Here is a 324108-nt window from a genome sequence, read left to right as displayed (position 1 = left end):
CCTTTTTCTTTTCCTCGGTATCCTCGGCCTCCTCGGCGCCTCGGCGATGGCTTTCTCAAGTATCAGTCGGCGCAAAGATTACATGCGCCGAAGCACCCGTCGAAAAGCCCATCGCCGAGGCGCCGAGGAGGCCGAGGATACCGAGGAAAGAATTCTGGCCTGAACGTCCCGGCGTGATTGAGCGCACTCCTGACCCGAAGGAGGAAGTCATGGGTCGGCATTGGGGCGAAGATTGGGGCGACAACTATCCCCATCGAGATATCACCGAAGCCATCATCCTCGCTGCCATCAGGGTGCAGATAGTTCTGGGGCCTGGACTCCTGGAAAATGCCTACAAGGCTTGCCTCGCCCATGAACTCAGGTTGGCCGGACACGAGGCCCTACGCGAGGTTCACCTCGACATCACCTACAAGGAATTGTGCGTCGAGAATGCCTACATCATGGATATCGTGGTGGACCACAAGGTGGTCGTCGAGGCGAAGGCCATTGCGAAGTTTTCGGATGCCGACTTCGCCCAACTGAATAGCTGCCTCCACTTTGCAAATTTCGAAGTGGGCCTGCTGATCAATTTTCATAACTGGCCCCTCAAGGACGGGGGCATCAAGCGACTCGTCAACACCAAGCCCTGAACTGGACCCGAGGCGAAGGGGGGGGGACAAGGTGTTACCTGTTCTTCTGGCGGCCTACACTAGCACAACTGTGTCATAACATTGGCGCCATGGTTTTTCCCACATGTCGGACAGTAGGCGAGAGAACCCACGAGAATCCGCTCCAGCCTTCGACGTAGCGTCGTTATGGAATAGGGCGAATGCCGCTCAGGGCGGAAGGGCGCGGTGTCCTCTGGGAAGGGGGGCGGGCTGGGGTGGTGCGTGAATGAAGCCAAAGATGGATTGGATCGTAGGGGGGGAAAGGCGGCTTCGTTCCGCCACAATGAAGGCATACGTGGCGGCGCATAGACTCAAGTGATGGTGGAATCCCCGCCATCCACGGCCCTCATAGTGGTCCAGGCCGAGTTCGTCTTTCATCTCCTGGTAGTCCCGCTCGATCCGCCAGCGCAGTTTCGTGACCCGGACCAATTGCCGGAGTGGCGTGGCCTCTGGCAGGGTCGAAAACCAATACTTGGTGGGCTCCTGCTCGGATTCGGGCCACTCAATCAACAACCACTCCTCCGGGTGCATTTCCGCTCGAGTGTTGTCTCGATGAGCGGGACGAACGCGCAGCGCCGCGAACCGGGATTCCATGATGCCCCGGGTTCCCTCTCCCCACGGCACCTTCGCCCAGGCGGCCTTGGGCAGGGCCTCCGCCAGGGCTTTGACCGTCTCGGGCTGATGCTCATCATCCCTCCTCAGTCTCTTGGCCGGATGTCCCTTTCCGCCGGGTTTTCTGGGGGGCAGCGGCCCATTGCCGTTCGCCCAGACGGTCGTGGTTTTGCTGACCCCCACTGCGTAGACGAGGTGCCGTTCCGTCAACCCTTCCCTGAAACCGAAAATGTCGCCGTAGCCCGCATCAGCCAGCACGGGCAGGTCAGGTTCCTTGTCCGTGCGCTGACCATCAATGAGGGCGAGCGCAATTTGCCATTTGGGCTGAAAGACAACCGCCTCGGGAACACCGGCCTCGGCACGGCGTTCCATGTCCTTGGCCCAGGCCTCCGGAAGATACAACCGGAACGCCACGGGCACGCTGCTCCAGCGGGAGGCCATGGACAAGCTCACGGCGCATTGGCAATTGGAGGTCTTTCCGAATGGCCCGCAATACTGATGGGCCACGCCAACCGAGTGCGTCCCCTTTTTGGGGAAACCTGTGTCATCGACAATCCAGGCTTCAATCGGCCCCTGGATCTCCATGGCTTCGCGAGCATAGTCCCGGGCCACCCGGAGAACCGCGTCATCACTCCAACCCGCTTGAGCCACCAGGTGGTGCAAGGATTGGTGCCGGGCCTGGACGTGCACCGGGTCCAACCGCGCTGCCATCGGCTCAACGCTTTTTCGATCCCCGGGCAGGATCAAACCCTGGCAATAGAGCGCCATTGGCTCACGGCGATCGGCATGGCCGGCCGCCTTCGCCAGTAATCCGGCGTAGGCATCGAAACGCGCACGGCTTTCGGCAGTCTCAACCATAGGTAGCCCTAGCCTATAGGATAGGCAGGGCGGGGAGGCTGTCAATACTTATGACACAGTAGTGCTAGGGCTGGACCGCCGGGGCCTCGACCTTGGGCTTGCGGGGGACCACCCAGACGCTGCGGTCCTTCTTCGGGGCCGCGCCGCCGGCGTGGCAGGACCGGCAGGAGGCCAGTCCCGGGTCGTTCCCGCGCCAGTAGGCGCTGGCGGCTCCCTGCGTCTCGGCCCTGCGGGCCTCGGGCACCTGGGGCCAGTAGAAGGTGAGCCGGGGGGTGCCGTCCTTGTCCGTCTCGAGGGCGTAAAGGGGGCCCTGGTCGAAGCCGGGGCGGCCCCAGCGGTCCTCCAGGGTGCTCATGACCACCAGGGAACCGGGGGGAAGCTTCTCGCCGGCCCGGTAGGCCTGCTCGGCTTCCGGATTCACCCACACGCGGATCCAGCGGTTGCCGTGGGGCCCGGACTTCACCGGCTCGCTGTGGAGACCCCGAAGGGCCAGGTAGTCCAGGGCCCGCAGGGGGGCCTGGGCCTCGGGATCCCGGGGGGCCTCCGCCGCCACGGGCGGGGGTGCCGGGGCGGGCGCGGGCTTGGCTTCGGGAAGCCTGGGGGGGGCCACCAGGAGCTGGGGGGCCGGATGCTGGCCCACCATGACCGCGCCGGAATACGAGGAGAGGTAGGCCGCGAAGCACCAGGCCAGGCCCGCGAGCAGGGCCGGAAACCCGATGCCCTGGTGTTCCTGCCGGCGGCGGTAGAGGGACTTGAGGCACAGGGCGCCCAGGACCACGGAGGCGGCGCCCCCGATCTCGTGGACCCGGAACAGGTAGGGCATCCCGGCGGTGGCGGGGCCCCAGAAGGCCCCGGCGGCGAGGTTCCCGTGGGCGCGGGCCAGGTAGAAGCCGCTGGCCAGGGCCAGGATGGAGCCCACGGTGCCGATCCAGGCCAGGTAGCGGCAGGTGGTCCACCAGGGGCGGATCCCCCGGCCGCCCCGCTGGGCTGCGATGATGGGCAGGGGGATCATGAGCGCCGCCGCGATGGGCAGGTGCACCAGGAGTGCATGCTTGCTGGCGATCCAGGCAGTCCAGTTCATGGGGCGGGCATCCGGGGAGTGAATAGGAAGTTTTGTATATATTCTGCCTTGTTTCCAAGATCCGTTCCCTTGGAATCTGAGGTTTCCACATATTTCCGGTCACGTCCCCGGAGGCCGCCGCACCCAAGGACTATCAACAGGGGCTCATCCCCATTCGGGGGGCTCCCACCACTTGGAGTCGACCATGCCATCCCGCATCCTCCTGGGTCTCGCCCTCGCCTCCGGCCTCCTTGCGGCCGAACCCCAGGTCTTCCGCGTGGACACCACCCACACCGTCCTGGGCTTCAAGGCCCAGACCGTCCTGTTCGACGTGCCCGGCCGGTTCGACCGGTACAAGCTGCAGATCAAGGGCACCCCGGCCAGCCCCGCCGACGCCCAGGTCCAGCTGGACATCGAGACGGCCTCCGTCGATACGGCCAACACCAGCCGGGACAACCACCTGCGCTCAGCGGACTTCTTCGACGCGGCGAAGTACCCGGCCATCACCTTCACCTCCAGCAAGGTGACCCGGGAAGGGGACAAGGTGACGGTGCGCGGCACCCTCACCATGCACGGCAAGAGCCAGGAGCTGGACATTCCCTTCACGGCTTCCGAAGGCATGAACGGGGCGGGCAAGCAGACCTGGTCCTACCGGGCCACGGTGCCCCTGGACCGCCTGGCCTTCGGGGTGGGGGCCGACAGCATCGCCGCGAAGATCAGCCTGAAGCAGCAGGTGGAACTCAACCTCCTGCTGGTGGGCTTCTTCGAGGCCCCGAAGCCCGCGGCGAAGTGAGGCTATAATCCGGGAATGGACAGCTGCCCCCGCCCCGCCCAGGACTTCCCCCAGAGGGTGCCCCTGAAGATCATCGGCCGCGGCGCCGAGATGGATCCCCTGCGCATGGCGGCCCTGATCCTGGAGCACCTGGGCCCCCAGCCCGCCGTGGACCAGGCCCATTCCGCCAACCGGAAGGGCGCCTATACCAGCTTCACCTTCTGGGTGACCCTGCCCCACGAGCGGGCCGAGGCGCCCCTGAGGGCGGCCTTGCAGGGATTGCCCGGCGTGGTGATGCAACTCTGATATCCAGACATCCGGAGGCTCCCGTGAAACCGATCGTCCGTAGGCCGGGCCCTTTGGGCGCCATGATGGATGAACTGGACCGGGCCGTTCGCGACCTGGTCCAGCTCGTCGGCCCCCTCACCCAGGTGAACTACGACGTGGTGCGGGACCGGGAGACCGCCGACGAGGACTGCCGCTCCATCCGCACCGTGGTCGAGCACGTGGTGCGGTCCGGCTACGGGTACACGGAGCGGATCCGGGGAGCCCTGGACGTGCCCTTCGTGCTGCCGGACTACGTGGTGGCGACTCCCCTGGACGCCCTCCACGAGCTGCAGACCATGGCCTTCACCATGGCCGAGACCTTCGAGGGCCGGTGGGACCTTTCCGGGGACGTGGTGAAGAACGCCCGCATCACGGCGCGCTCCGGCCGGATCTACGACATGGAGCAGCTCATCGAGCACGCCATCGTGCATGTGCTGCGCCACCGCCGGCAGATCGAGCGGTTCCTCACCGAGACCCGGTTCAAGGGCGACCGGCGCTGAAGCGCGCGGGTCAGGGCCTGATCGTGCCCATCATGCGGGGGTAGGGCGCCGTCTCGCGCACGTGGGGGAGCTTGCAGATCCACGCCACGGCCCGCTCCAGGCCCAGGCCGAAGCCGGCGTGGGGGACGCTGCCGTACTTGCGCACGTCCAGGTACCACTCGTAGTCCGAGCGGTCCAGGCCCTCGTGGGCGATCTGGTCCAGGAGGTACTGCAGGCTCGAGGCCCGCTCGCCGCCGCCGATGACCTCGCCGTAGCCTTCGGGGGCCAGGAGGTCGGCGCCGAGGGCCAGCTTGGGGTCCAGGGGATCGGGTTCCATGTAGAACGCCTTGAAGGACTTGGGGAAGCGGTGGACCCAGAGGGGGCGGTCCGTGGCGTTCATGAGGATGGTCTCGTCGTCGTTGCCGAAGTCCTCGCCCCAGTTGATGTCCGAGCCCAGCTCCTTGAGCCGGGCCACGGCGTCGGTGTAGGTCATGCGGTCGAAGGTGGTGGACAGGGCGGTCTCCAGGGGGGCCAGGTCGCGCTCCAGGATGGCCAGCTCCTCGCGGCGGCCCTCCAGGACCCGCTGGAGGATGAACTTGGTCATGCGCTCGCCCAGGACCATCACGTCCTCCAGGTGGGCGAAGGCCACTTCGGGCTCGACCATCCAGAACTCGGTGAGGTGGCGGCGGGTCTTGCTCTTCTCGGCCCGGAAGGTGGGGCCGAAACAGTAGGTCTTGCCGAAGGCGGCGAGTCCGGGCTCCTGGTAGAGCTGGCCGGACTGGGAGAGGAAGGCCATGCCCTCGTCGAAGTACTGGGTGCCGAAGAGGCTCGAGGTGCCCTCGCAGGCGCTGGGGGTGAGGATGGGGGCGTCCAGGAGGGTGAAGCCGTCGCCGTCGAAGAAGTCCCGGATGGCCTTGGCGATGGTGTGGCGCACGCGGAGGATGGCCCACTGCCGCTTGCTGCGCAGCCAGAGGTGCCGGTTCTCCATGAGGAAGGCGGTGCCGTGCTCCTTGGGGGTGATGGGGTAGTCCACGCTGTCGCCGATGAGCGTCACCTTGGTGGCCAGGATCTCGGGCTCGCCGGTCTTCGGGTGCTGCTGGACCCGGCCCTCCAGGACGATGGCGGCCTCCTGGGTGAGCCTGCCGGCCAGTTCGTAGCTCTCCGGATCGGCTTCGGCGGCGCCCACGACGCACTGCACGAAGCCCGAGCCGTCCCGCAGGTCGATGAACCGCGTCTTGCTGGTCCGGGCGTTGCGCACCCACCCGCGGAGGGTCACGGTCTGGCCGATGTGCTGCTTCAGGTGGCGGATTTCGGTAAGGGGATGGTCCACGTCAGGCTCCAGCGATACCCCTCCATCATGGCGCGGATTGGCCATTCGCCCAAGTCAGGCCTTCAGGCCGGTGTCCCGGAACTTGGAGCCCACGATCATCTGGAGGCCGCGGATGTGGTTCAGGACGCGCTCCAGCTTCTGGCGGGCGATGTCCTGGTACTGCAGTTTCTGGATGAGCTCGAACACCTCGTCCTGCATCCGGGTGCCCAGGGCCTCCACCTGCGCCAGCACGGCCTCCAGGCCCTTCATGTGGCCCAGGCCGGCCTCCTGCTTGAGCCGCACCAGGCCCTGGAAGCACTTGTCGGTGTCGGCCAGCATGGTCTCGACCTTCTCCAGCACCTTCTCCATCTCCTGCTCGGTGTGCGAGATGGCCTCCTCCATCTGGGGGATGATCCGGCTGGCGTCGGACTCGACCCGGAAGGGGGCGGCGGCGATGAGCTCCTGCAGGCCGGCGTCCAGGGCCTGCTCCACGTCGTGGCCCTGGTGGAGGCCCAGGCCGTGGGACCGGGAGGTGTGGAAGGTGGTGATGAGGCGGCTGTCCAGGAGCGCCGTGATGCGCTCCTCCTGCACGATGAAGCCCTGCACCCAGGCCCCGTCGGGCCCGGCCAGGAGGGCGCTGGCGGGCACCATCTGCTCGCGCGTGGCCTCCACGACCGAGGCGACCCGGTCCACCAGGAGGCCCACGTTGCTGGAGGACCCCATGTCCAGGACGATGATGTTGAGCGAGAGCTCGGAAGCCAGGGGCTCCATGCCCATGCGCAGGCGCAGGTTGATGACGGGGATGGACTGGCCGCGCAGGTCCAGCAGTCCCTCGACGCTCCGGGGCATGTGGGGGATCTGGTTCAGGTCCCGGTGGGGGGTGATCTCCGCCACCTGGGCCAGGGGCACGGCGTAGGTGTGGCCGGCCAGCTCGAAACTGAGGTACTGCCCCTCCCGGACGGCTCCAGCCGCCGGTTCGTGGGGGACCCCGGTCGCCGCGGCAAGGCTCACAGGCCCTCCTGGACGGCGAGCATGAGGAGCTCGGCCGGGTCGAGGATCAGCACGACCCCGCCGTCGCCCATGATGCTGGCGCCGGAAATGCCCGGGAGGCTGGCGAGGTAGGGGGCCAGGGGCTTGATCACCATCTCCTGGCGGCGGAGGAAGGCGTCCACGATCACGCCCATGCGCCGGCCGCCGGTGGAGACCACCACCACGGGCAGCTCCTCGTCCTCCAGCAGCTCGACGGAGCTCTGCTTGAAGTGCAGCAGGTCGCTGAGGCGGGTGACGCCCAGCACCTCGCCCCGGAGGTTGATGGCCTTGCGGCGGGTGAGGTGGCTGAGGGTCTCCTTGGGCACCAGGAGGGTCTCCTCCACGGCCGTGCCCGGGAGCGCGAAGACCTGGCCGCCGCTGCGCATGAGGAGCGCGTCGATGATCGCGAGCGTCAGGGGCAGCTTGATGGTGAAGATGGAGCCGCGGCCCACGGAGCTGGTGACGGAGACGCTGCCGTTGAGCTTGCGGACGTTGGACTTGACCACGTCCATGCCCACGCCGCGGCCGCTGATGTCGGTGACCTGCTTGGCGGTGGAGAAGCCCGGCAGGAAGATGAGGTTGATGGCCTCGTCGTCGGTGATGCTCTCGGCCTTCTCGGGCGTGAGGATGCCCTTCTCCACGGCCTTGGAGCGGATCACGGCGGGGTTGATGCCCTTGCCGTCGTCCTCGATCTCCACCAGGACGGAATCGCCTTCGTGGCGGGCCCTGAGCACGACCGTGCCGGTCTCGGACTTGCCCGAACCCGCGCGCACGTCGGGCATCTCGATGCCGTGGTCGGCGCTGTTGCGGATGAGGTGGATGAGGGGATCGCTGAGCTCCTCGATGAGGCTCTTGTCGATTTCCGTGTCCTCGCCCACCATCTGCAGCTCGATCTTCTTGCCGGAGGCCTTGGCCAGGTCGCGGAGCATGCGGGGGAACTTGGTGAAGATGGTCTTCACGGGCACCATGCGGATGCCCAGCACCGAGGCCTGGATCTCCTTGCTCACCTGGTCCAGGTAGACCGAGGAGCGGCGCAGCTCCTTGACCAGCGCGTCGGCGCCGGGGGTGAGGGCCTCGCCCTCCAGGCGCTCCACGATATGGGCGATCATGGTCTTGCTGATGATCAGCTCGGCCACGGTGTTCATGAAGTTGTCCAGCTTGGCCTGGCTCACGCGGATGGTGTCGTTCACGGCCTTGCTGGTGTCCTGGGGCTTGTCCTGGACCTTGCGGGCCTCGGCCACGGGGCCGGCGGCGGGGGCCTCGGGCGCCTCGGCCACGGGCGCCTCGCCCAGGGTCAGGTCGAAGTACTCGATGGACACGTACTTGACGCCGTCGAAGAGCTTGCGCACGGATTCGGGGGTCTCGGCGGGCGTGAGCAGAAGGAGGAGGCCGAAAGGCAGCTCCTCGGGACGGAACTCGTCCAGGTCCATGTCCTTCATGATCTTGGACGAGTGGATCATGCGGCCGACCAGGTCGACCATGGAGATCATGGACAGGGGGTTGAAGGGCGTGCCCAGGAGTTCGGGCAGGAGGCGGACCTTCAGGGCCATGACGGGAACGCCCTGGGCCAGGGCCTCCTCCGCGGCCTGGATGGCCTCGCTGTCCATCTCCTCGAGGCCCGGGGGCACCCGGAGGCCCTGGGCCTTGGCCGCCGCGGATACGGCTGCCACGGGGGCCGGGGCCGCGGCCTTGGCTCCGCCGCCCTTGAGGGCCTCGAGGCGGGCGATGAGGCCGGACGTGTCGGGATCGGCCGGCGCGCCCTGCTTGCGCAGGTTCACGGCCACGTCGTTCACCAGCACCTTGAGCGTGTCCTCGGTCTCGAAGAGCACCTCCATCACCTCGGGGCTCACCTTCATGCGGCCCTTGCGCAGGTCGTCCAGGATGTTCTCGCCGATGTGGGCCAGCGCCTGGACCTTGGCCAGGCCCAGGAAGCCCGAGGCCCCCTTGATGGTGTGCACGGACCGGAAGATGGCGTTGAGGATCTCCAGGTCGCCCGGGGCCTCCTCCAGGGTCAGGAAGTTCTGCTCGATGAGCTCGAAGTGCTCGCCGGCCTCGACGAGGAAGTCTTCATAGAAGCTGGGGTCGTCCAGGGAGAATTCGCTCATGGTTCAGCCTTTTTTCTTTCCCTGGAAGACCTGCAGCTGCTGGCCCTCCACATCGGTGAGGAGGCGTTGGACGTTGAGCAGGAACACGACGCCCTGGTCCGTGCGGGCCACCTTCTCGATGAAGGTGTTGGCGCCCACGGCGGTCACCTTGGGGGGCTCCTCCAGGCGCCGCTGATCGACGGACTTCACCTCGTCCACGGAATCCACCACCAGCCCGGTGGAGACCCCGCCGATGGGGGTGATGACGATGCGGGACAGGTTGGTGGCGGCCTGGCGCTCCAGTCCGAAGCGCTCGCGCAGGTCGATGACCGGCATGACCTCGCCCCGGAGGTTCAGCACGCCTTCGATGAAGGAGGGCGCGCGGGGCACGGGGGTGATGTTGCTGACCATGATGATCTCCCGCACCTCGTGGAGGCGCAGGGAGTAGGCCTCGGGGCCCAGGCGGAAGACGACCAGCGGCAGCTCGAAGCTGTCGGCGTGGTCCTCCTTGGTCTCCTGGATGAGACTGGTGCTCATGGCGGCGATCTTGGCCTGGTCCTCGCCCGTGATGATGTCGAGCACCTTGAGAAGGCTCACCATGCGGTCGGAGCGCACCACCACGCCCTCCAGGTCGCGGCTCTCGCGCTCGCTGAGGGTCTGGGGGGGCGGGAGGATGTCCTCCTCCCGGATCCGGATGATCTCCTGGATGCCGTCCACCACGATGCCCAGCTTGGCCGCGCCGAAACTGAGGAGGATGACCATGTCGCCGGCGGTGGGGTTCTCGGCGGGTTCGACCTGGAGGAGCTGGATGAAGTCCAGGAGCGGGAGCACCTGGTCCCGCAGGCAGATGACGCCCAGGACGTAGGGGGGCGCGTCCGGGACCTTGGTGATGGTGGGGATCTCGATGATCTCCTCCACCAGCTTGAGGTCGATGCCGAAGGACTCCCGGCCCAGGGTGAAGGTGACGTAGGGCAGCTCGTCCTCGACGAGCTCGGCGGCCGCGTCCTGGGACATGAAGGTGGAGGTGCCGGCGGAGGTGTCGGCCAGGACCTCGCGGTGGCCGAATTCCGAGGAATCCAGGATCTTCTCGAGGTTGATGAGGGTGATGAGGCGGTCGCCGGTGGTGACCATGCCGGCCAGGTACTCGCTGCGCACGCCGGCCACCAGGGGCGGGGTGTCGCGCAGGGTGAAGTCGTCCAGCTTGACCACTTCGGCCACGGAATCAACCATGAGCCCCGTGGGCTGTCCCGCCAGGCCCAGGATGATGATGCGGGTCTTGTCCGTGGGGGGCTTGGGGGGCAGGTGGAAGCGCAGCCGGCTGTCCAGCACCGGGATGATCATCCCGCGCAGGTTCACCACGCCCAGGACGAAGCTGGGCGCGCCGGGAACGGGCGTGATGTCGGTGCGGGGCGTGATCTCCTGGACCCGGTCGATATCCAGACCGAATTCCACGCCGTCCAGGGTGAAGGTCACCAACTGGCCGGAGGGGACGAACTCATGGGCCTGCCTGGCCTGGACTTCAGCTGTTGCCATGGATCATCCCTTGGTCTGGCTTCGTTTGAATTCCTCGACCACCGAATCCGCGTGGGTCTTCTTCTCGTCCGGAGTCGTGCCGGTGGTGGCGATGGTGCGGCTGATGGAGGCCCGCTCCCCTTCGCTCTTCAGGCCCGTGCCCAGGAGGTCGACGATGTAGTCGTGGATCTGGCGCAGGTGGTGGACGATGCGTTCGAGCTTCTGGCGGGTGATGTCCTGGAACTGCATGAGGTCCATGGCCTCGTAGACCTTGTCCTGGATGTCCTTGCCCGCCGCCATGACCTGGCGGATGGCCTCCTGGACCGAGGCGTCCTGGGCGGAGGGATGGGCCATGAGGCCCGTGATCAGGGACTGCTGCTGGCCCACCAGGGTGCTGATGAGGTCCAGCTGGTCCATGACCTTGTTGGTCTCGCGCTCGGTGACGGCCGTGACGGCGTCCAGTTCGGAGATCACGTGGCCCTGGGCGTCCGGGGCCGTGCCCTCCGGCGCCTTGGCGGGCGCGGCCTCCTTCTTGGCCTTGCCGGGCTTGGCCGGCGCGTTCTTCATGAGGGCGTCGATTTCGGACTGATCCATGGTGCCTCCCCTTAGGAGTGGGTCTGGGAGGTCTAGCCGAGCAGGGACTCGATCTTTTCCTTGAGCGTCTCGGGCGTGAAGGGCTTGACCACGTAGTTGTTCACGCCGGCCTGGAGGGCCTGGACGATGTCCTCCTTGGCGGCGTTGGTGGTGACCATGAGGATGGGGATCGTGCTGTTCTGGCCGCGCACCGTCTGGACGAACTCCAGGCCGTCCATCTCCGGCATGTTCCAGTCGGTGATGATCATCTCGACACCGCCCTGGGCGAGCTTTTCAAGGCCGGCCTTGCCGTGCTCCCCTTCCACCACGTCGGTATAGCCGATGCGGGAAAGGGTGTTGATGATGATGCGGCGCATCGTCGAAGAGTCGTCCACGATTAGGATCTTCAAGGGAGCTCCTTTTAGGTCAATATCCTACTTCTCTTCCGCCATTGCGGCGGCCTCGATGAACTTCATCAGGGCCGCCTGATCATCCGGATATACGTTGAGGAATTTTACCCCAAGTTCATACTCGCCGCTTTCGAGGTGTTCCACCCGGACGACTTTCCCGACGGCCACCAGGGGCCTCAGGTCCGCCTCGGCCGCGGGGCCGAAGTGGTTCTGGTGCCTGCCCCAGCCCGGTACCCGGATCTCCAGCTTCAGGAGGGTCTCGAGGGGAAGCTCCCTGGGGGAGTTCAGCAGGAGGCCGCCGCCGGAGATGTCGCCGTAGACGCTGGTGGCGGGCTCCGGCTCCCGGGCGAAGGAGAGCTCCTGGAAGCCCACGGTGGCGCCACCTGGGATCCTTCGGTAGTTTCGGCGTTCGGAGGACATGGGGACCTTCCTATGCATGATGATCGGAGGGGCGGGCTCCCGGCTTGAGTTTGAGTCGGAACAGGTCATTTCAACATGCGGGCGGGGGAAAAGTCCAAGGCGCAGGCAGCCCGGTTCATTCCCAGGGCACCAGGAAGGGCCGCACCTCCTGCTCGATGTTCTTGAGGGAGACGGGGTTGAGCTGCACGAAGTCTTTTGACTGCAGTATTTCAGCAGTCCTCGGGCCGATGGCGATCTGGCCGGGGCCGGCCACGCTGCTCTCCAGCCGGGAGGCCAGGTTCACCGTGGAGCCCATGACCGTGTAGTCCATGCGCTTCTCGCAGCCGATGTCGCCGGCGAAGGCCTCCCCGCTGTTGATCCCGATGCGCATGCGCAGCTCGGGGTAGCCCGCGGGGCGGTTCTCGTTCATGAACTTCAGGCCCTGCTGCATGGCCTTGGCGGCCTCCACGGCGTGGAGCGCGTGGTCGGGGTCCGGCGCCGGGGCCCCGAAGAAGGCCATGATGGCGTCGCCGATGTACTTGTCCAGGGTTCCCCCCCGGATGAAGATCTGGTCGGTCATGACCTCGAAGGAGCGGTTGAGGATGGTGGCCAGCTGCAGGGGCTCCATGCCCTCGGACATGCGGGTGAACCCCGAGATGTCGGCGAAGAGGACCGAGATCTCGCAGCGGCGCGCCTGGAGGATGGGGGCGTCCAGGTTCTGGGCGGCCTTGAGGATCTCGTTGACCACCTGGGGGCTGTGGTAGCGCTCCAGGCGCTGGCGGAACCGGGTCTCCCGCTCCCGCTGGATGCCCACGGCGGCGAAATTGGCCATGGCGGAAAGGAGATGCTCGTCCTCCCGCTTGAAGCCGCCCTTGTTGAGGCTGGATTCCAGGTAGATCACGCCCAGGGCCTGGGTGTCCACGATGAGCGGGGCGCACAGGGCCGAGGAAATGCCGTGGATCTTGATGCTCTCCCCCGCCGAGAAACGGGGGTCCACCCGGGCGTCGGTGGTGAGGATGGTGACCTTGGCCGTCATTGCCGTTCGGGCGATGGTTCGGCTGATGGGGGTGGTGATGGCGCCCGGCTTCTCCTCCCAGACGAACTCGGGCACCAGGTCCCCGGTGGGGTCGGCCAGGAGGATGAACCCCCGCTGGCAAGGGATCTGGCCCGAAATGAGACTCATGACGGATTCCAGGAGCTCGGCCAGGCCCGCGGCCGCCAGGAGCTTGCCTGCCATGGAGGCCAGCCGGGAAAAGAGCGCCTCCACCTCGGCCGGCGCCTGGCCCGCCTGATGCTTGGCCAGCAGGTCCTCCAGGGTGGAATGGGGCACCATGATGCTGCCGGAGGTGTCGAAGGCCCGGTCCTCCAGGGCGATCTTGGCTTCGGTGTGCGGCTTGGAGAGGACCAGGGCGGGCGGGGCCAGGACGCTCGTCTCCTCGTCCACCCACTGGACGGGAACCTCCCCCAGGAGGACCGTGTCCCCGGGTTTCAGGGGGGTGGGGTCCACCACGGGGAGATCCCGGAAGGTCGTTCCGTTCATGGACTTCATGTCCTGCACGAGAACCTGGCCGCCCTTGAGGAAGAACCGGGCGTGCACCCGGCTGACCGCATTGGAGGAGATCTTGACCGTCGCCGCGTCACCCCGGCCCACGGTGACGCCTTCTTCCGTGAGTTCCACCGTCCGGCGGGCCCCTTCGACGAGCAGGATGATCTTCATGGCCTTCTACTCTCAGCAGAATGCAGAGAATAGCACCGATAACGCTATTCTGGAGGGTCAAGGAGGCCGGATGGCCAAAGTCGGATTCATGTCCCTGGGCTGCCCCAAGAACCTCGTGGACAGCGAGGTGATGCTCGGCCACCTCAGGTTGAAGGGCTTCACCATCACCCCCGACCCCGCCCAGGCGGAGATCCTGGTGGTCAACACATGTGGTTTCATTGAATCGGCCAAGAAGGAAAGCATCGAGGCCATCCTCCAGGCGGCCGCGTACAAGAAGGACGGGGCCTGCCGGAAGCTGGTGGTGGCCGGGTGCATGGTGGAACGGTACCGGGACCAGCTCCTGGCCGACATGCCCGAGATCGACGCGTGCCTGGGCACCCGGGACATCGAGCACATCGCCGAGGTGCTGGGCGCCTCCGACCGGCTCTTCGAACCCGAGCGGGATCCCGGCTACCTCTATAGCGAGTCCAGCCCCCGGCTCCTGACCACCCCCGCGGCCAGCGCCTACCTCAAGATCAGCGAAGGCTGCGACCACAGCTGCGCCTTCTGCATCATCCCCGCCATAAGGGGCCCCCAGCGGAGCCGGACCGTCGCCTCCGTGGTGGCCGAGGCCCGCCAGCTGGTGGCCGGCGGCGTCCTGGAGATCAACCTGGTGGGCCAGGACACCACCGACTTCGGCCGGGACCTGGGGGACCCGGACGCCCTGGAGAAGCTCGTGCGCGCCCTGGGCGCGGTGGAGGGCCTGAAGTGGTTCCGCATCCACTACGCCTACCCCAACCGCCTCACCGACGGCCTCCTGCACGCCATCGCCGAAACCCCCAACTGCGCGAAATACCTGGATATGCCCCTGCAGCACGGGGACGCCGGGGTCCTCAAGGCCATGGCCCGGGGCGGAGGCCGCAAGCCCTTCCTGAAGCTGCTGGAGAAGGCCCGGCGCATCATCCCGGACGTCTTCATCCGGTCCAACTTCATCGTGGGCTTCCCCTCCGAGGACGAGGCGGCCTTCGGGGAACTGCGCGCCTTCGTGGAGGAGGCCCGCTTCGAGCACGTGGGCGTCTTCACCTACTCCCTCGAGGAGGGGACGCCGGCCTTCGGCCTGGGCGACCCCGTTTCCGTCCGCACCAAGAACAGCCGCAAGCGCATCCTCATGGAGCTCCAGCAGAAGATCTGCCGGGAGCGGAACCGGGGGCTGGAGGGCCGGGTGCTGGACGTCCTGGTGGAGGGCACCCACGAGGAGACCGACATGGTCTTCAAGGGCCGCCACATGGGCCAGGCCCCCGAAGTGGACGGCGGCGTGCTCATCGTCGGCGGGGACGTGGTGCCCGGCACCATCCAGCCCGTGCGGATCACCAAGGGCCACGCCTACGACCTGGTGGGCGAGGTGGTGGAGGGCGGCGCCGAGGAGGCCGTGCGCCGCTTCGAGGAATCCCGGCGGGCCCGTTCCTGACCCGGGCGGTCTGGTTTAGACTGTCGCCTAGGAGGCCCGTGATGTCCGAGAAATTCCCCGTCACCGTCAGCTGGAAGGGCAGCACCCAGGACACGGCCTACAGCCGCTCCTCGCAGCTCGCCAAGCCCGGTGCGCCCGTCCAGATCCCCGCCACCAGCAGCCCCGCCACCGGCGGCGACGCCGCCCGGTGGAACCCCGAGGATCTCCTGGCGGCGGCCATGGCCCAGTGCCACATGCTCACCTTCCTGGCCCTGGCCACCAAGGTGCGCCTGACGGTCACCTCGTACGAGGGCGCGTCCGAAGCCGTCATGGAGACCGTGGACCGCCTCACCCGGGTCGCCACCATCACCCTGAAGCCGACGATCACCGTGGCCCCCGGCACCAGCCACGACAAGGTGCGCGAGATGTTCGAGAAGGCGCACAAGTACTGCGTCGTCGCCAATTCCTACAACGGCGAGGTCATCCTGGAGCCCACCGTGGTGGACGCCTGATGCGGGCGGGGCGCTGGGCGTGGTGGGTGGCCACGGGCCTGGGCTCGGGCCGCCTGCGCCCCGCGCCCGGCACGTGGGGCTCCCTGGCGGGGCTCGCCGTCTGGTGCCTGCTCACCCCGCTCCTGGCGGCGCCCGGAGCCTGGATCTCCGAACTCCTCTTCCTGGCCGCGCCCATCGCCATGACCGGGCTGGCCGTGGCCGCCGCCGACCGCGTGGCGGCCGAGACCGGCGACAAGGACCCCGGCTACATCGTCGCCGACGAGTGGGCGGGGCTCTGGATCGCCCTGTGGCCGGTGCGCTGGGGCATCGCCTACGACCTGCCCCGGCTCCTCCAGACAGGCGGCTGGCGCCTGCTGCCCGTCCTGGCCATCCCCTTCCTCGCCTTCCGCCTCTTCGACATCTGGAAGCCCTGGCCCATCCGCCAGATCCAGGTGCTGCCGGGGGGCGCCGGGATCGTCGCGGACGACGTGGTGGCGGGCCTTTTTGCCATTCCCGCAGTGCTCCTCCTGGTCGAGCCTTCGATCCGGTTCCTTGCCACGTTCTGATCTTTCCCCGGCGAACCTCGGCCCCTAGGCCACCTCGGCGAGGAAGGAATCAGGGCTGCAGGGGCGCGGTGTCCTCCAGCAGTTGACGCCACACCGTCGGTTCGCTCAACCCGTTCTCATCCAGGTGCCTGCTCTCGATCAGGTAGCGGTAGCCCTGCTCCGTCAGGAACAGCTGCCGGTTCCTGGCGAACTCCTGCTCGGTCGTATCCCTTGAAATCAAGGAATAGAAGAAGCTGATGTTCCGGTCCCCCTTGGGCCGCAGGATCCGCCCCAGGCGCTGGGCCTCCTCCTGCCGCGAGCCGAAGGTGCCGCTCACCTGGATGGCCACGCTCGCGTCGGGCAGGTCGATGGCGAAATTCGCCACCTTGCTGACGATCAGGACCTTCAGTTCCCCGGCCTTGAACCTGCGGTACAGCTCCTCCCGCTCCCGCTCGGGGGTCTGGCCCGTGAGGACGGGCGCATCCAGGCGTTCGCCGATGATGCGCAGCTGCTCCAGGTACTGTCCGATGACCAGGATGCTGTCGCCGGGGTGCCCCGCCAGGAGCTCGTCCATGACCACCAGCTTGAGGCTGTTCTCCGAGGCGATGCGAAAGCGCGCGCGCTGGTCGGCCACGGCGTAGTCCATGCGCTCGTCGGAGGGCAGGGGCACGCGGATCTCGAGGCAGTGGGCGGTGGCGATGAAGCCGCTCTTCTCCAGGGTCTTCCAGGGCACGTCCACGCGCTTGGGACCGATGAGGGAGAAGACGTCCTCCTCCTTGCCGTCCTCCCGCACGAGCGTGGCCGTGAGGCCCAGGCGGCGCTTGGCTTGGAGCTCGGCCACCGCGCGGAACACCGGCGCGGGGAGCATGTGCACCTCGTCGTGGATGACCAGGCCCCAGTTGGCGGCCTCGAAGATCTTGAAGTGCTCGAAGGGGGCGCCCTTGCTTTTGCGGTACGTGAGGATCTGGTAGGTGGCGATGGTGACGGGGCGGATCTCCTTGGTGTCGCCGGTGTAGAGCCCGATGTCCTCCTCCCGAAGGGACGTCTTGTCCAGCAGCTCCTGCTTCCACTGCTTGACGGCGGTGACGTTGGTGGTGAGCACCAGGGTGCGGGTCTGGAGCCGGGCCATGCAGCCGATGGCGATGACGGTCTTGCCCGCTCCGCAGGGGAGCACCAGGACCCCGGCGCCGCCCTCGGGGCCCCCGCCGGCGTGGAAGACGTCCACCGCCGCCTGCTGGTAGGGCCGGAGACCGAAGGGCTTGCCCGTGCCGGCCAGGGTGGCGCGCATGCTGAATTCCAGGGGGTCGCCGGGCTTGAAGCCCGCCAGGTCCTGCACGGGGTGGCCCAGGCGGATGAGCTGGAGCTTCACCTCGCCGCGCTTGCCATCCGCCAGATAGATCCCTCGCTGATCCGGGTAGGGCTCGGCCAGGTGCTCCTGGAGGCTCCGCTGATTTTCCAGTTCATAGAAGAGGCCCCGATCGTCCATCTCCAGGGCCAGCCGGTCACCCTTCTGCACCAGGCGCAGCTTGCCGTACCGGGTGCCGTGGTCCTGGATCTCCTGGAGGAGGTTCTGGGGCACCGGGTACTTGGACCACCGGTTGAGGGTGGAGGCCATCTCCTCGCAGGAGACGCCCGAGGCCGAGGCGTTCCAGAGGGAGAGCGGCGTTATGCGGTACGTATGGATATGCTCGGGCGACTTCACCAGCTCCGCGAACCGGCTCAGCTCGTCGCGCACTTCCTCGAAGGACGGGTGGGCCACTTCGAGGAGAAGGGTCCTGTCACTCTGGACGATCAGGGGGTTGTCCGGACGAAGGGCGATCACGCGGCAGGGTCCAAAACTCTGAGACTAGAAGGAGTCGACCCCAGGGTCAACGCACCGGTTTGGGGGTGGTGGGGGGCTGGATTTTCCCCTGACGTTTACGTTTGAATCATGAGAAACTGATCGGTCATTACGGATCGGCCCCCCCCCGGCACAGCCCGGTGCATGTGAGGAATCATGGCCCCTTCGCATTACCAGCTTCTATGCAACTGCAGTGACGACCAGCTCCGCGTGATCTGCCAGCGGAGAAGGCTGCCGGTCCCCCAGTACTGGCAGGAGGGGCCGGAGGGGCGCATGCGCCTCCTCAAGACGATGGTCTTCCACCTGGAGGACAACAAGCAGCTCACCAACACCCTCCTGGACCTGGATGGGAGCAAGCTGACGGCCCTCAAGCGCCTCGCTGAGGAGGAACGCCAGCCCGAGGTGGAGTTCCAGAGCGAACTCCTGGCCCTGGGCCTCATCCTTCCCACGGCGGAGGGCTGGGCGGTGCCCGGCCGGGTGGCCGACGCCCTCGCCGACTTCGATGACGCCGCCTTCTGCTTCCAGGGAGGGCCGGATGTCGCCCTCATCCCCGCCCAGCCCTACGGCTTCGCGCTGGCCCTCACGTCCGTCCTGCTGCGCTGCATGGGCGGGATCCGGGTCCTCAAGGGCGGCCTGCCCGCCAAGAAGGAGCTGGGCCAGCTCCTGCAGAAGAACGCCCTGCTCAAGGACGAGCGGGACGCCACCCTGATCTTTGGCCTCCTGCACCGCCTGGGCCTCCTGTGGAACCGGGAGGGCCGGGTGGACACCCTGCTTCCCGCCGTGCTCTCGCATTCCCCCCGGTGGGTCCCCGAGCGGGCCTTCGCCATCCTGCTCGAGCACGACCTCAAGCTCTGGAACATGCCCCCCGCCGAGGACCGCACCTTCCTCATGCAGCACCTGCTGGAGCGCCGCGGGCAGGTGCTGGCCGTGAGGCCCTTCCTGGCCTTCCTCCAGACCCTCCACCCGCTCGACGTGAGCCGCACCGAGACCGTGTTCCTGCCCTTCCTGGGCCGGATGGGCCTGGTGAACCTGGATGCCGAGGGGGCCCATGTCACGCTCTCGCCGCACGGGGAGACCCTCTCCCAGGAATACCTCCTGCGGGACCACCGGGGCACCGAAGGGCACTGGACCCTCTTCATGGCCAACCAGCCCCTGGTCATCCAGCCCACCCTGGAAGTCCTCACCCCCATGGTCCAGAACCCCCACCGCCTCCTGCGGGTGGCCCAGATGGCCGACGTGGAGACCCTCGACGCCATGGTGAGCCTGCGGGTGGGTTCCGACACCCTCATCCGGGCCCTGGACATGGGACTGACCCTGGAGGAGATGAACGGCCTCCTGGGCGCCCCTTCCGCCGCCGTGCCCCAGCCCCTGGCCCAGCTCCTGGAGGATCTGGCCCGGCGCCTGGGCGAAGTGGAGGTGCAGCAGGGCTGCCGCCTGGTCAAGGCCCGCACCGAGGCCCTGGCCGACGAGCTGATGCTCCGCCCCGAGCTGTCCACCCTCAACCTGCATCGCATCTCCGAGACGGTCCTGGAAGCCAACGGCCCCGGCAACGCCTTCGCGCTGCTCAAGCAGGCCGGCTTCCTGCCCAAGCCCGGCCGCTTCCTCCCCGTGAGCATCGACGGGGACGAGGCCCTCTACCTTTGGTCGCTGGCCTGTCTTTCCTTCGTGGACGAGCAGGGCATGAACCACCACCTGGACCCCGTGCGGCAGATCATCCACGCCGCCCTGCAGCGCATCCAGGCCGAGGACCCCAACCTCCACCAGGAGATCCGCCGCCGCGTGCCGATGCTCCACATGGGCATGGGCGCCCAGGCCGCGGAGGAGACCACCCGCATCCTGGAGTACGCCGCCAGCTACAACCTCATGGTGGAACTCACGTACCTGCCCCTGGCGGCCCACCGCCCCCAGTTGCGCAAGGTCACCCCCCAGGGCGTGGACGGCGAGCACCTGCGTGGCTTCTGCCACCTGCACCAGGAGGTCATGAGCTTCCGGCTGAGCCGCATCATGGGCGTCCGGCTGCTGAACGAGCGCGGCTGGACGCCGCCCATGCACCCTCAGGCGGTCTAGCGGGCGGCACTACGGTAGGGACCTGAACGCCTGTCCATGGAATTGCAGTGGCACGCGTATAAATAATTCCTATGCTCAGGAACGAGGTTCCTGTGCGATTCGGAAAATCGACCCGACTGCTGTTTGTCTTGGCCCTGGCCCTCGCCGGGGTTGTCCTCCAGGCTGAAGCCTGCCCGGTGGAGAAGCTGTCAAGTGCCGACCAGGCTTCCATCGCGGCGCTCAAGGCCCAGGAGAAGGCCCACCCCACGCCGTTCGAGGGGCTGCTCAGCCACCTGGAGACGCATGCCCAGCTCCTGCTGAGGGCTTTCGATGCGACCCCCGGCATGACCATGGACATTCCCTGGCTCAAGGGCTGGATCCTGAAATCGGAAGGGCGCGAGCGGGTCAGGAACGCAAGGCTGTGCCAGGCCACCCTTGACCGCCACCACCTGGCCCAGGTCTGCCTTCCCCGCAAGCTGCTCCTGCTGCCCCCGGGTTCCGGGGATGAGGAACCCGGCCTTGCGGTGGTGGAGAAGGTGGCGGGGACGAGGCCCGGGCGCCTCACCCTGCCGGAGGTCCACGCCCTGGCCGTGCTGTCCGTGGAATGCTGCAACTACGACTACCACGAGGAGAATTTCCTCCGGATGACCGACGGCCGGCTGTTCTTCATCGATACCGACAAGATCGGCACCACGCGGACGGAGGGTCTGGTCAATCTCCACCAGATGGCACTCACCGCGGAGGCCAAGGACTACCTGAACGCCCTGATCAAGGCCAACTGGGGCCGGTTCCAGGCGGAGATGGAGCATTACCGGATCGAGGAAAACGAGGACTACCTTCAGCTCCGGTTCGACGCGGAAGGCGACCCGAAGCGCACGAAACGCGGCCGGGCAGCCACGGAACCCCCGGCAGCCTCCTCCACGTCCTCCAGTTCTTCCCACGCCGGCGCCGTGGGCGACGGTTCCTTCACCTGGCCTGATGCCGCCCTGTCCCCCGGGGCGGACAAGAAGCGCAAGGTCGAAACCGCGCCGCCGCCCAGTGTCCAGGTGAAGCCCAAGGAGGAAAGCAAGGAGGAGGCAGCCGTCGCGCCCCTATAGGTTGCCCAGCTCCACCATCCGCTTGTCGATGCGTTCGGCCACCTTCTCCAGCACGTCCTTGAACTCCGCCCGGCCGTCCTTGGACTCCTTGTCGAACTTCCGCTCCAGCTGGAGGATGGACTTCTGCATCTGGTTCAGGAGCCCTTTCAGCTCCTCCACCTCGTCCATCACCTGGTTGATCCGCCCGTCCGGGGGCCGGCTGTTGCTGAAGACGCTCATCCCCGCCAGGGCCGCGGCCAGGGCGGAGCAGATCAAGATGAGTAGTTCCATTCCGCTGGACATGGGCGTCGCTCCGTGCCCAATTCTAGCCGGAATCGGCCGGGGATCAGTGCGCCTTCACCTGCTGGGTGTCCTGGGGGATGACACCGGCGGGCTGCTCGATGGGGATGACCAGCTCCTTGCCCTTGGTGGCCGGCCTGACCTGCTTGCGGCCCGAGGCCAGGAGGGGCTGCTGCGCCTGGATGGCCTTGCCCGGGGCGGGCACGCGCTTGATGGAGGCGGCCATGCGGGTGAGCTCGGCCTCCTTCTGCACCATGGCGGAGGCCAGGTCCTCGGCCTTGTGCTTCTGGGCGATGCCCCAGAGGCTCACGCCACCGAAGGCCAGGGCCAGGGGCAGGGCGGCGGCCAGGAGCATCCAGTGGCTGCGGCGGCGGGCGGTATGGTTGCGGCGCCGGGCCTCCTTGCGGAGCTCCTCGGCCAGGGCGATGAGCTCGGGCGTGGGCTCGGATTCGAAGTAGTTCCGGGGCTTCATGCCGAGAAGGGCACGGAGTTCGGCCCGCAGCGCCGTGTCGCCGGAGGGTTCTTGGCTGCGTTGGGGGTCAAGCCAGGACATGAAGGCCTCCAGAGTTTCCGGTCGAATTGAGTTGGTTCCTGAGGTGGGCTTTGGCGCGGTGGATGCGGGTCTTGACGGTGGCTTCGGGGATGTCGAGGATCTCGGCGATCTGGCGGATGGAGAGGTCCTCCACCACGAAGAGCCAGAGGGTCTCGCGGAAGGTGGGGGAGAGGGTCTTCATCCGCTCCCGGACCTCCTGGCTGAGCAGGTCGTCGTCCGCTTCCGGTCCCTTGCCCTGCTCCACGACGGCTTCAAGGCTGATGGACTGGTTCTTCAGGGGACGGCGCTCCGTGAGGGAGAGGGTGCGCACGGTACCGTAGAGGTAGGCGGTGGGATGTTCGACGGGGGTTTCCCGCTGCATGAGAATGACGAAAGCTTCCTGGGCAATATCTTCCGGGTAAGTGGCGCCATAACGCCGTGCGTAGCTTACCAAACGGGGATAGAGACAGGAAAAAATTTCGTGAAAGTCAGTGGTTTCCCCGAAGGGAAGATCCGGTGGGTTGAACGGCTCCATGCATGGCTCCGAATTCTAAATGATGAAGGGGAGGGAAATGTTCCCGGAATGTGATCCCCTTCGTGGAATTGGGTAGTCTAGGACCATGAGCGGGCACTTCCACCACTGGCGCGACACCCTCCAGGACCTGGGGGTGATCGGCCTGGTCCCTCCACCATACCAACCCGAAGCCCTTTCTGATACCCCTGTTGTGCCGCAAAAAAGCATTGTGAAACAACAGCTTGTATTGGAAAAAACAACGGCCGCGCCCGCCCCTCCCCCGCCCTCCGGACCCAAGGCCCTTCCCCCCCAGGAGTTGGTGGAGGCGGCCGGGAGCCTGGCGGAGCTGGAGGCCTGCATCCAGGGGTGTCTGGCCTGCCCCCTGGGGGCTGGACGCATGAAGTTCGTCTTCGGGGAAGGGGACCCCGGAGCGAGGATCCTGTTCGTGGGCGAGGGCCCGGAGCGGGACGAGGACCTGCAGGGGCGCCCCTTCGTGGGCAAGGCCGGGGAGCTGCTGGACAAGATGCTGGGGGCCATGGGGTTCGAACGGAACCAGGTCTACATCTGCAACGTCGTGAAGTGCCGGCCCCCCGACAACCGCACCCCCACCCCCGCCGAGGCCCAGCGCTGCCTGCCCTACCTGAGGCGCCAGATCGAGCTCATCCGCCCCGCCGTCATCGTCACCCTGGGCGCCACGCCCCTGCGCGAGCTCCTGGGCGTGGCCGCCGGCATCACCCGGATCCGCGGGCAGTGGCAGACCCTGGACATGCTGGGGGGGATCCCCGTGATGCCCACCTTCCATCCCGCCTACGTGCTGAGGCAGTACACCCAGGATGTGCGCAGGGCCGTGTGGGCGGACCTCCAGGCCGCCAGGAACTGGCTATCGGAAAATCACGGCACGGCGAAATGATGCCAAACTAGGCGTTCAATACGGGGAACCACCATGCGTCTGATCAACGTGCTCTTCATCGTGCTCATCGCCTTCGTGCTCATGTCGGTGGGCTACGTCTACATGGGGAACACGGCCGTCCTGGGGCAGAACATCAAGCTCTGGACCGACGTGAGCGTGCGGGTGTCTTCCCTCCTGGTGGGCGCCTTCCTCCTGGGCTTCGTGCTGAACCTGCTCTACACCGGCATCATGGAGTTCACCCGCTTCGTCAAGGGCATCAACGCCTCGGCCGCGACCCGGGCGGGAAAGCGCCTCTCCAGCCTGCTGGCCGAGGCCCGGGACCTCCTGTCCCACGGCCTGCCCGGGCATGCCCGGCAGGTGCTGGAGAGCGTGCTGCGGGAGCGGGGCGACCACGAGGCCGCGAGCCTGCTCATGGGCGAGGCCCTCGTGAAGCTGGGCGACTACGACGCCGCCGTCAAGCACCTGGAGGGCTGCGTGGCGGCCCATCCCGCGGCCATCGAATTCCAGTACATGCTGGCCGACGCCCTCATCGCCGCCCGCAACCCGGAGGCGGCCACCGTCCTCCTGAAGCGCGTGGCGGGGGACAACCCCAAGCAGGCGCTGCGGGCCCTGCGCAAGCTCCGCACCCTCCACATGGACGCCGGGCGCTGGGAGGAGGCCCTGGATGTCCACAAGCGGCTCATGTCCCGGTTCGGCAAGGAAGTGAACAGCCCCGAGCGGGCCCAGGGCGCTGCGCTGCAGTACCAGGTGGGCCTGACCAAGGTGGAGGCCGACCTCTACAAGGAGGCCGCCCAGATCTTCCAGCAGATCCTCAAGGAGGACACGAGCTTCGTCCCCGCCTACCTCTCCCTGGGGCGCTGCATGATCCTCCAGGACCAGGAGGTGCAGGGCCTGGAGATCTGGCAGGAGGGCTTCCGCACCACCGGCGAGGGCGCCCTGCTTCAGGAGGTGGAGGACTACTTCATCCAGAGCGGCAAGCCCGAGGAGGGTCTCGCCGTGCTCCGCCGCATCGCCGCCACCAGCGAGTACGCCACCACCGCCAAGTTCTTCCTGGGCAAGATGCTCTACCGCCTGGAGATCCTGGACGAGGCCCTGGTGCTCTTCCAGGAGGTGCGCGCCCAGGTGGTCTACTCGCCCATCCTCTTCTTCTTCATGGCCAAGATCCATTCCCGGCGCGGCCGCATGGAGCAGGCCCTGAACGAGTACCGCCAGCTCCTGCGCAACCTGGGCATCCTCCGCCAGCGCTTCGAGTGCAGCGTCTGCGGCCAGAAGACCCCCGACTACGTGGACCGCTGCGAGGCCTGCGGCAGCTGGAACAGCAGCCACTTCATGTTCAAGGAGAACGAGCTGCCCGAGCTGCACCTGCGCCCGGAGACGGGTCCCTGGGTGGGAATGATCTAGCTTTTCGACTCGACGAAATGGAGGAGGGACTCCTCCATGGACGGCGTCATGGCGAGGAAGTGGATGCCCAGGCCGATGAGCTCGAGGGCGCCCCTGCCGCCGCCGGAGCCGCCCAGCACGTAGGCGACCTTGGCCATGAACGGTTCACCCGTCAGGTCCGGGTTCTCGAAGCCGAAGTGCTCCAGGAGGGTCCCCTGCCGGAAGAGGTGGTTCTCGGCCCGGGGCAGGGTGGCGAAGCAGCCGCCCGCGCTCAGGTTGGTGATCCGGATGTTCTTGTAGGCGAACTGCTTCACCCGGAACTGGATGGTGACGTCCGGTCCAACGACGATGCGCAGCTTCGATCTTCTGTCGGATGCAGAATCCATGGGGTTCCGTTGGGAAGGGTGTCGGGTTAAAGTAATATGACAGAAAAAGTGGCCTCAACCCACCGAGGGAACGGGCTCCAGACCTTTGGAGAACCCTGGCCGGGAAATGTTTCCCAGCCTAACCTATGAGGGGACAACGCCTTAGCGCTGGCCATGCACTGGAGATATACCCAATGGAGATTCTGCTGATCGAGAATGTGCCCAATCTGGGCGTGCGCGGCGACGTCGTCAACGTCAAGGACGGCTATGCCCGGAACTTCCTGCTTCCCCGCAAGAAGGCCCTGCCCGTCACCGCCGGCAACAAGCGCCAGATCGAGCTCGAGAAGGAACGCAACATCAAGCTGCGCGCCAAGGAGCTGGCCGATGCCCAGTCCCTGGCCGAGAAGCTTTCCGCCCTGGCCCTCACCGTGGCCAAGAAGGTCGGCGACAACGGCCACCTCTTCGGTTCCGTCACCAATGGCGACGTGGCCGAACTGCTCAAGGCCAAGGGCTTCGAGATCGAGAAGCAGAGCATCACCGTGCCCCACGTCAAGTCCGTGGGTGCCTATGAAGCGGACGTCCGCATCTACGCCGGCGTCCACGCGAAGATCGCCCTCGAAGTCACGGCCCTTTCGGCCGAGTAGTCCTTCCCGTTCCACGGAGCCAGACCGAGCCTTCCTGGCTTCAGATCCTCAATACCGCCTCCAGAGAGGAACAGCATGACCAAGACCACTTCCAAGCCCGAAACCATCGGCATTCCCGAACTCTCCGCCTCCCTCGCCGAGGCCCACGACCTCACCAAGGCCCGTGCCAAGGCCATGCTCGACGGCCTCCGTGACGAAATCGTGCAGTCCCTCCTCGGCGGCAAGCGCGTGAACGTCTTCGGTCTGGGCACCTTCGAAGTCCGCGCCACCCGCGAGAAGATGGGCCGCAATCCCAAGACCGGCGAGAAGATCCAGATCCCCGCAGGCCGCAAGGTCGTCTTCAAGGCCGCCAAGGGCCTCAAGGACCAGATGTAAGTCGAACTGGACCAGGAAAACGGCCACCTCCGGGTGGCCGTTTTTTTGTTCGCTGTTTCCTTGCAGACATATCGATTTTTCGCATGCATTAATATTTATATAGTTGCCATTGATACGGTGTCTCTGCGTGTGGCATGACGCGGATGCGGTGCATACTTCCCGCCAAATCCCGTCAGGAGGCACCTCCATGCAGAAATCCTTGAAGATGGATCCCAACAAGTGCACCGGTTGTCTCCAGTGCGAGATGGCCTGCGCCTTCGAACACCACCGCACCTTCACCATCTCCCGTTCGAGGATCAAGGTGTTCAGCTTCGAGGCGGAGGGGCGCAAGGTGCCCTACACCTGCACGCAGTGCGACGAGGCCTGGTGCCTTCACGCCTGCCCGGTGGAGGCCATCGTCCTGGATCCGAAGACGGGCGCCAAGAAGGTGCTGGAGGACCTGTGCGTGGGCTGCAAGGTCTGCACCATCGCCTGCCCCTTCGGAACCGTGAACTACGTCGCCGCCACCGGCAAGGTGCAGAAGTGCGACCTGTGCGACGGCGGCGAACCCGCCTGCGCGGGGGCCTGCCCCACCGGGGCCATCACGTACGTGGACGCCGACTGGACGGGGCTGGACCGGATGCGGCAGTGGGCCGGCAAGACCGACAACAACCCGGCAGCGGTGTGAGGAGGCGACCATGACCTGGACCAAGAAGATCCTTCGCGTGAACCTCACGGCCGGCACCTGCCAGGCCGAGCCCCTGAACCTCGAGTGGGCCCGGCAGTACCTGGGCCAGCGCGGCCTGGCCACCAAGTATCTGGTGGAGGAGACGGACCCCAAGGTCCTCCCCCTGGCCGAGGGCAACAAGCTCATCTTCGCCACGGGACCCCTGACGGGAACCTCCGCCAGCACCGGGGGGCGCTACTCGGTGGTCACCAAGGGGCCCCTCACGGGCGCCATCGCCTGCTCGAACTCCGGCGGCTACTTCGGCGCCGAGATGAAGTTCGCGGGCTACGACATGATCATCTTCGAGGGCAAATCCGAAAAGCCCGTGTACCTCCTCCTGGAGAACGACGACGCCCGTCTCCTGGATGCCGCCCACCTGTGGGGCCGCACGTGCTGGGACACTGAGGAGCTGATCAAGCACACCCACCAGGACCCGCAGCTGCGCGTGGCCAGTATCGGCCGGGCCGGCGAGAACGGCGTCCTCTTCGCGGGCATCGTCAATGACCTGCACCGCGCCGCGGGCCGCTCCGGGGTGGGGGCCGTCATGGGCTCCAAGAACCTCAAGGCCGTCGCGATCCGGGGCACCCGCACCGACGCCTACGCGCCCGCCGATCCCGAGGGCTTCTTCAAGGCCGTGGCCGCCGCCAAGGCCGTGCTCGCGGGCAACGGCGTCACGGGCCAGGGACTGCCGACATACGGCACCCAGGTGCTCATGAACGTCATCAATGAAGTGGGCGCACTGCCCACCCGCAACCACCGGGACATCCAGTTCGAAGGCGCCCACGCCATCTCAGGCGAGGCGATGCACGCTCCCCGCGACACCGATGGCAAGCCCAACCTCATCAACCGCAACGCGTGCTTCGCGTGCACCATCGGCTGCGGCCGCATCTCGAAGATGGACACGAGCCACTTCTCGGTGAAGGACAAGCCCACCTATCACGGCGCCTCCGGGGGCGTGGAGTACGAGGCCGCCTGGGCCCTGGGCGCCGCCTGCGGCGTGTCGGACCTGGAGGCCCTCACCTACGCCAACTTCCTGTGCAACGAGGACGGCTTCGACCCCATCACGCTGGGCACCACCATCGGCGCGGCCATGGAGCTGTACGAGCTGGGCCTCCTGAAGAAGGAGGAGGTGGGCCTCGAACTGACCTGGGGCAGCGCCGAGGCCCTGGTGAAACTCTCCGAGATGACGGCGCAGGGCGTGGGCTTCGGCAAGATCATCGGCCTGGGTTCCCGGGTGCTGTGCTCCACCTACGGCCGCCCCGACCTGTCCATGTCGGTCAAGGGGCAGGAATTCCCCGCCTACGACGGCCGCGGCCTGCAGGGCATGGCCCTGGAGTACGCCACCAGCAACCGCGGCGCCTGCCACGTGCGCGGCTACATGGTCTCCCCCGAAGTGCTGGGCATCCCCGTGAAGATGGATCCCGGCGCCACCGAGGGCAAGGCCCCCATGCTCAAGGCCTTCCAGGATCTGACGGCCGTGGTGGACTCCGCGGGCATCTGCCTGTTCACCACCTTCGCGTGGGGCGGTCCGGACATCCAGTCCATGATCCAGCCCGCGCTGGGCGGGGACTACTCCCTGGAGAACCTCATGCTCCTGGGCGAGCGGGTGTGGAACCTCGAACGCACCTTCAACCTGGCAGCGGGTCTGACCGGCAAGGACGACACCCTGCCGCCGCGCCTGCTCACCGAGCCCGCCAAGACCGGTCCCATGAAGGGCAGGGTCGCCGAGCTCGGGAAGATGCTGCCCGAGTACTACCAGGTGCGGGGCTGGACCCCCGAGGGGGTGCCCACTCCCGAGACCGTCGCGCGCCTGGGGCTGTAGCATGCGCCACGTCATCATCGGCGCCGGCCCCGCCGGCGTCACCGCCGCCGAGACCCTCCGCAGGGCCGATCCCGCGGGTTCGGTCACCCTCATCGAGGGCGAGGGGGAGATCCCCTATGCCCGCATGGCGATCCCCTACCTGCTGGCCGGGAAGATCCGGGAGACGGGGCTGCGCATCCGCCCCGGGGAGGACCACTACCGGAACCTGGGCATCGACGTTGTGGGGGGCCGGGTCCGAAGCGTGGACCCGGGCGCCTCGCAGGTGCTCCTGGAGGGCGGCCGCGCCCTCGCCTACGACCGCCTCCTGGTGGCCACCGGCTCGAGGCCAACCCTGCAGAGGATCCCCGGCATCGACCTCCCCGGGGTCCACACCTGCTGGACCCTGGAGGACGCCCGGGACCTCCTGCGCAAGGCCGGGCCCGGCACCCGCGTGGTGCAGATGGGCGCGGGGTTCGTGGGGTGCATCATCATGCAGGGCCTCGTGTCCCTGCGGGTGGACCTCACGATCCTCGTGCGCAGCGGGCGCATGGTGTCGCGCATGATGAACCCTCCCTCCAGCGCCCTGATCCGGCGCTGGTGCGAGTCGAAGGGCGTGAAGATCCGCGTGGAGACCCTGCCCGGGGCGATCACGGCGGAGAACGGCCACCTCGGCGTCCACCTGCCCGGCGGGGAGGTCCTCCCGGCCGATCTGTATCTCTGCCTCGTGGGCGTCAAGCCCGCCGTCGAGTTCCTGGCGGGCACCGGGGTCCAGGTGGACTCGGGGATCCTCGTGGACGCGGGCATGGCCACCTCGGTGCCCGGGATCTACGCAGCCGGCGACGCCGCGGAGTTCGTGGACGTCGTCACCGGGGAGCGCTCCGTGAACGCCATCCAGCCCAACGCCGTGGAGCAGGGGCGCATCGCGGCCCTGAACATGGCCGGCCGGCGGGCCGCGAGCCGGGGCACCTTCCCGTTCAACGTCCTGGACACCCTGGGTCTCAAGTCCTCCTCCTTCGGGGCGTGGCAGGGGCTGCCCGGCGGCGATTCCGTGGAGGTGTCCGACCCGGACCGCTACCGCTACCTGAAGCTGGAATTCCTGGGGGACCGCCTGGTGGGCGCCAACGCGGTGGGCCACACGGATCACATCGGCGTGGTCCGGGGCCTCATCGAGGGGAGGGTGCGCCTCGGCCCCTGGAAGGAACGCCTGCGAAAGAATCCAACCCAGCTCATGGAGGCCTACCTGGCCTGCGCGCAGAAGGCATGAACATCACCCTCAAGCTCTTCGCCACCCTCTCCGTCCACCTTCCGCCGGAGGCCCGCAGGTCCCACCAGGCCGCGGTGGAGGTGCAGGCGGGGGCGACGGTGCTGGGCGTGATCGAGGCCTTCCGGGTGCCCCCGGCGCTGTGCACCCTGGTGCTGGTGAACGGCACCTACGTGGCGCCGGAGGCGCTGGCCGGCAAGATCCTGGCGGAGGGGGACGTGCTGGCCATCTGGCCGCCCGTGGGTGGAGGCTGACCCGCAGCCAGGGAGCCCGGTCGGGACACCCGCCTCCTCCGGCTTCCGGGTGGGGCATCGGTTCCGCAGCCCCGCGCGGCCAGAGCGCCTGGGGCTGGCAAACGACTGCTGTTCGGGCGAGTGCTTGTCTGTTGGATAAGCCTTGTCAATTCAAATCAAAAATTTGGCATTATTCATTTTTTTCCAGCACGTGTAAGGTCGGGTGATGCCCTGGAGGCTTCCATGCGCCGTCTGGTGTTCGCCATCCTGCTGGTTCCTCCCGTTCTTTCCCTCGGTTGTGGGTCCTCGAGTCCCGCCGCCCCGTCCAATCCCACGCCTGCCCCCCCACCCGCGACGCCCCCTCCCACGCCTCCCCCGACGCCCTCTTCCGACACCACGCCCCCGGTCTGCGCCCTGACCTTCCCCGGCTCCTTCGCCACCGGACTCAGCGGGGCGGTGACGCTGGCGGCCACGGCCACGGACGATGTGGGCGTGGCGGGAGTGGATTTCCAGCTGGACGGGGCGGATCTGGGCACCGCGACCCAGGCGCCCTACACGTTCACCCTGCCGGACACCGGCGTCTATGCTGCCGGCCAGCACGTGGTCGGGGCCCGCAGCCGGGATGCGGCTGGAAATGCCAGCCCCTGGTCCAAGGCCGTGGTGGCATTCGGGGGCAGAGCCGCCCTGCCGGCGGGCTTCACCATGACCTCGCTTCCCGGCACGCTGTCCAGCGCCACGGCCCTGGGCGCGGCGCCCGACGGGCGGATCTTCGTGTGTGAACAGGCCGGGGCGCTCCGGATCTACAAGAATGGAAGCCTCCTTGCCGCGCCCTTCGCCACCCTCCCTGCCACGGCCTCGGGGGAGCGCGGACTTCTGGGGGTGACGTTCGACCCGGCCTTTGACGCCAACGGATACCTCTACGTCTACTACACCGCCACCTCCCCCGTGATCCACAACCGCGTCAGCAGGCTTGCCGCGGACCCGGGCAACCCGGACCGCATGCTCGCCGGAAGCGAGACGATCCTGGTGGAGCTTCCGGCCCTGGTGGCGGACAACCACAATGGCGGCGCGCTCCATTTCGGGCCGGACGGCAAGCTCTATGTGGGGGTGGGCGAGAACAGGGTGGGCGCCAACGCGCCCTCCCTCTCCAGCCCGCTGGGCAAGATCCTCCGCTACAACGCGGACGGATCCATCCCACCGGACAACCCCTTCTACGGCACCGCCACGGAAGGCAACCGGGCCATCTGGGCCCTGGGCCTGCGCAATCCCTTCACCTTCGCCTTCCAGCCCGGGACCTCCCGCATGCACATCAACGATGTGGGCCAGTCCACCTGGGAGGAGGTGGATCTGGGCGCCGCGGGCGCCAACTACGGGTGGCCTTCCACCGAGGGTCCCACGACCACGCCGGGTTTCACGACCCCCCTGTTCGCCTATGGCCATTCAGGCATCCCTCCGGGCCAGCCGGCCAGCACGGGCACCTTCCTGGTGGGGCAGGCCATCCTGGGCGCCGCCTTCGACCCTCCATCCTCCACCTGGCCCGCGGCCTACAAGGGGAGCTACTACTTTGGCGATCTCGTCGGAGGATGGGTGGCCCGCCTCCATCTGGCCAGCGGTAACGTGAGCCTTTTCGCCAGCGGCTTCGAGCAGGAGATGAGGGACCTGGCCTTTGGGCAGGACGGGGCACTGTACGTCCTGGTCCAGTCAGGGCTGATGCGAATCTCCAGGGAGTAGGGCGGAGCGTCGCCTGGAGCCTCAGGGAGGCGGGGGCCTGGGCCGAGTTTCCAGGGCGAGCCTCGTCGGTTCGAGTTCCTTCACGAGCCGCCCCTCATCCGGCAACTCGGCCGGGTACCTTGCCGCCAGAATCGTGCTGGGCAGGTTGTCGAGAGCGTAATGGGCCTCCTCCGCGCCCTTCCCGGTGCATAGGATGAGGCCCACCGGGGGGTTCTCCCCCTCACGCATCCCATGCTCCCGGGCGTAGTCCAAATACATGTGCATCGGGCCCGCATCGGCATGGCTGAACCGGCTGTCCTTGATGTCGATCACCACCAGGGCATTCAGCTTGCGATGGAAGAAGAGCAGGTCCACCCGGAACCAGGTGTCATCGAGGCGAAGCCTCCGCTGGCGCCCCACGAACGCGAAATCATCCCCCATTTCCAGAAGGAATTCGGCGAGATGCTGGATGAGGGCCTCCTCGAGTTCGGATTCGGAGTATTCGTCCTTCAGATTCAGGCATTCGAGAACAAAGGGGTCCTTGATGGCCTCGTGGGGCGAGGGGTTACCGGTTCCTGGAGGCCCACTGTCCAACGGGATGGCCTTGCTGTCTGCACGGGAGGTGCGTTCGTAGAATCGGCTCTCTATTTGGCGATCCAGTTGGCGAACGGACCACCCTCCCCGGAGAGCCTTCGATTCATAAAACATTCGTGCTGATAAATCGTTGACAGACAAGAGCCGGACAAAGGCCGACCAGGGGAGTGGGAACCGCTTGGTCAGGTCGGCTGCGAGACGTTTAATAAGGGTTTCGCCAAAGGCGGCTCGCTCCCTTCCGCCCTGTTCAAAATGGACGATCCGCCTGCCAATCTCCCAGTAGGTGGTGGTCATCAATGCGTTGACGCTCCGAGCGGCTGTGGATCGTGCGGATTCGACCAGGGCGGTGATTCCGGCCTGAACGTCGTTGTACCCAAGCGGGTCGATATTCATGATGATTTCCTATAATTTTTGATCTGAATTGGGAGAAACGCCCCATTCCGGTAGCCGTTACCGGCGGGGTAAATGGACGGAGAATAGTTAAGCGAAAAAATTAAGAAACAAAAAAGAATTCAAAACGAAATTTAATCCCGCGCCCATCCCTTCGCAAGGCCCCCGGGAGAAAAACCCTACTCGATCCGGGCGGACGGGCTCGCCAACGGGGCGGAGCGCCTTTCCTTCCGGGAGATAATCCCCCATGGTCCTCCTGGAAATGACCCTGTCGCCGGCCGAGTTCCGACGCTGCCTGCCGGCTGCGGTGGGCGGGGCCTTCGTCCAGGATGGGGACGTCTACCGGGGCGGCGAGGGGGCGCGGACGTGGGTAGTCCGGGTCACGGCCCTGCCGCCCCTGGCGCTCGGGGTCCTGGCCCTGGAGCGGGTGCGGGTGGAGCTGGATTTCGTCGGGTACGCCCCGGCGGAGGAGGCGGCCTTCATGGACCGGTTCCGGGCCCACACGCAGAGAGGCGGAGGCTAGCCGCCGCTCATGAGGTGGATCACCTGCACCACCGCCCCGTCGGGGACGGGGGTGGTGGGGTAGTCCTTGGGTTGGATCAGGGCGTCGTCCAGCTTGATGACCAGGAGCGGGAACTTGAAGTTCTTCAGCGTCAGCACGTCCTTGACGGTCATGCCGGGGGTCCACGCCGCCGTGTCGCCGTTGACGGTGATCACGGTCAGCCGCCGTGGTTCTTGACGATCTCGACCACTTCGGGGAAGACGTCCAGGCCCAGTTCCTGGATGCGGGCCAGGGTGGGCACCCCGTTGGGGGTCCAGCCGCGGCGGAGGTAGACGGCGTCCACCAGGCTGTTGTAGCGCTTCATGCGGTAGTCGCGGGTGATGGCGATCTTCTCGTCGACGGACCTGCCCGCGGGATCCACGCCGATCTCCTCCACCATCTGCTTGTCGTAGCGCTCGGCGCGGGACTCGTACTCCTCGCGGGTGACGGGGCCCACGGAGCGGTACGGCGGGATGTCGAAGGAGCGCAGGCCCTTGCCCATGCGGATGTTGAAGATGCGCTGGAAGTTGTAGACCTTGGCGCTCTGGCGGATCAGCTCGTCCTTGTCGATCCTGATGCCCGTGGTGGCGGTGAAGACGTCCACGTAGTTCTGCACGTGCTCGGGGACCTTGGCGGGTTCGCTGGTGGAGGCGTTGTCGGAGGGGACCACGTCGTTCCAGGGGAGCTTGCAGAAGCCGTTGAGGCCGAACCAGGTGCGGAACAGGGGGAAGTAGTAGAGCGCCTCGGCCTTGTCCTCGAACGTGGGCAGCTGCTTGTTCACCATGTCCATGAAGATCAGCCAGGCCTCGTCGTGCTGGGGGCCCTTGTTGGTGAGGGCGTAGCCGCCCTGCTGGGCCAGGGACTCCTTGGACATGTACTGGCTGTACTCCAGGCCCTTGCACTCCATGCCGATGTCGGCCATGAGCTTGGGGTCGCCCCAGCCCTTGGCCGCGAAGATCTCCTTCATCTTGTGGATGCCCTGGCCGGCGATGAGGCCGAAGCCTTCGCCGCGGGCCATCTGGTGCATCATCTCCAGGTCGGCTTCGGCGTTGCCCCAGGTGAGGTCCAGGCCGCCGGTGCGTTCCAGGTTGAGGATGCCGCGCTGGTAGCACTCCATGACGAAGGCGGTCAGCGTGCCCCAGGTGATGGTGCAGACGCCGTAGGTGTCGCAGTAGAAGTTCAGTTCGAGGAGGTAGTCGGGGTCGAAGACGCCGCCGTTGGAGCCCAGGCCCGCGGCGTTCTCGTACTCGGGGCCGTCCACGGTGACCATGTGGCCCTTGTAGGGGCCGGTCTTGAGCACGACGCCGTCGGCGCCCTTGGCGCAGGCCATGGAGCACCCGTACCAGCATCCGTCCACGGTCTCCTGGGTGCAGCGCGCCTGCCACACGGGGGAGGCGATCTTGTGGGTGTCGGGGTGGGAGCCGTACTGGAAGTTGTGGGTGGGCAGGAGGTCGTAGGCGTCCATGATCTCCACGATGTGCGCGGTGCCGTTGCGGCGCATCTTGCACTGGGAGTCGTCGTTGGTGCGCATCTCCTTGTGGAACTTGATGCCGGTCTTCGCGATGGTCTCGGGGTCCACGGGGTTGTTCAGCCCGCCCTTGACCACGGGGCCGCGGCACACGAGCGCCCGGATCCGCTTGTCCCGGAACACCGTGCCGATGCCGCCGCGCCCGGCCTGCTTGAGGCGCACGCAGCCCCGGCGGTGGTCCCACCAGGAGAAGTTCAGCATGCCGATGAGGCTGTGCTCGGCGCCGGCGCCCGTGGAGACGACGGAGATGTTCACGCGGTCCTCGTCGTTCTCGGCGTACATCCGGGTGAGGACCTCGGCCAGCACGTGGCTGTCCACGGGCTCCATGGGCGCGGCCTCGATGCGGATGACGCCCTTCTGGCCGTCGATGAAGAGGATCACGTCCTGGTCGGCCTTGCCCTGGAGCTCCAGGGCGTCGAAGCCCGAGAACTTGAGCAGGGGTCCGAAGTAGCCGCCCACGTTGGAGTCCACGGGGATATCGGTCTGGGGGGAGAGGGTCACGACCAGGGACTTGCCGCTGCCCGCGTACTGGGTGGTGCCGGAGACGGGGCCGGGGCTGATGATGATCTCGTTCTCGGGGTCGTTCCACCGGGTGGCGGGGGTGACCGCGTTCCACAGGTGCCAGAGGCCGAAGCCGCGCCCGCCCAGGAAGATGTCCTTCATCTGCTGCGTGACGGGCTTCTCCATGATCTCCCGGCTGCCCACGTTCACGTAGAGGGTGCGGTTGGTGTAGCCCCTGTCGGGGAGGCTGGGGGTGAAGGTCGCCTCGGCCAGGAGCTTGTGGGCGGCCCTGATGGCCTCCAGGCCTTCGTGGTACTCGGTGCGCTTGGTGAAGTCCACTTCGCAGCGGACGATGGGGGTGCTGAATTCCATGTGGCTCATCGGGCGTTCCTCGGTTCAGATGATGCGGCGGGCGGGTTCGGGAACTTCGACGATCTCCAGGGCGGCGTGGGGGCAGGCCTTCACGCAGATCCCGCAGGAGGTGCACTTGTAGGGCTCGATCCAGTCGGGGTTCCGCTCGAAGGCCTCCTTCTCGCAGAAGCCGATGCACATGTAGCAGCCCACGCAGAGCTTCTTGTTGATCATGACCACGCCCAGCTTGTTGCGCTTGAGGGCCTCGGCGGGGCACACCACCACGCAGTCCCCGCACTGGTCGCAGAGGACCGTCGTGCCGGTGCCGTCGCCGTTGTCCCGGATGTGCAGGGCCGCCAGCTTGGGGTCGTCCACCTTGAACACCTTGGTGGCGCAGTCGGACTCGCACTCGTGGTTGCAGTCCCGTCCGTAGTTGCACTTGGTCAGGTCGATGCGCAGCTGTCTCATGCCCAGGCCACTCCCATGGGGCAAACATCCCTCGACGGCATGTTGCCGTCGTGCGCCCCAGTTCAACGTACCTTGGCATTTGCGGCGGAACAAGGAAGCGGCCGGATTTGTGATCTGGCTCACGGCCTTATCTGACAACGGAAGTCGACTATTCGCCGAGGTTCAGGAGGTCGCCCAGGCCCGTGCGGATCTCCTCGAGGTCGAACCGGACCGAGGCCAAACGCTTCGCGTCGCCGGCCGCCCGGATCGCCTTGCCCCAGCCGGCCAGGAGTTCAGGCACCTGCATTCCCTGCGTCTCGAAATCGCTGCGGGACGGGCCGCCCGCCATGGAAAGGCCGGCCCAGCGCACCACGAACGCCCTGAGGCCCCGGGACCAGAGGTTCTGCATCCAGGCGTCGATCTCCCGGTGCCGGCCCTCGGAGGCGAGGGTCCGTTCCATCGCGAAGGAGACGGTGCCGGGGACCGGGCCCGCCAGGCCGTGGCCCCCCATCCGCGGCCAGGGGTCCAGGGAGGCGAGGAGCTCATGGGGCCGGGGGATCCGGCTGTCCAAGGCCGACCATTGGGCATAGGCCCTCCAGGCGAGTGGATTGGACGGCCATGCCCCGAGCCTTTCGGCAAGGGTGGAGCAGATCTTCCTGGCGGCGGGTCCCCAGGTGGCCGGGTCGGGCTTGAAGGGGAGGGCCCGGAGGGGAGCGCAGGTCGCCACGCAGTCACTCAGGAAAAGGACCTCCAGGGCCGGGTCGGGGAGGCGGGTCCGCAGGGCCTCCATGCGTTCCCTTCTCGCATCCAGGCGCTCAGGGTTGGCCTTGATGAACGCGTTGAGGGCGTCCAGGCGGGGGGTGGCCTGGGCCCGCAGGGCGGCATCCAGGGTCTCCGCGGCCGGGAGGCCGGGTCCGGTGGCCAGGAGCCGGCTGCCCTGGAGCAGCACCCACCGGGTACCCGCGGCCCAGGCGTGGGACGCGTTCAGGGCCTCGGCTTCCCCGGCGGAAAGGGGGGTCCAGGTCAGGTCGCCTGGATCCCAGACCTTGAAAAGGGGGTCGATCTGGACGCGTGCCCAGGCGATGGGGGCATGGGGTCCGAGCAGGGCGAGGCGCAGCGGGGGGAGATCCGGCAGGGGCGGGTCGGGCAGGGGAGGCAGGTTCAGGAGGTCGAGAAGCGGGGATCTCTGTTCCGGGGTCAGGGGCGGGAGGGGCGGAAACTCGGGGCTGTTCCGGGCGGTAGCCATCAGGGCCCTGGCGGAAAGGGCGCGCCAGGCGGACCCGCTCCGGGCGCGGAGACCGGCCGCATCCGCCAGCGCCTCGTCCAGGTGTCCCTGGCGGAGCAGGGCTTCCAGGTGAAGCCCTCCCCACTCCACCAGCATCTGGTTCACATGGCGCCTGCCCAGCCTGCGCACGAGGGCGGGATCGAGGCTGGCTTCCAGGCTCGCGGCCGCTTCCCTGGCCAGGATGGCGGGCGCGTCCCGGTGGATCAGGCGGAGGAAGAAGGGCGCGAAGGGCGGTGGCCACGGGCGCCCCGGCACGCCCGGAAGATCCAGGGCGGCCGCCAGGGCCCCCGGCGCAGGATCGGAAGCCGGGGTCAGGTTGATGCCCATGTTCCAAAGCCTCAGGTTTTCGGGGTCCCTCAACAGGAGGGGGCGGATCCTCGAGGCGAACCTGCGTACCGCCGGTCCGAGCTCCGGATCCTGGTCCAGGCCCGCCTGGCCCAGCGTATAGATGGCGGACTGGGCAAACGGCTCCTCGTCCTCCCCCAGGGCCGCCTCGAACCCCTTCAGGGCGGAGGCCAGCTCCGTGCGAAGGATCGCCAGGAGTCCGGGGCCCAGCTTGCCGGCCTTCCGGGCGTTGTAGGCGTGGACGGAAAGCCCCTGCACCCGCTCCTGCCAGGCCTGGGCGTCGTCGGGACGGTCGCGCAGATGGTCCTTGAGGGCGTCCCACTGGGAACGCCAGCCGTTGCCTTCCATGAGGGCGCGGATGTTCGCGGGGGAAGGCAGGCCCCGCCCTTCGGCGATCTGAAGGCCGGACGGGTCATACAGGGCCCAGCCCGGTCCCTTCTGGATCCCGGCCATGACCGCCCTGAGCTCCTCCGAAGGGACAAGCAGGGCGAGGCCCTTCTCATACTCGGAGCCCAGGCTGTCCTCGCCGAACCAGGCGAACTCAGGCGCCGGCAGGGCGGCCACCAGGACATGGCTCTCCGGGGAACGCAGCGCGGCGACCGCCTTGGCCACGGGGGCCCAGGCATCCTGGGCATGGAGGGAGGCCACGGCAACGAGGAAGGTCATGCAGCGGAAGCTGGAGCGCATGCCTGACACGATGCCACAGGGAGGCGCGGCGCGCACTATCTGCGCAGGAGATGCACCGCCGTGGCCTTGAAGCTCGCCACCACCCGGCTCCCCTCGGCCAGGCCCAGCTCCTCCAGGGACACCGGCGTGACGTAGGCGGCCAGGAAGAAGCCGCAGTCAAGCTCCACCTTGAAGAAGGGCCCCTTGGGGACGATGCGGGTGACGGTGCCGTGGAAATTGTTGCGGGCGCTGGAGTGGGCCTCGGCGTGGGGGGAGAGGGTGACGTTCTCGGGGCGGATGCCGATGCGCACCTCGTCGCCGGGGGCGGCCTCCCCCGCGGCCACCACGGGGCCTCCGGCCGTCCCCACCCGGAACTCGCCGTGGCCGGCGCCTTCGACCCGGCCGGCCAGGACCGTCTCCATGCCCACGAAGTCCGCCACGAAGGCGTCCGCGGGGCGGTTGATGACGTCGGGGGCGGGGCCGCACTGGACGATGCGTCCCTGGCGCAGGACGGCGATGCGGTCCGCGAGGCGCAGGGCCTCCATCTGGTCGTGGGTGGCGATGACGGTGGTGGTGCGGGTCTCCCGCAGGACCCCGGCCAGGTCGTCCAGGAGGGCCTCCCGGGTGGGGGGGTCCAGGGCGGAGAAGGGTTCGTCCAGGAAGAGGATCTCCGGGCGCAGCACGAAGGCCCGGGCGAGGGCGGTGCGCTGGGCCTCGCCGCCGGAGAGGTTGCGGGCGGACCGGTCCAGGAGGTGGTCCACGCCGAAGCGCCGCGCCAGCTCCTCGACCCTCGGCCCGCGCCCGGGCGCGGGCACCCCGTGGAGCTTCAGGCCGGATTCCAGGTTGGACCGAACCGTGGCGTCGAAGAGGAGGGGGGCCTGGAAGACCATGGTCACCCGGCGCCGGTAGGCGTCGGGGCGCAGGGCCTCGCCCCGGAAGAAGAGGGCGCCCCGGGCCGGCTCCAGGAGGCAGGCCAGGGTCTTGAGGAGGGTGCTCTTGCCCGAGCCGTTGGGGCCGATGAGGGCCAGCACCCCGCCGGCCTCCAGGTCCAGGGAAGGGACCTCCAGGACCGTGACGTCCCCGCGCCGGACGACGAGGTCCTCCACCCGCAGCAGCGCGGTCACCGGGGCCGCTCCCGCTGCTGGATGTGGGTGAGGGCGGCGTTCACCACGAAGGTGAGGGCCAGGAGGATGAGGCTGAGGGCGATGGCCACGTCGAAGTTGCCCTTGCCGGTCTCCATGACGGTGGCCGTGGTGAGCACCCGGGTGCTGCCCTTGATGTTGCCGCCCACCATGAGGGAGGCCCCCACCTCGGAGATGACCCCGCCGAAGCCGGCCATGACCGCCGCCAGCAGGGGCAGGCGCGCCTCCCGCACCAGGAGCCAGAGCATCTGGATCCGGGTGGCCCCCAGGGAGAGGATCTGCAGGCGCAGGTCCGGGGGCAGCTGCTGGAGGGCGGCCACGCTGATGCCCGTGATGATGGGGGTGGCGATGACGGTCTGGGCCAGGATGATGGCCGAGGGGGTGTACAGGAGCTCCCAGCCGCCCAGGGGCCCGTTGCGCCACAGGAACATGGTGACGAAGAGCCCCACCACCACCGGCGGCAGGCCCATTCCGGTGTTCACCAGGCTGATGACGATGCGCCGCCCGGGGAAGTCGGTGAGGGCGAGCACCAGCCCGGCCCCCAGGCCCAGCACCAGGCTCGCCAGGGTGGCCAGGAGGGTGACCTTCAGGGTGAAGAGGGTGATCCCCAGGACCTCGGGGTCCAGGGTGCGCAGAAGGTCAAAGGCCTTCCGGATGCCCTCCCACAGCAGTTCCAAATTTCATTCCTCGTCCATGAAAGGATAGGCGAAGTCCCGGTGGGGGGCGAAGCACTCCTTGATGGTGCGGGGCGAGGTCCAGCGGATGAGGTTCAGGAAGCTGCCGGCCTTGTCGTTGGTGCCCGAGGCCCGGGCGCCGCCGAAGGGCTGGTGGCCCACCATGGCGCCGGTGCACTTGTCGTTGATGTAGAAGTTGCCGGCGGTGTTGGCCAGGGCCTCGGTGAGCCGATTGATGACGTAGCGGTTGCGGGCGAAGATGGCCCCGGTGAGGGCGTAGGGGCTGGTCTCGTCCAGGAGCCGGACCGTCTCGTCCAGCTTCGCGTCCTCGTAGACGAAGAGGGTGAGCACCGGCGAGAAGATCTCCTCCTGCATGGTGACGAACTTCGGGTCGGTGGTGACGATGATGGTGGGCTCCACGAACCAGCCCGTGGCCTTGTCGCCGCGGCCGCCATGGATGATCTCGGCGGCCGGGGATTCCCGGGCCAGGCCGATGTAGCGCATGGTGTTGTCGAAGCTGGCCTCGTCGATGACGGCGCCCATGAAGTTCCTGAAGTCCCGGGGATCGCCCACCTTGATGCGGGCCATCATGCCGAGGATGAGCTCCTTGAGCTGGGGCCAGTGGGAGGCGGGGACGTAGGCCCGGGAGCAGGCGGAGCATTTCTGCCCCTGGTACTCGAAGGAGGCCCGCACGATGGCCGTGGCCACCTCCACCATCTCGGCGGAGTGGTGCACGAAGATGTAGTCCTTGCCGCCGGTCTCCCCGACGAGGCGGGGGTAGATCTTGTACTTGCCCACGTTGTCGGCGACGGTCTTGGACATGGAATTGAACACGCCCGTGGACCCGGTGAAATGCAGGCCCGCGAAGGCCGGGTGGTCCAGGACGATCTTCCCGATGACCGAGCCCCTGCTGGGCACGAAGTTGATGACGCCCCGGGGCAGGCCGGCCTCCTTGTAGAGCTGCATCAGGTAGTAGTTGGAGAGGATCGAGGTGCTGGCCGGCTTCCACACCACGGTGTTGCCCATGAGGGCGGGGGCGGTGGCGAGGTTGGCGCCGATGGCGGTGAAGTTGAAGGGCGACACCGCGAAGACGAAGCCCTCCAGGGCCCGGTAGTGCACCCGGTTCCACGTGTGGGTGTTGCTCTCGGGCTGCTGGCGGTAGATCTGCTCCATGAACTTGGCGTTGTACCGGAAGAAGTCCGCGGTCTCGCAGGTGGAGTCGATCTCCGCCTGGTGCGCGGTCTTGGACTGGTTGAGCATGGTGGCGGCGTTGAGGATGTACCGGTACTTGGTGGAGATGAGGCTGGCCATGCGGTTGAAGATCGCCGCCCGCTCCTCCCAGGGCGTGCTTTCCCATTCGGCCTTGGCGTCCAGCGCCGCCTGGATGGCGAGCCGGATCTCGGCCTCGCCGGCCTCGTGGTACCGGGCCAGCACGTGGCCGTGCTCGTGGGGGCACACGGCGTCCTGGAGGCGGCCGGTGCGCACCTCCTCGCCGCCGATGATGAGGGGGATGTCGAGGACCTGGTCGTACTGCCGGTCCAGCTCGGCCTTGAGCAGGGCCCGTTCGGGGGTGCCCGGGGCATAGGAGAAGGCCGGTTCGTTGAAGGCTTCGGGGAGATTGAAGATGGCGTTGGTCATGGGTCCTTTCCCGGGTCTCAGGGGATTCACCCAGTCTAGGGGTCCCGCAATAACAGCCCTAGTTGTCCTTTTTGCCCGCGTCGGGGAAGAAAAGGGGAGAACCGAACCTGTCGACGCCGAACGTGCGGATCACAGCCTGCGCGGGGGCCGAGACCATGAACGCCGCGAAGGCCCTGCCACCGGCCGCGTTGACCTTGGGGAACTTCGCGGGGTCGATCTCGATGACGTGGTAGATGTTGGCCAGGGAGACGTCGCCCTCGGAGACGATGGCCAGGCCCAGGTTCTTTTTCATGGCCAGGTAGGTGCCGCGGTCCGACAGGGTGTAGGCCCGCTTCTCGGAGGCCACGTTGAGGGTCTGGCCCATGCCCTGGCCGGTCTCCAGGTACCAGGGCTTGCCGGCCGGATCGATGCCCGCGCCCTTCCAGAGCTTCTTCTCCTGGGCGTGGGTGCCGGACTGATCGGCCCGGGAGACGAACGTGGCTGAACCGGCGGCCAACTTCCGGAAGGCGTCGGCGGCGGTGGGGGCGGCCTTCAGGCCGGCCGGGTCGGCCGCGGGGCCGAGCACCACGAAGTCATTGTGCATCACCAGCTTGCGGTTGAGGCCGGGGCCGTCGGCCATGAAGGTCTTCTCGGCGTCGGGGGAGTGCACCAGGAGGACGTCGGCCTCGCCCTTGCGGCCCATGGCGATGGCCTGGCCCGAACCGACCGCGATGGTCTTGACCTGGAACCCGGTCTGCTTCTGGAACATGGGAACCAGGACATCCAGCAGCCCGGAGTCCTGGGTGCTGGTGGTGGTGGCGAGGATCACGCTGTGCTGGGCGAAGGCCGCTGGGCCCAGGCACAGGATGGCTCCGGCCAGGAGACTCAGGATCCGGTTTTTCATGGGTGCCCTCCGATTACGGCCGTCCCGGGCGGATGGTCGGACCACACCCCTCGTTTGGGGCGCTAAGGCGCGGAATTCGGACATCCCGGCCCCGGGAACGGACGCTGCACCGATGGTTACATATGGATATAGCGGATGGCAAGTCAGTCGGGCTGGACCCCGGCCCCATTGCCCAGGAGCCGCTGATACTCCCGGATGGAATGGCGCACCGCGTCCCAGGCCAGGGACTGCAGGGCCCGGTAGCGCTTCACGGCCTCCTGGCCCAGGTCCGTCACCACCGCCCCGCCGCCCTTGGGGCCGCCCAGACGGGTGGTCACGACGGGTTCCCGGAAGCAGGCGTTCATCTCGTCCACCAGGAGCCAGGCGCGGCGGTAGCTCATGCCGAGCTTCCGCCCGGCGGCTGAAATGGAGCCGGTCTCCTGGATGGCCTCCAGGAGGTCGGCCTTGCCCGGGCCCATGGCGTAGTGCTCCCCCATGGGGATGCCGATGCTGACGATCTTCTTGGCCGAGGTGTTCATCGCCCCCCAGGGTAACCCTGGAGCGGGGTCCCGTCCATGCGGCCTGATACCATGGTCGCGTCGAGGATGGTGGCGATGCTGGGATACAGGGAGGCCCTGAAGCTGGTGCTGGAGCGCGCGGAGCCCCTGCCGCCCCGGCGGCTGCCGCTCATGGAGGCCCTCGGCCTCGCCGCGGCCGAGGACATCCTGGCGCGGGAGCCCGTGCCGCCCTTCACGAACTCCGCCATGGACGGCTTCGCCCTGCGGGCCGGGGACGCCGCCCTGGGGCGGCTGCCGGTGGCCGGGACCGTGCCGGCCGGCATGGCCGAGGTGCCGGCCCTCCGGCCCGGGGAAGCCCTGCGCATCATGACGGGCGCCCCGCTGCCCCCGGGCGCCGATTGCATCCTTCCCATCGAACACGTCCGCGTGGAGGGCGACTGGGTGATCCTTTCCACGGCACCTCGCCGCGGCGCCAACATCCGCCACGCGGGCGAGGACATCCCGGCCGGGGGCCTGGTGGTTCCGGCAGGGGCGGTGCTCAGGCCGGCCGAGGTGGGGGTGCTGGCCGCCATCGGCTGTCCCGAAGTCAGCGTGCGGCCCCGCCCCCGGGTCGCCGTCATCACGACCGGCAACGAGCTGGTGGACGCGGGCGACCGCCCCGGCCCCGGGCAGATCCGGGACGCCAACATCCATTCCCTCTGCGCCCAGGTCCTGGCCGCCGGGGGCCTCCCCGTCCCGCGGCCCCGGGTCGTGGACCGCCGGGAGACCGTGGCCCGGGCCCTGCGGGAAGCCCTGGAGGAGGCCGACGTGGTGCTCACCAACGGCGGGATCTCCGTGGGGGATTTCGACTACATCAAGGCGGTGCTGGAGGACCACGGCGCCGAGCGGGTCTTCTGGAAGGTGGCCCAGAAGCCGGGGAGTCCCCTGGGCCTGTGGGTCTTCCAGGGCAAGCTCATCTTCGGCATTCCCGGCAACCCGGTGGCGGCCATGCTCATGTTCGAGGAGTACGTCCGGCCCGCGGTGCGGCGCATGATGGGGTACCGGAACCTCCACCGCCCGGAGCGGACGGGGATCCTGGAGGAGGGCTGGAAGCGCGGCGGGGACCCCATGCGCACCGAATTCCTGAGAGTGGTTTCCGGGCCGGATGGGACGGTGGCCCTGGCCGGACCCCAGGGTTCCGGAATCCTTTCGGGCATGATGCGGGCCAACGCCCTGGCCGTGATCCCCGAGGGCCCCACCGCCCTGGAACCCGGCAGCGAGGTGGCGCTCCACCTCCTCAACGAGGCGGAGGACCATTGAGCGAAGGTTTCCCCCTCCCCTGGGCCCGCCCCTTCCAGGTGGGCCTTCGCACCGCGCACATCATGGCCATGGGCCTCGTCCTGGGCGGCGTGGCCCTGGGAGCCGGCCACGACCGGCTGAAGGCGTCCATCGCGGCCACCGTGGTCAGCGGCGTGCTTCTTTTCGCCCTGGACCTGGCCAAGGGCACGACGGTGATCTACCAGGGCAGCGGCGTCGCCGTGCTCCTCAAGCTGGCCCTCCTGGGCCTGGGCAACCTGGTCCCCCAGCAGCGCCTGGGGTGGTACCTCGCCGCCACGGCCGTGGCCTCCATCGGCTCCCACATGCCGGGGAACTGGCGGCACTTTTCCCTCATCCATGGGAAAGTGATCAGACACTAGAGGAGTGGGATGGGCATCGCACTGGGCGGACACATCGAAAAGGCGGCCGCGTGGCTGGACCAGACCGGCTGGCAGAAGCTGCAGCGCATGCTGGTGGTCGTCGTCACCTGCCTGATCATCCTCTGGGCGCTGCGCCTGGTGTCCAGGGCCGTGGCCCGGTCCATGGCCGCCGGCGTGGGCGAACACAACCCCGAGATCCAGCGCCGGGCCAAGACCCTGGGCGCGGTCATCGGGAATTTCGCCCGGGTGCTGGTGGTCTCCTTCTTCATCCTGGAGACCCTGCAGGAGTTCAACGTCAACGTGGGCCCCCTGGTGGCCGGGGTCGGCATCGTGGGCGCGGCGATCGGCTTCGGCGCCCAGAACCTCGTGAAGGACGTCATCGGCGGCTTCTTCCTCCTGGTGGAGAACCAGTACGGGGTGGGCGACATCATCTCCGTGGGCGACAAGCACGTGGGCACCGTGGAGCGCATGACCTTCCGGATGACCATGCTGCGGGACATGGAGGGCCGCGCCCACTTCCTGCCCAACGGCACCATCAGTGACGTCATCGTCCTCAGCAAGCAGTTCGCCAAGGCCCTGGTGGACGTGGACGTGAGCCACGACGAGGACCTGGACCGCATCATGGACGTGCTCCGGGACGTGGGCGCCGAGCTCATGGGGGCCCGGGAGGACGTGCTGGAACCCACCGAGGTCCTGGGCGTGGAGGCGATGACCGCCGCAAGCTGCACGATCCGGACCCTGACCAAGTGCCTCCCCGGCCAGCAGTGGGCCGTGGCGAGGGAGCTGCGCAGGCGGGTGCAGGTGCGGTTCAAGCTGGAGGGCTTCGGGAGGCCCATTCCGCAGCGGATGATCATCAACAAGTAGGGCCGGTCTCCAGCAGGGTCACCAGCAGCGCCGGCGTCGGCATGGCCCGGATCCGGTAGCGCTCGGGAAAGATCCCCATGGGCTCCAGGAGGCCGCCCAGCCGCGCACGCGCCGTACCCCAGGGGATCCATTGGCAGGTGCCGTGGCCGCCGCCTCCGTCCAGGCGCCCCACGCGGTCCGCCTCGGGGAGCCAGGCCTCCTCGGAAGCCCCGGGGAGGAAGGTCGAGCTGAGCACGGCGCCCGAGGGCGTCTCGGTCACGAGAAGCGGCGCCACGGAAACCTCCCTGCCGTGGAGGCGGTCCAGGAGGATCTTCTGGCCGGCGTACTCCTCGGTGAGGCGCCGGCGGCGGAGGCGGGCCAGGAGTGGGGCCGCGGGGTGGTCCGGGCCGCCGTCCCAGGGCTCCCACTGGAAGTGCGCGAGCCTGAGGGGGCAGCTGTTCATCCACCTCGGGGTGCCGCCCAGGACGTCCAGGGCGAACTCCAGGAGCCAGCCCAGGGCCCGGGGATCCTCCGAGCCCGCCACCAGGAGCGTGTCCCGGTCGGGCAGGACCACAACGGGCTCGCCCGGGAGGTCGAGACCCTTGAGCATGCCGGGCAGGAGGATGCGGCTGCCGTCCAGGGCGTCCCGCCAGGTGGAGCGGAAGAGGCCGGGCCGCACCTGGAGGAAGCGCTCCCCGCCGCCCCGCTGGAGGAGGTTCGTCCGGGCCCTCTGCAGGAGGGCATCGTAGTCGGCGCCCCAGGAGGCCAGTTGCTTCGGTCCCACATCCAGTTCGCAGTCGGGGAAGTCCACCACAAGGCTGGTGGCGAAGATGCCCGCCAGGGGCCGGAATTCGGGCGGCGCCGCGCCTGGGCGCAGGGCAAGGGTCTCATGGAGGAACCTGGGTCGGACCTTGGGAAGGAGGCGGGGAAGGGCCTCATCGAGGGTGAGGGCGGGCCGGGCGGCGGGAGTGGCGAGGCGCTTGAGGTGTCCGGCGAGGGATCCAAGAATGTTCATGGCATCTCCTGGTAGAAAGTGCCTATTCTGTGTTAATGCTAGACAAAATTATAATAATTAGGATTGAAATTATTCTAAAATTAGCAAAATTTAATACGTCTATTGGATTTTGCTGACCCCGGGCCTTCCGGCTTCCCCCCCGCGCCGGGCGGTGGCGACGACCCCGGCCCGATCCGCCAACCGCGCCCCGACCTGCCCCGCGCCGGGAACCTTTTCCCCTCTGTCGCCACCCCTTGAACTTGTGAACCATCGGGCCCCGCCGGACTTCGGGGAGGCAATGGATTGGGCAGGTGATACGATTGAAGGTCCCCCTCGCGTGGGGTTTTCAGAGGTCGCAAGCATGGAAAGCAACTATGAAGGCAGGACGATCTTCGGGGCCTCCCGCGCCGAGGAGCGCACGGCGTTCGTCCGGAGTGTCTATCTGTGGCTGATGGGCGGGTTCGGCGTGGCGGCGGTGGGGGCCCTGGCCTCTCCCCTCGTGCTGAACTACCTGATCGGGGCCCTGGGGCGGTTCTTCTTCTGGCCCATCCTCGGCGTCTATTTCGGAACGTTCTTCTGGGCCCAGAAGGTCAGCCGAACCAAACCCCAGAACCGGTACGCCTACGCGGCGTTCACCTTCGTGGCGGGCATCATCGCGGGCATGGCCATGCTCGCGGCCATGCAGCAGTCGGGCCCGGGCATCGTGATGGCGGCCATGGGCATGACGGCGGCCGACTTCCTGGTGCTGAGCGCCGTGGCGCACTTCAGCAGGAAGGACTTCAGCTTCCTGGGCAGCTTCGTCACGGTGGGCCTGGTGGTGGCCATGGTGGCCATCCTCATCGGGTTCTTCGTCCAGATGGAGATCTTCCACCTGGCCATCTCTGCGGTGATCGTCATCGCGTGCTCCGCCAAGATCCTGTGGGACACCTCCCGCATGCTCCAGGGCGGCGACTACACCGACGCGGCGGGCTTCGCCCTCTCGCTCTTCATCAGCCTCCTGAACATCTTCCTCAACCTCCTCCGCCTGCTTTCGGGCGGCCGCCGGAACTGATCGCCCAAAGGATGTCCATGCTCCGCAGCCTCGTTTGCACCGCCTTCTCCCTCGTCCTGGCCGCCCAGACGCCCGCTCCCGCCCCCCAGGCCCCAGCCGCTCCGGCTCCGGCCAAGGAGGACAAGGTCCTTGCGACCCTGGGCACCACCGTGGTCCGGGAATCGGATTTCGAGCTCTTCCTGTCCGTGTCCCTGCCCGAGCAGCAGCGCGCGCAGGTCATGATGATGGCCGGCGCCCGGGAGCAGTACCTCAAGCGCTTCCTGGACTACAAGATCCTGGCCGCCAAGGCCCGCAAGGAAGGCATCGCCAAGGCCCCCGACTTCGCGAAGAAGATGCAGCTCATGGAGATGCAGGTCCTCATCCAGTCGCTCTTCGATCGCGACGGCGCCTCGCTCAAGGAGAAGTCGGCCATCAAGGACGAGGACGTGAAGGCGTTCTTCGACAAGCACCCCGAGAAGTTCATGACCCCCGAGAGCTTCAACGCCCGCCACATCCTGGTGAGCACCCGGGCCCAGGGCGCCGAGAAGGCCCGTACGGATGACGAGGCCAAGGCCCGCATCAAGGAGATCCAGGACGCCCTCAAGGCCGGCAAGTCCTTCGAGGAATTGGCCAAGACCTATTCCGACGACCCGGGCAGCAAGGACAAGGGCGGTCTCTACGACAACATGCCCTTCGGCCGGTTCGTGCCCGAGTTCGACAAGGCCGTGCGCGATCAGAAGGTCGGCGAGGTGGGCGAGCCCGTGAAGTCCATGCATGGCTACCACCTCATCAAGGTGGACAAGATCACCCCCGCCGCTCCCCAGACCTTCGAGACCGCCAAGGAAGCCGCCAAGCAGCAGGCGACCACCGATAAGCAGGAAAAGATCATGAACGAGTACATGGAAGCGGCCCGCAAGGAGGTCGCCTACCATGAAGGCGCTGCGACGGCTCCGGCGGCCAAGGCCAGGAAGGGAGCCAAATGAGCGTCCGCGGGTTCGCGCTCCTCTCCCTCCCCTGCATCCTGATGGGCGCGCCGGAGGTCCGGGAGGAGATCCTGGTGGTGGTCAACGGCCACACCATCTCCCGCAGGGCCTTTCAGCAGGCGGTTGAACAGGAGACCGCCGCCCTCTACCGGCAGTTCTCCGGCAAGGTCCTGGACGAGAAGCTCAAGGACGCCCGGGAGAAGACCCTCCAGGGCCTCGTGGACAACTTCATCATCCAGGACAAGGCCGAGGACCTGGGCATCAAGCTCCGGGAAGAGGACATCCGCAACTACATCGAGGACATCAAGAAGCAGAACAACTTCGCCACCGATGCGGATTTCGAGCGGGCCCTCAAGGGTTCCCTGGGCATCGGCCTCCAGGCCTACATGAGCCGCACCCGCACGGACATGCAGAAGCAGGAGGTGCTCCGGCGCGAGGTGTACTCCAAGATCGCCATCGAGGAGCAGGAGCTGCGCGCGTACTACCTGGACCACAAGGAGGACTACCGCCAGCCCCCCCGCTTCCGCATCCGGGAGCTGGTCCTGGCCAAGGGCGTCACCCCCGAGGACCAGGCGGCCACCAAGGCCGTGGTCGCGAAGATCCAGGAAGCCCTGAAGAAGGGCACCACCTTCGAGGCGCTGGTGAAGGAATACTCCACCAGCACCAGCCGCAGCACCGGCGGCGACCTGGGCTGGCTGCCCAAGGGGATCCTCCACGCCAACATCGAATCCGCCTCCCTCGCCCTGAAGCCCGAAGAGGTCTCGGCCCCCCTGGAGACGGACAAGAACGTGTACCTGGTCCAGCTCATCGAGGCCCAGCTGGACACCACCAAGCCGTTCGCCGAGGTGAAGGAGAAGATCCTGGAGAAGCTGCAGGAGCCCAAGGCCCAGAACGCGATCGAAAACTACCTCGCCGGCTTGCGTATCCGCGCCAACGTCCGATACATGGTACTGAAGGACGACATCATCAAGGGGTGAACGTGCGTCTGGACCTGTTCCTGAAGAAGACCCACCTCGTCAAGCGCCGGGAACTCGCCCGGGAGCTCTGCGAGGAGGGGATGGTGCGGGTGGACGGCACCCCCCGCAAGGCCAGCTTCGAAGTGAAGGCTGGCGTCGAGCTGGAATTCCCGCTGTACAACCGCATCATCCGCGCCCGGGTCCTGAACGTCCCCGAAGGCAACGTGCCCCGGGGCGACCAGTGGACCTACATCGAAGTGCTGGAGGAGCGCTGGGCGCCCACCGACGACGCCCAGATGGCGGATCCCCTGGCCCCGCGGCCCAAGACTCCGACGTTCCATTAGGATTGAGCCATGACAGACCAGGCAGCCCTCCGCACCCTCAAGGAGGGCGATGTCTTCAACGGCTTCCTCCTGGCCCAGGAAGTGTCCTTCAAGACCAGCGCCAAGGGCTCGGAATACCTGGAGCTCAAGCTCTCGGACGCCTCCGGGGATCTCAAGGGCTTCCTGTGGGATCTGCGGGCCGTGGAGGGGGACCTCGACCAGGTGGTCCCCGACGCCTTCCTCAAGGTGAAGGGCCAGATCTCGAACTACAACGGCCGCACCCAGATCCGGCTGGACAAGCTGCGTTTCGCCCAGGACGGGGAAGTGGGGGACCTGGCCCGGTTCTTCCCCGTGAGCCGGCGCGACGCGGAGGAGATGGCCCGGGAGCTGGACGGGCTCGTGGCCGGCGTGAAGGACCCCTGGATCCGCCGGCTGCTGGAGGCGCTCTTCGTGGACGACCCGGTCCGGCGCGCGGCCTTCCGCCGGGCCCCCGCCGCCAAGAGCATGCACCACGTGTGCCTGGGCGGCCTCATCGAGCACACCCTTTCGGTGGCCGGCATGGCCGCGAAGGCCTGCGCGCACTATCCCGACATGAATGCCGATCTGGTGCTGGCCGGCGTCCTCCTCCACGACCTGGGCAAGACCGAGGAACTCACCTACCAGCACAGCTTCGGCTACTCCGACGCGGGCAACCTGCTCGGGCACATCTCCATGGAGGCCGAGTGGATCAGCCGCGCCGCCGCGGCCATTCCGGGCTTCCCGGAGGACCTGCGGCTGCACCTGCTGCACATCGTCCTGAGCCACCACGGCAGGCTGGAGTACGGCTCCCCGGTGCTGCCCAAGACCCCGGAAGCCTTGCTGGTGCATTACCTCGACGACCTGGACGGCAAGCTGGAGGCCATGTTCAGGGGCATGAGGGAGGACGCGGGCGAAGGCGCCTGGACCCCCTTCTCCCGTTCCATGGACCGGATGATCTACAAGTCCCGGTGGCCGAAGGTAGATTAAATCAATGAAGCAGGGCCGGAATTGCCGTATCCTCTCGGCAGGTACAACCTTGTTCCCCAAACCGCTAGGCTGAATATAGCCACCCGCCCCCGGGGCGCGGGGATCCATCGCACCCGTCAGGTCGCCACCCATGAAACTCTCCAGGAAAGCCAAGCGCTACGACGACACCGTCCTGCCGGGGGACTTCGTGGGGTTCGAGCCCTTCAGCGACGGCGACGCCCAGAGCGAGGGCGAGGTGAGCGGGGCCCTGCGGCGCACCGGGGACGGGGTGGAACTGGGGCACATCACCCTCGAGCGCCTCGCCGCCAAGAAGCAGACCTTCGCCAAGCTGAAGTCCCGGGCCGAGGTGCTCACCCGCCAGCTCACCTACCTGGACGAGCACCTGGAGATCGTGGACCACGACCGCCGCGGCATGTACATCCAGCTGCGGAGCCTGCCCCCCTACAAGGACGATTCCCAGATCCGCTTCAACGAGATCTCCATCGGCCGGGACAAGGTGGTGGTCAAGCGCATCGCCTTCTACCGCCGCGACGAGGTGAAACAGCAGGTGGCCTTCAGCCTCACCGAGGATCTGCTGGAGCGCCTCATGTCCGATCTGAGGAAGGTGCTGAGCCCCGTCTAGGTCAGGGGATCGGGACGAAGGTGAGTCCGCCCGCCGGCCCGCGCAGGACGGCGCTGTTGTCCAGGATTCCCACCAGGACGGCTTTTTCGTCCGCGCCCGTGGGCAGGAACAGGAGGTCGTGGGTGGTCAGGTCCAGCCGGGCCAGCATGAGGCCCTTACCCTCACCGGGTGGCAACTGGTACGCCGGCACGGCCATGAGGGCGACATTGTTGTTCATCCACCAGGCCAAGCCGCCCCGGTCCCCGTCCGCCAGGGCCAGCAGGGGCAGGGGCTTGCCTTTCACGGTGAAGTCCTCGGTGCCGGTGCGGCTGCCTTTTTCGATATCGAGAAGGTCCAGGCGGAGGCTCTCCCCGGAGGTGAGCAGGACCTTGCCGTCCTCCCGGATGGCCACGCGGTGGCGTACCTGGGCGGCGAGGCCCCCCTTGGACGGCTTGATGCCGTAGGTCCACATCATCGCGCCGCCCTTCAGGTCCCTCCGCTCCAGGTAGGGCTCCTTGGTGCGGTAGCACAGCACGAAGCTGCGGGCGTCCCAGGCCAGGTCGGCCACCTCGGCGGGCAGGGAGTAGGAGGTGCCGGCCTTGCCGGTCTTCTCCAGCCGCTGGAGGGTCGTGGACGTGACAATCCACGCGTTGCCGGCGGGATCCAGGACCCATTTCTCCGGGGGCGCATCCAGCCTGGATACCGGCAGCATCTCGGTGGTGCCCGTGTCCCTGGACCAGACCCGGAGCGCGCGGGCCGCGGGGTCGAGGAAGACGCAGGAGCCGTCCCGGTCGAAGGACGCCCAGCCGGTGGCGCTCTTCACGGGGTCCCATTCCTGGCCGAAGGCCGGGACGGCGGCGAGGAGGACGAAGGCTGCGGTCAGAGCGCTGGCTGGATTCAACGAGGCCTCGGGTCGGTCTGGGGTTGGGCTGTATCAACCATAGACAAGGCCATCGCCACGGGCAAGAAATCAGGCGTACTTAATTTGCAGCCTGGCTGGAAGGCTGTTGGATCGGTAGTTTCCGATGGAAATCAACGATTCGTTCATATAGGGCTCGGGGGCTCAGGCCCTCTTCGTCCAGGAGCAGCGCCTGGTCCCCGTGATGGACGATGTGGTCCGGCACGGCGCAGCGGAGCAGGGGCCGGAGGATGCCCTGGTCCGCCAGGAGCTCGGCCACGGCCGCCGTGAAGCCGCCCGGGGCGCAACCCTCCTCCAGGGCCACGACGCCCCGGACCTTGCGGCTCCAGTGGCTGATGAGGTCCCCGTCCAGGGGCTTGACGAAGCGCGCGTTGATGACGGCGCAGGAAATCCCCTCCGCGGCGAGCCGCTGGGCCAGGGCCTCGGCCGGCGCCACCAGGGTGCCCAGGGCCACCAGCAGGAGGTCGCTTCCCTCCCGGAGGAGCTCCCCCTTGCCGATGGGCAGGGCGGCGATGGGATCCTGGAGCGGCACCCCCAGCGCGTTGCCCCGGGGGTAGCGCAGGGCCGCGGGGCGGTTGCTGTAGATGGCGGTGAACAGCATCTGGCGGAGCTCGTTCTCGTCCTTGGGGGCCATGATGACGATGTTGGGCATGCACCGCAGGAAGGACAGGTCGTAGAGGCCGTGGTGGGTGGGGCCGTCGGCGCCCACGATGCCTCCCCGGTCCATGGCGAAGGTCACGGGCAGGTTCTGCAGGCACACGTCGTGCAGCACCTGGTCGAAGCCCCGCTGCAGGAAGGTGGAATAGATGGCCACCACGGGCCGGAGGCCCTGGCAGGCCAGGCCCGCGCCGAAGGTGACGGCGTGCTGCTCGGCGATGCCCACGTCGAAGCAGCGCGTGGGGTGGGCCTTCTGGAAGATGTTCAGGCCCGTGCCGTCCAGCATGGCGGCGGTGACGGCGACGATCTTGGGGTCCTTGCGGGCCAGCTCCGTGAGGGTCGTGCCGAACACGCTCGTGTAGGAGGGCATCGCCGGCTTCGCGGGGTCCACGGGGGCCTTGCGGATCTCCCCGGCCTCGGCGTCGAAGGCGGTGACGCCATGCCACTTGAGGGGGTCCTTCACGGCGGGGTCGTAGCCGAAGCCCTTCTTGGTCTGCACGTGGAGGAGCACGGGACCCTCGGCCATGCGCTCCTTGGCCTCGCCCAGGCCGCGCAGGAGGGCCGCCACGTCGTGGCCGTTGACCGGGCCGATGTACTTCAGGCCCAGGTCCTCGAAGAGCAGCCCCGGCACCGCGATGCGCTTGAAGGATTCCTCGCTCCACTTGGCGACCTTGGCCAGGCGCTTGCTGACGCTGGCCACGGGGATGGCCTTGATGGCGTACTCGATGCGGTCCCGCCAGCGGTTGTAGTACTGGCCGTTGATCATCTGGTTCAGGTAGCCCTGGAGCGAACCCACGTTGGGGTTGATGCTCATGTCGTTGTCGTTGAGGATCACCATGAACTTGCGCGTCTCCAGGAACCCGGCCTGGTTGAGGCCCTCGAAGGCCATGCCCGCGGTCATGGAGCCGTCGCCGATGACGGCGATGCTGGAGAAGTCCTGGCCCAGCAGGTCCCGGGCCTGGGCCATGCCCAGGGCCGCCGAGATGGAGGTGCTGGCGTGCCCGGCGCCGAAGTGGTCGTAGACGCTCTCCTCGCGCTTGAGGAAGCCCGACAGCCCCCCGTGCTTGCGCAGGGTGGGGAAGCGGTCCTTGCGGCCCGTGAGGATCTTGTACGGGTAGGCCTGGTGGCCCACGTCCCACACGATGCGGTCAACGAGGAAGTCGAAGTGGTGCATGAGGGCCACGGTGAGCTCCACCGTGCCCAGGTTGGAGCTGAAGTGGCCTCCGGTGACGCTGATGGAGTCGATGAGGAACTGGCGCAGCTCCAGGGCCAGCTGTTCCATCTGGATCAGGGAGAAATGCTGGATCTGCTGGGGCGCCGTGACGGAATCGAGGAGGGGTTGCCGGCTCACGCGCTGCGCCCCGCCAAGTACGTGGCCAAGGCCGTCAGGGAATGCGGATTCGGAAGCGATAGTAGCTGACATTGGGCACGCTCGGTGGCCTCCCGCAAGGCGTTGCGGGCTCCAGCGAGCCCGAGCAGCAGGGGGTAGGTGATTTTACCCTTGCCCTCGTCTTTGCCAACCCGCTTCCCCATGGCTTCCTGGGTGGAGGTGGCGTCGAGGATGTCGTCCTGGATCTGGAAGGCGAGCCCCAGGGCTTCTCCGGCCTCCCGCAGGGCGGCCCGCTCCTCCGGGGCGGCGGCGCCCGCGATGGCGCCCAGCTCCAGGGAGGCCCGGAGCAGGGCCCCGGTCTTCAGGCGGTGGATGACCTGCAGTTCGGCCAGGCTCACGGGATCGGCGCCCCGGGTGCGGGCCTCGCCCTCCAGGTCCAGGGCCTGGCCGCCCACCATGCCGCGCCAGCCCGCGGCCTCCCCCAGCACCCGGATGGCCTCCACCCGACGGGAGGGAGGGAGGTCGGCATCGGAGGCCAGGACCGTGAAGGCCTCGGTGAGGAGGCCATCGCCCGCCAGAATGGCCGGCCCCTCGCCGAAGGCCACGTGGCACGTGGGCTTGCCCCGGCGGAGGTCGTCGTCGTCCATGGCCGGAAGGTCGTCGTGGATGAGCGAGTAGGTGTGGATGTACTCCAGCGCCACGGCACAGGGCAGGGCCGCCTCGGCCCTGGCGCCCACGGCCTCGGCGGCCAGCATGCACAGCACGGGCCGGATGCGCTTGCCGCCGGCCTGGAGGCTGTAGGTCATGGCCAGGGCCAGGTTGGCGGCCTCGCCCTGGGCGAAGGGCAGGAGGTAGCGGGACTCGAAGAGGGGGAGGAGGCGGTCGAGATCCGCCTTGACCTGCTGGGGCGCCGGGAGGGTCAAGCCTGCTCCCCTTCCAGGGGCTCGGCGCGGTACTCCCCGCCCAGGCCCTGCTTGAGCACCTCCACCCGCCGCTGGGCCGCGGCCAGCTGCTGCTGGAGGGTCCGGCTCAGGCCGACCCCCTCCTCGAACTGCTGGAGGGCCTCCTCCAGGCCCAGGTTCCCGGCTTCCAGCCGCTGCACCAGGGCCTCCAGCCGGTCCAGTCCGTCGTCGAAGGAGGGGGTCGGATTCGTCATCCTTCCATTGTACCGGCCGGGTCTACTTTTTCTTCATCATCTCCTCGCGCATCTTCTTCCCCGCATCCTCGGTCCTGTAGTCCGCGGGGAGGGCGAAGGTGGCGGCGGGCACCGGGCCCTGCTCGATCTTCGTGGCCTCGGTGGCCACGTCCATGCCCATCATGCCGGTCATGTGGGTCTTGAGGGGGATGCCCTTGATCTTGGCCATCTCCTCGTAGAGCCGCTTGAAGCTCGCGCCCATGGGGCCGGCCTTGGCGAACTGCGCTGCGCGGGACTGGACCATCTTCATGTAGGCGGCATCGGGGATGGGCATCTTCAGGGTGGGGTCGGCGGAAAGGGCCATGACCAGCTTGCCCACCTTGATGTTCCAGGCCGTGCAGGAGCGCCCGGCCACGGTCTCGGGGCCCACCTTGTCCACCTTGAAGTCGTTGGGGTCGCCGAACATCGCGCCCATCATGGCCCCCATGCCCTCGGGCTGGGCGGCGTTGAGCGCGTCCAGGGCCGCCAGGGCGTCCTCGAAGCTCATCTTGGATATGAGTTTCTTCTTGTGGTCGATGGTGTAGGAGATGCCGTTCTTGAAGTCCACCAGGGTGTCCCGGCGGTCCTTCTCGTTGCGCACCATGTTGAATTCGCTGCTGTAGTAGTGGACCTCGGTGGAGGTCCCGCCGGCACCCATCATGCCTTTGGCCACCGAGTTGAAGGTGATGGTGAGATCGGCTGCGGCGAGGGCTCCGCACACCAGGGTTGCGGCCAAGGCAAGAACAAGGCGTAATCTCATTAGGAACTCCTGGGAAGGTTGACCCCAAATTACGCTCAAGCATTCCCGGATTCCAGAAGGAATTGTTGAAACTTCTAAGGACGAGGGTGGAAAAAACGATGGCCCGGATACTGGTTGTGGATGATTCCCAGGAAACCTGCGACCTCCTGGAGCTGCTCCTCGGGGAGGGCCTCGGCCTGGAGGTGGCCGTGGTCAAGGCCACCCGGCCCGAGGACGCCCTGCGACACCTCAGGGAGGGCGGTTTCGACCTGATGCTTTCGGACATCAACCTGGAGGCCAGCCTGGACGGCCTGGACCTGCTCAAGGCGGCCAAGCCCCTGGGGGTGGAGACCATCCTCCTCACCGGGTTCGGGACCCTGGAGAAGGCCCTGGAGGCCGTGCGGGAAGGCGCCTTCGACTTCATCTCCAAGCCCTGGAACAACGAGGACCTGCAGTCCCTGGTGAAGCGGGCCCTGCTCATGAAGGGTTCCCGCGGCGGGCCTAAGGATCCGGACACGGCCGTCGACCTCCATCAGAGCGTCATGATCGGCTCCAGCCCGAAGATGATGGAGGTCTACCGCACCATCGCCTCGCTGCAGAACAGCCGCACCACGGTGCTGATCATCGGCGAGAGCGGCACCGGCAAGGAGCTGGTGGCCCAGAACATCCACCTGAGCAGCGACCGCAAGGCCTGCCCGTTCGTGGCCATCAATTGCGGGGCCCTCACCGAGGGGCTGCTGGAGTCCGAGCTCTTCGGCCACGTGAAGGGCGCCTTCACCGGCGCCGTCCTGGACAAGAAGGGGCTCTTCGAGGAGGCGTCCGGAGGCACCATCTTCCTGGACGAGATCGGGGAGACCTCCCTGGGCTTCCAGGTGCGGCTCCTGCGGGTCCTGCAGGAGCAGGAGGTGCGCAAGGTGGGCGGCAACAAGACCGTCAAGGTGGACGTGCGGGTCATCGCCGCCAGCAACCGGGACCTTGCCGCCATGGTCAAGGCCGGCAAGTTCCGGGAGGACCTCTACTACCGGCTCTGCGTGGTGGAGATCCGGGTGCCTCCCGTGCGCGAGCGGTTCTCCCGGGACGCGCGCACCGGCAAGGTCCTCTCGGACATCCCCGCGCTCATGGACCACTTCCTGGCCGAGTGCAGCCGCAAGGACAGCCAGTTCTACCGCCTCAGGGCCGACGCGCGCCAGCAGCTGGAGGCCTACAGCTGGCCCGGCAACGTGCGGGAGATGGGCAACATCATCGAGCACCTCACCCAGCTGAGCCGGGGCCGGGAGATCACCCCGGACGACTTCCCCGAGAAGATACGGGACGAGCTGCGCGCCAAGGGGACCAGCATCCCCGCCGCCCCCACCCCCCTCCTCGAGCTGATCAAGGACTGGGACCACCTGCCCACCCTCGAGGAGCTGGAGCGGCGCTACATCCAGGTGCTGCTCAAGCACGAGCACCGCAAGAGCCGCATCGCCGACATCCTGGGCAAGGACCGGACGACCCTCTACCGCAAGCTCAAGGACCTGGGCCTGGCGGAGGGCCCGGAGGAGGGACTCTGATGGAAAATGCAACGCGTTGCAGAATCCAACGGAGAAGACCTCAAGGTCAAATTATTAAGTAAAGCAATTGTTCAATTTATGTATTGGCCTGGTTCATGCATTCTTGTGCCCAGCTTCCGGCCGTGCCGGATTGAACCTGGAGAATCCATGAACAAGCTCGCAGCTCTGCTCATCGCGGCCGCCCTCATCAGCCCCGCGTTCGCCGAAGACGCCAAGAAGGACGTCAAGAAAGAGGAAGTGAAGAAGGTCGAAGTCAAGAAGGACGCCAAGAAGGACGTCAAGAAGGCTGAGCCCAAGAAGGAAGAGGCCAAGAAGGCCCTGACCGAAGAGAAGAAGGCCGAGGCCAAGAAGGCCGAGCCCAAGAAGGAAGAGGCCAAGAAGGATGCCAAGAAGGCTGCCAAGGCCGAGCCCAAGAAGGAAGAGGCCAAGAAGGCCCTGACCGAAGAGAAGAAGGCCGAGGCCAAGAAGGCCGAGCCCAAGAAGGAAGAGGCCAAGAAGGATGCCAAGAAGGCTGCCAAGGCCGAGCCCAAGAAGGAAGAGGCCAAGAAGGCCCTGACCGAAGAGAAGAAGGCCGAGGCCAAGAAGGCCGAGCCCAAGAAGGAAGAGGCCAAGAAGGATGCCAAGAAGGCTGCCAAGGCCGAGCCCAAGAAGGAAGAGGCCAAGAAGGCCCTGACCGAAGAGAAGAAGGAAGAGGCCAAGAAGGACGCCGCCCCCAAGGCCAAGAAGGCCAAGAAGGCTGCCAAGAAGGCCGAGAAGGCCGTCGAGCCCAAGAAGGAAGAGGCCAAGAAGGCCCTGACCGAAGAGAAGAAGGAAGAGGCCAAGAAGGATGCCGCCCCCAAGGCCAAGAAGGCCAAGAAGGCTGCCAAGAAGGCCGAGAAGGCTGTCGAGCCCAAGAAGGAAGAGGCCAAGAAGGCCCTGACCGAAGAGAAGAAGGCTGAAGCCAAGAAGGCCGAGCCCAAGAAGGAAGAGGCCAAGAAGGATGCCAAGAAGGCTGCCAAGGCCGAGCCCAAGAAGGAAGAGGCCAAGAAGGCCCTGACCGAAGAGAAGAAGGAAGAGGCCAAGAAGGACGCCGCCCCCAAGGCCAAGAAGGCCAAGGCTGCCAAGAAGGCCGAGAAGGCTGTCGAGCCCAAGAAGGAAGAGGCCAAGAAGGCCCTGACCGAAGAGAAGAAGGAAGAGGCCAAGAAGGACGCCGCCCCCAAGGCCAAGAAGGCCAAGAAGGCTGCCAAGAAGGCCGAGAAGGAAGCCGCTCCTGCCGAGAAGAAGTAGTCTCGATACGGACCAGCATTGAAAAGGGCCCCGCGAGGGGCCCTTTTCCTATGCCGGCGTGGCCCCCAGGAGGACCTGGAGCACGGCGTCCCGCAGGGAGGTCATGGTGTAGGGCTTGTGGAGGAAGGCGTCGGGCTTGAGGCTCCGGAGGGAGCCCGCCAGGACCTCGCTGGTGTAGCCGCTGCTCAGGATCACCTTGGCCCGGGGGTCCAGCTCCCGGATCTGGGTGGCGGCCTCGACGCCGTTGAGGTGCGGCATGGACAGGTCCATGACGATGATGGAGATGGCGTCCGCATGGGTCCGGTAGCATTCCAGGGCCTCGAGGCCGTCCTCGGCCAGGACGACCTCGAAGCCGGAGGCCATCAGGATCTCCGATGCGCACTGCCTGAGCATGGGCTCGTCGTCCACGAACAGCACCTTGCCCTGCGGGAGCACCAGGCTCGCGGGCTGCTCCGGGGCCTCCCCGCCCTCCGGCGCCTCCACCAGGGGAAGGTAGACCCTGAACACGGATCCGCCTCCGGGAACGCTGTCCACGGCGATGCCGCCCTCCCAGGCCCGGAGGATGCCCAGCACCGCCGACAGTCCCAGGCCCCGGCCGGTGAACTTGGTGGTGAAGAAGGGATCGAAGATCCTCGAAAGGATCTGATCCGTCATCCCGCAGCCCGAGTCCGCGACCTCCAGGACCGCATAGGCTCCGGGCCGCATCTGCGTCTGGGGCAGGAACGCCAGGGCCCCGGGCGGGTCGATGAGGTGCCGGCCGGCGCGTACGGTGATGGCCCCTTCCCTTTCCTCCCCGATGGCCTCGGCCGCGTTGTTGACCAGGCTGACCAGGATCTGGTGGAGCTGCGAAGGGTCCGCGTTGATCAGGAGGGGCTCGCCCGCCACGTCGACGCGAACGGCGATGCGCCTGGGGCAGGAGGCCTCGAACAGCTTTTCCATGCCTTTGACGAAGGTATTGAGGTCCAACAGGATGGGCAGCCAGGGCCCCCGGCCGGTGAAGGCGAGCATCTGGTTCGTGAGAAGCGCGGCCCGCTGCACGGCCTTCTCGATGTTGTCCAGGAAGGGCAGGGCCTGGCTTTCCGGGGGGTAGGCCTGGGTCAGGATTCCGCAGTTTCCCAGGATCGACGTCAGCAGGTTGTTGAAATCATGGGCGATCCCACCGGCCATGACCCGCAGGCTGTCCAGGCGCTGGGCCCTGCGGAGGGATTCCTCGGCCTCCTTCCAGGGGCTGATCTCCGTGTAGATCCCCAGGAACCGCTTCAGGTGGCCCGCGGGGTCGAAGGAGGGGGCGAGGGTGGCGTCCACCCAGTAGAAGGTGCCGTCCTTCGCCCGGTTCTTGATCTCCCCCTTCCAGACCCTGCCGGACAGCAGGGTCTCCCACAGGTTCCGCCAGAAGCAATCCTCGTGGCAGCCGCTGTTGAGGATCCGGTGGTCCTTGCCCACGAGCTCGTGGACCGGATATTTGCTGATCCGGCAGAAAAGTTCATTGACGTGGGTGATCAGCCCCCGGGGGTCCGTGATCGAAACCATGGCGTTCTCATCAACCGTTTTCAGGAGGTCTCCAATATCCTGAAGATGGATGATCGCGTTGGCGGACAGGAGGGTCCGGTCGGCATAACCTTCCATGGCTGCACCTGACGGCAACATAGATTAATCATCACCCGGAGGGGCGGCTCATGAGACGGCGTCTCAGGTCCCAAAGTATAGGTCGCCTCTTGATGATTGCCATATTTTCCATGCCTCCGGGCGAACGAAAAGGGCCCCATCCCGGGGCCCTTTTCATGGGTAGGCAATGTGCCGACTAGCAGACCTGGTGCATCCAGCCGTTGGTGTCGGGGTCCACGCCGTGCTGCAGGTTCAGCAGGGCTTCGCGCAGCTGGGAGGCCACGGGACCGGTCTCGCCGCGGTTGATCTGCCACTCGCCGTGGGCGGATTTCACGGTGCCGATGGGCGTGATGACGGCGGCGGTGCCGCAGGCGAAGGCCTCGGTCATGCGGCCTTCCAGGAGGGCGTCGCGCCAGTCGTCCACGGAGATCCGGCGCTCCTCGGCCCGGAAGCCCAGCTTCTTGGCCATGTCCAGGAGGCTCAGGCGGGTGATGCCGGGCAGCAGGGTGCCGGTGAGCACGGGGGTGACCACGATCGTCTCGCCGCCTTCCTTGTACACGAAGAAGATGTTCATGCCGCCCATCTCCTCGATGTAGCGGCGGTGCACGGCGTCGAGCCACACCACCTGGTCGCAGCCCTCGGCCTTGGCCTCGGTCTGGGCCACGAGGCTGGCGGCGTAGTTGCCGGCGCACTTGGCGGAGCCGGTGCCGCCGGGCGCGGCGCGGACGTAGTTCTCGGAGATCCACACGGTCACGGGCTTGACGCCCTGGGGGAAGTACGCGCCGGCGGGGGAGGCGATGAGGATGAAGAGATACTCCTTGGAGGCCTTGACGCCCAGGGCCGCCTCGGTGGCGATCATGAAGGGGCGCATGTAGAGGCTCTCGCCGATGGCGTTGGGGACCCAGTCCTTCTCCTGGCGGATCAGGAGGTCCGCGGCTTCCACGAAGAGGTCCACGGGCAGCTCGGGCATGGCCAGGCGGCGGGCGGAGGCGTTGAAGCGGTGGGCGTTGGACTCGGGGCGGAAGGTCTTGACGTGGCCGTCGGGCTGCCGGTACGCCTTGAAGCCCTCGAAGATCGCCTGGCCGTAGTGCAGGACGCTGGCGGCGGGGTCCAGGACGATGGGGCCGTAGGGCTTCAGCACGCCCTTGCCCCAGCCCAGCTCCTCGCTGTAGGGGATGACCACCATGTGCTCGGTGAAGACCTTGCCGAACCCCGGGTTCTGCATGCGCTTGGTCCGCTCCTCCGGCGACAGGGGTTCCCGGGCGAGCTGGATGTCGAAGCGCGCGGTGTTGGAGGTGGAGAGGGCGGTCATGGGAGCTCCTTCGGGGTTGAGACGCCGGGGCGGGCATGGATGAGCCCGCCCAGGCGCTCGATGGCTTCGCGGGTCACGCTCGGCGCATGGGTTGAGAAGTTGAGGCGAAGGCAGTTGGTGCCCCGCCCATCCGGAAAGAAGAGAGGACCCGGGGCGAAGCCCAGCCCGTGGGAGATGGCTTCGCGATGGAGATCGAGGGCCGAGACGTCCTCGGGGAGCACCACCCAGAGGTGCATGCCGCCCTTGGGCTCGGTGACTTCGGCGTCCCGGGGGAAACTGGCCTGGATGGCCTCCAGCATGGCGTCCCGGCGCTCCCGGAGGGCCTTGCGGATCCGCACCAGGTGGCGCCGGAACCCGCCGGAGTCCAGGAAGTGGCCCATCACGGCCTGGGAGAGGGTGGGCAGGGCGATGGTGTGCACCTCCTGCACCAGGGCCAGCCGGCGCAGGACGGCGTCGGGGGCGATGATGTAGCCCAGGCGCAGGCCCGCGGCCACGGACTTGGAGAAGCTGCCCAGGTGGATGACGTGCTCGGCCCCCGGCAGGCTCCGGAAGCTCGGCGTGCGCCCGCCGATGAAGCGGAGGTCCCCGTAGGTGTCGTCCTCCACCACCGTGACGCCGTGGGCGCGGGTGAGCGCGAGGATCCGCTCCCGCCGCGCGCGAGAGAGGGTCATGCCGGTGGGATTGTGGAAGGTGGGCACCGTGAAGAGGAACTTCGCGTCGCCCTTCTGCAGGAGGGAGGCGAGCCGGTCGGGGTTCAGGCCGTTGCGGTCCACCGGCACGGGAACCGCCTCGCGGCCCAGGGTGCGGATGAGGGCCAGGGCCCCCACGTAGCAGGGGCTCTCCACCAGCACCCGGTCGCCGGGGATGGTCAGCGATTCCAGCACCAGGGCCAGGCCGGCCTGGGAACCGGGGATGGAGCGGATGCCCCAGCCCGGGGGAACGGGTTCCCCCTCGTCCCGCAGCCACCCGGCGACCCCGGAGAGGTAGGACGGGTGGCCCGCGGGGGCGGCGTACACCCAGGCCTCGGCGTCGAGTTCCTTCATGGTGCGCGTGTACAGCCGGCGGAGGGCGTCGCCCGGCAGCAGGTCCGTGGGGGGGAAGGCTGCGGAAAAGCTCACCAGGCTGCGGTTCTGGGCCGCCTCCAGCGTGTCGCCCAGCCAGGGGCCCAGCTCGTCCTCCCGCACCCGCAGGGAGGAGCCCTGGAAGGGGAAGATGTCGGGATCCAGCAGGGCGGGCGCCTCCGGCAGGTAGTCGCTCACGAAGCTGCCCCGGCCCGTGACGGTCTGCACCCACCCCGTGCGCTTGAGCCCCGCCAGGGCCTTGAGCACGGTCAGGCGGTGCACCTTGAACCGCAGGGCCAGATCCGGCACCGCCGGGAGCCGCATGCCCGGGTTCCACTCGTTGGCCTGGATGAGCGAACGCAGGGTACGCTGCAGCTGCAGATAGAGGGGACTGGCTGCACCGGGATTCAGGGGGGCCGTGGGGATCATGACCCCCAAAGCTTGGGCTCCTGCCGGGGAAAAGTCACCCCACGGGGGTCAAAACTACAGGCCATGGCAGACCGCCCGCCATGATGGAGGCATTTTCAGGAATTTCCCATACCGGCACAGACTGCTAGCTGGCCAGATCCTCGCGCCTTATTCCCGCCGCCCGCCGGATGCCCAGGGCGGAAACCGCCAGGGCGGAGGGGTCCAGCACCTCCCGGGCCACCCGCTGCACCTGCTCCAGTCCGACCTCCTCGATCTCGGCGATCTGCTCGTCCAGGGTCAGGATGCGGTCCGTGTGCAGGCTCTGGTAGGCGAGGGAGAACATGCGGCTGGTGGCGGACTCCTGGCTGAAGACCAGGTTGGTGCGCAGCTGCAGCTTGGCCCGCTCCAGCTCTTCCAGGGTGACGCCCGAGGCCCGCACCTTGGCGCACTCGGCGGCCGCGCGGCGCACCAGCTCCCGGGCCCGCTCCGGCGCGCAGCTGGCGCTGATCTGCAGGGCCCCGGTGTCCTGGTAGTGGGTGAGGTAGGTCCCCACCTGGTAGCACAAGGCGTTCTTCTCCCGCAGTTCCATGAAGAGCCGGCTGGACATGCCGCCTCCGAGCACGTGGCTCAGCACCCCCACCGCAGCCCGGTCCGGATGCACGTGGGGATGGGCCGGGAACCCCATGACGAGGCTGGTCTGCTGCAGCTCCTTGCGGGGCGTGTTGAGGACGAAGGGCCGGGGCCGGCCGGAGGCGGCGCGGCCGGTTTCGTCCCGGAGGCCCCGCGGCAGGGCGTCCAGCACGGGCCCGAGCAGCTCCAGGAAGGGCTGGACCTCGATGTCTCCCGCCGCGACGATGAGGAGGTTGGGCGCCCGGTAGGTCTTGTCGAAGAAGGCCCGGGCCTGGTCCCGCCCGTAGGTGGCCACCTGCTCCCGCCGGCCCAGGATGGAGTGGGACAGGGGGCTGCCCGGCCAGAAGTTGGCGTAGAACAGCTCGCTCACCCAGTCGTCAGGTTGGTCCTCGCTCTGGCTGATCTCCTCCAGGATCACGTTCCGCTCCCGCGCCAGTTCCTCGGCGTCGAAGGTGGGCGTGGTCACCAGGTCCTCCAGGATGGCCACCAGGTCGGGGAGCTTCTCCTTCAGGACCTTGCCGTAGAAACAGGCGGCCTCCTTGCCCGTGAAGGCGTCGAGGCTGCCCCCCAGGTGGTCGGTGGCCTCGGCCATGACCTGGGGTTCCGGGAACCGGGCGGTGCCCTTGAAGACCGTGTGCTCGATGAAGTGGGCCAGCCCCTCCTCTCCCGGGAGTTCCCAGCAGGAGCCGCGCTTCACCCAGAACCCCACGGAGCAGCTGCGCACGCCTGGGATGGGGTCGATGAGGATCTCGGTGCCGTGGGGGGAAACGGAGCGGTAGGGCATCGGACCAGTGTAACGGCGAACCCCGATCCTAGCCTTCCGCGTCCCGCCCAGCCAGACCGACGGGCGTCTTCTGCAGCTTCCAGCCGCACAGCGCCCAGCACAGCGCGCCGAAAAGGACCAGCGCCAGGACCGACACCAGCACGGGGCTGGCGATCTGTTCCTGGGCCAGGATCTCCCAGTCCGCGACCATGCCGCCGCGGCTGCCGGAAATGCTCTCGATGTGGTGGAGGAAGGTGAAGCGCTGCAGGGTCGCGGGCAGCACGCGCAGGATGGACTCCCAGCCGAAGAACACCAGGGCGCCCCAGAGGGTGCCCCGCTTGAAGACGAGCACCAGAAGGCTCATGAACGCCAGTTCCGCCCAGAAGGCGAGCACCAGCGCCAGGGCCTGGAGGGCGGCGGAGGCGGCGTCCGCGCCCAGGGCCATGAGGCCGAGGCCGGCGGCCGCGAGCCAGCCCGCGCCCCAGGCGAACCACACGAGGCCCTTGGCGAAGGGGAGGCTCCACACGGGCACGGGGCGCACGAGGATGAGCGGGAGGGTGCGCTGCTCCAGGTCCTCCCGGATCCCGCCGGGGGCGGCCACCAGCACCATGATGGGGAGGACGAGCGCCGCCAGGACCCCGTGGAAGAGATGCAGCGCCAGGCGGGAGTCGAAGTTGCCGAACTGCCTGCCGACCATCAGGCCCACGAAGGAGAAGGCCACGGGCACCACGGCCAGGGCGCAGAGCACCCAGCCCCGGGCCTGGAGGACCCTCGGCGCGTAGCCCAGGGCCACGGCGCGCACGGTGGTCATCGCGGAGAGGGCTCGGCTCGTCATTGGTGGTCCTTGGTGAGGAACTGGAAGACCGCGTCCAGGTTGAGATCCAGGGGATCCAGGGCGGCCAGGGGCAGGCGCCCTTCCACCACGGCCTCCTGGAGCCGGGGGAGGAAGGTCCTGGGGTTGCGCACGGCCAGGACGGCTCCGCCCTCCTCCATGCGCAGGGCCACCAGCTCGCCCTGCTCCACGGCCCACCGGGCCACGGCGGTGGCGGAGGGGGCGGTGACCCGCAGCTCCACCGGGTGCCGGTCCAGCAGCTCGCGGATCTCGGGCACGCTGCCCTCGGCCAGGAGCCGGCCGCGGAAGAGCAGGAGGATGCGGTCGGTGAGCTGGGCCACCTCGCCCAGGATGTGGCTGGAGACGATGATGCGGGCGCCGCCCCCGGCCAGCATGCGCAGGAGGTCCATGAGCTGGAGCCGGGCCTCGGGATCCAGGCCGTTGAAGGGCTCGTCCAGGATGAGGAGCGAGGGCTCGTGGAGCAGGGCCTGGGCCAGGCGGATGCGCTGGCGCATGCCCTTGGACATGGAGGTGAAGGGCTGGCGCGCCCGGCTCTCCATGCCGGTGATGGCCAGGGCGCGCTGGAGGGCCAGGTCCAGGGCGCGGCCCTGGAGGCCGGAGAGCTGGCCCATCATGCGCAGCCACCGGTCCGCGCGCATGCCGCCCGGGAAGCGGTCCCCCTCGGGCACCAGGCCCAGGCGGGAGAGCACGGCGGGGTTGCGGTAGGGCGCCTCGCCGAACACCCTCACCTCGCCGCCCGAGGGCGGCAGGAGCCCGCACAGGAGCTGGATGAGGCTGGACTTGCCGGCGCCGTTGGGGCCCAGGAGGCCGGTGATGCCGCCCCCGGGTCCCAGGTCGAAGCTGGTGGGGGAAAGGCCGAGGATGTCGCCGTAGCGGAGGGAGGCGCGCTGGAGGGAGATCATATCGTCGCCTCGCTGGGGCGCGTGCGCCGCACTGCGATGATCAGCCAGAGGACCAGGTGGAAGGCGGTGCCAAGGAGCACCGGGATCCAGCCCTGCTCGCTGTCCAGGCCCAGGATGAGCCGGGGCCAGGCCTTGCTCAGCGTGCCCACGCCCAGGGCCATCCAGCGCGGGTCGGACAGGGCGCCGGAAGCGACCGCGCCCAGGGCGCTCGAGCCCAGCAGGATGCCGAGGGCCCATCCGAAGCCGGCCTTGGGGGAGGAGGCCAGGCTGGAGGCGCCCAGCGTGACGGCCCCCATGAGGGCGGAAATGGCGGCGGCCGCGGGCAGAAGGTAGAGGGGCGCCGTGGGCCACACCGGCCCGTGCAGCCCGGCGATGGCCAGGGACAGGCCCCAGGGGAGGAAGATGAAGGGAAGCATGACGGCCAGGGGCAGCCCCGCGGCGAAGAGGGCCTTGGCGCCGAGATAGTCCCTGGGCGTGACGGGGTGGGCATAGAGCAGCGGGCGGATGCGGTAGAGGGTGTCCCGGGCCACGAGCCCGCCGCCCACCAGGGCCACCTGGAGCCACAGGATGGTGATCATGAAGGGGTTCAGGAGCCCGGCCTGGAACCTGGCGCCCTGGGGGAGGAAGGCGTCGGTGACCTTCCGGATGTCGGCCAGGGCGGCCTTGCTGGCCATGAGGTGGTTCACGTAGAGCTGCGCGCAGAGGATAAGGAGGATGGCCAGGAACACGAACCCGAAGAACCGCCCCAGCTTGAGGCGGAGCACCCGCCGCAGGTCGAAGCGGAAGATCACGAGCGCGGGCGGCAGGCCCAGGCCCTGCTCGGGGCGGGGGGGAAGGGAGGGGGCGTAGATGGGCATCAGGCGGGCCTCAGGGCGCGGATCAGGACTTCGTCGAGGCGGTCATGCCTGGGGGTGAGCTGCACCAGGGTGGCGTTCCTCGCCTGGGCCCACCGGAAGGCGGCCACGGGATCGGGGTCCGCCAGCTCCACGTCGTAGAGCCCGTTGCGGGCCTCCAGCACGGTGCCCAGCTGGCCCAGTTCGGCCTCCTGCCCAGGCGCCAGCGGATCCAGGAACCGCAGCTCGAAGCGCCGGGCCAGCATCCTGCGCAGGCCCGCCATGCTGCCGCTGGCCTTCACTTCGCCCTTGTCCAGGATCACCAGCTGGTCCGCCACCCGCTCCACGTCCAGCAGCAGGTGGCTGGCCAGCACGACGCTGGTGTCGAGCTCGGCGCGAACCTTCAGCACCAGGTCCAGCATGCGGGTGCGGCCGTCGGGATCCAGGCCGTTGGTGGGCTCGTCCAGGAAGACCAGTTCGGGCGAGTGGACCAGGGCCTGGGCCAGCTTCACCCGCTGGCGCATGCCCGTGGAGTACCCGGAGACGTTGCGGTAGCGGGACTCGTCCAGCCCCACGAAGTAGAGCACCTCGTGCGAGCGGTCCCGGGACTGGCGGGCGGAGAGGCCGCTCAGCTCGCCCCAGAAGGCCACCTGCTCGTAGGCCGAGGCGTCCTCGATGAGGGCGTCGTACTCGGGCATGTACCCGATGCGGGAACGCAACTTCGCCGCATCGGGACTGCCCAGGGGCACGCCCAGCACCTCGCCCCGGCCCCCTGCGGGCCGCAACAGGCCCAGCAGCGTCTTGAGGAGCGTGGACTTGCCCGAGCCGTTGGGGCCGAGGAGACCGATGATCCCCGGCTCCAGCTCCAGGGTCACCCCGCGAAGGGCGACCACCGGTCCGTACCGAACTTCCAGTTCTTCGAATGCGAGCAAGGGGTGCTCCTAGAATTTCATCCCGACGCTGCCCTGGAGGACGTTCCCATCGTAGGTGCGGTCCACGGAACTCACAAGGTAGCGCGCTTCCGCCGACAGGGCCCGGTTGAAACGGTAGCCGGCGCCCGCGGTCACCGCCAGCTTGGTGGTGTGGGAGGACACCCGGGCACCGGCCGCGGGCGTGCGATCGAAGAACCACCGCACCCCGCCCAGGCCGGCCAGGACGTAGGGCCCCTTGAAACTGCCGGAGAAATGGTAGAGGTGGTCGAAGGAAAGGACGTAGTTGCTCGCCTTGGTCTTCAGGGCCGGGGTCCCGGCGGGGCCGCCCTCGGGGAAGACGTTCCACTCCAGCCGCGTGCGCCGGGAGAGGCCGTCCTTGAAGTAGCGGTTCCACTGCACGCCCAGGCCCAGGCCGGTGGTGTGGTCCAGGGCCGTCCCCAGCTCCTTGGCGGGGAGGTTCGCCTGCACCTGCCAGGCGAATTCCGACCGGTCGCGGGAATGCCAGTGCCAGCGGTGGCGATCCGGCTTGGCCTCGGGCTCGTCGGCGAAGACGGGCGCGACGCTGGCGGCGCAGAGGAGGAGGACGAGGGTTCGAAGAACATGCCGCATGGAATCTCCGTGGCTTTCCAATGCCTACGGATCGGCGGCCCCGGAGGTTTAGAGGAATCCCAGGAGAGGGTTCCCCCCCGTCCCGAAGTTCGCGAGGTTCGGGAAGATCGCGGCGAGGTCGGAGGCGCCCACGCCCAGCCAGGATCCGAGGGTGGCGGCGTACTGGTCCACGGCGGTGGTGGGGATCCAGACGCCGCTGAAGGGGGAATCGGGGTTCACGAAGGCGCCCAAGTCGGGGCCCACGGTGGGGAAGCGCCCGTAGAGGTCGCCGCCCTTGACGGCGCCGCCCACCACCAGGTGGTGGGCGCCCCAGCCGTGGTCGGTGCCCGAGCCGTTGCTGGTGAAGGTGCGCCCGAAGTCGGACATGGTGAAGGCCGTCACGCTGCCGCTGAGGTCGGCGCCGTTGAGGGAGGCCAGGCTCTGCATGAAGTAGCCCAGCCCCGCGTCCAGGTTGAGCATGAGCCTGGGGTGGCTCGCATTCTCGTCCATGTGGGTGTCGTGGCCGCCCACGCCCAGGAAGAACACCTGGCGCTTCATGCCCAGCACCTGCCCGGCGGCGATGAGGTTGGCGATGGTCTGGAGGCCGGTGGCCACGGGATTGACGACGCTGGCTCCCGTGCGGGGGTCGGTGACCCTGGGGGGAGCGGGGGCGGCGGTGATCGCCAGGAGGGCGTTGGCCAGCTGCTGCTGGGCCGTTGCCGAGCGGCTCACCACCGCGGCGTGGTCGGCCTGGAAGTGGGATGGGATCGACGGCGTGGGGGACGTGATGATCGACTGGAGGGTGCCGGGGGCGGCGGAGCTTCCGAAGAGGCTGCCCTGCCGGGTGCCGCTGATGGCGATGGGACCCGAGGCGGAGGACTGGTAGGCGAGGGTGGTGCGCCCGGAGAGCAACACGGCGTTCCCCGACACCGATATGGCGGTGAACACCCCATTGGCGTTGGCGGAGGCGAACGTGTCGGCCAGGAGGCCGCCCCAGCCCAGGCGGGCCCCCTCCCCCGCTCCGGTCTGCCACGTGGACTGCTGGTCGTTGTGGGAGTAGAGGCTCCTGGGCAGGGTGGCGGTGCCGGCCTTGTACTGGGCGCGGGTGACGGGCTGGACCAGGGTGCCCAGGTTGGCCACCACGGCGGCCTTGCCCTGGGCGAAGAGGCCCTGGACGTTGGTCATGAGCGGGTGGAGGGCGAAGGTGCGCACCCCGGTGCCGGTGGTGCCCGCGGGCCACCCGTTGTCGGTGCGGGGCACGATGGGCAGCACGCCGCCCAGGGCCGAGGCCCCCTGGGACCCCAGGGCCCCCGCCACGGCCGGGGCGCCCGGCTCGGCCAGGGCGATGGAGGACGCGCCGCCCACGTTCCGGGAGGCCTGGTAGCGGCCCCAGGAATCGGCGTCGGTGGCCATGACCATGTTGGCGGAGTCGTTGCCGCCCAGCAGGAAGATGCACACCAGGGCCTTGTAGTCCGTGGGCGCGGCCAGGGCGCCCAGGGAGGCCAGGCGCAGGCCGAAGGGGTGCAGGGCAGGACCCAGGCCCAGGGCCGCGGAAAGGCGGAGGAAGTCGCGACGGGATGAGGGCATGGTTGCTCCGCTCAGCGCTGGTGCAGGAATTCGGGGGAGGCGAGGGTCAGGAACACGGCGATCTTCACCCGGTCCAGACGGGCCTTGTCCAGGTCGGCCTGGACGCCCGTGGTGGGCAGCTTGCGGGCCGCGACGGCCGCGGTGATCTGGTCGCGCAGCGTGGCCGACATGGCCGAGCAGGTGAGGACGTCGGCCACCCGCGCCACCAGGGCCGAGGGGGTTTCCGCCAGCGGGAGTTCCGCGGCGTAGGCCGCGGTGATGTCGGCGCCGGTGGTGGGGGGCAGGGTGCCGGTGCCGCCGCCGATGCCGTTGGAGACGAGGTTCAGGAGGAAGTTCAGGTAGCCCGCCACCGAGACCTCGTCCACGGTCTGGAACTCCGGGGCCAGCAGCCCCGCGGCTCCCAGCTCGCCGTGGGGGGGCACGAAGCCGGGGCGCCAGAAGTTGAAGACGGACGGCGCATTGAGCGGCGACTGGCCGAGGCTGGTGGAGCTGGAGTCCAGTCCGGGCATGAGCCAGGTGCCGGACTGGGAGGAGGCGCCGAAGGCCCTCATCCAGGCCGTGAGCCGCAGCACGGGCTCCTTCAGCTTCCCGTAGCCCGGGTCGGAGGAGGCCGTGCGGGCCTCGGGGTCCAGCAGGAGGGCCCGCACCACCGCCTTCAGGTCCCCGCGCACCCCCTTGCCGTTGTCGTTGAACGCCGCGGCCACCCGGCCCACGTAGGCCGGGGAGGGGTTGCTGGTCACCAGCTGCTGGATGAGCCGCGTGGCGAGGAAGGGCCCGACGTTGGGGTGGCCGGCGAGGGTGTCCAGGGCCACCTTGAGATCCCCCGCGGGGTCCGGCGTGGAGGAGGCGGCGATGGTGGTGCCCAGGAAGCTCTTGGCGCTCACGGAGTGGTAGGCGGGGTAGAGGCCCATGGCCGTGGTCTCGCTGGCGGGGCCCTCCATCTTCCAGAAGGTGGTGCTGGTGGGATTGGCGGCGTACCAGCCCCAGCCCGTGAACGCCTTGGCCAGGCCCGCCACGTCGTCATGGCTGTAGGTGGGGATGGGGGCGCCCTGGGCGTCGGTCTTCAGGGTGCCGTCGGCGTTGAGCTGGTAGAGGCCGATGGTGAAGAGCTGCATGACCTCCCGGGCGAAGTTCTCGTCCGGCAGGCGCCCGCGGGTGAGGTCCTCCTGTCGGTTGTTGAAGGAGGAGAGGTAGAACCCCATGGCCGGATGGAGGGTGACGTCCTCCAGGAGCCTGCGGAAGCTGCCGAAGGCGCCGGCCCGGAGCGTGTCGTAGTAGGAGGCCGCGCTGCGGGGATGGCCGGCGACCTTGGCGTCCTGCATGGACACCACCATGATCTGGCTCAGTGCGAAGGCCACCCGGTGCCGCAGGGGGTCCCCGGCGTTGACCGCCTGCCCGTAGAAATGCTCATAGAACTGGTTGGGACCGAGACTGAGGAGCCCGGTGGTCCTGCCCGAGTTGTAGGCGTCGAACTGGGCCTGGCGGGCGTCCATGTGGGCCACGAAGGTATCGGTGGCCGGCTGGGCCAGCTGGTGGTCCACCCAGCCGGCGTAGCCCAGGGTGGTCAGCAGGGCCACGTCCGCGTCCGAGGGACCGAAGGTGGCCTGGGTGAGGAAGCGCCGGGCCTCGGCGGGCGTCGCGGGGGGATCCTTGGGCGGGGCCAGGGTGGGGTGGCTGCCGCCGCCGCACGCCAGCAGGAAAGCGGCCGCCATGGAGATCACGGACCTTCGGATAAAGGTGGGGCGGATCATACGTGCTCCCGAGAAGGGCTTGCCTAGCGCTCGATTCCCGGGGGGCCATGTACCGTGCCAAACCATTCATATGATAAGGCAAGCGAGCGAAGGGTGACGAAAAGAATCACGATCCTTCGCACGGATCCACATGGGCAGAAAAAAACGCCCGGCATGGTGTGCCGGGCGTTTTCGTCGCGCTGGGCGCGGTCTACTCGGTGACGAGCTCCCGGCGGCGCTCCTTGAGGCGGCCGGCCTTGCCGAGCTTGTCGCGCAGGAAGTAGAGCTTGGCGCGGCGGACCTTGCCGCTGCGGAGCACTTCCAGCTTGTCGATCGAGGGGCTGTGGAGGGGGAAGACCCGCTCGACCCCGATGCCGGCCGAGATCTTCCGGACGGTGAAGGAGGTGCGCATGCCGCCGCCCTTGATGCTGATCACCACGCCCTGGTAGATCTGGATGCGTTCCTTCTCGCCTTCCTTCACCTTCACGTGCACCTTGACGGTGTCGCCGGGGGCGATCTTGGGGAGGTCGGAACGAAGCATGCCAGCTTCGAGGCGGTCCATAATGTTGGTCATGACTTCTCCTGTTGAGGCCAGCGGTCCCAGGGCCAGAACGGCCGGACATGGCGCACGAATCCCACACTCGGGCTGATCAGTTTACCGGAATGAGCCCGGATTTCCAGCGCTTTTCCAGCCTTTGGGCCGGGGCCGGTCCCAGTCCTCGGGGTGCTCGGCCTGCCAGGCGCACCATTGGTCCGCCCGGGGCAGGGCCGGGATGCGGGCCCGGAAGGCCTCCCACAGGTCCGGGCGCAGGCGCTTCGTGCGGGCCATGGCCTCCCGGAGGCGGTGGAGGCGGATGGCCTCGTGGTTGCCGCCCTGGAGCACGGCGGGGACCGGGAGGCCCTCGAACTCCGCGGGGCGGGTGTAGTGGGTGTGGTCCAGCAGGCCCCCGGCGAAGCTGTCGGCGTCGGCCGAGGCGCTGTTGCCCAGGACCCCGGGGAGCCAGCGGCACACCGCGTCGATGAGGAAGAGGGCCGGGAGCTCGCCCCCGGAGAGCACGGCCTCCCCGACGCTCAGCTCCTCGTCGATGTAGAGGTCCACGGCCCGCTGGTCCAGGCCCTCGAAGCGCGTGCAGACCAGCACGACCTGGTCCAGGGCGGCCAGTTCCAGGACCTTGGCCTGGTCCAGGGGCGGGGCGGCGGGGCTGAAGTGGATGACCCGGCGCCGGGGTTCCCGGGGCAGCGAGGCCAGGGCGTCCCGGACCACGTCGGGCCGGAGCACCATGCCCGGCCCGCCCCCGAAGGGCGGGGCGTCCACGTGGCCGAAGGCGTTGCCCGCGAAGGGGCGGTAGGAGTGGGTGGCCAGCACGTGCCCCAGGTCCCGGAAGGCCCGGCCCGTGACCCCCGTGAGGGCCAGATCGAAGAACTCGGGGAGAAGGGTCAGGGCGTCGAAGCGCATGGGGTTCCAGTTTGTCACAAGGAATTGAAGGGTTGGACCTTGCGCTTTGGCCGGGGGCAACCATCCTTGCGGGGTCGAATCCGGCCGGAACGGCTACAAGTATATAAATAATTACCTTTGAAGGGGCCTGCCGGGCCTCTCCGTCCCCTTTTCAGCCATCCTTCCAAAAGAAAGGCGCTCCCATGGAATGGGTCACTCTCCTCCTCCAGATCCTCGAACTGCTGATCCGGCTGCTCGCTACGAAGTAGGCGTCTCCTCGGACCAGCCCTCCCCGTCCTCCAGGGCGGGATCCACCGGCACCCGGTAGGCCTCGGAGCCCCACGCTCCCAGGTCCCGGGTGCGACAGCGTTCGGAGCAGAAGGGCCGGGTGGGGGTCGTCTCCCAGGGGACGGGTTTGCGGCATTGGGGGCAGGGGCGCACGAGCATGGCCCCAGTCTACCACCCGGCCCTCCACGCAATCCTGCTTGCGTCGGCATTAAAAAATTTTAGTCAGTTTTGGAAGATCCGGTTGACACCTGGATTTCCATGCGTAGACTGGGAAGTGCGGAATGGTGACGGAACCGTCCGGCACCCCCCAGGAGGCAGGTATGGGAAAGATCATCGGCATCGACCTCGGCACCACCAACAGCTGCGTCGCAGTCATGGAGGGTGGCCAGCCAAAGGTCATTCCCAACGCGGAAGGCTCGGACACCACCCCCAGCGTGGTGGGCTTCAACCCCAAGACCAGCGAGCGCCTGGTCGGCGCGGCCGCCAAGCGGCAGGCCGTGGCCCAGCCCAAGAACACGGTCTCCTCCATCAAGCGGTTCATGGGGCTCCCCTTCGCCGATTCCTCCAAGGAACAGCACCTGGTGCCCTACCTGGTCGAGCGCGGCGAGAAGGGCGGCTGCAACGTCAACATCATGGGCAAGCACTACACCCCTGAAGAAATCAGCGCCATGGTGCTCACCAAGATGAAGGAGAGCGCCGAGGCCTACCTGGGCGAGAAGGTGACCCAGGCCGTCATCACGGTCCCGGCCTACTTCAACGACGCCCAGCGCCAGGCCACCAAGGACGCCGGGGCCATCGCGGGCCTGGAGGTGATGCGCATCATCAACGAGCCCACCGCCGCGGCCCTGGCCTACGGCCTGGACAAGAAGAAGGACGGGACCATCGCGGTGTTCGACTTCGGCGGCGGCACCTTCGACATCTCGATCCTGGAGGTGTCCGAGGGCGTGGTCGAGGTGAAGTCCACCAACGGCGACACCCACCTGGGCGGCGACAACGTGGACCAGCTGATCATCGACTGGCTCATCGAGGAGTTCCAGAAGGCCGAGGGCATCGACCTGCGCAAGCAGGCGGAATCCCTGCAGCGCCTGAAGGAGGCCGCCGAAAAGGCCAAGTGCGAGCTCTCCACCACCACCCAGACCGACATCAGCCTGCCCTACATCACGGCGGACGCCAGCGGTCCCAAGCACATCAGCCAGACCCTCACCCGCAGCCGCTTCGAGGCCATGCTCGAGCCGATCCTCAAGCAGCTTCGCGTCCCCTGCGAGAACGCGGTGAAGGACGCCAAGCTCAGCCACCACGAGATCGACGAGGTCGTCCTGGTGGGCGGCTCCACCCGCACCCCCAAGGTGCAGGAGCTGGTGAAGTCCATCTTCGGCCGCGAGCCCAACAAGAGCGTGAACCCTGACGAAGTGGTGGCCGTGGGCGCCGCGGTGCAGGGCGGCGTGCTCGCCGGCGACGTGAAGGGCGTGCTGCTCCTGGACGTGACGCCGCTCTCCCTGGGCATCAACGCCAACGGCGGGCAGATGAGCGTCATCATCCCCCGCAACACCACCATTCCCACCAAGCGGTCCGAGATCTACACCACCGCCGTGGACAACCAGCCCGGCGTGGACATCGAGGTGTTCCAGGGCGAACGCCCGCTCGTCGAGGGCAACAAGCTCCTGGGCAACTTCCACCTGGGCGGCCTGCCCCCCGCGCCCCGCGGCATGCCCCAGATCGAGGTGGTCTTCGACATCGACGCCAACGGCATCGTGCACGTGACGGCCAAGGACAAGGGCACCGGCAAGGACGCCAGCATCACCCTCACCGGCTCCACGGGCCTGTCCAAGGAGGAGATCGACGCCAAGGTCAAGGACGCCGAGGCCCACAAGGCCGAGGACGAGGACCGCAAGAAGCTCCTGGAGGACAAGAACCACCTGGACCAGACCATCTACCAGGTGGAGAAGCTCATCAAGGAGAACGGCGAGAAGCTCCCCGAGGGCGACCGCAAGGACGCCGAGGCCGCCATCGCCGAAGGCAAGGAGGCCCTGGCCAGCCTGGACAAGGACCGCATCGCCAAGGCCCTGGAGAACCTCAACGCCAAGAGCCACAAGCTGGCCGAGAGCATCTACAAGGATGCCCAGCCCCCGCAGGATCCCGGCGCGGCGGCCCCCGGCGGGGACCCCAAGAAGAAGGAGGACGACGTCATCGACGCCGAAGTCGTGAACTAGGAATTGACGCATTCCCGTGGGGCCGGGGTTTCGACCCCGGCCCTTCGTCTATCCGGCAAAAAACCTTAGTCCGGGTGGCGCAAATCCAGGGTAAATTGCTGCCATGGCCACTCCCGACTACTACAAGATTCTTGGCGTCCCCAAGGGCGCCTCCGAGGAGGACATCAAGAAGGCCTACCGGAAGCTCGCGCGCAAGTTCCATCCGGACCTCAACCCCGGCAACAAGGAGTCGGAGGCCCGGTTCAAGGAGCTCGCCGAGGCCAACGACGTCCTGTCCGATCCTGCCAAGCGGAAGAACTACGACACCTACGGCGACCCGGCCGGGCCGGGGCCCCAGATGGGCGGCGGCCAGGGCTTCTCCTTCGAGGACGGCGGATTCGCCGGCAGCTTCCAGGATCTCTTCCAGGGCTTCGGCAAGCGGCCCCCGGGCCGCCGGAGGCCGGGGCCCCGGGCCGGCGAGGACACCCAGCACACCGTCCGCATCGGCTTCAAGGACGCCTTCAGCGGCACCCGCCTCACCCTCAACCTGCACCGCTCCGAGACCTGCACGGCCTGCCAGGGCAGCGGGGACAAGGTGGGCGCGCCGGTGAGCACCTGCCCCACCTGTTCCGGCCGGGGCTACCAGGAGCTGGGCGGCGGCTTCTTCCGCTCGAGGGAGGAGTGCCCGGCCTGCGGCGGAACGGGGAAGAAGGCCCCCCCCTGCGAGACCTGCAAGGGCCAGGGGCGCATCCCCCGGAACGAGTCCGTGACCGTGGCCATCCCCGCGGGGGTGGAGGACGGGACCCGGCTGCGGGTGGCCGGCAAGGGCGAGGCCGGACGGCGCGGCGGCGGCCCCGGGGACCTCTACCTGCAGGTGCAGGTGGAAGCGGACCCGCGCTTCGAGCGCCGGGGGGCGAACCTCTATCTGGATCTCCCCATCAGTTTTTCCGAGAGCGCCCTGGGGGCCAAGGTGGAGATCCCCACCCCCGAGGGCCACTCCACCATCAAGATCCCGCCGGGCACCCAGGGCGGCGCCAACCTCCGCCTCAAGGGGCTGGGCATGCCCATCCCCGGAGCCTCCCAGCGGGGGGATCTCTTCGCCCGCATCAAGGTGGTGACGCCGAAGATCGAGGACGAGCGGTCCAAGGAACTGCTCCGGGAACTTGCGGAACTCAACGACGGATCCATCCGTGCGGACGCGTGGAGGTGATATGAGGCGGGATCCGAAAAGCGGCTCGTACATGATCGGCGTGGTGGCCGCCCGGTATGAAATCCACCCCCAGACCCTGCGCTTATATGAAAGGGAAGGGCTCCTTCTCCCCTCCCGGACGGAGGGCAAGACCCGCCTCTACAGTGAGGACGACCTGGAACGCCTTGAGTTCATCCTTAGTCTTACCAGAGACTTGGGTGTAAATCTGGCCGGCGTCGAGGTGGTCCTGAACCTCCGGGACCGCATGAAAAAAATGCAGGAGGAGATGCAAAACATTATCGAAAAAAATGAATCTAAAATGAAGTCAGCCGGACTTGAACCCGAAAGGGGTCCGGAAGGCATTTCTTCGACAGGCCTGGTCAAACTGACGCACCAAGGCCTGCGCAAGAGGTAAGCTGACAATCCCTTTGTTATGCTGTTCCTTCTTCAAGGTGGAATGTGCCCCAACGGCATCTGGAAGAGCGGTCGCTCGACAAGTACTTCGACTCGATCAGGGATCTCCCGCTCCTGACCGCGGAGGAGGAGCGCATCAACGGCAGGCTGTGGCAGAACGACCGCAACCCCGAGGGCCTGCGCATGCTCGTGGAGGGCAACCTCCGCTTCGTCGTCAAGGAGGCGCGCAAGTTCCAGGGCATGGGGCTCGACCTGCTGGACCTCATCTCCGAGGGTAACCTCGGCCTCATCGAGGCCGCCAAGCGCTTCGATCCCGAGCGCGAGAACAAGTTCCTTACCTACGCGTCCTGGTGGGTGCGCCAGGCCATCTTCCACGCGCTGGCCGAGCACGGCAGCAAGATCCGCCTGCCCCAGAAGGTGGCCGGGCACCTGGTGCAGCTCAACCGCATCACCCACCGCCTGGGCCAGGACCTGGGCCGCACGCCCACCGTGGCCGACATCGTCGCCAACAGCAACTTCTCCGCGGAGGAGGTGGAGCGCCTGCAGCTGCTGCAGCAGACCACCTCCACCGTCAGCACCGAGCAGGGCATGGGCGAGTCGGACCTCACCCTGGGCGACAGCCTCGAGCAGACCATCGAGCCCAGCGCCATGGACACCCTGGACCAGGAGTCCTTCCAGGACCAGGTGCGGCTCAGCCTGGGCCTGCTCAACGAGAAGGAGCGCCGCATCATCGCCCTGCACTTCGGCCTGGACGGCTCGGACCCCATGACGCTCGAGCGCATCGGCCAGTCCTTCGAGCCCCCCATCAGCCGCGAGCGGGTGCGCCAGATCGAGGAGCGCGCCTTCATGAAGATCCGCGAGCGCAGGCGCGTCCTCCTCGGGCAGTTCCTGAAGGGAGACCGTTCGTGAAAGGTGCCGAAGTCTGCCCCCTCTGCGACGGGCGGCGGGTGATCCTGGATCCGGATCCCATGAAGCCGGCGCGCCCCTGCACGTGCGCGGCCCCGGCCGCGGCCCAGCGCGCGGTGCACGGCATTCCCGGGCGGTACCGCGAGGCCACCTTCGAGTCCTTCTGGGAGTGGTGGAAGATCCAGAACCCGCGCGAGAAGCTCGTGGGCTCGCTGGCGCAGGTGAACCAGCTGCTCGACAACGCCGAGATCCGCGCCACCCTCTCCGAGGACCTGCGCAGCAAGCTCGACCTCATCGTCCACAAGTGCGGGCCCAAGGCCGGCCCCGACGGCGAGATGACCTGGCGCGACCCCAGGCCGGCCCAGGAGCCCTGGGGCTACCGCTCGCTGTTCAACTGGGCGCGCAGCGACCGGGACCCCTCCGACTTCTGGTGGATCGACGGGCCTCCGGGCTCCGGGCGCAGCACCCTGGCCGCGGCGGCCCTCAAGGCCTGCGGCGAGCGCACCCGCGGCGGCGGCCTGTTCATCTCGGTGCGCGCCTTCACGCTGGAGCTGCGCGACACCTACTACGATTCCCGCAGCTTCACCAACACCGACTTCATCAGCGAGCGCGACCGAATGGCGCCGCTGCTTGAGGCGCCCATCCTCGTGCTGGACGACTTCGACCGCATGGACGGCGACATCCGCGTGGTGCGCGCCATGGCCCAGCTCCTGGACCACCGCTACGGGGAGCAGCTCCCCACCCTCCTCACCGCCAGCCGGTGGACCGAGACCCTCCAGAACGGCGACCGGGACACCTACCCGCTGCTGCGCCTCGACGATCCCAGCCTCTTCCGGCGCCTGGCCTCGGCCAAGCGGGTCGTGCTGCGCCCGACCCTGGAGCGGCTGCTGGAAACCCTGAATGGGTAGGAAGCTCCTCCGCGCGCTCCTGCTCCTCCACCTGCGCCGCCCCGCGGGCCTGTGGATCGGGCTGGCCGTCCTGACCCTGGCCCTGGGCCTGGGCGCGCTGCGCGTGGAGCGCAGGCTCGACCTCATGAGCCTCCTGCCCACGGACAACCCCGTGGTGCGCGCCAGCATCGAGGCCGGCGTGGGCCAGCAGGAACTGCTCTGGCTCGCCGCCGAAGGCGGGCCCGGGGACCTGGAGGCCCGGCAGGCCTGGGCCGAGCACCTGGTGGAGAACCTCCTCACCGACGCCAGCGTCCCCCTGAACGGCATGAGCGGCGAGGGCCGCATCTCGCCGCCCATCCCCGTGCCGGAGGCCCGGGGCGCCTCCCTCTGGCCGCCCCTGCTGGCCGCGGGCAGCTTCCTCGAGGGCGACGGCGCCGTGGGGCGCCTGGTCACCGAGCAGTTCTACGCCCTGGCCCCCATGCTCCTGGGGGACCGCCTGGCGCCCCTGAAGGACCCCGCCGAGCTGCAGCGGCGCTTCCGGGCGACGGCGAAGGCCCTGGCCTCTCCGGACCCGGCCAAGGCCAAGCTGGCCCAGCTCGACCCCCTCCAGCTCAGCCAGTTCGTGACGGAAAAGGACGAGACCCGCCTGAGGGTGACCCAGGGCGCCAGGGCCTTCCCCGTGAAGCTGCGCACGGGCTACCTGGAGACCCGCGACGGCCGCTTCGTCCTGGTCCCCCTGGTGCTGGACTTCCCCAGCGGCGACGCCCGGGCCACGGCGCGGGTCCTGCGGTGGCTGGGCGCGGGCGCCCGGGGTCCCCTGCCGGAGCGGGCCACCCACGCCCAGGTGCGCGGGGCGCTGGCCGCGGGCCCCGACCGCGCCTTCCCGCTCCAGGCCACCGGCGCCCACGCCATCGCCTACTGGGAGTCCCACACCCTCACCCGGGAGATCCTCCTGAGCCTCCTGCTGAGCTTCGTGCTCATCGGACTGGTGTACTGGATCGGCTTCCGGACCCTGGCCGGCTACGGTTTCGTGGTGGTCCCCCTCCTGCTGGGCATGCTGTGGGCCCTGGGCCTCACGGGCTGGGTCCTGGGCCGGCTCAACCTCATGGCGGCCGCTTTCGGCGCGGTGCTCCTGGGCATCGGGGACGATGTGGGCATCCTGCTCTTCAGCCGCTACCGGGACGAACGCCAGACGGGCCGCACCAAGGCCCTGAGCCTGCGCGCCGCCCTCCTGGGCACCGGCCCCGGCGTCATCGCCGGGGGCCTTGCCACCTCCGCGGCGTTCCTGGCGTGCGTGGCGGCGCCCTTCCCGGGCTTCCGGGACCTGGGCCTGACCGCCGGCCTGGGCCTCCTGGCCTGCATGGCCGCGAGCTTCCTGGTGCTGCCGGCCCTGCTCCTGGCCCTGGACCGGGGCACGGGGACCTTCGCGCCCGCCCCGCACGCCCTCGACCGCCCCGCCCCCATCCGGCCCTGGAAGCCCGCCCTGGCCCTGGCCCTGCTGGTGCTGGGCACCTGGGGCATCGGCTCCATGAAGTGGGAGGAGGACCTGCGCCGCTTCCGCCAGCAGGGAAACCCCGCCCTCTCCCTGCAGGAGACCCTCAGCCACGCCCTGGGAGCCGGCCTCCAGCCCCTGGCGGTGCAGCTGCCCCTGGACGACCCCGCGCGCCTGCCCCAGCTGTGGAACGCCGTGGTCGTCCCCCTGCGCAGGGAGGGCCTGCCCATGCCCGAGTGGAAGGTGCCGTCGCCCGAGCTCAAGCGGATCCTGGGTTCGGACACCTGGTACCGCCGGGCCCTGGAGGAGGCGGCCTCCGCGGGCCTGGACCCGGTGGCCCTGGAAGGCAGCCTTACCGCCCTGCGCGCCAGCGTGGAGAATCCCGCCAACGTGCCCCGGAGCATCCAGGCCCTCATGCCCCCCGTGAAGGCCCCGGTGCGGCGCGCCCCGCTCCAGCTCTTCGGATGGCACGCGGGGCCCCGGGAGCCGGAGGCCGCCCCGGCCGCGACCTTCACCCTGCCCCTGCGCCTTTCCGAAGGCGCCCAGGAGCGCATCGAGGCCGAAGTGGAGGCCGCCGGAGGGCGCATGGTGGGCACCCGCCCCCTCTTCCGCGCCATCAAGGCCGTGGCCCGGGACGCCCTGCGCCAGGTGATCCTCCTGGCCCTGGCCGCCGTGCTGGCCGTGGTGGCCGTCTTCGGGCGGCGCCTGCGCTTCCTGGGGCTGGCCCTGGTGCCCCTGGCGGCGAGCCAGGTGGGGGCCCTGGGCATCCTGGGCTGGATCGGCGAGCCGCTCACGTTCCTGTCCCTGGTGGCCATCCCCATCGCCCTGGGCGTGAGCGTGGACACCGCCATGAACCTCCTCCACCGGGCCCGCCTGGAGCCCCATGCGGCGGCCCGCGTGGCCCGGGTCAACGCCGTGTGCGCCGGCACCACCCTGGCCGGCTTCGGGGGCCTGGCCTTCAGCGGGTACCGGGGCCTGCGCGGCCTGGGCCTGGCCTCCCTGGGCGGCGTGGCCCTGGCCCTCCTCGTCACCCAGTGGGTCCTTCCCTGGATCCTGGAGCGGTGGCCCCTGCACCGGAGCGAACCGTGAACGACCTCAAGGCCCTCGTTGAGGCCCGCCTGGCCAAGGGCCCCCTGCCCGCCGCCGAGGCCATGGCCCTGGCCCTCTACCACCCGGAATTCGGCTACTACCGGCGCGCCGAGGGCCCCTGGGGCTTCGAGGGCGCAGACTACTACACGGCCCTGGACCTGGGACCCCTGCTGGGCGAGGCCCTGGCCACGCGCCTGGAGCGGGCCTGGGAACGGCTCGGTCGGCCCGATCCCTTCGTCGTGCTGGAACCCGGCGCCGGCCGGGGCTGGCTGGGCCGGGACCTGCTGCAGGCCTCCCGAGGGGCCTTCGGCGCGTGCCTGCGCTACCTCCACCGGGACGACAACCCCGCCGCCGCGGCCGCCGCGCGCATCGCCCTGGCGCCCCACCTCGAATCCGGCCGGGCCCGCATCGTCGCCCAGCAGGAGCCCCTGGAACCCTTCCGGGGCGCCATCCTCTCCAACGAGCTCTTCGACGCCCTGCCCGCCCAGCCCTACCGCTGGGACGGCGAGCGCTGGAGCTACGAGGCCCTGACCGCCCAGGGCCAGGCATGGCTGCCGGCGGACCCCTGCGAAGCCGTCGACTGGTTCGCCTCCCAGGCCGAAGGCGGCCTGGAGGCCGGGGACGGCGCCCCCTGGTGCGAGGACCTGCCCGGGCTGGTGCGGGACCTGGCCGGGTGCCTGGAGGCGGGTCTCTTCCTCGCCATCGACTACGGCCACACCGCCAGCCGGGTCCTGGACAAGGGCTCCGACCTGCGCCGCTACAAGGGCCACAAGGTGGACGGCGCCTGGTGGGAGGACCTGGGGGAGGCCGACCTCACCGCCGACGTGGACTTCACCCGCCTCGCCCTCCACCTGGAGCGCGCGGGCCTGCGCGAGTCCGCCCACGTGAGCCTCAGCGCCTGGATCCGGGAGCACGCGCCCCTGGCGGCCTGGGAGGAGGCGTGGCAGACCCTGGAGCCGGCGGCACGCGTGAAGCGCATGGAGAACCTCCTGCAGCTCACCCTGCCCACCTTCATGGGCGAGCGGTTCCGGGTGCTGGAGGCCTGGAGGAGTTGTGATTGAGGACCGGGCCACCGGGCGCCAGGGGGGATAGAATTGGGTCCCCACTTGTGCCAAGGAGCCCCATGTCCACCCGCAACCGCATCACCCTGGGCCTCGTGCCGATCCTGGCCCTGGCCGCCATGCCGCTTCGGCCGGAGCAGCCCATGACCCCCACCCTCAAAGCGCTCACCGCCCCCTGGACGGGCCCCTTCGGCGGCGTGCCGCCCTGGGACCAGGTCCGCCCCGCGGACTTCGCCGCCGCCTTCGACCTGGCCATGGCCGACCAGCGCAAGGCCATCAAGGCCATCGTGGACAATCCGGCCGCCCCCACCTTCGAGAACACCATCGCGGCCCTGGAGCGCTCCAGCCGGATGCTGGACCGGGTCAACATCCTCACCGGCGTCCACTTCAGCACCCTGAAGACCGGCGACGTGCCCCGCATCGAGGCCGAGACCAATCCCAAGCTGGCGGCCTTCGCCGACGAGATCACCCAGAACGCCGGTCTCTTCAAGCGCATCGAGGCGGTGTACGCGGGCCTGGACAAGGCCGCCCTCACCCCCGAGCAGAAGCGGCTCACCTGGCTCTGCCGCACGAACTTCGTGCGCGCCGGCGCCCTGCTCACCCCCGCGCAGAAGAAGCGCATCCAGGAGATCAACCAGGAACTGGCCACCGTCAACACCCGGTTCGCCCAGAACGTGGTGGCCGAGGAGAGCGGGCTCTTCACCGTCATCGACTCGGAAGCCGGCCTGGCCGGGCTCTCCGCGGACTACAAGGCCGGCGCCGCCCGCGCCGCCGAGGCCCGGGGCCTCAAGGGCAAGTGGGTGGTCGCCAACACCCGCTCGGCCATGGAGCCCTTCCTGGCCTACGCCCAGGACCGCGCGCTACGCGAGAAGGTCTGGCGCACCTACGTGAACCGCGGGGACAACAACGACGCCCGGGACAACAAGGCCGCCATCACCCGCATCCTCCAGCTGCGCTACGAGCGCGCCCGGCTCCTGGGCTACAAGAGCCACGCCCACTGGTCCGTGGAGCTGAGCATGGCCAAGACCCCCGAGCGGGCCGTGGCCCTCATGGAGGCCGTGTGGAAGCCCGGCGTGGCCCAGGTGAAGGCCGACGTGGCCGAGATGCAGGCCATCATCGCCAAGGAGGGCGGGACGTTCAAGCTGGCCGCCTGGGACTACCGCTTCTACGCGGAGAAGCTGCGCAAGGCCAAGTACGACCTCGACCTAAACGAGGTGCAGCCCTACATGCAGCTCGACAAGCTTCGCGAAGGCATGTTCTGGGCCGCGGGCAAGTGCTACGGGCTGTACTTCAGCCCCGTGCAGGGCCTGCCCGTGCAGCATCCCGACGTGAAGGTGTGGGAGGTCAAGGACGCCAAGGGCGCCCACGTGGCGCTCTGGTACTTCGATCCCTTCGCCCGGGCCGGGAAGTCCTCCGGCGCCTGGATGAACGAGTACCGCACCCAGCAGCGCTACGACGGAGAGATCACCCCCATCGTCAGCAACAACTCCAACTTCACCAAGGGCGCCCCCGGCGAGCCCGTCCTCATCTCCTTCGACGACGCCCAGACGATGTTCCACGAGTTCGGCCACGCCCTCCACGGCATGCTGAGCAACGCCACCTACCCCAGCGTGGCCGGCTCCAACACCGTCCGGGACTTCGTGGAGTTCCCCTCCCAGATCAACGAGCACTTCTTCCTGACCCCGGAGATCCTCAACACCTACGCGGTCCATTACAGGACCGGCAAGCCCATCCCCCAGGAGCTGGTCGACCGCATCAAGAAGGCCGCCAAGTTCAACGAGGGCTTCCAGACCATGGAATTCCTGGCCTCGGCCGTCATCGACATGAAGTTCCACCTGGCCGGGGCCGGGCCCGTCGATCCCGCGAAGTTCGAGAAGGAGGAGCTGGCCAGGCTGGGCATGCCGGAGGAGATCGTCATGCGCCACCGGCCCACCCAGTTCAACCACATCTTCTCGTCGGACGGGTATTCCGCCGGGTACTACGCCTACCTCTGGGCCGACGCCCTCACCGCCGACGCCTGGGAGGCCTTCCTGGAGGGCAAGGGGCCCTGGGACCCCGCCGTGGCGGCCCGCCTCAAGGCCACCGTCCTGTCCGTGGGCAACACCGTGGACCCCGCCGACGCCTTCCGGAATTTCCGCGGCCGGGACGTCAACACGGACGCCCTCATGCGCAAGCGGGGCTTCATGAAGTGATTTTTCCCTTGCGATTCAAGGGAATGGATGACATTCTATTGGGCCTTGTCTTGGGCTCCCCAAGTGTGCCGACTTTACCTGGCACCGCCCAAGCCTCCTTTGCGAGGACGTCATGTACGCAGTGATCCAGACCGGTGGCAAGCAGTATCGGGTTTCCGAGGGGGACATCCTCCGCGTGGAACTGCTCGAAAAGGACCTCAAGGAAGCCGTGATCTTCGATCGCGTCCTCCTGGTGGACAACGACGGCGAGCTGAAGGTGGGCAAGCCCACCCTCGAAGGCGCCACCGTCTCGGCGGAGGTCATCTGCCACGACCGCGCCAAGAAGGTTCTCATCTTCAAGAAGAAGCGCACCACGACCTACCAGCGCACCAAGGGCCACCGCCAGGGGTACACGGAAGTTCGCATCAAGGGCATCCAGGCTTAGGCCCGGTAAGAGAAGAGAGGTTTTGTCATGGCACATAAAAAAGGTGTAGGTTCCAGCCGCAACGGCCGCGATTCCAATGCTCAGCGCCTCGGCGTGAAGGCCTTCGGGGGCCAGCTGGTCACCGCCGGCTCCATCATCGTCCGCCAGCGCGGCACCCGCTTCAAGATGGGCGTCAACGTGGGCATGGGCACCGACCATACCCTCTTCGCCAAGATCGAGGGCAAGGTCCGCTTCCAGGACAAGGGCCAGCACGGCCGCTTCATCCACATCGACCCCGTCGAGGCCTGATCCCAGGCTCCATTCCGGTGAGCGCGCGGCCTTGAGAATCGGGGCTGTGCGCTCATCGTCTTTCAGGCAAAACCATGTTCCTTGACCATCTGACGCTGCACCTGGAAGCCGGCCACGGCGGCGCCGGGGCATCCTCCTTCCGCCGGGAGAAGTTCGCCGAACTGGGCGGCCCCGACGGCGGCAACGGCGGTCTGGGCGGGTCCATCAGCATCCGGGCCAACAAGGCCCTCAACACGCTCAATCCCTACCGCAACCAGCGCAACTTCCTGGCCGAGCGCGGCGGCAACGGCGCCGGCGGGCTCTGCTCGGGCACCGACGGGGCCGACATCGTCCTGGACGTGCCGCTGGGCACCGTCATCAAGGACGCCCTCAGCGGTGAGATGATGGCCGAGCTGCTCAGCCACGGGGAGGTCGTCACCGTGGCCCGGGGCGGCCGCGGGGGCCTGGGCAACAACAACTTCAAGAGCTCCACCAACCGCACCCCCCGCCACGCCCAGCCCGGCGAGGACGGCGAGATCCGCGACATCGACCTGGAGCTCAAGCTCATCGCCGACGTGGGCCTGGCGGGCCTGCCCAACGCCGGCAAGTCCACCCTGGTGAGCCGCGTGTCCGCGGCCCGCCCCAAGATCGCCAACTACCCCTTCACCACCCTCGAGCCCCAGCTGGGCGTCGTCACGGTGGACGAGGTCAACAGCTTCGTCATCGCCGACATCCCCGGCCTCATCGAGGGCGCCGCGGGCGGCGCGGGCCTGGGCGTGCAGTTCCTGCGCCACGTGGAGCGCACCCGCATGCTGCTGCACCTGGTGGACCTCTCGGACCCCGTGCTGGAGCCCGAGGAGGCCATCCGCATCATCGAGGGCGAGCTCAAGGCCTTCTCCCCAGTGCTGGCCTCCAAGCCCTGCTGGCTGGTGGGCACCAAGCTGGACGCCCTGCAGGACGACGACCGGCGCACCCGCTTCGAGGCCCTCTGCAGGGCCCGGGGGCAGGAGCCGATCCTCATCTCCGGCGTCACCGGCGAGGGCATCCGGCCCCTGGTGTACAAGCTCGGCACGGCCCTTCTGGGGGCTTCGGGCGCATGAGGCGGGTGGGGCTCCTGGGAGGCACCTTCAACCCTCCCCACGCCGGACACCTGAAGCTCGCGGACCTCGCAATACCGGCCCTGGACCTGGACGAGCTGCGCCTGGTCCCCACCGCCATCCCCCCCCACAAGCCCCGTCCGGCCCTGGACGGGGCCATGCGCCTGCGCCTGCTCCGCGACCTGCCCTACCCGGTGGAGACCCTGGAGGTGGACCGGGGCGGCCCCAGCTTCACGGTGGACACCCTGGAGGCCCTGGCCGGGAGGGAGCCCGGCACCGCCTGGATCCTGGTCATGGGAAGCGACCAGCTGGCCGGCTTCCAGGGCTGGAAGCGGCCGGAGCGCATCCTGGAGCTGGCCTCCCTGGCCGTGTCGCCCCGTCCGGGCTTCGAGGGCTCCGCCGTGCCGGACCTCCTGCGGGACCGGTTTCGGGCCCGCTGGTCCGGATCTCCGGGAGAGGTGGTCGAGCTGCCCGGAACCGCGCTGGAGCTGGCTTCCACCGAGCTCCGGGGGGAGCTGGCCCGCGGGGGGGCGCCCCCCGAAATTCCGCCGCAAGTTCTGGCTGTCATTTGCCGGGAAAACCAGTACCGTAATGTCTGTTTGGGAGAACGAATGACCCTAGAGCCTCGGCTCGCGAGTGTGGTGGAAGCTGCCCGCTCCAAGAAAGCCTTCCGGATCCGCCTTTTCGACGTCACCGGGATCGCCAGCTTCACCGACACCTTCGCGTTCATGTCCGGGTCCAGCGACCGCCAGAACCGCGCCATCGCCGACGCGGTGGAAGAGCAGCTGAAGGCCATCGGCACCCGCCCCCTGTCCCGCGAGGGCGAGCAGAACGGCAACTGGATCCTCCTGGACTACGGCGACATCATCGTCCACGTCATGGATGAGGACACGCGGGGCTTCTACAATCTTGAAGGCCTGTGGAAGGAAGCCCGGGAGCTGGAGCTCCCGCCCGAAGTGCATCCCTCCATTCCGAACACCGAACACCGGGAGGGGTGAGCCATGCTCAATCAACACAGCGCATTCGACGCCATGCAGTCGCGTCTGCGCGTCGCGGCCGAGCTCTACGGCCTCGAAGAGGCGCTCTTCAAGGTGTTCATCGCTCCCATCCGCTCGATCATCGTCAGCTGCCCCGTGCACATGGACGACGGGGGCTGGGAGGTGTTCACGGGCTACCGCGTGCAGCACAACGTCGCGCGCGGCCCCGCCAAGGGCGGCATCCGCTACGACCCGCGCATCACGCTGGACGAGATCAAGGCCGGCGCCGCGTGGAACACCTGGAAGACCGCGGTGGTCGACGTGCCCTTCGGCGGCGGCAAGGGCGGCGTCATCTGCGATCCCACGAAGATGAGCGACGGCGAGCTCGAGCGGCTCACCCGGCGCTACATCGCCGAGATCATGGACCTGCTGGGCCCCGACCGGGACGTGCCCGGCATCGACATGGGCACCAACAGCCAGGTCATGGCCTGGGTCCTCGACACGTACACCATGCACACCCGCAAGACCGAGAACGCCGTGGTGACCGGCAAGCCGATCTCCCTGGGCGGCAGCCTCGGGCGCACCGAGGCCACGGGCCGCGGCATCCTCATCTCCGCCCGCGAGGCCATGCAGCGCCTGGGCAAGCCCCTGGCCGGGGCCACGCTGGCCGTGCAGGGCTTCGGCAACGTGGGCTCGCAGGCGGCAAGGCTCCTGCACGAGGCCGGCGCGCGCATGGTGGCGGTATCGGACCTCAAGGGCGCCATCCGCAACGACCGCGGCATCGACACCCACGCCCTCCTCAAGTACCACGCCGAGCACAAGACGGTGGTGGGCTTCAAGGGCGCCGAGCCCATGGACGCCAAGGACCTGCTCACCATGGCCGTGGACATCCTGGTGCCGGCGGCCACCGAGAACCAGATCACCGAGGACAACGCCGCCAAGGTGCGGGCCAAGGTCGTGGTGGAGGGCGCCAACGGCCCCACCTCCCCCGAGGCCGATCCCATCCTCCTGGACAACGGCGTCCTGGTGGTGCCCGACATCCTGGCCAACGTCGGCGGCGTGACCGTGAGCTACTTCGAGTGGGTGCAGAACCGCCTGGGCTTCTACTGGCGCGAGCGGGAGGTCAACGAGCGCCTGGTGGAATACATGACCCACGCCTTCCAGGCCGTGTTCGCCACCACCGACAAGTTCAAGACGAACCCCCGCATCGGCGCCTACATCCTGGCCCTGGACCGCGTGAGCCAGGCCATGCACGCCCGGGGCTTCTACGCCTGAAGGCCTTGCGGAACTGAAATAAATCATTAATATTACGGGATGTCCTTTCGTCCCCTGCCGGGTCCCCGGGATCCGCTTGCCCGCATTTGGGGTAAGACCGGTGTTTATAACGCAACAGCCTTGGCGTTCCTCGTTGCCGCGGCCCTCTTCCTGGTGGGCCTGAATAACCATGCGCTTTGGGATTATCATGAACCTTACGTCGGCGGCATCATCCATGAGATGGCCACCGGGGGGGACTGGGTCGTTCCGACCCTGGGCGGCCAGCCCTACCTGGAGAAGCCGCCCCTCCACTACCTGATGGGCGTGGCCGCCACCCGCCTGGCCGGCACCTTCGAGCCCTGGGCCCTGCGGCTCCCCAGCGCCTTCATGGCCATGGCCACCGTGGCCTGGATCACCTGGGTGGGATGCAGGCTGCAGTCCTGCCGGGCCGGGCTGTGGGGGGGCTCCTGGCCGCGACCCACGTGCTGTTCTTCCGCATGGGCCACCAGGCGGTGGTGGACATGACCCTCACGGCGGCCCTGACGGCGACCCTGGGCCTGGCGCTCCTGGCCCTGGCCGAGCCCGGGCGCCGGCTCTGGGTTGACCTCTTCTGGGCCAGCCTCGGACCGCTGTTCCTGGCCAAGGGCGTCATCGGCCCGGTGATGGCGCTGTGGGCCCTGGCGGCCCTGCTGGCCCTGGACCGCGGCGCCGCCCCCGGATTCCTCCGCCCCGGGTGGGGCATGGCCGCGGGCCTGGCCCTGGCTCTGGCCTGGGTACTGCCGCTGGCCCTGCGGGGCGGACGGGAGTGCCTCACGGAGGTGTTCATGCGAAACACCCTGGGCCGCTTCCTGGAGCGGGCGGGTCTGGTGCCGCGAACGGGCCGCCTGGACGAGCACCGGGAGTCCGCGCTGTTCTACCTGGAGCGGACCCCGGGCAACCTCCTGCCGTGGCTGGCGCTGTGGTGCGCGGCCCTGGTTCCCCGCGGCTGGCGGGGGGTGCGGGCCTGGGGCATCCCCGCCGTGCTCGCCGCGACCCTGGTCCTGCTCACGGTGTCCTCGGAAAAGCGCATGGTGTACCTCCTGCCCGTGCTGCCCCTGTCCTTCCTCAACACGGGCCTGTGGCTGGACCGCGTCTTCCTCCGCGGTCCGGACGGCGTGGCGCGGGCCGCGCTATGGATCACCCTCTTCCTGGCCCTGGTGCTCGGCGCGGGCCTGCCCTGGTTCGTGGTGGCGCGGGTGGGCATGGCCTGGACGGAGGCCCTGGCCCTGAGCCTCCCGCCCCTGGCGCTGGGCGCGGTCTCCTGGACCCTGGCGGCCCGGGGCAGGCTGGAGGCGGCCCTGCGCTGGACCCTGGCCCAGTGGGTAGCCACGCTCCTCCTCTTCATGGTGCAGGCGGTGCCGCACCTGGACCGGGAGTGGAACCCCATCCTGGAGCCGTACCTGGAGGCCAAGAAGCTGGAGGACCAGGGCGCGCGCGTGCTCCAGGGCCGCCTGGAGGAGACCCAGGTGGGCTACGCCAGCCTCACCTTCGGCCGTGTCCTGCCCGAGGTGGCCGACGCCCGGGCGGTGCGGGAAGCGCTCTCCCGCGCCGAACCGGTGGCCCTCCTCCTGGAACCCAGGCACTTCTGGCGCGGGGAGCTGGCGGCCCGGGCCGAGGGGGCCGTGGAGATCCCCACCGAGGCCTCCCGCTCCCGCCGGCTCCGGGACCGGGCCCCGGTGCTGCTCCTGAACCGCCGGGCCCTGGACCTGCTCGAGCATTCCAGGGACCTGGGCCCGCTGGCCTCAAAAGACCCTGAAAAAGCCCACGAACCCGTTGCATGAGCGGACGCCTGGGAGGGTGCTGAGAAGCCCCACGCCCAGGTCCACGCGCACGGCGGTGAACCACCAGAAGCCGGGGAGGTCCCCCGCGATGGCAAGGCCGGTGACCTGGTAGGTCCGCTGGTCGTCCAGGCTGCGCAGCCAGGCGTGGTCCAGGCCGAGAGTGACGCGCAGGCTGGGCCCGGACGGGAGCACCAGCGCGGCCTTGGCGTAGGTGAGCCGGTCCGCGGCGATGGCGTTGTTCCGGATGCCGGCGATGCGCACGCTCCCCCCGGTGCCGCCCACGTCCAGGGCCTGGAAGCGGTCGAAACTGCGGCCCCCGGCGAAGCCCGCCTCGCCGTGCAGCCAGGAACCGCGGCCAAGCTCATGGTCGTAGCCCGCGGACCCTCCCCACCGCGCGTAGGGCCCCTTCAATTCCCGGAGGGAACCCGGCAGCCCGTAGACGCCCTCGGGCCGCCGTCCCTCGCCATAGTAGCCCTTGAGCTGGAAGCCGCTGCGCAGCCAGCTGAGTTCGCCCGTGGTCTCGCGGTTCCACCCCGAGGGAGGCAGGACGAAGCCCTCGGTCCAGTACTTGCCCTCCCGCGGCCTGGAGTAGTGGTCGTGGCGGAGGTCCATGCGCCCCTGGAGCCGGAAGCCCCAGCCCAGGTCGTGGCCCACGGAGAGGAGGAGGTTGCCCGTCCTGCGCCCCACGCCCTCGCGGTCCACCAGATGCCCTTTGCGCACGGGGCGCTCGGTGCCGGAGAGGAGGCTGAAGGCGGTGCTGGCGGCGAAGTCGAACCCCGCGCCCACGTTGGGGACCGAGATCTGCCCGGTGTTGAAGATTCCCGCGGTGAGCCCGGAAACCTGGATCCCCTTGCCGAAGGCGTCGAAGTCGAAGTAGGCGAGGGCGGGCAGGGGGATCACCGGCAGGGGCAGGGTGGGGTCGAAGAGGAGAAGGCCGCCGATGAGGCGCCCCGAGGTCCGGGGCTTCTCCTCGGCCTTCCGGGTCCCGTCCTTCTGGCGGCTGAGGTACCGGAGGCCGTCCGGGGTGCTCCGCAGCATGGTTCCGTCCGACCTGCGGGCCTCGAGCCGATGCTCGGCGAACCCCGGGCCGTTCACCGTGAAGCCGGAATAGGCCAGGGTGCGCCGGGCCTGGGTGACGCCTCCGCCGCCCACCCAGCGCTCGAAGATGACGGCCTTCTCCAGGCGCCAGATGCCCGGGGCCGCCTCGCCGTAGGTGAGGGTCCGGGTCTCGGACTTCACCATGCCCGGCAGGCCCGAGCGGGAGGAGCGCTCCTCCAGGATGCGCCCCGAGGCCTCCTCCACCAGCAGGGACCCCTCGTGGAGGGTGGCGTCCCCGTCCGCGGGCTCGAAGAGGATCCGCCGCCGGCCGGCGCCGGCCTCGCCGCCGTCCCGGTAGCGGTACCGCTCCGTCAAGGTCAGCGCCGCCGGCGGCGCCAGGCTGGTGCGGCTCTCCACGATGGGCAGCTGGAGGCCGCCCTTGAGCTTGGCCTTCACCCCGTTGAGGAGCACCTCCTTCTGGAGCGTCTCCTCGGGCTCGCCCGCGGCCTGGAACGACCGGAACCGGAAGCCCAGGTCCGAGCCCGGGCCCTGGGAGGCCTGGATATGGAGGTCCACGGCGAGGTCGGCCTCCAGGGTGCGCACCGCCAGGGTCTCCCGCAGCCGCTCGGCCCGGACCCTGGCCAGGAGCGCGCCCACATCGTAGGCGTCCCGGGCGGTGACCTGCACCTCGTGGCGGTCCCGGGGGGCCTCCACCACGGCCCAGGCGCCCTGGACGAACCGCCAGCGGCGCTCGGAGCCCGTCCTGGGGTTGCGCAGGAGGAGGGTGCCCGCGCCGCCCTCCACGTCCGTGAACCCGGCCGGGATCTCCAGCCCGGCCCCGGGTCCGCCGGGGGGGATCACGAGCCGGCCCCCGTCCCCCAGGAGCTGCCCCAGGCGCGGTCCGGGATCGGAGGGGAGCCAGAGGGTCCAGGGCCGCCCGGGCATGAGTTCCTGGGCCCGCGCCAGGAGGCCGGGCCAGGCCGCGGGGTCGGGCCCCAGGTCCTCGGCCAGGAGCGCGCCGCCCTGCACCGCGCCCCAGGCGGCCTCGTCCCACAGGGGCTCCCCCCCGGGATCGAAGCCCAGGTAGAGGACCACGGCGGGAGCCTGGGCCTTCAGGGCCTGGCTGGCGGCCAGGAGCAGCGGGACGCGCCCGGGGCCCCGGGGCAGGAGGATCCGGACGGCCGGCCTCCCCAGGAGGGGGGCGACCCGGGCGGACCAGGCCTCGATCTTCGCCTGGACCTGGGCGGGATCCCGCGAATCGCCAGGAACCCAGTCGGCCGCCGCGGCATCCCTGAGGTCGAGCATTCCAGGAACCGATTCACCCACCCGGAGGGGAGCTTGGCCTTGAAGCGCGGCGCAGCCGAGGGCGATGATGGCGGTCCTGAGGATCACGCGGCCTCCCGTAATGAACGTACAGCCAGTGTAGCGGTTCCGGCCGCGGCCCATTAGCGGCTATCCTTTCTCAGAGCTGCCCATGCGATTCACCGTGAAGTTCACAACATCCGCCGGCGAGATCCTCGTGAGGGACTTCGAGGGCGGCGACGCCGCCGAGGTGAAGGCCAAGGTCATGGCCGAGGGGAACTTCCCCATGGACGTGCGCCGCACCATGGGCGCCTTCCAGAGCCAGAAGACCCTCAAGGCCGAGACCCTGATCCTCTTCAACCAGGAGCTGCTGGCCCTGCTCAAGGCCGGCATCCCCCTGCTGCAGTCCCTGGAGCTGCTGGTGGGCCACGGCAAGGACGCGCTGCTGCGCAGCTCCCTGGAGCGCGTGGTGGAGCTGCTCAAGGAGGGCATGTCCTTCTCCGAGTCCATGGAGCAGGTGGGCACCTTCCCGGCGGTGTACCGCGCCAACGTGGTCGCCGGCGAGCGCAGCGGGACCCTGCCCGAGGTCATCGCGCGGTGGCTGGCCTTCCAGTCCTTCGCCCAGAACAGCCGCCGGCGCATCATGGAGGCCCTGTTCTACCCCTGCTTCCTGGTGGGCGTGCTCATCATCGCCCTGGCCGTGATCTTCAACGTGGTGCTCCCCCGGTTCGCGGAGATCTACCAGGGCAGCGGCATCGAGATGCCCCAGGCCACCCAGTGGCTCCTGGACATCGGCGAGTTCGTGCGCCGCACCATCTACTTCCAGCTGGTTCTGCTGGCCGTGCTGGCCGTCTTCATCCGCTGGATGTTCACGACCCCGGCCGGCAGGCAGGTCTGGGAGCGGATCCTCCTGTCCCTGCCCAAGCTCGGCACGCTCTACCGCATGTACCACTCCTCCGTCTTCACGCGCACCCTGGGCGTGCTCCTCTCGGGCGGCATGCCCGCGCTGCAGGCCCTGGAAGTGATCCAGCGCACCACCCCCAGCGAGCGCATGAAAAAGCGCCTGCGCAACGTCACCGAGCTGGTGCGGGCCGGTTCGTCCCTGCACACCGCCCTGGAGCAGTCGCAGCTCCTGGACCCCCTGGCCGTGGAGATGACCCGGGTGGGCGAGCAGTCCTCGGCCCTGCCGGAGATGCTCAACCACGTGTCGGACTTCTTCGACCAGGAAGTGGAGAAGGCCACAACGGCCGTGACGGCGCTCATCGGGCCGATCCTCATCCTCTTCATGGGCGTGACGGTGCTGGGGCTGCTGCTGGCGGTGTACATCCCGCTCTTCAACGCCGGGAGCACGGTCCACTAGCCGGGCGGGAAACCCCTAATCCCGCGCCTTGGCCTCCAGGGCCACCGGGTCGCCGTGGAAGTAGTTGCCGCGGATGATCAGGTCCGCCACCTCCAGGCCCTCCCTGCAGTGCGCGGCCTCCTTCGGGGACGCCGAGCCGCGCAGGGTGCCGTCGGCCAGCACGATCTGGCCGCGGGCGGTGTTCAGGAGGTTCCGGCCCATCATGCGGCCGCCCCATTCCCCGGGGTCGACGCCCAGCAGGTCCAGGAGGGTGGGCATGATGTCGACCTGGCCGCCCGGGATGTCGAGCTCCTTCGGCTCAAGACCCTTGGCGGCGATGATGAAGGGGATGCGGTGGTCCCGGGCGCCCCACCAGGGCTGGGCCAGGGGCGACCGGAGCAGCTCCTTTTCATAGTACCTGTGCACGCCCTGGTGGTCGCCGGTGACCACCACCACCGTGCGGTCCAGGAGCCCGCTTTCCTCCAGGCGCTTCAGGAAGATGCCCAGGTGCTTGTCGGTGTAGTGGATGCTCTGGAGGTAGCCCCCCATGGGGCCCTGGTCCAGCGCGGGGTCCAGGGGGAGTTCCCGCAGGTAGTCCGGGAGATTGAAGGGCTCGTGACTGGAGAGCGTGACCAGGAAGGCGTAGAAGGGCTCCTTCAGGCCGCGGACGAGGGGCGTGGCCTGGGCCAGGAAGGAGGCGTCGGCCAGGCCCATGCCGAAGGACTCGCTGCAGTCGAAGGAGCCGGAATCGAGGATCCGCTCGAACCCGAGGTTCACGTGGCCCTGCCGGACGTTCCAGAAGGACCCGGGGTCCGGGTGGATGGAGAGGGTGGCGTAGCCCCGCGCGGCCAGCAGCCGGGGCAGGGAGGGCAGGCTCGCCAGGGGGTAGGAGGCGAAGGTGGCCTCCCGGCGCACGGGGTACACGGAGGCGTTGGTCATGAGGTCGGCGTCCGAGCTCATGCCCAGGTTCACCTGCTCGTGGAACCGGGTGAAGGAGAGCCCCCGGCGCCGCAGGGCGTCCAGGGTGGGGGTCACGGGCACGCCGCCCGCGGTCTGGCCCAGGACGAAGGACTCGAGGGATTCCACCTGGATGAGGAGCAGGTTCCGCCCCTTGAGGCTCCCCCGGAGCGGTCCCGGAGACCTGCCCTCGCGGTTCCCCCGGAGCCAGCCTCCGATGCGGTCGCGCTCCGTGCGGGACAGGTCCAGGAAGGCACTCCCCTTTTCCAGGTAGGCCACGAGGTCCAGGGCGTGGTACCCCAGGGGCGTGACGAGGACCGCGAGGTCCACGGGCTTGGCCAGGGTCAGGGGCTCCCTGGCGCTTCCGGAGCCCAGGACGCCCCCGCCCAGCACCGGCACCAGCAGGAAGAGGCCGCCGAAGGTTCCGGACTGGAGGGCCAGGCGCCCGAAGCGCCCCGGGCCCCAGGCCGGGATCTGGCGGCGCAGGAGGTAGAGGAGGGCCAGGTCCGCCAGGAGGAGCAGGTCCCACCCCTGGATGAAGGGCGTGATGTGGTCCAGGGGCAGGGAGATGCCCCCCGCCGCCGAGAGGATGCCCAGGGAGGGGAAGGCCCGGAAGGCCCGGTAGTACCAGAGGTCCGCCAGCAGGAGCGACGTGAGGAGGACGCTCAGCGCGCAGAAGGCCGCGGTGCGCCGCCGCTGCGGGAAGGCGTTGAGCAGGGACAGCAGGAGGAGGATGACCAGGGAGTAGTAGGCGGGGCGGAGGAGGGACCGGAAGATCTCGCGGTTCAGGATGCCCAGCGAGAAGTCCAGGTGGTCCACGCTGAAGATCGCGGAGTAGAACACCAGGAACTTCAGCCACACCAAGCCGAAGAGGACGAGTTCGGGCCGGGTGGGGCGGAGCGCCCCCAGGGCCGATCGCAGTGCGGACATGACGCCTCCGGCCCGGGCAGGGCGGTGCCAGGGGCGGCCCAGGACCGCCCCCCGGCAGGACATTGATTAATAATTAAAATTGAACCCAACAATCCAGGCCAGTTCCCGGTTGTGGGTTCAATAATTAATAATCAATTAATATCCGTCCGCAACCCCAATCCCGGTCCTACCGGTAGTGCTGCTTCAGCCACTTGTTGGGATCCTGGGGCTGGGTGAGATGCCGGACCTCGAAGCCCAGCCGGGGCCCGTCCACGGTGACGCCCACGGTGCCCAGGGCCTCCCCCTGCTTGAGGATCTGGCCCTTGGCGGCCGAGATGCCGCGCAGATGGGTGTATAGCGTGAAGAAGCCGCCGCCGTGGTCGAGGATCACCATCGGCCCGAAGCTCTGGTAGATGTCGGCGTAGACCACCTTCCCGTCGGCCACGGCGTTGACCTGGGCGCCGGCCGTGGCCGAGATGAGGAGCCCGCTCTGCATGGTCCGGGTGTGGAACTTGGGGTGCAGGTGCTCGCCGAAGCCCTGGGCCAGGGTGCCGGGGGTGGGCTGGGGCAGGTCCCCCCGCAGGCCCGCGAAGGCCACGGGGCTCTCGAAGGCGTCGGCCCGGGGCTTGCCCAGGAGCTGGGTGAGCATGCGCTCGAGCTGAAGGGCCTCCTCGGCGAGCTCGGCCTGGACTTCCTTCTGGCGCGATTCGTCCATGCGCAGGCCGTCCAGGAAGGAACCCAGGCGCTCCTCGTTGAGGGTGAGGCTGGCCTGGAAGCGCACCGCCTCCTCCTCCTCCCGGGTGAGCCGCTTCATGGCCTCCTGGATCTCGCCCTCCCGGCGGGCCAGGTCGGTCTGGAGGTGCTGGATGCGGTCCAGGCGGATGCGCTCCTGGTTGCGCAGGTAGGCGAGGTAGCGTCCCTGCACGATGTACTGCTCGAAGGTGGCGAAGCTGGCGAACAGGCCCAGGTCCCCCAGGGGGCCCAGCGCCTGCATCCACCGCACCTCCTTGCGCAGCTCGTTGCGCCGCTGGCGGATCTCCAGGCTGATCTCCTCCTTCTTGCGGCTGATGGACTGGACCTCCATCTGCGCCTGGTCGCGCTTGAGCCGGGCCTGCTCGGCCTGGGCCCGCACGCGGTCGGCCTGCAGGGAGATGGCCTGCAGCTCCACCAGGACGCCCTTCCGGCGCTTCTTGAGGGCTGCGATCTGCTGGTCCGCCGCCGTGAGCGCGGCCTGGATCTGGGTGAGCCGGCCCTTGACCTGGTTGAGGTCCTGGGGGGGCGGCAGGGGCTCCTGGGCCGCCAGCGCGGCGCCGAGGACGAGGGCGAGGGTCCGTCTCAAGCCTTGCTCCGCTTGGGGGCCTTGCCCGGCAGGAGGAGCAGGAGGGCCGCGAGGAGGATGGGCAGGCCCAGGGTCAGCGGCAGGGCCTTCCAGGCGAAGGGGTCGGAGGGGAGCTGGGTGCTGGGCAGGGCCCGGCCCAGGAAGGCCATGGTCTTCACGGCCGCCTTGGGGACGTCCAGGTCCCCCAGGAATTCCCCGCCCCAGGCCATGACGCGCCCCACCTCCTGGAGCCCGAAGGCGAGGATCACCGCCAGGCCGCGGTTGGACTTGAGGAGGCACCCCAGGGCGGCCGACCAGAGCAGAAGCTCCAGGCCCAGGAGCACGGCGTTGGTGTCGGCCAGGAGGATGCGGGGGGCCAGGGGGTTGCCCAGGAGCCTATAGCTGGCGGCCAGGATCGGAAGGATGGCGATCTGGCTCAGGACGAGCCCGTGGGCGAAGGCCAGGGGCGCGCCCAGGGCCAGTCCCTTGAACCGCTCGGGCCGGGAGCCCGAGGCCAGCCACTCCCCCAGGGGGAAGATGCCGCCCAGCAGGATCACCGCCGGCACCACGGCGAACAGGAAGCGCCCCAGGATGTCGGCCGCCCAGGCCTTGGGATCGTCGATGAAGCCCAGGGGGATGCCCGAGCCGAAGACCATCAGCTGGCCGTCGCCGTTGATGCCCTGGATGCCGCCCAGCACGAGGCCGGTCAGGAGCAGGCAGATGCTGGTCCACACGATGCGCAATCTGGAGCTTCCGAAACGGTCCATGCCTTCTCCTGGTTGTTCCCGAGGATTGTACTGCGCCCGCGGCCCGCATGAGGATTCCCCTTTCCGGGTTCCCGCCCTGGGGCTATGGTAGAGGCCCCTCCCCAGGAGACGCCATGAACGCCGATGCCCTCACCCGTGAAGCCCTTGCAGCCTTCGCCCAGTCCAAGCGCCAGGCCTTCGAAGCCGAACTCCGCACGCTCGTCGAGATCCCCTCCGTCTCCAGCGACCCGGACCGGGCCGGCGACATCCGCCGCTGCGCCGAGGCGGCCGTGGACCTCTTCCGCCGCCACGGCGGGGAGGCCACCCTCCTCGAGACCGAAGGCAACCCCCTGGTCCTGGGCCGCTACGACCTGGACCCGGCCCTGCCCACGCTCACCGTTTACAACCATATGGATGTCCAGCCCGCCAACGAGCCCGAGTGGACCACCGAGCCCTTCCGGATGGAGATCCAGGGCGACACCTACAAGGGCCGGGGCACCACCGACGACAAGGGGCCGGCCCTGTCGGCCTTCTTCGGGGCCATGGCCGCCCGGGAGGCCGGGGTCCCCCTGAACGTCCACTTCCTCTGGGAGCTGGAGGAGGAGATCGGGTCCCCCAGCTTCCGGGGCGGCCTGGAGAAGCACAAGCACCTCCTGGGCACCCAGGCCATCGTGGTGAGCGACACCGTGTGGATCACCCGGGGCAAGCCCAGCACCCCCGCCGGCCTCCGGGGCCTGAAGGGCTTCCGGCTCACCCTGGAGACCGCCAGCCACGACCTGCATTCCGGGGTGGTGGGCGGCGCGGCCCGCAATCCCCTGGCCGAGCTCATGAGCGTCGTGGCCGCCATGGTGGACGGCCACACCGGGAAGGTGAAGATCCCCCACTTCTACAGGAAGGTGGCCAAGCCCTCCAGGAAGGAGCTGAAGGAGTGGGCCCACTCCGGCTTCTCCGTGGAGACCTTCAAGGCCGACCACGAGATCCACGGCCTGCGCACCGAGAACCCCCTGAAGGTCATGAAGCGCATCTGGGGCCGGCCCACCATGGAGGTCCACGGCGTGGTGGGGGGCTACACCGGCCCCGGCATCAAGTCCGCCGTCCCCCCCCGGGCCGAGGTCAAGATGAGCTGCCGGCTGGTGCCCGACATGGACGAGGCCTCCACCTTCGACCTCATCCGGAAGTTCCTGGCCATGCACTACCCCGACGTGCAGGTCCACGAGGAGCACGGCCTGGCCCCCTTCAAGGGCCACGTGTCCGGCCCCTACGCCGAGGCCGTGAAGGACGCCTACGCCTTCGCCTTCGGCGCCCCCTGCTGCTTCACCCGGGAGGGCGGCTCCATCGGGGCCGTCAAGACCATGGAGGACGTCCTGGGGTGCGAGGTCTACTTCCTCGGCCTGAGCCTGCCGTCGCACGGCTACCACGCCCCCAACGAGAACTACGACTGGGAGCAGGCCTCGGGGGGGATCGCCGCGTTCGCGCGGTACTTCCAGGTGGTCAGCGGATTCTGAAGGCCGCCCGGCCCGGCCCCATGGGAGAATCGGACCCATGGAGGTTTTTGCGTGAAGCTCGTCATCTGGGATTTCGACGGAACCCTGGCCGACACCCGGCCCATCATCGAGGCGGGCATGGACCACGCCCTCAAGGCGATGGGGCTGCCGGGGACCGTCCGGGAGGAGTGGCTCAAGTACGTCGGACTGCCCCTGGAGGAGGGGATCACCCGCACCTTCGGCCCCCTGGGCCGGGCCATGGAGGAGGTCCTCCCCATCTACCGGTCCTACAACTACACCGCCAACGAGCACCTGATCCGTGGCTTCGAGGGCATTTCCGAGCTCCTGGCGGAGCTTCACCGCCGGGACGTCCGGCAGGCCATCGCCTCCAGCAAGCGCACCGCGCCCCTGGTGCGGCAGGTGGAGGCCCTGGGATGGACCCGCTTCTTCGAGGCGGTGGTGACCCCCGACGACGTGGCCGACGCCAAGCCGGCCCCGGAGAGCATCCACCTTATCCTGGGGCGCCTGGGGGTTGCCCCGGAGGATGCGGTGATGGTGGGGGACACCCCCTTCGACCTGGACATGGCCCGGGAGGCCGGGATCCGGAGCGTGGCCGTGGGCCACGGCTTCTACGGGGAGGAGGCCCTGGCGGCCTCGGGGCCCATGGCCTACGCCCCCGACACGGCGGCCCTCCGGGACATCCTTCTGGCATGGAGCGCGTCATGAGCCTGACCCACCTGGACCCCGAAGGACGCCCCGTGATGGTGGACGTGTCGGCCAAGGCCGCCACCCGGCGCCGCGCCGTGGCCGCGGGCTACCTGGCCCTGAGCCCGGAGTGCGCCCGCGCCCTGGAGGAAGGCGGCGGCCCCAAGGGGGACCCCTGGACCGTGGCCCGCATCGGGGCCGTCGGCGGGGCCAAGCGCACCGGGGACCTCATCCCCCTCGCGCACCCCCTGGTCCTGGACGCCGTGACCGTGGCCCAGCACTGGGACCCGGAGCTCCGCCGGGCCTGGCTGCGGGTGGAGGTGGCCCTGGAGGGGCGCACGGGGGTGGAGATGGAGGCGCTCACCGGGGTCAGCCTGGGGCTCCTGGTGCTCTACGACATGCTCAAGGCCGTGAACCACCGCATGGAGGTGGGCCCGGTGCGCCTCCTCCTGAAGGAGGGGGGACGGCGGGGCCGGATCCTGGAGAGCTGGCCGGATTGTCCTTGGCAAGAATAATGCCGCCATTTTCCAGCCGCTGCCCGGCTGCCATTGATCACCCTGAAAACAAAGGGTGATGCGCTATTTCCTTGATTCCATTCGGCGCAAACGGAATGCATTTTCGTTTGCGTTGGGGAAATGTGCTGGCTAGGATCAGAGTTCCGATTGTCCACCATGGGGTGATCCCCAGGAGGGTTGCTAGCGTCCCACCACCTGATTCCCGTTCCCGCATGAGGAGAACCCATGCGCAATGCCATTATTGCACTCGCACTCGCCATCTCCGGAATGACCGGGAGCCTTCAGGCTTCCAGGACCGTGACCTCCAGCCTCCACAAGGTCAGGAGGGGGGAGACCGCCGCGCGCATCGCGCGCGACAACGGCCTTTCCCTGGCCCAGCTTGAAGCCATCAACCCCGGCCTGGACCTGGGCCACCTGCTGGTGGGTTCCACGGTCAAGGTGAAGGGCAAGCCCGCCCTGGCCTCCCACCGGAAGCCGGGCGCGCCCGTGCCCTCCCTGCCGGCCACCCCCGCCCCCGGGCCCACCAGCTTCACCCACCTGGAGCGGATCCTCCCCGCCTCGGCGCGGGATCTCTCCGCCATGGCCCCCGTTGGGGAGGACCGTCCGGCCCTTGCGGGCATCAAGGCCGTCCTGCCTCCCGTGGACCCCGCCGATGCGGTGGTGGCCCCCGCCCTGGCCTTCACGCCGGCCGATCCGGGCCGCCTGGACCTGCTCTGGCCCGTGGAGACCCGCACGGTCAGCTCCGCCTGGGGCCCCCGCATGCGCTCCAGGACCATCAAGGTGAAGGCCTCCAAGCGCCGGGTGAAGTACCGGGGCAGCCACAAGGGCGTCGACCTCACCGCCCCCACGGGCACCGACGTCTTCGCCGCCCTGGACGGCCAGGTGGTCACCGTGGGCTCCATGAAGCGGGGCTACGGCAATTTCGTGATCCTCGACCACGGCAACGGCGTCGTGACCGTCTACGGCCACCACCGGAAGAACTTCGTCCGCGAAGGCGAGATCGTCCACCGGGGCCAGAAGATCGCCGAAGTGGGCCGCACCGGCAACGCCACCGGCCCCCACCTCCACTTCGAGCTGCGGGTGGACGGGACCGTGAAGAACCCCCTGCCGTTCCTGAACGACGTGGAGGAGATCCCCGCCGACCAGATCGCCGAGAACCAGGCCGCGGTGGCTCCCAAGACCCGGCATTGATTTTTACAGAACCTCTCGTCCGTTCGCAGCATCCCTGCCTGGAACGAGCATGTTTGGGTTTGGCATGTTAGGCTTGGCCTTTGCGCGGTTGTACGAGGTGATCATGGTTGTACGTCATTACGGGTTGCGCGCGTGCGCAGCCATGCTGCTCGCCGCTCTCGTGCTTGGCGCCGGCCTCGGGTGCGCCAAGAAGTCCCTGGCCGAGAAGGCCGCGGAATCCACCACGTACAAGATCTCGGGCACCGTGACCTACACCCGGGTGCCCATGCACTACGACGCCAACGGCGTCCCCACCGGCCTGGAGACCGATCCCGCGCTCTTCAAGACCGTTCCGGCCCGGGGCCTGAAGGTCCGGGTCTTCCAGGTGCGCCCGGAGACCCTGCCGGACTACACCGTCAAGAACGTATGGACCCTGGTCTCCCAGGCCACCACGTCCAGCACCGGCCTCTACACCGCCAGCCTCGGCGTCCAGAAGAACTACCTCACCTTCGTGGAAGTGGAAGGGCAGATGACCCAGCCCACCACCCCCGCCTCCCTCGTGACCCTCGGCGCCGACCCCGACGGCGTCTACAGCACGAAGCAGATCATCGACCGCCCCGTGTACGTGATCCGGAAGTCGATTGACGGCAGCACTTCAACCACGAATGCCACCCCGGCCGCCGTCGGCACCGCCGACGTGGTCGTGAACTTCGACATCGGGCTGAACGACCCGTGGATGGTGGTCCTGCCCAACTGGTGGGTGCCCTACGAGAGCAGCTTCCCCTTCCCCGAGACCGTGGCCGCCGGCAGCCGGATCCCGGCCATCCTGGACACCTTCTACGAATTCAACAACAACATCGGCAACGCCGTGCCCAGCAGCTCCGAGACGGAGCTGGCCATGCACTACCGCCCCGGCCTGTCCACCCGGCGGGGCACCTTCGTCGAGTGGCGCCCCACGCTCCTCCCCAAGTCCTATAACGGGTCCACATATCTGTACATGGGCTCCATCTGCGGCGGCGGCACCATCGACGGCGTCCCCCAGCCGGACGACGCCTTCGATCCGGCCACCCTCTACGCGCTCATGGGCCGCAACGCCATCCTGGGCCAGGGCAAGACGAACATCCTCCCCACCGGCGTCCCCGCCACCAGCCTGGCGCCGGACCTGGCCCTGGTCGAAGGCTTCGGCGACGCCATCGCCGTCACCCTGCTGGAGCACCCCTACCTGCCCTCCGCCACCGGGAGCAACCGCTACCAGACCGTGCGGGACATCCGCGACCTCAGCAAGCTGAACGCCTCCCAGATCGGCCCCTTCTCCGCCCCGGCCATCACGGCCCTCACCTGGGAACTGGCCCTCATCAACGGCGGCATCACGTCCCCGGGGTCCGTGGCCAACTGGTCCAACATGACCGCCCTCAATTTCACGCGCATGTATTCCGGCAACAACCCCACCATGACCTCGGGGACGAAGACCGTCTCCACGGACGTGACCAGCCTGTACACCCAGCTGGCCCGGTTGCAGGAGGACCGGACCGCCTCCGACAACTCCGACCTGAAGACCTTCTTCGGGGACGCGGTGCTCACCCCCTTGTGCGCGAAGTTCAACATCCCCTGGTCAACCGCCGCCAACGCCATCCTGCCCAAGTACACCGTCAACTGGGGCTCCGATCCCGATTCCCTGGTCACGCCCCTGCCCAGCTTCACGCTGTCCATGTCCTCCGCCGCCAAGATCAAGCGCTACTTCCTGGACACCGGCAACGTGGAGCAGGCCGAGGACTATTACCCCAACAACTCCCGGGGCGAGGTGCTCTACGCCATGAGCGCCTGGAGCCTGGACCGCGCCTACTCCTTCAGGGTCACCACGGTGCCCGCTCTGCCGGCCGGCGCTTCCATCGAGGTGGTGATCGACGGCGACATCGCCAACGCCTATCTCTTCCCTTCCGGCGCCGCCACGGCCTACCCCCTCGCCATCAAGGGCAACCCGGCCGACCTGACCACCCCCAACTGGCACCGGTTCAGGATCCGCCTGCTCAGCCCCACGACCCTGGTGTCCGACACCCAGGTCACCATCCATCTGGACAAGGTAAATTGATGAACATCCAGCCCGCACTCGAAATCCTCCGGGCCCGTGCCCCGTTCGTGCCGGACCTGGCCCTCGTGCTGGGCTCGGGACTCGGAGCCCTGGCCGGTTGCGTCGAGGCCAAGGCAGGCGTGTCCATCCCTTTCACCGACCTGGGCTTTCCCGTGCAGACCGTGCAGGGCCACCAGGGCAAGCTCATCTTCTGCGAGCTGGAAGGCCGGAAGGTCGTGCTTCAGGCCGGCCGCTTCCATTTCTATGAAGGCAACCCCATGTCGCTGGTCACGGCCCCCATGCGCATGCACGCGCGGCTCGGGGTGAAGGCCGTGGTTCACACCAACGCCGCCGGAGCCGTGAACGCGGGCTTCAAGGTGGGCCAGCTCATGGTCATCAACGACCATATCAACCTCATGGGCACCAACCCGCTCATCGGCCCCAACCAGGAACCCGGCCCCCGCTTCCCGGACATGACCGGCGCCTACGACCCCGCCCTCTCCGCGCAGATCCTGGCGGCCGCCAAGGCGCTGGGCCAGGACGTGCAGCAGGGCGTCTACCTCGCCGTCACCGGCCCCAGCTTCGAGACCCCCGCCGAGATCCGCGCCTTCCGCACCCTGGGCGCCGACGCCGTGGGCATGAGCACCGTGCCCGAAGTGATCGTGGCCCGCCACGAGGGCATGAAGGCCGCGGGCATCTCCTGCCTGTGCAACATGGCCGCGGGCATGCTCCCCCAGCCCCTCACGCACGCCGAGGTCCTGGAGGCCGGCGCCGCCGCGGCCGCAAGCTTCGAGAAGCTCGTGCGGACCTTCCTGCGGGATCTTGCAATATAGGCTTATCCTTACCGGATGAAGCTGTCGCTTTCGATGATCGTGAAGGACGAGGAGGCCCACCTGGGCCACTGCCTGGACTCCGTCCGGGGCCTCGTGGACGAGATCGTCGTGGTGGACACCGGCTCCACCGACGGCACCGTGGCCCTGGCCCGGGCCAGGGGCGCCGCGGTGCACCCGTTCCCCTGGAACGGCGACTTCTCCGCGGCCCGCAACGCCAGCCTGGCCCACGCCACGGGCGACTGGGTGCTGGTGCTGGACGCCGACGAGGCCGTGGATCCCAGGGACCACGCCGCCCTGCGCGCGGCCTGCGGGGGCGCCGACGCCTACCGGGTGCTCATCCGCAGCTACCTGCCCGACGCCGCCTACACGATGATGGACACCCAGGCCCGGCCCAACCCCGGCGGGTATGCCGAGGGGGCTTCCTGGCCGGCCTGCGGCGACACCCGGGCCGTTCGGCTCTTCAGGCGCCTTCCGGGCGTGGCCTTCCGGGGCCGCATCCACGAGAGCGTTGAGGCCTCCTTCCCGGGTCCCCTCCCGGACCTGGACACGGTGATCCACCACTACGGCTTCACCCTCGCCGACCGCGTGGAGGCCAAGAAGCCCGTGTACCTGGACCTGGCCCTGAAGGACGCCCAGGACCGCCCGGAGGACCTCCTGAGCCTCTTCAACGTGGTGATCCAGGCCGCCGCCGCCGAGGACTGGGAGCTGGCCGTCCGCACCGCCGAACGCTATCGCGCCCTGTCGCCGGAGGTCCCCCCGACCCTGCGCCTCACCCACGGCACCGCGCTCCAGCGCAGCGGGCGCCACGAGGAGGCCCTGCGGGTCTTCGCCGAGCTTCCCGGCAGCATCCCCGCCGCCGTGGGCCGGGGGGTCTCCCTGGAGCGCCTGGGGCGCCGCGAGGAGGCCCGGGCCCTCCTGGAGGCCTGCATCCGGGAGTCCCCCGGCTACACCACGGCGTACCTGGACCTGGCCGACCTCCACGCGAGGGCCGGCGCCCAGGACGCGGCCCGGACCGTCCTGCTGGCCGGCCTGGAGGCCGCGCCATCGGACGCCTCCCTGTGGGGCCGCCTCGTGCGCCTGGGCGTGGAGGAGGGCCTGCTGGAGCAGGCCGTCCGGGACGCCTGGGTAGCCATCCAGCACTGCCCCCAGGGGGGCGACGGCAGCTGGCACAAGCTCGTGGGCATCTTCCTCCTGCGCCAGGGCGCCGCGGCCGAGGGGCGCCAGGTCATCACCCTGGGCCTGGCGGCCTTCCCCGGCCACCCCGATCTCACCCGACTCCTGGAGCTCTGCTGACATGCCCCGCATCCGCGTCCTTCCCGACCAGGTGGCCAACCAGATCGCCGCGGGCGAAGTGGTGGAGCGTCCCGCCTCCGTGCTCAAGGAACTGGTGGAGAACGCCCTGGACGCCGGCGCCACCCGCCTGGAGGTGCGCTGGGAGGAGGGCGGCAAGCGCATGCTGGACGTGGCCGACGACGGCTGCGGCATGGCCCGGGACGACCTGTACATGGCCCTGGAGCGCCACGCCACCAGCAAGGTGCGCACGGCCGACGACCTGGGCCACCTGGCCTCCTTCGGTTTCCGGGGCGAGGCGCTGCCCTCCATCGCCTCCGTGAGCCGCTTCGACATGGCCTCGGCCGAGCAGGACGGCGCCGGCCACCGCCTGCGGTGCGAGTTCGGCGTCATCAAGGAGGTGCAGCCCTTCAGCCGGTCCCGGGGCACCACGATCACCGTGCGGGACCTCTTCGCCCAGCTCCCGGCCCGCAAGCGCTTCCTCAAGGCCACCGAGACCGAGCACGCCCACCTGTGGGGCGTGGTGACCCGCATGGCCCTGGCCACGCCCGCCATCCACTGGGTGCTGGAATCCGACCGCAGCGGCCGCCTCGCCCTCCCCGCCGTCCCGGTAGCCGGCGCCCGCCTGGGGCCCCTCCTGGGCGACAAGCTCACCGCCCTGGTCCCCTTCCGGGACGGCACGGCCCCCTGGACCCTCCACGGCTACGTGTCCCCCCCCGAGCTCAGCTTCCGGGACCGCAACCACCTCTACCTCTTCGTCAACGGCCGCGCCGTGCGGGACCGCCTGCTGCTGGCGGCCCTGGCCTCGGCCTGGGAGGGATTTTTCCCCAAGGGCTCCTATCCCGCCGCCGTGGTCTTCCTGGACGTGCCCGCCGACGCGGTGGACGTGAACGTCCACCCCACCAAGGCCGAAGTGCGGTTCCGGGAGCCCCAGCGCATCTTCCCCTGGGTGGGCCGGGCCCTTCGCGAGGCCTGGAGCGAACTGCGCGGCGGCCTGGCCTCCGTGCTGGACCTCCCCCCCCGCCCCCTGGAACCGGAACTGGACCGCCCCCTGGCCCCCGTGGCCGCCGAACACCCCCACCTGTGGTCCGCCGCGGGCTCGGCCGGCACCGGCACCTACCAGGCCCTGGAAGCGGCCTTCCCCCGCCGGGAGGAACCCGCCCGTGTGGCGGAACCCCTCCATGGGCCCGCCGTGCGCTACCTGGGTTCCTTCGATTCCACCTACCTCCTGGCCGAGGTGACCGGCGGCGCCGAACCCGAACTGTGGCTGGTGGACCAGCACGTGGCCCACGAGCGCATCCTCTACGAGCGCCACTTCCTCCGCAAACACCAGCCTGCCGTGCAACCCCTTATGCCCCCCCGGGTGGTGCGCGTGGGCCCCGAGGCCATGTCTCGCCTGACCCCCTTTCTGGACGCCTTCACCGAAGCCGGCATGGAGGTGGAGCCCTTCGCCGAGGACGCCGTGGTGGTCCGCGGCCTGCCGGACTTCCTCATGGACCGGGACCCCGAGGCCCTGCTGGCCGACCTGCTCCAGCGCCTGGAGGAGCTGGGCCGGGTGGACCTGGACCACTTCCGCCGGGAGCTCAACGCCGAGCTCAGCTGCCGCAGCGCCATCAAGAAGCACCACCACCTCCCGGCCGACCTTGCCCAGCGCCTCATCGAGGACCTCATGGCCTGCGAGGTGCCGCACACGTGCCCCCATGGGCGGCCGGTGATCAAGAAACTGACGCGGACGGAGCTGGAGCGGAGCTTCGGGCGGCGGGCTTAGATCATGTGGCTATTGCGCTTGTCAAAACCTCCTCATCCGGGCCAACGCACCTAGGCTGACTGAGGGGAAACGAGGCCTGAGCAAGGCTCCTGTGCAACGGCTGCATTGGCATTTTCGGCCTTTGGCTGGTGGAGACGCTGCTTGCGACCCGGAACGTCCGTTTCCTTGGCTTTCAGATTCAGGTGTTTATTGGGGATCGGCGGTCTTTGGCCGGCGGTTCCTCCAAACTGCCGGAGACACTTCCCGGTGCACCTCCTGGCGAGAACCGTGAAGGTCTTCCAGGGGCCTGGCACCAACGTCACCCTTGGGCACCACGGAGCCCCACCATTGTCGAAATTGTTGAATCCGGACGGGCTTTTGGCAAGGAGAGCTACCACATAACCCCGATGCCCAAGGCTTTTTCATGTTCGGTGGAGGCAGGGGTGCGAAATTCTGCCTGATCTCCGGGATGGCTGAAATAGCGGCCCACGATAACAGGCAAGCGAAGAACTCGCTTACCTTTGGACAGGAGGCGTTGCCACCAAAGTGAATCACCGATGATGTTAATGGTGCTTCCATCATTGAAGGCGAAGGGATAGCGACCCAATTCGCCGTGCAGGGCCGTGCGCCATCCGGTGGCAGGACCGAGCGTCGCGCGTTCTCCGGTGCCACTCCCCAGTCTTACGCACTCCCCTTGGCTAGGGGGCCAGACGGGATTGAAGGGCAGTTCTTTCGCAAGGATGCTCGGTGTGACGGCATCCGTTTCCGCCTGTGAGAAGCAAACGCGCCAATCGCCTGCCACCAGGTCCGCCCCCCCCTCCAAGGTTTTCAGAAACAATTCCACCGCATCCGGGTTCAGCCGGTCGTCCAGGTTCAGGTTGATGACAAAGGGGGTCTTTACTTGGCTGAGGGCCAGGTTCCAGGCTTCATAGATTCTGAGAGGCTCCCGGGAAACGAGGGCTGTTCCCCTCAACCAATTGGGGACGGTATCCCCGGCGTCGAAGACATAGATCCGGTCCACCGCTACGGACTGGGCATCCAGGCAGGACTGGTGCCCCTGCAGACGTTCCAGGCGGTCGGGGTCCTTGTGCCAAACGGCGCAAAGGACGGTGGCCCGCGCCAGCGATGGCTTCTGGCCGCTTTCGTGGCCAAAGTCCCATCCGAGGGCATCGGCCCGTTCCAGTGAGTCTTCCCGCTCGGCCTGGGCGGCTCCGTCTCCATCGAGGAACTCGGCTTTTAAGGCCCAGAGGAAACCCGCCCTGGGTGCCAACTCAAGCCAAAGCTCAAGTGTGGACGTCAAGCGGGCAGCATCCATGGAGAGCAGGGAACGGACTTGATCATGAAAGATATTGGCGGCGAACGTCCGGGCCCCGGCCGCAGCGAGGGCCGTCAGGCCCTGACTGACCGCGATCTGGTGTGCAGGGCGAAGGTGCTTCCGCGCCTCCATAAGGTCCTTATCCTCTTGCCATCGCTCTTCATGGCTCTTCTTGACTTCGTCCCCTTCCTGATTGTGGTGGACACGCGCATCCCATACGGGCAGAATCTGCCAGCCCGCAGCATGGATTCGGTAACAGAGATCCCAGTCCGCGCCATAGAAATGGTAGCCCGGGAAGAATCCCCCCACGGCCTCCCATGCGGTTTTGCGCACGATCCCGAAGTTGATCATCAACCAGCCGTCGGACCCCATGGGAGCCCACCAATCGGGGTACCCCTGCCAGCCGGGGTTGTGTTCCATCAGCGAAAGGCCACCAACCTTGATGCCTGCCAGCTCTCCATAGGCAAGCAGCCGCGGCAAGGAATCGGGTTCGAACAAAAGGTCATCGCTGCCATACATCACCCACTTGCCCCTGGCCTTTGCGAAGCCTGCGTTCATGAGGAGGGACCAGCTGAACTTGCCGTCTGTGCCCAGGTAGTCCTCATCCGCCAGAACAATCCTGGCTCCCATCTTCTGGAATACCTCCCGGCTGCTTTGGTCGCCGCTGGGGCAGATCCCTATTACTTCCCAAGGGATGGTGCCCAATGACGCGTGTGCGCTCGCGAGCATGGCCTCGAGGCGCTTTGGCCGCCCGATGGACGGAACCACCAGCGAAAGAACCGGTGCAGGGCCCTGGGGCGCGGCCACGGTAACCGTTTCCAGCCCCACCCTGGCGAGATCCAGGTTTGGTTTTAAATCAATTGCGTTTGGGCCATTCCACGTTTGTTCCCAGCCATCCTGGGCCACCAGGAGAGGGACCTCGGATCTGCCTTCCATGGCCGTTCTGACTGCCCTCGTGAGGACTTCAGGAGAAAGGTCCTTGACGCAATACGGGCGTTCATATGGACAGTTCCAATCGCACAAATAGCAGGACAGAGGCAGGACCGAACACGTCGTCAGAGGGGAATACGGCATGAACCGGCCGAAGTGCCCCCCGCCAAGTACCACCACATTCGGGAGGCCAACCGCGCAGGCCATATGGGCCAGGCCGGTTTCTGCGCCAACCGCGAGGGCACATCTTTTCATCAATGCGGCGCATTGGCGAAGTGTCAGGCGCCCGCACAAATTCACCCCAGCCGTCGGGAACAGGTCGAGGTGCCGTTGATTGATCCCCTGTTCTGCCTCGACACCAAGGGCGACAACAGCAAGCTCAGGGTGGTCCTTCAGGACGGGGGCCAGGGCCAGGCCATAGCCTTCGTAGATCCGTGATTCCCATTGGGCCCCCGCAAAGAGTGCCACCAGCTTCCTGTCCTGAAGCTTCTCCTCCCCTAAAATGGCTTCGACCGCCTGGACGTCCTCTGGAGTGAACCAGACCTCTGGTTGCAGATCCTTAGGTTCGATGCCCAGGTATTGGAGGAAGGATTTATGTCGATCCAGTTCCAAGGCCCAGTCCTCCTGCGCAGGAACGAGATCCGTATACAACGCGTCCAAAGCCGGCCGTTCCCTGGGATTGCGGTTATGGTCGTCCCCGAAGTGGCCCACCCGGCGCAAGGCCCCGCACATCCCGGTGAGGACGTCCGCCAGCGGCTCCCTTGAGTAGACACTATGCAGGCAGAGATCGAAGTGCCTGTGGGTCAGGTCCCGGATCAGGTCCTGGAGGTAGGGGCCTCCACCCAGAGCCAGTTGCTTGTCGACCGGGTAGACTTCATCAGCAAATGGGCATGCCTCGTACAGCTCGGCTACTCGTGGCTGGCAGAGCACGGTAATCCGGGCATCTGGGAAATGGCCACTTACGCCTTCCAGCATGGAGGCGGCAAGAAGGTTGTCTCCAACGGCATCCAGTCGGACCCAAAGGATGTTTTCCACGTGGGGCTTGGCCGGTACTCTGCCCGGATCGAATTTCGCCACGCAGAACCCGAATTTTTCCCGCGATAGGTAGGTCAGGTCAAACCGGGGATCCTCGAGGATGCACTGGAGGCTTCGCCGGTGCTTGACGTGGAACACGTCGTCAAGGGCGATCGTGCAAGGGCCTTCAAGGAGTTCCAGGAGATACTGGAATTCCACGAAGCCCATATGGCCTCCGCTGTCAAGGAGCACGAGGTCAGGCCGATATCCGAACGCTTTCAGGCATTGGCGGAGAAGATCATCGGGGACCTCGGAAAAATCTGTTTCCTGGGCGTACAGCCTAGACCGCTCGTTTTCCTGGTGGTCCACATAGACATCCTTGAAGGCCATGTTCCTCACCATGGCCTCCTCGATTTCCGCCAGCCCCGGCAATCGGGTTCTTGGCACGGAAAGGCCAAGAAGGGGTTCCACCATTGCCAATAGGCCATCTCTTCCAAGGTTCTCCTTAGCCTGCAGATGGTTGGAGGGGTTCACTTCAAGGCTGAAGAACCTGGGGGAATCGATCTTGTAGTCGCGCAATAGGATGGCCAAGGTACGGGTCGTACCGGTGCCCAGGTAAGTGCCCGTTTCAAGCACCTTGGCCGGCCGGTTGTTGCGGAAGACCCGGTCCATGGCGGTGGAGAAATCGGAATTGCCCTCAACCACGGTCAGGTCCTTATCCCCAGCCCCCTCGCCGGCAATTCGCACGCCCGCTGAGGCCTTGACCTTACGGCCCAAAATGAGTGCGTCGTACGGGAACGGCGCCCAAAGGAGCTCCTGGACTTCAAGGCCCGCTGCCTCGAAGAGGCGAACCAAAGCCTTGCCTGAGAACAAGTTCAAGTGGGCCGGGCTCTCGAATGGGTACCAGTCCGCACCCTCTCCGTCAAAGATGGGTGTCTGCAGCAGGAGCCTGCCCTTCTCCTCCAGCAGCCCAGCAATACCGCGCAGGAACCCGAGTGGGTCCGGCACGTGTTCGAGCACATCGAACGCTACGACCGCATCAAACCGGGGCTCAGGGATGGCGACGGCAGGGAATAGACCCGGGTAGACCTCTGCGAGACCGAATTCCCTCCTTGCGAATGCGCAAGTGGCTTCGTCCACCTCCACGCCGACAGCACGCTTCGTGCCGCGATCCAGGCAATACCGGAGAAAGCCGCCGTGACCACATCCGATTTCGAGGAGCCGATCAGGAACGCCATTGCGCCGGGTGAGCCGCTCGAACCATTCCGGAATCCGGTCATTGAAGTCATGCAAGGCTCTTTCCGCGATCAGGCCAGGCGTCTCCGGGTGGTCCGCGCCTTCGCCGTTCCAGTAGGGGCCGAATGCATACAGGGCTTTCAGTGCTTGTTCGCCATAGCCCGTCCATTTCACCTGGGTTCCACAGGACGTACAACTGCCATACCCAGGGTGGACTCCATCTACCAGTTTGCCCCCGCACCAGCATGTCTCGAAGTCACGGATCTCAGCGTCGGGCATGGAAAGCTCCAGGGGTTAGATAGCGTGGGTGCATACAAAGTGCCTACCGAGCAAGCTTTGCGCCAAGTTCATTCGGCCAGGACCGTCGAGAGGGCTGCTCGAAGGGATTTCCGGTGCATTTCGAGGGTGTGGCCGGAATTCACAAAGTCTATTGCTTGCAAGGTCCGGGCAAGCCGCTCCTCCACGGGGAGGACTTCGCACGATTCGATCGCTTGGGCTACCAGGGCTTCGCTGCAGCCCGCAATGGGAATGCCAAAGGTACCGAGCTCGACGCTTGCCTCCAGAGTTGCCACGGGGAGAAGTCCACCGTTTCCGACAGCAGAGAGCAGGCTTACCCCCCCACCCTCGGAGCAGGAAGGAAGAACCGCAAAGCCGCATTGTTCCGCGATCCGCAGGAACTCAGGACTTCCAATCCGGACCATTCCGATCATATGGATATTCCTCGACGCTGCCAGACGGGATTGAAACACCCGTCCAAAGGCCCCTTCCCCTTCAAGAGGACCGCAAACATAAAGTTCAAGCCATGGGCGGGCGAGAAAGACCTCCAGGAGGAGGTCGAGACCCTTGTGAATGAGGCCGGCACTGCCGAACCAAAGAAATCCCCGGCCGGCCTTCCTGGGGTCCTTCCGCTGGGCGAGGGCCGCCCCGTCCACGAGGTGATGGAAAAATGCCCGGATGATGAAAATCTCGCTGGAGGTCCGGCCATGATAAGTCGCGGCAGTGGCCTCATTGCCGAGGACCAGCACTGCATCGCAAAGGGAGGCGATGGAGGTGAAATCCTCCGACGCAAACCGACCGGACTCCAGGAGGCAGGGGCCATACCTCTCCCTGAAGGCCTTGACCCGGTCCAGAGTGCGGAGATTCTGGACCTGGTTGTGGATGCCGGGGGAGTAAAGAAGGACCCGTCTGGGGCGCCGGCCACCCGAATGGCACTCGACCAGGGCCCGCCCGAGGCCCAGGATGACGTCATATTCGCCATACCCTCGGGGGGGTTCAGCCCAATGGTCGATGGCATCAACCGAATAGCCCGATTCGTGCAGGGCCAATCCTTGTTCAAATGCCTCATGGGTGTTTGTGTGGAAAAAATTCATGGACTCCCTGTCCACAAGACCTTCTACCGCGCCACATAGGAGGGCCTTTTTCTTGCGCCGTGTGCCGAAGGCATCTTCCAGGATTGGCATTGGGCTTCCTCATGCACGGTTGTGGGCCAGGAGCCAAATCGAATCGCATTGGGTTGTCGGCTGGTTGTACTCCCAGTAGCTGACCATCTGGAAGCCCCTTCCTTCCAGCAATGCCTTCGCTTCGCCGAAAAGTCGCTGGCCCTCCCAAACCGGCACCGTCTCGCATTCCAGATGGATGGCATGGATGCGAGTCAGTTCTGTCCCAAAACCTTCAAGGACTTCCACAGCATGGCCTTCGACATCGATCTTGCATGCTGAAATGTCTTGGATCCCATATTTATCGAGAAATGTGTCGCCCCGCATCAGTTCAACTAAAATATTCTCCGAGGGGAATCGTTCGTAGATCTCCCTTGGCATCAGAGAACTCATTCCCTGCTTATTGAGGTCAGGATCGACAATGTTGTGAAACACCTGATGCCCGTTTCGGTTTGACAAGGCCAGGTTGTAAACCTGGAAGAAGGGGAAATGGGCCTGGATCCGCGCAAAGGACTGAGGTGCCGGCTCGATGACATGGACTTGGCGAATACCAGCGGCCTTTGCGAAGGTATTGGCATCTTCGCCATCCCGGGAACCGATTTCGAGGAAATTCCTGATCCTGAGTCGGCGGGAGTGCAAGTGGCTGAAAAAATTAATCATCGGGCCTCCCCAATTTCCGCTCTACCTAGTGCCCCGCTGACCCAGGCGACTCTTCTGTCCAAACTGAAATCCGCATATCCGGTTGCCCTGTTCAGAACCTTCTTCCGTGAGGCCGCAGCCGCCCGGGCATTGGGCCCCTGCAACCAGGGCAGCCTGTTGTTCGGTCATTGGGGCCCTCCGGAAGGGTGGCGCGCCTTGGCAGGGCGGGCGAACTTATCTGCATGGAAGATCCAGGACAACCTTTGCTGAAGATCAGGATACGCCAAAGCCGGGGAGCCCCGCCAGGGTGCCCAGCCTTCCCTTCCACCGCCAGGGCTTGGGCGAGAATGGCGGATTTCTGTCGGTTCACGGGGTCCGAAGGACGATACCCAGCGTCCGCAGTCAACCGACTTAATCATTGACCCACCCGTGGTCAATACTTGTGACGCTTGACAGGGGCGCCTACCCGGCCCTTGCGAGCCCATTGAGGCCCTGCGTGGCCTACCCGGGGGGCGGTCCCGCCGCCACGTTCGGCCGGCGCACGGGGTGTCCGCCGATGGTCAGCCCTTGCGCCGTCGCTCCTGGGCCAGGTCCACCCCAAGGCGCCGGGCGGTGGCGTAGAGAGCGGTGCGGCTGAGCCCCAGGTCCCGGGCCGTTTCGGCGGCGTGGAACCCCCTGCGGCCGAGGGACTCCAGGAGGTGGCGCCGCTGGAACGCCAGGGTGGCTTCCTGCCAAGGCAGCGGGATGCCTGGTGCCTTGGCGAGCTCGGGGAAATGTTCTGACCCCAGAGGCCCCTTCCCGCACCTTAGGAGGGCGCGTTCAAGGCAGTGGAGGAGCTGGCGCACATTGCCAGGCCAGGACTGGGCGGCAAGCGCCTCGCATAGGCCGGGTTCCAAGGGCGGCCCGTTCCGGCCGAGAGCCAGCGAGATGCGTTCCACAAGGCGCGGCACTAGGTAGTGGAATTCATGGCCCCGTTCCGCCAAAGCCGGTGTAACCAGCACGGAGCCCTGGAGCCGGTGGAGGAGATCCTCCCGGTACAGCCGGGTCCGCACCATCTCCTCCAGGGGCTGATTTGTGGCAGCTACGAATCGCAGGTTCACCGGTCTCCACCGGTCACTGCCGAGGGGGCGGATCTCGCTTTCTTGCAGAACTCTTAGCAGCATCGCCTGGGTCCGGGCTGATAGGTCGGCCACTTCGTCAAGGAAGACGGTCCCCCCCGAAGCCGACACAAGGGCTCCTGGCCGGTCCCGGTCGGCGCCCGTGAAGGCCCCCCGTACATGGCCGAAGAGCTCGGATTCCAGCGCCCCTTCGGCCAGGGCCGCGCAGTTCACCGGCACCAGGGGGCCTGAACGGCCGGATCGGCGGTGCAGTTCCCGCGCGGCGAGTTCCTTGCCGCTCCCGGAGGGGCCCAGGATGAGAACGGTCAGGGAGGTCTGCGCGACGAGATCCAGCTCCCGCAGCACCGCCCCCATGGGCTCGGACCCATCGGTCAGCAGCTCGGGTTCGGGGGGCGCGTTCCTCACCCCCCCACCCTACACCCCCTACCTGGCGTCCATGTACGGCCGGCTGATGGTCTTGTCCGTGGAGATGGGCAGGGTGTAGGCGCCGTAGAGATCCAGCTTCTGGGTGTACTTGAGCTTGATGACGCAGGTGCCGGCGTTGTGGTCCCCGAGGACCGTGAAGGTGATGCAGCCCTTGGCCAGGGCCTCGGGGATCTCCAGCTCGGCGGCCTTGGCGCGCAGCTGCTGCTCCAGGGCGGCCGCGGGCATGATGCCGGCCCGGGATCCCAGGTCCTCGGCGGCATTCACCAGGCTGTTGTTGGCGTAGAGCACGGGCACGACCTTGAGGGCCACGGCGCCCACGATGATCAGCACCAGGAGGCTGACGATGCAGCCGATCTTGCCTTCGCCGCGTTCATTCCTGCGGTTTTCGGTCATGGCGTTCCTTTCGGGGGTTCAGGGTTGGAGGTCCTGGAGGGCCTGCCGGGCCAGGGGCGCCAGCAGCGGCCCGTCGGGACCGAACAGGGTGGCCTGGGGGTATTTCAGGGCCTGGGTGAAGGACTGGGCTGCGTCGCGCACATAGACGCTGCCCATGTGGAGGAGGCAGATGCCGGTGTAGTAGTCGAGGGTGCCCTGGCTCACGCCCTGGACGCCCACCATCCGGGCGTCGCGAAGGACCTCCAGGGCCTTGTCGTACTCCCGGAAGTGCATGAGGGCGAGGGCCTGGTCGAGCCGCAGGAGCGAGGCCTCGTCCCCCTGGGCCCCCAGGTAGCGCAGGCGCAGGTCGGAGAGGACCAGGGGATAGCAGAGGTCCGGGGAGTTGACGGGGAGTTCGGCGGGCATCTGCGAGACCGTGAGCTTCACGGGGGCATCCCCCTGCGAGACGGCGAGGCTGCCGCCCCCTGCCTCGGCCAGGGCCCTGCGGAAGTCCGCAACGTTGGCCACGGGCCTGCCGCCGGCCTCGGTGAGGATCCTGCCGGGCTTGATCCCGGCCTTGAGGGCGGCGGCGTCGGCCGTGAGGACGTGGGCGCCCTCGGGCAGGTCCAGGAGGGTGAGGCCGGCCCAGGGCTCGGAGAGCGCGGGCTGCCGCTCCATGCGCGCGGCCAGCGACCCCAGGGGATCCTGCTCCAGGGGCATGACGGCAAGGCGCTCCTCCTGTCCGGTGAGGGTCGAGAGGACCAGTTCCACCTGCTGGATGGGCCTGCCTGGGGCGGGCCGCGCCCACAGCAGGAGCTCGGTCTCGCGGGTGGCCCGCAGGCGGGCCAGGCAGTCCTTGAGGGACTCGCCCTTGGCCGCGGTGATGAAGGCCACTTCGTGGAGCCTGCCGCCCAGGGACGCCAGCATGCCCAGGAGCCGGTCGCGGCCCGCGAAGTCATCGCTCCCCTCGAAGCCCGCGTAGGTGAGGCGCGGCTTGGGCCGGGCCACGAGGGTGAGCGACTTGCCCTCCAGCACCTCGATGCGCTGGGTGAAGCTGCCCGCGGCGTACTTCACCTGGAGGTCGTAGGCCTGGGCGCAGACCTGCAGGTCCCGCACGGGCACCCGGCCCATGTCGAGGCCCGAAAGGAGCAGCTGGCCGCCGGGGACGGCGCTCTGGACGGTGAGGGTGCCGCGGCTGGGCTCGAGCTTGACGGGTTCGAGATCGGCGTCGGCGAACGGGGTGGTCAGGGCCTCGGCGATCTCCATGCGGCGGGTCCGGTGGCAGGGCAGGCGCACCTCGAGGAGGTGCTTGCCGGGCGCCAGGTCCGCGATGCGCAGGCCCTCCGAGAGCTGGTCGGGCTTCACGCCGGCGCGGTCGGCCAGATAGCTCCGGTCCGCGGGTGCCTGGCCCCGGGAAAAGCCGCGGGACTTGCCGTCCACGAACAGCTCGGCGCCCGCGGGGGAGGTGAAGACCGTGATGACCGAGGACGTGCGCGCGAGCTTGAAGTCCAGGGTCCTGGTGTCCTTGAGGGCCACGTCGAACTTCACGTCCTGGCCCTGGAACCCGAGCCGGGAATAGGCGGCGGCGTGGGCGCCCGGGGCCAGCCAGTGGACGCCGGGCTCGGGGCGCCGGGGCTTGCCGTCCACGGTGAGGACGCCTCCCGCGGGGTCCAACGAGAGCTTCACCCGGCCGAACCGGGCCGTGCGGAGCCCGTCGTAGGCGGCCTGCAGCCTGGGGTTGGTGATGGAGCGGTCGATCTCGTAGTCGGGATCCAGTTCCAGGAGGCTCTCCAGGCGCTTGGGGGCCTGGGCCTTCCTGCCCGCGGTGCGGTCGTCCAGGACCGCCGTCCAGTTGTAGGCCTCGCAGAGCACCCTGGTCCAGCCCTCGTCCAGGGTGCGTGCCGACGGCTCCAGGGCGGCGAGGATGGACTCGAACTTGGCGGCGGCGCCGTCCCGGTCGCCCTGGGTGGCCCACAGGGCCTTGGCCGCGGCCAGCGTGTCCCGCAGGGCGGGATCCTGGGCGCCCAGGGCGGCGCAGGCGGTGAGGAGGAGGCAGAGGAGACGTCGCATCATTGCAGCCTGATCAGCAAGTCGTTGGAGCGGTCCGCGAGGATGAGCCCGCCGGCGCGGTCCAGGGCGACGGCCCGGAACTTCCCGGCGATGCCCAGCGTCTTGTAGGTGGCCGAGCGCAGCACGGAACCGTCCGGCCCCCACACCACCACCCCTTCGAAGTCCCCGTCCACCAGGGCGGCCACGTGGCCGAGCGGATCCGAGGCGAGGGAGACCACGTACTTGAAGGAGGCCGGGAGGTCCTTCCCGTAGGGCACGGAGGCCCGGGTCCGCCCCGCGGCGTCCAGGAAGAGAAGGGTCCGGGTGGCGTCCGAGGCCGCGGCGGCGCCGCCGTCGGGAAGGGGGGCCAGGGCCTGCACGGCGGGCACGGGCAGGGGCCGGGGCGCGGCGTCCCCTGCCAGCACCTGGATGACCTGCGATCCCGGGTCGCAGATCCAGGCGTTGCCCCAGGTGTCCAGCATCCCGCCGGAAGGGGAGGGCAGCGGGGGCGCGGCGGGCTGGGGCGCGTCCTCCTTCACCAGGCCGAACTTGGCGCTCACCACCCAGGTGGTCCCCGGAGCCGGCACCAGGAGGGCCTTGCCGCCCTTGACCACCGGGCCGGAGGGGACCAGGGCCCCATCCTTGAAGTGGTAGGCGCGGTCGTCATCGGACTGGTACAGGTAAAGGCCGCCCTCGGGGCCCGTGGCCAGGAGGGTGGGGGTCTTCAGCCACTTGGTCCTGCCCTGGGGCCAGGGGCCCATGGATTTTAGGGCGGGCTTCTGGAGGCGCTGGAGCACCCGCACCTGGATGCGCCACTGGGCCTCCTGGGCCTCAGGGGCCTGGGGGTGACGGTTCCTCAGGTCCTGGAGCATGCGCAGGCAGCCCGTGAGGTCGCCCATGATGTCGAGGGTCTCCGCGGCCTGGAGTTGGGCGGCGATGCCCGCGGGGGAGGCCGGGTCCATGCGCATGGCCTCGGTGAAGGCCTGGAGGGCCCGGCCCCACTCGCCCTGGAGCTTCCGGGCCAGGCCCATCTGGAGCCGGGCCTCCTGCACGAGGGGGTGGTCCGGGAAGAGGTCCACCAGCCGGTTGAAGTCGGCCAGGGCCTCCTTGATGTCGGCGGGGGCGTGGCTGCGCGCGGCCCTGCGCCTGCCCAGGAGGAGGAGGGCGTCGCCGGCCTGGGGGGTCTTGAGGTACTCGTTCTTCAGCTTCTCGAGAAAGGGGGTGGCGGCCTCGGGCTTCTTCTCCACGTCCATCTGGTGCCGGGCCAGGCTGAGCAGGGCCCGGGCGGCGAAGGGGGACTGGGGGAGCTGCGCGACGAGCTGGTTCCAGGTCTCCAGGGCCTCGGGGTAGCTGTGCGCGGCGTAGGCGCGCTCCCCGGAACGGTAGAGCCGCTCGGCCATGTCGCCGTCCTGGGCATGCAGCAGGGGCACGGCAGCCAGGATCAGGGTCACGGGGCGGATCCAGGTTCCTAGGACATGCATGAGGGCCTCGAAATATTAATTAAAGACAGCTTAACCCCTTCAGGGCTCCAGCGCCTGGAGGACGTGCTCCGTGGGGTAGGGCTTGAAGAGGGCCCCGATGACCCAGGGATTCAGCCGCAGCGGCGCGATGTCGCGGTTGGCGGTGGAGAGCAGGGCGTAGCGGAAGCGCTCGCGGCCCTTGAGGTCCTCCAGCCACGGGGCGAGGTCGCCCTGGGCGTCCTTGCTCTCGGTGATGACCAGGTCCACGGAGCGGCCCGCCAGGATCGCCTCCGCCTCCTCCCGGCTTCCGGCCTCCATGACCTCGCGCTCCCCGTTGGCCAGGGCCATGGCCAGGCGCTTGCGGAAGAAGGCGCTGGGCTCGAGCAGCAGGACGGAGCGCACCGGGGGCCGCCGGTTGAGATCGGATTCCGTCAGGCCCAGGGCCAGGAGGGCGGCGCGCGCGGCGCTCTTGAGGCCCAGGCCGGAGGCACTCAGGTAGATCTCCCGGATGGGCTCCACCATTCCGGGCTGGCGGGTCAGGCCGCCGATCTCGCAGAGGTGGGCCACCTCGCGCCACTCGGCGCCAGGGGCCGAGAGCATGCCCAGCACCACCCCGGAGAGGGTCTGGGCCAGCTCGGGCCGGATGATGAGCTCGGGGTCGGAGAGGGCCTCCCGCAGGGCCAGGAGGGCCTCGGCCTTCTTCGGGCCCTTCTCGGGCAGCTTCTGGATCTGGGCGTTGATGCCGGCTTCCTTCTGCGCCAGGAGCCCCAGGCCGTCGCCGCGCCGGGCCAGCTCCTTGACCACCAGGGCGACCCGGTCGTTGGACTCCCGGTCCCAGGTCTCCTTGGTGCGCATGTCGAACAGGAAGTCCGAGACCCGGTCCTTCAGGAGGTTGTACGCGGGCCGGTCGAAGACGAAGAGGTCCTGGGAGGCCAGGATGGCGCGCAGGCGCTGGCCCTCCCCCTCGCGCTCGTCGCAGCACCTCTCGAAGAGCTTGATGAAGTCGGGCAGGTCGTCCAGGGGCAGGGGCCGGTCGAAGCCGGGGAAGGCCGTGAGCGCGCCCTCCAGGGCCAGGATGAGCACCTGGGGCTGCTTGAGGTTGGGGGCCTTGCGCAGGAGGCCCAGGGAGGCCTCCGGGGTGCCCAGCTCCTTGAGCGCGGCGGCCAGGGCGATCTGGAGGTTGAGGGGCTTGCCGTCGTGGAGGAGCTCCAGGAGCACGGGAGCGCTGCCGGGGTAGCCGATGGCGGACAGCGCCTCCACCGTCTCGACGATGAGGGCGTCCCGGTTGTCCTTCTGGAGGAAGCCCAGGAGGGGCTCGGCGGCCATGCGGGTGCGGTTCTCGCCGAAGACCCGGATGGCGCTGCGCACCTGGTCCTGCTGGCCGCTCTCGAACATGCCCATGAGGGCCGGGAAGCTGGAAGGGAGCTTGCCCAGGTGGTGGATGGCCCTCTGGCCCACCTCGACGATGGGGTCCTCCATGGCCGCCAGGAAGAAGGGGGTCAGGGCGTCGTCCTCGCGGGTGCCCAGCGCGTCCAGGTACTTCTCCCGGCGCGAGATGTCGGGGTCCTTGAGCAGCTCGGCCAGGAGGGCCGTCTCGGTCACGGGCAGCAGGCGGAGGAAGGCCGTGACGAACCCGTCGCCCCCGGCCCGGCTCCGGAGGATCGGCGCGAAGATGGGCAGGATCTCCTCCCGGGTGATCTCCCCGCAGTCCACCTTGAAGGCCAGGGCCTCGGCCACCTGGTCCACCAGGGAGGTCAGGAAGCCCAGGCGGGCCTCCACGCCCTGGGCGGCGTCGGAGACCATGGCGGAGTACCGGGCCACCTTGCCCTCCCCCATGAGGGTCAGGGCGTCGGTGAGGAAGGTCTCGTAGACGCCCCCCACCCAGGGGCGCAGGTCCTCGACGGCGCCCAGGATGTCGGGCTCCTCCTGGGCCGCGGCCCGCTGGAGGCCGGCGAGCAGCTCCTTGGTCTCCGGGTGCCGGCTGGAGAAGTGGGCGAGTGTCTGGCGCAGGAGCTCGGGCAGGACCGAAGCCCGCTGCAGGGTCTGGAGGCGGTTGAGCCCGGCCAGGAGCAGCTGGTGGTCGAGGAAGTCCTCCCGGGCCGATTCCGCCACCGCCTTCAGGAAGGCCGTGGCCCCGGCCTCGGGCAGCGAGCCCATGACGCGGATGGCCAGGCGCTGGGCGAGGGGGTCCCCGTTGTGATAGGCCTCCACGATGGCACCCAGGTCCTGGGCGCCGGCCGTGGCCCCAAGCAGCTTGGCGCCCTGGGCCGCCATGCGGAGGTTGCCCTGGCCCTCCATGAGCCGGCTGATGTGGTAGGCGGCGCTCTGCTGGCTCTGGAAAAGGCCCAGCTCCCGGTTCAGGATCACCTGGTAGTCGTGCTCGGTGCGGGAGGTCTTCAGCGCCGTCAGGGCCGTCAGGGCCCCCCGGGTCCCAAGCGCGCCCAGGGTGGCGCACCCCTCGTCGAAGATGCCCAGGTCCTGCTCGGTCTTGAGGGCCATGGCGATCCAGGGCGTCCATTCGGGCCAGTCGAACTTGGCCACGGCGCCCAGGATGGCCTTGCGCAGTCCCCGGGGCGTCCCCTGGGAGCCGAGCCGGCTGCCCAACTCATGCAGGGCCTGCTTTTTGAGTGTCTGGAGCTGACTGGCCAGCCTGGCCGGGAACTGCACATCCCCTTCGGCGAACTCCTTGAGGAGGTCGCGGAGGTTGTCCAGGGGTGTGTGCGGGATCTTCCGTAGCGGGCTTGGCATTACATCCTGTGAAAGAGGGGCGGCAAGCATTATTCTTTTCACAATCGCCGCGATTCGCTAGCGTTTCCACATGCGCATTCCGTATTTTCTGCTCCTGGCCATGTCCTGCCTCCTCGGGGCCCAGATCCCCTTCGGGGAACTGGCCCCCATGGACCGGGAGGAAGCCGCCCAGATCGTGAAGAAGGCCGACTTCGCCTTCCAGACCCGTACGCAGCCGGTGCACGTTCGAACTTCCACCATGGAAAAGATCTTCGACCACCCCCGCATGAGCCTGGCCATGTGGCGCTATTGCCAGTTCGTGCCCAGGTTCCACGGCTTCGTCCTCCCCGACGGGTCCTGGACCCTGGACGACGCCCGGGGCCTCACCGGGCGCCTGCGGTGCGTGCTGGCCAAGCCCGGTTTCCGGGTCTACCTGGTGGAGGGCCGCGCCGAGGCGGGCCGGCTGAAGACGCCCTTCGCCGTGGGCGCGCGCATGGCCGTGGCCTACCGCTACTGGGACACGCCCCAGGGGTTCGAGACCCACCTCCAGACCTGGACCGCCCTGGACTCGGCCGTCCTGGGCATCGTCGCCCGGCCCTTCCAGGGCTACATCCGCCACCGCCAGGACGAGTTCATCGCCTACATCAACGGCAATATCGCCACCTTCGGCCAGTTCGCCGAACGGGACCCGAAGGAGTTCCGCGATCCCCTCCGGAGCGAAGGCGATCCCGTGGCGGTCCACGACTTCGACGCCCTCTTCCCGAAGCGCTGATGGAATCCTTCCGCGAGCTCTGGACACGGGCCTTCCGCCCCCGGGAGGGCTTCCGGGCGCGGGCCCTGGAGGCCCCCACCCTGGCGGGGTCCGTCAAGGACCTCCTGCTCCTGCGCGCGCCCCTGGCCTTCCTGGGCCTGGTCCTCGGCTACCTGAGCTTCTCGGGCCTCTACGCCCGGCTCGTCTCCCCGGACAGCGAGGTGTGGACGCACATCCTCCGGCAGCTCCCGGAAGCCGTCGATCCGGCGGAACTCCGCGCGGCCCTGGCGAACCTTCCCGCGGCCCCGGGGCTCCACGCGCTGCTGCCCTGGATGGTGCTGCTGGCGCCCGTTGCGGTCCTGGGCCTCTGGCTCCACGACGCGACCTTCGACCACGTGGCCCTGTGGCTCCTGGGGGGGCTGCGGGAGCGCCGCGGGTTCCGGGCCAGCCTCGTGGCCGACGCCGAAGCCCTCAAGGTGGGCGCCTTCGGGGCCGCCGCGGCCCTGCTGGGCGACCTCCCCGTGGTGGGGTTCGCCTTCGGCCTGCTCCTCCTGCCCGTGGCCGTCTATTTCTGGATCCTGCGGGGGTACGCCCTGGCCGCGTGGCACGGGTGCCCGCCCTGGAAGGGCGTGACGGCCACCCTGGTGCACGTGGCCCTTGTGGGAGTCTGGCTGGTCCTGATGATCCTGGCCTGCCTCCTGATGCTCCTCATGCTCCTGTAGAATGGTTCATGGTGGCGTTCCCCCCGCAGACAGGTCATCATGTGACCACGTTCCCCCAAGGGAGTTCCCCCATGTCCTTCCAGGCCATTCTGGACAATCTGATCGAGCGGGTGCCCGAAGCCATCGCGGCGACCTTCAACGACAAGGACGGGGATCCCCTCTGCTCGCGCACCATCGAGGTGCCCAACGACGCCCTGCAGCTCCTGGGCGCCTACCGGAACGTCGTCAAGCGCCATCTCCAGCAGGCCGTGGAGGAGTTCGACCGGGGCGAGGTCGAGCAGGTGGCCTTCTGCACCGACCAGCACTGGATCCTCATGATGGGCGGGCTGGAACACTGCTCCCTGGTGCTGGTGATGCGCCGGGACGGCATCCTGGGCCGCGCCCGCTTCCAGATGCAGCAGGCCCTGGAACAGCTCAACCAGCAGCTGTGAATCCCTTCTGAAACACCAAAAAACGAGTGATATGGGAGAATCATGGTCCGATTTACGGGTCTTCTTGGTCTTGTCTGCTTCATGGCTCTGGCCTACGCGTGGTCCTCGGACCGCAAGGCCATCCACTGGAAAACCGTCGGCTGGGGCATGGCCCTGCAGTGGATCCTGGCCCTGGTGGTCCTCAAGGGCGAGTTCCTTTCCAGCGCCCTGGGCTTCATCCCCTTCCCCCCCCACGCCGGCTGGGTGATCTTCGCGCTCCTGTTCGTGCCGATGCTCTTCAAGCGCTACGGCATCCTCCAGGTGGCCTGGTTCAAGTGGGCCCTGGGCACCGTGGTGGCCGTGGCCCTGGTCCGCGGCAACCTGGTGGGCTCGGTCTTCGACAAGGCCCGGGTGGTGGTGGAGGGCCTCATGTCCTACGCCAAGGCCGGCGCGACCTTCGTCTTCGGCCCCCTGGCCACCCCCTCCGGCGCCGCCGTCACCAACGCCCAGGGCGCCACCGTGGGCAGCATGGGCATGATCTTCGCCTTCGTGGTGCTGCCCACCATCATCTTCGTGGCCAGCATCTTCGCCGTGCTCTACCACGTGGGCGCCATGCAGTGGGTCGTGGGGGCCTTCTCCCGCGCCATCAGCCGCTTCCTCAAGGTGAGCGGCGCCGAGAGCCTGTCGGTCTCGGCCAGCATCCTCATGGGCCAGACCGAGGCCCCGCTGACCATCCGCCCCTACCTGGCCGGCCTCACCCGGTCCGAGCTCATGGTCGTCATGACCGCCGGCATGGCCCACGTGTCGGGTTCGATCATGGTGGCCTACGTGCAGGTGGCCCACGTTGACGTGGTGCACCTCCTCACCGCCGTCATCATGACCGCCCCCGGCGCCATCATGATCGCCAAGATCCTGGAGCCCGAGACCGGCACCCCCGCCACCGCCGGCGAAGTGCAGGTGAACATCCCCTCCAACGACGCCAACGTCCTGGACGCCGCCGCCCGCGGCGCCTCCGAGGGCCTGCACCTGGCCATCAACGTGGCCGGCATGCTCATCGCCTTCATCGCGCTCATCGCCCTGATGAACGGCATCCTGAAGGCCATCTTCCCGGCGCTGTCCCTGGAGCTGGTGCTCGGCGTCATCTTCCGGCCCTTCGCGTGGCTCATGGGCATCCCCTGGAAGGAGGCCGGCATCGTGGGCTCCCTCCTGGGCCAGCGCATGGTCATCAACGAGTTCGTGGCCTTCATCCAGCTGGGCAACCTTCCCGAGCTGAGCACCAAGGCCCGCCTCATCTCGACGTTCGCCCTGTGCGGCTTCGCGAACTTCAGCAGCATCGCCATCCAGGTGGGCGGCATCGGCGCGCTGGTGCCGGAGCGGCGCGGCGACCTCGCGCGGCTCGGGCTGAAGGCGATGATCGCGGGGACCCTGGCGAACTTCATGTCGGCCTGCATCGCGGGGATCCTGAGCTGAAGGGGACTTGGAGCCATCTGGGCACGGAAAAAGTCCGGCCGGGGCCTTGCACCCCGGCCGGATGCGATTTAGCATGATGTTTCAGTTCGCAATTGAGCGGTCTGATTTTAATAAACTAATTTTGATGTAATTTATGAAATATACCATACTCACCTTGGTTTTCTTGTCAACTGCCTATTTTCAGGCTGGTGCAGTGGTTCCGCAGGATCCAGGAATTCAGCATCCCATTTTTGATGAAATGGATTCGAGGGGTGGGGGTTCGAGTTCTCGTCAGGACTGCATAAAGGTGTGTGATAAAAAATATGCGGAGAAGGTCAAGGCAGGAGCCCTCCTCACCGGTATTGAGCTATTTACGTGGGCTCTACTGATAAAAAATGAATATGACAAATGTGTTGCTGGCTGCCCATCTTAAGAGATTGTTCTCTCTCCGTTTTTTACATATCTCTCCGACTTTGCGTCACCTGGCACCTAAAACATAAATAATACTATAACCGTCTTGATATAGCTACTCAGTCAGCAATTAATAATTTTATTATCAAGGGTTTTCCATGCAATCGACAAAATCCATTAAGACAATTATTTGCTACCTTACCTTTTTTTGTTGCCTTTGGCCACAGGATCCCCCTGACTACCCCGGTTTCCGCGGCCTGCCGGGCCTCGTCTGGAGTGGTGGGAAGCGCATTCTGTCCCTTGATTTTGGCCGTGCGCTCGAAATCGCCGATCAGACATCAGGAAAGGAGGAAACCCTTGAAGAGCCCGAGGGCGCCTTGGGCCTGACCTACCGTGCCGGTGTCGCAACCACCTGCCGGCTCGTGGACAAGACCATCCTGGTCTCCCAGCAGAGGCTCCCGGGCCTCTGGGAAAACTTCCCCATCGATTTCGGGACCTTCGGACGCGACGAATTTTTCGGACTGCCTTCGAAGCTCTATCAGACCGATACCGGCTCGCGATTTTTCGTCATGGATGTGATGCCCGGATTTTCGAAAGGGGAGGACGCTTCCATCTGCTCCTGGTGGAAGCAGACGAACGGCGGGGTCTTCAAGGCGGAGGCCCTGATTCCCATCGCCCTCGACGTACCGGTCTTCCAGGCCTTCCATCCGGTGGGACCGGGCGGAGCGTGGATTGCCCAGGTGGCCCTCCGTTACCAAGGACTGCTACCGTTCCTGGAGTTCCCCATCCAGGTGAAGGGGGCCTTCCTTGTGGTCTCCTGGAATGCCGGGATCATCTGGGTGATCAAGGACGATGACCCGTGGCCCTCCCGGACGATCAAACTCCTGCCGCTGGACGACGACTGCCTGTCGGGGCGGAAGCGGCACAGCCCCGTGCTCCTGGGGATCCAGCCCATGCCCAACGACCGGGTGCTTGTGGCCATGCGGACCCGGAAGGCGATCGAGGCCTCCATCCGATTGGAACAGGCGCCCAGGAGCTCCGTCCCCCAGCCGCCCGATGGCCAGGGATTGGACGAAATCGAATGGAAGGAGGTTGACCCCTTCGAGGGGAGGGTCGGCGACCCGGATCCGGCTGTGCTCGAACGCGCCCCCACCTCCTGGCCCGCGGGTGAAACCCTGGCTTTCCGCTTTGATCTGGCCGGGAGGCTGATCCTTCCCTAATGAGCGTTCGGGCCCTGCGGGTCCCCACGCCCCTCAGTGCGCCGCCACCAGCTCCGGCAGGATGCTCTTCGCGCCCACCATGCACGTCTTGTGCTCCAGGTGGTACTCGAACTCGCCCCTGAACTTCTGCAGGAACGACTCCACCGGTCCGCAGGCGGCATCCCCCAGGGGGCAGAGCGTCCTGAGGTTGATCCGCGGCGGCAGGCTCGCGAGAAGCTCCAGGTCGCCTGGGCGGCCCTGGCCGTGCTCCAGGCGGTGGAGGATCATCTCCATCCAGTTGCAGCCTTCCCGGCAGGGGGTGCACTGGCCGCAGCTCTCGTGGGCGTAGAAGTGGGTGAGGCGGAGCAGGGCCTGGACCATGCAGGTGCTCTCGTCCATGACGATCATGCCGCCCGAACCCGCCATGGAACCGCGGGCCTTGACCGTGTCGAAGTCCATGGGGCAGTCGAAGTCCTTGGCGTCGAAAACCGGGGCGCTGGAGCCGCCGGGGATGACGGCCTTGAGCTTGCGGCCGGTGCTGGAGCCGCCGCCCAGGTCGTTGAGGATGAAGTCCATGGGCAGGCCCAGGGGGAGCTCGTAGAGGCCGGGGCGCTTCACATGGCCGCTGAGGCCGTAGATGCGGGTGCCGGTGTTGCCGGGGGTGCCCAGCTGCGCGTAGGCGTGCCCGCCCATGCGGAGGATGGGGGCCACGGCGGCCAGGGTCTCCACGTTGTTCACGGTGGTGGGCTGGCCGAAGGCCCCCACGGAGGCCGGGAAGGGGGGCTTGACCCGGGGCTCGCCGCGGCGGCCCTCGAGGCTGTTGAGCAGGGCGGTCTCCTCGCCGCAGATGTAGGCGCCGGCGCCCCGGTAGGTGAGGATGTCGAAGTCCCAGCCGGTGCCCAGGATGTCCTTGCCCAGGAACCCGGCGTCGCGGGCCTCCTGGAGCGCGGCCTCGAGCTTGTCGATGAGCCAGGAGAACTCGCCCCGCAGGTAGATGAACCCGGTGCGGCACTGCATGGCCCAGCCGGCGATGACCATGCCCTCGATGAGCTGGTGGGGGTTGTACTCCAGGATCGCGCGGTCCTTGAAGGTCCCGGGCTCGCCCTCGTCGCCGTTGCAAACGAGGTAGCGGGTCACCTTGCGCTCGGGGGTGTCCTTGGGCATGAAGCCCCACTTCATCCCGGTGCGGAAGCCGGCGCCGCCCCGACCGCGCAGGTCGGAGGCCTTCACCTCGGCGGTGACGGCCGCGGGCTCCATCTTCAGGGCCTTGCGGCAGGCCTCGTAGCCTTCCCACTTCTCCGTGTAGACCTTGAGGTGCCAGTTGTGCAGGTCCCCGGCGCCGCGGAGCATGAGGTTGGGGTACTTCGAGGAGCCGAAGCCCTCGAAGGTGTAGAGCTGGTGGTCGGGCTTGGTGCGGATGGCGGCCATGGTCACTCCCCCCACGCTGCGGTCTCGCCGCGCCGGCAGGCATCCATGAGGGCCTCCAGCTTCGCCTCGTCCACGAACTCGTCGAAGACGCCGTGGTTGATCTGGATGCAGGGCCCGCTGCCGCAGGAGGCCAGGCACTCCACCTCATCCACGCTCCAGAGCCCGTCCGGGGAGGGGCCCTCGCCGGGCCTGGCGCCGGTCTTCTCGATGACCTTGGCCAGCAGTTCCGCGGCCCCGTTCAGGGCGCAGCAGAGGTTGGTGCACACCTCGAAGTGGTACCGTCCCACGGGCTTCTTGCGGAACATGGTGTAGAACGTGGCCACCCCGAAGACGTGCCCTTCGGTGACCCCCAGCGCCGCCGCCACTTCCTTCATGGCCCCCAGGCTCAGGAAGCCGAACTCCTTCTGGGCGATGTACAGGGCCGGCAGGGTCCCGGCCATCCGGTCCGGGAACTGGGAGGCGATGGCCTGGATCTTCGCGACAGCCTCCGGGCTGAGCTTGTCCCGCTGCGTCTTGGGCAGACGCTCGCCCGGCGCCAGGGGCACATCGCTGGTTTCAGGGGGCAGGGGATGGTTCATGGCTCGTCCGCGAAGGTAACTAAGGACACCCAGTCTATCCTGTATCCCCCGCACCACGGCACCAAAGCCTCGCGGCCCGGCTCCGTCCGCCGGCGCGCCCGGGAAGGCGTTCCGGGGCGTATGTGTTGAAACGCCTAATTCGCCCGCGGGACCCCTCCGGCCGCTCCCGGGCGCATTCCGCACCCGCCCCTGCCGGCCGCCCGTTCCCGAAATCCCGCGGCTGGACACGCCAGCGCCCCCATCTACACTGAAGGCACGCCCAAGGGCACAGGAAACGGCCACCCCATGCAGCTGCGCGAAGAGCTCCTCATCAACAAGCCCCTGGACCCCGGCCAGGAGCTGCTCCTGTCCATCCTCCTTTGCCGGGAGTACGCCACCCGGCTCTCCGACGAGCGGCTCTTCAAGCCCGCCGGCATTACGGATCAGCAGTTCAACGTGCTGCGGATCCTCAAGGGGGGACCCGACGACGGCTACCTCATCCGGGAGCTGCGCCGCCGCATCATCAGCAGGAGCGCCGACGTGCCGCGGCTCGTGGACCGCATGGTGAAGGCGGGTCTGGTGTGCCGCCGGGAGGACCCCAACGACCGCCGGGGCTGCCTCGTGAAGCTCACCCCGGAAGGCCGTGCGCTGGAGGCCAAGCTCGCCCCGGTGCACACGGCCCTGTGCCGCGAGATCGACGGACTCCTGGGGCCCGAGGACAACCGGGTCCTCATCGCCCTCCAGCAGAAGCTGCGGGAAGGGATGCAGGAACGGCTGGAGACCGCGGACTAGCCCTTCTTGGGGCCGGGCTTGCGGAAGCCGCCCGTGGGCTTCGCCACGGGCCTGCCGCCCGCGGGCCGGGCATCGGCGGGCCGGCGCGGCCGGGGGGCGTCGTCACCGGGGCCCGCAGCGCGGCGCGGCCTGGGGGCGTCGTCGCGGGGGCCCGCGGCGCGGCGTGGCCGGGGGGCGTCTTCGCGGCCGGAGGGGGCCCGCCGGGGCTCGTCCTTGGTGTAGCGCTCGGCGCGCCGGACCCGGTCCAGCTTTCGCTCGGCGGTGATCTTGGGCTTGTAGATGTCGGCCTCGCCCTTGAGGCCGGCGTCGGCGCGCTCCACCCGGCGCGCGGTGCGCAGGGCCTTGAGCGCCTTCTCCATGTCCGAGGGCAGCGGGGCCGAGGCGGTGACGGATTCGCCGGTGACGGGGTGGCGGAAGCCCAGCAGCTCGGCGTGGAGGGCCTGGCGGTCGATGATGGGGCTGGGGCTGCCGTAGACCTGGTCGCCCAGGAGCGGGAACCCGCGGTCGGCGAACTGGACGCGGATCTGGTTGCGCCGGCCCGTCTCCAGCTTGACCTCCACGACGGTGTGCCCCGGGAGGCGCTCCAGCACGCGGTAGTGGGTGATGGCGACCTTGGCGCCCTTGACGTCGTGCTTGGCCTTGGAGTTCTCGGGCACCACCTGCATGCGCAGGGACTTCCGTTCCACCAGCTTGTCCGAGAGGGTCCCGGCGTTCTCGGGCAGCTCGCCCACGAGGATGGCCTTGTAGATGCGGTGGAGGTGGTGCTCGTCGAAGATGCGCTTGAGGCCGTTGAGGGCCTCGGGGGTCTTGGCGAAGACCAGCACGCCGGAGGTGAATCGGTCCAGGCGGTGGGCGATGAAGAGCTGGAAGCGCTTGAAGCCGCGGCGGCGGTACAGGTCGGTGAGGGCCTCGGCCAGGCAGGGGTCGGTGTTCTTCTCTGCGGGCACCGTCAGGAGGCCGGCGGGCTTGTCCACGAAGACGAGGTGCTTGTCCTCCAGGAGGATCGTGAACGGGCAGTCGGCGGACCTGCTGGGTTTGGGCTGGGCGCTGTAGACCATGTCCGGGTCGAAGACCACGTCGATGACGTCCCCGGCCGTGAGGCGCTGGCCGTAGGTGCGGACCTCCAGGCCGTTGACCTTGACGCAGCCAGCGTCGATGAGGCCCTTGGCCTGGCGGTGGCTGACCTCCAGCTTGCGGTGCAGCTCCGCGGCAAGGGCGGTACCTTCGACCGCGCCGGTCCAGTTTTCCTTCGATCGGGCCATGGGCTCCTCCAGTGCCCGGCGTCCGTTGAAACGCTGAGCTTCCTGACCATGGAACCATAAAAACCCATATTTATCAACAAAAAAGGGCGGCCCCACCCGGGGCCGCCCTCCTTGGGGGGTCCACCCTACCTGGCCGGGGCGGCCTTCGCGAAGTCGCCGGCCTTGACCACGCTGATGCTGCCGGGCGCCAGGAACTTCTTCAGGGCCGAGAGGATCTGGTCGTTGGTGAGCTCGGCAACCTTCCTGTCCAGGGCTGCCTGGAAGGCCATGGTCCTGCCGGCCTCCTCGTTGCTGGCGAGGCGGCCGGTCAGCTCCCGGTCCTGGGCGCGGCTCTGTTCCTGCCCCTGGAGCCACCCGGACTTGGCCTCGGCGATCTCCTTGTCGGTGAAGCCGGTGGCCAGGGCCCGCTCAAGCTCCTCCCGGAAGGCCTTCTCGACCTTGGCGGCGTTCTGGGGGGCGCAGATCGCGTTGGCGGTCCAGGAACCGAAAGTCTCCATGGAGCCGGCCCGGAAGCGCGAGCCGACGCCGTAGCTGAGGCCGTCCTTGACCCGGATCCGGTTGGCCAGGCGGCTGTTGAGGAAGCCGCCGCCCAGCATGAAGTTGCCCAGAACCATGGCCGGGTAGTCGGGATCGGTGTCGCGGATGGCGAGGTTCAGGCCGGCGAGGAAGACGGCATTGGGCTTGTCGGGGGTCTCGATGACTTCCGATCGGGCCGTGGAGGGACGGGGGGTGGCGGTGATGCGGGCATAGGGGGCCGGGCTCTTCCAGGTGCCCAACAGGCCTTCGACCACCGGCCGGATGGCCGCGGCGTCCACGTCGCCCACAATGGCCAGCTCGCCGTGGGAGGCGCCGAAGAAGGCGGCGTGGAAGGCCTTGGCGTCCTCCACCTTCACGGTCTTGAGGTCGGCGATGGCCTCCTCGATGCTGTCGGTGTGGCGGGGGTGGCCCTTGGGCCAGATATCGAGCAGCTGCTGGAACCGCGTGTAGCCCAGGGCCGTGGGATCGCTCTTCTGGGCCTCCATGCCGGCGAGGTTCTCCTGGCGGAGGATCTCGAACTCCGTGGCGGCGAAAGCGGGCTCCCGCAGGGCCTCCGTCACCAGCTTGAGCGTGCCGGCGAGGTTCTCCTTCACCGTCTCGATGGAGACGCTGATCCCCTCGGCGCCGCCGTTGAAGTCCACGTTCGCCTTGAGCTGGTCCAGCCGGTCCTGGAATTCCTGGCGTCCGGTGCGGACGGTGCCGCGGCTCAGCATGGCCGCGGCCATGGAGGCGCGGGCGTCCTGGCCCATGAGCGCAGCCTCGGTGCCGAAGTGAAGGGCGAGCGTTGCGTGGACGGAGCCGCCGCGCGTCTTCTTGGGCACCATCGCGACCTTGAGGCCGGCCGCGGTGGCGAAGCGCACCGTGCGTGCCTCGATGGCCAGGGGGGTGGCGTCGAAGGCCTCTCCCTGGCTCTTGAGCTCCTGGCCCTTGTAGTCCTTGACCATGGCCGCCACGTCCTTCAGGTCGGGGATCTCGGACCGGTCCGGCTTGGGGGTGGGGATGAAGGTGCCCAGGGTGCGGTTGCTGGGCTTGAGGTAGGCCTTGGCGACCCGCTGCAGGTCGGCGGGCGTCACCGCCTTCACCCGGTCCCGGCCCAGGAAGAGGGTGCGCCAGTCGCCCAGGGCGATGGGTCCGCTGAGCGCGAGGCCGACCTGGTCGGACTGGTTGAGGTGGAGGTCGAATTCCTTGAGGATGCTGGTCTTGGCGCGCTCGACCTCCTCGGGGGCGAAGGTGGCCGCACCGGCCTCCTCGGTGATCTTGAGCACGGCATCCCGGGCCTCGTCGAGGTTGCCGCCGGGCGGGAGCATGGCGCCGACATACATCAGCCCGGGCTCACGGGTGGGCTGGGGAAAGGAGAAGACGAAGGCGGCCTTCTTGGGCTCCACCAGGGCCTTGTAGAGCCTGCCCGAAGGCGCGTCGCTGAGCACCTGGCTCAGCACCGAAAGAGCCGCCATGTCCGGGTCCGTCCCGGCAGGGATGTGATAGGCGGCCATCAGGGCCAGGGTGTCGCCCACGCGCCGGACCGTGACGCTCCGTTCGCCGTCCTGGGTCGGCTCGACCGTGTAGGTCCTCTCCAGGATCCGGGCCGGCCTGGGAATGGGGCCGAAGGTGTCGTTGACCAGGGCCAGGGTCCGGGCCGGGTCGAACTTGCCGGCCACCAGCAGCACGGCGTTGTCGGGCTGGTAGTACTTCCGGAAGAAGTCCGAGAGGTGCCAGATGTTGACGTTCTCGATGTCCGCGCGGCACCCGATGGTGGGCTTGCCGTAGTTGTGCCAGAGGTAGGCGGTTTCGGCGACCCGCTGCTGCAGGACGGCGAAGGGCTGGTTCTCGCCCATCTCGAATTCGTTGCGGACCACGGTCATCTCGGTCCTGAGCAGCTCGGCGGCCTTCTCCGGCTTGACGGCCACCCAGCTGTTGATCATGCGGTCCGCTTCCAGGTCCAGGGCCCACTTCAGGTTCTCGTCGGTGGCCTTCATCGACTCGAAGTAGTTGGTGCGGTCGTAGTTGGTGGTCCCGTTGGGGCGGGTGCCGTGGAGGGTGAGCTCGTTGGGGATGTCGGGGTGGCGCGCGGTGCCCTTGAAGATCATGTGCTCGAGCAGGTGGGCCATGCCGGTCTCGCCGTAGCTCTCGTTGCGGCTGCCCACCAGGTAGGTGATGTTCACCGTGACGTTGGGCTTGGAGGGGTCGGGGAACAGAAGGACCTTGAGGCCGTTGGCCAGGCGGTATTCGGTGATGCCTTCCACGGAGGCGGTCAGGACCGGGGCGGGCAGGGCGGCCTTGGCGGCCGCCTTGGGTGCGGGGGCCTTCGCCTTGGCCTGGGCCAGGCCGGGAAGGCCGCCCAGGATGAGCAGGGCGGCCACAGGCAGATGGAAGCGGGTTCTCGGCATCGAAAAACTCCTAGCGGATGAAAGGCATGACCTAGCCTCTCACGCGGTGCGGAGGGATTCAACGGCGAGGAAATTAACCAAACTTAACGGTCACCAGAGCCCGAAAACGGCTAGCCCACCGCCCAGGAGGGCCATGGCGGTGGCGGCCCAGCCCACCTGCTTGAGCCGGCGCGGAGCGGGCGGGGCGGCCCACACCCAGAGCGCCGCCAGGGCCATGGGCACCAGCGCCGCCCCGGCGGTGCGGGGCAGGCTTCCGCGCAGGGCCGCCAGGCCCGCCCAGGTGGCCAGGGCCGCGCCCAGGGCGAAGGCGCAAAAGCGCGGGAGCCAGGCCCCGCCGCGCTTGAGGGCGAGGATGTGGCAGTGCACCACGGCGGTGGCGAGGGTGAACATCCCGCCCAGGAGGAGGGCCAGGAGGACCGCCCGTCGGGGACCCCCGCCGCCCAGGAGCACCACACTGCCCGCCGTGGCGGAGAAGGCCCAGGCCGCCACCAGCTCGCCGGCGGCGGTGCGCTCCTGCCGGATGAGGAACAGGAAGAAGAGGACCGCGCCCAGGGCGGCCGCCGGGAGGAGGCCCAGGAGGTGGGCGGCCGGGGCGCCGATCCAGGCCCCGAAGATGGCCAGCAGGAGGACCGAGCCCAGGATCACCAGGCGGAGGGCCGCCCGCACCTGGGAGGCCCCCCGGGCGGCTTCACCCCTGCGGCCCAGGAGGACCAGCACGGGTTCGCTGGCCAGGAAGAGGGTCACCGCCAGCACGGCCTGGAAGATGCCGCGGGAGCCGTGCCCCAGGGCGGCGCCGCACAGGAGGGCCACGCCCAGCTGGGCGTAGGCGCCGTGTTCGCGGGGCCAGAGAGGGTGGGATTCCTTGGGCATCGCTTCAGATCTCCAGCAGGGCCGCGAGCCGGGTTTCCCACTCGCGTCTAAGGTCATCCAATTTCAATCCCTTCCCCTTGCCGGGGGCCGCCTGGAGCAGGCCCTGGGAGGACGGGTGGGGCAGGACCTCCAGCTGGAAGTCCGGGGCCCCTTCGATGCGGGCGAAGACCCACTGGGCCCTGCGCCCCATGGCGACCACCCGGAGGCGGCCCGGGCAGCGCTCCGAGGCCTCCGTCAATTCCTTCCGGAGCCTTTCCTGGTTGCCGGGGGCAAGGAGTTCCTTGTCGGTGGGGGCCCGGAAGGTCCGGAAGTCCCGGGTGGGGCAGACCGGAAAGGCGTTGGAGAGGGCGGCCCCCCGGAGCACCGGCGCCAGGCCGGCTTCCCGGAAGCGGGCGCCGTCCCAGTCCAGGTAGGCCGCCGGAGGGACCTGGGCCAGGCCTGCCGCCTCCAGGGCCCGGTACACGCAGGTGCCGGCACGGTCCCCCCAGAAGGGGATCCCGCTCTGGTCGGCGCCCCGGGGTCCCGGGGCCTCGCCGAAGAGCATGATCCGCACCGGTCCCTCGGGAGGAAAAAGGGGGGCGACCTGGGTTTGAAGAATCCGTGCCATGGCATCAGATTGCCAGAGGCTTATCTTGGAAGATGCGAATTTGAAGTGCGGGAGGCGGGTATGAATTCGACCCCTGGCCTGGATGTGGGCATAAAAAGAATGGTGGAGTCAGGTACTTACATCCCCGCCACCGGGAAGGTGGAGGATCTGAAAATTTCCTGCCCGCCCCGCCTGAAGCGGAGCGACCTGGATGACCCTGCCCGTTTCCACGTGCGTCTCGTTGAATGGCTCATGCAGCAGAAGTGACGCGGTTCCGTTTTTTTACACGGAGAAGTACCGGGCCTGGGGGTGCCAGGCGATCAGGGCCGAGGTGGTGTACTCCGGGTCCATCTGGAACTGGTCCGTGATCGAGACGCCGATGCGGGAGCCGTCCAGGAGGTCCAGGAGGGTGGCGTTGCCCTCCAGGTCCGGGCATGCCGGGTAGCCGAAGGAGTAGCGGGAGCCCTGGTAGCCCTGGCTGAAGAGCTGGCGCAGCTGGGCCGCGTCCTTCCCGTGGATGCCCAGCTCCCGGCGGACGCGGGCGTGGAGGTGCTCGGCGAAGGCCTCGGTGAGCTCCGTGGCCAGGCCATGGAAGAGGAAGTAGTCGGCGTACTGGTCGGAACGGTAGAGCTCCGAGGCCAGCTCCGCGGCCCGGTTCCCCAGGGTGACCACCTGGAGCGCCAGCACGTCGAAGCGGCCCGAGGCCTCCGGCTCGAAGAAGTCGGCCACGCAGAGGCGCCGGCCCGCGTCCTGCCGGGGCAGGGCGAGGGTGGTCAGGAGGGTCTTCCGGTCCGGCGCGTAGACCCGCAGCGCGTCGCCCCGGGCCTGGACCGGCAGGTAGCCGTAGCGGGCCCTGGGCTCGAGCAGGCCCTCCTCGAGGATCCGGCTCTTCCAGGCCGCCAGGAGGGGCTCGGCCTTCTCCTTCAGCACGGCCTCGAAGGCCGCGTCGGTGAGCCTGCCCTGGGTGAAGGACCACCGGTTGCGGATCACCACGAACGTATCCAGGAAGGCGAAGAGGTCGTCCAGGCTGACCTCGGGCTGGCGCACGCCCCAGAAGGGGGGCTCGGGGACCGGGAGGTTCCGCTTCACCCAGGAGCTCTGGCCGGCGGGGGTGAGCTCCACCTGGGCCGCGCCCCGGTGGAGGACCGTGATGCCGGGCGTTCCCGGCGGGGCCGCCGCGGGCGGGGCCGTCCCGGCCCCGCTGGTGAGGCGGTCCATGTGGCGCAGCCCCTCGAAGGCGTCCTCGGCGTAGAGCACCTGGCCCCCGTAGACGCTCTGGCACTGCTCGGCCACGAAGTCCCGGGTGAGGGCGGCGCCCCCGAGGATCACCGGGATGTCCAGGCCCTTCCCGGCCATGAAGATCAGGTTCTCCCGCATGATCGTGGTGGACTTCACCAGCAGTCCCGAGAGGCCGATGGCGTCGGCGGGGTAGCCCTCCAGGGCGGCCAGGATCGCCTCCACGGGCTGCTTGATGCCCAGGTTGACCACCTCGTAGCCGTTGTTGGAGAGGATGATCTCCACCAGGTTCTTGCCGATGTCGTGCACGTCGCCTTTCACCGTGGCCAGGATGACCTTGCCCTTGGTGACCGAGGCCTCCTTGGGGATGTGGGGCTCGATGCGCTTGACGGCGGTCTTCATGGCCTCGGCGCTCTCCAGCACGAAGGGCAGCTGCATCTCGCCCGCCCCGAACCGCTCGCCCACGACCCGCATGGCGTCCAGGAGGATCCGGTTGATGATGTCCAGGGGGGGGATCGTCATCAGGGCCTCGTCCACGTCCTCGAGGATCAGGCGCTTCTCCCCGCCCAGGATGTCCCGCTTCAGCCGCTCCTCCACGGGCAGGTTCCGGTCCGAGGGGCCCGCGCCGGGGGCGGCCTTGCCGTCGCCGAACAGGGCCATGACGGTCTTCAGGGGATCGTAGCCCTCCCGCCGCCGGTCGAAGATCAGGTCCTCGGCCGCCGCGCGCTGCTCCGGGTCGATCTCGGCCACGGGGATGACCTTGGCCGAGTTGAAGATGGCCAGGTCCAGCCCGGCCTTCACGGCGTGGTAGAGCATGAGGGCGTTGACGACGTGGCGGACGCCGGGGGCCAGGCCGAAGCTGATGTTGCTGACCCCCAGCATCGTGAGCACCCCGTGGTGCCGGGCCTTGATGAGCCGGATGGCCTCCAGCGTCTCCAGGGCGGAGCGGCGGAATTCCTCGTCCCCGCTGCCCAGGGTGAAGGTCAGGGGATCGATGATCAGGTCGGAGGGGTTGAAGCCGTACTCGCCCACCGCCAGGTCGTAGAGCCGGGTGGCGATGGCGGCCTTGGCCTGGGCCGTCTTGGCCATGCCCTTCTCGTCGATGGTCAGGCCCACCACGGCGGCGCCGTAGGTGCGGCAGAGGTCCAGCACCTTCCGGGCCTTCTCCTCGCCGTCCTCGAAGTTGATGGAGTTGACCACGCACTTGCCGGGGGCGGTCTGGAGGGCCTTCTCGATGACCGGCACCTCCGTGGAGTCGATCATGAGGGGCAGGAGGACCTGGCCCACGGCCTTCTTCAGGAAGGCCTCCATGTCCGCGGACTCGTCCCGGCCCACATAGGCCACGCACACGTCCAGCATGTGGGAGCCCTCCCGCTGCTGGTCCCGTGCGATGTCCACGAGGCCGTCGACGTCCTCCTTTGCAAGCAGGTCACGGAACTTCTTGGATCCGTTGGCGTTGGTGCGCTCGCCCACGATCAGGGGGCGGGGCTCCTGGCGCAGGGGGACGCTCTGGTAGAGGCTCGAGACGGCGCGGTCCAGGACCGGCGTGCGGTGGGTGACGCCCGAGGTGCCCAGCTGGGCCCGGAGGGCGCGGATGTGGTCGGGGGTGGTGCCGCAGCAGCCGCCGACGATGTTCAGGTTGAACTCCTTGGCCAGATGGGCGACCTTCCCGGCGAAGGCCTCGGGCTCCAGGGGATACACCAGGGCCCCGTCCCGGTTCACCGGCAGGCCCGCGTTGGGCAGGCAGCTGATGCGGCAGGGGGACTGCTCCACCAGGGCCTGCAGGGGGGCGTGCATCTCGTCCGGGCCGGTGCCGCAGTTGAGGCCGATCACGTCCACGCCCAGCATCTCGATGCTGGTGATCACGGCCTGGATCTCGGTGCCCAGGAGCAGGGTGCCCGTGGTCTCCACCGTGGCCTGGACCCACAGGGGGCATTCCCGCCCCAGCCGGGCCATGGCGTCCTTGGCGGCGCGCACCGCCAGCTTGATCTGGCCCAGGTCCTGGCTGGTCTCGATGAGGATGCTGTCCACCCCGCCCAGGAGCAGGCCCCGCATCTGGGCCAGGTAGCTGGCGTACAGGGCCCCGTAGGTGATGTGGCCCAGGGTGATGAGCTTGGTGCCGGGGCCCACGGAGCCCACCACGTAGCGGCGCCGGTCGTAGGACCTGGCCACCTCCAGGGCGAGCCGCGCGGCGGCGATGTTGAGCTCCTCGGCCCGTTCGGGGATGCCGAATTCGGCGAGCACCACCTCGTTGGCGCCGAAGGTGTTGGTCTCCACCGCGTCGGCGCCGGCGTCCAGGTAGGCGGCGTGGATGTCCCGGATCCACTCCGGGCGCCTTTCGCACAGCAGCTCCATGCAGCCTTCGAGGGCCGGGCCGCCGAAGTCGTCCACCGTGGGCTTGCGCGCCATGATCTGGGTGCCCATGCCCCCGTCCAGCAGGAGGGTGCGTTCGAGGAGAAGCGAGGAAAGGGAAGTCACGCGTCCACCCCCAGGTATTCGATGACCACGTCTCCCGCCACGGAGAACTGGCAGGCCAGCCTCTGGCCGGCAGGGGCCTCCATGCTCCGCAGGAAGTCCCGCTCCTCGGGACCCATGGCCGAGCAGTGCTCGAGCCCGGCCAGGATCCGCACCCGGCAGGTGCCGCAGGACCCGCTCCGGCAGCCGAAGGTGATGTCGGCCCCCGCGGCGTCGGCGATGGCCTGCAGGGCCGTGCCCGCCGGCGCCTCCACCAGCAGGTCCTCGGGAAGGAAGCGCACCCGCGCCAGCTCACTCATGGTCCACTCCCGCTTCCAGCAAGGTCTCCAGCAGCTCGACCTGCCCCAGGGGGGCCGAGAGCTGCAGGCCGCGCACCACGGGGCGCACCTTGGCGATGATCTCCCGGGCGATGTCCAGGCCCTCCTTGAGCTGGTCCTCGGCGGACTGCCACCGGGCCATGCGCTTGAGGAGGATGTCCGGCAGGGTCACGCCGGGCACCTCGTTGGCCATGAACTCGGCGTTGCGCAGGCTCTTCAGGGGCCAGATGCCCGCGATGACCGGGATGCCGAGGGGCTCGGCGAACTCCAGGAAGCGGAACAGCGCGTCGGCGTCGAAGACCGGCTGGGTGATGGCCCATTCGGCGCCCGCGTCCACCTTGTACCGGAACCGGGACTGCTCCCTGTCCACGTCCACGGCCACGGGGTTGGCCCCCACGCCGATGCTGAACCGCGTGGGCACGCCGATGTTGCTGCCGCCCAGGTCCAGGCCCGAATTCAGGCAGCGCAGGATGTTCACCAGGCCGATGGCGTCCACGTCGAAGACCGCCGTGGCGTTGGGGTAGGGCCCGAGCTTCGGGGGATCGCCCGTGATGGCCAGCACGTTCTGGACGCCCAGCCCCGCGGCGCCCAGGAGGTCGCTCTGGATGCCCAGGAGGTTCCGGTCCCGGCAGGCGAAGTGCATGAGGGCCTCCATGCCCACCCGCTGCTGGATGATCACGGCGGTGGCCAGGGCCGACATGCGGGCCATGGCCCGGGGGCCGTCCGGGACGTTGATGGCGTCCACGCCCCGGTCCCGGCAGAAGGCGGCCTTCTCCACCAGCTTGTCGGCGCTGATGCCCTTGGGGGGGACCAGCTCGACGGTCACCACGAATTCGCCGTCGGCGATCTTCCGGCTGAACGCGCTGCGCTCGGCCTGGGGCACCGGGTAGTGGGTGGCCTCGGTGGGGGGGCGCTCGGTGGCGCCCTCCACGAAGGCCTTCTCCTGGCGCAGGGCGCCCCGCATGGAGCGGGTGTGCCCGGGCGTCGTGCCCGCGCAGCCGCCCACGGCCCGGACCCCCAGCTGGAAGGCCTGGCGCGCGAACTCGCCCAGGTACTCGGGGCTGGCCATGTACAGGAGGCGCCCGTCGACCATGCGGGGAAGGCCGGCGCTGGGCTGGAGGATGAGGGGACAGTCCGTCACGGCCCGGAACCGCTTGAGCAGGTCCAGGAGGGGGGCCGGGCCGCTGCCGCCGTTGACGCCCACGAGGTCGGCGCCCCACTCGGCCAGCTTGGCGATGTACCACTCCGGCTCCGTGCCGTAGAGGGTCTGGCCCTCGTCGTTGGGGGTCATCTGGGCCACCACGGGCAGGGAGCAGATCTCCTTGATGGCCAGGATGGCCTGGTGGATCTCGTTGAGATCCGCGAAGCTCTCCAGAACGAAGAGGTCCACGCCGCCCTCGATGAGGGCCCGGGCCTGTTCCGCGAAGAAGCCCCTCGCCTCCTCGAAGGAGGTTGGGCCCCAGGGCTCGATGCGCACCCCCAGGGGGCCGATGCACCCGGCCACCCAGCCGGGATCCTCGTCGCCCAGGGCCGCGCGCGCCAGGAGGGCCCCCTTGAGGTTGATGTCCCGCAGGTTTTCGGCGAGGCCGTAGCCCTGCAGCTTCAGGCGGTTGGCCGCCCAGGTGTTGGTGGTGACCACCTGGGCCCCCGCGGCGCGGAACTCCTGGTGGATCGCCCCCACCAGCTCCGGGGAGGCCAGGTTGGCCTCGTCGAAGGACCGGTTGATGTAGACGCCGCGCTCGTAGAGCACGGTGGGCGTGGAACCGTCGAAGAGGAAGCATTGCCCGGAATTCAGGGCTTCGGTGAAGGTCTGGGTCATCCGCCGCTCCTGGGTGCAGACTCTATGCAATGCGCATGCAGCCTGGGAATCAACAGGGAAAGCCGGTGGTCCGGCACCAGGAAGGCCAGGGAGACCCCGGTGTCCCCGGCCAGGATGGCCGCCACCGGTTCATCCACCAGGGGCCCCAGGAGGCTGAGGGCGCGCCCCGGCGCCTCCCGCAGGCCCTCGCCCACCAGCGCCACCGCCGCCCAGCCCCGCTGGACGGAGAGGCCGGAGGCCGCCAGGTCCCGGAGGACGGCTTCGGAATCGGCCGTCTCCCCCTTGGCGACCAGGAGGCCCCCGTCGGGGGTGGCCAGCAGTCCGTAGAGGGAGGCCCCGGCCTCCAGCAGCCGGGTGGAGGCCTGGAAGAGCAGCTCGGAGTCCTGGGCGGGGGGGACCCGCAGGCAGGAGACCCCCTCCTTGTACGCCACCGAGGTGATCTCCCCGGGTCGGCGCGCCGGGGCCTCGGAGCGGATCTCGGTGCGGCTGCCCGTGGGGCGGTGCGTGTTGGCCACCACCAGGCCGAAGCCCGCGCGGCTCACCGGCGCCAGGGCGTCGGCATGGAGCACCTTGGCCCCGAAGGCCGACAGGGCCGCGGCCTCCCGGAGGCTCATGACCGGGATGGGCCGGGCCTCGGGCACCAGGCTGGGGTCGGCGCTGAGCACGCCGTCCACGTCCGTCCAGATCTGCACCTCGGAAGCGCCCAGGGCCTCGCCCAGCAGGGTGGCGCTGGTGTCGGAGCCGCCCCGGCCCAGGGTCGTGGTGGACCCGTCCGGGGCCGTGCCCAGGAAGCCCTGGGTGACCCACAGGGCGCCCTTGGCCAGGCCCTCCCGCCAGGGCCCGGCGGCCTCCCGGATGCGCTCGAGGTCGGGCCGGGCCCTGCCGTGGCGGGCGTCGGTGCGAAGCGCCTCCCGCACGTCCCGGAACGTGGCCGGCAGGCCCCGGCGCCCCAGCAGGGTCTCCAGGAGCCGCGCCGACAGGGTCTCGCCCAGGGCGAGGGCGGCGTCGCGGGAACGGGGGGAGGCCTCCCACAGGAGGCCCATGCCCTGCAGCAGGCCCGCCAGGGACTGGAACAGGGGCTCCCAGTGGGGGCGGACCGCCTCGTCCACGCCCAGCGCCCGGGCCGTGGCCCAGTGCCGGGCCTCCAGGGCGATGCGGGCCGCGCCCGCGGCCTCCAGGTCCCCCTTGGCCGAGGCGTTGATGGCCTTCAGGATCAGGTCCGTGGTGCCCGACAGGGCCGAGACCACCACGAGGCCCCCCTGGGGGAGCTCCTGGCCGATGATCGTCGCCGCCAGTTCCAGGGCCTCCCGGGTTCCGACGCTGGTTCCTCCGAACTTGAGAACTTTCAAGGCAGTACCTCCTTCAGCCAGGCTTTCACCTGGTCCCACTCGATGAGGAAGGCATCGTGCCCGTGGGGGCTCCGCACCCAGCGGGCCTCCCCCAGGCGCTCCGCCTTCCGGGCGGCTTCGATGAGTTCAATCAGGCAGGCCTGGGAGAAGAGCATGTCCCCCTCCAGGCCCAGGACGTGGAGCGTGGCGCCCATGCGCGCCAGGACCTCGGGCAGGCTGCCCCGGCCCCGGGTGAGGTCGTGGTTGTCCATGGCGTCCAGGAGGGCCACGTAGGCCGCCCGGGTGAACCGCGCCGCCAGGGCCCTGCCATGGAAAGCCAGCCATTCCTGCAGCTCGCTTGGAGCGGTGAAGCGCCCAGCCAGACCCGCGGGGCTCCGGAAGGTGAGCATGGCGACGCGCCGCGCCAGGGCGATGGCCTCGTCGTCGCCCAGGGAGGGGCTGGCCAGGATCGCGCGCTGGGCCTCGTTGGAGCCCCAGAGCCACGCGTCGGAGCGGCCCCCGCAGCCGATGACGCCCACGGCCTTGAAGCGCCCGGGCTCCAGGACGGCCAGCTCCAGCGCCACCATGCCCCCCAGGGATCCCCCCAGGAGGGCGTCGAAGGACAGGTCCCCGGCGCGGATCCACTGGGCCAGCACCTCGGCCTGGTACCGGGTGGACCAGCCGCCCCGGGGTTCCGGCCCTTCGGCGCCGTAGCAGCTCCCGGCGAGGTTGGGCGTCCACACGGTGGCCTCGGATGCCGCCAGGGGCGCGCCCGGCTCGAACATGGGCCCCCACCAGCCCTTCACCCCCGGCGCGTCGGCGGCGTCGGGGCCCCCGGTGAGCGCGTGGAGGAGCAGGACCCTGGCCGGCCCGTGCCCGGTGACGCGGAAGGCGGTGCGCACGCCCTCCGGGGAGAGGAAGGCCTGGGTCAAGCGTCCCCCCCGCACAGGGCCTGGTTCAGGTCCGCCTTCAGGTCGTCGATGTTCTCGAGGCCGATGGAGAGCCGGATGAGGTCGTCCGTGACGCCGTTGGTGGCGCGGTCCTCGGCGCTGAGCTGCTGGTGGGTCGTGGTGGCCGGGTGGATGATGAGGCTCTTGGCGTCGCCCACGTTGGCCAGGCGGGAGAAGAGCTCCACCGCGTTGATGACCTTGGCCCCGGCGGCCAGCCCCCCCTTCACGCCGAACGTGAGGATGCCGCCGAAGCCCGCGCCCTCCCGGAAGTAGCGCCGGGCCAGGGCGTGGCTCGGATGGCCGGGGAGGCCCGGGTAGTTGACCCAGGCCACCTGGGGGTGGGCCTCCAGCCACTGGGCGATGGCCAGGGCGTTGCTGCCGTGGCGGTCCATGCGGATGGGGAGGGTCTCGATGCCCTGGAGCAGAAGGAAGGCGTTGAAGGGCGACAGCGCGGGGCCGAAGTCCCGAAGGCCCTCCAGGCGGGCCTTGGCCGCGAAGGCCGCCGGACCCGCAACCTGGGTGAGGACGGCCCCGTGGTAGGAGGGGTTGGGCTGGGTGAACTCCGGGAACCTGCCGTTGGCCCAGTCGAAGTTGCCCCCGTCGACCAGCACGCCGCCGAGGCTCGTGCCGTGGCCCCCGAGGTACTTCGTCGCGCTGTGCACCACCAGGTTCGCGCCATGCTTCAGGGGCTGGCAGATCCAGGGGGAGGCCAGGGTGTTGTCCACGATGAGGGGCACCCCCGCCTCCTGGGCCACCGCCGCCAGGGCGTCGAAGTGGGGCACGTCCAGCTTGGGGTTGCCCAGCGCCTCCAGGTAGATGGCCTTGGTCTCCGGGCGCAGGGCCTTGCGGAAGGCGTCAGGGTCGGTACTGTCCACGAAGGTGACCGTGATGCCCAGGCGCTTGAAGCTCTGGCTGAAGAGGGTGTGGGTGCCCCCGTAGAGGTTGGTGCCGGCGATGAGGTGGTCCCCGGCCTGGGCCAGGGTCACCACCGCGAGGGTGATGGCGGCCTGGCCGGAGGCCGTGGCCACCGCCGCCACGCCGCCCTCCAGCTGGGCCACGCGCTTTTCCAGCACGTCCACCGTGGGGTTCCCGATGCGGGTGTAGATGTTGCCCGGCTCCTCCAGGCTGAACAGGCGCGCCCCGTGCTCCGTGGAGTCGAAGACGTAGCTGGTGGTCTGGTAGATGGGCACCGCGCGGCTGCGGGTGTCCCGGTCCGGGCTGTGCCCCCCGTGGAGGGCGATGGTCTCGAAGTGGGGCTGGTTCTGGCTCACGTTCGGCTCCAGGTGGATCTTCCCCCGCCCGCCGCGGGGGGGGAATGCTTGGGTCCTTGTCTCCCCGCTAGGGGCCTCCGGACAGGTCGAGGGAGCCTTCGGTTCCTCGCGAGCTTCACATGGACGGAGAGGGGCCCGAATAATTCGGGCCCCTCTCCGTCTGTGTCTTGGCAGTCACATCAGTTCGGTATCTATCCGGCTCGACGCATGCGTCCACCGGCAGGAATTGGCACCTTGCTCATCGCAGGTTGCCAAGGTTTCACAGGGCCCGTCCCTCCACCTTTCGTGATAGCTCACTATGGAACTGACAAAGAACTCAGAACCATCATGATGCGTGTTCGCTGCCCAGGAGTCAAGGCCTCAGGGTAGGCTGAAGCCATGCTCTCTTCGCTCCGCATCCAGAACCTGGCCCTGGTGGAAGACCTCGCCCTGGACTTCCAGGCCGGCTTCACCGTCCTCACCGGCGAGACCGGGGCCGGCAAGTCCCTCCTGGTGGACGCCCTCTCCCTGCTGGTGGGGGCCCGGGGCGACGGCGACATGGTGCGCCAGGGCACGGCCCGGGCCGTGGCCGAGACCGTGGTGGACGGCGCCTTCGAGGCCTGGCGGGCCTTCCTCGCCGACCGGGGCCTCCCCGAGGAGCAGCCCGTGGTGCTGCGCCGGGAGGTGGCCGCCAACGGCCGCAGCCGCGCCTGGATCAACGGCGGCGCCTGCAGCCTGACCGACCTGCGCGAGGCCGGGCGCATCTGGATGCGCCTCACCAGCCAGCACGACCACCAGTCCCTCCTGGCCGAGGAACGCCACCTGGGCCTCCTGGACGAGGTGCTGGGCATCAGCGCCGACCTGGCCGCCCAGGCGGGCGACGTGCGGGACGCCCAGGCCCGCCTGGCGGCCCGGAAGAAGAGCGAAAGCCAGCGCGCCGAGCGCCTGGAGTGGCTGGCCGAGCAGATCGCCGACCTGGAGAAACTGGCCCCCCGGGCCGGGGAGTGGGTGCAGCTGCGCAGCGAGCGCGAACCCCTGCGCCACGCCGTCCACCTGGAGTCCGCCTTCCGCGAGGGCGCCGAGGCCCTGCGCGACGCCCTGCGCCTGGTGGAGGACGCCCACCGCGCCCAGGCCCGCGCCGCCTCGATCCTGCCCGCCGCCCAGGTGGAAGTGGACCGCACCCGCTCGGCCCTGCTGGAGCTGGAGGACCTCCAGGCCCTGGCCCAGGACCAGGCCATCCGCTGGTCCCGGGAGGGCGTGGACCGCATCGAGGCCCTGGAGACCCGCCTAGCCCAGTTCGAGAAGCTGGCCCGGCGCCACCGCTGCGAGCCCGAGGAGCTCGCGGGCCGCCTGGAGGCGCTCCGCCGCGAGCAGGACGAACTGAACAACCACAGCTCCAGCCTGAGGGAACTCGAAGGCGGCCTGGCGAAGGCCTGCGAGGCCTACCGCGCCGCCGCCGAGGTCCTCCACGCCCACAGGGCCGGCCTCGTCCAGCCCCTGGAAAAGGACGTGCACCAGCGCCTGGGCCGCCTGGGGATGAACGGCTGCCGAATCCAGCTGCGCCTGGCCGTCGCCGAGGAACCCTCGAGCCCGGTCCTCCTGGCGGGCCTGCCCGTGAGGGTCTCCCCCCAGGGCTTCTCCACCGTGGCCATCTGGATCGAGCCCAACGTGGGCGAGGGCTTCCGCCCCCTGGCCAAGATCGCCTCGGGCGGCGAGCTGAGCCGCCTCATGCTGGCCATGCAGGGCGCCGGCATGGCGCTCGGCGCCGGCAGCCGGGACCCCCTGGTCCTGGTGCTGGACGAGGTGGACGCCGGCATCGGCGGCGAGACCGCCATCGCCGTGGGCGCCGCCGTGCGCGAGCTGGGCCGGAGCCACCAGGTGCTGGCCGTGACCCACCTGGCCCAGGTGGCCGCCCGCGCCGAGCACCACGGCCAGCTGCGCAAGGAAGTGAACGAGGGCCGCACCCGCAGCGGCCTCACCTGGCTCGCGGGCGACGCCCGGGTGCGGGAACTGGCCCGGCTCCTGTCCGGCCACCCCGACCGCCCCGAGGCCGTGGCCCACGCACGGATCCTGCTGGAGGGGGCCGTGGCCACCCCGCTGCTGGAGGTGGACGGCGCGGCCCCGGTGGAGGGGAAGCGGAAGCGGCGGTGAAAGGCTGCCGGCGCCTGGCGTTGTTTACCAAGAACAGGAATGGCGATACTTGAGTTCAATTTACGGGAAAATAATAAATTCATCCGTTTAACAGATTGAAATTATGCCACCAGATGGCATATTTTTATCATGTTCGATCGCACCCTTTCCCCACGCGTGGCCGAAGCGCTGCTCGACACCCCCGTGGTCCTCCTTTTGGGGGCCCGGCAGGTGGGGAAGAGCACCCTGGCCAAGGCCCTCCTGGCCCACCAGGCCCAAGGCCGCTACCTGACCCTGGACGACCCGGCCGTACGCCGGGCCGCAGAAGTGGATCCGGTCGGCTTTGTCGCCCAGCAACGGGGCCTGACGGTACTGGACGAAATCCAGCTTGCCCCCCAGCTCTTCCGGACCATCAAGGCCGAGGTGGATGCAGAACGCAAACCGGGCCGCTTCCTGCTCACCGGCTCTGCGAACGTCCTCGTCCTCCCCCAGGTTTCCGAATCCCTGGCGGGGCGAATGGAAGTGATTACGCTGGATGGGCTTTCCCAATACGAGGTGGCGGGTTCCGGCGGCAATCTGGTGGACCGCCTCTTCTCGGACAGGCCCCTGGAACCGCAGAATCTGGACCTGGACCGGGAAGCCCTCATCGGCGCGATTCTCGCCGGGGGGTTTCCGGAAGCCCGCGAACGGGAGCCCGGGCGTAGGCGCAGCCAATGGTTCGAAAGCTATGTCCAGACTCTGCTGCAGAGGGATATCCGGGACCTGTCACGGATCGAGGGACTGACCCAGCTGCCCCGGATCCTGGAACTCCTTTCCGTGCGTTCGGCCAGCCTCCTCAACATGGCCGAGCTTTCGAGGTCCCTGGGCATCCCCCTCAACACCCTGAAGCGCTACCTGGCCCTCCTGGAGGCGGTCTTCCTGCTCGCCACGGTTCCGGCCTGGAGCAGCAACCTGGGCAAGCGGCTGGTGAAGGCGCCGAAGCTCATGCTTCGCGACACCGGCCTTCTCGCCCACATGATGGGGGCCGATGCCGGGCGGCTGGCCCGCGATCCGGACCTCCTGGGGGGCCCCCTGGAGACCTTCGTGGCGGGTGAACTGCGCAAGCTGCTGGGATGGGCTGAGTGCAGGGCAAGGCTGTTCCACTACCGGACCCTGCCGGGCGCGGAGGTGGACCTGCTCCTGGAGCACGCCGACGGCCGGGTCCTGGGTGTCGAGGTGAAGGCCAGCGGGGCCCTTCAGGCCAAGGACTTCAGGGGGCTGAAAGGCCTGGCCGGCTCGCTGGGCGAGGCCTTCCACGGAGGGATCGTCCTGTACACCGGCCGGGAAGTCCTTCCTTTCGGTCCGAAGCTCCATGCGGTGCCGGTTTCGGCCCTGTGGCAAGGACTGGCTTGAAGCCTTCAGAAATCTCCGCGGTCCCCCACCTGCGGGGCCAGCGGAAGATCGTGGTGGGCCAGGACCCCGCGGGCCTGCCCAGGCGAATCCCCGTCACGGCCGCGGGACTGCGGATCCGGGCCGAGGCACGGCAAGGGCCCGCCATTTGCCTGCGAGCGCTCACGGCGGGTCGAAGCCCGGAATCTCGGCATCAGCGACTTGAGGCAAGCTGCTTTACATAAAGCGTGTAGGTCACACAAAGGCTTGTCACTTTGTAAAGAAAACTCCCCGGGCTGGGCAGATTTCGCGTCCCCGGCTCCGGATCCTCCGGGCCACGTCTAATAATTAAATTAATTTGGCTTAAAGCCATTCGATCCAGCACCCGGACCCTCGTGGACCCAGCATTTCCCTTGATTTGGGACCCCCGTCACAGCATCCGCCGCCAATAGGCGGATGCTGGTTTGGTAGCATTTTTGTTCACGACGGAAATCCTGACTCGGAGGTATCAAATGACCTACAAGATCGCGTGGCTCCCCGGTGACGGCGTGGGCGTCGAAGTCATGGAAGCGACCCGCATCTGCCTGGACGCCCTCAAGTTCGACGCGACCTACACCCACGGCGACATCGGCTGGGAATTCTGGTGCAAGGAGGGCGAGTCCTTCCCCCAGCGCACCATCGACCTGCTGGGCAGCTCGGACGCCGCCATGTTCGGCGCCATCACGTCCAAGCCCGCCAAGGACGCCGAGCGGGAGCTGATCCCCGAGCTCCAGGGCAAGGGCCTGGTGTACCGCAGCCCCATCGTGCGCATGCGCCAGATGTTCGACCTCTACACCTGCCTGCGCCCCTGCAAGGCCTACCCCGGCAACCCCCTGAACTTCAAGGAGGGCATCGACCTGGTGGTGTTCCGCGAGAACACCGAGGGCCTCTACTCCGGCGTGGAGTTCAGCCCCGTTCCCGCCGAGATCTCCAACGCCCTCAAGCACAACTCCAAGCCCTTCGGCCATTTCGCGGAGCTGGCCCCCGAGGACTACGCCATCACCTGCAAGATCAACACGCGCAAGGGCTGTGAACGCATCATCCGCGCGGCCTTCGAGTATGCCAAGAAGTTCGGCTACCCCAAGGTCACGGCCATCCACAAGGCCAACGTCGTGCGCGCCACCGAGGGCATGTTCCTGGAGATCGCCAAGCAGGTGGCCAAGGACTACCCCGGCATCCAGATGGACGACGCCAACGTCGACGCCATCTGCATGTGGCTCCTGAAGAACCCCAAGAGCTACGGCGTCATGGTGGCCACCAACCTCTTCGGCGACATCATCAGCGACCTCAGCGCCCAGCTGGTGGGCGGCCTGGGCTTCGGCTGCTCGGGGAACATGGGCCAGAAGCTGGCCGTCTTCGAGCCCAGCCACGGCTCCGCGCCCAAGTACGCGGGCCAGTACAAGGTCAACCCCATCGCCACCATCCTGGCCGCCAAGATGATGCTGGACTGGCTGGGCGAGACCGCCATGGGCTCCCGCCTGGAGGCCGCCACCGCCGCCGTCATCGCCGAGGGCAAGGTCCGCACCTACGACATGGGCGGCACCTCCACCACGCTGGAGATGGGCGAAGCCATCGCCCGGAAGCTGTAGCCATGGCCATCGTCATCCACGAGGTCGGCCCGCGCGACGGGCTCCAGGTCGAGCGCCAGGTGGTGCCCACCGAGGTCAAGGAGGGCTGGATCCGCGCCCTCATGGGCTCGGGCGTGGACATCGTCCAGGTGGGCTCGTTCGTGCACCCCGAGAAGGTCCCCCAGATGGCCGACACGGACGAGCTGTTCCGGCGCCTCTCCGGCGCCAAGGGCGCCCTGCTCTCCGGCCTCGTGCTCAACGAGAAGGGCCTGGAGCGCGGCGACGCCTGCGGCGTGGGGATGTTCTGCATGGGGGTCTCGGCCTCCGAGACCCACTCCCGCAAGAACACCGGAATGGGCAGCCTGGAGGCCCAGGCGCGCATCATCGCCATGGGGCGCGCCGCCCTGGCCGCCGGCAAGAAGGTGCAGGTGAGCGTCCAGAGCGCTTTCGGGTGCGGCTTCGAAGGGAAGATCCCCGACGAGCGCGTTCTGGAGATCGTCCGCGCCTACGTGGATGCCGGGCTCGTGAACATCAGCCTGGCCGACACGGCGGGCCACGCCCACCCGGAGCAGGTCAAGCGCCTGTTCGGCCAGATCCTCGCCCTGGGGCCCATCCAGGCCACGGGGCACTTCCACGACACCTACGGCCTGGGCATGGCCAACGTCTACGCCGCCATGGAGGCCGGGGTGCAGGTCTTCGAGACCAGCTTCGCGGGCCTCGGGGGCTGCCCCTTCACGAAGGTGGCCGCCGGCAACGTGGCCACCGAGGACCTGGTGCACGGCCTGAACCGCGTGGGCCAGCGCCGGGACATCGACGTGCCCCGGCTCGTGGAGATCGCCAAGGACGTCGCGGCCTTCTTCGGCCGCGAAATGACCGGCCGCGTGCACCGCACCGGCCCGCTGGGATACTGACATGACCAAGCAACGCATGCTCGAAGGCGTCAAGGTACTCGACCTCACCAACGTCCTCTCCGGACCCTTCGCCACCCTTCATCTCGCCCTCCTGGGCGCGGACGTCATCAAGGTGGAGAACCCCAAGGACGGCGACCTGGCCCGCAAGCTGGGCATCGTCCCGGCCTTCAACAAGGCCCTGATGGGCACCAGCTTCCTCGCCCAGAACGCCAACAAGAAGTCCATCACCCTCAATACCAAGAGCCCCGAGGGCAAGGAGATCTTCCGCAGGCTGGTCAAGGACGCCGACGTCCTGGTGGAGAACTTCCGCCCCGGCGTCATGGACCGCCTGGGCCTGGGGTACGCGTCCCTGAAGGCCATCAACCCCAAGCTCATCTACTGCGCCATCTCCGGCTTCGGCCAGACCGGCCCCGACGCCCTCAAGCCCGCGTACGACCAGATCATCCAGGGCCTGTCGGGCGAGATGGCCGTGAACGGCGACGAGCGCCTGAACCCCCTGCGCACGGGCTTTCCCGTGTGCGACACCGTGGGCGGCCTCAACGCCGCCTTCGCCCTCATGGCCGCGCTCTACCACCGGGAGCGCACCGGGGAAGGCCAGTTCATCGACATCTCCCTCCTGGATTCCATCATGCCCCTCATGGGCTGGGTGGCGGCCAACCTCCTCATCGCCGGCCAGGAGCCCGTCCTCATGGGCAACGACAACTTCACCGCGGCGCCCAGCGGAACCTTCCGTACGAAGGACGGCTTCATCAACATCGCCGCCAACAAGCAGGAGCAGTGGGAAGCCGTGTGCGACGTGCTGGGCGTGGCCGAACTCAAGGCCGACCCCCGCTTCCAGGAGCGCGACACCCGCAAGAAGAACCGCAAGGACCTGACGCCCCTCCTGGAAGCCAGGCTCCTGGAGAAGGAGACGGACGTCTGGGTGGAGGCGCTCAACGCCAACGACGTCCCCAGCGGCGCCATCCTCAGCCTCAAGGAGGCCCTGCGCCAGCCCCAGGTCCAGCACCGGGGCGTGCTCCAGAAGACCGAGGTGCCCGGCGTGGGCGAGATCGAGGTGTTCGGCCTCACCGCCCTGTTCGACACCTGCTCCGGGGACGTGGCGGCCCCGCCGCCCACCCTGGGCCAGCACAACGCCGAGATCTACGAACGCGCCGGCCTGGACGAGGCCGCCCGCGCTGAGCTCAAGTCCAAGGGCGTCATCTAGAACCGAAACGGAGGAACCCCCATGGGTATGACAGTTGTTGAGAAGATCCTCGCCCGCGCCGCCGGGCGCGAGGCGGTCAAGGCCGGTGACGTGCTGGAGCCCCGGGTGGACCTGGCCATGTCCCACGAGAACGCCGCCCTGGTGATCAACCAGTTCGAGGCCATCCACGAGGGCACCGGCATCGAGGCGAAGCCCTGGGATCCCAGCCGCATCGCCATCATCTTCGACCACCGCATCCCCGCGGAGAGCCCGAAGACCGCCACCAACCACAAGAAGATCCGCGGCTTCGTGGGCAAGCACGGCATCGCCAAGTTCCATGACGTGCGCGGCGACGTGGGCGGCATCTGCCACCAGATCCTGCCGGAGTACGGCTACGTGCGCCCCGGCTTCGTGGTGGTGGGCACCGACAGCCACACCACCAGCCACGGCGCCCTGGGAGCCTTCTCCTTCGGCGTGGGCGCAACCGAGATGGCCTCCGCCTGGACCCTGGGCTACGCCGTCAACATCGAAGTGCCCGCCACCATCAAGGTCGTGGTCAAGGGCGAGTTCGCCCCCATGGTGAGCCCCAAGGACCTGATCCTCCACCTCATCGGCGTGCTCACCGCCCAGGGCGCCAACTTCCGCGTGCTGGAATTCCACGGGGAGACCATCCGGAAGATGAGCACCTCCGGGCGCCTCGCCATCTGCAACATGAGCGTGGAAGCCGGCGCCACCAGCGGCATCGTCCCCGCCGACGCCGAGACCATGCGCTACCTGCGCGAGGAGGCCGGCGTCACAGACGCCATCACCCCCGTCGCCCCCGACGCCGACGCGGTCTACGAGCGCGTGGTGGAGATCGACGTGAGCGCCCTGGCGCCCCAGATCGCCTGCCCCCACACCGTGGACAACGTCAAGGACATCGGCCTCGTGGCCGGCAAGCCCGTGCAGCAGATCGTCATCGGCTCCTGCACCAACGGCCGCCTCGACGACCTGGCCATCGCCGCCGGCATCCTGCGCGGCAAGAAGGTGGCCGCGGGCACCCGCATGCTGGTGTTCCCGGCATCCGGCAAGATCTTCGGGCAGGCCATGGACAAGGGCTACATCCAGGACTTCATGAAGGCCGGCGCCGTGGTCATGAACTCGGGCTGCGGCCCCTGCCTGGGCGTGCACGAAGGCGCCCTGGGCGACGACGAGACCGCGCTCTCCACCACCAACCGGAACTTCAAGGGCCGCATGGGCAACCCCAAGTCGGAGGTCTACCTCTGCAGCCCCGCCGTGGCCGCGGCCTCGGCCATCACCGGCGTCATCACCGATCCCCGCGAAGCCTGAGGAGAAGCCCATGAGCAAAGTCATCATCAAGCTGGAAGCCGACATCTCCACCGACGACATCTACCCCGGCCGCTACATGGCCACGGTCCTGCCCACCGAGACCCCCCAGTTCTGCTTCGCCAACCGCATCGAACTGAACGAGAAGCTGAGGGGCGGCCAGTTCCCCAAGGGCTCGGCCATCGTCGCCGACCACAACTTCGGCTGCGGCTCCTCCCGCGAGCAGGCCGCCTCCGCCCTCAAGGGCTTCGAGCTCAACATCGTCGCCAAGAGCATGAGCCGGATCTTCCTGCAGAACTCCATCAACCTGGGCCTGAACGTCGTGCTCTGCCCCGGCATCGAGGCCGAAGAGGGCCACGACCTGGACATCCAGGTGGACAAGGTCACCAACCTCACCACCGGGAAGACCTTCGAGACGGTCAGGCTCCCTGAGGCCCGGCAGGCCATCATCGACGCGGGCGGGCTGGTGCCCTACACCCGCAAGCGGCTGATGGAGTCGGTCCGCTAGACAAGTGCTGAAAACAGTATAGAAGAGGACCAGCCGCAGGGGTGCTCCCGCGGCTGGTCCTTTTCCTTCGGCCCGGCGCATCTGACGGGTACCCAAACATGCCTCGTAATGATAGGCTAAAGCCGATTCCCGGAGGCCCGATGCGAACGCTCCTTTCCTGTCTCGTCGCGACGACCCTGGTCGCAGCCGCGCCGGCGCCCGCCACGCGCAAGGTCGACCAGGTCGACGACTACTTCGGCACGAAGATCGCCGACCCCTACCGGTGGCTGGAGGACGACAACGCCCCCGAGACCAAGGCCTGGGTCGCGGCCCAGAACCAGGCCACCTCCGCCCACCTGGCGGCCATCCCCCAGCGGCAGGCCATCCTGGAGCGGCTGCGGGCCCTGCAGGACTACGAGAAGTTCACGGCGCCCCGGAAGGAGGGCCGGAACTACTTCTATTCCCACAACACGGGCCTCCAGAACCAGGCCGTGGTATTCGTGACCGCCGACCCCGCCAAGGAAGGCCGGGTCCTCCTGGACCCCAACGGCCTCAGCAAGGAGGGCACCATGGCCCTCTCGGGCATGAGCCCCAGCCCCGACGGCCGGCTCGTGGCCTACGCCGTGGCCGCCGCGGGCAGCGACTGGAAGACCTGGAAGGTGCGGGACGTCGCCACGGGCCGGGACCTGCCCGACGAGCTCCAGTGGACCAAGTTCGCCAACGTGGCCTGGAACCGCAAAGGCACCGGGTTCTTCTATGTGGCCTACGCCGCCCCCGGGCAGGGCGAGGCGCTCAAGGGCGTGACGAAGAGCCCCAAGGTGCGCTTCCACGCCATGGGCACCCCCCAGGCCGACGACGCCTTGGTGTACGAGCGGCCCGACCAGCCCGAGTGGTACCTGGCGCCGGACGTCACCGACGACGGACGCTGGCTGACCATCCACGTCTCCAAGGGCGACGCCCCCGAGCATTCGGTCCTCCTCAAGGACCTGCGCAAACCCGGCGCCCCGGTGGTGCCCTTCCTGGACCGGTTCGACGCCCGCTATGCCCCGGTGGGTTCCAAGGGCGACACCTTCTTCTTCAAGACCGACAAGGGCGCCCCCCGCGGACGCCTGGTGGCCATCCGCGTCAACCACGCGGATCCCAAGGACTGGACCGAGCTCATCCCCCAGGCTGCCGGAACGGACGTCCTGCAGGGCGTGTCCCTGGTGGGCGGCCGCTTCGTGGCCAACTGGATGCGGGATGCCCACACGGCCGTCACCTTCCACAGCCTCAAGGGCGCCCTCCTGTCCGAGCTGGCGCTCCCCGGCGTCGGTTCGGTAGGCGGCTTCCACGGCAGGATCGGGGACCGGGAGGCCTTCTATACCTACACCTCCTTCAACACCCCCCCGGCCATCTACCGCTACGACTTCGCCACCGGGACCTCCAAGGTCCTCCATGCCCCCAAGGTGGCCTTCGACCCGGCCGCCTACGTGGTGACCCAGGTCTTCTATCCCAGCAAGGACGGCACGAAGGTGCCCATGTTCCTGGTGCACAAGAAGGGCCTGGCCCTGGACGGGAACAACCCGACGCTCCTGTACGGCTACGGCGGCTTCGACGTCTCCCTCACGCCCTCCTTCTCAGCCGTCAGGGTGGCCTGGCTGGAAAGGGGAGGTGTCTACGCCCAGCCAAGCCTGCGGGGCGGCGGAGAGTACGGCAAGCCCTGGCACGACGCGGGCCGGCTGGCGAACAAGCAGAACGTCTTCGATGACTTCATCGCAGCCGGCGAGTGGCTTATCAAAAACAAGTACACCTCCACCCCCCGCCTCGCCATCAACGGCGGCAGCAACGGCGGCCTCCTGGTGGGGGCCTGCCTGAACCAGCGCCCGGACCTGTGGGGCGCCGCGGTGCCCGAGGTGGGCGTGATGGACATGCTCCGCTTCCACAAGTTCACCGTGGGCTGGGGCTGGAAGGGGGACTACGGTTCCAGCGAGACCCCGGAAGGCTTCCGCACCCTCCTCGCCTATTCCCCTCTCCACAACATCAAGCCCGGCACCGCCTACCCGCCGACCCTGGTCCTGACCAGCGACCATGACGACCGGGTGGTGCCCGCCCACAGCCACAAGTTCACGGCCACCCTGCAGGCGGCCCAGGCGGGTCCGGCCCCCATCCTCACCCGCATCGCCACCAACGCGGGCCACGGCGCGGGGAAACCAACCGCCAAGATCCTGGAAGAGAAGGCGGATGTTTATGCTTTTCTCCTCGAGGCGCTGAAAATCAAGTAAGACCTGCGTAAAATTCCGTCAAATGAGTCAGGCCGCCGAAAGGTTCCCCGGCGGTCTGATTTTTTTGTGGAAAGTCACAGTTTGGACATACAAATTCTCGGGATTCCATGCACAATCATTCAACTAATCCACGGCCCAACAGCCAAACTACCAACCTCCATAGGGGAGCCACTATGTATAAGAAGAGACTAGGTCTTCTGCTTCTGACCCCACTTGCCTGTATGACCGTCGCCCAGGCGCAGGTGAGCCAGACCACCGGCGCCGTCCGCGGCACCGTCACCAGCCAGAAGAAGACCCCCATCGCCGGCGCCACCGTCATGGTGCGCAACGTCGAGACCGGTTACAGCCAGACGGCCGTCACCGGCGCCAAGGGCGACTACCAGCTGCCCCTGCTGCCCACCGGCGCCTACGACATCACCTTCTCGGCCAAGGGCATGAAGACCCTCAAGGACCTCAAGGTCCGCGTCACCCTGGGCAACGCGACCACCGTCAACCCGGTCATGGACTCCGCCGAAGTGAGCGCCACGGTGGCGGTGGTGGCCACCACCAGCGACATCGACCCCAGCCGCACGGTCACCATGACCCAGGTGGACCAGAAGCTCGTGGAGCAGGTGCCCCTGGTGAGCCGCAACTTCACGGACATGGCCCGCCTGACGCCCGGCGTCACCGCCGGCCAGGGTTCGGGCGGCACGCCCCGCCTCATCGTCGAGGGCGGACGCCAGATCTTCAACGCCGTGCAGATCGACGGCGCCTCCAACAACTCCGCCTTCTTCAACGAGCAGCGCGGCGGCGTCTACACGCCCTTCATCTTCGGCGCGGACACCATCAAGGAACTGCAGGTCGTCACCAACGGCTTCGACGTGCAGTACGGCCAGGCCGGCGCCACCATCAACGCCATCACCAAGGGCGGCACCAACGAGTTCACCGGCAGCGCCCTCTACGAGATGCGCAAGACCAGCTGGTCCGCCGCGCCCAAGGGCGTGCCCTACGATCCCGCGGGGACCTTCAACACCCCCACCAACCTCCAGCGCTTCAACGATTCCACGAACATCAACTTCAACGTGGGCGGTCCGATCATCAAGGACAAGCTCTACTACTTCGTGGGCGTCGAGCGCTTCCACAAGAGCATCACCTCCAACCCCATCCCCACGCCCATCACCACCGCCGCTGGCATGACCCAGGCCGACTTCGACCGGATGTACAACTCCCGGCTGGGCCACATCGTCACCAACAAGAGCGGCCTCACCCTGGACAACGAGTTCGGGAATCCCGGGCAGGGCATCTCCGCCCATCCCTATCCCATGGAGAACACCAACACGGTGTACTTCGCCCGGCTGGACTACAGCCTCAACGCCAACCACCGCTTCGTGCTGCGCACCAACTACCAGAACATGACCGACACGCTGACCAACACCAGCGCGGTGCCCAACAACGCGGAGTCCAACAACATCCCCACCCGCGTGCAGTCCATCAGCTGGGTGCTGGAGGCCAACGACATCTGGACCCCCGAGCTCTTCACCGAGAGCCGCATCCAGTTCGCCCGGGAAGCCCGGCCCATGACCGGCAACGCCTACCCCGGCACCCCCTCCATCTCCATCCCCCAGAGCACCTCCTTCATGGCGTTCGGCACCAAGACCTCCACGCCCCGGGAGAGCAACGAGCTCACCACCCAGTTCTACACCTCCACCACCTGGAACCGCGGCGACTGGCAGGTGAAGGGCGGCTTCGACCTCACCAAGGTGGACGAGGACAATCAGTTCTTCCAGAACAACGCCGGCGCCTGGAACTTCGGCACCTACGGCTCCGCGGCCGACTGGGCCAACGGCGTGCTCGCCGCCTCCCCCAACAACGGCTCCGTGCAGTACAACGGCGCCGTAAGCGCCTACTCGGGCCGCATCCCCATGACCACCAAGTGGGCGTCCGTGTTCGCCCAGGGCCAGTACTCGGGCCTGCTGGACCACCGCCTCCTGCTCACCGCGGGCTTCCGCACCCTGAGCCAGAGCTTCTCCGACAACCCCCACCCCAACCCGAACTTCGCCGGCCTGGACCAGGGCATGGGCGGACACACCATCGACCCCCGCTTCGCCTTCAGCTTCGATGTGGACGGCAAGGGCAAGACGGTCGTCCGCGGCGGCCTGGGCTACTTCACCAGCCCCACCCCGCTCCTCCTGCACTCCAACACCATGACCGGCAACGGCCAGATCATCACCAACTACAGCTTCTCCCTCAACCGCGCCAACGCCACCAACCTCGCGCTGTTCAACAGCGGCCTGCTCAGCGCCAACAACGTCATCGGCAACACGACGAACATGCGCAAGCTCTCCGACGCGGAGCTGGCCACCCTGGCCTCGGGCACGGCCTTCACCGCCGGCTCCTCCCCCACCTCCCTGTGGGACCCCACCAACAAGCTGTCCCGCTCCCGCAAGATCAGCATCGGCGTCGAACATGACCTGGGCAACAACCTCACGGTCGGCCTCACCGCCAGCTACGTCAACTACTACAACCTGCAGCGCTTCGAGAACATCAACCTGACCCAGACCGGCGGCAGCGCCTACAACGACGGCTACGCCCCCGGCATCAACGCCTGGAGCACCGCCACCCGCCCCGGCACCGCCACCATCCGCGGCCGCGTCGTCAACTTCGGCAAGGGCAGCGTCGTCCCGGGCAACCCCGTGGGCGGCTTCAGCGACGTCTACCTGGTCAAGGCCGACGGCTACGGCTTCTACCGCGGCCTGAGCGCCTCCGTGAAGAAGACCTGGGCCGAGAACCTGGGCCTGCTGGCCAACGTGACCTGGTCCAAGGCCCAGGACACCGGCTCCTTCGAGCGCGGCACCTACACCTCCGCCGGCAACTACTCCAGCGAACTGGGCGCCTCCCTCACGCCCGATCCCCAGGACGTGGGCTCCAACTTCGGCTACGGCGACAGCGACCGCCGCTGGGTGGCCAACGTCGTGGCCTACTTCCCCATCGTCCTCGGCATCGAGGGTTCCGTACGCGGCCTGTTCAACACCGGGCTGCCCTTCACCGCCTACGACGCCCGCAACCTCAACGGCGACGGCATGATCAACAAGATCTACGCCGGGCACGTCCGCAACGACATGCGCCAGCCCAACTACACCCAGTTCGACATCCGCCTCACCCGCACGTTCCAGGTCTACAAGACGGTCCGGGTGCAGGGCATCGTCGATGTCTACAACCTCTTCAACAAGGCTGACTTCCAGGTGCCGACCGGCAACTACCAGGCCGACACCTCCACCGGCGCTCCCAGCCTGGCCTTCGGCCAGCTGGCCACCGTGGACAAGAACCGCACCCGCGAAATGCAGATCGGCATCAAGGCGATCTGGTAACCTGCCCGCGTCCGCTAGGAAGGCCCCCTCCGGGGGGCTTTCCCCTGTACGGCCGACCAGACCAGGAGGCCAGCCAGGGCCGCCAGGGCCAGCCCGCTTTCCGCAAGGAAGGCGGCCCGGGCTCCGGCCGCGGCCATGAGCAGACCCATGAGCGGGCTGGAGACCAGGGCCCCGAGGCCCAGGACGGACTGGAGGGCGCCGAACCCGGTGCCCCGGGACGCGGCCGGGAGCAGGTCGGCCAGGAGGGCCTTCTCCACGCCTTCGGTGAATCCGTAGAAGGCGCCGTACCCCAGGAGGGCCCCGGCGAACAGGAGGGGGGTCGTGGCGGTGCCCATGGCCGCATAGGCCGCGGCGTACACGGCCCACCCCAGGGCCAGGAAGGGCACGCGGCCGAACCGGTCCGAGAGCCTGCCCACGGGCAGGGCGAGGGCCGCGGCCAGCAGGTTGAACACCAGGAAGATCCCCAGGATCGCCCGGATGGAGAAGCCCGCCTCCCGGGCGCGCAGCACCAGGAAGGCATCGCTGGAGTTGGCCAGGGCGAACACGAAGACGAGGGCCAGGTAGGTCCGGGCCTCCCGGGGCACATGCCACGAGAGCCGGCGCGAGGAGGTGGTGGCCCTCGGGATGGTGGGCACCCAGAAGACCAGCAGGCCCAAGGTCGCCAGGCCCAGGGGCAGGGCCAGCCACACGCAGGTGCGGAACAGCTCTGCGGTCATGGGGCCCCGGCCGACCCCCAGGGCCAGGGCCAGGCCGATGCCGGCCATGGCCCCCAGGGTGTCCAGGAACCGCGTCACCCCGAAGTCCCGCCCGGACCTCCCGGCAGCGGCGGCATCCGCGATCATGGCGTCCCGGGGCGCCGTGCGCAGGCCCTTGCCGACCCGCTCCAGGACGCGGCTAAGGCCCACCAGGGCCGGCGTGAAGGTGAGGAGGTACAGCGCCCGCGCCACGACGGTGACCGCGTAGCCCCCCACCACGAACCCCTTCCGGCTGGGCATGCGGTCCGAGAGCCACCCGCTGATGCCCTTGAGGAAGACCGCCGCGCTTTCGGCCACCCCCTCCACCAGGCCCACCAGGGCCGGCGAGGAGCCGAGGGCCACCGTCAGGTACAGGGGCAGCATGCGGGCCAGCACCTCCCCCGCGCAGTCGTTGAGGAAGGCCACCCAGCCGAGGCGGGTGGAAATGCTCACAGAAGACGAGGATGGGGCCTGGGGAGGCATGGAGAGAGAATAGCCTCTTGGTCTTGGGCGGTCTTCAGGCCATCCTGAAGGTTCGTTGTTGAACTTATGGGTTGTCCGCGCCACTTCGTTGACATGGACACCATCTGGGAGGTTTGGGTATGGCGAGGACGACTGTGAGGACCGGACTGGGTGCGCTTGGGCTCCTGGCGGGCCTGGGGACGCCGCTGGCGGCCCAGACCCTTTGGCTCCCTGCTTCCGATCCGGTGGGAATCGCCCGGGGCGGGGCGGGGGTGGCCTTCGGCCAGAGCCTGGAGGCGGCTGCCCTGAACCCCGCCCTCCTGGTCACCCTGCGGGACGACGCCAGCGCCTTCGTGGCCGCCGGCATGGAGCTGCATTCCTCCCAGGCCACCCTGCAGTCCAATTCCAACGTCCAGTACAGCTCCGACCGGAACCGCTTCCTGCCCGCCTTCGGGGCCGCCTGGAAGCTCAAGCCGAACCTGTACCTTGGTCTCAAGTTCGATAATCCGTTCATGCGTCATACCCTGATGCCCAACACCTACACGGGCCGGTTCGAAGCCCAGGGCATGGATCTCTCCACCCGCCGCATGGAGGCCCAGGTCTCGTATGCGGCCACCCCCGGCCTGTCCTTCGGGGCCAGCCTGGGCATGACGCACGTCTCGTATTCCTTCACGAATTCCATTCGGGTGCCGGTGCCGGGCGTGCCGGGAGCCCCGGTCTCCGGGACCAACCCCGCCCAGGGAATCCTCGAAGTGAACGCCGAGGAGAAGGGCTCCAAGTATCTCCCCAGCTACGCCCTCGGGTTCCGGTGGGCCATGAATCCCCGATGGACGATCGCGGGAGCCTACCAGGGCGCCATCCAGGGAACCCTGCCCCTGACGGCCAGGGTCGACGCCAGCCACCGCCAGCTGGTCGGGATCAGCGGATTCGGGACCCCCAACGCCATCGCCGTGCCCGCGGCCCAGACGCTCCAGGGCGCCCTCACCGTCAATCCCGGCGGCGGCAAGATCACCCTCCCCGGCCGTTTCACCGTCGGCGTGCGCCAGCGGATGACCCAGACCTTCACCTGGGAAGCCGATCTCCGCTACATCCTGGGCAACGGCATGAAGCTGCCCGGGTACGCCACCGTGACGGGCCCCAGCGGATCCGTGAGCGGGCAGGGCTTCCAGGGCGACCTCCACAGCGGCTTCGGCATGAGCCTCGCCGGCGAATTCGCCTTTTCCAAGAACGTCACCGGACGCATCGGGCTCTCCTCGGACCCCGGCCTCCGGAAGGATCCCTCCCTGGAGCCGGTCCTGGGCGGTTCCAGGACGGCTGGCTTCTCGGCCGGTTTGGGCTGGAGGGTCCTCAAGGGCGAAGTGAACCTCGGCTGGCAGATCCGCCAGTCCCAGGACCGCGAAGTCAAGAACCTGGACGGCACCTGGGGCCTCGCCGGACAGGGCACCACCGGCACCCTCACCCGGGTGGAGGGCATGGGGCACCTCTGGTCCGTCGGCTACAAGAAGGCCTTCTAGCATGCGCTTCCTGGGTCCCCACGCCTGCGAGGAGGCCCTGCTCAGGGGCGAGCTCCAGACGCTCCGCGTCGCGCCCACGGCCTGGGAGCGCAGCGCCAAGCTGCGAACCGACGCCCGGGAGCAGGGCGTCGTCATCCACCGCGAGCCCATGGACAGCCTGGACCGCAGGGCCCAGGGGCAGCGCCACCAGGGCGTCCTGGGCGAGGGCGAGGCCATCGTCCTGGGGTCCCTGGCCGAGCTGGCGGAAAAGGTCCGGGAGCGCGGCTCCGGGGCCCTGGTGCTGGCCCTGGACGGGGTGACGGACCCCCACAACTTCGGCGCCATCCTGCGGTCCGCGGCGGCCGCGGGGGTGGACGGCGTGGTCTTCCCCGAGCGCAGGTCCGCGCAGGTGAACGAGACCGTGGTGCGCGCCAGCGCGGGCACGGTGGGCCGCGTGCCCCTGGTGCGGGTGGTGAACCTCGCCCGCGCCCTGGAGGACCTCAAGGAGGCCGGGGCCTGGGTCTACGGCCTGGCCGCGGGGCCCGGCAGCACCGACTACCTCGCCGAGACCTTCGACCGCGCCACCGTGCTGGTGCTGGGCTCGGAAGGGGAGGGCCTCCACAAGAAGATCCAGGAGCACTGCGACGGACTGCTGGCCATCGGCATGCCCGGGGGCGTCGAAAGCCTGAATGTCTCAAGCGCAGCGGCGGTCATGGTTTTCCGTGTCCTCGCCCAGCGCGGCGTCCACCCAGGGTGAATCTTTTTTGTTGTGCCCTTCCTGCGGGCGTGTTACCTTTGCAATTCCCTGTCAGGAAAGCTTTGCCTCACAGAGCGCCGAAACAGGGTTCCTTTGACATTGCCTAGATGGCCGAGTGGTTAATGGCAGCAGACTGTAAATCTGCCGGGCTCCGCCCTACGGAGGTTCGAATCCTTCTCTAGGCACCAGTTCTTTCGCGGAAGACTGGTTGTTTTGCGGGAATAGCTCAGTTGGTAGAGCGTCAGCCTTCCAAGCTGAATGTCGCGGGTTCGAACCCCGTTTCCCGCTCCAGAAAAGCATGGCCCACATAGCTCAGTGGCAGAGCGCGTCCTTGGTAAGGACGAGGTCGGCGGTTCAATCCCGCCTGTGGGCTCCACTTTTCATCCGCGCACCACCCAACTAAGCAACTTCACAATCCCCACCACCTCCAGGAGGCACCTGTGGCCAAAGAGAAATTCGATCGCTCAAAGCCTCACGTCAACATCGGCACCATCGGCCACGTGGACCACGGCAAGACCACGCTGACGGCCGCCATCGCGACCCTGCTGTCCGTCACGCAGGGCGGCACGGCCAAGTCCTACGAGCAGATCGACTCCGCTCCTGAAGAGAAGGCCCGCGGGATCACGATCAACACGGCCCACGTCGAGTACCAGACCCCCCGCCGGCACTACGCCCACGTGGACTGCCCCGGCCACGCCGACTACATCAAGAACATGATCACGGGCGCGGCCCAGATGGACGGCGCCATCCTGGTGGTCGCCGCCACGGACGGCCCCATGCCCCAGACCCGCGAGCACATCCTGCTCGCCCGTCAGGTCGGCGTGCCCTACATCGTCGTCTTCATGAACAAGATCGACATCGCCGATCCCGAGCTGAGCGACCTGGTGGAGATGGAGCTGCGCGAGCTGCTCACCTCCTACGGCTTCCCCGGCGACGACATCCCCATCATCCGCGGCTCGGCGAAGCTGGCCATGGAGAACGCCACCAACGTCAACGCCCCCGAAGTCAAGTGCATCTATGAGCTCATGGAAGCCGTCGACTCCTACATTCCCGATCCCGCCCGTCCCGTCGACAAGCCCTTCATCATGCCCGTCGAGGACGTGTTCACCATCACCGGCCGCGGCACCGTGGTCACCGGCCGCATCGAAGCCGGCGTCGTGAAGGTGGGCGAGGAGATCGAGATCATCGGCCTGCGCGACACCGTCAAGAAGGTCGTCACCGGCGTCGAGATGTTCAAGAAGTCCCTGGACCAGGGCCAGGCCGGCGACAACGCGGGCATCCTGCTCCGCGGCGTGGAGCGCAAGGACGTCGAGCGCGGCATGGTTCTCGCCAAGCCCGGTTCCATCACGCCCCACACCAAGTTCACCGCCGCCGTCTACGTCCTGGGCAAGGACGAGGGTGGACGTCACACTCCCTTCTTCAACAAGTATCGCCCCCAGTTCTACTTCCGCACCACGGACGTGACTGGTTCCATCGAGCTGGAAGCGGGCCGCGAAATGGTCATGCCCGGTGACAACGTCACCCTGACCGTCGAGCTGATCGTTCCCATCGCCATGGAGAAGGGCCTCAAGTTCGCCATCCGTGAAGGCGGCCGCACTGTCGGCTCCGGCAGGGTTGACGAAGTCATCCAGTAAAGGACCACGCCATGCGTGACATCGTTCAGCTTCTCTGCACCGAGTGCAAGCGCAAGAACTACACCACCACGAAGAACAAGCGCACCACCACGGGCAAGCTCGAGTTCAAGAAGCACTGCCGTTCCTGCGGGGGCCACAAGCTCCACCGGGAAGGCAAGTAGGAAGGGTCGAACAGGGTCCCGCGACAGCGGGATCCTGCTTTCCTTGGAAGCCCAGAGGGGAGTAGCTCAGCTGGTAGAGCAGCGGACTCCAAATCCGCAGGTCGCGGGTTCGAAACCTGTCTCCCCTGCCAATCTTGCTCGGCCCCAGCCAACGACAGCTGGGGCCAATTGCTTAAAAGACCTTTGAAAGCCGGGAGATCCCGTTGATTTCAGCCATCAAACATCAGGCCAAGGAGCTTCTCGCGGAGCTCAAGCGCGTTGATTGGCCCGGGAAGCCGAAAGTACTGAGCGCCGCCTATTCGGTGGTGATCGTATCGGCCTTCGTGGGCCTGTTCCTGTGGGCGTGCGACAAAGTCATCACCTGGGGGATGGCCTTCATCCTTCCTCACCACTAGTCCGGAGGACCCGATGACAGATCTGCTGGGTATGCCCGGAGAAACCTTGGCACCCCCGACCAACGAACGGAAGATGGCCTGGTTCATCATCCACACCTATTCCGGCTACGAGGCCAAGGTGATGGAGAGCCTCCGCCAGCGCATCAAGATGGAAGAGCGGGACGAGCATTTCGGCGACATCCAGATCCCCGAGGAAACCTACGAGGAGATGAAGGTCGACGCCAAGTCGGGACGCAAGGAGCGGGTGCTGAAAAAGCGCAAGTCCTTCCCCGGCTACCTGCTGGTTCAGATCGCGGTCACCAAGAAGGGTGCGAACTACGAGATGGAGGATGCCGATTGGCACCTCGTCCGCAACACCCCGAAGGTCACCAGCTTCGTGGGCGCCAACAAGAAGCGCCCCACGCCCCTCACGGACGACGAGGTGCGGCAGATCATGAACCACACCGAAGAGACCCAGGAGAAGCCCAAGCCCAAATACCACTTTGAAAAGGGCGAAAAGGTCCGTATCATAGACGGCCCGTTCGCCAACTTCGAAGGGGATGTGGAGGAAATCCACGAAGAGCGCTCCACCATCAAGGTGATGGTGACGGTGTTCGGTCGCAGCACCCCCGTGGAGCTCGACTTCATCCAGGTGGAGAAGCGCTAGCTTCCCGCCCTACAAGGCGACAGTCGCCGGCATGTGCCGGAATCCGTCGCGGGAGATCATAAGACATGGCCAAGAAGATCACCGGATACATCAAGCTGCAGCTCCCCGCCGGGGAAGCCACCCCTGCGCCTCCCGTGGGCCCCGCCCTCGGCCAGCACGGCGTGAACATCATGGAGTTCGTGAAGCAGTTCAACGCGAAGTCCGTGACCCAGGTGGAGAAGGGCACGATCCTGCCCGTCGTCATCACCGTATTCGGCGACCGCAGCTTCAGCTTCATCCTCAAGACCCCCCCCGCCGCCGTGCTCATCAAGAAGAAGCTCGGCCTGGACAAGGGCAGCGCCATTCCCAACAAGACCAAGGTCGGCAAGATCACCCAGGCCCAGCTTGAGGAGATCGCCAAGGTCAAGATGCCCGATCTCAACGCCGGCAGCCTCGAGGCCGCCATGCGTTCCATCGCCGGTTCCGCGCGCTCCATGGGCGTCGAAGTCGTCGACTAGGAATCCCTTCAACGGAGTCCCGCATCGTGCGGGAAACCCGGCAACCGCGACCGTCATCGCGGAAGATCTTTTGAGCAGGAGTTAATATGGCAAAACCTGGAAAGAAGTACCAGGCTGCCGCCTCCAAGATCGAAGATCGCCCCTACGACCTCGTTGAGGCCCTCGGCGTGATCACGGACCTGGCGTTCGCCAAGTTCGATGAGACCGTGGAAGTGCACATGAGGCTCGGCGTCGACCCCCGTCACGCGGACCAGATGGTCCGTGGAACGATTGTCCTGCCCCACGGCACGGGCAAGACCATGCGGGTGGCCGTCATCGCCACGGGCGAAAAGATCAAGGATGCGGAAGCCGCCGGTGCGGATATCGTGGGCGGGGACGATCTCGTGGAGCGCATCGCGGGGGGTTTCCTGGAATTCGACGCCCTCGTCGCCACCCCGGACATGATGAAGGGCGTGGGACGTCTCGGCAAGGTGCTGGGTCCCCGCGGCCTCATGCCCAACCCCAAGACGGGCACTGTGACCTTCGACGTGGCCAAGGCCATCAAGGAGATCAAGGCCGGCAAGGTCGAGTATCGTGTCGACAAGACGGGCATCATCCATGCGGGCGTCGGCAAGGTCTCCTTCGGAGTTGAAAAGCTCAAGGAGAACGCCAAGGCCCTCATCGATGCCGTCCACAAGGCCAAGCCGTCCGCTGCGAAGGGCAAATATGTGAAGGCTATCCACATGGCCTCCACCATGGGCCCCAGCATCTCCGTCGCCCACGTTGTGGAAAAGTAGGAGCGGACCATGGAACGCGAACAGAAACGCACCGAAGTGGCCCAGCTCAAGGGGACGTTCTCCACGGCCAAGTCCGCCGTCGTCCTTGGGTTCAAAGGCCTTACCGTCGTCAAGGACACCACCTTCCGGAAGTCCATCCGGGAGAGCAAGGCCCAGTACCGGGTTTCCAAGAACACGCTGCTCAAGCTGGCGGTGAAGGAAACCCAGTTCGATAGCCTGTCCGAGCACTTCAAGGGCGCCACCGCCGTCGCCACCACGGAAAATGACGTGGTCGCCCTGGCCAAGGCCGTCCATAACTTCCTGAAGGACAACCCCGCAGCCAACCTCAAGGGCGCGATCCTTGACGGCAAGGCCGTGACCCCGGCGGAATTCAAGATCATCGCCGAGCTCCCGTCCCGCGACGTCCTCATTGGCAAGCTGCTCTACCTCATGATGTACCCCATCTCCGGCATCGCAGTGGCTCTGGAGGCGATCCGCAAGCAGAAGGAAGACGTGGCGCCTGCGGCCGAATAGGCTCCTGCCCGATCCCGTCTCCACCCACCCCGAAACCAATCATTTGAGAGGAGAACTACATGGCTCTCACCGCTGATATGTTGATCAAGGAAATCGAAACCATGACCGTCCTCGACCTGGCCAACCTGGTCAAGGCCCTCGAGGAGCGCTTCGGCGTTTCCGCCGCCGCCGTCGCCGCCCCCGCGGGCGGTGGCGCCGCCGCCGCGGCCCCCGTCGAAGAGCAGACCGAGTTCAATGTCGAGCTGCTCGAAGCCGGCGCCCAGAAGCTGAACGTCATCAAGGCGGTCCGCGAGATCGTGACCGGCCTGGGCCTCAAGGAAGCCAAGGACATGGTCGACGGCGCTCCCAAGGTCGTCAAGGAAGGCGTGTCCAAGGACGAAGCCGCCAAGATCAAGGAAAAGCTCGAAGCCGCCGGCGCCAAGGTCGCGATCAAGTAAAAAGCCGACCGGCCGCGTCAAACCCGAAGCGCGAGGTGTCTTTGTACACCTTGCGCTTTGTGGTTTGTGAAAAAGTGGTATGCTTATTTCTTGCCCCCGGACCCGCGTCCGGGCATTTCGATCCCAGCCACCACAAAGGGCCCCGGTTGCCTCATTTTCCGTGTGCCAGAACATCGCGATCCTCAGGGTCAGCTTCCGCCGGTGACGGCGGGTGGCTGACCCCAGGTCCGTCGCATGTCGCGTGTTCGGTGGGCCTGGCTCGAGACTTCTCGTCCGACCTCTCCATGTTTTCCCGACGGTCCCTCAAGGCCTGCGCGGGTGTCTTCCGGAGTGAACCATGAGCGTTCAACAGAACATCTACCGCCAGCGTGTGCAGTTCTCGAAAATCCGCTCCCTGGTTCCAATCCCGAACCTGATCGACATCCAGAAGCGCAGCTACGACGAGTTCCTGCAGATGAACCTGCTCCACTCGGAGCGGGAAGGCCGCGGCCTCAAGTCCGTCTTCGAGTCCATGTTCCCCGTGCACAACGGCAAGAACCCCGACGGCGGCGACGCGAGCCTCGAGGTGGAGTTCGTCGACTACACCGTGGGCCACTGGGCCTGCAAGTGCGGCAAGAACGAGGGCCTCGAGCACCTGCGCACCACCTGCAAGAGCTGCGGCCACCACATCGTGACGGACCACCCGAAGGACCCCACGGTGGACTGCCCCAAGTGCGGCACCCGCAACAAGAACCAGGCGAAGATCTGCGACGTGTGCAGTGAGCCCGTGGGCCTGCACCAGAAGATGCGCATGGAAGAGTGCGTGGAGCGCGGCGCCACCATGGCCTCGCCCCTGAAGATCCGGGTGCGCCTCAACCAGTTCGACAAGGACGAGAAGGGCAACCGGCGCTACAAGCAGAGCCAGGAGTCCGAGGTCTACTTCGGCGACCTCCCGACCATGACCGACCGCGGCACCTTCGTCATCAACGGCACCGAGCGCGTCATCGTCTCCCAGCTGCACCGCAGCCCCGGGGTGTTCTTCGCCATCAGCAACGACAAGGCCCTCTACAGCGCCCAGGTGATCCCCTACCGCGGCAGCTGGATCGAGTTCGAGCTCGACACCAAGGGCCTCCTCTACGCCCGCATCGACCGCAAGCGCAAGTTCCTGGGCTCCACGTTCCTGCGCGCGCTGGGCCTGTTCGACGAGCGGCTCGCGGACAACCAGTCCATGCTGGCCCACTTCTACACGGCGCAGCGCTTCACCCTGAAGGGCGCCGTCGTCTACCTCCAGCCCAGCGAGCTCCTCGTGGGCCAGAAGGCGATCGAGGACATCAAGAATCCCAAGGACAAGGAGATCATCGTCCCCAAGGGCAAGGCCGTCAGCCGCCGCCTCCTGGAGTCGATGATCAAGGCCGGCGTCAAGCAGGTGGCCGTGGAGCGCGGCATGCTGGACGGCGCCGTGCTGCTGGAGGACGTGGTCAACATGAACACCGGCGAGGTCCTGCTGGAGGCCAACGACGCCTTCGTGCAGACCCACCTCGAGATGTTCCTGGCCAACAACGTCGACGAGTTCGCGGTGTGCTTCCCCGAGAACGACGCCACGGGCAAGGTCTTCACCGAGACCCTCTCCAAGGACCACACCGAGGACAGCGAAGAGGCCGCCAAGGAGCTCTTCAAGAAGATCCGGCCCGGCGAACCCGCCACGCTGGAATCCAGCAAGAAGCTCCTCCACTCCATGTTCTTCGACGGCCAGAAGTACGACCTCTCCAAGGTCGGCCGCCACAAGATGAACGCCAAGCTCGGCCTCACCACCGAGCTGGACGCCCGCACCCTGTCCACCGAGGACTTCGTCGCCACCGTCCACTACCTGCTGCGCCTGAAGAAGTACGACACCACCCGTTCCGACCGCGTGGACGAGGTGGCGCCGGTGAAGAAGGACGACATCGACCACCTCGGCAACCGCCGCGTCCGCAGCGTCGGCGAGCTGCTGGAGAACTGCTTCCGGGTGGGCCTCGTGCGCGTCCAGAGGGCCATCAAGGAGAAGTTCTCCATGGCCCAGGACCCCAACAGCCCCCTGCAGCCGCACGACCTCATCAACTCCAAGCCCGTCATCGCGGCCATGAAGGAGTTCTTCGGGTCAAGCCAGCTTTCGCAGTTCATGGACCAGACCAACCCCCTGTCGGAGATCACCCACAAGCGCCGCCTGTCGGCCCTCGGACCGGGCGGCCTCAGCCGCGACCGCGCGGGCTTCGAGGTGCGCGACGTGCACACCTCCCACTACGGCCGCATCTGCCCCATCGAGACGCCTGAAGGCCCGAACATCGGCCTCATCTCCAGCCTCTCCTGCTACGCCCGCATCAACGAGTTCGGGTTCATCGAGAGCCCCTACCTCAAGGTCGAGAACGGCCGCATCGTCAACTACGCCAAGGTCACCAGCGTGGGCGACAGCAAGTTCGGCTACATGCAGGTCGTCCCCCTGGACGAGCTGGAGGCCGAGAACGCCAAGCTGGACAAGGCCGGCAAGCGCCCCGCCAAGTCCGAGATGCACGCCTGGTACCTCTCCGCCTGGGAGGAGGACGCCCACACCATCGCGCAGGCCAACGTGCCCGTGGACAAGGAGGGCAACATCCTGGACGAGTTCGTGGTGGCCCGCGTCGCCGACGAGACCAAGACCGTCGAGCGCGAGAAGGTCACCCTCATGGACGTGAGCCCCAAGCAGCTCGTGTCCGTGGCCGCCAGCCTCATCCCCTTCCTCGAGAACGACGACGCCAACCGGGCGCTCATGGGCGCCAACATGCAGCGCCAGGCCGTGCCGCTGGTCCGCACCGAGGCCCCCATCGTGGGCACCGGCATGGAATACTACGCCGCCCGCGACTCCGGCGCCTGCGTCCTCTGCCGCCGCTCCGGCATCGTGGAGACGGTGGACGCCAACCGCATCGTGGTGCGCGTTGAGGACGACCCCGAGACCGAGGGCGAAGAGAGCGGCGTGGACATCTACACGCTCATCAAGTACGCCCGGAGCAACCAGAACACCTGCCTCAACCAGGTGCCCCTGGTGAAGAAGGGCGAGTACGTCGCCTCCGGCCAGATCCTGGCCGACGGCCCCTGCTGCGAGCACGGCGAGCTGGCCCTGGGCCGCAACCTCGTGGTCGCCTACATGCCCTGGCGCGGCTACAACTTCGAGGACGCCATCCTCATCAGCGAGCGCATCGTCAAGGAAGACCTCTACACGACGATCCACATCGAGGAATTCGAAGTCCACGCCCGCGACACCAAGCTGGGCCCCGAAGAGATCACCCGCGACATCCCCCAGGTCCGGGAAGAGATGCTGAAGAACCTGGACGAGTCGGGCATCATCCGCATCGGTGCCACGGTCCGCCACGGCGACATCCTGGTGGGCAAGGTCACCCCCAAGGGCGAGACCATCCTCAGCCCCGAAGAGAAGCTCCTCCGGGCGATCTTCGGCGAGAAGGCCAGCGACGTGAAGGACGCCAGCCTCACGGTGGGCCCCGGCATCGAGGGCACCGTGGTCGACGTCAAGGTCTTCACCCGCAAGGGCCAGGAGAAGGACCTCCGCACCCAGCAGATCGAGCGCGAGCAGATCAGCAAGTGGGAGAAGGACCTCGAGGACGAGGAGCGGATCATCCGCGCCGAGGCCAAGAAGCGCATCGTCGCCCTCCTGAAGAACAAGGAGCTGGCCGAAGCGCTGGCCGACGACAAGGGCAAGGAACTGCTCCCCAAGGCCAAGAAGCTCACCCAGAACATGCTGGAGGCCGTGCCCTACCACCGCTTCCGCCAGGTGACCGTCGCCGCCGGCAAGGAGCGCCTGGAAGCCCAGGTGCTGGACATCCTCGACAAGACCGAGAGCCAGCTCCGCGTGCTGCGCGACATCCTGAACGAGCGCATCGACCGCCTGGTCAAGGGCGACGAGCTCATGCCCGGCGTGCTCAAGACCGTCAAGTGCTACGTGGCCGTCAAGCGCAAGCTGCAGGTCGGCGACAAGATGGCCGGCCGCCACGGCAACAAGGGCGTGGTCAGCCGCATCCTCCCCGTGGAGGACATGCCCTACCTGCCCGACGGCAAGCCCGTGGACATCGTGCTGAACCCCCTGGGCGTGCCTTCCCGCATGAACATCGGGCAGGTGCTCGAGTGCCACCTCGGCTGGGCCGGCAAGGTCCTGGGCGTGCACTTCACCACCCCGGTCTTCGACGGCGCCCGCGAGAGCGACATCAAGGAATGGCTCGTCAAGGCCTGGGAGAAGAACGACCACAAGGGCCCCGACGTCACCGGCAAGACCCTCCTCTACGACGGCATGACCGGCGAGGCCTACGAGCAGCCCGTGAACGTCGGCTGCGTGTACATGCTCAAGCTGCACCACCTCGTCGACAACAAGATCCATGCCCGGAGCATTGGACCCTACTCCCTCATCACGCAGCAGCCCCTGGGCGGCAAGGCCCAGTTCGGCGGCCAGCGCTTCGGCGAGATGGAAGTGTGGGCCCTGGAAGCCTACGGCGCGGCCCACGTGCTGCAGGAGCTCCTCACCTACAAGTCCGACGACATGCACGGACGCACCCAGATCTACCAGGCCATCATCAAGGGCGAGACCATCAAGGATCCCGGCCTCCCCGAGAGCTTCAACGTGGTCAAGAAGGAGCTCAACGCCCTGTGCATCGATGTGGCGATGCTGACGCGAGAGGAACTCGAACCTCTCCAGGACGTCGAAGAACCCGCGTTCTCCATCGAGGGTTAAGTTCGCGACTTTCTGGTGAATCCACAACGATTTTGAGAGGTCTGAAATGTTTCCCGAGCAGCAGAACATCAACGCCTATGAGTGCATCCGGGTCACCCTCGCGTCCCCCGACGTGATCCGTTCCTGGTCCCGCGGGGAAGTCACCAAGCCCGAGACCATCAACTACCGCTCCCTCAAGCCCGAGCGCGACGGACTCTTCTGCGCCCGGATCTTCGGACCCGTGAACGACTGGGAGTGCCTGTGCGGCAAGTACAAGCGCCAGAAGTTCAAGGGCGTCATCTGCGACAAGTGCGGCGTCGAGGTCACCAAGAAGGCCGTGCGCCGCGAGCGCATGGGCCACATCGCCCTGGCCTCCCCGGTCAGCCACGTGTGGTTCTTCAAGGGCGTCCCCAGCCGCATCGGCTACCTCCTGGACATCCCCCTCAAGGATCTTGAGCGGGTGCTGTACTTCGAGGCCTATGCCGTCACCGATCCCGGCCAGACCCCCCTCAAGCCCCGCGAGATCCTCGCGGAAGAGAAGTACCGGGAGTACAAGGCCGAGTACGGCGAGGGCTTCCGGGCCCAGATGGGCGCCGAGGCCATCAAGGAACTGCTCCGCCACGTGGACGTGGAAGCGCTCGCCATCGAGCTGCGCCACCTCATGAAGCAGGAGACCTCCACCCAGAAGCGCGTGAAGATCGCCAAGCGCCTCAAGGTGACCGAGGCCTTCAAGCGCTCCGGCAACAAGCCCGAGTGGATGATCCTGGACGTCGTCCCGGTCCTCCCCCCCGAGCTGCGGCCCCTGGTGCCCCTGGACGGCGGCCGTTTCGCCACCTCCGACCTCAACGACCTGTACCGGCGCGTGATCAACCGGAACAACCGCCTCAAGAAGCTCCTGGAGCTCCGGGCCCCCGAAGTCATCGTGCGCAACGAGAAGCGCATGCTGCAGGAGGCCGTGGACGCGCTCTTCGAGAACGGCAAGCGCGGCCGCCTTCTGCGCGGCGTCAGCAACCGCCCGCTCAAGTCCCTGTCCGACGCCCTCAAGGGCAAGCAGGGCCGGTTCCGGCAGAACCTGCTGGGCAAGCGCGTGGACTACTCCGGCCGTTCGGTCATCGTGGTGGGTCCCGACCTCAAGCTCCACCAGTGCGGCCTCCCCAAGAAGATGGCCCTGGAACTCTTCAAGCCCTTCATCTTCAACCGCCTGGAGCACAAGGGCCACGCGGCCACCATCCGCCAGGCCAAGGAGATGGTCGAGCAGGGCGTGCCGGAAGTGTGGGACGTGCTGGATGAGGTCATCCAGAACCACCCCGTGCTGCTGAACCGCGCCCCCACGCTCCACCGCCTGGGCATCCAGGCCTTCCAGCCCGTCCTGGTGGAAGGCAAGGCCATCCGCCTGCACCCGCTGGTCTGCACCGCCTTCAACGCCGACTTCGACGGCGACCAGATGGCCGTGCACGTGCCCCTCTCCCCCATGGCCCAGATCGAGGCCCGGGTGCTCATGATGTCCACCCAGAACATCCTGAACCCCGCCAACGGCCGCCCCAACGTGGTGCCCTCCCAGGACATCGTGCTCGGCGGCTACTACCTGACCAAGAAGCGGCAGAACCGCAAGGGCCAGGGCATGGTCTTCGGCACCATCAACGAGGTCATCGCGGCCCACGAGGCCAAGGTGGTCGACACCCACGCCATCATCCAGCTGCGCTACACCGGCGAGGTGGTGGACGCCGAGGCCTGGCACAAGAAGGATCCCAAGAAGCACTCCGAGCAGGAGATCTTCGAGTGCCCCAGCCACGAGGTGAAGCGCGAGCTCATCACCACCACCGTGGGCCGGGTCATCTTCAACCGCTCCATGCCCGAGGGCCTGCCCTTCATCAACGCCCTCCTGAAGAAGGAAGGCCTGCTGTCCCTGGTGAACCGCGCCTACAAGCTCAACGGTCCCGAACTGACCATCAAGCTCCTGGACGCCATGAAGGATGTCGGCTTCCTCTGGGCCATGAAGGCCGGCGTGTCCGTGGGCATCGACGACATCGTCGTGCCGCTCACCAAGGGCAAGCTGATCAAGGAAGCCAACGAACAGGTCCGCGCCGTCGAGCACGAGTACTACCACGAGGGCAAGCTGGACGCCGCCACCCGCTACAACAAGATCCTCGAGATCTGGGGCCAGACCTCCGAACAGGTCGCCACGGACATGATGAAGGAGCTTGAGAAGCGCAACGAGACCGGCGAGTTCCTCAACTCGATCTACATCATGGCCGACTCCGGCGCCCGCGGATCCAAGACCCAGATCCGCCAGGTGGCCGGCATGCGCGGCCTCATGGCCAAGCCCTCCGGCGACATCATCGAGACGCCCATCACCTCGAACTTCAAGGAAGGCCTCTCGGTTCTGCAGTACTTCACCTCCACCCACGGCGCCCGCAAGGGCCTGGCCGACACCGCCCTCAAGACCGCCGACTCCGGCTACCTCACCCGCAAGCTGGTGGACGTGGCCCAGGACGTGATCATCAACGAGGACGATTGCGGCACCCTGGACGGCATCGAGGTCAGGGCCATCGTCAACAGCGACGGCACCATCCGGAGCCGTCTCCGCGACCGCATCATGGGCCGCGTGGTGCTGGACGACGTGGTCGATCCCTACTCCAAGCAGGTCATCGTCCCGGCCGGCACGCTCCTCTCCGAGGAACTGGCCTTCCACATCGAGACCTCCGGCATCGTCTCCGTGAAGATCCGTTCGGTCCTCACCTGCGAAGCCCGCCGCGGCGTCTGCGCCATGTGCTACGGCCTCAACCTCTCCACCGGCCGCATGGTCGATCTCGGCGAGGCTGTGGGCGTCATTGCGGCACAAAGCATCGGCGAGCCCGGCACCCAGCTGACCATGCGAACCTTCCACGTGGGCGGCGCCGCCAGCCGCACCTCCGAGAACTCCACCCACGAGGCCCAGATCGCGGGCATCGTGAAGCTGGACGGCATCAAGTACGTGGAGAAGGTCGTCAACGTCGAGGGCCAGGCCCCCACCGTCGAGCTCATCGCCATCAGCCGCGCCGGCACCATCCAGGTGCTGGATGCCAGCGGCAAGATGCGGGAAAGCTACAAGATCGCCCCCGGCGCCCACATCAAGGTGCGGGACGGCGAGGAAGTGGAGCCCAAGACCCCCCTGGCCGAGTGGGATCCCTACAACGACTACCTCATCTCCGAGAAGGCCGGCATCATCGACTTCAAGGAATTCGAGCTGAACTCCAGCTTCCAGGAAGAAAAGGACCAGATCACCGGCCGCTTCCGCAAGCGCGTCATCGATCCCACCGACGACAAGCTCCATCCCCACATCAACATCAAGGGCGAGAACCACAAGGTCCTCCAGCGCTACAACATCCCCACCGGCGCCTACCTTGAAGTGGAGGAAGGCCGGGAAGTGGTCCCCGGCGAAGTCCTGGCCAAGACCCCCCGGCAGCAGGCCAAGACCTCCGACATCACCGGCGGTCTGCCCCGCGTCACCGAGCTCTTCGAAGGCCGCAAGCCCAAGGACCCCGCCATCATCAGCAAGGTCACCGGCATCGTCAAGTATGGCAACCGCGTCCGCGGCAACCAGAAGGTCATCGTCGAGAACGAGATGGGCGACCGTGAGGAGTACCTCATCCCCCGCGGCAAGCACATCCAGGTGCAGGACGGCGACGAGATCCAGGCGGGCGAGAAGCTCACCGAGGGCGCCGTCAGCCCCCACGACATCCTGGAGATCCAGGGCGACAAGGCCCTCCAGGCCTTCCTGCTCAACGAGGTCCAGGAGGTCTACCGGGCCCAGGGCGTGACGATCAACGACAAGCACATCGAGACCATCATCCGCCAGATGATGCGCTGGGTGCAGATCACCGACGTGGGCGACACCCCGCTCATCGTCGACGAGAAGGTGGACAAGCACCGCTTCAAGGAGATCAACGAGCAGGCCCTCAAGGACAGCGGCGCCCCCGCCACCTGCGAACCCCAGCTCCTGGGCATCACCAAGGCCGCCCTCACCAGCGAATCCTTCATCTCCGCCGCCTCCTTCCAGGAGACGACGCGGGTGCTCACCGAAGCCGCCCTCGAAGGACGCGTGGACTACCTGCGCGGCCTGAAGGAGAACGTCATCCTGGGCCGCCTGATCCCCGCCGGCACCGGCATGGCCCTCTACCGCAACCTCGAGACCGAGGAAGGCCAGTACCCCGAAGTGTCCGACACGGACAACCTGGGTATCGACGACTTCGACGACGAGTACAGCCGGATGGCGCAGCATGTCGAGGAACTGCAGGGTATGAGTGAGGTCGAGGGGGAAGATCTCTAGCCCTACTATGGAATAGGTGGTAAAAGGGAAGCAGTCCCCCTTCTTACCACCTATTCCATTGTCTGGATGGTTATATCGGTTGTAAGGGGCGTGGATTTAGATTAACTATGGGAATTCCTGTGCAGGACGTTAGCTGCGAAGTCGAATGTACTGTCCGTAAGCGAGGGACTTGAATGGTCAACGGGGTCCTGGGGGTCAAGAAGTCATTGCTGGCCGGTTGTGTTGTCGGTTTGATTTCAGCGGTCATTTCCGTCTTCCTGCCGAATTACTACACGTCCGAAACGCGTATCCTGCCGGTGGACGCCAAGGGAGCCGGCGGGGGCCTGGGTAATTTGGCCGCCGCCGCCGCCGCCTTCGGAGTGGGCCTGCCAAGCAACGATGGAGGCGAGAGCAATTTCGTAGATATCATTAACAGCCGCTGGATGCGGGAGCGGTTGCTCGCCACCGAGTTCCGGTTCCACTACCGGGCCTGGCGGTTTGGAGAGGACCGGGAATACCGGACGACCCTGGCGGAATTCTTCCATGTGACGAACCCGGATCGGGGTGTCGCCGTGATGGCTGAACTGGTGAAGAGCGGCCGGGACACGAAGACCAAGATTCTCACAATCACCGCCGAGACGCGGTCCCCGGAACTGTCGATGGCGATCGTCCAGCGGACGGCCAGTTTGCTGGAAGCCTTCGTCCAGGCCAAGGGACGGACCCGGGGCGGTAGTAAGGCGGTGTTCGCCGAGCAGCGCCTCAAGGAAGCCGAAGGCGAGTATCTTCAGGCAGAGGATGTTTTCCGGCGGTTCATGGAAGGCAATCGTAATTATTTGACCAGCCAAGATCCCGGGGTCAGGCTCCAGGGCGCTCGGCTGGAAGCCAATGTTAAGCTCAGACAGCAACTCCTTTCGACCCTGGCCCTGAACCGGGAGCAGGCCCTGATGGAAGAGAAGAATGACCTACCGATTCTCTCCGTCATGGATCCGGCCAACTTGCCAGTCGAAAAAAGTCGTCCATCCAGGAAGGCCATTACGCTTACGGGATTCTTTCTGGCCACCCTGGGCTGCTGGGCATGGCTGAACCGTAAATGGCTGAAGCTGGTCCTTCAGGAGTATGGCTCCACAGCGCCCGTTCCAGAGTCGGAGTGAAAATGCCAATCAAGGGAATTGTTCTCGCAGGTGGGACCGGATCGCGCTTGTATCCGCTCACGAAAGTCACGAACAAGCATCTCCTGCCGGTAGGCTATGCGCCCATGCTCTGGCACCCGGTCTGGAAGCTGAAGCAGGCTGGCATCGAGGAGATCCTGATCGTCACAGGCACCGAGCACATGGGCGACGTGGTCGGATGCCTTGGCAGTGGAAAGGATTTCGGTTGCCGGTTCACCTACAAGGTCCAGGACGAGGCGGGCGGAATCGCACAGGCCCTCGGGTTGGGCGAGAACTTCGCCGCGGGCATGCCGGTGTGCGTAATTCTCGGTGACAACATTTTCCAGGATGACCTAACGGCCGAAGTGCGGGCCTATGTTGCCCAGGGCAAGGGCGCGCGGCTCCTTCTGAAGCCCGTTCCCGACCCCCAGCGCTACGGCGTTGCCGAGGTCCTGGACGGTTCCATCGTCGGTATCCAGGAGAAGCCCTCGACCCCCAAATCGAACCTCTCCGTCACCGGCATCTACTTCTACGACGGCTCCGTCTTCGACATCATTCGCACGGTCAAGCCGTCCGGTCGCGGCGAGATGGAAATCACGGACGTGAACAATGAGTACATCCGGCGAAAGGAGTTGACGTTTGGGGTGTTGGAGGGATGGTGGACGGACGCAGGGACGTTCCCCAGCCTGGCCCACGCCAACGAACTGGCGCTCAAGGAAGCCATGGCCTTCCCGGACATCGCGAGGAGGCTCTAATGACCTTCACCCGGGGAATCATCGAAGGTGTCGTGATTACCCCATTCCGCAAATTCATCGACGAGCGCGGCTGGCTGGCCGAGATCTTCAGGCACGACGAACTGCCCGCCTGGTTCCGCCCCGAGATGTGCTACGTGAGCGTCACGCATCCGGGTGTGCTGCGCGGCCCCCATGAGCATGTTGACCAGGCGGACCTGTTCTGCTGGGTCGGGCCTGGCGATTTCAAGCTCACCCTTTGGGACAACCGGCCCTCATCTCCCACCTTCGGCAACCGGATGGAAGTGGCTATGGGCCTCAACAATCCAGGTTCGGCGATCATCCCCAAAGGGGTCGTCCACTGCTACCGGTGCATCAGCCACGAACCGGGCCTCGTCATCAACTGTCCGGACAGGCTGTTCATGGGAGACGGAAAGAAGGCGCCCGTGGATGAGATCCGGCACGAGGATGACCCGGCCAGCCCCTTCGTACTGGATGAGCGGGCCCGAAGGGCGCAGCTCTGATGAACATCCTGGTGACTGGGGCCGCGGGCCAACTGGCGTATGCCATCCAGAAGACATGGTCGGGCCATGATCTCATCCTTCCCGAGGAATCCAGCCTGGATCTGTGTTCCGAGGCCTCCGTTCTGAAGGCGCTGCGAGGCTTCCGTCCCGATGTCGTCGTCAATTGCGCCGCTTTCACGCAGGTGGACCGGTGCGAGACGGAACCTGGGCTGGCCCGACTGGTAAATGGCGAAGCCGTCGGCTGGCTCGCCAGGGGGTGCGGTGAGGTGAACGCCCTTCTCGTGCAGATCAGCACCGACTATGTCTTCGATGGCACGGGGGACCGCCCGTACCGGGAGGACGACCCCACGGGTCCCCGGTCGGAATACGGAAAGTCCAAGCTGCTTGGTGAACAGAAGGCAGCCCTGGCCCCCAGGCACCTCATTCTGCGCACGGCCTGGCTTTACGATGCCTGGGGCAAGAACTTCCTCCGCACAATGCTGGCCTGCGCGGCCCAGGGGCGCAGCCTTCGGGTGGTGGATGACCAGTTCGGCTCCCCTACCTCCTGCCGGGCCCTGGCCCGTCAGATGAGGGTCGCGGTCGAGGAGGGCTGGGAAGGCCTGGTTCACGCCACCTGCACAGGGAAAACCTCCTGGCACGGGTTCGCTGCGGAAATCTTCCGCCAGTCGGGCCTTCAAGTGGACCTGAAACCATGCGGGACCCGGGACTATCCCCTACCCGCGCCGCGCCCGGCTTACTCCGTGCTGGATGGAACTCGCCGGGGCACCCTGGGCACGGACCTCATGCCGGCCTGGGCGGATGCGCTGGGCGAAGTTATCCAATTTCCAGAGATCTGAAAGGAGAGGCATTGACCGAGACCATCCTCATTACCGGCGGTGCTGGCTTCATCGGCAGCAACCTCGTCCATCGCTGGGTCCGGAACCACCCCGGCGACCGGGTCGTGGTTTTGGACAAGCTGACCTACGCTTCCGACCGTTCCCAGATCGAGGGCCTGTCCGGCGTGGACCTGATCCAGGGCGACATCACCAACCTGGAACTTGTCCGCCACGTGATCGAACGGAACGCCGTGGTCAGGATTTTCCATTTGGCAGCAGAAAGCCATGTGGATCGAAGCATTTCCGGCCCAGCCGAGTTCATCCGGACCAACATGGTTGGCACCTTCAGCATGCTGGAGGCGGCCCGACAGGCGTGGGCGGGGCAGAAGGGCTGCCGTTTCCTGCATGTAAGCACCGACGAAGTTTATGGTTCCCTTGGTGAGATAGGGAAATTCCACGAAACGATGGCCTATGCCCCGAACAGTCCGTACAGTGCCAGCAAGGCCGGCAGTGACCACCTGGTGCGCGCCTACCACCACACCTATGCTATGGACGTGATAACAACAAATTGTTCCAACAATTATGGCCCCAGACAGCACCCGGAAAAACTGATCCCCCTGGTTATTGCCCGGATGGTCGCCAACGAGCCGATCCCGATCTACGGTGATGGCCAGAACATCCGGGACTGGCTGTTCGTGGAGGACCACTGCTCGGCCCTGGAAACGGCGATGCTTTCCGGTGTGGCCGGGGAGACGTACTGTGTCGGTGGCGAGAACGAGCAGAAGAACCTCGATCTGATCGATATCCTTTGCGACACGGTGGACCTGCAGCTTGGCCGTTCCCAGGGCACCAGCCGCGGTTTGAAGACGTTCGTGCAGGACCGGGCCGGGCACGATCGCCGGTACGCAATTGATTCCACCAAGATCCAGACCGAACTGGGATGGAGGCCGGAGCATTCATTCCAGGACGGGCTCAAGGCTACGGTCGCCTGGTACCTTCGCGGCCAGGGGCATTTGGAAGCTTACGGAGAAACCCTATGAAGGCGGTCATCCTTGCGGGCGGCATGGGCACCAGGATCAGTGAGGAAACCCAGATCAGGCCAAAACCCATGATCGAGATCGGGGGCAAGCCCATCCTCTGGCACATCATGAAGACCTATTCTGCCCACGGGATCAACGATTTCATCGTCTGCTGCGGCTTCAAGGGCTATGTGATCAAGGAATATTTTTCCAACTATTTCCTGCACACGTCCGACGTCACGTTCAACATGCGGGACAACAAGATGGAGGTGCACCACCAGTCCGCCGAGCCCTGGCGAGTGACGCTTGTGGATACCGGCGAGGCGACCATGACCGGCGGCCGGATCAAGCGGATCGCCCCGTACCTCGATGAGGACTTCTGCCTGACCTACGGGGACGGGGTCGCGGATGTAGACATCAAGGCCCTCTTGGCCTTTCACGCGGAAGAGAAGACCCTTTGCACGTTGACCGCAGTCCAGCCGCCGGGCCGCTTTGGGGCCTTGGACCTCAACGGCTCCCGCATCGCGGCATTCCAGGAAAAGCCCAAGGGAGACAGCGCCTGGATCAATGGCGGTTTCTTCGTCTGCTCGCCCAAGGTGCTGGACCTCATCGAAGGGGACGCCACCATATGGGAGCGCAAGCCCTTGGAGGAACTGTCCCGCCAGAACCAGCTCTCCGCGTTCAAGCACCGAGGTTTCTGGCAACCGATGGATACCCTTCGTGACAAAATTCTCCTAGAGGAACTGTGGGCCTCAGGCAAGGCCCCATGGAAGGTGTGGTGATGTTTCAGAATATCTACCAGGGACGACGCGTGCTCATCACCGGGCACACCGGGTTCAAAGGCGCCTGGCTGACCCGGTGGCTGTTGAGCCTCGGGGCCGAAGTCACGGGCCTGGCCCTCGCCCCAGAGACCACCCCAAGCCTTTTCGATCTGTTGGGCCTGGAGGACCAGATCCGGCACCACGTCGCCGATATCCGGGACGTACAGGCGGTTCGCCGGATCGTGGAAGAGGCCCGGCCCGAGATCGTCTTCCACCTCGCTGCCCAGGCCCTGGTGCGACCCAGCTACCAGGATCCCAAGTGCACCTGGGATACCAACGTGGGAGGCACGGTCAACCTGCTGGAGGCCATACGCCTGACCCCGGGGGTACGAGCGTGCGTGGTCGTCACCTCCGACAAATGCTATGAAAACGTTGAACAATTTTGGGGGTACCGGGAATCGGACCCCCTGGGGGGTCACGACCCCTACAGTTCGAGCAAGGGCGCCGTGGAACTGGCCGTGGCCAGCTGGCGCAAGAGCTTTTTCCAGAATCGTGGAGGCCTCCGCCTGGCCTCCGCTCGGGCCGGCAATGTGATCGGGGGAGGCGACTGGGCCCCTGAACGGATCGTGGTCGATTTCGTTCGCGCCATCCGGGCCGGCAGACCCCTGACCTTGCGTAACCCGGGGGCGACCCGGCCCTGGCAGCATGTGCTCGAACCCCTTTCCGGCTACTTGGATTTGGGCGCCCGCCTGTTCGGAGAGGACGGCTGGCGTTTTGCGGAAAGCTGGAACTTCGGCCCCAGCGAGGCATCGGTCGTCACCGTCCTTGCCTTGGCTGACGCGCTGGTGGCGAGTTGGGGCGCCGGGGAGGTCCAGGTACAGCAGGAGGCCAACCAGCCTCACGAAGCCGGCCTCCTGAAACTCGACTGCTCCAAGGCCCATGCCCTTCTTCAATGGCATGGGACCTGGGACTTCTCCGAGACCGTGCGCCAGGTCGTGGCCTGGTACCGGGGGCATCACGAGGGTCTTGTGGCCCAGGAATTGACTCTGCAACAGATCGATGCCTTCGAGGCAGCGGCCGCCTCCCTCGGGCTGCCTTGGACCCGATGAACAGGGATGAATTTATGACCGAACGACTTGCCCAACTCCGACAGGAAATCCTGGAACGCACCCGGGAACTCATCCGTCTTCGCGAAGCCCCAAAGCCCTTCGTCCCTGGCGAAACCACCGTCCCCTATGCCGGCCGGGTATTCGACGAGGAGGAGGTCGCCGCCGGCGTATCCTCGATGCTCGATTTCTGGCTTACCCTCGGTCCGGAAGGGGCGGCCTTCGAGAATGAATTCGCGCAGATGCTCGGGGTCTCCAGGACCCTGCTCGTGAATTCCGGAAGCTCCGCCAATCTGGTGGCCCTGTCGGCCCTGACCAGCCACAAGCTGGGGGAGCGCCGGATCCAGCCGGGGGACGAGGTCATCACCGTGGCCGCAGGATTCCCAACCACCGTCGCACCGATGATCCAGTGCCAGACGATCCCTGTCTTCGTGGACAACGATCCCCTTACGGGCAATGTCCGGGTGGAGTGCCTCGAGGACGCCTACGTCCCAGGAAAGACCAAGGCCGTGATGATCGCCCATACCCTGGGCAACCCCTTCGATCTGGGTGAAGTTGTCCGGTTCTGCAAGGAGAAGGGCCTCTGGCTCATCGAGGACAATTGCGACAGCCTGGGCAGCCGCTACGGGGAGGCCCTGACGGGCACCTTTGGCGATCTCTCGACCCAGAGCTTCTATCCGCCCCACCACCTAACGCTTGGCGAAGGGGGGGCCGTGAACGTCAGGACTGAACCCCTGCTCAAGCTGGTGGCCGAGAGCATCCGCGACTGGGGACGGGACTGCTGGTGTCCTTCCGGCAAGGACAACACCTGCAAGCGCCGCTTCGAATGGCAGCTGGGAGATCTCCCCCAGGGCTACGATCACAAATATATATACAGCCACCTCGGGTACAACCTGAAACCCCTCGATCCCCAGGCCGCCATCGGTCGCCAGCAGCTCAAGAAGCTGCCGGCCTTCATCCAGAGCCGGATCGACAACTGGGCCTACCTGCGGCACGGGCTGATGGACCTTGATGATGTCATTGATTTCACCCTGCCCACCCATGCGAACGGATGGAGCGAAAGCGGCTTCCAGTGGACCCCCGGGAAGCCCGTGACCGCCCCCAGCTGGTTCGGCTTCATGATGCTGGTGCGTCCCGGCAGCCCTGTCACCCGGACGGGCCTGGCCTGCGCCCTCGACCAGGCCAGGATCGGCAATCGCATGCTTTTCGGAGGGAATCTGGTCAGGCAGCCCGCCTTCGTACAGCTTGCCAGCGACAGCGGTGGCCGCGCCTTCAGGGTTGTAGGCGACTTGGCTGGAGCGGATCGGATCATGAACGATTCGATTTTCGTGGGTACCTACCCCGGTTTGCGGCGGGAACACCTTGACCATATCATTGCGACTGTCCGAAGGGCTTTTGGGCGAATCTAGGCAGGCCATCCAAGCACGTCCGAGCACTGGGCCAGGAGTGATTATGCTCAATGAAATTTCGGATTTGGTTCAACTGAATCCACTCGATAATGTTGCCGTCGTGATCCGCCCCGAGGGGCTGGAAACGGGGGACCCTTGGACCAGCGGGGACCTCAGGGGCGTTGTTGCCATGGCCATCCCGTCCGGCCACAAAATAGCCGTGCGCGCCGTCGGGGTGGGGGAACCCATCCTGAAATATGGAATGCCCATCGCCGTTGCCACCAGGCCGATCCAGGCCGGCGAGCATGTTCATGTGCACAACGCCGCCATGCCCGAGGATCATTTCCGGGAAACCTCGGTGCCAATCACATCCGCCAAGGAGTCCGGCTGGGCCGACCTCCCGGGAACCTACCTTGGATACCGGCGAAAGGGGAGGCCCAACGGCACGAGGAACTACATCGTAGTTGCGGCCACGGTCAATTGCTCGGCCACGGTGGTCAAACTGGTCTGCCGCCATTTCCAGGGTCAGGATCTCCGGGCCCGGGGTATCCACGGGATCATTCCCTTGACCCATGGCAGCGGCTGCGCACAGACAATCGGTGGTGGTGCTTACCAAACTCTCAACCGCACCCTCGCAGGTTCCATCTTCCACCCCAACGTGGTCGGAGCGGTCGTAATCGGCCTGGGTTGCGAGGGAACGACCTTCCAGAGCATCTGCGCGTCCAGGAGCGGCGATGCATCCTGGGAAGATTTTCCACTGGAACGCATGGACATCCAGGAGTGTGGCGGAACCGGGCCCGCGGTGGCGAAGGGGATCGAGCTGGTGGCGGAAATGCTGGACCATCTGCCGGTTCTCGAACGGGAGGAACTGCCCGTCAGCGATCTGAGGCTTGCGCTCAATTGCGGCGGCAGTGACGCGTTCAGCGGTCTTACCGCCAACCCGGCCCTCGGGGTGGTCAGCGATATCCTGGCCTTCAAGGGAGGCACAGTCGCCCTGGCGGAAATTCCGGAGTGCCACGGAGCGGAAGGCCTGCTCATTCAGCGGGCAGCCAGCCCCCAGGTCCGGGAGGACCTGCTCCGGGTCTTCGACTGGTGGCGGGCCTACTCCCAGCGCCACGGCGTCACCCTGAACGACAACCTCTCCCCCGGAAATATCCGTGGGGGCATCACGACGATCGTCGAGAAGAGCCTGGGCGCGGTTGCCAAGTCCGGGTCCAGCCCCCTGACGCAGGTGGTGGATTACGCCCTGCCCGTGATGGGGCCTGGGTTCGTCCTGATGAACACGCCGGGTTTTGACCCCGTTTCCGTGACCGGTCTGGTCGCAGGCGGTTGCAATCTTGTGGCCTTCACCACGGGGAGGGGATCCGTCTATGGGTGCGCCCAGGCGCCGACCCTGAAGATCGCGACTAATAGCTCCCTGGCAGCGCGTCTGGCGGGGGATATCGATTTTGATGCCGGCCGGGTGGTGGAGCATGGGGAGACGGCCCAGGTGGGTGCGGAGATCTATCACCAACTCATCCGGGTCGCGAGCGGGGAGACCACCTCCAGCGAACGGCTGGGCCTCGGTTGGGAAGAATTTGTGCCATGGGCGATCGGAGAGACCTTATGACCATTGGATCCTCGACACGGGAGATCTTAATCATTGGAGCTGGGGCCATCGGGCGGGGATACCTGCCCTGGTGCTTCCCCGGGTGCCGGTTCGTATTCGTGGACAAGGCCCCGGCCATCATCCAGGCGATGCAGGATCGCGGCAGGTACGAGACGTACCGGGCGCGCAACGGGAAGCTCGAAGCCATGACCGTGCCTGTTGAGGCGGCCTACTACCCTGACACCTTCGACGCTGCTCGTCACCCCGACCCCTTGGCCGTTTTCATCAATGTCGGTCCGAGGCACGCCGCGATGGTCGCCAGCCTAGTCAAGGGCTACGACTGCCCAATAATCCTGTGCGAGAACGACCCGGCCACCGTTAACGCGGTCAAGGCCTCCTCCGGTCTGGCCAAAGTCTATTTCGCGGTTCCGGATGTCATCACGTCCAATTCTGCTCCCGACCACCTGCTGGCCAAGGACTCCCTGTCCGTCATTTCCGAAGACGGGGTCCTGTTCGTCGATGAGGCCGTGGGGGATCTCCCCGGCGACTTCAAGACCCTGTCAACCCATGAGCTGCTCCACACCCAGTGGACGGCGAAACTCTTTCTGCACAATACGCCCCACTGCGTCGCCGCCTACCTGGGCGCCCTGGCCGGGGTGCGCTATGTCCACGAGTCCATGGCCATCCCCCGAATCGACGCCATCGTCGCCGGAGCGATGATGGAAATGCTCAACAGCCTCAAGCTCCGCTGGGAGATTCCCCACCCCTTCCTCGAATGGTACGCGGCCAAGGAACTGGCCCGTTTCCGCAACGAGCTGCTGTGCGACCCCATCAGCCGGGTCGCCCGCGAGCCGCTCCGCAAACTGGAGTCGGATGGGCGCCTGCTTGGAGCGGCCCAGATCTGCCTCGCGAGCGGCTTCATCCCCCACAATCTCTTGGCCGGCATTGCCAGCGCCCTCCTGTTCGCCGACGACGCGGACGCCGACCGACACCTGGGGTTCATGAGGAAGGCCCTTTCCCCGGCGACCTTCATCTCCCACATCCTGAGCCTGAGGCCAGGGGAGGCCCTGGAGGTCATCTTGCGCGAGCAGCTGCCCATCATCCTCCCGCGCCTCGAGAATTTGAATGTCCCCAAAGGAGAGCTCGCATGACCATCCAGTTTGAAAGGGAGTCCCTGGCCGCTCTCCGGTCGGTGGCCTCCAGCGAGGAACTCATGGAGGAGCCCATCGAGCGCGTGGTGACCGGCACCAAGGGCTCCATGCGGGATATCGTCACCAACCTCGACACGATGATCGAAAAGCATATCTGTGCAGTCCTGATGGAAACGGCCTACCCGATCCTCAGCGAGGAGGCCTACACGCCAGATGCTGAACTTCCCCCCATGGACGCGCCCTTCTGGGTGGTGGACCCCATCGACGGCACGGTGAACTTCGCCAGCGGCATGCCCTACTACGCCGTTTCCGTGGGGCTCTGGGACGGCACCGGCTTCGGCGTGGGCGCGGTCTCCATGCCGGCCTTCAAGGAAATCTTCTTCACTCACGGCAACGAGGCGGCCTTCCTCAACGGTAAGCACCTGAAGGCCCAGCCCAGCACCCTGCAGGATGCCCTGATCGGCGTGAGCCTGCCAGGTCGAATGCAGCCGGGCGGCCCCCCCCATTACGAGATCTTCGCCCGGGTCAACGAGAACAGTCGCGGGTGCCTGCGCCTGGGTTCCGCCGCGGCACTGCTCTGCCTTACCGCATGTGGCCGGCTCCAGGGTGCCTACGGATTCAACGCAAAACTTTGGGACGTGGGTGGCGGCTTGGCCATCGCTTCCCGCGCCGGCTGCGAAGTCTGGACGCGGTTCCACCCCGGGCATGCCACCCTCGACTACCTTGTCACTGCGCCAGGTGTCCTGGAACCACTGATGGCACTTGTTCTACCGGATCCTTCTACCTTGGGAGCGAAATCATGAACCTGAGTGGAATTCCTGTCGTCATCCTGTGCGGGGGCAACGGCGTCTTCGTGGATGGGAGTATCACGCGGCGGTCCAAAGGGCTGGTTGAAGTCAGAGGGGAGGCCATGATCCTCCACTTGATCCGCACGTTCGTCCAGGCCGGGTCCAGGCACTTCATCCTATGCTGTGGCTACCAGATGGATCTCTATTCAACCCTTTTCGCCACAGTCGGCAAGGGGGACGGCCTCCACTTCGAGCTTGCCGGGCCGGGCCTCGAGGGGACGGTGGACCTGGTGGATACCGGACTTGCCACGCCAACCGCGGAACGGGTGAAGCAGGTTCAGCCTCTCCTTCGGGACGTGCCCTGGTTCTGGGTCACTTACAGCGATACGCTCAGCCACGTCAAGCTGGGTGAACTTGCCCGGTTCCACCTGGACCATGGGCTCATCGCGACGTGCCTGGCGGCGCGGCTCCCGACCCGGTTCCGGATCCTGGGGATGAAGCGGGGGGAGAATCTCCTGCGTGGGTTCTCAGACAACCCCGTCATCCAGAATGATTACATCAATGGTGGTTTCTACGCATTCCGCCAGGAGCTCTTCAATCCAGCCTATCTGGGCAACCCCGCCAGCAAGGTGCTTGAGGATGCGGTCCTCGGGGAGCTGGTCAAGGATGGCCAGATGATGGCCTTCCCCTATGAAGGGCCGTGGCACTATCTGGATTGCGAAAGGGACCTCGGCTATCTGGAGGCGCTGCTCGCCGCCAAGGACAACGGATGATGAAACTCAGCAGCTACGTGGCCTCGTTTCTCGCCGCCCACGGGGCGCGGCATATCTTCGCCATTTCGGGAGCGGGCAACGTCCACCTTCTGGAGGGGGTGGATGACCATCCGGACCTTACCTACGTATGCCCCCACCACGAACAGGCGGGGGTTATGGCCGCCATCGCCTACCACCGGCTTTCGGACCGGATGGGGGTGATGATGACCACCGGCGGTCCCGGTGCCGTGAATGCCATTTCAGGCGTCCTGGACGCCTGGGCGGATTCCTTTCCCTGCTTGATAATCTCGGGCCAGGAGAAGAGTGCCTGGGCCCGTGAGGACAACCCGCTGCGGATGTGGGGCGTGCAGGGCACGAACATTGCGAAGATGGTTTCGGGTATCACCAAATACAGCGCAATGATCACCGACCCGTCCACGATCCGGTGGCACCTGGAAAAGGCTTGGCATCTGGCCAGTTCGGGTCGCCCCGGCCCCGTGTGGCTGGATATCCCCACGGATATCCAGGCTGCGCAGGTCGACGAGAACCTCCTGGAGGGGTATGCCCGTCCCGTTGCCAAGGCGGTGGATTTCGGCCCGCACATGGCGCGGGTGCGGGAACTCATCGGCAACGCAAAGCGGCCGGTCCTTTGGCTGGGTCACGGGATCCGGCTGGCGGGCGCCCTGGGGAAGCTGGACGCGTTCCTTGACCATCTGCCCTTCCCCTTCCTGACCTCCTGGAACGGGGCGGACATGGTGCCTTCCTCCCATCCCCGCCACTTCGGCCATGCCGGTGTCTATGGGCAGCGCTGCGGGAACTTCGTCCTGCAGAATTCGGATCTGGTGATCGCCATCGGCACCCGGCTGGCCATTCCCCAGGTTGGCTATGAATGGAGCGAGTTCGCGCGCGGGGCCCAGGTCGCCGTGGTGGACATCGATGGCACGGAACTCGGCAAACTGCCCGAGAGCGACCGGTTCCTCAAGATCCACGCGGATGCCGGGCAGTTCCTGGATGCGATCCGGGAGTCCATCCCCGCCCAGCCGGAGCCGGCCTCCTGGTTGGCCCAGTGCTGCGACTGGGAGGGGCGCTACCCCCTTGTGGAACCGGAACTCCATGTGCAGTCGACCGGGCGTCTCAATTCCTACCGGTTCGCGCAAGCGCTGGTCGAAGAGCTGGCCGAAGACGATGTTGTCGTCACGGACATGGGGGCCGCCCTCACCACCACCCATCAGGCCATCACCCTCAAAGCCGGTCAACGGCTGGTCACCTCCACCGGCCTGGGCGAAATGGGGTTCGGCCTTCCAGGCGCCATTGGTGCGGCCTTCGGCAAAGGGGGCCGCGTGATCCTCCTGGCCGGGGACGGTTCGACCATGATGAATGTCCAGGAACTCCAGACCATCTTCCACCACCAGCTCCCCATCAAGATCTTCCTGTACGCCAACGACGGCTACCTGACGATCCGGCAGACCCAGCGGGCCCTGTTCGGCGAGCATCTGGTGGCGAGCGGCTCGGCCAGTGGCGTGACCTGCCCTGATTTCGCGAAGGTGGCGGAAGCTTTCGGGATCCCGAGCCTCCGCCTGTCGGACCCCGCCGAGGTGTCGGCAATGATCGCCCGGACCCTCGCGACGCCCGGGCCTGTACTCTGCCAAGTCTCCCTCGACCCCGAGCAGATTCTCGGGCCCAAGCTCTCCCTGGCCGTTCGGCCCGACGGAACCCTGGTCTCACCCCCGCTCGAGGATCTGGCACCCTTCCTGCCCAGGGCAGTCCTCCGGAAGGAAATGCTGGTCGGACTGCATCCCAAGAGCCAGGCCCTGGATTGAACCCGATTTCATGATTCCTGGAGTGACCATGGAAGAAGCAAAGACCTGGCTGGCCGCCAAACCGCACCGAATTGGCCCCTTCCTGCGCATCCCGCGCCCCGAGTTGGTGGAAATGCTGGGTATGGCCGGTTTCGATTTCGCAATCCTGGATCTGGAACACGGCCCTACCGCTCCCGCGGACGTTTATCCCCTGATCCTGGCCGCCGAGCGGCGAGGGTTAAGGCTCCTCGCCCGAATCCCAGCCCTTCAGGAATCCTATTTCAAGTGGCTGTTGGATCTGGGCGTCGGCGGCATTCAGGTTCCGCATGTCAAGTGTCGGGAAGATGCGGAACGGGCCGTGGCCTACGGCATGTTCGCACCGGGCGGCGAGCGGGGTATGTGCCGGTTCGTGAGGGCCGCCGAGTTCTCCAATATCCCCAAGGAGGACTACATCGCCGAGGCCAATCGAAACCGGTTGCTCGTCCTCCAGATCGAAGGGAAGGAGGGGCTCGACCACCTGACCGAGATCATCGAGGTGCCGGGAATCGATGTGATCTTCGTGGGTCCCTATGACCTCAGCCAGTCGCTCGGCCTGATCGGCCAGATTTGGCACCCCGAGGTGGTCAAGGCGGTGGAGGAGGTCATCACCCTTTGTGGCAACAAGGGCGTCGAGGTCGGTGTCTTCACCGATACCCCGGAAGGGCTGGCCCATTGGAAGAAACTGGGCGTGAAATACCTTGCCTACCGGGTGGAGACCGAGATCCTCCTCAACGCATTCAAGAGCACCCTTGCCGACGCCCATGACGCCTTGCGCTGATCCGAACCGGGGTTCACGCCACCCCATCCTGGAGGGGGACCTGGACCGGATCCTGGCTAACTCCCTGCCCTGGGAGCAGTTCGCAGGCAAGACGGTCCTTGTCACGGGGGCTGGAGGCTTCCTGCCTGCCTACCTGGTGGAAACGCTTCTGCGGCTTAATGAGACCCGCACCCTGGCGAAGGTCCGTGTGGTGGGCCTGGTTCGCAACCTGAAGAAAGCCCAGGAGCGTTTCCGGCATCACGCCGGACGGAGCGACCTGGACTTGGTGTGCCAGGACGTCATCGAACCCTGGAATTTGGAAGGACGCATGGATTTCATCATCCATGCCGCCAGCCAAGCCAGTCCGAAGTTCTTTGGCAGTGACCCGGTGGGCACCCTGGAGGCGAACCTCCTGGGAACCCGCCGCGCGCTGCTGCGTGCCAGGGAGGACAGAACCGAAGGCTTCCTCTACTTCAGTTCCGGGGAAGTTTATGGTCAGGTGGACCCCGCCAGGATCCCCATCCTCGAGGATGCCTACGGGTATCTGGACCCCACGAACGTTCGGGCCTGCTATGGAGAAGGCAAACGGGCCGGCGAAGCCCTTTGTGTGGCCTATGCCCACCAGTTCGGCATCCCCGCCCGGATCGCAAGGCCATTCCATACCTATGGGCCGGGTATGGCCTTGGACGATGGGCGGGTCTTCGCGGATTTCGTCTCCAACATCGTCCTGGGTCAGGACCTTGTGCTGAAGAGTGAAGGTTTGGCCGTTCGTCCGTTCTGCTACTTGGCGGATGCCACGGTGGGCTTCTTCACGGTACTCCTGAAAGGATCGACCGGGGCCGCATACAATGTGGGCAACCCCGACACTGAGATCAGCATTCGGGACCTCGCGGCCCTCTTGGTCCGGGTTTTCCCTGAACCCCAAAAGCGAGTTGTTGTATCGGTCCAACCGCACTCCCATGGCTATCTCGAAAGTCCGATCGTCCGCAACTCTCCGGATATCAGGAAACTGCGGGCACTAGGCTGGAACCCCACGACAGGCCTGGTGGATGGCTTCACGCGGACTGTGAATTCCTTTTTAAATCCTTCGAATCAGGCCACATGATACGTTTGGACGAAAAGGGTATGGGGGCGCCTTCATACTGCCATTGGGGAGCTTCCGGATGACGATACAGCGAGTGGGAAGGCTGACGGCGGGCCACGGTACGGCCTTGCTGGCCATGTCTGCCCGGTTTGTGGCCGCGGGGGGGTGGCTGGTCGCCATGGCCATGGTGGTTGCCCATCTCAGTCCGGCACAGCAGGGGTTCCATTACGCCTTCCAGAGCCTCATTGCGCTCCAGATCCTGATGGAAATGGGCATGTCCACCGTGATCCTGACGACGGCCGGGCACGAAGTGGCCCTACTAGCCTGGAGTGGCGAATTCTGGCGCGGGGAGGATTTCCACATCCAGCGTCTGGGGTCGCTGATGCGCCTAGCCATGAAGTGGTATGGGATCGCGGGGCTCGCGGTGGTCTTCATCATCGTCCCCTTCGGCGTGGTCTTCTTCAGCCGCACCCACCCTGCGGACACCGGCGTGGTCTGGCTGGGGCCGTGGATCGGTCTGGGCCTTGCCACCGCCGCATCCGTGTTCATGGTGGGGATGAACGCCATGGCCGAGGGCATGGGGGCCGTGCGGGAATTGGCGCTGACGCGTCTGTTCCAGTCCACGGTTGCCATCGTCTCGTTCTCCCTGGCCCTGAAGCTGGGGGCGGGGCTCTGGTCCGCCTCGGTCATGGTCGGCTCCGGGGTGGTGGTCAACGCCAGCCTGCTCTACCTCAAGTGTGGCCCCCGCATGGTTAACGCCCTTCACAGCCCCGTGGGGGCGCGGATCGACTGGGCCAAGGACCTGCTGCCCTTCCAGTGGCGGATTGCCGTGAGCTGGATGGCCGGCTACGCCATCTTCCAGCTCCTCACCCCAACAGTGTTCGCGTTCAACGGCGCGGTGGCGGCCGGCCGGTTCGGCATGGCTGTCCAGGCGACGACGGGGGTCGGGGCGATCGCGGGTGCGTGGCTCCAGGTCCGGCAGGCCCCTTGGGCCCAAGGCGCGGCCCGGCGCGATTGGACGTTCCTGGACTCGGACTTCCGCAAGGTCGGGACCGTGACTACCACGCTGGCCATTCTCGGCTGCGGTTGCCTCGTTCTGATCTTCCATTTCGCTGGCCGCGTGGGTTATGGAACCCGGGTCCCTTCCGGATCGGTGCTTTTGCCTTTGTGCATTGCCATTTGCCTGAACCAGTGGACCAACGCCATGGCCACCTACCTGCGGTCCTTCCGGGTGGAACCGTTCCTCATCCCCTCCCTGCTTATGGCGGCTTCCATTGCCATCGGCTGCACGCTGCTCCGGCATCAGGAACCCTTCGTTCTGGCCTGGTGGTACTGCGCCATGACCATCCTGGTCGGGTTAACCGGGGGTGGCTGGGTGTTCCACCGTTGGCGCCGCCTGAACCAGGCCTAGGCCTTGCCGGGATCTTGCCTTGATGAAAGTGAGTTCAACATTGCATGTGCCCCCCTGGGGCCTGAGTGGAAGAGGATTCGATGAGTGATTCAATAAAATTCCAGGAGCCCCCTGCCCAGGTGCCCCAGGTCCCCTTGCTCACCATCGGAATCCCGACCTACAACCGAGCAGGTTTCCTCAAAAGATGTTTGGACCACATTTTCGATCAGGTGACGCCGGCAATGGCGCCCCTGGTCCGAATCCTCGTCGGTGACAACGCGTCACCCGACGGGACGGAGGGCGTGGTGGCGGAGTACTGCCAGCGTGGAATCGAGGTGGTTTACATGCGGCATGCCGAGAACCTGGGCGCGGACGGCAATTTCATGAAGATCCTGGAGACCATGGGCGATACCCACTACTGGATGCTCCTGGGAGACGACGACTGGATCATGCCCGGGGGGCTCGCCAGGATCCTCGACCTCCTGTCATCCTCCTCACCCCTGGGTGCGGTATTCCTAGAATGCCGCCCGAGGCATGAGCAATTCGTAAGCCATGGCTCAACCTTCCTTCTCGACCGGGAGGCCTTCGTCAAATATGTGAACCACCACCTCACCTTCATCTCCTGCATGATCTTCCCCAAGGAGGCCCTCCGGACTGCCCGCCAGGGCTTCGAGGAGTGCCGTGGTTCACGCATACAGCAGTTGGGGTGGGTCTTCCCCCAGATCTTGAGGGCAGACCGGTTCGGCGTCATTGGCAAGATGATCATCGGAGCCGAGGTAGGGAACACGGGTGGATACGGTTTCTCCACCGTCTTCGTCACCCATTTCTGGAGGATCTGGAATCGGTATTTCGTCGACTACCCAGTGTTGACGCACTGGGTGAGGACCAATATGCATCTCTTTTTCTACCAGAATTTCCTGGTGGAAATCCGGACCGGTACGGGGAGCGACTTCAAGGCGGAAGCCGACTGCAAGAAGATCCTGGAAGATGAATTCGCAGGCGAATGGTCCTATACCCTCTACCTGAAACCGGTCATGTGCCTCTGGCCGCCCCTCGCCCGGGTCTACTTCCGGGTCTGCGGGTTAGTGCGATTGCTCAAACTGTGGCGCCAAGGCGAGGCGCTCAAGCGTTCCCTTGCGACCGGGGCGGTTACCCGGGTGGTTCCGGATGGCCCTCCAAAGGCCTGAATGGTTCAGGATACCGGGGGCCCTGAGGCCCTACCGAATCTTCAAGGCTCGATAGCACGCGATTCCCTTGGCGAACTCCAGGGAGAAGGTGGTCTGGCCGCCGGAGATTTCAGTAATCCTGGGAGTCGTGCCCCAGCCGAAGAAACATTCCCCGGGGCCGAAATACTGGAAGGAACCCATGGCGACCGTGTTCGCGCTGCCGGGGTACTGGTCGATCAGGTCAGCCGTCATCCGGTCCTCGTCAAGACTAAGAACCTTGCCGCTGCTGTGGCTCAAATCATAATGTCCATTGTTGTTGTCGAAGAGGGAAAGGGCGAGGGATTGGCCCGATCGGGAAACGATCCGCGCCATGTGCTGGTGGAAAAAATTCCAAGGGGAGGATTTCGTGAACATGTTCCCGCCACCGCCAAGCACCCATTTGATCTGGATCAGGGAATGGGAGTCCCTGGGCGCGAAGGGGAGAATCTTGATTATCGCGTCCTGATGACGGAAGGAGAGGATGTAGCCGTTGTCTTTAGGGTCCAGGGCCATCGAATTGAAATGCATATAGTCGGCCGCAGGCTTGGAGGCGGGGTTTGTATTGGTATAGTCATTTGAATCCGTGCTGGTGCTAAAGAATTGCGGATAATCAGTAGAATCCCACTCCCAGAGCACTTGTCCATCCTGGATCTCCTGGATGATGGTGCCTTTGACATGGCTGTCGCTCTTCCCCCCGAATGCGGTCAAGTCCATTATTCGCTCGCTCGTCGACGCCAAAACATAGTGGTCGTCGGCATAGAATATGAAATCATGAACATCGGCGGGAACGGTTCCGTGCCAAGTATTCTGCAGCCCCTTATGCCTGCGCAACTCCCTGAAATTTGCATCGAGGAGGACAAGGTCATCCGTGATGGTCTGGGCGAAGGCATACCGCTGGACGCCATTGGCATAACTGAATTTTTGGAAATTGAAAGGATAGCCAATTAAACGATGAAAATATACCGGATCGCCTGTCTCAGAGAGAATGAGATTATATCCAGGCGGGTTGACTCTGACACTCGAATCGAAGGTCGTCGTATAAATTTGGCCCGGGGCTACCGGCCCCGAAGTGGACCTGGTGAAACCCGGGAAATCGGGCGGGTGCGTGGAGACGGACAGGAGACGCTCCGCTCCGGACTCGCCCCAGATCCTGATGGTGAAAGCCTCCTGGCCCGCGAGATCGTTCAACTGGATGGTGCTGCCGTGCCCAAGAATTTCGGCATCCGTATACCCCTCCGGGAGGTGGAGGTCGGGAAGGGAGATCGCCATGGGCATGCCCAACGATGCCTCCACAAGGGCATAGGAAGCCACCGATTCTGAGATCTCCGGAACCAGGCGGATGGGCATGGCCGGTCGGGAGCCGCCTTCGTGGGTGCAGGAGATGGAATAGAGTCCCGCCAATGCCAGTAAGACTTCAAATGTGATCGTACAAGACGAGAACGTCTTCCGCGTCAAACCCATGGGTTCCTTCCTTGTACGGGAAGTATTGACTTCCGGTGGAACGTGTAAAGAACTATTCGAGATCGAGGACGGATCCTCCTCTAGGGGGTCCATTCCGCCAGCTTCTCCTTCCGGAGCCGCCATCCATCCCGGATGCCCCTCAGGATCACCCGGATCTCGGCCCAATCGCCGACCAGGGCCCGCTTGACGACCCGGAGGGAGGTCCCCACCACAAGCGGCAGGAGCGGGAAGGGGGCGCGCCTGTAGCAAAACCGGGCGAAGGACCGGTTGAGGTAGTAGTGCTGCCGGAGGGACCGTCTGCCGATGGTCGCGCTCTCATGGTGATAGACCACGGCCTCCCGCGCTACCGCCAGACGGAAGTTCCGCCGCTTCAATTCCGCGCAAAAGTCCGCATCCTCGAAATAAAGGAAATAGCCATCGTCGATGAAACCGATTTCTTCGATCACTGCCATGGGGATGAGGAGCGATGCGCCCGTAAGGAAATCCAGGGATTCCGCCGCGCAGGGATGCGTGACGTGCCAGGAACGGCCAACGAAATGGGAAAACCGGCCTCCCCCATACGTAAGCACCCGTCCGGGCTGGTCCCCGTCCAGGATTTTGCAGCCAACGGCCCCGATCTGGGGGTCGGAGGTGATGCGTTCCAGCATCAGGTCCAGGGCCTGGGGATCCACCTCGGCATCGTTGTTCAGAACCCACAGGTAGGTGACCTTCCGTGCCTTGAAATGGAGGTAGCCAACCTCGTTCCCTTTGGCGAAGCCGAGGTTCCCCCCCGATTCGAGGACCGTGACCCAAGGGTGGGCGGCCCGGATGAACTCAACGCTCCCGTCTCCGGACGCATTGTCCACTACCACGGCCTCCCAGTTCGCGTGGGCCAGGGCCTTCAGGGAGTCGAGGCACCTGATGGTCATCGGGTAGTTCTTGTAGTTCAGAACGACAATGCCGACCTTCACTCGTTCTCCCTTGACTTGGCGACGGGGGCGTTGGCGTCCAGGAAGGCGGCCACATCCTCGCTCGAGAGGAGGGGGACCGCTTCACGGATCCGCTCTTCCGGCCAGTCCCACCAGCGGAGGTCCTCCAACCTGGCGATGACCTCGTCCGGGAAGCGCATCTTCAGGATCCGGCCGGGTGCGCCGCCGACGATCGCATAGGGAGGAACATCTCGGGTGATCAGACTCCTGGCCGTGACAATCGCGCCGTTGCCGACCGTGACTCCCGAAAGGAGCGTCACGCCATGACCTATCCAGACGTCGGAGCCAATGACCACATCCCCCTTGGAGGACGGCATGCCATCCTCCCAGGCACCGGGCAGGCCCAGTCTGATGCGCAATGGATAGGTGGAAACCCAGGTGGTGGGGTGGTTGCCGCCCAGAAGAACATGGACCTCGTCCGCAATGGAGGAATAATTCCCCACTCGTAGCTGGGATCCGTTCGGCCAGGTGTGGACCACAGGTGTTCCATAGGAATGACGGCCCCATACCACGTGACCTTTCCTGATCAGGAGAAGCAGCTTCCCGGCCTGGGCGGCATCCAGGAACCGCTGGTGAAGAGTCCCAAGGATGACCTTGATTATGGACAACATCAATATATCCCTTCTCCCGCAGGTGGCTGGACCAAGTGGAACGTTGGTTTCTGATTGTTCAATTATAGTGCTGATTTGGCTGGATATTGCAGCACCAGGTCCTATCCGGTTCCCTCCCAGCTGGGAGGGCCTGGTACCGCAAAGCCCGATCCGCCGGACGCCGCATCGCGCGGCCCATTGGACCGTATTGACCGATGGCGAACGGAACTGATGTTAGCATTATCCCGTATGTAGCGAAGGATCCGCGCTCTAGCCAGACCGGCCCTTCGCGTCCGAGCGGTCCTTTAAATCTTGTCACTATCCCCTCTTTCGACGGGCCCTTGCCCCTTTTCGTGAGTCATGATCGCTTTCTTTCTGCCCAATGGTATCGGGGACACCCTGATGGCGATTCCAGCGCTTCGAAGGCTGGCCGCGGTCGAGGGGGCGAATGCTCTGACCGTGGTCATCAGTTCGAAGCTGCACCGGCCTCTCCTGACGAAGTTCGTGGGGGAGAAGATCCGGACCATCGAGCGGTACGACGGTAAACCGTTCCCGCACGTCCGCCTCTTCCTGAAGCTCCTGTTCTCCCGGGCCAAGGTCATCTACGCGCCGATGCTGTCTCGCAAGCCCATGCACCTTCTGTTCTTCCTGCTGATGGGCAAGAAAGTGGTCGTGCCCAGTGGCTTCCTGGGCCGGAACCTGCTGGGGCTGGTCAGATCAAGGGCCTCGCTCGAGACGTTCCCCGGCCACCAGGTGAATTTCTTCGTCCAGTTCCTCGCGGAACAGGATCCGAGGGTGGATGCGGCACCCGTCGATCCGGGGGAGCTATCCCTTCCCCGGCCCGAACCGGTCCCGCCCGTCGACCACGCACTCCCCCGGAGGTTCCGGGTCGCGCTGGGTATCAGCTGCGGGGGGCTGGAAAGGCACAAGGTCCCCACCGCGGGGACCTTTGCCAAGTTGATCAACGCAATTGAGAAGCGCATTCCGGTCCACACAGTGCTAATCGGGATTCCCTCGGACCTGCCCCTCATCGAGGCCTTCATGGCGGAAATGGACCATCCCGAGCATGTCGAGAAGGTCATCGGACTGCCCCTCGAAGACCTGTTCCGTGAGCTCCAGACCTGCGATCTCGGGATCAGCGGAACGACGGGTCAAGGTCACATCATGGCGGTGGCCGGCCTGCCAATGCTTGTGGTGGCTGGCGTGACGGAACCCTTCGAATCAGGGCCCTATACACGGCGGGGGGCGGACCTCCGGCACCGCTTGGCCTGTGGCCCTTGCTACCAGGAGGGTTACAGGTCCGGCTGCGGGGCCATCCAGTGCATGGAGACCCTGGACTTGGAGGAAGGCGCCGAGCTGGCATACAAGTTGTTGATGGACCCAGAGTTCGGGCTTGATTGGCAGGCCCGGAACCTCAAGCGGTTCCCGGTGCTGATCGAGAGCATTAAGGGAATTCATGCCGTTCTGCCGGAAGTGCCAGGGAAATGAATAGCGACGCCTTGGCCGGGGCGGCCCCGGAGGGTCCTCGCCCTCCGCAGACGGCGGGGTTGGGTGCCGTCCGCTCCTGGGATGGGTCCAGCCGCCGCATCTGGACCATCTACGTCCTGGTGATCTACGGCTACCTCTACCTCTGCATGTTTTTCGGTGGGCCGTTCACGGCCTTTGATCATGAAAATTACATCGGCTTCCTGAACCAGCCGTTTCCGTTCTTCTTCGAACCTGGCTTCACAGCGCTGGCCTACCTGCTGAACATGTTCATTGGCGAGAGCCTGCGTTTCCCATTGCAATTCGTGATCCTGACCCTGCCCCCGTTCCTCCTCGTCTGGAGTGCGGACAAACGGGAAAGGTCCGGTGCGAGCGGAATGATGTTGTACGCCTGCATCCTTACCAAGGCTTTCTATATCGGGTTTTTTGCACAGCGGTTCTTCTTCGCCGAGCTCTGGGTTACCGCTCTGGTGATCCGTTCCACGACCCGGAAAGGCTTGTCCTGGAAAGAGGCCATGCCAGGTCTTCTGCTCCATTTTTCCACTTTAACGATTCTGCCCTCTCTTGTCTGGCTTCGCGGCACCTTTTCCATGCGCAAGCTGATGACCGGCGGCCTTTTCCTTGGGATTGGCTATATTTATATCATGTTTTTTAGTGGCTTTCAATTCCTGGGCTACGACTACTCGCGCTACCTGGACGGCAATGGGCCACCCGGAGGCTATTCCCTTTTCACCATCTTTGAAATGGCAGTGCTTGCCATGATCTGCAAGGTCATCCTGCCGAAAAAGGATGTGGCGAATTTCATTACCCTGGTGGTCCTGGTCCTGATAATGAAAATGGCGATGGGCGAGGTGGAAGTCTTTTCCAGGGTCTTCCAGATCCAGGTGGACCTGATCATGATCCTGGCTGGACTGTGGTCGAAGCGACGCGCAGAACTGCTTTATTTCTTCGGATTCGGCTTTTTCGTGATCCAGCTGCTGTTCACTTCCATCTCAGGGGAGTTGATCGTCTTCCATTCCACTGCCTTGCTTAATGCCCTGGGTTTCAAATAATCGTCAGGACGATCCCTTGCGGCGAAAGAACTGGGGGATCCGCGACCCTATCTTCTGGATGATGAACCAGGGAGCGATTTTCAGGCCATTCTCCATGCATGCCCGGTGGGATTCCAGGTTCGCCTTCAGAATGTTCCGGAGACTCTGGTTCGAGGCGCCTCCCATCCTGAACTTGACCAGCACCTCGGGGAGGTGGACAGAAGGTGTGTTATGGCGGGCCATGAACCTCAGCATGAGTTCGAAGTCCGCAGCGATCCGGTAGTCCAGGTTGAAGCTGCCGCATCGTTCGAAGACCTGCCGGCGCACGAAGAAGGTCGGGTGCGGAGGCATCCATCCCTTTTCAAACAGGCCAGGCCGGTACGGCTTGGATCGCCAGTAACGGATGACCCGGCTGGTGTCCGACGCGGACACGTACTCGAGATCGCCATACACGATGTCGATCGAAGGATCCCGGAAGGCCTCCAGAACCTTCTGGAGGACCTGATCGTCCGCATAGAGGTCATCGGAGTTGAGGGTCCCCACGATGTCGCCCGTAGCCAGGGCGATTCCCTTGTTCATGGCATCGTAGATGCCCTTGTCCCGTTCGCTGACGAAGTGGCCTAGCCTGGGAAGGTAGGGCTTGAGGGCATCGAGGGTCTCGGCCCGGGAGCCGCCATCCACCACGATGCTCTCCAGGTCGCCTTCGAACTTCTGGTTGAGGATCGAGTCCAGCGCCTCGTGTACCTGGGGGTTGTTGTAGACCACCGTGACTATGGAAATCTTCATAGAACCTTTTTCATCCATGCGATGGTCTCAGCCAACCCTTCATCCAGGGTCGTCCTGGCCTGCCAGCCGAAGCGCTCGGTGGCCCTCGATGTATCCAGCTTGCGCTTGGGTTGCCCATCGGGGTAGCTCGGGTCGAAGACCAGTTCGCCCTGAAAGCCTGTTGCGCCCTTGATCTTAAGGGCCAGGTCCCGGATGGTGATCTCCTCCCCGGTGCCGAGATTGACGGGATCGGCGTCCTCGTACCTGGTCATGGCTTCACAGATGGCCGTGGCGGCATCCTTCACGTACAGGAACTCGCGGCTGGCGGATCCCGTGCCCCAGAGGCCCACGGTCGGCGAAAGGGCGGCCTTGGCCTCCAGAAATTTTCGGATGAGGGCTGGGATGACGTGGTTGTTTGCCAGGTCCAGGTGGTCTCCGGGTCCGTAGAGATTCACGGGAATCAGGTAGATCCCGCGGGTTCCGTATTCCTGGCGGTAGGCCTGGAGTTGCACCAGCAGGGCCTTCTTGGCCAGACCGTAAGGGGCATTGGTCTCCTCCGGGTAGCCGTTCCAGATGTCGTCCTCCCGGAATGGCGTCGGGCAGAACTTGGGATAGGCGCAGACGGTGCCGAGAACGAGGGTCTTGGCGACCTGCTCCAGACGGCAGGCCTCGATCAGATGCAGACCCATCATCATGTTCGCGTAGAAGAAGGAGCCGGGATGTTCGCGGTTGGCCCCGATGCCGCCGACCAGGGCGGCCAGATGGATCACCCCGTCGGGCTTGTGGGCCTTGAGGTACTTCCGGGCGGCGCCAGGGTCCAATAGGTCCAGTTCCTTCTCGGTGGGAGCCAGCAGAGTCGCTCCGCGGGCGGCCAGCTCCTCCATGAGGTGTCTGCCCAGGAAGCCGTGGCCCCCGGTAACCCAGATGCGCTTGCCAGTCAGAGGAAAGGTTTCGGGGTGGATCATTCAAAAACTCCCGCGCGAGGTTGATCCATGGCCGGCATGGTTCAGGATGAGTTCTGCCTGTGCCAGCTTGAGGTCGGATTCCACCATCATGACCGCGAGGGTCTTTACGTCCGTCCGGGGTTCCCAGGCGAGGGCCTGCCGGGCCCGGGTCGAATCGCCCTCGAGGTGGTCCACCTCCGCCGGCCGGAAATAGCGGGGGTCGATTTCCACATATTGCCTCCAGTCAAGTTCGAGGTGCTCGAACACCAGCAGGAGGAAGTCGCGGATGGAAATGGAGGTCCCGGTGGCGATGACGAAGTCGCCGGGCTCGTCGAGCTGGAGCATCTTCCACATGGCCTCGACATAGTCGCCTGCGAATCCCCAGTCGCGCTTCGCTTCCAGGTTGCCCAGGAACAGCTTGTCCTGCAGCCCCAGTTTGATGCGGGTGGCCGCGCGCGTGATCTTGCGGGTCACGAAGGTTTCGCCCCGCCGGGGGCTTTCGTGATTGAACAGGATGCCGTTGGTGCAGAACATCCCATAGCTTTCCCGGTGGTTGATCATCTGGTAATGCGAGTATGCCTTGGCACAGGAATAGGGGGACCGTGGCTGGAAGGGCGTGTCTTCGCTCTGCCGGGGTTTGGCGCTGCCGAACATCTCGCTCGAGCCGGCCTGGTAGATCTTGACCTTGCGACCGTTGGAATCCTGGTGGCACCGGATTGCCTCCAGGAGGCGGAGGGTCCCCAGGGCGACGGTGTCGACCGTATACTCGGGCTGGTCGAAACTGACCTTCACATGGCTCTGGGCGCCAAGGTTGTACACTTCGTCGGGCTGAACTAGGTCCAGGATCTTTCTGAGCCCGCCTCCGTCGCACAGGTCCCCGTAATGGAGGTGGAGCCGGGGGTTCTGGTGCGGGTCGACGTAGAGGTGATCGATGCGCCCCGTATTAAAGGACGAGGATCGGCGAATGATCCCATGGACTTCATAGCCCTTGGCGAGCAGCAGTTCGGCAAGGTAGCTTCCGTCCTGGCCAGTGAGGCCTGTTATCAGGGCAGTCGGCATGCATCCTCCATTTCAAGCGGGCTCCGGAACCCGGCTCCGTTTGACTGGGAGCCATCCCGGTTTCCTTGGTTTCTATTCTAGATTATCGGTCGACGACAGCGTTTACCCCGCGCACCGGTTTTGCCGGCCAAGCCCCTCCCAGGAACGGAAGACCTCACGACCGACGTCCCACGGAAGCCGGACCCGTCGGCGACCTTCAACTTCAGGGACGCAGGTTATGAGGATCTTCCTGCCCATGGTCGGGGGCTACTCGCTCAGGAGTGCCTTCCTGCTCAGCTTGATCTTGCCATTGGCGTCGACCGCGATGCACTTGACCATGATTTCCTGGCCCTCGCTGACCTCGTCGGCGGGGTTCTTCACCCGGTGGGGCGCCATCTCGGAAACGTGGAGAAGGCCGTCGAGACCGGGGAGGATCGTCACGAAGGCGCCGAATTCGACCACCTTGGCCACTCGGCCCAGGTAGGTCTGGCCCACTTCTGCGGTCTGGATGAGGTCTCCGATCATCTTCAGGGCCACGGCCAGCTTCTCCTTGGTGGGACCGGCGACCTGGCAGGAGCCGTCGTCGTCGATGTTCACCTGGCAGCCGCTCACCTCGATGATGTTGCGGATGACGGCGCCGCCCTTGCCGATGACGTCGCGGATCTTCTCCTTGGGGAGCTGGATCGTGTGCATCTGGGGCGCGTTGCCTGCATACTCGGTGCGGGGGGCGGCCAGGACGGTGCCCATGGACTTGAGGAGCTCAAGACGGCCCTGCTTGGCCTGGTCGAGGGCCTTGGTGAGGATCTCGGTGGTGATGCCGCCGATCTTGATGTCCATCTGGAGGGCGGTGATGCCGTGGACGGTGCCGGCGACCTTGAAGTCCATGTCGCCGTAATGGTCTTCCTGGCCGGCGATGTCGGTGAGGACCACGAACTTCTCGCCGTCGCTCACCAGGCCCATGGCGACGCCCGCAACGGGGGACGCGAGCTTGATGCCGGCGTCCATGAGCGCCAGGGTGCCGCCACAGATGGTCGCCATGGAGCTGGAGCCGTTGCTCTCGGTGATCTCGGAGACGACGCGCAGGGTGTAGGGGTTCTCTTCCTTGGAGGGCAGCACCTGGAAGATCGAGCGCTCGGCGAGCATGCCGTGGCCGATTTCGCGGCGGCCGGGGCCGCGGTTGGGCTTGCACTCGCCCACGGAGTAGCCGGGGAAGTTGTAGTGGAGGTAGAAGCGCTTGTCGTACTCCTCCTCGATGCCGTCGATGTGCTGGATGTCATCGGCGGTGCCCAGGGTGGCGGTGACCAGGGCCTGGGTCTCGCCGCGGGTGAACAGGCAGGAGCCGTGGGCCGCCGGCAGGACGCCCACCTCGATGTTCAGGGGGCGGATCTGGTCGAACTTGCGGCCGTCGAGGCGCAGACCCTGCTTGAGGATGGCGTTGCGGAAGAGGGTCTCCTTGAGGGTGTCGAAGCTCTCGACGACGTCCTTCTTGAGCTCGGGCTTCTCCTTGGCGAACTCGGCCACGGCCTCCTTCTTCAGGGCGTCGATGGCCTTGTAGCTCTCGATCTTGACCTTCATGGTCAGGGCGGCCAGCAGCTTCTCGGCGAACTTGGCGGCCACGAGCTTGTAGACCTCCTCGTTGCGCTCGGGCTTGACGGCAACCATCTTGGTCTTGCCGACCTTGGCGCGCAGGTCGCGCTGGAGCTTCACGAGGGTCTTGATGGCGGCGTGCCCGAACTCCAGGGCCTTGACCATCTCGGCCTCCTGGAAGCTCTTGGCGCCGCACTCGACCATCACGAGGGCGTCCTCGGTGCCGGCGACCAGGAGGTCCAGGTCGGAGTCGGGGCGCTGGCTGACGGTGGGGTTGATGATGAACTCGCCGTCGATGCGGCCCACCCGGACGCCGCCCACGGGGTTCACAAAGGGGATCTCGGAGATGATCAGGGCCGCGGAGGCGCCCACCATGGCCAGGACGTCGGGCTGGTGGTCGCCGTCGAAGCTGATGACCTGGGCGGTGATGACGGTGTCGCCGTTGTAGCCTTCCTCGAAGAGGGGGCGCAGGGGGCGGTCGATGAGGCGGGAAACCAGGGTTTCCTTGGTGGTCTGCTTGCCTTCGCGCTTGAAGAAGCCGCCGGGGATCTTTCCGGCGGAGAAGACGGGCTCGCGGTAGTCAACAGTCAAGGGGAAGAAGTCGATGCCTTCCCGGGGTTCGGCCACGCAGACGGCCACGAGGACCATCGTGTCGCCCTGGCGGACGATGACGGAGCCAGCGGCCTGCTTGGCGATGCGTCCCGTCTCGATGCTGATGGGGGTGCCGCCCAGGTCGATGCTGACGGTGGTGGGGTTGAATTTAAGGGCGTTCATGGATTCTCCTGGGACCTCGGCCCCAAAGTGGCTCCCTGATTGCGATCCCTCCATGAAACCCTCCGCCGGAACTGATGGGGGGAGGTGGGCTTCCTGCAGAGGTCGCTGCCGACGGGAGCGAACGGATCGGCATTGCAATAATACCATTAAAGATGGTTGCATGAAAAAACAGCTTGCCTGGGGCTCGCTCGCGCCGGGACCCCCAGACCCGCCGACAATTTTCTCAAGTATTTTTCTCTTCTCAATCTTGCGCGAACCGTGGGATTACCATACTTTCCACGAAGAACCACGGAGGCATGCATGATTATCCGGGCGGAGTGGCCGGGCTATGTCGTGGGGGTGCTCGTCACCCCAGGCCAGGAAGTGGAGGAGGATGAGTCACTAATGCTTCTGGAAGGAACAGATACGGGCCACACCCCCTTCTACGTAAGTGCTCCCGAGTCCGGGAAGATCAAGCGCATTCTCCTCGAGGAAGGCGATTTCGCCGAGGAGGATGACGAACTGGTGGAGTTGGCCGACATGGACTGAAGACCGGTGCGGAGCTTGCCCGGGGATCCGATCCTGTAAGATGGAAGGGTTCCTGGAGCCGCCCATGTCCCTGCTAGTCAAGAACGCGCGTCTTGTCGATCCCTCCCAGAATTGGGATGGTCCTGCCTCCATGCTGGTAGTGGACGGGCAGGTGGCGGCTGTGGGCGAAAACCTCGCGGACCCCCGGATCGAGGGGGCCGAGGTGGTGGACGCCAAGGGCCAACTCCTGGTCCCCGGCCTCGTGGATCTTCACGTGCACTTCCGGGAGCCTGGGCAGACCGCCAAGGAGAACATCGAGACCGGCTGCAGGGCGGCCGTGGCCGGAGGGTTCACCTCCGTGTGCGCCATGGCGAACACCAAACCCGTGAACGACTCGGTGGCCATCACGGAGATGATGCTGTCCCGGGCCCGAAAAGCCGGCTTGTGCCGGTACTTCCCCCTGGGTACGGTCACCAAGGGCGCTGCGGGCGAGGAACTCACGGACTACGGGACCCTCAAGGCGTCCGGGTGCATCGCCTTCAGCGATGATGGCCTGCCGGTGATGAACGCAGCCATCATGCGGCGGGCACTGGAGTACACGGGCTGGCTCGACATGCCTATCGTCGCCCACGAGGAGGACACGAACCTCGCGGCCAAGGGCTACATCAACGAGGGCGCCGTGAGCGCCTACCTGGGCTGCCTGGGCATCCCGGCTGCGGCCGAGGAGGCCATGGTCGCCCGGGACATCGTCCTGGCCGAGCACACCGGGGGGCATCTCCACCTGGCCCATCTGAGCACCAAAGGTTCCCTGCGGCTGGTGCGCGAGGCCAAGGCCCGCGGGCTGAAGGTCACCTGCGAAGTGACGCCCCACCATTTCGCGCTCACGGACCGCGAGCTGACGCGTTTCGATTCCGACTTCAAGATGAACCCGCCCCTGCGCAGCCAGGCCGATCTCGACGCCATCCTCGAGGCCCTTGCCGATGGCACGGTGGACGCCATCGCCACGGACCATGCGCCCCACACCTGGGATGACAAAGAGTGCGAACTGCGCGACGCGTCGTTCGGGATCATCGGCCTGGAGACCGCGCTTCCGCTCACGCTGGCGCTCCTCGTCGACAGGAAGGTCATCACGCTCTCGCGCGCCGTGGAGTTGCTCTCCTGCGGCCCGGCTTCGGCCTTCCACCTGGACCGCCAGGGCCTCGGCAGCCTCAGGCCGGGCTCGGCGGCGGACTTCGCGCTCGTTGACCTGGAAGCCAGGATCACGGTGGACCGCGCCTTCGTGCAGAGCCGGAGCTTCAATACACCCTTCAAGGGGTGGACGCTGCCCGGAAAGGTCGTGGGGACCTGGGTCGGCGGCGCGAAGGTATGGGGCTAGCTAGCGGGCGCCCTGACCAAAGATGACGACCTTTACCGTCTTGAGGACGATGAAGGCCCACATTCTCAACGTCCGGTTCTCGATGAACATCAGGTCGTAGGAGAGCTTGATCCTGGTGCCGTTCACCGAATCCACGTAGCCCTGGGAAACCTGGGCAAGGCCCGTTATGCCGGGCTTTACATGGAACCTCTCACCATAGCGGGGTATCTCCTGGAGGAAAGACTCGACGAAGGCTGACTGCTCGGGCCGGGGGCCTACCAGGGCCATGTTACCCATGAGCACGTTCCAGAACTGAGGGAGTTCATCGATCCGGGTTCTCCGCAGGAATTGACCTCCTGGCAGGATTCGGTCGTCCTCGTGGGCGCAGAATCGGGCATGGCCGTGATGGTCGTGGTGCATGGAACGGATCTTGAAAATTCGATAGGGCTTTCCACCCATTCCGATTCGAATCTGGCTGAAGATGGGGTTGCCCCGGTCCACCACCATGACATAGAGCAGGCTCACAAGGAGGACGGGCATGGTGAGGATGAACAGGACCAGTGTCGAGAGCCAGTCGATGGCGTAGATCAGGTCCAGCTGGCTCTTGACGGGGCCCGCCTGTTCCTCGGGGAGGGAAGGGGCAGTACCGCCGCTCAGCCTAGGGTATTCAAGGGCCAGGGCCAGTTTGTTTTCATCGGAAGGTGTCATCAGGAAACTCGTTATGCTTGGCCGATCGAAGGTGTGGAGGATTCACGCACGGAAAACCACTCGACTGTCTCCTCCAGACCATGCTGAAGATCGATGGCCGGTTCCCAGTCTATTACCCTTTTTGCGAGAGAGGGATCAAGGATGGACCTGACCTGCTCTCCCTGGATTGGGGGAAAGTGGGAAATCCCTGGGTCCGTGGGGAGGATGCCCCGGACCCGATCGGCCAATTGGAATATGGAGGTCTCGATGCCGGTCCCAAGGTTCAGCACGCCCTGGGGGCGGTGGTGGAGAATGAGGGTAGCGGCCCGGGCGAGGTCCTTCACATAAACGAAATCCCGGGTCTGTCGTCCGTCTCCATTGATCCTGAGGGGGTTGGCCCTCAGTCCCTGGCGGATAAGGACGGCGACCACGCCGGCCTCGCCCCGGCCGCCCTGCCGGGGGCCATAGACGTTGGAGAACCGCATCGAGCACGAGGGGAGTCCCCGATAGTGGTGGAATGTAGCTAGGTACTTATCTACGCTCAACTTGGCGACACCGTAGGGGGAGCACGGCCGTTCGGGGTGATTCTCATCCTGGGCCCCGGCCTGCGGCTCCCCGTAGATCGCGCCGCCGGAGGAGGCGAACGCGAAGTAGGCCAGTCCGTTCTGCATGCCAAGTTCCAAGAGCTTCAGGGTATTGATGATGTTCTGCTGGGCATCGAGGACGGGATTGGCGGCGCTTACGCGGACGTCGATCTGGGCCGCGTAATGGAGGATCGCTTCGGGACGGAAGCTTCGGATCAGGTCCGCGGAGCGCTCTGACTCGATGGCTCCTTGTTCGAACCGGGCGCCTGGGTTGAGGTTGCTCTCAGACCCGGAGGAAAGATCATCAATGACAAGGACATCCCGGCCCTGCTCGACGAGGGCGTCAACTACATGGCTACCGATAAATCCGGCGCCACCGGTGACTAGAATGCGCTTCACGAGGTCCCCTTGGTTGGATTGTCAGAACCATCCGGGCCTGCGCCGGGGCGGCTTCGGGGTTTTAGCGGAGTCGCTGGAAAAACGACTGGAGTCAATACGGAAATTGCTCGCTGATTCAGCATACCTTACTTGGGATCGACTTTGAAAAAAATGGCTTATCCTTCGTTGGTTATTATCTTTGGCGAATATAAATCGATCGTGATATCGATCAAATCCTACTGTTTTTATCGGGACCGACTTGATAGCTGACGGCCATTTTGGAGATTTTAAGTCTTTGACCCGAAGGCACATCCTTCCTGAGATCCCGGAGGTCCCCTTTAACGAAAATCGAATCGGTCATAATTAAATGAATAATTTCAATTGTATTTATGTGAGAAGTTTTTTTATCCTTTTATTTGATCGCGTTCAGGATGAGGGCAAGGGGAGTGATCGCCTGCAAGTTCTCCTGCCAGGTCGTGTCACGCCGCACCCGCTGGGGCACAAGCACAGCGTCCCCGGGTTCCACCTCCATCCCGAGAATGCTGCGGTCGAGAATCCGGCCATCGGCCTTCAGGAGGCGGATATTGGAGTCATCAGCATTCCGGGTGAGACCTCCGGCAACCTTCACCATGTCACGTACCTTGAAGCCGGGCACGACGTGGTAGGACATGAAGGGGCTCGCGGTTTCCCCGATCACATAAGCTGTCTCCGTCCTGCGGGGAATGATGATCTCGTCCCCATCCTGGAGATCCACATCCAGTTTGTCGTTTCCGGCAAGGATGGCGGGGATGTTCACCACAAGGCGGTCCAGGCTTCCCGTGCCCAGTCCGTGGAGGATGGGGGTCTTGAGAAGGGTGCCCGTGGTGGGCTGCCGCTTGGTCTCGTTGAGCCTTTCCAGGATGTTGTTGATGCCGTTCAGGGCGGGGGCCTGGGTGTTGGCGCGCTGCGACTCGACGTTGAACGAGTCGGGATTCGGTGTGGCCATGGGGCGAAGGAAGATGGAACCCTGGGGCATGGCCTCGGCGGTGAGGCCACCGGCCCGGGCGAGAACTTCCCGAAGGCCGGTTCGGGGGGAATCCAGCACGTACACGCCGGGCCGCACCACCTGCCCGAGGAGGGTCACGCTCCGGTGGGGGCGATAGTCGGGTTTCGCGTAGACGCTGATCTGGTCCTGGGGCTTGAGGAGGGGGTTGACGGCCTCGTCATTGAGGGCGACCGGGCTGGAGGTCTCGCTCGAGAGCAGTTTCGTGAGGTCCAGCTTTCTGATCTCGCTGGGCTTTCCCTCGCGTGTATGCGCCAGTTCCGCCACGAGCCGGTCGGCTTCGTTCAGGAGGACGCCGGTCTGGAAAAGGAGGTCCGAGGCGCGCATGCCCTCGTGGAAGGGGAAGGTGCCGGGACGGGAGACGGGGCCCCTGACCTGGACGGTCTGGGGAAGGCGCAGGTCGGAGACCCGGTACAGCTCGATCTGGTCACGGTCCTGGAGCAGGAGGTTATGCGCCGGCTCGCCGGAGAGGGCCTGGGCCACGTCGAAGGCGAGGTAGCTGGTGCTCTGGTCGGGTAGGGTGCGGACGATCTCGCCCCGGTGAAGGTAGGTGTCGGGAAGAAGCTGGGACTCCCTGCGAAGGAGGTCGCCGACCCGGAGCCCCTCGGGCCGGGAGAAGCTCCCGGGAACCCGGGCCCAGCCGGATACCGTGACGAGCCTTTCCCTGCGCTCGCGGCTGGTGAGGGCCGAGAGGACGTCGCCCCGCCGGAGCTCGACCTGGCCGGCCTTGGCCAGGGGGACGTCGGCGGCGTCCAGGACGCCGCCCTTGGCCAGGCGGCGCAGGACGAGACTGTCCTCGAAGGCCTGCAGAGCGAGGCCCCCCGCGAAACGCAGGGCCTGGTCGACCGTCTCGCCAGGCAGCATCTCGAACTGCATGGAAGGCGCCACGCCGTCGGAGTTCCAACGGGCGAGCCAGCCAGGGAGTCCGCTGTTCTCCATGGAGATGCTTTCGGCCTTGGCCTCCTGCTCTGGGATGTTCGTCGTGCGCTGGTCGCCACGGGCCTGGACGCTGATGCGGTCAAGGCGCTTGCGCAGGAGGACGAGGCGCTCCTCGATGAGGGTCCGTTCGGCTAGCGTGGGCTCCTGGTAGGAGGCTGTCTGCCCCTGGATGGGGCCCGCCGCCAGAGACTGATCCAGTCCCTGACCCTGGGAGCGTTCCTGCTCCAGTTCCAGGTCCGGCTTCTTGTCCTTGTTCTTGGAGGTGGCCTTGTCCTGTTCCCGGTCCGGGTCGATGTCTTCGGTCCCTTCCCGCTCCCCGAGCAGGGCCTCGGCATGCATGCGGTTGGGGGACCCCTTGGGGCCAAGGCGGTATTCCTCCGCGGCGATCTGCTCCTTCAGTTTGGCGATCTCCTTGTCCAGGCGGGTCTTCACCTTCCTGGGCTGCAGGTCGCCGGTGGCGGCCACCACGCGGGTGAAGGCGCCCTCCAGGGTGACCTGGTTGAAGGCCAGCGGCACGAAGACGGTGTCGCCGCTCTGAAGGCCGAAATTCATGTTGCCCAGGCCTTCGGCCCGCAGGGGGTAGAGGTCCACCTGGTGGACGGCCTTGCCGCCGCGCATCACCCGGATCTGGCGGTAGCTGCCGGCGGCGGTGGGGCCGCCCGCGAGGCTCAGCACATTGACAAGGCTGCTGAGGCTGGGGACCAGGTAGCCGCCGGGGCGGTAGACTTCACCCAGGACGAAGACGCGCACCTCCCGCAGCTTCACGACGGAGAGGTCGACCGTGGTCCGGCTGAACTGCTGGGCCACCTTCGCCTGGACGGCGGAGCGGGCCCTGGCCAGGCTCATGCCGGCCACCTTGACCGAACCCACCTTGGGGACCACGAGTTCGCCGCGTCCGTCCACCTGGGCGGGGAGCTCGAAGTTTGCACTGCCGAAGGCGCTGATCTGGATCTGGTCGCCGGCGCCCAGGACGTAGTCCTCGGAGATGCCGCCCTCGGTTCCGGAAGGAGAGCTCTGCCGCGTCGTGAAGAGGTCCTCGGCGAAGCGCTTCGGTCCTCGCTCTTTCGCCTTGGCGGCCTTGATCTCGGCCTGGATGGAGTCCTGCTCGGACGGAGCCTGGCGCGCGCCTTCCTGTGCCTGCAGGGTTCGAGCCGTGGCCGCGGTACCCCGTGGGACGGCATCCGTGGCTGCGGCCCCGCCCAGTTGGGCCGCTGTTGCAGCCTGCCGGAGGCTCTGGAGATCCGGGAGGCCCGGTTCCTGGGCCACGAGGGAGAGGGCCGTGAACAAGACGCCTACATAGCGGGGACGAAGCATGAAATCACCTTTTAATTTTCCAATCCTAGCACCAGCAGGGAACACGCCCTAATAGGTAGGCGCTCGCTTCGTCGGCGTCAACCTTGCGGTCCGCTGTGGAACCTGCCCTCCTCAACCGATATGGATCATTTCCCTGAATGCTCCAATCCGGCTCTCGTACTCCTCGGTGCCCAGAGCCTGCACCCGCTCCGTCCCGAAATCCTGCACCGCGAAGCTGGCCATGACCGTTCCGGCCAGGGCCGCGCGCTTCATGGTGGCCAGGTCCAGCGTCCCGGCGGCCGCGAGGTAGCCGAGGAACCCGCCTGCGAAGGTGTCGCCCGCTCCGGTGGGATCGTGGACCTCCTCCAGGGGGAAGGCGGGAGCGGCAAAGTGCCCCTCGGGGGTGAACAGGAGCATGCCGTACTCGCCGCGCTTGACGACGAGGATCTGCGGGCCGAGCTTGCGGATCGCTGCGTAGACCTTCACGAGGTTCCGCTCGCCCGTGAGGGAGCGGGCCTCGGCCTCGTTCACGAGGAGGATGTCGATCTCCTTGAGGACCTCGAGCAGGGCCCCGCGGGCGCCGTCGATCCAGAAGTTCATGGTGTCCAGGGCGATCCACTTGGGGCGGGGGGACATCTGCCTGACCACGTCCAGCTGGAGGGTGGGATCGATGTTGCCCAGGAAGAGGTACTGGGAGCTGCGGAAGGCCGCGGGAAGGTCCGGCTTGAAGCCCGCAAAGACGTTCAGGTGGGTCTCCAGGGTCCTGGCTTCATTGAGGTCGCTGCCGTACTGCCCCTTCCAGTGGAAGCTGAGGCCGGGGGTCTTGATCAGGCCCGAGAGGTCGATGGGGCGGCCTTCGAAAACCTTGAAATGGTCCGGACCGAAATCCTCGCCGACGATCGCCACCACCTGCACGGGATGAAACCGGCTCGCGCTGAGGGAGAAGTGGCTGGCCGAACCGCCCAGGATGTTGTCCCGGCGGCCCGAGGGGGTCTCGAGGTCATCGAACGCTACGCTTCCAACGGCGAGAAGGCTCATGGGGGTTCTCCGGACGTGGTGGAATGGAGATGGATGCCCACCCTGCGCCCTTGCGGGATCGCGGGGTGAGCGTCGTTGGACGGGACGGAGGCCGCCGAGCCTAGGCCGTCCGGACGGGACGGCTCGCAACGCTCCTCGGTGACATTAGATCCTACCTTGCCGATCCCTTGAGGGGCAACGCCATTCCAGGGCGGTCAGGCCATTCCGTGCTTGGAAAGAATGGCGCTGCGCTGCTTATCAAACTCGGCCTGGGTGATGAGCTGGCTGTCGAAGAGATCCTTGAGTTCGGTGAGCTCCTCCTTGATGCCCTTGGCCGGGGCCGGGGCGGCCTGGCCGGCGGGGTAGGGGGCCTGGGCCATCTGACCCATGGCGCCGCCCATCTGCTGGCCCATCATGTTGCCCATGCCCACGCCCATGCCCAGGCCCATGCCCATGCCGGCGATGCCGCCCGGGTTCTGTGCGGCCAGGGGCACGGAATCGGCCACCTGCATCTGGGTGTAGGCGCCCATCACGGGGGCCATCATGCCCACCGAGGTTCGCTTGTCCATCATGGCCTCGACTTCCTCGGGGAGGCTGATGTTCTCGATGAAGAGCTTGGAGCACTCCAGGCCCATGGTCTGGAATTCGGGGTCCATCTTCTGGCGAAGCAGGTCCGAGAGGTCGTCGTAGTGGGCTGCCAGGTCCAGGGCGGGGACCTTGGCCTCGCCCAGGGCGTCGGTGAACTTGCTGATGAGGCTCTTGCGCAGCTGCTCGGTGATGTCGTCCTTGGTGTAGACGCCGTTGGTGCCCACCAGCTCCTTGAGGAACTTCTTGGAGTCCTTCACCCGGATGGAATAGATGCCGAAAGCGCGGATGCGCAGCATGCCGAAGTCGGCGTCCCGCATCATGATCGGGTTGGAGGTGCCCCAGCCCAGGTCGTTGTAGAGCCGGGTGTTGGTGAAGTAGACCTCCGACTTGAAGGGGCTCTCGAAGCCGTACTTCCAGCCCTTGAGGTCGGCCAGGATGGGCATGTTCTTCGTGGAGAGGGTGTGGGTGCCGGGGGTGAAGGTGTCGGCGAACTGCCCCTCGTGGACGAAGGTGGCCTCCTGGCTCTCCCGCACCACCAGCTGGGCGTTGTTCTTGATCTCCTGGTTCCGCACGGGGAAACGCCAGGCCAGCACGTCATTTGAATCGTCCAGCCACTCGATGATTTCAATGAATTGGGCCTTGCCCCAGTCCATAAAAGCCATAAAGGCCTCCTCGCGGCATTTGGTGCCGAGGGATTATACCAGGAGCGGAGAAGAACTCTGGGGCGTAGAGAGAGGGGCGCCCTGGTTTCCCTCCAAGCGGTTCTTTTGGCCGGATTGAAGCGTTTGCCAACTATCATCTAGCAAACTCTAGGAGCAGGAATGCCCACTTCACGATCCGCGATGATCACCGGCGTCACGGGCCAGGATGGAAGCTACCTGGCGGAGTTGCTCCTCTCGAAGGGCTATCAGGTCCACGGCATGGTCCGGCGGTCCTCGGCGTTCAACACCAGCCGGATTGATCACCTCCACATGGGTGGGAAGGCGAATCCGAATTTTTTCCTCCATTACGGCGATCTTGCTGACGCAGGGTCCCTGCGGGACATCCTTGATCTTGCACAGCCGGATGAAATCTACAACCTCGGAGGGCAGAGCCATGTGCGGGTGAGCTTCGATCAGCCCGAATACACAATGGAGGTGAACGGAACTGCCGTCCTGAGATTCCTGGAGGCGCTCCGATTCCACCTGAAGCATGGGGGGAAGGCTGCCCGGTTCTACCAGGCGGGTTCCAGCGAGATGTTCGGGAGGGCGAAACCGCCCCAGAACGAGGGAACAAGGTTCGAGCCGCGCTCGCCGTACGCCGTCGCGAAAGTAGCTGCGCACCACGAAGTCGTGAACTACCGGGAGAGTTATGGGCTGTTTCTATGCAACGGGATCCTTTTCAATCACGAGAGCCCCAGGCGGGGCGAGAACTTCGTGACCCGAAAGATCACCCGGGCAGCAGCTAGAATCAAGCTGGGCCTGGAACATCGCTTGACTCTTGGAAACCTGGAGCCAAGGCGGGACTGGGGTTTCGCCGGGGATTATGTTGAGGCCATGTGGCGCATGTTGCAGCAGGAGGAGCCTGACGATTATGTCATCGCCACCGGGGTCTCCAATTCAATCCGCGGGTTTCTGGATCTGGCCTTTGCAACGGTTGGGCTGGATTGGCATGAATTCGTCGATACCGATCCTCGCTTCCTCCGGCCCTCAGAGGTAGACGACATCGAGGGCGACGCATCCAAGGCCCGGGACCTTCTGGGTTGGAAGCCGACCATGGATTTCGCATCGCTGGTCGAGATGATGGTCGAGGCGGACCTGGAACTGGCAAGGACCGAAATCAGGACCGAGGGCTGAAGGCGGGTGGCCCACCCATCACCGCAACCCAGGACAGAAGAATACCGGGCCTCTCTTTTGTTCCCGGTCGCACCTTCAGGGCTTTCGGCCCTAGGCAAGTGCCGGTTGGCTGATGCCATGGGCTGAAGCCAGGTCCTCCTGGCTTATTCCTGCCTTGAGGCGTGCCGTTCGGATCGGGTTGCGGATGGGAGCCGGGTTGAAATCCTGGGGATGCTCCAGCATCTCCCGGTCAAACCGGTGATGGCCTGCCGATCCGCATCGTCAGCGGGGACCCCTTGGCGGATTCGCCGCAACCCTGCTGACGGGTTATAGAACCTTTCAGGGGCGTCAATATCCCTTCACTGCTTTTTCCGCCCCCTCGGCACCTCTGGATTGGGAATCCGCGTCTTCGTGAACACCGCGCGCGTATCGCTGTCCACCACGCACCGCCACCCGCGGCTCTCCCCCGGCATGCGCAGGTCCACCTCCCACCCCCCGGTGGCGCCGTTCAGGTGCACCCTCCGGGCGCTGACGGCGATGCCGCTGGTCTCGTGCTCGGCGATGGCCCGGGCCTCCCGGGCGGTGCCCACGGGGCGGGCCAGGGCCGCGGACCCCAGGAGGAGGAGGGCGGCGAGGAGGGGCCTCACTTGGCTTCGGGGATGCCCAGCTCCCTGAGCCAGGCGGCATGGACCGAGGGGCGCTCGCTGCGGACCCCCTCCCGGCGGAGGGTGTGGAGGCGCAGGGCGCCGTCCCGGAAGCCCAGGAGGATCCCCTCCCGGCCTTCCCGGAAGTGGCCCTGGGGGCAGGGGGAGGCCGAGGGAAGGGCCCAGGCCACCTTCAGGAGCCCCCGGGGGGTCTCCAGGAAGGCGTTGGGCCAGGGATCGGCCACGGCCCGGATGAGGTTGAAGGCCTCGTGGAGGGGATGGGTGAGGTCGAGCTGGCCGTCCTCGGGGGCCCTGCCCCCGAAGTAGCTGGAGGCGCCCAGGCCCTTCTGGGGGATCCGCTTGGCGGTGCCGTCCACCAGGCCGGGGACGAGGGCCTTGACCAGGGTCCTGGCGGCCGCGGCGGAGCGCAGGGTGAGGCTGAGGGCCGTCTCGTCCCAGGCGATGGGCAGGGGGGTCTGGCCGATGATGTCGCCGTCGTCGGGCCGGGAGGTCATGGAGTGGAGCGTGATGCCGGTGGCCGTCTCGCCCTTCACCAGGACCCAGTTGATGGGGGCACGGCCCCGGTAGGCGGGCAGGAGGGAGCCGTGGAGGTTGTAGGCGCCCTTCTTGGGCAGGTCCAGGTACCGCTGGTGGATCATCTCCCGGAAATAGAAGCTGAAGAGGAAGTCCGGCGCCATGGCGGCCACGGTCTTGTAAACCTTGTCGCTGTTGAAGTCCTTTTCCATGTGCACGGCGATGCCGTGCTTCTGGGCCAGGGCCGCGGGCGGGGTGAACCAGGCCTCGTCGGGGCGCTGGGGGTAGGTGAAGAGGGCCTGTACGTTGATCCCGGCCTCCAGGAGTCCGGCCAGGGCCTCGTGGCCGACGGAGGAATAGGCGCAAACGATGGCTGTGGTCATGGGCTGTCCTCCCGGGGCGGTCCATTCTAACCTCCGGACCGTTCCCTGCCGTATTCTGAACCAGGAGGTTCCGTTCCTGTAAAGTCGTTGGCGGAGGGCTTGGGTTTGATGGACATTCGGACGTTCTTGGCCGCCGGCCTCCTGGGGATCGTTTCCCAGGCCCAGACGGCGCCCGCCCAGGCGGATCCCTTCTTCCTCCCCTCGGAGGCCAGGGCCTACATCCTCAAGGCCACGGGCTCCGCCCCCACCACCCAGACCAAGCTGCAGGACCTCCTCCAGACGCTATTCCTGAAGCGCGCCGATGGCGGCATCGGCCTGGTCTACGACAACTCCCGCACCCGCACGGTGGCCGAGGTGTGGACCGACGGCAGGGCCAACTGCCTGTCCCTGACCGCCTTCTTCGTGGTGGCCTGCCGCGCCATGGGGATCCACGAGGAATACGCGGAGGCCCTGAACACGAACCACTGGCGCAAGGCCGGGGGGATCATCCGCTTCGAGCGGCACGTGGTCGCCCTGACCCCCGCCCCGCCCCACAACGACCTCATCGCCGACTTCGTGCCGGAACTGCGCAAGCGCTACGGCACCTACAAGGTCGTCGTCCTTCCCGAGACCCGGTTCCGGGCCCTCTTCTACAGCAACCGGGCCGTGGAGTGCCTCACCGACGGGGACCTGGACGCCGCCCGGGAGCAGGCCCAGCTCTCCCTGGATTCCGATCCCAAGTCCAGCGTCGGCTGGAACATCCTTGGGGTCGTGTACGCCGCCATGGACAATCCCGCCAAGGCCGAGGAGGCCTACCGCCGCGCCATGGAGCTGGACAAGCGCGACGGGGCGCCCATCGGGAACATGGAGGCCCTGCTGCGCAACGCGGGGCGGGTGGAGGAGGCCCAGCGCTTCCGCGCCCTGGGGGAGACGGTGCGCAAGAAGGACCCCTACTTCCACGCCTACCTCGCCGAGGAGGCGCTGCTGGAAGGGGACGTGGCCGAGGCCCAGAACCGCATGCGGTCCGCTCTCAGGATCCTGCCCAAGGACCCGGACTTCCTCCTGCTGGCCGCGCGGGTGCGCCTGGCGGCGGGTGACCTGGAGGGGGCCATCCGGAGCCTGCAGGATGCGAAGAAGTACGCCGATCCCTCGGAGCAGGAGCGCTACAACAGCAAGATCGAGGGGATCCAGGGGATGAAGGGCGGAAAGGTGGAGCGCTAACGCCCATCCCGAAGGGGGGGCTATACTTGAAGGGAGTTGCGTCCAGCCGGCACCCCGAGAGGGCGGAGAATGACGTTCGGTGGTCCAAAGCGTGAAGGGGAGCCCTACAAGGCGGCCGGACCCGAGGCCGGGTCCTTCGTGCCGGAGCTGCAGATCCTTCCCGTCAACCAACGTGCCCTGTGGCCGGCCCTCCGGGTGCTCCGGGACCAGGGGTTCGTCCTCTACGGAGGGACGGCCATTTCCCTTCGCCTGGGGCACCGGGTATCCGTGGATTTTGACTTCTTCACGGATCGTCAGCTGGAGCATGCCGGTGTCATCGCGGCACTCCCATTCGGCGGCAGGTCCCAGGTCCTCCAGGAGGCGCCCAATACCCTCACCCTGCTGGTGGCTGTGGAGGAGGGTTCGGGAGAAGGCGTGAAGGTCTCCTTCTTCGGGGGAAGGAGCATGGGCCGGGTGGGGACTCCGGACGTGACCAGCGACGGTGTCGTGGTCGCGGCCTCGCTTCTGGATCTGATGGGGACGAAGCTCAAGGTCATTCAGCAGAGGGCGGAGAAGAAGGACTATCTCGACATCCATGCCATGCTCGGGCGGGGTGTGGGCCTCGACGAAGGCCTCGCGGCTGGGAAGGCGCTTTACGGCAAGACCTTCCAGCCCTCCGAGGCGCTGAAGGCACTGGCCTACTTCGGCGACGGGGACCTGGGTGGACTGCCAGCTGATGTGCGCGAATCCCTGGTCAGGAAGTCCGCCTCCGTCATCGATATCCCGGCGCTGACCATCCTCTCGTCCCGGCTCGGACCTGGAGAAGCCTGATGGACCAGACCGCGAGCCGAATGCTCTTCGAGGATGCCCGTCGCTACATCTGGTGGGAGACACCCGCCGAGGCGATGCTCCGCCCCGACCGGGTTATCGCGCAGGTCATGAACATGGGAGATTTTGACGATTCCCGGGCCCTCCTCGCAGCCATCGGTGAAGCTTCCTTCCGGGTGGTGCTTGAAATCGCTGAACCCGGCTGGTTCAACGAGCGGTCCTGGCATTACTGGCACTACGCCCTGGGGGTATGCCCTCCGGACGGGACGGTGCCGCCACTTCCGGCCCGCCGCTTCAGCTAGGCCAGGACCCCACGCCCCGACTTGATCCGCTCCACGATGGTGCTGGTGCTGTGCCCCGGCAGGAACGGGATGAGGACCAGGGTCCCCCCCCGCGCCTCCACCACGTCCCGCCCCACCACGGTCTCGGGCGTGTAGTCCCCGCCCTTGGTGAGGATGTCGGGCTGCAGGGCCGTGATGAGCTCGAGGGGGGTGTCCTCCTCGAAGCGCACCACCGCGTCCACGCTGCGCAGGCCCAGGAGGACCCGGGCCCGGGCGGCCTCGTCCTGGAGGGGGCGGGAGGGCCCCTTGAGCCGGGCCACGGAGGCGTCGGAGTTCAGGCCGACCACCAGGAAGTCCCCCAGGGCCCGGGCGTCCTCCAGGTACTGCACGTGGCCGGGGTGGATCAGGTCGAAGCAACCGTTGGTAAAACAGAGTTTCCCGTTCCGGTTGGGGTGGGCGCTGAGGAAGGACTGGGCGTCGGTGAAGTAGCGGGCGGGTGAAGTCATGGGATTCCTGGGGTAAGCTGGTAGTTCCGGCCGACGGCCGGTTTCAAGAGGATGCCATGCCGCTGTATGAATACCGCTGCGAAACCTGCGGCGAAAAGGAAGAAAAACTGGAGGGGTTTTCCGCCCCCACCGAGCACGCCTGCGAGCACTGCGGGGCCGGCATGGGCATGAAGCGCCAGATCTCCCGGACGGCCTTCAACCTGTCCGGCGGAGGGTGGCATGCCCAGGGCTATTCCGGGTCCGCCCCCGAGAAGAAGGAGGCCGCTTCGGAGGCCCCGGCCGCCCCCAAGGGGGGCTGCTCCGGAGGCTGCGCCTGCCATTCCCCGGCCAAGGACAACTGAAAATCGGGATTGTGGCTGGACATTTCCCTGAATTTCGGTAACATTTCAGATTCCCGGGTCCCATGGGCCCGTGGAATTTTCGCCCGACGTCATCCCGCATGACCTCTCCGGCGCCGGCAAGCGGCGAATACCTTGCTGCATGCCCAAAACATAGGAGGATGGTGTGCCAACCATCAATCAGCTGATCCGCCAGGGGCGGAGCACCTTTGAGAACAAGACCAAGAGCCCGGCGCTGGACGCCTGCCCGCAGAAGCGCGGCGTGTGCACCCGGGTCTTCACCACGACGCCCAAGAAGCCGAACTCGGCCCTCCGCAAGGTGGCCCGCGTGCGCCTCACCAACGGCATCGAGTGCACCACCTACATCCCCGGCGTGGGCCACAACCTGCAGGAGCACAGCATCGTGCTCATCCGCGGCGGTCGCGTGAAGGATCTCCCGGGCGTGCGCTACCACGTGGTCCGCGGCACCCTGGATGCCACCGGCGTCGCCGGCCGCAACCAGTCCCGTTCCAAGTACGGCGCCAAGCGCCCCAAGGCGGGTGCCGTCGCCGCCAAGAAGAAGTGAGGTAGACATGAGCCGCCGTTCCAGCCCCGCCAAGCGCGAAATCCTGCCGGATCCCGTCTACAACAGCCTCACCGTCTCCAAGTTCATCAACGTCCTGATGGAGCGCGGGAAGAAGTCCACCGCCGAGCGCATCCTCTACGGTGCGCTTGAGATCGTGGCCAAGAAGTCCGGCGAGGAGGCCCTCGAGGCCTTCCAGAAGGCCCTCAACAACATCAAGCCCTCCGTCGAGGTGAAGTCCCGCCGCGTCGGCGGCGCCACCTACCAGGTTCCCGTGGAGGTCCCCCAGGGCCGCCGCCAGTCCCTGGCGATGCGCTGGCTGAAGACCTATTCCGCCGGCCGCGGCGAGCGCACCATGCGCGACAAGCTCGCCGGCGAGATCCTGGACGCCATGAACTTCCGCGGTTCCTCCGTGAAGAAGAAGGACGACGTCCACAAGATGGCCGAGGCCAACAAGGCCTTCGCCCACTTCCGCTGGTAGGTACAGGACCTGCATGACCGGGGCCGATCATGACGGATCGGCCCCCGTTTTTGCACAGTGAACGTTGATCCCGCGTCTGATATTTGATTTCTGAACTCTGAAGGAGGCCCCCGTGGCCCGCACGACTCCCCTCGAGCGCTACCGAAACATCGGCATCATGGCCCACATCGATGCCGGCAAGACCACGACGACGGAGCGTATCCTCTATTACACCGGCAAGATCCACAAGATCGGCGAGGTGCATGAGGGCGCGGCCACCACCGACTGGATGGTCCAGGAACAGGAGCGCGGCATCACCATCACCTCCGCGGCCATCACGGCCTCCTGGACGGCCCAGACGGGCTTCCTCAAGGACATCGAGCACCGCGTCAACATCATCGACACCCCCGGGCACGTGGACTTCACCGCCGAGGTGGAGCGCAGCCTGCGCGTGCTGGACGGTTCCGTGGCGGTGTTCTGCGCCGTCGGCGGCGTCGAGCCCCAGAGCGAGACCGTGTGGCGCCAGGCCGACAAGTACGGCGTGCCCCGCCTGGGCTTCGTGAACAAGATGGACCGCCCCGGCGCCGACTTCTTCCGCGTCTGCGAGATGATGCGCACCCGCATCAAGGCCCGGCCCATGCCCATCCAGATCCCCATCGGGGCCGAGGAGCACTTCAAGGGCGTGGTCGACCTGGTCCTCATGAAGGGCCTGACCTTCAGCGAGGGCGACAAGGGCTTCGAGGTGGAGTACGGCGAGATCCCCGAGGATCTGGTCGACACCGCCAACGAGTGGCACGAGAAGATGGTCGAGATGGTCGCCGAGACCGACGACGTCCTGATGGACAAGTACCTCAGCGGCGAGACCCTCACCGAGGACGAGATCCGCACCGGCATCCGCAAGGGCTGCCTGAGCCTCGCCTTCACCCCCATGTGCTGCGGCTCGGCGTTCAAGAACAAGGGCGTCCAGCCCCTGCTCGACTGCGTCGTCAGCTACATGCCCAGCCCCCTGGACGTGCCCGCCATCCAGGGCCACGACCTCGACGGCAACCCGATCGAGCGCCAGGCCAAGGACAGTGAGCCCTTCAGCGCCCTGATCTTCAAGATCATGGCCGACCCCTTCGTGGGCAGCCTCGCCTTCATCCGCGTCTACTCCGGCGTCCTCGCCGCGGGCTCGGGCGTCTACAACGCCAACAAGGGCCGCCGCGAGCGCATCGGGCGCCTCCTCCAGATGCACGCCAACAAGCGCGAGGACATCGACGAGGTCCGCACGGGCGACATCGGCGCCGCCGTGGGCTTCAAGGACGTCCTCACCGGGCAGACCATCTGCGACGAGAACCACCCCGTGATCCTGGAGTCCATGGACTTCCCGGATCCCGTCATCCAGGTGTCCATCGAGCCCAAGACCAAGGTCGACCAGGAGAAGATGGGCATCGCCCTCAGCCGCCTGGCCCAGGAGGATCCCACCTTCAAGGTGAAGACCGACCCCGAGACCGGCCAGACCATCATCGCCGGCATGGGCGAGCTCCACCTGGAGATCATCGTCGACCGCATGATGCGCGAGTTCAAGGTGGAAGCCAACGTGGGCAAGCCCATGGTGGCCTACCGCGAAACCATCCGCAAGCGCGTGGAAGCCGAAGGCAAGTTCGTGCGCCAGTCCGGTGGCCGCGGCCAGTACGGCCACGTCAAGATCTACGTCGAGCCCAACGAGCAGGGCAAGGGCTACGAGTTCGTCAACGACATCAAGGGCGGCGTCATCCCCAAGGAATACATCAAGCCCGTCGACCAGGGCATCCAGGAGGCCATGCAGTCCGGCGTCCTGGCCGGCTACCCCTGCGTGGACATCAAGATCACCCTCTACGACGGAAGCTACCACGAGGTGGACTCCAACGAGATGGCGTTCAAGATCGCCGGCTCCATGGGCTTCAAGAACGGCTGCGAGAAGGCCAACCCCGTGCTGCTCGAGCCCATCATGGCCGTCGAGGTCGTGGTCCCCGAGGACTACATGGGCGACGTGATCGGCAACCTGAACAGCCGCCGCGGCCGCATCGAGAACATGGAAGACCGGGCCGGCGTCAAGGTCGTCACCGCCCAGGTCCCCCTGGCCGAGATGTTCGCCTACTCCACCAGCCTGCGCGGCATGACCCAGGGCCGCGGCAACTACACCATGCAGTTCAGCCATTACGACGAGGCTCCCCGGAACGTGGCGGAAGAAGTGATCGCCAAGGTCCGCGGCACCAAGTAGCAGAATTCCGGGCGTCTAGGCGCCGGACGCAGTCACAGCCCCCATCCGGGGGTGAGGTCGCCCGAGATCCCATGGATCGAGACCTCCAAATACGAAGCTCGCCGGGGGGGGAAACCTCCCCTGCAGCCTTGAAAATCAAAAAAAGCCATTGCGAAATCGATGGCTTTTGCTATTCTGACTAGCCCTGTCCCTGCTATCGGGACAACAAAACCCATGGGCGGTCAGCGCCCCACGTCTATGGACGGTACACCCGTCCCACTGGAGTGAAGATGAAAGACAATATTCGCATCCGTCTGCGAGCCTTCGACCACCGTCTGCTGGACCAGTCCACCCGCGAAATCGTGGAGACTGCCAAGCGCACCGGGGCGCAGGTTGCGGGGCCCATCCCCCTTCCCACGCGCACGTCGAAGTACACCGTCAACCGCTCTCCCCACGTCGACAAGAAGAGCCGCGACCAGTTCGAGATCCGCACCCACAAGCGGCTCCTCGACATCCTGAACCCCACGCAGAACACCGTGGACACCCTCATGCGCCTGGACCTCCCGGCGGGTGTGGATGTCGAGATCAAGGTGTTCAGCCGGCAGGGCAACAGGTAAAGGGAGGCGACGATAATGACCAAGGGAATCATCGGCAAGAAGCTGGGCATGACCCAGATCTTCAATGAAAAGGGACAGGTTGTCCCGGTAACCGTAATCCAGGCCGGCCCGTGCGTGGTCGTGATGCGCAAGACCGTGGCCCGCGACGGCTACGAGGCCGTGCAGGTGGGGTTTGTGGATCCCGCCGGCGGCAAGCGCGCCTCCAAGCCCGAGAAGGGCCACTGCGAGAAGCACGGCGTGGCCCCCGTCCGGGTGCTCCGCGAGCTGAAGGTGGACGCCACCGACACGCTCAAGGAAGGCGACTCCATCCTGGCTGGCGAGTTCGAGGGCGGCGCGAAGGTGCACGTCACCGGCATCAGCAAGGGCAAGGGCTTCGCCGGCGTCATGAAGCGCCACCACTTCAAGGGCGGCCGCGCGACCCACGGCTCCATGTTCCACCGCGCCCCCGGCTCCATCGGCGGCTCGTCCTACCCCTCCCGTGTGTGGCCCGGTATGCGCATGGGCGGCCACATGGGCGCCGAGCAGGTCACCGTCCGCAATCTGGAAGTGGCCCGCGTCGACGCCGAGAACAACCTGCTGCTCATCAAAGGCGCCGTTCCCGGCCCCAAGGGCGGCTACGTCGTGATCAAGCAGGAGGCGTAACATGGCGGTCTTCTCTCATCCCGTTCTGAACCTGGAAAACAAGCAGGTCGACACCGTCGAGCTCATGGCCGAGGTGTTCAAGCTTGAAGAGATCAACAACCACCTGATCTGGGAATCCGTGCGGCACCACCTGGCCAGGCGCCGGGCCGGCACCGCCAAGACCAAGGACAAGTCCGAGGTCTCCGGTTCGGGTCGCAAGCTTTGGAAGCAGAAGGGCACCGGTCGCGCCCGCGTCGGTTCCATCCGCTCCATCATCTGGAAGGGCGGCGGCACGGCCCACGGTCCGAACCCCCGCTGCTTCGACTACGCGTTCCCCAAGCGGGCCCGCCGTTCCGCCCTGCGGAACGCCCTCTCCGCCAAGTTCGCCTCCGGGCAGGTGGTGGTCGTCGAGAACTGGGCTGTGGATTCCCACAAGACCAAGTCCCTCATCGCGACCCTGACCAAGCTGGGCGTGGACGGTTCGGCCCTCCTGGTCGGCACCTCCGACAAGGCGACCCTTGCCGCGGGCAACAACCCCAAGCTCCACACCATCGAGAGCCTGGGCGTCAACGTCTATGACCTTCTGAAGTTCGACCAGGTTGTCTTCTCCAAGGAAGCCATTCTGGCCCTCCAGGAAGTGGTGAAGCCATGACCAAGATTTTCGAAGTGATCCGCAAGCCCCTCCTCACCGAGAAGGGACAGCTCCTGCGCGAGGCCAACATCCAGGTCTTCGAGGTCGCCGTCTGGGCCTCCAAGCACCAGATCAAGGAAGCCGCCGAACTCCTTCTCCAGGCGAAGGTCAAGTCCATCCGCACCGTCAAGATGCCCAGCAAGAGCAAGCGTCTCGGCCGTTGGATGGGCACGACCGGAAACAAGAAGAAGGCCTATATCGAACTGGTCGAGGCCACCGAGGCCGCGCAGTAGCGACCGTTCATCCATTCGCCGGGCGGACAAGAAATGCCACTATCGCCCGGCCACTTTGAGGCATGAGGATAATCATGAGCATCAAGCTGCTCAAACCCACGACCCCCGGTCAGCGGGGCATGTCCAAGCAGGGCTTCGAGGAGATCACCACCGATCGCCCCGAGCGCACCCTCCTCGGCACCCGCACCCGTTCGGGTGGCCGGTCCAACACGGGCCGCATCACCACCCGCCACATCGGCGGCGGCCACAAGCGCCGCTACCGCATCATCGACTTCAAGCGCAACAAGGCTGACGTTCCGGCCCGGGTCGCCACCATCGAGTACGACCCCAACCGCTCCGCCCGCATCGCGCTCCTGATCTACGCCGACGGCGAGAAGCGCTACATCCTGGCCCCCGACGGCCTGGAAGTGGGCCGCACCGTCCTGTCCGGCAAGAACGCGGACATCCTGGTTGGCAATTCCCTGCCCATCAAGAACATCCCGCTCGGCACCGAAGTCCACAACATTGAGCTGAAGCCCGGCAAGGGCGGGCAGATCGCCCGCGCCGCCGGCACCTTCGCCCAGGTGGTGGCCAAGGACGTCGACTACGCCCAGCTGCGCATGCCCTCCGGCGAGATCCGCAAGATCCACCTCGAGTGCTACGCCACCATCGGCAAGGTCGGCAACCTGCAGCACGAGAACGTCGCCCTGGGCAAGGCCGGCCGTCGCATCTGGCTGGGCGTTCGCCCGACGGTCCGCGGCGTGGTCATGAACCCGGTGGATCACCCCCACGGCGGCGGCGAAGGCCGCACCTCCGGCGGCCGTCACCCCGTGACGCCCTGGGGCCAGCCGACTCGCGGCTACAAGACGCGCTCCAACAAGCGCACCACCAAATTCATCGTCAAGCGGATCAACTAGGAGGGGTAGTCAATGGCTCGTTCGCTTAAAAAAGGTCCGTTCATCGATGCCCACCTCCAGAAGAAGGTGGACACCGCCCAGCAGCTCAACGACAAGCGGGTCATCAAGACCTGGTCGCGGCGCTCCACGGTGGTCCCCACGATGATCGGCCTCACCATCGCCGTGCACAACGGCAACAAGTTCATCCCTGTCTACGTCACCGACAACATGGTGGGCCACAAGCTGGGGGAGTTCTCCCTGACCCGCACCTTCAGGGGCCACGCCGGCAAGTCCGACGCCAAGGCCAAGGGGAAGTAAGATGACGACCATCGTAAGCACCGCCACGCTCCGGCACCTTCGCGGCTCCGCCCAGAAGGCCCGGCTCGTGATCGATCTCATCCGCGGCAAGAAGGTGGGCGAGGCCCAGTGGATCCTGGCCTCCACCAAGAAGTACGCCGCCGGCCACATCAAGAAGATCCTGGACTCCGCGGTGGCCAACGCCATCGACAAGGATGCCGCCGTCAACCCCGACGAGCTCTTCGTCAAGAGCGCCTTCGTGGACGAGGGCTTCCGCATGAAGCGTGTCCGCCCCGCCCCCATGGGCCGGGCCTACCGCGTGCAGAAGCGCACCTGCCACATCACGCTCCAACTCGGCCGGGAGGAATAAACCATGGGTCAGAAAGTTCATCCGTACGGATTCCGTCTTGTCCACAACAAGAACTGGCACTCCAAGTGGTTTTCCAAGCGTGAGTACGCGACCCTCCTCCACGAGGATCTCAAGCTCCGCCGCGAACTGAAGAAGCAGCTCCACGGCCTGAACGCCATGGTGTCCAAGATCGACATCGAGCGCGCCGCCGACAAGGTGACCGTGCGCATCTTCACCGCCCGCCCCGGCATCGTCATCGGCCGCAAGGGCGCGGAGATCGACAAGCTCCGCGAGGAGCTCCAGGCCAAGCTCAAGCGCCCCGTGAGCGTCGACATCCAGGAGATCAAGAAGCCCGAGATCGACGCGCAGCTCGTGGCCGAGGGCGTCGCCCAGCAGCTCGAGCGCCGCATCGCCTTCCGCCGTGCCATGCGCAAGGCCGAGGAAGCCGCCATCCGCTTCGGCGCCAAGGGTTTCAAGATCAAGGTTTCCGGTCGTCTGAACGGTGCCGAGATCGCCCGCACCGAGGACTATCTCTCCGGCCAGATGCCCCTCCAGACGATCCGGGCCAACGTTGACTACGGCTTTGCCGAGGCCAACACCACCTACGGCATCATCGGCGTCAAGGTGTGGGTCAACCTCGCCGAAGCCGCCGTCGAAACCGTGAAGCGCTGAGGTAACAGCCATGTTGATGCCTAATAAGGTCAAGCACCGCAAAGTCCAGAAGGGCCGCACCTGCGGCGTCTCGACCCGCGGCAACGAAATTTCCTTCGGCGACTATGGACTCAAGGCCCTCGAGCACTGCTGGCTCACCAACCGGCAGATCGAGGCCGCCCGTATCGCCATGACCCGCCACATCAAGCGCGGCGGGCGCATCTGGATCCGGATCTTCCCCGACCGGCCCACCACCAGCAAGCCGGCCGAGACCCGCATGGGTTCCGGCAAGGGCGCGCCCGATGGCTGGGTTGCCGTGATCCGTCCCGGCCGCATCCTGTTCGAGATGGAAGGTGTGGACGAAGCCACTGCGAAGGAGGCCCTGCGCCTCGCGCAGATGAAGCTCTCCGTGGCCACCGAGTTCATCTCCCGAACCCCCCCGGAAGAGTGAGAGGCACGAGATGAACAAGAAGAATCCATTCAGCGAACTGGCTGGCAAGAGCATCGAGGAGCTGGCGCAGCTGGAGGCCGACCTGGCCGCCAAGCGGTTCACCCTCCGCTTCCAGCATGCCGTGGGACAGGTGGAGAACACTGCCGAGATCCGCAAGACGCGTCGCGAACTGGCCCGCGTCAAGACCGCCCTCAAGTCCAAACTGGCTGTGTGAGGAAACCATGAGCCTAGAACATAAGATGATTCGCAGTGGCGTAGTGGTCTCCAACAAGGCCGACAAGACGGTGGTGGTGAAGGTGGAGCGCAAGTTCCAGCACCCCCTGTACTCCCGGACCGTGAAGCAGACCGCGAAATTCATGGCCCATGACGAGACCAATGCCTGCCAGATCGGCGACGTGGTCAAGATCGTGGAGTCCCGTCCCCTTTCCAAGCGCAAGCGCTGGATGGTCCTCGAGATCACCCAGAAAGCTGGCGAGTAAGGAGCCGATATGATTCAGATGGGATCCATGCTAACCGTCGCCGACAACTCCGGCGCAAAGAAGATCTGCTGCATCCTGCCCCTGGGCGGCGGTGTGGGCAGGATCGCCCAGCTGGGCGACGTCATCACCGCTTCCGTCAAGGAAGCCATCCCGGGCGGCACGGTCAAGAAGAAGGCCGTCGTCCAGGCCGTCATCGTCCGCCAGCGGAAGGCCTTCCGCCGCAAGGACGGGTCCTACATCCGCTTCGACGAGAACGCCGCCGTCATCATCAAGAAGGATGGCGAACCGGTCGGAACCCGCGTCTTCGGACCCGTGGCCCGCGAGCTGCGCGAGCGGAAGTACATGAAGATCGTTTCCCTCGCCCCTGAGGTGCTCTAATGGACAAACCGACCAAGATGAAGCTCAAGAAGGGCGACGAAGTGGTCGTCATCGCGGGCAAGGAAAAGGGCAAGCGCGGCCAGATCGCCAAGGTCCAGCCCGCCACCAACAAGGTGATCGTCGGCGGCCTGAACATGATCAAGAAGGCCACCAAGCCCAACCAGCAGACCGGTGAAGGCGGCGGCATCATCTCCAAGGAGGCTCCCATCCACGCCTCCAACGTGATGCTGATCGACCCCACCACCCAGAAGCCCACCCGCAAGCGGGCCGAGTAAGAATTTTCCATCCCGTTCCTTCACATCTGTGAGAGAATGGCCATTCCGCCGATGGATGTCCGTCGGCGGAACACTTTGACAACCGAGGTTGGAAGGAAACGGGCCGGACCGCCGGTACCAAGCCCTTTCGCCCTCCCGAACCCTGGGGATGTAGTCGTCCCCCGGAAATGGAGGAAAGAATGCCTACTAGTGCGGAACCCCGCATCAAGGCCCGTTACCACGCCGAAGTGGCCGGGAAGCTTCAATCGGAATTCGGGTACACCTCTGCGATGCAAGTGCCCCGTTTGAACAAGATCGTCATCAACATGGGCGTCGGCGACGCCATCCAGAACATCAAGGTCCTGGACGTCGCCGTGGAAGAGCTCACCGCGATCGCCGGCCAGAAGGCCGTCGTCCGGAAGGCCAAGAAGAGCGTCGCCCAGTTCAAGCTGCGCGAGGGCATGCCCATCGCCTGCATGGTGACCCTGCGTGGCAACCGCATGTGGGAATTCCTGGACCGCCTGGTGAGCCTGTCGCTCCCCCGCGTCCGCGACTTCCGCGGCGTCCCCACCAAGTCCTTCGACGGACGCGGCAACTACACGCTCGGCCTCAAGGACCAGCTGATCTTCCAGGAGATCGACTACTCCAAGGTTGAAAAGATGAAGGGGATGAACATCACCTTCGTGACTTCAGCGCCCACGGACCCCGAGGCCCGTGCCCTGCTTGCCCACCTGGGCATGCCTTTCCGGAAATAGGGAGCCCACATGGCTAGCACCAACAAGATCTACAAGGACAGCGTCAAGCCCAAGTTTTCCACTCAGCACCGGAACCGCTGCAAGGTGTGCGGCCGTCCCCGGGGCTACATGCGCAAGTTCGAACTCTGCCGCCTTTGTTTCCGCAAGCACGCCCTCGCCGGCGAGCTCCCGGGCGTCCAGAAGTCCAGCTGGTAAGGAGAGGCATCCATGAACACTGATCCGATCGCCGATTACCTCACCCGCCTCCGCAATGGCATCATGGCCGGCCACGACGCCGTGGTCGTGCCCGCCAGCAAGATGAAGGAGCGTCTCTCCGCCATCCTGAAGCAGGAAGGCTACATCCACGGCTACAAGGCCGTCGAGCACGAGGGCCGCGACTACCTCATCATCCAGGTCAAGTACGTGAAGACCGGAGAGTCGGTCATCCACGGCCTCAAGCGCATCTCCAGCCCCGGCCTCCGCGTCTACGCCGGCGTCAAGGAGATCACCGAGGTCCAGGGTGGCCTGGGCATCTCCATCCTCACCACGCCCAAGGGCCTGCTGACGGGCAAGGACGCCCGCAAGCAGAACCTCGGTGGCGAGGTCCTGGCCCACGTCTGGTAGAAACCGCTCTCCAACCCTTTCCAAGGAAACCATCATGTCTCGCATCGGAAAAAAGCCAGTGGCACTGCCGTCAGGCGTCAAAGTGACCATCCACGGGGCTGAGGCCGTCGTCGAAGGCTCCAAGGGCAAGCTGACCTGCCCGATCCCCCAGGGGATCACCGTCGAAGTCGCGGCCGATTCCATCAACCTTACCCGCGTCAATGACGAAGCCCAGAACCGGGCCTTCCACGGCCTCACCCGCGCCCTGATCAACAACGCCGTCGTCGGCGTGACCACGGGCTGGAAGAAGGAACTGGACATCGTCGGCGTCGGCTACAAGGCTGCCATGGACGGCGAAAACCTCCGCCTCGACCTGGGCTACAGCCACCCGATCAACTATGCCGCTCCCCAGGGCATCACGATCGCCGTGGAAAAGAACACTCACCTCGTCGTGACCGGGATCGACCGCCAGTTGGTCGGCCAGGTCGCAGCGGACATCCGCAAGTACCGGAAGCCGGAGCCCTACAAGGGCAAGGGCGTCCAGTACACGGGTGAAGTCATCCGCCGCAAGGCCGGCAAGACCGGGAAGTAGGGAGCAACCATGGCTAACGACATCTCGATCCGCCGTCAGAAGACCAAGAATCGCATCCGGGGCCGCATTTCCGGCACCCCCGAGCGTCCGCGTCTCACCATCTACAAGAGCCTCAAGAGGATCTACGTGCAGGCCGTGGATGACACCCAGGGTGTCACCATCGCCGCCAGCTCGTCCCTCGAAAAGGGCCTGCGGGAAACCCTGGCCTCCGGCTCCAACATCGCAGCCGCCAAGGCCGTCGGGGAGAGCATCGCCGCTCGCCTGAAGGAAAAGGGCATCACGTCCGTGGTGTTCGACCGCAACGGTTATGTCTATCACGGCCGCGTCAAGGCGCTGGCTGACAGCGCCCGGGCTGCCGGGCTCCAGTTCTAGGAGGGTGAGGAACATGGCATACAATGCACCAGACACCAAGCCCAACTCCCAGAGCGGCGACCAGCAAGGCGAAATGAAGGACCAGGTCATCTACGTGGGCCGCGTCACCAAGGTCGTGAAGGGGGGCAAGAACTTCTCCTTCAGCGCGCTGGTGGTCGTGGGCGACGGCAACGGCAAGGTGGGCTTCGGCCTCGGCAAGGCGCTGGAAGTGCCTTCCGCCATCAAGAAGGGCATCGAGAGCGCCAAGCGGAACATGATCCACGTTCCCGTGTCGCCCAACCGCAGCCTGCCCCATCCCATCACCGGCCGCTTCGGCTCCGGTTCGGTCCTCATGAAGCCCGCTCCCGAGGGCACCGGCATCATCGCCGGCGCCGCCGTCCGCGCCATCATGGAAGCCGCCGGCATCAACAACGTGCTCACCAAGAGCCTCGGTTCCTCCAACCCCCACAACGTGGTTCGCGCCACCTTCGAGGGTTTCAAGAACCTCATGGATCCCTACACGGTCATGACCAACCGTGGCCTGGATCAGGCGGAGGCCTAAATGTCCCAGCTCCTCGGCAAGCAGGTCGTCATCACCCTCAGGCGCTCCAGCATCTGCACCGTGCCCAAGCATCGTGCGTTCCTCCAGACCCTCGGTCTCAAGAAGGTCGGAGACAAGCGGGAGTGCGAGTACACGCCGAATGTGCATGGCATGGTCAAGCGCATTCCCTACCTCATCGACGTCACGGTGAAGGGGTAAGACATGAAGCTCAACGAACTCAGGCCCGCAGAGGGCGCCACGAAGAACCGCAAGCGCATCGGCCGGGGCAAGGGCTCCGGCAACGGCAAGACCGCCGGAGCCGGCGAAAAGGGCCAGAAGTCCCGCCGGGGCTACAGCTCTCAGCGCGGCTTCGAGGGTGGCCAGATGCCCCTCCACCGCCGCCTCCCCAAGCGCGGCTTCACCAACATCCATGCCATCCAGCTCCAGGAGCTGGGCCTGGACTTCATCAGCACCCATTTCGCCGAAGGCGAGACCGTGTGCCTGGAAGCCATGAAGGACAAGAACCTGCTTGACCCCAAGATGGGCGGGATCGTGGTCCTCAAGCGCGGCGAACTGACCCACAAGATCACCGTGGTGGCAGACCGCGTCACCAAGGGCGCCCGCGAGGCCATCCTGGCCGTCGGCGGCACCATCCAGGAGCCCCCCTGCTCCAAGCAGGCGTCCAAGTAGTCCTTCCCGTTAGGATTTGAAACGCATGGAAAAGCTCCGGCAGTTGTTCTCCAACCCCGAACTTCGCAAGCGCCTGCTGTTCACGCTGACGATGCTGGTGATCTACCGGCTCGGCGTGCACGTGTCGGTGCCCGGCGTCAACGCCGAAGCCCTGGCCAAGAACCTGGGCAAGGCGGGGGATCTGTTGAACGTGGTTGACCTGTTCTCGGGCGGCGCCTTCAAGAAGTTCTCGGTGTTCGCCCTGGGCATCACCCCGTACATCACGGCCAGCATCGTGCTCCAGCTCATGGGCGCGGTGGTCCCGGCCCTCGAGAACCTCCAGAAGAAGGAGGGCGAGGCCGGCCGCCAGAAGATCAACCAGTGGACCCGGTTCCTCACCGTGGGCCTGGCCTTCGTGCAGGGTTTCGGCATCGCGTCCCTGGCCCAGAGCCTGGGGCCCGACGTGGTCATCAATCCCGGCCTCGGCTTCAAGATCCTGTGCGCCTTTACCTTATCCACCGGCACCATCTTCGTGATGTGGATCGGCGAGCAGATCACGGACCGGGGGGTCGGCAACGGCATCTCGCTCCTGATCTTCGCCGGCATCGTCTCGGGCCTGCCCAAGGCGATGGAGACCATCGGCACCATGTTCATGGCGTCCCTCAAGGGCGCCGGCAACGTGGCCCCTCCGGGCGTCTTCCTCCTCCTGCTGGCTTCCATGACCGTCGTCCTCCTGGCCGTCGTCCTCGTGGAGAACGCCTACCGGAACATCCCCATCCACTACGCCCGCCGGGTGGATTCCTCCCGGATGGCCAGCCAGCGCAGTTCCTACCTGCCCCTCAAGGTGAACACCGCGGGCGTCATGCCGGTGATCTTCGCCAGCTCGGTGATCTTCTTCCCCGCCACCATCGCCCAGTTCACGCGGTGGGAGTGGCTGAGCAAGGCCTCCAGCTACATCAGCCCGCAGTCCCACTTCTGGACCTACACCCCGATCTTCGTGGGCGTGGTCATCTTCTTCGCCTTCTTCTACACCAGCATCGTCTTCAATCCGGACGAGACCGCCGACAACATGAAGCGGTCCGGGGGCTACATCCCCGGCATCCGGCCCGGCAAGGAGACCTCGGTCTACATGGACAGCATCCTCTCGAAGCTGACCTTCGCGGGCGCCGTCTACCTGGCCCTGGTTTCCATCGTTCCCCTCGTGATCACCAATTCCATGCCGGGACTGAATTTCTACTTCGGCGGAACCTCCCTCCTCATCGTCGTGGGCGTGGCCATGGATACCGTGGCCCAGCTTGAGAGCTATCAGGTGATGCGCCGCTACGACGGGTTCCTGGAGAAGGGTCGCATCCGGGGTGGCCGGCTGGCACGCTCGGGAGCGAAGACGCCATGAAAATCCATATCCTTCTCGGGGCCCCTGGCAGCGGAAAGGGAACCCAGGCCAAGCGCCTGGTTCAAAAAAGGTCTTTGATACACCTGTCTACAGGTGATATTCTGAGAGATGCCGTCTCGAAAGGGACGGAGATTGGCCTTCGGGCCAAGGCCCTCATGGCCAGTGGCAAGCTTGTGGATGACGACACGGTTAACGGTCTTGTTTTCGCGCGGCTGCAGAACGAGAGCGGAGATGTGTTGTTTGATGGATATCCCCGGACCCTGCAACAGGCTGAATCCTTGGAGACTTTCCTCTCCTCCCAGGGAATCGGCCTCGGATTCGTGATCGACATCTTCGTCCCCGAGAGTGTCTTGGAAGCCCGTGTGGTGGATCGCATGGTGTGCAGCAACAACGATTGCGGCGCCATCTACCACCTCGTCACAAAGCGGCCCCACCAGGAGAACGTCTGCGATCTGTGCCACAGTCCGCTGAAGCACCGCGCCGACGACTGCTCCGAGGCCTTCAGAAGCCGGATGGTTGAATTCAACAAGACCTTCCAGCCTCTCCAGGCCTTCTACAAGGAGAGGCCGAACTATCGCACCGTCGACGGCAACCTCGCGCCCGATGCGATCCACGCCACCATCCTTGAACTTTTCCAGGAGCAAGCTTGAGCAAAGAAGAAGCCATTGAGCTCGAAGCCACAGTGGTGGAGTCCTTGCCCAATGCCGTGTTCCGGGTCGAGTTGGAAAACAAGCACCAGGTCCTGGCTCACATCAGCGGCAAGATGCGGAAGAACTTCATCCGCATCCTCCCTGGCGACAGGGTCCTGGTTGAAGTCACCCCTTACGATCTCAGCCGTGGCCGGATCATCTACCGATTCAAGTAACCTCACACATTAATCCCTGGGGGAAACCCATGAAAGTCAGGCCCTCTATCAAGAAGCTGTGCGAGCACTGCAAGGTGGTCCGCCGCGAAGGCATCAATCGGATCATCTGCAAGAAGAATCCCAAGCACAAGCAGCGCCAAGGCTAAGGAGTCAACATGGCACGCATCGCAGGCATCGATCTGCCAATTGCCAAGCGCATCGAGATCGCGCTTACGTACATCTATGGCATCGGTCGCCCCAAGGCTCAGAGCATTCTGACCCGGGCCAAGGTGGACTTCAGCACCAAGGTGCGGGATCTCACCGAGGACGAGGTCGGGCGCATCCGTCGCGTCATCACGGCCGAAGAGACCGTGGAAGGCGATCTGCGCAAGAACATTGGCATGGACATCAAGCGCCTCATGGACATCGGCTGCTACCGGGGCCTTCGCCACCGGAAGGGCCTCCCCGTCCGTGGACAGCGCACTCACACCAACGCGCGGACCCGCAAGGGCAAGCGCAAGACCGTGGCCGGCAAGAAGAAGTAAAGGTTGAGGAACTGATATGGCAAAGACTCAGTCAAAGACCGCCGGCAAGAAGGTGGTCAAGAAAAAAGAAAAGAAGAACGTCCCCCACGGCGTGGCGCACATCCAGGCCTCGTTCAACAACACCATCATTTCCATCTCTGACCCCATGGGGAACATGCTCAGCTGGGCGTCCTCCGGCAACCAGAACTTCCGGGGCACCCGGAAGGGCACGCCCTTCGCCGCGCAGATCGCGGCGGGCGTCGCCGCCGAGGCCGCCAAGGAACAGGGCATCCGCAGTGTGGATGTCCGCGTGAAGGGACCCGGGGCTGGCCGCGAAAGCGCCATCCGCGCCCTGAACGCCGCCGGCATTTCCGTGACCAGCATCCGCGACGTCACCCCCATCCCCCACAATGGCTGCCGCCCTCCCAAGCGGCGCCGGGTTTAAGAGAGGAGGAGAACCATGGCTCGATATCAAGACGCCGTTTGCCGCCTCTGCCGACGCGAGGGCATGAAGCTCTACCTCAAGGGTGAGCGCTGTTTCAAGGAGAAGTGCTCCTTCGAGACCCGCAAGGGCAAGATCCCCGGACAGCACGGGGCCGCCAAGGCGAAGAAGCCCACCGGCTACGCCCTCCAGCTTCGCGAGAAGCAGAAGGTCAAGCGCATCTATGGCGTGCTGGAAAAGCAGTTCCGCCTCTACTTCGAGCGCGCCGACTCCAAGAAGGGCGTGACGGGTCACAACCTGCTCTCCTTCCTGGAAAGCCGTCTCGACAACGTCGTTTTCCGGCTCGGGTTCGCCCCCAGCCGCGCCGCAGCCCGCCAGATGGTGATGCACGGCCACATCCTGGTCAACGGCAAGCGCTGCGACATTCCCAGCTACCAGACCAAGAGCGGCCAGAGCATCGAGATCTCGGTCAAGGCCCAGGCCAACGACTTCGTTAAGTCCTCCCTGGAAACCGCGGCTGGCCGCGGAATTCCCCAGTGGCTCACCCTCGACGCCGGCGCCTTCAAGGGCTCCGTCATCGCGGTTCCCAAGCGGGAAGATGTTCCTCTAGACATCAACGAGCAGCTGATCGTCGAACTCTACAGCAAGTAAGGGGACAGGAATGCTGAACATCAGCGATTTCCAGAGGCCGCGTTTCGCGGAGGTCAGTGCGAGCTCGAAGACCGGCTCGTACGGCGAGTTTGTCGCCTATCCCTTCGAACGCGGTTTCGCCACCACCTGCGGCCACTCCCTTCGCCGGGTGCTGCTCAGCAGCATCCAGGGCGCGGCCGTCACCAACGTACGGATCAAGGGCGTGCAGCACGAGTTCACGGCCATGCCCGGCGTGTGGGAGGACATCACCCACATCCTCCTGAACCTCAAGGAAATCCCTTTCAAGCTCCATTCCTCCCAGCCCCAGATCGTGACCATCAGCCACAAGGGCGAAGGCGTGGTGACCTCCGGGTCCATCCGCTGCAACCAGAATGTGGAAGTGATGAACCCCGATGTGCACATCGCCACCCTGGGCGAGGACGGGGAACTTGAGATGGAGATCCAGGTCTCCATGGGCCGCGGTTTCGTCACGGCCGACCGGAACCTGGACGAGAAGCTGGGCCTCGGGTTCATCCCCCTGGATTCCAACCACAGCCCCATCATCCGCGTGAACTACATCGTCGAGCCCGCCCGCGTGGGCCACAGCACGGACTACGAGAAGCTGACCCTCCAGGTGTGGACCAACGGCACGGTCGACCCCAAGGACGCGGTGAGCGATTCCGCCCTCATCCTCCGCGAGCACTTCCTCATCTTCGCCCGCCAGGACGAGGATGCCGTCGAAACCGAGCAGGGCGCCACGATCCTCACCACCGAGGGCGTGAACGGCATGCTGGGCAAGTCGGTCGAGGAGCTCGAGCTGTCCGTCCGGGCCAACAACTGCCTGCGCAACGCCAACATCACCACCATCGGTGAGCTGGTGCAGCGCACGGAAGCGGAGCTGATGAAGACCAAGAACTTTGGTAAGAAGTCGCTCCAGGAGATCAAGGACGAGCTCGCCCGCATCGGCCTCTCCCTCGGCATGCGCATCGAACAAGAAGTCTAAGGAGCTTACCCATGCGTCACAATGTCACCGGCAAGCGCCTTGGCCGCACCACCAACCAGCGCAAAGCCCTCATGAAGGGTCTCGCCATCTCGATCATCGAGCATGAGCGCCTCCAGACCACCCTCGTGAAGGCCAAGGAGCTCCGCAAGTTCGTGGAGCCCTTCATCACCCTCGGCCGCAAGGACACCGTCGCGAACCGCCGCCTGGCCATGGCCCGGCTCGGCAGCAAGAAGGCCGTGGAGAAGCTCTTCTCCGAGGAATTCTCTGCCCGCTTCGTCGGCCGTCCCGGTGGTTTCACCCGCATCCTCAAGACGGACCACCGTCTGGGCGACGCGGCGGACATGGCGATCATCGAGCTCGTGGACTACGTCCTGCCCGAGCCCAAGGAAGCCGAAGCCACCGCCGAATAAGGCGACAACCGCTTCACGAAAGGCGCCCTCCCGGGCGCCTTTTTCGTTGGGGCGGGTCAGTGCTGCGGCGGGGCCTCGAGCGCATCCCCGAGGTCCGGGTCCCAGGCGGCCGTGGCGAGGGTGGCGCCTCCTGGCTCGATGCGAAGGGTCCGCCGGATGAGGGTCTCCTCGGCGGCGCCTGCGCCATGGCGCAGGGTGAAACCCGCGTCCGGGTCGGCCGTGAGGACGAACCCCCGGGGAGTCCGGCTGGAGGCGTCCCAGAGGCGCAAGGCGAGGGGCGCTTCCCCGGCGGCCATGGGCAGGAACCGGACGGCGTGAGGCGGCAGGCGGTACGACTGGGCGACCGGCAGCACCACCTCGATGCGCGGCCTCACCTGGACGGCCCGGCCCGCCTTGTACCGCCATAGACCCTGCCTGCCCGGCCCAGGCTCCTGGGTGAAGCCGACGGTCCAGGTGGCGTCCGACCGGTTGGTGAGGGTCAGGAGCCGAAGGGCCTGGGAGGCGGGGGCGCCGGGCACGGCCAGGGGGGCCGGGCCTTGCCCGGGTTCCTTGGATTCCTGGGGATCCTTGCCCTCCGCGAGGCGGGGGCGGGACAAGGGCCTGGGGGCGTCGATCGCCTCGGCCGAGGTGCGCTTCACGCCGCGGGCCGCCTGCGGGGGGACGGTGGCGGACGCCTTGGCGGGCGGATCCCAGCCGTCCCCCAGGATGCGAACCGTATCCCCCTCGACGACGCAGGGATTCCAGCCCGGGACGCCGTGCCGGAACTCGAGGGTCACGACGGGGGAACGGCCCTCCTTGGCCTCCTCCTTCGGGAAGCGCAGATACAGGGCCCGGCTCCTGCCGAGGCCGCCCAGGGGGCCGGCGTCGAACAGGCCGCAGGTGACGTGCTCGGGTCCCTTCCCGGTGGGGCGGGTGAGGGTGAGGCGCTGGCCCGGGTCGAGGCGGACCTCCCTGACCCGGGCGGGAAGGCGGCGCTCCCCCGAAGGCCCTCCGGGATACACGAGCAGGTTCGCCTCCCTGGAGTCCAGGATCAGGGACCAGCGGGATCTGGACAGGTTTTCGACGTGCACGTTCCGGTTGGCCGCCAGAGGGGCCGCGACCAGGCAGACGGCGGAAAGGAGGACGCGCGTCGCGGGGACGGGGCGGGCGGATCGGGACATGGCTGGGCTACCTCGCCTCCAATAATAAAATATTAATGGATCAAGGCAAGGGCCGGAAGGGTCCGGGGTCAGGCCAGGAGGCCTGCCAGGAAACTGCCGGGGGCCACGTAGCCCTCCACCCGGTCGGGCCCGGTGCTCAGGTAGGCGATGGGGGTCTCCACGCTGGCGGTGAGGGCCTCCAGGTAGACCCGGGCCTCGGCGGGGAGCTTCGCGGGGTCCTGGATGCCCCGGGTGGGGGTGCTCCAGCCCTTGAAGTATTTGATCTCGGGCTGGATTTCGTTCCAGTCCTGGATGCAGGAGGGGATGCGGGTGCCCACGCGGCCTTCGCCGTCCCGGTAGCCCACCACCAGTCCCACCTGGTCGAAGCCGTCCAGCACATCCAGCTTCATGAGGCCCAGGCCGTCCACCCCGTTCACCCGGCAGGCGTGGCCGGTGATGACGGAATCGAACCAGCCGCAGCGCCGCGGCCGGCCGGTGGTGGTGCCGAACTCCCGGCCCAGTTCCCGGATGCGGTCCCCGGTGGCGTCGAGCAGCTCGCTGGGCATGGGCCCTGCGCCCACCCGGGTGGTGTAGGCCTTGGCGACCCCCAGCACGTGGGAGAGGGCCTTGGGGGGCAGGCCGGTGCCGGTGAAGAGGCCTCCGATGCTGCAGTTGGAGCTGGTGACGTAGGGATAGGTGCCGTGGTCGATGTCCAGCAGGGTGGCCTGGGCCCCCTCGAAGAGGATGGATTCGCCCCTGCGCCAGGCGCTCCACAGGAAGTCCTGGATATCGCCGATCATGGGCAGGAGGGGCTGGGCGATGGCCAGGATGTCCCGGGCGGTGTCCGCGACGGACGCCAGGCCGGCTTCGGCGCCCAGGAGCTGGCTCACCTCGGCGTGCCCGTGGCTGATGCGCTCGGGAAGCGTGGCGGCGTGGAGGAGATCCCCCATGCGAACACCCATGCGAGCGGCCTTCATCTCGTAGGCGGGGCCGATGCCCCGGCCGGTGGTGCCGATCTTGTGGAGCCCGCCTTCGCGCCACTTGTCCAGGGCGATGTGGTGGGGCAGGATGATGTGCGCCTTATCGGAAATCAGGAGACGATCGGTCAGGTCGAACCCGCGCTTGGCGAGCCGGTCCAGTTCCTGCAGGAAGACCTCCAGGTTGAGCACGACGCCGGAGCCCACCACCAGGAAGCAGCCCTCATGGAGCGCCCCGCTGGGAACCTGGTGCAGGGCGATGCTGACGCCGTCCACCACGACGGTGTGGCCGGCGTTGTTGCCGCCCTGGAACCGCACCACGTTCTGGAACCGCGAGCTCAGAAGGTCCACCAGCTTGCCCTTGCCCTCGTCGCCCCACTGCAGGCCGAGGATGGCCAGATTCTCCGCAAGAACACTCATGCATTTACCCCCATCCTCCAGATTACCGCGCCGGGGTCCGGTCTCCTAGGTACCGGAAGCAAATGGGGACACCAGGACCGGATGAGGCTACCCTTTAGTGTCCGGTCCTGTCTTCAGTGGGGAGGCGGGGTTCAGAATATTCCGGGGGGGCCGCATGTTCGAGAAATTCACCGAAAAAGCACGCCGCGTCATGTTCTTCGCTCGCTACGAAGCCAGCCAGTTCGGCTCGGAGAGCATCCAGAGCGGGCATCTCCTGCTCGGTCTCCTGCGCGAGGCCGAGAAGACCTCCATCCAGCTGCTGGATCGCATGGGCGTCCAGACCAACCTGCTGCGGGAGCGTCTCATTTCCGCCCTGAGCCCGCGCGACAAACGGCTCACGCCCAGCTCGACCAGCATCGACATCCCCATGGAGGAGGAGGTCAAGCGCATCCTCCAGCACGCCACCCAGGAGAGCGCCAAGCTCAACCACAAGCACGTGGGCGCCGAGCACCTGCTCCTGGGCATGCTGAAGGAGGAGCAGGGCCTCGCGGGCCGCCTCCTGAAGGAGGCCGGCGCCGACCTCATCGCCGCCAAGGAGATCCTCCTGGAAGCCACCAAGGAGGAGAAGATCGCCAAGAAGAAGAAGGAGCACCCGCTCCTGGCCGAGTTCGCGAGGAACCTCTCGGAGCTGGCCGAGCGCGGCATCTTCGACAACCTCATCGGCCGCGAGACCGAGGTGGACCGCATCATCCAGATCCTCTCCCGCCGCCGCAAGAACAACCCCATCCTCCTGGGCGAGGCGGGGGTCGGGAAGACCGCCATCGTGGAGGGCCTGGCCCAGAAGATCCACGAGGGCCTCGTGCCGCCGAGCCTGCAGGAGAAGCGCATCTACGCGCTGGACCTGAGCCTGGTGGTGGCGGGCACCAAGTACCGCGGCCAGTTCGAGGAGCGGCTGAAGTCCATCATCGCCGAGGCGTCCAAGGACCCCAGCGTGGTGCTCTTCATCGACGAGATCCACAGCATCATCGGCACGGGCGCCGCCGAAGGCAGCCTGGACGCCGCCAACATCCTGAAGCCGGCCCTTTCCCGCGGCGAGATCCAGTGCATCGGCGCCACCACCCACAAGGAGTTCGCCAAGTACATCGACAAGGACCGCAGCCTCGTGCGGCGTTTCCAGCCGGTGAACGTGAACCCCCCGGACGAGCCCGAGAGCCTGCGCATCCTGGAAGGCATCCGCAGCCGCTACGAATTGTTCCACCGGGTGCGCTACACCCCGGCCACCCTGCTGGCCTCGGTGTACCTCTCCAACCGCTACATCACCGACCGGTCGCTCCCCGACAAGGCCATCGACCTCCTGGACGAGGCCGGCGCCCGGGTGAAGCTCCGCGGCGGCGTGACCGTGGGGGAGAGCCACAAGGCCGAGGAGGAGCTGCACCGGGTCATCACGGAGATGAACGAGGCGGTGCTCAACCGCGACTTCGAGAAGGCCGTGCTGCTCCGCCAGAAGGAAGTGCAGCTGCGGGAGCAGATCACCGGGACCGAAGGGGAGCTGTCGGAGGAGGACTACGAGAGCTTCGCCGAGGTGACCGAACGGGACATCGAGGACGTGGTGGCCTCCTGGACGGGCATCCCCGTGCGGGCCCTCAAGAACGAGGAGAAGGCCAACCTCTCCCACATGGAAGAGCACATCAACGAGCGCGTCATCGGCCAGGAGGAGGCCGTGAGCGCCGTGAGCCGGGCCGTGCGCCGGGCCCGCACCGGCCTCAAGAACCCCGCCCGGCCCATGGGCTCCTTCCTCTTCCTGGGCCCCACGGGCGTGGGCAAGACCGAGCTGGCCAAGACCCTGGCCGGGTTCCTCTTCGGCGATCCCAAGAAGATGATCCGGTTCGACATGTCCGAATTCATGGAAAAGCACGAAGTTTCCAAGCTGCTCGGGGCCCCTCCGGGGTACGTGGGCTATGAAGAAGGCGGCATGCTCACGGACAGGATCCGGCGCAACCCCTATTGCGTCATCCTTTTCGATGAAATGGAAAAGGCCCACCCGGACCTGATGAACGTCCTCCTGCAGATCTTCGACGACGGTCAGGCCACGGACGCCTTCGGGAACCAAGTGGACTTCAAGAACACAATTATCATCATGACCTCCAATGTGGGCAGCCGGGAACTCCTCCCGGACAAGAACCTTGGCTTCGGGATAAAGGATGACCGTCCGGATTCGAAAGCTGGCGAAGCGCTCAAGGTGCTCAAGCGGACCTTCCCGCCCGAGTTCCTCAACCGCATCGACGAGATCGTGGTGTTCAACCGCCTCGGGGACGCGGAGCTCCGCAAGATCGTGCGCCTGCTCATCAACGACCTCAACGTCACCCTCCAGAAGCACAGCCTGGTCGTCACCCTCTCCGACGAGGCCTGCGACTTCCTGGTGCGCACCACGGTCCGCGACCGCGCCTACGGCGCCCGGCCGCTCCGCAGGGCCATCCAGAAGATGGTGGAGGACCCCCTCGCCGAGCTCATGGTCGCCCAGGAGGAGGTGCCCGCGGGCATGGTCCACTTCGATCTGGTTGATGAGAAGCTCGTACCTTTGTTCACCGAGACACCCGCCGTTACCGAACCCCAGCTCACCGAGGTCCAGGGATGATTTAGAAATCCGCCTTGCGGGCGGCCCGGTTCGCCGGGGGACCTTCCAGAGAGACCGACGGCCCTTTCGGCCTTGGGAATTCAATGCTCGACCTTATGTAATGGATCATGAATGAGATTGCTCGCCGAACCCCAGCGCCAGACCCCTCGTCGCCCGCTTCTTAGCCAGTGGGCACGGGGCCTGTCCCCCCTGGTGCTGGCGGCCAGCCTCCAGGCCCTGCCGGCCCTGGCCCAGGACTCCGAGGTCATCACGAAGATCGAGGTCATCGGGGCGCAGAAGCAGACGGCGGAGACCATCATCTTCAAGACCGGCCTGAAGCCGGGCGACGACCTGCGCAACGTGGACCTCACGGCGATCCTGGACAAGCTCTGGGCCACCAATGCCTTCGACGACATCAAGTTCCAGGCCGATGACGAGGAGAACGGCAAGAAGCTCATCATCATCGTCAAGGAGCGGCCCCTCATCAAGGAAGTGGATTTCCGCGGCGGCACGGAAGTGGGCCTCAGCTCCCTGAAGGACAAGATCAAGGAGAAGAAGCTCACCATCAACCCCGATACCGTCTACGATCCGGAGGCGGCCCGCAAGGTCAAGGACCTCATCGTCGACCAGTGCGCCGAGAAGGGCTTCCGGAACCCGGTCATCGAGGTGTCCCTGGAGAGCATGGGGCCGACCGTCTCGCGGCTGGTCTTCGACATCAAGGAAGGCGGCAAGGTCAAGATCTACAAGGTCGCCTTCCGCGGCAACAAGGCCATCAGCAGCAAGGCCCTCGCCAAGGTCATGGCCAAGACCCGCAAGCACTGGATGTTCAGCTGGCTCACCTCCCATGACCTCCTGGTGGAGAAGAACATGGACGAGGACCTGATGGCCATCAAGAAGGCCTACTGGCGCCTGGGCTACAAGGACGTCTTCGTGGGCAAGCCCACCATCGAGGTGAGGGACGTCACCGCCGAGAAGAACAAGAAGAAGAACGAGAAGCGGGTCAAGGAAGGCAAGTCCCCCAAGTACGATCTGCGCGCGGAGCTGATGATCCCCATCCTGGAGGGCGAGGCCTATTCCGAGGGCACCTTCAAGCTCGAGGGCAACGACAACGTCATGAAGGGCGAGGCCGGCGAGAAGTTCTACCGCACGAAGATCGCCGAGGCCAAGCGGGACAACCACTCCTGGCTGGCCAAGCTGCTCAGCATCAAGCCCGACATCCAGGACCCCAAGGAGACCGAGAAGCGGCCCTTCGACCTGGATTCGCTCAACGCGGGCATCGACAAGGTCAAGGAACAGTACAGCAACATGGGCTACATCATGTTCCGGGCCGAGAAGAAGATGGATGTCCGGGAGGTGAACGGGGTCAAGAAGGTCGACGTCACCCTGAAGGTGGACGAGGGCGAGCTCTACACCGTGCGCCACCTGAACTTCGAAGGCAACAGCGTCACCAAGGACAAGGTCCTGCGCCGGGCCATGATCCTCAAGGAAGGCGACCCCTTCCAGACCGAGCTGTTCAAGGACTCCTTCACGGGCCTGGGCCAGCTGGGCTTCTTCGACGTCAAGAGCTCGGAACCCAAGGTCGACATCGTCCCCGACAAGCCCCAGGTGGACATCACCATCAAGGGCGAGGAGGCCGGCGTCAACGAGGTGCTCTTCCAGGGCGGCTACGGCTCGGTGCTGGGCTTCTCCCTGGGCATGAGCTTCTCCACGCGCAACCTGGGGGGCGGCGGCGAGACGCTGAGCCTGAGCTACAACGGCGGCAAGTACCAGCGCATGGCCTCCATCTCCTTCACCGAGCCCTACATCTTCGACCTGCCGTACTCCCTGACCACCAGCATCTCGGACGGGACGACGGACTACGACGCCTCCCGCGTGGGCGCGGCCTACGCCTACAAGCAGCTCTCCCGGGCCCTGGGCGTCTCCATGGGCACGCGTCTGTCCACGTTCATCCCCGGCAAGACCTGGGCCTGGTTCACCACGTACCAGGTGGGCTACACCTTCCGCATCCTCAAGATCGAGGGCGGCCGGAACTACTACTACCGGGACACCAGCTCCCAGCTCACCTCGACGATCAACAACTTCATCACCTACAGCACCGTCAACCATCCCTTCAAGCCCACCCACGGCACCAAGCTGTCCCTGGGCTTCGAATACGGAGGCTGGCAGTTCGGCGGGGACCGGCCCTTCTACCGCACGACGCTGGAATTCGCCAAGTGGACGAACATCGGCGAGCGGCACATCTTCGGGTTCAACTCCAGCTACGGCTATGTGCGCAACCTGACCAACGACAGCCTGGCCATCTGGGAGCTGTACCGGCCCGGCGGCGAGAACTCCATCCGCGGCTACACCTACGGCCAGGTGGGCACGGCGGCCAGGGACAACAACAACACGTTCGTGGTCGTGGGCGGCAACAAGCAGTTCATCGCCAACGCCGAATACCAGTTCAAGATCGCCGACCAGTTCCGGATCGTGGCCTTCTACGACGCGGGCAACGCGTGGGCCCAGGGCGTCAAGATCTTCCACGAGTCCCTGCGGCGCAGCGCCGGTCTCGAGTTCCGGTTCTTCCTGCCCATCAGCCCGGCCCCGCTGCGGCTCATCTGGGCCCGCAAGCTCAATCCCTACGAGTTCGACACCGAAGGGAAGACGCAGTTCCAGTTCAGCATCGGCACCACCTTCTGATCCCAAACCACCCCCCGTCAACCCGGAGCCACCCATGCGCATCCTGAACGCCCTGCTGCCCCTGGCGGCCGTCGTGAGCCTTTCCGCCCAGGACATCACCCCCAAGATCGCCGTGTTCGTCCCCGACCGGCTCATCGCCAACACCGTGAGGGGCCGCCAGCTCTTCGCCGAGCTCGAAGTCACCAAGAAGAACCTCGAGGAGAAGCTCAAGGCCAAGGGCGAGGAGGGCGCGCGCCTCCAGGCCCAGCTCCAGTCCCCGAGCATCAGCGACGCCGGCAAGGAGCAGATCACCAAGCAGCTGCGCGATGCCGACTACGAGTTCAAGAAGCTCCAGGAGGACAGCCAGGCCGAGTTCCAGAAGACCCAGCAGAAGGTCTTCGGCCAGTTCCAGCAGGAGGTCGGCCCCATCGTCGACGCGGTGGCCAAGGAACAGAAGATCCAGCTGGTGCTGCAGTACCAGCAGGGCCTCATCGCCTACGGCGAGGAGAGCTGGATGCTGGCGTTCACCAACGAGGTGGCCAAGCGCTTCGACGCCAAGACGCCCGCCACCGGTCAGCCTGCCAAGCCGGCCGCTTCCGCCCCCGCCGCCAAGCCTGCCGCCAAGCCCGCCACCCCCAAGAAGTAGCTAGTCCCGGCCCGTAGAGCCGTAGCCGCCCCCGCCGCGCTGGGTGTCCCCCAGGGCGGCGGCGTCGCGTTCGGGGCGCCATTCCCAGGCCGGCACGGGGGCCAGGAGGAACTGGGCGATGCGCTCGCCCCGGGCCAGGGAGAAGGGGGCCGTCCCGTGGTTGACCAGCACCACGGCCACTTCGCCCCGGTAGTCCGCGTCGATGGTGCCGGGGGCGTTGAGCACGGTGACGCCGTGCTTGAAGGCGAGGCCGGACCGGGGCCGGACCTGGCCCTCGAAGCCCTCGGGGATGGCCATCACCAGGCCGGTGGGCACCAGGCGGCGCTCGCCGGGGGCCAGGGTCCACGTCTCCCCCTCGGCGATGGCGGCCCGCAGATCGAGGCCGGCCGCGTGGGGCGTGGCCCTTTCGGGCAGGGGAAGGCCCTCGCCGTGGGGCAGGAAGCTGATGGGGACCTGGATCATGGACACTCCGCCGTGCCCTCCACCTTAACGCGACCCTAACCCGGCGGGACCTCTTCTGCGTTACCTTTCATGAATGCGGAGGTCACCATGAGGATCGGGATCGCTTTGGCGACGTTGACGGTTTGCGCCGGCCTGGTGGCGGCGGAAGGGCCCGGCTCCGGCAACCGCACCGAGACCCGCTCCGAGAAGCTGGCCTTCGGGTCCAAGCTCTGGGTGAAGAACCGCAACGGGGCCATCCGGGTCGTGGGCTGGGACAAGGAGGAGGTTTCCCTCGTCGCCCAGATCCGGGACACCTCCAAGCGCAAGATCGACCTGGTGGTCCAGCACGTGGGCGCCGACCTGGACATCGAAGCCCAGTTCCAGCAGCCGGTGGTGGTGTTCAGCTTCGGCTTCGCCCCCAGCCCGCGCTGCGAGATGACCCTCAGCGTGCCCCGCAGGGTCATGGGGCACTTCCGCACCACCAACGGCCCGGTCTCCGTGGCCAGCCTGGAGGGCTACGCCCGGTGCGAGACCACCAACGGCGACGTGGTGATCCGGGACCTCAAGGGCGAATGCCTGGCCGAGACCACCAACGGCGCCCTGGAGGCCTACAACCTCAAGGCCCGCATCAAGGGCGGCACCACCAACGGCCGGATCCGCCTCGAGGACGTGGAGGGAGGCATCCAGCTGGAGACCACCAACGGCGGCATCGTCGCCAGGAACCTGGACGGCTGGGGCGAGGGGATCCGCCTGGAAAGCACCAACGGCGGCATCGAGGTGGTGCTGGGCAAGGCCACCGGCGATATCCGGGCCGAGAACTCCAACGGCGGCATCGACATCAAGGTCGCGGGCGCCACGGTGGTGGAATCGGCCAAGCACTCGGCACGGGTGAAGGTTCCGGGCCGGGAGCAGAAGATCACGCTGGAAACCACCAACGGCGGGATCACGGTCCGCTAATCTGGAGTCATGTTCGACCCGAGACCGTTCCTCCTGGCCCTCCTGGGCGCGGCCTGCGCCGCCCAGATCATCCAGCCGCCCGACGTGACGGACCGGACCCTGTCCAACGGGATCAAGGTGCTGATGGTGGAGCGCCCCGGCATCGGTGCCGTGCGGGCCGAGGTGTTCATCCAGGGGGGACGGGCCGCCGCCGGGGGCCTCGCCCCGGCGGCCGCCGACCTCCTGGCCCGGAGCCTCTTCCGCCGCCAGCCCCCCGCCCAGGTGGAGAAGGACCTGGACATGACCCTGCGCCAGGAGGGCACCGCCTTCGAAACCCTCCGGCTGGAGCGGCTCCGCCAGGCCCGCCGCCCGGACCGGGCTCCCTCGCCGGAGCTCCCGGCCCTCCAGGCCATGCACCGGGCCGCCCTGGCGGCCATCCAGGACCACATGCGCCCCTCGGACGCCTGGGACGAGGTGGATGCCCTGGGGGGCACCCACCGCACCTGGGACGTTACGGCGGACTACATCGCCCATGGCTTGGACCTGCCCGCCGGCCAGGTGGAGGCCTGGTGCCGGCTGGAGGCCGCCCGCCTCGCCCACCCGCCCCTGGGCCGCTTCCCCCTGGAGCGGGAGCGGCTCCTGCTGGAGGTGGACAGCGGGAAGCCCCCCTGTCCGTCCTCCCTTTCCGTGCTGCTTTCCATGGCCCTGGCGGGGCGCCCCTATGCCCAGGCTTCCGAGTTCCATCGCTCCGACGTGGAGTCCATCACCCTGGCCGACCTGAAGGCCCTGGGAAGGCACCTCCTGGCCCCCGGGCGCATCACCCTGGTCCTGGTGGGCGATTTCCGCTCCGATGCCCTCCTGCCGGCCCTGGAGCGCGCCTTCGGTGTCCTGGGGAAGGGGGAGGCCGCCCCGGCGCCCGCGCCCTTCAAGGACGACGACCCCATGAACGCCCTGGAGTCGCCCGCGGGGCGGAAGATGCTGGTGAGCACCACCGGGGAGACCCGGATCATCGTGGGCTGGCGGATCCCCCCGGCCAACCACCCCGACGGCCCCGCCCTGCGCGCCCTCGCCCAGGTCATGGCCGGCAGCCCCAGCTCCCGCCTGAACCAGGCGCTCCTCACCACCAAGGGCGTCGCCGGCACCCTCGCCCTCAGCATCGGGGTGCCCGGGCAACGGGACCTGAACCTTTTGGTGGTGGACGCCGAACCCGCCGCGGACCACTCCCTGGCCGAGCTGGAGCAGGCCATCATGGGCGAGGTGCTGCGCCTGCAGCGCGAACCCCTGCCCGAGGCGGAGGTGCGCCGGGCCCAGGTCCAGCTGGAGGTGCTCCAGATCCAGGTGCAGGAGGACGCGGCCGCCCTGGCCGGCGCCCTGGGGAAGGCCCACTGCCAGGGGGGCGACTGGCGCCTGGCCTTCCGGGCCCTCTCCGCCGCCCGGGACCTCCGGCCCTCCGACATCCAGGCCGCGGCCCGCACCTACCTGGTGCCCTCCCGCATGACCGTGGCGCAGTTCGGTCCGGATCCGCTCCTCCTGCCCCTGGATCAGACCGAGAGCCGCCTGCTCCAGGTCCTCAATGCCCTGGTGCAGCGGCGCATGGCCGATCCCGTCGAGGCCCAGGGCGTGCTGCGGGAGGCCCTCAGGCAGCTGCGCATGCTGAGCCCGGGCGAGCGCCTGCAGACCCTCAAGCTCCTGGAAGCCCAGGTGGCGCCATGAGGGCCTGCCTGTTCCTGGCCTGCGCGGCGCTCGCGGCCGCCCCGGGGCCCCAGACCTTCACCCTCCCCTCCGGGTTGCGGTGCCAGCTGCTGGAAAACCATGACCAGCCCCTCATCCGGGCGGAACTGGCCGTGCGATGGGACGGCGAGCCACGGCCCGGCCTGGGCGGCTTCCTGGCCCAGCTCATGCGGGCCGGGGGGGCCGGGACGTACACCCGCCCCGAGTTCAACCGGGCCCTGGACGACCTGGGCATCACCTTCGGGTTCGAGAGCGGGCCCGGCCTCTACCGGTGGACCCTGGCCACGGACAGCCGCAGCCAGGAGCCCGCCATGGAGCTGCTGGCGGACGCGGTCTTCCGGCCGGCCTTCGACATGGGGACCCTGGGGGCCCAGCGCCTGGCCGTGGGCCGGCAGTTCACCGCCGCCGGCGCCCAGGATCGCGGCCGGGCCCGCTTCCTGTGGGCCCTGGGGGACCCGTCCGTGGAGCTGCCCCTGGTCGCCGGGGCCGTGGACGCGATGGACTTCACGGAACTGCAGGCGTTCCGCCGCCGGGTGGTGCGCCCCGAGAACGCCTCCCTCGTCCTCCACGGCGACCTGAGCCTGGTCCAGGCCAAGGAGCTCGTCTTCCTTCATTTCGGGCTTTGGGGGCCGGGTCCCCGGACAGCCCCCCCGGGGCCAACCCCCCCGGCCGCCGCCGAACCCAGGCTCCTGGAGGTGCTGGACGGCGGCGAGGCCGAGCTGTGGGCCGGACGGTCCGCGGCCGGGTGCGATCCCGCCGTGCGGGAACTGCTGGAGGACCTGCTGCAGCAGCTGCCCCGGGTCCTGTCCCCGGGCCTCGTCGGCGAATGGGGCATCGGTCCCGGCCGGCCGCTCCTCCTCAAGGTCAAGGCGGGCGCCGGCGCGCGGGACGGCCTGGTGGCGGCCTTCCTGCGGACCCTGGAGGGGATGCGGACGCAGGGCTTCACGGAGCAGGACCTGGACCGGGCCCGGGCCCGGTGGAAGGCCCGCGTCGCGGCCCTGCCCCTGCATCCCCAGGACCTGGTCCGCCGCCTGCAGGAGGGGGTCCTGGACCCCGCCTTCGCCGCCCGCGTGGAGGCCGTGCGGCTGAAGGACGTCAACGAGGCCCTGGCCGCCCTGCTGGCCCCGGCGGACCTGCGGTACCTCCTGCTGGGCGGGGATGCCGCCCTGGTTCAGAAGGCCGAAGCGGCGGGCCTGGGGCCCGCGGTGGCGATCAACTGACCTGGACCCCGAAACGGGCCGCGAGGTCCAGATAGCGCTCCTGGATCCCCCGGATGACCTGCGGAGGCAGGTGGGGCGCCGGGGGCCGCTTGTCCCAGTCCGGGAGGGTCTCCAGGTAGTCCCGCAGGAACTGCTTGTCGAGGCTGGGGGGGTTGGAGCCGGGCCGCCACGCGTCGGCCAGCCAGTAGCGGCTGGAGTCGGGCGTGAGCACCTCGTCGATGAGCATCAGGCTGCCGTCCTCCAGGAGGCCGAACTCGAACTTGGTGTCGGCCAGGATGATGCCCCGTTCCAGGGCCAGCTCGCAGCCGCGTCGGTACAGGGCCAGGCTGGCCGTACGCACCCGGGTCGCCAGCTCCTGGCCGATGAGTCCGGCCATGGTGGCGAAGTCGATGTTCTCGTCGTGGCCCTCCTCGGCCTTGGTGGAAGGGGTGAAGATGGGTTCGGGCAGGCGGTCGGCATTCCGCAGGCCGGGGGGCAGGGCGATGCCGCAGACCGTGCCGCTCTTTCCGTATTCCTTGAGCCCGGAGCCGGCCAGGTAGCCGCGCACCACGCACTCCACGGGCAGGGGCGCGGTCTTGCGCACCAGGATGGAACGGCCCCGGAGCAGGTCGGCATGGGGCCGGAGGGCCTCGGGGTAGGCCTCCACCGAAGTGGCCTCCAGGTGGTTGGGAAGGAGGTCCGCGGTGGCACCGAACCAGAAGTTGGCCACCTGGGTGAGGATCCGGCCCTTGCCGGGGATGCCTTCGGGCATGATGCAGTCGAAGGCGGAGATGCGGTCGGTGGCCACGATGAGGAGGCTGCGCCCGAGGTCGTAGACATCCCGCACCTTGCCGCGCCGGAAGGCGGGGAGGGGCAGGTCGGTTTTCAGGAGTGCGTCCATGGCGTCCTCGTTCAGGGGGTGGAAGGCAGTTCCGGGATGTGCCGGGGGGTGGGGGCCAGCCAATGGAGGGCCATGGGCAGGAGCTGGTAGCGGTTCTGGATGTTCACCCACCGGGATAGTTCGGTTTCCCGCACGGTGGTTCCCGGCCCGGTGACGGGCAGGCCGCGCTCGGCGCAGAAGGCCTGGACCTCGGCGCCGGTGACGCCCAGAAGGGCGGGCAGGACCTCGAAGGGGTAGGTGTTCTCGTTGAAGGCCGGGGCGAGGATCCGGAAGTCGAAGGTCTCCCGGAGCACCGAAAGGGTGGCCTCCCGGTTCAGCTCCAGGGCCGCGTCCAGGTGGGGGAAGGGGTCCTGGCCACCCAGGCTCCGGGCCTGGGCGGCGCCCAGGTGGGCCAGCGGGTGAACGGGGTTGGCCTTGAGGAGCTTGGCGAAGGCCTCCCCGGCTTCCAGGGCACGCCCCAGATTGATGAGACATTCACCCCTGTGCAGCAGGGATTCGGCGTTCCGGGGGTCCTGGGCGAGGATGCGGTCGGTGATCTCCAGGAGTTCCTCCACCATGCCGGCCTTGCGCAGGAGGGCTGCGAGGTTGTCCAGGGCCGAGCGGTGGTTGGGGGTGAGGAGGAGGAGCCGCTCCAGGAGCTCGATGGCGTGGGCGTCGTCCATCTCCTGTTCGGCGCGCTGGGCCCAGTCCCAGAGGACCTCGGCTTGGCGCGCCACGGGGTGGCTGAGGGTGCCCCGGCGCTCGTCGGAGGGGTGCAGCAGCTGCGTGCAGACCCAGGTGTAGCGGCCGGGGTCCCGCCCGCCCGGAGCGCCCAGTTCGTCCTCGATCGCCCGGATGACGGTCTTCAGGCCGCGGTCCCACAGGGGCGGCACCGGCATCTGCACATGGGTCTGAAGCTCGCGGCGCAGGGGCTGGAGGGGGTCCCCCGTGCGGCCCAGGTGGAGCTTCAGGCGCAGGAAGCGCAGCTCTGCGGGGGGATCGGTCTCGACCCGCACCCGCAGTGCGAGTTCGCCCGTGTCCGGGTCGAAGCCGTCGAGAAGGAGGTACTGGAGGTGGGCCCGCATACCAAGAGATTAGCAAAGGTAGTTGACCGCGAGTCCTTTAGCCATGAATATTGGGATGTTCCAGAGTTGCAGGGAGCCGCCATGAAAATCCTGTCCGTCGTCGGTTGCGCGCTTATCGCCTTGGCACCCGCGACGGCGCATGCGGGGGGTCTTGAACTGGGATTGCTGCTGGACAAGCAGGTGGGCAAGGCCCAGGCGCTCACGGCGCCCTCCAACGGCCTGAAGGCGGGCAACTACGATTCGGTGGGCCCCACCGGCCTGGGCTTCCGCGCGGCCTACACCTTCCTGGACCTGAAGATCGCGGGCCTGGGCGCGGCCGTGACCTACCACCCCAAGGCCGAGGGCGACCTGAAGCTGGGTTCGGCCACCCTGGGCAAGTACGGAAGCGAATATTCCGCCGTGGGCCTGCAGGCGGATTGGAAATTCATCATCAACCTGAACGCCGGCATCGATTACCGGTTCGAGAAGCTGACCACCTCCGGGCCCGGCCTGCCGACCGAGACCACGAACCTCGGCCGCCCCTGGGTGCGCGCGGGGCTGGGGTTCTCCGCCCCCCTGCCGGTGGTGAGTCCCTTCGTGCGCCTGGAAGTGGCGGCGCCGCTCAGCACCCCTGCCAAGGGCGACGGCAACGAGGAATTCCGCAAGGCCATGGCGCCTTCCTTCCAGGTCGCCCTGTACGGGGGCATCCGCTTCTAGGGGCCGAATGGAACTGCGCGTTCTAGGATGTTCGGGAGGCGAGGCCGAGGGCAACCGCCTGACGGGGCTCCTCGTGAACGGCACCGTCGCCATCGACGCGGGGAGCCTCACCCAGGCCCTCTCGCTCGAGGAGCAGGTGGAGATCCGGCAGATCTTCATCAGCCACTCGCACCTGGACCACATCTGCACGCTGCCCTTCTTCACCAAGAACATCTTCGGGCACACCGACGTGCCCGTGGAGATCCACGCCCTGCCCGAGACCCTGGACGCCCTGCGCCGGCACCTCTTCAACGACGAACTGTGGCCCGACTTCTCGGTGATCCCCAGCCCCGACAACCCCATCATCCGCTTCACCGAGATCGAGCCCGGCCGCACCTACGAGGTGGAGGGCCTGCGCATCACGCCCATCCCCGTGAACCACCTGGTGCCCTGCGTGGGCTACTGCGTGGAGGACGACCACTCCGCCTTCATCTTCAGCTCCGACACCGCCGCCACCGACAAGGTCTACGAGGTGGCCAACGCCACGCCGAACCTGCGGCTCTTCATCACCGAAGCCAGCTTCCCCAATGCCCAGGGCTGGCTGGCGGACGCCTCGAAGCACCTGACCCCGGAGAAGCTGGGGAAGGAACTGAAGAAGCTCAAGGTGGACGTGCCGGTGGGCATCTACCACCTGACGCCGGGGGACCGGGCGGTGATGCTGCCCGAACTGAAGGCACTGAAGGATAAGCGGTTGAAGCTTCTGGATCAGGACTCACGATTCCAGTGGTAGGGCAACGCTCATGTCCTCAGGAATTGAACCGATTGAAAACCGGGCTTTGAAACGGTTTGGATAGGCCGTTCATTCCCCAGCGTGAATTGGGTGAAATGGGGTGTCATTGTGGGTGTCGGCGCTTGAATTGGGTGAAATTGGGTGTAGTTTTGGGTGCATGTTCCGCACTGAATCCCTCCAGATCACCCAGGAATTCCTGAACCTCATCGCGAGGATCGAGGAATTCAAGGGAATCTGGCGCACCCTGGGCGTTCTGGCCCCGGACCGGCTGGCGACCCTGCGCCGGGTGGCTACGGTGGAAAGCATTGGATCCTCCACCCGCATCGAGGGCAGCCGGCTCACCGACAGGGAGGTGGAACGCCTTCTGGGTGCCCTGGAGATCCGGGAATTCGCAACCCGGGACGAGCAGGAGGTCGCCGGCTACGCGGGGGTGATGGAGCTGATTTTCGCCTCATGGCAGGACATCGCCTTCACCGAGAATCATGTCCGCCAGCTCCACCGGGACCTGCTGGTCCACAGCGACAAGGACGCTTGGCACCGGGGCGACTACAAGACCACTTCCAACTCCGTGGCGGCCTTTGATGCGGAAGGGAACCAGGTGGGGGTGGTCTTCGAAACCGCCGCGCCGTACGACACCTCCCGGTTGATGGGGGAGCTGACCGGGTGGGTCCGGGAGGAGCTGGAGAGTCGCCGGATCCATCCCCTGCTCGTCATCGCCATCTGGGTGGTGGTCTTCCTGGAGATCCACCCGTTCCAGGACGGCAACGGCCGCCTCAGCCGTGCCCTGACGACGCTGCTCCTCCTCAAGGCGGGCTACGCCTACGTTCCGTACAGTTCCCTGGAGAGCATCATCGAGCGGAACAAGGAGGCGTATTACCTCGCGCTGCGAAAGACCCAGGGAACCATCCGCACCCAGGCTCCGGACTGGCAGCCCTGGGTGGGATTCTTCCTGCAGTCCCTGCACGAGCAGACCCGCGTCCTTGGCCGCAAGATCGAGCGCGAGAAGAAGGTGCTGGCGGCCTTGCCCAGGCACTCCCTCCTCATGGTCGAATTCGTCCGCGAGCAGGGAAGGATCACCATGCGCGAAGCGGTCCGGGTTACGGGCGCCAGCCGGAATACGCTCAAGGTGCAGCTCCGGACCCTGGTGGTATGGGGTTTGCTGAACCAGCACGGGCAGGGGCGGGGCGTCTGGTACGACCTCGCATGAACGAAGGGCCGGGACGAATCCCGGCCCTTCATTCCCAGGTCGTTCAATCAGTGCCCGATCGGTTTCCCTGCAGCCTGCAAGCGCACCAGGCTGGCGGCGAGCTTGGCCTGGGCCACGTCCAGCTCGTCCTCGGTGTCGGCATCCTTGATCATCTTCAGGGCGCGGACCCGGGCGGCCTCGGCGCGGTCGGCGTCGATCATGTCCACGGTCTCGCTGATGCGGGCCAGGATGGTCACGTGGTCGGGGCCCACTTCCGCGAAGCCGCCGAAGACCGTGAGCCAGTGCTTCTGGTCGTTCTCGGTGTAGTAGACGAGGCCGGTGCCCAGGGCCGTCACCAGGGGGGTGTGGCCGGGCAGCACGCCGTAGTAGCCCAGCTCGGCGGTGGGGAACTGCACCTCCGAGACGTGGGCGGAAAAGACCCGGCGTTCGGGGGTAAGCACTTCGAGGAGGATGGAGTCGGTCATGGCAGCCTCAGGCCTGGGCCAGCTTTTCCGCCTTCGCCGCGGCCTCTTCGATGGTGCCGACCATGTAGAAGGCCTGCTCGGGGAGGTGGTCCCACTTGCCGTCGCAGATCTCCTCGAAGCCGCGGATGGTCTCCTCCAGCTTCACGTACTTGCCGGGCATGCCGGAGAAGGTCTCGGCCACGTGGAAGGGCTGGCTGAGGAAGCGCTGGAGCTTGCGGGCGCGGGCCACGGCGAGCTTGTCGTCGTCGGAGAGCTCGTCCATGCCCAGGATGGCGATGATGTCCTGGAGCTCCTTGTACTTCTGCAGGATGGCCTTCACGCGCATGGCGGTGCCGTAGTGGCGCTCGCCCAGCACGCGGGGGTCCATGAGGCGGGACGTGCTGGCCAGGGGATCCACGGCGGGGTAGATGCCCAGGGCGCTCAGCTCGCGGGAGAGGTTGGTGGTGGCGTCCAGGTGCGCGAAGGTGGTGGCGGGCGCGGGGTCGGTGTAGTCGTCGGCGGGCACGTACACGGCCTGCACGGAGGTGATGGAGCCCTTCTTGGTGGAGGTGATGCGCTCCTGCAGCTCGCCCATCTCGGTGGCCAGCGTGGGCTGGTAGCCCACGGCGGAGGGCATGCGGCCCAGGAGGGCGGAAACCTCGGCGCCGGCCTGGGTGAAGCGGAAGATGTTGTCGATGAAGAGCAGCACGTCCTTGCCCTCGGCGTCGCGGAAGTGCTCGGCGACGGTGAGGCCGGTGAGGGCCACCCGGGCGCGGGCGCCGGGAGGTTCGGTCATCTGGCCGTAGATGAGGGCCACCTTGCTCTCGGCGATGTTCTCCTTGTTGATGACGCCGGAGTCCATCATCTCGACCCAGAGGTCGTTGCCCTCGCGGGTGCGCTCGCCGACGCCGGCGAACACCGACAGGCCGCCGTGGCCCTTGGCCAGGTTGTTGATGAGCTCCATGATCAGCACGGTCTTGCCCACGCCGGCGCCGCCGAAGAGGCCCGTCTTGCCGCCCTTGGCGTAGGGCTCCAGGAGGTCGATGACCTTGATGCCGGTCTCGAACATCTCGGCGGTGGTGTTCAATTCGTCGAGCTTGGGGGCCTCGCGGTGCATGGGCAGCGTGGTCTTGTTGCCCAGGGGGCCGCGCTCGTCCACGGGCTTGCCCACGACGTTGATGATGCGGCCCAGCGTCTCCGGGCCCACGGGCACCTGGATGGCGCTGCCGGTGTCGACCACCTTCTGGCCGCGCACCATGCCCTCGGTGGGCTCCATGGCCACGCAGCGCACGCGGTTCTCGCCGAGGTGCTGCTGGACTTCGAGCGTCACGGTGGTGGTGACGCCGTTGGCGTCGGTGATGTCGGTGAGGATGGCGTTGAGGATCTCGGGGAGGTGGTTCTCCTCGAACTCCACGTCCACGGCGGGGCCGATGATGGCGATGACGCGGCCTTGCTTCATTTGACTCATGTCGGACCTCAGGGCGAAAGGGGATTGATCAGGCGTTGGCGCCGGACACGATCTCGATGATCTGGTTGGTGATGGAGGCCTGCCTCAGCTTGTTCATGTTGAGGGTGAGGCGGGCGATCATGTCCTCGGCGTTGGTGCTGGCCTTGTCCATGGCTGCCATGCGCGCGCCGTGCTCGCTGGCGGAACTCTCCAGCAGGGCGTGCAGGAACGTGGTCTCGATGAAGCGGGGCAGGAGGGCGTCCAGAACCTTGGCGGGGCTGGGCTCCAGGAGGGGAGGCACGGCCTCGTCGGCGTGGGCGGGGATCTCCATGGGGAAGATGCGCAGCGTCGTGGGCACCTGGGCGAGGGCCGAGGCGAAGTAGTTGTGGATGACGTACAGCGCGTCGATCTCGCCGGCCTCGTACTGCTTCGCGGCTTCCACCGCGATCTCCTGGGCCAGGGCCGGGAGCCCGGCCAGGGCGATGCCGGTGCGGTCCGCGGCGTAGGCCATGCCGCGCTTGCGGGCCCAGTCCGCGGCGCGCTTGCCCACCGCGTCCAGGTGGACGATCTTCGAGCCGGTGGTGGTCACGAAGGCCGTGGCCTGCTTGAGCACGTTGGCGTTGAAGCCGCCGCAGAGGCCCTTGTCGCTGGCGATGACCACCAGGCGGATGTTCTTCTCCTCGCGGGGGGCGAGAAAGGCCTGGGCGATGGGGCTGTCGACGGAGGCGCCCAGCTCTTCCGAGCGGGTCACCACGTTGCGCACCACGTCCAGCATCTTGGCGGCGTAGGGGCGCAGGGCCAGAAGGCTTTCCTGGGACTTCCGCAGCTTGACGGCGGAAATCATCTTCATGGCCTTGGTGACCTGCTGGGTGTTCTTCACCGACCGGATCCGGCGGCGAATGTCCTGTAGGCCGGCCATGGGTTATGCTCCCGCGGGCTGGTTGAGCGAAGCCTGGAAGGTCTCCTTGAAGCTCGTCACCTGGACCTTCAGGGCGGCCTTGGTCTCGTCGGAGATGACCTTGGTGTCCCGGATGGCCCGGAGCAGCTCGGGAGCGTTGATGTCGAGGTACGAGTGGAGGCCGGACTCGAACTTCCGGCACTGGTTGACCGGCAGGTCATCCAGGAAGCCGGCGGTGGCGGCCCAGATGGTGACCACCTGCTTCTCCACGGGCATGGGCACGTACTGGGGCTGCTTGAGGATCTCCACCAGCCGCTGGCCGCGGTTGAGCTGGGCCAGGGTGCCCTTGTCCAGGTCGGACCCGAACTGGGAGAAGGCCGCCAGCTCGCGGTACTGGGCCAGCTCGAGCTTGATGGAGCCGGCCACCTGCTTCATGGCCTTCACCTGGGCGGCGCCGCCCACGCGGCTCACCGAGATGCCCACGTTCAGCGCGGGCCGGACGCCCGAGTTGAAAAGGTCGGATTCCAGGAAGATCTGGCCGTCGGTGATGGAGATGACGTTGGTGGGGATGTAGGCGGAAACGTCGCCGGCCTGCGTCTCGATGATGGGCAGGGCCGTCAGCGATCCGCCGCCACGCGCCTTGCTGAGCTTGGAGGCGCGTTCCAGCAGGCGGGAGTGGAGGTAGAACACGTCGCCGGGGTAGGCTTCGCGGCCGGGAGGGCGACGCACCAGGAGCGAAATCTCGCGGTAGGCCACGGCCTGCTTGGAGAGGTCGTCGTAGATGGCGAGGACGTGCTGGCCGGGGTTGTCGGCGGAGGCTTCCTTGCCGTCCACGCCGTGCCACATGAAGTACTCGCCCATGGCCGCGCCGGTCATGGGGGCCAGGTACAGCAGGGGCGCGGGCTCGGAGGCCGTGGCGGCCACCACGATGGTGTGCTTCATGGCATCGAAGTCTTCCAGGGTCTTCACCACCTGGGCGACCGTGGAGCGCTTGAGGCCGATGGCCACGTAGATGCAGATGACGCCCGTGTCCTTCTGGTTGATGATGGCGTCCAGCGCCACGGCGGTCTTGCCGGTCTGGCGGTCCCCGATGATCAGCTCGCGCTGGCCGCGGCCGATGGGGATGAGGGCGTCGATGGCCTTCAGGCCGGTCTGCATGGGCTGGCTCACGGACTCGCGGTCCACGATGCCCGGGGCGATGCGCTCGATGGGGTTGCGGCCGGCGGAGGCGATGGGGCCCTTGCCGTCGATGGGGTTGCCGAGGGCGTCGATGACGCGGCCCACGAAGGCCGGGCCCACGGGGACGCTCATGATCTTGCCGGTGCGCTTGACGGTGTCGCCTTCCTTGATGGCGGCGGTCTCGCCCAGCAGGATGATGCCGACGTTGTCCTCCTCCAGGTTGAAGGCCAGGCCCTTCACGTCGTGGGGAAGCTCCAGCAATTCGCCGGCCATGACCTTCTCGAGGCCGTGGGCCCGGGCGATGCCGTCACCCACGCTGATGACCGTCCCGATCTCGGAAACGTCCACCTGGGCGTCGAAGCCTTCGATCTGGCTGCGGATGATGCGGGAAATCTCTTCCGCGCGAATGTCCATGCGTTCCTCCGAAATTCCGGGACGGGGTTAGGCAGAAAGGAGCTTGGCCTTCAGGAGCCTGAGCTGGCCCTGGAGGGAGGCGTCGTAGACGGTGGAGCCCACCTGGACCTTCACGCCGCCGAGGATGGCGGGATCCGGCTGCCAGCGGAACCGGATGGTCTTGCCGGTGCGCTGGGCCAGGGTGGCCGTGAGGGCCGTGGTCTGGGCCCCGGTGAGGGGCTGGGAGCTCTGCACGCGGGCTTCCACCACGCCCGTGGCCTGGTCGACGAGTTCCGAGTAGGCCTCGGCGATCTCGTGGACCAGCGGCAGGCGAGCGGCCTTGGCCACCACCTGGAAGAACGTGCGCACGGTGGCGCTCATCTTGCCCTGCTCGAGGATCGCGTCGAAGGCCGCGGCCTTGCGGGACGGGGCCAGGAGGGGGTAGAAGGCCAGGCGGGTGAGGTCGGGGTTGGCCTTCACCAGGGCGGAGATCTCCGTGAGCTCCTCCCGGTAGGCGGCGAGCTTGCCTTCCTTCTGGGCCAGATCCGCGAGGGCCTTGGCGTAACGGCGAGCGACGAGGCGGTTGCTCACTGGGCACCTCCGACCTGCTGGATGGACTGGTCGATGACGCGGGCGGCCACGTCGCCGGTCACCTGGTTCTGGAGCCGGCGGCTGGCGCCCTCCACGGCCAGGGTGGCCACCAGGGTGCGCAGCTCGGCTTCGGCGGCGCGCTTCTGGTAGTCGATGTCGGCGGCGGTCTGGGCCCGGATCTGGGCGGCCTCGGCCTGCGCGGACTGGATGATGCGCTCCTTCTCCGCCTCGGCCTCGGTCTCGGCCTTGGCCATGATGCCGGCCAGCTCCGCCTGGAGCCCGGCCATGCGGCCCTCCAGCTCGGCGATCTGGGCGTCGGCTTCGGCGCGTTCGCGCTCGGCCTGGCTGAGCTTGTCCTCCAGCTCCTTGGCCCGGGCCTTGAAGGCGCTGGACAGGGCGCCCTTCAGGAGGAGGAAGAGCAGCCCCGCGAAGAGGGCGAAATTGAAGGCCTGGATCCCGAACTGGCCGGCCTTGCCCAGCTCCATGCCGAAGAGCTTGAAGGGGACGTGGTGCGCTCCCCCGTGCCCTTCGCCGGTGGCCTCATGGCCGCCCTCGTGGGCCGCTGCGGCCTCATGGCCGGCCGGAGCCTCATGGCCTTCGGGCTTTGCTTCATGCCCTTCAGGCTTGGTTTCGGGCTTGGCCTGGGCGTGGCCGGCGGGCTCCTGGGCCCGCAGGGCGGGCGTTCCGGAAGCGAGGCCGCAGAGAAGGGCCAGGAAGACGAACGGTCGGAGGATTTTCATCATGCCTGCCGGAGAAGATGGGAAACCATGGATTCGGAAAGGGCTTCCACCTGGGTCATGAGATCGGCCTTGGCCGATTCCTGCGTGGCCTTCAGTTCGGCCAGGGCGCGCTCCCGGTGTCCCGCCGATTCGGCGCGGGCCTTGTCCAGCAGGGCCTCCTTCTCCGCGGACGCGGCGGCGGAAAGGCTCTTGCGGTGCTCGAAGGCCTTGGCCCGGAGCTCCTTGAGACGGGCGGCATAGTCCGCCTGGCGCTCCTCCACCAGGGCGGCGGCCTCGGCCCTGCGGCTGGCGCCCGACTGGATGGCCGTTTCGCGGTCGTCCATGACCTGGATGATCGGCTTGAAGAAGGCGTATTTGAGGAAGATGAAGAGGGCCGTCACCAGGACCATCACGAAGACGAGGGTCCCCGGATCGATCTTCATGGGATCCGGCAGCGCGTCCATGAAACCCTGGGGCTCGCCTGCATGAAGGATCCCTGCCCCGCCAATCGACATCAGAACATCAGGTAGCACGGATTCCTCCAATTGGCCTGCGTTTCCCCTCAACTCGGACCGCCCGGGGCGCAGGAAGGAAGGTCCTAGATAAGGGAGCCAGACATTCTCTCAACTTCGCAGTCATACCTCAAGCCAGGGATTTAGCCTTGACGCAGCGGGTGTCACGTGAGAGTATCAATGTTCGGCGATACGGGCGATTAGCTCAGTCGGTAGAGCAGCTGCTTTACACGCAGCATGTCGGCGGTTCGAGTCCGTCATCGCCCACCAGAAATGGTGCTTTGAAAACCAGGGGTTGTAGCTCAGTCGGTTAGAGTGACGGCCTGTCACGCCGTAGGTCGCGGGTTCGAGCCCCGTCAGCCCCGCCAGTAAAAGGAAGCGCCCTCGTCATGAGGGCGCGACTTTTTTAGGGAGCCACCCTCATGAAACTCCCCATCGTAGCCCTGTGTGGTCGTCCCAACGTGGGCAAGTCTACTCTTTTCAACCGACTGACCCGGAGCCGGGCGGCACTCGTGCACGATCTGCCGGGCATGACCCGGGACCGGAGCTACGGGCGGGTGACCTGCCTGGATGAGCTCGGCGATCCCACGGAGGTGTTCGAGCTGGTGGACACCGGCGGCCTGGACTTCGACGGGGCCGACGTGATCACCATGGGCATCACCCGCATCGCCGAGGCGGCCATGCAGGAGGCCCACGTGCTCGTCCTCATGGTGGACGCCCACGACGGCTGGAATCCCGACGACGCCGAGATCGCCACCCGCATCCGGGTCCAGGGCAAGCCCTCCATCCTGGTCATCAACAAGATCGACGGCGTGCGGGGCGGGTCCCCGGACAGCGCCTTCTACGAGCTGGGCTTCGACGAGGTGCACATCCTCTCCTCCGCCCACGGGGACGGGGTGCCCGAGCTGCTGGAGAGCATCAAGGCCCACCTCCCCTTCCACCGCACCCCCGAGGAGGCGGAGATCCACGATCCCGGCGACGAGCTGCGCTTCGCCGTGGTGGGCCGCCCCAATGTGGGCAAGTCTTCTCTGGTCAACAAGTTCCTGGGCTACGAGCGGAGCCTGGTGAGCGACGTGGCCGGCACCACCCGGGATACGGTGGACACGGTGTTCCAGGTGGAGGAGCGCATCTACCGCCTCATCGACACCGCCGGCATCCGCCGCAAGGGCAAGACCAACGAGGGCGCCGAGAAGCTCTCGATCCTCAAGGCCAAGCAGGCCATGGCCCGCGCCGACGTCTCCCTGCTCCTGGTGGACGCGGTGGAGGGGGTGACCCACCAGGACGCGGTCATCGCGGGCTACGCCCACGACGCCGGCGCCGCGGTGATCATCGTGGTGAACAAGTGGGACCTGGTGGAGAAGGACACCTTCACGTCGCTGTCCATGGAGGACAAGATCCGCCAGGACCTGGGCTTCCTGCAGCACTCGCCCATGATCTTCGTGTCGGCCCTCACGGGCCAGCGGGTATCGAAGATCTTCGCCCTCATCCACGAGGTGGCCGACGCCCACGCCCGGCGCATCCCCACCAGCAAGCTCAACAATTTCCTCCGGGAAGCCGTGTCGAACTTCCCGCCCGCGGCCACCGAGGGCCTGAAGCCCAAGCTCTACTTCATGACCCAGGTGGGCACCCGCCCCCCCAGCTTCGTCATCAAGACCAACACCGACCGCGAACTGCACTTCAGCTACCAGCGCTACCTGGAGAACCGCCTGCGGGAGCAGTTCGGGTTCATCGGCACCCCCATCCGCCTCGCCTTCCGCAAGCGCGGGGTGGGCGAGGGCCAGGACGAAGGCACTGCGAAGGTCCGGAGGATCCTGGATCCCGGAGAGGGGCTGAAGCCCAGCCGGAGCGCCGAGGCCAAGTCCCATTCCTCCCAGGGGCCCTCCACCCGGTCCCGCACCTTCCACCGGCCCAAGGCCGAGGGCGAGGCGGACGAGCCGCGCGCGCCCCGCACGCCGAAGGCTCCCGCCAAGCCGGCCAGGCCCGCGGCCACCCGCCCGGTCCGGGCGACCAAGGCCGCTCCCGCCAAGGGCCGAGCGTCCAGGGGCGTGAAGGGGCTGTCGGCCACCCGGGCTGGGCACTCGGCCAAGCGGCAGGTCAGCAAGAAGAAGTAGGAATCGATGCGATGCAGGAGGGGGCCTGCATGGCCCCCTTCTCTTATCCCTTTTCCATCCCCGTCCATCCCCGTTCATCCCCGGCGAATAGAACGCCGGGTGCTTCGGTCCCAGCGTTTCGGCAGCATCCTTGGCTTTCAATCGCCGGGGATGAACGGGGAGTGCGCCAGGCCAAGCCTGGGCGAGGAGGATGGATGACCTAAGACAGACTGAAACCTCGCAATGGAGCCCAGCGGGGAGGCAGCAAGCCCCGCCCGGCAAAGCTGGCCAGCAGCCGGAACCGAGTCTTGCGTGGGGAAGGGCGACCGACCTCGTGAAGCGTAGACAGGGAGTGCATGGGCCGTGTGATGGAGCCCCGAAAGCATCCAACCGTGGGAGTCGACGCCGTTCTCCGATCGGAAGACAGCACCCGAAGGTCGCAAGGGCCTGACCGTAGGGTCCCACCGGGGTCATAGAGCAGGGCACGTGCACAGGGGTTCCCCAGGAACCTGGGAGATCCAGCCATCTCCGCCAACAACCCAGTGGTGAGGGAAGCCACGTAAAACGAACCCAGGCTCGCCGGGGGGTGCCGCCCCCGGCGGGAGCGAACAGCCGGCACAGGGCGGTACCGCAAACTGAAGGAAACGAAGGAGCGCGGGAGGGGTGGCCGGAAGTCGGAGCAGCTCATAGTAGCGATGATCGCGGGGAACCGGGCCGCCGGGACCCGCTGGAGCCAAGGAGCTGCCGGATCACGGAACCGTTGAAGGGAAAGATAATGGGTGCAATGACATCCAACAGCGTCTCCACGAAACAACAACGGATCGCAGAACTGGCCAGGATCCACCCGGAGGTGGCTTTCACCTCCTTGGCCTACCACATGGACCTGGACTGGATGAAGGAAGCCTTCGGGCGCACCCGCAAGGATGGGGCGACCGGGGTGGACGGCGTGACGGGCAAGGAATACGGGGAAAACCTGGAGTCCAACCTCCAGAGCCTCCTGAACCGGGCTAAGAACGGCGACACCTACAAGGCCCCTCCAGTCCGGAGAACCTACATCCCGAAAGGGGATGGCAGCCAACGCCCCCTGGGCATTCCCGCCTTCGAAGACAAGGTCCTGCAAAGGGCCGTGGTGATGGTGATGGAACCGCTCTATGAGCAGGACTTCCTGGACTGCTCCTACGGGTTCAGGCCCGGGCGCTCCGCGCACATGGCGCTGGAGGCGATTTGGCAGGGGTTGATGGACATGGGGGGAGGCTGGGTGCTTGACGTGGATATCCGTAAGTATTTCGATACTTTGGACCACGGGAAGCTGCGGGAAATCCTTGACCTGCGGATGAAGGACGGCGTTCTGAGGCGCCTGATCGGCAAATGGCTCAACGCGGGCGTGCTGGAGAAAGGATGCATCACGCACCCGGAAACCGGCTCGCCCCAGGGCGGGGTGGTCAGTCCGATGCTCGCCAACATCTACCTCCACGAGGTGCTGGACGTGTGGTTTGAAAGGGAGGTCAAGCCCCGACTCCGGGGTCGGGCCTTCCTGGTGCGCTACGCGGACGACTTCGTGATGGGCTTTGCCCAGGAGGAGGATGCCAAGCGGGTTATGGAAGTCCTGCCCAAGCGGTTCGAGCGGTATGGCCTGACGATCCACCCGGATAAGACCCGGCTGGTGGAGTTCTGGAAGCCGAGGGAGCCCAGGGACCCCAATGGGGGACCAGGCCACTTCGACTTCCTGGGATTCACCCACTACTGGGCCACGGCCAAGAACGGCCGGTGGGTGGTGAAGCGGAAGACCGCGAAGAGCCGGATGAGTCGGGCGCTCACGAAGATCGGGGAGTGGATGGCCAAACACCGCCACCTCCCGGTGCGCGAGCAATGGCGGACGATCAACCAGAAACTGGTCGGTCACTTCAGGTATTACGGGATCACGGGGAACTCCAGGGCCCTGGCGCACTTCCGCTATGAAGTTGGGCGAAGGTGGCGTGGATGGCTCAACCGGAGGTCCCAGCGGGCCCGCATGACCTGGGATCGCATGAACAAGCTTCTGGCTCGGTTCCCACTGGCCCCAGCCATCAGTTACGCATCGAAACTACGTCCTCAGCGACCGTGACGAGGAGCCGGATGCGGTAGTCCCGCACGTCCGGATCTGAGGGGGGCCGGGGGCGCAAGCTCCCCGGCCTACCCGACTGGGCGGGGATAAAAAAAGATATAAAAGATGTTATTGCAATCCATGCCCAGGCCGGCCTAGAGCGTGCCCTGGATGATCCCCCCGTCCACCTGGATGGAACTACCCGTCAGGTAGCTGGCTCGCTCGCTGCACAGGAAGGCGATGACGTCGCCGATCTCCTCCGGCCGCCCCAGGCGGCGCACGGGGATGGAGGCGTTGGCCTTCTCGAAGTAGTCCTCCACGGTGGTGCCGTCCTTCCGCGAACGCACCTCGGCCAGGTGGAGCTGGCGGTCCGTCAGGACGTGGCCGGGCAGGAGGGCGTTCACCAGGACGTTGTAGGGGCCGAACTCGGTGGCCATGGTCTTGGTGAGGGCGGACAGGCCGGCGCGCAGGGCGCTGCTGATGGTCAGGAGGGGCACCGGCTGCTTGGCCACCAGGGACGTGATGTGGACGATGCGGCCCCACTTCCGCTCCCGCATGCCGGGCAGGACGAGGCGGGACATGCGGACCACGTTCAGGAGGGTGCTCTGCACGCCGCTCTCCCACTGGGCCTCGGTGAGGTCCAGGAAGGTGGCGGCGGGGGGGCCCCCGGTGTTGGTGACCAGGATGTCCACCTGGCCGAAGGCGGCGAGGGTCGCCTTGAACCAGTCCTCGATCTCGGCGGGGTTCGTGACGTCGCAGGGGACGGCGAGGACGGAGCAGCCCAGCTCGGCCCTGGCGGCCTCCAGGGCGGCCCGGTCCCGGCCGCAGATGGAGACCCGGCAGCCCTCCTTCACCAGGGCGGCCGCGGCGGCCTTCCCCAGGCCCTTGCTGGCGGCCGCCACCATGGCCACGCGGCCCGTGATTCCCAGTTCCATGGCTGCACCTCCCGAGGTTCCCAGGCTGCCACGATCGGGGCGCGGCCGGAAGCTGTGACTTGGGAGGAAGACAAGGGGGGGCCGGTCCTGTAGCCTGGATCCAAACCACTTTCCCCGGGAAGCCCCATGACGGAAGCCATCAGAAGATCCCTGCGCGATTCGGTCCTGGCCCGATGGACGTCCCTGCTCATCGTGTCGTTCACGATGCTGTGCGGGTACTACGTGGCCGACGTCCTGTCCCCGCTCAAGCCCCTGATCGAGCAGCAGCTGAAGTGGACCAGCGCGGAGTACGGGTTCGTCACGGGAGCCTACGCCTGGTTCAACGTCTTCCTCTTCATGCTCATCTTCGGCGGCATCATCCTGGACAAGATGGGGGCACGGTTCACCGGCATCCTCGCGAGCTCGCTCATGGTGATCGGCTGCGGGATCAAGTGGTGGGCGGTGAGCACGCACGCCCTGGACGGGACCATGGTCCCGCTGGTCCACGTCAAGGGCCAGGTCATGGCGGCCTCGCTGGGGTTCGCCACCTTCGGGGTGGGCATCGAGATCGTCGGGGTCACGGCCACCAAGGTCATCGCGAGGTGGTTCAAGGGCTACGAGATCGCCCTGGCCATGGGGCTCCAGGTGGGCACGGCCCGCATCGGGACCGGGCTCGCCATCGGCCTGGGCGGGCCCATCGCGGTCTACTTCAAGTCCGTGGGGGCGCCCATCCTCGTGGGGGTCGTGCTCCTGGGCGTGGGCCTCGTGGCCTACTTCTTCTACTGCGCCATGGACCTGAAGCTGGACCGGACCGAGGGGGTCGACACCCAGGGCGTGGCCGAGGAGGATGCCTTCCGCCTGTCGGACATCGGCGAGATCCTGCGCATCCGCGGGTTCTGGTACATCACCATCCTCTGCGCCCTCTTCTATTCGGGCGTCTTCCCCTTCCTCAAGTACGCCCCGGACCTCATGGTCCAGAAGTTCCACGTGAAGGAGAGCCTGGCCGGCTCCATCCCCAGCATCCTCCCCTACGCCGCCATGCCGCTGACGTTCCTCTTCGGCAGCTACTACGACCGCAAGGGCAGGGGCGCCACCCTCATGGTCATGGGCTCCGTGCTCCTGGTGGCCGTGCACTTCGTGTTCACCGTGCCGCTGCTCAACAGCTGGGTGGTGGCCCTGGTCGCCACGATCTTCCTGGGCTTCGCCTTCGCCCTGGTGCCTTCCGCCATGTGGCCCTCGGTGCCCAAGTTCATTCCCCACCGCCAGCTGGGCACGGCCTACGCCCTGATCTTCTGGACCCAGAACCTGGTGGCCCTGTGGGGCGTCCCCTACCTCATCGGGTACGTGCTTGACCGCTATTGCATCGTCGGCACCCGGGTGGTGGACGGCGTCAGCAGCCCGGCCTACAACTACGCCCTGCCCATGATGATCTTCACCTGCCTGGGCGTGCTGGCCGTGGTGTTCGGCCTGCTCCTGAAGATGGAGGACAAGGCCAAGGGCTTCGGCCTCGAGCTCCCCTGCCAGGAACGGTAGCTACAGCAGGTTCGTCCAGGCCCCGCCGTTGTGGACCTCGACGCATCCCTCCCGCTCCAGGAACTGCTTGGCGATGCCGGACCGGCCCCCGCTGGCGCAGAAGACGATCACAGGCCGGCCGGGATCGATCTCGGCCACCCGGAGCTGGAGCTGGTCCAGGGGGATGTTGACGCTGCCGGGGACGTTGCCCTGGCCGTACTCGGCCGGGGTCCTCACGTCCACGAGCTGGGCGCCTGCGGCTTTGAGCTGGTCGAAATCACCCACGGGGTTGGCCTCCACGGAAGAAGAGCAGGATCTGCTTGACGATGAAGAGGATCCCCCAGACCAGGGCCAGAACGAGCACTGCCTTGCCCAGGTACATGGGATCCTTTCCTAAGATGCTTTAGAAGATATCCTTGTTCCGTTCCCGGAGGCGATCCCATGACCAGCATCGAAGAAAGGGCCCGGGCCATCCGCCTCGTGTGCACCGACGTGGACGGGGTGCTCACCACCGGGGCCCTGGTCTACGGCACGGATCCCCGGCACACCAAGGCCTTCAACGTGCGGGACGGGGCCGGGATCAAGTGGCTCCAGCGGTTCGGGATCCCGGTGGCCTTCATCTCGGGTCTGGATTCCCCGGCCACGATCCACCGGGCCTGGGATCTGAAGGTGGAGGACTGCTTCGTGGGCCACCTGGCCAAGAAGCCGGTGCTGGACCAGCTCTGCGCCAAGTACGGCCTGGCCCCGGAGGAGGTCGCCCACGTGGGCGACGACCTGGCCGACCTGCCCCTGCTCACGCGGGTCGGCCTCGCCTGCTGTCCCCGGGACGCCGTGGCGGAAGTGCGCGCGGCCTGCCATCTGGTCGTGCCCGTGGACGGCGGTGCGGGCGTGGTGCGGGCCGTGGCCGAGGCCATCCTGCGGGCCCAGGGGCACTGGGACGAGGTGGTGGCCTCGTACTGAAGTAGACTGGAGCCACTTCCATAGGATCCGCCATGCACGCCGTCCATAGGACACTGGCCATCACCTCGGGAATCCTCCTGGCCTCCGCGCTCTGGGGCCAGGAGGCCGAGCCCTCCACCCTGGGCCTCCAGCTGCGGGGGAGCTTTCCCGAATCGGGCCTGGGGGATGCCGTGGGCGGCGGGAACGCGCCGGGGGTGGGTATCAGCCTCGTGATGGAGAACGACCTGGCCGAGTACTACCCGGGCTGGCGGTACCGCGTGGCCCTGGGCATGGACTTCTGGTTCTGGGGCAACCTGACCAAGCTCCCCGGCTCCGCGGGCAAGGTGTCCGTGGGCCACCTCAGCGCCGAGGCGGTGCGGATGCTGCGCCCGGCCAGCCCCAAGGGCCCCTACCTGGTGGCGGGCGTGGGCATCTACGAATGGTCCTGGTCGAAGTCGGACCCGGTGCTGGGCAAGGTGGACCAGAAGGCGGGGCACATGGCGGGCACCTTCGGGTTCGGGTACCGCTGGACGCGGTCCCTGGACTTCGAGGTCAAGGCCCTCATGGGCAAGATGGACCCCGACACCACCGCGGTGGCCATCATGGCCGCGGCCACGTACCGGTTCTAGGGCTGCCGGCAAAGCCCGGGGCTTCCTGGACACAGGATGAAGGGGGCGCTCAAGGCCGGAAGATCCCCATCCATCCCATACATCTGATTCACATCCCTGTTTCAGCAGGGCGATTGCAGGAATGGGTCGGCGAAGGCAGCTAGCCTGCGCGCCTTCTCATTCCTGGCCGACCCTGCTGAAACAGGAATTGGATCGAGAGGAAAGGGCAGGATAAGGCCTGGCCGGTTCTTTCCTAGAGAAACGCGGCAAGGTGGTCCGCCACCCGGCGCGCCGCTCCCGGTTCGCCCAGGCGGGCCCGGATGCCGGCCAGTTCCTCGCGCATGGAGGCCGCCTTCCCGGGTTCCAGGAGGTCCTTGAGCACCTGCCGGAGCCGGACGGGGTTCACCTCGCCCTGCAGGAGCTCGGGCGCCACTTCGCGGCCGGCCACCACGTTGGCCAGGCCGAAGTGGGGGATCCGCACGAAGTACCGCGCGGCCAGATAGGTCAGGGGGCTCAGCTTGTAGATGATCGCGAAGGGCGTGCCCAGGAGGGCGGTCTCCAGGGTGGCGGTGCCCGAGCACACCAGGGCGGCGTCGGCGTAGGCCCGGGCGGCGTAGCCCAGGTCCTCCACCAGCCGGATGGGGGCGCCTTCCAGCCGGAGGGAGGCCGCATCCAGGGTGGGCGCCACGGGGAGCACCCACTGGACGTCCGGGCCGTCCCACCCGGCGACGGTGGCCACCAGGGGCGGCAGGAGGCGGTCCAGTTCGCTGCCGCGGCTGCCGGGAAGAAGGGCCACCAGGGGTCGGGAGGGGTCCAGGCCGGCCCTCCGGAAGAAGGTCTCCCGGTCCACCTCGGGCACCACGGCCTCCACCAGGGGGTTGCCCACCCAGAGGGCCTCCACGTGGAGGCCCTGGAAGAGGGCCGGCTCGAAGTCGAACAGGCAGTAGAGGGCATCCAGGGTGCGGCCCAGTTCCGGGATGCGGCCCGCCTTCCAGGCCCACACCTGGGGGCATACGTACCAGTGCAGGCGCAGGCCCGGCATCGCCTTGCGGAAGGCCTTGGCCAGGCGGAGGTTGAGCCCGGGATAGTCGATGAAGAGGACCGTGCCCACCCCCTCCTCCCGGGCCACGTCCTGGATGAGCTTGAAGAGGCGGCGCAGCTTGGGCAGGTGGCGGATGACCTCCACGAAGCCCACGACGCCCAGATCCTTCACGTCCGCCAGTTTGCGGTCCAGGAAGGGGGTCATGAGGCCGCCGCCCACGCCGATGATGCGAAGGTCGGGGCGCAGGGCTCGGAGCTCCTTGAGGATCTCGGCGCCGTGGAGGTCGCCGGAGGCCTCGCCGGCGATGACGAGGAGGGGCTTCACTGCGCGCCTCCCTTGAACAGCACCTCGGGCCAGGCCCGGGCCAGGTCCTCCAGGCCGGCGCCCCCGGGCACCGCCACGTTCCACCGGTAGCCCAGGGCCTCCAGGCCCGCGAGGTCGTCCCCGGGCTCCGCCACCGCGCAGAAGAGCCGGTCCGAGATGCACTCCAGGTCCGCGCCCACGCCGCGGTCCCAGCAGAACCCCACCGCCTCCCCGCGGGCTTCGCGCAGCCGCCTGACCAGGCCCGGAGCGGCGCCGGGGGCGGGGCGCAGGGCCAGCTTGACGCCGGTGCCGTGGGTGATCTCCAGCAGGCCCTCCAGGACGCCCAGGAAGCGGGAGACGTCCATGCGGGCTTCCGGGTCCTCGGCGGCCAGCACCAGGAAGTCGGGCTCCAGGCGGGCCCGCAGGGCCGCCATGGCGGTCTCGCCCAGCGCCTCGTCCCAGGGGGCCGGAGCCAGGTGGATGGCGTGCACGGGGAGGCCGGCCCAGGCCGGGTGGAGTCGGCCATTCCACGCCAGTTCGATGGCCTGGAAGGGCTTATGGGCGCCGGGGTCGATTTCGGAAGGGACGAGGGGCACAAATCGCATCAGGTGATTATCATGGAACACTGGAGGCATCCATGGCCCGAGTTTTCACTCTCGAGGAAGCCCGGGCGGCGCTGCCTCAGGTCCAGGTCATCACGCGACCGGTGTTCGAACTGGCCTCGAGCCTCGCGGAGGAGCTGCAGGCCGCCGAGGACCGGCAGGAGGATGCGCGGGTGGAATCGCTCCAGACCCGCCTGGAGGCCCTCATGGAGAGCTGGGCCGAAGCCGTGCGCGACCTGGGCCCCGACGTGAAGGGCCCCTGGCTGGTGGACTTCGATTCCGGGGACGGCTACTGGTGCTGGGCCTTCCCCGAGGAGGACCTGGACCACTGGCACAGCTACGAGGGGGGCTTCTCCTCCCGGGTTCCCGTGGCGCTCAAGCCGGAGGTCCGGCGCGGGTGAACGGCTTCCGGGAAGCCGTGTGCGCCGCGGTGGCCCTCGTTCCCCGGGGGCGGGTGGCGACGTACAAGCAGATCGCGTGGATGGTGGGCTTCCCGCGCCGGCCGCGGCAGGTGGGGATGGTGCTCAAGGGCCTGCCCGAAGGCACGGACCTGCCCTGGCACCGCATCGTGAATTCCAAGGGCTACGTGCCCAGCCGGGGCCGGTGGTGGGGGGCCATGCTCCAGATCGAGCGGCTCCGGGCCGAAGGCGTCGAGGTGGACGACGCGGGCAACCTGGACCTGAAGGCCTTCGGCTGGGACGGCGCTACATCTTGACCAGTTCCACCCGGCGGTTCTTCCCGCGGCCCTCCTCGGTGTCGTTGGAAGCCACCGGCGCGAAGGGGCCGGCGCCGAAGCCGCGCAGGCGCGCGGGGGCGATGCCGTGGTCCTTCACCAGGGCCTGGACCACGGACTCGGCCCGGGCCTGGGAGAGCCTCAGGTTCAGGTCGGGGGCGGCGACGGAATCGGTGTGGCCCACCACGAAGACCTTCAGGGCCGGGCTGGCCTTGAGGAGCACGGCGACCTCGGCCACGGCGGCCCGGGAGTCCTCCCTGAGCTCGGCCTTGCCGGAGTCGAAGTGGATGCCCGGCACCTCCACGTGGCCCGCGGCGCCCAGGCCGGCCCGGAAGGCGTCGGCGTTGGCCTTGACCTCCTGGGCCATGCCGGCCTTCTCCACGATGGTGAGCTGGTAGCCCCCGCCCCAGGCCGAGTCCACCTGGATCCAGGTCTCGGCGCCGCCCTTGGCGGCCACCATCGTCGTGTAGCGCCCCTCCTCGAGGAGGACGGTGCCGCCCAGGGCCCGCAGGGCGGCCTGGTGGTTGCGGTGGATGGCCAGGGGCGAAGGGGCCTGGGTGCCCTTGTCGGCCTGGTAGCGGATCTCGAAGAACCGCCCCTCCACCGGGGTGGTCTTGCCCTTGGGGCCCTTGAAGGGGTAGGAATCGAAGGCCTGGGTCCGGTAGGCGACGATGTGCATGTTCTGCATGCGCGTCAGGAGCGGATGGTCCTTGGAGCCGGGGCGGTCCGGATCGGCGTGGGCCGGCAGGAAGCCCAGCACGGCGGTGAGGACGAGGGGGACGAGTCGCATGGCGCCTCCTGGGGCGGGGGGCCTTCCGCCAGGAATCCGCCGGCGGAATCCTCCCAAGGGATGGGGTCTGGTGGGACAGGCACATTGAACGCCTGCGGCGGTGAGAATGCAACGTCAAGTCGCCATGATTTTCCTTTTGGGATCGGGCCGGGCCCATCCTTCAGCCTGCGGAGGTTTTCAAAGGCGCCCCCGAGGGCCCGGGCTTGGTGAATCCCGGGTCAGGGTTGATCGAGGTGGATGGGGTGGAGGTGCTCATCCCTGGCGCCTGCAGAGGGAATGGTCTGGCCAGCACGCGATCCAGCACGGTATCCGACAGGCCCAGAACATCCTCCACGGTCGGCTCCAGGAGCACGTCCGGAATCAAGCCCCGCTGCCAGCCTTCCGGGTTTCCCTTGTCCCAGAGGAAGCGCCGCACGGAACAGCCGAACACCGGCCTGAGTCCGGGGAGCACCGTGAAGTGGACCTGGCCAAAGGCGTTGTCAGGTTGACCCGTCTCTCCGCCGGCGAGGAGCGCCCCGTCCCCTTTGAGCCGCCGCGCCGCGCCGTGGCCGGAGCTGTAGGTTCCCGCATCCGTGAGCACCCATGTGCCGCCGGGCCGAGAGAAGGCCGGGTTGTTCCTGATCCAGCGCAGCACGGGTGCGAACACGCGCTCGTCGCCCCCGGCATTGCCTCGGAGGTCCACCACGATCCGGGCCACGGGGCGGTTCCGGCAAGCCTCGGCCATCCGCCCAAGGAAATCCTTCATGGGGTCATCCGTCCGATTCCGGCACCTGGCGTAGCGCAGATAGAGGGTCCGGTCCTCCTGCAGCAGCCGGAAGGCATAATAGCGATCGGGCTCAAGATCCCGCGGGCGCTTCCAGGCTCCGGGCAGCGTGGCCCATCGCCTCCCCTCCTCCGGGCCCACCTCCATCCTCGCCTCAAACCGCTTCCCCTCCCGGTCTTCAAGTTCAAGGAGAGGCTGGGCGCCCCCAGGAAGCTCCCCCAGGGCCTCCAGCCAGGCCCACCCCACTGGGAAAAGACCCGCCAGAAGCTGCCTCCGCTTGGAAGGGACGGGGTCAGCGATGAAGGGTTCGAGGCGATGAAGGTAGTCGTCCACGGGTTCGCCGCCCACGGCTACGACTCGCGCCCCCAGAAGGGCTTCCTGCCCGTGGGCAACGAGGATGATTCTCAGGCCATCCTGGGCATGGCTGGTCCGAAGCGGCCAACTCCTGACCGATGTGGCGGTTTCCCGGAGTGCCGTATGGGCATCCCCCAATCGGGCCAGGATCCGCTTCCAGCGCAGCGCTGCCTGATACTCGCTCAGCCATGGAAGGTCTTGATCCAGGTCGGCCACACGGGCCAGAAAGGCCTCGCGGCTGAAGCGGGACCACGGGTCCGGGTGGTCGGCCTGGAGGGCCCGCATGATGCGGCGGCCGGCCTCCCGCCAACGCTCCACGCCGGTTCCGTCGAGGGGCTCCAGCACGGCGGCCCGTGCCTCGGAGGCGGGATACGAGGTGTCCGGCACCTTCTGGAAGATGACCTTCGTGTAGGCACAGCCCACCAGGAGGCAGAGGGATAGAACGGCGGTACGCAGCACGGAGGACCTGCCCGGAAGGATGGGCCAGGATACCAGAAGCCCTTTCCCTGGCGTTCCGGCCCCGCAGACCCCCTTCAGATCGGTGTGGCGGCCGGCAAACCCTCCCGTCCCCGAAGCCCCGTTGAGGTTCTCGGGGACCCTCCACCCGGGTGAACGGCGGAAGGGCCTCCTTGCGGAGGCCCTTCAGGTTGGTTGGGGAGGAAGGATTTGAACCCTCACCTGACAGAATCAGAATCTGTTGTCCTACCGTTAGACCACTCCCCAAACGGCACTAATAGAATATCCAATTTCAAGAGGAAAACAAGACCTTTGGGTGAAATGCGGGGGGCCCAACCCGCGGTATCCTCTTAGCCAACTCCACAGGCGGACGCACCCATGGCAGATACCCTGAAACTGGCCTATTTCGTGGCGATGAAGGAGGGCGCCAGCTACCTGGGGGGGCTGCTCCTCACCGACGCCTCCGGGATCCCGCTGGATTTCCGCTACACCGAGCCCATCACCCCCACGAAGCTCCAGGCGGTGCTCTACGGCAAGGCCCTCGAGCCGCACCTCAAGGAGGAGGTGATCCAGAAGACGCTTCTCAAGGAGCTCAAGTCCCCGCCGGACCTCTTCATCCTGCCCCCGGCGGAGCTCGCGGGGGGCTGGAACGGGGAGGCGAAGTGCCCGGCCCTGGCGGTTCAGAAGACGCAGGAGTCCCCCCTGGCGCGGGTGGGCGAGAGCTTCCGGGCCTCGCCCCGGGAGGTGCTGCTCCAGGTGGCGGAAGGGGCGGCCCCGCTGCGGGTGATCTTCGCCCAGTCCGTGGACCTGCCGGCCCAGGAGCAGGCCCTGGGCAGGCTGCTGGAAGCCGCCTACCAGATGGATCCCGTGGAGCCCCTGGAGCGGGTCGCCGCGGCCCTCCAGACCCTGGTCAAGCCGGTGTAGGCATGGTGGGCGGCCGGTTCCGGGACGCGATGTCCGACATGGCCGAAACCATCCGGCGGGTCTTCAGGGACCCGCCCACGCGGGGCGTGGACCTCGGCCTGCCGGTCCCCGGGGCCCGGGGGGCGGAGCCCCTCGGGACCCGGGCCCAGGCCCCGGACTTCCGGCTCATGGCGGCCACCGCGCAGGTCCCGGTGCTGGCGTCGGTCCCGCCCACGGCGGTGGCCTTCCGCTGGACGGCCGAGGTTCGCGGGGAGGATGGGTGGGGCAGCTGGGCCGCGGGTGCCCAGGTTTGCGTCCTGCCGCTCTTCGAGGCCGGGGAGGCCGCCCGCCTCGAGGTGCCGCCCCTTCCCCGGAGGCCCCGGGTGCGCGAGGTGGCCCCGGAGGCGTTCCGCGCCCGGAGCCGGCCCGGGCTGGAGCCCCTGGCCGGGGCCCGGGTCCTGGCCGCGCCCTGCGCCCTGGACGCCCCCCGGTCCTTCCGCGCCCTGGAGCACGCCCTGGCCCTGCCGGTGGCCTTCGTGGGGGAGGATGTCCAGAAGCTCCCCAAGGCGATCTGGATGCGGTATACCCTGAAATTGGTGCGGGAGACCGGCGAGAACATCCGTAATCTGGATGTGCTGGGCCTCTACCGGATCCCCGCGCGGGGCACCCGGCAGATCAACCATCAGGCCTCCACCGGGCGCCTCCTGGTCACCCTCGGCCCGGAGAGCGTGGGCGCCCCGAGGGCCCCCTTCGTCCTGGCCCGGAAGAAGGATGACGAATCGATCGTGTGCTGCTTCGTGGAGGATGTCTGATGTCCAAGCCCGGCAAGGAACCTGACAAGGACTGGACCGAGGAGGTGGACGCGCCGGACCCGACGGTGCCCATCTCGGGCTGGCCGGATTTCGAGACGGCCCTGCGCAAGCGCTTCCCCGGCGAGACCGGGCCCGTGCCGTGCGAGTACGTGGTGGTGGTCTACGCCGGCGCCCACCTGGGACGGGTCTTCCCCCTGGTGCCCGGGGCCAACATCATCGGCCGCAGTCCCAGCGTGGACATCGCCCTCCTGGACGAGGAGGTGAGCCGCACCCACGCCACCATCACCCTCTGGCAGGGTCCCGCCGGGGACCGGGTGCAGCTGGAGGACAACGCCAGCACGAACGGGACCTTCCTCAACGGCCGGGCCGTGACCCGCACCATGGAGCTCTCCCCCGGGGACCGCATCGCCATGGGCAGCCACGTGCTCAAGCTCGTGGCCATGGACGCCATGGAGCGGGCCTTCCACGCGGTGCTCCTGGACCAGAGCTCCAAGGATCCCCTCACGGGCCTGGGCAACCGGCGCACCGCGCTGGAGGAGCTGCAGCGGCGCTTCGACCTCTCCAAGCGCCACCACCGGCCCCTTTCGATCATCATGTGCGATCTTGACTTCTTCAAGCGCATCAACGACACGCTGGGCCACCTGGCCGGGGACCAGGTGCTCCGGGACTTCGGGGAGCGGGTGGTGCGCGGCCTGCGCACCACCGACGTGGCCGGGCGCATCGGTGGCGAGGAGTTCCTCCTGGTGCTGCCCGAAACCGACATGGAAGGCGCTCAGCTGCTCGCCGAACGCCTCCTGGCGGCCACGGGCGAGGTGCCCTTCGACCTGCCCTCGGGGCCCCTGCCGGTGACCTGCAGCCTGGGCGTGGCCGAGCGCCGGGAGGAGGACCGGGACGGAGGCGCCCTCATGGGCCGGGCCGACGGGGCGCTCTATCTCGCCAAGCGCGGCGGGCGGAACAAGGTGGTCTGCGACCAGCCTCCTCGTTGACAAGGCTTGTGGCGGAACACGAATCATGGGCTAGCGGAATTCCGCAACAAAGGCTTAAATGACATAGGACTTCCCGCCTGTGCCAGCCCACACGATGCCCATTCAGCCACCTCTCTACGAGGACTTCGCCGAATCCGATCCGCCGACGCTCTTCGCCTCCCCGCTGGGCGAGACGCTGCCGCCGGCCAGAGGGGAGTGGGCGCTCATCCGCTATGTGGGCGTCCCCATCGGGGAGGTCCTGCCCCTGCGCACGGTGAACCTCACCGTGGGCCGGTCCCCGGAGAACAACCTGGTGCTCCCCGAGGTGGAGGTGAGCCGCCACCATGCCCGCATCGAGCTGGTGGGGCAGGAGGACCTGGCGCCCATCGTCCTCATCTCCGACCTGGGGTCGACCAACGGCACCTACGTGAACGGCCGGAAGATCCTCACGCGCAACGGGCCGGTGAGCCTCCAGCACGGCGACGTGATCCGGGTGGGGACCCATGCCTTCAAGCTCAAGCACCTGGACGAGATGGAAAAGCACTACCACGAGGCGGTCCTGGCCCAGACCACGGTGGATTCCCTCACGGGCCTGACGAACCGGGCCTCGGTGCTGGGCTTCCTGGAGAAGCAGACCGACCTGGCCAGGCGCCACGGGCGCCCCCTGACCCTCATCATCTGCGACCTGGACCACTTCAAGGACGTGAACGACCAGCACGGCCACGCCGTGGGGGACCTGGTCCTCAAGCGCTTCGGCCAGGTGGTCATGGGCCGGCTCCGGGCCTCGGACCACGTGGGCCGCATCGGCGGGGAGGAGTTCCTCATCGTCCTGCCCGAGACCGAGGGCCGTGAGGCCCTCGCCGTGGCCGAGGAGCTGCGCAAGGCCCTGGCCGAGGAGGCCATGGCGTCCCACGCGCCGGGCCAGACCTTCCACGTCACCTGCTGCTTCGGCATCGCCCAGTTCCGGCCGGAGGACGCCGACGCCGGCTCCCTCCTGGCCCGGGCCGACGTGGCCCTCTACCGTGCCAAGTCCCAGGGCCGGAACCGGGTGGAATTCGACGGACGGACATGAGCCTGGTCCTGCCCAAGCGCGCCGGCGGAGCCCGGGTCCTGGAGCGCCTGGGGGAGGGCGGCATGGCCGTGGTGCACCGGGCCGAGGATCCCTTCCGGCCGGGGCGGGCCCTGGCGGTGAAGTTCCTCAAGGCCGAGGCGTCCGGCGACTCGGAGCTGGTGGTGCGCTTCCTGCGGGAAGGGGAGGTCCTCAAGCGCCTCAGCCATCCCAACCTGGTGGAAGTCTTCGACTTCGGCCGGGCGGGGAGCACGCCCTTCATCCTCATGGAGCTGCTCCCCGGCGGCGACGTCAAGCGCTGCTACGGAGAGGCGCCGGCGCGGTTCCTGCGCCGCCTCCTGCCCGTGGCCGGCGCCCTGCGCACGGCCCACGAGGCGGGTATCATCCACCGCGACCTGAAGCCCTCCAACCTGCTCTTCGACGCCCTGGGCAACCTCAAGGTGACCGACTTCGGCGTGTGCCTGTGGGAGGGCGGGGAGGGCACCCGCGTCACCCGCAGCCAGATGGTGGTGGGGACCCTGGGCTACATGGCGCCGGAGCAGCACGGCGATCCCAGGAGCGTGGACGGCCGGTGCGACGTGTACGCCCTGGGTGCCATCCTCTACGAGTTCACCACGGGCCGTCCCTACAGCCAGGTGCAGCTCCCGCCCGCCCTGGTGCGCACGGGCTTCCCGCCCCGCATGGCGCGCATCCTCATGCAGTCCCTGGCCCCCGATCCCGCCAGGCGCATCCCCTCCATGGAGGCCCTGGCCGCGGAGTGGGCGGATTGGCTGGAGAGTGCCGAGAGCGCCGGGTGGGGCGACCAGCCCCTGCCCGGGTTCCGGGTCGAGGACGTGGAGCAGGAGACCGTGAGCCGGGTCCGGCGCCACGCCGAGGAGGAGCCCGGGTCGCGGCTGGGACCCTACCTGGACGGCCTGCGCACCGGCGGCGTGGGCAGCCGCCGCGCCGCGGCCGAAGGCCTCCAGAACGCCGTGGCCGCCGGTGACGAGGGCTTCCTCCTGGCCGAGCTGGCCCAGGCCCCCGAGGCCATGCGGTTCGCCCTGTGCAACGCACTGGGCGCCGTGGGCACTCCCGCTGCCATACCGGCCCTGCTGGCCCTCCTGGGGGACCCCTTCGCCCAGCGGGAGGGGGCCGAGGCCGCCAGCCTCATCGCGCAGCGGGCCGGACTCCCGGACCTGGTCCTGCCGCACCTGCGCGAACCGGGCCTGGGCTCCTCCTGGCGCTGGGTGCCGAGGGCGCGCCTGGGTGACGGGGCCTGGGCCGCGGCCCTGGCCCGGGACTGGGGGGCGCTGAACGCGCCGCTGCGCCTGCAGGCCCTGGAGGCCGCGGGCCTGCTGCCGGCGGCCGCAAGGGCCGGGCTGAAGACGCGCCTCAAACCGGCCCTGGAACGCGTCGGCGGGCAGCTGCAGAAGCTGTGGGAAGCGCTCTAGACCCAGAACCGCTCCAAAAGCATCCTCAACGGGGCCGGGGAAATGGCCCCCGGGCCCAGGAACGGGTAGTTGTAGACCAGCAGGAGGAAGAAGACCAGGCCCAGGCTGGCGCCGAGGGTGGCATGCATCAGGTGGTGCTGGCGCAGGCTGCCCATGTTCAGGAGGCAGGAGAAGGCCAGCAGGATGAGGCTTCCCATGCCGAGGGAGATCCACATGGACGCGTCCAGGTAGGTTTCCCCGCCTTCGATGCGGTCATGGCGCAGGCTCCGGCAAAGGGCCAGCTGCTGGAGCTGCTGCTGATGCAGGGGCAGGTCGCCCAGGGCGGCCGGCTTGTAGGTGGTGAAGGCCAGGCCGAGATGGGCGATCATCCGGTTGGTCTCCGGGTCCTGGTCCCCGTCGGTGATCCTCGTCCACTCCTTGTCGATGACCTGCCGGACGTAGGCCTTCAGTTCCGCCCGAATCGGATCCCGGAACTCCGGAGGGTAGCCTTCGAGGTTCTGGTAGAGGTTGTGCAGGGCGTTGGCCTCCTGGTCCACGATCGAGGACACCTTGTCGTAGTTCTGCCACACGGCGACGATCACCAGGGCGAAGACCAGGGCGAAGATGGAGCCCACCGCGCCACCGTAGATCTGGCCGAAATCCGAGGAGCCCGGTTCGAAGCGCAGCCCGGGCAGGAACCGGTAGGAGGCCTTCAGGGTCCCGACGGCAGCCAGGGTGAAGGCGGAAATCATGAAGAGGGCCAGGGCCAGTTCGTTCACCTGGCAATAGAGGTAGCGCATGTCCAGGGTCTCCGGGGAAAGGTCGGCGGCTGGGTCTGCGCTATAAAATAATCATATATCGGGGGAGGGCAAGGCCGTCCCGCGGAGGTTGCGGGAACCCCCCGTCAGTCCGCCAGCAGGGCTACGAAGGCCCCGGGTTCGAATTCCCGGACGGGACCGGGCTGGAGCACGGCGTGGGCTCCGGCGTAGAGTGCGCTCCAAAGGGCGCCCCGCACCGCAGGGGATCCCAGCTCCGCAAGGGGCAGGGCGACGCGGGTGGAATGGTCCCAGCCCAGCCGCCCGTTGAGGCGCCGGAGGCGCAGGAGCAGCCCGGCCTGGGTGAGGGTCCCCTGGAAGAGGGCGTCCGGGTCCGGGTCGCAGTCGTGGTAGGCCTGGCGGCCCTCCTCGCCGTTGAAGCGGGTGCCCCCGAGGATCTCGGGGTCCACCGTGCCCGCGGGATCCCAGGGGAGGCCGCACGCGGCGCAGGCCACTTCGCAGGCCCAGTCCCACGGCCCGCCGCCCCTGCTGAACACGGGCCGGGGCGGGGCGGCCATGAGGCCCAAGGCCACACCCTCCACCCGGTTGCGGAAGGCCGGGTACAGGAGCGTGCCCCACTCCGGGGCGGTCACCGCGGGCCATTCCTGGAGCCGCGCGGCGCGCTGGATCAGGAGGGCCCTGAGGGTGTCCAACTAGGCTTCCATCATCTCGCTGATGCTCCTGCCGCCGTGGATGCGCAGGATGGCGTCGCCGAACATGGAGGCGGTGGAGAGGACCCTGAGGTTGGGGATCTCCGCGGAGATGGCGGGCGGGATGGGGATGGTGTCGGTGACGACCAGCTCGTCCAGCTCGGCCTCCTTGAGGCGCGTGAGGGCGGTCCCGGAGAAGACGGCGTGGGTGGCGCCCACGCGCACCCGGCGCACGCCGAAGCCCCGCAGGATCCGCGCGGCCTCGCGGATGGAGCCGCCGGTGGCGATCTCGTCGTCGAAGATGATGCAGTCCTTGTCCGCCACCTCGCCGATGAGGGCGGTGGAGCGGGCCGATTCGCTGTCGTCCACGCGGCGCTTGTCGATGATGGCCATGGGCAGGCCCAGGCGCTTGGCGAAGTGGCCGGCGATCTTGCCGGCGCCGGCGTCCGTGGCCACCACCACGGAATTGGAGAGGTCCGAGCTGCGGAAGTGGTTCACCAGGACCGGCGTGGCCAGGAGCTGGTCGGCGGGGATGCGGAAGAAGCCGAGGATCTGGGGGGCGTGCAGGGTCATGGCCAGCACCCGGTCCGCCCCGGCGGTCTGGAGAAGGTCTGCCACCAGACGGGCGGTGATGGAAATGCGTGCTTCATCCTTCTTGTCGCTGCGGGCGTACGGGTAGTAGGGCAGGACCGCCGTGATGCGTGCCGCCGACGCGAACTTGAGGGCGTCGATCATTATGAGCATTTCAACAAGGTTGTCGCTCACCGGCGGGGCGCTGGTCTGGATGACGAAGACGTCGGACTCCCGGACGTTCTCGTCGATCTTCACCTTGATGTTCTCGTTGGAGAAGCGGGTGATGCGGGATTTTCCCAGCTGCATCCCGATATGGCCGGCGATGCCGGCGGCCAGGGTCGGATGGCTCGAACCCGAAAATACCTTCATCTCACCGAACATGATTCCCCCAGGGGCCAGTTTACCAACCCAGGCCCCGCCTCGACAGGCGAATGGAAATCAAAATTCTAGACCTTCCCGCCTCCGACCCGCTCGATGCGCGCCCCCAGGCCCTTCAGCTTCTGTTCCAGGCCCGAATAGCCCCGGTCCAGGTGGTAGATGCGGTCGACGGTGGTCTCCCCCCTGGCCACCAGCCCCGCGATGACCAGGGTGGCGGAGGCCCTCAGGTCCGTGGCCATGACCGTGCAGCCGGTCAGGGCGCTGGGGCCGGCCACGATGGCGGTGCCGCCGTCGATGCGCAGGTTGGCGCCCAGGCGCTCGAGCTCCATGGCGTGCTGGAAGCGGTTCTCGAAGATGGTCTCCCGGATCACGGAGATGCCGGTGGCCTGGGTCATGACGGCCATGACCTGGGCCTGGAGGTCCGTGGGGAAGCCGGGGTAGGGGGTGGTGGTGACGTCCTTGGCGTGGAGCTTCTGGCCGGCCTCGCGCTGGATGCGCAGGTTCAGCCCCTCCTGGCCCTCGCGTTCGGTGAACACGCAGCCGCAGCGCTCCAGCAGGTCGATGATGGACCGGAGGTGGTCCGGCTCCACCCGCTCCAGCAGGACGTCGCCCCCGGCGGCGGCCACCGCGCACAGGAAGGTGCCGGCCTCGATGCGGTCGGGGATGATGCCGTGGTCGCAGCCGCCCAGCGCGTCCACCCCCCGGATGGTGAGGGTGGAGGTGCCGATGCCTTCGATGGGCGCGCCCATGGCCACGAGCATGCCGGCCAGGTCGCCGATCTCGGGCTCCATGGCCGCGTTGCGCAGCACGGTGGTGCCGGTGGCCAGGCACGCCGCCATGAGGATGTTCTCCGTGGCGCCCACGCTCACCTTCTCGAAGGTGTGGTCGATGCCCTTGAGGCGGCCGGCGGGCACGTGGGCCTCGACGTAGCCCCGGTCGATCTCGATGACGGCGCCCATGCGCTCCAGGGCCTCCAGGTGGAGGTTCACGGGCCGCGCGCCGATGGCGCAGCCCCCGGGCAGGGACACCGAGGCCTTGCCGTACCGCGCGAGCAGGGGGCCCAGGACCAGGATGGAGGCCCGCATGGTCTTGACCAGGTCGTAGGGGGCCTGGAGGCCGCCCCCGGCCACGCCGGCGGCGTCCACCACGGCGGTGAGCTCGAAGCCCTCCTCGTCCTTGGTGACCTCGGCCGTGCAGCCCAGGGCCTGGAGCACGCGGAGCATGGTGCGGATGTCCGAGACGGCCGGCAGGTGGCGCAGGGTGACCTGCTCCCCGCCCAGGAGGGCCGCGGCGATGCAGGGGAGGGCGGCGTTCTTCGCCCCGGAGACGGCCACGCGCCCCGTGAGGGGGACGCCACCTTGAATCACAAGCCTGTCCATCGACACTCCAATCTCGGGTTCCAGCATAAACTGAGGCGTCCCCGGGAGCGAACTTTGCGCCTTTCCGCCGCCATGATCGTCAAGAACGAAGCCGGTTCCCTGGGCCACTGCCTGGAATCCGTCCAGGGACTCTGGGACGAGCTGGTGGTCCTGGACACCGGATCCACGGACGGCACCCGGGAGCTGGCCCGGTCCTTCGGGGCCCGGGTGGAGGACTTCACCTGGGTGGACGACTTCGCCGCCGCCCGCAACGCCTGCATCCGGAGCTGCACGGGGGACTGGATCCTGGTGCTGGACGCGGACGAGGCCATCGACCCCGCGGACCACGCCGCCCTGCGGGCCGCCCTGGAGGACGCCGCGGTCCAGGCCTACACCCTGCCCATCCGGAACTACCTTCGCAGCGGGGCCTTCGTGGGCATGGACGGCCCGGCCCGGCGCAACGAGCGGGAGTCGGGGGAGGGGGCCCAGTGCAGCCACTACTACCTCCAGAAGGCCATCCGCCTCTTCCGCAGGCGCCGGGACGACGTCTACCGGGGCCGGGTGCACGAGATCGCCGAGCTCTACTTCGAGGAGAAGGGCCTGCCCGCGCCGGAACTGGAGGTGCCCATCCACCACTTCGGCAAGCTGGACATGGCGCGGGACCGGGCCAAGCAGGGCGAGTACTTCCGCCTCGCCCGGGCGGAGGCCGAGGCCCGGCCCCAGGACCTGCAGCTCCAGTACAACGTGGTGCAGGAGGGCCTGCTGGTGGAGGCCTGGGAGGACGTGCGACGGGCCGCGGAGCGCTTCCGGGCCTCGGCCCCGCGGGCGCCCATGCTGGTGTGGCTGGGGGGCGGGCTCGCCCTGCAGGGCCTGGAGCGGTACGAGGACTCCCTGCTCTGGTTCGGCAACATCCTGCGCCAGCAGCCCGGCCACGCCGCGGCCCTGGGCGCCCGGGCCGAGTCGCTGTGGAAGCTGGGGCGCCTCAACGAAGCCAAGGACGACTACCTGAGGGCCCTGGAGGCCGACCCCGCCTACACCCTGCCCTTCCTGAAGCTGGCCTCCCTGCTGGAGGAGGCCCAGGACCTGGAGTCCGCCCGGAGCGTGCTGGAGGCCGGGCTGGACCAGAACCCCAGGGACACCCTCCTGTGGGAGGCCCTGGTGGGCCTGTCGGCGCGGTACCGGGACCCCCGGGTCGCCTCGGACGCCCTGGACGCGCTCCGGGCCGTGCCCGACGGCGGCAGGACCCTGTGGCACCAGATCGTCATCCACGCCCTCCTGGACGCGGAGGAGCCGGAGAGCGCCGCCGGGATCCTGGACCTCGGACTGGCGGCGTTCCCCGGCGACCCGGAGCTGCTGGCCCTTACTGATAGATGTTCACGTAGTACGCCTTGAGCTTCCCGGTGCCGTCGGGCACCCCGTAGACGCGCACCTTCGCGCCCGCGGTCAGCACGGAGGCCCACTGGGCCGGGTCCACGCCGGCCACGGTGACCACGGCCCCGGCCTGCCGGGTGAAGGTGGTGACCAGCGGCTGCTCCTGGGCGGCCGAATTTAGGGTGACGGTGACCGGCACGGCCGTGGCCCCCCTGGCGGTGATCTGCATGGAGCCCGAGGCGTAGGCGGTGGTCACCGTCTGGGCCAGGGGGGAGATGGCGATGGGCATGAAGACGGCGTTGGCCGCGTTCCAGCCCGAGGACCAGTTGAGGGTGCTGATCGCGTAGGGCTTGAAGGTGGCGCCGGTCGAGTCCAGGACGACGCCCGAATTGGCCTCGGCCAGGAAGCCGGCGGTTCCCGTGGTTGCGGCGCCGGGGAAGGTGAAGTCCCAGCTCGAGAAGGAGGGGGCGTAGCCCAGGGCGTGGGTGGCGGTGGAGAGGTCCCCGAAGGTCTTGGTGTACGTGAAGCCCGAGGCGGTGGCGGGGTTGATGGAGCCCTCGAACACGCCCCGCTGGATGTCCACCGAGGTCGCGGTCATGGGCGTGGCGGTGGGATCGGCCACGGTGAGGTGCACCTTGAAGAACCGCTCCACCTGGGAAAGGAAGGCGGTGCCGTTGCCGCCCGAGAGGTCGGTGGTGGCGTCGCCCCTGAAGTACCACTTGGTGGCGGCGTTGATGAGGAAGGTCTTCGGATTGCCGTTGGAGTCGAGCACCCGGATGAGGTTGTTGGCGCGGTCCACGTAGGTGATGTGGCCCTCGGGCCTCCAGGCCGGGAGGTTGGCGGTGGCGGAGTACCACACGCGCACGGCCGTGAGGCTGCCGTCGGCCTGGTAGCGGGCGGTGCACTCCACGTTGAGGCCGGCGGCGAGGGTGGCCGGAACGGCGGCGCTGGGCACGGCTGTCACGGGTTTCACGTCCAGGTTGTAGAAGAGGGTGGGGCTGGTCCCCTTGTCGGCGAGGATCTTCAGGGTCTGGCCGTGCTCGGTGAGCATCGTGATGCTGGACCCGTCGGCGGCCACCGAGGCCACGGTGCCCAGGTGGCGGCGCAGGTAGTAGGCGCTCATGGCTGCCGCGGGGCGGTGGCGGAAGATGCCCCGGGTGCCGAAGTTGACCACATAGAGGGTCTGGCTGCCGGCGGCGGTGGTGACGTCGTGCTCGACGATGAAGGCGGGATGGGCGAGGTCGAAGTCCACGGCCACCGCGGTGGTGGTGTTGGCGGCGACGACCACCGGGGCGGCGAGGGTGATGGTGGGCAGGACCATCCAGGTGGGATGGGCGGCGTCGGCGGTGCCCCGGACCTTGATGAGGGAGGGATCGACGGCGGCGGGAACGGTGCCGGTGACGGGATCGGCCGCGGGCACCAGGGTGATCTTGTCGGTGCTGCCGTCCACCTCCACGACGAGGCGGTCGTAGGTCCCGGCGGGGACGCCCGTGGCGTGGGAGAGCAGTTCGTCGACCTGGTCCTGCTGGAGGAGGTTGACCGGGGTGGTGTCCCCCGAGCCGTCGTAGATGACCACGGGGCTGGCGGCGGCGGTGTCGCCGGCGAGCACGAGGGAGGCCCTGCGGATGATGATGCCGACGTTGGACCAGGCCTCGGTGGCGGCGTCGGTGGTGATGAAGCCGACGGTGCCCTGGGCGGGGGGCGTCGCGGTGCCGGTGGCGGCGCCGCCGCCACCGCAGGCGAGGGCGAGGCCCAGGGCGGTGAGGCCGGTGCCGAGAAGGTAGAGGCGGGTTCGGTTCATGGGCGGCTCCTGGGAAGGCTGGCAAGGTCCAGCATCGGGTCCCCCGGGGGGAGCGGTAAGGTACACATCCCGATTTCCCGGTTGTGCCAGATTCCGGCCTGGTGTCCACTCAAGGCACACCTCCACGGACGGATGGCCTTGCGAGCCCACGAACTGAACCTGACCCTCGACCCCGCGCTGGCCGGCCCCATCTACGTGCGCGTGGCCGAGGCCATCCTGGTGGCGGTGCGGGCCGGGCAGATCCGGCCGGGGCACGCGCTCCCCGGCGTCCGGGAACTGGCGGACCGCGTCGGCGTGCACCGGAACACGGTGCTGGCGGCCCTGCGGGAGCTGGAGGAGCAGGGATGGGTGGAGGCCCGTCCCCGCAGCGGCTTCTTCGTGGTGGACCCGCTCCCCGAGCGCCCTGCCCAGGAGCCTTCCGCGGCCTCCAGCGCCGTCCCGGGCTTCGACGTGCCCGGAACGCTGCGGCCCATCACCAGCACCCTCAACGTGACCCTGGACTTCTCCGACGGGGTGGCCGACGCGCGCCTGGCGCCCATGGAGGCCCTGGCCAAGGCCTACCCCAGGGCCCTGCGCCTCAAGGGGCCCGCCCTGCTCCAGGCCACGGAGTTCATGGGGCACGCGCGGCTGCGCAAGGTGCTCGCGGACCACCTCGCCGAGCAGCGCGCCCTGGTGCGGGACCCCGCGCAGTTCCTGCTCATCCGCAGCACCTCCATGGCGGTCAACCTGGTGGCCCAGGCGCTCATCGGGCACGGGGACGGGGACGTGGCGGTGGAGAATCCGGGGAACCCCCTGGTGTGGGACACCCTTCGCCAGGCCTCGGGGGCGAGGCTCCACGGCCTGCCCGTGGACGGCGGCGGGCTCCGGGTGGAGGCCCTGGAGGCCCTCCTTGCCGTCACCCGCCTGGGCCTCCTGGTGCTCACGCCCCAGTGCCACTTCCCCACCGGGGCCGCGCTCGCCCAGGACCGCCGGGAACGCATCCTGGCCCTGTCCCGGGAGCACCGCTTCGCGATCCTGGAACTGGACCCGGAATACGACTACCTGGAGGCCCCCATCCGCCCCCTGGCGGCCCAGGACACCACGGGGCAGGTGCTCTACTGCGGCAGCCTCTCCCGGCTCATCGCCCCCGGGGTGCGCCTGGGCTTCATCGTGGTGCCCCGGCTCCTGGCCGACAGTTTCGCGAGGGCCCGCCAGCGCATGGACTGGCAGGGGGATCCGGTGCTGGAGTGGGCCGTGTCCGAGCTGTTCCTGGACGGGGAGATGGCCCGCCACCTGCGCCGCGTGCGCAAGGCCTGCCAGGACCGCCGGGAGGCCCTCTTCGACGCGCTGCGCTTCGCCCTGCCCGGGCGGGTGGCCTTCGATCCCGCGCAGGAGGGCATGGGCCTGTGGCTGCGGGGGGAGGGGAAGCTGGCCGACCCGGCCCGCTTCGACCTGTGGGTGAAGTCCTGCGGCCTGAAGGGAATCAAACTGCGGCTGGGCAGCTACTTCGACCTGACGGGCAGCCCCGCGGCGGCCACGCGGCTGGGGTTCATGGCCTTCACCCCGGAGGAGCTGCAGGAAGCCGTGCCTTTGATGACCTGACGGCGGGCGAGGAGCACGGCCTCAGCGCACCAGGCGGGCCTCGAGGCTCCCGGGCGGCAGGACCCCCCATGCGCGGCTGTCCTGGCTCTCCTGGCGGTTGTCGCCCAGGAGGAACCAGCCGGGGCCCGTCTCCCAGGGGCCTCCGGAGGCCCTTTCCGTGACCGCGACGTAGGGTTCCGGGACGTACTTCCCGTCCACCCACAGCTCCCCGTCGCGGAGCTCCACCCGCATGCCTGGACCCGCCACCAGGCGCTTGACGACGGTGCCGGAGGGGCCCCTGGCGAGCCACACCTCCCCCACCGCGGGCCTTCCGGCGCACCAGGCGCGCAGGGCGACCCGCACCTGGCCGTCCCGCAGCGCCGGTTCCATGCTCCTGCCGGAGATGCGCACGGGGTGCACCACGGCCAGGGGGGCCAGGCCCAGGGCCAGGGCAGCCGCCAGGAGCCGCGGGGAGATCAAGGCCGGTAGGCCAGCCGCCGTCCCTGGCCGTCGGTGAGGGCAACCTCGGTCAGGCGGGCGGGAGGGGGAACCTTCAAGGCCAGTTCCGCGGCCAGCAGGCGGACCAGGTCCATGGGGCCCTGGAGCCCCAGTTCGCCCAGGAGGCGTCCCCGCAGGGGCTCCAGGAGGGCGTCCAGGGCGGCCTCCAGGTCCCGGAAGTCCACCACCACGTCGAAGCCGTCCAGGCCCTCGCGGGCGGCGATCACCTCCACCCGGTAGTCGTGGCCCTCCCAGGTCCCGTCCTCCCCGCGGTACACCACCGACAGGGGGCGTTCCACGGCGGCCTCGAAATGCAGGGATCTGGGCGGGGCGGGGCGGGGCGCATCCATTCCTAAGATTCTGCCACCGCCCGCGGTAAACTGGGCCGGATCTCTTGGAGCGCCCATGCCCGATTTCTCGACCCAGCTTGCCCGGCCCGGCGTGGTGCGGGAGGACCTGGAATTCGACGTCCTGTTCGTGGGGGCCGGCCCCGCCAACCTGGCCGGGCTATGGCGCCTGCTGGACCTGGTGGAGGCCCGCAAGCTCACGGGGCTCACCATCGGCCTCATCGAGAAGGGGGACGAGATCGGGGACCACGCCTTCTCCGGGGCGGTCCTGGATCCCGCGGCCCTGGACGAGCTCTGCCCGGACTGGGCGGAGCGGGGCTTCCCCGCCGAGGGGCGGGTGACGTCCGAGGAGGTTTGGTACTTCACCGAGCGCGGGGGCCTCAAGGCGCCCTTCCCGCCGCCCTTCCTGGCCAACCACGGCTTCCCCATCGTCTCGCTGAGCCGGATGGTGCGCTGGATGGCGGCCGAGATCGAGAAGCGCGAGGTGCCCGGCGTGGACGTCATGCTCCTGCCCGGCTTCGCGGGGGTCAAGGTGCTGTGGGAGGACGGCCGGGTCGCCGGGGTCCAGACCGCGGACCGGGGCGTCAACGCCGACGGGTCCCCCCGGCCCACCTTCGAGCCCGGCAACAACCTGCGGGCCAAGGTGACGGTCTTCGGCGAGGGCCCCCGGGGCCACCTCATGCGCGAACTCGACGAGGCGCTGGGCCTCCAGGCCCAGGCCGTCAATCCCCAGGTGTACGAGACCGGGGCCAAGGAGATCTGGGAACTGCCCGCGGGCCGCGTCCCGGACGGCTTCGTCCTGCACTCCGCGGGCTGGCCCCAGGCCGAGGGCGAATCCGGCGGCTCCTTCGTGTACAAGATGGGCGGGGACCGGCTGGCCGTGGGGTACGTGGTGTCCCTGGACACCCGGGACCCCTTCGCCGACGCCCACCTGATGCTCCAGAAATTCAAGACCCACCCCCGCATCAAGGCGATGCTGGCCGGCGGCAGGCTGGTGCAGTACGGCGGCAAGGCCCTGGCCATCGGCGGCTGGAACTCCATGCCCCGCCTGGCCTTTGCCGGCGGGATGCTGGCCGGGGACGCGGCCCAGATGGTCAACGCGGGGCGCCTCAAGGGCATCCACCTGGCCATGAAGGGCGGGATGTGCGCGGCCGGGACCATCGCGGACGCCCTGGCCGAGGGGGATTTCGGCGAGGCCTCCCTCATGCGCTACAGCCGGTCCTACCTGGCCTCCTGGGCGGGCACCGAGCTCTACCGGGCCCGGAACTTCCACGCGATCATCGCCCACGGGCCCACGCCCGGGGCGCTGTTCAACCTGGCCCTGAGCCAGGTCACGGGCGGCTGGGTACCTGGGGATCCCCTGCGCCTGGAGGCCGACGCCGACGCCACCGCGACCACGGAGGCCTACTACGGCAAGGAGGGTCTCAAGCGCGACCAGCTGGACTGGGGCGTGAAGGCGGACGGCGCGCTCACGTTCTCCAAGCTGGACGACGTCTACGCCTCGGGCACGATGCACGACGAGCACCAGCCCGGCCACCTCAAGATCGTCAAGGGCGACCAGGTGTGCGTCTCCTGCTACGCGTCCAAGGGGAGCCCCTGCACGGTGTTCTGCCCCGCGCAGGTGTACGAGATGCATCCCGACGCCGCCGGGCGCGTGTCCAGGGTGGATATCGCCTTCTCCAATTGTGTCCATTGCAAGACTTGCGACATCAAGTGCCCGGAGGGGAACGTCATCTGGACGCCCCCCGAAGGCGGCGGCGGTCCCAAGTACACCCTCTGCTGAGAGTCCCCATGCTTGATCCGCGCCTTCTCGAGATCCTCTGCTGCCCCGCCTTGGACGGCGATACGGCCTGCCACGGCGACCTGGCCGAGACCCCCGCGGGGCTCGCCTGCGCCCGGTGCGGGCGGGTCTACCCCGTGGAGGACGGCATTCCCGTCATGCTCCAGGACAAGGCCGCGAAGGAGGCCCGATGAGACTCGACCGGGAACAGGCCGGCGCCCTCCTGGGGCTGATCCGGGGCCGGAAGGTGGCCGTGCTGGGCGACGTGATGCTGGACGAGTACCTCTTCGGCGAGGTGAGCCGCATCTCCCCCGAGGCCCCCGTGCCCATCGTCCGGGTGTCCCGGGAGCGGGCGGTGCTGGGCGGGGCCGCCAACGTCGCCGCGAACCTCAAGGCCGTGGGCGCCGATCCGGTCCTGGTGGGCTCCTTCCAGGACGACGCCGCGGGCCGGCGCCTGCGGGGACTGCTGGCAGGCCTGGACATCGCGCAGGACCGGCTGGTGGAGGACCCCTCCCGCCCCACCATCATCAAGACCCGGGTCATCGGGCAGCAGCAGCAGATGCTGCGCATCGACCGGGAGGAGACGGACCCCTTCTCCCCGGCGGCCGTCGAGGGCCTGTGCCGCAGCCTCGAGGCCGCCCTGGAAGGCGTGGGCGCGCTCATCATCTCCGACTACGCCAAGGGCGCCGTGAACCCTCCGGTCATGGACCGGGTCCGGCTCCTCTGCGCAAGGCTGGACATCCCCTGGATCGTCGACCCCAAGCCCGCCCACGCCCCCCTCTACCGGGGCGCCACGCTCATGACCCCCAACACCAAGGAGCTGACCGAGCTCAGCCACATGCCGGCCAAGGCCGACGCCGACGTGGCCGCGGCGGGCCTGGCCATGGTGGAGTCCCTGGAGCTCAAGGGCCTCCTGGTCACCCGCAGCGAGAAGGGCATGGCCCTCTTCACGCCCGAGGCCCTGCACCGGGAGCCCTGGCTCATCCCCACCGAGGCCCGGGAGGTGTTCGACGTCAGCGGCGCCGGCGACACGGTCATCGCGGTATTCGCCGCCGCCGTCGCCTCGGGGGCGGACTGGAAGCGGGCCGCGATGCTGGCCAACGCCGCGGCCGGAGTCGTGGTGGGCAAGATGGGCACGGCCACGGCGACGCCCGAGGAGATCCTCAGGCACTACCAGGACCAGGAGGCGATCTAGGAGGGTGGCCAAGCAATCGTGCGTGTCCCAGACTTGCGGCCCGGTTCGTTGGCGCAGCTTGCCTGCGCCAACGAACCGCGGCGGGAGTCTGGGACACGTATGCCTACTTGGCCGGGCTCCTAGTGTAGGCCGCCAGAAGAACAGGTAACACCTTGTCCCCCCCCCTTCGCCTCGGGTCCAGTTCAGGGCTTGGTATTGACGAGTCGCTTGATGCCCCCGTCCTCGAGGGGCCAGTTATGAAAATTGATCAGCAGGCCCACTTCGAAATTTGCAAAGTGGAGGCAGCTATTCAGTTGGGCGAAGTCGGCATCCGAAAACTTCGCAATGGCCTTCGCCTCGACGACCACCTTGTGGTCCACCACGATATCCATGATGTAGGCATTCTCGACGCACAATTCCTTGTAGGTGATGTCGAGGTGAACCTCGCGTAGGGCCTCGTGTCCGGCCAACCTGAGTTCATGGGCGAGGCAAGCCTTGTAGGCATTTTCCAGGAGTCCAGGCCCCAGAACTATCTGCACCCTGATGGCAGCGAGGATGATGGCTTCGGTGATATCTCGATGGGGATAGTTGTCGCCCCAATCTTCGCCCCAATGCCGACCCATGACTTCCTCCTTCGGGTCAGGAGTGCGCTCAATCACGCCGGGACGTTCAGGCCAGAATTCTTTCCTCGGTATCCTCGGCCTCCTCGGCGCCTCGGCGATGGGCTTTTCGACGGGTGCTTCGGCGCATGTAATCTTTGCGCCGACTGATACTTGAGAAAGCCATCGCCGAGGCGCCGAGGAGGCCGAGGATACCGAGGAAAAGAAAAAGGCAGGTTCGCCGTCAACCCTTGGCAGAGGCCGTCCGAATGGCCGCGAGGGCCTGCCGTGCTCGTGTCACCTTGGCGAGGATATCGTTCGCGGACGCGGTCCAAACAAATGGTTTCGGAGCGGCATTGTGTCTCGCGATATAGGTGTGGATCGCTGCTTCGAGTTCCGGGACGGATCTGAAAATACCCCTTCGGATGCGGTTCTCCGTGATGTCTCGGAAAAATCGCTCCACCATGTTCAACCACGATGAACTGGTGGGGGTGAAGTGAACGTGGACCCTCGAATGGCCTTTCAACCAGCTTTTGACCGCCGGATGTTTGTGGGTGGCGTAGTTGTCGCAAATGATGTGCAGAGCGAGTCGCTTCGACGTACCCCGCTCAAGCCGCTTGAGGAACTTCAGCCACTCCTCATGGCGATGACGTGGCATCGTGGCCGAGATCACCGTACCATCCAGCGTGTTCATGGCCGCAAAGAGGGTGGTCGTTCCATTGCGCTTGTAGTCGTGCGTCATGGTGCCGCAGCGACCCTTCTTCATCGGTAGGCCAGGCTGAGTCCGGTCCAGGGCCTGAATCTGGCTCTTCTCATCTACGCTCAGCACGATGGCATGCTCCGGAGGGTCCAGATACAGGGCCACGATGTCCACCAACTTCTCTTCGAAATGAGGATCGTTGCTTAACTTGAAACCAACGGTGCGGTGCGGCTTGAGGCCATTCTGACGCCAAATGCGTCCCACCGTGCTCTCGCTCACCCCGGTGGCCTGCGCCATGGAGGCCCGGCTCCAGTGCGTGGCATTGACGGGCTGTTCCTGCGTCGTCTTATGGAGCACCTCTTGCCCCTTCAAAGCAATCACCCAAGACTTCCGGCCTCGACCTGGGCGTTCCCTCTCGAGGCCATCGAAGCCCGCTTCCTCCCATCGCTTGAGGCATTGCCAAGCAGTCCGATGATCACAGCCCAAAGCCTGGCCGATGTCACGAAAGGACTCGCCAGAAGCTCGATGAAGAACAATCTTGGCCCGCAGGACGCTGCGCGCAGGCAAGGTCCGGCTCCGCGCCATTTCCTCAAGGCGTCTGAATTGCTCCACAGTTAGATCAACTCGCCCCACTTGCGCCAAAGTTCTCACCTGCCGCTTGGATGCGACGAGCTGTATTGGCGTTACAGGTATTTCTGGCGGCCTACACTAGTCCCTCAGTTCGATGCTGAGGTAGAAGTGGTCCCCCTTGGGGAGCCGCTCCAGGACCTGCCGGAAGTTCAGGTCGAAGGTCTCGGTCGTCCCGGCGCCGACGCTGCCGATCTTGGTGCCGCCGGAGGCGACGCCCAGGAGGCGATCCTCGGCGTCGAAGACCGCGACGGAGAACCCGGGCGTCCGGTCCTTGGCGGCGGTGTTGGTCACCTCGACCTTGGCGCGGGTGCCGAAATCGGCCCCCTTGAGGGGCCACACGTTGGCTTCGCGCTTGTTGAAGTAGATGGAGGTGACCTTCAGGCCGTCGATCTCCACGCCCTTGATGGGGATCAGGGCGTTCCAGGTGAAGGGGAGCCGGAAGCTGGCGAAGCTCAGGGGCTGGGCCGGGGGGGGCGTGGCGGGGGCGGGTTCCTGGGGGGCGAGGGCGAGCAGGACGGGCAGGAGCAGGGAGAGCATGGGGCTTCCTTTGTCAGTTTCTGCCGAAGAGGCCGCCGAAGAGGCTCTTCTTGGCAGGGGCCAGCTCGGGAGCCGGCAGGGGCGCCTCGGCGGAGGAGGGGGCGCCGTCCCGCCGCTTGCGATCGAAGACGGGACGCAGGGCGGGGACCTTGACCGCCTCGATCCAGTGGTCGCTGAACTGGCGGGCGACCATGTGGTACTCGTGGACGCGGCCCTGCTCGATCCAGGCGGTGACCTGGTCGATGGTGACGTTGTTCAGGGTCTCCTGCTCCATCTGGATCTTCAGGAGGTCGGCGCCCGGGGCGACGGGAGCCTCCATGGGCCGGGGCGGCGGCGGCAGCTCGGCCCTGGGGGGCGGCGGCGGCATGGGCGGGGGCGTGGGGGGCCGGGCGCCCACCGAGGCCATGGCCGCCTGGATCTCCTGGGCCGTGAGCTTCATGGTGGAGGCGGTGGCTTCGGCGGCGGCGGCCGGGGCGTTCCCCCCCAGGGTGACGTCCAGGGCGCTGAGGGTGGCCTCCACGTCCATGGGGCTGCGGGAGCCCAGGAAGCGGCGCTCGCTGGTGGAGGCATGGACGGCGGGGGCGTCCTCGCCCATGAGCTTCGAGATGGCGTCCCGGGCGGAGGAGAAACCCCCGGAGGCGGTGGGATCGCCTTCGGCGACCTCAGGCACGCCGGGGGGCGGGTTGATCACGAGGGTCTTCTCCATGATCTCCTCGTCGGCGCCATCCAGGTCCCCGAGGGTCAGGGAGGGGGGCGGCGGCGCGTCGAACGCGGCGAAGATGGAGGGCTCCTCCACAGGCGCGGCGGGGATGGAGGGCTCCTCCACGGGCGCGGCGGCCGGAAGGAGCCTTCCGACCACCTCGGCGATGTCGAAAATCGTCTCGCACCGGAAGCACTTCGCGCGGCGCAGGCCGGCGTGGACGCGTTCGGGGGCGAGCGTGAAGCGGGTGGAGCAGCCTGGACACCGAATGGTTTCTGTCACGGTCATCTCCGGGGGGAAACAATTTTTTAAAGGATATGCCCATTTTTGGAGATTGTGCAGCTTCAGTGGCGCCTGCCGGGGCGGCGATTCGTCCTCCGGGCCCCCGAGCGGGTATTCTCTAGGGGTGCCGAGGGGCGCTGGGAGGTTGCGTGGCGGGGCTGTTCATCACGATGGAAGGGATCGAGGGGTCGGGCAAGTCCACCCAGCTGCGCAAGCTGGCCTCGCGGCTCTCGGACTGCGGGATCCCTGTGGACGTGTCCAAGGAGCCCGGGGGCACGCCCCTGTGCCGCGAGCTGCGCCAGCTCCTCCTGGAGCCCCACGCCTCGGGGGAGGCCTGGTGCTCCAAGGCCGAGCTCCTGCTGTTCTATGCCGACCGCGCCCAGCACCTGGCCGAGTATGTCCTGCCCGCCCTGGAGAAGGGGCACCTGGTCCTGCTGGACCGCTTCGACGATTCCACCCGCGCCTACCAGGGGGCCCAGGGCATCAGCGACTCCGTGGTCGAGCGCATCGGGGAGGTGGTGCTGGGGCGCCTGAAGCCCAACCTCACCATCCTCCTGGACATGGATCCCGTCGTCTCCCTGGCCCGGGTGGAGGCGCGCAACGCGGCCGCCAGCGGCTTCCGGGAGACCCGGTTCGACCAGGAGCACCTGGAGTTCCACCGGCGGGTGCGCTCCCGCTTCCTGGCCATCGCCCAGAAGGAGCCCCAGCGGGTGGTGGTCGTGCCCGCCCAGGACGCACCGGAGGCGGTGGAGGAGGCCATCTGGAAAAGCCTGGCGCCCCTCCTGCGCACCGCCGGGCTGAAGGTGGAATAGTGTTCGACCCCCTGATCCTGGGCCACCGGGCCATCCGGGAACGCCTGCTCACCCGCGTGCAGGAGGAGAAGGTGGGCGGCTCGCTGCTCTTCGCCGGCCCCGACGGGGTCGGCAAGCGCCGCGTGGCCATGGAGCTGGCCCAGCGCGAGCTGTGCTTCCGCCGCACCGCCTGCGGAGCGTGCGAGGGGTGCCGGATGTTCCAGGGGGAGGTGCCCGTGGAGCTGCCCAACCTGCTGCGCATCGCCCCCGAAGGGAAGGCCGGCCTCATCAAGATCGGCTCGATCCGCGAGGACGACCTGGTCGAGGGGGGCGTCATCAGCTGGGCCCACCGCGCGCCGGCCCCGGGGTGCCACCGCTGGATCCTCGTGGAGGACGCCCACCGCCTGAACGGGGCCTCGGCGAACATGCTCCTCAAGACCCTGGAGGAACCCCCTCCCGGCACCTGCTTCCTGCTCGTCACCCACCGCCCCGAGGCCATGCTCCAGACCATCCGCAGCCGGTGCGAGCGCATCCCCTTCCTGCCCCTGTCGGCGGAGGACGCCTGGGCCGTGGCCCGCAGGGCGGGCTGGGAGGAGGCGCACCGGGCGCGCTGGACGGCCCTGTCCGGCGGGACCCTGCGCTACCTGGACGAGGCCGCCTTCCAGCGCGCCTCGGACCAGGTGGACGCCTGGATCAACGTGGCCGGGGGCGCCGCCTTCAGCGGCGCCGGCGCCGCGCTGGCCCCGGACAAGAGTTCGGACGCCAGCCAGAACGAGCAGGTCAGCCAGTGCCTGGAGCTCCTGCTCCTGGTGCTGGGCGACGTCGGGCGGATCCGGGAGGGCCGCGGGCTGCGCCTGGGCCCCTGGGCCGCCGGCCTGACGAAGCTGGCCGAGTCCCCCATGGCCCTGGAGCCCGTCCAGGCCCGGGCCTTCGAGGCGATGCGGAACCTGGCCCGCAACCCCTCGGCCGAATCGCTCCTGCGCGAAGTGGCGATGGCCTGCGGCTGACCGGGAGCTACTTGTCCAGGTTGCGGGTCTCGTCGGCCAGCATGACGCAGCCCTTGCCGCTGGCCTTGGCCTTGAGGAGGGCGCGGTCGGCCTTCTCCAGCAGGTGGTCGGCGCCGTCGGCGTCGGCGGGGAAGGAGGCCACGCCCACGCTGATGGATACGGCGACCTTGACCTTGCCCACCTGGAGCGGGCTTCTCACCAGGGCGTTGAGGAGCCGCTCGCCGATCTTGGCGGCGACGGGGGCGGTGGAGCCGGGGATGATGATGCAGAATTCGTCCCCGCCGTAGCGGTAGAGGCGGTCCAGGTTGCGGATGATCTGCTTGGCCTCCAGGGCCACGGTGGAGATCACACGGCTCCCGGTGGGATGGCCGAACTGGCTGTTGAGCTCCTTGAGGTTGTCCACATCCAGGAAGAGGAGGGCCACGGACTCGCCCCGCACGGAGGCGCTCCGGATGGCCTGGGGCAGCTCCACCTCCAGGCAGCGCCGGTTGTAGGCCACGGTCAGGTCGTCCCGGTACGAGAGGTTCCGGCTCTGCTCCAGGTTCCAGGCCTTCACCAGGAGGTCGTCCACCTCCGTGATCCAGCCCAGGAACGTGTCCTGGGGCGCCCGGGGCTCCACCAGGCGCAGGAGGCCCAGCTTCTCGCGGGGGCACAGGAAGAAGGCCTCCCCGGCCTCCACCAGGGCCTCGGCCTCGCTGAACCCCACCGGGGCCTCGGGGAAGCCCGCCCCGCAGCGCTGGAAGAAGCTCTCCTCCTGGCGGATCCAGATGGCCCCGCCCCGGGCGGCGGAAAGGCCCATGGCCCGGGCGAGGATGGGCCTGAGCAGCTCGTCCAGGGTGGCCAGGTGGATCATCTGCCGGAGCCAGCCGTCGCTGCCCAGGTCCCGGCTGCGGATGCGGTGGAGGGCCTCCCGCACCCGGTCCAGGGGCTGGTCCTGGCGCGCCACCCAGCCGAAGCGCAGGCTCAGCACAAGGCTCACCTCCTCGGGGTCGGCCTCCTTCACCCACCAGAGGATCTCGGAACCGGAAGGGGGGATCCACCTGGGGTCGGGGCGGTCGGCGACGATGACCACGGTCCCGTCCCCGGGCTCGGGCGAGAGGCCGTGCCCCCACGAGGCCAGGGCCTCCTCCAGGGCCGGGAGCCCCTGGGCAGGGTGGATCGCGAGGAGGCCGATGGTCATGTCAGCTCAGGGCCGCGTTGAGGCGGGAGGAAAGGTGCTCCAGGTGGGAGAGGAGGGTGTCCAGCTGCGTCTTGACCTCGCGGCCGCTGCGCTCGGCGCGCACCCACCGCTTGAGGAGGTTGAGGGCCTGGGGATCCCGCACGCCCAGGGGCTTGGTGGTCTGGATCAGGCGGTGGGTCAGCCTCGAGCGGTCCGGGGCGTCGCCGCGGGTCTCGCAAAGCGCCTGCCCCAGGCGCAGCGCCTCCCGGGAGGTCGTGAGGTCCAGGCGGATCAGGGGCACGCGGGCGTTGATGCGGAGCAGGAACTGGTCCAGGAAGCGCAGGATTTCGCCCACGGTCTCCGAGGCCTCCTCGAGCGACGTCTCGATGACGGCCGGATCCTCCAGGGTCCGGGTGAACTGCAGGGTGAGCCGCTCGAACTCCTGGCGGTCCACGCTGCGAATGAGGAGGAACTCCGGGCTCCGGCGGAAGCTCGCCACCTGGCCCTGGGCCTGGGAGAGGGCCAGCGCCAGGCGGGGCCAGCTCCTGAGCTCCAGGTGGAGCCGGATCTGGCCGAGCGCGGGATCCATGTACTGCCAGAGGCGGTGCAGGCGCTGGCGGAGCCGGTCCCCCTCCTCCGTGAGGGACGGGGAGTCCGGGAAGAGCTTGTGGCGCAGCTCGGGGCTGAACAGGCCCACCAGGTCGCCCATGAGCTGGCGCTGGTGGGACAGGAGGAGGGCCTTGAGGTTGTCGAGCGTCGTGGCCAGCTGGTCCACGTCGTCGTTGGTCAGGGTCTGGAGCAGGAGGCCCCGGATGGTGGCCTGGTCCTGCAGGAGGCTCAGCACCGCCTGGCGCAGGAAGGCGCCCAGGAGCAGGGACTCCTCGCTGCCCTTGGGCAGGTTCTCCGCCGCCCGGGGGTGGAAGACCCGCTCGGCCAGCCGGCCCAGTTCGCTCTCGATGACGTAGAAGTGGGGCACCGAGGCGAAGCGCCTGGGGATGGAGGCGTTCACCGCGGGCTCCATGCCCTCCACCAGGCTCAGGAGGGCCAGGTGGCTCACCAGGGCCCGGGCCACGATGCGGAAGGAGGGCGGGTGGCTCTCGCGCAGCTGCTTGAGCAGCGCGCGCACGTCGCCGGGGAGGCTCTTCTCCAGGAGGCGGTCCTCCACCCGGGGCAGGCTCCAGCCCAGGTGGTTCCACAGCCACTGCAGGCTGCCCCGGATGTGCTCCACCGCGGGCCAGTGGACGCCGCGGTCCAGGGGGCGGAAGAGGATGATGCGCAGGCTGCTGATGACGTGCTGCACGAGCAGGAGCGGTTCGGCCCGCAGGCGGGTGGACTCGGGCAGGGCGCCGCCCAGGAGGGCCTCCATCTTCCGGATGGCCTCCAGGGGGTTGCCCGAGCCGGACTGCAGGGCCCGGTTGAGGGTCTTCATCTGCTGGTTGAGCCTGGCCACCAGGGCCGGGCCGTCCTCCATGCCGGCCAGGACGGCGAAGATGCTCCGGATGTGGTCCCGCTCCTCCTGGAGATAGGCGGTCCAGTGGTCCTTGAGCTGGGAGCCCTCGCCCGAGCCCAGGGAGGTGGCCATGGTGCGAAGGCTGGCGATGAGGTCCAGGAGGTGGATGACCCAGTCCGGCTCCAGGTTCTGGTCCAGCACCTCCCGGTGCGCCGCGGAGGCCAGTTCGCCCAGGGTGTCCAGGCTGTGCTGGAGCACCAGGCCCATGGCCGGACGCACCTCGCCCAGCCGCCTTTCGGAGAACTGGTTCAGGAAGGCGAGGAAAAGTCCGAAGGCCCGGCGGAGTTTCGCGAGGTGCAGGGACTCCCCCACCAGGAAGGCCTCCCCGGGTCCGGTCTCCAAAAGCGGGAAGACGTCGCCGCCTCCGACGCGAAGTATCTCATCCAATAACTGGAGATCCTGGCGCGAAAGTCCCTTCTCCCGGATGAGTTCCCGGACCAAATCGAGGCGCTGACCGGAGGACTGGGCGCTGGGCATGCCCCCAGGATAGCCTGTTGGTTGAATCTCGCTATATCCCAAGCACCTGATTGTAGGTGTACACTGCCCATCAACCCCCTTGGGAGGATCCATTGGCTAGCAAGCTAGGTGAAATGCTTGTGAAGGCTCAGCTGATAACGGAAATTCAGCTGGACGACGCCATCAAGCTGCAGCGCCGCGAAGGCGGGAAGCTCGGCAGCATCGTGGTCCGCCTGGGATTCTGCTCGGACCAGGACATCGTGAGCTTCCTGGGGATGCAGTACGGCGTGCCGGCGGCCGACCTGGACCAGTGGCCCCCCATCGAACCCTCCGTCATCGCCCTGGTGCCCTCCGAGCTGGCCAACAAGCACAAGGTCCTCCCCCTGCAGCGGTCCGGGAACGTGCTCACCATGGCCATGTCCGATCCCACGGACATCTTCGCCATGGACGACGTGCGGTTCCACACGGGCTACAACATCGACCCGGTGGTGTCCTCGGAACGGGGGCTGGTACGGGCGATCGAACGCTACTACGGCGGCACCAGTGCCGTCCGCCTGCGGGACCGCCAGGACGACGGGCGCGGCGTCTACAACGCCGGGGCGCCGGGTTCGGACGCCGGCGCCTCCGCCGGCGGGCCCTCCGACGACTTCGGGGACCACGAGGACGCCAGCCTCGACCTGAAGGGCCTCGAGGAGGAGATGGCCGAGTCCACCCAGTACGAGACGCTGGACGAGGAGGACGAGGTCAACGCCACGGCCCTGGGCAAGGCGTCCGAGGACGCCCCGGTGGTGCGGCTCGTGAACATCGTGCTCATCGACGCCATCCGCAAGGGCGCCTCCGACATCCACATCGAGCCCTACGAGAAGCACTACCGCATCCGGTTCCGCATCGACGGCCTGCTCCAGGAGGTGATGCGGCCCAGCATCAAGCTCAAGGACCCCGTCACCTCCCGCGTCAAGATCCTGGCCAAGCTCAACATCGCGGAAAAGCGCCTGCCCCAGGACGGCCGCATCAAGCTGCGGGTGCAGCTGGGCGGCAAGCAGAAGGTCATCGACTACCGGGTGAGCATCCTTCCGACCCTGTTCGGCGAGAAGATCGTGCTGCGGCTCCTGGACTCGGACAAGCTCATGCTGGACCTCACCAAGCTGGGCTTCGAGCCCGAGAGCCTCCAGCAGTGGGACCGCCAGATCAGCAAGCCCTACGGCATGGTGCTGGTGACCGGGCCCACCGGATCGGGCAAGACCAACACCCTCTATTCCTCCATCTCCAAGCTCAACACCGCGGACGTGAACATCATGACCGCCGAGGATCCCGTCGAATTCAACTTCGCCGGCATCAACCAGGTGCAGATGAAGGAGCAGATCGGCCTGAACTTCGCGGCGGCCCTGCGCAGCTTCCTGCGCCAGGATCCCAACATCATCCTGGTGGGCGAGATCCGGGACTTCGAGACGGCCGAGATCGCCATCAAGGCCTCCCTCACGGGCCACCTGGTGCTCTCCACCCTCCACACCAACGACGCCCCCTCCACCATCAACCGCCTCATGAACATGGGCGTGGAGCCGTTCCTGGTGGCCACCTCCGTCAACATCATCTGCGCCCAGCGCCTGGTCCGGCGCATCTGCGCCAACTGCAAGCAGCCCGATCCGCACCAGCCGCCCCCGGAGGCCCTGCTCAAGGTGGGCTTCACGGAGGAGGAGGTCAAGCGCGGCGTCATCCTGAAGAAGGGCGCCGGCTGCGAGATATGCGGGGGCCGCGGCTACAAGGGCCGCGTGGGGCTTTACGAAGTACTGGAGATGTCCGAGACCCTCAAGGACATGATCCTCACCGGGGCGAGCGCCATCGAGCTGAGGGAGCAGGCCCAGAAGGAAGGGATGATCACCCTGAGGCGTTCGGGTTGCCGCAAGGTCCTGGACGGCGTCACCACCATCGAGGAAATCGTCCGCGAGACGGTCCTCTAGTCCCATAAAGGGGTAGCAATCATGGTCGAACCCAGTGCCCAGTACGTAGTGCCCCTCCAGCAGCTCCTGAAGACGATGGTCGAATATGGGGGGACCGACCTCCACGTCACCACCGACACCGCCCCGCAGGTGCGCATCGACGGGCGCATGGTCCCCCTGAAGCTGCCGCCCCTGGAGGCCTCCCAGACCCGGTGGCTCTGCTACGGCGTCATGACCGACCAGCAGAAGCACCGCCTGGAGGAGGACCTGGAGGTGGACTTCTCCTTCGGCCTGCAGGGGGTGTCGCGCTTCCGGGCCAACGTCTTCAACCAGAAGGGCGCCACCGCCGGCGTGTTCCGGGCCATTCCCGAGACCATCCGCAGCTTCGAGCAGCTGGGCCTGCCCCCCATCGCCCAGACGCTCTGCGACAAGCCCCGCGGCCTGATCCTGGTCACCGGCGTCACCGGCTCGGGCAAGTCCACCACCCTGGCCGCCATGATCGACCGGATCAACGAGGTGGAGCCCCTCCACATCCTCACCATCGAGGATCCCGTGGAATACGTGCACCACCACAAGCGCTGCCTGGTGAACCAGCGCGAGATCCACGCCGATACGCACAGCTTCAAGAAGGCCCTTCGCTCGGCGCTGCGCCAGGATCCCGACGTGGTTCTGGTGGGCGAACTGCGCGACCTGGAGACCATCGAGGCGGCCCTGACCATCGCCGAGACCGGCCACCTCACGTTCGGCACCCTGCACACCAGTTCGTGCGTGCAGACCATGAACCGCATCATCGACGTGTTCCCCGCCCACCAGCAGCCCCAGATCCGCGCCCAGCTCTCCCTGGTGCTGGAAGGGGTCATCTGCCAGTCCCTCATCCCCAAGTCGTCGGGCAAGGGCCGGTGCCTGGCCCTGGAGGTGATGATCCCCAATCCCGCCATCCGCAACCTGATCCGCGAGGACAAGATCCACCAGATCTACAGTTCCATGCAGACCGGCCAGCTGAAGTTCGGCATGCAGACCTTCAACCAGAGCCTCTCCGAGCTGGTGCTGAAGGGCGACATCACCCAGGACATGGCCATGTCCTACTCCTCCAACCAGGACGAGCTGCGCGAGCTCATCAACCGGGGCGTCGGCACCCAGAACATGGTGCCCATGAACCAGGGCAAGCCAACGAGCCAGCCGAACAGCGTGCTGGGAGGCCGGAATCCCAATATTAAATACACCTAGAATAAGGACATCATGGCTTCCCATGGCTAAACATTGGCCTTATCCTGGTCCCACTGACACGTCCCAAATCTTGAAGAGGTTCTGATGCCCGCATATGCATGGAAAGGCAAGAATCGGCTCGGGGAGATTCAGGAAGGGGTCATCGTCGCCGAAACCCGGGACGGGGGCGCCGCCACGCTCAAGCGCAACGGCATCCAGGTCATTTCCATCAAGCCCCAGGGCGCCGCGGGCGGCAAGTCCCTGGGCGGCGTCAAGGCGAAGGAACTGGCCATCTTCACCCGGCAGTTCAGCGTGATGATCGACGCCGGCCTGCCCCTGGTGCAGTGCCTCGAGATCCTCGGGGCCCAGCAGGCCGACAAGGGCTTCCAGAAGATCATCGCCGCCGTGCGCAGGGACGTGGAACAGGGCGCCACCCTGCAGACCGCCCTCAGCAAGCACCCCAAGGCCTTCAACGACCTGTACGTGAACATGGTGGGCGCGGGCGAGGCCGGCGGCATCCTGGACATCATCCTGCAGCGCCTTTCCGGCTACATCGAGAAGGCCGTGAAGCTCACCGCCAAGGTGAAGGGGGCCATGACCTACCCCATCACCGTCATCATCATCGCCATCGTGGTGGTGGCCATCATCATGGTGAAGGTCATCCCGGTGTTCTCCCAGATGTATGAGGGCATGGGCAGCAGCCTGCCCTTCCCGACCCTCATCTGCATCGCCATCTCCAACGTGCTGATCAACTACTTCTACGTGGTGCTGATCTTCATCGCCCTGGTCTGGATCGGCCTGCGGCAGTACTACAAGACGCCCACGGGCCACCTGCAGATCGACAGCTTCATCCTGAAGATCCCCGTCATCGGCGAGCTGCTCCGGAAGGTCGCCGTGGCCCGCTTCTGCCGCACCCTGGGCACCCTCACCAGCTCGGGCGTGCCCATCCTGGAGGGCATGGACATCACCGCCCGCACCGCCGGAAACCTGGTGATCCAGAACGCGATCATGAAGTCCCGGGAGGCCGTGGAACAGGGCCGCAACATCGCCGGACCCCTGGCCGAGACCAAGGTCTTCCCGCCGATGGTCGTGCAGATGGTGGGCGTGGGCGAGGCCACCGGCGCCCTGGACGCCATGCTGAGCAAGGTCGCCGACTTCTACGAGGACGAGGTGGACAATGCCGTGGCGGCCATGACGGCCATGATGGAACCCCTGATCATCGCCGTCCTGGGCGGCATCATCGGCTTCATCGTCATCGCCATGTATCTGCCCATCTTCAACCTGGCCAACGTCATGGGCAAGGACTGAGGCAGCGCTTCCAGCCTTGGCTGCTCCGACCGCCGGCACGCACCGGTGGGTCGGAGGCAGAAGGGGGGCGGGAGCGCCGGAAGGCGCCGACCGCAGGGGACCGGATGCCCTTCATCCGGTCCAGCGGCAGTCCTCGCAGATGCGGCGCTTCTGGTAGGCGGCCATGGCGGCGCGGTCGGTCCTGCGGGAGCGGGTCCAGGTCAGGAAGGTGACGGCTCCCAGGGCCAGGAAGGTCGACAGGACGGGGAGGGCCCGGTCGGGCTTGACGAAGCCGGGGCTGAGGGCGGCCAGGAAGAAGAAGGTGATGCAGGCGGTGCCGTGGAAGATCGAGCGCCGCAGGGGCGGCGCCAGCGGGGCCAGGACCTCGGGGTCGGCCTCGGGGATCCGCACCTGGGCGGCGTAGTGCTCGGCGACGGCCACGACGCGGGTTCCGCCGCAGGAGGGGCAGGCTGGCATTCAGGACTCCAGGGTTCGGGTGAAGGCGAAGGCCTGGAAGCCCTCGCCGGGCCAGGTCAGGGGGTCGGGGCGGAAGAAGGCCGTGGGGCCCTCCTCCGCGCCCAGGCCCGCGGGCCACGCGGCCACGGGCGCCAGGCCGGGCTGGGCGAGAAGCCAGTCCCGGTGGTCCTGGCCCTCCTCGGAGAGCCAGGAGCACACGGCGTAGATGAGTAGGCCGCCCGGGGCGAGGCGGGAGACCGCGGCCTCCAGGAGATCGCGCTGGACGGCGCGCATGCGGGGGCGGTCGATGGCGGGGCCGATCCAGGTGAGCTCCGGGTGCTTCTGGAGGGTGCCGCTCCCGGTGCAGGGGGCGTCCAGCAGGATGAGGTCGAAGGCGGATCCCGGCCGGCGCATCCAGGGGCCGGCCTCGTCCACCACGACCTCCGCCTTGACCCCGCGGGCCAGGAGGTTCTCCATGAGCCGCGCGGCGCGCGCCGGGTTCTTCTCCAGGGCGGTGAGGGCGGCCCCGGGGTAGCGCCGGGCCAGGGCCGTGGTCTTGCCGCCGGGGGCGGCGCAGGCGTCCAGGATGGTGCGCGGGGCGCCGTCCCACGCGAAGGCCAGGAGGGCCTGGGAGCTGAGGTCCTGCACCATGCCCTGGCCCGAGGCGAGCCACTCCCGGGGGAAGGAGGCGCCGGGGGCCAGCTGCAGCGCGCCGGGGACGCCCTCGACGGGCAGGAGGGTCCCGGGGGCCGGACCCAGGGCCCTGAAGAAGGGACGGGGCGGGGCCTGGAGGCGCTTCCACAGCTCCTCCCTGGCCGCGCCCTGGCCCCTGGGGTAGAGCGCCGCCTTGAGGGTGAGCTCGGCGAAGGGGGTGCGGTCGAGGGCGGGGTCCATGGCGTCCAGGCCGGCCCGGAGGGCCTCCCGGTCCCGGCCCGCCCTGCGGAGGATGGCGTTCACGAGGCCCCGGTGGGGCGGGAAGCCCAGGTCCCGGTCCCCGGCCAGGTCCACGGCCTCGTTCACCGCGGCGTGGTCCGTGACGCCCTCCAGCCACGCCAGCTGGGCCAGGCCGATGGCCAGGGCCACCTGGGTGCCCAGGGGGACGCCCCGGGCGGGGTTCTTGAGCTGGGGCCGGCAGTGGGCCTGGAGGGTGCCCCAGCGCCGCAGGCAGTGCCCCAGGAGGGCGTTGGCCAGTCCCGCGTCCTCGGAGGAGAGGGCGGCGTCCCAGGCGTCGGGGACCCTGTCCCCCTCGCCGAAGACGATCTGGAGGGTCCGTGCCACCGCGATGCGACTCTGTGTTGCCATGCCTCAAGCCTCTCACATTCCGGGGGGCCATGGGGAGCCGCTACACTTGGAGGATGAGCGAAGCCGAAAACCCCGCCCTGGTTGTCCGGGCCCTCACGTCCGATCGCCATATCCGCTTTTCCGCCCTGGACGCGAGCCCGCTGTGGGACGGGGTGCGCAGGGGCCACCCGCACCTGGAGGCCGAGGCCTGCGCCGTGCTGGTGGAAGTGCTCGCCAGCGCGCTTCTGCTCCAGGCCCGGAACTTCTTCTCCGAACGGCTGCAGATCCACCTGCGCACCGCCGGCCGCGCCCGGGCCGTGGTGGCCGATTCCTGGCCGGACGGCGACATCCGCGGCGTGCTGGACGAGGGCCCCGCGACGGGCGCCTGGCTCCAGGCCCCCGGTCTCCTCCAGGTGACGCGCTCCACGGGCTCCGATACGCCCTACGTGGGAACCCTCGAGATGGTGGAGGGTCCCCTCCAGGCCCAGCTCGAGGCCTACCTTCTCCAGTCCGAGCAGGTCCAGGCCAGCGTCCACCTGTGGTGCGACCCCGGCACGGGGGAGAGCGGCGGCCTGCTGGTGGAGCTCCTGCCGGAGTGCCCGCCCGAGCGCCTCCGGGCTCTCGTCCAGGCCCTGGAGGGCCTCGACGTGGTGCCTTTCTGGGAGCGCACCCCCGAGTTCCTCAGCACCTGGATCAACCAGGGCCCGGGGACCGAGGTGCTCAACACCACCGCCATGCGCTACCGCTGCCGCTGCTCCCGGGAGAGCCTCCTGGAGGCGCTGGCCGGGTTCGGCCGGGCCAAGCGCCACGAGATGTTCAAGGATGGCCAGCCCGTCCAGGTGCGCTGCGACTACTGCGGCAAGGACTACACCATCGCCCCGGGGGACCTGGGGCCGGAAGGGGAGGGGCCGTGAGCGGGGTCCAGATCGTCGAACGGGGCCGGCCCGTGGGCGGGCCCCTCAGCGTGTGGGTCAACTTCCGGTTCGTGCCCTTCGTGGCCGCTGCCCTGGTGAAGACCCTCTCCTACACCCTGCGCGTCGCCCGGGAGGGTTTCGAGCCCGTCGAGGACCTGGTGGCCGGGGACCGGCGGGTGATCCTGTCCTTCTACCACCGGCGCCTGGTGATGATGCCCCAGGCCTACCCCTTCCGCCGCAGCGCCCCCGGCGGCGAGGCCCGCGGCGTGGCCATCCTCTCGAGCGACAGCAAGGACGGGGAGCGCAGCGCGGCCACCTGGCAGTGGTTCGGCATCCATGCGGTGCGAGGCACCGCCGGGGACCGTGGGGCCCAGGCCCTCGTGCGGATGATCCGGGCCGTGAAGGAGGGCTGGGACCTGGGCATCACCGTGGACGGCCCCCGGGGTCCCCGCCAGGAGGTCAAGGGGGGCGTCCTGGCCGTTTCCCGCAAGACCGGTGCCTGGATCGTGCCCGTGTGCGTGGCCTACCAGGCCGCCTGGACGTTGCGCACCTGGGACGAGATGCTGGTGCCCAAACCCTTTTCGCAGGTGCGGGTCCGCTACGGCGTGCCCTTCCAGGTGCCCCCCTCGGGGGACGAGGAGGACTTCCGGACCGCCCTGGAGAGGGAACTCGACGGAATGGAGAGCTGGGCGGAGCAGTTTCGCGGCAGTTATTGAATAATTATTTTTTCAGCCGGAACGCAAGGATATTTCCCCGAATTTTAAGAATTAATTTATAATAAAAATATGAATGGCGAGTTGATCTCCCGGTGTCCGCCGGAGGCTGGACCCTTCGCCCGGCCCCCCTGGGCCCTGGAGGGCAGGCGCCTGGGCCGGTACCGCCTGGGCCCGAGCCTGGGGCGGGGCGGGATGGGCGAGGTGTTCGAGGCCTGGGACACCCTCCTGAACCGCCAGGTGGCCGTCAAGACCCTGGTGGCTCCCGACCCCGCGGCCATCCTGCGCTTCATGAAGGAGGCCCAGCTCCAGGCCCGGGTGAGCCATCCCAACGTGTGCCGGATCTTCGATGTGGACGTCTCCGACAACGTCCCCTTCATCGCAATGCAGCTGGTGCCCGGCCCCAGCCTCTTCCAGGCGGGCCCGGGCCTGACCCTGCGGGAGGCGGTGGAGGTCCTCGCCGCGGTGGCCCTGGCCATGCACTCCGCCCACCGCGCGAACCTCATCCACCGGGACCTCAAGCCCTCCAACATCCTGCTGGAGCGGTCCCCCGCGGGCGGCTGGGTGCCCTACGTGGCGGACTTCGGGCTGGCCAAGGACCTGGCCGAGGATGGCCTGACGCTGGCCCACGGGGTGCTGGGCACCCCCAGCTTCATGGCCCCGGAGCAGAGGGCCGGGGAGGGCGCGCTCATCGGCCCGCCCACGGACGTCTACGCCCTGGGGGCCACGCTCTGCGCGGTGCTGGGCCTGGCCCGCGCGGGCTCGGGAAGGAGCGGCCGGACCTGGGCCTCCGGGGCCCAGGAGCCCCCCTCCCAGCCGTCCTGGCCCGGCCTGCCCCGCAAGCTGCGGGCCATCCTCGTGCGGTGTCTCGAGGAGCGGCCCCAGGACCGCTACCCCACCGCGGGGGCCCTGGCGGAGGACTTCAGGCGCTATCTGGACGGCGAACCCCTCGTGGCCCATCAGCCCGACTGGCTGCGCCGCGGCCGGCGCCTCCTTCGCAGGCACCCCGCCTGGGCGGCCTCCCTGGGCATCAGTCTCCTGCTGGGGTCGGGTTTCGGGGTGTGGAGCTCGCGCCTGGCCGCGGCCTCGGAACGCCGGACGGTCCTGGCCCTGCATTTCGCCCACGACGCCAAGGAACTGGAAACCCGGCTCGGCATGGCGCGCCTTTATCCTCCCCACGACCTGCGGCCCCTCCTGGCGCGGATGGCCGAGGACCTGGAGCGGATCCAAAAGGACATCGCCGACCTGGGCCCCGAGGCCCGGGGCCCCGGCAACCTTGCCCTGGGGCGGGTCTACCTGGGCATGCGCCACCTGGAGCCCGCCCTGGCGGTCCTGGAGGAGGCGTGGAACGACGGGTACCGCACCCCCGACGTGGCCTACGCCCTGTGCCGCACCCACAGCGAATTCTTCCTGCGGGTCACCGAGCACGAGCAGCTGGGGGACCTCCCCCCGGCGCCCGAGGCCGCCGCGCGCCACCTCCAGGCCGCCCAGGCCTTCCTTGCGCAGGCGGCGGGGGCGGCCTGGGAGCCGCCGGACCTCTGCGCCGCCCGGATGCGCACCTTCGAGCACCGGGGGGCCGAGGCCCTGGAGCTGGCGCGGGCGCTGTTCGCGAAGAACCGCTGGTTCCACGAGGCGAAGGTGGAGGAGTCCCGGGCCCTGGCCGCCCTGGGCCGGGAGCGCCAGCGGGCCGGGGACACCGGGGGCGCCCTGGACCTGTACCGCCAGGCGGATGCCGCCGCCCGCGCCGCGCAGGGCATCGCCCCCAGCGATATCACCGGTTGGCTGGCCTCCGCGGACTGGCGGCTGCGCTGGCTGGAGCAGCCCGGCCTGCCCTCCGGGGAGGCCCTCCGGGTCTTGAAGGAGACCGAGGCGCTGCTGGACACGGTGCTGACCATCCGCCCCGGCAATCCGCGGGCCATCAGCGGCAAGGTGCACGTCATCCTCGGCCGGGCGCGGATCCTCAAGGCCCGGGGGGGGGACCCCGGGCCCGAGCTGGCCCGGGCGGAGCGCTTCCTCCACGCCGCCCAGCACCACCCCGTCTTCCGGTGGCTGGTGCCGGTGAAGGAGGACCTGATCCGGAGGACCCGGAAGGAGCTGGCCGGGTTATCTTAGTAGGTTCAAGGAACCTCGATGACCCCTGCCCCCATTTCCGTCGTGTCCCTGTCCGGGGGACTGGACTCCTGCGTCGCCGCCGCCGCCGCCCGGGCCGCGGGCTTCCAGCTGGCCCTGCTCCACGCCGACTACGGCCAGCTCACGGAGGCGCGAGAGCGCCGGGCCTTCGAGGCCATCGCCGACTTCTACGCGGCGCCCCGCCGCCTCGTGGTGCCCTTCGCCGGGCTGCGGGCCATCGGCGGCAGCGCCCTCACCGACCCGTCCATTCCGCTCCCCGAGGGCGACCTGGACCGGGAGGGCGTGCCCGTGAGCTACGTCCCCTTCCGCAACGCCCACCTCCTGGCCACCGCGGTGAGCTGGGCCGAGGTTCTCGGCGCCGGGGCCGTCCACGTGGGCTTCGTGGAGGAGGACTCCAGCGGCTACCCCGACTGCCGCGAGGCCTTCCTTCGGGCCTTCGAGCAAGCGGCGGACCTGGGCACGAAACCCGGCACCCGCATCGCCTTCCACGCCCCGCTCATCCACCTGCGCAAGGCGCAGATCGTGGAGCTCGGGGTGAAGCTGGGCGCCCCCCTGCACCTCACGTGGAGCTGCTACCAGGCCGACGGCGCCGCATGCGGCACCTGCGATTCCTGCCTTCTCCGGCTGCGGGGCTTCAAGGAGGCCGGCGTCGCCGACCCCATCCCCTACGCCTTCATCCCCGACCACCTGCGACCCTGAGGACATCCGTTGCCCAAGCCCACCCTCAAGACCCTCCCCAAGCGCCGCGTCACCGAGCCCTCCACCACCCTCGACACGTTCCGGAGCCCGCGTCCGGGCCGGGCCTTCGAGGTGCGCTTCGAGACCGACGAGTTCACCTGCCTGTGCCCCATGACGGGCCAGCCCGATTTCGCCCGCCTGCGCATCACCTACGTTCCCGACCAGCTGTGCGTGGAGTCCAAGTCCCTCAAGCTCTACCTCTGGAGCTACCGCGACCGCGGGGCCTTCCACGAGGCGGTCACCAACCAGATCCTGGACGACCTGGTGGCGGCGCTGGAGCCCCAGTGGCTCCAGGTGGAGGGGGACTTCCTCATCCGCGGCGGCATCCGAACCCTGGTGAAGGCCGAACACGGGAAGCGGCCATGAGATACCGCGGCGCGGTCCCTCCCCTCGTCCTGATCCTGGCCGCCACGGCCGGGACCCTGGCCTGCGACACCCAGGCCAGGAAGGAGGCCCGGGCCCAGGCGGCCCGGAAGAACCAGGAGTGGGAGGCCGGCCAGCGCCGCGAAGCCGAGACCGCCGCGCCCACCCCCGAGGTGCAGGCCCAGGTGGACACGGCCGTGAAGGCCTTCATGGACGAGCACCACCCCGAGCTGCAGGTGGAGGGCTCCACCTACACGCCGCTCACCCCGAACCTCTTCCTCGTGGGCGTGAACGTCCACGATCCCCTGAAGGGCAATTCCTACGTGGCCCAGCTCACCGCCGAGCGGCTGCGGGACGTGGACTGGGGCGAGTCCGACCAGCCCCGCGAGAACGGCCGGCTCCTGTGGGTGGTGGACTACGCCGACGCCGACAGGATGCGCGTGCTGGCTCAGCGCCACGGTTTCGGCGAGGAGGTGGACCGCATCCGCGACCAGGACCGGGACTACCGGTACCGCACCTCCTGGGGCCACCGCTCCTGGCTGGACGACTACCTCCTCTGGCATTTCCTCTTCCATCGGCCCTCGGCCTACGGGTACCGGGGCGGCATGTTCGCGCCGATGCCCCCGGGCTACCGGTTCCACGATCCGGGCCACCCCATCGCACCGCAGGACGCCTCCCGGTTCGCGCCCGCCGCCGCCCCCACCGGAGGCCGGTCCATGGTCTTCCTGGGCGGCTCGGCCTGGCGCCCCCCCCTGGTGAGCGGCGCGGGTTCCCTGCCCGGGCAGGCCTTCGTGGCCGGACCCCGCGGCTCCATCTCCGGCAAGGCCGCCACGGGCTCGGTGGGCCGGGGCGGCTTCGGCGCCGCGGGCCACGCGTCCGGATCGGGAGGCTGACATGCAGAGGCATTCGATCAAGGCGCGCCCGGACTGGGAATCGAAGCTGGAGGCCGCCGGCGTCACCTTCCACACGCACGACGACGGCAGCCCCTACTGGCGCGAGGACGCGTACTACGCCTTCGGCGCCGCCGAGATCGAACGCATCGAGCGGGCCGCGGCCGAGCTGCAGGCCATGTGCCTGAAGGCCGTCGAGCATGTCCTCGACAAGGGCCGGTTCCGGGAGTACGGCATCCCCGCGTGGATGGAGCCCGTCATCCGGGAGAGCTGGGACCGGGACGAGGTGGGCCTCTACGGGCGCTTCGACCTCGCCTGCGACGGGCAGGGCTTCCCCAGGCTCCTGGAGTACAACGCCGACACCCCCACCTCCCTGGTGGAGGCCGCCGTGGCCCAGTGGTACTGGCTGGAGGAGCGGTTCCCCGGCAAGGACCAGTTCAATTCCCTCCACGAGCGCCTGATCGCGGCCTGGAAGCGCGCCCAGGACTTCCTGCCCGCGGGCACCCTCTACTTCCTCCACCAGGACACCCTGGAGGACCAGCAGACCGTGGCCTACCTGCGGGACACCGCGGACCAGGCCGGGCTCTCCACCGTCCAGATGCTCGTGGAGGATCTCGGCTGGGACGAGGCCAGGGGCGGCTTCTGCGACCTGGACGAGCGCCCCGTGCGCAGCGCCTTCAAGCTCTACCCCTGGGAGTTCATGGTCAAGGACGCCTTCGGGGCCCAGCTGGCGCGCCAGCCCAGGCCCTGCACGTTCCTGGAGCCCGCCTGGAAGATGCTCCTGTCCAACAAGGCCCTCCTGGCCATCCTGTGGGAGCTCTTCCCCGGCAGTCCCTACCTGCTGCCCGCGTATCTGGACGGTCCCCGGGACATGGCGAACTACGTGCGCAAGCCCATCCTCGCCCGCGAAGGCGCCAACGTCGAGATCCATTCCGGCGGCCAGGTGTTCGCCGGCAAGACCATGGACTGCTACGGCGCCGAGGGGAGCGTCTACCAGGCCCTGGCCCCCATTCCCGCCTTCGACGGCTTCCAGCCCGTGCTGGGCGCCTGGATCGTGGACGGCGAGCCCGCCGGCATGGGCATCCGGGAGGCCAGGGGCCCCATCACCGACAACGGCAGCTCCTTCGTGCCCCACCTCATCGAGGGTTAGCCATGCGCGCGCTGGTGGCCCTGGGCTCCAACCTCGGCGACCGCCGGGCCAACCTCGGGGCCGGCCTGGCCCTGCTGGCCGAACTGGGCGAGGTCACCCCCTCGCCGCTCTGGACCGAGACCCCCGACGAGTCCGGCAGGGGCCCCGACTACCTCAACACCGTGGCCCTGGTGGACACCGCCCTGGACCCCCAGGCGCTCCTGGAGGCCCTGCTCCGGGCCGAGCTGCGCGCGGGCCGGAACCGCTCCGCGGGCCGCAACGCGCCGCGCACCCTGGACCTGGACCTCATCCAGGCCGAAGGCGCCGAGGGCCGCTGGACCTGGCCCGCGCCGCCCGGCCTGGAGGGCCTGGGAGGGGAACTGGTGCTGGAGCTGCCGCATCCCCGGGCCAAGGCGCGGCCCTTCGTGGTGGAGCCGGCCAGGGCGCTGGGAGTGGAGGTTTGAGGGGGGCTTGACGGGTGTCACAACGTATATACACTTGACCTGTGGACGTAATTTTCATCCGAAATGGCCAAGCCTTTGAATGGGATGCTGGCAAGGCCCTCCTGAACCTCAAGAAGCATGGAGTTTCCTTCGAGCGGGCCAGTGAAGTCTTCTTCGACCCCTTTATCCGCCTGGTCGATGCCAGCGACCGGGGGGAATCCAGGGATGCGGCCCTGGGCTATTCGGTAGAGGGTGCATTGCTGTTCGTGGTGCATCGGGTCCGCCACGAGGAAACCATCCGGGTCATCTCCGCCCGCCCAGCCACCCCCTTCGGAAAGGAGGGCCTACGAATATGAATGAGAAAATCCTGAAGCGCCTCCAGAAGGACCGCCCCATGGTCAGCATCTCCATCCGGTTCCCGGAGGATGTCCTCGAGGACCTGAAAGCGGTCGCCCCGGCCCTGGGGTTTTCAGGCTACCAGCCGCTCATCCGTGCCTACATCGGCCAGGGGCTTCGGAAGGACCTGGCCCGGCTGGAGAAGGACCCGCTGACCCGGGTGTCCGAAAGCCTCCGGCGCCAGGGGGTGGCGGATGACATCATCGCCGAGGCGGTCAGGTCGGCCCTCGCGGTACGGGAGCCGTATCCCGCCGGGGGCTCCGCGTTCCTGGAGCGGGTCAGCGAACCCTCCGCCGATCCCTATGGGACGCCGGAGGAATGATCCCGCCTGCCGGGAACCGGGGCCCGGGCGCGGCTCAGTAGCGCTTTTCCACCACGCCCCAGTCGATGAGGGGCTTGATGGCGTCCACGTACTTGGCCCTGGCCGTGGCGCCGTAGTCCTTCACGTAGGCGTGCTCCCACACGTCCACGACGAGGATCGGCACCGTCCCCACGGGGATGGCGTTCTCGTGGTCCTGGAACCACGCGTTCATGAGCCGGCCCGTGAGCGGATCCTTCACCAGTGCGCCCCAGCCGATGCCGGTCATGGTGCAGGTGGCCTTGAAGGCCCCCCACCACGCGTCGAAGCTGCCCCAGCCGGCCTGGATGGCCTTCTGCAGGGGGTGGCCGGGGCCGGGGGCGGCGGCCTTGTCGCGCAGGGCCTCGAAATAGAGTTCGTGGAGGCGCATGCCGCTGAACTCGAAGCCCAGGCGGCGGCGGGATTCCTGCACGGCGGTGGCGGCGCGGCCCTCGGCCTCGGCGGCGTGAAGGTCCTTGAGCAGGGCGTTGGTGCGGTTCACGTAGCCCTTGTAGAGGGCCAGGTGCTCGCCCAGCATGTCCTTGGAGAGGCCGGGCAGGCCCGTCTCCAGGGCGAAGGGGCGGGGCTTGTAGTCGGCCCGGGGGTCGGTGGGAGCGGCCTGGGCCGCGTCGAGACGGGGGGCCAGACCCAGGGCCAGGGTCCCGGCGGCGAGGGTGCCCAGCAGTTCTCTTCGTTCCATGGTGCCTCCTTGGAGCAGGCACCACTATATCCGACCCGTCCGGTCAGGGAAGTCTATTTTCCTAACATCTGCCAGCCCAGGCGCAGGATCAGGACGGACACGACCGCGATGAAGACGGCGCGCACCAGGCCGCTCCCCCGGGTGAGCGCGGTGCGGGCTCCCAGGTACCCGCCAACGCCGTTGCCCACCGCCATGGTCAGGCCCACCACCGGCATCCAGCTGCCCTGGCTCACGAACAGCGCGAGGCTGGCGATGTTGGAGGCCCAGTTCACGCTCTTGGCCAGTCCCGAGGACCGCAGGAAGTCGAAGCCCAGCACCGCCACGAACAGGAAGATGAGGATGGAGCCCGTGCCCGGGCCGAAGAACCCGTCGTAGGCGCCCAGGGCGAAGGAGATGAGCGCGGCCAGGCCGCGCTGGTGGTTCACGCCGTACTTCGGCGCGTGGACCTTGCCCAGGTCCGGCCGGAACACCGTGAAGGCCAGCATCACCACCATCAGCCCGACCATCACGGGCCGGAACCAGGCGTCGCCCCTGCCCTGGAGGACGTAGGCCATGCGCACCCCCAGGGCCGCCCCGGTCATGGCGCAGGCCACCGGCCCGAGCATTTCGCGGAACGTGAGGATCTTCGCCCGCAGGAACTGGGCGGTGGCGAAGGTGGCGCCGGCGGAGGCCACCACCTTGTTGGTGCCCAGGACGGTGGTGATGGGCGTGCCGGCGGGAAGCCCCAGCATCAGCGCGGGTATGGTGATGAGCCCGCCGCCGCCCACGATGGCGTCGACGAAGCCTGCCAGGAGCGCCGCCAGCACCAGCAGCGCCAGGGTTGCCGGATGCACCATCAGATGTGCATGATCTCGGCGTCCTTGTGCTTGACGATGTCCTCGACGTCCTTGATCGACTCGTCGGTGATCTTCTGGATGTCGGCCAGGGCCTTCTTGGCGGCGTCCTCGCCCAGGGGCGCGGTCTTGTCCTTCTCCAGCTTCTTGACGTCCTCGTTGGCGTCGCGGCGGACGTTGCGGATGGCGGTCTTGATCTCCTCGCCCATGCGGCTGACGACCTTGACCAGGTCCCGGCGCCGCTCCTCGTTCAGGGGCGGGATGGGCAGGCGGATCACGACGCCGTCGTTGGCGGGGTTGAGGCCCAGCTCGGACTTGAGGATGGCGTGCTCGATGGCCTTGATGGCGGTCTTGTCGAAGGGGGTGATGACGAGCATGGAGGCCTCGGGGACGCTCACGCCCGCGATCTGGTTCAGCGGCATGGAGGCGCCGTAGTACTCCACGTGCAGGGTGTCCAGGATGCCCGCGTTGGCGCGGCCCGTGCGGACGGTGGCCATCTCCTTCTTGAGGGTCTCCAGGGAGGACTTCATGCGCTTCCTGGTTTCGGCCAGAATCGTGTCAACGGTCGCGGTCATCGGATACTCCATCAAAGGCGCACTTCATTTTCTAGCGGGAATCCCGGGGAATTGCCAGCGGATCAGCCCAGACAGGTGCTGCAGCGGGCACCTTTCTGGAGATTGCCGATGATCCGGGGGACGTGGGACAGGTCGGGGATCTCGACCAGGTCCGCCCCGGGGTCGCAGGCCGGCCTGGGATTGCCGGGGCGGTTCACCCAGATGGCGGTCCACCCTGCCTCCAGGGCACCGGTCACGTCGTCCCGCCAGCTGTCGCCCACCATGGCGATCTCGCCGGGGAAGAGACCCAGGCGCCTCTCCATGGTGCGGAAGGCGTCGGGCTCGGGCTTGAGGTGCCCAGTGAGGGCGCTGAGGCAGCGGGTGGGCAGGATCCGCTCCAGGCCCAGGCGGTCCAGGAACTCCATGTCGAAGCTCTGGGTGTTGGAGAGGAGGCCGACCCGGGCCAGCTTGCGGGTGCCTTCCACGGCCTCGAGGGCCTCGGGGAAGCACGCGGCGTCGTCGGCGGCGGTCTGGAAGACCTCGGCCATGGCGAGGATCTGGGTGCCGGAAAGGGAGAGCCGGTCCATCCATCCCGCGATGAAGGTGCGGGCGTCGGGGTGGGGACGGTCCATGGCCTCGCGCCGGAGCTCGGGGTACAGGGCCCTCTGGTCGTCGTCCAGGAGCCGCTGGAGGTGGCGGAAGGGGTCGCCGTGCTGACTGTGCACCAGGGTGTTCCAGAGATCGAAGACGACGGCCCGGATCATGGGGCTCCCCCGAAGGCGCGCCTGGACCTCACGGGAAGCTGGATGGGGAAGCCGTGGGTCTCGGCCCTCAGGGCGCCTTCCAGGAGCCAGACGCCGGAACCGCCCTGGGCCGCGGCCTGGATGGCCACCCAGTTGTCCCGGAGGTCCCCGTAGGAGAAGGACACCTCCACCTCCATGCTGCCGGCGCCCTGGGGCGGCAGGTCGATGGGCCTTGCCAGCTCCATGCGGCCGATGGCGTGGACGGCGCCGCGGGTCTCCAGCTTGAGGTCACCGGTGAAGGCCGTCACGTGGAAGGGGACGCCGGAGGGGTTGTCCACGCCCACCACGACCCGGAAGGCCATGCGGGACCGCTCCAGGGGCAGGGCCAGGTGGACGCTGGGCTCCACCCGGTCCAGGCGGAAGCGGAGGCCGCGGGCGGCCTCCCGGTAGTCCCTCACGGGCGCGCAGGCTGTGGCCAGGACCAGGATGGGGAGCGCCAGCCGGGCCGGGCGCATCAGGCCCCCCGGTAGATCACGCTGTTGTCCAGCGTCTCGAAGACCTCGATCTGGCAGAGCAGGGGCAGGGACGGCTTGAGCTCCTCCCAGATCCACACCGAGATGTTCTCGGCGGTGGACAGGGGGATGAGGTCGTTGAGGAAGCGGTGGTCCAGGCGCTGGATGACCTTGTCGACCACCACCTTGGACAGGTCGTCGAAGTCGATGATCATGCCCGTCTCCGGATTCACGGAGCCTTCCAGGGACACGAAGAGCTTGTAGCTGTGCCCGTGGAGGTTGCGGCACTTGCCGGGGTGGTTGTGGATGAAGTGGGCGGCCTCGAAGCCGTATTCCTTGCGAAGAATCATGAATCTCGCCTTAAAACCCCATTATCGCACAGGGGGCGGGATCGGGATGCGGACCCTGACCCGGGTCCCCGCCCCGGGGGCGGAGTCCAGGTCCACGCGTCCCCCCAGCATCTCCGTCAGGCGCTGCACCAGGGTGAGGCCCAGTCCGGTGCCGCCGTACTTGCGGGTGGTGCTGGAGTCGGCCTGGACGAACTCCGAGAACACCCGCTTCTGCTCGTCGGGGGTCATGCCGATGCCCGTGTCCTCCACCGCAAACAGCGCCCAGCCCGGCTCGGAGGAGGCCCGCAGCACCACCTGGCCGTTCTCGGTGAACTTGGCCGCGTTGCCGAGGAGGTTGGCGAGTATCTGCTGGAGCCTCGTGGAGTCGGTGGCCAGGACGGCCGGGGCGCCCTCGTCGGCCACGTGGAACATGTTCCCGTTGCGCTCCACCACGGGCCGCAGGGCGGAATCCAGGGCCGCCAGGAAGGGCGCGACCGCCAGGTCCCGGATGTCGATCTGCATGTGCCCGGCCTCGATCTTGGAGATGTCCAGGATGTCGTCGATGAGGTTGAGCAGGGAGCTCCCGGCCTGGCTGATGCGCCCGGCGTCCCGGATGGTGGAGTCCAGCCCGCGTTCCTTGGCCTCCTCCTGGAGCAGTTCCGAGTAGAGGAGGATGGCGTTCAGCGGCGTGCGCAGCTCATGGCTCATGTTGGCCAGGAAGGCGCTCTTGGCCTTGGAGGCCTCCTGCAGGGCCCGGGTCTGGCGGGCCACCTCCTCCTGGAGCTGGCGGTTCCGGGCCCGCAGCGAAACGCTGCGCAGCCAGAAGAGGAGCCAGATGCCCCCGGCCGCGAGGAGCGCCCCGAGGATCCGGGCCCAGGGGGTCTCCCACCAGGCCGGGACGACGGTGAAATGGAGCGCGAGGACGGGTCCTTCGATGCCGTTGTCGGGGAGGACGCCCCGCAGTTCCAGGGTGTGCCTTCCCGCGGCCAGGCCCGCGTAGCGGAGGTGGCCCTCCTCCTGGCGGATCCAGCCTGGGTCCACGCCCAGGAGCCGGGCCTCGTGCCAGATCTTTCCGGGGGCCTGGTAGGTGGGGACCATGAACTTGAGCTCCAGCAGGTTGGAGTCCCGGGCCAGCCTCGGGGCCGACCAGGGCAGGTCCAGCTCCGTGGCGCCGGACCAGGCCTGGAGCACCATGGGCTCCTTGAGCACCGGGCGCACCTCCAGCTGGCTGGAGTCGTACGATGCCAGGCCCGAGGTGGTCCCCGCCCAGACCCTCCCCCGTTCGGCCAGCATCGCCCATTCGTTGCACTCCGGGCTCACCAGCCGGTCCTCCATGCCGATCATCCGGAAGGCGGGGGCGTCCTCGGAGGCGAGCTCGCCCAGGCCCTTGTTGGTGCCCACCCACACGCGTCCCTCGGGATCCATGCCCACCGAGAAGATGGACATGAGGGGGTCGCTGGCCATGCCCTGGACGGGCACGATGCGCCTTCGCTCCGACGTGCCGCCCTGGAGGCGGTGGAGGGTGACCACGGAGCGGTTCTGGTAGGGGTTGCGGTAGGACACCACGAACGCGCCGCCGGGCCCGAAGGCCACGGCGCCGGGCGTGTCCGGCAGGAGCCCGGGCACCGGGCGCCAGACGCCGCCGCGCAGCATGGACGCGGCGCCGTCGTGGAGGACAACGATCCCCCCGCCGGGCACCGCGGCCAGGCCCAGGACCTCGCTGGGGTCGCGGCCCCCGATGGGCACCTTGGTCCAGGTCCAGCCCGCCCCGCTCCGGTTCCCCCTGGCCAGGCCCTTGAACCGGTCCGCCACCCAGGGCGTGCCGTCCTCGTCGATGGCCAGGCCCGCGGTGATCCGCCCCCGGGGCAGCACGTCCACGGTGTGGGTCCGCGACGCGAGGGTGGCCGGATCCAGCTCGTGCACCGTCCCTCCGGGGCTGCCGGTGGCCCAGAGGTGGCCGTCGGGCGCCGCGGCCAGGGACAGGAAGCGCCCGGGGAGGACCGTCCGGAACCCCGTGTCCGTGGCCACGCAGAGACCCTTGTCCGTCCCCACCCACAGCCGGCCCGACCGGTCCCGCAGGGGCTGCCAGGCGAGGTTGGCGGCCAGGCCCTCGTGGGTGTCGTAGCCCGCCCAGCGGCTGCGGCCCAGGTTGCGCTGCACGCCGTGGTCCGTGCGGATCCAGATGCCGCTCTCGCGGTCCACCAGGCCGCCCTTGGCGTCGTCCCCGGCGCGGCCGTACCGCTCCCGGGCATCGCCCTTCATGCGCCAGAGGCCGTCGGCGTCGTCGAACCACACCCAGCCCCGGGAGTCCCGGTCGGGGCGCGAGCTGAAGCTGAAGCCCCCGGTCATGTTGGCCCGGACCTTGTGCCAGGCGCCGTCCTCCCGCCGCTGCCACATGGCCCGGCTGGACCGCACCCAGATGCAGCCCAGGCCGTCCCGGGAGTGGTTGAGGAACTCCTCATTGGGGCCGATGGGAGGGCCCGGGACGAGGACCCAGGCGCCGCCCCGCCACTCCAGGATGTGCCGGGCGGTGATGACCAGGGGCCCCGGGTCGGCGGGGTCCGTGAACAGGTGCACAGGCCGTTCCGGGACGGGCAGGGCCGGGGCCCGCACGAACCGCATGGCGCCGTTCTCCACGTATAGCGCGTCGGTGGAGAGCACCCACAGGTGCCCCAGCACGTCCCGGCCCAGCTTGCGGTAGAACCCGCGGGGCAGGCCCTCGGCGTCCCCCAGGAGCACGGAGCGCCGGTTCCGGATGCGGGCCACGCCGCCGTCCGTGGCCACCCACAGGGACCCGTCCGGGTCGGCGAAGAGGTCCGTGAGCACGGGCGAGGGCAGCTGGCCGACGTAGGGCGCGAACTGGCGCCCCTCGAAGGACGTGAGCCCGGCCTCCGTGCCCGCCCAGATCTGGCCGTCGGCCGTGATCGCCATGGCCGTGACGACCTCGCTGAGCAGGCCGTCCTCCTTGCCGTAGTGCCGCGTGGGCGGACGGCCCGGTCCCTGCGGCCAGAGGGCCGTGGCCAGGAGGAACGCTGCGGCGAGCCGGAGGAAGGGGGGCATCGGCTGGGTCCAGGAGGGGGTTACGGCATCATGATAGGGCTAGAACGTCCTTCTCGACACCAGGGCGTTTGCGAGGAACAGCCCGAGCATCAGCGCCACGGTGACCGACAGGGCGTGGATGCCCGCCTCCAGCCCCTCCAGGGTCTGGCCGTGCATCATCATGGTGATGCCGCGCACCCCGACGCTGCCGGGGAGAATCAGCATGATCGAGGGCAGCAGGAGAACCGCGCCGGGGCGCCGGGTGCGCCTCGCGTACTGGTTGCACGCGGCGCCCAGGGCCAGGGCCGCGATGCCCGCGCCCGCCTCGGAGCCCAGGAACTCCGTGCCCAGGCGCGCGGCGCCCCACGCCAGCACGCAGGCGCCCAGGGTCCAGGCGAAGTCCTCCAGGCGCCCCTGGAAGACCACCAGGAAGCCCAGGGCCACCAGGGCCAGGGCCGGGGCCACGGTCCAGAAGGGCAGC

Annotated in this window: 307 protein-coding genes, 7 tRNA genes and 2 riboswitches (1 of these 316 cut by a window edge); of the genes, 187 read left to right on the top strand and 127 right to left on the bottom strand. The window is 67.4% G+C overall.

Annotated elements, in window-relative coordinates; all coding sequences use genetic code 11:
• The first annotated feature begins 209 nt into the window (after nt 1–209).
• Nucleotides 210–629, top strand: coding sequence for a GxxExxY protein (locus tag ACZ5MC_RS22675; protein ID WP_306598196.1), 420 nt, complete (start codon nt 210–212; stop codon nt 627–629).
• A gap of 186 nt (nt 630–815) precedes the next feature.
• Here the strand turns inward: ACZ5MC_RS22675 and ACZ5MC_RS22670 are convergent, their stop codons facing one another.
• Both ACZ5MC_RS22670 and ACZ5MC_RS22665 read right to left on the bottom strand, forming a co-directional pair.
• Nucleotides 816–2117, bottom strand: a complete 1302-nt coding sequence (locus ACZ5MC_RS22670; RefSeq protein ID WP_306598195.1) for an IS701 family transposase — start codon at nt 2115–2117, stop codon at nt 816–818.
• Nucleotides 2118–2181: 64 nt separating this feature from the next.
• Nucleotides 2182–3198: a hypothetical protein gene (locus ACZ5MC_RS22665; protein ID WP_306598194.1), complete on the bottom strand. Its 1017-nt coding sequence runs from the start codon at nt 3196–3198 to the stop codon at nt 2182–2184.
• Between the two features lie 184 nt (nt 3199–3382).
• Between ACZ5MC_RS22665 and ACZ5MC_RS22660 the strand changes: the two genes are divergently transcribed.
• Genes ACZ5MC_RS22660 through ACZ5MC_RS22650 form a run of 3 tightly spaced genes read left to right on the top strand, consistent with a single transcriptional unit; the run spans nt 3383 to nt 4776 of the window.
• On the top strand, nt 3383–3970 hold the full coding sequence (locus ACZ5MC_RS22660; protein ID WP_306598193.1) for a YceI family protein: 588 nt from the start codon (nt 3383–3385) through the stop codon (nt 3968–3970).
• 15 nt (nt 3971–3985) lie between these two features.
• Nucleotides 3986–4255, top strand: coding sequence for a DUF493 family protein (locus tag ACZ5MC_RS22655; protein ID WP_306598192.1), 270 nt, complete (start codon nt 3986–3988; stop codon nt 4253–4255).
• 23 nt (nt 4256–4278) lie between these two features.
• Complete coding sequence (locus tag ACZ5MC_RS22650) at nt 4279–4776, top strand: DinB family protein (protein ID WP_306598191.1); 498 nt, start codon at nt 4279–4281, stop codon at nt 4774–4776.
• Nucleotides 4777–4786: 10 nt separating this feature from the next.
• Here the strand turns inward: ACZ5MC_RS22650 and asnS are convergent, their stop codons facing one another.
• The 8 genes from asnS to ACZ5MC_RS22610 all read right to left on the bottom strand — a co-directional run bounded on the left by asnS (nt 4787) and on the right by ACZ5MC_RS22610 (nt 13788).
• Entirely contained in the window at nt 4787–6085 is a 1299-nt protein-coding gene (gene asnS / locus ACZ5MC_RS22645) for an asparagine--tRNA ligase (protein WP_306598190.1), read from the bottom strand.
• Between the two features lie 54 nt (nt 6086–6139).
• Nucleotides 6140–7075 (bottom strand): chemotaxis protein CheW, encoded by a 936-nt coding sequence (locus ACZ5MC_RS22640; protein ID WP_306598188.1) that lies wholly within the window; start codon nt 7073–7075, stop codon nt 6140–6142.
• Complete coding sequence (locus ACZ5MC_RS22635; RefSeq protein WP_306598187.1) at nt 7072–9198, bottom strand: chemotaxis protein CheA; 2127 nt, start codon at nt 9196–9198, stop codon at nt 7072–7074. Before ACZ5MC_RS22635 ends, ACZ5MC_RS22640 begins: the two co-directional genes overlap by 4 nt.
• Nucleotides 9199–9201: 3 nt before the next feature.
• Nucleotides 9202–10710, bottom strand: coding sequence for a chemotaxis protein CheW (locus ACZ5MC_RS22630; protein ID WP_306598186.1), 1509 nt, complete (start codon nt 10708–10710; stop codon nt 9202–9204).
• A gap of 3 nt (nt 10711–10713) precedes the next feature.
• Nucleotides 10714–11283 (bottom strand): hypothetical protein, encoded by a 570-nt coding sequence (locus tag ACZ5MC_RS22625; RefSeq protein ID WP_306598184.1) that lies wholly within the window; start codon nt 11281–11283, stop codon nt 10714–10716.
• Between the two features lie 32 nt (nt 11284–11315).
• Nucleotides 11316–11672 carry a response regulator gene (locus ACZ5MC_RS22620; RefSeq protein WP_306598183.1) on the bottom strand — a complete coding sequence of 119 codons (357 nt, stop codon included), beginning with the start codon at nt 11670–11672 and terminating at the stop codon, nt 11316–11318.
• A 24-nt stretch (nt 11673–11696) separates the two neighbouring features.
• On the bottom strand, nt 11697–12092 hold the full coding sequence (locus ACZ5MC_RS22615; RefSeq protein WP_306598182.1) for a PilZ domain-containing protein: 396 nt from the start codon (nt 12090–12092) through the stop codon (nt 11697–11699).
• Between the two features lie 115 nt (nt 12093–12207).
• Nucleotides 12208–13788 (bottom strand): adenylate/guanylate cyclase domain-containing protein, encoded by a 1581-nt coding sequence (locus ACZ5MC_RS22610; protein WP_306598181.1) that lies wholly within the window; start codon nt 13786–13788, stop codon nt 12208–12210.
• Between the two features lie 70 nt (nt 13789–13858).
• On the opposite strand from ACZ5MC_RS22610, the gene rimO reads away from it, so the two are divergent.
• Genes rimO through ACZ5MC_RS22595 form a run of 3 tightly spaced genes read left to right on the top strand, consistent with a single transcriptional unit; the run spans nt 13859 to nt 16271 of the window.
• Nucleotides 13859–15235, top strand: coding sequence for a 30S ribosomal protein S12 methylthiotransferase RimO (gene rimO, locus ACZ5MC_RS22605; protein WP_464516789.1), 1377 nt, complete (start codon nt 13859–13861; stop codon nt 15233–15235).
• Between the two features lie 41 nt (nt 15236–15276).
• Nucleotides 15277–15726, top strand: coding sequence for an OsmC family protein (locus ACZ5MC_RS22600; protein ID WP_306598179.1), 450 nt, complete (start codon nt 15277–15279; stop codon nt 15724–15726).
• Nucleotides 15726–16271 (top strand): phosphatidylglycerophosphatase A family protein, encoded by a 546-nt coding sequence (locus ACZ5MC_RS22595; RefSeq protein ID WP_464516788.1) that lies wholly within the window; start codon nt 15726–15728, stop codon nt 16269–16271. The genes ACZ5MC_RS22600 and ACZ5MC_RS22595 overlap by 1 nt, the downstream gene beginning before the upstream one ends.
• 49 nt (nt 16272–16320) lie before the next feature.
• On the opposite strand, the gene ACZ5MC_RS22590 is transcribed toward ACZ5MC_RS22595, so the two are convergent.
• Nucleotides 16321–18072 (bottom strand): DNA repair helicase XPB, encoded by a 1752-nt coding sequence (locus tag ACZ5MC_RS22590; RefSeq protein WP_464516787.1) that lies wholly within the window; start codon nt 18070–18072, stop codon nt 16321–16323.
• Nucleotides 18073–18246: 174 nt separating this feature from the next.
• Here ACZ5MC_RS22590 and ACZ5MC_RS22585 point away from each other — a divergent pair, with 174 nt between their 5' ends.
• Both ACZ5MC_RS22585 and ACZ5MC_RS22580 read left to right on the top strand, forming a co-directional pair.
• Nucleotides 18247–20157, top strand: coding sequence for a helicase-associated domain-containing protein (locus tag ACZ5MC_RS22585; RefSeq protein WP_306598176.1), 1911 nt, complete (start codon nt 18247–18249; stop codon nt 20155–20157).
• 128 nt (nt 20158–20285) lie between these two features.
• A complete protein-coding gene (locus ACZ5MC_RS22580; RefSeq protein ID WP_464516786.1) occupies nt 20286–21233 on the top strand; it encodes a hypothetical protein in 948 nt (315 codons plus the stop codon).
• On the opposite strand, the gene ACZ5MC_RS22575 is transcribed toward ACZ5MC_RS22580, so the two are convergent.
• Genes ACZ5MC_RS22575 through ACZ5MC_RS22565 form a run of 3 tightly spaced genes read right to left on the bottom strand, consistent with a single transcriptional unit; the run spans nt 21228 to nt 22579 of the window.
• Entirely contained in the window at nt 21228–21515 is a 288-nt protein-coding gene (locus ACZ5MC_RS22575) for a hypothetical protein (RefSeq protein ID WP_306598174.1), read from the bottom strand. The genes ACZ5MC_RS22580 and ACZ5MC_RS22575 overlap by 6 nt on opposite strands.
• A gap of 43 nt (nt 21516–21558) precedes the next feature.
• Nucleotides 21559–22065 (bottom strand): hypothetical protein, encoded by a 507-nt coding sequence (locus tag ACZ5MC_RS22570; RefSeq protein ID WP_306598173.1) that lies wholly within the window; start codon nt 22063–22065, stop codon nt 21559–21561.
• Entirely contained in the window at nt 22052–22579 is a 528-nt protein-coding gene (locus ACZ5MC_RS22565; RefSeq protein ID WP_306598172.1) for an RNA polymerase sigma factor, read from the bottom strand. The genes ACZ5MC_RS22570 and ACZ5MC_RS22565 overlap by 14 nt, the downstream gene beginning before the upstream one ends.
• A gap of 226 nt (nt 22580–22805) precedes the next feature.
• On the opposite strand from ACZ5MC_RS22565, the gene ACZ5MC_RS22560 reads away from it, so the two are divergent.
• Entirely contained in the window at nt 22806–23468 is a 663-nt protein-coding gene (locus ACZ5MC_RS22560) for a uracil-DNA glycosylase (protein ID WP_464516785.1), read from the top strand.
• 33 nt (nt 23469–23501) lie between these two features.
• The gene (locus tag ACZ5MC_RS22555) at nt 23502–24869 is read left to right on the top strand and encodes a tetratricopeptide repeat protein (protein ID WP_306598170.1); all 1368 of its coding nucleotides are present in this window, start codon (nt 23502–23504) and stop codon (nt 24867–24869) included.
• On the opposite strand, the gene ACZ5MC_RS22550 is transcribed toward ACZ5MC_RS22555, so the two are convergent.
• Nucleotides 24866–25234, bottom strand: coding sequence for a PilZ domain-containing protein (locus tag ACZ5MC_RS22550; protein WP_306598169.1), 369 nt, complete (start codon nt 25232–25234; stop codon nt 24866–24868). The genes ACZ5MC_RS22555 and ACZ5MC_RS22550 overlap by 4 nt on opposite strands.
• A gap of 173 nt (nt 25235–25407) precedes the next feature.
• Between ACZ5MC_RS22550 and rplI the strand changes: the two genes are divergently transcribed.
• The 7 genes from rplI to ACZ5MC_RS22515 all read left to right on the top strand — a co-directional run bounded on the left by rplI (nt 25408) and on the right by ACZ5MC_RS22515 (nt 31964).
• Nucleotides 25408–25857, top strand: coding sequence for a 50S ribosomal protein L9 (gene rplI / locus ACZ5MC_RS22545; RefSeq protein WP_306598168.1), 450 nt, complete (start codon nt 25408–25410; stop codon nt 25855–25857).
• A gap of 75 nt (nt 25858–25932) precedes the next feature.
• On the top strand, nt 25933–26232 hold the full coding sequence (locus ACZ5MC_RS22540; protein ID WP_306598167.1) for an HU family DNA-binding protein: 300 nt from the start codon (nt 25933–25935) through the stop codon (nt 26230–26232).
• A gap of 187 nt (nt 26233–26419) precedes the next feature.
• Nucleotides 26420–26899 (top strand): 4Fe-4S dicluster domain-containing protein, encoded by a 480-nt coding sequence (locus ACZ5MC_RS22535; RefSeq protein WP_306598166.1) that lies wholly within the window; start codon nt 26420–26422, stop codon nt 26897–26899.
• Between the two features lie 10 nt (nt 26900–26909).
• Nucleotides 26910–28760 (top strand): aldehyde ferredoxin oxidoreductase family protein, encoded by a 1851-nt coding sequence (locus ACZ5MC_RS22530; RefSeq protein ID WP_306598165.1) that lies wholly within the window; start codon nt 26910–26912, stop codon nt 28758–28760.
• 1 nt (nt 28761) lies between these two features.
• Nucleotides 28762–30003, top strand: a complete 1242-nt coding sequence (locus tag ACZ5MC_RS22525) for an NAD(P)/FAD-dependent oxidoreductase (protein WP_306598164.1) — start codon at nt 28762–28764, stop codon at nt 30001–30003.
• Nucleotides 30000–30254 (top strand): MoaD/ThiS family protein, encoded by a 255-nt coding sequence (locus ACZ5MC_RS22520; protein WP_464516784.1) that lies wholly within the window; start codon nt 30000–30002, stop codon nt 30252–30254. Before ACZ5MC_RS22525 ends, ACZ5MC_RS22520 begins: the two co-directional genes overlap by 4 nt.
• A gap of 222 nt (nt 30255–30476) precedes the next feature.
• Nucleotides 30477–31964 (top strand): PQQ-dependent sugar dehydrogenase, encoded by a 1488-nt coding sequence (locus ACZ5MC_RS22515; RefSeq protein WP_464516783.1) that lies wholly within the window; start codon nt 30477–30479, stop codon nt 31962–31964.
• Between the two features lie 21 nt (nt 31965–31985).
• Here the strand turns inward: ACZ5MC_RS22515 and ACZ5MC_RS22510 are convergent, their stop codons facing one another.
• Nucleotides 31986–32930, bottom strand: coding sequence for a PDDEXK nuclease domain-containing protein (locus tag ACZ5MC_RS22510; protein WP_464516782.1), 945 nt, complete (start codon nt 32928–32930; stop codon nt 31986–31988).
• Nucleotides 32931–33174: 244 nt separating this feature from the next.
• Here ACZ5MC_RS22510 and ACZ5MC_RS22505 point away from each other — a divergent pair, with 244 nt between their 5' ends.
• A complete protein-coding gene (locus ACZ5MC_RS22505) occupies nt 33175–33450 on the top strand; it encodes a hypothetical protein (RefSeq protein WP_306598160.1) in 276 nt (91 codons plus the stop codon).
• Here ACZ5MC_RS22505 and thiS read toward each other — a convergent pair.
• The 9 genes from thiS to ACZ5MC_RS22460 all read right to left on the bottom strand — a co-directional run bounded on the left by thiS (nt 33447) and on the right by ACZ5MC_RS22460 (nt 43446).
• Nucleotides 33447–33644 (bottom strand): sulfur carrier protein ThiS, encoded by a 198-nt coding sequence (gene thiS, locus ACZ5MC_RS22500; protein ID WP_306598159.1) that lies wholly within the window; start codon nt 33642–33644, stop codon nt 33447–33449. The two genes, ACZ5MC_RS22505 and thiS, sit on opposite strands and share 4 nt — an antisense overlap.
• A 2-nt stretch (nt 33645–33646) precedes the next feature.
• A complete protein-coding gene (locus ACZ5MC_RS22495; protein WP_464516781.1) occupies nt 33647–35878 on the bottom strand; it encodes an aldehyde ferredoxin oxidoreductase family protein in 2232 nt (743 codons plus the stop codon).
• Between the two features lie 15 nt (nt 35879–35893).
• Nucleotides 35894–36316 (bottom strand): 4Fe-4S binding protein, encoded by a 423-nt coding sequence (locus ACZ5MC_RS22490; RefSeq protein WP_306598157.1) that lies wholly within the window; start codon nt 36314–36316, stop codon nt 35894–35896.
• Nucleotides 36317–36464: 148 nt separating this feature from the next.
• Nucleotides 36465–38612: a hypothetical protein gene (locus ACZ5MC_RS22485; protein ID WP_464516780.1), complete on the bottom strand. Its 2148-nt coding sequence runs from the start codon at nt 38610–38612 to the stop codon at nt 36465–36467.
• Between the two features lie 35 nt (nt 38613–38647).
• Nucleotides 38648–39715: an ABC transporter ATP-binding protein gene (locus tag ACZ5MC_RS22480; RefSeq protein ID WP_306598155.1), complete on the bottom strand. Its 1068-nt coding sequence runs from the start codon at nt 39713–39715 to the stop codon at nt 38648–38650.
• Nucleotides 39712–40410 carry an ABC transporter permease gene (locus tag ACZ5MC_RS22475; protein ID WP_306598154.1) on the bottom strand — a complete coding sequence of 233 codons (699 nt, stop codon included), beginning with the start codon at nt 40408–40410 and terminating at the stop codon, nt 39712–39714. The genes ACZ5MC_RS22480 and ACZ5MC_RS22475 overlap by 4 nt, the downstream gene beginning before the upstream one ends.
• Nucleotides 40411–40413: 3 nt before the next feature.
• Nucleotides 40414–42045, bottom strand: a complete 1632-nt coding sequence (gene pruA, locus ACZ5MC_RS22470; protein ID WP_306598153.1) for an L-glutamate gamma-semialdehyde dehydrogenase — start codon at nt 42043–42045, stop codon at nt 40414–40416.
• Between the two features lie 58 nt (nt 42046–42103).
• A complete protein-coding gene (locus ACZ5MC_RS22465) occupies nt 42104–42928 on the bottom strand; it encodes an ABC transporter substrate-binding protein (protein WP_464516779.1) in 825 nt (274 codons plus the stop codon).
• 143 nt (nt 42929–43071) lie between these two features.
• The gene (locus ACZ5MC_RS22460; protein ID WP_306598151.1) at nt 43072–43446 is read right to left on the bottom strand and encodes a winged helix-turn-helix domain-containing protein; all 375 of its coding nucleotides are present in this window, start codon (nt 43444–43446) and stop codon (nt 43072–43074) included.
• A gap of 36 nt (nt 43447–43482) precedes the next feature.
• Between ACZ5MC_RS22460 and ACZ5MC_RS22455 the strand changes: the two genes are divergently transcribed.
• From ACZ5MC_RS22455 to ACZ5MC_RS22445, 3 genes are read left to right on the top strand one after another with little or no spacing between them, the layout of a single operon-like run.
• Nucleotides 43483–44724 carry a molybdopterin molybdotransferase MoeA gene (locus ACZ5MC_RS22455; RefSeq protein WP_306598150.1) on the top strand — a complete coding sequence of 414 codons (1242 nt, stop codon included), beginning with the start codon at nt 43483–43485 and terminating at the stop codon, nt 44722–44724.
• Entirely contained in the window at nt 44721–45101 is a 381-nt protein-coding gene (locus ACZ5MC_RS22450) for a hypothetical protein (protein ID WP_464516778.1), read from the top strand. The genes ACZ5MC_RS22455 and ACZ5MC_RS22450 overlap by 4 nt, the downstream gene beginning before the upstream one ends.
• Nucleotides 45102–45110: 9 nt before the next feature.
• On the top strand, nt 45111–45965 hold the full coding sequence (locus tag ACZ5MC_RS22445; RefSeq protein ID WP_464516777.1) for a mechanosensitive ion channel family protein: 855 nt from the start codon (nt 45111–45113) through the stop codon (nt 45963–45965).
• Here ACZ5MC_RS22445 and ACZ5MC_RS22440 read toward each other — a convergent pair.
• The gene (locus ACZ5MC_RS22440) at nt 45955–46959 is read right to left on the bottom strand and encodes a DUF1444 domain-containing protein (protein WP_464516776.1); all 1005 of its coding nucleotides are present in this window, start codon (nt 46957–46959) and stop codon (nt 45955–45957) included. The two genes, ACZ5MC_RS22445 and ACZ5MC_RS22440, sit on opposite strands and share 11 nt — an antisense overlap.
• A gap of 340 nt (nt 46960–47299) precedes the next feature.
• On the opposite strand from ACZ5MC_RS22440, the gene ACZ5MC_RS22435 reads away from it, so the two are divergent.
• The 6 genes from ACZ5MC_RS22435 to ACZ5MC_RS22410 all read left to right on the top strand — a co-directional run bounded on the left by ACZ5MC_RS22435 (nt 47300) and on the right by ACZ5MC_RS22410 (nt 51857).
• Nucleotides 47300–47989, top strand: coding sequence for a Bax inhibitor-1/YccA family protein (locus ACZ5MC_RS22435; protein WP_306598140.1), 690 nt, complete (start codon nt 47300–47302; stop codon nt 47987–47989).
• Nucleotides 47990–48006: 17 nt separating this feature from the next.
• Nucleotides 48007–48951, top strand: a complete 945-nt coding sequence (locus ACZ5MC_RS22430) for a peptidylprolyl isomerase (RefSeq protein ID WP_306598139.1) — start codon at nt 48007–48009, stop codon at nt 48949–48951.
• Nucleotides 48948–49928 carry a peptidylprolyl isomerase gene (locus tag ACZ5MC_RS22425; RefSeq protein ID WP_306598138.1) on the top strand — a complete coding sequence of 327 codons (981 nt, stop codon included), beginning with the start codon at nt 48948–48950 and terminating at the stop codon, nt 49926–49928. Before ACZ5MC_RS22430 ends, ACZ5MC_RS22425 begins: the two co-directional genes overlap by 4 nt.
• Before the next feature lie 2 nt (nt 49929–49930).
• The gene (locus ACZ5MC_RS22420) at nt 49931–50251 is read left to right on the top strand and encodes a S4 domain-containing protein (protein ID WP_306598137.1); all 321 of its coding nucleotides are present in this window, start codon (nt 49931–49933) and stop codon (nt 50249–50251) included.
• Nucleotides 50252–50260: 9 nt separating this feature from the next.
• Nucleotides 50261–51235: a 3'-5' exoribonuclease YhaM family protein gene (locus ACZ5MC_RS22415; protein ID WP_464516775.1), complete on the top strand. Its 975-nt coding sequence runs from the start codon at nt 50261–50263 to the stop codon at nt 51233–51235.
• A gap of 130 nt (nt 51236–51365) precedes the next feature.
• Nucleotides 51366–51857, top strand: coding sequence for a hypothetical protein (locus ACZ5MC_RS22410; protein WP_464516774.1), 492 nt, complete (start codon nt 51366–51368; stop codon nt 51855–51857).
• 1 nt (nt 51858) lies between these two features.
• Here ACZ5MC_RS22410 and ACZ5MC_RS22405 read toward each other — a convergent pair whose 3' ends face one another.
• The 5 genes from ACZ5MC_RS22405 to ACZ5MC_RS22385 all read right to left on the bottom strand — a co-directional run bounded on the left by ACZ5MC_RS22405 (nt 51859) and on the right by ACZ5MC_RS22385 (nt 56676).
• Complete coding sequence (locus tag ACZ5MC_RS22405; RefSeq protein ID WP_464516773.1) at nt 51859–52737, bottom strand: hypothetical protein; 879 nt, start codon at nt 52735–52737, stop codon at nt 51859–51861.
• Nucleotides 52738–52816: 79 nt separating this feature from the next.
• On the bottom strand, nt 52817–54763 hold the full coding sequence (gene dxs, locus ACZ5MC_RS22400) for a 1-deoxy-D-xylulose-5-phosphate synthase (RefSeq protein ID WP_464516772.1): 1947 nt from the start codon (nt 54761–54763) through the stop codon (nt 52817–52819).
• The gene (locus ACZ5MC_RS22395) at nt 54760–55665 is read right to left on the bottom strand and encodes a polyprenyl synthetase family protein (RefSeq protein WP_306598132.1); all 906 of its coding nucleotides are present in this window, start codon (nt 55663–55665) and stop codon (nt 54760–54762) included. Before ACZ5MC_RS22395 ends, dxs begins: the two co-directional genes overlap by 4 nt.
• Nucleotides 55662–55898, bottom strand: coding sequence for an exodeoxyribonuclease VII small subunit (gene xseB / locus ACZ5MC_RS22390; RefSeq protein WP_306598131.1), 237 nt, complete (start codon nt 55896–55898; stop codon nt 55662–55664). The genes ACZ5MC_RS22395 and xseB overlap by 4 nt, the downstream gene beginning before the upstream one ends.
• A 22-nt stretch (nt 55899–55920) precedes the next feature.
• Nucleotides 55921–56676 (bottom strand): DUF4412 domain-containing protein, encoded by a 756-nt coding sequence (locus tag ACZ5MC_RS22385; RefSeq protein ID WP_306598130.1) that lies wholly within the window; start codon nt 56674–56676, stop codon nt 55921–55923.
• 98 nt (nt 56677–56774) lie between these two features.
• Here ACZ5MC_RS22385 and ACZ5MC_RS22380 point away from each other — a divergent pair, with 98 nt between their 5' ends.
• Both ACZ5MC_RS22380 and ACZ5MC_RS22375 read left to right on the top strand, forming a co-directional pair.
• Nucleotides 56775–58205 carry a sigma-54-dependent transcriptional regulator gene (locus ACZ5MC_RS22380; protein ID WP_306598129.1) on the top strand — a complete coding sequence of 477 codons (1431 nt, stop codon included), beginning with the start codon at nt 56775–56777 and terminating at the stop codon, nt 58203–58205.
• 6 nt (nt 58206–58211) lie between these two features.
• Nucleotides 58212–59471 (top strand): hypothetical protein, encoded by a 1260-nt coding sequence (locus tag ACZ5MC_RS22375; RefSeq protein ID WP_306598128.1) that lies wholly within the window; start codon nt 58212–58214, stop codon nt 59469–59471.
• A 48-nt stretch (nt 59472–59519) separates the two neighbouring features.
• Here the strand turns inward: ACZ5MC_RS22375 and ACZ5MC_RS22370 are convergent, their stop codons facing one another.
• The 14 genes from ACZ5MC_RS22370 to ACZ5MC_RS22305 all read right to left on the bottom strand — a co-directional run bounded on the left by ACZ5MC_RS22370 (nt 59520) and on the right by ACZ5MC_RS22305 (nt 74557).
• Nucleotides 59520–61001, bottom strand: a complete 1482-nt coding sequence (locus ACZ5MC_RS22370) for a hybrid sensor histidine kinase/response regulator (protein WP_306598127.1) — start codon at nt 60999–61001, stop codon at nt 59520–59522.
• Between the two features lie 271 nt (nt 61002–61272).
• Complete coding sequence (locus tag ACZ5MC_RS22365; protein WP_306598126.1) at nt 61273–62388, bottom strand: branched-chain amino acid aminotransferase; 1116 nt, start codon at nt 62386–62388, stop codon at nt 61273–61275.
• Nucleotides 62385–63878 carry an aminotransferase-like domain-containing protein gene (locus ACZ5MC_RS22360; RefSeq protein ID WP_306598124.1) on the bottom strand — a complete coding sequence of 498 codons (1494 nt, stop codon included), beginning with the start codon at nt 63876–63878 and terminating at the stop codon, nt 62385–62387. The genes ACZ5MC_RS22365 and ACZ5MC_RS22360 overlap by 4 nt, the downstream gene beginning before the upstream one ends.
• Nucleotides 63879–64002: 124 nt before the next feature.
• Nucleotides 64003–65271, bottom strand: coding sequence for a M16 family metallopeptidase (locus ACZ5MC_RS22355; protein WP_306598123.1), 1269 nt, complete (start codon nt 65269–65271; stop codon nt 64003–64005).
• A gap of 28 nt (nt 65272–65299) precedes the next feature.
• A complete protein-coding gene (locus ACZ5MC_RS22350) occupies nt 65300–66085 on the bottom strand; it encodes a hypothetical protein (protein ID WP_306598122.1) in 786 nt (261 codons plus the stop codon).
• Nucleotides 66082–67005 (bottom strand): ABC transporter ATP-binding protein, encoded by a 924-nt coding sequence (locus tag ACZ5MC_RS22345; RefSeq protein WP_306598121.1) that lies wholly within the window; start codon nt 67003–67005, stop codon nt 66082–66084. The genes ACZ5MC_RS22350 and ACZ5MC_RS22345 overlap by 4 nt, the downstream gene beginning before the upstream one ends.
• Nucleotides 67002–67862, bottom strand: coding sequence for a hypothetical protein (locus tag ACZ5MC_RS22340; protein ID WP_306598120.1), 861 nt, complete (start codon nt 67860–67862; stop codon nt 67002–67004). Before ACZ5MC_RS22340 ends, ACZ5MC_RS22345 begins: the two co-directional genes overlap by 4 nt.
• The gene (locus ACZ5MC_RS22335) at nt 67862–68770 is read right to left on the bottom strand and encodes an ABC transporter ATP-binding protein (RefSeq protein WP_306598119.1); all 909 of its coding nucleotides are present in this window, start codon (nt 68768–68770) and stop codon (nt 67862–67864) included. Before ACZ5MC_RS22335 ends, ACZ5MC_RS22340 begins: the two co-directional genes overlap by 1 nt.
• Nucleotides 68771–68779: 9 nt before the next feature.
• Nucleotides 68780–69379: an outer membrane protein gene (locus ACZ5MC_RS22330; protein ID WP_306598118.1), complete on the bottom strand. Its 600-nt coding sequence runs from the start codon at nt 69377–69379 to the stop codon at nt 68780–68782.
• Nucleotides 69380–69427: 48 nt separating this feature from the next.
• On the bottom strand, nt 69428–70945 hold the full coding sequence (locus tag ACZ5MC_RS22325; protein ID WP_306598117.1) for a DUF1501 domain-containing protein: 1518 nt from the start codon (nt 70943–70945) through the stop codon (nt 69428–69430).
• An 11-nt stretch (nt 70946–70956) separates the two neighbouring features.
• Complete coding sequence (locus ACZ5MC_RS22320) at nt 70957–72657, bottom strand: DUF1800 domain-containing protein (RefSeq protein ID WP_306598116.1); 1701 nt, start codon at nt 72655–72657, stop codon at nt 70957–70959.
• 229 nt (nt 72658–72886) lie between these two features.
• On the bottom strand, nt 72887–73249 hold the full coding sequence (gene rplS / locus ACZ5MC_RS22315; protein WP_306598115.1) for a 50S ribosomal protein L19: 363 nt from the start codon (nt 73247–73249) through the stop codon (nt 72887–72889).
• 81 nt (nt 73250–73330) lie between these two features.
• Nucleotides 73331–74131, bottom strand: coding sequence for a tRNA (guanosine(37)-N1)-methyltransferase TrmD (gene trmD / locus ACZ5MC_RS22310; RefSeq protein ID WP_464516771.1), 801 nt, complete (start codon nt 74129–74131; stop codon nt 73331–73333).
• A 237-nt stretch (nt 74132–74368) separates the two neighbouring features.
• Nucleotides 74369–74557 carry a DNA gyrase inhibitor YacG gene (locus ACZ5MC_RS22305; protein WP_306598113.1) on the bottom strand — a complete coding sequence of 63 codons (189 nt, stop codon included), beginning with the start codon at nt 74555–74557 and terminating at the stop codon, nt 74369–74371.
• 161 nt (nt 74558–74718) lie between these two features.
• Between ACZ5MC_RS22305 and dnaK the strand changes: the two genes are divergently transcribed.
• The 15 genes from dnaK (at nt 74719) to ACZ5MC_RS22230 (ending at nt 91656) form a co-directional block, all read left to right on the top strand.
• Nucleotides 74719–76608 (top strand): molecular chaperone DnaK, encoded by a 1890-nt coding sequence (dnaK, locus tag ACZ5MC_RS22300; protein ID WP_306598112.1) that lies wholly within the window; start codon nt 74719–74721, stop codon nt 76606–76608.
• A gap of 103 nt (nt 76609–76711) precedes the next feature.
• Complete coding sequence (dnaJ, locus tag ACZ5MC_RS22295) at nt 76712–77797, top strand: molecular chaperone DnaJ (RefSeq protein ID WP_306598111.1); 1086 nt, start codon at nt 76712–76714, stop codon at nt 77795–77797.
• Between the two features lies 1 nt (nt 77798).
• Nucleotides 77799–78191, top strand: a complete 393-nt coding sequence (locus ACZ5MC_RS22290; RefSeq protein WP_306598110.1) for a MerR family transcriptional regulator — start codon at nt 77799–77801, stop codon at nt 78189–78191.
• 44 nt (nt 78192–78235) lie between these two features.
• Nucleotides 78236–79099 carry a sigma-70 family RNA polymerase sigma factor gene (locus ACZ5MC_RS22285; RefSeq protein WP_306598109.1) on the top strand — a complete coding sequence of 288 codons (864 nt, stop codon included), beginning with the start codon at nt 78236–78238 and terminating at the stop codon, nt 79097–79099.
• Nucleotides 79096–80004, top strand: a complete 909-nt coding sequence (locus ACZ5MC_RS22280; protein ID WP_306598108.1) for an AAA family ATPase — start codon at nt 79096–79098, stop codon at nt 80002–80004. Before ACZ5MC_RS22285 ends, ACZ5MC_RS22280 begins: the two co-directional genes overlap by 4 nt.
• Nucleotides 79997–82564, top strand: a complete 2568-nt coding sequence (locus ACZ5MC_RS22275; protein ID WP_306598107.1) for an MMPL family transporter — start codon at nt 79997–79999, stop codon at nt 82562–82564. The genes ACZ5MC_RS22280 and ACZ5MC_RS22275 overlap by 8 nt, the downstream gene beginning before the upstream one ends.
• Complete coding sequence (locus ACZ5MC_RS22270) at nt 82561–83625, top strand: SAM-dependent methyltransferase (protein WP_306598106.1); 1065 nt, start codon at nt 82561–82563, stop codon at nt 83623–83625. The genes ACZ5MC_RS22275 and ACZ5MC_RS22270 overlap by 4 nt, the downstream gene beginning before the upstream one ends.
• A 62-nt stretch (nt 83626–83687) precedes the next feature.
• Complete coding sequence (locus ACZ5MC_RS22265) at nt 83688–85817, top strand: M3 family metallopeptidase (RefSeq protein WP_306598105.1); 2130 nt, start codon at nt 83688–83690, stop codon at nt 85815–85817.
• Between the two features lie 112 nt (nt 85818–85929).
• Nucleotides 85930–86241 (top strand): 50S ribosomal protein L21, encoded by a 312-nt coding sequence (gene rplU, locus ACZ5MC_RS22260; protein WP_306598104.1) that lies wholly within the window; start codon nt 85930–85932, stop codon nt 86239–86241.
• A 27-nt stretch (nt 86242–86268) separates the two neighbouring features.
• Nucleotides 86269–86529, top strand: a complete 261-nt coding sequence (rpmA, locus tag ACZ5MC_RS22255) for a 50S ribosomal protein L27 (RefSeq protein WP_306598103.1) — start codon at nt 86269–86271, stop codon at nt 86527–86529.
• Nucleotides 86530–86603: 74 nt separating this feature from the next.
• Nucleotides 86604–87608 carry a GTPase ObgE gene (gene obgE / locus ACZ5MC_RS22250; RefSeq protein ID WP_306598102.1) on the top strand — a complete coding sequence of 335 codons (1005 nt, stop codon included), beginning with the start codon at nt 86604–86606 and terminating at the stop codon, nt 87606–87608.
• Entirely contained in the window at nt 87605–88603 is a 999-nt protein-coding gene (gene rsfS / locus ACZ5MC_RS22245; RefSeq protein ID WP_306598101.1) for a ribosome silencing factor, read from the top strand. Before obgE ends, rsfS begins: the two co-directional genes overlap by 4 nt.
• 3 nt (nt 88604–88606) lie before the next feature.
• On the top strand, nt 88607–89857 hold the full coding sequence (locus tag ACZ5MC_RS22240; protein ID WP_306598100.1) for a Glu/Leu/Phe/Val family dehydrogenase: 1251 nt from the start codon (nt 88607–88609) through the stop codon (nt 89855–89857).
• Nucleotides 89858–89977: 120 nt separating this feature from the next.
• Nucleotides 89978–90361, top strand: coding sequence for an ArnT family glycosyltransferase (locus ACZ5MC_RS22235; protein WP_306598099.1), 384 nt, complete (start codon nt 89978–89980; stop codon nt 90359–90361).
• Nucleotides 90262–91656, top strand: a complete 1395-nt coding sequence (locus ACZ5MC_RS22230) for a hypothetical protein (protein ID WP_306598098.1) — start codon at nt 90262–90264, stop codon at nt 91654–91656. The genes ACZ5MC_RS22235 and ACZ5MC_RS22230 overlap by 100 nt, the downstream gene beginning before the upstream one ends.
• On the opposite strand, the gene ACZ5MC_RS22225 is transcribed toward ACZ5MC_RS22230, so the two are convergent.
• Nucleotides 91618–94086, bottom strand: coding sequence for a hypothetical protein (locus ACZ5MC_RS22225; RefSeq protein ID WP_306598097.1), 2469 nt, complete (start codon nt 94084–94086; stop codon nt 91618–91620). The genes ACZ5MC_RS22230 and ACZ5MC_RS22225 overlap by 39 nt on opposite strands.
• Nucleotides 94087–94168: 82 nt before the next feature.
• On the opposite strand from ACZ5MC_RS22225, the gene ACZ5MC_RS22220 reads away from it, so the two are divergent.
• Complete coding sequence (locus ACZ5MC_RS22220) at nt 94169–95356, top strand: type II secretion system F family protein (protein ID WP_306598096.1); 1188 nt, start codon at nt 94169–94171, stop codon at nt 95354–95356.
• A gap of 15 nt (nt 95357–95371) precedes the next feature.
• On the opposite strand, the gene ACZ5MC_RS22215 is transcribed toward ACZ5MC_RS22220, so the two are convergent.
• From ACZ5MC_RS22215 to ACZ5MC_RS22205, 3 genes are all read right to left on the bottom strand, one after another.
• Entirely contained in the window at nt 95372–97222 is a 1851-nt protein-coding gene (locus ACZ5MC_RS22215) for an LTA synthase family protein (protein WP_306598095.1), read from the bottom strand.
• Nucleotides 97223–97388: 166 nt separating this feature from the next.
• Nucleotides 97389–98540, bottom strand: coding sequence for a murein hydrolase activator EnvC family protein (locus tag ACZ5MC_RS22210; RefSeq protein ID WP_306598094.1), 1152 nt, complete (start codon nt 98538–98540; stop codon nt 97389–97391).
• Nucleotides 98537–99286 carry a hypothetical protein gene (locus tag ACZ5MC_RS22205; RefSeq protein ID WP_306598093.1) on the bottom strand — a complete coding sequence of 250 codons (750 nt, stop codon included), beginning with the start codon at nt 99284–99286 and terminating at the stop codon, nt 98537–98539. The genes ACZ5MC_RS22210 and ACZ5MC_RS22205 overlap by 4 nt, the downstream gene beginning before the upstream one ends.
• Before the next feature lie 113 nt (nt 99287–99399).
• On the opposite strand from ACZ5MC_RS22205, the gene ACZ5MC_RS22200 reads away from it, so the two are divergent.
• The 8 genes from ACZ5MC_RS22200 to mutL all read left to right on the top strand — a co-directional run bounded on the left by ACZ5MC_RS22200 (nt 99400) and on the right by mutL (nt 109098).
• Nucleotides 99400–100770: a M20/M25/M40 family metallo-hydrolase gene (locus ACZ5MC_RS22200; protein WP_306598092.1), complete on the top strand. Its 1371-nt coding sequence runs from the start codon at nt 99400–99402 to the stop codon at nt 100768–100770.
• A 51-nt stretch (nt 100771–100821) separates the two neighbouring features.
• Entirely contained in the window at nt 100822–101475 is a 654-nt protein-coding gene (locus ACZ5MC_RS22195) for an HAD family hydrolase (RefSeq protein ID WP_306598091.1), read from the top strand.
• Nucleotides 101472–101969 carry a cyclic pyranopterin monophosphate synthase MoaC gene (gene moaC, locus ACZ5MC_RS22190; RefSeq protein ID WP_306598090.1) on the top strand — a complete coding sequence of 166 codons (498 nt, stop codon included), beginning with the start codon at nt 101472–101474 and terminating at the stop codon, nt 101967–101969. The genes ACZ5MC_RS22195 and moaC overlap by 4 nt, the downstream gene beginning before the upstream one ends.
• Nucleotides 101970–102194: 225 nt before the next feature.
• Entirely contained in the window at nt 102195–103160 is a 966-nt protein-coding gene (locus tag ACZ5MC_RS22185) for a peptidoglycan DD-metalloendopeptidase family protein (protein WP_306598089.1), read from the top strand.
• Nucleotides 103161–103263: 103 nt separating this feature from the next.
• Nucleotides 103264–105228, top strand: a complete 1965-nt coding sequence (locus tag ACZ5MC_RS22180) for a hypothetical protein (RefSeq protein WP_306598088.1) — start codon at nt 103264–103266, stop codon at nt 105226–105228.
• Nucleotides 105228–106040, top strand: coding sequence for a purine-nucleoside phosphorylase (locus ACZ5MC_RS22175; RefSeq protein ID WP_306598087.1), 813 nt, complete (start codon nt 105228–105230; stop codon nt 106038–106040). Before ACZ5MC_RS22180 ends, ACZ5MC_RS22175 begins: the two co-directional genes overlap by 1 nt.
• A gap of 15 nt (nt 106041–106055) precedes the next feature.
• Nucleotides 106056–107333: a glycosyltransferase gene (locus ACZ5MC_RS22170; protein WP_306598086.1), complete on the top strand. Its 1278-nt coding sequence runs from the start codon at nt 106056–106058 to the stop codon at nt 107331–107333.
• 1 nt (nt 107334) lies between these two features.
• Complete coding sequence (gene mutL, locus ACZ5MC_RS22165) at nt 107335–109098, top strand: DNA mismatch repair endonuclease MutL (protein WP_306598085.1); 1764 nt, start codon at nt 107335–107337, stop codon at nt 109096–109098.
• Between the two features lie 370 nt (nt 109099–109468).
• On the opposite strand, the gene ACZ5MC_RS22160 is transcribed toward mutL, so the two are convergent.
• The 8 genes from ACZ5MC_RS22160 to ACZ5MC_RS22125 form a co-directional block, all read right to left on the bottom strand.
• On the bottom strand, nt 109469–113746 hold the full coding sequence (locus tag ACZ5MC_RS22160) for a methyltransferase domain-containing protein (protein ID WP_306598084.1): 4278 nt from the start codon (nt 113744–113746) through the stop codon (nt 109469–109471).
• Between the two features lie 173 nt (nt 113747–113919).
• Nucleotides 113920–115032 (bottom strand): glycosyltransferase family protein, encoded by a 1113-nt coding sequence (locus ACZ5MC_RS22155; RefSeq protein ID WP_306598083.1) that lies wholly within the window; start codon nt 115030–115032, stop codon nt 113920–113922.
• 9 nt (nt 115033–115041) lie between these two features.
• Nucleotides 115042–115668: an FkbM family methyltransferase gene (locus ACZ5MC_RS22150; protein ID WP_306598082.1), complete on the bottom strand. Its 627-nt coding sequence runs from the start codon at nt 115666–115668 to the stop codon at nt 115042–115044.
• A gap of 539 nt (nt 115669–116207) precedes the next feature.
• The gene (locus ACZ5MC_RS22145; RefSeq protein ID WP_306598081.1) at nt 116208–117170 is read right to left on the bottom strand and encodes a sigma 54-interacting transcriptional regulator; all 963 of its coding nucleotides are present in this window, start codon (nt 117168–117170) and stop codon (nt 116208–116210) included.
• Nucleotides 117171–117188: 18 nt separating this feature from the next.
• A complete protein-coding gene (locus tag ACZ5MC_RS22140) occupies nt 117189–117584 on the bottom strand; it encodes a hypothetical protein (RefSeq protein WP_306598080.1) in 396 nt (131 codons plus the stop codon).
• 18 nt (nt 117585–117602) lie between these two features.
• A complete protein-coding gene (locus ACZ5MC_RS22135) occupies nt 117603–119633 on the bottom strand; it encodes a PDZ domain-containing protein (protein WP_306598079.1) in 2031 nt (676 codons plus the stop codon).
• Nucleotides 119633–121093 (bottom strand): tetratricopeptide repeat protein, encoded by a 1461-nt coding sequence (locus ACZ5MC_RS22130; RefSeq protein ID WP_306598078.1) that lies wholly within the window; start codon nt 121091–121093, stop codon nt 119633–119635. Before ACZ5MC_RS22130 ends, ACZ5MC_RS22135 begins: the two co-directional genes overlap by 1 nt.
• 39 nt (nt 121094–121132) lie before the next feature.
• Nucleotides 121133–123820, bottom strand: a complete 2688-nt coding sequence (locus tag ACZ5MC_RS22125; RefSeq protein ID WP_464516770.1) for a HEAT repeat domain-containing protein — start codon at nt 123818–123820, stop codon at nt 121133–121135.
• Nucleotides 123821–123890: 70 nt separating this feature from the next.
• On the opposite strand from ACZ5MC_RS22125, the gene ACZ5MC_RS22120 reads away from it, so the two are divergent.
• The 5 genes from ACZ5MC_RS22120 (at nt 123891) to ACZ5MC_RS22100 (ending at nt 128762) form a co-directional block, all read left to right on the top strand.
• Nucleotides 123891–124571, top strand: a complete 681-nt coding sequence (locus ACZ5MC_RS22120) for a hypothetical protein (RefSeq protein WP_306598076.1) — start codon at nt 123891–123893, stop codon at nt 124569–124571.
• Complete coding sequence (locus tag ACZ5MC_RS22115) at nt 124571–125272, top strand: hypothetical protein (RefSeq protein WP_464516769.1); 702 nt, start codon at nt 124571–124573, stop codon at nt 125270–125272. Before ACZ5MC_RS22120 ends, ACZ5MC_RS22115 begins: the two co-directional genes overlap by 1 nt.
• Nucleotides 125273–125343: 71 nt before the next feature.
• Nucleotides 125344–125703, top strand: coding sequence for a roadblock/LC7 domain-containing protein (locus ACZ5MC_RS22110; protein ID WP_306598074.1), 360 nt, complete (start codon nt 125344–125346; stop codon nt 125701–125703).
• Between the two features lie 42 nt (nt 125704–125745).
• The gene (locus tag ACZ5MC_RS22105) at nt 125746–127152 is read left to right on the top strand and encodes a NupC/NupG family nucleoside CNT transporter (protein WP_306598073.1); all 1407 of its coding nucleotides are present in this window, start codon (nt 125746–125748) and stop codon (nt 127150–127152) included.
• A gap of 548 nt (nt 127153–127700) precedes the next feature.
• The gene (locus ACZ5MC_RS22100) at nt 127701–128762 is read left to right on the top strand and encodes a hypothetical protein (protein WP_306598072.1); all 1062 of its coding nucleotides are present in this window, start codon (nt 127701–127703) and stop codon (nt 128760–128762) included.
• Between the two features lie 33 nt (nt 128763–128795).
• Here the strand turns inward: ACZ5MC_RS22100 and nuoF are convergent, their stop codons facing one another.
• Both nuoF and ACZ5MC_RS22090 read right to left on the bottom strand, forming a co-directional pair.
• Nucleotides 128796–130169: an NADH-quinone oxidoreductase subunit NuoF gene (gene nuoF, locus ACZ5MC_RS22095; protein WP_306598071.1), complete on the bottom strand. Its 1374-nt coding sequence runs from the start codon at nt 130167–130169 to the stop codon at nt 128796–128798.
• A 2-nt stretch (nt 130170–130171) separates the two neighbouring features.
• Entirely contained in the window at nt 130172–130747 is a 576-nt protein-coding gene (locus ACZ5MC_RS22090; protein WP_306598070.1) for an NADH-quinone oxidoreductase subunit NuoE family protein, read from the bottom strand.
• 285 nt (nt 130748–131032) lie between these two features.
• Between ACZ5MC_RS22090 and ACZ5MC_RS22085 the strand changes: the two genes are divergently transcribed.
• Nucleotides 131033–131518, top strand: coding sequence for a MarR family winged helix-turn-helix transcriptional regulator (locus ACZ5MC_RS22085; RefSeq protein WP_306598069.1), 486 nt, complete (start codon nt 131033–131035; stop codon nt 131516–131518).
• Here the strand turns inward: ACZ5MC_RS22085 and ACZ5MC_RS22080 are convergent.
• The 10 genes from ACZ5MC_RS22080 to ACZ5MC_RS22035 form a co-directional block, all read right to left on the bottom strand.
• Nucleotides 131515–132780 (bottom strand): RluA family pseudouridine synthase, encoded by a 1266-nt coding sequence (locus tag ACZ5MC_RS22080; protein WP_306598068.1) that lies wholly within the window; start codon nt 132778–132780, stop codon nt 131515–131517. The two genes, ACZ5MC_RS22085 and ACZ5MC_RS22080, sit on opposite strands and share 4 nt — an antisense overlap.
• A 125-nt stretch (nt 132781–132905) precedes the next feature.
• Entirely contained in the window at nt 132906–135704 is a 2799-nt protein-coding gene (locus tag ACZ5MC_RS22075; protein WP_306598067.1) for a M16 family metallopeptidase, read from the bottom strand.
• A gap of 90 nt (nt 135705–135794) precedes the next feature.
• Entirely contained in the window at nt 135795–136574 is a 780-nt protein-coding gene (locus ACZ5MC_RS22070) for a YwiC-like family protein (RefSeq protein WP_306598066.1), read from the bottom strand.
• A 4-nt stretch (nt 136575–136578) separates the two neighbouring features.
• Nucleotides 136579–137118, bottom strand: coding sequence for a uracil-DNA glycosylase family protein (locus ACZ5MC_RS22065; RefSeq protein ID WP_306602301.1), 540 nt, complete (start codon nt 137116–137118; stop codon nt 136579–136581).
• A gap of 324 nt (nt 137119–137442) precedes the next feature.
• Nucleotides 137443–140874 carry a methionine synthase gene (gene metH, locus ACZ5MC_RS22060; protein WP_306598065.1) on the bottom strand — a complete coding sequence of 1144 codons (3432 nt, stop codon included), beginning with the start codon at nt 140872–140874 and terminating at the stop codon, nt 137443–137445.
• Nucleotides 140871–141170: a 2Fe-2S iron-sulfur cluster-binding protein gene (locus ACZ5MC_RS22055; protein WP_306598064.1), complete on the bottom strand. Its 300-nt coding sequence runs from the start codon at nt 141168–141170 to the stop codon at nt 140871–140873. The genes metH and ACZ5MC_RS22055 overlap by 4 nt, the downstream gene beginning before the upstream one ends.
• Nucleotides 141163–143007, bottom strand: coding sequence for a bifunctional homocysteine S-methyltransferase/methylenetetrahydrofolate reductase (locus ACZ5MC_RS22050; protein ID WP_306598063.1), 1845 nt, complete (start codon nt 143005–143007; stop codon nt 141163–141165). Before ACZ5MC_RS22050 ends, ACZ5MC_RS22055 begins: the two co-directional genes overlap by 8 nt.
• Nucleotides 143004–144356, bottom strand: coding sequence for an aspartate kinase (locus ACZ5MC_RS22045; protein ID WP_306598062.1), 1353 nt, complete (start codon nt 144354–144356; stop codon nt 143004–143006). The genes ACZ5MC_RS22050 and ACZ5MC_RS22045 overlap by 4 nt, the downstream gene beginning before the upstream one ends.
• A complete protein-coding gene (locus tag ACZ5MC_RS22040; protein WP_306598061.1) occupies nt 144353–145267 on the bottom strand; it encodes an alpha/beta fold hydrolase in 915 nt (304 codons plus the stop codon). Before ACZ5MC_RS22040 ends, ACZ5MC_RS22045 begins: the two co-directional genes overlap by 4 nt.
• On the bottom strand, nt 145264–146556 hold the full coding sequence (locus ACZ5MC_RS22035) for an O-acetylhomoserine aminocarboxypropyltransferase/cysteine synthase family protein (protein WP_306598060.1): 1293 nt from the start codon (nt 146554–146556) through the stop codon (nt 145264–145266). The genes ACZ5MC_RS22040 and ACZ5MC_RS22035 overlap by 4 nt, the downstream gene beginning before the upstream one ends.
• 184 nt (nt 146557–146740) lie before the next feature.
• Nucleotides 146741–146851: riboswitch (SAM riboswitch) on the bottom strand.
• 83 nt (nt 146852–146934) lie between these two features.
• On the opposite strand from ACZ5MC_RS22035, the gene ACZ5MC_RS22030 reads away from it, so the two are divergent.
• From ACZ5MC_RS22030 to ACZ5MC_RS21990, 9 genes are all read left to right on the top strand, one after another.
• Nucleotides 146935–148686: a DNA repair protein RecN gene (locus ACZ5MC_RS22030; RefSeq protein WP_306598059.1), complete on the top strand. Its 1752-nt coding sequence runs from the start codon at nt 146935–146937 to the stop codon at nt 148684–148686.
• Between the two features lie 129 nt (nt 148687–148815).
• Nucleotides 148816–150057 (top strand): ATP-binding protein, encoded by a 1242-nt coding sequence (locus ACZ5MC_RS22025; RefSeq protein ID WP_306598058.1) that lies wholly within the window; start codon nt 148816–148818, stop codon nt 150055–150057.
• Between the two features lie 488 nt (nt 150058–150545).
• On the top strand, nt 150546–151661 hold the full coding sequence (locus ACZ5MC_RS22020; RefSeq protein ID WP_306598057.1) for an isocitrate/isopropylmalate dehydrogenase family protein: 1116 nt from the start codon (nt 150546–150548) through the stop codon (nt 151659–151661).
• A 2-nt stretch (nt 151662–151663) separates the two neighbouring features.
• The gene (locus ACZ5MC_RS22015) at nt 151664–152551 is read left to right on the top strand and encodes a hydroxymethylglutaryl-CoA lyase (RefSeq protein ID WP_306598056.1); all 888 of its coding nucleotides are present in this window, start codon (nt 151664–151666) and stop codon (nt 152549–152551) included.
• Nucleotide 152552: 1 nt separating this feature from the next.
• A complete protein-coding gene (locus tag ACZ5MC_RS22010; protein WP_306598055.1) occupies nt 152553–153755 on the top strand; it encodes a CaiB/BaiF CoA transferase family protein in 1203 nt (400 codons plus the stop codon).
• Between the two features lie 21 nt (nt 153756–153776).
• A complete protein-coding gene (locus ACZ5MC_RS22005) occupies nt 153777–155063 on the top strand; it encodes a 3-isopropylmalate dehydratase large subunit (RefSeq protein ID WP_306598054.1) in 1287 nt (428 codons plus the stop codon).
• A gap of 10 nt (nt 155064–155073) precedes the next feature.
• Nucleotides 155074–155568 (top strand): 3-isopropylmalate dehydratase small subunit, encoded by a 495-nt coding sequence (locus ACZ5MC_RS22000; protein WP_306598053.1) that lies wholly within the window; start codon nt 155074–155076, stop codon nt 155566–155568.
• A 140-nt stretch (nt 155569–155708) separates the two neighbouring features.
• Nucleotides 155709–157808, top strand: coding sequence for a prolyl oligopeptidase family serine peptidase (locus ACZ5MC_RS21995; protein WP_306598052.1), 2100 nt, complete (start codon nt 155709–155711; stop codon nt 157806–157808).
• A 221-nt stretch (nt 157809–158029) separates the two neighbouring features.
• Entirely contained in the window at nt 158030–161155 is a 3126-nt protein-coding gene (locus ACZ5MC_RS21990; protein ID WP_306598051.1) for an outer membrane beta-barrel protein, read from the top strand.
• A 14-nt stretch (nt 161156–161169) separates the two neighbouring features.
• Here ACZ5MC_RS21990 and ACZ5MC_RS21985 read toward each other — a convergent pair whose 3' ends face one another.
• Nucleotides 161170–162342, bottom strand: a complete 1173-nt coding sequence (locus ACZ5MC_RS21985) for an MFS transporter (RefSeq protein WP_306598050.1) — start codon at nt 162340–162342, stop codon at nt 161170–161172.
• A 149-nt stretch (nt 162343–162491) separates the two neighbouring features.
• Between ACZ5MC_RS21985 and ACZ5MC_RS21980 the strand changes: the two genes are divergently transcribed.
• The 33 genes from ACZ5MC_RS21980 (at nt 162492) to ACZ5MC_RS21820 (ending at nt 196683) form a co-directional block, all read left to right on the top strand.
• Nucleotides 162492–163865 carry an OmpP1/FadL family transporter gene (locus ACZ5MC_RS21980; protein ID WP_464516768.1) on the top strand — a complete coding sequence of 458 codons (1374 nt, stop codon included), beginning with the start codon at nt 162492–162494 and terminating at the stop codon, nt 163863–163865.
• A 1-nt stretch (nt 163866) separates the two neighbouring features.
• The gene (gene rlmB / locus ACZ5MC_RS21975) at nt 163867–164601 is read left to right on the top strand and encodes a 23S rRNA (guanosine(2251)-2'-O)-methyltransferase RlmB (protein ID WP_464516767.1); all 735 of its coding nucleotides are present in this window, start codon (nt 163867–163869) and stop codon (nt 164599–164601) included.
• Nucleotides 164602–164702: 101 nt separating this feature from the next.
• Nucleotides 164703–164789 (top strand) — tRNA-Tyr (locus ACZ5MC_RS21970).
• Between the two features lie 27 nt (nt 164790–164816).
• A tRNA-Gly gene (locus ACZ5MC_RS21965) sits at nt 164817–164892 on the top strand.
• 10 nt (nt 164893–164902) lie between these two features.
• Nucleotides 164903–164977 (top strand) — tRNA-Thr (locus ACZ5MC_RS21960).
• A 64-nt stretch (nt 164978–165041) separates the two neighbouring features.
• Nucleotides 165042–166235, top strand: a complete 1194-nt coding sequence (gene tuf, locus ACZ5MC_RS21955) for an elongation factor Tu (RefSeq protein WP_306598047.1) — start codon at nt 165042–165044, stop codon at nt 166233–166235.
• 11 nt (nt 166236–166246) lie between these two features.
• Complete coding sequence (rpmG, locus tag ACZ5MC_RS21950; RefSeq protein ID WP_306598046.1) at nt 166247–166396, top strand: 50S ribosomal protein L33; 150 nt, start codon at nt 166247–166249, stop codon at nt 166394–166396.
• 55 nt (nt 166397–166451) lie between these two features.
• Nucleotides 166452–166527 (top strand) — tRNA-Trp (locus ACZ5MC_RS21945).
• Between the two features lie 72 nt (nt 166528–166599).
• Nucleotides 166600–166791, top strand: coding sequence for a preprotein translocase subunit SecE (gene secE / locus ACZ5MC_RS21940; RefSeq protein ID WP_306598045.1), 192 nt, complete (start codon nt 166600–166602; stop codon nt 166789–166791).
• Nucleotides 166792–166864: 73 nt separating this feature from the next.
• Nucleotides 166865–167437 (top strand): transcription termination/antitermination protein NusG, encoded by a 573-nt coding sequence (gene nusG, locus ACZ5MC_RS21935; RefSeq protein WP_373432579.1) that lies wholly within the window; start codon nt 166865–166867, stop codon nt 167435–167437.
• A 65-nt stretch (nt 167438–167502) separates the two neighbouring features.
• Complete coding sequence (gene rplK, locus ACZ5MC_RS21930; protein ID WP_306598043.1) at nt 167503–167934, top strand: 50S ribosomal protein L11; 432 nt, start codon at nt 167503–167505, stop codon at nt 167932–167934.
• 86 nt (nt 167935–168020) lie between these two features.
• Entirely contained in the window at nt 168021–168710 is a 690-nt protein-coding gene (gene rplA / locus ACZ5MC_RS21925; protein WP_306598042.1) for a 50S ribosomal protein L1, read from the top strand.
• A 9-nt stretch (nt 168711–168719) separates the two neighbouring features.
• Complete coding sequence (gene rplJ / locus ACZ5MC_RS21920) at nt 168720–169223, top strand: 50S ribosomal protein L10 (RefSeq protein WP_306598041.1); 504 nt, start codon at nt 168720–168722, stop codon at nt 169221–169223.
• Between the two features lie 59 nt (nt 169224–169282).
• Nucleotides 169283–169660 carry a 50S ribosomal protein L7/L12 gene (gene rplL / locus ACZ5MC_RS21915; RefSeq protein ID WP_306598040.1) on the top strand — a complete coding sequence of 126 codons (378 nt, stop codon included), beginning with the start codon at nt 169283–169285 and terminating at the stop codon, nt 169658–169660.
• Nucleotides 169661–169997: 337 nt separating this feature from the next.
• Nucleotides 169998–174389 (top strand): DNA-directed RNA polymerase subunit beta, encoded by a 4392-nt coding sequence (gene rpoB / locus ACZ5MC_RS21910; RefSeq protein WP_306598039.1) that lies wholly within the window; start codon nt 169998–170000, stop codon nt 174387–174389.
• A gap of 46 nt (nt 174390–174435) precedes the next feature.
• Nucleotides 174436–178677, top strand: coding sequence for a DNA-directed RNA polymerase subunit beta' (gene rpoC, locus ACZ5MC_RS21905; protein WP_306598038.1), 4242 nt, complete (start codon nt 174436–174438; stop codon nt 178675–178677).
• A gap of 173 nt (nt 178678–178850) precedes the next feature.
• A complete protein-coding gene (locus tag ACZ5MC_RS21900) occupies nt 178851–179807 on the top strand; it encodes a GumC domain-containing protein (protein WP_306598037.1) in 957 nt (318 codons plus the stop codon).
• An 8-nt stretch (nt 179808–179815) separates the two neighbouring features.
• On the top strand, nt 179816–180559 hold the full coding sequence (locus ACZ5MC_RS21895) for a sugar phosphate nucleotidyltransferase (RefSeq protein WP_373432578.1): 744 nt from the start codon (nt 179816–179818) through the stop codon (nt 180557–180559).
• The gene (locus tag ACZ5MC_RS21890) at nt 180559–181059 is read left to right on the top strand and encodes a dTDP-4-dehydrorhamnose 3,5-epimerase family protein (protein ID WP_306598035.1); all 501 of its coding nucleotides are present in this window, start codon (nt 180559–180561) and stop codon (nt 181057–181059) included. Before ACZ5MC_RS21895 ends, ACZ5MC_RS21890 begins: the two co-directional genes overlap by 1 nt.
• Nucleotides 181059–181895: a dTDP-4-dehydrorhamnose reductase gene (gene rfbD, locus ACZ5MC_RS21885; RefSeq protein WP_306598034.1), complete on the top strand. Its 837-nt coding sequence runs from the start codon at nt 181059–181061 to the stop codon at nt 181893–181895. Before ACZ5MC_RS21890 ends, rfbD begins: the two co-directional genes overlap by 1 nt.
• Before the next feature lie 11 nt (nt 181896–181906).
• Nucleotides 181907–182914: a dTDP-glucose 4,6-dehydratase gene (gene rfbB, locus ACZ5MC_RS21880; RefSeq protein WP_306598033.1), complete on the top strand. Its 1008-nt coding sequence runs from the start codon at nt 181907–181909 to the stop codon at nt 182912–182914.
• Nucleotides 182911–183675, top strand: coding sequence for a glucose-1-phosphate cytidylyltransferase (gene rfbF / locus ACZ5MC_RS21875; protein WP_306598032.1), 765 nt, complete (start codon nt 182911–182913; stop codon nt 183673–183675). The genes rfbB and rfbF overlap by 4 nt, the downstream gene beginning before the upstream one ends.
• Nucleotides 183660–184763, top strand: coding sequence for a CDP-glucose 4,6-dehydratase (rfbG, locus tag ACZ5MC_RS21870; protein WP_464516766.1), 1104 nt, complete (start codon nt 183660–183662; stop codon nt 184761–184763). Before rfbF ends, rfbG begins: the two co-directional genes overlap by 16 nt.
• Nucleotides 184760–186169, top strand: a complete 1410-nt coding sequence (gene rfbH, locus ACZ5MC_RS21865) for a lipopolysaccharide biosynthesis protein RfbH (RefSeq protein ID WP_306602300.1) — start codon at nt 184760–184762, stop codon at nt 186167–186169. Before rfbG ends, rfbH begins: the two co-directional genes overlap by 4 nt.
• 43 nt (nt 186170–186212) lie before the next feature.
• A complete protein-coding gene (locus tag ACZ5MC_RS21860) occupies nt 186213–187757 on the top strand; it encodes a UxaA family hydrolase (RefSeq protein ID WP_306598030.1) in 1545 nt (514 codons plus the stop codon).
• 98 nt (nt 187758–187855) lie between these two features.
• Nucleotides 187856–188887 carry a mannitol dehydrogenase family protein gene (locus tag ACZ5MC_RS21855; protein WP_306598029.1) on the top strand — a complete coding sequence of 344 codons (1032 nt, stop codon included), beginning with the start codon at nt 187856–187858 and terminating at the stop codon, nt 188885–188887.
• Nucleotides 188884–189690, top strand: coding sequence for an inositol monophosphatase family protein (locus ACZ5MC_RS21850; protein WP_464516765.1), 807 nt, complete (start codon nt 188884–188886; stop codon nt 189688–189690). The genes ACZ5MC_RS21855 and ACZ5MC_RS21850 overlap by 4 nt, the downstream gene beginning before the upstream one ends.
• 107 nt (nt 189691–189797) lie before the next feature.
• Nucleotides 189798–190448 (top strand): glycosyltransferase family protein, encoded by a 651-nt coding sequence (locus tag ACZ5MC_RS21845; RefSeq protein ID WP_306598027.1) that lies wholly within the window; start codon nt 189798–189800, stop codon nt 190446–190448.
• Complete coding sequence (locus tag ACZ5MC_RS21840; RefSeq protein ID WP_464516764.1) at nt 190445–192247, top strand: thiamine pyrophosphate-binding protein; 1803 nt, start codon at nt 190445–190447, stop codon at nt 192245–192247. Before ACZ5MC_RS21845 ends, ACZ5MC_RS21840 begins: the two co-directional genes overlap by 4 nt.
• Nucleotides 192248–192275: 28 nt before the next feature.
• Nucleotides 192276–193043, top strand: a complete 768-nt coding sequence (locus ACZ5MC_RS21835) for an HpcH/HpaI aldolase family protein (RefSeq protein WP_464516763.1) — start codon at nt 192276–192278, stop codon at nt 193041–193043.
• On the top strand, nt 193015–194127 hold the full coding sequence (locus ACZ5MC_RS21830) for an NAD-dependent epimerase/dehydratase family protein (protein WP_464516762.1): 1113 nt from the start codon (nt 193015–193017) through the stop codon (nt 194125–194127). Before ACZ5MC_RS21835 ends, ACZ5MC_RS21830 begins: the two co-directional genes overlap by 29 nt.
• A gap of 58 nt (nt 194128–194185) precedes the next feature.
• A complete protein-coding gene (locus ACZ5MC_RS21825; protein ID WP_464516761.1) occupies nt 194186–195517 on the top strand; it encodes a hypothetical protein in 1332 nt (443 codons plus the stop codon).
• Between the two features lie 80 nt (nt 195518–195597).
• Nucleotides 195598–196683 carry a glycosyltransferase family 2 protein gene (locus ACZ5MC_RS21820; RefSeq protein ID WP_306602298.1) on the top strand — a complete coding sequence of 362 codons (1086 nt, stop codon included), beginning with the start codon at nt 195598–195600 and terminating at the stop codon, nt 196681–196683.
• A gap of 30 nt (nt 196684–196713) precedes the next feature.
• Here the strand turns inward: ACZ5MC_RS21820 and ACZ5MC_RS21815 are convergent, their stop codons facing one another.
• The 3 genes from ACZ5MC_RS21815 to ACZ5MC_RS21805 form a co-directional block, all read right to left on the bottom strand.
• On the bottom strand, nt 196714–198162 hold the full coding sequence (locus tag ACZ5MC_RS21815) for an arylsulfotransferase family protein (protein ID WP_464516760.1): 1449 nt from the start codon (nt 198160–198162) through the stop codon (nt 196714–196716).
• A gap of 80 nt (nt 198163–198242) precedes the next feature.
• Nucleotides 198243–199112: a glycosyltransferase family 2 protein gene (locus tag ACZ5MC_RS21810; RefSeq protein ID WP_306598022.1), complete on the bottom strand. Its 870-nt coding sequence runs from the start codon at nt 199110–199112 to the stop codon at nt 198243–198245.
• Complete coding sequence (locus ACZ5MC_RS21805) at nt 199109–199741, bottom strand: CatB-related O-acetyltransferase (RefSeq protein ID WP_306598021.1); 633 nt, start codon at nt 199739–199741, stop codon at nt 199109–199111. The genes ACZ5MC_RS21810 and ACZ5MC_RS21805 overlap by 4 nt, the downstream gene beginning before the upstream one ends.
• A 339-nt stretch (nt 199742–200080) precedes the next feature.
• Between ACZ5MC_RS21805 and ACZ5MC_RS21800 the strand changes: the two genes are divergently transcribed.
• A complete protein-coding gene (locus ACZ5MC_RS21800) occupies nt 200081–201208 on the top strand; it encodes a glycosyltransferase family 9 protein (RefSeq protein WP_464516759.1) in 1128 nt (375 codons plus the stop codon).
• On the top strand, nt 201205–202257 hold the full coding sequence (locus tag ACZ5MC_RS21795) for a hypothetical protein (protein ID WP_306598019.1): 1053 nt from the start codon (nt 201205–201207) through the stop codon (nt 202255–202257). Before ACZ5MC_RS21800 ends, ACZ5MC_RS21795 begins: the two co-directional genes overlap by 4 nt.
• A gap of 3 nt (nt 202258–202260) precedes the next feature.
• Here the strand turns inward: ACZ5MC_RS21795 and ACZ5MC_RS21790 are convergent, their stop codons facing one another.
• From ACZ5MC_RS21790 to pnp, 4 genes are all read right to left on the bottom strand, one after another.
• On the bottom strand, nt 202261–203022 hold the full coding sequence (locus ACZ5MC_RS21790; protein WP_464516758.1) for a glycosyltransferase family 2 protein: 762 nt from the start codon (nt 203020–203022) through the stop codon (nt 202261–202263).
• Nucleotides 203019–203966: a GDP-L-fucose synthase family protein gene (locus tag ACZ5MC_RS21785; RefSeq protein WP_464516757.1), complete on the bottom strand. Its 948-nt coding sequence runs from the start codon at nt 203964–203966 to the stop codon at nt 203019–203021. The genes ACZ5MC_RS21790 and ACZ5MC_RS21785 overlap by 4 nt, the downstream gene beginning before the upstream one ends.
• Nucleotides 203967–205004, bottom strand: a complete 1038-nt coding sequence (gmd, locus tag ACZ5MC_RS21780) for a GDP-mannose 4,6-dehydratase (RefSeq protein ID WP_306598016.1) — start codon at nt 205002–205004, stop codon at nt 203967–203969.
• Nucleotides 205005–205250: 246 nt separating this feature from the next.
• Nucleotides 205251–207344: a polyribonucleotide nucleotidyltransferase gene (gene pnp / locus ACZ5MC_RS21775; RefSeq protein ID WP_306598015.1), complete on the bottom strand. Its 2094-nt coding sequence runs from the start codon at nt 207342–207344 to the stop codon at nt 205251–205253.
• Nucleotides 207345–207644: 300 nt separating this feature from the next.
• Here pnp and ACZ5MC_RS21770 point away from each other — a divergent pair, with 300 nt between their 5' ends.
• On the top strand, nt 207645–207872 hold the full coding sequence (locus ACZ5MC_RS21770; RefSeq protein ID WP_306598014.1) for an acyl-CoA carboxylase biotin carboxyl carrier protein subunit: 228 nt from the start codon (nt 207645–207647) through the stop codon (nt 207870–207872).
• Nucleotides 207873–207936: 64 nt separating this feature from the next.
• Entirely contained in the window at nt 207937–209226 is a 1290-nt protein-coding gene (locus ACZ5MC_RS21765) for a dihydroorotase (protein ID WP_464516756.1), read from the top strand.
• Here the strand turns inward: ACZ5MC_RS21765 and ACZ5MC_RS21760 are convergent, their stop codons facing one another.
• The 5 genes from ACZ5MC_RS21760 to ACZ5MC_RS21740 form a co-directional block, all read right to left on the bottom strand.
• Nucleotides 209227–209913, bottom strand: coding sequence for a sugar transferase (locus ACZ5MC_RS21760; RefSeq protein ID WP_306598012.1), 687 nt, complete (start codon nt 209911–209913; stop codon nt 209227–209229).
• Nucleotides 209914–209924: 11 nt separating this feature from the next.
• Nucleotides 209925–210875 carry an NAD-dependent epimerase/dehydratase family protein gene (locus tag ACZ5MC_RS21755; RefSeq protein ID WP_306598011.1) on the bottom strand — a complete coding sequence of 317 codons (951 nt, stop codon included), beginning with the start codon at nt 210873–210875 and terminating at the stop codon, nt 209925–209927.
• Nucleotides 210876–211266: 391 nt separating this feature from the next.
• Nucleotides 211267–214149 (bottom strand): polysaccharide biosynthesis/export family protein, encoded by a 2883-nt coding sequence (locus ACZ5MC_RS21750; RefSeq protein ID WP_306598010.1) that lies wholly within the window; start codon nt 214147–214149, stop codon nt 211267–211269.
• A gap of 111 nt (nt 214150–214260) precedes the next feature.
• Entirely contained in the window at nt 214261–215166 is a 906-nt protein-coding gene (locus ACZ5MC_RS21745; protein ID WP_306598009.1) for a PfkB family carbohydrate kinase, read from the bottom strand.
• 60 nt (nt 215167–215226) lie between these two features.
• A riboswitch (S-adenosyl-L-homocysteine riboswitch) is annotated at nt 215227–215309 on the bottom strand.
• A 51-nt stretch (nt 215310–215360) separates the two neighbouring features.
• On the bottom strand, nt 215361–216395 hold the full coding sequence (locus ACZ5MC_RS21740; protein ID WP_306598008.1) for an SPFH domain-containing protein: 1035 nt from the start codon (nt 216393–216395) through the stop codon (nt 215361–215363).
• A gap of 180 nt (nt 216396–216575) precedes the next feature.
• Between ACZ5MC_RS21740 and gmd (ACZ5MC_RS21735) the strand changes: the two genes are divergently transcribed.
• On the top strand, nt 216576–217568 hold the full coding sequence (gmd, locus tag ACZ5MC_RS21735; protein WP_464516755.1) for a GDP-mannose 4,6-dehydratase: 993 nt from the start codon (nt 216576–216578) through the stop codon (nt 217566–217568).
• Between the two features lie 338 nt (nt 217569–217906).
• Here gmd (ACZ5MC_RS21735) and ACZ5MC_RS21730 read toward each other — a convergent pair whose 3' ends face one another.
• Both ACZ5MC_RS21730 and ACZ5MC_RS21725 read right to left on the bottom strand, forming a co-directional pair.
• Nucleotides 217907–218194: a hypothetical protein gene (locus tag ACZ5MC_RS21730; RefSeq protein WP_306598006.1), complete on the bottom strand. Its 288-nt coding sequence runs from the start codon at nt 218192–218194 to the stop codon at nt 217907–217909.
• Nucleotides 218191–219108, bottom strand: coding sequence for a formyltransferase family protein (locus ACZ5MC_RS21725; protein ID WP_306598005.1), 918 nt, complete (start codon nt 219106–219108; stop codon nt 218191–218193). Before ACZ5MC_RS21725 ends, ACZ5MC_RS21730 begins: the two co-directional genes overlap by 4 nt.
• A gap of 108 nt (nt 219109–219216) precedes the next feature.
• On the opposite strand from ACZ5MC_RS21725, the gene ACZ5MC_RS21720 reads away from it, so the two are divergent.
• From ACZ5MC_RS21720 to ACZ5MC_RS21710, 3 genes are all read left to right on the top strand, one after another.
• Complete coding sequence (locus ACZ5MC_RS21720) at nt 219217–220308, top strand: tetratricopeptide repeat protein (protein WP_306598003.1); 1092 nt, start codon at nt 219217–219219, stop codon at nt 220306–220308.
• Between the two features lie 69 nt (nt 220309–220377).
• On the top strand, nt 220378–221118 hold the full coding sequence (locus ACZ5MC_RS21715) for a nucleotidyl transferase AbiEii/AbiGii toxin family protein (RefSeq protein ID WP_464516754.1): 741 nt from the start codon (nt 220378–220380) through the stop codon (nt 221116–221118).
• Nucleotides 221118–221417: a hypothetical protein gene (locus ACZ5MC_RS21710; protein ID WP_306598001.1), complete on the top strand. Its 300-nt coding sequence runs from the start codon at nt 221118–221120 to the stop codon at nt 221415–221417. Before ACZ5MC_RS21715 ends, ACZ5MC_RS21710 begins: the two co-directional genes overlap by 1 nt.
• Here ACZ5MC_RS21710 and rfaE2 read toward each other — a convergent pair.
• Entirely contained in the window at nt 221414–221902 is a 489-nt protein-coding gene (rfaE2, locus tag ACZ5MC_RS21705; protein ID WP_306598000.1) for a D-glycero-beta-D-manno-heptose 1-phosphate adenylyltransferase, read from the bottom strand. The two genes, ACZ5MC_RS21710 and rfaE2, sit on opposite strands and share 4 nt — an antisense overlap.
• A 56-nt stretch (nt 221903–221958) precedes the next feature.
• Here rfaE2 and ACZ5MC_RS21700 point away from each other — a divergent pair, with 56 nt between their 5' ends.
• The 34 genes from ACZ5MC_RS21700 to rplQ all read left to right on the top strand — a co-directional run bounded on the left by ACZ5MC_RS21700 (nt 221959) and on the right by rplQ (nt 240115).
• Nucleotides 221959–222243: an FmdB family zinc ribbon protein gene (locus tag ACZ5MC_RS21700; protein WP_306597999.1), complete on the top strand. Its 285-nt coding sequence runs from the start codon at nt 221959–221961 to the stop codon at nt 222241–222243.
• Nucleotides 222244–222406: 163 nt separating this feature from the next.
• Nucleotides 222407–222805 carry a 30S ribosomal protein S12 gene (gene rpsL, locus ACZ5MC_RS21695; protein WP_306597998.1) on the top strand — a complete coding sequence of 133 codons (399 nt, stop codon included), beginning with the start codon at nt 222407–222409 and terminating at the stop codon, nt 222803–222805.
• Nucleotides 222806–222812: 7 nt separating this feature from the next.
• Entirely contained in the window at nt 222813–223283 is a 471-nt protein-coding gene (gene rpsG / locus ACZ5MC_RS21690; protein ID WP_306597997.1) for a 30S ribosomal protein S7, read from the top strand.
• Between the two features lie 112 nt (nt 223284–223395).
• Nucleotides 223396–225504: an elongation factor G gene (gene fusA, locus ACZ5MC_RS21685; RefSeq protein WP_306597996.1), complete on the top strand. Its 2109-nt coding sequence runs from the start codon at nt 223396–223398 to the stop codon at nt 225502–225504.
• Between the two features lie 269 nt (nt 225505–225773).
• Complete coding sequence (rpsJ, locus tag ACZ5MC_RS21680) at nt 225774–226100, top strand: 30S ribosomal protein S10 (RefSeq protein WP_306597995.1); 327 nt, start codon at nt 225774–225776, stop codon at nt 226098–226100.
• Nucleotides 226101–226115: 15 nt separating this feature from the next.
• Nucleotides 226116–226742 (top strand): 50S ribosomal protein L3, encoded by a 627-nt coding sequence (rplC, locus tag ACZ5MC_RS21675; RefSeq protein WP_306597994.1) that lies wholly within the window; start codon nt 226116–226118, stop codon nt 226740–226742.
• Between the two features lies 1 nt (nt 226743).
• Nucleotides 226744–227373 (top strand): 50S ribosomal protein L4, encoded by a 630-nt coding sequence (rplD, locus tag ACZ5MC_RS21670; protein WP_306597993.1) that lies wholly within the window; start codon nt 226744–226746, stop codon nt 227371–227373.
• Nucleotides 227370–227645: a 50S ribosomal protein L23 gene (locus ACZ5MC_RS21665; RefSeq protein WP_306597992.1), complete on the top strand. Its 276-nt coding sequence runs from the start codon at nt 227370–227372 to the stop codon at nt 227643–227645. Before rplD ends, ACZ5MC_RS21665 begins: the two co-directional genes overlap by 4 nt.
• A gap of 74 nt (nt 227646–227719) precedes the next feature.
• The gene (gene rplB, locus ACZ5MC_RS21660; protein WP_306597991.1) at nt 227720–228541 is read left to right on the top strand and encodes a 50S ribosomal protein L2; all 822 of its coding nucleotides are present in this window, start codon (nt 227720–227722) and stop codon (nt 228539–228541) included.
• Nucleotides 228542–228553: 12 nt separating this feature from the next.
• Nucleotides 228554–228838 (top strand): 30S ribosomal protein S19, encoded by a 285-nt coding sequence (gene rpsS, locus ACZ5MC_RS21655; protein ID WP_306597990.1) that lies wholly within the window; start codon nt 228554–228556, stop codon nt 228836–228838.
• A gap of 1 nt (nt 228839) precedes the next feature.
• Nucleotides 228840–229187 carry a 50S ribosomal protein L22 gene (rplV, locus tag ACZ5MC_RS21650; protein WP_306597989.1) on the top strand — a complete coding sequence of 116 codons (348 nt, stop codon included), beginning with the start codon at nt 228840–228842 and terminating at the stop codon, nt 229185–229187.
• Between the two features lie 3 nt (nt 229188–229190).
• Entirely contained in the window at nt 229191–229838 is a 648-nt protein-coding gene (gene rpsC, locus ACZ5MC_RS21645; RefSeq protein WP_306597988.1) for a 30S ribosomal protein S3, read from the top strand.
• Nucleotides 229839–229848: 10 nt separating this feature from the next.
• Nucleotides 229849–230268, top strand: coding sequence for a 50S ribosomal protein L16 (rplP, locus tag ACZ5MC_RS21640; RefSeq protein ID WP_306597987.1), 420 nt, complete (start codon nt 229849–229851; stop codon nt 230266–230268).
• 10 nt (nt 230269–230278) lie between these two features.
• Entirely contained in the window at nt 230279–230482 is a 204-nt protein-coding gene (gene rpmC, locus ACZ5MC_RS21635) for a 50S ribosomal protein L29 (protein WP_306597986.1), read from the top strand.
• A 7-nt stretch (nt 230483–230489) separates the two neighbouring features.
• Complete coding sequence (rpsQ, locus tag ACZ5MC_RS21630) at nt 230490–230747, top strand: 30S ribosomal protein S17 (RefSeq protein WP_306597984.1); 258 nt, start codon at nt 230490–230492, stop codon at nt 230745–230747.
• A 9-nt stretch (nt 230748–230756) separates the two neighbouring features.
• Complete coding sequence (rplN, locus tag ACZ5MC_RS21625; protein WP_306597983.1) at nt 230757–231125, top strand: 50S ribosomal protein L14; 369 nt, start codon at nt 230757–230759, stop codon at nt 231123–231125.
• Nucleotides 231125–231400, top strand: a complete 276-nt coding sequence (rplX, locus tag ACZ5MC_RS21620; RefSeq protein ID WP_306597982.1) for a 50S ribosomal protein L24 — start codon at nt 231125–231127, stop codon at nt 231398–231400. The genes rplN and rplX overlap by 1 nt, the downstream gene beginning before the upstream one ends.
• Before the next feature lie 179 nt (nt 231401–231579).
• Nucleotides 231580–232134 (top strand): 50S ribosomal protein L5, encoded by a 555-nt coding sequence (rplE, locus tag ACZ5MC_RS21615; RefSeq protein WP_306597981.1) that lies wholly within the window; start codon nt 231580–231582, stop codon nt 232132–232134.
• Nucleotides 232135–232143: 9 nt separating this feature from the next.
• Nucleotides 232144–232329, top strand: coding sequence for a type Z 30S ribosomal protein S14 (locus ACZ5MC_RS21610; protein WP_306597980.1), 186 nt, complete (start codon nt 232144–232146; stop codon nt 232327–232329).
• 12 nt (nt 232330–232341) lie between these two features.
• Nucleotides 232342–232737, top strand: coding sequence for a 30S ribosomal protein S8 (rpsH, locus tag ACZ5MC_RS21605; RefSeq protein ID WP_306597979.1), 396 nt, complete (start codon nt 232342–232344; stop codon nt 232735–232737).
• A gap of 34 nt (nt 232738–232771) precedes the next feature.
• Nucleotides 232772–233308 carry a 50S ribosomal protein L6 gene (gene rplF / locus ACZ5MC_RS21600; protein WP_306597978.1) on the top strand — a complete coding sequence of 179 codons (537 nt, stop codon included), beginning with the start codon at nt 232772–232774 and terminating at the stop codon, nt 233306–233308.
• Nucleotides 233309–233317: 9 nt separating this feature from the next.
• Nucleotides 233318–233680, top strand: a complete 363-nt coding sequence (gene rplR, locus ACZ5MC_RS21595; RefSeq protein ID WP_306597977.1) for a 50S ribosomal protein L18 — start codon at nt 233318–233320, stop codon at nt 233678–233680.
• A 73-nt stretch (nt 233681–233753) separates the two neighbouring features.
• Nucleotides 233754–234221: a 30S ribosomal protein S5 gene (gene rpsE / locus ACZ5MC_RS21590; RefSeq protein ID WP_373432577.1), complete on the top strand. Its 468-nt coding sequence runs from the start codon at nt 233754–233756 to the stop codon at nt 234219–234221.
• Nucleotides 234222–234419: a 50S ribosomal protein L30 gene (gene rpmD, locus ACZ5MC_RS21585; RefSeq protein WP_306597975.1), complete on the top strand. Its 198-nt coding sequence runs from the start codon at nt 234222–234224 to the stop codon at nt 234417–234419.
• A 3-nt stretch (nt 234420–234422) separates the two neighbouring features.
• The gene (gene rplO / locus ACZ5MC_RS21580; RefSeq protein WP_306597973.1) at nt 234423–234890 is read left to right on the top strand and encodes a 50S ribosomal protein L15; all 468 of its coding nucleotides are present in this window, start codon (nt 234423–234425) and stop codon (nt 234888–234890) included.
• 25 nt (nt 234891–234915) lie between these two features.
• Nucleotides 234916–236262: a preprotein translocase subunit SecY gene (gene secY, locus ACZ5MC_RS21575; RefSeq protein ID WP_306597972.1), complete on the top strand. Its 1347-nt coding sequence runs from the start codon at nt 234916–234918 to the stop codon at nt 236260–236262.
• Entirely contained in the window at nt 236259–236912 is a 654-nt protein-coding gene (locus ACZ5MC_RS21570; RefSeq protein WP_306597971.1) for an adenylate kinase, read from the top strand. The genes secY and ACZ5MC_RS21570 overlap by 4 nt, the downstream gene beginning before the upstream one ends.
• The gene (gene infA / locus ACZ5MC_RS21565) at nt 236909–237127 is read left to right on the top strand and encodes a translation initiation factor IF-1 (RefSeq protein WP_005038062.1); all 219 of its coding nucleotides are present in this window, start codon (nt 236909–236911) and stop codon (nt 237125–237127) included. The genes ACZ5MC_RS21570 and infA overlap by 4 nt, the downstream gene beginning before the upstream one ends.
• A 29-nt stretch (nt 237128–237156) precedes the next feature.
• Nucleotides 237157–237273, top strand: coding sequence for a 50S ribosomal protein L36 (gene rpmJ / locus ACZ5MC_RS21560; RefSeq protein ID WP_243288424.1), 117 nt, complete (start codon nt 237157–237159; stop codon nt 237271–237273).
• A gap of 9 nt (nt 237274–237282) precedes the next feature.
• Nucleotides 237283–237651 (top strand): 30S ribosomal protein S13, encoded by a 369-nt coding sequence (gene rpsM, locus ACZ5MC_RS21555; protein ID WP_306597970.1) that lies wholly within the window; start codon nt 237283–237285, stop codon nt 237649–237651.
• A 16-nt stretch (nt 237652–237667) separates the two neighbouring features.
• Nucleotides 237668–238075 carry a 30S ribosomal protein S11 gene (rpsK, locus tag ACZ5MC_RS21550; protein WP_243330331.1) on the top strand — a complete coding sequence of 136 codons (408 nt, stop codon included), beginning with the start codon at nt 237668–237670 and terminating at the stop codon, nt 238073–238075.
• A 15-nt stretch (nt 238076–238090) separates the two neighbouring features.
• Nucleotides 238091–238723: a 30S ribosomal protein S4 gene (rpsD, locus tag ACZ5MC_RS21545; RefSeq protein ID WP_306597969.1), complete on the top strand. Its 633-nt coding sequence runs from the start codon at nt 238091–238093 to the stop codon at nt 238721–238723.
• Nucleotides 238724–238733: 10 nt separating this feature from the next.
• Nucleotides 238734–239705 carry a DNA-directed RNA polymerase subunit alpha gene (locus tag ACZ5MC_RS21540; RefSeq protein ID WP_306597968.1) on the top strand — a complete coding sequence of 324 codons (972 nt, stop codon included), beginning with the start codon at nt 238734–238736 and terminating at the stop codon, nt 239703–239705.
• A gap of 11 nt (nt 239706–239716) precedes the next feature.
• Nucleotides 239717–240115, top strand: a complete 399-nt coding sequence (gene rplQ / locus ACZ5MC_RS21535) for a 50S ribosomal protein L17 (RefSeq protein WP_306597966.1) — start codon at nt 239717–239719, stop codon at nt 240113–240115.
• A 56-nt stretch (nt 240116–240171) separates the two neighbouring features.
• On the opposite strand, the gene ACZ5MC_RS21530 is transcribed toward rplQ, so the two are convergent.
• Together ACZ5MC_RS21530 and ACZ5MC_RS21525 are read right to left on the bottom strand one after the other, a co-directional pair.
• On the bottom strand, nt 240172–241275 hold the full coding sequence (locus ACZ5MC_RS21530) for a hypothetical protein (RefSeq protein WP_306597965.1): 1104 nt from the start codon (nt 241273–241275) through the stop codon (nt 240172–240174).
• A 68-nt stretch (nt 241276–241343) separates the two neighbouring features.
• Nucleotides 241344–242651: an adenylosuccinate synthase gene (locus tag ACZ5MC_RS21525; RefSeq protein WP_464516753.1), complete on the bottom strand. Its 1308-nt coding sequence runs from the start codon at nt 242649–242651 to the stop codon at nt 241344–241346.
• 154 nt (nt 242652–242805) lie between these two features.
• Between ACZ5MC_RS21525 and ACZ5MC_RS21520 the strand changes: the two genes are divergently transcribed.
• The 3 genes from ACZ5MC_RS21520 (at nt 242806) to ACZ5MC_RS21510 (ending at nt 248548) form a co-directional block, all read left to right on the top strand.
• The gene (locus ACZ5MC_RS21520) at nt 242806–245265 is read left to right on the top strand and encodes an ATP-dependent Clp protease ATP-binding subunit (RefSeq protein WP_464516752.1); all 2460 of its coding nucleotides are present in this window, start codon (nt 242806–242808) and stop codon (nt 245263–245265) included.
• 111 nt (nt 245266–245376) lie between these two features.
• Nucleotides 245377–247923, top strand: a complete 2547-nt coding sequence (bamA, locus tag ACZ5MC_RS21515; RefSeq protein WP_306597962.1) for an outer membrane protein assembly factor BamA — start codon at nt 245377–245379, stop codon at nt 247921–247923.
• Between the two features lie 34 nt (nt 247924–247957).
• Nucleotides 247958–248548 carry an OmpH/Skp family outer membrane protein gene (locus ACZ5MC_RS21510; RefSeq protein WP_306597961.1) on the top strand — a complete coding sequence of 197 codons (591 nt, stop codon included), beginning with the start codon at nt 247958–247960 and terminating at the stop codon, nt 248546–248548.
• Here ACZ5MC_RS21510 and dut read toward each other — a convergent pair whose 3' ends face one another.
• Complete coding sequence (dut, locus tag ACZ5MC_RS21505) at nt 248549–249010, bottom strand: dUTP diphosphatase (RefSeq protein WP_306597959.1); 462 nt, start codon at nt 249008–249010, stop codon at nt 248549–248551.
• Between the two features lie 87 nt (nt 249011–249097).
• On the opposite strand from dut, the gene ACZ5MC_RS21500 reads away from it, so the two are divergent.
• The 3 genes from ACZ5MC_RS21500 to ACZ5MC_RS21490 are packed head-to-tail and all read left to right on the top strand — an operon-like array spanning nt 249098 to nt 252876.
• Nucleotides 249098–249946: a DUF4097 family beta strand repeat-containing protein gene (locus tag ACZ5MC_RS21500; protein WP_306597958.1), complete on the top strand. Its 849-nt coding sequence runs from the start codon at nt 249098–249100 to the stop codon at nt 249944–249946.
• A 9-nt stretch (nt 249947–249955) separates the two neighbouring features.
• A complete protein-coding gene (locus ACZ5MC_RS21495) occupies nt 249956–251638 on the top strand; it encodes a M16 family metallopeptidase (protein ID WP_464516751.1) in 1683 nt (560 codons plus the stop codon).
• Nucleotides 251635–252876, top strand: a complete 1242-nt coding sequence (locus ACZ5MC_RS21490; protein ID WP_464516750.1) for a M16 family metallopeptidase — start codon at nt 251635–251637, stop codon at nt 252874–252876. The genes ACZ5MC_RS21495 and ACZ5MC_RS21490 overlap by 4 nt, the downstream gene beginning before the upstream one ends.
• Here the strand turns inward: ACZ5MC_RS21490 and ACZ5MC_RS21485 are convergent.
• Together ACZ5MC_RS21485 and ACZ5MC_RS21480 are read right to left on the bottom strand one after the other, a co-directional pair.
• Nucleotides 252869–253756: a phosphoribosylaminoimidazolesuccinocarboxamide synthase gene (locus ACZ5MC_RS21485; protein ID WP_464516749.1), complete on the bottom strand. Its 888-nt coding sequence runs from the start codon at nt 253754–253756 to the stop codon at nt 252869–252871. The genes ACZ5MC_RS21490 and ACZ5MC_RS21485 overlap by 8 nt on opposite strands.
• Nucleotides 253757–253767: 11 nt before the next feature.
• Complete coding sequence (locus tag ACZ5MC_RS21480; protein WP_464516748.1) at nt 253768–254820, bottom strand: hypothetical protein; 1053 nt, start codon at nt 254818–254820, stop codon at nt 253768–253770.
• Nucleotides 254821–254901: 81 nt separating this feature from the next.
• Between ACZ5MC_RS21480 and ACZ5MC_RS21475 the strand changes: the two genes are divergently transcribed.
• From ACZ5MC_RS21475 to ACZ5MC_RS21465, 3 genes are all read left to right on the top strand, one after another.
• Entirely contained in the window at nt 254902–255516 is a 615-nt protein-coding gene (locus ACZ5MC_RS21475; protein ID WP_306597953.1) for a hypothetical protein, read from the top strand.
• A 7-nt stretch (nt 255517–255523) separates the two neighbouring features.
• Nucleotides 255524–256285 (top strand): 3',5'-cyclic-nucleotide phosphodiesterase, encoded by a 762-nt coding sequence (locus tag ACZ5MC_RS21470; RefSeq protein WP_306597952.1) that lies wholly within the window; start codon nt 255524–255526, stop codon nt 256283–256285.
• 157 nt (nt 256286–256442) lie between these two features.
• A complete protein-coding gene (locus ACZ5MC_RS21465) occupies nt 256443–257492 on the top strand; it encodes a Fic family protein (protein WP_464516747.1) in 1050 nt (349 codons plus the stop codon).
• A 47-nt stretch (nt 257493–257539) separates the two neighbouring features.
• Here ACZ5MC_RS21465 and atpC read toward each other — a convergent pair whose 3' ends face one another.
• Genes atpC through ACZ5MC_RS21430 form a run of 7 tightly spaced genes read right to left on the bottom strand, consistent with a single transcriptional unit; the run spans nt 257540 to nt 263626 of the window.
• A complete protein-coding gene (gene atpC / locus ACZ5MC_RS21460; RefSeq protein ID WP_464516746.1) occupies nt 257540–257956 on the bottom strand; it encodes an ATP synthase F1 subunit epsilon in 417 nt (138 codons plus the stop codon).
• A gap of 7 nt (nt 257957–257963) precedes the next feature.
• Nucleotides 257964–259394: a F0F1 ATP synthase subunit beta gene (gene atpD, locus ACZ5MC_RS21455; protein WP_464516745.1), complete on the bottom strand. Its 1431-nt coding sequence runs from the start codon at nt 259392–259394 to the stop codon at nt 257964–257966.
• A 37-nt stretch (nt 259395–259431) separates the two neighbouring features.
• Nucleotides 259432–260301 (bottom strand): ATP synthase F1 subunit gamma, encoded by an 870-nt coding sequence (gene atpG / locus ACZ5MC_RS21450; protein WP_464516744.1) that lies wholly within the window; start codon nt 260299–260301, stop codon nt 259432–259434.
• A 3-nt stretch (nt 260302–260304) separates the two neighbouring features.
• Nucleotides 260305–261873: a F0F1 ATP synthase subunit alpha gene (gene atpA, locus ACZ5MC_RS21445; RefSeq protein ID WP_464516743.1), complete on the bottom strand. Its 1569-nt coding sequence runs from the start codon at nt 261871–261873 to the stop codon at nt 260305–260307.
• A 27-nt stretch (nt 261874–261900) separates the two neighbouring features.
• Entirely contained in the window at nt 261901–262443 is a 543-nt protein-coding gene (gene atpH, locus ACZ5MC_RS21440) for an ATP synthase F1 subunit delta (protein ID WP_306597946.1), read from the bottom strand.
• The gene (atpF, locus tag ACZ5MC_RS21435) at nt 262440–263183 is read right to left on the bottom strand and encodes a F0F1 ATP synthase subunit B (RefSeq protein ID WP_464516742.1); all 744 of its coding nucleotides are present in this window, start codon (nt 263181–263183) and stop codon (nt 262440–262442) included. The genes atpH and atpF overlap by 4 nt, the downstream gene beginning before the upstream one ends.
• Nucleotides 263183–263626: an ATP synthase F0 subunit B gene (locus tag ACZ5MC_RS21430; RefSeq protein ID WP_306597944.1), complete on the bottom strand. Its 444-nt coding sequence runs from the start codon at nt 263624–263626 to the stop codon at nt 263183–263185. The genes atpF and ACZ5MC_RS21430 overlap by 1 nt, the downstream gene beginning before the upstream one ends.
• Nucleotides 263627–263868: 242 nt before the next feature.
• On the opposite strand from ACZ5MC_RS21430, the gene ACZ5MC_RS21425 reads away from it, so the two are divergent.
• The 4 genes from ACZ5MC_RS21425 to ltrA all read left to right on the top strand — a co-directional run bounded on the left by ACZ5MC_RS21425 (nt 263869) and on the right by ltrA (nt 267868).
• Nucleotides 263869–263944 (top strand) — tRNA-Val (locus ACZ5MC_RS21425).
• A gap of 21 nt (nt 263945–263965) precedes the next feature.
• Nucleotides 263966–264042 (top strand) — tRNA-Asp (locus ACZ5MC_RS21420).
• Between the two features lie 54 nt (nt 264043–264096).
• Entirely contained in the window at nt 264097–265785 is a 1689-nt protein-coding gene (gene der, locus ACZ5MC_RS21415; RefSeq protein WP_464516741.1) for a ribosome biogenesis GTPase Der, read from the top strand.
• Nucleotides 265786–266539: 754 nt separating this feature from the next.
• Nucleotides 266540–267868, top strand: coding sequence for a group II intron reverse transcriptase/maturase (gene ltrA, locus ACZ5MC_RS21410; protein WP_464516197.1), 1329 nt, complete (start codon nt 266540–266542; stop codon nt 267866–267868).
• A gap of 134 nt (nt 267869–268002) precedes the next feature.
• Here ltrA and ACZ5MC_RS21405 read toward each other — a convergent pair whose 3' ends face one another.
• The gene (locus ACZ5MC_RS21405; RefSeq protein WP_464516740.1) at nt 268003–268782 is read right to left on the bottom strand and encodes an SDR family oxidoreductase; all 780 of its coding nucleotides are present in this window, start codon (nt 268780–268782) and stop codon (nt 268003–268005) included.
• A 126-nt stretch (nt 268783–268908) separates the two neighbouring features.
• Here ACZ5MC_RS21405 and ACZ5MC_RS21400 point away from each other — a divergent pair, with 126 nt between their 5' ends.
• Entirely contained in the window at nt 268909–270294 is a 1386-nt protein-coding gene (locus ACZ5MC_RS21400; RefSeq protein WP_306597939.1) for an MFS transporter, read from the top strand.
• On the opposite strand, the gene ACZ5MC_RS21395 is transcribed toward ACZ5MC_RS21400, so the two are convergent.
• Nucleotides 270295–270558, bottom strand: a complete 264-nt coding sequence (locus tag ACZ5MC_RS21395; protein WP_306597938.1) for a rhodanese-like domain-containing protein — start codon at nt 270556–270558, stop codon at nt 270295–270297.
• Nucleotides 270559–270714: 156 nt separating this feature from the next.
• On the opposite strand from ACZ5MC_RS21395, the gene ACZ5MC_RS21390 reads away from it, so the two are divergent.
• The gene (locus tag ACZ5MC_RS21390; protein WP_464516739.1) at nt 270715–271233 is read left to right on the top strand and encodes a KdsC family phosphatase; all 519 of its coding nucleotides are present in this window, start codon (nt 270715–270717) and stop codon (nt 271231–271233) included.
• A gap of 32 nt (nt 271234–271265) precedes the next feature.
• A complete protein-coding gene (locus tag ACZ5MC_RS21385; RefSeq protein WP_306597936.1) occupies nt 271266–271841 on the top strand; it encodes a hypothetical protein in 576 nt (191 codons plus the stop codon).
• Between the two features lie 232 nt (nt 271842–272073).
• Here the strand turns inward: ACZ5MC_RS21385 and lpxB are convergent, their stop codons facing one another.
• Nucleotides 272074–273186 carry a lipid-A-disaccharide synthase gene (lpxB, locus tag ACZ5MC_RS21380; RefSeq protein ID WP_306597935.1) on the bottom strand — a complete coding sequence of 371 codons (1113 nt, stop codon included), beginning with the start codon at nt 273184–273186 and terminating at the stop codon, nt 272074–272076.
• Nucleotides 273183–273770: a hypothetical protein gene (locus ACZ5MC_RS21375; RefSeq protein WP_306597934.1), complete on the bottom strand. Its 588-nt coding sequence runs from the start codon at nt 273768–273770 to the stop codon at nt 273183–273185. Before ACZ5MC_RS21375 ends, lpxB begins: the two co-directional genes overlap by 4 nt.
• A gap of 32 nt (nt 273771–273802) precedes the next feature.
• Between ACZ5MC_RS21375 and ACZ5MC_RS21370 the strand changes: the two genes are divergently transcribed.
• Nucleotides 273803–274168: a DUF2203 family protein gene (locus ACZ5MC_RS21370; protein ID WP_306597933.1), complete on the top strand. Its 366-nt coding sequence runs from the start codon at nt 273803–273805 to the stop codon at nt 274166–274168.
• Nucleotides 274165–274482, top strand: a complete 318-nt coding sequence (locus ACZ5MC_RS21365; protein WP_306597932.1) for an MGMT family protein — start codon at nt 274165–274167, stop codon at nt 274480–274482. Before ACZ5MC_RS21370 ends, ACZ5MC_RS21365 begins: the two co-directional genes overlap by 4 nt.
• On the opposite strand, the gene ACZ5MC_RS21360 is transcribed toward ACZ5MC_RS21365, so the two are convergent.
• From ACZ5MC_RS21360 to ACZ5MC_RS21350, 3 genes are all read right to left on the bottom strand, one after another.
• Nucleotides 274472–275290 (bottom strand): OmpA family protein, encoded by an 819-nt coding sequence (locus ACZ5MC_RS21360; protein ID WP_306597931.1) that lies wholly within the window; start codon nt 275288–275290, stop codon nt 274472–274474. The two genes, ACZ5MC_RS21365 and ACZ5MC_RS21360, sit on opposite strands and share 11 nt — an antisense overlap.
• A gap of 160 nt (nt 275291–275450) precedes the next feature.
• Nucleotides 275451–276866: a S41 family peptidase gene (locus ACZ5MC_RS21355; protein WP_464516738.1), complete on the bottom strand. Its 1416-nt coding sequence runs from the start codon at nt 276864–276866 to the stop codon at nt 275451–275453.
• Nucleotides 276867–277055: 189 nt separating this feature from the next.
• A tRNA-Gln gene (locus ACZ5MC_RS21350) sits at nt 277056–277130 on the bottom strand.
• A gap of 111 nt (nt 277131–277241) precedes the next feature.
• Here ACZ5MC_RS21350 and ACZ5MC_RS21345 point away from each other — a divergent pair.
• From ACZ5MC_RS21345 to ACZ5MC_RS21325, 5 genes are all read left to right on the top strand, one after another.
• The gene (locus ACZ5MC_RS21345; protein ID WP_306597929.1) at nt 277242–277787 is read left to right on the top strand and encodes a hypothetical protein; all 546 of its coding nucleotides are present in this window, start codon (nt 277242–277244) and stop codon (nt 277785–277787) included.
• 38 nt (nt 277788–277825) lie between these two features.
• Nucleotides 277826–278578, top strand: a complete 753-nt coding sequence (locus ACZ5MC_RS21340; protein WP_464516737.1) for a hypothetical protein — start codon at nt 277826–277828, stop codon at nt 278576–278578.
• The gene (locus tag ACZ5MC_RS21335) at nt 278578–279564 is read left to right on the top strand and encodes a GGDEF domain-containing protein (RefSeq protein ID WP_464516736.1); all 987 of its coding nucleotides are present in this window, start codon (nt 278578–278580) and stop codon (nt 279562–279564) included. Before ACZ5MC_RS21340 ends, ACZ5MC_RS21335 begins: the two co-directional genes overlap by 1 nt.
• Nucleotides 279565–279658: 94 nt before the next feature.
• The gene (locus ACZ5MC_RS21330; RefSeq protein ID WP_306597926.1) at nt 279659–280615 is read left to right on the top strand and encodes a GGDEF domain-containing protein; all 957 of its coding nucleotides are present in this window, start codon (nt 279659–279661) and stop codon (nt 280613–280615) included.
• On the top strand, nt 280612–282042 hold the full coding sequence (locus tag ACZ5MC_RS21325; RefSeq protein ID WP_306597925.1) for a serine/threonine-protein kinase: 1431 nt from the start codon (nt 280612–280614) through the stop codon (nt 282040–282042). Before ACZ5MC_RS21330 ends, ACZ5MC_RS21325 begins: the two co-directional genes overlap by 4 nt.
• Here the strand turns inward: ACZ5MC_RS21325 and ACZ5MC_RS21320 are convergent.
• The 4 genes from ACZ5MC_RS21320 to murA form a co-directional block, all read right to left on the bottom strand.
• Nucleotides 282039–282821 (bottom strand): bestrophin-like domain, encoded by a 783-nt coding sequence (locus tag ACZ5MC_RS21320; protein ID WP_306597924.1) that lies wholly within the window; start codon nt 282819–282821, stop codon nt 282039–282041. The genes ACZ5MC_RS21325 and ACZ5MC_RS21320 overlap by 4 nt on opposite strands.
• A 104-nt stretch (nt 282822–282925) precedes the next feature.
• Nucleotides 282926–283489, bottom strand: coding sequence for a hypothetical protein (locus tag ACZ5MC_RS21315; RefSeq protein WP_464516735.1), 564 nt, complete (start codon nt 283487–283489; stop codon nt 282926–282928).
• Nucleotides 283490–284440: a ribose-phosphate diphosphokinase gene (locus ACZ5MC_RS21310; protein WP_464516734.1), complete on the bottom strand. Its 951-nt coding sequence runs from the start codon at nt 284438–284440 to the stop codon at nt 283490–283492.
• Between the two features lie 65 nt (nt 284441–284505).
• Nucleotides 284506–285816 carry a UDP-N-acetylglucosamine 1-carboxyvinyltransferase gene (gene murA / locus ACZ5MC_RS21305; RefSeq protein ID WP_306597921.1) on the bottom strand — a complete coding sequence of 437 codons (1311 nt, stop codon included), beginning with the start codon at nt 285814–285816 and terminating at the stop codon, nt 284506–284508.
• A 54-nt stretch (nt 285817–285870) separates the two neighbouring features.
• Here murA and ACZ5MC_RS21300 point away from each other — a divergent pair, with 54 nt between their 5' ends.
• Nucleotides 285871–287187, top strand: coding sequence for a glycosyltransferase (locus ACZ5MC_RS21300; protein WP_464516733.1), 1317 nt, complete (start codon nt 285871–285873; stop codon nt 287185–287187).
• Here the strand turns inward: ACZ5MC_RS21300 and ACZ5MC_RS21295 are convergent.
• A complete protein-coding gene (locus ACZ5MC_RS21295) occupies nt 287156–288967 on the bottom strand; it encodes a DUF4382 domain-containing protein (RefSeq protein ID WP_464516732.1) in 1812 nt (603 codons plus the stop codon). The two genes, ACZ5MC_RS21300 and ACZ5MC_RS21295, sit on opposite strands and share 32 nt — an antisense overlap.
• 138 nt (nt 288968–289105) lie before the next feature.
• Between ACZ5MC_RS21295 and ACZ5MC_RS21290 the strand changes: the two genes are divergently transcribed.
• Entirely contained in the window at nt 289106–290548 is a 1443-nt protein-coding gene (locus ACZ5MC_RS21290; protein WP_464516731.1) for an aminotransferase-like domain-containing protein, read from the top strand.
• A gap of 21 nt (nt 290549–290569) precedes the next feature.
• On the opposite strand, the gene lepB is transcribed toward ACZ5MC_RS21290, so the two are convergent.
• Both lepB and ACZ5MC_RS21280 read right to left on the bottom strand, forming a co-directional pair.
• A complete protein-coding gene (gene lepB, locus ACZ5MC_RS21285) occupies nt 290570–291007 on the bottom strand; it encodes a signal peptidase I (RefSeq protein ID WP_464516730.1) in 438 nt (145 codons plus the stop codon).
• Nucleotides 291004–291375, bottom strand: a complete 372-nt coding sequence (locus tag ACZ5MC_RS21280) for a 6-pyruvoyl trahydropterin synthase family protein (protein ID WP_306597916.1) — start codon at nt 291373–291375, stop codon at nt 291004–291006. The genes lepB and ACZ5MC_RS21280 overlap by 4 nt, the downstream gene beginning before the upstream one ends.
• Before the next feature lie 55 nt (nt 291376–291430).
• On the opposite strand from ACZ5MC_RS21280, the gene ACZ5MC_RS21275 reads away from it, so the two are divergent.
• From ACZ5MC_RS21275 to rfaE1, 3 genes are read left to right on the top strand one after another with little or no spacing between them, the layout of a single operon-like run.
• Nucleotides 291431–293155: an electron transfer flavoprotein-ubiquinone oxidoreductase gene (locus ACZ5MC_RS21275; RefSeq protein ID WP_464516729.1), complete on the top strand. Its 1725-nt coding sequence runs from the start codon at nt 291431–291433 to the stop codon at nt 293153–293155.
• 8 nt (nt 293156–293163) lie between these two features.
• The gene (locus ACZ5MC_RS21270; protein WP_464516728.1) at nt 293164–293346 is read left to right on the top strand and encodes a Trm112 family protein; all 183 of its coding nucleotides are present in this window, start codon (nt 293164–293166) and stop codon (nt 293344–293346) included.
• On the top strand, nt 293343–294347 hold the full coding sequence (gene rfaE1 / locus ACZ5MC_RS21265) for a D-glycero-beta-D-manno-heptose-7-phosphate kinase (protein WP_306597913.1): 1005 nt from the start codon (nt 293343–293345) through the stop codon (nt 294345–294347). Before ACZ5MC_RS21270 ends, rfaE1 begins: the two co-directional genes overlap by 4 nt.
• A 182-nt stretch (nt 294348–294529) precedes the next feature.
• Here the strand turns inward: rfaE1 and ACZ5MC_RS21260 are convergent, their stop codons facing one another.
• The 4 genes from ACZ5MC_RS21260 to ACZ5MC_RS21245 form a co-directional block, all read right to left on the bottom strand.
• On the bottom strand, nt 294530–294949 hold the full coding sequence (locus ACZ5MC_RS21260) for a GxxExxY protein (RefSeq protein ID WP_464516727.1): 420 nt from the start codon (nt 294947–294949) through the stop codon (nt 294530–294532).
• Between the two features lie 220 nt (nt 294950–295169).
• Nucleotides 295170–296210, bottom strand: a complete 1041-nt coding sequence (locus ACZ5MC_RS21255) for an IS630 family transposase (protein WP_306597910.1) — start codon at nt 296208–296210, stop codon at nt 295170–295172.
• Nucleotides 296211–296333: 123 nt separating this feature from the next.
• The gene (locus ACZ5MC_RS21250; protein WP_306597909.1) at nt 296334–296792 is read right to left on the bottom strand and encodes a hypothetical protein; all 459 of its coding nucleotides are present in this window, start codon (nt 296790–296792) and stop codon (nt 296334–296336) included.
• A 13-nt stretch (nt 296793–296805) separates the two neighbouring features.
• The gene (locus ACZ5MC_RS21245) at nt 296806–297774 is read right to left on the bottom strand and encodes a zinc-ribbon domain-containing protein (RefSeq protein WP_464516726.1); all 969 of its coding nucleotides are present in this window, start codon (nt 297772–297774) and stop codon (nt 296806–296808) included.
• A 149-nt stretch (nt 297775–297923) separates the two neighbouring features.
• Between ACZ5MC_RS21245 and tmk the strand changes: the two genes are divergently transcribed.
• Nucleotides 297924–298586: a dTMP kinase gene (gene tmk / locus ACZ5MC_RS21240; RefSeq protein ID WP_306597907.1), complete on the top strand. Its 663-nt coding sequence runs from the start codon at nt 297924–297926 to the stop codon at nt 298584–298586.
• Nucleotides 298586–299572, top strand: a complete 987-nt coding sequence (locus ACZ5MC_RS21235; RefSeq protein WP_306597906.1) for a hypothetical protein — start codon at nt 298586–298588, stop codon at nt 299570–299572. Before tmk ends, ACZ5MC_RS21235 begins: the two co-directional genes overlap by 1 nt.
• 7 nt (nt 299573–299579) lie before the next feature.
• Here the strand turns inward: ACZ5MC_RS21235 and ACZ5MC_RS21230 are convergent, their stop codons facing one another.
• Both ACZ5MC_RS21230 and ACZ5MC_RS21225 read right to left on the bottom strand, forming a co-directional pair.
• Nucleotides 299580–300752 carry a GGDEF domain-containing protein gene (locus tag ACZ5MC_RS21230; RefSeq protein ID WP_306597905.1) on the bottom strand — a complete coding sequence of 391 codons (1173 nt, stop codon included), beginning with the start codon at nt 300750–300752 and terminating at the stop codon, nt 299580–299582.
• A 1-nt stretch (nt 300753) separates the two neighbouring features.
• Nucleotides 300754–302628 carry a hypothetical protein gene (locus ACZ5MC_RS21225; RefSeq protein WP_306597904.1) on the bottom strand — a complete coding sequence of 625 codons (1875 nt, stop codon included), beginning with the start codon at nt 302626–302628 and terminating at the stop codon, nt 300754–300756.
• Nucleotides 302629–302831: 203 nt separating this feature from the next.
• Between ACZ5MC_RS21225 and pilB the strand changes: the two genes are divergently transcribed.
• From pilB to ACZ5MC_RS21210, 3 genes are all read left to right on the top strand, one after another.
• Nucleotides 302832–304655: a type IV-A pilus assembly ATPase PilB gene (gene pilB, locus ACZ5MC_RS21220; protein ID WP_306597903.1), complete on the top strand. Its 1824-nt coding sequence runs from the start codon at nt 302832–302834 to the stop codon at nt 304653–304655.
• Between the two features lie 21 nt (nt 304656–304676).
• Nucleotides 304677–305861, top strand: coding sequence for a type IV pilus twitching motility protein PilT (locus tag ACZ5MC_RS21215; protein ID WP_306597902.1), 1185 nt, complete (start codon nt 304677–304679; stop codon nt 305859–305861).
• 84 nt (nt 305862–305945) lie between these two features.
• Nucleotides 305946–307148, top strand: a complete 1203-nt coding sequence (locus ACZ5MC_RS21210) for a type II secretion system F family protein (protein ID WP_306597901.1) — start codon at nt 305946–305948, stop codon at nt 307146–307148.
• Between the two features lie 111 nt (nt 307149–307259).
• Here ACZ5MC_RS21210 and ACZ5MC_RS21205 read toward each other — a convergent pair whose 3' ends face one another.
• Both ACZ5MC_RS21205 and ACZ5MC_RS21200 read right to left on the bottom strand, forming a co-directional pair.
• Complete coding sequence (locus ACZ5MC_RS21205; RefSeq protein ID WP_306597900.1) at nt 307260–307604, bottom strand: hypothetical protein; 345 nt, start codon at nt 307602–307604, stop codon at nt 307260–307262.
• A complete protein-coding gene (locus tag ACZ5MC_RS21200) occupies nt 307605–308885 on the bottom strand; it encodes a transcription antitermination factor NusB (protein WP_306597899.1) in 1281 nt (426 codons plus the stop codon).
• Between the two features lie 53 nt (nt 308886–308938).
• Between ACZ5MC_RS21200 and ACZ5MC_RS21195 the strand changes: the two genes are divergently transcribed.
• The 10 genes from ACZ5MC_RS21195 (at nt 308939) to ACZ5MC_RS21150 (ending at nt 316902) form a co-directional block, all read left to right on the top strand.
• Nucleotides 308939–309778 carry an Hsp33 family molecular chaperone HslO gene (locus tag ACZ5MC_RS21195; protein WP_306597898.1) on the top strand — a complete coding sequence of 280 codons (840 nt, stop codon included), beginning with the start codon at nt 308939–308941 and terminating at the stop codon, nt 309776–309778.
• Nucleotides 309775–310494, top strand: coding sequence for a lysophospholipid acyltransferase family protein (locus ACZ5MC_RS21190; protein WP_306597897.1), 720 nt, complete (start codon nt 309775–309777; stop codon nt 310492–310494). Before ACZ5MC_RS21195 ends, ACZ5MC_RS21190 begins: the two co-directional genes overlap by 4 nt.
• Nucleotides 310495–310575: 81 nt before the next feature.
• Nucleotides 310576–312603, top strand: coding sequence for a serine/threonine-protein kinase (locus ACZ5MC_RS21185; protein WP_306597896.1), 2028 nt, complete (start codon nt 310576–310578; stop codon nt 312601–312603).
• Nucleotides 312604–312621: 18 nt separating this feature from the next.
• Nucleotides 312622–313320 carry a 7-cyano-7-deazaguanine synthase QueC gene (gene queC / locus ACZ5MC_RS21180; protein WP_306597895.1) on the top strand — a complete coding sequence of 233 codons (699 nt, stop codon included), beginning with the start codon at nt 312622–312624 and terminating at the stop codon, nt 313318–313320.
• A gap of 9 nt (nt 313321–313329) precedes the next feature.
• Complete coding sequence (gene queF / locus ACZ5MC_RS21175) at nt 313330–313725, top strand: preQ(1) synthase (protein WP_464516725.1); 396 nt, start codon at nt 313330–313332, stop codon at nt 313723–313725.
• Nucleotides 313722–314615, top strand: a complete 894-nt coding sequence (locus tag ACZ5MC_RS21170) for a hypothetical protein (protein WP_306597893.1) — start codon at nt 313722–313724, stop codon at nt 314613–314615. The genes queF and ACZ5MC_RS21170 overlap by 4 nt, the downstream gene beginning before the upstream one ends.
• 1 nt (nt 314616) lies before the next feature.
• Entirely contained in the window at nt 314617–315762 is a 1146-nt protein-coding gene (locus tag ACZ5MC_RS21165; RefSeq protein ID WP_464516724.1) for a glutathionylspermidine synthase family protein, read from the top strand.
• A 2-nt stretch (nt 315763–315764) separates the two neighbouring features.
• Nucleotides 315765–316205 (top strand): 2-amino-4-hydroxy-6-hydroxymethyldihydropteridine diphosphokinase, encoded by a 441-nt coding sequence (gene folK, locus ACZ5MC_RS21160; RefSeq protein ID WP_306597890.1) that lies wholly within the window; start codon nt 315765–315767, stop codon nt 316203–316205.
• Between the two features lie 41 nt (nt 316206–316246).
• Nucleotides 316247–316540, top strand: coding sequence for a BrnT family toxin (locus ACZ5MC_RS21155; protein ID WP_464516723.1), 294 nt, complete (start codon nt 316247–316249; stop codon nt 316538–316540).
• Entirely contained in the window at nt 316537–316902 is a 366-nt protein-coding gene (locus ACZ5MC_RS21150; protein ID WP_306597888.1) for a hypothetical protein, read from the top strand. Before ACZ5MC_RS21155 ends, ACZ5MC_RS21150 begins: the two co-directional genes overlap by 4 nt.
• A gap of 34 nt (nt 316903–316936) precedes the next feature.
• Here the strand turns inward: ACZ5MC_RS21150 and ACZ5MC_RS21145 are convergent, their stop codons facing one another.
• From ACZ5MC_RS21145 to ACZ5MC_RS21110, 8 genes are all read right to left on the bottom strand, one after another.
• Nucleotides 316937–317617 carry a superoxide dismutase gene (locus tag ACZ5MC_RS21145; RefSeq protein ID WP_464516722.1) on the bottom strand — a complete coding sequence of 227 codons (681 nt, stop codon included), beginning with the start codon at nt 317615–317617 and terminating at the stop codon, nt 316937–316939.
• A gap of 53 nt (nt 317618–317670) precedes the next feature.
• Nucleotides 317671–318453, bottom strand: a complete 783-nt coding sequence (locus ACZ5MC_RS21140; RefSeq protein ID WP_464516721.1) for a sulfite exporter TauE/SafE family protein — start codon at nt 318451–318453, stop codon at nt 317671–317673.
• Nucleotides 318453–319025, bottom strand: a complete 573-nt coding sequence (frr, locus tag ACZ5MC_RS21135) for a ribosome recycling factor (protein ID WP_306597885.1) — start codon at nt 319023–319025, stop codon at nt 318453–318455. The genes ACZ5MC_RS21140 and frr overlap by 1 nt, the downstream gene beginning before the upstream one ends.
• A gap of 62 nt (nt 319026–319087) precedes the next feature.
• Complete coding sequence (locus ACZ5MC_RS21130) at nt 319088–319768, bottom strand: HAD family hydrolase (RefSeq protein ID WP_306597883.1); 681 nt, start codon at nt 319766–319768, stop codon at nt 319088–319090.
• A complete protein-coding gene (locus tag ACZ5MC_RS21125; RefSeq protein WP_306597882.1) occupies nt 319765–320262 on the bottom strand; it encodes an LEA/WHy family protein in 498 nt (165 codons plus the stop codon). The genes ACZ5MC_RS21130 and ACZ5MC_RS21125 overlap by 4 nt, the downstream gene beginning before the upstream one ends.
• The gene (gene queD / locus ACZ5MC_RS21120) at nt 320262–320609 is read right to left on the bottom strand and encodes a 6-carboxytetrahydropterin synthase QueD (RefSeq protein ID WP_306597881.1); all 348 of its coding nucleotides are present in this window, start codon (nt 320607–320609) and stop codon (nt 320262–320264) included. The genes ACZ5MC_RS21125 and queD overlap by 1 nt, the downstream gene beginning before the upstream one ends.
• A gap of 21 nt (nt 320610–320630) precedes the next feature.
• Nucleotides 320631–323648 carry an ATP-binding protein gene (locus tag ACZ5MC_RS21115; protein ID WP_464516720.1) on the bottom strand — a complete coding sequence of 1006 codons (3018 nt, stop codon included), beginning with the start codon at nt 323646–323648 and terminating at the stop codon, nt 320631–320633.
• A gap of 39 nt (nt 323649–323687) precedes the next feature.
• Nucleotides 323688–324108, bottom strand: partial view of a threonine/serine exporter family protein gene (locus tag ACZ5MC_RS21110; RefSeq protein ID WP_306597879.1) — the end only. 830 nt of this gene lie beyond the right edge of the window; only the last 421 of its 1251 coding nucleotides appear in the window; the start codon falls outside the window, past its right edge — the gene reads right to left on this strand; the stop codon is at nt 323688–323690.

It is taken from the genome of Mesoterricola sp. JemC181 (assembly GCF_055384585.1).
Note: the sequence above shows the minus strand (reverse complement) of the source record. Positions and strands in the feature narration are given on the sequence as shown.

Bases quoted from the DNA above. Each gene is read 5' to 3' on its own strand.
- ACZ5MC_RS22675 (WP_306598196.1), top strand. From the start codon at position 210: ATGGGTCGGCATTGGGGCGAAGATTGGGGCGACAACTATCCCCATCGA.
- ACZ5MC_RS22670 (WP_306598195.1), bottom strand. From the start codon at position 2,117: ATGGTTGAGACTGCCGAAAGCCGTGCGCGTTTCGATGCCTACGCCGGA.
- ACZ5MC_RS22665 (WP_306598194.1), bottom strand. From the start codon at position 3,198: ATGAACTGGACTGCCTGGATCGCCAGCAAGCATGCACTCCTGGTGCAC.
- ACZ5MC_RS22660 (WP_306598193.1), top strand. From the start codon at position 3,383: ATGCCATCCCGCATCCTCCTGGGTCTCGCCCTCGCCTCCGGCCTCCTT.
- ACZ5MC_RS22655 (WP_306598192.1), top strand. From the start codon at position 3,986: ATGGACAGCTGCCCCCGCCCCGCCCAGGACTTCCCCCAGAGGGTGCCC.
- ACZ5MC_RS22635 (WP_306598187.1), bottom strand. From the start codon at position 9,198: ATGAGCGAATTCTCCCTGGACGACCCCAGCTTCTATGAAGACTTCCTC.
- ACZ5MC_RS22630 (WP_306598186.1), bottom strand. From the start codon at position 10,710: ATGGCAACAGCTGAAGTCCAGGCCAGGCAGGCCCATGAGTTCGTCCCC.
- ACZ5MC_RS22625 (WP_306598184.1), bottom strand. From the start codon at position 11,283: ATGGATCAGTCCGAAATCGACGCCCTCATGAAGAACGCGCCGGCCAAG.
- ACZ5MC_RS22615 (WP_306598182.1), bottom strand. From the start codon at position 12,092: ATGTCCTCCGAACGCCGAAACTACCGAAGGATCCCAGGTGGCGCCACC.
- ACZ5MC_RS22610 (WP_306598181.1), bottom strand. From the start codon at position 13,788: ATGAAGATCATCCTGCTCGTCGAAGGGGCCCGCCGGACGGTGGAACTC.
- rimO (WP_464516789.1), top strand. From the start codon at position 13,859: ATGGCCAAAGTCGGATTCATGTCCCTGGGCTGCCCCAAGAACCTCGTG.
- ACZ5MC_RS22600 (WP_306598179.1), top strand. From the start codon at position 15,277: ATGTCCGAGAAATTCCCCGTCACCGTCAGCTGGAAGGGCAGCACCCAG.
- ACZ5MC_RS22595 (WP_464516788.1), top strand. From the start codon at position 15,726: ATGCGGGCGGGGCGCTGGGCGTGGTGGGTGGCCACGGGCCTGGGCTCG.
- ACZ5MC_RS22585 (WP_306598176.1), top strand. From the start codon at position 18,247: ATGGCCCCTTCGCATTACCAGCTTCTATGCAACTGCAGTGACGACCAG.
- ACZ5MC_RS22575 (WP_306598174.1), bottom strand. From the start codon at position 21,515: ATGTCCAGCGGAATGGAACTACTCATCTTGATCTGCTCCGCCCTGGCC.
- ACZ5MC_RS22570 (WP_306598173.1), bottom strand. From the start codon at position 22,065: ATGTCCTGGCTTGACCCCCAACGCAGCCAAGAACCCTCCGGCGACACG.
- ACZ5MC_RS22565 (WP_306598172.1), bottom strand. From the start codon at position 22,579: ATGGAGCCGTTCAACCCACCGGATCTTCCCTTCGGGGAAACCACTGAC.
- ACZ5MC_RS22555 (WP_306598170.1), top strand. From the start codon at position 23,502: ATGCGTCTGATCAACGTGCTCTTCATCGTGCTCATCGCCTTCGTGCTC.
- ACZ5MC_RS22550 (WP_306598169.1), bottom strand. From the start codon at position 25,234: ATGGATTCTGCATCCGACAGAAGATCGAAGCTGCGCATCGTCGTTGGA.
- rplI (WP_306598168.1), top strand. From the start codon at position 25,408: ATGGAGATTCTGCTGATCGAGAATGTGCCCAATCTGGGCGTGCGCGGC.
- ACZ5MC_RS22540 (WP_306598167.1), top strand. From the start codon at position 25,933: ATGACCAAGACCACTTCCAAGCCCGAAACCATCGGCATTCCCGAACTC.
- ACZ5MC_RS22535 (WP_306598166.1), top strand. From the start codon at position 26,420: ATGCAGAAATCCTTGAAGATGGATCCCAACAAGTGCACCGGTTGTCTC.
- ACZ5MC_RS22530 (WP_306598165.1), top strand. From the start codon at position 26,910: ATGACCTGGACCAAGAAGATCCTTCGCGTGAACCTCACGGCCGGCACC.
- ACZ5MC_RS22525 (WP_306598164.1), top strand. From the start codon at position 28,762: ATGCGCCACGTCATCATCGGCGCCGGCCCCGCCGGCGTCACCGCCGCC.
- ACZ5MC_RS22520 (WP_464516784.1), top strand. From the start codon at position 30,000: ATGAACATCACCCTCAAGCTCTTCGCCACCCTCTCCGTCCACCTTCCG.
- ACZ5MC_RS22515 (WP_464516783.1), top strand. From the start codon at position 30,477: ATGCGCCGTCTGGTGTTCGCCATCCTGCTGGTTCCTCCCGTTCTTTCC.
- ACZ5MC_RS22510 (WP_464516782.1), bottom strand. From the start codon at position 32,930: ATGAATATCGACCCGCTTGGGTACAACGACGTTCAGGCCGGAATCACC.
- ACZ5MC_RS22505 (WP_306598160.1), top strand. From the start codon at position 33,175: ATGGTCCTCCTGGAAATGACCCTGTCGCCGGCCGAGTTCCGACGCTGC.
- ACZ5MC_RS22495 (WP_464516781.1), bottom strand. From the start codon at position 35,878: ATGAGCCACATGGAATTCAGCACCCCCATCGTCCGCTGCGAAGTGGAC.
- ACZ5MC_RS22490 (WP_306598157.1), bottom strand. From the start codon at position 36,316: ATGAGACAGCTGCGCATCGACCTGACCAAGTGCAACTACGGACGGGAC.
- ACZ5MC_RS22485 (WP_464516780.1), bottom strand. From the start codon at position 38,612: ATGCGCTCCAGCTTCCGCTGCATGACCTTCCTCGTTGCCGTGGCCTCC.
- pruA (WP_306598153.1), bottom strand. From the start codon at position 42,045: ATGACCAACGCCATCTTCAATCTCCCCGAAGCCTTCAACGAACCGGCC.
- ACZ5MC_RS22465 (WP_464516779.1), bottom strand. From the start codon at position 42,928: ATGAAAAACCGGATCCTGAGTCTCCTGGCCGGAGCCATCCTGTGCCTG.
- ACZ5MC_RS22460 (WP_306598151.1), bottom strand. From the start codon at position 43,446: ATGAACACCTCGGCCAAGAAGATCGTCAGCATCGGCATCCCCATGGGG.
- ACZ5MC_RS22455 (WP_306598150.1), top strand. From the start codon at position 43,483: ATGCGGCCTGATACCATGGTCGCGTCGAGGATGGTGGCGATGCTGGGA.
- ACZ5MC_RS22445 (WP_464516777.1), top strand. From the start codon at position 45,111: ATGGGCATCGCACTGGGCGGACACATCGAAAAGGCGGCCGCGTGGCTG.
- ACZ5MC_RS22440 (WP_464516776.1), bottom strand. From the start codon at position 46,959: ATGAACATTCTTGGATCCCTCGCCGGACACCTCAAGCGCCTCGCCACT.
- ACZ5MC_RS22435 (WP_306598140.1), top strand. From the start codon at position 47,300: ATGGAAAGCAACTATGAAGGCAGGACGATCTTCGGGGCCTCCCGCGCC.
- ACZ5MC_RS22430 (WP_306598139.1), top strand. From the start codon at position 48,007: ATGCTCCGCAGCCTCGTTTGCACCGCCTTCTCCCTCGTCCTGGCCGCC.
- ACZ5MC_RS22425 (WP_306598138.1), top strand. From the start codon at position 48,948: ATGAGCGTCCGCGGGTTCGCGCTCCTCTCCCTCCCCTGCATCCTGATG.
- ACZ5MC_RS22415 (WP_464516775.1), top strand. From the start codon at position 50,261: ATGACAGACCAGGCAGCCCTCCGCACCCTCAAGGAGGGCGATGTCTTC.
- ACZ5MC_RS22410 (WP_464516774.1), top strand. From the start codon at position 51,366: ATGAAACTCTCCAGGAAAGCCAAGCGCTACGACGACACCGTCCTGCCG.
- xseB (WP_306598131.1), bottom strand. From the start codon at position 55,898: ATGACGAATCCGACCCCCTCCTTCGACGACGGACTGGACCGGCTGGAG.
- ACZ5MC_RS22385 (WP_306598130.1), bottom strand. From the start codon at position 56,676: ATGAGATTACGCCTTGTTCTTGCCTTGGCCGCAACCCTGGTGTGCGGA.
- ACZ5MC_RS22380 (WP_306598129.1), top strand. From the start codon at position 56,775: ATGGCCCGGATACTGGTTGTGGATGATTCCCAGGAAACCTGCGACCTC.
- ACZ5MC_RS22375 (WP_306598128.1), top strand. From the start codon at position 58,212: ATGCAACGCGTTGCAGAATCCAACGGAGAAGACCTCAAGGTCAAATTA.
- ACZ5MC_RS22370 (WP_306598127.1), bottom strand. From the start codon at position 61,001: ATGGTTTCGATCACGGACCCCCGGGGGCTGATCACCCACGTCAATGAA.
- ACZ5MC_RS22365 (WP_306598126.1), bottom strand. From the start codon at position 62,388: ATGACCGCCCTCTCCACCTCCAACACCGCGCGCTTCGACATCCAGCTC.
- ACZ5MC_RS22360 (WP_306598124.1), bottom strand. From the start codon at position 63,878: ATGATCCCCACGGCCCCCCTGAATCCCGGTGCAGCCAGTCCCCTCTAT.
- ACZ5MC_RS22355 (WP_306598123.1), bottom strand. From the start codon at position 65,271: ATGCCCTACCGCTCCGTTTCCCCCCACGGCACCGAGATCCTCATCGAC.
- ACZ5MC_RS22350 (WP_306598122.1), bottom strand. From the start codon at position 66,085: ATGACGAGCCGAGCCCTCTCCGCGATGACCACCGTGCGCGCCGTGGCC.
- ACZ5MC_RS22345 (WP_306598121.1), bottom strand. From the start codon at position 67,005: ATGATCTCCCTCCAGCGCGCCTCCCTCCGCTACGGCGACATCCTCGGC.
- ACZ5MC_RS22340 (WP_306598120.1), bottom strand. From the start codon at position 67,862: ATGCCCATCTACGCCCCCTCCCTTCCCCCCCGCCCCGAGCAGGGCCTG.
- ACZ5MC_RS22330 (WP_306598118.1), bottom strand. From the start codon at position 69,379: ATGCGGCATGTTCTTCGAACCCTCGTCCTCCTCCTCTGCGCCGCCAGC.
- ACZ5MC_RS22325 (WP_306598117.1), bottom strand. From the start codon at position 70,945: ATGCCCTCATCCCGTCGCGACTTCCTCCGCCTTTCCGCGGCCCTGGGC.
- ACZ5MC_RS22320 (WP_306598116.1), bottom strand. From the start codon at position 72,657: ATGGCGGCCGCTTTCCTGCTGGCGTGCGGCGGCGGCAGCCACCCCACC.
- rplS (WP_306598115.1), bottom strand. From the start codon at position 73,249: ATGACCAACATTATGGACCGCCTCGAAGCTGGCATGCTTCGTTCCGAC.
- trmD (WP_464516771.1), bottom strand. From the start codon at position 74,131: ATGCGCTTCGACGCCCTGACCCTTCTCCCCGAGTTCTTCGATCTGGCC.
- ACZ5MC_RS22305 (WP_306598113.1), bottom strand. From the start codon at position 74,557: ATGCTCGTGCGCCCCTGCCCCCAATGCCGCAAACCCGTCCCCTGGGAG.
- dnaK (WP_306598112.1), top strand. From the start codon at position 74,719: ATGGGAAAGATCATCGGCATCGACCTCGGCACCACCAACAGCTGCGTC.
- dnaJ (WP_306598111.1), top strand. From the start codon at position 76,712: ATGGCCACTCCCGACTACTACAAGATTCTTGGCGTCCCCAAGGGCGCC.
- ACZ5MC_RS22290 (WP_306598110.1), top strand. From the start codon at position 77,799: ATGAGGCGGGATCCGAAAAGCGGCTCGTACATGATCGGCGTGGTGGCC.
- ACZ5MC_RS22275 (WP_306598107.1), top strand. From the start codon at position 79,997: ATGGGTAGGAAGCTCCTCCGCGCGCTCCTGCTCCTCCACCTGCGCCGC.
- ACZ5MC_RS22265 (WP_306598105.1), top strand. From the start codon at position 83,688: ATGTCCACCCGCAACCGCATCACCCTGGGCCTCGTGCCGATCCTGGCC.
- rplU (WP_306598104.1), top strand. From the start codon at position 85,930: ATGTACGCAGTGATCCAGACCGGTGGCAAGCAGTATCGGGTTTCCGAG.
- rpmA (WP_306598103.1), top strand. From the start codon at position 86,269: ATGGCACATAAAAAAGGTGTAGGTTCCAGCCGCAACGGCCGCGATTCC.
- obgE (WP_306598102.1), top strand. From the start codon at position 86,604: ATGTTCCTTGACCATCTGACGCTGCACCTGGAAGCCGGCCACGGCGGC.
- rsfS (WP_306598101.1), top strand. From the start codon at position 87,605: ATGAGGCGGGTGGGGCTCCTGGGAGGCACCTTCAACCCTCCCCACGCC.
- ACZ5MC_RS22240 (WP_306598100.1), top strand. From the start codon at position 88,607: ATGCTCAATCAACACAGCGCATTCGACGCCATGCAGTCGCGTCTGCGC.
- ACZ5MC_RS22230 (WP_306598098.1), top strand. From the start codon at position 90,262: ATGCAGGCTGCAGTCCTGCCGGGCCGGGCTGTGGGGGGGCTCCTGGCC.
- ACZ5MC_RS22220 (WP_306598096.1), top strand. From the start codon at position 94,169: ATGCGATTCACCGTGAAGTTCACAACATCCGCCGGCGAGATCCTCGTG.
- ACZ5MC_RS22215 (WP_306598095.1), bottom strand. From the start codon at position 97,222: ATGTCCGCACTGCGATCGGCCCTGGGGGCGCTCCGCCCCACCCGGCCC.
- ACZ5MC_RS22205 (WP_306598093.1), bottom strand. From the start codon at position 99,286: ATGGACCGTTTCGGAAGCTCCAGATTGCGCATCGTGTGGACCAGCATC.
- ACZ5MC_RS22200 (WP_306598092.1), top strand. From the start codon at position 99,400: ATGAACGCCGATGCCCTCACCCGTGAAGCCCTTGCAGCCTTCGCCCAG.
- moaC (WP_306598090.1), top strand. From the start codon at position 101,472: ATGAGCCTGACCCACCTGGACCCCGAAGGACGCCCCGTGATGGTGGAC.
- ACZ5MC_RS22185 (WP_306598089.1), top strand. From the start codon at position 102,195: ATGCGCAATGCCATTATTGCACTCGCACTCGCCATCTCCGGAATGACC.
- ACZ5MC_RS22180 (WP_306598088.1), top strand. From the start codon at position 103,264: ATGGTTGTACGTCATTACGGGTTGCGCGCGTGCGCAGCCATGCTGCTC.
- ACZ5MC_RS22175 (WP_306598087.1), top strand. From the start codon at position 105,228: ATGAACATCCAGCCCGCACTCGAAATCCTCCGGGCCCGTGCCCCGTTC.
- ACZ5MC_RS22170 (WP_306598086.1), top strand. From the start codon at position 106,056: ATGAAGCTGTCGCTTTCGATGATCGTGAAGGACGAGGAGGCCCACCTG.
- mutL (WP_306598085.1), top strand. From the start codon at position 107,335: ATGCCCCGCATCCGCGTCCTTCCCGACCAGGTGGCCAACCAGATCGCC.
- ACZ5MC_RS22155 (WP_306598083.1), bottom strand. From the start codon at position 115,032: ATGCCAATCCTGGAAGATGCCTTCGGCACACGGCGCAAGAAAAAGGCC.
- ACZ5MC_RS22150 (WP_306598082.1), bottom strand. From the start codon at position 115,668: ATGATTAATTTTTTCAGCCACTTGCACTCCCGCCGACTCAGGATCAGG.
- ACZ5MC_RS22140 (WP_306598080.1), bottom strand. From the start codon at position 117,584: ATGACCGAAAACCGCAGGAATGAACGCGGCGAAGGCAAGATCGGCTGC.
- ACZ5MC_RS22135 (WP_306598079.1), bottom strand. From the start codon at position 119,633: ATGCGACGTCTCCTCTGCCTCCTCCTCACCGCCTGCGCCGCCCTGGGC.
- ACZ5MC_RS22130 (WP_306598078.1), bottom strand. From the start codon at position 121,093: ATGCATGTCCTAGGAACCTGGATCCGCCCCGTGACCCTGATCCTGGCT.
- ACZ5MC_RS22125 (WP_464516770.1), bottom strand. From the start codon at position 123,820: ATGCCAAGCCCGCTACGGAAGATCCCGCACACACCCCTGGACAACCTC.
- ACZ5MC_RS22120 (WP_306598076.1), top strand. From the start codon at position 123,891: ATGCGCATTCCGTATTTTCTGCTCCTGGCCATGTCCTGCCTCCTCGGG.
- ACZ5MC_RS22115 (WP_464516769.1), top strand. From the start codon at position 124,571: ATGGAATCCTTCCGCGAGCTCTGGACACGGGCCTTCCGCCCCCGGGAG.
- ACZ5MC_RS22110 (WP_306598074.1), top strand. From the start codon at position 125,344: ATGTCCTTCCAGGCCATTCTGGACAATCTGATCGAGCGGGTGCCCGAA.
- ACZ5MC_RS22105 (WP_306598073.1), top strand. From the start codon at position 125,746: ATGGTCCGATTTACGGGTCTTCTTGGTCTTGTCTGCTTCATGGCTCTG.
- ACZ5MC_RS22100 (WP_306598072.1), top strand. From the start codon at position 127,701: ATGCAATCGACAAAATCCATTAAGACAATTATTTGCTACCTTACCTTT.
- nuoF (WP_306598071.1), bottom strand. From the start codon at position 130,169: ATGGCCGCCATCCGCACCAAGCCCGACCACCAGCTCTACACCTTCGAG.
- ACZ5MC_RS22090 (WP_306598070.1), bottom strand. From the start codon at position 130,747: ATGAACCATCCCCTGCCCCCTGAAACCAGCGATGTGCCCCTGGCGCCG.
- ACZ5MC_RS22085 (WP_306598069.1), top strand. From the start codon at position 131,033: ATGCAGCTGCGCGAAGAGCTCCTCATCAACAAGCCCCTGGACCCCGGC.
- ACZ5MC_RS22080 (WP_306598068.1), bottom strand. From the start codon at position 132,780: ATGGCCCGATCGAAGGAAAACTGGACCGGCGCGGTCGAAGGTACCGCC.
- ACZ5MC_RS22075 (WP_306598067.1), bottom strand. From the start codon at position 135,704: ATGCCGAGAACCCGCTTCCATCTGCCTGTGGCCGCCCTGCTCATCCTG.
- ACZ5MC_RS22070 (WP_306598066.1), bottom strand. From the start codon at position 136,574: ATGCCCAAGGAATCCCACCCTCTCTGGCCCCGCGAACACGGCGCCTAC.
- ACZ5MC_RS22065 (WP_306602301.1), bottom strand. From the start codon at position 137,118: ATGCTCTTCGGCGAGGCCCCGGGACCCCGGGGCGCCGACCAGAGCGGG.
- ACZ5MC_RS22055 (WP_306598064.1), bottom strand. From the start codon at position 141,170: ATGAGTGAGCTGGCGCGGGTGCGCTTCCTTCCCGAGGACCTGCTGGTG.
- ACZ5MC_RS22050 (WP_306598063.1), bottom strand. From the start codon at position 143,007: ATGACCCAGACCTTCACCGAAGCCCTGAATTCCGGGCAATGCTTCCTC.
- ACZ5MC_RS22030 (WP_306598059.1), top strand. From the start codon at position 146,935: ATGCTCTCTTCGCTCCGCATCCAGAACCTGGCCCTGGTGGAAGACCTC.
- ACZ5MC_RS22025 (WP_306598058.1), top strand. From the start codon at position 148,816: ATGTTCGATCGCACCCTTTCCCCACGCGTGGCCGAAGCGCTGCTCGAC.
- ACZ5MC_RS22020 (WP_306598057.1), top strand. From the start codon at position 150,546: ATGACCTACAAGATCGCGTGGCTCCCCGGTGACGGCGTGGGCGTCGAA.
- ACZ5MC_RS22015 (WP_306598056.1), top strand. From the start codon at position 151,664: ATGGCCATCGTCATCCACGAGGTCGGCCCGCGCGACGGGCTCCAGGTC.
- ACZ5MC_RS22010 (WP_306598055.1), top strand. From the start codon at position 152,553: ATGACCAAGCAACGCATGCTCGAAGGCGTCAAGGTACTCGACCTCACC.
- ACZ5MC_RS22005 (WP_306598054.1), top strand. From the start codon at position 153,777: ATGGGTATGACAGTTGTTGAGAAGATCCTCGCCCGCGCCGCCGGGCGC.
- ACZ5MC_RS22000 (WP_306598053.1), top strand. From the start codon at position 155,074: ATGAGCAAAGTCATCATCAAGCTGGAAGCCGACATCTCCACCGACGAC.
- ACZ5MC_RS21995 (WP_306598052.1), top strand. From the start codon at position 155,709: ATGCGAACGCTCCTTTCCTGTCTCGTCGCGACGACCCTGGTCGCAGCC.
- ACZ5MC_RS21990 (WP_306598051.1), top strand. From the start codon at position 158,030: ATGACCGTCGCCCAGGCGCAGGTGAGCCAGACCACCGGCGCCGTCCGC.
- ACZ5MC_RS21980 (WP_464516768.1), top strand. From the start codon at position 162,492: ATGGCGAGGACGACTGTGAGGACCGGACTGGGTGCGCTTGGGCTCCTG.
- rlmB (WP_464516767.1), top strand. From the start codon at position 163,867: ATGCGCTTCCTGGGTCCCCACGCCTGCGAGGAGGCCCTGCTCAGGGGC.
- rpmG (WP_306598046.1), top strand. From the start codon at position 166,247: ATGCGTGACATCGTTCAGCTTCTCTGCACCGAGTGCAAGCGCAAGAAC.
- nusG (WP_373432579.1), top strand. From the start codon at position 166,865: ATGGCCTGGTTCATCATCCACACCTATTCCGGCTACGAGGCCAAGGTG.
- rplK (WP_306598043.1), top strand. From the start codon at position 167,503: ATGGCCAAGAAGATCACCGGATACATCAAGCTGCAGCTCCCCGCCGGG.
- rplA (WP_306598042.1), top strand. From the start codon at position 168,021: ATGGCAAAACCTGGAAAGAAGTACCAGGCTGCCGCCTCCAAGATCGAA.
- rplJ (WP_306598041.1), top strand. From the start codon at position 168,720: ATGGAACGCGAACAGAAACGCACCGAAGTGGCCCAGCTCAAGGGGACG.
- rplL (WP_306598040.1), top strand. From the start codon at position 169,283: ATGGCTCTCACCGCTGATATGTTGATCAAGGAAATCGAAACCATGACC.
- rpoB (WP_306598039.1), top strand. From the start codon at position 169,998: ATGAGCGTTCAACAGAACATCTACCGCCAGCGTGTGCAGTTCTCGAAA.
- rpoC (WP_306598038.1), top strand. From the start codon at position 174,436: ATGTTTCCCGAGCAGCAGAACATCAACGCCTATGAGTGCATCCGGGTC.
- ACZ5MC_RS21900 (WP_306598037.1), top strand. From the start codon at position 178,851: ATGGTCAACGGGGTCCTGGGGGTCAAGAAGTCATTGCTGGCCGGTTGT.
- ACZ5MC_RS21890 (WP_306598035.1), top strand. From the start codon at position 180,559: ATGACCTTCACCCGGGGAATCATCGAAGGTGTCGTGATTACCCCATTC.
- rfbD (WP_306598034.1), top strand. From the start codon at position 181,059: ATGAACATCCTGGTGACTGGGGCCGCGGGCCAACTGGCGTATGCCATC.
- rfbF (WP_306598032.1), top strand. From the start codon at position 182,911: ATGAAGGCGGTCATCCTTGCGGGCGGCATGGGCACCAGGATCAGTGAG.
- rfbG (WP_464516766.1), top strand. From the start codon at position 183,660: ATGGAAGGTGTGGTGATGTTTCAGAATATCTACCAGGGACGACGCGTG.
- rfbH (WP_306602300.1), top strand. From the start codon at position 184,760: ATGAACAGGGATGAATTTATGACCGAACGACTTGCCCAACTCCGACAG.
- ACZ5MC_RS21860 (WP_306598030.1), top strand. From the start codon at position 186,213: ATGCTCAATGAAATTTCGGATTTGGTTCAACTGAATCCACTCGATAAT.
- ACZ5MC_RS21850 (WP_464516765.1), top strand. From the start codon at position 188,884: ATGACCATCCAGTTTGAAAGGGAGTCCCTGGCCGCTCTCCGGTCGGTG.
- ACZ5MC_RS21845 (WP_306598027.1), top strand. From the start codon at position 189,798: ATGATCCTCCACTTGATCCGCACGTTCGTCCAGGCCGGGTCCAGGCAC.
- ACZ5MC_RS21840 (WP_464516764.1), top strand. From the start codon at position 190,445: ATGATGAAACTCAGCAGCTACGTGGCCTCGTTTCTCGCCGCCCACGGG.
- ACZ5MC_RS21835 (WP_464516763.1), top strand. From the start codon at position 192,276: ATGGAAGAAGCAAAGACCTGGCTGGCCGCCAAACCGCACCGAATTGGC.
- ACZ5MC_RS21825 (WP_464516761.1), top strand. From the start codon at position 194,186: ATGACGATACAGCGAGTGGGAAGGCTGACGGCGGGCCACGGTACGGCC.
- ACZ5MC_RS21820 (WP_306602298.1), top strand. From the start codon at position 195,598: ATGAGTGATTCAATAAAATTCCAGGAGCCCCCTGCCCAGGTGCCCCAG.
- ACZ5MC_RS21815 (WP_464516760.1), bottom strand. From the start codon at position 198,162: ATGGGTTTGACGCGGAAGACGTTCTCGTCTTGTACGATCACATTTGAA.
- ACZ5MC_RS21805 (WP_306598021.1), bottom strand. From the start codon at position 199,741: ATGTTGTCCATAATCAAGGTCATCCTTGGGACTCTTCACCAGCGGTTC.
- ACZ5MC_RS21800 (WP_464516759.1), top strand. From the start codon at position 200,081: ATGATCGCTTTCTTTCTGCCCAATGGTATCGGGGACACCCTGATGGCG.
- ACZ5MC_RS21795 (WP_306598019.1), top strand. From the start codon at position 201,205: ATGAATAGCGACGCCTTGGCCGGGGCGGCCCCGGAGGGTCCTCGCCCT.
- ACZ5MC_RS21790 (WP_464516758.1), bottom strand. From the start codon at position 203,022: ATGAAGATTTCCATAGTCACGGTGGTCTACAACAACCCCCAGGTACAC.
- ACZ5MC_RS21785 (WP_464516757.1), bottom strand. From the start codon at position 203,966: ATGATCCACCCCGAAACCTTTCCTCTGACTGGCAAGCGCATCTGGGTT.
- gmd (WP_306598016.1), bottom strand. From the start codon at position 205,004: ATGCCGACTGCCCTGATAACAGGCCTCACTGGCCAGGACGGAAGCTAC.
- pnp (WP_306598015.1), bottom strand. From the start codon at position 207,344: ATGAACGCCCTTAAATTCAACCCCACCACCGTCAGCATCGACCTGGGC.
- ACZ5MC_RS21770 (WP_306598014.1), top strand. From the start codon at position 207,645: ATGATTATCCGGGCGGAGTGGCCGGGCTATGTCGTGGGGGTGCTCGTC.
- ACZ5MC_RS21765 (WP_464516756.1), top strand. From the start codon at position 207,937: ATGTCCCTGCTAGTCAAGAACGCGCGTCTTGTCGATCCCTCCCAGAAT.
- ACZ5MC_RS21760 (WP_306598012.1), bottom strand. From the start codon at position 209,913: ATGACACCTTCCGATGAAAACAAACTGGCCCTGGCCCTTGAATACCCT.
- ACZ5MC_RS21750 (WP_306598010.1), bottom strand. From the start codon at position 214,149: ATGCTTCGTCCCCGCTATGTAGGCGTCTTGTTCACGGCCCTCTCCCTC.
- ACZ5MC_RS21745 (WP_306598009.1), bottom strand. From the start codon at position 215,166: ATGAGCCTTCTCGCCGTTGGAAGCGTAGCGTTCGATGACCTCGAGACC.
- ACZ5MC_RS21740 (WP_306598008.1), bottom strand. From the start codon at position 216,395: ATGGCTTTTATGGACTGGGGCAAGGCCCAATTCATTGAAATCATCGAG.
- gmd (WP_464516755.1), top strand. From the start codon at position 216,576: ATGATCACCGGCGTCACGGGCCAGGATGGAAGCTACCTGGCGGAGTTG.
- ACZ5MC_RS21725 (WP_306598005.1), bottom strand. From the start codon at position 219,108: ATGACCACAGCCATCGTTTGCGCCTATTCCTCCGTCGGCCACGAGGCC.
- ACZ5MC_RS21720 (WP_306598003.1), top strand. From the start codon at position 219,217: ATGGACATTCGGACGTTCTTGGCCGCCGGCCTCCTGGGGATCGTTTCC.
- ACZ5MC_RS21715 (WP_464516754.1), top strand. From the start codon at position 220,378: ATGACGTTCGGTGGTCCAAAGCGTGAAGGGGAGCCCTACAAGGCGGCC.
- ACZ5MC_RS21710 (WP_306598001.1), top strand. From the start codon at position 221,118: ATGGACCAGACCGCGAGCCGAATGCTCTTCGAGGATGCCCGTCGCTAC.
- rfaE2 (WP_306598000.1), bottom strand. From the start codon at position 221,902: ATGACTTCACCCGCCCGCTACTTCACCGACGCCCAGTCCTTCCTCAGC.
- ACZ5MC_RS21700 (WP_306597999.1), top strand. From the start codon at position 221,959: ATGCCGCTGTATGAATACCGCTGCGAAACCTGCGGCGAAAAGGAAGAA.
- rpsG (WP_306597997.1), top strand. From the start codon at position 222,813: ATGAGCCGCCGTTCCAGCCCCGCCAAGCGCGAAATCCTGCCGGATCCC.
- rpsJ (WP_306597995.1), top strand. From the start codon at position 225,774: ATGAAAGACAATATTCGCATCCGTCTGCGAGCCTTCGACCACCGTCTG.
- rplC (WP_306597994.1), top strand. From the start codon at position 226,116: ATGACCAAGGGAATCATCGGCAAGAAGCTGGGCATGACCCAGATCTTC.
- rplD (WP_306597993.1), top strand. From the start codon at position 226,744: ATGGCGGTCTTCTCTCATCCCGTTCTGAACCTGGAAAACAAGCAGGTC.
- ACZ5MC_RS21665 (WP_306597992.1), top strand. From the start codon at position 227,370: ATGACCAAGATTTTCGAAGTGATCCGCAAGCCCCTCCTCACCGAGAAG.
- rplB (WP_306597991.1), top strand. From the start codon at position 227,720: ATGAGCATCAAGCTGCTCAAACCCACGACCCCCGGTCAGCGGGGCATG.
- rpsS (WP_306597990.1), top strand. From the start codon at position 228,554: ATGGCTCGTTCGCTTAAAAAAGGTCCGTTCATCGATGCCCACCTCCAG.
- rplV (WP_306597989.1), top strand. From the start codon at position 228,840: ATGACGACCATCGTAAGCACCGCCACGCTCCGGCACCTTCGCGGCTCC.
- rpsC (WP_306597988.1), top strand. From the start codon at position 229,191: ATGGGTCAGAAAGTTCATCCGTACGGATTCCGTCTTGTCCACAACAAG.
- rplP (WP_306597987.1), top strand. From the start codon at position 229,849: ATGTTGATGCCTAATAAGGTCAAGCACCGCAAAGTCCAGAAGGGCCGC.
- rpmC (WP_306597986.1), top strand. From the start codon at position 230,279: ATGAACAAGAAGAATCCATTCAGCGAACTGGCTGGCAAGAGCATCGAG.
- rpsQ (WP_306597984.1), top strand. From the start codon at position 230,490: ATGAGCCTAGAACATAAGATGATTCGCAGTGGCGTAGTGGTCTCCAAC.
- rplN (WP_306597983.1), top strand. From the start codon at position 230,757: ATGATTCAGATGGGATCCATGCTAACCGTCGCCGACAACTCCGGCGCA.
- rplX (WP_306597982.1), top strand. From the start codon at position 231,125: ATGGACAAACCGACCAAGATGAAGCTCAAGAAGGGCGACGAAGTGGTC.
- rplE (WP_306597981.1), top strand. From the start codon at position 231,580: ATGCCTACTAGTGCGGAACCCCGCATCAAGGCCCGTTACCACGCCGAA.
- ACZ5MC_RS21610 (WP_306597980.1), top strand. From the start codon at position 232,144: ATGGCTAGCACCAACAAGATCTACAAGGACAGCGTCAAGCCCAAGTTT.
- rpsH (WP_306597979.1), top strand. From the start codon at position 232,342: ATGAACACTGATCCGATCGCCGATTACCTCACCCGCCTCCGCAATGGC.
- rplF (WP_306597978.1), top strand. From the start codon at position 232,772: ATGTCTCGCATCGGAAAAAAGCCAGTGGCACTGCCGTCAGGCGTCAAA.
- rplR (WP_306597977.1), top strand. From the start codon at position 233,318: ATGGCTAACGACATCTCGATCCGCCGTCAGAAGACCAAGAATCGCATC.
- rpsE (WP_373432577.1), top strand. From the start codon at position 233,754: ATGAAGGACCAGGTCATCTACGTGGGCCGCGTCACCAAGGTCGTGAAG.
- rpmD (WP_306597975.1), top strand. From the start codon at position 234,222: ATGTCCCAGCTCCTCGGCAAGCAGGTCGTCATCACCCTCAGGCGCTCC.
- rplO (WP_306597973.1), top strand. From the start codon at position 234,423: ATGAAGCTCAACGAACTCAGGCCCGCAGAGGGCGCCACGAAGAACCGC.
- secY (WP_306597972.1), top strand. From the start codon at position 234,916: ATGGAAAAGCTCCGGCAGTTGTTCTCCAACCCCGAACTTCGCAAGCGC.
- ACZ5MC_RS21570 (WP_306597971.1), top strand. From the start codon at position 236,259: ATGAAAATCCATATCCTTCTCGGGGCCCCTGGCAGCGGAAAGGGAACC.
- rpmJ (WP_243288424.1), top strand. From the start codon at position 237,157: ATGAAAGTCAGGCCCTCTATCAAGAAGCTGTGCGAGCACTGCAAGGTG.
- rpsM (WP_306597970.1), top strand. From the start codon at position 237,283: ATGGCACGCATCGCAGGCATCGATCTGCCAATTGCCAAGCGCATCGAG.
- rpsK (WP_243330331.1), top strand. From the start codon at position 237,668: ATGGCAAAGACTCAGTCAAAGACCGCCGGCAAGAAGGTGGTCAAGAAA.
- rpsD (WP_306597969.1), top strand. From the start codon at position 238,091: ATGGCTCGATATCAAGACGCCGTTTGCCGCCTCTGCCGACGCGAGGGC.
- ACZ5MC_RS21540 (WP_306597968.1), top strand. From the start codon at position 238,734: ATGCTGAACATCAGCGATTTCCAGAGGCCGCGTTTCGCGGAGGTCAGT.
- rplQ (WP_306597966.1), top strand. From the start codon at position 239,717: ATGCGTCACAATGTCACCGGCAAGCGCCTTGGCCGCACCACCAACCAG.
- ACZ5MC_RS21530 (WP_306597965.1), bottom strand. From the start codon at position 241,275: ATGTCCCGATCCGCCCGCCCCGTCCCCGCGACGCGCGTCCTCCTTTCC.
- ACZ5MC_RS21525 (WP_464516753.1), bottom strand. From the start codon at position 242,651: ATGAGTGTTCTTGCGGAGAATCTGGCCATCCTCGGCCTGCAGTGGGGC.
- ACZ5MC_RS21520 (WP_464516752.1), top strand. From the start codon at position 242,806: ATGTTCGAGAAATTCACCGAAAAAGCACGCCGCGTCATGTTCTTCGCT.
- bamA (WP_306597962.1), top strand. From the start codon at position 245,377: ATGAGATTGCTCGCCGAACCCCAGCGCCAGACCCCTCGTCGCCCGCTT.
- ACZ5MC_RS21510 (WP_306597961.1), top strand. From the start codon at position 247,958: ATGCGCATCCTGAACGCCCTGCTGCCCCTGGCGGCCGTCGTGAGCCTT.
- dut (WP_306597959.1), bottom strand. From the start codon at position 249,010: ATGATCCAGGTCCCCATCAGCTTCCTGCCCCACGGCGAGGGCCTTCCC.
- ACZ5MC_RS21500 (WP_306597958.1), top strand. From the start codon at position 249,098: ATGAGGATCGGGATCGCTTTGGCGACGTTGACGGTTTGCGCCGGCCTG.
- ACZ5MC_RS21495 (WP_464516751.1), top strand. From the start codon at position 249,956: ATGTTCGACCCGAGACCGTTCCTCCTGGCCCTCCTGGGCGCGGCCTGC.
- ACZ5MC_RS21490 (WP_464516750.1), top strand. From the start codon at position 251,635: ATGAGGGCCTGCCTGTTCCTGGCCTGCGCGGCGCTCGCGGCCGCCCCG.
- ACZ5MC_RS21485 (WP_464516749.1), bottom strand. From the start codon at position 253,756: ATGGACGCACTCCTGAAAACCGACCTGCCCCTCCCCGCCTTCCGGCGC.
- ACZ5MC_RS21480 (WP_464516748.1), bottom strand. From the start codon at position 254,820: ATGCGGGCCCACCTCCAGTACCTCCTTCTCGACGGCTTCGACCCGGAC.
- ACZ5MC_RS21475 (WP_306597953.1), top strand. From the start codon at position 254,902: ATGAAAATCCTGTCCGTCGTCGGTTGCGCGCTTATCGCCTTGGCACCC.
- ACZ5MC_RS21470 (WP_306597952.1), top strand. From the start codon at position 255,524: ATGGAACTGCGCGTTCTAGGATGTTCGGGAGGCGAGGCCGAGGGCAAC.
- ACZ5MC_RS21465 (WP_464516747.1), top strand. From the start codon at position 256,443: ATGTTCCGCACTGAATCCCTCCAGATCACCCAGGAATTCCTGAACCTC.
- atpC (WP_464516746.1), bottom strand. From the start codon at position 257,956: ATGACCGACTCCATCCTCCTCGAAGTGCTTACCCCCGAACGCCGGGTC.
- atpD (WP_464516745.1), bottom strand. From the start codon at position 259,394: ATGAAGCAAGGCCGCGTCATCGCCATCATCGGCCCCGCCGTGGACGTG.
- atpG (WP_464516744.1), bottom strand. From the start codon at position 260,301: ATGGCCGGCCTACAGGACATTCGCCGCCGGATCCGGTCGGTGAAGAAC.
- atpA (WP_464516743.1), bottom strand. From the start codon at position 261,873: ATGGACATTCGCGCGGAAGAGATTTCCCGCATCATCCGCAGCCAGATC.
- atpF (WP_464516742.1), bottom strand. From the start codon at position 263,183: ATGAAAATCCTCCGACCGTTCGTCTTCCTGGCCCTTCTCTGCGGCCTC.
- ACZ5MC_RS21430 (WP_306597944.1), bottom strand. From the start codon at position 263,626: ATGGACGCGCTGCCGGATCCCATGAAGATCGATCCGGGGACCCTCGTC.
- der (WP_464516741.1), top strand. From the start codon at position 264,097: ATGAAACTCCCCATCGTAGCCCTGTGTGGTCGTCCCAACGTGGGCAAG.
- ltrA (WP_464516197.1), top strand. From the start codon at position 266,540: ATGGGTGCAATGACATCCAACAGCGTCTCCACGAAACAACAACGGATC.
- ACZ5MC_RS21405 (WP_464516740.1), bottom strand. From the start codon at position 268,782: ATGGAACTGGGAATCACGGGCCGCGTGGCCATGGTGGCGGCCGCCAGC.
- ACZ5MC_RS21400 (WP_306597939.1), top strand. From the start codon at position 268,909: ATGACGGAAGCCATCAGAAGATCCCTGCGCGATTCGGTCCTGGCCCGA.
- ACZ5MC_RS21390 (WP_464516739.1), top strand. From the start codon at position 270,715: ATGACCAGCATCGAAGAAAGGGCCCGGGCCATCCGCCTCGTGTGCACC.
- ACZ5MC_RS21385 (WP_306597936.1), top strand. From the start codon at position 271,266: ATGCACGCCGTCCATAGGACACTGGCCATCACCTCGGGAATCCTCCTG.
- ACZ5MC_RS21375 (WP_306597934.1), bottom strand. From the start codon at position 273,770: ATGCGATTTGTGCCCCTCGTCCCTTCCGAAATCGACCCCGGCGCCCAT.
- ACZ5MC_RS21370 (WP_306597933.1), top strand. From the start codon at position 273,803: ATGGCCCGAGTTTTCACTCTCGAGGAAGCCCGGGCGGCGCTGCCTCAG.
- ACZ5MC_RS21360 (WP_306597931.1), bottom strand. From the start codon at position 275,290: ATGCGACTCGTCCCCCTCGTCCTCACCGCCGTGCTGGGCTTCCTGCCG.
- ACZ5MC_RS21345 (WP_306597929.1), top strand. From the start codon at position 277,242: ATGGCAGATACCCTGAAACTGGCCTATTTCGTGGCGATGAAGGAGGGC.
- ACZ5MC_RS21340 (WP_464516737.1), top strand. From the start codon at position 277,826: ATGGCCGAAACCATCCGGCGGGTCTTCAGGGACCCGCCCACGCGGGGC.
- ACZ5MC_RS21335 (WP_464516736.1), top strand. From the start codon at position 278,578: ATGTCCAAGCCCGGCAAGGAACCTGACAAGGACTGGACCGAGGAGGTG.
- ACZ5MC_RS21330 (WP_306597926.1), top strand. From the start codon at position 279,659: ATGCCCATTCAGCCACCTCTCTACGAGGACTTCGCCGAATCCGATCCG.
- ACZ5MC_RS21325 (WP_306597925.1), top strand. From the start codon at position 280,612: ATGAGCCTGGTCCTGCCCAAGCGCGCCGGCGGAGCCCGGGTCCTGGAG.
- ACZ5MC_RS21320 (WP_306597924.1), bottom strand. From the start codon at position 282,821: ATGCGCTACCTCTATTGCCAGGTGAACGAACTGGCCCTGGCCCTCTTC.
- ACZ5MC_RS21310 (WP_464516734.1), bottom strand. From the start codon at position 284,440: ATGTTCGGTGAGATGAAGGTATTTTCGGGTTCGAGCCATCCGACCCTG.
- murA (WP_306597921.1), bottom strand. From the start codon at position 285,816: ATGGACAGGCTTGTGATTCAAGGTGGCGTCCCCCTCACGGGGCGCGTG.
- ACZ5MC_RS21295 (WP_464516732.1), bottom strand. From the start codon at position 288,967: ATGAACCGAACCCGCCTCTACCTTCTCGGCACCGGCCTCACCGCCCTG.
- ACZ5MC_RS21280 (WP_306597916.1), bottom strand. From the start codon at position 291,375: ATGGATGCGCCCCGCCCCGCCCCGCCCAGATCCCTGCATTTCGAGGCC.
- ACZ5MC_RS21275 (WP_464516729.1), top strand. From the start codon at position 291,431: ATGCCCGATTTCTCGACCCAGCTTGCCCGGCCCGGCGTGGTGCGGGAG.
- ACZ5MC_RS21270 (WP_464516728.1), top strand. From the start codon at position 293,164: ATGCTTGATCCGCGCCTTCTCGAGATCCTCTGCTGCCCCGCCTTGGAC.
- rfaE1 (WP_306597913.1), top strand. From the start codon at position 293,343: ATGAGACTCGACCGGGAACAGGCCGGCGCCCTCCTGGGGCTGATCCGG.
- ACZ5MC_RS21260 (WP_464516727.1), bottom strand. From the start codon at position 294,949: ATGGGTCGGCATTGGGGCGAAGATTGGGGCGACAACTATCCCCATCGA.
- ACZ5MC_RS21255 (WP_306597910.1), bottom strand. From the start codon at position 296,210: ATGGCGCGGAGCCGGACCTTGCCTGCGCGCAGCGTCCTGCGGGCCAAG.
- ACZ5MC_RS21250 (WP_306597909.1), bottom strand. From the start codon at position 296,792: ATGCTCTCCCTGCTCCTGCCCGTCCTGCTCGCCCTCGCCCCCCAGGAA.
- ACZ5MC_RS21230 (WP_306597905.1), bottom strand. From the start codon at position 300,752: ATGACCATCGGCCTCCTCGCGATCCACCCTGCCCAGGGGCTCCCGGCC.
- pilB (WP_306597903.1), top strand. From the start codon at position 302,832: ATGCTTGTGAAGGCTCAGCTGATAACGGAAATTCAGCTGGACGACGCC.
- ACZ5MC_RS21215 (WP_306597902.1), top strand. From the start codon at position 304,677: ATGGTCGAACCCAGTGCCCAGTACGTAGTGCCCCTCCAGCAGCTCCTG.
- ACZ5MC_RS21210 (WP_306597901.1), top strand. From the start codon at position 305,946: ATGCCCGCATATGCATGGAAAGGCAAGAATCGGCTCGGGGAGATTCAG.
- ACZ5MC_RS21205 (WP_306597900.1), bottom strand. From the start codon at position 307,604: ATGCCAGCCTGCCCCTCCTGCGGCGGAACCCGCGTCGTGGCCGTCGCC.
- ACZ5MC_RS21200 (WP_306597899.1), bottom strand. From the start codon at position 308,885: ATGGCAACACAGAGTCGCATCGCGGTGGCACGGACCCTCCAGATCGTC.
- ACZ5MC_RS21195 (WP_306597898.1), top strand. From the start codon at position 308,939: ATGAGCGAAGCCGAAAACCCCGCCCTGGTTGTCCGGGCCCTCACGTCC.
- queC (WP_306597895.1), top strand. From the start codon at position 312,622: ATGACCCCTGCCCCCATTTCCGTCGTGTCCCTGTCCGGGGGACTGGAC.
- ACZ5MC_RS21170 (WP_306597893.1), top strand. From the start codon at position 313,722: ATGAGATACCGCGGCGCGGTCCCTCCCCTCGTCCTGATCCTGGCCGCC.
- ACZ5MC_RS21165 (WP_464516724.1), top strand. From the start codon at position 314,617: ATGCAGAGGCATTCGATCAAGGCGCGCCCGGACTGGGAATCGAAGCTG.
- folK (WP_306597890.1), top strand. From the start codon at position 315,765: ATGCGCGCGCTGGTGGCCCTGGGCTCCAACCTCGGCGACCGCCGGGCC.
- ACZ5MC_RS21150 (WP_306597888.1), top strand. From the start codon at position 316,537: ATGAATGAGAAAATCCTGAAGCGCCTCCAGAAGGACCGCCCCATGGTC.
- ACZ5MC_RS21145 (WP_464516722.1), bottom strand. From the start codon at position 317,617: ATGGAACGAAGAGAACTGCTGGGCACCCTCGCCGCCGGGACCCTGGCC.
- ACZ5MC_RS21140 (WP_464516721.1), bottom strand. From the start codon at position 318,453: ATGGTGCATCCGGCAACCCTGGCGCTGCTGGTGCTGGCGGCGCTCCTG.
- frr (WP_306597885.1), bottom strand. From the start codon at position 319,025: ATGACCGCGACCGTTGACACGATTCTGGCCGAAACCAGGAAGCGCATG.
- ACZ5MC_RS21130 (WP_306597883.1), bottom strand. From the start codon at position 319,768: ATGATCCGGGCCGTCGTCTTCGATCTCTGGAACACCCTGGTGCACAGT.
- ACZ5MC_RS21125 (WP_306597882.1), bottom strand. From the start codon at position 320,262: ATGCGCCCGGCCCGGCTGGCGCTCCCCATCCTGGTCCTGGCCACAGCC.
- queD (WP_306597881.1), bottom strand. From the start codon at position 320,609: ATGATTCTTCGCAAGGAATACGGCTTCGAGGCCGCCCACTTCATCCAC.
- ACZ5MC_RS21115 (WP_464516720.1), bottom strand. From the start codon at position 323,648: ATGCCCCCCTTCCTCCGGCTCGCCGCAGCGTTCCTCCTGGCCACGGCC.